Source organism: Chelonobacter oris, from assembly GCF_000772535.1.
Taxonomy (GTDB): Bacteria; Pseudomonadota; Gammaproteobacteria; order Enterobacterales; family Pasteurellaceae; genus Chelonobacter; species Chelonobacter oris.
This window is the reverse complement of sequence record NZ_JSUM01000003.1, coordinates 57,672-447,435: the sequence shown is the minus strand read 5'-3', so window position 1 is coordinate 447,435 and position 389,764 is coordinate 57,672. Positions and strand designations below refer to the sequence as shown.

359 protein-coding genes, 10 tRNA genes, 2 other RNA genes, 2 pseudogenes and 1 riboswitch (1 of these 374 running past the window's edge) are annotated in these 389,764 nt (G+C 47.0%); of the genes and pseudogenes, 168 read left to right on the top strand and 205 right to left on the bottom strand.

Annotation, left to right across the window (positions count from 1 at the left end):
• The 13 genes from OA57_RS12680 to cysB form a co-directional block, all read left to right on the top strand.
• On the top strand, positions 1 to 395 hold a 395-nt coding region (locus OA57_RS12680), incomplete at its 5' end, for a hypothetical protein (RefSeq protein ID WP_034613495.1).
• Complete coding sequence (locus OA57_RS03515; RefSeq protein WP_034613492.1) at positions 395 to 784, top strand: hypothetical protein; 390 nt, start codon at positions 395 to 397, stop codon at positions 782 to 784. The genes OA57_RS12680 and OA57_RS03515, both read left to right, overlap by 1 nt.
• Positions 785 to 804: 20 nt before the next feature.
• The gene (locus tag OA57_RS03510; protein ID WP_034613490.1) at positions 805 to 1,176 is read left to right on the top strand and encodes a hypothetical protein; all 372 of its coding nucleotides are present in this window, start codon (positions 805 to 807) and stop codon (positions 1,174 to 1,176) included.
• Positions 1,177 to 1,466: 290 nt separating this feature from the next.
• The gene (locus OA57_RS03505; protein ID WP_034613489.1) at positions 1,467 to 1,901 is read left to right on the top strand and encodes a hypothetical protein; all 435 of its coding nucleotides are present in this window, start codon (positions 1,467 to 1,469) and stop codon (positions 1,899 to 1,901) included.
• The gene (locus OA57_RS03500; RefSeq protein ID WP_034613488.1) at positions 1,901 to 2,290 is read left to right on the top strand and encodes a hypothetical protein; all 390 of its coding nucleotides are present in this window, start codon (positions 1,901 to 1,903) and stop codon (positions 2,288 to 2,290) included. Before OA57_RS03505 ends, OA57_RS03500 begins: the two co-directional genes overlap by 1 nt.
• Positions 2,291 to 2,309: 19 nt before the next feature.
• The gene (locus tag OA57_RS03495; RefSeq protein WP_034613486.1) at positions 2,310 to 2,696 is read left to right on the top strand and encodes a hypothetical protein; all 387 of its coding nucleotides are present in this window, start codon (positions 2,310 to 2,312) and stop codon (positions 2,694 to 2,696) included.
• Between the two features lie 12 nt (positions 2,697 to 2,708).
• Positions 2,709 to 3,377, top strand: a complete 669-nt coding sequence (locus OA57_RS03490; RefSeq protein ID WP_034613485.1) for a hypothetical protein — start codon at positions 2,709 to 2,711, stop codon at positions 3,375 to 3,377.
• A gap of 381 nt (positions 3,378 to 3,758) precedes the next feature.
• Entirely contained in the window at positions 3,759 to 4,109 is a 351-nt protein-coding gene (locus OA57_RS12575) for a hypothetical protein (RefSeq protein WP_152596706.1), read from the top strand.
• 258 nt (positions 4,110 to 4,367) lie between these two features.
• Positions 4,368 to 4,928, top strand: a complete 561-nt coding sequence (locus tag OA57_RS03485; protein ID WP_034613484.1) for a hypothetical protein — start codon at positions 4,368 to 4,370, stop codon at positions 4,926 to 4,928.
• A gap of 51 nt (positions 4,929 to 4,979) precedes the next feature.
• Complete coding sequence (locus OA57_RS03480) at positions 4,980 to 5,177, top strand: VENN motif pre-toxin domain-containing protein (RefSeq protein WP_034613479.1); 198 nt, start codon at positions 4,980 to 4,982, stop codon at positions 5,175 to 5,177.
• A gap of 100 nt (positions 5,178 to 5,277) precedes the next feature.
• Positions 5,278 to 5,898: an L-threonylcarbamoyladenylate synthase gene (locus OA57_RS03475; protein ID WP_034613477.1), complete on the top strand. Its 621-nt coding sequence runs from the start codon at positions 5,278 to 5,280 to the stop codon at positions 5,896 to 5,898.
• A 40-nt stretch (positions 5,899 to 5,938) separates the two neighbouring features.
• Positions 5,939 to 7,006, top strand: a complete 1,068-nt coding sequence (rluB, locus tag OA57_RS03470) for a 23S rRNA pseudouridine(2605) synthase RluB (RefSeq protein WP_084589859.1) — start codon at positions 5,939 to 5,941, stop codon at positions 7,004 to 7,006.
• 11 nt (positions 7,007 to 7,017) lie between these two features.
• On the top strand, positions 7,018 to 7,989 hold the full coding sequence (gene cysB, locus OA57_RS03465; RefSeq protein WP_034613474.1) for an HTH-type transcriptional regulator CysB: 972 nt from the start codon (positions 7,018 to 7,020) through the stop codon (positions 7,987 to 7,989).
• A gap of 37 nt (positions 7,990 to 8,026) precedes the next feature.
• Here cysB and minC read toward each other — a convergent pair whose 3' ends face one another.
• Positions 8,027 to 8,695, bottom strand: a complete 669-nt coding sequence (minC, locus tag OA57_RS03460) for a septum site-determining protein MinC (protein ID WP_034613626.1) — start codon at positions 8,693 to 8,695, stop codon at positions 8,027 to 8,029.
• 114 nt (positions 8,696 to 8,809) lie between these two features.
• Between minC and OA57_RS03455 the strand changes: the two genes are divergently transcribed.
• The 3 genes from OA57_RS03455 (at position 8,810) to OA57_RS03445 (ending at position 10,882) form a co-directional block, all read left to right on the top strand.
• Entirely contained in the window at positions 8,810 to 9,091 is a 282-nt protein-coding gene (locus tag OA57_RS03455) for a YcgL domain-containing protein (RefSeq protein ID WP_034613471.1), read from the top strand.
• The gene (locus OA57_RS03450; protein ID WP_034613468.1) at positions 9,084 to 10,160 is read left to right on the top strand and encodes a lytic murein transglycosylase; all 1,077 of its coding nucleotides are present in this window, start codon (positions 9,084 to 9,086) and stop codon (positions 10,158 to 10,160) included. Before OA57_RS03455 ends, OA57_RS03450 begins: the two co-directional genes overlap by 8 nt.
• Positions 10,161 to 10,225: 65 nt before the next feature.
• Positions 10,226 to 10,882 (top strand): fumarylacetoacetate hydrolase family protein, encoded by a 657-nt coding sequence (locus tag OA57_RS03445; protein ID WP_034613465.1) that lies wholly within the window; start codon positions 10,226 to 10,228, stop codon positions 10,880 to 10,882.
• On the opposite strand, the gene yfaE is transcribed toward OA57_RS03445, so the two are convergent.
• The 12 genes from yfaE to matP all read right to left on the bottom strand — a co-directional run bounded on the left by yfaE (position 10,879) and on the right by matP (position 24,310).
• The gene (gene yfaE / locus OA57_RS03440; protein WP_034613623.1) at positions 10,879 to 11,136 is read right to left on the bottom strand and encodes a class I ribonucleotide reductase maintenance protein YfaE; all 258 of its coding nucleotides are present in this window, start codon (positions 11,134 to 11,136) and stop codon (positions 10,879 to 10,881) included. The two genes, OA57_RS03445 and yfaE, sit on opposite strands and share 4 nt — an antisense overlap.
• A gap of 71 nt (positions 11,137 to 11,207) precedes the next feature.
• Positions 11,208 to 12,338 carry a class Ia ribonucleoside-diphosphate reductase subunit beta gene (gene nrdB / locus OA57_RS03435; RefSeq protein WP_034613464.1) on the bottom strand — a complete coding sequence of 377 codons (1,131 nt, stop codon included), beginning with the start codon at positions 12,336 to 12,338 and terminating at the stop codon, positions 11,208 to 11,210.
• 21 nt (positions 12,339 to 12,359) lie between these two features.
• The gene (gene nrdA / locus OA57_RS03430; protein WP_034613462.1) at positions 12,360 to 14,630 is read right to left on the bottom strand and encodes a class 1a ribonucleoside-diphosphate reductase subunit alpha; all 2,271 of its coding nucleotides are present in this window, start codon (positions 14,628 to 14,630) and stop codon (positions 12,360 to 12,362) included.
• 281 nt (positions 14,631 to 14,911) lie between these two features.
• A complete protein-coding gene (locus OA57_RS03425; RefSeq protein WP_034613459.1) occupies positions 14,912 to 15,709 on the bottom strand; it encodes an MOSC domain-containing protein in 798 nt (265 codons plus the stop codon).
• Between the two features lie 24 nt (positions 15,710 to 15,733).
• Positions 15,734 to 16,240 carry a DUF2301 domain-containing membrane protein gene (locus OA57_RS03420; RefSeq protein ID WP_034613457.1) on the bottom strand — a complete coding sequence of 169 codons (507 nt, stop codon included), beginning with the start codon at positions 16,238 to 16,240 and terminating at the stop codon, positions 15,734 to 15,736.
• Between the two features lie 142 nt (positions 16,241 to 16,382).
• Positions 16,383 to 17,363: a murein tripeptide/oligopeptide ABC transporter ATP binding protein OppF gene (gene oppF, locus OA57_RS03415; protein WP_034613455.1), complete on the bottom strand. Its 981-nt coding sequence runs from the start codon at positions 17,361 to 17,363 to the stop codon at positions 16,383 to 16,385.
• Complete coding sequence (oppD, locus tag OA57_RS03410) at positions 17,360 to 18,355, bottom strand: ABC transporter ATP-binding protein (RefSeq protein ID WP_034613452.1); 996 nt, start codon at positions 18,353 to 18,355, stop codon at positions 17,360 to 17,362. The genes oppF and oppD overlap by 4 nt, the downstream gene beginning before the upstream one ends.
• 24 nt (positions 18,356 to 18,379) lie before the next feature.
• Entirely contained in the window at positions 18,380 to 19,297 is a 918-nt protein-coding gene (oppC, locus tag OA57_RS03405) for an oligopeptide ABC transporter permease OppC (protein WP_034613449.1), read from the bottom strand.
• A gap of 11 nt (positions 19,298 to 19,308) precedes the next feature.
• Complete coding sequence (gene oppB / locus OA57_RS03400; protein ID WP_034613447.1) at positions 19,309 to 20,229, bottom strand: oligopeptide ABC transporter permease OppB; 921 nt, start codon at positions 20,227 to 20,229, stop codon at positions 19,309 to 19,311.
• An 85-nt stretch (positions 20,230 to 20,314) separates the two neighbouring features.
• Positions 20,315 to 21,964, bottom strand: a complete 1,650-nt coding sequence (locus OA57_RS03395; protein ID WP_407637071.1) for an ABC transporter substrate-binding protein — start codon at positions 21,962 to 21,964, stop codon at positions 20,315 to 20,317.
• 325 nt (positions 21,965 to 22,289) lie between these two features.
• Positions 22,290 to 23,690: a Do family serine endopeptidase gene (locus tag OA57_RS03390; protein ID WP_034613442.1), complete on the bottom strand. Its 1,401-nt coding sequence runs from the start codon at positions 23,688 to 23,690 to the stop codon at positions 22,290 to 22,292.
• 173 nt (positions 23,691 to 23,863) lie between these two features.
• On the bottom strand, positions 23,864 to 24,310 hold the full coding sequence (gene matP / locus OA57_RS03385) for a macrodomain Ter protein MatP (RefSeq protein WP_034613438.1): 447 nt from the start codon (positions 24,308 to 24,310) through the stop codon (positions 23,864 to 23,866).
• Positions 24,311 to 24,450: 140 nt separating this feature from the next.
• Between matP and OA57_RS03380 the strand changes: the two genes are divergently transcribed.
• The 7 genes from OA57_RS03380 (at position 24,451) to OA57_RS03350 (ending at position 31,842) form a co-directional block, all read left to right on the top strand.
• The gene (locus tag OA57_RS03380; protein WP_235424619.1) at positions 24,451 to 26,232 is read left to right on the top strand and encodes an AAA family ATPase; all 1,782 of its coding nucleotides are present in this window, start codon (positions 24,451 to 24,453) and stop codon (positions 26,230 to 26,232) included.
• A 100-nt stretch (positions 26,233 to 26,332) separates the two neighbouring features.
• Positions 26,333 to 26,857 (top strand): bifunctional 3-hydroxydecanoyl-ACP dehydratase/trans-2-decenoyl-ACP isomerase, encoded by a 525-nt coding sequence (gene fabA, locus OA57_RS03375; protein ID WP_034613430.1) that lies wholly within the window; start codon positions 26,333 to 26,335, stop codon positions 26,855 to 26,857.
• Positions 26,858 to 26,997: 140 nt separating this feature from the next.
• Positions 26,998 to 27,303, top strand: coding sequence for a hypothetical protein (locus tag OA57_RS03370; RefSeq protein ID WP_152596705.1), 306 nt, complete (start codon positions 26,998 to 27,000; stop codon positions 27,301 to 27,303).
• 266 nt (positions 27,304 to 27,569) lie between these two features.
• Entirely contained in the window at positions 27,570 to 28,559 is a 990-nt protein-coding gene (gene pheS / locus OA57_RS03365) for a phenylalanine--tRNA ligase subunit alpha (RefSeq protein ID WP_034613426.1), read from the top strand.
• Between the two features lie 20 nt (positions 28,560 to 28,579).
• On the top strand, positions 28,580 to 30,967 hold the full coding sequence (pheT, locus tag OA57_RS03360; protein ID WP_034613424.1) for a phenylalanine--tRNA ligase subunit beta: 2,388 nt from the start codon (positions 28,580 to 28,582) through the stop codon (positions 30,965 to 30,967).
• Positions 30,968 to 30,970: 3 nt separating this feature from the next.
• Entirely contained in the window at positions 30,971 to 31,264 is a 294-nt protein-coding gene (locus OA57_RS03355) for an integration host factor subunit alpha (protein WP_034613416.1), read from the top strand.
• An 80-nt stretch (positions 31,265 to 31,344) separates the two neighbouring features.
• A complete protein-coding gene (locus tag OA57_RS03350; protein WP_052122350.1) occupies positions 31,345 to 31,842 on the top strand; it encodes an NlpC/P60 family protein in 498 nt (165 codons plus the stop codon).
• A 198-nt stretch (positions 31,843 to 32,040) separates the two neighbouring features.
• On the opposite strand, the gene can is transcribed toward OA57_RS03350, so the two are convergent.
• Positions 32,041 to 32,739, bottom strand: coding sequence for a carbonate dehydratase (gene can, locus OA57_RS03345; RefSeq protein WP_034613403.1), 699 nt, complete (start codon positions 32,737 to 32,739; stop codon positions 32,041 to 32,043).
• Positions 32,740 to 32,846: 107 nt separating this feature from the next.
• Between can and OA57_RS03340 the strand changes: the two genes are divergently transcribed.
• Entirely contained in the window at positions 32,847 to 33,779 is a 933-nt protein-coding gene (locus OA57_RS03340; RefSeq protein ID WP_034613396.1) for an ABC transporter ATP-binding protein, read from the top strand.
• Position 33,780: 1 nt separating this feature from the next.
• Complete coding sequence (locus OA57_RS03335; RefSeq protein ID WP_034613394.1) at positions 33,781 to 34,548, top strand: ABC transporter permease; 768 nt, start codon at positions 33,781 to 33,783, stop codon at positions 34,546 to 34,548.
• Positions 34,549 to 34,597: 49 nt separating this feature from the next.
• Here OA57_RS03335 and ppnN read toward each other — a convergent pair whose 3' ends face one another.
• Genes ppnN through OA57_RS03320 form a run of 3 tightly spaced genes read right to left on the bottom strand, consistent with a single transcriptional unit; the run spans position 34,598 to position 37,637 of the window.
• Positions 34,598 to 35,959, bottom strand: coding sequence for a nucleotide 5'-monophosphate nucleosidase PpnN (gene ppnN / locus OA57_RS03330; RefSeq protein ID WP_034613391.1), 1,362 nt, complete (start codon positions 35,957 to 35,959; stop codon positions 34,598 to 34,600).
• A gap of 28 nt (positions 35,960 to 35,987) precedes the next feature.
• Complete coding sequence (gene queF / locus OA57_RS03325; RefSeq protein ID WP_034613612.1) at positions 35,988 to 36,827, bottom strand: NADPH-dependent 7-cyano-7-deazaguanine reductase QueF; 840 nt, start codon at positions 36,825 to 36,827, stop codon at positions 35,988 to 35,990.
• Between the two features lie 12 nt (positions 36,828 to 36,839).
• Positions 36,840 to 37,637, bottom strand: a complete 798-nt coding sequence (locus OA57_RS03320; protein WP_034613388.1) for a Zn-ribbon-containing protein — start codon at positions 37,635 to 37,637, stop codon at positions 36,840 to 36,842.
• Positions 37,638 to 37,747: 110 nt separating this feature from the next.
• Here OA57_RS03320 and OA57_RS03315 point away from each other — a divergent pair, with 110 nt between their 5' ends.
• The 5 genes from OA57_RS03315 to OA57_RS03295 all read left to right on the top strand — a co-directional run bounded on the left by OA57_RS03315 (position 37,748) and on the right by OA57_RS03295 (position 43,119).
• On the top strand, positions 37,748 to 38,074 hold the full coding sequence (locus OA57_RS03315; RefSeq protein ID WP_034613386.1) for a YqcC family protein: 327 nt from the start codon (positions 37,748 to 37,750) through the stop codon (positions 38,072 to 38,074).
• Entirely contained in the window at positions 38,061 to 38,816 is a 756-nt protein-coding gene (gene truC / locus OA57_RS03310) for a tRNA pseudouridine(65) synthase TruC (RefSeq protein WP_200883588.1), read from the top strand. Before OA57_RS03315 ends, truC begins: the two co-directional genes overlap by 14 nt.
• A gap of 177 nt (positions 38,817 to 38,993) precedes the next feature.
• Positions 38,994 to 39,953, top strand: coding sequence for a TAXI family TRAP transporter solute-binding subunit (locus OA57_RS03305; protein ID WP_034613384.1), 960 nt, complete (start codon positions 38,994 to 38,996; stop codon positions 39,951 to 39,953).
• An 81-nt stretch (positions 39,954 to 40,034) separates the two neighbouring features.
• Positions 40,035 to 42,701 (top strand): TRAP transporter permease, encoded by a 2,667-nt coding sequence (locus tag OA57_RS03300; RefSeq protein WP_034613382.1) that lies wholly within the window; start codon positions 40,035 to 40,037, stop codon positions 42,699 to 42,701.
• Entirely contained in the window at positions 42,694 to 43,119 is a 426-nt protein-coding gene (locus tag OA57_RS03295; RefSeq protein ID WP_034613379.1) for a universal stress protein, read from the top strand. The genes OA57_RS03300 and OA57_RS03295 overlap by 8 nt, the downstream gene beginning before the upstream one ends.
• Positions 43,120 to 43,191: 72 nt before the next feature.
• Here the strand turns inward: OA57_RS03295 and OA57_RS03290 are convergent, their stop codons facing one another.
• From OA57_RS03290 to OA57_RS03280, 3 genes are all read right to left on the bottom strand, one after another.
• Positions 43,192 to 43,662: a Dps family protein gene (locus tag OA57_RS03290; protein ID WP_034613378.1), complete on the bottom strand. Its 471-nt coding sequence runs from the start codon at positions 43,660 to 43,662 to the stop codon at positions 43,192 to 43,194.
• Between the two features lie 224 nt (positions 43,663 to 43,886).
• Complete coding sequence (uspE, locus tag OA57_RS03285; RefSeq protein ID WP_052122349.1) at positions 43,887 to 44,849, bottom strand: universal stress protein UspE; 963 nt, start codon at positions 44,847 to 44,849, stop codon at positions 43,887 to 43,889.
• Positions 44,850 to 44,947: 98 nt separating this feature from the next.
• Positions 44,948 to 45,706 carry an FNR family transcription factor gene (locus tag OA57_RS03280; RefSeq protein ID WP_034613375.1) on the bottom strand — a complete coding sequence of 253 codons (759 nt, stop codon included), beginning with the start codon at positions 45,704 to 45,706 and terminating at the stop codon, positions 44,948 to 44,950.
• 95 nt (positions 45,707 to 45,801) lie between these two features.
• Here OA57_RS03280 and OA57_RS12760 point away from each other — a divergent pair, with 95 nt between their 5' ends.
• Positions 45,802 to 45,999: a hypothetical protein gene (locus tag OA57_RS12760; protein ID WP_034613373.1), complete on the top strand. Its 198-nt coding sequence runs from the start codon at positions 45,802 to 45,804 to the stop codon at positions 45,997 to 45,999.
• A gap of 18 nt (positions 46,000 to 46,017) precedes the next feature.
• Here the strand turns inward: OA57_RS12760 and ftnA (OA57_RS03270) are convergent, their stop codons facing one another.
• The 3 genes from ftnA (OA57_RS03270) to folE form a co-directional block, all read right to left on the bottom strand.
• Positions 46,018 to 46,533, bottom strand: a complete 516-nt coding sequence (gene ftnA, locus OA57_RS03270; protein WP_034613371.1) for a non-heme ferritin — start codon at positions 46,531 to 46,533, stop codon at positions 46,018 to 46,020.
• Positions 46,534 to 46,544: 11 nt separating this feature from the next.
• Positions 46,545 to 47,033, bottom strand: coding sequence for a non-heme ferritin (gene ftnA / locus OA57_RS03265; protein ID WP_034613370.1), 489 nt, complete (start codon positions 47,031 to 47,033; stop codon positions 46,545 to 46,547).
• A gap of 734 nt (positions 47,034 to 47,767) precedes the next feature.
• Complete coding sequence (gene folE, locus OA57_RS03260) at positions 47,768 to 48,424, bottom strand: GTP cyclohydrolase I FolE (protein WP_034613364.1); 657 nt, start codon at positions 48,422 to 48,424, stop codon at positions 47,768 to 47,770.
• Between the two features lie 116 nt (positions 48,425 to 48,540).
• Here folE and moeA point away from each other — a divergent pair, with 116 nt between their 5' ends.
• Complete coding sequence (moeA, locus tag OA57_RS03255) at positions 48,541 to 49,773, top strand: molybdopterin molybdotransferase MoeA (RefSeq protein WP_034613354.1); 1,233 nt, start codon at positions 48,541 to 48,543, stop codon at positions 49,771 to 49,773.
• Between the two features lie 14 nt (positions 49,774 to 49,787).
• Positions 49,788 to 50,510 (top strand): molybdopterin-synthase adenylyltransferase MoeB, encoded by a 723-nt coding sequence (moeB, locus tag OA57_RS03250; protein WP_034613348.1) that lies wholly within the window; start codon positions 49,788 to 49,790, stop codon positions 50,508 to 50,510.
• Positions 50,511 to 50,518: 8 nt separating this feature from the next.
• Here moeB and OA57_RS03245 read toward each other — a convergent pair whose 3' ends face one another.
• The 4 genes from OA57_RS03245 to OA57_RS03230 all read right to left on the bottom strand — a co-directional run bounded on the left by OA57_RS03245 (position 50,519) and on the right by OA57_RS03230 (position 53,712).
• The gene (locus OA57_RS03245) at positions 50,519 to 51,031 is read right to left on the bottom strand and encodes a M23 family metallopeptidase (protein WP_084589857.1); all 513 of its coding nucleotides are present in this window, start codon (positions 51,029 to 51,031) and stop codon (positions 50,519 to 50,521) included.
• A gap of 69 nt (positions 51,032 to 51,100) precedes the next feature.
• On the bottom strand, positions 51,101 to 51,685 hold the full coding sequence (locus OA57_RS03240; RefSeq protein ID WP_034613344.1) for a UbiX family flavin prenyltransferase: 585 nt from the start codon (positions 51,683 to 51,685) through the stop codon (positions 51,101 to 51,103).
• A complete protein-coding gene (purF, locus tag OA57_RS03235; RefSeq protein ID WP_034613341.1) occupies positions 51,685 to 53,199 on the bottom strand; it encodes an amidophosphoribosyltransferase in 1,515 nt (504 codons plus the stop codon). The genes OA57_RS03240 and purF overlap by 1 nt, the downstream gene beginning before the upstream one ends.
• A 27-nt stretch (positions 53,200 to 53,226) precedes the next feature.
• Positions 53,227 to 53,712 carry a CvpA family protein gene (locus OA57_RS03230; RefSeq protein WP_034613339.1) on the bottom strand — a complete coding sequence of 162 codons (486 nt, stop codon included), beginning with the start codon at positions 53,710 to 53,712 and terminating at the stop codon, positions 53,227 to 53,229.
• Between the two features lie 229 nt (positions 53,713 to 53,941).
• Between OA57_RS03230 and OA57_RS03225 the strand changes: the two genes are divergently transcribed.
• Entirely contained in the window at positions 53,942 to 54,391 is a 450-nt protein-coding gene (locus OA57_RS03225) for a flavin reductase (RefSeq protein WP_052122348.1), read from the top strand.
• A 9-nt stretch (positions 54,392 to 54,400) separates the two neighbouring features.
• On the opposite strand, the gene yfbV is transcribed toward OA57_RS03225, so the two are convergent.
• Entirely contained in the window at positions 54,401 to 54,841 is a 441-nt protein-coding gene (yfbV, locus tag OA57_RS03220; RefSeq protein WP_034613334.1) for a terminus macrodomain insulation protein YfbV, read from the bottom strand.
• Between the two features lie 166 nt (positions 54,842 to 55,007).
• Here yfbV and OA57_RS03215 point away from each other — a divergent pair, with 166 nt between their 5' ends.
• Both OA57_RS03215 and pta read left to right on the top strand, forming a co-directional pair.
• On the top strand, positions 55,008 to 56,210 hold the full coding sequence (locus OA57_RS03215; RefSeq protein ID WP_034613333.1) for an acetate kinase: 1,203 nt from the start codon (positions 55,008 to 55,010) through the stop codon (positions 56,208 to 56,210).
• Positions 56,211 to 56,273: 63 nt separating this feature from the next.
• Positions 56,274 to 58,409, top strand: coding sequence for a phosphate acetyltransferase (gene pta / locus OA57_RS03210; protein ID WP_034613330.1), 2,136 nt, complete (start codon positions 56,274 to 56,276; stop codon positions 58,407 to 58,409).
• A 95-nt stretch (positions 58,410 to 58,504) separates the two neighbouring features.
• Here the strand turns inward: pta and OA57_RS03205 are convergent, their stop codons facing one another.
• The 8 genes from OA57_RS03205 to OA57_RS03170 form a co-directional block, all read right to left on the bottom strand.
• Complete coding sequence (locus OA57_RS03205) at positions 58,505 to 59,185, bottom strand: GntR family transcriptional regulator (RefSeq protein ID WP_034613327.1); 681 nt, start codon at positions 59,183 to 59,185, stop codon at positions 58,505 to 58,507.
• A gap of 7 nt (positions 59,186 to 59,192) precedes the next feature.
• Entirely contained in the window at positions 59,193 to 60,797 is a 1,605-nt protein-coding gene (locus tag OA57_RS03200) for a mannitol dehydrogenase family protein (protein WP_034613325.1), read from the bottom strand.
• On the bottom strand, positions 60,797 to 61,870 hold the full coding sequence (uxuA, locus tag OA57_RS03195; protein ID WP_034613322.1) for a mannonate dehydratase: 1,074 nt from the start codon (positions 61,868 to 61,870) through the stop codon (positions 60,797 to 60,799). Before uxuA ends, OA57_RS03200 begins: the two co-directional genes overlap by 1 nt.
• 10 nt (positions 61,871 to 61,880) lie before the next feature.
• On the bottom strand, positions 61,881 to 62,900 hold the full coding sequence (locus tag OA57_RS03190) for a zinc-binding alcohol dehydrogenase family protein (protein ID WP_034613319.1): 1,020 nt from the start codon (positions 62,898 to 62,900) through the stop codon (positions 61,881 to 61,883).
• 11 nt (positions 62,901 to 62,911) lie between these two features.
• On the bottom strand, positions 62,912 to 64,192 hold the full coding sequence (locus OA57_RS03185) for a TRAP transporter large permease (RefSeq protein WP_034613316.1): 1,281 nt from the start codon (positions 64,190 to 64,192) through the stop codon (positions 62,912 to 62,914).
• Positions 64,193 to 64,206: 14 nt separating this feature from the next.
• The gene (locus OA57_RS03180; protein ID WP_034613313.1) at positions 64,207 to 64,716 is read right to left on the bottom strand and encodes a TRAP transporter small permease; all 510 of its coding nucleotides are present in this window, start codon (positions 64,714 to 64,716) and stop codon (positions 64,207 to 64,209) included.
• A 17-nt stretch (positions 64,717 to 64,733) separates the two neighbouring features.
• Positions 64,734 to 65,753 carry a TRAP transporter substrate-binding protein gene (locus tag OA57_RS03175; protein WP_034613311.1) on the bottom strand — a complete coding sequence of 340 codons (1,020 nt, stop codon included), beginning with the start codon at positions 65,751 to 65,753 and terminating at the stop codon, positions 64,734 to 64,736.
• A gap of 258 nt (positions 65,754 to 66,011) precedes the next feature.
• Positions 66,012 to 67,226, bottom strand: a complete 1,215-nt coding sequence (locus OA57_RS03170) for an aromatic amino acid transport family protein (RefSeq protein ID WP_034613309.1) — start codon at positions 67,224 to 67,226, stop codon at positions 66,012 to 66,014.
• A gap of 433 nt (positions 67,227 to 67,659) precedes the next feature.
• Between OA57_RS03170 and OA57_RS03165 the strand changes: the two genes are divergently transcribed.
• The 11 genes from OA57_RS03165 (at position 67,660) to OA57_RS03115 (ending at position 78,122) form a co-directional block, all read left to right on the top strand.
• Positions 67,660 to 69,573 (top strand): FTR1 family iron permease, encoded by a 1,914-nt coding sequence (locus OA57_RS03165; protein ID WP_034613306.1) that lies wholly within the window; start codon positions 67,660 to 67,662, stop codon positions 69,571 to 69,573.
• A gap of 41 nt (positions 69,574 to 69,614) precedes the next feature.
• Complete coding sequence (locus OA57_RS03160; RefSeq protein WP_407637070.1) at positions 69,615 to 70,136, top strand: iron transporter; 522 nt, start codon at positions 69,615 to 69,617, stop codon at positions 70,134 to 70,136.
• A gap of 148 nt (positions 70,137 to 70,284) precedes the next feature.
• Positions 70,285 to 71,679, top strand: coding sequence for a Fe-S-containing protein (locus OA57_RS03155; protein ID WP_034613298.1), 1,395 nt, complete (start codon positions 70,285 to 70,287; stop codon positions 71,677 to 71,679).
• Complete coding sequence (locus OA57_RS03150) at positions 71,679 to 73,010, top strand: ABC transporter permease (protein ID WP_034613295.1); 1,332 nt, start codon at positions 71,679 to 71,681, stop codon at positions 73,008 to 73,010. The genes OA57_RS03155 and OA57_RS03150 overlap by 1 nt, the downstream gene beginning before the upstream one ends.
• The gene (locus OA57_RS03145) at positions 73,000 to 74,142 is read left to right on the top strand and encodes an ABC transporter permease (protein ID WP_034613292.1); all 1,143 of its coding nucleotides are present in this window, start codon (positions 73,000 to 73,002) and stop codon (positions 74,140 to 74,142) included. The genes OA57_RS03150 and OA57_RS03145 overlap by 11 nt, the downstream gene beginning before the upstream one ends.
• A 17-nt stretch (positions 74,143 to 74,159) precedes the next feature.
• Positions 74,160 to 74,831: an ABC transporter ATP-binding protein gene (locus OA57_RS03140; protein ID WP_034613291.1), complete on the top strand. Its 672-nt coding sequence runs from the start codon at positions 74,160 to 74,162 to the stop codon at positions 74,829 to 74,831.
• On the top strand, positions 74,831 to 75,310 hold the full coding sequence (locus tag OA57_RS03135) for a TlpA family protein disulfide reductase (RefSeq protein WP_034613288.1): 480 nt from the start codon (positions 74,831 to 74,833) through the stop codon (positions 75,308 to 75,310). Before OA57_RS03140 ends, OA57_RS03135 begins: the two co-directional genes overlap by 1 nt.
• A gap of 21 nt (positions 75,311 to 75,331) precedes the next feature.
• Complete coding sequence (locus OA57_RS12795; RefSeq protein ID WP_034613285.1) at positions 75,332 to 75,652, top strand: c-type cytochrome; 321 nt, start codon at positions 75,332 to 75,334, stop codon at positions 75,650 to 75,652.
• A gap of 13 nt (positions 75,653 to 75,665) precedes the next feature.
• Positions 75,666 to 75,917 (top strand): aspartate/glutamate racemase family protein, encoded by a 252-nt coding sequence (locus OA57_RS03125; RefSeq protein WP_052122347.1) that lies wholly within the window; start codon positions 75,666 to 75,668, stop codon positions 75,915 to 75,917.
• Positions 75,918 to 76,279: 362 nt separating this feature from the next.
• Positions 76,280 to 76,522 (top strand): hypothetical protein, encoded by a 243-nt coding sequence (locus OA57_RS03120; RefSeq protein ID WP_052122346.1) that lies wholly within the window; start codon positions 76,280 to 76,282, stop codon positions 76,520 to 76,522.
• A gap of 67 nt (positions 76,523 to 76,589) precedes the next feature.
• A complete protein-coding gene (locus OA57_RS03115) occupies positions 76,590 to 78,122 on the top strand; it encodes a carbon-nitrogen hydrolase family protein (RefSeq protein ID WP_034613282.1) in 1,533 nt (510 codons plus the stop codon).
• A gap of 58 nt (positions 78,123 to 78,180) precedes the next feature.
• Here OA57_RS03115 and dapB read toward each other — a convergent pair whose 3' ends face one another.
• From dapB to OA57_RS03095, 4 genes are read right to left on the bottom strand one after another with little or no spacing between them, the layout of a single operon-like run.
• Positions 78,181 to 78,996: a 4-hydroxy-tetrahydrodipicolinate reductase gene (dapB, locus tag OA57_RS03110; RefSeq protein WP_034613279.1), complete on the bottom strand. Its 816-nt coding sequence runs from the start codon at positions 78,994 to 78,996 to the stop codon at positions 78,181 to 78,183.
• Between the two features lies 1 nt (position 78,997).
• Complete coding sequence (gene rlmM, locus OA57_RS03105) at positions 78,998 to 80,113, bottom strand: 23S rRNA (cytidine(2498)-2'-O)-methyltransferase RlmM (RefSeq protein WP_034613277.1); 1,116 nt, start codon at positions 80,111 to 80,113, stop codon at positions 78,998 to 79,000.
• Between the two features lie 4 nt (positions 80,114 to 80,117).
• Positions 80,118 to 80,528 (bottom strand): DUF423 domain-containing protein, encoded by a 411-nt coding sequence (locus OA57_RS03100; RefSeq protein WP_034613274.1) that lies wholly within the window; start codon positions 80,526 to 80,528, stop codon positions 80,118 to 80,120.
• Positions 80,529 to 80,549: 21 nt separating this feature from the next.
• The gene (locus OA57_RS03095) at positions 80,550 to 81,437 is read right to left on the bottom strand and encodes a transcriptional regulator GcvA (RefSeq protein WP_034613273.1); all 888 of its coding nucleotides are present in this window, start codon (positions 81,435 to 81,437) and stop codon (positions 80,550 to 80,552) included.
• A gap of 334 nt (positions 81,438 to 81,771) precedes the next feature.
• Here OA57_RS03095 and OA57_RS03090 point away from each other — a divergent pair, with 334 nt between their 5' ends.
• The 6 genes from OA57_RS03090 to OA57_RS03065 all read left to right on the top strand — a co-directional run bounded on the left by OA57_RS03090 (position 81,772) and on the right by OA57_RS03065 (position 88,529).
• Entirely contained in the window at positions 81,772 to 82,200 is a 429-nt protein-coding gene (locus tag OA57_RS03090; protein ID WP_034613271.1) for a MarR family winged helix-turn-helix transcriptional regulator, read from the top strand.
• 71 nt (positions 82,201 to 82,271) lie between these two features.
• Positions 82,272 to 83,294, top strand: coding sequence for a branched-chain amino acid aminotransferase (locus OA57_RS03085; RefSeq protein WP_034613270.1), 1,023 nt, complete (start codon positions 82,272 to 82,274; stop codon positions 83,292 to 83,294).
• Positions 83,295 to 83,600: 306 nt separating this feature from the next.
• A complete protein-coding gene (gene ppc / locus OA57_RS03080; RefSeq protein WP_034613267.1) occupies positions 83,601 to 86,243 on the top strand; it encodes a phosphoenolpyruvate carboxylase in 2,643 nt (880 codons plus the stop codon).
• Between the two features lie 153 nt (positions 86,244 to 86,396).
• Complete coding sequence (locus OA57_RS03075) at positions 86,397 to 86,711, top strand: HI1450 family dsDNA-mimic protein (RefSeq protein ID WP_200883587.1); 315 nt, start codon at positions 86,397 to 86,399, stop codon at positions 86,709 to 86,711.
• A 163-nt stretch (positions 86,712 to 86,874) separates the two neighbouring features.
• Complete coding sequence (locus tag OA57_RS03070; RefSeq protein WP_052122345.1) at positions 86,875 to 87,687, top strand: formylglycine-generating enzyme family protein; 813 nt, start codon at positions 86,875 to 86,877, stop codon at positions 87,685 to 87,687.
• 32 nt (positions 87,688 to 87,719) lie between these two features.
• Positions 87,720 to 88,529: an SDR family oxidoreductase gene (locus OA57_RS03065; protein WP_034613262.1), complete on the top strand. Its 810-nt coding sequence runs from the start codon at positions 87,720 to 87,722 to the stop codon at positions 88,527 to 88,529.
• A 77-nt stretch (positions 88,530 to 88,606) separates the two neighbouring features.
• Here the strand turns inward: OA57_RS03065 and bioD are convergent, their stop codons facing one another.
• A complete protein-coding gene (bioD, locus tag OA57_RS03060; RefSeq protein WP_034613260.1) occupies positions 88,607 to 89,332 on the bottom strand; it encodes a dethiobiotin synthase in 726 nt (241 codons plus the stop codon).
• A 95-nt stretch (positions 89,333 to 89,427) separates the two neighbouring features.
• The gene (locus OA57_RS03055; RefSeq protein WP_052122344.1) at positions 89,428 to 90,645 is read right to left on the bottom strand and encodes an ROK family protein; all 1,218 of its coding nucleotides are present in this window, start codon (positions 90,643 to 90,645) and stop codon (positions 89,428 to 89,430) included.
• Positions 90,646 to 90,903: 258 nt separating this feature from the next.
• On the opposite strand from OA57_RS03055, the gene asnS reads away from it, so the two are divergent.
• Entirely contained in the window at positions 90,904 to 92,307 is a 1,404-nt protein-coding gene (gene asnS / locus OA57_RS03050) for an asparagine--tRNA ligase (protein WP_034613257.1), read from the top strand.
• A 52-nt stretch (positions 92,308 to 92,359) separates the two neighbouring features.
• Here the strand turns inward: asnS and sbcB are convergent, their stop codons facing one another.
• The 5 genes from sbcB to mukF all read right to left on the bottom strand — a co-directional run bounded on the left by sbcB (position 92,360) and on the right by mukF (position 101,342).
• Positions 92,360 to 93,775, bottom strand: coding sequence for an exodeoxyribonuclease I (sbcB, locus tag OA57_RS03045; RefSeq protein WP_034613255.1), 1,416 nt, complete (start codon positions 93,773 to 93,775; stop codon positions 92,360 to 92,362).
• Between the two features lie 3 nt (positions 93,776 to 93,778).
• Positions 93,779 to 94,651, bottom strand: a complete 873-nt coding sequence (locus tag OA57_RS03040; protein ID WP_034613251.1) for an EamA family transporter — start codon at positions 94,649 to 94,651, stop codon at positions 93,779 to 93,781.
• 98 nt (positions 94,652 to 94,749) lie between these two features.
• On the bottom strand, positions 94,750 to 99,231 hold the full coding sequence (mukB, locus tag OA57_RS03035) for a chromosome partition protein MukB (protein WP_034613249.1): 4,482 nt from the start codon (positions 99,229 to 99,231) through the stop codon (positions 94,750 to 94,752).
• The gene (gene mukE, locus OA57_RS03030) at positions 99,231 to 99,995 is read right to left on the bottom strand and encodes a chromosome partition protein MukE (protein ID WP_034613247.1); all 765 of its coding nucleotides are present in this window, start codon (positions 99,993 to 99,995) and stop codon (positions 99,231 to 99,233) included. Before mukE ends, mukB begins: the two co-directional genes overlap by 1 nt.
• A 21-nt stretch (positions 99,996 to 100,016) precedes the next feature.
• Positions 100,017 to 101,342, bottom strand: a complete 1,326-nt coding sequence (gene mukF / locus OA57_RS03025) for a chromosome partition protein MukF (RefSeq protein ID WP_034613244.1) — start codon at positions 101,340 to 101,342, stop codon at positions 100,017 to 100,019.
• A 197-nt stretch (positions 101,343 to 101,539) separates the two neighbouring features.
• On the opposite strand from mukF, the gene ttcA reads away from it, so the two are divergent.
• The 4 genes from ttcA to ykgO all read left to right on the top strand — a co-directional run bounded on the left by ttcA (position 101,540) and on the right by ykgO (position 104,952).
• Positions 101,540 to 102,496 (top strand): tRNA 2-thiocytidine(32) synthetase TtcA, encoded by a 957-nt coding sequence (ttcA, locus tag OA57_RS03020; protein WP_034613242.1) that lies wholly within the window; start codon positions 101,540 to 101,542, stop codon positions 102,494 to 102,496.
• Positions 102,497 to 102,512: 16 nt separating this feature from the next.
• The gene (locus OA57_RS03015; protein ID WP_034613240.1) at positions 102,513 to 104,357 is read left to right on the top strand and encodes an ABC transporter ATP-binding protein; all 1,845 of its coding nucleotides are present in this window, start codon (positions 102,513 to 102,515) and stop codon (positions 104,355 to 104,357) included.
• 178 nt (positions 104,358 to 104,535) lie between these two features.
• On the top strand, positions 104,536 to 104,799 hold the full coding sequence (locus tag OA57_RS03010) for a type B 50S ribosomal protein L31 (RefSeq protein WP_034613238.1): 264 nt from the start codon (positions 104,536 to 104,538) through the stop codon (positions 104,797 to 104,799).
• Positions 104,800 to 104,808: 9 nt separating this feature from the next.
• The gene (gene ykgO / locus OA57_RS03005; RefSeq protein ID WP_034613237.1) at positions 104,809 to 104,952 is read left to right on the top strand and encodes a type B 50S ribosomal protein L36; all 144 of its coding nucleotides are present in this window, start codon (positions 104,809 to 104,811) and stop codon (positions 104,950 to 104,952) included.
• A gap of 53 nt (positions 104,953 to 105,005) precedes the next feature.
• Here ykgO and rnm read toward each other — a convergent pair whose 3' ends face one another.
• From rnm to rplY, 6 genes are all read right to left on the bottom strand, one after another.
• A complete protein-coding gene (gene rnm / locus OA57_RS03000; protein WP_034613235.1) occupies positions 105,006 to 105,878 on the bottom strand; it encodes an RNase RNM in 873 nt (290 codons plus the stop codon).
• Positions 105,879 to 105,937: 59 nt separating this feature from the next.
• Positions 105,938 to 106,495, bottom strand: a complete 558-nt coding sequence (locus OA57_RS02995) for a cell division protein ZapC domain-containing protein (protein WP_034613232.1) — start codon at positions 106,493 to 106,495, stop codon at positions 105,938 to 105,940.
• A gap of 86 nt (positions 106,496 to 106,581) precedes the next feature.
• Entirely contained in the window at positions 106,582 to 107,916 is a 1,335-nt protein-coding gene (gene folC / locus OA57_RS02990; protein ID WP_034613231.1) for a bifunctional tetrahydrofolate synthase/dihydrofolate synthase, read from the bottom strand.
• Positions 107,917 to 107,922: 6 nt separating this feature from the next.
• Positions 107,923 to 108,837: an acetyl-CoA carboxylase, carboxyltransferase subunit beta gene (gene accD, locus OA57_RS02985; protein ID WP_034613228.1), complete on the bottom strand. Its 915-nt coding sequence runs from the start codon at positions 108,835 to 108,837 to the stop codon at positions 107,923 to 107,925.
• Between the two features lie 95 nt (positions 108,838 to 108,932).
• Positions 108,933 to 109,718: a tRNA pseudouridine(38-40) synthase TruA gene (gene truA / locus OA57_RS02980; protein ID WP_034613226.1), complete on the bottom strand. Its 786-nt coding sequence runs from the start codon at positions 109,716 to 109,718 to the stop codon at positions 108,933 to 108,935.
• A gap of 77 nt (positions 109,719 to 109,795) precedes the next feature.
• Positions 109,796 to 110,080 carry a 50S ribosomal protein L25 gene (gene rplY, locus OA57_RS02975; RefSeq protein ID WP_034613225.1) on the bottom strand — a complete coding sequence of 95 codons (285 nt, stop codon included), beginning with the start codon at positions 110,078 to 110,080 and terminating at the stop codon, positions 109,796 to 109,798.
• Positions 110,081 to 110,397: 317 nt separating this feature from the next.
• Between rplY and OA57_RS02970 the strand changes: the two genes are divergently transcribed.
• Complete coding sequence (locus OA57_RS02970) at positions 110,398 to 111,006, top strand: DedA family protein (protein ID WP_034613223.1); 609 nt, start codon at positions 110,398 to 110,400, stop codon at positions 111,004 to 111,006.
• Positions 111,007 to 111,095: 89 nt separating this feature from the next.
• Here OA57_RS02970 and OA57_RS02965 read toward each other — a convergent pair whose 3' ends face one another.
• Both OA57_RS02965 and OA57_RS02960 read right to left on the bottom strand, forming a co-directional pair.
• Positions 111,096 to 111,557 (bottom strand): outer membrane lipoprotein, encoded by a 462-nt coding sequence (locus OA57_RS02965; RefSeq protein WP_034613221.1) that lies wholly within the window; start codon positions 111,555 to 111,557, stop codon positions 111,096 to 111,098.
• A 23-nt stretch (positions 111,558 to 111,580) separates the two neighbouring features.
• Entirely contained in the window at positions 111,581 to 112,177 is a 597-nt protein-coding gene (locus OA57_RS02960; RefSeq protein WP_034613218.1) for a VOC family protein, read from the bottom strand.
• Between the two features lie 93 nt (positions 112,178 to 112,270).
• Here OA57_RS02960 and argS point away from each other — a divergent pair, with 93 nt between their 5' ends.
• Complete coding sequence (argS, locus tag OA57_RS02955) at positions 112,271 to 114,001, top strand: arginine--tRNA ligase (RefSeq protein ID WP_034613216.1); 1,731 nt, start codon at positions 112,271 to 112,273, stop codon at positions 113,999 to 114,001.
• 87 nt (positions 114,002 to 114,088) lie between these two features.
• Here the strand turns inward: argS and grpE are convergent, their stop codons facing one another.
• Entirely contained in the window at positions 114,089 to 114,679 is a 591-nt protein-coding gene (gene grpE / locus OA57_RS02950) for a nucleotide exchange factor GrpE (protein ID WP_084589854.1), read from the bottom strand.
• 184 nt (positions 114,680 to 114,863) lie between these two features.
• Here grpE and OA57_RS02945 point away from each other — a divergent pair, with 184 nt between their 5' ends.
• Both OA57_RS02945 and recN read left to right on the top strand, forming a co-directional pair.
• Positions 114,864 to 115,790: an NAD(+) kinase gene (locus tag OA57_RS02945; protein WP_084589853.1), complete on the top strand. Its 927-nt coding sequence runs from the start codon at positions 114,864 to 114,866 to the stop codon at positions 115,788 to 115,790.
• A gap of 86 nt (positions 115,791 to 115,876) precedes the next feature.
• Complete coding sequence (gene recN, locus OA57_RS02940; RefSeq protein WP_034613213.1) at positions 115,877 to 117,553, top strand: DNA repair protein RecN; 1,677 nt, start codon at positions 115,877 to 115,879, stop codon at positions 117,551 to 117,553.
• A gap of 28 nt (positions 117,554 to 117,581) precedes the next feature.
• Here recN and pdxR read toward each other — a convergent pair whose 3' ends face one another.
• A complete protein-coding gene (gene pdxR, locus OA57_RS02935; protein ID WP_034613210.1) occupies positions 117,582 to 119,030 on the bottom strand; it encodes a MocR-like pyridoxine biosynthesis transcription factor PdxR in 1,449 nt (482 codons plus the stop codon).
• Between the two features lie 117 nt (positions 119,031 to 119,147).
• On the opposite strand from pdxR, the gene pdxS reads away from it, so the two are divergent.
• The gene (pdxS, locus tag OA57_RS02930; protein WP_034613208.1) at positions 119,148 to 120,035 is read left to right on the top strand and encodes a pyridoxal 5'-phosphate synthase lyase subunit PdxS; all 888 of its coding nucleotides are present in this window, start codon (positions 119,148 to 119,150) and stop codon (positions 120,033 to 120,035) included.
• The gene (gene pdxT / locus OA57_RS02925; protein WP_034613205.1) at positions 120,036 to 120,620 is read left to right on the top strand and encodes a pyridoxal 5'-phosphate synthase glutaminase subunit PdxT; all 585 of its coding nucleotides are present in this window, start codon (positions 120,036 to 120,038) and stop codon (positions 120,618 to 120,620) included.
• A 62-nt stretch (positions 120,621 to 120,682) separates the two neighbouring features.
• Here pdxT and OA57_RS02920 read toward each other — a convergent pair whose 3' ends face one another.
• The 3 genes from OA57_RS02920 to OA57_RS02910 all read right to left on the bottom strand — a co-directional run bounded on the left by OA57_RS02920 (position 120,683) and on the right by OA57_RS02910 (position 122,646).
• On the bottom strand, positions 120,683 to 121,315 hold the full coding sequence (locus OA57_RS02920; RefSeq protein ID WP_034613203.1) for an OmpW family outer membrane protein: 633 nt from the start codon (positions 121,313 to 121,315) through the stop codon (positions 120,683 to 120,685).
• 286 nt (positions 121,316 to 121,601) lie between these two features.
• Positions 121,602 to 122,267 (bottom strand): methyltransferase domain-containing protein, encoded by a 666-nt coding sequence (locus OA57_RS02915; protein WP_034613200.1) that lies wholly within the window; start codon positions 122,265 to 122,267, stop codon positions 121,602 to 121,604.
• Positions 122,268 to 122,569: 302 nt separating this feature from the next.
• Positions 122,570 to 122,646: transfer RNA gene (locus OA57_RS02910), tRNA-Val, on the bottom strand.
• A gap of 225 nt (positions 122,647 to 122,871) precedes the next feature.
• On the opposite strand from OA57_RS02910, the gene OA57_RS02905 reads away from it, so the two are divergent.
• Complete coding sequence (locus tag OA57_RS02905; protein WP_052122343.1) at positions 122,872 to 124,239, top strand: L-cystine transporter; 1,368 nt, start codon at positions 122,872 to 122,874, stop codon at positions 124,237 to 124,239.
• Positions 124,240 to 124,311: 72 nt separating this feature from the next.
• On the opposite strand, the gene OA57_RS02900 is transcribed toward OA57_RS02905, so the two are convergent.
• The gene (locus OA57_RS02900) at positions 124,312 to 124,746 is read right to left on the bottom strand and encodes a YcgN family cysteine cluster protein (RefSeq protein WP_034613197.1); all 435 of its coding nucleotides are present in this window, start codon (positions 124,744 to 124,746) and stop codon (positions 124,312 to 124,314) included.
• A 65-nt stretch (positions 124,747 to 124,811) separates the two neighbouring features.
• On the bottom strand, positions 124,812 to 126,494 hold the full coding sequence (glnS, locus tag OA57_RS02895; RefSeq protein WP_034613196.1) for a glutamine--tRNA ligase: 1,683 nt from the start codon (positions 126,492 to 126,494) through the stop codon (positions 124,812 to 124,814).
• A gap of 183 nt (positions 126,495 to 126,677) precedes the next feature.
• On the opposite strand from glnS, the gene OA57_RS02890 reads away from it, so the two are divergent.
• From OA57_RS02890 to tdeA, 3 genes are read left to right on the top strand one after another with little or no spacing between them, the layout of a single operon-like run.
• A complete protein-coding gene (locus OA57_RS02890; protein ID WP_034613193.1) occupies positions 126,678 to 127,859 on the top strand; it encodes an efflux RND transporter periplasmic adaptor subunit in 1,182 nt (393 codons plus the stop codon).
• A 15-nt stretch (positions 127,860 to 127,874) separates the two neighbouring features.
• Positions 127,875 to 129,809, top strand: coding sequence for a MacB family efflux pump subunit (locus OA57_RS02885; protein WP_034613191.1), 1,935 nt, complete (start codon positions 127,875 to 127,877; stop codon positions 129,807 to 129,809).
• Between the two features lie 7 nt (positions 129,810 to 129,816).
• The gene (gene tdeA, locus OA57_RS02880; protein WP_034613189.1) at positions 129,817 to 131,196 is read left to right on the top strand and encodes a toxin/drug exporter TdeA; all 1,380 of its coding nucleotides are present in this window, start codon (positions 129,817 to 129,819) and stop codon (positions 131,194 to 131,196) included.
• Between the two features lie 68 nt (positions 131,197 to 131,264).
• Here tdeA and cspD read toward each other — a convergent pair whose 3' ends face one another.
• Positions 131,265 to 131,477 carry a cold shock domain-containing protein CspD gene (cspD, locus tag OA57_RS02875; RefSeq protein ID WP_034613187.1) on the bottom strand — a complete coding sequence of 71 codons (213 nt, stop codon included), beginning with the start codon at positions 131,475 to 131,477 and terminating at the stop codon, positions 131,265 to 131,267.
• Positions 131,478 to 131,723: 246 nt separating this feature from the next.
• Positions 131,724 to 134,330, bottom strand: coding sequence for a type I DNA topoisomerase (topA, locus tag OA57_RS02870; protein ID WP_034613184.1), 2,607 nt, complete (start codon positions 134,328 to 134,330; stop codon positions 131,724 to 131,726).
• Between the two features lie 219 nt (positions 134,331 to 134,549).
• On the opposite strand from topA, the gene msrA reads away from it, so the two are divergent.
• A complete protein-coding gene (gene msrA / locus OA57_RS02865) occupies positions 134,550 to 135,086 on the top strand; it encodes a peptide-methionine (S)-S-oxide reductase MsrA (RefSeq protein ID WP_034613181.1) in 537 nt (178 codons plus the stop codon).
• A gap of 41 nt (positions 135,087 to 135,127) precedes the next feature.
• Here the strand turns inward: msrA and OA57_RS02860 are convergent, their stop codons facing one another.
• The 3 genes from OA57_RS02860 to OA57_RS02850 are packed head-to-tail and all read right to left on the bottom strand — an operon-like array spanning position 135,128 to position 138,137.
• Complete coding sequence (locus OA57_RS02860) at positions 135,128 to 135,778, bottom strand: 3-keto-L-gulonate-6-phosphate decarboxylase UlaD (protein ID WP_034613178.1); 651 nt, start codon at positions 135,776 to 135,778, stop codon at positions 135,128 to 135,130.
• 36 nt (positions 135,779 to 135,814) lie between these two features.
• Positions 135,815 to 136,288, bottom strand: a complete 474-nt coding sequence (locus OA57_RS02855; protein ID WP_034613175.1) for a PTS sugar transporter subunit IIA — start codon at positions 136,286 to 136,288, stop codon at positions 135,815 to 135,817.
• Between the two features lie 55 nt (positions 136,289 to 136,343).
• The gene (locus OA57_RS02850; protein ID WP_034613172.1) at positions 136,344 to 138,137 is read right to left on the bottom strand and encodes a PTS ascorbate-specific subunit IIBC; all 1,794 of its coding nucleotides are present in this window, start codon (positions 138,135 to 138,137) and stop codon (positions 136,344 to 136,346) included.
• A gap of 361 nt (positions 138,138 to 138,498) precedes the next feature.
• On the opposite strand from OA57_RS02850, the gene ulaR reads away from it, so the two are divergent.
• Positions 138,499 to 139,257 (top strand): HTH-type transcriptional regulator UlaR, encoded by a 759-nt coding sequence (gene ulaR, locus OA57_RS02845; protein ID WP_034613586.1) that lies wholly within the window; start codon positions 138,499 to 138,501, stop codon positions 139,255 to 139,257.
• A 65-nt stretch (positions 139,258 to 139,322) separates the two neighbouring features.
• Positions 139,323 to 140,390 carry an L-ascorbate 6-phosphate lactonase gene (ulaG, locus tag OA57_RS02840; protein WP_034613169.1) on the top strand — a complete coding sequence of 356 codons (1,068 nt, stop codon included), beginning with the start codon at positions 139,323 to 139,325 and terminating at the stop codon, positions 140,388 to 140,390.
• Between the two features lie 105 nt (positions 140,391 to 140,495).
• Here ulaG and araD read toward each other — a convergent pair whose 3' ends face one another.
• The 8 genes from araD to yiaK all read right to left on the bottom strand — a co-directional run bounded on the left by araD (position 140,496) and on the right by yiaK (position 147,968).
• Positions 140,496 to 141,191, bottom strand: a complete 696-nt coding sequence (araD, locus tag OA57_RS02835) for an L-ribulose-5-phosphate 4-epimerase (protein WP_034613166.1) — start codon at positions 141,189 to 141,191, stop codon at positions 140,496 to 140,498.
• Positions 141,185 to 142,045 (bottom strand): L-ribulose-5-phosphate 3-epimerase, encoded by an 861-nt coding sequence (locus tag OA57_RS02830; RefSeq protein ID WP_034613162.1) that lies wholly within the window; start codon positions 142,043 to 142,045, stop codon positions 141,185 to 141,187. Before OA57_RS02830 ends, araD begins: the two co-directional genes overlap by 7 nt.
• 42 nt (positions 142,046 to 142,087) lie before the next feature.
• The gene (locus tag OA57_RS02825) at positions 142,088 to 143,572 is read right to left on the bottom strand and encodes an FGGY-family carbohydrate kinase (RefSeq protein WP_034613148.1); all 1,485 of its coding nucleotides are present in this window, start codon (positions 143,570 to 143,572) and stop codon (positions 142,088 to 142,090) included.
• Between the two features lie 127 nt (positions 143,573 to 143,699).
• Positions 143,700 to 144,677, bottom strand: coding sequence for a TRAP transporter substrate-binding protein (locus tag OA57_RS02820; RefSeq protein WP_034613145.1), 978 nt, complete (start codon positions 144,675 to 144,677; stop codon positions 143,700 to 143,702).
• 27 nt (positions 144,678 to 144,704) lie between these two features.
• Positions 144,705 to 145,985: a TRAP transporter large permease subunit gene (locus OA57_RS02815; RefSeq protein WP_034613143.1), complete on the bottom strand. Its 1,281-nt coding sequence runs from the start codon at positions 145,983 to 145,985 to the stop codon at positions 144,705 to 144,707.
• Positions 145,982 to 146,464, bottom strand: a complete 483-nt coding sequence (locus tag OA57_RS02810; RefSeq protein WP_034613142.1) for a TRAP transporter small permease — start codon at positions 146,462 to 146,464, stop codon at positions 145,982 to 145,984. Before OA57_RS02810 ends, OA57_RS02815 begins: the two co-directional genes overlap by 4 nt.
• 24 nt (positions 146,465 to 146,488) lie before the next feature.
• Positions 146,489 to 146,953 carry a YhcH/YjgK/YiaL family protein gene (locus tag OA57_RS02805; RefSeq protein WP_034613140.1) on the bottom strand — a complete coding sequence of 155 codons (465 nt, stop codon included), beginning with the start codon at positions 146,951 to 146,953 and terminating at the stop codon, positions 146,489 to 146,491.
• Positions 146,954 to 146,969: 16 nt separating this feature from the next.
• Entirely contained in the window at positions 146,970 to 147,968 is a 999-nt protein-coding gene (gene yiaK / locus OA57_RS02800; protein WP_034613138.1) for a 3-dehydro-L-gulonate 2-dehydrogenase, read from the bottom strand.
• A gap of 233 nt (positions 147,969 to 148,201) precedes the next feature.
• On the opposite strand from yiaK, the gene OA57_RS02795 reads away from it, so the two are divergent.
• Positions 148,202 to 149,008, top strand: a complete 807-nt coding sequence (locus tag OA57_RS02795) for an IclR family transcriptional regulator (RefSeq protein ID WP_034613135.1) — start codon at positions 148,202 to 148,204, stop codon at positions 149,006 to 149,008.
• Positions 149,009 to 149,069: 61 nt separating this feature from the next.
• Here the strand turns inward: OA57_RS02795 and thiI are convergent, their stop codons facing one another.
• Positions 149,070 to 150,518 (bottom strand): tRNA uracil 4-sulfurtransferase ThiI, encoded by a 1,449-nt coding sequence (gene thiI / locus OA57_RS02790; protein WP_034613133.1) that lies wholly within the window; start codon positions 150,516 to 150,518, stop codon positions 149,070 to 149,072.
• Between the two features lie 147 nt (positions 150,519 to 150,665).
• Between thiI and xseB the strand changes: the two genes are divergently transcribed.
• The 3 genes from xseB to dxs are packed head-to-tail and all read left to right on the top strand — an operon-like array spanning position 150,666 to position 153,696.
• Positions 150,666 to 150,902: an exodeoxyribonuclease VII small subunit gene (gene xseB / locus OA57_RS02785; RefSeq protein ID WP_034613130.1), complete on the top strand. Its 237-nt coding sequence runs from the start codon at positions 150,666 to 150,668 to the stop codon at positions 150,900 to 150,902.
• A gap of 6 nt (positions 150,903 to 150,908) precedes the next feature.
• Positions 150,909 to 151,802 (top strand): (2E,6E)-farnesyl diphosphate synthase, encoded by an 894-nt coding sequence (gene ispA / locus OA57_RS02780; RefSeq protein ID WP_034613584.1) that lies wholly within the window; start codon positions 150,909 to 150,911, stop codon positions 151,800 to 151,802.
• 28 nt (positions 151,803 to 151,830) lie between these two features.
• The gene (dxs, locus tag OA57_RS02775; RefSeq protein WP_034613128.1) at positions 151,831 to 153,696 is read left to right on the top strand and encodes a 1-deoxy-D-xylulose-5-phosphate synthase; all 1,866 of its coding nucleotides are present in this window, start codon (positions 151,831 to 151,833) and stop codon (positions 153,694 to 153,696) included.
• A 225-nt stretch (positions 153,697 to 153,921) separates the two neighbouring features.
• Here the strand turns inward: dxs and OA57_RS02770 are convergent, their stop codons facing one another.
• The 5 genes from OA57_RS02770 to ribH all read right to left on the bottom strand — a co-directional run bounded on the left by OA57_RS02770 (position 153,922) and on the right by ribH (position 157,065).
• Positions 153,922 to 154,566, bottom strand: a complete 645-nt coding sequence (locus OA57_RS02770; RefSeq protein WP_084589852.1) for a LysE family transporter — start codon at positions 154,564 to 154,566, stop codon at positions 153,922 to 153,924.
• Positions 154,566 to 155,069: a phosphatidylglycerophosphatase A family protein gene (locus OA57_RS02765; RefSeq protein WP_034613127.1), complete on the bottom strand. Its 504-nt coding sequence runs from the start codon at positions 155,067 to 155,069 to the stop codon at positions 154,566 to 154,568. The genes OA57_RS02770 and OA57_RS02765 overlap by 1 nt, the downstream gene beginning before the upstream one ends.
• Positions 155,066 to 156,079: a thiamine-phosphate kinase gene (gene thiL, locus OA57_RS02760; RefSeq protein ID WP_034613123.1), complete on the bottom strand. Its 1,014-nt coding sequence runs from the start codon at positions 156,077 to 156,079 to the stop codon at positions 155,066 to 155,068. The genes OA57_RS02765 and thiL overlap by 4 nt, the downstream gene beginning before the upstream one ends.
• 68 nt (positions 156,080 to 156,147) lie before the next feature.
• On the bottom strand, positions 156,148 to 156,576 hold the full coding sequence (gene nusB, locus OA57_RS02755; protein WP_034613120.1) for a transcription antitermination factor NusB: 429 nt from the start codon (positions 156,574 to 156,576) through the stop codon (positions 156,148 to 156,150).
• A 15-nt stretch (positions 156,577 to 156,591) separates the two neighbouring features.
• On the bottom strand, positions 156,592 to 157,065 hold the full coding sequence (gene ribH, locus OA57_RS02750; RefSeq protein WP_034613117.1) for a 6,7-dimethyl-8-ribityllumazine synthase: 474 nt from the start codon (positions 157,063 to 157,065) through the stop codon (positions 156,592 to 156,594).
• 265 nt (positions 157,066 to 157,330) lie between these two features.
• On the opposite strand from ribH, the gene potA reads away from it, so the two are divergent.
• From potA to cdd, 4 genes are all read left to right on the top strand, one after another.
• Complete coding sequence (gene potA, locus OA57_RS02745; RefSeq protein WP_034613114.1) at positions 157,331 to 158,455, top strand: spermidine/putrescine ABC transporter ATP-binding protein PotA; 1,125 nt, start codon at positions 157,331 to 157,333, stop codon at positions 158,453 to 158,455.
• Positions 158,436 to 159,296: a spermidine/putrescine ABC transporter permease PotB gene (gene potB, locus OA57_RS02740; RefSeq protein ID WP_034613111.1), complete on the top strand. Its 861-nt coding sequence runs from the start codon at positions 158,436 to 158,438 to the stop codon at positions 159,294 to 159,296. Before potA ends, potB begins: the two co-directional genes overlap by 20 nt.
• Positions 159,296 to 160,060 carry a spermidine/putrescine ABC transporter permease PotC gene (potC, locus tag OA57_RS02735; RefSeq protein WP_034613109.1) on the top strand — a complete coding sequence of 255 codons (765 nt, stop codon included), beginning with the start codon at positions 159,296 to 159,298 and terminating at the stop codon, positions 160,058 to 160,060. Before potB ends, potC begins: the two co-directional genes overlap by 1 nt.
• A 145-nt stretch (positions 160,061 to 160,205) precedes the next feature.
• Positions 160,206 to 161,126: a cytidine deaminase gene (gene cdd / locus OA57_RS02730; protein WP_034613107.1), complete on the top strand. Its 921-nt coding sequence runs from the start codon at positions 160,206 to 160,208 to the stop codon at positions 161,124 to 161,126.
• Between the two features lie 68 nt (positions 161,127 to 161,194).
• Here the strand turns inward: cdd and OA57_RS02725 are convergent, their stop codons facing one another.
• From OA57_RS02725 to OA57_RS02665, 13 genes are all read right to left on the bottom strand, one after another.
• Positions 161,195 to 161,413: a YgjV family protein gene (locus tag OA57_RS02725; RefSeq protein ID WP_034613105.1), complete on the bottom strand. Its 219-nt coding sequence runs from the start codon at positions 161,411 to 161,413 to the stop codon at positions 161,195 to 161,197.
• Positions 161,414 to 161,664: 251 nt separating this feature from the next.
• Positions 161,665 to 163,176 (bottom strand): glycerol kinase GlpK, encoded by a 1,512-nt coding sequence (glpK, locus tag OA57_RS02720; protein ID WP_034613103.1) that lies wholly within the window; start codon positions 163,174 to 163,176, stop codon positions 161,665 to 161,667.
• A 27-nt stretch (positions 163,177 to 163,203) separates the two neighbouring features.
• Positions 163,204 to 164,001, bottom strand: coding sequence for an MIP/aquaporin family protein (locus OA57_RS02715; RefSeq protein WP_034613100.1), 798 nt, complete (start codon positions 163,999 to 164,001; stop codon positions 163,204 to 163,206).
• A 294-nt stretch (positions 164,002 to 164,295) separates the two neighbouring features.
• Positions 164,296 to 164,616: a stress response translation initiation inhibitor YciH gene (gene yciH / locus OA57_RS02710; RefSeq protein WP_034613099.1), complete on the bottom strand. Its 321-nt coding sequence runs from the start codon at positions 164,614 to 164,616 to the stop codon at positions 164,296 to 164,298.
• An 8-nt stretch (positions 164,617 to 164,624) separates the two neighbouring features.
• Positions 164,625 to 165,317 (bottom strand): orotidine-5'-phosphate decarboxylase, encoded by a 693-nt coding sequence (gene pyrF, locus OA57_RS02705; RefSeq protein ID WP_034613096.1) that lies wholly within the window; start codon positions 165,315 to 165,317, stop codon positions 164,625 to 164,627.
• An 86-nt stretch (positions 165,318 to 165,403) separates the two neighbouring features.
• On the bottom strand, positions 165,404 to 166,588 hold the full coding sequence (gene lapB, locus OA57_RS02700) for a lipopolysaccharide assembly protein LapB (RefSeq protein ID WP_034613093.1): 1,185 nt from the start codon (positions 166,586 to 166,588) through the stop codon (positions 165,404 to 165,406).
• A gap of 5 nt (positions 166,589 to 166,593) precedes the next feature.
• The gene (locus OA57_RS02695) at positions 166,594 to 166,887 is read right to left on the bottom strand and encodes a LapA family protein (RefSeq protein WP_034613090.1); all 294 of its coding nucleotides are present in this window, start codon (positions 166,885 to 166,887) and stop codon (positions 166,594 to 166,596) included.
• A gap of 170 nt (positions 166,888 to 167,057) precedes the next feature.
• A complete protein-coding gene (locus tag OA57_RS02690; protein WP_034613088.1) occupies positions 167,058 to 167,342 on the bottom strand; it encodes an integration host factor subunit beta in 285 nt (94 codons plus the stop codon).
• A gap of 61 nt (positions 167,343 to 167,403) precedes the next feature.
• The gene (gene rpsA, locus OA57_RS02685) at positions 167,404 to 169,071 is read right to left on the bottom strand and encodes a 30S ribosomal protein S1 (protein ID WP_034613086.1); all 1,668 of its coding nucleotides are present in this window, start codon (positions 169,069 to 169,071) and stop codon (positions 167,404 to 167,406) included.
• A 100-nt stretch (positions 169,072 to 169,171) separates the two neighbouring features.
• Positions 169,172 to 169,855 carry a (d)CMP kinase gene (gene cmk / locus OA57_RS02680; protein WP_034613083.1) on the bottom strand — a complete coding sequence of 228 codons (684 nt, stop codon included), beginning with the start codon at positions 169,853 to 169,855 and terminating at the stop codon, positions 169,172 to 169,174.
• A 32-nt stretch (positions 169,856 to 169,887) separates the two neighbouring features.
• Positions 169,888 to 170,631: a glycerophosphodiester phosphodiesterase family protein gene (locus tag OA57_RS02675; RefSeq protein WP_034613081.1), complete on the bottom strand. Its 744-nt coding sequence runs from the start codon at positions 170,629 to 170,631 to the stop codon at positions 169,888 to 169,890.
• 68 nt (positions 170,632 to 170,699) lie between these two features.
• Complete coding sequence (rlmKL, locus tag OA57_RS02670; protein WP_034613079.1) at positions 170,700 to 172,868, bottom strand: bifunctional 23S rRNA (guanine(2069)-N(7))-methyltransferase RlmK/23S rRNA (guanine(2445)-N(2))-methyltransferase RlmL; 2,169 nt, start codon at positions 172,866 to 172,868, stop codon at positions 170,700 to 170,702.
• 204 nt (positions 172,869 to 173,072) lie between these two features.
• The gene (locus tag OA57_RS02665; protein WP_052122342.1) at positions 173,073 to 174,482 is read right to left on the bottom strand and encodes a cytochrome-c peroxidase; all 1,410 of its coding nucleotides are present in this window, start codon (positions 174,480 to 174,482) and stop codon (positions 173,073 to 173,075) included.
• A gap of 304 nt (positions 174,483 to 174,786) precedes the next feature.
• Here OA57_RS02665 and pcnB point away from each other — a divergent pair, with 304 nt between their 5' ends.
• Together pcnB and folK are read left to right on the top strand one after the other, a co-directional pair.
• Entirely contained in the window at positions 174,787 to 176,295 is a 1,509-nt protein-coding gene (gene pcnB / locus OA57_RS02660; protein ID WP_034613075.1) for a polynucleotide adenylyltransferase PcnB, read from the top strand.
• Positions 176,285 to 176,782 carry a 2-amino-4-hydroxy-6-hydroxymethyldihydropteridine diphosphokinase gene (gene folK / locus OA57_RS02655; RefSeq protein WP_034613072.1) on the top strand — a complete coding sequence of 166 codons (498 nt, stop codon included), beginning with the start codon at positions 176,285 to 176,287 and terminating at the stop codon, positions 176,780 to 176,782. The genes pcnB and folK overlap by 11 nt, the downstream gene beginning before the upstream one ends.
• A gap of 65 nt (positions 176,783 to 176,847) precedes the next feature.
• Here the strand turns inward: folK and OA57_RS02650 are convergent, their stop codons facing one another.
• From OA57_RS02650 to metX, 5 genes are all read right to left on the bottom strand, one after another.
• Positions 176,848 to 177,507 carry a hypothetical protein gene (locus tag OA57_RS02650; protein ID WP_034613070.1) on the bottom strand — a complete coding sequence of 220 codons (660 nt, stop codon included), beginning with the start codon at positions 177,505 to 177,507 and terminating at the stop codon, positions 176,848 to 176,850.
• Between the two features lie 339 nt (positions 177,508 to 177,846).
• On the bottom strand, positions 177,847 to 179,181 hold the full coding sequence (locus OA57_RS02645) for an HlyD family type I secretion periplasmic adaptor subunit (protein WP_034613067.1): 1,335 nt from the start codon (positions 179,179 to 179,181) through the stop codon (positions 177,847 to 177,849).
• A gap of 11 nt (positions 179,182 to 179,192) precedes the next feature.
• Positions 179,193 to 181,400, bottom strand: coding sequence for a type I secretion system permease/ATPase (locus tag OA57_RS02640; protein WP_034613064.1), 2,208 nt, complete (start codon positions 181,398 to 181,400; stop codon positions 179,193 to 179,195).
• Positions 181,401 to 181,477: 77 nt separating this feature from the next.
• Entirely contained in the window at positions 181,478 to 182,740 is a 1,263-nt protein-coding gene (locus OA57_RS02635; RefSeq protein WP_034613063.1) for a TolC family protein, read from the bottom strand.
• 110 nt (positions 182,741 to 182,850) lie between these two features.
• On the bottom strand, positions 182,851 to 183,930 hold the full coding sequence (gene metX / locus OA57_RS02630; RefSeq protein WP_034613060.1) for a homoserine O-acetyltransferase MetX: 1,080 nt from the start codon (positions 183,928 to 183,930) through the stop codon (positions 182,851 to 182,853).
• 201 nt (positions 183,931 to 184,131) lie between these two features.
• Here metX and OA57_RS02625 point away from each other — a divergent pair, with 201 nt between their 5' ends.
• The 9 genes from OA57_RS02625 to nth all read left to right on the top strand — a co-directional run bounded on the left by OA57_RS02625 (position 184,132) and on the right by nth (position 192,275).
• Positions 184,132 to 185,022, top strand: a complete 891-nt coding sequence (locus OA57_RS02625) for a DMT family transporter (RefSeq protein WP_034613057.1) — start codon at positions 184,132 to 184,134, stop codon at positions 185,020 to 185,022.
• 129 nt (positions 185,023 to 185,151) lie between these two features.
• Positions 185,152 to 185,883 carry a SanA/YdcF family protein gene (locus tag OA57_RS02620; RefSeq protein ID WP_084589851.1) on the top strand — a complete coding sequence of 244 codons (732 nt, stop codon included), beginning with the start codon at positions 185,152 to 185,154 and terminating at the stop codon, positions 185,881 to 185,883.
• Between the two features lie 83 nt (positions 185,884 to 185,966).
• Positions 185,967 to 186,548 carry an electron transport complex subunit RsxA gene (gene rsxA / locus OA57_RS02615; RefSeq protein ID WP_034613055.1) on the top strand — a complete coding sequence of 194 codons (582 nt, stop codon included), beginning with the start codon at positions 185,967 to 185,969 and terminating at the stop codon, positions 186,546 to 186,548.
• Entirely contained in the window at positions 186,548 to 187,162 is a 615-nt protein-coding gene (rsxB, locus tag OA57_RS02610; protein WP_034613053.1) for an electron transport complex subunit RsxB, read from the top strand. Before rsxA ends, rsxB begins: the two co-directional genes overlap by 1 nt.
• The gene (rsxC, locus tag OA57_RS02605; protein ID WP_034613050.1) at positions 187,159 to 189,198 is read left to right on the top strand and encodes an electron transport complex subunit RsxC; all 2,040 of its coding nucleotides are present in this window, start codon (positions 187,159 to 187,161) and stop codon (positions 189,196 to 189,198) included. The genes rsxB and rsxC overlap by 4 nt, the downstream gene beginning before the upstream one ends.
• Positions 189,199 to 189,215: 17 nt before the next feature.
• A complete protein-coding gene (gene rsxD, locus OA57_RS02600; RefSeq protein ID WP_034613048.1) occupies positions 189,216 to 190,283 on the top strand; it encodes an electron transport complex subunit RsxD in 1,068 nt (355 codons plus the stop codon).
• Between the two features lie 9 nt (positions 190,284 to 190,292).
• Complete coding sequence (gene rsxG, locus OA57_RS02595; protein WP_034613045.1) at positions 190,293 to 190,916, top strand: electron transport complex subunit RsxG; 624 nt, start codon at positions 190,293 to 190,295, stop codon at positions 190,914 to 190,916.
• A 58-nt stretch (positions 190,917 to 190,974) separates the two neighbouring features.
• Positions 190,975 to 191,631 (top strand): electron transport complex subunit E, encoded by a 657-nt coding sequence (locus OA57_RS02590; protein WP_235424623.1) that lies wholly within the window; start codon positions 190,975 to 190,977, stop codon positions 191,629 to 191,631.
• A 5-nt stretch (positions 191,632 to 191,636) separates the two neighbouring features.
• Complete coding sequence (gene nth, locus OA57_RS02585) at positions 191,637 to 192,275, top strand: endonuclease III (RefSeq protein WP_034613041.1); 639 nt, start codon at positions 191,637 to 191,639, stop codon at positions 192,273 to 192,275.
• A 75-nt stretch (positions 192,276 to 192,350) separates the two neighbouring features.
• Here nth and OA57_RS02580 read toward each other — a convergent pair whose 3' ends face one another.
• On the bottom strand, positions 192,351 to 192,977 hold the full coding sequence (locus OA57_RS02580) for a riboflavin synthase (RefSeq protein ID WP_034613039.1): 627 nt from the start codon (positions 192,975 to 192,977) through the stop codon (positions 192,351 to 192,353).
• Between the two features lie 77 nt (positions 192,978 to 193,054).
• Here OA57_RS02580 and OA57_RS02575 point away from each other — a divergent pair, with 77 nt between their 5' ends.
• Both OA57_RS02575 and OA57_RS02570 read left to right on the top strand, forming a co-directional pair.
• Positions 193,055 to 194,452 carry an MATE family efflux transporter gene (locus OA57_RS02575; RefSeq protein WP_034613036.1) on the top strand — a complete coding sequence of 466 codons (1,398 nt, stop codon included), beginning with the start codon at positions 193,055 to 193,057 and terminating at the stop codon, positions 194,450 to 194,452.
• A 12-nt stretch (positions 194,453 to 194,464) separates the two neighbouring features.
• The gene (locus OA57_RS02570) at positions 194,465 to 195,505 is read left to right on the top strand and encodes a Gfo/Idh/MocA family oxidoreductase (protein WP_034613033.1); all 1,041 of its coding nucleotides are present in this window, start codon (positions 194,465 to 194,467) and stop codon (positions 195,503 to 195,505) included.
• A 56-nt stretch (positions 195,506 to 195,561) separates the two neighbouring features.
• On the opposite strand, the gene sohB is transcribed toward OA57_RS02570, so the two are convergent.
• Positions 195,562 to 196,620 carry a protease SohB gene (sohB, locus tag OA57_RS02565; protein WP_034613030.1) on the bottom strand — a complete coding sequence of 353 codons (1,059 nt, stop codon included), beginning with the start codon at positions 196,618 to 196,620 and terminating at the stop codon, positions 195,562 to 195,564.
• A gap of 171 nt (positions 196,621 to 196,791) precedes the next feature.
• On the opposite strand from sohB, the gene trpE reads away from it, so the two are divergent.
• The 8 genes from trpE to trpA are packed head-to-tail and all read left to right on the top strand — an operon-like array spanning position 196,792 to position 204,447.
• Entirely contained in the window at positions 196,792 to 198,348 is a 1,557-nt protein-coding gene (gene trpE / locus OA57_RS02560) for an anthranilate synthase component I (protein WP_052122341.1), read from the top strand.
• A 5-nt stretch (positions 198,349 to 198,353) separates the two neighbouring features.
• Positions 198,354 to 198,941, top strand: coding sequence for an aminodeoxychorismate/anthranilate synthase component II (locus tag OA57_RS02555; protein WP_034613025.1), 588 nt, complete (start codon positions 198,354 to 198,356; stop codon positions 198,939 to 198,941).
• On the top strand, positions 198,938 to 199,321 hold the full coding sequence (locus OA57_RS02550; RefSeq protein WP_034613022.1) for a tautomerase family protein: 384 nt from the start codon (positions 198,938 to 198,940) through the stop codon (positions 199,319 to 199,321). Before OA57_RS02555 ends, OA57_RS02550 begins: the two co-directional genes overlap by 4 nt.
• A gap of 7 nt (positions 199,322 to 199,328) precedes the next feature.
• Positions 199,329 to 200,336 carry an anthranilate phosphoribosyltransferase gene (trpD, locus tag OA57_RS02545; protein ID WP_034613018.1) on the top strand — a complete coding sequence of 336 codons (1,008 nt, stop codon included), beginning with the start codon at positions 199,329 to 199,331 and terminating at the stop codon, positions 200,334 to 200,336.
• Positions 200,337 to 200,338: 2 nt separating this feature from the next.
• Entirely contained in the window at positions 200,339 to 200,986 is a 648-nt protein-coding gene (locus OA57_RS02540; protein WP_034613015.1) for a glutathione S-transferase, read from the top strand.
• A gap of 30 nt (positions 200,987 to 201,016) precedes the next feature.
• Positions 201,017 to 202,423: a bifunctional indole-3-glycerol-phosphate synthase TrpC/phosphoribosylanthranilate isomerase TrpF gene (gene trpCF, locus OA57_RS02535; protein ID WP_034613012.1), complete on the top strand. Its 1,407-nt coding sequence runs from the start codon at positions 201,017 to 201,019 to the stop codon at positions 202,421 to 202,423.
• 12 nt (positions 202,424 to 202,435) lie between these two features.
• Positions 202,436 to 203,638 carry a tryptophan synthase subunit beta gene (gene trpB / locus OA57_RS02530; RefSeq protein WP_034613009.1) on the top strand — a complete coding sequence of 401 codons (1,203 nt, stop codon included), beginning with the start codon at positions 202,436 to 202,438 and terminating at the stop codon, positions 203,636 to 203,638.
• The gene (gene trpA, locus OA57_RS02525) at positions 203,635 to 204,447 is read left to right on the top strand and encodes a tryptophan synthase subunit alpha (protein WP_034613005.1); all 813 of its coding nucleotides are present in this window, start codon (positions 203,635 to 203,637) and stop codon (positions 204,445 to 204,447) included. Before trpB ends, trpA begins: the two co-directional genes overlap by 4 nt.
• Positions 204,448 to 204,505: 58 nt before the next feature.
• Here trpA and OA57_RS02520 read toward each other — a convergent pair whose 3' ends face one another.
• Complete coding sequence (locus OA57_RS02520) at positions 204,506 to 206,116, bottom strand: DUF2813 domain-containing protein (RefSeq protein ID WP_034613003.1); 1,611 nt, start codon at positions 206,114 to 206,116, stop codon at positions 204,506 to 204,508.
• Between the two features lie 120 nt (positions 206,117 to 206,236).
• Between OA57_RS02520 and OA57_RS02515 the strand changes: the two genes are divergently transcribed.
• Entirely contained in the window at positions 206,237 to 207,145 is a 909-nt protein-coding gene (locus OA57_RS02515) for a lysine exporter LysO family protein (protein WP_034613000.1), read from the top strand.
• A 1-nt stretch (position 207,146) separates the two neighbouring features.
• On the opposite strand, the gene OA57_RS02510 is transcribed toward OA57_RS02515, so the two are convergent.
• Positions 207,147 to 208,049 carry a LysR family transcriptional regulator gene (locus OA57_RS02510; protein WP_034612997.1) on the bottom strand — a complete coding sequence of 301 codons (903 nt, stop codon included), beginning with the start codon at positions 208,047 to 208,049 and terminating at the stop codon, positions 207,147 to 207,149.
• A 140-nt stretch (positions 208,050 to 208,189) separates the two neighbouring features.
• Between OA57_RS02510 and OA57_RS02505 the strand changes: the two genes are divergently transcribed.
• A complete protein-coding gene (locus OA57_RS02505) occupies positions 208,190 to 208,765 on the top strand; it encodes an NAD(P)H-binding protein (RefSeq protein ID WP_034612993.1) in 576 nt (191 codons plus the stop codon).
• Between the two features lie 81 nt (positions 208,766 to 208,846).
• On the opposite strand, the gene OA57_RS02500 is transcribed toward OA57_RS02505, so the two are convergent.
• Both OA57_RS02500 and OA57_RS02495 read right to left on the bottom strand, forming a co-directional pair.
• Complete coding sequence (locus tag OA57_RS02500) at positions 208,847 to 209,107, bottom strand: chaperone modulator CbpM (RefSeq protein WP_034612990.1); 261 nt, start codon at positions 209,105 to 209,107, stop codon at positions 208,847 to 208,849.
• A 4-nt stretch (positions 209,108 to 209,111) separates the two neighbouring features.
• Positions 209,112 to 210,083, bottom strand: coding sequence for a DnaJ C-terminal domain-containing protein (locus OA57_RS02495; protein ID WP_034612988.1), 972 nt, complete (start codon positions 210,081 to 210,083; stop codon positions 209,112 to 209,114).
• A 226-nt stretch (positions 210,084 to 210,309) separates the two neighbouring features.
• Between OA57_RS02495 and OA57_RS02490 the strand changes: the two genes are divergently transcribed.
• The 5 genes from OA57_RS02490 (at position 210,310) to OA57_RS02470 (ending at position 214,852) form a co-directional block, all read left to right on the top strand.
• Complete coding sequence (locus tag OA57_RS02490) at positions 210,310 to 210,975, top strand: flavodoxin (RefSeq protein ID WP_034612987.1); 666 nt, start codon at positions 210,310 to 210,312, stop codon at positions 210,973 to 210,975.
• Positions 210,976 to 210,979: 4 nt separating this feature from the next.
• Complete coding sequence (locus OA57_RS02485) at positions 210,980 to 211,663, top strand: DUF4405 domain-containing protein (protein WP_034613573.1); 684 nt, start codon at positions 210,980 to 210,982, stop codon at positions 211,661 to 211,663.
• Positions 211,664 to 211,766: 103 nt separating this feature from the next.
• Complete coding sequence (locus OA57_RS02480) at positions 211,767 to 212,411, top strand: flavodoxin (protein WP_052122340.1); 645 nt, start codon at positions 211,767 to 211,769, stop codon at positions 212,409 to 212,411.
• Between the two features lie 6 nt (positions 212,412 to 212,417).
• Complete coding sequence (locus tag OA57_RS02475; RefSeq protein ID WP_034612985.1) at positions 212,418 to 213,584, top strand: multidrug effflux MFS transporter; 1,167 nt, start codon at positions 212,418 to 212,420, stop codon at positions 213,582 to 213,584.
• Between the two features lie 188 nt (positions 213,585 to 213,772).
• Entirely contained in the window at positions 213,773 to 214,852 is a 1,080-nt protein-coding gene (locus OA57_RS02470; RefSeq protein WP_052122351.1) for an MBL fold metallo-hydrolase, read from the top strand.
• A gap of 58 nt (positions 214,853 to 214,910) precedes the next feature.
• Here OA57_RS02470 and mdh read toward each other — a convergent pair whose 3' ends face one another.
• Positions 214,911 to 215,846, bottom strand: a complete 936-nt coding sequence (gene mdh, locus OA57_RS02465; RefSeq protein WP_034612979.1) for a malate dehydrogenase — start codon at positions 215,844 to 215,846, stop codon at positions 214,911 to 214,913.
• A gap of 217 nt (positions 215,847 to 216,063) precedes the next feature.
• On the opposite strand from mdh, the gene argR reads away from it, so the two are divergent.
• The 3 genes from argR (at position 216,064) to mrcB (ending at position 219,954) form a co-directional block, all read left to right on the top strand.
• The gene (argR, locus tag OA57_RS02460) at positions 216,064 to 216,534 is read left to right on the top strand and encodes a transcriptional regulator ArgR (protein WP_034612976.1); all 471 of its coding nucleotides are present in this window, start codon (positions 216,064 to 216,066) and stop codon (positions 216,532 to 216,534) included.
• Between the two features lie 28 nt (positions 216,535 to 216,562).
• On the top strand, positions 216,563 to 217,462 hold the full coding sequence (locus OA57_RS02455; RefSeq protein ID WP_034612973.1) for a TIGR01777 family oxidoreductase: 900 nt from the start codon (positions 216,563 to 216,565) through the stop codon (positions 217,460 to 217,462).
• Positions 217,463 to 217,539: 77 nt separating this feature from the next.
• Positions 217,540 to 219,954, top strand: a complete 2,415-nt coding sequence (gene mrcB / locus OA57_RS02450; protein WP_034612971.1) for a penicillin-binding protein 1B — start codon at positions 217,540 to 217,542, stop codon at positions 219,952 to 219,954.
• An 18-nt stretch (positions 219,955 to 219,972) separates the two neighbouring features.
• On the opposite strand, the gene hutZ is transcribed toward mrcB, so the two are convergent.
• The 3 genes from hutZ to hutW are packed head-to-tail and all read right to left on the bottom strand — an operon-like array spanning position 219,973 to position 222,369.
• The gene (hutZ, locus tag OA57_RS02445) at positions 219,973 to 220,512 is read right to left on the bottom strand and encodes a heme utilization protein HutZ (protein ID WP_034612968.1); all 540 of its coding nucleotides are present in this window, start codon (positions 220,510 to 220,512) and stop codon (positions 219,973 to 219,975) included.
• A 58-nt stretch (positions 220,513 to 220,570) separates the two neighbouring features.
• Complete coding sequence (hutX, locus tag OA57_RS02440) at positions 220,571 to 221,047, bottom strand: heme utilization cystosolic carrier protein HutX (RefSeq protein ID WP_034612966.1); 477 nt, start codon at positions 221,045 to 221,047, stop codon at positions 220,571 to 220,573.
• A 5-nt stretch (positions 221,048 to 221,052) separates the two neighbouring features.
• Positions 221,053 to 222,369: a heme anaerobic degradation radical SAM methyltransferase ChuW/HutW gene (gene hutW / locus OA57_RS02435; protein ID WP_034612963.1), complete on the bottom strand. Its 1,317-nt coding sequence runs from the start codon at positions 222,367 to 222,369 to the stop codon at positions 221,053 to 221,055.
• A 107-nt stretch (positions 222,370 to 222,476) separates the two neighbouring features.
• Between hutW and OA57_RS12235 the strand changes: the two genes are divergently transcribed.
• From OA57_RS12235 to OA57_RS02380, 11 genes are all read left to right on the top strand, one after another.
• The gene (locus tag OA57_RS12235; RefSeq protein WP_052122339.1) at positions 222,477 to 223,313 is read left to right on the top strand and encodes a ChaN family lipoprotein; all 837 of its coding nucleotides are present in this window, start codon (positions 222,477 to 222,479) and stop codon (positions 223,311 to 223,313) included.
• A 2-nt stretch (positions 223,314 to 223,315) separates the two neighbouring features.
• Positions 223,316 to 225,367, top strand: a complete 2,052-nt coding sequence (locus tag OA57_RS02425; protein WP_034612960.1) for a prolyl oligopeptidase family serine peptidase — start codon at positions 223,316 to 223,318, stop codon at positions 225,365 to 225,367.
• Positions 225,364 to 227,661 (top strand): TonB-dependent receptor domain-containing protein, encoded by a 2,298-nt coding sequence (locus tag OA57_RS02420; protein ID WP_034612956.1) that lies wholly within the window; start codon positions 225,364 to 225,366, stop codon positions 227,659 to 227,661. The genes OA57_RS02425 and OA57_RS02420 overlap by 4 nt, the downstream gene beginning before the upstream one ends.
• A 37-nt stretch (positions 227,662 to 227,698) precedes the next feature.
• Positions 227,699 to 228,784 (top strand): transferrin-binding protein-like solute binding protein, encoded by a 1,086-nt coding sequence (locus OA57_RS02415; RefSeq protein WP_034612952.1) that lies wholly within the window; start codon positions 227,699 to 227,701, stop codon positions 228,782 to 228,784.
• Between the two features lie 72 nt (positions 228,785 to 228,856).
• A complete protein-coding gene (exbB, locus tag OA57_RS02410; RefSeq protein ID WP_034612949.1) occupies positions 228,857 to 229,687 on the top strand; it encodes a tonB-system energizer ExbB in 831 nt (276 codons plus the stop codon).
• Positions 229,688 to 229,695: 8 nt separating this feature from the next.
• Positions 229,696 to 230,115, top strand: coding sequence for a TonB system transport protein ExbD (gene exbD, locus OA57_RS02405; RefSeq protein WP_034612947.1), 420 nt, complete (start codon positions 229,696 to 229,698; stop codon positions 230,113 to 230,115).
• 10 nt (positions 230,116 to 230,125) lie between these two features.
• Complete coding sequence (locus OA57_RS12230; protein ID WP_052122338.1) at positions 230,126 to 230,944, top strand: energy transducer TonB family protein; 819 nt, start codon at positions 230,126 to 230,128, stop codon at positions 230,942 to 230,944.
• A gap of 3 nt (positions 230,945 to 230,947) precedes the next feature.
• Positions 230,948 to 231,787: a heme/hemin ABC transporter substrate-binding protein gene (locus OA57_RS02395; RefSeq protein ID WP_034612944.1), complete on the top strand. Its 840-nt coding sequence runs from the start codon at positions 230,948 to 230,950 to the stop codon at positions 231,785 to 231,787.
• A gap of 2 nt (positions 231,788 to 231,789) precedes the next feature.
• Positions 231,790 to 232,797, top strand: coding sequence for a FecCD family ABC transporter permease (locus OA57_RS02390; RefSeq protein WP_034612940.1), 1,008 nt, complete (start codon positions 231,790 to 231,792; stop codon positions 232,795 to 232,797).
• Positions 232,797 to 233,549 (top strand): ATP-binding cassette domain-containing protein, encoded by a 753-nt coding sequence (locus OA57_RS02385; protein WP_034612938.1) that lies wholly within the window; start codon positions 232,797 to 232,799, stop codon positions 233,547 to 233,549. Before OA57_RS02390 ends, OA57_RS02385 begins: the two co-directional genes overlap by 1 nt.
• A gap of 56 nt (positions 233,550 to 233,605) precedes the next feature.
• Positions 233,606 to 235,903: a TonB-dependent hemoglobin/transferrin/lactoferrin family receptor gene (locus OA57_RS02380; protein WP_052122337.1), complete on the top strand. Its 2,298-nt coding sequence runs from the start codon at positions 233,606 to 233,608 to the stop codon at positions 235,901 to 235,903.
• A gap of 83 nt (positions 235,904 to 235,986) precedes the next feature.
• Here the strand turns inward: OA57_RS02380 and OA57_RS02375 are convergent, their stop codons facing one another.
• Complete coding sequence (locus OA57_RS02375; protein ID WP_034612934.1) at positions 235,987 to 236,739, bottom strand: SDR family oxidoreductase; 753 nt, start codon at positions 236,737 to 236,739, stop codon at positions 235,987 to 235,989.
• Positions 236,740 to 236,967: 228 nt separating this feature from the next.
• Between OA57_RS02375 and OA57_RS02370 the strand changes: the two genes are divergently transcribed.
• Positions 236,968 to 237,873: an EamA family transporter gene (locus tag OA57_RS02370; RefSeq protein WP_034612932.1), complete on the top strand. Its 906-nt coding sequence runs from the start codon at positions 236,968 to 236,970 to the stop codon at positions 237,871 to 237,873.
• A 61-nt stretch (positions 237,874 to 237,934) separates the two neighbouring features.
• On the opposite strand, the gene OA57_RS02365 is transcribed toward OA57_RS02370, so the two are convergent.
• The 6 genes from OA57_RS02365 to OA57_RS02335 form a co-directional block, all read right to left on the bottom strand.
• On the bottom strand, positions 237,935 to 239,395 hold the full coding sequence (locus tag OA57_RS02365) for an NAD-dependent succinate-semialdehyde dehydrogenase (protein WP_034612929.1): 1,461 nt from the start codon (positions 239,393 to 239,395) through the stop codon (positions 237,935 to 237,937).
• Between the two features lie 331 nt (positions 239,396 to 239,726).
• Positions 239,727 to 241,094: an aspartate aminotransferase family protein gene (locus tag OA57_RS02355; protein ID WP_034612924.1), complete on the bottom strand. Its 1,368-nt coding sequence runs from the start codon at positions 241,092 to 241,094 to the stop codon at positions 239,727 to 239,729.
• Positions 241,095 to 241,141: 47 nt separating this feature from the next.
• Positions 241,142 to 241,909 (bottom strand): amino acid ABC transporter ATP-binding protein, encoded by a 768-nt coding sequence (locus OA57_RS02350; protein WP_034612922.1) that lies wholly within the window; start codon positions 241,907 to 241,909, stop codon positions 241,142 to 241,144.
• Entirely contained in the window at positions 241,902 to 242,570 is a 669-nt protein-coding gene (locus OA57_RS02345) for an amino acid ABC transporter permease (RefSeq protein ID WP_034612919.1), read from the bottom strand. Before OA57_RS02345 ends, OA57_RS02350 begins: the two co-directional genes overlap by 8 nt.
• Positions 242,571 to 242,583: 13 nt before the next feature.
• On the bottom strand, positions 242,584 to 243,228 hold the full coding sequence (locus tag OA57_RS02340) for an amino acid ABC transporter permease (protein WP_235424617.1): 645 nt from the start codon (positions 243,226 to 243,228) through the stop codon (positions 242,584 to 242,586).
• 38 nt (positions 243,229 to 243,266) lie between these two features.
• Positions 243,267 to 244,151: a transporter substrate-binding domain-containing protein gene (locus tag OA57_RS02335; protein WP_200883586.1), complete on the bottom strand. Its 885-nt coding sequence runs from the start codon at positions 244,149 to 244,151 to the stop codon at positions 243,267 to 243,269.
• 433 nt (positions 244,152 to 244,584) lie between these two features.
• Here OA57_RS02335 and OA57_RS12940 point away from each other — a divergent pair, with 433 nt between their 5' ends.
• Entirely contained in the window at positions 244,585 to 244,710 is a 126-nt protein-coding gene (locus OA57_RS12940) for a hypothetical protein (RefSeq protein WP_407637068.1), read from the top strand.
• 98 nt (positions 244,711 to 244,808) lie between these two features.
• Here the strand turns inward: OA57_RS12940 and OA57_RS02330 are convergent, their stop codons facing one another.
• From OA57_RS02330 to fabB, 6 genes are all read right to left on the bottom strand, one after another.
• Positions 244,809 to 246,149, bottom strand: a complete 1,341-nt coding sequence (locus OA57_RS02330) for a replication-associated recombination protein A (RefSeq protein ID WP_034613561.1) — start codon at positions 246,147 to 246,149, stop codon at positions 244,809 to 244,811.
• A 27-nt stretch (positions 246,150 to 246,176) separates the two neighbouring features.
• Complete coding sequence (lolA, locus tag OA57_RS02325; RefSeq protein WP_034612914.1) at positions 246,177 to 246,788, bottom strand: outer membrane lipoprotein chaperone LolA; 612 nt, start codon at positions 246,786 to 246,788, stop codon at positions 246,177 to 246,179.
• A gap of 99 nt (positions 246,789 to 246,887) precedes the next feature.
• A complete protein-coding gene (locus OA57_RS02320) occupies positions 246,888 to 249,692 on the bottom strand; it encodes an FtsK/SpoIIIE family DNA translocase (RefSeq protein WP_034612911.1) in 2,805 nt (934 codons plus the stop codon).
• A gap of 26 nt (positions 249,693 to 249,718) precedes the next feature.
• Positions 249,719 to 250,210 (bottom strand): leucine-responsive transcriptional regulator Lrp, encoded by a 492-nt coding sequence (gene lrp / locus OA57_RS02315; protein ID WP_034612909.1) that lies wholly within the window; start codon positions 250,208 to 250,210, stop codon positions 249,719 to 249,721.
• 100 nt (positions 250,211 to 250,310) lie between these two features.
• Positions 250,311 to 251,273: a dicarboxylate transporter/tellurite-resistance protein TehA gene (gene tehA, locus OA57_RS02310; protein ID WP_034612906.1), complete on the bottom strand. Its 963-nt coding sequence runs from the start codon at positions 251,271 to 251,273 to the stop codon at positions 250,311 to 250,313.
• A 161-nt stretch (positions 251,274 to 251,434) separates the two neighbouring features.
• A complete protein-coding gene (gene fabB / locus OA57_RS02305) occupies positions 251,435 to 252,652 on the bottom strand; it encodes a beta-ketoacyl-ACP synthase I (protein ID WP_034612904.1) in 1,218 nt (405 codons plus the stop codon).
• A gap of 205 nt (positions 252,653 to 252,857) precedes the next feature.
• Here fabB and mnmC point away from each other — a divergent pair, with 205 nt between their 5' ends.
• Together mnmC and lysC are read left to right on the top strand one after the other, a co-directional pair.
• Positions 252,858 to 254,888: a bifunctional tRNA (5-methylaminomethyl-2-thiouridine)(34)-methyltransferase MnmD/FAD-dependent 5-carboxymethylaminomethyl-2-thiouridine(34) oxidoreductase MnmC gene (gene mnmC / locus OA57_RS02300; RefSeq protein WP_034612901.1), complete on the top strand. Its 2,031-nt coding sequence runs from the start codon at positions 252,858 to 252,860 to the stop codon at positions 254,886 to 254,888.
• A gap of 104 nt (positions 254,889 to 254,992) precedes the next feature.
• Positions 254,993 to 255,169: riboswitch (Lysine riboswitch) on the top strand.
• 95 nt (positions 255,170 to 255,264) lie between these two features.
• Positions 255,265 to 256,620 carry a lysine-sensitive aspartokinase 3 gene (gene lysC, locus OA57_RS02295; RefSeq protein WP_034612899.1) on the top strand — a complete coding sequence of 452 codons (1,356 nt, stop codon included), beginning with the start codon at positions 255,265 to 255,267 and terminating at the stop codon, positions 256,618 to 256,620.
• Between the two features lie 21 nt (positions 256,621 to 256,641).
• On the opposite strand, the gene OA57_RS02290 is transcribed toward lysC, so the two are convergent.
• Entirely contained in the window at positions 256,642 to 257,649 is a 1,008-nt protein-coding gene (locus tag OA57_RS02290; RefSeq protein ID WP_034612896.1) for an LLM class flavin-dependent oxidoreductase, read from the bottom strand.
• Positions 257,650 to 257,809: 160 nt separating this feature from the next.
• On the opposite strand from OA57_RS02290, the gene OA57_RS02285 reads away from it, so the two are divergent.
• Positions 257,810 to 259,111 (top strand): L-cysteine desulfidase family protein, encoded by a 1,302-nt coding sequence (locus OA57_RS02285; protein WP_034612894.1) that lies wholly within the window; start codon positions 257,810 to 257,812, stop codon positions 259,109 to 259,111.
• An 88-nt stretch (positions 259,112 to 259,199) separates the two neighbouring features.
• Here the strand turns inward: OA57_RS02285 and OA57_RS02280 are convergent, their stop codons facing one another.
• The 6 genes from OA57_RS02280 to lptF all read right to left on the bottom strand — a co-directional run bounded on the left by OA57_RS02280 (position 259,200) and on the right by lptF (position 265,910).
• Positions 259,200 to 259,832, bottom strand: coding sequence for a hypothetical protein (locus OA57_RS02280; RefSeq protein ID WP_152596704.1), 633 nt, complete (start codon positions 259,830 to 259,832; stop codon positions 259,200 to 259,202).
• Positions 259,833 to 259,881: 49 nt separating this feature from the next.
• A complete protein-coding gene (locus OA57_RS02275; protein ID WP_034612889.1) occupies positions 259,882 to 262,737 on the bottom strand; it encodes a valine--tRNA ligase in 2,856 nt (951 codons plus the stop codon).
• Between the two features lie 97 nt (positions 262,738 to 262,834).
• Complete coding sequence (locus OA57_RS02270) at positions 262,835 to 263,293, bottom strand: DNA polymerase III subunit chi (RefSeq protein ID WP_034612886.1); 459 nt, start codon at positions 263,291 to 263,293, stop codon at positions 262,835 to 262,837.
• Positions 263,294 to 263,454: 161 nt separating this feature from the next.
• Positions 263,455 to 263,539 (bottom strand) — tRNA-Leu (locus OA57_RS02265).
• Positions 263,540 to 263,724: 185 nt separating this feature from the next.
• The gene (gene lptG / locus OA57_RS02260; RefSeq protein WP_034612882.1) at positions 263,725 to 264,801 is read right to left on the bottom strand and encodes an LPS export ABC transporter permease LptG; all 1,077 of its coding nucleotides are present in this window, start codon (positions 264,799 to 264,801) and stop codon (positions 263,725 to 263,727) included.
• Positions 264,802 to 264,803: 2 nt separating this feature from the next.
• Positions 264,804 to 265,910, bottom strand: a complete 1,107-nt coding sequence (gene lptF / locus OA57_RS02255) for an LPS export ABC transporter permease LptF (RefSeq protein ID WP_034612879.1) — start codon at positions 265,908 to 265,910, stop codon at positions 264,804 to 264,806.
• 174 nt (positions 265,911 to 266,084) lie between these two features.
• Between lptF and OA57_RS02250 the strand changes: the two genes are divergently transcribed.
• A complete protein-coding gene (locus tag OA57_RS02250; protein ID WP_034612877.1) occupies positions 266,085 to 267,578 on the top strand; it encodes a leucyl aminopeptidase in 1,494 nt (497 codons plus the stop codon).
• 61 nt (positions 267,579 to 267,639) lie between these two features.
• Here the strand turns inward: OA57_RS02250 and OA57_RS02245 are convergent, their stop codons facing one another.
• From OA57_RS02245 to OA57_RS02235, 3 genes are all read right to left on the bottom strand, one after another.
• Complete coding sequence (locus tag OA57_RS02245; RefSeq protein ID WP_034612874.1) at positions 267,640 to 270,732, bottom strand: beta-galactosidase; 3,093 nt, start codon at positions 270,730 to 270,732, stop codon at positions 267,640 to 267,642.
• A gap of 76 nt (positions 270,733 to 270,808) precedes the next feature.
• Positions 270,809 to 271,252, bottom strand: coding sequence for a YhcB family protein (locus OA57_RS02240; protein WP_034612871.1), 444 nt, complete (start codon positions 271,250 to 271,252; stop codon positions 270,809 to 270,811).
• Between the two features lie 124 nt (positions 271,253 to 271,376).
• Positions 271,377 to 272,276 carry an AraC family transcriptional regulator gene (locus OA57_RS02235; protein ID WP_034612868.1) on the bottom strand — a complete coding sequence of 300 codons (900 nt, stop codon included), beginning with the start codon at positions 272,274 to 272,276 and terminating at the stop codon, positions 271,377 to 271,379.
• Between the two features lie 118 nt (positions 272,277 to 272,394).
• Between OA57_RS02235 and OA57_RS02230 the strand changes: the two genes are divergently transcribed.
• The 4 genes from OA57_RS02230 to rpsI all read left to right on the top strand — a co-directional run bounded on the left by OA57_RS02230 (position 272,395) and on the right by rpsI (position 275,997).
• A complete protein-coding gene (locus OA57_RS02230; protein ID WP_052122336.1) occupies positions 272,395 to 273,528 on the top strand; it encodes a carboxylesterase family protein in 1,134 nt (377 codons plus the stop codon).
• Complete coding sequence (locus tag OA57_RS02225; protein ID WP_034612865.1) at positions 273,525 to 274,943, top strand: sugar porter family MFS transporter; 1,419 nt, start codon at positions 273,525 to 273,527, stop codon at positions 274,941 to 274,943. Before OA57_RS02230 ends, OA57_RS02225 begins: the two co-directional genes overlap by 4 nt.
• Positions 274,944 to 275,159: 216 nt before the next feature.
• Complete coding sequence (gene rplM, locus OA57_RS02220; protein WP_034612862.1) at positions 275,160 to 275,588, top strand: 50S ribosomal protein L13; 429 nt, start codon at positions 275,160 to 275,162, stop codon at positions 275,586 to 275,588.
• Between the two features lie 16 nt (positions 275,589 to 275,604).
• Entirely contained in the window at positions 275,605 to 275,997 is a 393-nt protein-coding gene (gene rpsI / locus OA57_RS02215) for a 30S ribosomal protein S9 (RefSeq protein WP_034612860.1), read from the top strand.
• 152 nt (positions 275,998 to 276,149) lie between these two features.
• On the opposite strand, the gene OA57_RS02210 is transcribed toward rpsI, so the two are convergent.
• The 3 genes from OA57_RS02210 to gloB all read right to left on the bottom strand — a co-directional run bounded on the left by OA57_RS02210 (position 276,150) and on the right by gloB (position 279,023).
• Positions 276,150 to 277,061 (bottom strand): Dyp-type peroxidase, encoded by a 912-nt coding sequence (locus OA57_RS02210; protein ID WP_034612858.1) that lies wholly within the window; start codon positions 277,059 to 277,061, stop codon positions 276,150 to 276,152.
• Positions 277,062 to 277,108: 47 nt separating this feature from the next.
• Entirely contained in the window at positions 277,109 to 278,197 is a 1,089-nt protein-coding gene (gene selD / locus OA57_RS02205) for a selenide, water dikinase SelD (protein WP_052122335.1), read from the bottom strand.
• Between the two features lie 127 nt (positions 278,198 to 278,324).
• Positions 278,325 to 279,023 (bottom strand): hydroxyacylglutathione hydrolase, encoded by a 699-nt coding sequence (gene gloB, locus OA57_RS02200; RefSeq protein ID WP_034612855.1) that lies wholly within the window; start codon positions 279,021 to 279,023, stop codon positions 278,325 to 278,327.
• Between the two features lie 35 nt (positions 279,024 to 279,058).
• On the opposite strand from gloB, the gene OA57_RS02195 reads away from it, so the two are divergent.
• Entirely contained in the window at positions 279,059 to 279,799 is a 741-nt protein-coding gene (locus OA57_RS02195; RefSeq protein WP_034612852.1) for a class I SAM-dependent methyltransferase, read from the top strand.
• On the opposite strand, the gene rnhA is transcribed toward OA57_RS02195, so the two are convergent.
• Positions 279,796 to 280,260, bottom strand: coding sequence for a ribonuclease HI (gene rnhA / locus OA57_RS02190; RefSeq protein WP_034612849.1), 465 nt, complete (start codon positions 280,258 to 280,260; stop codon positions 279,796 to 279,798). The genes OA57_RS02195 and rnhA overlap by 4 nt on opposite strands.
• Positions 280,261 to 280,342: 82 nt before the next feature.
• Here rnhA and dnaQ point away from each other — a divergent pair.
• The 6 genes and pseudogenes from dnaQ to OA57_RS02165 form a co-directional block, all read left to right on the top strand.
• A pseudogene (gene dnaQ / locus OA57_RS02185) lies at positions 280,343 to 281,038 on the top strand (DNA polymerase III subunit epsilon); the annotation flags it as partial.
• Positions 281,015 to 281,122: pseudogene (locus OA57_RS12935) on the top strand (DNA polymerase III subunit epsilon); the annotation flags it as partial. The pseudogenes dnaQ and OA57_RS12935, both read left to right, overlap by 24 nt.
• Before the next feature lie 114 nt (positions 281,123 to 281,236).
• Positions 281,237 to 281,313: transfer RNA gene (locus OA57_RS02180), tRNA-Asp, on the top strand.
• A gap of 67 nt (positions 281,314 to 281,380) precedes the next feature.
• Positions 281,381 to 281,457 (top strand) — tRNA-Asp (locus OA57_RS02175).
• Positions 281,458 to 281,708: 251 nt separating this feature from the next.
• On the top strand, positions 281,709 to 283,220 hold the full coding sequence (der, locus tag OA57_RS02170) for a ribosome biogenesis GTPase Der (protein WP_034612844.1): 1,512 nt from the start codon (positions 281,709 to 281,711) through the stop codon (positions 283,218 to 283,220).
• A gap of 119 nt (positions 283,221 to 283,339) precedes the next feature.
• A complete protein-coding gene (locus tag OA57_RS02165; RefSeq protein WP_034612842.1) occupies positions 283,340 to 284,299 on the top strand; it encodes an AEC family transporter in 960 nt (319 codons plus the stop codon).
• Positions 284,300 to 284,335: 36 nt separating this feature from the next.
• Here the strand turns inward: OA57_RS02165 and degS are convergent, their stop codons facing one another.
• Genes degS through uvrB form a run of 5 tightly spaced genes read right to left on the bottom strand, consistent with a single transcriptional unit; the run spans position 284,336 to position 293,065 of the window.
• On the bottom strand, positions 284,336 to 285,394 hold the full coding sequence (gene degS / locus OA57_RS02160) for an outer membrane-stress sensor serine endopeptidase DegS (RefSeq protein WP_034612839.1): 1,059 nt from the start codon (positions 285,392 to 285,394) through the stop codon (positions 284,336 to 284,338).
• A complete protein-coding gene (ribD, locus tag OA57_RS02155; RefSeq protein WP_034612836.1) occupies positions 285,388 to 286,536 on the bottom strand; it encodes a bifunctional diaminohydroxyphosphoribosylaminopyrimidine deaminase/5-amino-6-(5-phosphoribosylamino)uracil reductase RibD in 1,149 nt (382 codons plus the stop codon). Before ribD ends, degS begins: the two co-directional genes overlap by 7 nt.
• A gap of 2 nt (positions 286,537 to 286,538) precedes the next feature.
• On the bottom strand, positions 286,539 to 287,006 hold the full coding sequence (nrdR, locus tag OA57_RS02150; RefSeq protein ID WP_034612834.1) for a transcriptional regulator NrdR: 468 nt from the start codon (positions 287,004 to 287,006) through the stop codon (positions 286,539 to 286,541).
• Positions 287,007 to 287,029: 23 nt separating this feature from the next.
• Positions 287,030 to 290,968: an ATP-dependent RNA helicase HrpA gene (gene hrpA, locus OA57_RS02145; RefSeq protein ID WP_052122334.1), complete on the bottom strand. Its 3,939-nt coding sequence runs from the start codon at positions 290,966 to 290,968 to the stop codon at positions 287,030 to 287,032.
• A gap of 57 nt (positions 290,969 to 291,025) precedes the next feature.
• Positions 291,026 to 293,065 (bottom strand): excinuclease ABC subunit UvrB, encoded by a 2,040-nt coding sequence (gene uvrB / locus OA57_RS02140; RefSeq protein WP_152596703.1) that lies wholly within the window; start codon positions 293,063 to 293,065, stop codon positions 291,026 to 291,028.
• Between the two features lie 499 nt (positions 293,066 to 293,564).
• Here uvrB and OA57_RS02135 point away from each other — a divergent pair.
• From OA57_RS02135 to ettA, 3 genes are all read left to right on the top strand, one after another.
• A tRNA-Asn gene (locus OA57_RS02135) sits at positions 293,565 to 293,640 on the top strand.
• A gap of 124 nt (positions 293,641 to 293,764) precedes the next feature.
• A complete protein-coding gene (locus tag OA57_RS02130) occupies positions 293,765 to 294,727 on the top strand; it encodes a calcium/sodium antiporter (RefSeq protein ID WP_034612829.1) in 963 nt (320 codons plus the stop codon).
• Positions 294,728 to 294,835: 108 nt separating this feature from the next.
• Entirely contained in the window at positions 294,836 to 296,506 is a 1,671-nt protein-coding gene (gene ettA / locus OA57_RS02125) for an energy-dependent translational throttle protein EttA (RefSeq protein ID WP_034612826.1), read from the top strand.
• Positions 296,507 to 296,580: 74 nt separating this feature from the next.
• Here ettA and OA57_RS02120 read toward each other — a convergent pair whose 3' ends face one another.
• The 4 genes from OA57_RS02120 to metG all read right to left on the bottom strand — a co-directional run bounded on the left by OA57_RS02120 (position 296,581) and on the right by metG (position 301,376).
• Positions 296,581 to 297,570, bottom strand: a complete 990-nt coding sequence (locus OA57_RS02120) for a nickel/cobalt transporter (protein ID WP_034612824.1) — start codon at positions 297,568 to 297,570, stop codon at positions 296,581 to 296,583.
• A complete protein-coding gene (locus tag OA57_RS02115; protein ID WP_052122333.1) occupies positions 297,561 to 298,193 on the bottom strand; it encodes a DUF1007 family protein in 633 nt (210 codons plus the stop codon). Before OA57_RS02115 ends, OA57_RS02120 begins: the two co-directional genes overlap by 10 nt.
• A 26-nt stretch (positions 298,194 to 298,219) precedes the next feature.
• The gene (gene cra / locus OA57_RS02110) at positions 298,220 to 299,236 is read right to left on the bottom strand and encodes a catabolite repressor/activator (protein ID WP_034612819.1); all 1,017 of its coding nucleotides are present in this window, start codon (positions 299,234 to 299,236) and stop codon (positions 298,220 to 298,222) included.
• A 97-nt stretch (positions 299,237 to 299,333) separates the two neighbouring features.
• Positions 299,334 to 301,376 carry a methionine--tRNA ligase gene (metG, locus tag OA57_RS02105; protein WP_034612817.1) on the bottom strand — a complete coding sequence of 681 codons (2,043 nt, stop codon included), beginning with the start codon at positions 301,374 to 301,376 and terminating at the stop codon, positions 299,334 to 299,336.
• Between the two features lie 212 nt (positions 301,377 to 301,588).
• On the opposite strand from metG, the gene apbC reads away from it, so the two are divergent.
• Positions 301,589 to 302,701, top strand: coding sequence for an iron-sulfur cluster carrier protein ApbC (apbC, locus tag OA57_RS02100; RefSeq protein WP_034612814.1), 1,113 nt, complete (start codon positions 301,589 to 301,591; stop codon positions 302,699 to 302,701).
• A gap of 63 nt (positions 302,702 to 302,764) precedes the next feature.
• Here the strand turns inward: apbC and OA57_RS02095 are convergent, their stop codons facing one another.
• The 18 genes from OA57_RS02095 to ffs form a co-directional block, all read right to left on the bottom strand.
• Positions 302,765 to 303,997 (bottom strand): DUF711 family protein, encoded by a 1,233-nt coding sequence (locus OA57_RS02095; protein ID WP_034612810.1) that lies wholly within the window; start codon positions 303,995 to 303,997, stop codon positions 302,765 to 302,767.
• Between the two features lie 123 nt (positions 303,998 to 304,120).
• Positions 304,121 to 304,339: a DUF1107 domain-containing protein gene (locus OA57_RS02090; protein WP_034612807.1), complete on the bottom strand. Its 219-nt coding sequence runs from the start codon at positions 304,337 to 304,339 to the stop codon at positions 304,121 to 304,123.
• Between the two features lie 173 nt (positions 304,340 to 304,512).
• On the bottom strand, positions 304,513 to 305,568 hold the full coding sequence (gene aroG, locus OA57_RS02085; protein ID WP_034612806.1) for a 3-deoxy-7-phosphoheptulonate synthase AroG: 1,056 nt from the start codon (positions 305,566 to 305,568) through the stop codon (positions 304,513 to 304,515).
• Positions 305,569 to 305,658: 90 nt separating this feature from the next.
• Complete coding sequence (gene lolE / locus OA57_RS02080) at positions 305,659 to 306,912, bottom strand: lipoprotein-releasing ABC transporter permease subunit LolE (RefSeq protein ID WP_034612803.1); 1,254 nt, start codon at positions 306,910 to 306,912, stop codon at positions 305,659 to 305,661.
• A 9-nt stretch (positions 306,913 to 306,921) separates the two neighbouring features.
• Positions 306,922 to 307,614 (bottom strand): lipoprotein-releasing ABC transporter ATP-binding protein LolD, encoded by a 693-nt coding sequence (gene lolD, locus OA57_RS02075; protein WP_034613551.1) that lies wholly within the window; start codon positions 307,612 to 307,614, stop codon positions 306,922 to 306,924.
• 13 nt (positions 307,615 to 307,627) lie between these two features.
• Positions 307,628 to 308,818, bottom strand: a complete 1,191-nt coding sequence (locus OA57_RS02070) for a lipoprotein-releasing ABC transporter permease subunit (protein ID WP_200883584.1) — start codon at positions 308,816 to 308,818, stop codon at positions 307,628 to 307,630.
• A gap of 171 nt (positions 308,819 to 308,989) precedes the next feature.
• Complete coding sequence (locus OA57_RS12880) at positions 308,990 to 309,115, bottom strand: hypothetical protein (RefSeq protein ID WP_268746696.1); 126 nt, start codon at positions 309,113 to 309,115, stop codon at positions 308,990 to 308,992.
• A 183-nt stretch (positions 309,116 to 309,298) separates the two neighbouring features.
• A complete protein-coding gene (locus OA57_RS02065) occupies positions 309,299 to 310,243 on the bottom strand; it encodes a 2-hydroxyacid dehydrogenase (RefSeq protein WP_034612801.1) in 945 nt (314 codons plus the stop codon).
• Positions 310,244 to 310,319: 76 nt separating this feature from the next.
• Positions 310,320 to 311,084 (bottom strand): SirB1 family protein, encoded by a 765-nt coding sequence (locus OA57_RS02060; RefSeq protein ID WP_034612798.1) that lies wholly within the window; start codon positions 311,082 to 311,084, stop codon positions 310,320 to 310,322.
• Complete coding sequence (gene prmC / locus OA57_RS02055) at positions 311,068 to 312,030, bottom strand: peptide chain release factor N(5)-glutamine methyltransferase (protein WP_084589849.1); 963 nt, start codon at positions 312,028 to 312,030, stop codon at positions 311,068 to 311,070. Before prmC ends, OA57_RS02060 begins: the two co-directional genes overlap by 17 nt.
• 76 nt (positions 312,031 to 312,106) lie before the next feature.
• A complete protein-coding gene (locus OA57_RS12565) occupies positions 312,107 to 312,349 on the bottom strand; it encodes a hypothetical protein (RefSeq protein WP_152596702.1) in 243 nt (80 codons plus the stop codon).
• Positions 312,350 to 312,367: 18 nt separating this feature from the next.
• Positions 312,368 to 313,450, bottom strand: a complete 1,083-nt coding sequence (gene prfA, locus OA57_RS02050; RefSeq protein WP_034612795.1) for a peptide chain release factor 1 — start codon at positions 313,448 to 313,450, stop codon at positions 312,368 to 312,370.
• A gap of 76 nt (positions 313,451 to 313,526) precedes the next feature.
• Positions 313,527 to 314,861 (bottom strand): glutamyl-tRNA reductase, encoded by a 1,335-nt coding sequence (gene hemA / locus OA57_RS02045; RefSeq protein WP_034612792.1) that lies wholly within the window; start codon positions 314,859 to 314,861, stop codon positions 313,527 to 313,529.
• Positions 314,862 to 315,052: 191 nt separating this feature from the next.
• Complete coding sequence (locus OA57_RS02040) at positions 315,053 to 316,492, bottom strand: efflux transporter outer membrane subunit (protein ID WP_034612789.1); 1,440 nt, start codon at positions 316,490 to 316,492, stop codon at positions 315,053 to 315,055.
• A 12-nt stretch (positions 316,493 to 316,504) separates the two neighbouring features.
• Complete coding sequence (locus OA57_RS02035; RefSeq protein WP_034612786.1) at positions 316,505 to 317,629, bottom strand: ABC-2 transporter permease; 1,125 nt, start codon at positions 317,627 to 317,629, stop codon at positions 316,505 to 316,507.
• A 1-nt stretch (position 317,630) separates the two neighbouring features.
• Positions 317,631 to 320,411, bottom strand: coding sequence for a ribosome-associated ATPase/putative transporter RbbA (rbbA, locus tag OA57_RS02030; RefSeq protein ID WP_034612784.1), 2,781 nt, complete (start codon positions 320,409 to 320,411; stop codon positions 317,631 to 317,633).
• A gap of 11 nt (positions 320,412 to 320,422) precedes the next feature.
• A complete protein-coding gene (locus OA57_RS02025; protein ID WP_034612783.1) occupies positions 320,423 to 321,406 on the bottom strand; it encodes an HlyD family secretion protein in 984 nt (327 codons plus the stop codon).
• A 207-nt stretch (positions 321,407 to 321,613) separates the two neighbouring features.
• Positions 321,614 to 321,706, bottom strand: an RNA gene (gene ffs, locus OA57_RS12330) — signal recognition particle sRNA small type.
• A 171-nt stretch (positions 321,707 to 321,877) separates the two neighbouring features.
• Here ffs and tesB point away from each other — a divergent pair.
• A complete protein-coding gene (gene tesB, locus OA57_RS02020) occupies positions 321,878 to 322,741 on the top strand; it encodes an acyl-CoA thioesterase II (RefSeq protein WP_034612781.1) in 864 nt (287 codons plus the stop codon).
• A 24-nt stretch (positions 322,742 to 322,765) separates the two neighbouring features.
• Here tesB and rnpB read toward each other — a convergent pair.
• An RNA gene (rnpB, locus tag OA57_RS12240) (RNase P RNA component class A) lies at positions 322,766 to 323,152 on the bottom strand.
• A gap of 134 nt (positions 323,153 to 323,286) precedes the next feature.
• Between rnpB and OA57_RS02015 the strand changes: the two genes are divergently transcribed.
• Complete coding sequence (locus OA57_RS02015; RefSeq protein WP_034612780.1) at positions 323,287 to 324,219, top strand: KpsF/GutQ family sugar-phosphate isomerase; 933 nt, start codon at positions 323,287 to 323,289, stop codon at positions 324,217 to 324,219.
• Positions 324,220 to 324,230: 11 nt separating this feature from the next.
• Positions 324,231 to 324,773 carry a KdsC family phosphatase gene (locus tag OA57_RS02010; RefSeq protein ID WP_034612777.1) on the top strand — a complete coding sequence of 181 codons (543 nt, stop codon included), beginning with the start codon at positions 324,231 to 324,233 and terminating at the stop codon, positions 324,771 to 324,773.
• A 46-nt stretch (positions 324,774 to 324,819) separates the two neighbouring features.
• Here OA57_RS02010 and rsmI read toward each other — a convergent pair whose 3' ends face one another.
• The gene (gene rsmI, locus OA57_RS02005; RefSeq protein ID WP_034612773.1) at positions 324,820 to 325,665 is read right to left on the bottom strand and encodes a 16S rRNA (cytidine(1402)-2'-O)-methyltransferase; all 846 of its coding nucleotides are present in this window, start codon (positions 325,663 to 325,665) and stop codon (positions 324,820 to 324,822) included.
• Between the two features lie 112 nt (positions 325,666 to 325,777).
• Here rsmI and OA57_RS02000 point away from each other — a divergent pair, with 112 nt between their 5' ends.
• From OA57_RS02000 to OA57_RS01970, 7 genes are all read left to right on the top strand, one after another.
• A complete protein-coding gene (locus tag OA57_RS02000) occupies positions 325,778 to 327,580 on the top strand; it encodes a penicillin-binding protein activator (protein ID WP_034613542.1) in 1,803 nt (600 codons plus the stop codon).
• Between the two features lie 4 nt (positions 327,581 to 327,584).
• Complete coding sequence (locus OA57_RS01995) at positions 327,585 to 327,965, top strand: YraN family protein (RefSeq protein ID WP_034612771.1); 381 nt, start codon at positions 327,585 to 327,587, stop codon at positions 327,963 to 327,965.
• 10 nt (positions 327,966 to 327,975) lie between these two features.
• Positions 327,976 to 328,557, top strand: a complete 582-nt coding sequence (locus OA57_RS01990; RefSeq protein ID WP_034613539.1) for a D-sedoheptulose-7-phosphate isomerase — start codon at positions 327,976 to 327,978, stop codon at positions 328,555 to 328,557.
• Between the two features lie 37 nt (positions 328,558 to 328,594).
• Positions 328,595 to 329,197, top strand: a complete 603-nt coding sequence (gene dolP / locus OA57_RS01985; protein ID WP_034612770.1) for a division/outer membrane stress-associated lipid-binding lipoprotein — start codon at positions 328,595 to 328,597, stop codon at positions 329,195 to 329,197.
• Positions 329,198 to 329,268: 71 nt separating this feature from the next.
• A complete protein-coding gene (lolB, locus tag OA57_RS01980) occupies positions 329,269 to 329,910 on the top strand; it encodes a lipoprotein insertase outer membrane protein LolB (protein WP_052122331.1) in 642 nt (213 codons plus the stop codon).
• An 8-nt stretch (positions 329,911 to 329,918) separates the two neighbouring features.
• Complete coding sequence (gene ispE, locus OA57_RS01975) at positions 329,919 to 330,806, top strand: 4-(cytidine 5'-diphospho)-2-C-methyl-D-erythritol kinase (protein ID WP_034612768.1); 888 nt, start codon at positions 329,919 to 329,921, stop codon at positions 330,804 to 330,806.
• Between the two features lie 101 nt (positions 330,807 to 330,907).
• On the top strand, positions 330,908 to 331,855 hold the full coding sequence (locus OA57_RS01970; protein WP_034612765.1) for a ribose-phosphate pyrophosphokinase: 948 nt from the start codon (positions 330,908 to 330,910) through the stop codon (positions 331,853 to 331,855).
• 58 nt (positions 331,856 to 331,913) lie between these two features.
• Here OA57_RS01970 and OA57_RS01965 read toward each other — a convergent pair whose 3' ends face one another.
• The 10 genes from OA57_RS01965 to OA57_RS01920 form a co-directional block, all read right to left on the bottom strand.
• A complete protein-coding gene (locus OA57_RS01965) occupies positions 331,914 to 333,320 on the bottom strand; it encodes a surface lipoprotein assembly modifier (RefSeq protein ID WP_034612763.1) in 1,407 nt (468 codons plus the stop codon).
• A 76-nt stretch (positions 333,321 to 333,396) separates the two neighbouring features.
• A complete protein-coding gene (locus OA57_RS12225; RefSeq protein ID WP_052122330.1) occupies positions 333,397 to 334,614 on the bottom strand; it encodes a transferrin-binding protein-like solute binding protein in 1,218 nt (405 codons plus the stop codon).
• A gap of 28 nt (positions 334,615 to 334,642) precedes the next feature.
• A complete protein-coding gene (locus tag OA57_RS01955) occupies positions 334,643 to 337,366 on the bottom strand; it encodes a TonB-dependent hemoglobin/transferrin/lactoferrin family receptor (protein ID WP_034612760.1) in 2,724 nt (907 codons plus the stop codon).
• A 268-nt stretch (positions 337,367 to 337,634) separates the two neighbouring features.
• Complete coding sequence (gene cysI, locus OA57_RS01950) at positions 337,635 to 339,395, bottom strand: assimilatory sulfite reductase (NADPH) hemoprotein subunit (protein WP_034612758.1); 1,761 nt, start codon at positions 339,393 to 339,395, stop codon at positions 337,635 to 337,637.
• A gap of 21 nt (positions 339,396 to 339,416) precedes the next feature.
• Positions 339,417 to 341,237 carry an NADPH-dependent assimilatory sulfite reductase flavoprotein subunit gene (gene cysJ, locus OA57_RS01945; RefSeq protein WP_034612756.1) on the bottom strand — a complete coding sequence of 607 codons (1,821 nt, stop codon included), beginning with the start codon at positions 341,235 to 341,237 and terminating at the stop codon, positions 339,417 to 339,419.
• Between the two features lie 41 nt (positions 341,238 to 341,278).
• Positions 341,279 to 342,586 carry a sulfate adenylyltransferase subunit 1 gene (locus OA57_RS01940; RefSeq protein ID WP_407637066.1) on the bottom strand — a complete coding sequence of 436 codons (1,308 nt, stop codon included), beginning with the start codon at positions 342,584 to 342,586 and terminating at the stop codon, positions 341,279 to 341,281.
• Positions 342,587 to 342,689: 103 nt separating this feature from the next.
• Entirely contained in the window at positions 342,690 to 343,622 is a 933-nt protein-coding gene (cysD, locus tag OA57_RS01935; RefSeq protein WP_034612753.1) for a sulfate adenylyltransferase subunit CysD, read from the bottom strand.
• Positions 343,623 to 343,650: 28 nt separating this feature from the next.
• Positions 343,651 to 344,379, bottom strand: coding sequence for a phosphoadenylyl-sulfate reductase (locus OA57_RS01930; protein WP_034612750.1), 729 nt, complete (start codon positions 344,377 to 344,379; stop codon positions 343,651 to 343,653).
• 14 nt (positions 344,380 to 344,393) lie between these two features.
• A complete protein-coding gene (gene cysG / locus OA57_RS01925; RefSeq protein WP_034612749.1) occupies positions 344,394 to 345,845 on the bottom strand; it encodes a siroheme synthase CysG in 1,452 nt (483 codons plus the stop codon).
• Between the two features lie 14 nt (positions 345,846 to 345,859).
• Positions 345,860 to 346,861: a sulfate ABC transporter substrate-binding protein gene (locus tag OA57_RS01920; protein ID WP_052122329.1), complete on the bottom strand. Its 1,002-nt coding sequence runs from the start codon at positions 346,859 to 346,861 to the stop codon at positions 345,860 to 345,862.
• A 270-nt stretch (positions 346,862 to 347,131) separates the two neighbouring features.
• Between OA57_RS01920 and cysT the strand changes: the two genes are divergently transcribed.
• From cysT to OA57_RS01905, 3 genes are read left to right on the top strand one after another with little or no spacing between them, the layout of a single operon-like run.
• Complete coding sequence (cysT, locus tag OA57_RS01915) at positions 347,132 to 347,965, top strand: sulfate ABC transporter permease subunit CysT (RefSeq protein WP_034612748.1); 834 nt, start codon at positions 347,132 to 347,134, stop codon at positions 347,963 to 347,965.
• A gap of 21 nt (positions 347,966 to 347,986) precedes the next feature.
• Positions 347,987 to 348,859, top strand: coding sequence for a sulfate ABC transporter permease subunit CysW (gene cysW / locus OA57_RS01910; RefSeq protein ID WP_034612745.1), 873 nt, complete (start codon positions 347,987 to 347,989; stop codon positions 348,857 to 348,859).
• 21 nt (positions 348,860 to 348,880) lie between these two features.
• Complete coding sequence (locus OA57_RS01905; RefSeq protein ID WP_034612742.1) at positions 348,881 to 349,951, top strand: sulfate/molybdate ABC transporter ATP-binding protein; 1,071 nt, start codon at positions 348,881 to 348,883, stop codon at positions 349,949 to 349,951.
• A 45-nt stretch (positions 349,952 to 349,996) separates the two neighbouring features.
• Here the strand turns inward: OA57_RS01905 and OA57_RS01900 are convergent, their stop codons facing one another.
• The 15 genes from OA57_RS01900 to OA57_RS01835 all read right to left on the bottom strand — a co-directional run bounded on the left by OA57_RS01900 (position 349,997) and on the right by OA57_RS01835 (position 360,359).
• On the bottom strand, positions 349,997 to 351,655 hold the full coding sequence (locus OA57_RS01900; RefSeq protein ID WP_034612741.1) for a SulP family inorganic anion transporter: 1,659 nt from the start codon (positions 351,653 to 351,655) through the stop codon (positions 349,997 to 349,999).
• Positions 351,656 to 351,831: 176 nt separating this feature from the next.
• A tRNA-Lys gene (locus tag OA57_RS01895) sits at positions 351,832 to 351,907 on the bottom strand.
• 36 nt (positions 351,908 to 351,943) lie between these two features.
• A tRNA-Lys gene (locus tag OA57_RS01890) sits at positions 351,944 to 352,019 on the bottom strand.
• Positions 352,020 to 352,051: 32 nt separating this feature from the next.
• Positions 352,052 to 352,127 (bottom strand) — tRNA-Lys (locus tag OA57_RS01885).
• Positions 352,128 to 352,154: 27 nt separating this feature from the next.
• Positions 352,155 to 352,230, bottom strand: a tRNA-Lys gene (locus OA57_RS01880).
• A 208-nt stretch (positions 352,231 to 352,438) separates the two neighbouring features.
• Complete coding sequence (pal, locus tag OA57_RS01875) at positions 352,439 to 352,894, bottom strand: peptidoglycan-associated lipoprotein Pal (RefSeq protein WP_034612739.1); 456 nt, start codon at positions 352,892 to 352,894, stop codon at positions 352,439 to 352,441.
• Between the two features lie 13 nt (positions 352,895 to 352,907).
• Positions 352,908 to 354,215: a Tol-Pal system beta propeller repeat protein TolB gene (gene tolB, locus OA57_RS01870; protein WP_034612738.1), complete on the bottom strand. Its 1,308-nt coding sequence runs from the start codon at positions 354,213 to 354,215 to the stop codon at positions 352,908 to 352,910.
• A gap of 42 nt (positions 354,216 to 354,257) precedes the next feature.
• The gene (gene tolA, locus OA57_RS01865; protein WP_034613526.1) at positions 354,258 to 355,409 is read right to left on the bottom strand and encodes a cell envelope integrity protein TolA; all 1,152 of its coding nucleotides are present in this window, start codon (positions 355,407 to 355,409) and stop codon (positions 354,258 to 354,260) included.
• A 20-nt stretch (positions 355,410 to 355,429) separates the two neighbouring features.
• Positions 355,430 to 355,852, bottom strand: a complete 423-nt coding sequence (gene tolR, locus OA57_RS01860; RefSeq protein ID WP_034612736.1) for a colicin uptake protein TolR — start codon at positions 355,850 to 355,852, stop codon at positions 355,430 to 355,432.
• Positions 355,853 to 355,889: 37 nt separating this feature from the next.
• Positions 355,890 to 356,579, bottom strand: coding sequence for a protein TolQ (tolQ, locus tag OA57_RS01855; protein ID WP_034612734.1), 690 nt, complete (start codon positions 356,577 to 356,579; stop codon positions 355,890 to 355,892).
• A 31-nt stretch (positions 356,580 to 356,610) separates the two neighbouring features.
• Complete coding sequence (ybgC, locus tag OA57_RS01850; RefSeq protein ID WP_034612731.1) at positions 356,611 to 357,006, bottom strand: tol-pal system-associated acyl-CoA thioesterase; 396 nt, start codon at positions 357,004 to 357,006, stop codon at positions 356,611 to 356,613.
• Between the two features lie 239 nt (positions 357,007 to 357,245).
• The gene (gene ybgE, locus OA57_RS01845; protein WP_034612728.1) at positions 357,246 to 357,533 is read right to left on the bottom strand and encodes a cyd operon protein YbgE; all 288 of its coding nucleotides are present in this window, start codon (positions 357,531 to 357,533) and stop codon (positions 357,246 to 357,248) included.
• Positions 357,534 to 357,535: 2 nt separating this feature from the next.
• Positions 357,536 to 357,634 carry a CydX/CbdX family cytochrome bd oxidase small subunit gene (locus OA57_RS12325; RefSeq protein ID WP_084589846.1) on the bottom strand — a complete coding sequence of 33 codons (99 nt, stop codon included), beginning with the start codon at positions 357,632 to 357,634 and terminating at the stop codon, positions 357,536 to 357,538.
• Positions 357,635 to 357,658: 24 nt separating this feature from the next.
• A complete protein-coding gene (cydB, locus tag OA57_RS01840; protein WP_034612725.1) occupies positions 357,659 to 358,795 on the bottom strand; it encodes a cytochrome d ubiquinol oxidase subunit II in 1,137 nt (378 codons plus the stop codon).
• Between the two features lie 13 nt (positions 358,796 to 358,808).
• Positions 358,809 to 360,359 carry a cytochrome ubiquinol oxidase subunit I gene (locus OA57_RS01835; protein ID WP_034612722.1) on the bottom strand — a complete coding sequence of 517 codons (1,551 nt, stop codon included), beginning with the start codon at positions 360,357 to 360,359 and terminating at the stop codon, positions 358,809 to 358,811.
• A gap of 517 nt (positions 360,360 to 360,876) precedes the next feature.
• Here OA57_RS01835 and OA57_RS01830 point away from each other — a divergent pair.
• A complete protein-coding gene (locus OA57_RS01830; protein WP_034612719.1) occupies positions 360,877 to 361,191 on the top strand; it encodes a DUF5339 domain-containing protein in 315 nt (104 codons plus the stop codon).
• Between the two features lie 19 nt (positions 361,192 to 361,210).
• Here the strand turns inward: OA57_RS01830 and ruvB are convergent, their stop codons facing one another.
• From ruvB to OA57_RS01790, 8 genes are all read right to left on the bottom strand, one after another.
• Positions 361,211 to 362,218, bottom strand: coding sequence for a Holliday junction branch migration DNA helicase RuvB (gene ruvB, locus OA57_RS01825; protein ID WP_034612716.1), 1,008 nt, complete (start codon positions 362,216 to 362,218; stop codon positions 361,211 to 361,213).
• A gap of 44 nt (positions 362,219 to 362,262) precedes the next feature.
• The gene (ruvA, locus tag OA57_RS01820) at positions 362,263 to 362,868 is read right to left on the bottom strand and encodes a Holliday junction branch migration protein RuvA (protein ID WP_034612713.1); all 606 of its coding nucleotides are present in this window, start codon (positions 362,866 to 362,868) and stop codon (positions 362,263 to 362,265) included.
• 72 nt (positions 362,869 to 362,940) lie between these two features.
• Complete coding sequence (gene ruvC / locus OA57_RS01815) at positions 362,941 to 363,519, bottom strand: crossover junction endodeoxyribonuclease RuvC (RefSeq protein WP_034612709.1); 579 nt, start codon at positions 363,517 to 363,519, stop codon at positions 362,941 to 362,943.
• An 84-nt stretch (positions 363,520 to 363,603) separates the two neighbouring features.
• Positions 363,604 to 364,344, bottom strand: a complete 741-nt coding sequence (locus OA57_RS01810; protein WP_034612706.1) for a YebC/PmpR family DNA-binding transcriptional regulator — start codon at positions 364,342 to 364,344, stop codon at positions 363,604 to 363,606.
• Complete coding sequence (nudB, locus tag OA57_RS01805; RefSeq protein ID WP_034612703.1) at positions 364,331 to 364,810, bottom strand: dihydroneopterin triphosphate diphosphatase; 480 nt, start codon at positions 364,808 to 364,810, stop codon at positions 364,331 to 364,333. Before nudB ends, OA57_RS01810 begins: the two co-directional genes overlap by 14 nt.
• A gap of 3 nt (positions 364,811 to 364,813) precedes the next feature.
• Complete coding sequence (aspS, locus tag OA57_RS01800) at positions 364,814 to 366,583, bottom strand: aspartate--tRNA ligase (protein WP_034612700.1); 1,770 nt, start codon at positions 366,581 to 366,583, stop codon at positions 364,814 to 364,816.
• A 207-nt stretch (positions 366,584 to 366,790) separates the two neighbouring features.
• Positions 366,791 to 367,924: a porin gene (locus tag OA57_RS01795; protein ID WP_034612697.1), complete on the bottom strand. Its 1,134-nt coding sequence runs from the start codon at positions 367,922 to 367,924 to the stop codon at positions 366,791 to 366,793.
• A gap of 177 nt (positions 367,925 to 368,101) precedes the next feature.
• Positions 368,102 to 369,697, bottom strand: coding sequence for a YdgA family protein (locus OA57_RS01790; RefSeq protein WP_034612695.1), 1,596 nt, complete (start codon positions 369,695 to 369,697; stop codon positions 368,102 to 368,104).
• A 172-nt stretch (positions 369,698 to 369,869) separates the two neighbouring features.
• Between OA57_RS01790 and cmoA the strand changes: the two genes are divergently transcribed.
• The 6 genes from cmoA (at position 369,870) to OA57_RS01760 (ending at position 373,992) form a co-directional block, all read left to right on the top strand.
• Positions 369,870 to 370,595: a carboxy-S-adenosyl-L-methionine synthase CmoA gene (cmoA, locus tag OA57_RS01785; protein WP_034613523.1), complete on the top strand. Its 726-nt coding sequence runs from the start codon at positions 369,870 to 369,872 to the stop codon at positions 370,593 to 370,595.
• 12 nt (positions 370,596 to 370,607) lie between these two features.
• Positions 370,608 to 371,573, top strand: a complete 966-nt coding sequence (gene cmoB, locus OA57_RS01780; RefSeq protein ID WP_034612693.1) for a tRNA 5-methoxyuridine(34)/uridine 5-oxyacetic acid(34) synthase CmoB — start codon at positions 370,608 to 370,610, stop codon at positions 371,571 to 371,573.
• Between the two features lie 94 nt (positions 371,574 to 371,667).
• Entirely contained in the window at positions 371,668 to 372,003 is a 336-nt protein-coding gene (locus OA57_RS01775; RefSeq protein WP_084589860.1) for a hypothetical protein, read from the top strand.
• 61 nt (positions 372,004 to 372,064) lie between these two features.
• A complete protein-coding gene (locus tag OA57_RS12560; RefSeq protein WP_034612687.1) occupies positions 372,065 to 372,499 on the top strand; it encodes a group III truncated hemoglobin in 435 nt (144 codons plus the stop codon).
• 9 nt (positions 372,500 to 372,508) lie between these two features.
• The gene (locus tag OA57_RS12555) at positions 372,509 to 373,066 is read left to right on the top strand and encodes a DNA-3-methyladenine glycosylase I (protein ID WP_034612684.1); all 558 of its coding nucleotides are present in this window, start codon (positions 372,509 to 372,511) and stop codon (positions 373,064 to 373,066) included.
• A 104-nt stretch (positions 373,067 to 373,170) separates the two neighbouring features.
• Positions 373,171 to 373,992, top strand: a complete 822-nt coding sequence (locus OA57_RS01760; RefSeq protein ID WP_034612681.1) for a D-hexose-6-phosphate mutarotase — start codon at positions 373,171 to 373,173, stop codon at positions 373,990 to 373,992.
• Positions 373,993 to 374,101: 109 nt separating this feature from the next.
• On the opposite strand, the gene OA57_RS01755 is transcribed toward OA57_RS01760, so the two are convergent.
• On the bottom strand, positions 374,102 to 375,103 hold the full coding sequence (locus OA57_RS01755) for a porin (RefSeq protein WP_034612679.1): 1,002 nt from the start codon (positions 375,101 to 375,103) through the stop codon (positions 374,102 to 374,104).
• A 682-nt stretch (positions 375,104 to 375,785) separates the two neighbouring features.
• On the opposite strand from OA57_RS01755, the gene priC reads away from it, so the two are divergent.
• Positions 375,786 to 376,322, top strand: coding sequence for a primosomal replication protein PriC (priC, locus tag OA57_RS12220; protein ID WP_161788330.1), 537 nt, complete (start codon positions 375,786 to 375,788; stop codon positions 376,320 to 376,322).
• A gap of 206 nt (positions 376,323 to 376,528) precedes the next feature.
• Here priC and tyrA read toward each other — a convergent pair whose 3' ends face one another.
• The 4 genes from tyrA to gltB form a co-directional block, all read right to left on the bottom strand.
• Complete coding sequence (gene tyrA, locus OA57_RS01745; protein WP_034612677.1) at positions 376,529 to 377,653, bottom strand: bifunctional chorismate mutase/prephenate dehydrogenase; 1,125 nt, start codon at positions 377,651 to 377,653, stop codon at positions 376,529 to 376,531.
• 19 nt (positions 377,654 to 377,672) lie between these two features.
• A complete protein-coding gene (locus OA57_RS01740) occupies positions 377,673 to 378,740 on the bottom strand; it encodes a 3-deoxy-7-phosphoheptulonate synthase (protein WP_034612674.1) in 1,068 nt (355 codons plus the stop codon).
• A 166-nt stretch (positions 378,741 to 378,906) separates the two neighbouring features.
• Positions 378,907 to 380,316: an FAD-dependent oxidoreductase gene (locus OA57_RS01735; RefSeq protein WP_034612671.1), complete on the bottom strand. Its 1,410-nt coding sequence runs from the start codon at positions 380,314 to 380,316 to the stop codon at positions 378,907 to 378,909.
• 73 nt (positions 380,317 to 380,389) lie between these two features.
• Positions 380,390 to 384,850 (bottom strand): glutamate synthase large subunit, encoded by a 4,461-nt coding sequence (gene gltB, locus OA57_RS01730; protein WP_034612668.1) that lies wholly within the window; start codon positions 384,848 to 384,850, stop codon positions 380,390 to 380,392.
• Positions 384,851 to 385,169: 319 nt separating this feature from the next.
• On the opposite strand from gltB, the gene rpsO reads away from it, so the two are divergent.
• The 5 genes from rpsO to OA57_RS01705 all read left to right on the top strand — a co-directional run bounded on the left by rpsO (position 385,170) and on the right by OA57_RS01705 (position 388,168).
• Positions 385,170 to 385,439, top strand: a complete 270-nt coding sequence (gene rpsO, locus OA57_RS01725; protein WP_034612666.1) for a 30S ribosomal protein S15 — start codon at positions 385,170 to 385,172, stop codon at positions 385,437 to 385,439.
• 229 nt (positions 385,440 to 385,668) lie between these two features.
• A tRNA-Ser gene (locus OA57_RS01720) sits at positions 385,669 to 385,758 on the top strand.
• Positions 385,759 to 386,728: 970 nt separating this feature from the next.
• The gene (locus OA57_RS12755) at positions 386,729 to 386,896 is read left to right on the top strand and encodes a DUF4035 domain-containing protein (protein WP_152596697.1); all 168 of its coding nucleotides are present in this window, start codon (positions 386,729 to 386,731) and stop codon (positions 386,894 to 386,896) included.
• A gap of 262 nt (positions 386,897 to 387,158) precedes the next feature.
• On the top strand, positions 387,159 to 387,467 hold the full coding sequence (locus tag OA57_RS01710) for a hypothetical protein (protein ID WP_152596696.1): 309 nt from the start codon (positions 387,159 to 387,161) through the stop codon (positions 387,465 to 387,467).
• Between the two features lie 53 nt (positions 387,468 to 387,520).
• Positions 387,521 to 388,168 carry a tape measure protein gene (locus OA57_RS01705; protein ID WP_052122327.1) on the top strand — a complete coding sequence of 216 codons (648 nt, stop codon included), beginning with the start codon at positions 387,521 to 387,523 and terminating at the stop codon, positions 388,166 to 388,168.
• Between the two features lie 317 nt (positions 388,169 to 388,485).
• Here OA57_RS01705 and OA57_RS01700 read toward each other — a convergent pair whose 3' ends face one another.
• Both OA57_RS01700 and OA57_RS01695 read right to left on the bottom strand, forming a co-directional pair.
• Positions 388,486 to 388,827: a hypothetical protein gene (locus tag OA57_RS01700; RefSeq protein ID WP_034612658.1), complete on the bottom strand. Its 342-nt coding sequence runs from the start codon at positions 388,825 to 388,827 to the stop codon at positions 388,486 to 388,488.
• A gap of 552 nt (positions 388,828 to 389,379) precedes the next feature.
• A protein-coding gene (locus OA57_RS01695; RefSeq protein WP_034612655.1) for an NAD(P)H nitroreductase crosses the window boundary here: on the bottom strand, positions 389,380 to 389,764 show its 3' portion. It continues 167 nt past the right edge of the window; only the last 385 of its 552 coding nucleotides appear in the window; the start codon falls outside the window, past its right edge; it ends in the stop codon at positions 389,380 to 389,382.

Genomic DNA, 389,764 nt, shown 5'->3' with positions numbered 1-389,764 from the left:
TGTATGATCAAGGTTATACTGAAAAAGCAAGTGGGTTATTTAGAGATGGGAAAGTGGAATATGCTGTAGCACCTAGAGATATTGTTGGCACAGGAGTGCAGCTACCGTGGGTTCCGGGAGCATTTAGTTTAGGGATTGGTAATACTAACACAACTGGCAGTAATACAACGGGCATTCCATTATGGGGGATTTTTACCGGAGATCATACTAAAGCTTATTATAAGGATGAGAGAGTAATTAACTTCTTAAATACAGATAAGGAAGGGATTAATAGAGAAAATATTGATAAAATCAAAGATTATCAAAAAAATACTTGGGGGCAAATTGGTCCAAAAACAAAGGTAATTAAATTCAATAATAAAACATTACTGAACAATGAAGAAGGCGGTAAATAATGAAAAAACTATTCATCATATTCCCTTTGATAATATCAGGATGTTACTTAGCTAACGGTTCACCTTCACAATATAAATTTTGGATAAAACCTCAAGCAAGTATGGAAGAACAGAAAAATGATTGGGCTTTCTGTAGAAAACAATCAAATGATAATTTATCAGAAGCTGATAAAACTTTATTAAAGGAAGGAGATACAAATTGGGAAAATCTTTATCATAGAAAACAAGATTATGAACGTTATTCTTATCTGATAAGAAAAGAAGGTGCTTATTTTAGAAATTGTATATATCAGCTTGGCTATCGTTTTAAATCCCCCTTATATTGGTGTTTGGCTCAAGATGGAGATAATACAAGAATATGTACGGAGAATATGAAGTATCGGAATTGAAAAAAAGAAGAAGGAACTTTATGAAAGTATTATTTTTTCTTATATTTTTGCTTAATGGGTGCTATTTAGCAAATGGTTCACCATCTTCAGTTAATTTTTGGATAAAGAACAATAAAAAAATTTCAGTTGAAGAAATTCGGAATTGTGAAAGAAAAGCGTATAGCTCTATAGGAGAAAGAAGTTTACTTTTATATAATAAATTTAGGGGTGATGAAAGATTAACCAATAATGAACATAAGCAACGTTCTGGTTATATTAAACAAGCTACCCCTCTAGTGAGACAGTGCTATTATGAATTAGGCTATCGTTTTAAAGCCCCTTTATATTGGTGTTTGGCTCAAGATGGAGATAATACAAGAACATGTACAGAGAATATGAAGTATCGGAATTGAAAAAAGAAGATGTTTCACAAAGTGTACTGTTCATAATTTAATCTTGTTAGAAGTCTTAAAAAGACAGGTTTCTTTATCATAACAGAAGAATACAAGCGGTCATTTATGGTTAATTTTTTGCAAAAATTATCGTTAAACAGACCGTTTGTATCAAATTGTGGACGAATTAAACAATAGCGGTGTGATAGCGGGACGGAATTTAACCCGCATTCATTCCAACCAATTAGAGAACCAAGGCACGATTTTAGGCGAAACAGTTGATTTATCCGCCCAACAGAACGTCTTACCCGATGACAAATAATACCATTGGTGGCAGATTATCTTTTGGTTTGTATGATCAAGGTTATACTGAAAAAGCGAGTGGATTATTTAGAGATGGGAAAGTGGAATATGCAGTAGCACCTAGAGATATTGTCGGCACAGGCGTACAGTTACCGTGGGTTCCGGGGGCATTTAGTTTAGGGATTGGCAATACTAACACGACAGGCAGTAATACAACGGGTATTCCATTATGGGGGATTTTTGCAGGAGATCATACTAAGGCTTATTATAAGGATGAGACGGTTATTAATTTTTTAAATACCAAAAATGGAGAGGTTGATGAGAAAAATATCAATAAAATCAAAGAGTATCAAAAAAACACTTGGGAACAAATCGGTCCAAAAACAAAAGTAATTTCATTCAATAATGAAACATTGCTGAAGACTGAAAAGGAAGATGAGTAATGAAAAAGCTATCCATCATTTTCCCATTTATAATATCAGGGTGTTACTTAGCTAATGGTTCACCTTCACAATATAAATTTTGGGTAAAACATCATACAAGTGTGGAAGAAAGAAAAAACGATTGGGCTTCTTGTAGAAAAATATCAAATAATAATTTCTCAGAGAGTGATAAAAGTTTATTGGAGAAAGGAAAAACAAATTGGGAAAATCTTTATAGTAAAAAACAAGATTATGAACATTATTCTTATCTAATAAAGAAGAAAGATGCTTATTTTAGAAATTGTATATATCAGCTTGGCTATCGTTTTAAAGCCCCTTTATATTGGTGTTTGGCTCAAGATGGAGATAATACAGGAATATGTATGGAGAATCTGAAGTATCGGAATTGAAAAAAGAAGAAGGAACTTTATGAAAGTATTACTTGTTCTTTTGATATTTTCGCTTAATGGATGTTATTTAGCTAATGGATCTCCACCAGATACAGATTATTGGTTGAAGAATGGTAAGAAACTATCTTTTAAAGACAATCAAAATTGTGGCAATCAGATTTTTCCTAACTTAGGAGATAGATACATATATCTTTATAAGAAAAGACATCAAGTAGGATTTATTGAGTTTTATAAAAATAAAGCAGAATCTGATGAATACAATTTTTATATAGAGAAAGCATTTCGCTTATTAAGGCAATGTTATTATGACTTAGGCTATCGTTTTAGACCTCCTTTATATTGGTGCTTAGCTCAAGATGGCGATAATACTAAGATTTGTATGGAGAATATGAAGTATAGAAATTGATATTATTTTTTCTTGAATAATTTCAGTATTTTAAATAGAGGTAGTACTGGTGTTATAAATGAATTTTTATTTACTGGTTTTGAACGGTTTAGAGCTTGGGCAGATGTGCCTTCTATCTTTGGTGCATCCAATGCCACACGAGATCACGCTCAGATTGCAAAAAAATTAGATGAATATAATGCTTACGCAGAATCTCATGGAGCAAAAACATATACATTTGAAAATGTAGCCCATAGTTTAGGCGTATCAGGTAATAAGAATATGCTGAATTGGTCATCCTATCTTGGTCAAAAATACAAGCATACTGACGTAGAGTATTTCCAGTTAGGTGGTTTATACCCTTCAAGAGAAATCCATGAAGATTCAAATGAGTTATTTAATAGTGTTAGAACAAAATATCTTGGAGTCGAGGGTGATACGGTTTATATGGGCATGCCGTTCTTAAGACTTTTAGGGATTGGAATGATAGGGAATAATCCTAATGCAACGCCCAACAAAGAAAATATTTCTTTTTTAGAAGCGCACTCTGAGGCTAATCAGAATATTAATAATCTACCATACGTCTATACACGAGATGAAGATGGAGAGAGAAGTAAAAAATGGAATGAAACGGAGGGTATATTGAAAAAAACATATTCTAATGGAATTAGAAAATTTAATGTAGTTGAAAAGGATAAGTAGCATGAAAAAATTTTTTATTCTAATTACTTTTTTACTCTCAGGATGTTCTTTTATTATTTCTCTTCACCCAAGCTATGGTGATGAATTTAGATATAGTGAAGATTTTGGATAAATAAGAACACAGGAGAGCAGGCAAGTTTTAATTTATATACAAAATGCTACTATCAAGGTATTAAGATAGACTTAATTCAAAGAAACATTCCATTAGATTCACTTGATTATGACAAGTATAATGCTACATTACACCATGATAAATGCTTGCATGATCTAGGGTATGTTTTTAAAGCGAATATATTTTCAAAATATTGCTATCATTATTCTAATGAAGTTGAGTGTAAGGCATTTAGAAAATATAGGAATTAATATTATTGGAGAAATTGAATGATAAAATTGGTAGTTATTTCATATTTTATTGTTTTCTTAGGTGGTTGCGTATGGGCTTTTTATCCACCGTACTCTTCATTTTGGGATGAAGATATATGGGTTCATAAAGATAACAACACGCCTCCTACTGGAGATGTTGTTAGAGAGTGTTATGCTCAATCATTAGCACCATTTAAAACAAAAGTTGTGGGCGGATTAGAAATACCCGTTAATCCTGATGATCGAGTTAAAGCTGATGATCTCGATGGAGCTTGTTTGTATCAAAAAGGATTTAGGTTTAATGCTAGTTATAAATATTGTTATGGATTTAGTGATACTTGTAAACAATGGAATAAATATAGAAATTAATCAATTAATAAAAAATTATAACTAATGCCAGATCTAGAAAACAGAAAGTTTCCAGCGCCATTTTATATGGTAAGGACTTATCCTCAATTAATGATACTGGATTGATTCTCAATAGACGAAGAGCGGGTATTCAAATGCAAGTCGAGATCAATCTAAAATTTGGGGATTATTAGACGAATACAATCGCCAAAGCCCAACAGACCAGGTCAATTTATCCCAGTTAACCATGGCTTAGGGGCTTCAAGCACGAAAAATGCTATGAATTGGGCGAAATATGAAGGAATGACTTTCAAAAATACCACTTTAAATGCGTATGTTGCTGGAACCTCTTATCCAATAACGAATAATACTTTAGGTGCTAAATTATCTAGTGGTTTATATGATAAAGGCTATACCGAAACGGCGGTAGGCTTATTTAGAGATGGAAGTGTGGAATATGCTTCTGCTCCGAGAGATTTTGTGGCGACAGAATCCAATTTACCGTTTGTACCAGGGAATTTAAGTATCGGAATAGGAAATACCAGTACTACAGGAAACAATAAAATAGGGATTCCATTATGGGATATGCTAACAGGGCATCATACCAAAGCATATTCTCGAGATGAGGAGTCTATACGTTTTTTAAATACGGATAAAAAAGGAAACATAAACATTGAAAAAATAAGTGAAATTGAAAAATACCAAAAGAGAGTATGGGAGCAAACTGGAGCGAAAACAGAGAAAATAGAGTTTAATAATGGAGTTACTCTAAATAATCAAGAGGAGAAAAAAATGATGAAAAATGTATTTACATTATTCAAATATTATTGTATTCATTAGCGGCTAGACTGATATTCTTTACTGTTGGGGCTTATCGGTGTAATTGCCGAAATGCTTGCTGATAAACCGATTCAATTGTTAAGCGACAAAGAGCGGGAAAAAGTGGTCGGCTACAGTAAGTTGGTTGCTGCCGGTGTTACCACATATCTCGGCGGCAACCCCAATACCGCCGTCAACACTGCTGACGTAGCGGTGCGTCTTTATCTAAAGCCAATTATAATCTGTCAGATAAGTCTAAATCTTACCTGAAAAACGACAAAACCTGAAAAGAGCTTATTGTTTTTAGTTATATAGCGTATAATTCCATCGAGAAATTTAGTCATATCATACGTTGTATAGAGAGAAAGTCATGAGTCAGTTTTTTTATATCCATCCGGATAATCCTCAGCCTCGATTGATTAAACAAGCCGTTGAAATTTTGCGCAATGGCGGGGTGATAGTCTATCCTACCGATTCAGGGTATGCCTTAGGCTGCATGATCGGGGAGAAACATGCGATGGATCGCATCGTTGAGATTCGGCAATTGCCTGAAAATCATAATTTTACGTTGGTTTGCAGCGATTTATCCGAGCTTTCGAACTATTCCAACGTCAGTAATGTGGCATACCGTTTGATTAAAAACAATACGCCGGGGCATTATACGTTTATTCTGACGGCGACTAAAGAAGTGCCGCGGCGTTTGATGACCTCGAAACGCAAAACTATCGGCATTCGAGTACCGGATAATAAAATCGCGTTGAGCTTGTTGTCCGAATTGGGCGAGCCGATTTTATCCTGTTCGCTGATTTTACCCGGGGAAGAGGAAACGCAGTATGATCCGGAAGAGATTCGCGATCAGCTGGAAAAACAGGTGGATCTTATTATTAACGGCGGCTATTTGGGGCAAAAACCGACAACGGTGATTGATTTGACGGAAGATACGCCGAATATCATTCGTGTCGGCAATGGTGCCGTAACGCCGTTTGAATAACATAATTATTGACACCCGTGAGGGTGGCACAGAGGAACTGATGAAACAACAAAACAAACCCAATCATTCAGGTAACCGTAGCGCCGGCGGTACGGTTCGTCCGACTCGCGGCAGAGGTGAGAAAACCGCCCGTGTCGGCAAGCCGAATAAGCGTACATTGAATAAAAATAGCGCCGGCAAGGTGAAGACTGAAAGTAACGAAACGAAAACTGTCGTGAAAAGTGCGGTTAAATCCAGCGTTAAAGGGGAAAAACTGCAAAAGATTTTGGCGCAAGCGGGACAAGGTTCCCGCCGTGAAATTGAAGCGATCATTGCCGGCAACCGTGTCAGTGTGAACGGGCAGATGGCGAAACTGGGCGACAGAATTGAGCTGAGCTCCGATACTAAAATCCGCATTGACGGTAACTTGGTGAATTTGACTTCGGTGCAAAAGCAGGTTTGTCGTGTTTTGATGTATTATAAGCCGGAAGGGGAGCTGTGTACCCGGCACGATCCGGAAGGGCGGGCGACCGTATTTGATCGTCTGCCGCGACTGAGCGGTTCGCGTTGGATTGCGGTTGGTCGTTTGGATATCAATACTTCCGGTTTAATATTATTTACTACCGATGGTGAGCTGGCAAACCGTTTGATGCATCCGAGCCGTGAAATTGAGAGGGAATATTCGGTGCGGGTATTCGGTGAAGTGAATGAGGCGATGGTATTCCGTTTGCGTAAAGGGGTTCAGTTGGAAGACGGCCCGGCGAAATTCAAAACGATTAAGAGCGGTGGCGGTCAAGGCATCAACCAATGGTTTGATGTGACGTTAACCGAAGGGCGTAATCGAGAAGTGCGCCGTTTATGGGAATCGCAGGGCATTCAGGTCAGCCGCTTGATTCGTATCCGTTACGGTAATATCACGCTGTCTAAACAGCTGCCGCGCGGCGGTTGGCAGGAAATGGCGCTAACCGATGTCAATTATTTACGCGATCTGGTCGGATTGGCGCCTGAAACCGAAAGCAAAATTGAACAGCACACACAACGTCGCCGCATGAAAACGGCTAAAATCCGTAAAGCGGTCAAACGTTTTTCTGTGCCGAGCAGCAGCCGTCGCCAGCGTAACGATAAATAGGAACAGGCAAGATGAAAATTCAACAATTACGCTATATTGTCGAAATTGCAAACCAGAATTTGAATATAACCGATGCCGCAGAAGCGTTGTATACCTCGCAGCCCGGCATCAGCAAGCAAGTGCGGTTATTGGAGCAGGAGCTGGGGCTGGAGATTTTTGAGCGTAACGGTAAGCACATTAAAAGTATTACCGGCGAAGGGCGTAAAATTATTGCGATTGCCCGCGAATTGTTGGCGAAAACGCAGAGTATTAAAGCCATTGCCGATGAATATACCCGTCCGGATCACGGTGTGTTGCGGATTGCCACTACCAATACTCAGGCACGTTATGTGTTGCCGAAAGTGGTGGAACGCTTTTTAACGCGTTATCCCGATGTCAGCTTGCAAATCCATCAGGGATCGCCGACCCAAATTTATGATGCGTTATTGTCGGGCGAAGTAGATTTGGCCATTACCACCGAAGCCCAATACCTGTTTGAGGGCGTTGTGCTGCTGCCGTGCTACAATTGGAATCGTTCGGTGATTGTGAAACGCAATCATCCGCTGGTGAATTGTAAAAACCTGACAATTGAAGAATTAGGAAAATATCCGTTGGTGACTTATACCTTCGGTTTTACCGGCGCATCGGATTTATCGCAGGCATTTAGCAGCAGCGGTATTTTGCCGAATATTGTGTTTACCGCAACCGATGCGGACGTAATCAAGACTTATGTGCGTCTTGGATTGGGTGTCGGAATTATGGCGTCGATGGCGCATACCCATGAAGACAGTGATTTGGTCGCAATTGACGCATCACACCTGTTTAAATCGAGCAGTACACAAATCGCCTTTAAGCGCGGCTCTTTTTTACGACATTATATGTATGATTTTATTAATTATTTCTCGGATCACCTGACTAGACCGATGGTGGAACAAGCCGAGAAGTTGCCGAACAACAGCGCCATTCAAAAATTATTCAGCGATATTGAACTGGAAATGCGTTAGCGGCTTACCCAAGTGCGGTCTTGACCGCACTTGGGCATTAGAGATCAAAATAAGCCAGTGTATTGCCTTGAGCTTCAATTCGGACGGCTTGCAGCAGATAATCAATCGGTAATTGTTCTTTATACACAAAACGTTTGCAAACGGAAATAAACTGCGCATTCAAGTGCTGGGTGTAAATCATACAGTCGTTATTGTCGGAATTCACGCCCGCCATGGCACGCCCCAACAGCTTGCCGTAGACATGAATATTGCCGTCGGCCGCCACTTCCGCCCCCGGCGCCACATCACCGTGAATAATCAAATCACTGTTTTTCGCATAAACGGCTTGCCCCGATTCAACTGTGAGCGGTATGACTTTCGGCTTGATATAGCGGAATTGCGGCATAATTTCATCAAGGCTAGTGCTTTTTCCCAGTGCCGGCAGGTGATAACTGAGTACCAGTTCTTTTTCCAAACTGTTTTGCCAATTACTCACCCCGATCAGATTAATGCCGAATTCAGCCAGTAGCTGTTGCAGTTTCAGCAGATCCAGTTTTGGTAAAAATTCGTTAAATTGCAAAATAACCGGCACGTTTTGGAAAAATAGTGGTGATTTTTTCACCTTGCTAATCAGGGCTTTTTTGATTGTAATCAAGCTGGAGCTGTTAATCGTCAGCAAAACGGAAGAAAACTGCCCGGTGTGTAATTCGATAATATCTTTTGCCATCTGCGGTTTTGTCATTTTGTGTTAATTTAATATTCTGATAATAGTCTAATTTTCGTATAATGTCGCATTAAAAATGACGTGCCGACGTGAAATGTTGAGGAGAAACGTAAATCGATGTTATGTGCTATTTATAAAAGTCGTCGTCATGCGGGAATGTATTTATATGTTGCCAAACGCGATGATTTTTCTGCGGTGCCTGAGGTGCTGTTACAACGCTTCGGCAAGCCGGAGTTGTTGATGCTGTTCAATTTGAACGGTGAAAAAGCGTTGGTATTGGCGGATAATCAAGCAGTATCGGCGCAAATTCAGGCGCAAGGGTTCTATTTGCAAATGCCGCAGAAAGAAGAAAATTTATTGGATCAATTTAAATTACAAAACGGGAAAGCAGATGATTAAAAAAACATTGGTAATCAGCGGGTTAGCGCTGTTATTGAGTGCCTGCGGGGCAAGTGGCGGCAGCTATGACGGGCAACCTTACCGCAAGGCGCGAACCTTAGATAATTTTCAGGATTATGTCGATTATCTGGATCAAAGAGCGGTTTTTGAAGGCGTCGGGAAACGTACGATTGAGCGGAAAGGGCGGAATGTGCGTTATATTCCAAAAGCGGTAGAATTGGACAACAGTCAGGCGGAACGCGCGCAGCGCAATCGTAACCGACCGGCGACGCCGAATCCGAACGGGGTAAGCAATTATCTTAACCGCGTGCTGACACAGCAAAAAGTGGATATTGCGGCAAAACGTTATTGGGAACAATTGCCGGCGCTTAATCAGGCTAGCCGTCAATACGGCGTGCCGAATCATTACATTATGGCGTTATGGGGCATGGAAAGCAGCTTCGGCTATTATCAGGGCAATTATGATGTCTTGTCGGTGTTGGCGACCTTAGCCTTTGACGGACGGCGTGAAGCACTGTTCAGTCAGGAATATGTCAATGCGCTGAAAATTCTGCAACAAGACGTGATTCCGCGCGCGAGTATGAAAGGATCATGGGCCGGAGCAATGGGGCAATCGCAATTTATGCCGACTTCATTCTTACAATATGCGGTCGATGCGGATGGTGACGGACGTAAAGATATTTGGAAAAACCAATATGATGTGTTTGCTTCGATCGCCAATTATCTGTCAACGGTCGGTTGGGATAAAAATCTGCCGTGGGGTGTTGAAGTGGCGTTAGACGAGCCGATGTCGTTGGATCTGGCCGGTACCGAGCATAATAAAAAGCGTTCTCTCTCGAGCTGGCAGGCAATGGGGGTGAGCCTGAAAAGTTATAACACTACAGATATGCAGCGCTTACAGCAATTGGCAAGTGCGGATCTATGGCTGGTGCGCCCGAATAAAGAGGCCGGCAGGGCATTTTTGGTGACCAATAATTACCGCACTTTGCTGAACTGGAATAATTCCAACTATTTTGCCGTCAGTATCGGCATGTTTGCCGACCGCATTGCGCAGCGTATAAATCAGTAAAAAAACTTCATTCTTTTGGAGTGATGTGTTAAAACTAAATTGATCGGAGAGAGAGGGAGGTCGGAATGTATCAACATCGGGATATCAAAGGCAGTACGTTGGATTTACCCGTGAATAAAGTGGTCTGTGTCGGGAGAAATTATATCGGGCATATTAAGGAGATGAATAACCCGGTTATTCAGGAACCGTTGCTTTTTCTCAAACCGAATACCGCACTTTGCCCATTGAACAAACCGCTTCTGATTCCGAAAAAATGGGGGCGGGTCGATCATGAGTTGGAAATCGCTGTGTTAATCGGTACAACATTGTCGAACGCCTCACCCGGACAGGTCAAAAATGCGGTGGTCGGCTTTGCCGTTGCGCTGGATTTAACGTTGCGTGATATGCAGCAGGAAAGCAAAGAAAAAGGCTGGCCGTGGGCGAAAGCCAAAGGTTTTGATAATTCCTGCCCGATTTCGCATTTTGTGCCGGTCGCCCAATTTCCCGATTGGGATAAAATCCGTTTCAGTTTAAGCGTGAACGGCGAAATACGGCAAAAAGGCAAGTCCTCACAAATGATGCATTCCATTCCACAGTTGATCAGCTATGCCAGCCGCTTTTTCACTTTACAAAAAGGGGATATCGTTCTGACCGGCACGCCGCAGGGCGTAGGCGAGCTGAAAGAGGGCGATCGACTGGAATTTACGCTGGAGGATTATCAAATTAATACGGTGGTGATTTAAAACTCAATTTCCAAATCACTTTCCACGCGGCAGCAACATAACAAAATCTCGTCTTGCTGCAAAAAAGCCAACGGCAGTTCAGTATAGCTGACCTTGCCTTGGCGTAATTTTACCCGACACGACCCGCAATAACCTGAACGGCACTGATATTCATGAAAAATCCCGTTGTTTTCCAACGTTTCCAACAGCGAAGTGCGGTTATCATGCTCGATAACACATTGTTGTTGCGGCAAGGTGATTTTATGGATTTTCATCATCGTGATTGATGTAGAGAAACAACCGCACTTTTTGATATCGAGGAATAAAAGTGCGGTTGAAATAAGGATTACAGATTGAAATCGCCAAAATCGTCGGCATCGATTTTAGAATCGATTTGACCGACCAGATAGGAACTGACTTCCACTTCTTGCGGCGCAACCTGCACATTATCAGACACCAGCCAAGCATTGATCCACGGAATCGGATTCGAGCGCGCTTGGAACGGCAGCGGTAAGCCGACCGCCTGCATACGGATATTGGTGATATATTCTACATATTGGCACAAAATGTCTTTATTCAAGCCGATCATCGAACCGTCTTTGAACAGGTAATCCGCCCACTCTTTTTCTTGTTCCGCCGCCGCCACGAACAAATCATAGGCTTCCTGTTTGCATTCTTCGATAATTTCGCCCATTTCCGGATCGTCCTGACCGGACGCCATGATATTCAAAATGTGTTGCGTGCCGGTTAAATGTAAGGCTTCATCACGGGCGATAAATTTAATAATTTTGGCATTGCCTTCCATCAGATTGCGTTCGGCAAAGGCAAACGAGCAGGCAAACGAGACATAAAAACGAATCGCTTCCAGTGCATTGACGCTCATCAGGCATAGATAGAGCTGTTTTTTCAGGCTGCGCAGGCTGACGTTACATTCTTTGCCGTCCACAGTGTAACTGCCTTCGCCGTATAGGGTATACAGCTGGGTATCACGAATAAAATCATCGTAATAAATCGAAATATCTTTCGCACGCTTGATGATCTCTTCATTGGTGACGATGTCGTCAAACACCACGGACGGATCATTGACGATATTACGGATAATATGCGTGTAAGAACGGGAGTGAATCGTTTCCGAGAACGTCCAGGTTTCAATCCAGGTTTCCAGCTCCGGCAGGGAAACCACCGGCAATAACGCCACGTTCGGGCTGCGTCCCTGAATCGAATCCAGTAAGGTTTGATATTTCAGGTTACTGATAAAAATATGTTTTTCATGTTCCGGCAGTGCCTGATAATCGATGCGGTCTTGCGACACATCGATCTCTTCCGGCCGCCAGAAAAACGACAGTTGTTTTTCGATCAGCTTTTCAAAGGTTTCGTATTTTTGCTGATCATAGCGTGCCACGTTCACGTTTTGCCCGAAGAACATCGGCTCTTTCAGTTGGTCATTTTTGTTTTGGGAAAAGGTGGTATAAGCCATTTTTAACCTCAAGTATTTTAATTAGATTTTACACGCACCGCCGGCACAGCCGTCGTCGATGTCGTCTTGATTATCGTCCGCACCGTCACGGGTGTTTTGATAATACAGGGTTTTCAAACCGTATTTGTATGCCGTCAGCAAATCGCCCAACAAGCGTTTCATCGGCACTTTTCCGTCTTCAAAGCGTTTCGGGTCGTAGTTGGTATTGGCGGAAATCGCTTGATCAACGAATTTCTGCATGATACCGACTAATTGTAAATAGCCGTCATTGCTTGGAATATCCCACAATAGCTCATAATTTTCGCTTAAATTTTCATAATCCGGCACGACTTGGCGCAAAATTCCGTCTTTCGAGGCTTTAATGCTGACATGACCGCGCGGCGGCTCGATGCCGTTGGTGGCATTGGAAATTTGCGACGACGTTTCCGATGGCATAAGAGCGGTCAGCGTTGAGTTGCGTAAGCCGGATTCTTTGATTTCCTGACGCAGAGTTTCCCAATCGTAATGCAACGGTTCTTTGGTTAAACCGTCAATATCTTTTTTATAGGTATCAATCGGCAAAATGCCTTGTGCGTAAGTGGTTTCATGAAAGAAATGACAAGGCCCCAGCTCTTTTGCCAACTTGTTTGACGCTTTCAACAGGTAATATTGAATCGCTTCAAAAGTGCGGTGCGTCAGGTCATTGGCGCTGCCGTCGGAATAACGCACACCGTTTTTTGCCAGATAGTAGGCGTAGTTAATCACCCCGATGCCTAATGAACGGCGTCCCATTGAGCCGATTTCGGCCGCTTTGATCGGATAATCCTGATAATCCAATAGCGCATCCAGCGCACGCACCGCCAATTCGGCCAATTCTTCCAGCTCGTCCAGACTCTCAATTTTGCCTAAGTTAAACGCCGACAGCGTGCACAGGGCAATTTCGCCGTTTTCATCGTGAAAATGGTGCAGCGGCTTAGTCGGCAGTGCAATTTCCAGACACAGATTGGACTGGCGTACCGGCGCAACCGCCGGATCAAACGGGGAATGGGTATTGCAGTGATCCACGTTTTGAATATAAATCCGTCCGGTTGAGGCGCGTTCCTGCATTAACAGCGAGAACAGTTCGCTGGCTTTGACCGTCCGCTTACGGATCGATTCATCGGCTTCATACTTTTCATACAACGCATCAAAACGATCCTGATCGGCAAAAAAGGCTTCGTACAATCCCGGTACATCGGACGGACTGAACAGGGTAATATTACCGTTTTTAATCAGGCGCTGATACATTAACTTATTCAATTGCACGCCGTAATCCATATGGCGGACACGGTTATCTTCAACCCCACGATTATTTTTCAACACCAGCAGGCTTTCCACTTCCAAATGCCAGAACGGGTAATAAACCGTTGCCGCACCGCCGCGTACGCCGCCTTGCGAGCAAGATTTTACCGCAGTCTGAAAATGTTTATAGAACGGAATACAGCCGGTGTGGAACGCTTCACCGCCGCGAATCGGGCTGCCCAAGGCACGGATTGCGCCGGTATTGATGCCGATGCCGGCACGTTGCGACACATATTTGACAATGGAGGCGGCGGTGGCATTAATGGAATCCAGACTGTCGCCGCATTCAATCAGTACGCAGGAACTGAATTGGCGTGTCGGGGTGCGCACACCGGACATAATCGGGGTCGGCAACGAGATTTTAAAGGTGGAAACCGCATCGTAGAAACGGCGGATAAAATCCAGTCGAGTCTCTTGCGGATATTGGCTGAACAGGCAAGCGGCAACCAATAAATACAAAAATTGCGCCGATTCGTAAATTTCACCGGTCACGCGGTTTTGTACCAGATATTTACCTTCCAGCTGTTTCACGGCGGCATAAGAAAAATTCATATCACGCCAGTGATCAAGAAAACCGTCCATTTCGTCCCATTCTTCACGGGTGTAGTCACTCAGCAAGGCCGCATCGTATTTTCCCATGCGAACCAGTTTTTTGACGTGATCATACAAACGCGGCGGATCAAAATGGCCGTAGGCTTTTTTACGCAAATGGAAAACCGCCAGCCGGGCGGCCAGATATTGGTAGTCAGGCGAATCTTTGGTGATCAGATCCGCCGCCGCCTTGATAATGGTTTCATGGATATCGGACGTACGGATCCCTTCATAAAATTGAATATGCGAGCGCAATTCGACTTGTGATACGGAAACATTCTCCAGCCCTTCTGCGGCCCATGTAATAACGCGGTGAATTTTATCTAAATCAATCGGCTCTAACCGCCCGTCACGTTTAGTCACCATCAATGCTTTATTCATTTGATTACCTGTTTTCCATCAATGTTGTTGTAAAATCGAAGATGTTTATTTGAACACTATATGTGGTATTCAATTAAAAACGAACTACAAGATAATGTGTCCGAAGGGAAATATCAAGCATAAAATTTTTCGCTCGGATTATAAAAAAGATTGACAAATTAAAGAGGCTAAGCAGGCTCAAGGCTGACGTGATCGCTTGTTGCGATAAGAAAAAAAACCAATGTGAAATTTGTGAAACAGTCCACAAAATCAATGTACGGTATTGCAAACCGCACATTGATTTATGATGACAAAATAACCAACGGATCACCGACACGGATTATGCCGCTGTTCAGCGGCACTAAATTGGTGCCGAAAACCGGCTGTCCGTCGGCATCGGCAAAGTGTTTTTTCAGCGTTCGGAAAGGCTCCATTTTAGCTTGTAATTCGGCGGTTTGCGGATCACGACTGGTTAAAATACAGCGCGTGCAAGGTTTGGCATTGATGAACCGCACTTGGCCGATTTGGATTTGTTGCCAGTGATTTTCACTGAAAGCGGCGGCGTTGTCGATGACCAGATTCGGGCGAAACTGCGCCATGCGGATTGGCACGGGGCAGCGCTGCTGCACTTGTGCTAATGATGATTGATTGGTCAGCAACAACGGATAACCGTCGGCAAACGAGAGCGCTTGCTGCGGATAGCGTTTGATCCGCCGTTGCGATTCAAACCCCGTCCAGCGTAATTGTACCGCTCTTTGCAGTTTTTCGCTGAACCAACGGTTTATCTTGTCGGGTGCAATCCGCGAATCAAAACGGCTGCCCCAGACTTCACAGGCATTTTGCTGTTGAAAATCCTGATAGCATACTTCAACCGCACTTCCGTCCTGATGCTGTACCCACAAGCCTTGCTGCATCGGCAGGGCGGTGAACGCAAAGAGTTCGCCGTCTTTGCGTGCGGTAATAAACCTGCCGTCCGTTTCGGTCAGCATAAAAGTGCGGTCAAATTCCAGCCCGTAAGGCTGCACCAATGCGCTTGATACGCTGACGGCCTGAGTGGATTTAATCGGATAAAGTCGGATTTCACTAACAGTCGTGTGCATTTTGCTTTCCTGATATAACGTTGTTCAAACTTGATATTTGCTTTTATCGCCGATATCAAAATGTAACGGCATCAGCCATTTTTTTATACTCAATACCAGCATCAACAGGGCAATAATTGCCGATAAAACTTGTGCCGGCACGGTGGCTTGAAACGCCAGTGTAAACCAAAATACGGCAAAAAAGAGCGGTTGCAGGTTGAGAGCAAACACCCGAAAGCAAAAATATTCTTTATAACACAGGCCGCCTAAGGTAAAAAATGCCGCGCCCAGTCCTAACAAGGGTTGGCCAAATACGAAGCAAACGGCGGCAACCCAAGTGGCCAATTGCAGTAACAGGCGGAAGTGTTTAAGGTAAATGTGCAAAGACGAGGCGCATAACACCGCAGCCAGCAACACGCCTTTTGTCGCCCAATCGGGATAATAAGGCAATAGCCCGACCGCCGGCACGGCTACGACAAAACCGCTGCGATACAGTATCACGGTCAAATAATCCCAAAAGTCCATCGGGGAACGAATATGCGGATCGGCCATAAAAACCTCATTGCGTTATCAAGTGAGTTTTTATTCTAGGAAATTACCGTCATAAGGCAAGCGATTTCGCCGGGTATGCCGTGATTAATCTGTTTAGCGGATTTATCACGGCACAGATTGCCGGTTTATGCGGTATGTATGGTTATACCTTAAAACACGCCACCAAATGCCGTTCATTACCCGACAAGTGCGGTTTTTCGGCGGCACATCGGCTGTCGGCGAGCGGACAGCGGGTGCGGAAGACACAGCCCGACGGCGGATTGATTGGCGAGGGCAGATCGCCTTCCAATAGCTGAATCCGTTTATTGCGCTCCCGTTTCGGATCGGGAATCGGCACGGCGGACATCAGCGCTTTGGTGTACGGGTGTCCGGTATCGTGGAACACGGAACGATAATCGCCCAGTTCAACCGCATTGCCGAGATACATCACCAAAACACGATCAGAAATATGTTTCACCACCGATAAATCGTGGGCAATAAAAATCAGCGATAATCCCATCTCTTTTTGCAAAGATTTTAACAAATTCACGACTTGCGCCTGAATAGAGACATCAAGTGCGGAGACCGGCTCATCGCAAATAATCAGTTTAGGCTCAATAATTAAAGCGCGGGCAATACCGATGCGTTGGCATTGTCCGCCGGAAAATTCATGCGGATAGCGGTTGATTAAATTCGGCAGTAAACCGACTTTTTTCATCATATTCTGCACCCGCACTTTGATTTGATCGCGGCTCAAGTGCGGTTGATAAATTTTCAGTGGTTCGGCAATAATATCGCCGATAGTCATACGGGGATCGAGTGATGCCAGCGGATCTTGGAAAATCATTTGAATATCGTTACGCAGTGCCTTCCACTCTTTTGCGGTTTGCCGGTTTAAGTTTTTGCCCAGCCAGACCATGTCGCCGCCCGCAGAAGGGACTAATCCGATAATGGCGCGAGCCAACGTGGATTTGCCGCAGCCTGATTCGCCGACAACGCCGAGCGTTTCGCCTTGATAGAGTTTGAAAGAGACTTGATTGACCGCTTTCAAGGTGGCCGGTTTGGCAAAAAAGCCTTTTTTATCTTTTTTAATTTTGAAATGAACGCTGAGATCGTTCACGTCCAGTAATAGTTTATCGGTCATGATGCCATTCCCCTTTGCAGCATTTGATTGGCGGGAATAAAACAAGCCCGCAAACGATTTTGTTCAAACGCCGTTAATACGGGGGCGTGCAGGCATTGTTGCGTGGCGTGCAGACAGCGGGGCTGGAACGGACAACCGCTCGGTAAATTCAGCAAATTCGGCGGATTACCGGGAATCGTGATCAGCTCGTGCGTTTCTTCCGTCAGGTTCGGCACGGCATTAATCAGGCCGATGGAATAAGGGTGGGTCGGTTGATAGAAAATCTGTTCCGCACTGCCGTATTCCATGGTGCGTCCGGCATACATCACCAACACATTATCACAAATTCCGGCGACCACACCGAGATCGTGGGTAATCATGATAATGGCGGTGTTAAACTCGTTTTTCAGCTCATTAAGCAGCGTCATGATTTGGGCTTGTACGGTTACATCAAGTGCGGTCGTCGGTTCATCGGCAATCAACAGTTTGGGACGACAGAGCAGTGCCATTGCAATCATCACACGTTGGCGCATACCGCCGGAAAATTCGTGCGGATACATCGCCATCCGTTTTTTGGCTTCCGGCATTTTCACCGCATCCAACATCCGTAACGATTCGTTATAAGCCGTTTTGCGATCAACGCCTTTATGCAGCATCAGCACTTCCATTAGTTGATCCTTGACTTTCATATAGGGATTGAGCGAGGTCATCGGATCCTGAAAAATCATGGCGATTTGTTCCGCTCGCAGGCGGTTCAAGGCTTTTTTCGGCAGATTCAGAATTTCTTTACCGTTAAATTTTGCCGATCCTTCGATGCGGCCGTTATCTGCCAATAAGCCCATTAGGGCAAATGCCGTTTGTGATTTACCCGAACCGGATTCGCCGACAATGCCCAGCGTTTGCCCGGCTTGTAGGGAAAAGGTTAAGTTGTTGACAGCGGTCACATCGCCGTCATGGGTTTTAAAAATAACCCGTAAATCATGTACATCGAGTAATAAGTTTGTATTCGTCATGTTATATTTCCTTTGCACCGCACTTTATCGATCTTTCGGATCGAGGGCATCACGCAGGCCGTCGCCGATAAAATTAAAGCAAAACAGGGTGATAACCAAAAACATCGCCGGAAAAACCAGTAGCCACGGCAGGTATTCCATTGAACGTGCGCCATCGTTCAGAAGCCCGCCCCAACTGCTCAACGGCTCTTGGGTTCCCAGACCTAAAAAACTCAGGAAAGATTCAAATAAAATCATACCCGGGACGAGCAGTGAGGCATACACAATCACTACGCCCAATACATTCGGCACAATGTGCCGCCAAATGATTTGGCGTGTCGGCACACCGCAGACAATAGCCGCTTCGACAAATTCTTTGTGTTTCAGGCTCAGGGTTTGACCGCGGACAATCCGTGCCATGTCCAGCCACGAGACCATACCGATGGCGACAAAAATCAGCAGAATATTCTGTCCGAAAAAGGTGACCAGCAAAATAACGAAAAACATAAACGGAAAAGAATTTAAGATTTCCAGAATCCGCATCATAACCGCATCGGTTTTGCCGCCGACATAACCGGAGGTTGCGCCATAAAGCGTGCCGACCAGCACTGCAATCAATGCGCCGGCAATGCCGACCAACAGGGAAATGCGGCCGCCGATTGCCACCCGCACCAGCATATCTCGTCCGGAAGAATCCGTGCCGAAGTAATGTCCGCTGGCAAAATCCGGTGCTGCCGACATCATATTCCAGTCGGTTTCATCAAAGGCAAACGGCATCAGCAGCGGGGCGAATAATACAAATAAGGTAATGCCGAACAGCACCAACAGGCTGACCAATGCCGCACGGTTATGAAAAAAACGGCGTTTGGCATCTTGCCATAAGCTGCGGCCTTCCACTTCGTCCCGTACCAATTGTTGCGCCAAATTTTCAGCGAATTCGGCCTGTTCTTTTTTAATCAACATCATGTTATCCCTTAATAACGAATTTTCGGATCGATCACGGCATACAGAATGTCCACAATCGCATTAAAGGTAATGGTGAGGGCGCCGACCAAAATCGTCAGGCTCAACACCAATGAATAGTCACGGTTTAATGCCCCGTTGACGAAAAGCTGCCCCAAGCCCGGTAAACCGAAAATACTTTCGATGACCATTGAACCCGTAATAATGCCGACAAATGCCGGCCCCATATAGGAAATGACCGGTAACAGTGCCGGACGCAGGGCATGGCGAAAAATAATCCGCCGTGTCGGCAAGCCTTTGGCTTTAGCGGTGCGGATAAAATTAGAGTGCAGCACTTCAATCATAGAACCGCGGGTTATCCTTGCGATACTGGCGATATAAGACAGTGAAAGTGCGGTCATCGGCAATAGCATGTTGATCAGTGCGCCGTCATTCCAACCTCCGCCCGGCAGCCATTTCAGCGTAATGGCAAAAATCAAAACCAGTAACGGCGCAACGACAAAGCTTGGGATCACCACGCCGGTCATGGCGAATGTCATGATGACATAGTCAAGCCATTTGTTTTGCTTAATGGCGGCAACGGTTCCGGCGGTGACACCAAAAAACAGGGCAATGAAAAACGCAGAAAATCCCAGTTTCAGCGAAACCGGAAAAGCTTGAGCAACCAGCTGATTGACGGTGAAATCTTTATATTTGAACGATGGCCCGAAATCGCCTTGCGCCAGATTTTTCAGATACAATAAATATTGCGTATGAATCGGCTTATCCAGATTGTATTTGGCTTCGATGTTCGCCATGACTTCCGGCGGGTAATTTTTTTCACTGGAAAACGGACTGCCGGGGGCAAGCCGCATCATAAAAAATGAAATGGTAATTAATACGAAAAGCGTTGGAATCGCTTGTAAAATGCGACGAAGAATCAGCGTTGGCATAAGTCATCAATCTAAAAAGTAATACGAAACACCGAAGTGCGGTGGCGACCGCACTTCGAAACGACAACAATCCGGCAGTATGCAATTACTGCTTGATCAGATACACATCTTTTAAATAGTAGTTTTGTGCGGGGTGGGTTGCCGCATATCCTTTAACGTACGGTTTGATCAACCGCGGTTGAACGTAGTGATAAATCGGAACGGACGGCACATCGTTGCTGAAGAGGGCTTCGGCTTTTGCATAATCTTCGGCGCGCTGTTCGTCACTTTCCGCCATTAACGCATTTTTTACGGCGGCATCGTATTCAGGGTTGTTATATTTTGCGGTATTGTTGCTGCTGTCCGACAAGAAATAGTTGACGAATGACGTCGCTTCATTATAGTCGGCGCACCAACCGGCTCGCGCCACGTCATAATTGCCTTGGTGTCGGGAATCCAAATAGGTTTTCCACTCTTGGTTTTCCATTTTCACATTCACTGCGCCGGCAAGATTCTGTTTCCAGATGGATGCAACGGCAATAGCGATTTTTTTATGGTTTTCAGACGTGTTATACAAAATCGTGAAATCCAACGGCTTTTGCTTGCTGAAACCGGCTTCGGCCAGCAATTTGACCGCATTTTCATTGCGTTTTTTCTGATCTTGACTTGCCCATTCGGGATTAGTCAATTTGTCGCCGCCGTTAATATAAGGTGGTGTAAAGTGATAAGCCGGCGTCTGGCCTTGATTGATCACTTTATCGGTGATGATATTGCGATTCAGTGCAAGACTCAACGCTTGGCGAACACGCACATCGGTAAACGGGGCTTTGGCGGTATTGATTTCATAGACATAAGTACACAAAATCGGGGCGACATTCAATTCATTCGGCAAATCCGTTTTTAATTTTTGGAACATTTCCGGCGGAATTTCTTTGCCGCTAATATCAATTTCACCGGCACGGTAGCGATTGACATCGGTGGTCGCCGACTCAATCGGCAGCAAGGTGATTTTGGTTAATACGGTATTGGCGTTGTCCCAATAATTCGGATTCGGCGATAATTCCGCTTTTTCATTGACAATTAAACGCGTTAATTTGAATGCCCCGTTGCCGATGATATTTTCCGGTTTTGTCCATTGATCACCGAATTTTTCCACAGTAGCTTTATGTACCGGATATAACACATAGTGTTCCACTAATTTATCTACATAAGGAATGGACGCATCAAGGTTAATTTGCAGTGTGCGGGCGTCTAAGGCTTTCACTCCCAACTCACTCGGCGCTTTTTTGCCTTCCACAACATCGGCGGCATTTTGTAGGGTCAAATATTTGAGATAAGTGCTGTAAGGTGCAGCTGTTTTTGGATCCGCCAGACGTTGCCAAGCGTAAACAAAATCTTCTGCCGTTACCGGCTCGCCGTTTGACCATTTGGCATTATCACGTAATTTGAACGTCCACACTTTAAAATCTTCGGAATGTTGCCACGATTCGGCAACGCCCGGTAAAATATGCCCTTGCTCATCGGAGGTGACCAAGCCCTCAAATAATTGGCGCGCATATTCCCCTTCGACACTGCCTTCCATTTTTTGTGGGTCAAGTGTGGCAGGATTGGCGGAAACGTTATAGATGACTTCCTGTTTGGCGGCCAGTTCCGTGCCGGACGGCACATTCGCGGCAAAGGCGGAAGCTGCGATGCCGAAAGTCAAAGCAAAAGAAAGTGCGGTATTTAAGCGAGAGAGTTTGAATGTCATTATTATAGGCTCCTTAATTCTTAAGTGATGTTATGCGTCGAGATATTTTTCAAAAAGTACAATCTTGCATTTTTCCACAAAAAATTACTTTGTAAATGGTTAAAGATCAAAAGTTAGCGCATTATCGCATTAAAGAAATGCTAACGCCAAATTGCTGTCTATAAATTCAACAGTATGATTTTTTATGAAAAAATAATGAGACGATAGCGCCGAAATACAATCGGCAATCGGAACGGAAAGGAAAACTCATCGCCGGCGGCACGTTGTTTTTTAACTGTAAGACATAAAAAAATCCCGAAGAAATCGGGATTTTTAGCAGATTAAACCGCACTTACGGAATTAACAAATAGAAGTTGTTATTGCCGCGAACGATATTCAGTGCCACCGCAGACGGTTTGTTATCCAAAATTTTGCGCAACTCGCCGATATTGCCCACCGGTTGACGGTTGACCCCGACGATGATATCACCGCTTTGTAAGCCTAACTGCTCGGCCGGGGATTTGTCTGCGACTTTGGCAATTTCCACCCCTTTGCGCCCGTCTTTATCATAATTAGCCAGTTCGGCACCGTTTAAGCCGGGAATCAAACTGTTTGCGCTGGTTTGCGCTTGTTCGTCCGATTGCAAAACGACATCGGCACCGGCGGTTTTCCCTTCACGCAGATAGGTCAGATTCACGCTTTTACCGGCGCCGGTGGTGGCGATTTTGGCGCGTAATTCGGCAAAGCTGTTAATCCGTTGACCGTTAATTTCGGTGATCACGTCCCCGGCTTTCAAACCGGCTTTGTCAGCGGCGGAATTCGGCAATACTTCGCTGACGAATGCGCCGCGTTGTGAATCGATGCCGAATGCTTTTGCCAGATCCGCGCTCAACTCGCCGCCTTTAATCCCCAAGATACCGCGGCGGACTTCACCGAATTCGACAATTTGATGTACCAAACTGTTCGCCATATTGCTCGGAATGGCAAACGCAATGCCGACATTGCCGCCGCTCGGGGCGATAATCGCCGTATTGATTCCGATCAGTTCGCCGCGCAGATTGACCAATGCTCCGCCGGAATTGCCGCGATTGACCGCCGCATCGGTTTGAATATAGTTTTCATAGCTGCCGCCGTCCATACCGGTTGAGCGCCCCAACGCGGAGACAATGCCGGACGTGACCGTTTGTCCTAAACCGAACGGATTGCCGATGGCAACCGTATAATCGCCGACCCGAATTTTGTCGGAATCCGCCAGTTTAATCGCCGTCAGGTTTTTCGGCGTTTCAATTTGTAACAGGGCGACATCGGATTGACTGTCTGCGCCGAGTAATTTGGCTTTCAGCTCCCGTCCGTCTTGTAGCGTCAGGGTGATGTTGTCGGCTTTGTCGATCACATGGTTATTGGTCAGGACATAACCTTTTTCAGCATCAATGATGACACCGGAACCCAATCCTTTAAATTCACGCGGTGCGGCATTGTCAAATTCACGACCGAAGAAAAAACGGAACTCTTCGGGAATCAGTGAGTCTTGTTGCTGCTGTGTGCCGGAAACATTGACCGTAACCACACTCGGCAAGACTTTTTCCAGCATCGGCGCCAGACTCGGTATTTGTTGATTCATGTAAGAAGGCGCCTGTAGCAGGGTTTCTGCTAAATTAGAAGCCGGGGTGCTTTCCGTTTGCGCTGTAGCGGGCAGATTGAATAAACTCAATCCGAGCACGACAGCGGATAAAATCAATTTACTTTTTTTCATCGTAATAAATCTCTTAAAAGAAAAATGTTTTGTTTGACATTTTATTCCGGATTGATGAGATCTGCATCAACCGCACTTAGGGTAAATAATATTAGGCCTAACGTTTACATCAGACAGGTATTTTGTACAAATGTTCCGTAAACTGTCATAAATAAGATGGTGATATTTGCACGTTATTCAAGCAATTCTTTCAAATTTTTCTTCATCAGGTGCATTTGGGAGGCGTAAAGCGCTTTGTTTTCGGCTTCATCGATCATGTGCATAATGGTTTCCGACAGCGTCATGTGCATTTTGCGCGAATGCTTGGAAAGACGCGACCAAACGGCATAATCCAAATCAATGGATTTCTTTTTAGTGGCACGCTTTTCCGCATTGAAAAAACGTTTGCGTCGGGCACGAATCGCCTGATCCAGTTTTACCACCAATGCTTGCGATAAGTGCTGCGTAATCCAGTTTTCAATCAGTGCGGGATAATTCTGTAATTGCAGCAGTTCGGTTTCTTTTTCATCTTGCAGACTTTTTTCTTGGTAACGGGTGATGTTTTCATTATTCCGAATTTTTTTGACCAAATAAACCCATTTCCAGTTGGCTTCTTGATTTTCCAGTTTTTGATATTTCATGTTTTCTCCGATAACAGTCCAACGCCGCCGATGTTACATTGTCACGTTTGCAGTGTACGCTTTTTTTCAAGCAATGTGAACCACTAACGTATATAATGAGCGGCGATAACGGCAGAAACAAAATAATAAGAGAGAACAACGTGAAACCGGACAGCTTGACTTGGCGGCAATTACTGCCGCAACTGGATTTGAACGATTTTGAAAAATGTAGGCTAACGCCGATGGCGCTGCAAGAAAAAGCCCGCACGGCATTAGATCTGTTTTTGACCGCGCCGAGCGGGGCGGTCTTAGTATTGAAAGCCGACGAACAGCCGGCTTATGCCGAGATGGTGGAGAGCCACCTGCGCGCGCATTTGCCGCAAACATTGGCGCCGAGCGGAGCGGATTATCAAATCGAACAGGCGGATTCGTTTTCGTTTCCGCTGGTTCAGGTGCGGTCGGCAACCTCGAATGAGGATAATTTTGCGGCGAAAAGTGCGGTGGAATATGCACTGTATTACGATGCGGTGCGTTTATTCGGCCATGTTTTACAACATCCGGCTTCACACGATTTAGCATTACAGCCCGGCTTGGTGCATCAGGTGTGTAACGGGGTGCTGATATTGGCTGTCAGCCCGTTATTGCACAATCCGAGCCTGTGGCAACGTTTGAAACATATCGTGCTGAGCGGTTGTTTTGACTGGCAGTCGCCGAATCCGCACAAACCGATGAATTACCACATTCCCGGCTATCCGCTGCCGCTGAAGCTTATTTTATTGGGCGATCGCGAAACATTAGCCGAATTTTCCTTGCTGGAACCAAGTTTATATGACTTTGCCCAATATGCCGAAATAGAGAATTATTTTTTGACCGACAGCACCGCACGGCAGCAGCAGTGGGTAAACAATCTGCTGTATTATGCCGATCAAGCGGGGTTAGCGACATTGAGCGAAGCGGCAATAACCGCACTTTATCGTCAGGCGGTGCGCGAGAGTGAGGACAGCTTGCGGCAAACGGTTAATCCGCGGCAACTTAACAAATGGCTAAGTGCGGTTGCCGACATCAGCCGTCGTGCCGGACATAAACAAATTGAAGCCGATGACGTGCAGAATTATTTTGATAATCTTGCCTATCAACAGAGCAGTTTGCAGGAATTCAGCTATAACGATATTTTGCGCGAACAGATTTATATTTGCAGTGACGGAAGTGCGGTCGGCGAAATTAACGGATTGTCGGTCATTGAATATGCCGGCACACCGGTGGTATACGGCGAGCCGAGCCGTATCACCTGTACCGTACAATTCGGCGACGGCGAAATTACCGATGTTGAACGCAAAAGCGAATTGGCGGGTAATATTCACGGTAAAGGCACGCTGTTGGCGCAATATTGCCTGAGCAATTTGCTCGATTTGCCGGCACAGCTGCCGTTTGCCGCGTCGATTGCCTTTGAGCAATCTTATGCCGATATTGACGGTGACAGCGCTTCGCTGGCGCAATTTTGCGTGTTGGTCAGCGCATTGGCGAATGTTGAAATCGATTTAGGTATTGCCGTAACCGGTTCGATCGATCAGGGCGGTCTGGTACATGCCGTTGGCGGGGTTAATGTCAAAATCGAAGGATTTTATGCGCTTTGCCAAGCGAGAGGGCTTACCGGCAGACAAGGGGTGATTATCCCGACAGTGTGTGCTGAAAATCTGAGTTTACGCCCGGAGGTGGTCGAATCGGTCAAAAACGGCCGGTTTCATATTTGGACGGTGGACAATGTCGAACAGGCGCTGTACCTGTTGACAGGCAAACAATTGTTACCGCAAAACGATAACAGCCGTTCGCAACAGAGCTTGGCGGAGATGATTTCACAACGGATTGAAAATAAGGTTGAAGCACTGGTGGCTCACCCGCTCAGTAAATGGTTGAGTTGGCTGAAAACGATAAAAAAGCAATAAAAAATTCAGCTTACACTTGTTAGCTATTTTATTCTGAAATGAATTTTGCTAGAATTCCCAAGAATTTTTAATGCAGTCATAAATTGGAGACAAATTACGCATGACCGTTCCTAATAAAAAACCGTCTTATACCTATGAAGATTTATTGGCTTCCGGGCGCGGCGAGCTGTTTGGCCCGACCGGTCCGCAGCTGCCGGCACCGACCATGTTGATGATGGATCGGGTGAATCTGATGACCGAAGACGGTGGCAATTTTGGCAAAGGGTATATTGAAGCCGAGCTGGATATTCATCCCGATTTGCCGTTTTTTGCCTGCCATTTTATCGGTGATCCGGTCATGCCGGGCTGCTTGGGGCTTGATGCGATGTGGCAGCTGGTCGGCTTTTTTCTCGGCTGGATTGGCGGTGAAGGCAAAGGGCGTGCATTGGGCGTAGGCGAAGTGAAATTCACCGGTCAAATTCTGCCGAGTGCGAAAAAAGTCATCTACCGTCTGCATATGAAACGGGTCATCAACCGTAAACTGGTGATGGGCGTTGCCGATGGTGAAGTGGAAGTGGACGGACGTGTGATTTATGTCGCAACGGATTTGAAAGTCGGCTTATTTCAGGACACCGCCGCATTCTAATTCCACTCATCTAAACCGCACTTTGTTCTCGTGATATACCGCACTTTTACCATTACCGATGGAAAGTGCGGTTTTGCTTTCTTTCCCGATATAATCTTTTTATAATTTCCGCTAATGGACTGAATAACACAAAGGACATCATGATGAAAATGACACAATCGCTGTTGGCGGCATTACTGCTGTCCGGGCTGATGGCGTGCAGCAGCAGACCGCCGATGCAAAGCCCGTATCCCGATCCGCACTTGACGCCGCCGACGCATCCGGTTCCGTCACCGCCGGATCAGGAAATCCGTAATGCCAGCGATAAAAACGGCAAGGCGGATTACAATCGACAAAATATGAATATCCGCCCCGCCGTTTCGGTCGGTTACGGATATCATCGCGGCTGGCGGCCGTATCACCGGCATTTCGGCGGTGGGTTTTACTCGCCTTACTATGACTGGTAGTCGGCAAGAAAATCGCATTAAGCAGGTGCTTTTTGCGACCTGATGTATTATGATTAGCACACTGAAAAATAACCGTTATTTATAATGTCTATTCACTTGTTTTTTGTTCGATTTTTTATCTTTCTGTTTCCCCATACCCATGGGGCTTCGGAGTTTGCTAAAAAATCAGCATAAAACCGACAAGCCTCCAGTATGGAGGTTTTTTTATGATCCGTTTTTCATAAATAGCCGATCCGTCAATGGACATTCTCTAACAGGAGAGAGGAATGCAACAGCTACAACAAATCACCACTCAAGCCCTACAGGCGATTGAGCAGGCGCAAGATATTGCAGCGCTGGAAGCCGTGCGGGTGGAATACTTTGGCAAGAAAGGGCATTTTACCGCACTGATGCAGGGGCTGCGTGATGTGCCGCCAGAGCAGCGCCCGGCTGTCGGACAGCAGATTAATGACGCCAAACAGCAAACACAAACCGCACTTAATGCCAGAAAAACCGAGCTGGAAAGTGCCAAACTGAATGAACAACTTGCCAAAGAGACGATTGATGTCAGTTTGCCGGGGCGGAAAGTGGAAAACGGCGGTTTGCATCCGGTGACGATTACCATTAATCGTGTGACCAAATTCTTTTCGGAGCTGGGGTTCAGTGTTGAAAACGGGCCGGAAATCGAAACCGATTACTATAATTTCGATGCACTGAATATTCCCGCTCATCACCCTGCACGTGCCGATCACGACACCTTCTGGTTTGACGTCAACCGATTATTACGAACCCAAACGTCGGGGGTACAAATCCGGACGATGGAAAGACAACAACCGCCGATTCGTATCATGGCGCCGGGCAGAGTATATCGTAACGACTACGATCAAACCCATACACCGATGTTTCACCAAATCGAATTATTATTCGTGGACAGAAAAGCCAACTTTACCGAATTGAAAGGTTTGTTACATGATTTTCTGCGCAATTTCTTCGAAGAGGATTTACAGATCCGTTTCCGTCCGTCCTATTTCCCGTTTACCGAACCGTCTGCAGAAGTAGACGTAATGGGAAAAAACGGCAAATGGTTGGAAGTGTTGGGCTGCGGTATGGTACATCCGAATGTCCTGCGTAATGTCGGTATCGATCCGAACGAGTATTCCGGTTTTGCGGTCGGCATGGGGGTTGAACGCCTGACAATGTTGCGTTACAACGTCACGGATTTGCGTTCGTTCTTTGAGAATGATTTGCGCTTTTTGAAACAATTTAAAACATTATAAAAACGGTGGAGAGATAAACGATGAAATTTAATGAATCCTGGCTGCGTGAATGGGTTAATCCTGCCGTTACCACCGAGCAGTTGGCAGAACAAATAACGATGCTCGGACTGGAAGTGGACGGTGTCAACGCGGTTGCCGGCAAGTTTGACGGCGTGGTGGTCGGCAAAGTGGTCGAGTGCGGACAACACCCGAATGCGGACAAACTGCGTGTGACTAAAGTTGATATCGGCGCTGCTCAGTTGTTAGATATCGTCTGTGGCGCACCAAACTGCCGTCAAGGCTTGAAAGTGGCGTGTGCAACGGTCGGGGCAACGCTGCCGGGCGATTTCAAAATCAAAAAAGCGAAACTGCGCGGCGAGCCGTCGGAAGGCATGTTGTGTTCATTCAGCGAATTAGGTATTTCGGCTGAAGCCGACGGCATTATTGAATTGCCGGCTGATGCGCCGATCGGTATGGACGTGCGCGATTATTTGACATTGAACGACAATATCATTGAAATCAGTCTGACACCGAACCGTGCCGACTGTTTGAGCATTCGTGGCGTGGCGCGTGAAGTCGGGGTGATCAATCAAACCGATGTGGTTGAGCCGCCGGTTGCGGCTGTGCCGATTTCGATCGGCGATAAGGTCGAAATAAACCTGCACGCCCCTGAAGCTTGCCCGCGCTATTTGTTGCGAATGGTAAAAGGTATCAACGTCCAAGCACCGTCACCGTTGTGGTTACAGGAAAAATTGCGCCGCTGCGGTATCCGTTCTATCGATCCGGTGGTTGACGTGACAAATTATATTCTATTGGAGCTCGGACAACCGATGCACGCCTTTGACGCCGCAAAAGTAGCGCAGCCGATTGACGTCCGCATGGCAAAACAGGGAGAAACGCTGGTTCTGCTGGACGGTACAACGGCAACATTGAAAGAAAATACCTTGCTTATCGCCGATCAAAACGGACCGTTGGCGATGGCCGGTATTTTTGGGGGAGAAAAGAGCGGTGTCAACCGTGAAACGCAGGATATTTTATTGGAGTCCGCATTTTTTGCGCCGTTAGCCATCGCAGGACGCGCCCGCCAGTACGGTTTGCATACCGATGCTTCCCATCGATTTGAACGGGGTGTCGATTTTGAATTGCAGCGCCATGCCATGGAACGTGCTACTGCGCTGCTGATTGATATTTGCGGCGGGCAGGCCGGTGATATTTGCGAGGTATACAGTGAACCGCACTTGCCGAAGATGCAAACGGTCAATCTGCGACGCAGCAAACTGGATGCGTTATTGGGACATCATATTGAAGACGGGATCGTAAGCGAGATTTTAACACGCTTGGGCTTCACCGTGCGTTTTCATTCCGATGAATGGACGGTTACGCCGACCAGCTGGCGTTTTGATATTGAAATCGAAGAAGATTTGATTGAAGAAATTGCCCGTATTTACGGCTATAACCGCATTCCGAATTGTGCTCCGCTGGCGCATTTGACCATGCGCAGCCATCACGAAGCCGATGTCGAACAGGCACGTATCAAAACCGCACTTGTCGATCGTGATTATCAAGAAGCGATTACCTACAGTTTTGTTGACCCGAAAATTCAAAGTCTGCTCTATCCGCAACAACCGGCATTGATTTTACCGAATCCGATTTCTGCAGAAATGTCGGCAATGCGTTTATCTTTGATTCCGGGCTTGCTGAGCGCCTTGATTTATAATCAAAATCGCCAACAAAATCGGATCAGGCTTTTTGAAACCGGCTTGCGTTTTATTCCGGACACGAATGCCGAAGCCGGCGTAAGACAGGAATTTGTACTCGGTGCGGTGATCAGCGGAACGAGAAAAAGCGAAAGTTGGGCAGAAAAAAGCGAAGTTGTTGACTTTTTTGATCTAAAAGGTGATCTGGAAGGCATTTTAGCGCTAACTAGTGCTGGAAATAAAGTTGATTTTGTAGCAAAATCATATACAGCATTACATCCGGGACAATCTGCTGCGATTATGCTGAACGGGGAAGAGGTCGGTTTCATCGGTACTATTCATCCGCACATTGCGCAAAAATTGGGATTAAACGGTAAAACGGTTGTGTTTGAGATACGTTGGGATGCAATTGCAACACGTCCTGCGGTACAAGCCAAAGCCATTTCCCGTTTTCCGGCAAATCGTCGTGATATTGCTGTTGTTGTTGCGAATGAAGTTGCCGCTGCGGATATAATCAAGGCCTGTCGTGAAGTGGCCGGCGAGACATTGACTCAGGTAAACTTGTTCGACGTCTATCAAGGCAACGGGATCGCGGACGGTTGTAAAAGTCTGGCAATCAGCATGACACTTCAGGACAATCAAAAAACGCTTGAGGAAGAAGATATTACGAACGTAGTATCAAATGTTGTATCTGAATTAAAGCGGCGTTTCAATGCTTACTTGAGAGATTAGACTATGACATTAACGAAAGTAGAAATTGCAGACAGTCTCATTCAGAAATTCGATCTGACTAAGCGTGAAGCAAAAGATTTGGTTGAAAGCTTTTTTGAGGAAATCCGTGTCGCTTTGGAAAGCGGTGAAGATGTTAAACTGTCCGGTTTCGGCAATTTCCAACTGCGTGATAAAAAATCTCGTCCCGGCAGAAATCCAAAAACCGGTGAAAGCGTGGCGGTATCGGCTCGTCGGGTTGTTGTGTTTAAACCGGGACAGAAATTACGCACCCGGGTCGGGCAAAAGATAAAAAAATAACCGCATGATTTTCCGAACTGATTCGGGTGGCTGCAGGATTGGTAAAAACCAGATTATGGTTTACAGGTTGGATTTTGAAGATGTGGGATAAAAATGGATTTGGGTTGCGGCCGATAGTCGGCGTGTTTTTTTGTTTGCTCGTATTAGGGTTGTCGGGTTGTTCTTCATCTCCATCGTCCCGTTATAATAGTCGTTTGCCTGATCCTATTTATACCATGGCGCAATTGAGCGAACAGCAGTACCAATGGGGCGGAACGCCTTATGTGTTAGGCGGTAATACTCGGCGTGGTGTCGATTGTTCGGGATTTGTGAAGCGGACTTTTGCCGATCGGTTTGGCATTCCGCTGCCGAGAACCACGGTAGCTCAGGCGAAGCAAGGCGTTTATATCGAACGGGACGAATTGCAAACCGGAGATTTGGTTTTTTTTAAAACCGGCCGCGGGCCGAACGGCTACCATGTCGGTATCTATGTTAAAAACGATCAGTTTTTACATGCTTCGACCAAAGGCGGAGTAATTTACTCCTCATTGAATTCTGCATATTGGAAAAAAGCCTACTGGCAGGCGAGACGGATATAATCATCTTGTCGGCGCTGAAAATATTTTGATAATCAACTGATGGGAGGTTGTGAATGAGCGATTTTAGTTATGCGATGATTATGGTGGTATTGTCATTGGCGATGATTGTTTATTTAGCCACATTAATTTTTTAATTTGAAAACTGTAAAACGCCATATTTTAGATTGAAATATGGCGTTTTATTTTGTCTGTTTGCCGTTATTTGCTGCGCAGATCAATCGGTTTTTCGGTTTCGATAAACCGGGCTTCGTCACTGGAAACCAAACGGGCAATGGCATTAAGATACGTGATTTCCAATGTTTCTCGACTGGTGGCGATTACGCCCAAATCATTTAGAAATCCGTCGTTCACATCATAAACCCAGCCGTGAATAGAAAGCTTTTTACCGCGTTCCCAAGCTGCTCTGACGATAGACGATGATCCCAAGTTGTAAACTTGTTCTACGACATTGATTTTGGTCAGCATATCCGCTCTTTTTTCCATCGGAAGCCTGCCGAACAGGTTGCCGTGTTTTAACCAGATATCGCGAATATGCAATAACCAGTTATCAATCAATCCCAACGGCTTGTTTTCCATTGCCGCTTTAATCCCGCCGCAATTGGTATGGCCGCAAATAATAATATGTTCGATATCCAGCGCATCAATGGCATATTGCACGACAGACAGACAGTTTAAATCGGTGTGTATGACTTGATTGGCGACATTGCGGTGTACAAACAATTCGCCGGGGCCCAGATTGGTCAGCTTTTCCGCCGGTACACGGCTGTCCGAACAACCGATCCAAAGGTAGCCCGGTTTCTGGTGTTCCGCCAGTTCTTTAAAATAGTTGGAGTTTTCCTCTTGCATTCGAACCGCCCAACTGTGGTTGTTGGCAATCAGCTGTTCTATTTTTTTCATATTACGTCCTTATATATGTTTTGATGCACTCTGTTATAATACGTTAAAATTTTTCTATACTCACATTTTTTTATTGTTACTTTTATGACGAACAGAGTGGTTATCATATGTATGCACTTGAAATAAAGAGGCTGACAAAATCGTATCCAAACGGTTTTAAAGCGTTGCACGGTATTGATATGAGCGTGCAGGAGGGGGATTTTTATGCCTTATTGGGGCATAACGGCGCTGGAAAATCAACAACGATCGGCATTGTCAGCTCGTTGGTCAATAAAACCGAGGGCAGTGTTAAGGTATTCGGCTACGATCTGGATACACAACTGTTTGAGGTCAAAAAACAGATCGGCATCGTGCCGCAAGAATTCAATTTTAACCAGTTTGAAAAAGTCAGGGATATTCTGGTCAATCAAGCGGGCTATTATGGTGTCGAGCGCAAAGAAGCCTTGATTCGTGCGGAAAAATGGCTGAAAAAACTGGATTTATGGGATAAGCGCGATCAAAAATCAATGCGTTTATCCGGCGGCATGAAACGCCGATTAATGATTGCCCGCGCTTTGATGCACAATCCGCGTTTACTGATTCTGGATGAACCTACCGCCGGTGTTGATATCGAACTGCGCCGTTCCATGTGGCAATTTCTGCGTGAGCTGAATTTACATGGCACAACGATTATTCTGACAACCCATTATTTGGAAGAAGCCGAATTGTTATGCCGTCATATCGGGATTATTCAGCAAGGTCGGCTAGTGATTGATACCGCAATGAAAACGTTGTTAAGTAAGCTGGAATCCGAGACCTTCGTGTTGGATTTGGCAAAATACAGCGCCATGCCGCAAATTCAGCATTACAACACACAGCTTATCGATACCAATACGCTAGAGGTTGAAGTGCAGCGTGAACAGGGCTTGAACAACCTGTTTCACCAGCTTAGCGAACAGGGCATTCAGGTATTGAGTATGCGGAATAAAACCAACCGTTTGGAAGAGCTGTTTGTGCGAATGGCGCTGAATAAACCTCATGACGATCGGCAAGGAGAATAAGATGTCATTATCCCGAATTGCGTTTAACACGATTTTATATAAAGAAATTCATCGCTTTATGCGGATTTGGGTGCAAACCCTCGTGCCGCCGGTGATCACCATGACGCTCTATTTTGTCATTTTCGGACAATTGATCGGCAATCGAATCGGTGAAATGGGCGGCTACAGTTATATGCAGTTTATTGTCCCCGGTTTGATCATGATGTCGGTGATCACCAATTCGTTTACTAACGTGGCGTCTTCGTTTTACAGTACTAAATTTGCCCGTAATGTCGAAGAGTTGTTGGTTTCTCCGACATCAACCCACATCATTATCTGGGGTTACGTTGCCGGCGGAATGACTCGGGGGATTTTGGTCGGCGCTCTGGTCACCATGGTTTCCCTGATCTTTATTCCATTGGAAATACACTCATGGATTGTCGTTGTGCTGACCTTGCTAATGACCAGCGCCACCTTCGCATTGGGCGGTTTGATTAATGCCGTATTTGCCCGCTCATTTGACGACATCAGCATTATTCCCACTTTTGTGCTAACGCCGTTGACTTACCTTGGCGGGGTGTTTTATTCCATTTCGCTGCTGCCGGCATTCTGGCAAGGGGTTTCCAAACTGAATCCGATTGTGTATATGATTAACGGCTTCCGCTACGGCTTTTTAGGCAGCAGCGATATTGCCTTGTACCATACGTTTTCAGTACTGGTTTTATTTATCGCACTGTTATACGGATTTGCTTATTATCTGATTAATAGAGGAATCGGTTTAAGAAATTAGCAAAGTGCGGTCGTGCGGAGCATTCTGCACCGACCGCTTGTGATATAAGTTATAATAAAACCCGATAACAAGGTTGGTAAGCTTCGCCTCCCGGCAGCTTCATACGGTGCTGATCAACGAAATCTTGTAAGACACGATCGATTTTTTGCATGAGAACCGGATCACCGTGTAATTCAAATACCCCGTATTTTTCAACCCGTTCAATGGTATCCGGCTTGATATTGCCGGCTACGATGCCGGAAAAAACACGTCGTAAATTCGCCGCCAGACTTTCTTTGCTTTGCTGCAAATGCAGATCCAAATTGCTCATGTTTTGATGGGTCGGTTCGAACGGCTGCTGAAAATCGGCTTCTATTTTCAAGCTCCAGTTAAACCCGTAAGAGTCATTATTTTGTAATCGGGCTTGTTTAATTGCCTTCATATGGGCGCTGACATTGCGCGCAACCGTTTCAGGATCATCGATAATGATTTCATACAGTGCCTGCGCATCTTCGCCGAATACTTCGCCGATAAAACGATTGATCGTGTTAAAATAAGCTTCGCTTTCTTTCGGGCCGGTTAAAATCAACGGCAGGCAAACATCCCGATTGGCAGGGTTGAGTTTAATGCCGATCAGATAGAGCAGCTCTTCAAACGTGCCGGGGCCGCCGGGGAAGACAATAATACAGTGTCCCATACGAACAAAGGCTTCCAGACGTTTTTCGATATCCGGCATGATAATCAGCTCATTGACGATCGGATTCGGCGGTTCGGAGGCGATAATCGACGGTTCGGTAATGCCGATAAAACGGCTGTTTTTAAAGCGTTGGTTGGCATGGCCGATAGCCGCCCCTTTCATCGGTGCTTCCATCACGCCGGGGCCGCAGCCGGTGATAATATTCAGTTCGCGCAATCCCAGCTGCAAGCCGACGGCACGACAATAGCGGTACTCAATTTCATTAATCGAGTGGCCGCCCCAACACACGGTTAAGCACGGACATTCGCCGACAACCAGCGCCTTGGCATTGCGTAACACGGTAAAAATATAATTGGTAATTCTGTTGGAATTTAATTCTTGCTGTGGTGAAAGTTGTTTGGTAATCACATTCACAAATAAAATATCACGCAGCACCGCAAACAGATGATATTGAATGTTACGAATAATTTTATCATCGACAAATGCCGATTCCGGCGGGTTATGCAGCAATAAAGAAACGCCGCGTTCTTTCGCAATCAATTCGATTTCAAAATCTTGATACATACCCAATAAAATCCGACTGTCGTCGGTCACCGCACCGGAATTCAGTACTGCCAGTGAACAGTTGCGATAGAGCTGGTAGAGGTTGCCTGACACCCCTTTTTCCAACAATTCCACTTCCAGATGCGACAGCTGATCCATGCTGCCCTTGGGATTAACGATATGTGAACTCATATATTCTCCTTTTTCTTGTTTATTTTTATTATTGCCGCGCCAGACGTTGGTTTTCCGGTTCAAACGGGTAGTTCGACCGCCACGGATTGATGTCCAGCCCGCCGCGTCGGGTATATCGAGCGTAAACCCTCAATTTCTCGGGTTTGGCATAATGCATTAGATCACAAAAAATCCGCTCGACACACTGCTCGTGAAATTCATTGTGCCGGCGGAATGATACCAGATAACGCAGTAAGGCTTCCCGATTAATTTGTCTGCCGCTATAGGCGATTTGTATACTGCCCCAATCGGGCTGAGAGGTAATTAAGCAGTTTGATTTCAGTAAATGGCTAACCAAACTCTCCGTGACAACGTCACTATTAGTGCAATCTTGCAGTAAGTGCGGTTGAAAATCATAACAATCAATCACAATGTCTTGCGTATCAATACAGTCACCGTGAAAGTGGGCGATAGGCTGATTTTGGTATTCGTCCAACGAATGTAACCGCACTTTGACCTCGCCGTCGGCACAATTTGCCAAATCTTGCCGGATCAGATTTTCCACTTGCCGTTGACTGGTGAAGCGGCTTTGATTAAAGCTGTTCAAATAGAGCTTGAAGCTTTTCGATTCGATGAGATTCGTACTGCGAAAATCCAGATAGATATCCCCAATCGCTACCTGCGGCAATCCGTTGTCGTTCAGCCAGGAAATTTCATAAGCCGTCCAAATATCGGTGCCGTGGCTGAACGGCTGTTGTTCGCTGATGCCCAAACCGTCTCGGTTTAACCGGCGCGGGACGGCTTGTAAGAGCGTTGGATCGTATTCGTTTTTATAGCCTGTTTGTTTGCCCAGCGTCAGCTTTTCCAGGCTGGTATCTTGATATGAAATCATAATTTTCCCTTAGTCGTACCATGAAAGATTGGAAACCAATCGGCATTGATCGCATTTGAAATGAAACAGATCAAACAGCGGCGTTTCCAATAGCCAATCTTGTTGGCATAACGGACATTTGCGCTGTTTTTCCTGCTCGTGATCGTGGCTGCCGAGGTGGTAAAGATAATAATAAGTCGGGATCGCTGTTGCTTCACTGATCTCTTTACAAAGATGATAACCGTGTTTAAACAGCGGACTGTCGGCAGTGGAAATTTGTGCCAGTGCAGATTGCTCCAATACGGCACCGTTCATTTGCAATTGATCGCAGGCCTGCCAATTTTCCTGCCATTTGATAATGTCCATACTCAATGCAGAATAGCGGCTCAGTTCCCGATATAACGGAACCGGCAAAAAATGGTCGCCGCTGAACAGGGGAGAACAGGTGTGCAGATAGGTCGTATATAAAATTTGCCAAGACGGCAATTCCGTTTGATGTGTAACATTCGAATTCAGATCTTCTGCCACAATGCCGATTTTGCGCAAAAAAACACCGGATTCGGCGGCGGTAATCATGGCGCTGTCGACATGCGGATTATTGTTATGATGGTTTAAAGACTGGTAATCCGGGCTGATCACTCTCACTGTGAAGCCGCGCTTGTTCTCGATTTCATCATAATAAAGCGGAAATTCGCGCCCGATAATTTGTCCGTTATAGCGCCATTGCTCAATCACCCGGTTAATCAGGGTGATGCCGTCCTGCTGCGCTGCCGCTTGTTTGACGGCGAGGTTGGGTTCGTAACTAAAAAAGACTTCGATTAAATACATTCTTATTCGGTTTTCCCGTAAAAATAAAACTGAATTGTAGCATAACTCACTCTCTCTTTTGCCAAAGTTGGATTACAATAGCGCAAATTTCCCCAAGATTAAGGATAAATATGAACGTCGATCAGGCATTATTACGTCGGCACTTGAAACAATTACAGCTGAATTTGGCTCATCTCGCCCTGTGGCAGGCTATGCCGCCGCAACAAGAACGGTTAGTGAGCGAACAGCCGTTTCATGTCGATACACTGGAGCCGCATGAATGGCTGCAATGGATTTTTCTGCCCCGAATGTCGGCTCTGTTGGATTCTGGTGCCGAATTGCCGACTAAAATTGCAATTACGCCTTACATTGAAGAAGCCATGTCCGGCATGGAACGGATCGAACTATTGCTGAAACCGCTGTCCGAAATAGAAGAATTGCTGAATGATCACCGATAATCAAGCGATAACCCTGCCAATTCTGTATCGGGATCAGGATATTATCGCCGTCAACAAACCGGCAGGTATGCTGGTACACCGCAGTTGGCTGGACAAACATGAAACTCGCTTTGTGATGCAGACGTTACGTGATCAAATCGGACAGCATGTTTATACGGTTCACCGTTTGGATCGGCCGACGTCCGGCGTATTGGTTCTGGCATTAAATCAGGAGACGGCACGCCGTCTGAGTCAGCAATTTGAGCAGAAACAGATGGAAAAAGTCTATCTGGCTGTTGTGCGTGGTTTTTTAAACGGCGGCGGTACGATTGATTATCCGTTAAAAGTGCAGGCAGACAAAATTGCAGATAAATTCAGCCGATCGGATAAACCGGCGCAAAGTGCGGTGACCGATTATCAGACTTTGCAGCAGATTGAAATGCCGTATCCTGCCGGGCGTTATTCGAGCGCACGTTACAGTTTAGTGCGGCTATTGCCCAAAACCGGACGCAAACATCAGTTAAGGCGGCATTTGAAGCACTTGTCACACCCGATTTTAGGTGATTCCGCCTACGGTGATCTGCGTCAAAACCGCACTTTTGCCGCCCATTTGCACTGTTCCCGACTGATGCTGCACGCACAGTCGATAAGCTTTAATCACCCGAGCAGCGGTAAAAATCTGACGATCTGTGCGGAAGTCGACAACGATTGGCAAAACATGCTGAACATCTTTAGATGGAAAATAAACGAATTCGGATTTTAGTTAATCTTTGGTCAAAAAAACCTTAAATTAATTAGAAAAACAATTCCTGTTCTGCAATTGTAGTTGCAATTTATATAACCTTTGTATATGTTATCGGTTAAGCTGTATTGTTGACGGCTTGATTCTACTCTAATCAACCCTAGTGTGATGGATAACAATTTAGAAGGAGTGCTGTATATGAAAAGACTTTTTAAATTATCGTTAGTATCGGGATTAATGGCTGCATCTGCAAGCGTCTTGGCGGCAGAGCAGTTTGTAACAATCGGTACCGGCGGTCAAACCGGTGTTTATTACGTTGTCGGGCAATCTATTTGCCAATTGGTGAACCGTGATTCGGCGAAAAGCGGAATTAAATGTAACGCTCCTTCTACCGGCGCCTCTGTTGCCAACCTTAACGCTATTGCCGGCAAACAGATGGATATGGGAATCGCCCAATCCGATTGGCAGTATCACGCCTATAACGGCACCAGCTCGTTTGAAGGCAAGAAAAATGACAAGTTGAGAGCGGTTTTCTCAATTCACCCGGAACCGTTTACCGTGATGGCGCGCAATGACTCCGGCATCAATTCATTTGATGATTTGAAGGGGAAACGAGTGAATGTCGGTGATCCGGGCTCCGGCACCCGCGCAACCATGAATGTGATTTTGGCAGCGAAAGGTTGGGACGATTCCGCTTTCCGTGTGGCTTCCGAATTAAAACCGGCGGAAATGGCGTCCGTAATGTGTGATAACAATCTGGATGCGATCACCTATAATGTCGGCCACCCGAACGGTGCCTTGAAAGAAGCGGCCGCTTCTTGTGCCACCCACTTGGTACCGGTTGAAGGCGAAGCGATTGATAAATTAGTCGCCGATCACAGTTATTATGCCAAAGCGGTTATCCCGGGCGGTTTATATGCCGGTTCTGACGAGCCGACCAACACTTTCGGGGTTTACGCCACGCTAGTCAGCTCAAGCGATGTCAGCGACGACCAAGTTTATGCCGTTGTCAAAGCGGTATTCGACAACTTCGATCGTTTCAAACGTTTACACCCGGCATTTGCCAATCTGAAAGAAGAAGAAATGATCAAAAACGCATTATCTGCGCCATTACATGACGGTGCGGTACGTTATTACAAAGAAAGAGGATGGATGTAATTTATCCGTTTAATATCATGAAATAAAGGCAGGGATTAATCCCTGCCTTTGCAGTTTGGAATTTTAATAGGGAAAAGGACGATGTTAGAGACAAAAAATAAAACCTTTGACCAGGATGATTTGCAGGACATGGTGGCGGCGAACGACTCCGGTGGTCGCAATCCCTATGGTTTTACTAAAAAATTAATTTTCGGGGTCGCAATTCTTTGGTCATTATTTCAAATTTATTATGCTTCCCCCTTGCCTTTTGTTTTTCAGGAAGCATTGCGGACAATCGGTTTAGGATCGATTAATGTTGTGTTTGACGATACCAAAGCCCGTTCAATTCATCTGGCATTTGCCTTGTTTTTGGCATACCTTTCATATCCGGCATTTAAATCCTCGCCGATTCACCGTGTGCCGGTGCAAGACTGGATTTTTGCTGTGGTTGCAGTCTTTTGCGCTTCATATTATCTGTTTTTCTACGATAGCCTAATTACCCGTTTCGGTGCGCCGAACACGCAAGACATTGTTGTCGGTATTATCGGGATTCTATTGCTGCTGGAAGCGACTCGACGCAGTTTAGGCTTGCCGCTGGTGATTATTGCAACGGTATTTTTGCTGTATAACTATTTCGGACAATATTTTCCGTCCGACTGGATTATCAGCCACCGTACCGGCAGCCTGTCACATATTATCAACCAACAATGGATTACGACCGAAGGTGTTTTCGGGGTGGCGTTAGGGGTTTCCACCAAATATGTCTTCCTGTTTGTTTTGTTCGGCGCATTGCTGGATAAAGCCGGTGCAGGGAACTATTTCATTAAAACCGCATTTGCCTATTTGGGGCATTTCCGCGGCGGGCCGGCGAAAGCGGCGGTGGTGGCTTCCGGCTTGACCGGCTTGATTTCCGGCTCATCGATTGCCAATGTCGTCACAACCGGCACCTTTACCATACCGATGATGAAACGGGTTGGTTTTTCAGCGGAAAAAGCCGGTGCGGTAGAGGTAGCATCTTCGGTTAACGGGCAAATTATGCCGCCGGTAATGGGGGCTGCCGCATTTTTGATGATCGAATATGTCAATATGCCGTATAACCAATTGATCACTCATGCCTTTTTGCCTGCGGTTATTTCCTATATTGCGCTGGTTTATATCGTGCATTTGGAGGCCTGCAAAATGAATCTGCAAGGCCTTGAACGGGCGGATGCGGCAAAACCTTGGGTTATCAGCCTGTTGCGGGCATTGGGTAGTTTTATTACGATCTGTGTGCTGTATTTTGCCATTGAATACGGATTGTCATGGATAAAACAAGTTTCGCCTGAGCATTCGTTGGCAATTGTCGCCGTCATTGTTTCCGCCGTTTATCTGTTTTTATTGAAACGGGTTTCCCGATTTAAAGATTTGGAGATTGATGATCCGAATTCACCGGTCGTCAAACTGCCGTCGGTTAAACCGACTGTCAATGCCGGGCTGCATTTCCTGTTGCCGGTGGTGATTTTAATCTGGTGTTTGATGATTGAACGAATGTCGCCGGGGCTTTCCGCCTTCTGGGGCAGCATCGCATTGTGTTTTATTTTATTGACACAACGCCCAATCCTGCATTTTTATCGTAAACAGGGCGAAATCTGGCGAGCAACCAAACAAGGCTTCAATGACTTGGTTACCGGTCTGGAGAGTGGCGCCCGTAATATGATCGGTATCGGTATCGCAACATCAACCGCCGGGATTATTGTCGGTGTCGTTGCGCTGACCGGTTTCGGCGTACAGCTGTCGAGTATTATCGAATTCTTATCGATGGGTAATATTTTGCTGATGTTGATTCTGGTTGCCATGTTTAGCTTAATTCTAGGTATGGGGCTGCCGACAACCGCAAACTATATTGTGGTTTCCTCGTTAATGGCTGCGGTTATCGTTGAAGTCGGCCGCCAAAACGGACTGATTGTACCTTTAGTTGCAGTGCATTTATTCGTGTTTTATTTCGGCATTATGGCGGACGTTACGCCGCCGGTCGGATTGGCATCGTTTGCAGCGGCGGCGGTTTCCGGCGGTAAACCGATTCAAACCGGGCTAATTGCTTTTGCCTACAGCCTGCGTACCGCACTTTTACCGTTCCTGTTTATTTTCAATACCGATTTGTTGTTAATTGATATCGGATTGCTGAAAGGGATTATTGTCTTTATTATCTCCACTATTGCGATATTGGCCTTTACTGCCGCCAGTATGCGCTATTTCTTCCATCACAATAGATGGTGGGAAACGGTTTTGCTGTTGCTGATTTCCTTTATGCTGTTCCGTCCGGGCTTTTTCATGGAGTATATCTCGCCGACGGAACGCTATATCAAACCGGTACATATGGTTGAAGAAATCGCTAACGCACCGGTAGGGGAGCGGCTGACAATGAAAGTTGCCGGAATCAACCAATACGGGACACCGATTGAGTTCTTTGCACAGTTGAAGGTACCGCAAGGAAACAGTGGGCAAGAGCGGGTTCAGAATTTGGGCTTAACCTTACTGAACGCCGGGGAAAAAATCGAAGTGGACGGAGAGATGATCGATAAAATCATTATTGATGATGCCCAAATGGATTCTGAAGCGTCAAAAGCGGGGTTAAACTGGGATCAGACCATTTTATACGTTGCGTTACCGCGTCACAATACATTGCCGAAAGAGCTGATGTTTATCCCGGCTTTGGCGCTATTGGCCGGGTTGGCGTTTATTCAAAGACGACGTAAATTGTTATCGGAACGGAGTAATTCCTATGTTTAAAAATATCCTGATTGTTATTGATCTCGGTTATATTCCGCAAGCTAAAAAATTAGCGGAAACCGCACTTGAGATGACTAAAAACAACCCGGACACGATTTATCGTGTTGCGGGCATCGTTTCGGCACCGAGCAACAGTATTGTTTCTTCGTTTCTGCCGACTAATTTTGACAAAGAAGTTTTAGCGGAAGCCAATAAAAAGCTGCATGAATTTACCCGTGATGTATTTCCGGCAGAAAGCAAAGTACAGCATATCGTTGCTTACGGCACTATCTACGAAGAAGTCAATCGGGTCGCCGATGAAAAAAATGTCGATTTGATCATTATGATGGCGTCTAAAGATGATAATAAAGAAGGGTTGAGTTCCAATACGGTGAAAGTGGCGCGTTATAGTCGCAAGCCGATTCTGATTCTGCGCTAACTCGGTGTCAATAACGAATAAAACGGTATGTTTAACAACATACCGTTTTTTCCAGCTCGATAAGCAAAAAAATTATCTGGCCGAAGTGGCGTTCAACATCCAAATCAGCTTTTCTTGCTCTTTGATATAATCACTCATCTGTGATGCGGTTCCTTCATCATCGGCATCTGCTGCCAGCGATAAGATTTCACGCTGTAAAATCAACAATGATTTGAAGCCGTCCATTGTACCTTGTAATGTTTCTTGGTCGGTCACTGCATTGATATGGGATTGAATGCCTGAAATCGCCAAATAATCGGTGAAAGAGTGTAGCGGTCTTTGCCCCAAGGTGAGAATGCGTTCCGCAATTTCGTCTACCTTAATTACCAGATCATTATAAATTTCTTCAAATTTTGCGTGCAATTCAAAGAAGTTAGGACCGGTAATATTCCAATGATAACCGCGCACATTCATGTAAAAAACCTGATAGTTTGCCAGCAGAACGTTTAATTTTTCCGCCAACTTTACTGACTTTCCCTGATCTAATCCAATATTGGTTGTCATTTTATTGCTCCTTAATATCCATGTTTAACTTACGTGAATCAGTATATAAAAAAAGCAGATTCGGTTCAAATGACTAAATTATATGGTTTTAATAGGTAAAACCTAACAAATTCAATTAAATTGATAATAATTATCAATCAATAATATGCAAGAAAGGCAAAGTGCGGTTTTATAGGACAAATAAAAAGCTTCCGTAAAGGAAGCTTTTTACACGACGGATTCAATCAATCCTGACTCTCATTCATCTGTTCTAATTCATAAGGATCCGGTTTAATTGCCAAAACATCGCAATTCAAACGGCCGATAACATGTTCCGCGGTATTGCCTAAAAATGCCGCCGACAATCCGGTTCGTCCGATTGTTCCTAAAATCACCAGTTCGGCTTTAATTTTTTCCGCAACTTGCGGAATCACTTCTTCCGGTAAACCTTCTTCAACATGCGTATGCTCTTCATTAATCGAAAAATGCTGACGAAGTGCCTTCATATTGATTAAATGCTGCCCGCGAATACTGTCGGTATAAGCATTCGGGTTAAATTCCGGCAAATCAATTGCCATATTGACCGGCGTGGTCGGGTAGGCGCTAACCAAATGAATGCGGCCTGCGGCAAGCACATTTGCCAAATCCAGACTGGCATTCACCAGTTTTTTATTCAGAATATCGTGATAATCTTCATCGTCAGCAACATTTACCGCCACCAGAATTCGACCTTCAGGCTGCCATTCATGCTCTTTTACCATTAAGACCGGACAAGGGCACTTACGCAACAGCTGCCAATCGGTCGGCGTAAAAATCAAGGCATCCAGCCCTTCCGCCGGTTTGGCTTCCTTCACGACCAAATCGTGTTTTCCGGCGTCGACCTGCTCAATAATCGCTTCATAATCCCGACTTTTCCAGACGACTGAAGTGCCGATATCAATTCCGGAATCTGCCGGAACCGTTTGTCGAATCAGCTCTTCCAGCCATTCTTTTTTCTGTTCGATAATGCCGCTATGCATACTTTCCCGCTCTTCCGAGGACAGCATGGCGCTCATTTCAAATGAAAAATCGTATAACGAGAGGAAAAGAGTCAGCTTAGCGGGCGTATCCGCTTTTTTGAGTTGTTTGGCTAAGTGTAATGCCCGTAAAAGGCTAGGCTGGGTATCCAGCATAGGGTCGATAACAACCAGGATATTATTGAAACGCATGATATAACCTCCAAATTCATAATGGGAGAACACTATAAATATAGAGGATATTTTGTGAAACAACAACCGTCTTCGGTAATTTTTTGATTATAAAGGTATTATAAATTAGTTTTACATTTTGTCGCGTCAGCCAATGTACGCAATTTTTCCGGATCCGTGATGGTAATGAATTTGCCTTGCACCGACAGAATACCGTTCTTTTTGAAACGACCCAACAAACGGCTGATGGTTTCGACCGTCAGCCCCAGATAGTTGGCAATGTCGCCGCGTGTCATGGTTAAACCGAACTCTTTGGACGAGAAACCGCGTGCAGAGTAGCGTTGCGACAAATTATTGATAAATGCCGCCAACCGCTCTTCGGCATTCATTTTAGACAGCAGCAGAATCATTGCTTGATCGCTTTTGATTTCGCTACTCATTAAGCGCATGATTTGTTGTCTTAATTTCGGCATTTTCCCGGCCAGATCATCTAAAATGTCAAACGGAATTTCACAGACCATCGCGGTTTCTAAGGCTTGTGCAAAACTCGGGTGGCGCATATCGGTGATGGCATCAAATCCGACTAAATCGCCCGGAAGATGGAAAGAGGTGATTTGTTCTTCGCCGGTTTCGCTAATCGTGTAGGTTTTAATTGTGCCGGAACGAATCGCATACAATGAGCGCAACGGATCACCGGCTTTAAACATAATTTGGGATTTTTGAATTGGTTTTTTTCGCTCAATAATATTATCCAGTTGATCCAATTCCTGATTATTCAATGTGAACGGAATACATAACGTACTGATACTGCATTCTTGGCAATGAATCGCACAGCCGCCGGATTGGATTCGTACAGCAGAAATACTGGTTGAGGTCATTTTTATACACCCTTTAAGAAAAAAATTGATCTACCTCAATAATTCTAGCATTATTTACATTATATAAGAAGTATTAAAATTTATCGGGTACGCAAATGGCCGCAGAAAAACTGACCAAAAAACGCTTAATTCAACTCTTGATCGCAATGCTAATTCTTATCAGTGCATTTCTATACCGCACTTGCCATTATCAAACACCACAAGCGGTGCGTGATAGTCATACGGCGCAAAATGAGAAGCAGAGCAGTCGGAGTTTTATTAAGGAAAAGCCCGTTATTGAATGCGGGCTTTAGATCTTTTATTGTGCTGTGTTAATTGCCTGAGTCAACGGTGGTTTCAGCGGCAGATGTCGCCAAATCGGCATCAATGTGATACAGACCACGGCCATCGGTGCCGACCAGATTAAATTTGTCCAAAATACCACTGAACAATTTTTCTTCTTCATGCTGTTCGGCGACATACCATTGCAAAAAGTTGAAAGAAGAGAAGTCTTTTTCTTGGAATGTGATCTCGACCAATTCATTGATTTTTGATGTGACCAGTTTTTCGTGCTGATAGGTTAATTCAAAAATTGCTTTCAGCGATTCAAAATCCGATTGCGGTGCGTCGATTTTTCCGATAACTGCCAATGCGCCGGTTTCCGTCAGATAGGTGAACAAACGGCGCATATGTTGCATTTCTTCATCGGCATGGGCCAATAAAAATTGTGCAGCGCCCGGAAAGCCCTTTTTCTCACACCAGGCACTCATTTGCAAATAGAGATTGGAAGAAAAAAATTCTAAATTGAGTTGTTCATTCAGTGCGGCAATAATTTTTTTCGATAACATGGTGAGTCTCCTTATTGTAAGGTTGCCAATTCTTTGTCAATAAAATAGAGCGATAAACCGGAGTCGCCCAGTAAATTAAATTTATCTAAAATGCCGTTAAACAACTTTTCTTCTTCGTGCTGCTCGGCAACATACCATTGTAAAAAATTAAAACTGGATTGATCACCGCACTCGAAAGTGACTTCAACCAGTTTATTGATTTTTTTGGTAATCAGCTTTTCATGTTCCAGCGTCAGCTCAAATACTTCTTTCAATGAAGCAAATTCGGCTTTCGGCGCATCCAGCTCGCCCAGTACCGGCATAATCCCGGTATCATTCAAATATTGAAACAGTTTTTGCATATGCTGCATCTCTTCGTCTGCGTGTCTCAGCAGGAACTGTGCAGCGCCTTCAAATCCTTTTTGCGAACACCATGCACTCATTTGCAGATATAAATTAGAAGAGTAGAACTCAAGGTTAATTTGTTCATTTAGCTTATTGATGACTTTTTTGTCTAACATAGCTACATCCTTTTCAAAAAGTGAGTGATTGTTGGATAAAACGATTAAAACAGCACTATTTAATAGTAATTATCTTGCATATAATACCCCCAATTTTCGCCAAATAAAAGCGAAAAACACAAAAAACAAAATGTAACTCATTAATAAATAAAACAATCATAACCGTTATCATTTGTAGAAAATAAATAAAAATAACCGCTGTGTTACAGCCGCCAGAATAAATCACACATATTCATCAACTATCTTTATCTTCAAAAACGTCCTAAATTGCAAAATGATAACGGCACATTCCTAATAAAAATAACATCAACAAGAAACAACGTCACAAAACAGAGCAGTCATTGATGTGACATAAAAGTGACTTACTTATCTTCATAATTTAACATAATATACATTATGCGAAATTGGTTATCCGGTTAGTGACTGCTACGATATAAGTAAATCACAGACTTATGCACAGTCTAAAAGGCAGCACCATTCTATGGAAAATGCTGTTTTCCATGCATTGTCACACGGTAATTGAGATGGTTATCCTCATCTAAAAAATAATTGTTATGCTTGAGTAAAGCAAAAAATAAAAATGGGCGGTTTGTTTAGGCAAATCAAATTAAGCAAATAAGTAAATAGTATTTTTATTAAAGAGATGGAAAAACGGAAGGATAAATCGGATGGTTTTCAGACATAAAAAAATCCACAATCTATTATTGTGGATTTTTTTATGGGTAACCTTATTTTTATTTGCTGATCAGGCTTAAAAATTCTTTTCGGGTTTCTCGGTCTTCAAGGAAGACCCCACCGAATGCCGATGTGACCGTATAACTGTTAGTATCTTTAATGCCGCGACATTTCACGCAAAAATGGGTCGCTTTGACATAAACCGCAACATCGCTGGTTTGCAAAATGGTTTGAAGTGCGGTCAGCACCTGTTCGGTCAAACGTTCCTGCACTTGCGGACGCTGCGCCAAAAATGCAACTACCCTATTAATTTTTGACAGCCCGATCACCCATTCTTTCGGATAATAGGCAACGGACACCTTGCCGTCAATCGTGACAAAATGGTGCTCGCAGGTGCTGGTCAGCGTTATATCATTGACCAACACCATTTCACTCACTTTCATTCGATTTCGGATATTGGTGATTTTCGGGAAGTTGGCATAATCCATGCCGGTAAAAATTTCATCGAGGTACATTTTCGCCATTCGTATCGGCGTTTCTTCAATGCTGTCGTCCGTTAAATCCAGACCAATAAGCTGTAAAACTTCCCGCATATGTTTTTCAATTTGTTTGCGGCGATGTTCCAAGCTTAAACCGACACTTTTCATCGGGGTTTCAATGCCTTTAGCAATCAAGGCATCACGTACTTTGGCGGCTTCAACAGAAATGTTACTCATTTATTACTCCGGTAAAAATTAAGTTAGCCATTCTAGCAAAAAAACTGATAAAAATTAATTAAATTATTGCGCTGAATTACGTTAAAATGGCGTACTATTTTTATAAGGACGGCATCATGAATAAATTATTGACCCTTTCGCAAGCACTGACTGAGATCGTTACCGCACTTCCCTCTCCTGATGAAACGAAAACCGAAATTATCCCTTTAGATCAAGCACAAAATCGAATTTGTGCCGATGATATTTTGTCGCCGATCAATGTTCCGGGATTCGATAATTCGGCAATGGACGGCTATGCGGTTCGTCTTGCGGATCTGCAAGGCAATAATGCATTGGCGATTGCCGGAAAAAGTTTTGCCGGCTCTCCGTTTCTTGGCGAATGGAAGGCGCAAAGTGCGGTCAGAATCATGACCGGCGCCATGATTCCGGACGGTTGTGAAGCGGTGGTTATGCAGGAACAGGCTGAAATTGATGCTGACGGCAACGTACGGTTCAACCTGCCGATCAAGGCGGGACAGCATATCCGCCGTATCGGGGAAGATGTCGGTATAGGCGAAACCGTCTTAAAACGAGGTGCTAAACTGACCGCACTTTCGCTGCCTTTGCTGGCGTCTTTAGGGATTGAAAAAGTGCGGGTATTCAAGCGGTTAAAAGTTGCGTTGATTTCGACCGGTGATGAACTGGTTGCGGTCGGTCAAGCATTAAAAGCCGGGCAAATTTATGATACCAACCGCTTTGCCGTTAAGCTGATGTTACAAAAATGGCATTGTGACATTTTAGATTACGGTATTCTGCCCGATGATCAAACTATATTCGAGCAAAAATTCATGCAGGCGCAACAAGAAGCCGATCTGGTCATCACCAGCGGCGGCGTTTCTGTCGGAGAAGCTGATTTTACCAAAAACGTATTGGAAAAACTGGGACGAATTAATTTCTGGAAATTGGCAATCAAACCGGGCAAGCCCTTTGCATTCGGCAAACTCGAGCACGCTTGGTTTTGCGGTTTGCCGGGCAACCCGGTTTCCGCCTTGGTGACGTTTTATCAATTGGTTCAGCCGGTGATTGCCAAATTAAGCGGCTATTGCGAATGGAAAAAACCGATTCAATTACAAGCGATTGCGACAACTGCACTAAAAAAATCCCCTGGTCGTTTGGATTTCCAACGTGGATTTTATTCGGTAACCCCAGGCGGCAAAATCGAAGTGCGGTCGGTCGGCTTCCAAGGTTCGCATATGTTCAGTTCGTTTGTCGCCAGCAATTGCTTCATTGTGCTGGAACAAGCGCGTGACAATGTCACAATTGGGGAAACGGTGACGATTGAGCCGTTTGATACTTCCGTTTTACATTAAACGGGAAACGTATTATGACCGAATTAAGTTATCAGGAAGAATTGCGCTATAACCGCCAGATTATCTTAAAAGCGGTTGATTTTGATGGTCAGGAGAAGCTGAAAGCCAGCAAAATGCTGATTGTCGGTTTAGGCGGTTTGGGCTGTGCGGCGGCACAATATTTGGCAACGGCCGGTGTCGGACATTTAACGTTACTCGATTTTGATACGGTATCGCTTTCCAATTTGCAACGGCAGGTGCTGCACGACGACAGCCGTCTGGATATGCCTAAAGTGCGGTCTGCACAGCGGTCATTGCAGAAATTGAATCCGCATATTTCGCTTGAAACGATTGATAGAAAATTGACTGAAACGGAATTAAGTGACCTTGTCACAAAGTTTGATGTCGTATTGGATTGTACCGATAATGTCGAGATTCGAAATCAGCTTGACGATAGCTGCGCACAAGGCGGAATTCCGCTGGTTTCAGGTGCGGCGATTCGTATGGAGGGTCAGGTTTCCGTATTTACTTATCAACCGCACACCCCCACTTACCGCACGTTAAGCCGACTTTTTGGCGAAAATACCCTTAGTTGCGTCGAGGCGGGCGTGCTTGCACCGATAGTCGGCATCGTCGGTTCGATTCAGGCGTTGGAAGCCATCAAAGTGCGGTTAGATATCGGGAAAACCTTATGCGGACGTCTGCTGCTGATTGACGGGCTGAATATGAGCATACGGGAAATCAAGTTGCCAAGTTAACGTAACCGTCAATCTTGTTTGATTAAAGGATATGGATTGACGGCGCCGCCGACAGTGTAAATGCCGTAATGTAAATGGGGCGGTGTTCCCTTGGCATTACCGCTATCCCCGACATAACCGATCACCGTACCGGCTTCAACCCAGTCGAATATGCGGATATCCGCATAGCCGTCCAAATGCGCATAGTAGTGCCGAACCCTGCCCGGCCCGATAATGCTGACAACATTCCCGCCGAGCCGATTTTGCCCGATTCGGACCACGAGTCCTTTGGTTGTACTCCGTATCGGTGTGCCGCGTTTGGCGAAAATATCAACGCCTTCATGTTTTCTGCCTTGGCTGCGTGCTGCGCCCCACGTGTCGCTGAAACGTTGCCCGGGTAAGGGATTAGGCAGACTTTGTACGGTCGGTGCCGGTTCCCAAGTCAGTTTTAACGCCCACCAATAAGGTTGCCAATACGCTTTTAATGAGACGGCGACAGCGGAAAGCAACAGTAGGAAAAAACATTTTTTGATACAGCCCATGCGTTCACCTCTTCGTTAAAAGCGAATGCTAAAAATTGGCAAGCAATCAATACATCATGATTGCTGCGGCTAGACCGCACTTTGTTCACTCCCCCAACGTTGAAACAAGTCTTGTTGCAGCTCAATACCGAACTGATCCAACAAGCGGTTGACGCTTTGATTAATTAAGTCGTCCAGATTTTTCGGGTTGTGATAAAACGCCGGCATTAACGGCGTGATTTGGGCGCCGATTTCGGCGGCTTGCGTCATCAAGCGCAAATGCCCCAAATGCAATGGCGTTTCTCTCACACATAAATGCAGCGGTTTGCGCTCTTTCAGGCAAACGTCGGCGGCACGGCCGATTAAATCCTCGCTATAACAATTGGCGATAGCCGACAACGTCTTAATCGAACAAGGAACGACCGCCATGCCCAACGTGCGGTATGAGCCGGAAGAGATCGCCGCACCGATATCCCGAATATCGTGATTGACCGTCGCTAACGACCGCACTTGCGGCAAGGTGAAATTCGTTTCCTGCGCAATGGTTTGACGGGCGGCATTACTGATAATCAGATGACTTTCAATATCCGTCTGCTGCAAAACCTGTAATAAACGAATGCCGTAAACAGCGCCGGAGGCGCCGCTGATTGCCACAATTAAACGAGATTTCCGCATTATCTTTCGTTGTGCATTTCCAGATTGGTCGCATCTTTTGCCTGTGCTTGCTTGGCTTGATCATTGCGGGCAAAGGCGACATGGTTCAAATAATCTTCCGAGACATCGCCGGTGATATATTCTCCGGTGAAGACCGATGCATCAAAGTGTTTGATAGCCGGATTCTCTTGCTGTACCGATTCGGTCAAGTCCTTTAAGTCCTGAAAAATCAAGCGATCCACCCCGATTAAGCGGGCAATTTGCTCAACCGTGCGGTCATAGGCGATTAATTCGTTTGCAGTCGGCATATCAATGCCGTATACGTTCGGATAGCGGATTTCCGGCGCCGCAGAGGCAAAATAGACTTTTCTGGCGCCGGCATGACGTGCCATTTCGACAATTTGCTCCGACGTCGTGCCGCGGACGATCGAATCGTCCACCAGCAACACATTTTTGTCTTTAAATTCGGAAGAGATGGTATTCAATTTGCGGCGCACCGAATTTTTGCGCTGCTCCTGCCCCGGCATGATAAATGTCCGTCCGACATAACGGTTTTTCACATACCCCTGACGATAGGGCACGCCTAATTCATGGGCAATCCGCAGCGCAATATCATTTGAGGTTTCGGGAATGGGAATTACGACATCAATGTCTAAATCCCGCCATTCACGGGCGATTTTTTTGCCTAAACGCTCCCCCATGTGGACTCGCGCGGCGTAAACCGATACGCCGTCAAGATAAGAATCCGGGCGGGCAAAATAGACATATTCGAAGATGCAAGGACACAAATCCGGGCTTTCGGCACACTGCTCGGAATAGAAATTGCCGTTGAAATCGACGTAAATCGCTTCCCCCGGTTTGACATCACGCACAAATTCAAAACCGATGGCGTCTAACGCCACACTCTCAGAGGCAAATGCATATTCGATAAAACCATTTTCCAATCGGCGTTTGCCCAACACTAACGGGCGAATACCGTACGGATCACGAAAAGCAATCATGCCGAAGCCGATAATCATCGCCACACAAGCGTAGGCGCCGCGAATATCTTCATGGGTTTTTTTGATTGCAGTAAAAATATCGTTTGCGGTCAGGTGAATCTCTTGTGCCTGATCGAGATGGTAGGCCAGAATATTCAGCAGGGCTTCGGAATCGGAATTGGTATTGACATGGCGGCGGGCGAGGGTGAAAAGTTTTTGTTTAAGTTCGTCTGAGTTGGTCAGGTTGCCGTTATGTACCAATGTCAGCCCGTAGGGGGAATTGACATAAAACGGCTGAGCCTCGGAAACGCTCGAGCTGCCTGCCGTCGGGTAACGTACATGGCCTATGCCCGAATTTCCCTGCAAACGCATCATGTGGATTTGCTGGAAAATATCACTGACCAAACCGTTTGCCTTGCGCAGACGAAAACGGTTTTCATCGTCAATCGTGACAATGCCTGCGGCATCCTGCCCTCGATGTTGCAGTACGCTCAAGCCGTCATAAATTGCCTGATTGACCGGCGTTTGCCCAATCATTCCAATGATTCCACACATCTTGTTTCGTCCTTAATTTGATTACGGTTAAAATGTTGATGTCAAAAAAGAAGAATTTTGCTGTAACTGTTGGAAAAACCATTCTACCACAAAACCAAAGTGCGGTATCAGCTTTGAACTTTTCCACATCTCCGATTGATCAAGATTGGTAAAGGTATCGACACAAAACAGCAACGCCGCAACAATCAATACACCGCGCAATACCCCGAAACAAGCGCCCAATACCCTGTCGGTTCCGGTTAAGCCGGTTTTGTCGACCAATTGTCCGATAATATAATTGATAATTGCGCCGACAATCAGGCTACAGATAAACAAAATCGCAACGGCAACGCCGATCCGGATATTTTGCGAATCGATTTGCGTCAACATGCCGGCAAGATAAGGATAAAAACGGCTGGCGACAATAAAGGCAAGCACCCAACTGGCAAGCGACATCACCTCTCTGACAAAACCGCGCAGTAAGCTGACAATCAGGGAGAAAACGATAATACCGATAATGATGTAATCTATCATGTAAAAACTCTAGGAAAACGGGATATTCGCCATAAGACGGTTAAGAGCCGACATTGTACAAAAAAAGCCTGCCTTTGCGTAGTAAAATTTTTGAACAGGGCTACAACCGCACTTTTTCGGTGCGCCTATACTCGAAGCCGACAGGATTCTCTGTTATAATTCCGAAACATTTATTTAACGTTTAATACGGACTATTTTCTTGATCGAACAACACCATTTTCGGGAGGCCATGTCACATTTGGCCTCTGCCGTCAGTATTCTGACCAGTGGCGGGCCTGCCGGTACCATCGGACTGACCGTCTCTTCGGTGACATCGGTCACCGATTCTCCCGCTACCCTGCTGGTTTGCATCAATCAAAGCAGCGAAGTGCATGATATTATTCGACAAAACGGAAAAGTTACCGTGAATATTCTGAAGCCGGAACACCAGAATCTGGCACTGCATTTCGCCGCCATGGGCGACAGCAGTATGCGTGAGCGCTTGTCTTGGGATGTATGGCAGGAGGGTGAAAACGGCATACCGCACTTGTGCAACGCATTGGTTAATTTACAGGGAAGAATTATCGCTGAAAATCAAATCGGTACACACAGCGTATTCTTTATTGAAATCGATCGTGTTCAAATCCGCCCCGGAGAGGCACTGCTCTATTTCAACCGCACTTTTAAACCGTTGGCATGATTGGTCAGGCTACAGTTCATCCCAAAAATCCGCCGATAAATGCGTATCGGCTTTTTTCAGAAGCTTGGCCAAATCCATAAAATTCGGGGTCTCTGCCGGCTGAAACGGCAGATCCTGTTTTTGCAGCTGTACCCCGATTTTTTGATAGGCCCGCTGTGAAACGGGCGGTAAAATGCGCTGTGAACGTTTACCCAGCCACCACAAGCCCTGCAACGGAAAACTCAAGGCAAAAAGTGCGGTCAGCACCGCAGCCGCCAACGCCATTTGATTGCCCGGCAATGCCATTTGTTGCCACACAATCGCCAATACCGCTACTGCCGGCATGACGCGTTGTGCGAAGCGCACACTGCGCATCACCCGATTTTCAGGGAATATCATGCCCAGTTTAGGCTTTTTCGGCCAAGTTTCCAGATAGATTTGCCCCTGCTTGAACGTTGTCAAAAAATGCATTTTTCCCCTGCTGAAGGTCGTTAATCGGTATAAAAATCAAGTTTTGCCCGGATTTCTCTCGAATTGCAATTTATTTTATTCTATCAAAAGTGTATCCTATATCGGATAATTTTCTGCGCATCTCATGCGTCCTTTCTTAAATCAACATGAAATAGGTTAAAATATTATGTCACAAAAATTAATCCTGGTTCTGAATTGCGGTAGTTCTTCCCTCAAATTCGCTATTTTGGATCCGCAATCCGGTGATGAAAAATTATCCGGCTTGGCTGAAGCCTTTCATTTGGAAGATGCCCGCATCAAGTGGAAAATCAACGGCGAAAAAGGCAATGCGGATTTAGGTGCCGGCGCAGCGCACAGTGAAGCACTGGATTTTATCGTTAACAAAATTTTACCGCAAGGCGAGGGATTAAAAGAAAGTATTGTTGCGATCGGTCACCGTATCGTACACGGCGGCGAAAGATTCACGCAGTCGGTATTGATTAACGACGATGTCATCGACGGTATCCGTGACGCCGTACAATTTGCACCGTTGCACAACCCTGCGCACTTGATCGGCATTGAAGAAGCTTTCAAGGCATTTCCTGAATTAAAAGCGAAAAACGTTGCCGTATTTGATACCGCCTTCCACCAAACCATGCCGGAAGAAGCTTATTTATATGCCCTGCCGTATGCACTGTACAGAGAACACGGTGTGCGCCGCTATGGTGCGCACGGCACCAGCCATTTCTATGTTAGCCGTGAGGTCGCCAAAGAATTGAACATTGCCGAAGATAAAGTCAATGTGATTACCTGTCATTTGGGCAACGGCGGTTCTGTGGCGGCGATTCGTCACGGCGAATGTATCGATACCTCGATGGGCTTGACACCGCTTGAAGGGTTGGTGATGGGAACCCGTTCCGGCGATATCGATCCGGCAATCATTTTCTATATGTATAATAATTTGGGTATGAAAATGGAAGAGATCGAAAATACGCTGACCAAAAAATCCGGTTTGTTAGGCCTGACCGAAGTCACCAGTGATTGCCGTTATGCCGAAGACAACTACGATGTCAAAGCGGATGCGAAAAGAGCGATTGATGTGTACAGCTATCGTTTGGCCAAATATATCGGTTCTTACATGGCGGTTATCGGCGAACGTCTGGACGCTATCGTGTTTACCGGCGGTATCGGCGAAAACTCCGCCCATATCCGTGAACTGACTTTAGCACACCTGAAACTGTTCGGTTATGAACTGGATCAGGAACGCAATCTGGCGGCCCGCTTCGGCAAATCAGGTAAAATCACCGGCGATAATTCGCCGTTGGCGTTGGTTATCCCGACCAATGAAGAATTGGTGATTGCACAAGATACGGCACGTCTGGCTGTATAATCAGAATTCCTACTGCCGACTTTGTCGGCAGTTTTTTTGTTATCAAATCCAAAAGGCTTAATTATGTCTCGTACCATTATTTTAATTCCTGTCAGCGCCGGGGTCGGACTGACCAGTGTCAGCCTCGGGCTGGTACATGCGCTGGAACAAAAAGGCGCGAAAATTGCATTTATGAAACCGATTTCGCAACCGAGTACCGGCGAAGATAAAATCGATCGCACAACGTCAATTCTACGCAGCAGCACGGCATTGGACACCGGCGAACCGATTATGCTGAGTGAAGCGGAATCGTTGATCGGTCAAAACCAATCGGATATTCTTTTGGAAAAAATCGTTGCCCAGCACCAACAATTGAGCGCTAAAAATGAGTTGGTCATTGTTGAGGGGCTGATTCCGACCAGTAAAAGCACCTATGCCTCCGGGGTAAACTATGAAATTGCACAGGCATTAGATGCGGAAATCGTTCTGGTCGCTGCACCGGGCACGGATTCGCCAAGCCAACTGATTGAACGTTTGGAAGCGGTCGCCAGTGATTTCGGCGGACGCCATAATCCGAATCTGGTCGGTGTCGTGGTCAATAAATTTAATGCTCCGGTTGATCAAAGTGGCCGTACCCGCCCCGACTTGAGCGAAATTTTTGATTCGTTCCAAGAAAATGAAAGTTCAATCAACGAAGTACGCCATTTGTTCTCAAAAAGTCCGCTGACCTTGATTGCCAGCATTCCATGGAATGCCGAGTTGATCGCCACTCGAGCGATTGATATTGCCAAACATCTAAGTGCACAGATTATTTACGAAGGCGAAATCAAAACCCGTCGTATTCACGGCATTACATTCTGTGCCCGCAACCTGCCGAACATGGTGGAACATTTTCGTGCAGGCAGTTTACTGGTGACTTCCGCAGACCGTCCCGATGTTTTGGTTGCCGCTTGTCTGGCGGCGATGAACGGGGTGAAAATCGGCGCGCTGGTTTTGACCGGCGGTTATAAAATTGATACTCAAATCAGCAAACTCTGCCAACGTGCCTTTGAAACAGGCTTACCGGTAGTGCGTGTGGAAGGCAATACTTGGCAAACGTCTCTGAATCTGCAAAGTTTTAATTTGGAAGTGCCGCCGGATGATGCGGAACGTATCGAAACCATCAAGCAGTTCACCAGCGAACAATATAATGCGCAATTTATCGACAGTCTGGTCGGCTCTTCTTCCCGTTTACGCCGCCTATCGCCGCCGGCATTCCGTTATCAACTGACCGAACTGGCACGTAGTGCGAAAAAACGTATCGTATTGCCTGAAGGCGACGAACCGCGTACCGTAAAAGCCGCAACAATCTGTGCCGAACGCGGCATCGCCGAATGTATTTTGCTCGCCAATCCGGAAGAAGTCTCACGTGTTGCCGAATCTCAAGGGGTTCAACTGGGCAAAGGCATTACTATTATCGATCCGAAAATGGTACGCCAAAATTATGTCGCTCGTTTGGTTGAATTACGTAAAAATAAAGGCATGACTGAGGTGGTTGCCGAAGAACAATTGCAAGACAATGTCGTGTTGGGAACCATGATGTTGGAAAGCGGTGAAGTCGACGGGCTGGTTTCCGGTGCGGTTCATACCACGGCCAATACTATTCGCCCGCCGATGCAGATTATTAAAACGGCACCGGGCAACTCGATTGTTTCATCTATCTTCTTTATGTTATTGCCGGATCAGGTTTTGGTGTACGGTGACTGTGCCGTCAATCCGGATCCGACGGCGGAACAATTGGCCGAAATTGCCATTCAATCCGCCGATTCCGCCAAAGCATTCGGTATCGCCCCGAAAGTAGCGATGATCTCCTACTCTACCGGCTCTTCCGGTCAGGGTTCCGATGTGGATAAAGTGCGTGAAGCTACTCGCTTGGCGAAAGAAAAACGCCCGGATTTGATCATCGACGGCCCGTTACAATATGATGCCGCCGTGATGGAAGATGTCGCCCGTTCCAAAGCGCCGGACTCCCCGGTTGCCGGAAAAGCCACCGTATTTATCTTCCCGGATTTGAACACGGGTAACACCACTTATAAAGCGGTACAACGTTCTGCGGATTTAGTCTCCATCGGGCCGATGTTGCAAGGTATGCGCAAACCGGTCAATGACTTGTCGCGCGGCGCCTTGGTTGACGATATTGTCTATACCATTGCGTTAACTGCCATTCAGGCTACACAATAATGCAAGCCGACCGCACTTTTGTCATGAAAGTGCGGTTTTTAACATGCTGCTATTCAGCGATAAGTTAGCATTTTCATTTCATCATTGCGGTTAATTTAGTGACTGCTTTGATTAAAATAGTGGCTATATTCCTTTTCAAATCGATCTTTATCCAAAACATATTGATACAGATGCTGATCAATCAATTCTTTGACTAACGTTTTATCTTGATTTTTAATCGCATTGAGAATATTTTGGTGATCTTCAAGGGTTTTTAATGTCGGTTTATTTTTAAAGACAAAAATTCGAGCTCGGTCAAAATGAATATTCAGCCCTCGCATTAAGACGTAAATGTTATTTTTATCCGTAATCGTAAAGAATAAATGATGAAATTCATTATCTAATTCAATGAATTTCTCATAATTCTCATTATTAAGATAGAACGCTTGTAATTTTAAATTGTCTTCCAATAAATAAAGATATTTTTGATAACGTTCTTCGCATAACAGAACAGCCACTTCTTTTTCTAAAGTCAAACGTAAAAAACGGGCTTCTTCAATTAATAAGGGATCAATAAAAGAAATAAACGTCCCTTTTTGTGAAATGACCTTTACCGCTCCGCTTTTTTCCAAATCAATTAACGCTTCTCTGATAGGGGTTCTGCTTAACCCCAACAGGGCGGCAAGCTCGGTTTCACTCACCTTATGCCCCGGGGGCAACTCCATATTCACGATCATTTCCCGAATAATACGGTATGCAAACTCTCGTGAACTTTCGCGTGATTTCTGTTCTGCCATATAATTCTCAATAGATATATTTTTGCAAAGTTGCTCTTACGGCACCTTTACCCAGCAACATTTCGTTTAAATATTGCGTGACTTTTTCCGCTAAGCCGATTTCATACAAATCAATCCCAAAAATATTTTTATCAGATAAAATCGGTCTCAGTGTTTCGGCGGAGACGGACTGACCTAATTTAGCACAAGATATATGATTTTTTAACTGATTTAACAAGGGATCAGGACTGTTTTCAAACGTATTGCCCTGATCATCAATCGCAATTAAATAGCGTAGCCAACCGGCAAATACCAATGGAATCGCCGTTAACGATTGAATATCTTTATTATCACGCAGATAAGCCTTTAGTGTTTCGCCAAAACGAATAGACAATTTTTGTGATGTATCACTGGCAATACGCTGTGGCGTATCCGGAATAAAATCATTCGATAACCGGATATTGATCACTTCATCGATAAATTGTTTCGGATTAATTATTTTCGGATCAATCACGACCGGCAAGCCTTCCTGATAACCAATTCGTTTGGCTAATGCCGATAAATCCGGATCTCGCATTTCGGCAAAGATAGTGCTGAATCCCAGTAAGCAGCCGAAAACGGCAAGTCCCGTATGAATCGGGTTGAGACAAGTGGTGACTTTCATCGTTTCTATTTTGTCGACGGTATCCCGATCAGTAAAAATCACACCAACTTTTTCTAATGCCGGTCTGCCATTTGGAAAATTATCTTCAATGGCTAAATATTCCAGCTCTTCGGCATTAACAAATGGTGCAACATAAGTATTTTTCGATGTAATCATCGGCGCTAAATTTGGAATACCGTCCGATTGCAGCAATTGTTGTATTTCCGTATCCGGTCGTGGTGTGATTTTGTCAATCATAGACCACGGAAAGCTGATTTTATCCGAACTTAAATAATCAATAAATGCCGCTGGAACAACGCCGGCCTGCCGCCATTGATCGGCAAATTCTAAAATGACTTTTTCCAATTTCGAGCCGTTTTTAGACATATTATCCATACTGACCACCGCCAACGGCTGTGCCCCATTGCGGAAACGGGCAAAAAGTAACGCGACAATTTTACCAATATAACTTTGCGGATGATCAGAGCCGTTTTGCAAATCGAATTTAACAGCTTGAAAATACTCACCATCTTGATTTTTAATTACATAGCCCTTTTCCGTAATGGTCAGCGAAACCATTTGTAATGACGGTGCGGTAAAAACGGTATTTAAACGGGCAAAATCATCCGTGAAAGAGGGATCCATTCTTAGGGATTCGCTAATACTCCCAATCACTATCTTATTTACCGAATGATCATTTTTCAGTCGCACAAAAATCGATAAATTGTCAAAAGGGCGGTAAGCTTTTTCAATGATTTCATAATCAAACCCGTCCGCCACAATAATCCCCCTGTCAGCAGCGCCTTGATTCAGCAATCGTTGTTGTAAATTGGCTAAAAATGCACGAAAAATATTCCCTGCACCAAGATGCAGCCAAATCGGATTTTGCTGCGTGTTTTTGGCGATATCGCTGACATTATATTCGGGTAAAATATAACCTTTATGTCTCCAATCCGCTTGATTGGCTAATCCGTTATAGGATAATTGCATTACTTTTCTCCTTTGATTTTGTCGCACATATCCCACAAGCCCTGAATGTACATAATGCCTAATGCGCGATCGTACAAACCGTAGCCCGGACGGCATTTTTCTTGCCAAATATGGCGGCCGTGATCAGGACGGTAATAACCGTTAAATCCGACTTCATGATAAGCCTTAACGATTTCAGCAAGATCGAGCGAACCATCCGAACTTCGATGTGATGTTTCCAAAAAATCGCCGTTTTCGAATACTTTAATATTACGAATATGGGCAAACGGGATACGTTTATGGAAAGTGCGAATCATATTCGGAATATCATTATTTAAATTAGGCCCTAATGCTCCGCTGCACAGCGTAATGCCGTTGGCCTCACTGTCCACCAAGTTTATAATTTTTTGCAAATCATCATGGCATTTCACAATACGCGGTAAACCAAATACCGAGAACGGCGGGTCGTCTGGGTGAATAGCCATTTTTATGCCGACGTCTTCGGCGACAGGGATAATTTGCTGTAAGAAATACTTCAAATTTTCTCTGAGCTTGTCTTCGGTTATGCCTTGATATAAATCAAATAATTTATCCAAATGCCGCAATCGTTCAGGCTCCCACCCCGGCAATGTCAACTCTTGCGCGTTTTTTTCAAATTCTTTTACCAATACTTTAGGATCCATGCCTTCAATACGTGCATTTTCATAGAAAAGTGCGGTTGAACCGTCGTCGGCTTCTTTAAATAAATCGGTTCGAATCCAGTCAAACACCGGCATAAAATTATAACAGACGACTTTTACACCATATTTTCCTAAATTCTTCAGTGTTGTTTTATAGTTTTCAATATATTGCTCACGTTCGTCCGTTCCAAGTTTAATGGATTCATGGACATTAACACTTTCGACCACATCGATAGTCAAGCCATAAGGTTCGGTTTGAGACTTAACCTCGGCAATACGTTCCTCCGGCCATACTTCGCCTGCGGCGATATCATGCAGCGCCCATACGACACCGCTCATACTCGGAATTTGTTTAATATAACTTAAGGGAATAGTGTCATTACCCAATCCATACCATCTGAATGTTGTTTTCATTGTTGACTCCTTACCACTCTAATAGCACTTTACACACGGTATTTTTTTGATTTTTAATGACATCAAACGCTTTTTCAATATCATCAAACGGATAAGTGTGCGTGATCATTTTTTCCGGTGTTACCTTTCCCTCTTCAAATAACTTGATCACTTCAGGAAAGCGTTTATTATTTAAGCGTGTACCAAACACATTGATTCCTTTTTTGGTAAATGCAACTTGCGGGATTTCCGATGGTGCGGCGCCCGTTCCAAGCACCACAAAACGCCCCGACGGCGCAACAACGTCCAACGCCTCTAAAATGCTCTGCTGCGAACATACCGCATCAATCACGACATGAGCGCCTTCATTTTCGGTGAATTGGTTGATCGCCGTGCGTAAATCAACATGTTTAACATTAATCGCCTTAGTCGCCCCCATCTCGCGGGCAAGCGTGAGGCGTTCTTCAAAAATATCCGTGATCAAAACCTCGGCGCCTCTGGCTATCGCAACCTGCATCGCCGCTAAGCCTGCCGGTCCGGAACCAAACACGACGACTTTATCGCCAGCGACAACATTTGCACGGGTATTAATTTCAACCCCGACGGCATAAGGTTCAATCAAACAGGCTGTTTTTTCAGGAATTTTATGAATGTCTATCGGATACACATTTTCTGCTTTGGTTTTGGCATATTCGGCAAAACCGCCATTAATGTGGACACCGGTGACTTTTAAATGTTTGCATACGTTATGATGACCGCTGCGGCAGGCATAACAGCGACCGCAGCTATTGACTATATCGCTTACGACAAAATCCCCTTTCTTCACATGTTTGACTGCCGATCCGACTTTTTCTACCCGTCCGACAAATTCATGCCCAATGACAATAGGGTACTTAGCCAAGGAATTGCCGCCGGTATAAATGCCGATATCCGATCCGCAAATACCGCCGAATCGCACTTTGATAATCACATCATCGTCACGGTCGATTTCCGGTGCGGAAATCGTTGCAATATCCAACTCAAACGGTTTGGTTACTGTTATCGCTTTCATGTCATTAATCCTTATTGAGTAAAAAATTCTAATGGTTGTATCAATAAACTTGGGAAAATAATCAGTAATAGCAAGGTGATTACAATAGCAAGCAGGAAAGGCCAAATTGCTTTGACAATTCTTTCCATATTGATCCGCCCGGTGCTCGCTGCGACATTTAACACGGTTCCCACCGGTGGTGTTAATAACCCCATGACACAGGTAATAATAAACACTACGCCGAAGTACACCGGATTAATGCCCGCCTGTTTTACTGCCGGCATTAATACCGGTGTTAAAATCAAGATCGTCGGGACCACATCCATTGACGTTCCGACTAATAGAACCAAACCGGCGATAACCAACATCAGCACCATAGGATGTTCGATAAACGGCTGCAAAAGGTCAGTAACGATGCGTGGGATATTACCGATAGTCATTAGCCAGGACGACACCATTGCCGCCGCCGCTAAAAACATAATCGCACTGCTGGCTTTGGCGGACGAAATCATACTTTCCTTGATGTCTTGTAAGGTGAGTTCGCGATAAACGAATACCCCGATGAGCAAAGCGTAAACGACCGCCATGACACCGGCTTCTGTCGGTGTAAACATACCACTGCGCAGCCCAAGCAAGATACCGACAGGCATAAAAATCGCCCAAATCGCTTTACGGACGGCACTGATGACCTCACGGAAGGATTTACGCGGCAAAGGCGCTGCCGAATCTTTACGCGAAACCAATGCCCAGACAACACAAAGAATGGCGGTAATATAAATAGCCGGAGCAATTCCGCCCATAAACAGATCGGTGACCGATACCCCGGCCGTCACACCAAAAATAATCATCGGTACGGAAGGCGGCATGATCGGCGATAAAATATTTCCGCCGGCAATCAGTGCGGTTGATCTGTCTCGGTTATAACCGGAACGTACCATCATCGGGATCAAAATCGCCCCCAATGCGGCGGTTGAAGCCACAGCGGATCCGACAAGGCTTGCAAACAGTAAAATCGCCAAAATGGCGACATAGCCTAATCCGCCGCGAATATGCCCGACTATTGACGTTGCCGCGTCGACAATTTTATTGGTTAACCCGCCGCGATTCATTAAATCGCCGGCAACCACAAAAAACGGGATTGCCATCATCGAAAAACTGTCGGCGCCGTTAAACAAATTTTGTGACAAAATTTGAGCGTTAAAGACATCTAAATACAACATCAGCATAATGCCTGAAAATAACAGCGAAAATGCAATAGGAACACCAATCACAATACCGCCGATCAAGCTTGCCAAGAAAAGAATAATAGTCATAATTCACCTGCCGATTAATCTGAATCCGATTCACTCATCAACACAATATGATGAACGGCTTTTGGATTTTTAATCACCTCTACGATATGTAACAAACCGATTAAAATAATCGCCGTTCCGGTGAGCAAACCGATGCCATAAACGAATGACAATGGTAATCCGGTCGCTGCCGCTTTTGCGGTCATTGACTGAATCACCATGGCATACGTGCCTTTAACCAAAATGCCCATCACCGCAATAATGATTAAGCGACCTAACACAAACAAAAACAGCTTGAGTTTTTCCGGTACGTTTTTAATCAGCGTATCCACCCCCAGATGTGCGTTTTCTTTCATTGCCACTATCGCACCGAGGTAAATGACATAAACAAAAACATATCGTGCGACCTCTTCAGACCAAACCAACCCTGAATTAAAGAAAAAGCGAAGAATGACGTTTAAAAATACCAAGGCAATCATGACCGCCAGCATCAACCCGAGTAGTAATGAGACGCCGTGAAATAACTTTTCGATAATCGCTTTCATGCGCTATCCCCTATTGATTAGTCAGTATTTCGAATACGTTCGACAAGTGCTTGCGCCCAATCATATTTCTGGTACAGATCATCATAAAGCGGCTGCATTTTCTCAATCAATTGTGTTTTATCCGCATCGCTTGGCGTCACTACCGTAACCCCTTTTTCAGCCAGGAATTTTTTATCGCTATCAATACTTTGCTGATATAACTCCCAGCTTTTATCTGATGCCGCTTTTGCCGCGTCCAGAAAAATCGCTTGATCTTCGCCACTCAATCCGTCCCAAAATTTTGCATTGGCCAACAATTCAAGCGATGAAATCATATGGTTTGTTTCATAAATATTTTTGTTCACCGAATAGAATCCTTGTTGTACAAAGGTGGAAAGCGGATTATCCTGCCCGTCAACAACACCTTGTTCAAGTGCGGTAAACACTTCGCCCAATCCCATAATGGCGACATTTGCCCCTAACAACTCAGCCGCTTTCACATGGATAGGATTGTTGGGCATACGCATTTTTTGCCCTTTGAATTGCGCCGGATGCGTTAAGGATTTGCTCGATGAAAATACGCGGGCACCGTTTGGCATCCAGGCGAGAAATTTGATTGGTTGGGAAGATTCAAAACTATCGGCAATCTCTTCACCGACTTCGCCTTGATAAATTTTTCTGGCGTGAGCGACATCTGTAAATAAAAACGGAAAATCGGGAACAGACATCTTTGGTACTTCGGACCACATCACCGTACCCAACACCGACATATCGATAATGCCCTGACGAGTGTAGTCAAAAGATTGCTTTTCATCACCCAATTGACCGGAATCATAGACATCAATTTGATAACGACCATTGGTTTTACTTTCCACAGCCGGTTTAAACACCTCTTTTAATGCCAGTGTGGAAGGATGGGTTGCCGCAACAACGGAAGAAATTTTAACGACTTTGGGCGTTTGTCCTGATTGGGAATGTTGTGCGGCATCATCACAAGCCATCAGGGAAAATAGTACCGCACCGGCTAATAACGTTTTGAAACATATTCTTTTTTTCATAGTAACCCTCAATTTAGATTTTAAATAAATACTAGTATACAAGTTAAAACGAAAGAAAAACCTTAGCTTTCTTGCCAAGTAAACTAACAAAAAATCCAAATGAAAACCGTGAATACTGTCACAAATTTGGTGTTTAGTTATGTTGAACTATGTTGATAACAACAAATTGAATCTGACAAAGGCGCCAATCCGCCTTTGTCAGATAGAGACTATATAATGTTAAACCATACTCTGCTAACGTTATTCAGAAATCGGGCGTCAGCCGATCACTTTCGGCAAATACCCGGCTTCAATCAAAAACGGAATGACAATAATCAGTATGCCGAGCAGTAATGCCAGTACGAGGGCAATATTGCCGCCCCAAACGCGATAGGTGAGGTTCGGGTGTAATCGGCGGGCTTTCCATGCCAGACCGACCGGCAACACTAAACCGTAAAATGCAAACATAATCCCGGCATAACCCAATGCCATGATAAACCCTTCTGGATAAAACAGGGCGAAAACCAGCGGCGGCAGGAAGGTCAACACGCCAAGCAATAAGCGGTTCGACCGCACTTTTACTCGGTGTAACAAATCATTCAGACAATCAAACAGGCTGAGGGAAACTCCCAAAAACGAGGTGATCAAGGCAAGAGAAGAAAATAAACGCACCGCTTCGCTCAACACCGCACTACCGGTGATTTCACGTGTGGCGTTGACCAAGCCGTTTAAAGTCGGGTCTTGCTGCAAAATCTGTAAAAACTGGCTTTGGCTCAACACGCCGTGTGTCGAAAGCTGCCATAGCAGATAAGCCAACAGCGGAATGCCGGTGCCGCCGATAATCGCTATTTTCAAGCGTTTAATATCCCCTGCCAAATATTTCACAATACTCGGAATCACTACATGGAAACCGAACGAGGTGAAAAAAACCGGCGCTGCGGATAGCATTAAGGCATGATTAAGCGGCATCGCCATTAAATTCTCCAACCGCACTTTAGGCAGCATCATAAACAGCACAAACATAAAAACGGCCAATTTGCTGAAGAAAAACAGCCGGTTGACCGCATCAACGCCCGATGTGCCGATAATGATAAAAATGCCGAGTACCACGGTAAACAGAATAATCCCGATTTGTGATGCGGTTTGCTCGCTTTCGAATACCGGCAATAATCCGCCGATGAGTGAACCGCCGCCGGTAACATAAGCCGATAAAATGGCATACATGAAAACCAACAGTGAAAATGTCGACAGAATACGCCCGAAACGGCCGAAGTACTGCTCTGCCAAGGTTGCCAAACCGGAATCAATCTGTGCCGTCTGGTAAACTTCAATAAACAATAAGGCGCTATAAGAGAGCAACAACCAGAGGATCAGCAACAGCATGACGGTAAATCCGAAGCCCATGCTGGCGGAAGTAATCGGCATCGCCAGCATACCGGCGCCGATGGTCGTGCCGGCGACCAATAACGTACTGCCCAACGTTTTATTTTTCACAACAGTGTCTCAATTTTAAAGGATATAAATAAAAAAAGTGCCCATAAAATGGGCACTACTCGGAAAGCAAATATATGGCTATTGAAATAGCACTTGTTATTGTCGGCGTAAGATACTCGAAAGTTGAATAAAGTGCAAGTATCAATAGGATTAAATAGTCATTTTGTGATTCTGCGCAAAATTTTTAGATAAATTTGAATATTTTTTAATAAACTTTAGAGACTAAAGCGCATAATTTAAGTAAATTTATGCCTCTTCAGCCCGACACGGGAAGCGGTATTTTGGCATTTCGTCATGCTTACCGTCGGTTAAAAACATCAATTTTTTGAGATAGAACAACTATTCGCCAAAATCTGCTTGAAATAAATTCTTATCGGCTCATAATTCATCACAAGTCTTGATAAAGGTTCTCATTATTGTTCGTGTTATTAATATGTTAAAATTATTAAAATATCTATTCCCCCTTATCCTTTTTTTACTCCATACGCCCCTACAGGCGGCTGAAACGGAACACGGCTATCAAGCCTATATCAACGATATCGAACAGCGTTTGGATCAGACCTTGTCGCTATATCAAAACGGTGAAATCAATCAGGCTAAAAGTGCGGTTCAAATGGCTTATTTTGAGGTGTTTGAAAATTTAGAAGGGCCGATTCGGATCAATATCTCCGCTCAAAAAAGTTATCAGCTCGAAGCCACGTTCGGCGAAATTCGCCGCATGATTACACAAAATGCGTCCGAACAGGCAGTTGCGGATAAAATTAACTGGCTCAAGGGCGAATTAAGCCAATTGGAAGGCACGCTGAATGACGGACACCGGCTAACGGCGGAAGGACAGCACGGGGCTTATCAAAACAGCGATATTGCGCCTTACTGGCGACAAAGTTTTCAAGTAATCGATGATTTGTTGGCACAAGCCATCAGCGATTATCAGGCGGACAATTTTGATGCCGCCAAAAAAAGTATGCAACAAGCACAATACGACGGCTTCAAAAATTCCGAAATGGAAATGGCAATTCGTCAATACCGCTCTTCCACCCAATCTTCCGCACTTAATCAGCAATTTTACGATTTGATCAAACTGGCGCAAACAAGCGGTAATCTGACCGAAATCGGTTACCGAACCACGCAACTGCTGCAAGATATTGAAGATCAACTGCCGCAATTGCCGACAACCAAGCAGGCGCAGTCGATTGAAACGACACAATCCGAAAACAGCGGCACGGAAACGACAACACAAAACTGGCAGCAGGTTGCAGACGACGTCAATCAAGGTATTCAACAGGCGATTGCGTTATATCAACAAGGCAACACCGCCGAGGCGATGACGGCGGTACAAGACACCTATTTCGATGTATTTGAAAGTTCCGGCATGGAAGCTTCGGTCGGTTCGCGCGACAACGGTTTAAAACTGACGCTGGAGGGCTTTTTCACCCGTCTGGTCGGCCAGATGAAAGCCCAGAAACCGCTGGATCAATTGCAACAGCAAGCCGACGGTTTGCACCAACAATTGCAAAGTGCGGTTTCGCTGCTGGGTAAAAACAATGAAAACGGTTGGGGAACCTTCCTCTATAGTCTGATGATTATCTTGCGCGAAGGTTTGGAAGCGCTGCTGATTGTTGCCGCCATTGTCGTCTATCTGATAAAAAACCGACATCAGGACAAACTGCCGGTCATTCGGCAATCTGTCGTGGTAGCGTTGATCGCCAGTGTCATCACCGCTTTTATATTCCAATTGTTATTTGAAAATTCAGGCAAGAACCGTGAGCTGTTGGAAGGTATCACCATGATGTTTGCCGTGGTTATGCTGTTTATGATGAGTTATTGGCTGTTGTCAAAAGTCGAAGCCGAACATTGGAAACGTTACCTGGAAGGAAAATTATCCACTGCCCTGACGACAGGCTCGCTAGTCGGTTTATGGCTGACCAGTTTTTTGGCGGTTTATCGCGAAGGGGCGGAAACCGTGCTGTTTTACTACGCCTTGGTGGGCGATATTCAGTCTGCCGACGGATATCTTTATCTGTTCGGCGGTTTTATCGTCGGGGTGGTGTTATTGCTGATTGTCTATTTCATTATGCGCTACACCGTGGTCAAACTGCCGTTAAAACCGTTTTTCATTCTGACCGGCGGTTTTATGTATCTGATGGCGTTTGTCTTTGCCGGCAAAAGCGTGTTGGAGCTTATTGAGGGGCAACTAATCCAGCCGACGCTGCTTGGCGGTTTTCCTCAAATTTCTTGGCTCGGAATCTATCCTTATCGAGAAACACTGATTCCGCAAGCCGTGTTGATCGTTGCTGCCGTTTTCGCCCTTTGTTACATGAAAATACGCAGCAAACCACAATCTTAAACCTAAATCATACTAACGTTATTAATGAGGTATTTATGCGTATCAAAAAAACACTGATTGCCGCAACATTATTCGCCAGCATTCTGACCGCTCCGTCGGCGTTTGCCTTTAAAGAATACCCTGCCGGTGAACCGGTCACCATGAATGAAATGGAAATTGCGGCGGTCTATCTGCAACCGATTGATATGGAGCCGCGCGGCATGGGCTTACCTGCCGCTAAAGCGGATATTCATCTGGAAGCCGATATTCATGCGGTTGAAGGCAATAAAAACGGCTTTGGCGCCGGTGAATGGATGCCGTATTTAACCATCAATTATACGCTGGAAAATCTGGATACCGGTGAAAAACAACAAGGTACGTTTATGCCGATGGTCGCCGGCGACGGGCCGCATTATGGGGCGAATGTGAAAATGATGGGCGTTGGCAACTATAAAGTCACTTATCATATTGATCCGCCGTCAAAAGCCGGCCTACACCGCCACACCGACGATGAGACCGGTGTCGGTCGCTGGTGGAAACCGTTCGATGCGGCATTTGAATTTAAATATACCGGATTGAATTGATTGTCGTTTTGAAAACAAACCGCACTTTAGCCGTTAATTTGCTCTGCCGCCGTTTTTGCGTGTTTCTTTTTGCCGCAATTTCAATTGTGGTGTTCAAAAAGCAAATAATCCGGTGAAAGTGCGGTCATTTCATTATTGGGTTTTTTAAATGAATTACTTTTTCACCTCGATTCTGCAACTGTTGCTGCCGATCGGTTTATTAAGCGGTTTGCTGTGGGGCAAACAGCATTCGGTTGCGGTAAAAGCGCTGCTTTGGCTATCGTTGACCGCACTTTGCGCCGGTTTTCTTTTTTGGCAGTTGCTGACCGTCAACCAAACCACCCGCTTGGCATTCTCCCTCAGTTATGTTGCCGTGCTGGTGTTCAGTCTGATTGCCGCGCAATTCAATCAACGAAACTTGCTGTATCTCAGCCAACTCATGTTACTGTTTTTCAGCGGTATCTTCTGGGCGCAAAACCCGAATTTAAGCGCCATCACCTCGACTGAGGTGATCAATACCGATTTTATTTTAAACCTGTTCGCCATTGCCGCCGCACTTCTGCTGTGCTTATTTGTCGCCAACTGGACGGTCGTGTTATTACGTCAGCAAACGATTCCCTACCTCAGAAACGGGTTGTTATCACTACTGGTTATCTGGCTGCTGCTGCCGCTGAACGGGCAAATTCTGTTGTCATTGATTAAATTACAATGGCTCGATCTTGATAAAACCCTCCTCAGCTTCGTCGCCAAAAGCCTGAATCTGGCGATATGGAATAACTATGTTTCGACCCTGTTTTTGCTGCTGATCACCTTTGTCTTTTACTTTATCGTCTTGCGCCCTCGCAAAAGTGCGGTAACTATTCAACCCGATTTAATCGCCCGACGGCAAAAAACCGCACTTTACCGCACATCACGCTGTTTGGTTGCCGTCGGTATCCTATTCGCTGTCGTGGTGGCAGGGGCGCAGCTCTATTGGGATAAAATTGCTTCCCAACCGCCAAGATTGTCGGAAGCGACACCTGTGACATTGTCACAAGATAACCTGATTCATATTGACATTAAGACGGTCAGCGACGGCAAATTACACCGTTTTGTCTGGATTTCCGATGAAGGGAAAGCGGTTAGATTCTTTATCATTAACCGTCTTGCCGACCGAATAAGTCTCGGCGTGGTATTCGATGCCTGCTTGCTGTGCGGCGATCAAGGCTATGTGATGCAAGGCAATCAAGTCGTTTGTGTGGCTTGCGGCGTGCATATGTTCATTCCGTCGATCGGCAAAGCGGGCGGCTGCAATCCGGTGCCGATTAACGACTGGCAGCAAACCGATTCTCAGATCATCATCAGCAAAGCCGGCTTAGAAGAAGGCCTGAATTACTTCTCGACTATCGTTAAGCTGGATGTTGTTGATCCGGTGGACGGAACAAAACTGGTGAATACCGATGCCAAATTCAAATACAGTTTTGCCGGTAAAACCTACTTCTTTGCTTCTGAAGCGAATTTGGCTCGCTTCCGTGACAATCCTGAATCATTTGTGCAGGCAAGTGCGGTAAAAGGAGAAAAATGATGCTGTTTCGAATGTTGTTTCAATCTTGGAAAAACGGTTTACGGCGCAAATTTTTGGCGATATTCACTATTTTTCTGGCGGCAGGGTTAATCTCTGCCCTGCTTGCGGTATCGATTGATATCGGCGATAAAATGGCAAAAGAGCTGAAATCTTATGGTGCCAATATTTTGATTGAACCGGCGGCGCAGGCGGCGCTGCCGATGCTGAATCAAAATGCCGCAGCCGCCTTGCAAGGACAGGACTTTCTCGATGAAAAAGAATTACCGAATATCAAAGATATTTTCTGGGGCAACAATATTGTCGGCTTCGCACCGCAGCTGAACGCCGAGCTGCAACTTGTGCAGCAAAACGGGCAAGCGCGCGCGCAGACAGTGAGTGTGTTGGGCACCTTTTTCGATTACCCGATCGGGATTCCCGATGATCCCGATTATCACACCGGGCAGAAAATCATCAGCCCTTATTGGCAGGTAGAGGGAAAATGGGCGGACGACAGCGGACTGAAAAACGCAAGTGCGGTTGACTATCAGGCGTTAATCGGGCGCCAACTGGCCGCAAGTCTTCATATTAATATTGGTGATCGATTGCAATTATTGCCGTTTGAGGCGCAGCCGACCGCACTTTTAAATCTGACCGTCAGCGGCATTCTTTCCAGCGGCGGTAATGAAGAAAACCAATTGATTGTGCCGTTATCAGCATTGCAAAAAAGCCTGAATCTCGGTGGGAAAGTGCAATCGGTGCGGGTTTCGGCGCTGACCGTGCCGGAAAACGACTTGTCACGCAAAGCGCGTGAAAATTTGGAAGCACTGGACGCCGAAGAGTATGATCGCTGGTATTGTACCGCCTATGTTTCTTCGATTTCCCACCAACTGGAAGAGGCGGTTTCCGGTGCGGTCGTGCGGCCGATTTGGCAAGTCGCCGCTTCGGAAGGGGTGGTTATTGAAAAAATTCAACTGCTGCTTGCGGTGGTTACGCTTGCCGCTCTGCTTGCTTCCTCAATGGGTATCGCTTCGCTGATGACCAGTAATATCATTGAACGCAGCAAAGAGATCGGGCTGATGAAAGCCTTAGGCGCATATCAATGGCAAATTAATCTGCTGTTTTATTGTGAAGCCGCCTTAAGCGGCATTCTCGGCGGGATATTCGGTTGCCTTGCCGGCTGGGGATTGGCACGCTTTATCGGCGAGGCGCTGTTCGGACAACCGCTTTCGTTTGCCTGGATTGTCGTGCCGTGCGTGCTGTTGCTGTCGGTGCTGATTGCTCTTGTCGGCACGTGGTTTCCGGCACACCGTATTGCCAAACTGTATCCGATAGAGGTGTTGTATGGGCGCTAATTCGGCAAAAAACAAGATGTTTTGGCGATTGGTATTCCGAGCGCTGCGCCTGCGTGTACAGCGTGTAGCGATTATTTTTGCGGCGCTGACGGTCGGCGCGGCGATTGTCACCGCCATGTCGGCGGTCTATTTTGATATTAATACCAAAATGAGTCAGGAGTTACGCACCTTCGGCGCAAATTTTTATATCGGCTCTCAACATCGCAATACCCTGTCGCAAACGGAATTCGAACAGATTATCGAGCATGCGCCGCCCGGCTTACTGAATGCCGCAGGGCCGTATTTATACGGCGTAGCCCGCAGTGAACTGGAAAAAATCGCGATCATGGGAGTTTGGTATGATACCATGCCGACGCTTGCCCCCTATTGGCAAATCAGCGGCCAACAAATCGGCGTCAATTTTGATCAGCGCAATGCGATGATCGGCAAAACACTGGCGGAGCGGTTACATCTCACCACTGGTGACGCTGTCACTTTAATCGGCAAACAACAGCAAAAACATCACTTCAATATTAAAGCGATTGTTGAGGCGGGTGATGCGACCGACAATATGTTAATCGTTAATCTGGAATTTGCCCAACAGTGGCTTGATAAACCGAATGAAATCAGCTATGCCCTGCTTAGCGTTAAAAATGAACAGGGGCAGGTGGAATCCTTTGCCGAGCAATTACGCCGTGATTATCCTGATCTGGAAATTCGCCCGATTCGTAAAGTATCAGCCTCCGAAGGGCAAATTTTGGATAAAATTAAAGGGTTTATGGGCTTGATTTCGTTAGTGATTCTGATTTTGGCCACCTTGTGCGTCAACACAACTCTGATTGCGATTATTGCCGAACGCGCCAAAGAATTCGCCCTGCAAAAAGCCCTCGGCGCAAAACGCAGCGATATTATCAAACAAATCACCACTGAAACGCTGCTGATTGCCGCCGGCGCAATGATTGCCGGCCTGATTTTAGGCTATATTCTGGCACAAATACTCGGGATTACCGTATTTAAATCCAGCATTGATTTGCGCTTGCCGGTGATTCCGATCACCGTGCTGCTTTCATTGATGGTGGCGGTCATTGCCGTGATTGTGCCGGCCCGACGGGCGCTACAAATTGAAACCGCCAATGTACTGAAAGGCGAATAAAATAACAGGACAAGATCATGACGGAAAGAAAACGGGTCATTGAAACCCAACATTTGTTCAAACGCTTCGGTCAAGTGACCGCACTTGACGATATCAGTATTCAGATTGCCGAAGGCGAATTTGTCGCGATTATGGGCGCGTCCGGCTCAGGCAAAACCACGTTGATGAACATTCTGACCTGTCTGGATACCGCCAGTGAGGGCAAAGTGATTCTCGACGGTGTCGATGCCGCCAAGCTCGACGAAGAGGAGCGACAACGTTTTCGTGCGGAAAAAATTGGATTAGTGTTCCAACAATTCCATCTAATCCCCTATTTGACCGCACTTGAAAACGTGATGCTGGCACAGCACTATCACAGCGTAACCGATGAAAATTCCGCCAAAGCAGTGTTGGCTCAAGTCGGGCTGGAGCACCGAATTGACCATCTGCCGAGCCAACTTTCCGGCGGGGAACAACAACGGGTTTGTATTGCTCGGGCGTTGGTAAATCGTCCTCCGGTGATTTTTGCCGATGAACCGACAGGTAACCTGGATGAAAAAAATGAAAACTTGATTTTGGCACTATTGACCGAACTCAATCAACAAGGCAGAACCATTGTCATGGTGACGCACAATCCCGAACTGGGAAAACTGGCAAACCGCACAATATTTTTACAACACGGCAAATTTTTACGTGAAGAGAAACACTAATGCGCACATACTCCCGCCTTCTTTTTTCCGCCTTGTTCGCCTTACTGATAACGGCGTGTGACGAACAACACGCCACTGTCGGACAAAACGCACCTGAACTGGCAACATTCAGCCTTCACGGCGAAACGGTGAAACTTGCCGATGCCGTCAAGCAAAAACCTCTGTTTATGACATTTTGGTCTGAAACCTGCGGCGGCTGTATTGCCGAAATGTTGGAATTACAACGTCTTCAACAGTTATACCCCGATAAATTGGATTTTTTGGCTATCAATATTGACGGCAAAGAGGCGGATACCGCCGCCGTTGCAAAACAGCGCGGCATAACGCTGCCGATCGTCAAAGATCAATTAGGCATCACCGCTGAACGTTACCAAGTGATCGGCACCCCGACATCGTTTTTAATCTCGCAAGACGGCGTTCTGCAACAAAAAATGGAGGGATTTGATCACGAAAATTTGCTAGCATTATTCCAAGAATAAACCATCTAGAAGGATTTAAACGTGCGTTTTCATATTTTCACCTTGTCGGGTTTGCTGGCTGCCGCATTGCTCACTGCCCAAAGTGCGGTTGCCGATGCCGATATTGCCAAAGGCAAACGCACCTATCAACAAACTTGTGCCATGTGCCACGGTCGTCATGCCGAAAAACAAGCGCTTGACACCTCAGCCGTCATTGCCGGTATGCCGCACACCGAGATTGTCATCGCATTGGAAAAACGAAAAAACGGCGAAATAGAAGGTGGAGGCAACACGGTTAAAGCCCGTCTCACTGAACAGGATATGCAAAATATTGCGGCTTATATCGAAACGTTAGGCAAATAAGCGAGAGAAACGGATGAAAACCATCGGCGTTATCGGCGGCATGAGCCCGGAAAGCACCGCACTTTACTATTCAAAAATTAATCGTGGCGTCAATTTGTATTTGGGCAAAAACCATAGTGCCGATTTGCTGTTGCACAGTGTCGATTTTGAAACCATTGTTGAGTTACAAAAAAACGGCGAATGGGTGCAAGCAGGCCAATTATTGGCACAAAGTGCGGTTATGCTGGAAAAAATGGGTGCCGACGGTTTATTACTCGCCGCATAAATAATAGTCGTCATCAACGTGAAAGCATAGGCAGCCGTTTCATTCACGCTCTGTACCAATACCGAATTTAACTCACCGGAACGAAATCCATTCAAAATAACCAACGACACTCTGCGCAGCTTGTTATCCAAAATAGTTCGAAGTTGATACACCGCTAAATTTGAATAACCTTTGGTATCATATTGATCTGAAAATAATCTTAATCCAGCACTGAAAGCCAACAGTAACAAAACAACTATAGTATGAATATAAATTGATTCGGTATTATTGCTTTCCATCGACAAAAATAATGGATATTCACAGCCGATGTTATCCGACTTTAATCGCTATCCTGATTCCGAATTACATAATTTTTCGAGAAAATGAAACAGGAAAAATATCAATTTACGTATCACTTTTTTGGCCAATTACAACAAAAGAAAATTATTCAAAATGATTTTCCGATAGCATTAATTGATATGTTTATTCGCAGAATTGACGACTTGATTAAAAATCCGATATTGATACAGGCTTATCATGGACAAGAATCCCAACTATACGAAAATGCCATTCAATTATTAATGTATGGTATTGCGCATAAAAAACCATTTCCTGACAAAATTTGATTTTTACATTCAATCGTTTTATCCTAAAATCAAGCAGTTAATTTAATCAATAACAGGAAGGTGTTAAATGGAAACCAAAGATATTGAGAACATCGAACTGACTTACCTCACCCTGAACGACTATCAAGAGCTGAAAGAAGCGATGATCAGCGCCTACTCGTTGTTGCCAAATGCTTATTGGAGTGAAGATGAAATCACGCGCTTAATTGAAAAATTTCCTGAGGGACAGGTTGTTATAAAAATTAATGATTGTCTGGCCGGGTGTGCTCTGTCGATTATTGTTGATTATAATAAATACGGTGATAACCATACTTATCAAAAAATCACCGCCAATGATACCTTTGATTCCCACACCGACAAAGGCGATATTCTGTACGGGATTGACGTGTTTATCAAACCGGAATTTCGCGGTTTACGTTTAGGACGGCGTTTATATGACTATCGCAAAGATTTATGCGAAAAGCTGAATCTAAAAGGTATTTCCTTTGGCGGACGGATTCCGAACTACCACAAATACGCCGATCAACTGACACCGAAAGCCTATATTGAAAAAGTACGCCGTAAAGAAATTGATGATCCGGTGTTGAATTTCCAAATGTCGAATGATTTCCACCCACGCAAAGTACTGAAAGGTTATCTTGAAGGCGATGTAGCTTCCAATGAATATGCGGTTTTAATGCGTTGGGACAATATCTACTATGAACCACCGAGCGATTTGGCGACCCAAAACAAAAAAGATATTCGACTTGGCTTAATTCAGTGGCAAATGCGCCCCTATCGCAACGTGGAAGAACTCATGCAACAGGCGGAATATTTTATTGATGCCGTTTCCGGTTATCACTGTGATTTCGTGCTGTTTCCCGAATTTTTCAATGCCCCGTTAATGGCAAAATACAACCGCTATTCCGAACCGGAAGCGATTCGCAAACTGGCGCAATATACCCAAGATATTGTCGGCAAATTCGAAGAATTGGCAATCAGCTATAATGTGAATATTATCACCGGCAGTATGCCGGAAATCAAAGCGGAACATCTGTACAATGTGGGCTACCTCTGCCGCCGTGACGGCAGCACCGAGCGCTTTGAAAAACTGCATGTTACCCCCGACGAGGCAAAAATCTGGGGCATGGTCGGCGGAACACAGTTGAAAACCTTTGACACCGACTGCGGAAAAATCGGGGTTCTGATTTGCTATGATGTGGAATTCCCGGAACTCAGCCGTTTGCTGGCGGATCAAGGCATGGAAATTCTATTTGTCCCGTTCCTGACCGACACCCAAAACGGCTTCTCCCGTGTGCGCCACTGCGCCCAAGCACGGGCAATTGAAAACGAATGTTTTGTCGCCATCGCCGGCTCGGTCGGTAATTTGCCGAACGTCCACAACATGGATATTCAATATTCACAATCCATGATATTCACCCCATGTGACTTCGCCTTCCCAACCAACGGTGTTAAAAGTGAAGCTACGCCAAATACCGAAATGGTACTAATCGCAGATGTCAGTATTGATGAATTGCGTGAACTGCACGAGTTCGGCAGCGTGCGTAACCTCAAAGATCGGCGTAATGATTTGTATCAGTTGCGCTGGAAGAAAAAATAACGGCAAAAACAAAAAGTGCGGTTAATTTTAAACCGCACTTTTATCCTTTTGTCAAACACTATAAATTATTTAAATCCAACACATCGGTCATATCGAATAAGCCGTGATTTTTGTTTTGTAACCATTTCGCGGCTCGCACGGCGCCATTGGCAAAAGTCATGCGGCTGGAGGCTTTGTGGGCGATTTCTACCCGTTCACCTTCGTCGGCAAACCAAACGCTGTGTTCACCGACCACATCGCCGGCACGAATGGTGGCAAAGCCGATTTCGTCACGTTTGCGTTCGCCGGTGATGCCTTCACGGGCAAAAACGCCGTGTGTTTTCAGATCGCGCCCCAACGTTTTTGCGATATGCTCCCCCATTGAAAGTGCGGTGCCGGACGGGGCATCGACTTTGTGTCGGTGGTGTGCTTCGATCACTTCAATGTCGCAATAATCCCCCATCACTTTGGCGGCTTTTTCCAATAGCTTGAATACTAAATTCACGCCTACGCTGTAGTTGGAAGCAAACACAATACCGATTTTTTCCGCCGCTTGTGCAATCGCTTGTTTGCCGGCATCGTCAAAACCGGTGGTGCCGATAACCATTTTTTTATGATTGGCAACACAAAAATCAATGTAACACAACGTCGCTTCAGGACGCGTGAAATCAACTAATAAATCAAATTGATCTTCCACTGCTTCTAGGTTATCGCTGATTTGTATGCCGAGCTTACCAACACCGGCCAATTCTCCGGCATCTGTCCCCACAAGACTGGAGCCGGCACGCTCTAACGCTGCGCCCAATACAACGCCGTCAGCATTATTCACGGCTTGAATCAATTGGCGTCCCATTCTGCCGCCTGCGCCGGCGACAGCAATACGTAAATCTGTCATCTTATCCCTCACTTTTTTGTCTATAAACAGAAGTAATCAATACATGAACGGTAATTTCTTCCCGATCATGAAATAAATGTTTAGCTTGAATGCGGTGAGTTAATCCCTGTTTGTTTAAATCGTCACTGAGTTTTTGCAGACATGACCGCACTTCTTGATAACGTTTTTTCATCGGCAGTTTTAGATTAAAAATCGTTTCTTTGCACCAAGCGTGAATCAGCCATTTAGTCATCAATGCGGTAATACGAGCCGGTTGTTCCACCATATCGCAGACTAGCCAGTCGATTTTAGTGCGTTTCGGCGGCTGAAATTTAAATCCATCTTCAGGACAATGATCAACTCGCCCTGTTTCCATTAATGACGGTGCAATTTTGCCGTGATCGACCGCATAAACAAACATACCGCGCTTGACCAATTGATATGTCCAACCACCCGGGCAAGCGCCCAAATCAACCGCTTTAACTTGATCGTTCATGCGTTGTTTTTCTTCTTTTTCACCGAGGAAAGTCAAAATCGCTTCTTCCAGCTTCAAGGTTGAGCGGCTCGGTGCATCACTCGGAAATTTCAACCGTGGAATGCCCATAAAGTGCGGTGCGTGATTGTTGTTATACGAATAACCGACATAGCAACTGTCGTTGGCAAGAAACAGAATATGCAGCGTGACGCCGTTGCCGTTTACTTCACGGAAATTGAGAAAACCGCACTTTTTCAACTGTTGGCGCAACGGTACGGTAAATTTACGACAAAAAGTAGACAGCGCTTTGGCTTCATTGGTGTCGGCGGTTTCCACCCACAGCTCGGTACTGAGTTTAAGATTCAGGTTATCGTTATGTTGTTGATATTGCGCTATAATCGGACGGATTCGATCGTCCGGCGGCAGCGCTGTCAGCAAATCGGAAACCACTATCATTTGACGGGCAAAAATCAATTGTTGAAACGGAATCTCCTGCGCCAGTCGATCCGCTTCGTTTTCTTGATAACATTCAAAAATAACATAACCACTGTTTTCCGCCACTCTGGCAAAGCCATATATGCCCAAATCGCCCGCTTTTTCGCTGATTTCGGCCGCCAGTTCTTTTTCAAAGCCGATTCGGCAATATAATGCTAATTTATTCAAAATATTAATCTCTCGTTTTCAGGCTGCCGGCAATGCTGATGAACGTCAATGCTCCCCAACCGATTAAAAAGGCTACGCCGCCGATCGGCGTAAACCACGCCAGGGTTTTGATGCCGGTTAATGCCAATCCGTATAAACTGAAAGAGAAACACAGAATGCCGACGGCCCAGCCGTAGCCGATCCAGTTTAGCCCTTTGCGGCGGCACGCCGGCGCCGGTTGATGTTGGGTTGCCGTGACAAACAGCCCTAAGCCCAGTAAAGCGAGGGTATGGAAAAACTGGTATTTCAAGCCTTTTTCAATCCAGTCCAGTTGTAAAAAGGTCAAGTGCGGTTCCAGTCCGTGCGCAGTAAAGGCGCCGAATGCCACACAGAAAAAGCCGCTGATGGCGGCAAAAGTTAGAAAACGGTTTCCCATAAATTATCCTCAAAGTGCGGATCAGTGATGTTGTTGAATATGTTCGATGATCCAATTGATAAAGGCGACAGTCTGCATTTTATCCGAATAATTCGGATGATACACCACATAAAACGATTTCGGATCGGTGACATCGGTTGAAAACACCTCTTTCAGCGAGCCGTCGATAATATATTGCTGTGCCAGAATTTTATTCGCCAATACAACGCCCTGCCCGTGTAATGCCGCTTGTAGCGCCATAAACGTGTGGCTGAACACCGCACCGTGCTGAATATTAATATGCTTTAATTGCAGATGCGCCGCCATACTCTGCCAGTTTTCACGGGTGTGAATATGCAGTAAATTGTGATTTGCCAACTCGTTCAATTGCGTGAGCGGCTTGTGCTGCAACAGTTTCGGTGCAGCAAAAATGGATAGCCGCCCTTCAAGCAAACGCTGGCTTTTCAGCCCTTTCCAATCGCCTTTACCGTAGAAAATCGCCACATCGGCATCCGCCAGAATATCACTTTCATCATAATCAAACCCCTGAATATTCACTTCAATATCCGGATACAAGCGGTTAAATTCGCTTAATTGCGGCACTAACCATGCCAAGCCGAAAGTCTGCGGCACTTTAATGGTCAGTTCCTGCTCATGCCGGCTGCTTTTCAATTGGTCGGTCACATCGGCCAAGCGGCGTAAAATCACCTTAATTTCATGAAAATAGGCGCTGCCTTGCTCGGTCAGTGCCAAGGCGCGGTTTTTGCGGATAAAAAGCCCGATGCCCAAAAAATCTTCCAGCAGTTTAATTTGGTGGCTGACGGCGGCTTGGGTGACAAACAATTCGTCTGCGGCTTTGGTGAAGCTTAAATGGCGAGCGGCCGATTCAAACGCTTTTAGTGCATTTAACGGGGGTAAACGTTTATGCATAAACTATCCTGTCGTTAAAATCGCATAAGTAAAACTTATGCGAACGATAAAAAAATATAAATTGTTACTCTGTACGGCAAAACCTAAAATGGCGGCATTGCTTAAGCAACATAACGTTGTTTTTAAGTATGATGTTGTGTTTTATCTAGTTCACTAGATTTGAGTTTACTGTTAACTTCCTGTATATATTCAAACCGATTTGGTTTATCGGCCGCTCTGAATAAGAGCGGCTTTTTTATGCCTGCCATTCTAGCATAAAGAAATGTGTTTCCCCTATCCTCCCGCCGCTTGTTATGCTAAATTTTTAATCCCGTTGTCTTCCGAGAACCCTTTGATGAATAACCAAAACCCGCCTCAATATTTGATTTGGCAGTTGAAAAATCTGACGTTGAACCTCAATAAAGCGTTGGATCAGCGCTTACAGCAAGAGGGGCTGACATTATCGCAAGCGCGTGTGATGTTGCTACTGTTTGCGGAAAACGGGCAAAGCCAAAGCCGTTTGCTGAAACAGCTGCAAATCGAGTCGTCATCGATGACCAAAATTATCGATTTGCTGGAACGTAAGCACCTCGTAATCAGAAAAGACAATCCCCGTGATGCACGGCGTAAAAATATCTTTTTGACCAAGCAGGGACAGCACAAAGAAGCCTTTATTCGTCAACTGCTGCAACAGTTTGAAGCGGACTGGCTCAGCCCGCTCTCGTCCGCCGAAATCCGGCAATTGCAAGACTTGTTACAAAAAATTCAGCCGGAACCAAATTAATGATTGATTTGGCAGAAAAATAAGATAAAAATGTTTTATCCGGTTTACATAAAAAGAGTTAAGGAAAAACAATGAGTGACGTTTCATTAGATTGGGCCAACTTAGGCTTTGGCTATATCAAAACCGATTTTCGCTATATCGCCCACTGGAAGGACGGCAAATGGGGCGGCGGCAAGCTGACCGACGACAATGTGCTGCATATCAGCGAAGGCTCGACCGCACTTCACTACGGACAACAATGCTTCGAAGGGTTGAAAGCTTACCGTTGCAAAGACGGCAGCATTAACCTGTTCCGCCCCGATGAAAATGCCAAACGGATGCAACGCAGCTGCCGTCGCCTGTTAATGCCTGAAGTTCCGATCGAGATGTTTGTCGAGGCGTGCAAACAAGTGGTCAAAGCCAATGAAAAATTTGTCGGACCTTACGGCAGTGGTGCGACCCTCTATCTGCGCCCGTTTCTGATCGGTGTCGGCGACAATATCGGTGTTCATGCGGCGCCGGAATACATTTTCTCGATCTTCTGCTGCCCTGTCGGCGCCTATTTTAAAGGCGGCATGAAACCGACCAACTTTATTGTGTCCGATTATGATCGTGCCGCACCGCAAGGCACAGGCGCCGCCAAGGTAGGCGGAAATTATGCTGCCAGTCTGTTGCCGGGTAAAGATGCCAAAGCGCGTAATTTCGGCGATTGTATCTATTTGGATCCGACAACGCACACCAAAATTGAAGAAGTCGGTTCCGCCAATTTCTTCGGTATTACCAAAAACAGCGAATTTGTGACCCCGTTATCGCCGTCTATTTTGCCGAGTATCACTAAATATTCGCTGCTCTATCTGGCTGAAAACCGGCTGGGATTAAAGGCGATTGAAGGCGATGTCTATATTGATAAGTTGAGCGATTTTGTTGAGGCCGGCGCTTGCGGCACTGCGGCGGTAATCACTCCGATCGGCGGCATTCAAAACGGCGATGATTTCCATGTGTTCTATTCCGAAACCGATGTCGGCCCGGTGACTCAACAACTCTATCATGAATTAACCGGCATTCAGTTCGGCGATGTCGACGCCCCTGAAGGCTGGATTGTAAAAGTCGCCTAATCTGCGCATTGCCCGCCAAACCGCACTTTATCGACTAAACATCAAAGTGCGGTCAACGAATTTTTATCAAAAAATAATCTTGTATTGCAGTGAAAATATTGCGCTCATTTGTTTCAAAAATGTTTAATAAGAGAGCAACTTTATCATCTCATTCACAGTAAATTTTCCCTATTGTTAAAAATCTTACAGTATTTAGTAATATCTACCCCATAATCGTTAATTTCTGTTGACCCGCTTTCCGTTTTTTTGTTATATCTATCACAGATTCTAAATTTTAAAATTGACTTTCTGAATAAGGAACAAACTATGATTCAGCAGTATAGCGAAATGCGTAATAACGTCAGCATGTTGGGGCGATTTTTAGGTGAAACCATCAGCGATGCGCAAGGCAGTGATATTCTTGATTTAATCGAAAATATTCGGGTGCTTTCCCGAAACTCTCGAGCCGGCAACGACAAAGCACGGCAAGAACTGCTGGAAACGCTTGCCACTATTTCTAACGATAATATTATTCCGGTTGCGCGCGCTTTCAGCCATTTTCTGAATCTGACCAATATTGCCGAACAATATCAGACCATTTCCCGTCATCATGACGATTTGGAATCCAGCCGACGTTCAATCGGCAGTCTGTTCAGCAAGTTGAAGGCACAAGGCATCAAGCAGGAAGAGGTGCTAAGTGCGGTTGACAATTTGTTGATTGAATTGGTGCTGACCGCACACCCGACGGAAGTGACCCGCCGCTCGTTAACGCACAAACACGTTGAAATCAATAAATGCCTAAGCAAATTGGAACATTCCGATTTAACCGTGAAAGAACGCACCGCTATTGAACGGCGCTTGCTGCAATTGATTGCCGAAGCTTGGCACACCAACGAAATCCGCACTCAGCGCCCGACACCGTTCGAGGAAGCGAAATGGGGTTATTCCGTGATTGAAAACAGCCTGTGGACTGCCGTGCCGATGTTTTTGCGCCAATTGAACGACAGCAGCAAAGAGCATTTAAACGTGACATTGCCGGTTGATTTTACACCGGTCAAATTCTCTTCTTGGATGGGCGGAGACCGAGACGGCAACCCGTTTGTTACCAGCACCGTGACCCGCAGCGTATTAAATCTGGCGAGAGCTAAAGCGGCAGAATTATTTTTAGAAGATATTAAATTATTATCCGACGAATTATCGATGGTTGAAGCCACCGAGGAATTTAAAGCCAAATACGGCGAACATCAGGAACCGTACCGTTATATCGTTAAAGATCTGCGTGCCAAACTGAAATTAACCCAAAATCACTATAACGACTTGTTGGCGGATCGCCAGCCGCGTACCACCGCCGAACAGATCATTACCAAAAACGAACAACTGTGGGAACCGCTGTTTGACTGCTACACTTCCCTTTCCAAGTGCGGTATGCGGATTATCGCCAACGGCTTGCTGTTGGATACGTTGCGCCGTATCCGCTGCTTTGGTGTGACGTTGTCACAGCTGGATATCCGTCAGGAAAGCACTCGCCACAGTATGGCGATTGCAGAAGTCACCCGTTATATCGGATTGGGGGATTATGCGCAATGGAGCGAAGCGGACAAACAAGCCTTTCTGATCAGAGAACTGAATTCTCGCCGACCGTTGATTCCGATTGAGTGGTCGCCGAGCGAAGAAACCAAAGAGATTTTAGACACCTGTAAAGTGGTGGCGGAACAACACGAGGGTGTGATTTCAGCCTATGTGATTTCCATGGCAAAATTCGCTTCCGATGTCCTTGCGGTACACCTGTTATTGAAAGAAGCAGGCTGCACTAAAACGATTCCGGTCGTGCCGCTGTTTGAAACGCTGGAAGATTTGGACAATTCGCAATCGGTAATGGAAGAATTGTTTAATGTCGGCTGGTATCGCGGTTTTATCAATAATAAACAGATGGTGATGATCGGTTATTCCGACTCCGCCAAAGATGCCGGTATGATGGCGGCGTCATGGGCGCAGTATCGCGCGCAGGAAGCATTGGTCAATTTGTGCGAAAGACTGCATATTGAACTGACCTTGTTCCACGGTCGCGGCGGTACAATCGGCCGCGGCGGTGCGCCGGCACACGCCGCCCTGCTTTCACAACCGCCAAAATCCCTGAAAAACGGTTTGCGCGTCACTGAACAGGGCGAAATGATTCGTTTTAAACTGGGCTTGCCGCAAGTCGCCATCAATAGTCTGGAACTCTATGCCAGTGCCATTCTGGAAGCCAACCTGTTACCGCCGCCGGAGCCGAAAACAGAATGGCGCGGTATTATGGACGAACTCTCGGTTATCTCTTGTGATATTTACCGCAACATTGTGCGTGAACAACCCGATTTCGTACCGTATTTCCGCTCCGCCACGCCGGAACAGGAATTATCGCGCTTGCCGTTGGGCTCACGCCCTGCCAAACGTAACCCGAAAGGCGGAGTCGAAAGTCTGCGTGCCATTCCGTGGATTTTTGCTTGGATGCAAAACCGCTTAATGCTGCCTGCTTGGTTGGGCGCCGGCGCGGCGATTCAACAGTTGCTGGATAACGGCAAAAGTGCGGTGGTGGAAGAGATGTGCCGGAGCTGGCCGTTCTTCTCTACCCGTATCGGCATGTTGGAAATGGTATTCAGTAAAACCGATTTGTGGCTGACGGAATATTATGATCAGCGTTTGGTCGAACCGACTTTATGGCGCTTGGGCAGCGCATTGCGCCAACAATTGCAAGCCGACGTGAAAACGTTATTGGAGCTGTCACATAAAGATCAGTTGATGGACGATTTACCTTGGGTCGCCCAATCAATTGCATTGCGCAATGTGTATACCGATCCGCTTAATCTGTTGCAGGTAGAACTGTTGCAGCGTCTGCGTCAACAGCCTGAAGAACAGCAGGATTCGCAACTGAATCAGGCGCTGATGATCACTATCACCGGCATTGCCGCCGGTATGCGCAACACCGGTTAATCAGAGGTTAACGTTTTCATCTTGATTGCCCCGTGATCTCTGATAACGGGGCTGTTTTTTATCTGATTGAGGAAAAGTGCGGTTAAAAATATTGGTTTTCAAACGCAGAAAAGGTATCCTAACCGCACTTTGATGACTGATAAGGAAACGATAATGCCAAACAAACTTGATCCTGACAGTGCGATTGATACCGCCTACGATATCTTTCTTGAAATGGCGGAAGAAAATCTCGATCCGGCGGATATTTTGCTGTTTAATCTGCAATTTGAAGAACGCGGTGCGGTGGAGATGGTCGAAACCGCTGAAAATTGGGACGAGGAAATCGGGGTATTAATCGATCCCGATGCTTATGCCGAAGTCTGGGTCGGCTTGGTCAACGACCACGATGAAATGGACGATATCTTTGCTAAGGTATTGATTTCACATGATCAGAATAATCCTGAATATCACGTTATCTGGAAAGAATAACACCACGCTATTCTTATTATACGGTGTCGGCACAATCCCATGCTCACACCGCTTCTCAAACCATTAATGAATGAAATTCATAAGGTCAATCAACTTACCCCACTTAATTGCACAAATCATTTACTGTTAGAATCCCCCTGTTTTAACAATACAGGGACTGTCAATGAAAAAATACACCACGCTGCTTGGCTTGACATTCAGCATAACAACCGCTGCTTTCGCCCATGCCGTTCAACACTATACCAATACGATCGGTATGGAATTTGTCGAAATTCCGGCCGGCACATTCCTGATGGGATCCGCCGCTGATGATCCGCAGGCATATGATGTAGAAAAAGCACAACACCAAGTGACGATCAGCAAGGCGTTTTATATCGGTAAATACGAAGTAACTCAGGCCGAATGGGAAAAAATTATGGGTGAGCCCCCTTATCAGCGCACTCGTTCCAACCCTTATTATCAACTGCCGGGCATGAAAGAGCGGATCACACGTCCGAATCATCCTGCAACGGTATCTTGGAACGATGCCCAAGCGTTTTTAAATCGGCTCAATCAGCTTGACGCTGACCATCACTACCGTTTACCGACTGAAGCGGAATGGGAATATGCGGCGCGAGCCGGCAGCCAAACCGCCTATTCTTTCGGCGATAACGAGCAAGAACTCGGAAATTATGCTTGGTTCGGTGAGGATTTCAGCCGTGGCGGCACACACCCTGTCGGGCAAAAACGCCCTAATCCGTGGGGTCTGTATGATGTACACGGAAATGCTTGGGAATGGGTTAATGACTGGTTTACGTCACGCCACTCCCCTACCGCCCAAACGGATCCGCAGGGCGCACCGTCCGGCAGGGATAAAACCGTGCGCGGCGGCAGTTGGCACAACACTGCCACCAGCTGGCGCAGTGCGTTTCGCAAGCCTTACAGCCCCGATTATCGCGGCATCAGTATCGGTTTTCGTATTGTGATGGAAAAATAATCCAACTTATTTACAACATATTAGGATCAAAAATGAAAGAGATTATCGTCATTGTCGGCTCAGGCGCTATCGCTCAAGCCATTGCCCGCCGTATCGGCGCCGGCAAACATATTTTATGTGCTGATTTACACGCCGAACAGGCTGAGAAAGCGGCTGAAACATTACGAACCGCCGGCTTTGAATGCAGTAGCGCACAAGTCAATATCACGGATCGTCCGTCACTTACCCGACTTGCCGAACAAGCGGCAACGCTGGGAAAGGTTAAATATGTTGTCAATTCAGCGGGCGTGTCGCCTTCGCAAGCACCGGTTGACATGATTCTGAACGTAGATCTATACGGAACGGCACTGTTTTTGGAGATTTTCGGTAACGTTATTGCGCAAGGCGGCTGTGGGATTGTGATTGGTTCACAATCCGGTCACCGTTTGGCGGCGCTCACCCCGGAGCAAGATCGCTTGCTTGCCGTAACGCCGAGTGATGCGCTTTTGGCATTACCGATGCTGGCGGAGATCAACGATACCCTGCTCGCTTACCAAACCGCCAAACGCGGCAACAGCCTGCGGGTTCAAGCCGAAGCCGTGCGCTGGGCGGAACGGGGGGCAAGAGTGAATTGTATCAGCCCCGGCATTATCCATACTCCGCTTGCCAATGACGAGCTGAACGGCGAACGTAAAGCGTTCTACCGAAATATGCTTGCCAACCAGCCTGCAAAACGTGGCGGCACGCCGGACGAAGTCGCGGCATTGGCGGCATTAATCATGGGACAAGAAGGCGGCTATATCACCGGTGCGGATTTCTTGATTGACGGCGGCGCAACGGCAACATTTTTCTATGGCGCATAACGCTATCGCCGAATAGGCAAGTGCGGTATTACATCAAATGTAATACCGCACTTTTATCGTTTGACGGGATTATCTGTTTAGCGCACTGTCTGCAAATAGCCCAAACGTTCGATATTGGTCATAAAATCGGATAAATCCAGTTTTTCAGGCTGATACAAATACGGTATTTGCCCCAGCAGCGGCGCATCAATTTTAAGGCGGAGCAGCTCGATAATGGCGCTGTAATTGCTTAAACCCGGATTAATCCGATTCGCCACCCAGCCGATCAGCGGCACACCGCTCTTTTCAATCGCCTGCACCGTCAATAACGCGTGATTGATGCAGCCTTCCTTGATCCCCACCACCAGCACCACCGGCATCTGCTGCTGTACCACCCAGTCGGAAAAATCCAAAGTGCGGTTTATCGGGGTCAGCCAGCCGAATGTCCCTTCAACCAACACCGATTGATAACGCGAAGTCAAGCGTTGCAAATCACTGTTGAGCTTTTCAATCCGAATAACCTGCGGTTGCTCCAAAAATTCGTTTAAGCCGGGTTCTTGCTCCAACGGCATGGTATAACTGTTAATATCATGGTACTGCAACGGTTGCGCACTGCTTTCCAACAATGTTAAAACATCACCGTTTTGCTTCCCGTTTTGTGCCGCCGGCGTATCTAAATAGGGATGATAGCCGCCGTCACCGCAGGCAATCGGTTTATAGCCGACAATTTGGCATCCCTGTTTTTGCAGCGCCTGAATAATCGCTCGGCTCGCAACCGTCTTGCCAACACCGGTATCCGTGCCGGTGATAAAAAAACAACTCATAATTTTCCCTCTCTATTCGCTATACGGGAAAATTCTAAGCAAAAACGAAAAGTAATTTATTGAGCTAACACAAGTTTTCGGTAGATAGATCCAAATCAGCGCACCAGATTGGCAAATAATTCGCCGTTATACAGTTTTTGCTTAATGGCCGACGATGCAATCGCCGGATCATTCCAACTGAATTTTGAGGTGATGATCTCTACCTGCTGCTCGTCGGACAGCAACGCATCTTGTAATTTCAGTGCCAGCCGTTGCAAAAACAGATCTTTAACCGATAATAAACGGGTGTTAATCATGATTTTTTCAGAAGCAAAAATATTAGTCAGATACATCAGCAAATAAGAGACATTGTCCGCCAGATGATGAATGATTCTGACCGCTTCGCCGTTTCCTTGCTGTGCCTGTTCACACAGGAAACGAATTTTACTTTCATCGTTCGGCAAATCGTTCGGCAAATCGTTCGGCAACAATAAATCGACCAACTGATAGATCGCTTTATTACTGACTTGGTTATACAGATAATGCCTTTCCATTTCCGGCACATCAAACGCAATGCTGTCGCTCAGCTCACTGATTTTCGGCAACGACACTTTGTCGATATTCATGCGTTTCTGTTTCTCGTTTTTTATCATTTTGCCTTCGCTCAGCACACTGATATTGATAGCATCGTCAAACTGCAAAAAAATCACGTTATCGCAATTAATCGCATTGCCCAAATGGCTTTCGGCGAAGGTCCACATCGAAAAATGTTCCGCCACGATAATCGGGAATTTAAACCCTGCCTGTAGTGCTTCCTGCAAATCCGGATTGAGTTCTTCCGAGCCGAGGTAAACCCGCTTCTCAAACTTGTCGATCCGGCCGAGAATACAGAGTGAACAAGCCAGAATATGGTTGGTCTCTTCATGATATTTTTTCAGAAATGCCTGAATAGCGTTGCCGATAAATGCTTCCAACGTTACGTTTTTATCCAACGCCACCTGAAGGTGCCGAACCAATTTTCCGTTAAGCTCGCATAAACTGATATCCAAGCTTTTTTCACTCAACGTTACCGCCAGATAGTGCCAATAAAACGGAGACAGACAAATCCCGACCGCAGGGCGACCGCGGACAATGGTATTTTGTACCGCTCTTTCAATCACAAACTGCGAATTGATCAACTCTCTGGTCAGATTGGTGATACTGGCCGGAGCAAATCCTGAAATTTTGGATAAATCAATCCTTGAAATCAGTTCAAACTGTTCGATTAAACGATATATTGACCCTAAATGCTGTAAATTTATACGGTTAACACCTTCTTGTTTTAGTTTTGGCATATGTTCTCTTCTTCCAATAACATTCACGGCAGTGACGCCGTTTTTAACAGCCTCTTTTATACGCATTTATTTATTTAATTACAATAAGATATTGTCAAATATGCTAATCAGCTCACGATTTCGAAAGAATCTTCGACCCAATAAATATTCTCTAACCCGTTATCGTAAAGCGGTTTATTTCCTTTGTTACACATTGTATTTTCGTCCGGAATCAGTAAACTAGAGCGAACGTTTATCTTTATCTGATTTGAGGAAAAAATGGCTAAAATTTCATCTGTAAATGCTGTTTTGCAAGGGAAAATCTCCGTAGGCGAAACAATTACCGTGCGCGGCTGGATTCGAACCCGCCGCGACTCCAAGGCGGGATTCTCTTTTTTGGCGGTCTATGACGGCTCTTGTTTTGATCCGATTCAAGCGATTGCCGGCAACCATCTTGCCAATTATCAGGACGAAGTGTTAAACCTGACCGCCGGTTGTTCCGTTATTGTTACCGGAACCGTGGTAGAATCACAAGGGCAAGGGCAATCCGTTGAATTACAAGCACAAGATGTCACGGTCACCGGCTGGGTAGACGATCCGGAAACCTATCCGATGGCAGCCAAGCGCCACAGTGTCGAATATTTGCGCGAAGTGGCGCATCTGCGCCCGCGTACTAATCTCATCGGCGCCGTTGCCCGTGTGCGCCACTGTTTGGCACAAGCAATCCACCGTTTTTTCCATGAACAAGGCTTTTATTGGGTGGCGACGCCGGTGATCACCGCCTCGGATACCGAAGGTGCCGGCGAAATGTTCCGTGTTTCAACCTTGGATTTGGAAAATCTGCCGCGTGGTGATGACGGACTGGTGGATTTTAAACAGGATTTCTTCGGTAAAGAATCCTTTTTAACCGTTTCCGGCCAGCTAAACGGCGAAACATATGCTTGTGCGCTCAGTAAAATCTATACCTTCGGCCCGACTTTCCGTGCGGAAAATTCCAATACTACCCGCCATTTGGCGGAATTTTGGATGGTGGAACCGGAAGTGGCGTTTGCCGATCTGGCGGACAATGCCGCTTTAGCGGAAGCGATGCTGAAATATGTGTTCAAAGCGGTGTTGGAAGAACGTGCCGATGATCTGAAGTTCTTTGCCGAACGTGTCGATAAAGACGTCATCACCCGGCTGGAAAAATTTATTGCCTCCGATTTCGCCCAAATCGACTATACCGATGCGATCGATGTGTTGCTGAAATCCGGCAAACATTTTGAATTCCCGGTGGAATGGGGTATCGACTTGTCGTCCGAACACGAGCGCTATCTGGCGGAAGAATATTTCAACTCCCCAGTCGTGGTGAAAAACTATCCGAAAGACATCAAGGCATTCTATATGCGTCTGAATGACGACGGCAAAACTGTTGCCGCCATGGACGTGTTGGCGCCGGGAATCGGTGAAATAATCGGCGGTTCACAACGTGAAGAGCGCTTGGAAGTGCTGGATCAACGCTTAGCCGACATGGGACTCAACAAAGAAGATTACGGGTGGTATCGCGATTTGCGCCGTTACGGCAGCGTACCGCACGCCGGTTTCGGTCTGGGTTTCGAGCGTCTGATTGTTTACGTCACCGGCGTACAAAATATCCGCGATGTTATCCCGTTCCCGCGTTATCCGCGTAACGCATCATTCTAATTCGAAGCAAGCATTGCTCGATATAATCATCCCCACTACGGTGGGGATTTTACTATCTCAATAATCTTTCGCCGTATTCATAAACCTGCTGCAATAATGCCATTTTTTCAGGATTATCATGGTGTAATGCGGCAAGCTCCTGCAATGCTTGCGCAAACGCCGCTGCATTCTGTTCCAATTTCAACATGCGGTATTTTTGCCATTTAATCTGTTCGGCACGATTGAGGGAAGGATAAAAATGGCGGGCCCGATAGTGAAACAATAATTCAGGAATACGTTTATCCTCGAATGTTAAATCAGGATTTTTTAATTGCTCGGTATCCAGTCTGCGCAAAATTTGCAAATTGCGCTTATCGGCATCACTGAAAAAACCGTCATAAAGTGCGGTTTCGACATTAATGTCTGCCGGATAATCACGTTGCTCGCTAAAAATCGAGATGACTTTGTCCCGAATTTCAAACGATTGCTGTAACAGCTGTAAATTTTGCCGGCATTTTTCCCGATCGATGCCCAATCGTTGCGCATTTTGCGGTAATAAGGTTTTTTCCGGGGCGACAATCGGACATTTGTTGATATGTACCAATTTTAACGGCACAGGCAAAATATTCTGCCGTTCCAAATCTGTTTTTTTGCTGTATAACCGCACGCTGAGGGTTTCAGCATTCAGCGCCAATAAATCACTTAAATCGGCACTTAAATCACACACAATCACCGCATTATTATTGCTCGGATGCCACGCCAGCGGCGCAACAAGTGCGGTATTGCCGCGATAGTTGCCCAACATGCCGGAAACATGCACCAACGGCATCATTTCGGCGGTATCAATCAGTTTTTCGACCGCTCTTTTGTTGCGTAAATTGAAGAAATAATCAAACAACCGCGGTTGTTTTTGCTTAACCAGCTTCGCCATCGCAATCGTGGCATACACATCCGCCATCGCATCATGTGCATTTTCGTGTTCGATGCCGTTGGCTTTGGTCAGGCGATCCAACTTGAATGACGGCAGCCCTTCATCATAAACCCAGTTAATTCCCTCCGGCCGTAACGCATAACAGGCGCGCAGCACATCAAGCAAATCCCAACGTGAATTACCGTTTTTCCAACTATATTCATAGGGATCGATAAAATTACGGAAAAAGGTGTAACGGGTCATTTCGTCATCATAACGAATATTGTTATACCCCATAACGCAGGTGTTCGGCCGACTGAATTCCGCCAGAATCCGTGCGGCAAATTCCGGTTCGTCCATGCCCTGTTGATTGCACAATTGCGGCGTAATGCCGGTCACCATCACTGCCGCCGGGTGCGGCAGGTAATCCGTAGTCTGTTTACAATAAAACATCACCGGTTCACCGATGATGTTGAAGTCCTTATCGGTACGAATACCGGCAAATTGTGCCGGACGATCGCGCGACGGATCGATCCCGAAACTCTCAAAATCGTAAATAAAGAAACTGAAATCCGCCATCGCTTACGCCACCAGTTTATCCAAATAAAACAGACAAAAAATCGACACGATTCCCAAGACGATACCAATCGCATTGGCTTTATTGATTTTTTCTTTAAACAGCCAAGCGCCGGTCAATGTGCCTAAGCAGATCACACCGATATTCATGCCGGCAAACACCAAGGTCGGATTATCACTGTAGTTTTGATGTGCTTTGATATAAAACAAGATATTCATGAAATTCAGTGTGCCGAGCAGTAAGCCGCCTAACATACTTTTACCGTGCCAACGGGTTTGTTTAACCAATAAATAAATAAAAATCACACAAGCGGCAAGGCAAAATGAAACAAATAGCGTCAGCGGAAACGCCCCACCGGTTTTCGCCATTTGCTTAAACAGAATATCAATCACACCATAGCCGAGCCACACCAATAGCAAATTCAGCCAACCACGCCCTGCTTCAGGTTGCTTATCACTTTTTTTCCACAATAGGCATAAAAGTGCGGTAAACGCCAACACTAAACTGATCGCCCTACTTTGGATTAGAACCTCATTAAAAATGGTAAACGACGCTAAAATAGGCAAAAATAATGACAAGCGTTGCGCCGCATCAGATCGCACGATCCCCGCACTTTCCACCGCTCTTGACATCACAATAAACACCGTCGGCAACAAAATCCCCAGTGCCAGGAAAAGGTAGGCATATTCATTCTGCGCCACCACTTCACCCAACGACTGTCCGGCAAAATTCGGCTTTAAAAAATAATAACTCAGCCCGATTGCCATAATATAATTAAACGCAATCGCTTGAGTAATATTGATATTCTGCTTACGCGCCACTTTTAAAAAAACAGAAACAATAACGCTACAAAGAACGGCAATAGCGAGGTTGTGCATGGATTTTCCTTTTCTACCGATAAAGTCGGCTATGAATAAATTTTAAATTTGATGATTAAAGTGCGGTTAAAATATCCACTCTAACCGCACTTTTAACCCTACTCCGTTGCTCCGAACCCTCGCAAGCCGACCACATGAACGTATTCGTGATTATGGGCGATTTTACGGACTAATTTGTAGGTTGTGCCTTTTTCCGGACTGATGTTTTCCGGCGCGGCAATCAGAAGCTGCATATCCAAACGTTCGCACAGTTCAAACAACGTTGAAATGGATTTTGCGTCTAACCGGGCGGCTTCGTCGAGGAACAGCAAGCGGCACGGCAGAATATCTTTGCTGCGCATACGGCGTGATTCCTCTTCCCAGCTTTGCACCACCATTAACAAGATTGACATTCCTGTTCCGATCGCTTCCCCGGTGGATAATGCTCCACTTTCGGCGCGCAGCCAACCGTCTGCACCACGGTAGACTTCCACTTCCAGATCAAGATAATTACGGTAATCCAGTAATTCTTCACCGATGGTTTGCGCCGTGCGCTGCCCCATATCAAGGTGCGGGTTAACGCGTTGATACAATTTCGCCAACGCTTCAGAAAATGTCATTTGGTTGTTGTTGAATAAATCTTGATACTCGTCCCGCTCGCCCGACAAGGCATTCAGCAAAATGGCGTGGGTATCACGGATATTCACCACCAAGCGCACACTTTTTACCTGTCCGAACGCAATATTTTGCAAGCCCTGATTCAGCATACGGATGCGGTTTTGTTCACGCTGAATGGTTTTGCGCATGATATTGGCAACGCTTTCGCTACTGATCGCCAGTTTACGTTCACGATTGGTCAGCTCTTCGGTTAAACGGGAAAGCTCGATTTCCATTTGCTCGATGGCATCGATCGGATCATCTGTTTTGATAATATCCTGCCGAATCCGCTCACGCAGGTGCTGGTATACCGCAATGAAAAACCGCACTTTGTTTTCCGGTTTACGTGAATCCTCCGATAAACGCAGGCTGTCACGCAAATATTCGTTATCCGCCACCGCCGTGCGCAATGCCCCCAATGCCTTATCCGACATGGAACGCAATTCATCGGCGGAAAGATACGCCAGTTCACGTTTATTCAAGCGCCGTTCGACATCGCTGTTGCGCGATAAGCGCAGCACCACACACCAGCTGACTTTGGCGGCGACCACCAGTTCACGTTGGCTGCGATAATCCCGCTCTGCTTTACGAATGATCCGCACCAGATTTTCACTTTCCGATTCCAGCAAGGTCAGTTGTTTTTCCACATAACTGCGCCGTTGGCGACTTTGGGAAAGCGCTTGATGTAATTCCTCACGGCGTTGCAATGCACGTTGTTCTGCGCCTTCATCGGCACGACCGCCGATTTTATCCACCTCTTCCAACAGTTCCTGCAACATATGATTTTTAGCATCAAGTGAACTGCGCAATGAAATCTGCACTTGATTAAATTCAGCAAACTGTTTCTGTTTTTGTTGCATTTGATCGCGTTGCTGTTCCCGTTGCCGCTGTAATTGCGCCAAGCGTTGCCGCAATTGTTCATTCAGTTCGGAACCCTCGCTTTGCAGCTGTTGCTCGTAATCAAAATGCGCCCGACGCTGTAATACGTCGGAAAGCGCATAAAAACACTGCTGCGCCCGTTTTTGCTGATCAACCGTGGTTTGATAATCGTGCCTTAATGCATCATATTGCTGCGGATCACTTTGTAAAGCGGCGGCAATCGGCTCGAGCTGCTGCAATTGTTGTCCGAATTGGCGGATAAACTGCACGTCTTGTTCGGCAAGCAGCAGCTGTTCACGGTATTCCTCAATCCGATCTTGTAGCGTATCGTCCGCCAACAAGCCGAGTTGCGGCGATAATTTATTCAGCAGGCGTACCAATTCTTTACTGTCCGCCAGCTGCAACCGCACTTGCTGTTCACCGGCAACAAATTGATTTAATTCACGATCCAGTTCATTACGCTGCGCATTAATTCGCTTCATTTCCTGTTCCGGATTCGGCAAAAACGCCAATGCCAAATGCAACCCGACAAATTGGCTGAACTGCTGGTGCAAACGCTGGCATTTTTGTACGTCGAACGCCCGTTGGGCGTGCTGCTCGTTGACCGCTTCCAGTTCCGCCGTTAACGATTCCAAGCGTTTTTCACGCGCCGCACGTCCAAAGAGCGGTATTTCAGGAAATTTGGAATAGCGCACTTCCCGCTCGGAAACCTGCACCACCACGCCGCTTTCCAGTTCTTGCGCTGAAAAAACGTTATCGTCAAACGCCGCCGGATCGCCTTCAATCAGGTACAAATCGTCCGGACAATCGTCCAATTGTTGCAGCTGTTTTTTCACCGACCCCAAATCCCGCACTACAATCGCATGGCGTGCAGGGCCGTATAATGCCGAAAAGTACGGTGCATCTTCTAAGGGGACATCGTCATAAAGCTCCGACAACAATACGCCGCCGAAGCGTTCGGCCAAGGCGTTCAGGCGGGCATCTTCCGAACCGTCCGGCTGGCTCAAACGACTGATTTGTTGTTCCAGCTGCTGCTTTTTCAATTGCAGCTGATCGCGCTGCATGGTGTTTTCACGCTCTTTTTCCAGCTGTAACTGCATGAAATCCATCACGTCTTGGCTATCACCGAATGGCTGTCCGCTCTGCTCGCTCAGCCGCTCCAGCGCCGATTGCGCCGTCAGCCAGGCGGGCGCTTTACGCTCGTTTTCCTGATAAAGTGCGGTCAATTGTTCACGCTTTTGACGTAAAGCAGAACGGCTTTCGCCTTGTTCCGCTAAGTTATGGGTCAGCTCGTCAACCAAATCTTGTTGTTGCAGGTGAAACTCATCCAGTTCTTGCGAATCGCTCAGTTGCAAGCCGCTGCGTTGATTAAATTCCTGTAACAGCTGTTGTGCCGATTGCTGCGCCATTAAACGCTGTTCCAATTCGTTTAACCGGCTGCGCAACCCGACCGCACTTTGTGCCTGCGCTTTTTGTTGCGGATATTCCGCCAACAAGGTTTTTGCCTGTTCCCAAGCGGCGTTGCGCGGAATTTCACCCACAATAGCCGTCAGCAAGCGGTAGGCTTTGTCAAATTGCGATTTTGCGGCGTCCGACACTGAAAGCCGCTGCTCCAATTGCAGCACGTTTGATGTCAGTTCTTCCACCTGTACTTCGAATTCTTCATGGTACTGTTCGATATTTTTCAGCGATAATTCATTTAAGCCGCACACCTCTTTAGCTTTTTCCAGCGCTTTTACCGCTTGCTGATATTGCAAGGCGCGGGTCTGCTGTGCATCCAGCGCCTGCTGATAATCCGCCAGTTGCCCACGCACCTGATCGATTTCCATTTCGCCTTGTTCAAAACGCTGTTGTGCTTCTTCAAGCTGTTCGGCGGCGGTTTCCACTACGATTTGTTGTTCTTCCAGCTTCTCGCGCAATTCGTTGACATCATCTTGATAGCGATTGATTTTTTCCTGATGGCGCAAAACATTTTGTACCAAATTCAGGTGATCGACCGCACTTTGATGATCCACTTCCAAACGTTTTTCGTTTTCGGTCAAATCCGCTGCTTCACGACTTAATTCAATTAATTTTTGTGCGGAAAAAATTTGTTCCTGTTTCGCACCGAACAAGCTGCGACGGAAATTTAAGGCGCTGTCGATATGGTGACGGCGATCGTTGGCGTTGCGCATATAGTCGGCGGCAACGTAAGCGGTGGATTCATTGATCAAATGTTTGAACAAATCACGATCCGACTGGGTCACTTTAATAGCTTCCAACGTCATGCGGTTTTCACGCAATGCCGCTTCCATATCCTGAAACGCCTTGCGCACGCCCGGATTTTCCGGCAACAAGTAATCACGTAACGAACGGGTGATCGCACTGGAAATCCCGCCGTAAAGCGAGGCTTCGATCAATTTGTAGAATTTGCTGCGGTCGGACGAGGAGCGCAGGCGTTTCGGGATAATTCCCAATTCAAACATCATGCTGTGATAATCGGTGACCGAGTTATATTGTTTGAATTGCGCCCCGCCCTGTTCCGCGTTGTCTTTTAATTCGTTCAGCGCCAACACCCGCGCCTGCCGATCATTGACGGCTTCAGTGAAAAGTGCGGTCGGATCGACTGACAACGGCAGCCCTTGAATCGAAAACGATTTGATGTCGACTTTTTTGTCCCGTCCGGCAACTTGTTGCAGGCGCACCCCGACCAACACCCGTTGATTGCGGGAATTTAAGGTATCCAGCGCCGCATAACACACGCCGGGGCGTAATTTTCCGTGTAAGCCTTTATCACGGGATCCGCCGGTTGAACCGGCTTCGGTGGTATTGCGGAAATGCAGTAAGGTTAAATCCGGAATCAATGCGGTCACAAAACCCGCCATGGTAGTGGATTTTCCGGCACCGTTACCGCCTGAAAGTGTGGTGACCAATTCGTCCAAATCGAAGGTTCGGGCAAAAAAACCGTTCCAGTTGATCAAGGTTAACGAGCGGAATTTACCGCGTTCAACGTCTTGTGCGTGATGGGTTACGGTTTGCGTAACGTTACTTGCCAATTCGTCGTGTGGTTGTTCAAATTCGCTCATTATTCACGCTCTCCCTGATCATCATTTTCAATGTCGTCCTCATCGCCTACACCTGATTGCTGCGGTTCAAGCGATGCCGCAAGTGCGGTTTTTGCCGCTTGCTTCTCTTCTTTTAAAGATTGTGCATTTGCCGCTTCGCCGTCACGAATCAGACGTAATTGCGCCTCCAACGGATCATCGCCCGACCGCACTTCGGCGCCAAAACGGAATACCGATTCGGAAATGACGAATTTTCCGCTGAATTGATCGCCGACGGTGGTAATCATGCCCAAACGGCGCAGGCGGTTTAACGCCGCCCGCATTTTTTCCGCCAGTTTTTGTTTATCCAAGTCGGAACCGGAAGAGCGCTGATTGACCGCTTTCAGCAATTTCCCTTCATCTGCCAGATTCAGCAGCTCGTCATAGACTTCTTCACTGCTGAAAATGCCTTGCTGCGCCAAGCGTTCCGGGCTTAAATAGAGATAGCACAGCACTTTGCCGACCAGCATTTCCAGCTCGGACAATACGCTGCGCCCGATTAAAGTGCTGGATTTCGGACGCAGATAGAAAAAGCCTTCCGGCGCACGAATCAGTTCGACATTATAGCGGCGGTAAAAGGCTTCCAATTCATATTGGAAATCCATCAAAAAGGCATGATTATCCAACTCATCGATGCTGATATGTTTACCGGCACGCAGTTGACTGTCCACATTCGGAAATAACGGATTGGCAATTGCCGTCGCCAATTTGGCGGGCATGACATCAGGGGAAAAAGTTTCGGTCATCATTTTTTCGTTTCGGTTAAGTTATTTATATTGGTCTATCACGTGTGCCTGCACTTCGGCACCGTGTCGGTTGATTTCCTGCCACTGCGGATAACGCGCGCTGAAATCGCTGTTTGCCATGCCCAAACGTACCGCTTGATCGACAATAATCCTTGCCACATCAAAATGGCGGGAAAGCGGATACTGTTCAAGCTGTTGGCGCAGAATTTGACTTAAGTCAATCGGTTGATTCTGCTCACGGTAGGCAATCAGTAGGGTTTGCATCTGTTCGACAATCTGTTCGTGCAAATCGGATAAGGATTCGTATTGCAGCTCGTCCGGCAGTTCGCCCAATGCATCTTCATCGCTCAATGCCAGCTCTTCATCACGCAGATCGACCAACCGCTCGGCCTGTGTCGTCCACAAATACCAAGGGGCATCAAAATAGTGGTGAATCGATTGGCGTAAACGGCGGGAAAAGACTCGGTTTTTGTCCATATCGATTGCGGTACGAATAAACTTGTGTACATGGCGGTCATAGCCGATCCACAGGTCAATCGCCTGCTGCCCCCAGCTGATGATTCTGTCCAGTTTGGCTTGCAGATTAACGAGCAGTTGATCGACAAAATCCAGTTCGGCACGGCCGATAATACAATCCTGAATCCGTAACAACTGTGCTTGCAGTTTATCACCGGCGGCGTTAAGGGTATCTTGCAACTCGCGCAGATTGCCCGACGTTTCGTCCAGCAACTGCTCACAACTGATAAGCGCCGCCTGCCAGTCTTTGGTCAACAAATCGGCAATCTGCTCTTTGATGCCTTGTTGATTTTCGTCCATGATCCGCTGCGATAAATCGATGCTGTCAAAAATTTCGGCGACCGAATATTTTAACGGTGCATACACATTGCGCCGCCAATGGTGATCGTCCCCGTCCTCTTCCGCCGCAGAAGATGCGCGCTGAATTTCATCAGCCACGATTGAAAGCTGCACCGACAGGCGCAATGCAGAAAATTCACGCTGGCGGATATAGTAATCGGAAACGCCGACACCCAGCGGCGTCAGACGGTAAATCGAAATCCCTTCGGTGAATTCACTGCTGAAGCGATTTAAAAAACGCTGTTTCACCAGTTCGTTAATCGCATTGTTGGCGCGTTGTTGCAGGGTTTCTTCCGCCAGTCCGAATTCATTGGACACCAAACGAAACATATCGACCAGATCATGCTCGATCATCTCGCCGTCAATTCGTTCATTATTGTAGATCGCAATCGTCAGCAAAAAAGCTAACCGCTCGGTAGGCAAATTAAGCGAGAATTCACGCTGTTTCGTCCAATTCACCAATTCCGGAATTGTTTGTACCGTTTCAGTCATGGGTGTACTCAAAATGTCAGAAAGCCGTATAAATTAAAGTAGGTTATTGTACACGAAAATTCTCGGGCTGACAGCTTAAAAGGTATTTCGCCAAGTGCGGTCTTCAGCGGATTACCGATAAAAAAGTAGCATTTCCGCCCGTTAGCCAGTATCCTATGCGCTGATTTTTACTTGCAAAACCGCACTTTTAACGAATCATGAAAACAACTGACAAAACGGCTGAACAAGCCCAATTAACGAAAAAACAAACCTATAATTTAAACAAACTGCATAAGCGTCTGCGTCGCAATGTCGGCAATGCGATTGCCGATTTCAAGATGATTGAAGAAGGCGATAAGGTGATGGTTTGCCTCTCCGGCGGCAAAGACAGTTACACCCTGCTGGATATTCTGCTGAATTTAAAACTAAGCGCTCCGATTCATTTTGATATTGTGGCGGTCAATCTGGATCAAAAACAGCCGGGTTTTCCCGAAGATGTACTACCGAACTATTTAAACGGCTTAGGGATCGAATACAAAATCGTGGAAGAAAACACCTACGGCATTGTGAAAGAGAAAATTCCGGAAGGCAAAACCACTTGCTCGCTTTGCTCCCGCCTGCGGCGCGGGATTTTATACCGCACGGCAACCGAACTGGGCGCAACCAAAATTGCGTTGGGGCATCACCGTGACGATATGTTGGAAACGCTGTTTTTAAACATGTTCTACGGCGGGAAACTGAAAAGTATGCCGCCGAAACTGATTAGCGACGACGGCAAACAAATCGTGATTCGCCCGTTGGCATATTGCAAAGAAAAAGATATTGAAAAATATGCCGTTGCCAAGCAATTCCCGATTATTCCGTGTAATCTGTGCGGTTCACAGCCGAATTTGCAGCGGCAGGTAGTGAAAGAGATGCTGCAAACGTGGGATCGTCAATATCCGGGACGGATTGAAACCATGTTCAGTGCGCTACAAAATGTGACACCGTCACACTTGTGCGATCCGACATTATTCGATTTTAAACGTATTCGCCGCGGGCAAATCATTCCGGGCATTGAAGGTGATATTGCGTTTGATAAAGAAGATCTGACGCCGCTTCACCGGCAAGATGATGAAGACGAATCGCCCGAATTTACACAAGCGCAATTGATTCGCTTTAAAGAAGTCAATTGATTAAGGATGTTATGCGATGAAAAAACTGTTTGAATGGTTCGAAGCCCGGATTAATCCTTATCCGGACGATGCGCCGACAACCCCGAAAAACACCCTGTTCAGCTTTATCTGGTCCGGTTTGGGCGGTCTGCGCGGTTGGCTGTTTGCGCTGATGATTTTTAACGTCGGCATGGGGATTTTTGAGGCGCTGCTGTTTAAAATCATGGGGTCGATTGTCGATTGGCTGACGGAATTTTCCCCTTCGGAACTGCTGACCGCCAAAAGCGACAGCTTAATGTGGATTGCGCTACTGCTGGTCGTTAGCCCGATTTGGTTATGGTTGTTGTGCAGTATCCGTTTTCAAACCTTACAGGGCGTATTTCCAATGCGGCTGCGTTGGAATTTCCACCGTTTGATGCTCGGTCAAAGTCTGTCGTTCTATCAAGATGAATTTGCCGGACGGGTTTCCGCCAAGGTGATGCAAACCGCACTTGCCGTGCGTGATACGGTGATGACCTGTGCCGATATGGTGGTTTATGTCGCCGTCTATTTTATCTCTTCGGGCATCATTTTGGTTCAGTTTGACGGCTGGCTGTTAGTCCCGTTTTTAGGCTGGTTGTTCTTTTTCTTCGGCATGATGTTCTATTTCGTGCCGAAACTGGCGGATACCGCCAGCAAACAGGCGGATGCCCGCTCGCTAATGACCGGACGGATCACCGATGCTTACGCCAATATCACTACAGTGAAACTGTTTTCGCACGGCACACGAGAATCCAACTATGCCAAATCATCAATGCAGGAATTCATGTATACCGTGCATGCGCAAATGCGCTTGGTCACGCAATTGGAAATCTGCAACCATATTTTGAATACCCTGCTTGCGGCTTCAACTGCCGGATTAGGCATTTGGTTATGGATGCAGGGACAGATCAATGTCGGTGTCATTGCTGCGGCGACGGCGATGGCATTGCGGGTCAACGGCTTGTCGCACTGGATGATGTGGGAATCGGCACGCCTGTTTGAAAATATCGGTACAGTGCAAGACGGCATGAGTACCCTTTCCAAACCGCATACCGTCGTCGACAGCCAAGATGCTAAACCGTTAATCGTTAGCGGCGGGGATATACAATTTAAGCATGTCGATTTCAATTATGACGAAAACCGCACTTTGTTGAAAGACTTCAATCTGCATATCAAACCGGGGGAAAAGGTCGGACTGGTCGGACGTTCCGGTGCGGGAAAATCAACCTTAACCAATCTGCTGTTACGCTTCTACGACATCAATAACGGACAGATTCTGATTGACGGGCAAAATATCCAAGATGTCACCCAAGAGAGCCTGCGTGCGCAAATCGGCTTGGTGACTCAGGACACTTCGCTGCTGCACCGATCAGTGCGTGAAAACATTGTCTACGGCCGCCCGAATGTCGACGAAAGTGCGGTCTTAAAAGCCGCCGAACAAGCGGCGGCCGATCAGTTCATACCGCACTTGCACGATTCGCATGGTCGCACCGGTTACGATGCCCATGTCGGCGAACGCGGCGTGAAACTTTCCGGCGGTCAACGCCAACGAATCGCCATTGCCCGGGTGATGCTAAAAGATGCGCCGATCCTGCTGTTGGATGAAGCCACCAGTGCGCTGGATTCCGAAGTGGAAATTGCCATTCAGGAAAATTTGGAAAAACTGATGGCAAATAAAACCGTGATTGCCATTGCCCATCGGCTTTCCACCATCGCCGCCATGGATCGCCTGATCGTGATGGATAAAGGACAAATCGTCGAGCAAGGCACACATCAGCAATTACTGGCGCTAAACGGTGTCTATGCCAAACTCTGGTCGCATCAAAGCGGCGGTTTTCTGGCGGAAGACAACCATGATTAACAAATTTTAATACCCGATTTAAAGGCGGAATTTCCGCCTTTTTTGTTGCCGAGTCTCAACCCTTTCTCATTTAGAATAAAAAAGTGTGGTTTTTTCTGTTTTGCTATTGATAATTATTATCAATCATATATTATGCTATACCTTATTTTTGATTCCCCCTAACAGGTAAGGTTAAACTATGAAAAAAAATATTCACCCGGAAAATTATCGTACCGTTTTATTCTATGATTCCAACGCCAAAACCGGCTTTTTGATCCGATCTTGCGCCCGCACCAACGGCACAATGAAGTGGCAGGACGGCAATGAATATCCGGTCTTCATGTGTGATACCTCCTCGGCATCGCACCCGTATTACACCGGCAAAACGCGTCAGTTGGCAACAGAAGGGCGTGTCAGTGATTTCACCAACCGTTTTGCAAAATTCGGGCTGAAAAGCCGATAAGGAGACAATATGCAAGTATTATCGTCATTAAAAAGTGCCAAAACCCGCCACCAAGGCTGCAAAATCGTACGCCGCCACGGGGTGGTTTATGTCATTTGCAAAGAAAATCCGCGCTTTAAAGCCAAACAGGGCTGCGCAAAGAAAAGACGCTGACAGGCAAGGTGAAACGTAAGCCGCAAATTGACGGCTTATGTTTCACCCTACCGTCAATCTGATGTGATGATATCGGAAAGCGGCTCGGCTTGCCAAATCGGTTTGGAAACCGTCGGCAGCCAAAGATTTTTGCCCAGTTCTATCCAGCCGCAAGGATAATGGAAATCAGATCCGGCGGACGCATACAAGCCCATTTCATCAACCAATTTTGCTAAAGTATAGCGTTGATCCGGTGATTGTCCGCTGTGCGCCACTTCCACCGCATCGCCCCCCCAGCAGCAAAAATCACTCAACAGACGATTCAGCCATTTTCGAGTTAACGGATAGCGCAACGGGTGGGCACAAACCGATAACCCGCCGGCCTCACGGATGACCCGATTGGCCGTTTCAATATCACACCATTGCGCGGCAACGTAGGCCGGTTTCCCTTGTCCCAAATAGCGCTTGAATGCCTGAGTATCGTTTTTTACTTTGCCGATTTGCACCAGATAACGGGCGTAATGCGCGCGAGTGACTTCACCTGCCGCCAACGATTTCGCCCCCAAATAAGCATTTTCCACACCGCACTTTTCCAGCTTAGCACCGATTTCCAACGCCCTGTACTGCCGCAATTCGGCTTGCTGTGCTAAAAGTGCGGTCATGGACGGATGTTGGTGATCAAAGCCTAAGCCGACGATATGAATTCCCCGATTTTGCCATAACGTTGAAATTTCGACACCATTGACCAGCGTAATGCCGCATTGCGCTGCGGCTTGCCGGGCTTGATCCAAGCCGCCGACCGTATCATGATCCGTCAATGCCAAGACATTAACGCCTTTTTCCGCCGCTCTAGCAACCACTTCTGCGGGCGTTAATATCCCGTCGGAGGCATTACTGTGGCTATGCAGATCAAATTGTAAGGTCGGCGGGGTTGGTTGTGGTTGCATCAAATTTTCTCAATTCGTGGTCAAGTGGGGAAATAAGGTATGATTTTTTAAGAAGATTATCAAGCACTTTGTTGTTGCCAATACGGTTCTGAGGCATAGTCGGCGGCCGCCAAATACTGCAATCGGTTCACGAAAATGCGCAACGGTTGGCCGAATTTCAACTGCAAACCGGGCAAATTCAATTCTTCTTCCAATAACAGGCAGTCCGCAACCGTATCATCACCGGCAAACGACAATAATGAAATGACCTGCTGCGTTTGTTTGAGCCGAGTCTGCACCAGATAGGGATACGGTTGTGCCGCATGGGGACCGTCTGATTCGGTGGTTTCAAAAAACCAACTTTTCGGCTGTGTCGGCAATAAAAAGGTACGAGCCGCCACAGCGGTATAGGCAAGCAATTCTCGCTGTTGCGGCATAATTAAATCACAGTGTTCGATCAATTCTTCAATCTGCGTATAAAATATGAACTCATCGGCTTCACATTCAGTAGCCGCATAAGCGCTTGGATTCAGCATACTGCCTTGCAATGCCGTACGGATTTTCCGATTGGTCGTTTCAGAACACAGCATCAGACAATCCGCCGTATTATCGTACGTCCAATAAAAAAATCCGTTCATTTTCATTCCACACTTTCTGTCACAAATCTGACTTTATCCTACCTGTTTTCGTTTTATACAGCCAGTTTTTTATCCTGTTTTACGACTTAGACCGCACTTTTTGGCTGTAGTAATGCCAAAAATTCGGCCACGGTAAAAAACGAGCCGAAAATCAACAACAATTCGTCGGCAGACATGGTTTGAAGTGCGGTTCTTACCCCGTCAGTCACACTGTCGGCGGTTTGCGTTTTCAATTGACATTCGGGCGCTAAATACGGCTGCACTGCCGCCTGCAATTCGACCGCACTTTGTCCGCGATAACCGGTCAATGAAGCAAAAATCCATTGCTCAATCAAGTCGGATAGCGGCTCAACCACATGGACGGCATCTTTATCCTTCAACATCGCAAATACAGCGGTGATTTTCACGTTACGTTGTAACTTAAATTGGTTTAATTTCTGCGCTAAATAACGGGCTGCATGTGGATTATGGCCGACATCGACGATAATCTGCGGCAGATTCGATTCGTTTAATCGCCAATCGTGTGCCAGTTTTTGCCGCTGTTCGGTATTTATCGTCTGAAAACGCCCGCTGAGTTCTACTTGCGACAAGGTTTCGACAATATTGTCCGGCGTAATCTGAAACGGTAAACAACAACAAACCGCAAGTGCGGTTGCCGCATTGGCTAACGGAATTTGCGGCAACGGCAACTGCTGCCGGAGAACCGTTTCGCTCTGCCACTGCCAAGTCTGCCCTGTTTGACGGTATGACCATTCTTTTCCGAGGCAAAACAACGGGCTACCGATTTGCCGTGCATATTGCCCTACAGATTGCGGCAAATCGGGTTCACCAATCACCGCCGTTTTCTGCGAACGGAAAATACCGGCTTTTTCATACCCGATTTGTTCTAGGTTATCGCCCAGATAATCGACATGATCGATATCGATTGAGGTAATCACGCTGATATCGGCATCAACGATATTGGTTGCGTCCAAACGTCCGCCCAGACCGACTTCCAGAATCACAATGTCCAATTCGGCCTGTTTAAACAGATAAAGCGCCGATAAGGTGCTGAATTCAAAATAACTCAAGGATTCGGTTTTGTGTTGTTCCAGAAAATAAAACGCCGCGGTATGCTGCTGATCAGGTAATTCCCGCCCCTGAATCCGCACACGTTCGTTATAACGCAGTAAGTGCGGTGAAGAATAAACCCCAACCCGATAACCGGCATTCAACAATAACATTTCCAGTAAACGGCAGGTCGTACCCTTGCCGTTGGTGCCGCCGACGGTGATCACGAAAGGTGCAGGTCTCAGCAAATCCAGATGTTGCGCAACTCGCTTAACCCGATCCAGCCCCATATCAATTATTTTGCTGTGGCTTTGCTCTATATAGCAAAGCCACTTCTCCAACGGAGAGGTGGCTTGTAGTGTTGTCATAATAATCGATTAGTCTTGTGTTTGCCGCGCATCTTCCGTTTCCGCTACGAATTCGGCTTCCTTAAACGGAGACGGCTTACCGCATAATTTGGAGAGAATGCTTGCCAGGGTTTTACGCATTTCTAAACGGTTGACAATCATATCGATGGCGCCTTTTTCCAACAAAAACTCACTGCGTTGGAACCCTTCCGGCAATTTTTCACGCACGGTCTGCTCGATAACTCGCGGACCGGCAAAGCCGATTAACGCTTTCGGTTCGGCAATATTGATGTCCCCCAACATGGCAAAACTGGCGGAAACACCGCCCATGGTCGGATCGGTCAACACTGAAATATACGGCACACCCGCCTCTTTCAATTTTGCCAGAATGGCGCTGGTTTTAGCCATCTGCATCAACGAAAACAGCGCTTCCTGCATTCGTGCGCCGCCGCTGGCCGAAAAACAGATCAACGGACAATTGGCGGCAAGTGCGGCTTCTGCCGCCTTAACAAATTTTCCGCCGACGACCGATCCCATGGAACCGCCCATAAAATTGAAATTGAATGCGGCCACTACTACCGGCAAATCATAAATTTTACCCTGCATTACGATCAGCGCATCTTTCTCACCGGTCTGCTTTTGTGCGGCGGTGAGACGATCTTTATAACGTTTCAAATCTTTAAATTTCAGCACATCTTCCGGTTCAATATCCGCCGCCAGTTCTTGTGCGCTGTTTTCATCCAGTAACTGCACTAAACGCGTTCTCGGATCGATACGCATATGATGACCGCACTTCGGACATACTTCCAAATTGCGTACGACTTCATCACGATATAAAACCTGCTCGCAAGCGGTACATTTGGTCCAGATCCCTTCCGGAACATTGGCCTTTTGGCTACTGCTGCTCACTGAGGTTTTACTAAAAATTCTTTCAATCCAGCTCATTGGTTAACCTTGTTGATGATGAATGGGTTGTGATAATCGCAAATATTACACCATATTTATCACTTTTTTTATACATTTTTCTAAAACTCACCGGCTCAATCAGCTAAAAAAAGCGGACCTAATGCGGTTTTCGGCAAGCCGAACGCCTGCGGATAAATCACATCGACCAAATACAGTCCTGCCGCTTTTGCGGTTGCCGCCGCCAACGTGCGGTCTTTTTGCCGTTGCAGCCAGCCGATCCATTCAGGCGGGTGATTGCCGTTTCCGACCTCAAGCAAACTGCCGACAATATTTCTGACCATATGGTGTACAAACGCATTAGCCTGAATATCGATCATGACATACCGCCCGAAACGGCTGACATGCAAGTGGTGTACATTGCGCCACGGCGAATTCGATTGACACTGGGCGGCGCGAAACGAACTGAAGTCCAACTCCCCCAATAATGCCTGTCCCGCAAGGTGCATTTTTTCATGATCCAGCTCTTGATGGTAATGTGTCAATCCGTTAACCAAAATCGCCGGCCGCAAAGGGCTGTTATAAATCAGGTAACGATAACGACGGGCAGTGGCGCTGAAACGGGCATGAAATGTCTGCGCTACCGGCATAGCCCACTTGACTTTAATATCCGCCGGCAAATTGGCATTGACGCCTAATGTCCAAGCTTGCGGTTGGCGCACGGCATCCGTTTCAAAATGAACGACTTGCCCTGTCGCATGAACGCCGGAATCGGTACGACCGGCACAAAAAACCGTCACATCATGTGCGGCAACCTTGCTTAGCGCCAACTCCAAGTCTTGTTGTATACTTTTTACCGATTGTTGTCGCTGCCAGCCGAAATAACGGCTGCCGTCATATTCGATTCCCAGTGCAATTTTCATCTTTACCCCGATTCAGATACGAAAAAACACCAAACAACGAAGAATTGTTGGTGTTTTTTCAGACTACGTTTTAACGATTAAACGCGTTTGAAATCCAAGTGCGCTAATTTCGGTTTGAACGGGTGGCGTTGTACCGCCTGAATTTTAACCGCAACCTCTTTACCGTCAATAACCAGTGTAATCACATCTGTATAGAAGTTATCATTGGTTTGGGCGTTATTCACTTCATCATGGTTTAACACGATAGAAACCGGCGCTTCGCTGCCACCGTAAACGATTGCAGGAACGCTGCCCGCATGGCGCAGACGGCGGCTCGCACCCGTACCCAACACCTGACGAACTTCAGCATTAAATTTGTACATGTTGTATTTCTCACATTATGAAACCCGGCTCAAATAAGCCCAAGGTTTCCATCAATATTAAGGATTGCAGGCGACCCAGCAACCCCGACAAGTATGGCTCAAGCTACACTGTGTGAACTCAAGGGCGGCTATTCTAGTCAATTTTTGATTCCGGCGCAAACAAAAACCGCACTTTACGCCAAGTTTTCACAAATTTGCCGCCTGCCCTCGGATTTTCTGTTTTTATGATGGCAATTATCGGTAAAAACAGGCAAAATAGTCACTTGCTCCAATCAAAGAATTGAATCCTTTAAACAAACAAAAATAATGGGTTAACCGTGCAATTTTTTATTGATTTTTTTACAAACTACGGCTATTTCGCCGTCTTTTTTGTCTTATTGTTATGTGGGCTCGGCGTGCCGATTCCGGAAGACATCACCTTGGTTTCCGGCGGAATTATTTCCGGTCTGGGCTATGCCAATCCGCACTGGATGGTGGTGGTCGGCATGATCGGCGTATTGTTCGGCGATTGCCTGATGTATCTGCTCGGTCGTTTTTACGGGGTTAAAATCCTGCGTTTTCGCCTGATTAAACGTTTTATCACCTTCAAGCGCCTGAAAATGGTCAAAGACAAATTTGATCGTTACGGCAACCGCTTACTGTTTTTCGCCCGTTTTTTACCGGGATTGAGAACGCCGGTGTACATTATTTCCGGTATTACCCGCCGAGTCAGCTTTGCCCGCTTCCTGTTGATCGATTTTATGGCGGCGATCATTTCTGTGCCGATCTGGATTTATTTAGGGCATCACGGCGCTGAAAATATCGACTGGATTAAAGCACAAATGCGCCACGGACAAATGGGAATTTACCTGATTCTGGCGGCTATTGCGATTTTCATCGGTATAACCTACTGGAAACGCAAGCGCAGACAGGTCGAAGAAGAGTAACGCTAAACAGACCTTTAATAAACAAAAAGAGCGGTTATCAATCAATATTGATAACCGCTCTTTGCATTAAGTGATATGACAAAAATGAATTACAGTGCTGATACGTTCAATGTTGAACCGCCGACAATGCGTACTCGGGCACCGGGTACCAGTTTAGCATCGTATTTTTGTACGACGACAATTTCTTTGCCGTCGTCTTTACGGATAACCAGTTCCAACGAATCGACCTGGCTGGCTTTTTGTTCAATCACACTACCGGCTACCGCGCCGGCTACCGCACCGACGGCGGTGGCAATCGCCTGTCCGGTTCCGCCGCCGACACCCGATCCTAATATTCCACCGATTGCGCCGCCGCCGACTGTGCCGATAACGCCTTGATTCGGTGCCTGAATCGCCACTTCACGACTGGAAACAATCGTACCGTAACTGATTGAACGCGCTTCTTTGGCTTGCTCGCCGGTATAAACATTGCCACTGTATACATCTTTATTGGCACAGCCGACAACGGCTAAGCCCATCATGACGGTGACAGCTAACATCGATTTTTTCATTTAATCTTTTCCTCAAAAAGTGATTATTGCCGTTCTGATTGCACAACATCTATAATATGATGCGGATGCAATTTGATACAAGCGTTATTTTGTGTATTGTTTATCAGGCGAATTGCAACCGAAATATTGCACAGCCTTTCACCTTTTACTTTAGGTTCGTCCACTTTGACCTCCAACAACCGATTTTTGTTCAAAGAAAATTGACGGATAACCCTTTCCAGCCACTCATTTGGTGATTCTTTCGCCAAAAAAGGGAACACGATTTCAATATGCTCCCAACCTTCTTGCGGATAATGCTTCTTTTTCGGCATTGGTAATTCCACGATTGATACCGCTTGTCCGGCGAGCAATAGCGGCTGATCCAGCAGCAACAGATAAATTGGCCTACCATTAACGATATTGTCACTCAATATCCGACCGCACTTTAACAATGCCTCCAGCCAAATCCGTCCTTGTGCCGCTGAATTGACCCGAATCGCCGCATGATCGATCATCAAATCGGCTAGAGTAAAACCGATGACTTGCGCCAATTGCAAAATCTGCCGTTCAAAACCACTAAATTGCAACTGAAGTGCGGTTTGGTCGGCAAATAAAGGATGCGCTTGCGTTAAATTTGTCATTTTTCCGAACTCTGTCTTTTCTCAATCCATAGAAAACGGTATTATAACGCCCAATTTATTAAATGAAATTTAATCTAAAAGGCTACAATTTCCGTGAATATTCAACGTATTTTATCGCAAAAAGTCAAACAAGCAATGATTGCCGCCGGTGCCGACCAAAACTGTGATGCCGTCGTCCGCCAATCGGGCAAACCGCAATTCGGCGATTATCAAGCCAACGGCATTATGGCAGCCGCCAAAAAATCAGGCATGGCGCCGCGTGACATGGCCCAGAAGGTGATCGATAACCTAGACGTCGGTGAATTGCTTGCCCACGTTGAAATTGCCGGGCCGGGCTTTATTAATCTGTTCATCAATAATCAATGGTTGGCGCAGCAAAGCCAATCGTTGTTACAGCAAGAGCGGTTAATAGCAACCTGCGAGAAGCCGCAAACGATCGTTGCCGACTACTCTGCGCCGAATGTCGCAAAACAGATGCATGTCGGCCATCTGCGTTCCACAATTATCGGCGATGCGGTGGTACGGGTGTTGCAATACCTAGGACACCATGTCATTCGCGCCAATCACGTTGGGGATTGGGGAACCCAGTTCGGTATGTTGATCGCTTATCTGGAAAAAGTGGAAAACGAACATGCCGACGATCTGGCGCTCAGCGATTTGGAAGCATTTTATCGCGCCGCCAAACAATGTTACGACACCGATGCCGACTTTGCGGAAAAAGCTCGGAATTATGTGGTCAAACTACAAGGCGGCGATCCATACTGTCTGACCATGTGGCGTAAGTTAGTCGATATCACCATGCAGCAAAACCAACAGACTTACGACCGTCTGAACGTCACCTTGAGCAATGACGATATCATGGGCGAAAGTCTGTATAACCCGATGTTGCCGCAAATTGTTGCCGATTTGAAAGCTAAAGGCATTGCTGTGGAAGATCAGGGTGCGTTGGTCGTCTTTTTAGATGAATTTAAAAATAAAGACGGTGAAGCAATGGGTGTAATTGTGCAAAAAAGCGACGGCGGTTTTCTCTATACCACCACCGACATCGCCGCAGCCAAATACCGTCACGAGGTATTACATGCCGATCGGGTGCTGTATTTCACCGACAGTCGCCAAAGTCAGCATTTGCAGCAGGCATGGGCGATTGTGCGTAAAGCCGGCTATATTCCCGACGAAATGCGCTTAGAACATTTTAATTTCGGCATGATGTTGGGAAAAGACAACAAACCGTTCAAAACCCGTTCCGGCGATACGGTCAAACTGACTGACTTACTGGATGAGGCCATTGAACGTGCCGGCAAATTGATTGCAGAAAAAAATCAGGATTTAACCGCCGATGAATTGCATCAAGTGACTGAAGCCGTTGCGATAGGGGCTGTAAAATATGCGGATTTATCAAAAAACCGTACGACCGATTATGTGTTCGATTGGGACAATATGTTGAGTTTTGAAGGCAACACCGCCCCTTATATGCAATACGCCTACACTCGTATCAGTTCGATTTTTAGCCGCAGCGGAACGGACATATCTTCGTTACAGGGTAACATTCGGTTGCTTGACGAAAAAGAGCGTACACTGGCAATCAAACTCCTGCAATTTGAAGAAGCGGTGCACGCGGTTGCCAAAGACGGCACGCCGCATATGCTCTGTGCCTATCTTTATGAACTGGCCGGTGCATTCTCCGCTTTCTACGAACACTGCCCGATTTTAAACGGTGCCGATGAAACGACAAAGAACAGCCGTTTACAATTGGCCGCACTGACCCAAAAAACCTTGCGACAAGGACTGGCATTGCTAGGCATTAAAACAGTCGCCCGTATGTAATCGCCTGTATCCGCCCGTTAAAAAATCGCCATGCTTTCCAGCACGGCGATTTTTTTATGTTAACCCATTAATCGGAAAAACCGCACTTTAGGCAGCGACCATGACCATCGCAGGCCGAATCACGCGCCCGTTCAATAAATAGCCTTTTTGTAATACCTGCGTGATCTGATTGGCACTAAAGCCTTCTGTCGGCTGCATTGAAATCGCTTGATGCAATTCCGGATTAAAGGTTTCGCCAATTGCACCTACCGCCTCAATACCGAATTTGTTCACCGTGGCAATCAAGGATTTATACGTTAACTCAACACCGGCAAAAACCGCTTTAATGCTTTCATCTTCTTCGGTTTGCGATTTGGCTTCCAATGCCCGTTCCAGATTGTCGATCACCTCCAACAGCTCTTTGGAAAACTTCTCCAAGGCAAAATTATGTGCTTTTTCCACATCCGATTCGGCACGACGGCGAATATTTTCCACTTCGGCACGACTTCTAAGCTGAACGTCCTGTACTCGTTTGTTGCTTTCTTCCAGTTGCTCTTCCAACTCCTGCACACGGGCAATCGCCTCTTCCAACGGATCCTGATTCATACTTTCAAGATCATGCGCTTGCGCCTCTGCGGCTGTTGTCGGGTTTTCTTCGCTCACCGCATCTACTTTTTTTTCTTCAGATACATCAGACATTTTCTTCTCCATGTTTTATGCCGAAATAAATTCTTCCGCTCAATTATTTTAACCAAAAGCCCGCTTCAGGGTAACCCCCGACAAATGATATAGTGCTTTCAATTGCGACTGTTTTTGTTAATATAGGGATTAAATTGACTATTTCAAGCGATATCTGCTTTTTACCGTTTCATGAGTAATATAAATGAACAATCTGTCTCCCCCTACCACAATGCCGCCGCAACAGGGCAAACCGCGTTTTCATACGATTGGACTGGTCGGGCGTCCACGCAACGATAACGCATTGCAAATGCATAAAAATATTTATCAATGGTTGAGCGAACGCCATTATGAAGTGTTGGTGGAAGAAGATATCGGCAAAGATTTGTCCATTGCTGAAAATCATATTGCGCCGATCGAACAAATCGGGGAAAAAGCGGATCTCGCCATTGTTATCGGCGGAGACGGCAATATGCTCGGCACCGCCCGCATACTTGCCCGCCATGACATCGCCGTGATCGGCATCAATCGAGGGCATCTTGGATTTCTTACCGATATTGATCCGAAACATGCCTATTCCCAGCTGCATTCGGTTCTGGAAGAAGGCGATTACTTTATTGAAGAGCGGTTCCTGCTGGAGGCGGTTGTCGAACGGGATAATCAATTAATCAATCTAAACAATGCCGTCAATGAAGTTGTGATTCATCCGGCCAAAATTGCACACATGATCGATTTTCAGGTCTATATTGACGATAAATTTGCCTTTTCCCAACGCTCCGACGGCTTGATTATTTCAACGCCGACCGGTTCCACCGCTTATTCGTTATCGGCAGGCGGCCCCATTTTGACCCCACAACTGAATGCCATTGCGTTGGTGCCGATGTTTCCGCATACCTTGTCGTCAAGACCGCTGGTTATCGACGGCAACAGCGTTATTTCCCTACGCTTTGCACAATATACCGTCCGCCAACTGGAGATCAGTTGCGATAGTCAGGTGGCGCACGCCTTTTCGCCCGATGATAAGATCATTGTACGCAAAAGTCCCGATACTCTGCGTCTGCTGCATTTGAACGACTATAATTATTTTAATGTATTAAGCGCTAAACTCGGCTGGCTGCAAAAACTGTTCTAAGCATTTTTGAAAAAATACAAAAACCGCTTTACTGGATAAAAAAACAGTATAAAATAACTGTATAAATAACCAGTAAAGAGGTTGCTATGTTAACTCAGCTGACTATCCAAAATTTTGCTATCGTCAATCAATTACATCTTGCCTTGCAACAGGGCATGAGCGTGATTACCGGCGAAACCGGCGCCGGTAAATCCATTGCCATTGATGCACTCGGACTTTGTCTGGGCGAACGTGCCGACAGCAGTATGATTCGTCACGGGCAGACCCGCGGCGAAGTACAGGCAAGCTTTGATATTCGAAATAATGCACCTGCCTTGCACTGGCTGCAACAATACGAACTGGAAGATCTCGATACACCAGCCCAATGTAGTTTACGTCGCGTTATCCGAAACGACGGTCGCTCCAAAGCCTTTATCAACGGTTATCCTGTGCCGATCGCACAATTGCGTGAGCTAGGTGCGCACTTGATTCAAATTAATGGTCAACACAGTGCGCAATGTTTATTAAAAACCGAAGAACAGCTTGTGCTGCTTGATCAGTTTTGTGATAACGCTCCCCTGTTGCAACGCATGGCGGAAAGTCATCAACAGTGGAAACAGGCAAAACAGCAATTGAATCTATTTCGACAGCATGCGGCTGAAAACGAAGCAAAACGCCAGTTATTACAGTATCAAGTAGAAGAACTGAACGAATTCAATCTTCAACCCGATGAATTTTTACAGCTGGAGGAACAACAACGCTGTTTAGCCAACGCAGAACGCATCACCCAGCTGTCGCAGTCGATCAGCCTGCTGTTAAATGAAAACGAAGCGGTGAATATCGAATCAATGCTACATAAATCCGAACGCTATTGTGAAGAATTGCTGCAAATGAGCACTCAATATGCAAATTTACAAAATCTGCTGCAAAACGCACTGATTCAAGTACAGGAAGCAACTTCCGAGCTACAGACGCTCTCCGGCGGTTTGGAACAAGAGCCGTATCTGCTGGCGGAAATCGAACAACGCCTTGCTACAGCCTTGCAATTGGCGAAAAAACATCATGTTGCGCCGGAGCGGTTACATCACCATCATACAGCGCTCAAATCACAACTGGCCGAACTGACAAGTGCCGAGGAAGGGGAAGAACAGCTGCAACAGCAGCTTGAAAGTGCGGTTGTCGTCATGCAACAGGCTGCCGAAACACTGTATCAGGCACGCATGTCCGGCGCTAAAAAACTATCCGCCGAAATGACAGGGCTGATTAAACAATTAGCGATGGAAAATGCCGAATTTGAGATCCAATTGACACATAACAACACCATAATCGGTGCACAAGGCGCCGATGATATTGTTTTTATGCTGCGCAGCAATTTAGGCCAACTATCACAGCCGCTTGCTAAAATCGCCTCCGGTGGGGAACTCTCGCGCATAGCGCTGGCATTACAAGTGTTGAGTGCCGATAAATTAGCAACACCGACTCTCATTTTCGATGAGGTAGATGTCGGGATCAGTGGGGCAACGGCAACAGTGGTCGGACATTTAATGCGGCAACTGGGTAAAAAATGCCAAATTTTATGTGTAACCCATCTGCCGCAGGTCGCAGCGCACGGTCATCATCATTTCAGCGTACAAAAGTTCACCCACAATGGCGAAACCATGACGGAGATGAACGCACTCGACAACAAAGCGCGGATTCACGCACTTTCTCGTCTGTTAAGCGGAAGCGAAGTGACCAATACTACCCTCGCCAATGCCAAAGAACTACTGAAACTGGCAAGCTAGGTTTTGCATGCGGTTGCCTTGCCAGTGTTCAGGCAGCCGCTTCGCCTTCATAACCCCAAGCATTCATCAATAGCGCTACCGCCTCATGTAATTCATCGTGTTCGAGATTGCCGAATCCGAACGAAAAATATTTTTTATCCGTATTGTGCTGTTTCACCGGATAAAGTTTGATACCGCACTTTTCCGCCAACATTTGTAATTGCGCTACCGAACGGGATTCTTGATAAAGATCGAGCAGCAAATAAAATCCCGAATGTTCGCCGTGATAACGGATAACATGGCGATAAGGCTGTAATAATCGGCAAAGCAGTTCCATTTTTTTACGGTAATTGGTACGCATTTTATGAATGTGTTTTTCAAACTCTCCCGATTGCATAAACTGTGCCAAAATATGTTGGGTCAGGCGTGGAACGGTGTTGTTCAATAAGCCGAAAGTGCTTTGATAGAGCGGCAACAAAGATAACGGTAACACCATAAATGTGACTCGCAATGAAGGCATCAATAATTTTGAAAACGAACCGAGATAAATCACTTTACTTTGTGTACTCAAGCTGCTGTCCAAGTGCTGTAACGACGGAATCGGTTTGCCTATATAACGGAATTCACTGTCATAATCGTCTTCAATGATATAACGATCATCTTGTCGGTGCGCCCACTCCAACAGCTGATGGCGTTCATTCACCGACAAAATATTGCCGTAAGGGTATTGGTGAGACGGGGTGAGGTACAGAATATTCACCGCACTTTGAACCAATAACTGCAAATCGATCTTCGGTTCCGACCTGAACGCTTGATTAAACAGCGGTAATTTCAGTAGCGGTTTACCAAACAGCATCAAAAGCTGTTCCACCACCGGATAGCCGTATTGTTCCATGGCATACTGTAAACATTGCCCCGGATAACGCTGATCGAACAGCAAAATCAATTGGTTGATACAAGTTTCCACACCTGCTCCCAGCACAATTTGCTCGATTGAGCAACTCACCCCTCGCGAAGCATACAAATACTGCCGGATTTGTTCACGCAGCACCGATTCGCCCTGCTTCTCTCCCAAGCAAAGCAAGTGGCGGTTGGCGGCACTCAAGCTGTTTTTAACCGTTTTTTTATAGCGTGAAAACGGAAAAAGTGCGGTATCGACCCGATGAGGGTTTAGATCATAACGGAAATATCGTTCTATTTTTGTCACCGGCGATAGCGGGGTTTTCTGATTTTGAATAAAAAACTGCTCGGTATGGAAATGGACAAAAAACCCCTTACGTGCCCGCGACTCAATATAACCCTCCGCCAATAATTGCCCGTAGGCGGTTTCTACCGTATTTAAACTTAGTGTTAAATAATCCGCAATTTTTCGCTTGGAAGGCAACTGTTCGCCATAAACCAAGCGGCCGTTGGTGATCTCTTGTTTAATTTGCCGATAGAGTTGAACATATAACGGCTCTCGCCTTTGCTTATCCAATTGAAACGTCATGTTTTTCATTACAAACCCGGCTTACTGATCTCATTAAAATAGATAAAACTGGCTCTTTTAATCATATCTGAATCAATGAAAATAGCACAAGCATAACATCAAAATCAAACTCAAGGAGAACGACACATGGATAAAATTCGAGGTAACGACACGGTCAAACGCGGCATGGCGAAAATGCAAAAAGGCGGTGTGATTATGGACGTCGTCAACGCAGAACAAGCCCGCATTGCCGAAGCGGCCGGTGCTGTCGCCGTCATGGCGTTGGAACGAGTCCCGTCCGATATTCGGGCGGCCGGCGGCGTTGCCCGTATGGCAAATCCGAAAATTGTGAAAGCCGTGATGAATGCCGTATCGATTCCTGTGATGGCGAAAGCCCGAATCGGACATATCGCCGAGGCTCGTATCTTAGAAGCGATGGGTGTGGATTATATTGATGAAAGCGAAGTATTGACACCGGCAGATGAAGAATTTCACCTGTTGAAGCGTGATTATACCGTGCCGTTCGTTTGTGGTTGCCGTGATTTGGGTGAAGCGCTGCGCCGTATCGGCGAAGGTGCGGCAATGCTGCGCACCAAAGGCGAACCCGGCACCGGCAATATCGTCGAAGCCGTTCGTCATATGCGCAAAGTCAATGCGCAGGTCAGAAAAGTCGTTGCCATGAACGACGATGAACTGATGACCGAATCCAAATTGCTCGGCGCCCCTTTTGAGTTGCTGTTACAACTAAAACAAGCCGGTAAACTGCCGGTAGTCAATTTCGCTGCCGGTGGTGTTGCCACCCCGGCTGATGCCGCATTGATGATGACGTTGGGGGCTGACGGTGTCTTTGTCGGTTCCGGTATTTTCAAATCGGATAATCCGGAAAAATTTGCCCGTGCGATTGTGCAGGCAACCACCCATTATCAAGATTATGATTTGATCGCCCGCTTATCCGAAGAATTAGGTGACGCCATGAAAGGGCTGGATATTGCCAAATTGAGTGCCGAAGATCGAATGCAGGAGCGAGGTTGGTAAATGCAAGACTACTCCGCCGCCACTGTCGGCGTATTGGCATTACAAGGTGCGGTCGGCGAACATCTTGATCAACTGAGCCGCTTGGGTGTAACCGCACTTGCCGTGAAAAAGACTGAACAATTGGCGCTGCTCGATGCCCTGATTTTGCCCGGCGGTGAAAGCACCGCCATCGGCAAACTGATGCGCGAATATGGATTTATTGATGCCATACAACAGTTTGCCGCCTCAGGCAAACCGCTCTTCGGCACTTGCGCCGGCATGATCTTATTGGCAAAAAACATTTATGGCGGCGAAAAACCGCACTTGGGATTAATGGATATTCAGGTAGAACGCAATGCGTTCGGACGGCAGGTGGACAGTTTTCAAACCGCGCTGAACATACACGGTTTATCAACTCCGTTTCCGGCTATTTTTATTCGTGCGCCTTATATCCGCCGCCTGCTGTCCGATAAAGTAGCGTGTCTGGCGGAAATTGACGGCAATATTGTGCTTGCCCGTCAGCATAATCTACTGGCTTGTTCATTTCACCCCGAATTGAGCCAAGATGATCGCATCATGAGGTTATTTCTCGAAATGTTACCATAAAAAATACAGGTTTTGCCCAATGTGAGCAAAACCTGTACTTTAAAAGTGCGGTATCCGCAAATTTAGAATCGATAGCCTAAACCAATGAAGTAAACCATCGGATCCAAGGTAACATCGGCTCTTTGCTCTTGTCCGCCCAATTTAAATGTGGCTTTAGTTTTGATTTTTGCATACCAAACCGAGGTATTTAAAAATAAGTTATCGGTTAAACCAATATCAACCCCGGCATTCACCGCAACGCCCCATGAATCTTTCAATTTCAAATCGGTTACGGCTGCAAAAGTGGATTTTTCACTGAAGAAAGTGGTGTAATTGACACCGGCGCCTAAATAAGGGCGTGCTTTAGCGTCCTTATCCAAAAAATAATATTGCAAATATAAACTCGGCGGCAACTGTTTGGTTTTACCGACTTTACCGACGCCCGGCAATGACAATTCATGACTGAACGGTGTTGCAGCCAACAGCTCGACCCCTAAATTATCAGTGATCATATACGTGCCGGTTAAACCCAATTGGGCATTACTGTTCACATCAAAATCATATTGCATCGCATTGCCCGCATGATTTTTAGTCGATGCGTCCGGCACGACCAAAATCGGACCGCCGCGAACAATAACACTGCCTGCCTCATGTGCCAAAGCCGAACCACAGCCAAGTGCGGCCGCCAGTGCAAATGCTAACGTTGCTTTTTTCATATTGGTTTCCTCTTAAATCATGAATCAATCACAGATATTCAACTGCTACCCTGCGCTAGCAGCCGCTTCAATATACCTCTAATTAAGTAGATCAAAAATGACATAAATCAAATTTGAATTTTTTAATAAAAATAAAATATTGATCCGTTTATTTTTTACCAAATTTCCTTATTTTTGTTTTTTGATCCTGATACCAAATTGCAAATCAATGATTATTTTTTAAACAAACCTTGCTTGACCGAAAAAAACCACGCTACTGCGTGGCTTATCATACCGATGAGTACTGTTACCCGATTTTTTTACCTCGCGCACGAAATATCGCCACAGCCCCCTCAAGCCGAATCTCTACCTGTTCAAAAAAAGAGGCCAACACGCTTTCCAAGCCGTCCATCGTGTCATGATAATTATTAAAAATCCCTTTTTTATTATAGATTTTCATCAACTTACTGCCAAAAGCATTATGTGTAACCCCATTGCCAAGAATAGTCGCACCGTATAGTACTCCGTCATTTTTCAATATCGGCACAATATTGCCAATCGCCGCTTTTTTGTCCGTCATCGTGCCGGGTAAACAATGCAAGACATAAAAAAGGGAAATCGAATCAAAATGGTTTTCCATACGTTGCGGAAACGGCTTGAAAATATCTTGTTGAATACAATCTCTCATCTTATGCGGCTCTAAACATTTTTTGGCATAACTCAAACTATGGCGATTCAAATCGGCAAAAGAAATCTGCCGAATCCGATCAGCCGCTTTCTTCGGATAAAAACCGGTTCCCACGCCGATATCCAAATGATTTTCGCCGATATTGTTGCTGAAGTGCGGCAAAAGATATTTTTGAGTATGACAGCGCCAAGCATATCGATTGGATAAATTAAGCACCCACCAATCATATAATTTAAGTGAAAGCGGGGTATAAACTTTAATGCCGTTTTTTGTGTCTAAAGACATATGATTTACCTTATTATTTTATCACTATAATGACAGAATATTAAAATTTCTATTTTAATCAAAAGCTTATTATTTAGGGTCATTCTAGCGCGTTTCTCAAATTGAGAAAACAACACAAGTGCATATAAATCAATGGAATAATAGAGCAAGTGTATTTTTCAGTAAATAATCAACCCGAATACCCAGGCAATATTAAAAATATTCAGTTTTAAGCAAGTACACCAAATATTAACCGTGATCGTAAGTATTCGGCATTAATATAAACTGCGAGATTTAGAATGAGTTTTTGAAATGAAATAAGATGGTGCGACCGGGTGGACTCGAACCACTGACCCCCACCATGTCAAGGTGGTGCTCTAACCAACTGAGCTACGGTCGCATTTTGAAGTGGCGCTATAATAGCGATTTTCCGGTTAAGGAACAAGTACTTTTTTACTCTCGGAATCCGATTGTTATTTTTTTAGACAAACTGCCAATAAAATAACCTTTTTACTCGGCATTTATTATACTCTTACGGAATAATTTATCGCTTATTTTGATTTGTCTTTTCGACATAACACGTTATGCTAACGGCCTTGATTACCTACTCTGAACGGAGTTCATTATGTCATTCGCCCTGCTGCTGAATCTGGCAGTTTTTTTCGTTTTATTATTTGTGCTATACCGCTTTAAAAAACAAGGTAATTCGTTGGCCGTCACCGTGCTGCTGGCGTTGGTGCTCGGCGTTGGATTCGGTATTGCGCTGCAAAATCTGTATAGCGAGCAAAGTGCGGTCGCTAGTCTTGACTGGATTAATCTGATTGGCGGCGGTTATGTGCGTCTGTTGCATATGATTGTCATGCCGTTGGTTTTTGTTTCCATTTTGTCGGCAATCAGTAAGTTGCATGACGCCGGCGGTTTAGGCAAGATCAGCGTCAGTATCCTGTCGGTATTACTGTTCACCACCGCCATCGCGGCCTTAGTCGGTATCGGTTTCAGTGCGCTGTTCAATCTGAATGCCGACGGCTTAATCGCCGGCGCGCGTGAAATCGCTGCGCAGGAACGTGTCTTGGGGCGGGTCGATCAAGTTGCCGATTTAACCATTCCGGCTATGCTGTTATCGTTTATTCCGCGTAATCCGTTTGCAGAATTAAGCGGTGCCAATCCAACGTCCATTATCAGCACCGTAATTTTTGCCGCTTTCTTGGGTATTGCAACCTTGCGTTTGCGTAAAGAAAACAGCGATACGGCGGAACGTATCACGCAAGGAATCGACAGCCTGAACAAATTGGTGATGAGCTTGGTGCGGATTATCATCAGTTTAACACCTTACGGTATTTTGGCGTTGATGACCCGTATGGCCGCCACCTCCAGTTGGGCGGATATTCTCAATCTGCTGAATTTTATCATCGCCTCTTATCTGGCTATCGGTGTAATGTTTATCGTACACGGGGTTTTGTTGGCATTCAGCGGCATCAATCCGATCGCTTACTATAAAAAAGTGTTGCCGACCTTACTGTTTGCCTTTACTTCCCGCTCCAGTGCGGCAACCATTCCGTTAAATATCGAGACCCAAACCAATAAACTGGGAAATGCCGGCACTATCGCCAATTTCTCGGCGACATTCGGGGCGACTATCGGGCAAAACGGCTGCGCCGGTATTTATCCTGCGATGTTAGCATTTATGGTTGCACCGTCGGTGGGTATCGATCCGTTGGCACCGCACTTTATCCTTTCGTTAGTCGCCATCGTTACCATTTCCTCATTCGGGATTGCCGGTGTCGGCGGCGGCGCAACCTTTGCCGCGATTGTCGTGCTTTCCACGATGGGATTACCGCTGACATTGGTCGGTTTGCTGATTTCTATCGAACCGTTGATTGATATGGGCAGAACCGCACTTAACGTCAATGGTGCAATGACGGCAGGCACATTAAGCAGTAAATGGTTGAAACAGAGCGATTTAGCATTATTGGCAAATAACAAAGCAGAATAAAAAACCGCACTTTCAACAGAAAAACCCGATTATTCAATAGTATAATCGGGTTTTTTAATTGCAAAACACAACCTACAACTCTTCGATCACATGATCAAACCAGTCAATCACATCTTTTTCATGAATGCCGTTTTGGATTGGTACACCGGCGAGTTTCACCGATTCGGGATTACCCGAAATCAGCGGGTGCCAGTCGAATAACGGTTTATTTTCGTAAAGCAGACGGTAGGCGCAAGTTTTCGGCAGCCAGCCGAAATCAGGCAGGTTTTGCTTGGTCAGTTTAGTGCAATCTTCTTCCAGCTCAAACCGTTGCGGATAGTTTCGGCATTTACCGTTTTTCAAATCCAATTGATTGCAGGCAATGTCGGTGAAATAAATCCGCTCGTGCTTGCCGTAACCATCGAGAATTTTGCGATAGCAGCATAATCCGCAGCCGTCACACAGCGCTTCCCACTCCTGTTCGTTCATCTCCAGTAGAGATTTTGTCTGCCAAAACCGCTCTTTCATCTGCTCTCTCAAATAAAAACAGGCATAATAAACTATGCCTGATTTTATGTTACGCCGTCGGTTAATTAAAAACCACTGCTCTCTTTCAAACTGACGGTCAAATTGAATACTAACTTTTCCGCCGTCGAATCACTGCTGTCGGCACAGAAATAACCTTCACGTTCAAACTGATAAGCGTGTTCCGCTTCGGCATTCGCCAAATTGGTTTCAACGACGCCGTACACCACTTTCAGCGAGTTCGGATTCAGCACCGACAGGATATCTTCCTCCGCCCCCGGATTCGCCACGGTAAACAAACGATCATACAAACGGAACTCCGCCGTTTTATTGTTTGTTGCCGAAACCCAATGGATCACGCCTTTGACTTTGCGCCCGTCACTCGGGTTTTTGCCCAGTGTTTGCGGATCATAGCTGCAATACAGGGTGGTGATATTGCCGTCGGCATCTTTTTCCACCCGCTCCGCCTTGATCACATAAGCATTGCGCAACCGCACTTCTTTGCCCAAGACCAGACGTTTATATTTTTTATTCGCTTCTTCACGGAAATCCGCCCGATCGATGTAAATTTCACGTCCGAACGGCAATTGACGCTCGCCCAATTCAGGACGGTTCGGGTGATTAGCGGCGGTCAGCCATTCTTCGTCTGCGGTATAATTTTCAATCACGACTTTTAGCGGATCGAGGACCGCCATCGCCCGCGGCGCATTGGTATTCAAATCGTCACGGATACAAGCTTCCAATGCGCTGAATTCGACCATATTCTCCTGTTTGGTCACACCGATACGATCGCAAAATTCACGCAATGCCGCCGGGGTATAACCGCGACGACGCAAGCCGGAAACCGTCGGCATACGCGGGTCATTCCAACCGTCGACGATTTTGGACGTAACCAGTTGTAATAATTTGCGTTTCGATGTCAACGTCCCTTCCAGATTCAAACGGGAAAACTCATACTGATGCGGTAACGGACGTTCAATCGAAATATTTTCCAACACCCAGTCATACAAGCGACGGTTGTCTTGAAACTCCAACGTGCATAACGAATGCGTAATACGCTCAATCGCATCGGAAATACAGTGGGTAAAATCGTACATCGGATAGATACACCATTTATCGGCCGTTTGGTGGTGATGGGCAAATTTGATCCGATACAGCACCGGATCACGCATCACCATAAACGGCGACGCCATATCGATTTTGGCCCGCAGGCAGGCTTTGCCCTCGGCAAATTCCCCTTGGCGCATTTTTTCAAACAGCGCCAAATTCTCTTCCACACTGCGTTCACGGTACGGGCTGTTTTTGCCGGCTTCGGTTAACGTGCCGCGATATTCACGGATCTCCTCCGGCGATAATTCGTCCACATACGCCAAGCCCTTGTTGATCAGTTCGACGGCATAGCCGTAAAGCTGATCAAAATAATCGGAGGCGTAACGTACTTCCCCTTGCCATTTAAACCCTAGCCATTCTACATCTTGCTTGATCGAATCCACATATTCCACATCTTCTTTTACCGGATTCGTATCGTCAAAACGCAGATTGCATAATCCCTGATAATCTCTGGCAATCCCGAAATTCAGGCAGATTGATTTCGCATGGCCGATATGCAGATAGCCGTTCGGCTCCGGCGGAAAACGGGTATAAACGCCGGTGATCTTTCCCTGCGCCAAATCTTCATCGATAATATGGCGGATAAAATTGGACGGACGGTGTTCTGCTTCATTCAGCGCAGAAACTTCAGGCTCGCTCATAGCACTCCTCAAATAATGTGTTCTATTTGTTATAAGAAATTTGTCTATTCTACACTGTTTGCCGACAGAACAAAACCGCTTGTCTGCCTGCGTCGCGGATTAAACCGGATTAAGCAATTCTTAAGAATTTAATGGTATAGTGTGCAAACTTGGCAAATATTCCATTTAACCTGACGAAAAACTATGAACCCGAACAAACGAAAAACCGTTGTTATTGCCGTTCTTGTGCTGGCAACTCTTTTTGGCGGTTACCATTACCTGCAAAGCCAAAGCAATAATAACGACAACACCACCTACATGACTGAGCGTGTTAAGCGCACCGCACTTTCCGCCAGCGTTATCGCCACCGGTACGGTGCGCAGCAATAACCGCGTGGAAGTCGGCGCCCAAGTCTCCGGTCAATTGACAAAGATTCATGTACAGCTGGGGCAAAAAGTCAAAAAAGGGGATCTGATTGCCGAAATTGATTCCAAAAATCAGGACAATGCGTTGAGTACCGCACTTTCACAGCAAGCGTCCTATCAGGCGCAATTGGCAGCGGCGAAAGCCAATCTTGTCGCTATGCAGTCTTCTTATGATCGGATTAACCGCCTGTACAAGCAGAAATCCGCCACTCAGGACAGCCTTGAAACGGCACGCGTTAATCTTGCCAATGCGCAATCCGGCATCGCACAATTGGAGTCATCGATTAAACAAGCCGAGATTTCGGTTGCGACGGCACAAACCAATTTGGACTATACCCAAATCGTCGCCCCGATTGACGGCACGATTATTTCCATTCCGGTATCCGAAGGACAAACCGTGAACGCCAACCAAACCACACCGACTATCGTACAGATTGCCGATTTGAGTAAAATGCTGATCAAAGCCGAAATCTCGGAAGGCGATATCACCAAAGTCAACGCCGGCATGAAAGTGCGGTTTACCACCTTGGCCGAGCCGAATCAGGCGTACCATTCCGAAATCGTTTCCATCGATCCGGCGCTGACCACCTTGACCGATAACGAATATAACGAATCCGCCAGCGACAGCAGCGCCGTCTATTTCTATGCCAATATCCTGATCGATAATCCTGATGAAAAATTGCGAATCGGCATGACCACACAAAATACGATAACAATTGTCGATGTGGAAAACACGTTGGCGATTCCGACCATGGCGATTCAAAAAGTCGGCAACCGATATCAAGTGCGGGTATTGACGGCAAACAACACGGCGGAAACCCGTGACATTGAAATCGGGATCAGTGACGACATCAACACCCAAGTGTTGTCAGGCTTGCAAGAGGGCGACAACGTCATTTCCGCTGAAATGCAAGCGGGCGAATCCGTCGGCAATAGCGGCCAGATGCGCATGCGCTTTTAATCGGACGGTGTCAACATGAATATTATTGACGTCGGCAGGCTGAACAAATATTTTGGTGAAGGCGATAATCGGGTACATATCCTGAAAGATATTGATCTGCAAATAAAAAAAGGCGATTTTATTGCCATCATGGGTACGTCCGGTTCCGGCAAATCGACCTTAATGAATATCCTCGGTTGTCTGGATACCGCCAGTGACGGTTCATATAAAATTGACGGTGTGGAAACCTCACCGCTGTCGCGTGATCAGCTCTCTGATCTGCGTCAGAAAAAATTCGGCTTTATTTTCCAGCGTTATAACCTGCTCTCCGCCTTAAATGCGGTCGAAAATGTTGCATTGCCGGCGGTTTATGCCGGTTTGCCGCATGACCAACGGTTGCAAAAAGCCAAAAACCTGTTGGAAAAACTCAATCTCAGCGATAAATTCGACAATAAACCCAATCAGCTTTCCGGCGGTCAGCAGCAACGGGTCAGTATCGCGCGCGCACTGATGAACGGCGGCGAAGTGATTCTTGCCGATGAGCCGACAGGCGCGCTCGATTCCAAGAGCGGTTTAATGGTGATGCAAATTTTGCAGGATCTGCACCGTGAAGGACACACGATTATTTTGGTGACGCACGATAAAGATGTCGCCGATTATGCCAACCGCATCATCGAAATCAAGGACGGACGAATCATCAATGATTCCCGTCGTTCCGATGAAATTATCGAGAAAGATATCGCCGTCAGCATTCAGAAAAATCGCATTTCCCGCCTCAAGGATCAGCTGGTGGAATCGTTCAACATGTCGGTCAGTGCGATTTTGGCGCATAAAATGCGCTCCCTGCTGACCATGCTCGGCATCATTATCGGCATCACTTCCGTGATCTGCGTGGTGGCTATCGGCAACGGTTCACAGCAAAAAATCCTTTCTAATATCAATTCGTTGGGAACCAATACCATGGATATTTATAACGGTACCGGTTTCGGCGATCGGCGGGCAAACCGCAGTAAAAACCTCACGGTTCAAGATTCGGACGTACTGGCAAAACAACATTATATTGAAAGTGCCACACCGAACAGTGCCGTCAGCGGCACGCTGACCTACGGCAGTAAAGCGGTCAGTGCGCAGGTTAGAGGCGTTGGCGATCAATTTTTCAACGTCAAAGGGTTAACCTTGAAACAAGGACAAGTATTTAATCAGGACGATGTCAAAAACAGCAGTCAAGTCGCGGTGATCGATGAAAATACACAGCGTGAGCTGTTTCCCGACAAATCCCCGCTGGGGCAAATTATCATGATCGATAAAAAGCCGTTAAAAATTATCGGTGTTGCCGCCACCAACAATAATATGGGCATGATGAGCAGCAATTTGACGATTTGGATTCCCTACACGACCGCAATGAATAAAATTTCCGGTGAAAAAACCATTGACTCCATTACCGTCAAAGTGAAAAACAACATCAACACGCAAATTGCCGAAAAAAATCTGACCCAATTGCTGACCATGCGGCACGGCACAAAAGATTTCTTTGTGATGAATACCGATACCATCAAACAAACGATTGAAAGCACCACCAACACCATGAAACTGTTAATTTCGTCTATTGCCTTGATTTCACTGATTGTCGGCGGTATCGGCGTGATGAATATCATGCTGGTTTCCGTCACCGAACGCACCAAAGAGATCGGCGTCCGCATGGCAGTCGGCGCCAGACAATCGAATATTCTGCAACAATTTTTAATTGAAGCTACGCTGATTTGTGTTATCGGCGGCGTGGTCGGGATTGTCCTGTCCTATTTTGTCGGCTTGCTGTTTAACACATTCATGAGCGATTTTACGATGCTGTTCTCGCCGGCTTCCATCATTGCCGCCGTGATCTGCGCCAGCTTGATCGGCTTGATTTTTGGTTTTCTTCCGGCCAAAAATGCCTCACAATTAAACCCGATTACCGCACTTTCAAGGGAATAACAACAATATGATTTCGATACCATACCTCAACCGCACCGCTGCCGTCCTATTGTTTAGCGGCTTTTTGGCGGCTTGTGCCAACAATGAAAACCAACAAAGCTATCGTCAGGAAATGCAGCAGTTCGAACAATATCGACAGCTGACCGAACAATATCAAATCAATCAAAACTGGTGGACACAATATCATGACGCCCAGCTTAACCGCCTGATTGACACCGCACTTGCCAATAATCTGGATTTGGCGAAAGCGGCGGTTAACGTCAATCGCGCCTTATATAATGCCAACCTGCTGGGCGCGGATTTAGTACCGACCTTCAGCGGCTCGCTTTCCGGCAGGATACAAAAGAATACCGAAAGCGGCGTATCCACCCGCACTTACGGCAGCTCACTGGGCATCAATTATACGCTTGATTTATGGCGCAAACTGGCGGACAGCGCCAATGCCGCCGAATGGGAACACAAAGCGACCGAATCCGATCTGGACGCCGTTAAACTCACCCTGATTAATCAAGTGATCGACACCTATTATCAAATAGCCTACTTAAAACAAGCCGCTGACATTGTCAGAAGCAATATCAATACTTACAACCAAATCACCGCCATCACTCAAAATCAAGTCAATCAAGGCATGACGCTGCAACTGGATGCGGATCAGTCTCGTCAAGCGGTATTATCCGCCGAGAATCAATTGATTTCATACCAATCCCAATTGCAAACCGCCGAAACCATGCTGCGTAATCTTTTAAATCTGCAACCGCAACAAAATCCGGGATTAAGTGCGGTTAATCTAAAAACCTTAAAACTGCAATCGGTTAATCTGAATATTCCGCTGTCGACGATTGCCAACCGTCCGGATTTAAAAGCGTATCAATATCGGCTGAGCTCCGCTTTTAAAGATCTCAACGCCATGGAAAAAAGCTGGTATCCGAGTATTACGCTCGGTGCAAGCCTGACGACCGGCGGAACAACCGGCGGCAATATGTTCGATGTACCGCTAAGTGCCGGCACGGTAGGCATCAATTTACCGTTTTTAGATTGGAACCGGGTGAAATGGAACGTCAAACTGTCCGAAGCCGCCTATGAAACAGCCAAACTGAATTTCCAGCAGGGCATTACCACTGCCTTGAATGAAATTGACAACAACTATAAAGCCTATCAATTGGCACAGCAAAGTCATCGCAACCTGAATCAAAAATACCAGTATGACCGCAATATCAGCAACACCTACCGTTTGCAATATAATGCCGGTGTTGCCGCCATGAAAGACTGGCTGACCGCACTTGCCACCGAACAAAATTCCGAGCTCAATATTTTACAGGCAAAATACGATTTACTTCGCTATGAAAATGCGATTTATCAAAGTATGGCCGGCAAATATCAACGCTAGCTTTTAAAGCGAAATAATAAAAAACGGACATAAGCATTGTCCGTTTTTTATCACTTAGCCGACGGATTTTATTCTAACGGCACCGGCACGATTTTGGTGGCGTGAGACCCCTTATCGCCGTGAATAGCTTCAAACTGCACCTTTTGACCGGCTTTCAAAGAGCGATAACCGTCCATCTCAATCACTGAGTAATGTACGAAAATATCTTCCGCACCACTGTCTTCCGCAATGAATCCGAACCCTTTTGCGTTGTTAAACCATTTAACTGTTCCAATTTGCATACTGCAACCTCATTTTTTCTTTATCCGGCGATTAAGCTGACCGGTTCTTGATTAAATTGGTCAACTTATTGATTATACTGAAATAAACTTAAGCAATGTGCAATCACCAATCCGGAAAAATATGTGTGAGATCACAAAATTAATGCAACATTATCATTAACTTGGCTGTAGATGAGAAAAAAAGAGAGGAAAACCTCTCTTTTTAGTTGATTTTGTCGGTTTTTACGAGCGATTATCAAGATAGCCCTATTTTTTTCTTTCAAGCCATTTGCCGTCAATATAATCCGCAATCCATTTGGTTGCTTTGCCGTCTTTTTCCGACGTCACATACTGCCGCTTTTCCTTGCGGCTGAAACGGACGATGGTTTTATTACCGTCGCTGTCTACTGTCGGCGCTTCCGTCAAGTAATGGAATTTTTCCGGTAAACGATCTTTAAAACGAACCAGCTCTTCAATATACGGTGCGCGAGTTTCACGTGATTTCGGGAAGTTGTGTGCCGACATGAAAATACCGCTCGCCCCGTCACGCAATACAAAATAGGCATCCGATTTCTCGCACGGTAACTCCGGAAATGCAACCGGATCTTCTTTCGGCGGTGCGACTTCCCCGTTTTTCAAAATCTTACGGGTATTGGAACAGTTGGTGCACCCCATATATTTGCCGAAACGTCCCAACTTCAGATGCATATCGGCACCGCACTTGTCGCATTCGACCACCGGACCGTCATAGCCCTTGATTTTAAATGTCCCTTCTTCGATCAAGTAGCCGTCACAATTCGGATTATTACCGCAAATATGCAGTTTGCGCTGACCGTCAATCAGGTAACTGTCCATTGCGGTATGACATTTCGGACAGCGTTTGCGTTTACGCAACGCATCGGTTTCCGAATCATCGTCCAACACATTTAACAATTCCGCCTCAGGAATCAGGTTAATCGTCGTCTTACAGCGCTCTTTCGGCGGCAATGCATAACCGGTACACCCTAAAAATACCCCTGTGCTGGCGGTGCGGATCGCCATATTGCGCCCGCAAGTCGGACATTTAATCTCGGTTTCCACCAAACTGTTCGGCTTCATACCGCCGTCCAGCTCATTCAGTTCGGCGGTGGTCAGTTTTTGCGAAAAATCGGCAAAAAACTGGTTTAATTCCGTTTTCCAGTCGGCATTGCCGTTGGCAATTTGATCCAGCTGATCTTCCATATTGGCGGTAAAGTCGTAATTCATTAATTCACTGAATGACTGATTCAAACGATCGGTGACAATTTCCCCCATTTTTTCGGCATAAAAACGGCGATTTTCCACCCGTACATAACCGCGTTCCTGAATGGTTGAAATAATCGCCGCATAAGTGGACGGCCTGCCGATACCGCGCTTTTCCAATTCACGCACCAGTGCCGCTTCGGTATAACGTGCCGGCGGTTTAGTGAAATGCTGCTGCGGCAGAATTTTTTCCAAATTCAGCTTTTCGTTCACCGCCACCTGCGGCAGCACTTGATCTTCTGCGCTCTTGCCCATGACCGGCAACACTTTGGTCCAACCGTCAAAACGCAAGATACGGCCTTTGGTCTTCAACTCGTACTCGCCTGCCCGCACGGTCAGTGTGGTCGAATCATATTGCGCCGGCGGCATTTGACACGCCAAAAACTGGCGTCGGATCAAATCGTACAACCGCACCGCATCTTTATCCATGCCGTTGAGGTCATTATCCTTGACTGCCACGTCTGACGGGCGAATCGCTTCGTGCGCCTCTTGCGCATTCTGTTTACTGGAATAGAAATTCGGTTTTTCCGGCAAATAGGCTTTGCCAAACTGTTTTTCAATATAGCTGCGAGCCATATTCAGTGCGTCTTGGCTCAAATTGGTCGAGTCGGTACGCATATAAGTGATATAACCGGCTTCATACAGGCGTTGCGCCAACATCATGGTTTTCTTTACCCCAAAGCCGAGCCGGGTGCTTGCCGCCTGTTGCAGGGTTGAGGTAATAAACGGCGCTTTGGCGCGCGAACTGGTCGGTTTGGTTTCCAGCGCACTGACGATATAATCCGCTTTCTGCAACGCGGCAACGGCGATATCCGCCTGCTGTTGGTTGACCGGTTCAAATTTTTTGCCGTTGAATTGGGCGACATCCAGACGAATTCCCTGCTTCTGAGTCGTTTGGGTTTCCACCGCGACTTCCCAGAACTCTTTCGGGTCAAACGACTTGATTTCACGTTCACGTTCAACCAGCAATTTCACCGCCACCGACTGCACCCGCCCCGCCGACAAACCGCGCGCCACTTTTTTCCATAATAACGGCGACACCATAAAACCCACTACCCGATCTAAAAAACGGCGGGTTTGCTGCGCATTCACCCTGTCCAGATTCAGCTGCTCGGGTTTATTAAAGGCGTTGTTAATCGCATTTTTGGTGATCTCGTTAAAAACGACGCGACTATAACGTTCATCATCGCCGCCGATAACTTCACGCAAATGCCAGGCTATCGCTTCCCCTTCTCTATCCAAGTCGGTTGCGAGATAAATATGATCGGCTTTTTTCGCCAACGATTTCAGTTCGGCAACCACTTTTTCTTTGCCCGGTAAAATCTGGTAATTGGCTTTCCAGCCGTGATAAGGGTCAATCCCCATGCGTTTTACCAATGCTTCGCGATCGCGGCTCTCTTTCAAGGTCGCTTTTTCTTCCGCACTCATGCCTTTGGTCGATACCGCTTTACGCTTCTCACCGTTGGATGATCCTGCCGTCGGCAAATCACGGATATGGCCGACACTGGATTTCACTACATAATCTTTCCCCAAATATTTATTTATCGTTTTTGCTTTTGCCGGGGATTCCACAATAACTAATGATTTACTCATCTTTTTCCTATCATTATTCAATGCCTTGCCTTGTTACCGTTTTCGGTTCACAAGACGCGGACATAATAAAATGCGCTGACAATAACAAGGTTTGCCGAGGAATACAATAGCCGATTGCACAAACCGCCTAATTCGGCAGTCGTTTTATACCTTGCGTCTTGTACTCTACCGCACTTTGACGCAAAATGATCCGAGCTGACACAACTAACGGGAAATCTTATGCAAACAGCAATTTTGGCAGGCGGCTGCTTTTGGTGTATTGAAGCGGTATACAATCAAATCAACGGGGTGCAAAGTGCGGTATCGGGTTACATCGGCGGACATGCAGCAAACCCGACTTACCGCCAAGTGTGCGACACGGACAGCGGACACGCCGAAGCGGTGAAAATCGAATTTGATCCGTCCGTTATCGATTATCAGGCGCTATTGGAAATTTTTTTCGCCATTCACAATCCGACCGAATTAAATCGCCAAGGCAATGACATCGGCACACAATACCGCAGTGAGATTTTTTATCTGAATGAGCAACAAAAGCAGCTGGCCGAACGTATGATCGCCGAGCTGCAACCGCACTTTTCACGGCCGATTGTGACGAAATTAAGCCCTGTCACAACATTTTATCCGGCTGAAGCGTACCATCAAGGCTACTTCCGGCAAAATCCGAACAGCGGCTATTGCAGCATAGTCGTTGCGCCCAAATATTTAAAAGCGAAAATGACCTTTTCCCAATATTGGAAAAACGGGGATAACGCATAAAAAAACCTGCCCTTATTACGGGCAGGTTGAGGGTAATAAGATTATGCCCAATATTTATCGATTTCGCTGCGAATGGCTTCAGCTGTCGCTTTACCTTTATCACCGACCAATGCACGGCCGGCGATAAACGCTTTGGCATTGGTGATCGGGGCGAACAGGTGGATATCTTCCGGCACAATGCCGCCGGTGATCGACAACTGCAATCCCAAATCCGACAGCTGTTTCATTTTGACCAAATCTTGTTCAGTCCAGCCGACACCCGCCAGTTCCGCATCGCGTGAACGATGGTAAATCGCTTGGGTAATGCCTAAATCAACCCAGTTTTGCGCATCGTCCAACGTCCAATTGCCGTAAAGTTCGATCTGAATTTCACGTTGGAATTCATCCGCCACTTTTTTACAGGCGCCGATGGTGGCAATATGTGCGGCGGCAGAGACGGTAATCCAGTCCGCTCCGGCTTCAAACGCCATTTTCGCCAGAATCGCCCCGCCGTCAGTGGTTTTCATATCACAAACCAAAATGTGTTTAGGGTGTGCCTTTCTGAGCGCACTAACGGCTTGCATACCTTCGGCAAAAGCCAAAATCGTACCGATTTCGATAATATCCACATAGCCCGCCACGTTTTCCGCCGTAGAAAGTGCGGTTTCCAAATTTAAAGAATCCAGTGCAATTTGCAGTAATGGTTTTGTCATACATCCTCTCTTCATGTAATTAATCAAAATAAACGGTTATGCCTTGTTGAGTGCGTCGTCAATGACTTGATAAATCTCTTCTTTGCTATTACAAGCCTTTATTTTCGCCAAGTCAACGCCTGTTTCACTGTGTTCATCATCAAGCACCTGCGTGATTTCCATTAAACCTTGCATATGTTGATCCGACGTGCTGCCGGCCAAGGTCAGAAAGACATCGACCGGGGTATCTTCCCCTTCAAATACGACCGGCTCGGTTAATGTCACCAGCGCAAAGGCGGTTTTATTGACCCCGTCTTCCGGACGGGCATGCGGCATCGCCAAACCGGGCGCAAGAATGATATAAGGCCCCAATTCATTGATACTGCTGATAATCGCCTCATAATAACGCGGCTCTACCGCACCGGAAGCGACCAATAGATCGGTTCCGATTTTAATTGCCTGCTGCCATGTGTCGGCATATTGATTCAATTTGATCGAATCATTTTCAATCAGTGATTGTTTTAAATTCATCTTGATTCCCTCTCTTTTATTGTCGGCAACGCCCGATGCCGACATTCGGTATGTATTATTTGATATTAAAACGCTGTTGGATAATCGCAATCAGTTCTTCGCCGAAAGAATTCGGGTTCAACATATTTTGCACCCCAAGAATCACTTTATTTTCCGGCACCTGCATCTCTCCCGCCAAATGTTTAGACGAAACAATAATATCAGTGCTGTCGAGTTTGGATTTGTAATCGGAAATCGCACAGGAATCCATAATATTCGGAATACCTTTTTTATCCAAGTAAGCACCGATTTTCATCTTCATCATCATAGAAGAACCCTGACCGTTACCGCACACCGCCAATACCCGCACCGGTTTAATATCATTCAGATTCTCGTCGTTTTCGATTATGCCGTCCGCCGCATTTTCATTGACATCATAATCCAAGCCGTAACCGTCCATTTGATCCAGTGTTTTTCCGGCAGCCGCTGCCGCCGCTTCGTCCGCCCGTAGTTTTTTAGCGGCAAATGTCATATAAACCATTGCCAGTGCGATAATCACAAAGATGAAAAACGGAATACTGTTCAAGCCTTGCAAAATCGGCGGGAACACTAACGCCCAGTCCGCCATCCCCATCCAACCGTTAAACGGCGTACCATTCTCGGCAAAAATTCGGATAGCCCAAGCGGAACCCAGCACTTCTATAATCCCCATCACAAAACAGATTTTCATCACCGATTTCCAACCGCCGAAATGGTTGGCAAATACGCCGATAGTCGCATTGGAGAAAAACATCGGAATAAAGCCGGGAATAATCATAATCGGCGAATCAAACAATAATAGTCCGATTACCGCCACAAACTGCCCGATTGCCCCCCACATGAAACCGAATACCATCGCATTCGGCGAGTAAGCATAGATTGCGGCACAGTCAATCGCCAACACCGCATTCGGAATAATGCGCTCGGAAATCCCTTTAAATGCTTCGGAAAGCTCGGCAACAAACATACGCACACCGGCAACAATCACTTGAATCGCCACCGCAAATTTTAGCCCCGTTTCTAAAATATAAATCGTCCAATGGGTTTTGCCCGCCATTGCCTGTAAATTTTCCAGCCCGAACGAAAGCAGGATAATGCCAAAAAAGACGGTCATAACGATTGCCGTGGCGGAAATGCTGTCATGAAAAATATGCAGCCACTTCGGTAATTTCAAATTATCGACGGAATCGTTTTTATCCCCTAGTTTCGGTGCAATTTTGGTGGCAATCCAAGAGGCAAACTGTTGTTGATGCCCGATAGAAAAACCGGCGCCGCCGGTCACGGCTTGTGTCGCTTTATACATGATATTCGATGAAATACTCCAGTATAACGCCATCAAAATCGCCGTATAAATGATGGTTTCCCACATTGAAGCACCGATAACCAGATAAAAAACCGCCACCAGTCCGGCTTGTTGGAACATGATATGTCCGGTCAGCATAATCGTACGAATGCCGGTAAAACGGCGGAAAACCACTAATAAGATATTCAACGCCAGTGCCAACAGCACTGCATAGCCGACCCAAGAGTAATCATCACCCATCGTTTCCATAGTTGCCATCATGCTGGTATAGGGATCAATCACCGAACCGGTCAAATGGTGATATTCGGATAATTTTTCAATCACCGGCTTAAACCCGCCGACCAGCGTCGAAGCACCGACTTGAACCAACATAAAACCGACAATGGTTTTGATCGAGCCTTTCAACACGGTTGTCGTGTCTTTTCTTAACAGAATATAACCTATGCAAGTCACCAGCCCCAACAATAAAGGGGCTTTTGTCATAACTTGGCTGTAGAATATATAAAATATGTTATATAGTGTTTCCATGATTCACTCCATAGAGATGATGGGATTAATGATCAGAAATGATGACCTTTTTGTGCGCCAGCGAATCGAAGCAAATGAAATTTTCAATATGGCCTTGATTCTTGGCACACAGAATAGGTCATTATTAGTGATTAAATAAAGATTATTTTTGATTTTATGTGATCCAGATCTAAAATTTTCTTGTTTTAACTTATCATTAAGGTGTTATAAAAAATCTGAAATAAAATTTAATTTATTTATAATCAATAGATTACAAAGAAAACCGCTCTTTATGAGCATTTTTGAGTAAAAAATCATTGATAATCATATGTGTGATTGCTATATTAATGAAAAATCACACAACAATCATTGTGAGGTTTTTATGACTGAATTACAAAGACAGCATGCCCTGCTGGAACTGCTTGAACAGCAAGGTTCGGTGACGGTTGCGGAAATCGTTCAAAACTTTGGTATTTCGCCGGCGACGGCACGACGAGACATAACCAAACTGGATACCTTGGGAAAATTGAAAAAGGTGCGCAACGGCGCTTTTCCGAGTGAAGAAAATAAAAATGCCGATTGGTCGCCATTGACTATCCGTGAAGCGAGCAATTACGACGAAAAAGCCGGTATAGCCAAACAGGCGGCAAAAATTTGTAAAAGCGGCGACAGTATTGTGATCAATTGCGGCTCTACTGCATTTATGTTGGGGCAGGAAATTTGCGGAAAGTCCGTGCAGGTAATTACCAATTACTTCCCGCTGTTAAATTATTTGATTGAGCAAAATCATGAAAACTTGGTAGTTTTGGGTGGTCAATACTATAAAGAAAGAAGCCTGTTCTTAACCACAGAGCAAAAAACCGATGCTTTTTATGCCGGACACTATATGTTCACCAGCGGCAGCGGTTTAAGTGAAGAAGGGTTGTTTAAAGTCGATCTGCTTTCTGCCATGGTGGAGCAAAAAATGCTCGATCATGTCAACAAGGTGGTCGCACTGGTCGACAGCTCAAAAGTCGGACAACGAATAGGCACACTATTCTCGCCGGCAGAAAAATTGGATATCGTTATTACCGGCAAAGATGCCGACCCGGAAATCGTTTCGGCACTACGGGAAAAAGGGGTTGAAGTCCTTTTAGTGTAGTCAGTCAATTTGCAGTGATAGCGAGTCGTAACACATTGTTCGTTAATCTAAAAAAGGTAACTATTATGAGTAAAGTTAATGAAATCACTCGCGAATCATGGATATTAAGCACATTCCCTGAATGGGGAACATGGCTTAATGAGCAAATCGAAAAAGAACACGTGCAAAAAGGCACGTTCGCTATGTGGTGGCTGGGGTGTACCGGAATCTGGCTGAAAACCGCCGGCAATACCAATATTTCAGTGGATTTCTGGTGCGGCACCGGTAAACGAAGCGGCAAAAACCCCCTGATGAACAAGCAGCACCAAATGATGAGAATGGGCGGCGTTCGCAATTTACAGCCTAACCTGAGAACATCGGTATTCGTGTTGGATCCGTTTGCGATTAAAGAAATCGATGCCGTTATGGCCACGCACGATCATGCCGATCACATCGATCCGAATGTGGCAGCGGCGGTTCTGCAAAATTGCAGCGATAGCGTCAAATTTATCGGCCCTAAAGCCTGTGTCGATTTATGGACGAAATGGGGCGTGCCAGCCGAACGTTGCATTACGGCAAAAGTCGGCGATGTGATTGAAATCGGTGATGTGAAAGTGCGGGTACTGGACGCATTCGACCGCACCGCACTTGTCACCCTGCCGCAAGGCGTTTCCTCCAAAGATAAAAGTATTCTCGACAGCATGGACGAACGTGCGGTGAATTACCTGTTTGAAACCGACGGCGGCAATCTCTACCATTCCGGCGATTCCCATTATTCCAATTACTACGCTAAACACGGCAACGACTACAAAATTGATGTCGCCTTGATGTCCTATGGCGAAAATCCGCGCGGCGTTACCGATAAAATGACCTCGTCCGATATACTGCGTGCCGCAGAATGCTTAAATACGCAAGTGGTAATCCCGATTCACCATGATATTTGGTCAAATTTCCAAAGCGATCCGCGTGAAATTGAAGTGTTATGGAAAATGAAAAAGAATCGTTTAGGCTACCAATTTGCACCCTTTTTCTGGCAAGTCGGCGGCAAATACACCTTCCCGACCGACAAAGCCAAAATGTATTTCCAACATTGGCGCGGTTTTGACGATATTTTCATTGATGAACCGGAATTGCCGTACCGCTCTTTCCTCTAATCATCAACAATATGCCGGGCATTCCCGGCATTATTTTTTTCCAATCTTCCGACAGAAAAAATCCGGCATCACGCCGGATTTCAAACATACCGCACTTTGCACGAATTATTGCCCGTAATAGGCGTTTTTACCATGTTTACGCAGGTAATGTTTATCTAACAACGTTTGCTGCATGGCTTGAATGTTCGGATTCAGTTGATGGCTGAACAGATTCATATATGCAATTTCTTCCAACACCACCGCATTATGCACCGCATTATGCGGATCGGTTCCCCAAGCAAACGGTCCATGCGAATTGACCAGTACCGCCGGAACATCTTTTGCCTGAATCCCGCGTTTTACAAAGGTTTCGACAATCACTTTGCCGGTTTCCAATTCATATTCGCCCTGAATTTCAGCATCCGTCATTAAACGAGTACAAGGAATCGCACCGTAAAAATAATCGGCATGTGTAGTGCCAAGTGCGGTCAAATCTCTGCCTGCCTGCGCCCAAGTCGTGGCATGACGGGAATGGGTGTGCACGATCCCGCCGATTTCAGGAAATTGACGATATAGCTCCAAGTGCGTCGGTGTGTCCGAAGACGGTTTTTTACTGCCTTCCACCACTTTTCCGCTGTGAAGATCCACCACCACCATATCCTCTTCCGTCATCACCTCATAATCAACACCGGAAGGTTTGATCACCACCAAGCCCTTTTCACGGTCAATACCGCTGACATTGCCCCAAGTGAACGTCACCAAGCCGTATTTAGGCAAATCGAGATTGGCTTCAAAAACCTGTTTTTTCAATTTTTTCAACATACAAAATTTCCTTCTTTCATTTTGTTTTCAATCCAACGGCGGGCATTGATAATCTCCATAATCGGCTCGTCTGACTTCTCCGTCCACATTTCAATTAAAAATGCGCCGCGATAATTCAACTTTTGCAAGGTGTCAAATACCTGCACAAAATCGACACAACCTTCACCGAACGGCACGTCACGGAACTGCCCTTTGCAACTTTCCGTCACCGCATAGGTATCTTTTAGATGAATTGCGGCAATGCGATCTATCCCCAGTTCCAATTCCTTGACTACATCATTTCCCCAAGCGGATAAATTGCCGACATCGGGATAAACCGTGAACCAAGGTGACGACAGTAAGTTATCCCACTGTTTCCATTTGGTAATCGAATTCATAAACGGTGTATCCATGATTTCAACCGCCAACATCACTTGTGCGCTCGCCGCTTTTTCAACCGCCCACTGCATTCCTTCCGTGAAACGTTTGAGCGTGCCCTCATCTTGTTGTTCATAATAAACGTCATAACCGGCCAATTGAATGGTGCGAATGCCGATATCCGCGGCAAGCCGAATGGCTTTTTCCATTATGGTATAAGCCTCCGACCGCACTTTCTCATCATGGCTGCCAAACGGAAAGCGGCGATGGCCGGAGAGGCACATCGACGGAATCGTAATTCCCGTATCCAGCACCGCATTGACGATCGCTAACCGCTCTTCTTTCGTCCAGTCCAGCCGAGCCAAACGCTCATCGGTTTCATCAATGGAAATTTCCACGAAATCAAAGCCGCAGGCTTTTGCAATCGACAAACGCTCATGCCAACTTAACTGCTTAGGTAACGCTTTTTCATAGATACCCAGTTTATGTTTTCTCATTCATCACCTCAAAAACTCAGAATAAATCAATTTGAATCACAATTAATCATTACAATGATTGTTGAAATGGCTTAAACTTTCAAGCAATAATTTATATTTTTTATATTTGGCTTGATATTTGTCATAAGCCGCCGAATCCGGCTCAATGCGAATAACGCCTGCGGCAACGATCTGCTGCGCCTGTTTGCTGTCGTCAAACACCTTCAACCCCGTCATTGCCATCAACGCCGCCCCTAAACAACCGGTTTCCTCGATTTGAGGAACTTCAACCGCCAATCCGCTCAAATCCGCCAATATCTGTAGCCAAACCGCCGATTTCGCCGGGCCGCCGGTAACGCGTAATAACGTTGTATTCGGAAAACGCTGCAACATACGATCCACATGGGACATCAAGCTGAAGATCACGCCTTCATAGATCGCTTGTAATAAATGTGCTTTGCCGTGCAATGATTGCAAACCGTAAAATCCGGCCTGCATACCAAGTCCGGCATTCGAGCCGTATAAAAACGGAATAAACAGCACACTGCTTTCCGCTTTCGGTAACGAAGCGACCAAGTCGTTGATCGCATTGTAATCGTTTATCCCCCACTGCTGCACAAACCATTCCAGATTAGCGGCAGAGGTCGGACTGGCTTCATGGACGATAAACTCGCCCTGCTGTGCATGGCGTCCATAAACAAACGGCAAGTTCTGGCTGTCATCAATATGAGCGGTTATGCCGCTGACAACCGACCAAGTTCCCATCACCGCATTAAGTTTTGTTTCATCATCCAATCCGGCACAAAGTGCGGTGGAAACGACATCGAACAATCCCCCGACAACCGCAGTTCCTTCTTTTAAGCCGGTCAGTTCGGCGGCCTCCGGCGTAATATAACCGGCAATCTGCGACGATCCGATCACCGGCGGAAGTGCGGTAAATATTTCCTCAATATCCAACAGTTTTGCCAATTCACGATCGTATTGCCCCGTTTGCATATTATACAAATTGGATTCGGAAATATTGGTCTCTTCGCAGGCAATCCGGCCGGTCAAACAATAGCGTAAATAATCGTGCGACATTAACACGGAACCGATTTGGGCATAACGTTGCGGCTCGTGCGCTTTTAGCCAACGCAGGATCGAAACCGGATGACCGGTCCACAATGTTTGTCGGGTCAACGGGTAAAGTTGTTGCGGAATCTGCTGCTGTTGCCACTGCTTTACAATCTCCAACGCCCGTTGATCCGATGACAAAATACCGTTACCCAACGGCTTTTTGTTTTTGTCCAATAAAAACAACCCTTTTCCTTGGGCAGAAATACCGACGCCTTTAATATCGCCGGCGGATACCGTAGAGGATTTTATTGCGCCGGCAATAACCTCCGCACAGGCGTGCCATAAAACCGTTAAATCCCTTTCCGCCCGCCCCGGCTGTGTGCTGATAACCGGCAAGTTACGGCGGCAATTGCCATATTCCTTGCCCTGACTGTCGTAAATACCGGCTTTGATAAACGTACCGCCGCAGTCAACCCCCAACCACAAATCCATATCTTCCCCTTACACAATGATCAATACATGATTGTATCGACACTCTATCGATAATTGATACAATCATCCATTATCTTAAGCCGAAATGGCAGCTTATACCGATGGTATAAGCTGCCGAATAGATTAATTATTCTGCTAACGCATCAACTTGTTTGATTAATGTATCGCCGTTGCGTTCAATGAAATATTGACGGACAGGCTGCTCGACAATATCACGGAACGGCTTGGTGTCCACTTGTTCAACGATTTCGATGCCGGCTTTTTTGAATTTTTCCAAGATCTCTTTTTCATTGGCTTCATTCAATTCACGCTGATAAGCGCCGGCCTCTTTTGCCGCCGCTAAAATGGCTTGCTGTACTTCCGGTGAAAAAGCGTCAAATTTTTGTTTGTTCATCACCACCAATAACGGCGTATAACCGTGATTGGTCAAACTCAAATGTTTTTGCACTTCATATAATTTTGTTGACCAGACGATCCCAATCGGGTGTTCCTGAGCATCAACGGCACGGGTTTCAAGTGCGGTATAAAGTTCAGACAGCGGCATCGGAACCGGATTAGCCCCCAACAATTTAAAGGCTTCGACATACATCGGGTTCTGATTGGTGCGGATTTTCAAACCTTTCACGTCGTCAGGCCCGTTCACGGCATGTTTGGAGTTGGTGATGGAACGGAATCCCACTTCCCAGAAAGCCAAACCTTTCAGATTTTTGTCTTCCAACTCTTTCATCAAGCCTTGTCCGATTTCGCCGTCCAGAACACGATAGGCGTGTGCTTTATCACGAAAAATAAACGGAATGTCGATGACATTCAAATTCGAGACCAACCCGCTGAAATTCGGCGAACCCGACATTTCGATATCAATGGTTCCGCCACGCACCGCACTTATCATCGTTTGTGCGTTGCCTAATGTACTGTCAGGGAAAAGCGACAATTTTAATTCGCCCTTCGTTTTCTCTTTGAGTAACTCATCAAATTTTTTGGCGGCAATGTGCTGTGTGTCGCTGCGAGGCGCTTCATAGCCAAATCGCAGGCTTGTAGCGGCTTGTGCGGTGACTGTTGCGGCAACCAGAGTCAAACCGGTTAATAATGCGGCTAATTTTTTCATATCGTTCTCCTAAAAGTAGAGTGAGCGTTAAGGTTGTAACCAACTTAACGGGGTTAAAATCAATGCAGGAAAGAAAATAAATATAAATAACAATGCTAACAGCATGAGCAAGTAAGGCAGGATGCCTTTTGCCGCCTGATCAAACGGCAATTTGGACACACCGGTTATCACATTCAGCACGTTGCCGATAGGCGGAGTAATCAAGCCGATCGAGGTATTCAGAATAAACAAGACCCCGAAATAAACCGGATCAATGCCCGCTTCATCAACCAACGGCATCAATACCGGCGTTAAAATCAAGACTGTCGGCGTCAAATCCATCACCATACCGATAATAAAAACGGCGATCATAATCACGATCAGCAATAAGGTCGGGGAATCAATCAACGGCTCCAATAATTCGGTAATCATTTGCGGCAGTTCCGCTACCGTAATCAACCAACCCGACACCTGTGCCGCCGCCACCAGCAACATCACAACCGCCGTGGTTTTTCCGGCTGCCAGCAGCACGCCGTATAATTGGCTGATTTTCAACTCCCGATAAATAAACATCGAAACCAACAGCGCATAAAACGCCGCCACCGCACCGGCTTCGGTCGGGGTAAAAATCCCTAAGCGAAAACCGCCGATAATAATAACCGGTAACAGCAGCGCCCAAGCACTATTTTTGAAAGAGATACACAACTCTTCTTTACTGGCTTTAGAGAATGTCATCAAGTTCAACCGTTTGGACTGCCATGCCCACAGCGCCGCCAAACAGCAGCCCATCAAGATACCGGGGAAAATACCGGCCATAAACAGCTTAGTGATGGAAACCCCGCTGGCAACACCAAAGATAATAAACGGAATCGACGGCGGAATAATCGGTGCGATAATGCCTGCCGCGCCGATTAAACCGGCGGAACGTTCAACCGGATAACCCGTTGTTTTCATCATCGGAATCAGCATCGCCGCCACCGCCGCCGTATCCGCCACCGCAGAACCCGACAGACTCGCCATAATCATGGCGGCAATAATCGCAACAAAACCCAAGCCGCCGCGCTTATGCCCGACCAGCTTCATCGGTAAATCAATGATTCGTTTCGACAATCCGCCGACATTCATAATTTCGCCGGCCAAAATAAAGAAAGGTATTGCCAACAGTGAAAAGCTGTCCGCACCGCTAACCAAATTTTGTGCCAAAATTTGTGCGTCAAACAAGTCCAAATGGAACATTAAAGCGACCGCACAGACAATCAGAGAAAATGCGACCGGAATCCCTAACGCAATAGAGCCCAGTAAGACGCCGAGAAAAATAACAATTGTCATGACAGCTCTCCTTGTTTGAGGTCAATCAGCGATCCGCCGAGACGAATAACCAATAAAACCCCGATCAGCGCACTCATAATGACACCGGCTAGAAAGTTTATACCGGTCGGAATACCGGATATCGGCGCATAATTGCTCATGTTTAATTCCATTTGTGCATAGCTGCCGATAAAGATCAGATAACAGCAATACAACATCACGCCATCGGTAAAAATCGATAGTATTTTGCGTTTACGCGGCGAAAGCTTGTCCGCTAACACCGTTACGCTGACATGACCGTTTTCTTTAAACATTAAAATTGCGCCTAAAAATGTCACCCAAACAAAAAGATAGCGTGATAATTCTTCTGCGATGGTGATGCTGGAATTGCCGGCGTATCGCAAGACCACATTGGCAAAAACCATGCAAGCCATGACCGCCAACATCGAAACAACCAGTATTTCCAATATTTTGCCGGCATAAAAGATAATTCGATTCATATGACTCTCCTGAACCCGATGAGGTTATAATTCACTGACTGCAATTTTGACCACGATTTTTCGAATCTTGCATGCTTTGCCGTCAATGCAGGCGGGACGATGAACATCACTCGGAAAGAAAACCGCAAAGTTTCCCGGGCGCATAACCAATTCCGATTCGTTGGCGACGTCTCGGTAAAACAGAATATCCCTTGCCGCATCATACGCATTGGCGATCGGATTATCGCCCGAATCAACGGCAACGCCGATCCGCTCTTCCCCTGCATGGAGATACTGCACATCCAGATAGTGACGGTGCACTTCCGGTAAAACGGCGGATTTTTGCTGTGTTTCCAAATCCAGCACCTGTGCATAAATCAGCTCGCCTTTAATCGGATAACGGCCGACTTCCAATTGATTAAAATCGGTATTTTTGAGGTACTCAAGTGCGGTACAAACCGCACTTGGATAATGTTTCTCCTCAAAATTTGAAATATGTCCGAAAAACATAACCTGATCCTCGATCCTACAGTGATTTCAATTTCGCCCAAACGCTGTCGTCAACCGGAATACCGTTCTCTCGGTTATCCGCCAAAATCGTTGTGAATTCATGCCCCGGCAACCGCACTTCGACATTCGGATCGGCTCTTTCCGCCGTTTTGACATAATCCATAATTTTTTCCAGCTTTTCATCTTTGGTTTTTCCGTCGATTAAGCGGTCGATCTCAATCGCAATAAACACTTGAGAAACGCAATATTCATCGTCTTTTTCTTCCGTCACTTCTGCGACCGACAAGCCGTTCGACAGCAAGGTGGCTATCATGTCCAACACGATAGACAAACCGGATCCTTTCCAATATCCCATCGGCAATAAGCGTTTATTTCTCTCAATCGTTGCCGGATCTTTGGTCAAATTGCCGTCGTCGTCAAATCCGGCATCGACAAAGGTTTGTCTGCCCGCAAGACGGTTCACTTCCAACATGCCGTAGGAATACATTGAGCAGGACATATCCACCATCGTGATCGGATTGCTCGGAATGGCGATAATCAACGGATTGGTTCCGATACGGCACTCTTTTGCGCCCCAAGGCGGCATCACCGCAATCGAATTTGTCCAACAAACACCGATATAGCCTTTCTCAGCCGCCTGCCAGCCGTAACCGCCGCCGCGCATCCAGTGATTGGCATTTTTCAGGGCGACAACGCCGATACCATGCTGATCCGCCAATGCCATCGCACGATCCATCATCTCCTTGGCGGTCAGATTGCCGATCGCCTGATGTGCATCCCACTGCTCTATTGCGCCCAATGAAAGCACTTTCGTTGCTTTGGCCGTCGGATCAATATCCCCTTTTTCCAATTGTTGGATAAAGCGCGGAAAACGGTTGACGCCGTGGGAATAAGCGCCGGCTTGGGTAGTATCGGCAAACATCTCTGCACAGGCTTCCGCCGTCTCTTCAACCACGCCTCGTGCCAATAAAACACGTTTGAATTCTTGTTTTAATTCGCTATAACTGACTCGCATCTTGACTCACCTCTTGTTTACTTTGGTTTCATATTGTGAAATGATATTTCATATATTGAATTATTTCATCGGATAAATCAAATTTAATTAAAAATTAATTTTCTTTATAATCAATAAGTTAAAAACATTTTCCAATATTGTGATCATTCTCTCATTTTCAAAAGATAAGCCATTGCTTTGTTGCCTGATAAAGGAGAATAATAAGCGCCGTATAGTATAAAAAGGTCAGAAATATGCTTGAAAATACAGAAAAAGAAGAAAAAAAAGGCGGCAGCAATCAAAGCCTGAGCCGTGGTCTGTCGCTGATTGAAATTTTGAGTAATTTTCCCAATGGCTGCCCTTTGGCAAAATTGGCGGAGATTTCAGGGCTGAATAAAAGCACCACTCACCGAATGCTGCAAAGTTTACAAGCTTGCGGCTATGTCAAACCGACCAACACCATGGGAACCTATCGCTTAACCACCAAATGTCTGGCTATCGGGCAGAAAACACTGGCATCGATGAATATTATCAATATTGCCTCTCCGTTTTTGGAAACCCTCAATTTGGATACCGGCGAAACAATCAACTTTTCCATTCGCGAAAACGGACATGCAATAATGATTTACAAACTGGAGCCGACCACCGGCATGATGCGCACCCGCTCTTATATCGGGCAGCATTTGCAACTTTATTGTTCGGCAATGGGCAAAATCTTTATGGCTTACGATCAACCTGACTACCTGCTGCATTATTGGCGTGATAACCAAAAAAAAATTGAAAAACTGACTTGCAACACCATCACGACCCTGAGCGCCATGGAACAAGAATTGGCAACCATTAAGCAACAGGGGTTTGCGATGGATGCCGAAGAAAATGAATTGGGGGTGAGTTGTATTGCCTGCCCGGTTTTCGACATTAACGGCAAAGTGATTTATTCCGTCTCTATCTCACTTTCCACCCCAAGATTGAATCAATCGGGGAAAAACGAATTGCTTCTCCACCTGAAAAAAGCCGCTAACGCTATTTCGCACGAATTAGGTTCCGACAGGTCCATTTAGCCCTCAAAGGCTTAATCGAAAATCGCAGTGCGGCAAAACACACCGCACTGCGCCATCAGCATTACCGTTTCAACACTTTCACATTGCCATATCCCTGCTGCTGTAAATACAAGGCTTGCAGTTTGCTCATCACCCCGCGTTCACAATAAAGCAGATAGGTTTTGCTGCTGTCCAGTTCGGCAAATGCCGTCGCCAATTTATAAAACGGAATTTGCAATACGCCTTGCCCTTCAATGCGCAACGGAGCGGCTTCCGTTTCCTCAGGGCTGCGCACGTCAATCACCAGTTCGTTTTCGCCGATAACCGAAGCGGTTTCAACCTCGCTGACTTGCTGTTCTGTTTGTTGCCCGATTTGACGGATATCCAAATATTGCGCATTGCCGACCGCACTTTCCAGCACGGCAAAATCAAAATTCGCCTCCTCCTGCTCGATCTTCTCTTTAATCGCTTTCACCGTCGGATTTTTAGAGATCACACCACAAAATTCCGGCATTGATTTAGCAATATCATCGGTGCCGATTTGTTTAGCCGATTCAATAATCTGTTCTTTGTCATGGGTAATCAGCGGGCGTAAAACCAGCACGTCCGCCGCTTGATCAATCAAGCGCAAATTGGTGAGCGTCTGGCTGGACACCTGCCCCAACGCTTCGCCGGTAACGATCGCCTGAATACCGAAACGTTCGGCGACTTTGGAAGCGGCGCGCACCATCATCCGCTTCAACACCACGCCCATTTGTCCGTTATCGACTTTTTCCAGAATTTCAGCCACCACCTGTTCAAAATTAATTGCGACAAACCGCACTTTATGTGATGAGCTGTAACGCTGCCAGATATGGTAAGCCATCTGCTTCACCCCGATTTCGTGCGCTGCGCCGCCCAAATTGAAGAAACAGTAATGTACTCTGGAGCCGCGGCGAATCAACATATAACTGGACACACCGGAATCAAAACCGCCGGAAATCAGCGACAGCACATCTTCCTGCGTACCGATCGGATAGCCGCCTAAACCGGCATGACGCTGCTTAATCAACATCATGTGATCGTCTTCGATATCGATCCGCACCGTCACATCGGGCTTATTGAGTTTCACCTTTGCCGTTTCAATTTGCTGGTTCAGCCCGCCGCCGACATAACGCTCGACATCGAGCGAACTGAATTCATGTTTGCCTTTACGCCGCACCCGAACACAAAAAGTGCGGTTTTCCAGCTCAGTCCGTTTCGCTTGTAACGTTTGCTCGAAAATATCGTGCAGCGAAGTAAACGGCGTATCCTCCACGTCTAAAATATGGTGAATGCCCGGCGTCTGTTGCAAATAGCCGAGAATTAATTCACGTTTTGTCTGATCCTTGCTGCGAACTTCAATGTAATCCCAATGGCGCACCACAGCGATGCTGTCGTCATGTTTCGCCAAAACGTTACGGATATTGCCGGTCAGGATTTTAATAAAGCGTTTACGAACCGAATCGCTTTTAATCATGATTTCAGGAAAGAGTTTAATAATAAATTTCATAGAATGCGGTTTATAAAAGGGTAAGAACGAAAAATTTAACGACATTGTACACGAAATTTATAAAAAAACACCGACAACAAATTGAATCTGAAGTACAATATGCCGTTTATAGATTGCAACTGACCTCAGCGTCAACCAGAGGATCGCATGGAAAAAACCAGTCAACCCAAAAAAACGGATTTTGAATCAACGCTTTCGCAACTGGAAAGTATCGTATCACGTTTGGAATCCGGCGATTTACCGTTGGAAGACGCGTTGAGCGAATTTGAGAAAGGCATCAAATTGGCACAACAAGGCCAACAACGGCTGCAAAAAGCAGAGCAACGGGTACAAATCCTGTTGGAAAAAAGTGCGGTAGCGCCGTTGAGCGATTATGACGAATAAGTAATGATGAAATACGTTTTTGCCGATGATCTAAACCAATTGCGCACACGGGTCAATGCTTTTTTACAGCAGCAATTACAGCCTTTCGACAGTACACCGGCACAATTGGCCGATGCGATGCGTTACGGCATTTTATTGGGCGGAAAACGGTTACGCCCGTTTTTGGTTTACGCCGGCGGACGAATGCTGCAAGCGGATCTGAAAACGCTCGATTATGCCGCCGCCGCAATCGAAGCCATTCACAGCTATTCGTTGATTCACGACGATTTGCCGGCAATGGATAACGACACCTTACGTCGCGGGCAAAAAACCTGTCATATCGAATATGACGAAGCGACGGCAATCTTAGCCGGAGATGCGCTGCAAGCCTTTGCTTTCGAATGTTTGAGCCGTGCACCCGATATTCATGCGGAACAAAAAGTAGCGTTAGTCCGCATTTTGGCGCAGGCGTCCGGCGGACAAGGCATGTGCTTAGGGCAAAGCTTGGATCTTACGGCAGAACAACGTGCGGTCAGCTTGGCATTCTTGCAAAATATCCATCGCAATAAAACCGGCGCTCTGATTAGCGCCGCTGTCGAAATGGGATTTCTCTGTTCGCCCCATTACCGCGATCAGACTTTACGAAACCGCTTAATCCGCTATGCACAGGCGATCGGCTTGGCGTTTCAGGTGCAAGATGATATTTTGGATATCACCGCCGACAGCACCACTTTAGGCAAAAATGCCGGCTCCGATTTGGCGCTGGACAAAAGCACCTACCCGAAATTACTGGGGCTGGACGGGGCAAAACAAAAGGCAGAACAATTGATTGCGCAAGCAAAAGCGGAGCTGCAACATTTGAATTTCGACACGGAACCCTTGGTTCGGTTAGCTGATTATATCGTGCAAAGAAACCATTAAAACCGCACTTTTGAGATTTATTTTAACTATGCAAAATTACCCGATTTTATCTTCAATCAATACGCCTGATGATTTACGTCTGCTGAATCGTGAGCAACTGCCGCAACTCTGCGACGAATTGCGTAATTTTCTGTTGGAATCCGTCAGCCGCACCAGCGGACATCTGGCTTCCGGTTTGGGCACGGTCGAACTGACCGTTGCCTTGCATTATGTTTATCAAACCCCGTTCGACCAATTGATTTGGGATGTGGGTCATCAGGCTTATCCGCATAAAATCCTGACCGGCCGCCGTCGACAAATGCATACCATTCGGCAAAAAAACGGTTTGCACCCGTTTCCGTGGCGGGAAGAGAGTGAGTACGACGTACTTTCGGTCGGCCACTCCTCCACCTCCATCAGTGCAGGCTTGGGGATTGCCGTTGCGGCGGAAAAAGAGAATGCCGACCGTAAAACAATCTGTATTATCGGCGACGGCGCCATCACTGCCGGCATGGCGTTTGAAGCAATGAACCACGCCGGAGCAATGCATACCGACATGTTGGTTATCCTGAACGACAACGAGATGTCGATTTCAGAAAATGTCGGCGCATTGAACAACCATTTGGCGCGGCTGCTGTCCGGATCATTCTATTCGTCGATTCGTGAAGGCGGTAAGAAAATCCTATCCGGCCTGCCGCCCATTAAAGAGTTCATGAAAAAAACCGAAGAACACGTCAAGGGTTTTGTTTCGGGCGGCACCCTGTTTGAAGAATTGGGTTTTAATTATATCGGCCCGATTGACGGACACAATGTTGAAGAACTGGTTTCAACCTTAAAAAATATGCGTAACCTGAAAGGTCCGCAATTTTTGCATGTCATGACCAAAAAAGGCAAAGGCTATGCCCCTGCCGAACAAGATCCCATCGGTTTCCACGGTGTGCCGAAATTTGATCCGAGTGTGGGCAAATTACCGCAATCGAAAGCCGGTATTCCAAGCTATTCGCAGATTTTCGGCGATTGGCTGTGCGAAACCGCAGCCGAGGATCCGAAACTGGTCGGGATTACGCCGGCCATGCGTGAAGGCTCCGGCATGGTGGCATTTTCCAACGGTTTCCCCGATCAATATTTTGATGTGGCGATTGCCGAACAGCACGCCGTCACCTTTGCCGCCGGTTTGGCGATCGGCGGTTATAAACCTGTAGTTGCCATCTATTCGACTTTTTTACAACGGGCATACGACCAAGTCATTCACGATGTGGCGATTCCGAATCTGCCGGTGCTGTTTGCCATTGACCGTGCCGGCGTGGTCGGCGCCGACGGGCAAACTCATCAAGGGGCATTCGATATCAGCTTTATGCGTTGCATTCCGAATCTGGTGATCATGACACCGAGTGATGAAAACGAATGCCGCCAAATGTTATATACCGGTTATCATCTCGATGCTCCTGCCGCAGTACGCTACCCGCGCGGTTCGGGTATCGGTTGTGAATTGCAGCCGCTGGCGGCGATTCCGTTAGGGCAATCCAAACTCGTGCGACAAGGCTCGACCATTGCCATTCTGAATTTCGGCACACTGTTGCCAAGTGCGGTTGCCGCTGCAAAAGCCCTGAATGCGACCGTTGCCGATATGCGCTTTGTCAAGCCGTTGGATTATGCACAAATTGAAGACTTGGCGATGAGCCATTCTCTATTGGTCAGTCTGGAAGACAATGCTGTTCAGGGCGGCGCCGGCAGTGCGGTTGCCGAATATTTGAATATATTGGCTTTGAGCAAGACAGTCGCCGTGCCGCCGTTATTGCAGTTAGGTTTTCCGGATCACTTCCTGCCGCAAGGCGAACAGGCGGAAATTCTTGCGGATTTACGTTTGGATAGCGACGGCATTCGCAGCCGAATCGAAGAAGTCTTGAAAAAATAAAATAAAAAGAAAAAGTTTTAGATTTTTTTGAACTTTTTACCTGCATATCAGTCTTAATTAATGCTAGTGCACTGCAAATGCAGTTGTCTTTTTACATTTACTTATTGTAAGACCTCCCCCGATACTTCGCCTTTGAATATCGGGTTTTCTTTTTTTATCGGTATTCTGTCGGTTCTGCTGCAAATTTCTCTTGATGCCGTGCGAGAACCGCACTTTGTACCCAAGTTAAAAAACAAGCTGTAATCCACTATAGATTAAAAACAACCCGAAGCTGATAAAGACAACACCCGACATATTATCAATATAACGACTATAGTTAAAATAGAAGGCTTTGACCCGTTGACGTGAGAAAATGCGCGAAATAAGGTAAAAATAGAGGAAACTTTCGACCAGAATCATCACGGCAATCAACCCGATTTGCCAATAGTCATTCAAGCTGCTGACCAGCAATGAAAAAATGCCGCTGAAATAGATAATCGCTTTCGGATTGGCAAGATTGACCAGAAATCCCTGCCGCAGGCTTGCCCAATCGGAATGCGCTGTTTGCTGTCCTTCTGTCGCCGCATTAATTTGCGCCATATTGATATTACGGCGGACATTTAGCATCAAGCAGCCGAGATAAACCAAATAAGCGCCGCCCAATAACAGAATCAGCATTTCGATCGGCGGATAGAGTTTAAACAGAATAGCCAACCCCAGCACGCTACTGCCGAGCCAAATCACCAAGCCCAGAATAATGCCGACAATGCCGAAAACCGCACTTCGCGGCGTTTCCGCAATAGCTTTGCGCACGACGAAGAAAAAGTCCGGTCCCGGGCTGGCAAGGGCAAACAGATGGACAAAGAATAATTTGATCAGTAACGCAACCATTAAATCCACATCCGTGCCGCAAAAAACAGTAATAATACCGAGAAAATGGTATAAATTGCCGCTAAAAAATCATCCAGCATGATGCCGAAACCGTTATCGATATTGGTGTCAAAATAGCGAATCGGGTAAGGTTTAACGATATCAAACACCCGAAATAAACCAAATGCAATCAAATACCAAACCCAGTTTGCTTCCGGAATAAAAACCAGCACCAGCCAAATCGCAACGATCTCGTCCCACACGATTGAACCGTGATCATGCACGCCCATATCAAGTGCGGTTTTTCCGCATAAATAAATGCCGACCACAAAACCGACAATCGCAAGCAATAATAACGTAAACGGTGAAAAAATCTGTAGCCACAGGATTCCCGTCAATAAACCGGCAAGCGTTCCCCACGTGCCGGGGGCGGGAAAAATCAAGCCCGATCCAAATCCCAACGCCAGAAAATGGACGGGATTACGCAGGCTGACGTTTGTCAGTGCAGATTGCTTCTCGTTCATCTGTTTTCTTCCTGAAAATGATCAAACCCTTGAATAGCCGGTAATGCCATTTTTTCACCATCACGCTTCAAGCGGATTCGAGGTTTATTTTGATCGCTGTGATTTCGCACCTGCCCGATACAGGTATAAGGAACGCCGATATGGGTCAGTGCCCGCTCCAGTTTAACGCACTGGTTATCAGAAACCGTAAAGCATAATTCATAGTCCTCCCCGCCGTTCAAGGCATAAGACTCGGCACGCTCACGTCCGATTGCTTTCACCAAATCGTCATTTAAGGGAAGCTGTTCCAGATTAAGTGTCGCCCCGACCTGACTGCGTTGTAAAATATGGGATAAATCCGCCAATAGCCCGTCGGAAATATCAATGGCGGCACTGGCATAAGGCGCGATTGTTTGACCGAAAAGTACGCGCGGTGTCGGGCGCAAATGGCGTGCGACGGCATGTTGCTCCCACGTCGAAAACGGGGCTTGCCTGTCTTGCGCCTTCAGCAGTGACAGCCCGACCGCACTTTCACCCAAACACCCTGTCACATAAATCCAATCGCCTTTCTGCGCGCCATGCCGACATAATGCTTTGTCACGCGGCAATAAGCCGTGCGCCGTGATGGTCACCGAAAGCGGCCCTCGGGTGGTATCCCCCCCGATAAGATCGACATTATAGTGATCCAGCACCTCAAAAAAGCCGGCACTGAATTGTGCCAGCCAGTCATGATCCAGTTTAGGTAACGTCAAGGCAAGGCTGACCCACGCCGGTTCGGCGCCCATTGCGGCAAGATCGCTTAAATTAACGGCGAGGGATTTATACGCCAAATCGGCTGGGGAAATGTCCGGGAAAAAATGAATCCCCTCAACGAGGGTATCGGTAGTAATCGCAAGACGTTGGTTGGCTTTGATTTCGGTGATGGCGCAATCATCACCGATAGCCAGCGAAACATCTTTGCGCGGTGCTCTGGCAGAAGCATTAAAATATTGACGAATAAGGTTAAACTCACTATTTTGTTGCTGTTCCACGCTACCTCCTACCGCACTTTGCTTCGTGAAAGACTGTCTTAACAGATGTGACACACAACTATTACTGGCTATTTACGACCCAGCGCCGGCGCCAATTTGTCCAGTACACCATTGATATACTTATGGCTTTCTTCCGCACCGAACACTTTCGCCACTTCGATCGCTTCGTTAATCACCACTTTATACGGCACATCCGCCTGATATTTCAGTTCATAAGCCGCCATCAGCAAAATAGCTTTCTCAATCGGATCCAATTCTCCCGCAGCACGATCCAAGTGCGGTATCAGGAGTTGCTCCAACTCTTCACAATACGCCGTGCTGCCCTGAAACAGCTTACGGAAATACGGCATATCGACACCCTGCATTTTTTGATCCGTATCTTGATCCGTACTGAAAGCCGTTTCAATCTCCGCCACTTCGTTTTTGGAAACCGCCCACGAATACAGCGCCTGAACCGCACATTCTCTGGCACGACGGCGTGGTGATACTTTACTCATTTTCCACTCCGGTCGTTAAACGTTGTCAATCGCATTCAGCAAATTAATCATTTCCAAGGCAACCAGTGCGGCTTCCGCCCCTTTGTTGCCTGCTTTCGTTCCCGCTCTTTCGATGGCTTGTTCGATATTTTCCGTTGTCAGAACCCCGAATGCGACCGGAATTTCAGCCTGCACGGCAACTTGCCCCAAACCGCTGCTGGCTTCACCGGCAACGTATTCAAAATGCGCAGTCCCGCCACGAATAACCGTGCCCAACGCCACAATCGCATCAAATTTCTTACTGTCGGCCAAACGACGGGCAACCAACGGCAATTCATAAGCGCCGGGCACACGCACCAGCGTAATGTTATCATCTTTTACCTGCCCGATACGCTTCAATGCATCAACCGCACCTTCCAGCAGACTCTCATTGATAAAACTGTTGAAACGGGCGATAACGACCGCGATTTTGGCATTTGGTGCAGCCACGGCACCTTCTAAAATGTTCATATGCTACCTTGTATTAATGTTTGCGAATTTCGAGGGCGGATTCTATCACATTATTTACTTTTATTCAGTAGTAAATCTGCCGTCGCTGCGCTTTATTTCACACACGATTTTATTTCGCAACAAAAGCGGTTTTTTTGGCAAACCGTTCAATTTCTCTTTTTAATCTATAAATCAATTGTGGTATTCTTAGCGCCTATTTTTGACTGATTAACATACCATTTCTGTCATGACCCAAACATCATGATTCGGGAGGAAAACAAAGCTAGTGGAAAACATCGCTAAACCGGTGATTGAGCTGAAATCAATCCGCAAAGACTATGACGGCAAAACCATCATTAACGAGTTTAATTTATCCATTAATCATGGCGAATTCATCACGATATTAGGCCCGTCAGGTTGTGGCAAAACCACTATTCTGCGCCTGATCGCCGGTTTTGAGGAGCTAAACGGCGGGCAAATTATTCTGGACGGGCAAGACATCAGCCGAGTGCCTGCGGAACAGCGCCCGGTCAATACCGTCTTTCAAAGTTACGCCTTGTTTCCACATTTGACGATCTTTGAGAATGTCGCTTTCGGGTTGAAAATGCAAAAAGTGCCGGGCAGCGAGATTAAACCCCGTGTTCTGGAAGCATTACGCATGGTACAGCTGGAGGAGTTTGCCGAACGCAAACCGGCACAGTTGTCGGGCGGGCAACAACAACGGGTTGCGATTGCAAGAGCGGTGGTTAACAAACCGAAAGTATTACTACTGGACGAATCACTGTCCGCACTTGACTACAACCTGCGTAAACAAATGCAGAATGAATTGAAAGCCCTGCAACGAAAATTGGGGATTACCTTTATTTTCGTGACCCACGATCAGGAAGAGGCGCTGAGTATGTCGGATCGGATTATCGTCCTGCGTGCCGGCAAATTGCAACAAGACGGCACACCGCGTGAAATATACGAAGAGCCGAACAACCTGTTTGTGGCACAATTTATCGGGGAAATCAATATTTTTGATGCAACGGTGATCGAGCGTCTCGACGAAAAGCGGGTCAAAGCCGATGTCGAGGGACGAATCTGTGATATTTATGTATCCCAAACCGTTCACCCGGGCAGTAAGCTGAAAGTGTTATTACGCCCTGAAGATTTACGTTTGGAAGAAGTAAACGAAACTCAAACCGTCAACGGCATTGTCGGTTATGTCCGTGAACGCAATTATAAAGGCATGACGCTGGAATCGACCATTGAGCTGGAAAGCAAAAAAATGGTCTTGATCAGCGAATTCTTTAATGAGGACGATCCCGATGTGGATCACTCATTAAATCAGAAAGTTGCGATCACATGGGTGGAAAGCTGGGAAGTTGTATTGGAAGATGAAAATAACCATGAAAATAACAACGCGTAATTTTCAAAATATCACGGTTGCGGTAATTTTCGGCTGGCTGATCTTTTTTGTGCTGGTGCCGAATGTGTTGGTGTTGGGAACCAGTTTTTTAACCCGCGACACCAGTAATTTAATTGATTTCACATTTTCGTTCGACAGTTATAAGCGTCTGTTTGATCCGCTGTATGCGCAAGTGATGTGGAACTCGCTGTATATGTCCGGGTTGGCAACCGTTATTTGTCTGCTGATCGGTTATCCGTTCGCATTCATGATTGCCAAACTGCCGAACAAATACCGCCCGATTTTGCTGTTTATGGTGATTTTGCCGTTCTGGACAAACTCCCTGATTCGTATCTACGGCATGAAAATTTTTCTCGGCGTACGGGGCGTGCTGAATAACACATTGATGTCACTTGGCATTATCGATTCACCGATTCGGATCATCAATACCGAAGCCGCCGTGATTATCGGTCTGGTCTATATTTTACTGCCGTTTATGATTTTACCGCTTTATTCGGCAATCGAAAAATTGGACGGACGTTTGCTCGAAGCCGCTAAAGATCTGGGGGCCGGTACGGTACAGCGCTTTATTCGGATTATCCTCCCATTGACGATGCCGGGCATTATCGCAGGCTGCTTATTGGTTTTACTGCCGGCGATGGGAATGTTCTATGTCGCCGATTTACTCGGCGGCGCCAAAGTGCTGTTGGTCGGTAATGTGATTAAAAGCGAATTTTTAGTATCACGCAACTGGCCGTTCGGCTCGGCGATCAGCATCGGGCTGACAATCCTGATGGCACTGTTGTTATATGTTTATTACCGTGCAGGTAAATTGTTGAATAAAAAACCGGAGTTGGAATAATGGGTCGTTTGCTACGCAGTGGATTTATGTTTGCGGTATATGCCTATTTGTATATACCGATTATTATTCTGGTGGTCAATTCATTCAATGCCGATCGCTATGGTTTAAGCTGGAAAGGCTTCAGTTGGAACTGGTATGAACGCCTGTTTAACAATGACACTCTAATTCAGGCGGCGATACATTCCGTCACAATCGCCTTTTTTGCGGCAACCTTTGCCACGGTTATCGGCGGGCTGACCGCCATTGCGTTGTACCGTTACGCCTTCAAGGGCAAGAAATTTGTCGGCGGAATGTTGTTTATCGTGATGATGTCGCCGGATATTGTCATGGCGGTTTCGCTGTTGGCATTATTCATGATGTTCAGCATCAAACTGGGGTTCAGCTCGCTGTTATTGGCGCATATCACCTTCTGTTTGCCGTATGTGGTGGTCACGATTCTTTCCCGCCTGAAAGGATTTGACGTCAAAATGCTGGAAGCGGCAAAAGATTTGGGCGCAAGTGAACTGACGATTCTCGGCAAAATCATTCTGCCGTTGGCATTGCCCGCCATTGTTTCCGGCTGGCTGCTCAGCTTCACTATTTCGCTTGATGATGTGGTGGTTTCCTCTTTTGTCACCGGCGTCAGCTACGAAGTCTTGCCGCTGAAAATTTTCTCGATGGTCAAAACCGGCGTGACGCCGGAAGTCAATGCTCTGGCGACTATCATGATTTTATTATCGCTGCTGTTGGTCACCTTGAGCCTGTTTATCGGACGTAAAAAATAATCGCGGACAACATCAGGCGGTAAAATCGCCATTTATTGATTAGTTAGTTGATTAATCTCACAAAAAAGGTCTTCTGCGGAAGATCTTTTTTTATTTTCGCCTATAATGGGCAAAATTGACGGCGTGTTATTATGGAGGATTTCTCATGCCTAACCACTATCGTTCCAACTCACACATTTCTGAAAAAGTGCGCTCAGCCTGTGCTAAATTGCCCAATCAAGACTTGGCAAAAACCATTTTGACCATTTTGACCGAACAACGGTTTGTCGGGCGCTTACCACACTTTACCGTTGAACATCTCTGCCGTAAATTCGAATTAACACCGCGTGAACTGTCGATTACCCTGCTGCCGATTGCCGCCGCTTATTCACTGCCGCCGATTTCCCGTTTTTATGTCGGCGCTATTGCGATCGGCACCAGCGGAAATTTTTACTTTGGTGCCAATATGGAGTTTGTCGACACCGGTATGCAACAAACCGTACACGCCGAACAAAGCGCAATTGCCCATGCCTGGATGCAGGGCGAAACCGGGATTCAGGAAATTTCGGTCAACTATGCGCCGTGCGGACACTGCCGCCAATTTATGAATGAATTGAATGACGCGGAAAAACTGGTGATCAATTTGCCTGAAAGCCGCAATAATTCACTGCACAGCTATCTGCCGAATAATTTCGGGCCAAAAGATTTGAATGTGACCGAGCTGTTGTTAATGCCGCGCAACCACGGCTTAGGCTTGCTGAACACGGACGATTTATTGATCGATACCGCACTTGAAGCCATCAATATCAGCCACGCGCCTTATAGCGGTGCTTATGCCGGTGCGGCACTGGAAACCGAAGACCACTTCTATTTTATCGGCAGCTATGCCGAAAATGCCGCGTTCAATCCAAGCCTGCCTGCGCTGCAAGTGGCGATTAATAACCTGATCCTTAACGGTTTTGAATTACAAAATATCAAAAGAGCGGTTCTCATTGAGAAAAAAGCCGATATTAGCCAAAAAGTGATGGCTAAACAATTGCTGGCAACCTTATGTAAGCTGCCGTTACAATATATTGCAATCGAATAATCCGTCACTCCCAATAAAAAGCCTCTTTGCCGAATCAACGACGAAGAGGCTGTTTTATGCCTTTTGGTTTACTTGCCCTGCCGTTTTAATTTTATTATTTGATATATGTGCACCAATGTAATAAACACATTCAGTAATACCACCGGCAAAGAATCAATTAATGCACCGTAAACAATATACATCGTTGCGCCAATGGCATTCACAATGCGCAACGGCAGGATCGAATTCAATAAAAACGACACCACGACAAAGGCTGTCGCAACATAACCCAAAATTTCAATTGACATGATTATTCTCTCAAAAAAGATATTATTATTAGTCGGAAAAATATTTCCCGTTATTGTTATGCCTGTAAAACAGGCTGTTTCAAACAAGAGGCGAAGAATAGCAAATCTTGCCGGTTTGAGAAAGCCGTTCCGCCTTTATTTCATCAAAAAATAAGATTTTTTTAAATGCTGATGACGGACCTATTTTACCGATAATAAAAATAAGGGGGAAAATCCCCCCTTAGCATGACCGAAATACCGCACTTTCAGAATTATTCGTCGTCCTCCTTCTCCCATGCCAACGCACGTTTAACCGCTTTTTTCCAGCCTTTGTAACGACGCGCACGTTTCTCCTCACAACCGTCCGGCACAAAAGTACGTTCGATACTGGCTTTGTCTTTCAACTCGTCCAAATCTTTCCAGAAGCCGGTTGCCAAGCCTGCCAGATAAGCGGCGCCTAATGCGGTGACTTCTTTTACTTTCGGTCGTTCAACCTCGGCATTTAAAATATCTGCTTGGAATTGCATCAAGAAATTATTCGCCGTAGCGCCGCCGTCCACACGCAATTTTTTCAGTGTGTCGCCGGAATCGGACTGCATCGCTTCCAATACATCACGGGTTTGGTACGCAATCGATTCCAATGTCGCCCGCACAATATGATTTCGGTTAGCGCCGCGAGAAAGTCCCATAATCGCACCGCGCGCATACGGATCCCAATAAGGAGCGCCCAAACCGGTGAAGGCCGGTACGACATATACTCCGTTACAATCCGGTACTTTTTGCGCAAAATACTCGGAATCGTAGCTGTCGTGTACGATTTTCAGTTCGTCACGCAGCCACTGAATTGATGCGCCGCCCATAAAAATAGAGCCTTCCAAGGCATAACACGGCGAACCGTCTGCTTTACAGGCAATGGTCGTCAACAATCCGTTTTGCGAACGTACCGCCTTGTCGCCGGTATTCATCAACAGGAAACAGCCGGTACCATAGGTATTTTTGGCTAAACCTGCCGTTACGCAGAGATGTCCGTAAAGTGCGGCTTGCTGATCACCGGCAATGCCCGCCACCGGAATCCGCACCCCGCCTTTACCACCGATATTGGTCTGACCATAAATCTCAGATGATTTTTTCACTTCCGGCAACATCGAACGAGGAACACCTAAAATTTCCAGCATTTTATCGTCCCATTGCATAGTATGAATGTTGAACAGCATAGTGCGGGAGGCATTGGTGTAATCGGTCACATGCGCCCGTCCTTGCGTCAACTTCCAAACCAGCCAGGTATCCACCGTACCGAACAATAATTCTCCGTTTTCCGCTTTTTCCCTTGCGCCCTCTACATTATCTAAAATCCATTTGACTTTAGTGCCTGAAAAATATGGGTCAACCACCAATCCTGTAGTGGCTTTGATATACTCTTCATGCCCGTTCGCTTTTAATTGCTCACAAATATCGGCAGTACGGCGACACTGCCAGACAATCGCATTATAAACCGGCTTACCGCTTTCTTTTTCCCATACAATGGTGGTTTCACGTTGATTGGTGATCCCAATGCCGGCGATCATATCCGATGTAATACCCGCCATCGCTACCGCTTCATTCAGCGTCGAGCTTTGTGTCGCCCAAATTTCCATCGGATTGTGTTCAACCCAACCGGCTTGCGGATAAATCTGGGTAAATTCACGCTGCGCTACACTCACCACATTGGCATCATGATCCAAAATCAAAGCACGAGAGCTGGTTGTACCTTGATCCAATGCGATAATATATTTTTTGTCAGTCATAAATCACTTCCTTTTGTTTTCTTTCGGTTAATCAACTTTACAGGTATTACAAGGTAAATTTTTATTAATCAATCGGTTGTAGGCATAAGCACCGATTAGCGCACCGACAATAGGGGCGAGAATCGGTACAATGACATAAGGGATCGACTGTCCGCCGGTCATGGCAATATCGCCCCAGCCGGCTAAATATGCAAAGAATTTCGGTCCGAAATCCCGTGCCGGATTCATCGCAAAACCGGTAAGCGGGCCCATCGCACCACCGATAACCGCAATCAGCACCCCGATCAACAACGGCGCTAAAGGCCCGCGAGGCAAGCCGTTACCGTCATCGGTCAAGGCAAGAATCAATGCCATTAATACTGCCGTGATCACCAACTCTACTGCAAACGCCTGCGCAAATCCCAATGCCGGATGCGGATAAGTGGAAAATGTCCCTGCCAGACTTAAGCTTTCCTGACTGCCGCGCACAATATTATTGACCGTTTCAAATTCGATAAACAAGTTTCGATACAGAAAATAAACTAACGCGGCGGCACAAAACGCACCGCACAGTTGCGACAAAATATAAGGCAAGACTTTTTTACCGTCAAAGCAAGCGAATTTCCACAGCGCAATAGTGACGGCAGGATTAAGATGCGCCCCGGAAACCCCTGCGGTGGCATATACCGCAAGTGCAACCCCCATTCCCCACATAATACTGATTTCCCACTGACCGAAACCGGCGCCCGCCACTTTCAGCGCGGCCACACAGCCCACGCCGAAGAAAATGAGCAGTGCCGTGCCTAAAAACTCACCGATACAAGCGGCTTTAAGTGATCTTTCCATTCGTATTTCTCCCTGTCATATTTAAAATAACCATCAAACGAATTTTAAATTTTCTTTTTAGAAAATTTAGAGGTAATTTATAGAATATTATTATTTTTAGAAAGGTTATTATTCTCAGATTGTGACATGAATCAAACTATTTATTTGGCAATATTTTTAATAAGTTAACTGAAAAGTTCAGGGGAAGGATTAATAACAGCAGGAAATTAATTTCATTAACGAAAATGAATTAAGTTTTATATCGAACTAAAAATAAACAAAAATGCACCTTTCATAAGGTGCATTTGACTGTGATCAACCGCCGGCGAGTTTTACCGTGTAGCCTTTTTGTTCCAGCAACTGTTTTAACAAATCCCGATTCTCACCTTGGATTTCAATGTTGCCGTTTTTCACTGAACCGCCGCAGCCACAACGTTTTTTCAACTCCGAAGCGATTTTTTCCAATTCAGCGGTCGGTAAAGCCAAGCCGTTGATCACCGAAACGCCTTTTCCCTTACGCCCACTGCTCTGACGTTGAATGCGCACAATCCCGTCCCCTTTTAGCACGGTTTCTTGCGGCTTCTCCGCCTTCACTCGCCCGATGTCGGTAGAATAAACCAAAGGATTTTTTGACATATTGAACCTTAAACAATAGATGCATTGATACTTTTTAAGACGCCGACCGGATCTTCGGACAAAGTAATCGGACGACCGACAACCAAGTAATCCGCACCGGCTTCAATCGCTTCTTTAGGGCTCATAACCCGACGCTGATCACCGAATTCAGCGCCTTCAGGGCGAATTCCCGGCGTAACCAATTTAAAATCCTTGCCACAATTGGCACGTAAAATTTCAACCTCTTGCGGCGAACAAACTACCCCGTCCAGACCGGCTCGCTGGCTTAAGCGCGCCAGACGAATCACCTGTTCCATCGGCGAAGCGTTCAGACCAATCTGTAATAAATCGACATCTTCCATGCTGGTGAGCACGGTAACCGAAATTAATATCGGTGCATCTTTACCATAAGATTCCAAAATTTTCTTTGCCGTTTCCATCATACGCAAACCGCCGCTGGCGTGTACGTCAACCATCCAAACGCCCAAATCCGCCGCCGAACGTACCGCTCTTGCCACCGTATTGGGAATGTCATGAAATTTTAAGTCAAGGAAAACATCAAAACCACGCCGGTGCAGCTGTTTGACAAAATCGGTTCCCAAGGTGGTAAACATCTCTTTGCCGACTTTTACCCGGCATAAACTCGGATCGATTTGATCAACCAGATTCAATGCCTGGCGTTCGGTTTCATAATCAAGTGCAACGATAATTTTACTGTTCATGATTTTCCCTTGATGGTTATTCGGATTGATAAATAAACGGCTTCATTCTAGCCTTTTGTCGCTGATTTTACCACTCGAGCGGTAAGTTACTGATAATTACCGTCAACAGGCTTGATGGTTTCCCATTTATTGCACGACGGGCAATTCCAAACCAAGCGATGGCTACGATAACCGCAATGTGAACAACGGTAGGAAAAACTCTGTCCGATTTTATTTTCTACCAATTGCTGCAAACGCACCAGACTTTCCTTGGCACGTCCGTTTTCCGCTTCATCAATATCATATTGGATCAAACGGTTAAAAATATCCATACTGGGAATATGGTTCAGTTGTTGGTATAAATTGGCTTGCGCAACTGCCGAACCGCTCTTTTTATCGATCAATTCCGCCAATGCCAGTTCAATCGCACCGCTCTTGTATTGTTGTTTGGCTTTAATCAAAAACAGTTCATAATCATTTTGTTCTTGCAACTGTTGATAACACCATTTCAAGTGCGGTAACACTTCCGAAAGAAATGCCGGATTTTGTTGTAAAATCATCTGAAAATATTCGATTGCGGTATGAAATTCTTGTTCCCGCATATAGATATACGCCAATTCGATAGAGGCTCTGACACAAGTAGGTGAAACCTCCAACGCACGTCTTAAAAAAGTTTTCTGCTCTTTCGCCGTCAGATCTTCGTCGGCAACATATTCACAATAGTAATGCGCCAACTCAATATTATTGCTTCTCGGAAAGGCTTTTTGCCGTTTCTCGGTAACATCAATCGCCTTTTTCCACTCTTTTGTTTTTTGATAAATTTTGGCTAATTCTTTCAGGGCGTTATTTGCAAACTCAGGTTCATCGACCAGGCTGATATAAATATTTTCCGCCCGATCCAGAAAACCGACTTTCATATAATCAAACGAGAGCTGCTGTTTTGCCAATAATTTTTGATCAAAGCTGAAATTGGGATCGTCCACCAGATTTTGGTGTATACGGATTGCCCGATCCACTTCCCCGCGGGATCGAAACAGATTCCCCAGCGTCAAAGACGCTTCAAATTGTGAATCGCTGTGGATATCATTTTCGCTCTCCTGTTTCTGTAGCATATCCAGAAACAAATCGACGGCTTTATCCTGTTGATTGGACAATAATAAGTTTACCCCGGTAACATACTCCCGAGATAATTTGTTGCTGACTTCATCCTGCCCCTTTTTGGCATTGCGGTATCCCATATACCAGCCATAGAGTGCCGCAACCGGCAGTAGCAGAAACAGTAATTCAAGCATCTAGATTATACGATTTTATCGCGGCTGACCGTCAACTCGGTAATTTGCTGAGTTTGACGCTTGATTTGGCGGTTAAGGCGAAGATTTTTGACTTTCAGGCGCAAAACAAAAAATGCACAAATAACCCAGCCCAACAGCAAGCCTAAACCAAATAAAATAGCGGCAAGAGAGGATAACTGCAATTCACTTTTGGCGATAATATAATTAAACGAAATCACTTGATCATTATCGGCTCCGATCGTTATCGCCACAATGACGATGGTCAGTACGATCACAAAGCCTAAAATGTATTTAATCATTCTCTTCTCCTGAATTGATAGCGAACGATCGCTATTATGCCAAAAATCATATCATGCATATAGATAAAATCGGTATTAATCAGCGATTTATTTTGCTTTCATCGAAAACAGTACGTGTTACCGAATGACAGGCAATAAAAAACGGCACAATTCAGTGCCGTTTTACAAAATCAATTGGCTTCGTTCACACGCTCTCTCAGCTCTTTCCCCGCTTTAAAATGAGGAACATATTTCGCGTCCAAATCGACTTTTTCCCCGGTCTTCGGGTTGCGCCCGATACGCGGTTGGCGATAGTGAAGCGAAAAACTGCCAAAGCCCCGAATTTCAATACGCTCACCGTTTTCCAACGTTTGCGACATTGACTCAAGGATACTTTTCACTGCATTTTCGACACTTTTCACCGGAATAGTATGATTCTGTTGAATCAAACTTTCGATAAGCTCTGATTTAGTCATGTTGCCCCCTCATTTTTTAAGCGGATACCGCACTTGATATCCGCATGTGAAGTTCAATCAATTACTCGCTTTTTGCTGCCGCTTTGAAGGCTTCAGCCATCGCGTTCGGAATCGCTTCTTCCTGTTTGTTCACATTTGCAACGGCTGCGCTGTCTTCCGCTTCGTCTTTTGCACGAACGGACAAGTGAACAGTACGGGATTTACGATCAACACCGGTATATTTGGCTTCGATTTCATCACCGACGCTTACCACAGTGCTTGCATCTTCGATGCGTTCACGAGCCAAATCAGCCGCACGAACATAACCTTCGGCACCGCCATCCAGTTCTACTTTAACACCTTTCGCATCAACTTCAACCGCTTTGCCTTTAACTACCGCACCTTTTTTGGTTGCAGCGACAAAGTTATTGAACGGATCTTCTTCCAATTGTTTGATACCTAAAGAGATACGCTCTTTAACGGCATCAACCTGAAGAACAACCGCAGCCACTTCGTCACCTTTTTTATAGCTGCGCACCGCTTCTTCACCGGCTACATTCCAAGAAATGTCAGACAAATGAACCAGACCGTCGATACCGCCTTCTAAACCGATGAAGATACCGAAATCAGTGATGGATTTAATTTTGCCTTCAACGCGATCACCTTTTTTGTGTGTCTCGTCAAATTGCTGCCACGGATTAGCTTTACATTGTTTCAAACCTAAAGAAATACGACGACGTTCTTCATCGATTTCCAACACCATCACTTCTACTTCGTCACCGACGCTGACCACTTTGGAAGGGTGAATGTTTTTGTTGGTCCAATCCATTTCAGAGACGTGAACCAAACCTTCGACACCGTCCAGAATCTCAACGAAGCAACCGTAATCGGTCAAGTTGGTCACTTTACCGGTCAGTCTGCTGTTGACCGGGTGGTTTTCCGCAATAGCAACCCACGGATCTTGACCCAATTGTTTCAAGCCTAAAGATACGCGTGTACGATCACGATCGAATTTCAATACTTTAACGGTGATTTCATCACCAACGTTCACGATTTCGCTTGGGTGTTTAACACGTTTCCAAGCCATATCGGTGATATGTAACAAACCGTCCACACCGCCCAAATCAACGAATGCACCGTAGTCGGTCAGGTTTTTGACGATACCTTTAACCACAGCGTCTTCTTGCAGATTTTCCAACAATTGTTCACGTTCTTGGCTGTTTTCGGTTTCGATAACGGCACGACGGGAAACAACCACGTTGTTGCGTTTTTGATCCAGTTTGATTACTTTAAATTCTAACTCTTTACCTTCCAAATGTAAGGTATCACGGATTGGGCGGGTATCTACCAGTGAACCCGGTAAGAATGCACGCACACCGTTTAACTCAACTGTGAAGCCGCCTTTCACTTTACCGTTGATTAAACCGATAACGGTCGCTTGCTCTTCGTAAGCTTTTTCCAGTTCGATCCAAGATTCGTGGCGAACCGCTTTTTCACGAGATAATTTAGTTTCACCGAAGCCGTCTTCAACAGCGTCCAGTGCAACTTTCACTTCGTCGCCGACATTGATTTCCAGTTCGCCTTGAGCGTTCAGGAATTCTTCAACAGGAATTGCGGATTCAGATTTTAAACCTGCGTCAACCAATACAAAACCTTTTTGGATAGCAACGACAGTACCGTTAACGATAGAACCTTGACGAGGAAGTTCATTCAGGGATTCTTCAAATAATTGAGCAAAAGATTCAGTCATATTTAATCTTCAAATAAATTAATAACGTCCATTTGAATTCCTTCCAAATGGGGCTGTTTAAATCAGTTCATTCGTCCTTGAATAAACCGTAGTTTAAAAATCAGGCACACGCATTTATGCGCTGATCGATATATTGTAACGCTTTTTCGACGACTTCGCTAATACTTAATGCGGTAGAATCCAATAAAAAAGCATCTTCTGCCGCTTTTAACGGGGCGATTTCCCGATTACGATCACGAAAATCCCGTTGTTTGATTTCGGCTAAGATTTGATCATAATCTGCCGTTATGCCTTTTTGTTGCAATTGTTTAAAGCGGCGATTGGCTCGCTCCTCTGCGGCGGCATCTAAAAAAATCTTGGCTTGCGCCTGCGGAAACACCACCGTGCCCATATCACGCCCATCGGCAATCAGCCCTTTTCCACAGCTGAAATCCCGTTGGCGCTGTAATAACGCTGACCGCACTTTTGGAAGCGACGCCACTTTCGAGGCATTATTACCCGCTGCTTCGGTTCGAATTTCTGCACTAACATCTTCACCGTTCAAGAATACGCTGACTTTTCCGTCTTGCGGAATAAACCGAATATCCAACTTCGCCGCCAAATCGGCAAGTGCGGTTTCATTGTCCAGCGCCACCGCACTTTTAACCGCCGCCACGCCCAACACACGGTAAATCGCCCCCGAATCCAGCAACTCAAAACCTAACTTCTCGGCTAACGCCTGACATAGCGTGCCTTTGCCGACACCGCTCGGCCCATCAATGGTGATGATAATGTTTTTTTGCATTTCTGTTTCCTTTTAAACCGCACTTTCACTTTTTAACTTTTTCGATACCGCTCGGCATACAAATGCGGCACATCACTGAACACGGCAAATACGCCCCAATTAAACAGCTCGTTAGCTCGCATGGTATTATTCACCGTATAAACCGCCACTTTGTAACCTGCCTGATTAAAACGCGCCACCGTTTCACGGCTTAAGCCCTGTTGCGACAAATGGATATATTCCGCCCCGACCCATTCCAACACAGTGATTGCATCATCTAACGGTTGATAAGATTCATATAAACAGGCGACCGCAATCCGAGGACAGCGTTTTTTCAGTTCCGCCAAAAACAAGTGGTTGAAACTGGAAATAATCACTTCCCGTTCAGGCTCAAGTGCGGTCAATGCCTGTTGCAAACCGTCTAACAAGCTCAATGCCATCGCTTTGCCTGCTTCGCAGCTTTTGATTTCGATATTGGCGTTTAATTTCTGTTCATTCATCAATTGCACCAGCTGCGCTAAGGTCGGCAACGGTTCGCCTTGAAATGATTCACCAAACCACGATCCGGCATCAATTCCGTTCAAATCCGCTTGCGTGAAATGATAATAACCGCCACTGCGGTTAGTACAGCGATCCAGTGTTGAATCATGAGTGAGTATCACCGTGCCGTCGCCGATCACGTCAATATCGCATTCAAACCATTTAATATGGTGTGCTTTACACAATTTTATTGCCGCCAGCGTATTTTCCGGCGCCAGTGCCGATACGCCGCGATGAGCGTAAACTCGATGTTGCATTTTTTCTCCTTTTACAGTCGGGTGTTATTTGTGTTGTTACCGCGCCGTATGCAATACGCCTCTATTTTTTATTTTAACGGCGTTATCACCCAACAATTATGAATCTGTTTATTGCGCTCAAAATCCAACGGTAAGGTTTTGGCGGTAATATCTTGTGCTTGTAAGCCAAGTGCGGTCAAGCCGTCAAAATCCATTTTAAAGCCACGCTTATTGTTGGAAAAAATAAGCGTGCCGTTCGGGCGGATAATGTTTTTCAACATCGTCATCAGCTTCAAGTGATCACGCTGCACGTCCCAACTGTCTTCCATGCGTTTCGAATTGGAAAAGGTCGGCGGATCGACAAAAATCAAATCATATTGCTGTTTGCACTCCGTCAGCCATTGCAGGCAATCCGCCTGAATAATCCTGTGTTGGCGGCTCTCTTCAAAACCGTTCAAAATCAAATTCTGCTCCGCCCAATTCAGATAGGTATTCGACATATCGACCGTGGTCGTGGTTTTCGCACCGCCCAATGCGGCGTGTACGGTTGCCGAACCGGTATAGGCAAACAGATTCAGGAAATCTTTGCCTTTTGCCATTTCGCCCACCATTTTTCGGGTCAGACGATGATCGAGAAACAAGCCGGTATCCAGATAATCGGTTAAATTGACCCATAATTTTGCGCCGTATTCCTGCACGTCAAAATAGTCTCCCCGATCACCCAATTTTTCATATTGGCTGCTGCCTTTCTGTTTTTGCCGCACTTTCAGCACCAATTTATTCGTGTCCACCGCAGTCACCTGCAAGGTAGCGCCGACAGCATCCAACAAACGCTGACGGGCTTTGGCCGGATCAATATTTTTCGGTGCGGCATATTCCTGCACCACAATATAATCGGCATAACGATCCACCGCCAGATTGTATTCGGGCAAATCGGCATCATACAAACGATAGGCATTCAGCCCCTGCTGTTGCGCCCATTTTTCGATCTTTTTGATATTTTTCTGCAAGCGGTTGGCAAAATCCGGAGCTAATGTGGCTGCGCTCGAATTAGCCTGCACCGCACTTTGCGTATTTTCCGTTTTCAATTGTTCAAGTGCGGTTTCGCTTGTCGGCGTGATGTGATAATTCTTTTGCACGCATTCCAACGGCCCGTTTTTCGCCTTAAACTGGCGGTGAGAACGCAGACGGATACAATTTAATAACTCAGGTTCGCCGCTGAAAATCGACACATTCCAACCGCCGAACCGCTCTTTCAAGCGCTGTCCGAATACCGAATACAGTGCAATCAAGGCTGGCGTGGTGCCGAGCCGTTCGCCATACGGCGGGTTACACACCACCGTGCCGCATTCACCGTTTTCACACGGGTTTTTCAAGGCGGCAATATCCCCCTGCTTGAAACGGATTAAATGTGCCACGCCCGCCTGTTTGGCATTGTGTTGTGCTTTTTGCAACACACGGTGATCGAGGTCAAAACCGTAAAAGTGCGGTTGCGGATTTTTCCGTGCCTGCTGCTGCGCTTTTTGTTCCGCTTCCGACCGCACTTGCTGCCAACAAGCGTAATGGTGTTCTTTCCAGTGATCAAAGCCCCAATGCAAACGGCTCAATTGTGGCGCAATTTCCGCTTCCATTTGTGCCGCTTCAATCAGCAACGTGCCGGAACCGCACATCGGATCGACTAACGGTGTGCCCTGCCGCCAGCCGGCGCGCAGAATAATTGCCGCCGCCAATGTTTCACGCAACGGCGCTTTGCCGCTCTCCTCACGATAACCGCGCAAATGCAGCGCTTCCCCGCTGAGGTCGAGCGAAATAATCAGCTCCTCACGGTTTAAATAGGCATGAATTCGAATATCAGGATAGGCTTTTTCGACATTCGGACGCGCTTCGCCTTGTCGCTCAAAGTAATCGACAATGCCGTCTTTGACCCGCATTGCGCCGAACTGGGTATGGCGAATCGCCTGATTGGTGCCGTTAAAATCGACTAAAAAACTGCTTTTGCTGTCAAAATGTTGCAGCCAATTGAAATTGGTGACGGTAGAATACAGATCCACATCGTCATACACTTTGCCGTGTGTCAGCGGTAATAAAATACGTGAACTTAAACGGCTCCAGAGTAACGTGCGGTATAAAGTGCTATCGTCCGCCTGATAGGCGACACCGCCTTGTTTGATTTGGCAATCCTGCGCGCCAAGTGCGGTTAATTCGGTTTTCAGTAACTCTTCAAATCCACGGGCTGTCGTGGCAAATAGGGTTTTCATCGCTAAGTTGTCTCAATGCGTCTTTTCATTGTGGCGCAGTATACCAAAACTCAGCACAATTAACACCACGCACAAACGGAAGCGAGCGTTTATCGCTTTCGGCTCAACTTGGGAGCGATCAAAATCGATCTTTAGATAAAAACGATACCGACAAAAAATCCCAACCGCACTTTTGCGATTGGGATTGAACTTCGCAGTACAACGCTAATTGTTTTCGTTCACCAAGATTTTGCCTTGATATTCACCGGTCAAACCGTTCAAAAATTCCACCATATCTTTCACGTCTTGCTCCGGTAAAACGACGCCGCTTTGGTATTTCAGCATCATTTCGACCGCTTGTTGCAGGGTTTCCGCTTGTGCATCATGAAAATACGGCGCCGTTAAAGCGATATTGCGCAAGCCCGGCACTTTGAAACGGTGTCTGTCGCGCGGATCCGACGTTTGATTGAAGCGCCCCAAATCATCGCCGCTAATCGCTTTGCCGCGATCGGCAAAATAGTCCGCTTTCGTTCCCATCAATTCGTAAGATGTGCCGCCCATATTCACGCCGCTGTGGCAGGTATCGCATTTATATTGTTGAAATAATTGATAACCGTGTAACTGATTTGCCGTCAGTGCCGAGTGGTCCCCTTTCAAATAGCGATCAAACGCACTATTCGGTGTAATCAGCGTTTTCTCAAATTCTGCAATCGCCTCGGTAATGGTTTCACCGCTGAAACCGCTCGGATAAACCGCTGAAAATGCCGCTTTCAATTCCGCATCTTGCTCCAGTTTAGCAATAATTTCCGCCCAATCTTTTGACCCCATTTCTACCGGATTGAACGGCGGGCCGCCGGCCTGATCCGCCAACGTTGCCGCCCGTCCGTCCCAGAACTGCACAAAATTAAACGCAGCATTGTAAACTGTCGGCGCATTAATGCCGCCTTTTTGTTGATGAATGCCGCTCGATGTCGGTAAATTATCCACCCCGCCGCTGTTCAAACCGTGACAACTGGCACAGGACACACTGCCGTCAGCGGAAAGTGCGGTATTGTGGAACAGCTGATTGCCCAAAGCGACTTTTTCCGAATTCACCGGCAAGCTGTCCGGAATCGGCTGAATAAAGCGTGCGGCATCTACAGCGGCAGTCGCTTGCGGTAACAGATGATCTTGCCGTTGTTGACGAATCCAATCGAGTAACACTTTTTGCTCCTCGGCATTCAATGACGCTCCCCAGTGCAGATGAATAAACGATTTGGTCGGCATTTCATCATTGATCACCACCCGTTCCAATTTTGCCAGACTTGCCGCCGACAGTTTTTCAGGCTGATCCAACTGATCGACAATCTCACTTAGCAAAAAGTGATCAAGTGCAGTATTGATGTCGTCCTGCATAATGCCGTTGATGATCGGCAAATGGATATAGAACGGCATTTCCGCATGTTGTGTATGGCAATATTGGCACTGGTTGTCATAAAAAATATGCTCCACCGCCTTTGCTGCCGGATTTTTCACCGCACTTTGCGCCAATAACCGCGCTTTTTGTTGATTGTCAAAATAATTGACGTAAGCAGTCGCTGCCAAAAATCCGACAGCCCCCACCCCGAACAACACTAAAATAAGCTTCTTCGCCATGTTTACATCCTCCTGATTACGCCCAAATACCCCTACAACTTCTGCGGTAGTTTCCACTATTTATCGGTTTGTTTTTTTGATTAAAATCAAGAGATTTAATTTGTAAAACCTATTGCTATAATAGTCATGCTGTTTTTATGGATATCACGCCAAGAAAAATACCGTTGATAAATAACCCGCTATAAAAACGGCTTGAAAACGGTTTTCAGCGATTTTTATTTGCAACGCTGACAATTTCGGCTAAAATTCACCATAAAATTATCCGATAAATTAGTTAAGTTGCTGTTTCTCAGCGAGGTGTCCCATTTTAAAGTTAATCAAACAGTTTTTTGGCAAAAAAGAAAAATCACAACGCGATCCCCAAAAAACCAAATCCATTCAGGCAACATCCCATTCCGTACAACCGCATAAGGCAAAAGTCCGCACATCACCCAACCCGGAAACCAAAACCGCCAAGCCCCGAAAATCTCACCATAACAAAGAGAAAATCGGCGGTAAACACTGGCTAAAAGCGTCGGAATACGGCATTTATCCCCGCATGATTCAGCGCAATGCGCTTACGGTCGTAGAAAAGTTACAGCGTAATGGCTATGAAGCTTATGTTGTCGGCGGCTGTTTGCGTGATTTATTGTTGGAAAAAAAACCGAAAGATTTCGATGTTGCAACCAACGCCAACCCTGAACAAATCAAAAAAATCTTTCAGCGCCAATGTCGTTTGATCGGCCGCCGCTTTCGCTTGGCTCATATTATGTTCGGACGTGAAGTGATTGAAGTCGCCACATTCCGTGCCGAACACCAAGAAGAGCACCACGGCGAATTGTCACGTCAAAACGACGACGGTATGCTGCTGCGCGACAATGTCTACGGTTCGTTGGAAAACGATGCACACCGCCGTGATTTCACCGTCAATGCGTTATATTATGATCCCCAAAACAATATTCTGATTGATTATTTCAACGGTGTGGAAGATTTACGAAACGGCAAGTTGCGTCTGATTGGCGATGCGGAAACCCGCTATCAGGAAGATCCGGTCAGAATGCTGCGCGCCATGCGTTTTATGGCAAAACTGGATATGTTTTTAGAGCGAGACACTGAAGCGCCGTTAAAACGCTGCGCCCCGCTATTGAAAAATATTCCGGCGGCACGCCTTTTTGACGAATCGCTGAAACTGTTGCAGAACGGTTGTGGTTTAAAAACATACGAACTGCTCAAACACTATGATTTGATCCAATATTTGTTCCCGACGTTAACACCGTTCTTCACTGAACATCAGGATTCGTTGGCTGAACGCATGATTTGCACCGCACTTCATTCCACTGATGAACGAATTAAAGACAATTTACGGGTCAATCCGGCATTTTTATTGGCGGCATTTTATTGGTATCCGCTGCGGGAAAAAATCGATCAGCTCAAAAATGAAGCCGATTTGAATAATTTTGATGCGTTTTCCGTTGCCGCCAGTGAAATTCTGGACGGCTTATGCCGTGCATTAACCGTGCCGAGACGCTATACCATGGTTATACGTGATATTTGGCAATTACAATTGCAGTTGCCGAAACGTAGCGGAAATCGTGCCGAGAAAACCATGGAACAGCCTAAATTCCGTGCCGGTTACGATTTATTAACCATGCGTGCCGAACTGGAAGGCAGCGAACTGATCGAATTGGTCAAATGGTGGCATGAATACCAGCTCAGCAATTCACAGCAGCGTGAAAATCTGATGGTGGAACAGAACGAGCGCCATCCGCAGCCGAAGAAAAAACGCCGCTATCGTCGCCGTAAACCGAATACAAAGGCGAAAAATGCAGAATAATCCTGTTTATAAACGTTGCTACATTGCTTTGGGCAGCAACCTTGAAAACCCTCTCGAACAACTCGAAAGTGCGGTTCGGGCATTGAAAAATCTGCCCGATACCGATGTCAGTGCGGTCAGCCCGTTTTACCGCAGCCAACCGCTCGGCCCGCAAGATCAACCGGATTTTGTCAACGCCGTTGTCGCTGTCGACACCGCACTTTCCGCCTTCGAGCTGCTTGATCATTTGCAACAAATCGAGCAGCAACAAGGGCGAATCCGGCTACGCCGTTGGGGCGAACGCACGTTGGATTTGGATATTCTACTGTATGGCGATCAGACAATCCGTCACGAACGGCTGACCGTACCGCACTACGATATGCATAATCGGGAATTTGTAATCGTTCCGCTATATGACATCGCTCCGGATTTGATACTGCCGAACGGAAAGGCGCTTTCTGCATTACTACCGCACTTTGCACGGCACAGCATGCAAAAAATGGACTGATTAGCAATCTTGATCGAAACGAACAGGTTGTAAAATCGGGACGCATACGGCGTTCCGATTTCCCATTACAAAATCTCAAGCTGCAAACTGATATTCTTCTCCAACTCATCAACTAATACGGTTGAAACCGACATATAACAATATTCTTCCGTATCAATTTCAAACACACTCGGCGACTCGGCATCCTCATTCAATAAATCAGCCGTTGACAGTATCTCGGCTCCGTCCGCAAAAACCAACGGCTCATCTGCCGCATGACTTGCCAGCAATAGCAAGTCGACCGCACTTTGTTCCGCGTCATCGAAAACCGTGCCGCCGACCCAGCCGTATTGCACTGTTTCTTCTGTCTGTAAATGTATCGGCGCACTTTCTTCATCCCCTTCCCAGACAACGACACTATTGTTCAAAATAGGTTCCGGCTCATCAAATCCCGCGCTCGGCTCAAGACGGCTGATCATTTCACTTTCCAACAGCCAGTTGGCATCCGCAAATGCATTGATAACATTAAATGAAAGGTTTGCCTCCATTTCAGCCCCACTATCCGGCGCCACATCGCTGAGATGGGCATAATCGAGCAGCATTGGTGTAACCAGCCTGCTTAAATCCACTGAATCGGCATTTTTTGAACCGATATCCGAGAGTGCAATCAGTTGATCCCCATCATTAGAATTCCTATCCGATAAAACCGACCAAACCATTTTATGTAACATTGAATGATTACTCATATGTGTTTCTCTAAATACAGCAAATTTATCTCAATACGTAAAATGCAAATTTTTGCCCATTTCCGAGCCGCTATAAGGACGGAATTGATAACAACTAAAAATAGTACCAATAAGTTATTATATTAAAATATTATCAAATGAGGATTCATTTTTCGATCGCATTTACACAAACGTAAAAACCCGCCGCCAACCTGAAAGATAATTTTCATTAATTCCCTACAAAATCATGAAATTAATTTAATGAAAAAATATACATCTTCCAATAATGCGGATTATACCGAATACAAAAAAGCCAACCGAGTAATCTGCGATTGGCTTTCTTATTTATAAAACAGGCGATTATCTCTCTTGCAGCGCCTGCTTCATTCTGGTAATCGGTTTGATTAAGTATTGAAATACTGTCTTTTCGCCGGTTTTAATGTCGATAGTTGCAATCATGCCCGGAATAATCGGCAATTCCTCACCGTTTTTATCCGTCAACACACTGGAATCCGTAGTGACCAAAACACGATAATAGGCTTCATTTGCGTCAAGTTTTAAATCGCTCGGCCGCTTTTGATCATGCAACGTATCGGGGCTTAACAAGGTAACGACCCCGTCCAGCCCGCCGTAAATGGCATAATCATAGGCTGATAATTTGACTAATGCCTTCATGCCCGGACTGACATACGCCACATCGCGCGGGCTGATATAGGCCTCGACCACCAATTTTTCTTCAACCGGCACGATTTCCATAATATCCTGTCCTGCGCTGATAACACCGCCGATAGTATTAATTCGGATATTCTTCACAATGCCTTTCAATGGCGAACGGATTAATGAACGTTCGACCGGATCCGCTCTCATCGCCATATTTTCTCTGGCTTGCTGCAACTCGCTTTGCACTCTCACCAATTCACTGTTGGCATCAGTCACATATTTGTTTTGCCGTTCGACAATCTGCAATTGCAGCTCGCTCGACTGGCGCCGCATGCGCAGCACTTCAACTTCGGAGACCGCTCCTTTTGCCACCATGGGTGTCGTCATCGCAATTTCTCTGTCCAATAACGCTTTACTTTCGCTCAGGCTGTTGATCGATTCTTTCAATGCCAGTTTATGTGACTGATAAACCGCCGTTTCACGTTCAATCAGATCCGACGGTGTACCTTCGGCAAATTCCAACTCACGATTATAGGCTTCGGCTTCCAAACGGCTAACAACAGCCGCCAGATTTTGTACTTTGGCTTGGCTTTCTCTCAATCCTGCCGAACTGCGGGTATCATCAAGTTTTAGCAAAATTTGCCCTTTCTCGACCAAATCCCCCTCTTTCACCTGCATTTCACTTATAATGCCCGGATCAAGACTCTGAATAACTTGTTCTCGGCTGCTTGGAATAATGCTGCCTTGACCGCGAGTGACTTCTTCCAACGGGCTGTTATACGCCCAAATGACAAAAACCACCAAAAAAGCAAATAACAATAAAATACTCCAGAATAAGCCGGTATGTTTTTCTTGTTGGATAGCGGCATTCAAATCGGTTAATAATTTGAGATCCTGTTTGCTGTACCGCTCTTTATTCACGCCGGTTTCCGCAATTGATTGGGTTTGAACCGCACTTGGCGTTGTTTTTCCCACACTGGTTTGTTGGGCGTTTTGACTATTGTTGTTATCGCGCTGAATTTTATTATCTGACATGGTTATCTACCTTAAAGCGTCGCATCAAGTTGTGGCGCAGCGGCTTTTTCCGTCTGAGCTGCCGTTTGTTGTGGCGCCGATTTCGCCTGCTGTTGGTTGTTTTTTTCGTTTTCGGCCAGTTTCTTCAGCACCGCATCACGAGGCCCGTCCATAACCACTTTACCCTGCTCGATAATGACAATTCTATCCACAATCTGTAGCACCTGCGGACGGTGGGTCACAATCACCATAGTTCGGTTGCGCGACCAATTGGCAATAACCCGTAATGCTTGAATTTCACTCGCTTGGTCAAGTGAAGTCGTCGGCTCGTCCAGCAAGACGACTTTCGGGTTGCGCAGTAGCATTCTCGCCAATGCAATCACTTGCTTTTGACCGCCTGACAAACCCAATCCGTTCTCACCGAGCGGCATATCCAGCCCTCTCGGATGATTGCGGATCAATTTGTCCAATCCGAATACCGTCAATGCACGGATTAAATCTTGATCGGTTGAAAACCCGTCCATACGCGCCAAATCCATATTTTCGCGTAAACTGCCCAAAAACAGCCGCGGGTTTTGTTCCAACAATAAAATTTGATTACGCAAAAAATTCGGATCAAGTTGGCGTAAATCCACGCCGTCAAGAGTAATCGTACCGTTACTTAAATCATACAGTCCTGAACCGGCTTTAAGTGCGGTCGATTTTCCGCTGCCGATACGCCCCAAAATCCCTACTTTTTCTTTCGGGCGGATAGTCAGATTCAATTGGCTTAATGCCGGGGCGGCATCTTTATCATACGAAAAACCGACATGATTAAACTGCAACTCCCCCTGCACCTGATCGAGGGTGACATAGTTACGTTCGCTGTCGCGATCCACCTTACGTTCAATAATGCCGTTTACGCCTTTTAACGCAACCCATGCCTGTTGAAAACGTACCGCCAGTCCGGCAATTTGTCCGACCGGCGCCAATGCGCGCCCCGATAAGATCACTGCCGCAATCAATGCCCCCATGGTGATTTTCGATGTCGTATCTTCACTGTGAATCAAATAAGTTCCGTATACTACAAGAAATACGGTATTCAACTGCTGCATTGCCGTCGCAAAATTAATCACAAAATTGCTGGTATCCTTGAGCTTAATCGAAGAAGCGGCAGACGTTGCCGTATAATGATCCCAGCGTTTTTGCGCCCATTTGGCGGCATTATTGGTTTTAATGGTTTCCAAGCCTTCGATCGCCTCCACCGCCAAACCTTGACGTTGTGACGATTCTCTCATCGATTCGTTAATGTATTTTGATAACGGGCCTTGCGCCAAAAAACCGACCAAGATCACTAACGGAATGATCAGTGACGGCACAATGGCAAGATTTCCGGCAACCAGCCAGATTACACCGATAAACAGTAACAAAAACGGTAAATCGACCAAAGTCAGCAAGCTGGCGCTGGTCATGAAATCCCGTACCGACTCGAAGTCGCGCAAGTTACTCGCATATGAACCGGAAGATGCCGGTCTTTCTTGCAACCGCAAGCCGGTTACCCGCCTGAAAAGTGCGGCACTGATAATCAGATCGGCTTTTTTGCCGGCAATATCGGTTAAATGTCCGCGAATCATCTTACCGATAAATTCGAATGTGATGGCAATCACCACGCCGATACTCAACACCCAAAGCGTATTGTACGCTTGGTTCGGAATAACCCGATCATACACGTTCATCACATACAATGAGCTGACCAGTGCCAAAAAATTAATGATAAATGTCGCCAAAATCACTTGGTAATAATAACGTTTGAAGCGCCAAATGACTTTGAAAAACCACGCTTTCGGCATTTTGTATTCAGGCAATTCCGAACGGGCGTCCACGCCGATTTTCGGCTTAATAAACCAACAGTACCCCAAATAATTTTTATTCAGATCCGCATGGCTGATAAGCTGTGTCAAGCCGTCGAGCTGCTGGATTTTATAAGTGCGGTCTTGCCCGTATCCTTCAATACCGACTATCACGGCGGCTTCTTCATTTTTCAGCAAAACCACCGCCGGCATCGCCAAAGACGGAATATCTTCCAGCGCCCGTTGTGAAATCGTATTTTCAAAACCTTCGCTTTTTAAAAATTCCTGCAAGGATGAAAAATTGATACCCATATTATTATCACGGATAACATTGGCGGTGAGGGTGGCAACCGACAGCTGCGATCCGACCAATTGGGTTGCTAGGGAAATATTTTCAATGATGAGTTTCATGTTAATTATTCTTTTTGTGATCAAAAAACAATAAAAACAGAAATTCTGCTTTTATTGTCATCCGGTTTTAATATAGATTATTTGCGTGTATTTCTTGGAAAACCCGCCCATTGTGCCAGTGATCCCTGCGAACGCAAATAATCCAGTTTTGCCTTGCGTAAGGCATTTTGTGTATTCACTTTTGCCATTTCGACTCCCGCCCATTCACTGTGCGCATTTAACAACTCAATCAGTGTTTTTCTTGCTAAATCAAACTGTAAACGGTAGAACTCGGTGACTTTTTGCGAAGCCTTAATCTGCTTCTCAAGCGTTCTCAATTGAATCGTGTTACGTTTAATATCCAGTTGTGCCAAATTTGAGGTTTCATGAATATTCCGTTCGACCCGCTCCAAACGTTCCTTGGCGGACGCAATCATGTTGGCTTTCTCTCTGACTTCATAGCTGGAAGTGTGGTTAAACACATCCCAATTGACATTCAGTGACGCTTCACGATCTTCGGTTGTCGCACTGGCGCTTAAATCCAGCTTCGGCAGTTTTTTCAGTTTGGATAACTCATGATCTTTCATATTGGTTTCCAACTCTGCCATTTGCGCCTGATAGGTCGCGGTCGTTTTGACATCTTTAGACGAATAATTTTTATAGAGTGCGTCTATCGGTAATTCGGCAAACGGATCCCGTAACTCCTTTTCGGTAATTTGACTCCCGGTATACGTTGCCAATTGCGTGAGATTTTGATACAGCTCGCGTTGGTATTCGTTAATTTCTTGTTCCACCAAAAGTGCACGGGCTTCCGCCTGTACATATTCCGATTCACGCCCTTCGTCATTCATAACAATCGTCCCCAAGTTCGCCAGAATCTCGTTATGTCGCCGCAAATTACGTTCTCCGGCTTCAACCCGCTCTTTCGCCTGTAACGCTTTCAAATATAAATCGGAAATGGTATACGCAAGTTCTTCACGGCTTTCATAATATTTGAAGTGGTAGTATTTTTCGTTTTCTTTGTTTTTTTCAACTTCTTTTTCAATCGCACCGAAGGCATACAGATTAATCGAACCTCTCACACCGGGAATCACTTTTGTTTCGGTGCGATCACTCGGATCTTTATGGTATTGCGACAGCACTTTATTGCCGGTCAACGACACGACCGGATAGTGACCGCCCTTTGCCTGTTCGACCCGATCTTTTGCCGCCCCCAACTCGGCATCCGCTTCTCTCAAGAGCGGGTCATTGACCAAGGATTGCATTAAGGCGTTTTTAAGGGGATTGGCATAACTGAAAGTACTGAATAACGCAACACCGGCAGTGACTAAAACCGTATTGAAAACCAGACGGTTAAACATGGTAATAACTCCTGAAAATTTGAGAATTTATGCTTGTTTTTTAATCTATTTATGATTTACAGTTTACATTATTTTGAATAATTCACCATGGAATTTACAAAAACTCGTGATTATTCCAACCCCTTGCGAATCATCGGCTCAAAAAAATCATACTCCACCAAAAAAGCATCATGCCCGAAATCGGAATTAAACTCATGATAATCCAATTGTACCCCGTTTTCTTCCAATAACGCTTTACTTTTTCGCATATCGACCACTTTAAACAATTGATCATTGGCAACGGCAACTAAGGTGTAACGCGCCTTAATCCGGCTTAGCGCCCGTTTGATATCCTGATCATAATTCATTGCCGGATCGTACAGATCCAGTGCACGGGTCAAATGCAGATAGCTATTGGCATCAAAGCGGTCGACAAATTTATTGCCTTGATAGCTGAGATAAGACTCCACTTGAAAGGTATCGCCAAAATGATCCGGTGTCTGTTTCTGCACCCGACCGAACGCTTTATTGAGCTGTACATCTGTTCGATAAGTCAACATGCCCAACATTCTGGCAATCGACAATCCCTGTTCCGGTGCTTGCCCGTCATAATAATCGCCGTGATTAAAGTGCGGATCGGCAATAATCGCTTGTCGCATCACATGATTAAATCCGATTGCTTCGGCGCTGAAATACAACGACGAACAAAGATTAACCACACTGTCAACCATCTGCGGATAATCTATCGCCCATTGAGTTGCCTGCATACCACCGAACGACCCGCCGATAACCGCACGCAAGTGCGGTATTTGCAATTCATCAAGTAATGCTTTTTCAAGCCGGACAATATCTTGCACCGTAATCGCCGGAAATCGGCTGCCGTAGGCTTTGCCGCTGGCGGGATTGAGCGAGGAGGGGCCGGTTGTGCCTTTACAACCGCCTAAGACATTGGAACAGATAAAAAAGAAACGATCGGTATCCAGTGCCAAGCCGGCGCCCATAAAACTTTGCCACCAGCCTTTTGTTTCGTTATTTTTGTCAAAAAACGGTTCGGCATCACCGGTCAAGGCATGGCAGATCAAGACCACATTGTCTTTAGCGGAATTAAGTTGTCCGTAAGTTTGGTATGCCACCTCAATATCACTGAGCTGTCCCCCTAAAAGCAACTGCATCGGATGATCAGTAAACAGTCGAATGGATTTAACCGCCATAAATACCTTGAATTTATCTTGTTCTTCTTGCTTGAAACCCTATTGAAAGTGTTACATAAATTACCGATCCGCAAAATCGTTGTCAAGCAATTTTAGCCGTCCAAACATCTAGAATGATATACCTCTATATTCGGACTTGCTTTTTCACCTTTTAACGCTATGCTAATCTCCACTTTTCTCTTTTCGGAACGATTCCAATAAATGCTACACCACCCCGTCAAAGGCGCTTTGGCAATGATACTGGCCGGTATCGTATTTGCCGTCATCAATACCCTGACCCAGCTTCTAGGCACTCAAACCCCGATTGATTCGGCTTCGGTTGCACTTTATCAGTATCTGTTTGCCCTGCTGTTCCTTGCGCCGAGTCTGTTTAGAGCAGGAAAAAACGTGTTAAAAACCCGTCGCTTGATCTGGCATATTGTTCGTGTCGGCATTTCGGTAGTCGGCATTCAATGCTGGATCAGCGCCTTGATGTATCCGATTCCAATCTGGCAGGGAATTGCATTGATCATGACCTCGCCATTGTTTGCGACCTTAGGCGCAGCCCTGTTCTTAAAAGAGAACGTTAGTTCCAGCCGAATCGCCGCCACCTTGTTGGGTTTTGTCGGCGCAATGATTATCCTCAAGCCTTGGGCGGAAGATTTTAACCCCGTCGCCTTATTACCGCTGGCGGCGGCACTTTGTTGGGCGATTTATTCTTTAATGGTGAAAAAATTATCCGCTGAGGATTCCCCGACCACAATTGTGGTATATCTGTTTATCCTGATCACACCGTTTAATCTGCTCGGGGTATTACAATCGGGACAATTGGCTCTGCCGGACATCACTCAATTGGGCTATTTGATTTTGCTCGGCTTCCTGACGGCCGCCGCACAACTGGCAATTGCCAAAGCATATCGTCTCGCCGATGCCGCCTATTTGCAACCGTTCGATTTTCTCAAACTGCCGTTGAACGTCTTGGCGGGTTGGGTGATTTTCCAAGCGCAGCCGCCGGGGAGACTATGGTTGGGTGCCCTGCTGATTATTCTCGCCATCGTGTATATTACCTATCACGAAAGTGATCACGGCAGTAAAAAAGCCGCTCGAATTTAATCGGCGACTGTGTAAAAAATTAGGGATATCGTTAATTTTTATTATATCGGGTTGCGATTGACGCATAATTTCACTATGGTAACGATCAATACAGCAGAATCATAACTAACGGGAATTGAGCAAATCAGTATGGTATCGCAAAAAATATCGGCGAATCGTTCCGGAAAATTACCGCTGTTCTACGGTAAATTCTGTTTATACGTTCATCAATTTTTGCCGTCATTCTTGAAATATCTGGCTTTTTTTCTCTCGTTTTCGGCCATTCTAATCATCGTTATCGATCAGGCGATCGGTTTTTACGTACGCAAAAACATCTATGACAATATTCACGCCGTACCGCACCGCCCTTATGCGCTGGTCTTGGGGACATCCCGCTATTTCAGCGATAACTCGATCAATCTGTTTTATTACAACCGCCTGCTGGCGGCGCAGGAATTAATAAAAAACAATAAAGTGGATTACCTGTTATTGAGCGGCGACAACCGCACCAGGCAATATAACGAACCGCGCAATATGTTTTACGATCTGCGCAAACTGGGAATTAACAGTGAATTTATGTACCTTGATTTTGCCGGTTTCCGCACGCTGGATTCGGTGATTCGCGCCAAAAGCGTCTTCCATGCCAACGCTATCACCATCGTATCCCAGCGCTTCCATTGCGAACGGGCATTATTTATTGCACAATACTATAATATTGATGCCGTCTGTTATGCGGCGGAATACCCCGAAGGACATTACGGCGTCCGGTTTCGGGAATTTTTTGCCAGACTGTATATGCTGTGGGATCTGCTGACCGAAAAAGGACCTTATTTTTTGGGGGAACCGGAGCCGCTGCCGCCGCCCATTATGCCGGAAGAATAAGCACCGAATTTAATCTGTTTTAAGTATTGTTCTTAGCTTGAGAAAAAAGGATAATAGCCCCCTGTTTTTTCGGCTGGATAGTTATGATTGATTATCTTTTATTAGTGATTGGAACCGCACTTGTCAACAACTTTGTCCTGATCAAATTTTTAGGACTTTGTCCGTTTATGGGGGTTTCCAAAAAAATCGAGACTGCGATCGGCATGGGGTTGGCAACCACCTTTGTGTTGACGGTGGCTTCGCTTTGCTCGTATTTAATCGACCGTTATATTTTAATGCCGTTAAATGCCGAATTTCTACGTACCTTAGTTTTTATTCTGGTGATCGCTGTGGTGGTGCAGTTTACCGAAATGGTGATTCATAAAACCAGCCCGGCGCTATACCGTCTGTTAGGGATTTTCCTGCCGTTGATCACCACCAACTGCGCCGTATTGGGCGTGGCACTGCTCAATATCAATTTATCGCATAATCTGGTTCAGTCCGTTATCTACGGATTTAGTGCCGCACTGGGCTTTTCACTGGTACTGGTGTTGTTTGCCGCCCTGCGTGAACGTCTTGCGGCAGCCGACGTTCCGAAACCTTTCCGCGGCGCTTCCATTGCCTTAATTACCGCCGGCTTGATGTCATTGGCATTTTTAGGTTTCACCGGTCTGGTGCATAGCTGATGGATATCCTCAACCACTTTACCGCACTTCACTGGGTGCTGTCGATTATCGTTGTATTGGCACTGATTTTCGGTGCCGTTCTGGGATTTTCTTCAGTCAAACTGAAAGTGGAAAGTGATCCGATAGTCGATAAAATCGATGCTATCCTGCCGCAAAGCCAATGCGGCCAATGCGGCTATCCCGGCTGTCGCCCCTATGCCGAAGCCATCGCCAACGGCGATGTGATTACCAAATGCGTTCCGGGCGGCCAACCGCTAGTCGTACAACTGGCCGATATGCTCGGTATGGATGTGCCGCAAACCAATTTCGCCGACGGTCCGCCTGAAGTGAAAGTCGCCTTTATTCATGAAGAGATGTGCATCGGCTGCACTAAATGCATTCAAGCCTGCCCTGTCGATGCGATTATCGGCTCAAACAAAGCGTTGCATACCGTAATTGCCGATTTATGCACCGGTTGCGAATTGTGCGTTGCACCTTGCCCGACGGACTGTATCAGCATGGAGACGGTCAAAACCGACATCAAACAATGGAATTGGAAATTTGATCCGGACTTAATCATTCCGATTTCAACCATTACCGAAAAAATAGCGCCCGAACGTGAGGTGCGTCCATGAGCGATATTATTCAGCGCATCAATTCCGGCAACCTGTGGCAATTTCCCGGCGGCATTCACCCGGCGGAAATGAAATCACAATCCAACCGAAAAAAAATCGGCCGCCTTGCGTTGCCCGAACGTTTTTATATTCCGCTGAAACAGCATGTCGGAGATGCGGCCGAATTGACCGTTAAAACCGGCGATTACGTCCTGAAAGGACAACAACTGACACAAAGCCGAACACTGAGCAAATTGCCCGTTCACGCCCCGACCTCAGGTTATATTATCGATATAGCCCCCTACCCCGCCAACCATCCTTCCGGCTTGAGCGAAGAGATGATCGTCTTACAGGCGGACGGGCTGGATCAATGGCGCGAACGCACCGTGGTCGGGGATTTTATGACCTTCAGCGCCGAACAGCTGATTGAACGCATTTATCATGCCGGCATCGCCGGATTGGGCGGCGCCGTATTTCCTACCGCCAACAAAATCAGCTATGTCACCGCCGGTATCAAATTATTGATTATCAACGGTGCCGAATGTGAACCTTATATCACCTGTGATGATCGCCTTATGCAGGATTACACGGCGGAAATGCTGGAAGGAATCCGTATACTGCGTTATCTGACCCGCCCTGAAAAAGTGGTGCTGGCAATTGAAGACAATAAACTTGACGCCATTAATGCCGTCAAACAGGCGCTAAAAGGAGCAAATGATATCGATGTGCGCATCATTCCCACCCGCTATCCGTCGGGCGCGTCAAAACAATTAATTCAAATTTTGACCGGCATGGAAGTGCCGAAAGGCAGCCGTTCTTCTTCGCTCGGTATCTTGATGCACAATGTCGGCACCGCATTAGCCGTCAAAAGAGCGGTTATCGATGATGAGCCGCAAATTCAACGTGTCGTTACCCTGACCGGCGACAAAATTCCACAACCGCGTAACTATTGGGTGCGACTCGGCACGCCGATTCAAACCCTGTTGCAACAAATCGGCTATCAAGCCGACTCTCGTTTGCCAATTTTCGTCGGCGGCCCGATGATGGGTTACATTTTGCCGAATCCTCAAGCGCCGGTAACCAAAATGACCAACTGCCTGATTGCACCGGATCATTTCGAATATGCGCCACCGCCGCCGGAACAAGGCTGTATCCGCTGTTCCAATTGTTCCGATGCCTGTCCGGTGCAGCTATTGCCGCAGCAGCTGTATTGGTTTGCCCGCAGCGAAGATCATGAAAAATCACAGCAGTACGATCTTGCCGCCTGCATAGAATGCGGTGTCTGTGCTTATGTCTGCCCGAGCAATATTCCGCTGATTCAATATTTTCGTCAGGAAAAGGCTAAAATTGCCGAAATTAAGCATAAAGAGCGCTTGGCGGAAGAAGCCAAAGTGCGGTTTGAACAACGTGAAGCCCGTCTGCTGAAAGAAAAACAACAACGGGAACAGCGGGCGCAGCAAGCGGCGGAAAAACGCCGCCAAGAAATTGCTCAACAGCAAGGGGAAGATCCGGTGAAAGCCGCACTTGAACGCTTGAAAGCCAAAAAAGCGGCACAAGCGCAACAACAGGCAACCGAATCCGCACCACAAATCATTCAAACGGAAGATGGCGAAATCCTGCCGGATAACCGCAATTTGATGGCACAACGCAAAGCGAGACGTATGCAACAACACCAACAAAACGCCGCCGCCGAAAACAGCGCCGCAGCAAGCGATAAGCCTGAAAGTGCGGTTGAGACTGATCCGCGCAAGGCTGCCGTTGCCGCCGCTATTGCACGGGCAAAAGCGAAAAAAGCCGCTGCCGAAAACAGCGCCGCAGAAAGCGATAAGCCCGAAAGTGCGGTAGAGACTGATCCGCGCAAGGCTGCCGTTGCCGCCGCTATCGCACGGGCGAAGGCGAAAAAAGCCGCCGCCGAAAACAGCGCCGCAGCAAGCGATAAGCCTGAAAGTGCGGTGGAGACTGATCCGCGCAAGGCTGCCGTTGCCGCCGCTATCGCACGGGCGAAGGCGAAAAAAGCCGCACAACAAATACCGTCAGCAACAGATACGGAAAAATAGATAACAGGTAAGATGATATGTTTAAAATTGCCAGCTCTCCACACACTCATTCCAGCAATCTGACGGCACGTTTTATGTTGTGGGTGATTGCCGCCATGATTCCGGCGATTGCGGTGCTGCTTTTTTATTTCGGCATCGGCGTCTTGATTCAAATTGCGTTGGCGCTCGGTTTCGCTTATGCTTTGGAATTAGCGGTCACCTATTTACGCCGCAAACCGATACTGTTTTACGTTGCCGATTTCAGCGTGATTTTAACCGCACTGATCTTGGCGGTGGCCATTCCGCCGTATGCACCCTACTGGATTATATTAATCGGCACATTTTGTGCGGTGATTCTCGGCAAACACGTTTACGGCGGGTTGGGGCAAAACCCGTTTAATCCGGCAATGGTCGGCTATGTGGTGCTACTGATCTCCTTTCCATTGCAAATGACCAGTTGGGTTCCGCCGATTTCGCTGTTAAACGAACCGCCCACCTTGAATGACGCCGTATCACTGATTTTTAAAGGCGTAAGCAGCGACGGCTACTCACTGTTGCAATTGGTCGGTACGATTGACGGCATCAGTCAGGCAACGCCGCTGGATTCGTTAAAGAGCGGTTTGCACAATCAGCAATCTTGGTCTGCAATCAGCTTATCACCGATTTTTTCGTCCACGCCGTTCGGTATGCTCGGCAACGGGTGGTGGCAGCTGAACTTGGCTTTTTTGGCCGGCGGGCTGTTCTTACTGTGGAAAAAAATTATTCATTGGCAAACTCCCGTCGCCTTGCTGCTCACGCTTGCACTGTTAGTCGCCGTCCATTGGTTGCTGTCGCCGCAAGCGTTGCCGAATCCGCTGTGGCAATTGTTCAGCGGTGCAACCATGTTCTGCGCTTTTTTTATTGCGACCGATCCCGTCACCGCCTCGATTACCCCGAAAGGGAAAATTGTATTCGGCGCTCTGATCGGTTTTCTGATGTATATTATTCGCTATTACGGCAACTACCCCGATGCGGTGGCGTTTTCGATTTTATTGGCGAATATCTGTGTTCCGCTGATCGATCATTACACTCGTCCGCGGGTGTACGGCTATCATGTCAAAAAATAGGGAACAAACATGCTGATAAAAACCACTTTTCGCTCTGCCGCCATTTTGGCATTGGTCGCTCTGCTCTGTACCGCTTTGTCAATCGGGGTATTCCTGTTGACCAAAACCCGCATCGAAAACGAGAAGATCACGCAACAGCGGCAACAGCTGGATCAGGTTATTCCAAGCGATTATGCCGACAATGCACTGCTCAGCAGCTGTGTTATTCCCGATCAGCAGCGCTATCCTTCACTGCAAGAAATTTATATCGCACAAAAACAAGGTAAAACCACGGCCTATGCTATCAAAGCGGTAACCAATCAAGGCTATTCCGGTAGAATAGAAGTGCTGATCGGGATTAGTGTCGACGGTGAAATTCTCGGCGTCCGCGTTCTACAGCACAATGAAACACCCGGATTGGGCGATAAGATCGAAACCACCAAATCCGACTGGATTTATGCCTTTAACCGGCAACAATTCCGTCTTGAAAACGAAAGCCAGTGGGCCGTCAAAAAAGACGGCGGCAAATTCGATCAATTCGCCGGCGCCACTATTACGCCAAGAGCGGTCGTAAATGCCGTCAAGCAAACCGCACTTGCAGTGGTCAACGATTTCCGACACACGCCGGTCACGCAATTTTCGCATTGTCCGTAACGAGGGAAGCAGAATGTCTGAAAACAGTATCGGTGACATCGAGATCACCGAAATCGAGATGCCGACAAGCGGTCGCCGACAAACCGACTGGAAAGGCATCTTTCGGCAAGGATTATGGGATAATAATTCGACACTGGTGCAACTGCTCGGACTCTGCCCGTTGCTGGCGGTTTCAAGTAATGTGACCTATGCGCTGGGGTTAGGGCTGGCAACCATGCTGGTGTTGATCTGCACCAATTCGATCGTTTCGCTTTGCCGCAGCGCCATTCCGCATGAAATCCGCATTCCGATTTATGTCATGATTATCGCCGCCACCGTCACTGCCGTGCAGTTATTGATGAATGCATTCGTACACGAACTTTATCTGGCGCTCGGCATTTTTATTCCATTGATCGTCACCAACTGCATCGTCATTGGACGGGCGGAGGCGTTTGCCTCGAAAAACGGCGTGTTGCCGTCACTGTTCGACGGTTTTTCGATGGGTTTGGGCATGACGTGCAGCCTGTTTGTACTGGGCGCGATACGTGAAGTATTGGGCAACGGCACACTGTTTGACGGTTTGGATCAATTATTCGGCGGCTGGGCGAAAGTATTGCGGATTGAGATTCTGCACATTGATACCAACTTTCTGCTGGCTATCCTGCCGCCCGGCGCTTTTATCGGACTGGGGCTGATTCTGGCGGTCAAAAACATGATCGATAATAAAAAGGCATAACCGGCATGAATAAACAAAAACGTATTGAAATTCTGACCCGCTTACGTGATGCCAATCCTAAGCCGACCACAGAACTGAATTTCAGTTCACCGTTTGAGCTGCTGATTGCCGTCATTCTGTCGGCACAAGCCACCGACAAAGGTGTCAATAAAGCGACCGATAAGCTGTTTCCCGTCGCCAACACGCCGCAGGCGATTTGGGATTTAGGGCTGGACGGTTTGAAAAGCTATATCAAAACCATCGGGTTATATAATAGTAAAGCGGAAAACGTGATCAAAACCTGTCGTCTGCTGCTCGACCAACACAACGGCGAAGTGCCCGAATCCAGAGAAGCACTGGAGGCATTGCCCGGTGTCGGCAGAAAAACCGCCAATGTGGTGCTGAATACCGCTTTCGGCTGGCCGACCATTGCAGTTGACACCCATATTTTCCGAGTTGCCAATCGCACAAATTTTGCACCGGGCAAAGATGTGGTCAAAGTAGAAGAAAAACTGCTCAAGGTCGTGCCGGCGGAATTCAAGTTTGATGTTCATCACTGGCTGATTTTGCACGGCCGCTATACTTGCATTGCCCGTAAGCCGCGTTGCGGCGCCTGCATTATTGAAGATTTGTGCGAATATAAAGAAAAAACGGAATACGAGTAGCGCTATCCCGCTACACGGAAAATAGAAAATAACCCAAACGCCCAACTCAGCCGTTTGGGTCAACGTTGTCTTTGTTTACTTAGTTTCAAGGTGTACTTTTTCGCCCAAATAACGCTCCACCGTATCCACGACCGCTTGAGTCTGTGAATCGATTTCGAGATTGACCTTATCCCCGACTGTTTTATCGCTGATAATCGTACGCTGCAACGTTTCCGGAATCAAATTGACACAAAAACGGCCGTTTTCCACCGAGCCCACCGTTAGACTGATCCCGTCAATCCCGATATACCCTTTGGTCAAAATATATTTGATCAAGTGCGGTTGCAGCAGGCTGAACCAAATTTGATAATTGTTTTCCGTTTGGCGGATTTCATCAATCCGCGCCATACTATAAACATGCCCCGACAACAAATGACCGCCGATTTCATCACTCATCTTCATCGCCCGTTCAATGTTGATTTCGTCACCAACCGCAACTTCACCCAAGTTGGTAATGCGCAGCGTCTCCTGCATTAAATCAAAACTGAGCAAATCGCCGTTAATTCGAGTAACCGTCAGGCACACTCCGTTATGCGCAATCGAAGCGCCCAATTTCAGCTCATCGAGCAAATCCGACGGCATTCTGATCACATGGGTTTTAAAATCTTTTTTTGTTTCGATAGATTCAATTTTGGCTTTACCCTGTATAATACCTGTAAACATAATCTCTCTCTTGTCGTATTCGTTTATCTCAAAACCGGATTATAGATCTTTTCTTTCAATTAAGCAGAAATATATTTATGTTAAAATTTATGACTAACAGGCAACACCGTTTGGAAATGCGCCAGTTAATCCGAATTGCAGCGCCGATTCTGGTGGCGCAAATCGCACAAAGTTCGATGGGTATGATCGATGCGATTATGGCGGGGCGGGTCAGTGCCGCCGACATGGCTGCAATTTCAATCGGCGCTTCGATCTGGTTTCCGTTAGTACTGTTCGGGCAAGGGCTGTTACTGGCATTGCCGCCGACTATCGCCTATTTGAACGGCTCCGGTCAGCGCAAGCGGATTGCCCATCAAGTTCGACAGGGCATTTGGATTGTCGTGATGATCACCATACCGCTCTTCATTCTAATCTACAACAGCCGCTTTATCGTTGATTTTATGCAAATGGAGCCGCAGCTGGCCGCTATTTCCAGCCGATACCTACAATCCATGGCATTCGGGATTTTTGCCTATCTGATGATGATCAACTTCCGCGGGCTGAACGACGGGCTGGCAAAAACCAAGCCGGCAATGGTGATCGGCTTTATCGGTCTGCTACTGAATATTCCGCTCAATTATATTTTTATCTACGGCAAATTCGGCATTCCGGCTTACGGTGCGGTCGGTTGCGGCATTGCCACCGCAATCGTTAACTGGCTGATGATGTTGATGATCTTAATCTATTGCTACCGTGCAAAAAATCAGCGTGATTTGCGTCTCTTTCCCAATTTGTTCGAAAAACCGAACTGGAATACACAGCGCAAATTACTGAATTTAGGTATACCGATTGCGCTGACCTTATGTGCCGAAGTAACACTGTTCACCATTGTTTCGCTGCTGATTTCACCGCTGGGCGCCAATATTGTGGCAAGCCATCAAATCGCTCTGCAAACCAGTTCGTTTATTTTTATGCTGCCGTTGTCCATCTCGATGGCAACCACTATCTTGGTCGGGCAGCGTTTAGGCGAACAAAATGTCGAGGGTGCGAAACAGGTCTGTTTTACCGCACTTGGTCTCGGTTTGGTGGTGGCGACCGTCACTGCAATCTTGACGCTGTTATTCCGCACTCAAATCGCACAAATCTTTGTCAGCGATCAGGACGTCATTGCCATGGCGTCGTTTTTACTGCTGTTTGCCGCAGCCTATCAAATTCCGGACAGTATTCAGGTCGTGGCCGGCGGTGCATTGCGCGCCTATAAGGACACCAAAGCCATTTTGATTATTTCGCTGTTCTGTTACTGGGTTATCGGTATGCCGGTCGGTTATATCACCGGACTGACCGATTGGCTGATGCCGCCGCTGGCAGCCGAAGGATTCTGGATCGGTTTTGTGCTGTGCTTACTGTTCGCTTCCGTTTTTCTGCTGGTACGCTTACGAAAAATTCAGCGTATTCCGGCGGAACAGCTGTTACAACATTTGGATAAAATTAAATAACGGGGAACCATCATGAATAAAGTCCTTAACGTCGCTATCGCCGGTTTCGGCATGTCAGCCCAAGTTTTTCACCACCCTTTTCTGAGCGTCGATCCACGCTTTCGAATCAAAAAAGTATTCGAACGCCATTCGGAAAAATCCAAACAGAAAATCCCTGATGTCGAAGTCGTACGCGATTTTACAGCGTTATTGGACGATGACATCGATTTAGTGATCATTACCACGCCGAACCTGACCCATTATGCGCTGGCAAAACAGGCGATTGAGGCGGGAAAACACGTTATTGTTGAAAAGCCGCTGTCGGTCAGTGCCGATGAAGCACAGCAATTGGACAGTCTGGCAAAGCATCATCAAGTCGTTCTCTCGCCCTATCAAAACCGTCGCTGGGACAGCGGCTTTTTGGCGGTAAAAAAGATTATCGACAACCGCTTAATCGGTGACATTGTCGATTACCAAGTGCGGTTTGATCGCTATAGCGTCGATAAAAACCCGAAAGCTTGGAAAGAAACCGGCGAGAAAGGGGTTGGTCTGGTATATGATCTGGGCGTGCATTTGCTTGATCATACAGTGGATTTGCTCGGTATGCCGCAAGCGCTGTTTGCCGATATTCGCTACCAACACGAAAATGCCCTGAGTGACGATAATTTCCAGATTTATCTTTACTACCCGAACCTAAAAGTGGAATTGAGCGCAACAAAATATGCGCGCGAAAGCGGTCCGCATATTGTTTTACACGGCCGAAACGGCTCTTATCTGAAACATACTGTAGATATTCAGGAAGCCCGGCTGGCGCAAGGGGTTGTGCCGTGCGGCAACTGGAATGCAGAGAGTGAAGATCAGTGGGGAACCCTCAATACCGAACTGAATGGTGTCCATTTTTGCGGAAAAATCGAATCCCCGACCGCCGGTTACGCGACATATTATGACAACATTTATGCCGCCATCACCGCCAATGCGCCGTTGATCGTGACGGTGGAACAGGCACGACAGGTGCTAATGTTGCTGGAAAAATGTTTTGAAAGTGCGACGTTGCGCAACGTTATCACGCTCTGATCGATTCTTTCAAGTGCGGTAGCGCAAGCACATACCGCACTTGATCTCACCGCGTCTTAATATAATGTCCGACTGTTGCGCTGCAACCAACGCAGCAGCAGATTATCACTGCTCTCTTCCGCCTGCTTACCGATTTTCTGCATCAACGATTTTTTCCGGGTAAATTTGACTTCCAACACATCTTTTTCCGATAACGCCTTTAAAATCACATCGTCACTTGTGGCGATGTCGTCAACCAGCCCCAATGCCAGCGCCTGTTGACCGAACCAGTGTTCACCGGTGGCGATTTTTGCCAAATCCAGTTGTGGTCGGTGAGCCGATACAAAAGCTTTAAACAGATCGTGCGTTTCTTCCAACTCCTGCTGGAATTTCGCCCGCCCTTTTTCGGTATTTTCCCCCAATACCGTCATGGTGCGTTTATATTCGCCCGCCGTCATAACCTCCACATCGACATCGTGTTTTTTCAACAGACGGTGAATATTCGGCACTTGCGCCACCACACCGACCGAGCCCAGCACCGCAAACGGCGCAGCAATGATTTTATCCGCCACACACGCCATCATATAACCGCCGCTGGCCGCGACTTTGTCAACCGCAACGGTCAATTTCACGCCGCTCTGTTTCAAACGGCTCAATTGTGAGGCCGCCAAACCGTAACCGTGAACCACCCCGCCGGGGCTTTCCAGCCGCAGCAATACTTCGTCCTCCGCTTTTGCCACAGCCAATACGGCGCTGATTTCATTGGCCAATGCCGATGTGCCGCTGGCTTGGATATCCCCTTTGAAATTCAGCACATACAAACAGGGTTTTAAGCTTTCGTCTTCCGACCGACCGCACTTTGCCGCTTTTTTCTTGGCTTTGGCATCCAATTTTTGCTGTTTTTTGCGTGCTTTTTCCGCCTGCTTTACTTGTTCGTCACTCAAACGAAAATCACGCAGCTTTTGTTGATTCTCTTGATACTGTTTGGCCAAATCGGTGATTTTCAACTCTCCTTGCGACTGTTCGTTTTTCTGTTTCAGGGCGACAATCAAGGCAAAAATCGCCACAATCACCAACAATAGGGTGATGATTTCTAAAATAAAGACACCATAATTGATTAAAATTTCAGACCACATTTTTTTTCCTTGTTAATTCATCGGACAAGCGCTTATCATACCTGATAATGTAATCAAGGGGCGCTGATTTTTCAAGCGATTCGGATTTGTGATGTCGAATCTCAAATAAATCCAAAAAACACTTGACCAAATCCTTTTGTACTAGTTTAATAGTACAAAAGTAAAAACTAAATGGAATTCCCGATGCCGTATATTGATATCACCCAACAGCCCGTTAATTATCACCCTGATCCAACGGCTATTTTTGCAACATTATGCCAAAACAAAACCAACACCCTGTTACTGGAATCTGCCGAAATCCAGAGTAAAAACAGCCTGACCAGCCTACTGTTTATCCAAAGTGCGGTGAAGATTACCTGCCAAGGCAAAAATGTCACATTTTCCGCGATTACAGTCAATGGAAGCACTTTATTGCCGCTCATTGAGAAAACGTTACAGGGTGTCGCTCAAACGATCGGCTATGATCAGAATCAAGCACTGAACGCCTGTTTTGCCGATTTGAATCCGGATCTGGACGAAGACAGCAAATTACAGGCTGCAACCGTATTCGACGGCTTGCGAATCATCAATAAACTGTTTGCCGACTCGCAAAGTGCGGTCTATCTCGGCGGATTATTCGCCTATGATTTGGTAGCGGGTTTTATCCCGATGGATAATATCACGCTGCAAGACGATGATATCCGCTGTCCCGATTACTGTTTTTATCTGGCGGAGCAGCTGTTGCGACTGGATCACCAACAACAATCGGCAGCCTTACAAACCTTCTGTTTCGATCCGAGTTTGCGCTCCGGTCTGCACGCCGATGCTGACCAAATTACACGGCAATTGACCGAAATTCACGATCAGCTGCCGTTACACGCGGCTTCCGATCACGTCGCTATTAATATCGCCGATCCCGAATTCAAGCAAATCATCGAACAGTTGAAACGGCACATTTATCTCGGCGATGTTTTCCAAATCGTACCGTCGCGTCGTTTTTCACTGGCATGCCCCAATCCGTTGGCAACCTACCGCCAATTGAAAATCACCAATCCGAGTCCGTATATGTTTTATATGCATGACGATGATTTCGTTCTGTTCGGTGCCTCACCGGAAAGCGCCTTAAAATACAGCCGAGACAACCGCCAACTGGAAATTTATCCGATTGCAGGCTCTCGCCCGCGCGGTTTCGATGCGCACGGCAATATCGATCCGGAACTGGACGCCCGTTTGGAGTTAGAACTGCGTTTGGATAAAAAAGAGCTGGCGGAACATTTGATGCTGGTGGATCTGGCCCGCAACGACATTGCCCGAGTTTGTCAAAGCGGCACACGCCACGTCAAAGAATTAATGCAGGTCGACCGCTATTCGCATATCATGCATCTGGTGTCGCGAGTGGTCGGCACATTGCGTCCCGAACTGGATGCTCTGCACGCCTATCAAGCCTGTATGAACATGGGCACGCTGACCGGCGCACCGAAAATCAAGGCAATGCAGTTAATCTATCAATTCGAAAAACAGAAGCGCCACAGCTATGGCGGCGCAGTGGGCTATCTCAGCTCGGACGGCAATTTCGATACCTGCATTGTGATTCGTTCCGCTTTCGTTCAGCACGGTATCGCCCACGTCCAAGCCGGCTGCGGCGAAGTGTTGGACTCCGATCCGCAAATGGAAGCCGATGAAACCCGGCATAAGGCAAGAGCGGTCATCAACGCCATTCTGCAAACGAACAAAAAAGCACAAGGATAATTTACATGGCGAAGATTCTGTTTATCGATAATTTTGATTCATTCACCTATAACTTGGTGGATCAATTTCGGGTGCTCGGTCATGAGGTGGTGATTTACCGAAATGACAGCAAACTGGAACAGTTGGTCAATACCGCACTTGCCGAACCGAATACGATTGTGGCGCTGTCGCCGGGCCCCGGCAATCCGTCACAAGCAGGCAATCTGCTGCCGCTGATTAAAGCGCTACAAGGAAAAGTGCCGATAATCGGCATTTGTCTGGGACACCAAGCGATTATCGAAGCCTTTGGCGGCAATATTGTCCATGCCGGTGAAATTCTGCACGGTAAAGTGTCGCAGATCGAACATGATCAGCAAGCGATGTTTAGCGACTTGCCGAATCCGATGCCGGTAGCGCGCTATCACTCGCTGATGGCAACCGAGATTCCGCCGGCGTTTGAGGTCAACGCACGCTATAATGACATAGTGATGGCCGTGCGCCACCGCACTTTGCCGATTTGCAGCTTCCAGTTCCACCCCGAATCCATTCTCACGGTGCAAGGTTCGCAACTGTTGAAGCAAAGTGTCGAATGGTTGTCGGAGGCGTACGCATGATCGTCGTCTATGGTTTAAAAACGCGGTTGGATCCGATCAAAAAACCGCTTTCCGACATTATCCACCGCTGCATGATGTTTGCACTGGATTTTCCCGAATACAAACGGGTACAACGCTTTATCGGGCTGGAAACGGAAGATTATTATTACCCGTCCGATCGCAGTGATGCCTATACGATTATCGAAATCAACATGATGAGCGGGCGCAGTACCGAAGCAAAAAAATTATTGATCCGTATGTTATTTGATGAAATTTATAAACAATTGAAAATCAAACCGACGGATATTGAAATCACCATTAAAGAACAGGAACCTCACTGTTGGGGCTTTCGCGGCATGACCGGCGACGAAGCCAGTTTTAACTACAATATCAAAAGGTAGCGTAACAATGGAAATACAAACATTACTAGACACGCTGTTCGACAATCACGCATTAAGCCAACAGCAAAGCTACACGCTGTTCACCGCCGTCGTGCAAGGCAAGTTAAGCGGCGAACAACTCGCAGCCGCCTTGATTGCCATCAAACTGCGCGGTGAAACCACCGCCGAACTTGCCGGCGCAGTCGATGCCCTGCAACAGGACGCCCGCCCCTTCCCCCGCCCGGATTATGATTTCGCCGATATTGTCGGCACCGGCGGCGACGGCGCCAATACGATTAACATTTCGACCGCCAGTGCGATTGTAGCGGCAACATTAGGTGCAAAAATCGCTAAGCACGGCAACCGCAGCGTCTCCAGCAAAACCGGCTCAAGCGATGTGCTGACCGCACTTGGAGTGAATATCCAAGTCAGCGCCGAAACCGCACGCCGTGCGCTGAACGAAATCGGCGTTTGCTTCCTGTTTGCGCAGCAATACCATCTCGGCTTCAAACATGCAATGCCGGTACGCAACGCCCTTAAAACCCGTACGATTTTCAACATTCTCGGCCCATTGATTAATCCGGCAAAACCGAATCGGCAACTGCTCGGCGTCTATACGCCGGAACTGATCAAGCCTTATGCCGAAACGGCATTAATGCTCGGACACCGACATTCATTTGTCGTACACGGTGCCGGTTTAGACGAAGTGGCGCTGCACGGCAAAACCGACATTGCCGAAATTCGTGACGGAAAGATTGAATATTACAGCGTCAGCCCGTATGATTTTGGTTTTGAACCGCAATCGCTGGACGTATTGCGCGGCGGCGAACCGGCGGACAATGCCCGCATGATCAGCGCTCTATTGCAAGGCAAAGGCGATCAATACCATGCGCAAGCGGTGGCGATGAATACCGCACTTTTATTGAAACTGTTCGGACGTGACGATTTGAAACATAACGCCGAACAAGTGTTGGACACCCTTGCCAACGGCAGTGCCTTCGAAACTTTGCAGCGTTTAACCCAATATCAGGATTGATCATGTATACACTGTTTACCGCCAATAAAACCAACTCCAGCTGGTCGCTGCGCCCGTGGATGTTGCTTGAGCAGTTGTGCATTCCCTTTGAGGAAAAGGTACTCTATTTCCAGCCGGATAAAAACCTGCAAAAAACGGATTTCCTGCAAGCCGCGCCGACCGCCAAAATGCCGGCATTACACCATAACGGCCATATCATCTGGGACAGTCTGGCGATTGTGGAATATATCGCTGAAGATTACCCGCACGTTTGGGCAGACGACAAATCGGCTCGGGCATGGTCACGTTCGGCTTGTGCCGAAATGCATTCCGCTTTCACCGCACTTCGCAGCCAATGCAGCATGAATACGCATAAATTCGAAACCTTAACTGCGCTTGATACCGCACTTAAAGCCGACCTGATACGGATTAACCAACTGTGGACGGAAGGTTTGCAACGTTTCGGCGGTGACTATTTGGCAGGCAACACTTTTACTGCGGCCGATGCGTTTTATGCGCCGGTGGTGATTCGGCTGAAACATTACGGCTTGCTCGATTATCTCTCCTCCGCTGCCAAAGCCTACGCCGAACGGATTTATCAACTGCCGGGTATGCAAAAATGGCTCAGCTTGGCAGAAACGGAAACCGAGCGCCCGATTCGGAATGCTTAACTTTCGCATCAAAAATTAAGGTATAAAAAAGTGGACATCAATAACAAACCCACCATTTTGCAAAAAATCATTCGCGACAAACTGCAATGGGTGAAAAACAAACAGGCAACGTTTCCGTTATCGCAATTTAAGGAGCAACTTAAACCCGCCGATCGGAATTTTTATCAGGCATTAAGCGAAGGCAACCATCAATTGCCGGCATATATTCTGGAATGCAAAAAAGCCTCGCCTTCGAAAGGCTTGATTCGAGATGACTTTGACCCCGTGCAAATTGCCGATGTCTATAAGCATTATGCCTCAGCCATTTCGGTCTTGACCGATGAAAACTATTTTCAGGGCGATTTTAAGTTTATCGCCCAAGTGCGGTCTGTGGCGCCGCAACCGATTCTGTGCAAAGATTTTATGATCGATGAATATCAGGTCTATCTGGCGCGTTACCACCAAGCCGATGCGATTTTATTAATGTTGTCGGTGGTAGACGATGCAACCTATCGCAAATTATCAGCGTTGGCACATGATTTGGGCATGGGCGTACTGACCGAAACCTCGAATCAACAAGAACTGGCACGGGCAATTGCATTAAATGCCCGCGTCATCGGCATCAATAACCGCGATCTGCACGATTTAAGCGTGGATCTCGAACGTACACCGCCGTTGGCAAAACAGATTCCCGCGGATCGAATTATCGTCAGCGAATCGGGCATCTACGACCATCAACAAATCCGCCGCCTGAAGCCCTATGTCAATGCATTTCTGATCGGCAGCAGTCTGATGGGCAGCCGTGACCTGCAAAGTGCGGTTCGGCAAGTCATATTCGGCGAAAACAAAGTCTGCGGTTTAACCCGAGAGCAAGACGTTCAAGCGGTTTATCAACACGGCGCATTATACGGCGGTTTGATTTTCGCCGAAAAATCTCAGCGCAAAGTAACGTTACAACAGGCGCAAACCCTGATCGGCGCTGCGCCGCTACGTTTTGTCGGCGTATTCCAGAATCAGGAACAGGATTACATCGCCGATATTGCACAAGCGCTTAATCTGTTTGCGGTGCAACTACACGGCAATGAAAGCCATGAATTTATGCAACAGTTACGCCAAAAACTGCCGACGACTTGTCAAATCTGGAATGTGATTTCGGTGGATATCGACAACCATGAACAGATCAAACTGGCGGACGATCCGCTGATTGACCGCTTCCTGTTCGACAGCAAAGTTCAGGGGCAACAAGGCGGTACCGGGCTGATTTTCGATTGGACGCTGATTCCGCCGAAGATTAAACAACGGACGATCCTCGCCGGCGGCATTAAACAGGAAAATCTTGAACAAGCCTTGGTGCAGGGCTGTTTGGGTGTCGATATCAACTCCGGCGCAGAACGTGAACCGGGGGTGAAAGACGAAGGCAAAATCGCCGCCTTGTTTGAACAAATTATTCGATTTTAAAAGGAAAATATCATGAGCAACAAAACCCTGCTTGATCCCTATTTCGGTGAATTCGGCGGCATGTTCGTACCGGAGATTCTGGTGCCGGTATTACAACAGCTGGAAAAAGCCTTTGTGGAAGCACAAAACGACCCCGAATTTCAGCGACAATTCCATGATTTATTGGTCAATTATGCCGGCCGCCCGACCGCACTTACCCTGTGCCGCAACCTGACCACCGGTTCGAATACCAAATTGTATCTGAAACGGGAAGATTTATTGCACGGCGGCGCGCACAAAACCAACCAAGTGCTGGGGCAAGCCCTGCTCGCCATGCGCATGGGCAAAACGGAAATTATTGCGGAAACCGGCGCCGGTCAACACGGTGTGGCAACGGCTATCGCCTGCTCCATGCTTGGGCTGAAATGCCGAATTTATATGGGTGCGAAAGATGTGGAGCGCCAATCGCCGAACGTCTTTCGTATGCGTTTAATGGGTGCGGAAGTGATTTCAGTCAACAAAGGTTCTTGCTCGTTGAAAGATGCCTGCTGTGAAGCAATGCGCGACTGGTCCGCCAACTATGACAAAGCCCACTATCTGCTCGGCACGGCGGCAGGCCCGCACCCGTTTCCGACCATTGTGCGCGAATTCCAAAAAATGATCGGCGAAGAAACCAAACGGCAAGTGCTTGAGCGTGAAGGTCGCCTGCCGGACGCAGTAATCGCCTGTGTCGGCGGCGGTTCGAATGCGATCGGTATGTTTGCCGATTTTATCGATGAAAGTGCGGTACGCCTAATCGGCATCGAGCCGGCCGGTCACGGCATCGAAAGCGGCGAACACGGCGCACCGTTGAAACACGCCAATATCGGGATCTATCTCGGCATGAAATCGCCGATTATGCAGACCGAAGACGGACAAATCGAGGAATCCTATTCGATTTCCGCCGGGTTGGACTTTCCGTCCGTCGGACCTCAGCACGCTTATTTGAATGCCATCGGACGTGCCGAATATGAATCGATTACCGATGACGAAGCGCTTGACGCTTTTCAGCAGCTGGCACAGCACGAAGGCATTATTCCGGCATTGGAATCTTCCCACGCCCTCGCCTACGCCCTGAAACTGATTGCGCAAGATCCGCAAAAAGAGCAGATTCTGGTGGTGAATTTGTCCGGTCGCGGCGATAAAGATATTTTTACCGTCGATAAAATTTTAAGCGAAAAAGGGGGTAAATCATGAGCCGCTTCGATCAACTGTTTCAACAATTACAAACTCAACATGAAGGGGCGTTTGTGCCGTTCGTTACCCTGTGCGATCCGGATCTGAACCGCTCTTTCGAGATCATCTGCACCTTAGTCGATAACGGCGCCGATGCGCTGGAGCTCGGGTTTCCGTTTTCCGATCCGCTGTTGGACGGTCCCGTGATTCAAGCCGCCAATAACCGTGCGCTGAAGGCCGGTTGCAGTACCAAAGAATGTTTTCTTTTACTCGACAAAGTGCGGTCTAAATACCCTGATGTTCCGATCAGTCTGTTACTTTGCGCCAATTTGATCTATGCGCAAGGGCTGGATAATTTTTACCAAAAATGCCAACAACTCGGTGTTGATGCGGTGCTGGTTGCCGATGTGCCGCTACTGGCGGCAGAACCCTATATTGCTTCGGCGAAAAAATTCGGGGTGCAGCCGGTATTTATCTGTCCGCCGAATGCCGATTCGGAAACGATTCAAGGCGTGGCACAACAGAGCGAGGGCTACACTTATCTGGTTTCACGTGCCGGCGTAACCAGTGCCGAAAACCAGAGCCATGCCGCCAATCTGGACAGTCTGATTACACAACTCAAAGCCCATAATGCACCGCCGATTTTACAGGGGTTCGGTATCGCCCAACCGCAACAGGTGATTGATGCCCTCAAGAGCGGTACTGCCGGTGCGATTTCCGGTTCGGCGATTGTGAAAATCATAGAAAACCAACTGCATGATCAAACGGAAATCTTGCGCCGACTGGCCGAATTTGTGCAGAAAATGAAAACGGCGACAATCGCCGTATAATACGCAAAAAACAGACCGATCGCCATTTGACGATCGGTCTGCGAGATGAAAGTGCGGTCTAGCCACTTTCCTGCGCCTTCGACAGCTGCATAATTTTATAAAACATTTGTTTGAACAACAGTGGGATAGAGTTCACTCCGCGCTTTGTCATTTCATCGGAAAGCGCAATCGCCAAATCCGGTTTGGAAGTGCGTTGAATCGCACGCTGAATGATTTTGCCGACCACCTGATTGCGGTGCGGCACATAATTCGCCAAGCGGTGAAACACATTTTCGAATCCTTCACTGTAAAAGAAATGTTCAATATCTCTTTTCGGCAGGGTTAAAAGGCGGCTGTAAACCGATTCGTTGTCTTCAATCAAACTTTTTACCGTATCGGAATATTTCCAGCCCGCACTGTCGCCGTCAGTCAGGACGAACCATTCAATACCCATTTTTTTGCAATATTTGATTAACGGTCGCAATCCGCTTTGTGCAAATTCGATAATCCGAATCCCTTCCATTTCCAGATTGATATTCAGCAAATGCGCCAATTCGGTCAAAATCCAGACTTCCGTCTCCCCTTCAACCATGACCCAAATGCGGGAAAACAGTGCCAGACTGCGGTTGTAGTGCACATGGAAACTCAAACGGCGCATATCTTCTTTACCCAAATCCCGTCGTGCCAATTGGTAGGCTTTAGTTTGATGTTGATAGCGTACCAAACGGCAAATATGCTCCAAGCGGACATACGCCAGCAGCTCGACCGAATTGCTGGTGGTAACCCGCTGAATCGGCAAATGGCTGGCCAGCTCCCAGCCGATTGCCACCATACGCGGATGCAAACGCGTTTCCAAATCTTCAAACAAAATAATCGGTCTGGTCTGTTTACTGAATCTAATGCCTTTGCCGCGTTCGAACATGGAAGAGAGATAATACAGCACCCGCTTTTTCAAACTTCCGCTGTCGTCTTCCATCAAACGTTGGCACAATGATTTCACCTGCCCCCACATTTTGCCGGGATCGTGCATCTGCCGCTGCCACATAAACCGATCCTGATTATTTAAAAAATAATATTGCAGCAAGACGGCGACCGAATGAATTTCGTCACGCAAAATATCACCTTCGCACTCGCCCTTAATACAAAACGGGCGCAGGGTATGGTAATGGCGCTGCAAGCGGGCATCACGGAAACGAAACACCGGATGGCGGGATATGATAAGCGACACCAATTTGCGTGCATCACGCAGATGAATTTGATCGCCCTGTCCGTCAAGAAAAGAGTAGGTGGTGCCGGCGCTGGCGCTGTTCAATTCTCCGCTCAGCCGCATATAAATTCGGGCATAGCCGTCCTCATGATCGGAAAACAAAGGGCGGTAACTGCGGCATTCTTCACGATTCTTTTCGCCGTGAAAACTTTCGCTAAAGGTGAACAGCACCATGCAATGGTGATTCCGTTCGGGAATTGGATTTTCCGCTGAAAGTGCCTGATATTCTTCCGGCGCAAGGTGAAAGTCACTCGCTTTAAACTGATAAAGGCGCTTTTCAGGATTTAAAATCAAGCTCAATGCGTCCAGCAGGCTTGATTTCCCCCAAGAGTTTTCCCCGATCAGCACCATATTGGAGCGCAACTGCAAAGATAAACGATTCAAACCTCTAAAACCAACAATATCGACTTGTTTTAAATACATATTGACCTCGGTTTGGATTTCGGGCTGTCTGCCAAAACAGCTTACTAAAAAAAACACATCATTAATATGTGTAAGCGCATCTTTTTCGTTATAATTCCCATTTACTAGAAAGAGGTCATGATGATTGGTGGATTATTAATCGTTTTGGGGCCGATGTTTTTCGGCTATTTAATCAAAACACACAACAAAGTTTGGCTCGGCAGAATTAACACGGCCGTGATGCTGCTGCTCTATTTGATTTTGCTGATTATGGGGCTGTCCCTTGGGCAAATGGACGATCTGGCGGTTCAACTGCCGGTTATTGCCGTTTCAGCGCTGACCTTTATCGCCGTCATTATGGGATTAAATATCATCTCGTTACTCATCTACGATAAAATTTCCCCGCGCCCGTTACAACACCACGGCGAAGATATGCCTTCCCGTTTACGGCTGATGCTTGATTCGTTGATGATGTCGTCAATGGTGCTGATCGGCTTTATTCTCGGTTTTTTCAGCAAAGAACATCTGGCGGTTCCGCTCAACAGCAGCACCTATGTTTTAGTTATGCTGATTTTCCTGATCGGAATTCAGCTGCGCAATAACGGTATCGGACTGCGCGAAGTGTTGTTCAACAAACGCGGTATTTATACTTCGATTATCGTCACCGTCAGCGCCTTATTCGGTGGCATGTTGGCGGCAAGTCTATTGGGTATGCCGTTGTCGCAAGGGCTGGCGATAGCCTCCGGTATCGGCTGGTATTCCCTCTCCAGCGTGATGATCAACGATGCATGGGGGCCGGTATTCGGCAGTATCGCATTTTTCAATGATCTGTCACGCGAAATATTAAGTTTGTTTCTGGTGCCGTTTTTCATGCGGCACCACCGTTCTACCGCCGTCGGCATCACCGGTGCAACCGCACTTGACTGCACGCTGCCGGTGATCCAGCGTTCCGGCGGTATGCAGGTTGTTCCACTGGCGATCAGCTACGGATTTATCATCAATATTCTGGTGCCGATTCTGTTGGTATTCTTTATTCATTTGCCGCTTTAGTTTACGCCGAGCCACGCCAACGCAAAGCGTCGACCAAGGCACGAAAGAGCGGTGAGTCGGCACGGCGATGGGGATAATACAGATGCATTCCCTGATAACTGATAGCCCAATCGTCCAACACCGAGATCAGTGCGCCCGACCGCACTTCGTTTTCAACCGAATACCGCGGCGCCCACATCAGCCCGAACTGATCACCGGCGGCTTTTTTCAGCAACTCGTTGGTATTACTGATCATATTGCCCTGCGGATGGATCACCAGCGGCTTGCCGCCGTTTTTCTGATCAACGAATTCCCATGCCAACAACCCGCCGTGGGTCGGCAGGCGTAGCGCCAGACAATTATGCTCGCTCAAATCATACGGCGTTGTCGGCGTACCGCATTTTGCCAGATAATCGGCACCGGCGACAACACACATTTGCAAATCCGGCGCCACACGCACCGCAATCATGTCTTTTGCCACATCATCGCCCAAACGAATCCCCACATCGAAGCGCTTCGCCACAATATCGCTAAAACCGATATGGCTGCCGAATTCAAGCGAGACCTCGGCATTATTGCGCATAAAATCCGCAAATTTTTCCCATAGCAAACTAAACGACAGATCCGTTCCTTCAATTCGTAAGTTGCCGCGTACTCCGCCGCGAAAATCCCCCAACGCCTGAATCTCTTCATCGATATTGTCAAACAAGGGCGCCAACCGCTGACGCAACTGCTCGCCGGCATCGGTGGTGGAAACACTTCGGGTGGTGCGAACTAATAATTTAACGCCCAACCGCACTTCCATCGCCCGCATTGCATGGCTCAATGCCGATTGCGACACCCCCAGCTGTGCCGCCGCTTTGGTGAAACTTCCCTCTCTCGCCACCAGTAAAAAGGTGCGCAAATCGTTCAGATTCTCTTTCATCGCTTTCCACCTTGATTTATGAATAACGTTCATAAGCACATTTCAATTTAGCCGACTAATCCGACGAAATCAATCCTGTTACACTGGATTTTGACCACATAATCCGAAAAATCGGCAAATCAACACAATAAGGAAACAACATGAAAAAAATCATTATCTTCGGTGCAAGCGGCAGTCTGGCACACTATGTGATTGCAGAAGCACAAAAATTAGAGGATATTGCCCTGACGTTGTTTGTGCGCAATAAAAAACGCTTACCTGACAATCTGCCGAAAACGGCAAAGGTGATTGAAGGCAATGCCCTGAATGCCGCCGATGTACAGCAAGCGGTTGTCGGGCAGGATATTGTCTATCTCAATCTGGCCGGCGATCTGGCCAGCATGGGCGCCAATATTGTGCATGCAATGCGGCGGCACGGTGTAAAACGGATTATCGCCATCAGTTCAATCGGCATTTACAACTCGCCGTTGCAATCGATTTTGCAACCGTACCGTACTTTGGCGGATTTGATCGAAAATTCGGGGCTGGACTACACCATTCTGCGCCCGGATTGGTTCACCCATAACAATGAGGTGGACTATATGTTGACTCGCAAAGGCGAGCCGGAAAGCGGAAGTGCGGTTTCACGCCGCAGCATTGCCAGTTTTGTCAACCGTCTGTTTACACAGCCGACGCTGTATATAAATGAAAATCTGGGGATCAGTAAACCGGCTTAATCTTACTGTAGACAAAATACGGCGTTATTGGCGGCAAGCTCGGCGGCTGTAACACGCTGCTTATTTCAGCCGCCAACCGCATCAGCCCTTACGTAAAACTTCCAGTTCGTCCAGCAACTGTAAAATCAGCGCCGTTGCCGCTGCGCCGGCATCAAAATCACGACTGATTCGGTGTGCGCGGCGCAAGCGGGCAAGCTGGAAGCCACTAAAACTTGCCTGTTGCGGATTGCCGTGAATCGAAATGATCTCCTCTTCAATCACGCTGACCACCCAATCAACATTGTTATCGCAGGCACGTACAATTTCATCGAAAGTCAGTTGAATATCTTGCTCTTGGTTCATATGTTTATCCTTTCGTATTCTGGTAATAATCCGCCAAATGCTGCCACGCCGCTTTATCGCTCTCACTTTCAACCTGCGGCAGAACGATATTCAAAATCAGATACAAATCACCACGCTCTTTTGCCGGAATCCCTTTACTTTTCAACCGCAAGCGCTGTCCGTTACGACTGTTAAGCGGAATATTGACACTGAATTTTCCCGCAACCGTTTCCACCGCCATTTTTCCGCCGAGCGCCGCTGTCCACGGCATCACATCAATTCGTTGGCAAACGTCCTTGCGCTGTTCCACATACAGGTTCTCCGCCTGCCGGAAACGGATGTTCAAATATAAATCACCGTTGCCGCCTCCGTTAAAGCCCGGTAAACCTTGTCCGCGCAAACGGATTTGCTGTCCCTCGAGAATGCCTTTCGGAATTTTCACATGCAGGGTTTTACGTGCATAAGCCATTTTTCCGTCCGCCGTTAATGTCGGCATATCCAGACTCAAGGTGCGTTCACTGCCCTGATAGGCGGCGGCAATATCAATGCTCAATTCTGCATGTTGATCTTCCCCTTGGATCGGCTCATTCGACTGTGAAGCCCTGAAACCGTGCCGTCCGGCATGCCCGAACGCCGAGAAAATATCATCAAACCGAAAATCGCCGCTGCCGAACGGTTGTCCTTCGCCAAAATGGCTGCCGCTGAAATCATGGCTCTCATAGCCGTAGCGTCGCGGATCAAAATCCGCACCGAATCCGCCCGCCTGCTGCCCTGCAAAGGGATTCGCCAACATCGCATCATATTCCGCCCGCTTACGTTCATCTTTTAAGGTTTCATAAGCAACGTTGATTTCACTGGTTTTTTCATCCGCATCGGCTTCGGTGCTGACATCAGGATGATACTGACGCATCAGCTTACGATATGCTTTTTTGATCTCGCCGAGACCTGCATCGTTGGCAACGCCCAAAATCTCATAATAAGTCTTTTTATCCGCCATATATTCCTCACTCAAGGATCTGCCGTTAACCGCTTAAATAGCATACTGCCGTTTTTTAAGCGCTGCAACGGCAAATAACGTGATATTGTTCACGCTTTGATCCGGTCATTAATGAACAAAATTCATAGGCGTATGTTGTCTGTAACAGCTAATCAAGCGAAATAATCTTTGCTAAAGTGTCATCAAATCCCTGACCGCACTTTGACATTGATATTTGGAGTTCACGATGAAAACGCTGACATTCACCTCTTTTTTGCGAAATCTTATTCTGCCGTTGGCACTGACGATAACGACACATTCGGCGCTCGCCGATCTCCAACGGAGCGGCAGCAACCCGCAACGGATTTTAATCAGCTACTTTTCCCATATGGAAAATGTTGATCTGAACGGTGCCGATGCAGCATCCGGCGCCAGTGTGCTGTTAAAAAACGGCGAGCGGGTCGGCAGCACCGAATATATGGCGCAAGTTATCCAAAAAACCAGCAGCGGCGATTTATTCCGAATCGAGACCGCACAGCCGTATCCGAAAGAACACGATCCGCTGTTGGATCAAGCCAGAGATGAATTACGTCGTAATTTCCGTCCTCAATTACAACCCAAACTGCCCGATCTGTCGAATTACGATGTTGTATTTATCGGCTACCCTATCTGGTGGTATGATTTTCCGGTTGCCTTATACAGTTTTCTGGAACAAAACGATTTCAGCGGCAAAACCGTCATTCCGTTTTCCACTCACGGCGGTAGCCGTTTTTTAAACACGATCCGTGATATGGGGCGCTTGCAACCGAATGCAAAACTGAATACACAGGGGCTGACGATTTCCCGTGAGCGTATCGGTAATGCCGAAAGCGATATTGTGGAATGGGTCAAACAACTCGGCTATGCACAATAATTCGATGAAAACGAAATATATCCTCCAAGTCGTACATGATACCGCCCTGACCGCACTTTTACTGTCGCTGATGGGCTATCACCTCTGGGGCGAAGCAATCCACGAATGGCTCGGAGTAGCATTTCTGCTCGGTGTTCTGTTGCATAACGGTTTGGATTTCTACTGGTTTAAAAAGCTGTTCAAAGGCGAATATTCGGCATATCGCACTTTACAGACGAGTGTCAATGTCTTGGTTTTTGTCGCCTTTGCCGCCGCCATGACCAGCGGTTTGATGTTGTCGCAATATGTGCTGCCCGATCTGCCGATTCACAGTAATGCCGATTGGGTGCGGGAAACCCATATGGCCGGCGTGCACTGGCTACAACTGTTACTCGGTATTCATTTGGGTATGCACTGGAAAATGCTGGCCGGTTTTTTTCATCAAATCTGCAAATTGCCGGCCGTCTCTTTTGTTGCCACACGCATTTTGCCGTTGCTTTGGGCGGTGATCGCCACTTACGGTTTATATGCCTTTTTTCAGCGTGAATTACTGCCGTATCTGTTTTTGCAGGTTACCTTTGCCTTCTTTGATTCGGAAGAATCCAAGTGGCTGTTTTATTGGGATTTCTTTGCTATTTTAATCTTTTTTGCATATAGCACGCGTTTTTTAGTCTGGTTGATACTGTTTCGGCAAAAAGACGGACGGTGAATATTGTGCAGAATACTGCCGTAGCCCAACGCAATAAAGCGTTGGTATGCTGTTTGCCAAATCAGGAGCCCTTAAGCCGCCCGTAGTCTATCAGGAGTCAAAAATGAACAATTTACTTATCGCAAACCGCACTTCAAGCCGCCGTCGATTACTGCTGGGCGGAGCGGCAATCTTAACAGGCGCTGCGTTTGCCTGCCTGCCGATCGCACATGCCGCCAATCGCTCTTCCTCGACGGGCAACATACTGGTTGCCTATTTTTCACGTACCGGTTTCACTCGTACGCTGGCAAAAATTATCCATCGACAAGCCGGCGGCGATTTATTTGAAATTATCCCGACCACGCCTTATCCTGCCGACTATTATGACGTTGTCGAGGTTAACCGTCGACAACGGGATCGCGCGATTTTCCCTGCGATGACTCAGCGCATTACGACTCTTTCTTCCTATCAAACCGTTTTTCTCGGCTATCCGGTCTGGGCGATGGATCTGCCCCGTTTCCTCTATCCGTTTATGCAACAACAGGATTTTGACGGCAAAACGATCGCCCCGTTTTATACCCATGCCATGAGCGGTATTGCCGGCATTGAGCAGGCACTGCGGCGGATTTGTCCCAATACGGAAATTCTGCCCGCGCTGGCGGTTCAAGGCGGCGGACGCGGACAAAACGACGTTGTCGACCAGCTGCCGGCTTCGGCAACCACCCAAACCGAACAGTGGCTGCAAGCCATCGGCTTTATGCGGAGTTAATGAATCGTGAATACGCTTAACAATCGGATCGGTATCCGCTTTGTACTGATTTTAAGTGCCTTAATGGCATTTACTTCACTGTCAACCGATGTATACCTGCCCGCCATGCCGCAAATGCAGCAGGATTTGCAGGGCAACATCGAATTGACCGTTACCGGCTTTTTGATCGGTTTTGCCGTTGCCCAACTAATCTGGGGGCCGATTAGTGACAAAATCGGACGGCGAAAACCGCTCTTTATCGGCATGATTTTATTCATAATCGGCTCTGTCGGCTGCGCCCTGTCACAAACGATCGATGAAATTGTTTTCTGGCGAATTTTTCAGGCGGTCGGTGCCTGTACTGCGCCGATGCTGGCACGCGCCATGATTCGCGATTTGTATGCGCGCACCCGTGCGGCACAAATGCTCTCGACCCTGACCATTATTATGGCTATCGCCCCGATTATCGGCCCTCTGCTGGGCGGGCAACTGTTGAAAATCAGCAGTTGGCATACTATTTTCTGGTTGTTGGCGGCAATTGGCGGGCTGATGCTGGCTTCACTGTTTTTCTTGCCGGAAACCTTAGCGCAAGCAAAACGGGGCGTCGGATCGCTGTCGGGCAGCTTTGCGAACTACCGCCTGTTGCTGTGCAATCGCCACTTTATGCGCTACACCTGGTGTATCACCTTTTTTTATGTGGCGGCCTATGCTTTTATTGTCGGCTCGCCGTTTGTCTATATTCGCTATTATGGTGTTGCGGCACAACATTACGGTTGGCTGTTTGCGTTGAATATTATCGGTGTGATGTCAGTGAGTTTTCTCAACCGTACGCTGGTCAAAAAATTCAGCCTCGATACCCTGCTCCGTGCCGCCACATTTATCGCCGTGTCGGCCGCCTTATTACTGGCCGTTTTTGCCAAATGGCAAATCGGAGGGATTGTCGGCATCATTGTGCCGATTTTTATTTTTTTCGCAACCAACGGCATTATTGCCGCCACAGCAACCGCAGCGGCACTGGACGGCGTGCCGGAAACGGCAGGTGCAGCCTCGGCGCTGATCGGATCACTACAATACGGCAGCGGTATTGTCTCTTCGCTGCTGCTTGCTTGGTTATCCGACGGCACACCGTGGACAATGGCGTGGATCATTGCTCTGTTTGCCTGCTTAAGTGCGGTCATGGCATTTCGGCGCTGAAACAAATCGTGATGGATTATTTCCGGTTCGGTAATAATAAAATCCGTAATTGTGAATTTACAGTGCCGACTTTTCTTTTATAATGAACCGCACTTTGTATTTTTCACCATAATATATTGATACTCGGACAAATGATGATGCTCTTAAAAATCTTATTTATAATCTTAAAATGGACGGCGTTGATCGCGGTGATCTTAGCGGCGATTCTCGCAGCATATGTTTACTTTGCTCCGGTTTTCGGCGGTAAACCGGATGCCGCCAGTCAGGCTAAAATCGCCGCTTCACCGAATTTTAACGGCGAAATTTTCCTTAATCAGGAATCAACCACGATCCAAAGCACCGATGGAAAACAACCTTCGATGATTGATTGGCTGAGTTCCGTTCTCAATCCGCCTGAAGGCAAGCAGCCGTCGCAACCTTTACCCAGTGTTACGCTGGACAAAAGTGCGGTAATCAATAACAGCTTCACTTGGTTCGGACATTCGAGCGTGCTGTTTAAAACGGCGGATCTGACCATTATCACCGATCCGGTCTTTTATCGCGCTTCTCCACTCTTTTTCGGCGGCAAACCGTTTGCAGTGAGTAATCCGACCACAACCGCCGCTCTACCGCCACTCGATATTGTCCTGATTTCACACGATCATTATGATCACCTCGATCAACGTGCTATTCGGGAAATCGATCACAAGGTCGGCCATTATTACGTGCCGCTCGGCGTTAAAGGACATTTACAGCGCTGGGGCATTGCCGATGAAAAAGTGACGGAGCTGGATTGGTACGACAGTGTTTCCGTGCCTGCCGTCAACGGCGAATTAAAACTCACTTTGGCACCGGCTCGCCACTTCAGCGGACGCAATTTCAACACCCGCAGCAGTACGCTTTGGGGCTCTTGGGTGATTAAATCGCCGAATTTATCACTTTATTTCAATGCCGACAGCGGTTACGGCAAACATTTCCGTGAAATCGCCGAACAATACGGGCCGTTTGATTTGGCATTTGTGGAAAACGGCGCTTACGATCCGAACTGGGCATTGATTCATATGTCACCGGAACAGGCGGTACAAGCCGCACTCGATCTGCAAACCAACGTCGCCGTTCCTATCCACTGGGCTAAATTCGACTTGGCTTACCACACTTGGCAAGATCCGATTATCCGCTTTCTCGCTGCGGCAAAAGACAAACCGATCACCACGGCAACACCCAAAATCGGACAGACTTTTACACTGGAAAATTTACCGCAGGACAGATGGTGGGAAAAAAACCAATAATACGCAAAAAACCCGGCTTGCCGGGTTTTGTTTAAACTGAATACCAACAAAAATCAAATCAACTGTTCACAAACTGCTCGCCCAGTTCGATATCCGCTTTCAAGGTCGGCAGCATATCGGCAATGGCTTTTTCCTCAAATGTACTCAAAGGCCCGATCGGCAGGATTTCTTCCACGCCGTTTTTGCCTAAACGCACCGGTTCGGCAAAAAAACGTGCATATTTGCCGTCACCTTCAACATAAGCATACTCAACCGCACTTTCACCGCTTAAGCCTTTCAGAACTGAAACCCCGAAACGGGCTGCCGCTTGTGCCATCGATAACGTTGCCGATCCGCCGCCGGCTTTGGCTTCCACAACTTCGGTGCCGGCATTTTGAATACGTTTGGTCAAAGAGGCAATTTCCTCATCGCTAAAACTTGCGCCTTCTACTTGCGACAATAACGGCAAAATGGTAACACCGGAGTGTCCGCCGATAACCGGTACGTTGATTTTATCCAGTGAAATACCTTTCAATTCGGAGACGAAAGTTTCAGAACGGATAACGTCCAAGGTGGTTACACCAAATAATTTATTTTTGTCATAAACACCCGCTTTTTTCAAGACTTCCGCCGCAATCGCTACAGTGGTATTGACCGGGTTGGTGATAATCCCGACACAGGCCTTCGGACAGGTTGCCGCCACTTTTTCAATCAGATTGCGGATAATGCCCGCATTGATATTGAACAGATCGGAACGATCCATACCCGGTTTTCTTGCCACACCGGCCGAAATCAACACTAAATCCGCACCGACCAACGCCGGCGTCGGATCTTCACCGGCAAACCCTTCCGCTTTCACGGCTGTCGGGATATGGCTGATGTCTTTGGCAACGCCCGGCGTCACCGGGGCAATATCATAAAGCGAAAGTTCCGTTCCGGCCGGACATTGTAATTTAAGCAATAATGCCAATGCTTGACCGATACCGCCGGCCGCCCCTAAAACTGCTACTTTCATTCATAAACTCCTTATATATAATAAATTAAATGACTTAACTCCCGCTAAGTGTATTGTGTTTAGTTTTGTAATTCAAACGGATAAATTCAATATTGAGAGCTTGAGCATATTTTTCGCAAATAGTGGTTGCATATCGCAAAATTACTAAAATTCCATTGCTTTTCCACTGAAGAATATGCACTATCTATGCAAATTTTCTGCATAGAGACGCTATTTAATGAATATTGAAAACAAAAACGACTCACTGACCTATGCCTTTCGCAATTTGCTGGCAGAAGAAAAATACGCTTCACAAAGCGAAATCGTTGCAGCACTGCAACACATGGGTTTCAATCAGGTGAATCAATCGAAAATATCCCGTATGCTGGCAAAATTCGGGGCGGTACGAATCCGCAATTCCAAAATGCAGACGGTCTACTGTCTGCCGCCGGAATTAAGCCTGCCCAACACCAGCAGCCCGTTAAAAAATCTGGTACTGGATATTGATTACAATGCGGCGGTGATCGTGATCCGCACCAGTCCGGGCGGTGCGCAATTGATCGCCCGGCTGTTGGATTCCATCGGCAAAAACGACGGCATTCTGGGGACGATTGCCGGCGACGATACCGTATTTGTCACCCCGACACGCGGAACCGAGATGGCGCAATTGATGTCTAACATTCAACACTTGTTCGAAACATCTCTATAATTTTCTCTTCGGCACACAGGAGGCTACGATGAAATTATTTATTACCGGTGGTACAGGCTTAGTCGGGCAACCGTTGACCCGCGCTTTACTCGCACAAGGTCATGAATTGACATTGTTAACACGCAATCCCGAACGTGCCCGCTCCCGCTTCAAAGGGCTGGATATCGATTTTGTCCCGACGTTGAACAGCTATTCCAATTTCGATCACTATGATGCCGTGATCAACCTTGCCGGCGAACCGATTTTTGACAACGCTTGGACAGACGAGCAAAAAAAACGCTTGATCGACAGTCGGGTTAAAATCACCGAACGCCTGACCGAATTAATCAATGCCGGTAAAAACCCGCCGCATAGTTTTATTTCCGGTTCGGCGGTCGGCTATTACGGCGACAACGGCGAAAGTGCGGTCAGTGAAGAGAACCCGAAAGGATCGCAATTCCCCGCCCGCCTTTGTGCGGCGTGGGAACATGCCGCCCGTCAAGCCGACAGTCGAACCTGCCTGATTCGCACCGCCAACGTTCTCTCCACCCGCGGCGGTGCCTTGACAAAAATGTTGCCGTTATACAAGTGCGGTTTGGGCGGAAAGCTGGGATCGGGCAAACAATACTGGGCGTGGATTCATCTGCACGACATGGTTGCCGCCATCGAATTTTTGCTCAATCACCCGACCTGTGAAGGTGCCTTCAATTTTTGCAGCCCGAATCCGGTGCGCAACCGTGAATTTAACCGCACATTGGGGAAAATCCTCACGCGACCGCACTTTGCTTTAGTGCCTGAATTTATGCTGAAACTGGTTTTCGGCGAGCGCGCACAATTATTGCTCGACAGCCAAAATATTCTGCCGTGCCGTTTACTGAAAGCCGGATTTGAGTTCCGCTTTGACAAAATCGACGACGCTCTAGCCGACTGTATTAAAAATGGCAACTGACTACGGATTATTATTACGGTTTCTTAAGGCGGCTATGGTACAATTTTTCTCTATTTACGCATAAGAAACCGAAACGCATGACGACAGCCAAAAAAGCAAAATCCCCTGCGGGCAAATGCCCCCAAATACGCTTTACCCGCCACAATTGCCTGATGTTCGGGCTGAAAGTCGGCTTTACCGCACTTTGTTGCACCGTGTTTTATCTTATTTATCTGGACGGGCAAATCCGTTCTAAAATGGACGGCAAACTGTGGCAATTACCGGCCGAAGTGTACGGCCGTATCGAAAACATACGCCAATCGGACGCCCCGACACTGGACAGCATTAAAAACCGGCTGCTGGACAACGGTTACCGTCAAACCAATCTGCTCGGTACGCCGGGAGATTTTAAAATTGAAGATGAGACTATTGTAATGATTCGGCGAGCATTCCCTTTTCCGGATCATGCCGAGCCGCAACGGGTTCTGCGTTTGCGTTTCAAGCAGGACAAGCTGAGCGTCATTGAAGATCTGGTCAATCGCCGTGCCGTCGATGAATTTCGTTTCGACCCCAAATTAATCGCCATGCTGCAATCCAATAATGAAGATCGACTGGCAACCCCACTGCACCAGTATCCGCGTTTGTTGATCGACACCTTACTGTTAATCGAAGATCGCCGTTTTTACGAACATGACGGCGTCAGCTTGCTCGGGATTACACGGGCGCTGATCACCAATATCCAAGCCGGCCAAACCGTACAAGGCGGCAGTACCTTAACTCAACAACTGGTCAAAAATCTGTTTTTAAGCAACGAGCGCAGCCTGAGCCGCAAGGTTAACGAAGCCCTAATGGCCGTGCTGATGGACGCGCGCTATGATAAAAACCGCATTCTGGAAACCTATTTGAACGAGGTTTATCTGGCACAAGACGGCGACACCCAAATTCACGGCTTTGCGTTGGCAAGCCAGTTTTTCTTCGGCCGTCCGGTGCAGGAAATCAGCCTTGATCAAATCGCGTTGTTAGTCGGCATGGTGAAAGGGCCTTCATTATACAACCCGTGGCGTAATCCGAATAATGCGTTACAACGGCGCAATGTGGTGTTGAAAGCAATGCTTGAACACGCGATTATCGATCAAAAACTGTATCAATTATTAAGCGAACGCCCGCTCGGCGTGCAAACCCGCGGTTCAATCAATAAAGCCCAACCGGCCTTTATGCAGCTGTTACAACAAGATCTGCAACAACAATTAGGTGAAACCAAAGCCAACAATCTCTCCGGCGCCCGCATTTTCACCACGTTGGACAGCCATAAACAGCGTGCCGCCGAACAAGCGTTGATCAACGCCGTACAGCAGTTGAAACTTAAGCAGAAAATCGGGGATTTGGAATCGGCAATAGTGATTGCCGATTACCGCAACGGTGCCGTGTTGGCGATGGTCGGCGGCGTACAAACAAAATATGCCGGCTTTAATCGGGCATTGCGTTCACAACGGCAGATCGGTTCTTTAGTGAAGCCGTCCGTTTATTTAGCCGCCCTGAGCGATCCCGAAACGTTCCGCCTGAACACTGCGGTGGAAAACCGCCCGTTAACAATCAAAATCAAAGGCAGCGCCGATTGGCAGCCGCGTAATTATGACAATAAATTCAGCGGCTCGGTGATGCTGGTTGATGCGCTGGCACGCTCATTGAATGTGCCGACCGTCAATATCGGCATGAAAGTCGGCTTGGATAAGATAATTGATGTCCAACAAGCTATGGGCTGGGATCAAATCAAAATTCCAAAAGTGCCGGCTATGTTACTCGGCTCTTACTCAATCTCCCCTTATGATGTCACCAAGTTATATCAAGTGATCGCCAATGACGGCAAAAAAATCGCGCTTTCTTCGATTGAAGGGGTATTCCTACGTAACGGAGAAGCCGTTTATCAACGGGCGTTCACTCCGGAACAGGTCGTGCCGGAAGAAGCGGCGATTCAAACACTGTATGCCATGCAGCAAGCTGTCGAACGCGGCACTGGACGCCGCTTACAGCAAGACTTCGCCCGCTACCGACTGGCGGGCAAAACCGGCACCACCAACGATGCGCGCGACACTTGGTTTGTCGGCATTGACGGCGAAAATGTCACAACGGTTTGGCTCGGTCGGGATAACAACGGCAAAACCGGTCTGACCGGCGCAAGCGGCGCATTAACGGTTTATCAAGATTATCTGAGGCTGATTCCGCCGACACGGTTGAACCTGTCAAAATCGGAAACGATTCAATGGATCGGCATCAACAGCTACGGCGGTTGGCATTGCGCCGGCACACGAACCATTCCGGTTTGGATCAATAAAAACCAGAATTTTTGCGCCTCCTCGGCGCAAGTTGCGAGCGGAGCCAACCCGACAACCAATGCCCCGACACCAAGTGCGGTCAGAGCACAGATTGAAAAACAGCAAAGCGTCTGGGACGCACTGGATCTGAATCAGTCAGATACACCCGCACCGGTGGAAGATGCGCAACCGAGCCGATAAGCTGTCGACTTGTCCGGCTCAAAGGGGGTCGGATTCTACGCTGTCTCGTTGCAGATGCCCTTGCTGCAAATGAATCGCACCGACCAGATCATCGGGGCTGACTTTAAACGCCTGCCCGAAACCTTTGACGAAAAGCCCTTGTTCAGGAATTAAATTGAACAAGGTGAAATCCTGCATTGCCGTCAAATGCGTTACCACTTCACCGTGCCGTTCGGCCAACGCATTTGTCCCCCGTATCCACTCCTCACTGTCGCAAGCCACGATTTCGGCGGTTGCATCAAATGACAAACGGCGACGGGCAAAAATCTGACGGCAGTCGGATTCGTCTTCAATCAGCATTAATGATACTTTGTTGCACGCTTTTAAATTGCGTGCATGGCGTGCAATATCGGAAATAAAGACATAATAACCGCGCGTGTTCAACACAAAAGGAGCGTAGCTGACGTTCGGATTCCCCTCTTCATCAACCGTTGCCAATAGCAGTGTTCGACACTGCCGTTTCATTTGTTGTACTTCCGGCCCCAATCGGTTTTGCAACCGCTCTTGACGATCTGCCATGTTGTTTCCTCTAAATCCTCTCAATAAAACCGCACTTTCACTGTCGGAAAATGCCTGACTAATACTGCTGCATGTGTTCAAAGTGCGCCAGTTGATCCGCCAATAATCGGCGATGTGAATCCCTGCCGACAAAGATTTTGCAGATGGCATTTCCCCGTTGATTCAAAAAAATCACGCAAGCGGTGTCACTGCCCATAAACTCCCGCTTTAAAAATGCGATGCGGGCGCAATTGGCAAATTTAATATGCCCTGATAAACCGCTCTTGGCACGTAAATTGAAATAGCCGTGCCGATAAGTGCCGCTCGGCAGTTTACCGCTCCACTCCCAGATGCCGTCCGTCGTATGGACAATCAATGTCATAGTATCCCATTCGGTGATCTCATGCCAAATTCGGTCAATATGTTCACCGGCAATCATCTTACAGCCCAAAGCTGATAAAATATCGTGCAATGTTACTTGATATTGTTCGGCAAATGCTTCCAGCACCATCGGCTGCTCTTGTTGCAATTTCTGTTGTAATTGCGTCAAATCCATATTCGTTATGCCCTCGATTGAATAAAAGTTTGTAATGCGGTCAATAGACGACTTGCCCAAAACCGTCCGGCGGTGGTCAGCTCGAGCGTAGTGAAGTCCGAATTCACCTTGAGATAGCGGCACAAACCGCACTTTTGCCATTGCTCAAACAGCGGTTCAAGCGTTGCCAGTTCTTGTTTACTGAAAAGTCGGGAACAGTGCAGTGTACCTTTTTCGATTCCGCCCTGCACCAATGCACTCCGCTGTGCATAAGCGGGGCGCTGCAACAGCATCGCAATCGGTTTTTGCCGCATGGCGACTTGCGTATAATAATCATCAAGCTTGCGCTGCTGCATAAAGCTCCAACACCCGATATTGCCGCCGGCACCACAGCCGAAAGCCAGACAATCGGCATTGTCTTTCACCCACAGATTATAGAGATTGCGCTCTCTGCCGCCTCTTGCCCAGTGGCTGTTACTGATTTGATGCCAGTGGTATTGTGCCAACTGCTCACCGCCAGCCCGATAAAATGCCGCCCGTTCGGAAAAGTCGGCAACCGTCACGCGGTTATTGGCAACCGCTTTGCCTAAAATCGTGTTCGGCAATACATTGAGCGCATACAAATCCACTCCGTCCATCTGCAAGGATTCAATCAATTCAATGTCATGCCGCAAGGTTTCCATCGTTTGCTTCGGCAAACCGAACAATAGATCACAAACGATCGCCCCCTGATCCAACGCCAGCAGATACTCGATAAAATCGATTGCCTGCCGTTCGGACGACTTTCGCCCTAATGAACGGCGAATGTGGGTATCAAAGGTTTGCAGTCCGATTGAAATGCGGTTTGCACCACCGTCAAAACATGCCGCCAATTTTTCTTTATTTTCAGCTGAAATTCGGGTTTCAATCGTGATTTCACAATCTTTTGCCAACGGAAAAGCCTGTTTCAGTATGGTCAAAATAACAAAAAGCTGCTGTGCAGACAGTGCTGTCGGTGTGCCGCCGCCAAAATAAACCGCCTGAATCGGTCTCTTTTGATAGACGTTCTTTATGCTTTCCTGTTCAATTTCCCGACAGAGAAAATCGGTGTATTTCTGTGCGGCTTCTGCGTCATAACGGTTTTGATAAAAACCACAAAATTTGCAGTGCGTTTCGCAAAACGGAATATGCAAATATAAAACCCGTTTGCGTTTTTCCGCTTCACTCTCGCTAATCGCCGCCCATTGTTGCCGGATTTTATCTGCCGCAAATACACGGCTGTCGCCCCAAGGCATCGTTGCCTTTCTGGACGGAAAAGGCTGTTCGCCCGTATCGGCAAAAAACGGTTCAATATCAAACGCCATATTTATTTTTTCCAATTAAATTAAAAAATGACAACAACCAGCTTGACTTAAGGTTGCAAATATTAATAATAATCGCTCTCATTATCAATAAAAATATTTTAAAACAGATGAAGTTATGTAAAAGTGCGGTTTATATTGCCGTAGCCGTGTTGTTTGCCCTCTTGAGCGGATGTGCCGATTTGCCGCTGCGTGAAGCGGCTCTCACCGGCGATAAAATTTTCGATATTCAGCAACAGCGCTATATCAGTCTGCCTGAACTGGCGGAAAAACTGAGCCGCTCGCCGATCATTTTATTGGGGGAAAACCATGATCGGATAGAACACCATGACGCCGAACTGCGTTTGATTCGACAATTGGAAAAGACGGCACGGCTTAAAAGCGTTGCGCTGGAAATGTTTGACTCCGCCTCACAACCGCAACTTACTGCCGCACAACAGAAAATTCGTACCCTCAATGAAAATGACGAAAATCGAATCGCAACATGGCTGCATTGGGATAAAAAATGGGATTGGAAGCAATATCGCCGATTAATCCGCTATTTGGCAAAATCGACAATGACAATCTACGGCGCTAATTTACACCGTGATGAAATCAATACCATTATGCAGGGCGCATATCCGTTACAAGGGGAAAAATCAACCTCACAAACGGTCAAAAACCGACTTGGCAAGCTGATCAAACAGTCTCACCGCTTAGCTGCCGATTTGGAATTTGTCGATGTGTTGGTCAGCATACAACAATTCAAAGATCGGCGTATGGCGGAAGTATTGATCAATTATCCGCAACCTATCCTGTTTATCGGCGGTCGCCACCATGTCAGTAAATCTATCGGCATTCCGCTTCATTTGGACGATTACCGACAACCGCATTACCGTGTGATTATCATGACGGACGATAAATCGTCCGTTTCCGCCGCCGATGCGGATTATCGTTGGGAACTGTAAGCATGAAGTCCTATTTATTTCTTATTACGCTGTTGTTCAGCGGCTCTCTTCATGCCGATCCTGAGGCATGGATTCAACAACAAGCGGATCAACAGGCCGTCCGGGAATTGGTCGAACAAGAAAATCAACACAGCCGAGAATTTATGGCCTCGGAGCAAGCTTTGAGCAAACAACTTATTGCCGAAATGAAACAGCGACTGCAATCCCAATCCAACCAAACCGAATGGCAGGAGAAGGGCTACCGCTACCGCCGCACATATCACGGCCGTTATCCGCACGTTGAGCGGCGTTCGGCGGCAAACCACCAGTGGGAAATGGTGATTGACGGCAGTCAACAGGCAAAAAACCATGCTTATTATCAACTCAATACGCCGATGATTTCACCCGATAACCGCTATGCCCTGATCGCCGAAGATATCGTCGGCAATGAAGTCTACCGTCTTTCAGTACGTGATTTACAAACACAGACCACAACCGCACTTGACGGGGTTTACAGCAACGGCGAAGCGGTTTGGGCGCAGGACAGCCGCACTTTTTATTATCTGAAAAAAGATCCCGCCGATTTAAACGTGGTTGGTCTAGTACGGCATACGCTTGTCGAAGCCCCCACTCAAACTCAAGAAACCTTGATTTATCGGGAAGCGGATCCGCAGGTCTATTTAAGTTTGTCGCTATCCTCGTCTAAACAATATTTGATTCTGACCGTTAACGGTATAAATCAGTCTGAAGCCAGACTATTGGATCTGAACGAACCCGGCGCCCGCCTACTGACGTTTCTTGAGCGAAAAGCACAACATGAATACTACCTTGATCATAGCGAAAACGGTTTTTATATCCGCAGTAACCGGCAGCGTCCGAATTTTGAGCTGTTCTATGCCGAATCCGCTCAGGCAGTGTGGAAACCGCACTATCAGCCCGAAATGGAAAAAACATTTGACAGCTTTGTCATTTTAAAAGATTACGAAATTTTTAACGTGCGTCATGCCGGCATTGCCCATCTGTATTACCGTGTGAAAAATACACCGCAATCGCTTGCGCAAATCCCGTTTCCCGATGCTAATTACACCGTTTCCATTCAACACGGCGAAGGTATGGACGGCGAAATATTGTCGATGAATTACAGTGCGTTCACCACCCCGAAAAGCCAAGTGCAATTCAATTTGCGTACCCAAAAATGGCTTACACCGTTTGCCGCCGAAGCGGACGACTATCAAAGTGAATACCACACGGTGACCGCACAGGACGGCACACAAATCCCGCTTACCGTCATCTATAAGAAATCGTTATTTAAACACGGCAAAAATCCGTTGCTGCTCACCGCATACGGTGCATACGGTTTCAGTATGCAATCGGTTTACGGCACGGCGTACCGCAGCCTGTTGGATCGCGGATTCGTCTATGCCGTTGCCCATGTCCGCGGCGGCGGTGAGTTGGGAGAACACTGGCACGAACAAGGACGGGCGCTGAATAAAAAGAACAGTATTCAGGATTTTATCGATACCGCAGCTTGGTTACAACAAGCCGGTTATGCCGACACAAACCGCACTTATGCGTTAGCAGAAAGTGCGGGCGGCTTGCTGGTGGCAGCCGCAATCAATCAAGCGCCGCACCTGTTTCGTGCGGCGGTGCTGCAAGTGCCGTTTTTGGATATGCTGACCGTATTGGCGGATCCGCATTCCGCCGTCGCCTCGGAAATCGAAGAATGGGGAGATATTCGCCGCTTGTCGGACTATCACTATATCCAAAGCTATTCTCCCCACGACAATATCCGCCCGCAAGCCTATCCCTCAATTCTGGTGATGGCGGCGGCACAAGACAGTCGCACGCCGTTTTGGGAAAGTCTGAAATACATCACCAAACTTCGTCGCTACAACACCGGCCAAAATCCGATTTTACTGACCGTTGAAAATCACGGCGGCCATGCCGGCGGTTACGGCAGGTTCAACCGCATTATGCGCAGTGCCTCTGCCTACGCTTTCATCCTGAAAGTCGACCGCACTTTCGGACAAACATCCTCAAATAACCAAACCGACACAGGAATCGCATTACCGTGAAATATGATCGACTCGCCTATCTCGTTAAACTCGCCTGCCTGAGCTGCTCCCTGTCCGGACTGCTCTCTTTCAATGTCGCAGCAAACGAAAGTGAACAGGACGATTTTGTCCTCGATGATCTCAAAGTCGTGGGGACGGCACGTACAGCCGAACAAAAAACGTTCAGTGTTGCCGGTGCAGTCAGCGCCATCGGTGAAAATAAACAAATGCAATCGTTAGACAGCACCGTACGCGCCCTGCCCGGCACTTTCACCAATATCAACCCGACACAAGGAACCGTCAGCGTGAATATTCGCGGTATGACCGGATTCGGGCGAGTGAATACCATGATCGACGATGTGCCGCAAACCTTTTACGGCACATCGTCCAATTCCTCAAGCAAATACCATTCGGAAGACGGCGGCTATGGGCCGAGCAGCCAATTCGGCGTGATGATCGATCCCAACTTTCTGGTCGGAGCCGAAATCAGCCGCGGATTTTCGCAAGGGGCAAAAGGCGTCAATGCCCTTAACGGCCATGCCAATTTACGCACAATCGGGGTTGATGATGTCGTATTTGCCGATAACACTATCGGGCTGTTGGCAAAATATCAACAAGGCAGCAACGGATTGGGCAAAAACGGAATGCTGGCGCTTGGCGCCAAAACCGCACTTTTTGATAGCGGCTCGCTCGGCGCCATGTTTGCCTATAGCGGCGGCCGCTCGGAAGCAAACTACAAACGCGGCGACGGCAGTTTTTCCGCTGAAAACGACTATGTACGCCGTTTGGATCAGTCGCCCCGATCTTGGTTGGGCAAAATTGATTTTGCACCGAATGCCGATCATAAATTGGAATTCGGTACCCGCGGCTATCAAAATGATGTCGGCGGACGCAAAACCCAAAACAAAAGCTACAATCTGCACTACCGCTTCAATCCGGCTTCGCCGTTATACGATGTTAAATTCTTGGCGGCTTACACCGACAACCGCCAGTTTTATCATGACGACAGCAATATTTGGAGTTTGGGTGAAGCAAAAACACGCAATGAATCATATTACCTTAACCTAAGCAATACGGCACAATTCCATTGGCGCAGTTTCACCTCCGACTTGACACTGGGAACCAGTCTAATGCGCAATGTTTACACTAAAAGAGCGGTCGGTGTGAATCAAAGCAACTATGATTACACGCCGTTTTCACCGACAGGCAAACAAAAAATTCACAGCGTCTATCTGACTCATGATCTCAATTATCATGATTTCACCCTGAGCGGCGGTCTGACTTACACCCACGGCACGCTCAGCGGACATAAAGAAGCCTGCGGCAGTTTGGGCGGCAGTGAAAAGCCGCTTGAGGATTTCGGCTGTTTCCCCAAAAATGCCGCCGATATGAAATTGGTCAGTAAATCGCTACACCCGAGCGTAATGCTGGCATGGGATCTCAACGACTGGTTCAAACCGTTTGTCAGCTATTCACAATCCACTCGGATGCCGAACACACAAGAAGTCTTTTTCAACAATGAAGGCGCAGGCTCAATGAATCCGTATCTGAAGCCGGAACGGTCGACAATTTATCAAATCGGTTTCAACACCGAAAAAGAAAACGTCTTCACTGAAAATGACTTTTTGGGCGTTAAACTGACGGCCTACATGGCTCGAATCAAAGATTTTATCTACAGCCAAAGTTTTTATATGACCAACAGCGGCAAACGTACTACCGATTTGAATAATCCCGATCTGTTCGGTTCCTACCATGCCCAGATTTATATCAATGCCCATAACCGGATAAAACAACACGGCGTAGAGCTGTCGATCGACTACGATGCCGAAGTCGTCTTTGCCAAACTCGCTTACAGTCACCAAAAAACGGGAACGCCGCTGGATGTAACCTCTTCCACCGGCACCGGATTCGGCACGACAACCATTACACACCTGCCGGAAGATTATGCCACGCTGACACTGGGGGCAAGATTGTTTGATCAAAAACTGACTATCGGTTCGATTTTTAAATATACCGGCAAATCCCAACGGGAAGTTCCTCAAGGCTTAGTGGTGGAGGAATATGGTAATCGTGCGCAAGATTTACCGAAAATGCCGATTGTGATTGATCTGTATTCGACTTATCAACTCAACAAACATGTTCTGTTAAAAACCTCGATACAGAATGTTACCGATAAGAATTATATTGATGCGCTGAATTCATTAAATTCAACCAGTTCGCAACATGCAGTCGATCGCGGGGATAACTACGTTTATTCATTCACCAATGCCGCCCGCGGCAGAACATTCCTGCTGGGTGCGGAAATTCGTTTCTAGTCAACCTTAACCCTATGAATAAAATTAAGGACAACTTATGCAACAGACTTACACATTAACCCTTGCCGCCTGTTTATTCGGGTTGTTAACCGCCTGCTCTTCCAGCAGCTCCTCTTTTTCAGAGCAGAAACAAAGCAGCGAGCCGACCGAACAACCCAAAACAGCGGAAAAAGCACCTGAGAAAGAACCTGAAAAAGCACCTGAAAAGGAGCCTGATAAAGAACCTGAAAAAGAACCGCTGCCGACGACACCAAACAACCGCACTTTGATGATCGTACCGTCAAGCGAAGGCGGCGATGCGCACCAACCGTTAATCAACGACAAAGGCGTCGCCTATTATATGTCGGGGCCGATGGATTTCGGCGACAGCAGTGATCCGACCAAAGTGTGGGATCACCGCACCGTCGGCACGGATAAAGAAATGATGAATAAAGCCGGTATTAATCCCGACAAAGTTCACACCTTGGTTATCACCTCCGACAACGGGACAAAACTGGGCGAATTCCGCTTTGTCAACCAAACTTATTCCGGTTACGCCACTTTCTCCCCGGAAAAAACCGCACCGACGGGGAATCCTCGCCATCCGAATAAAAATCATGAAAATCTGGCCACCTATGTAGCGGAAGCCACCAAATTCGAAGCCGTTGAAAAATTAAACGGCACCGTAACTTACACCGGCCATACTTTGGGTTACCAAGACGGTCCGAAAGGAGAGACGCCGACAGCCGGTTATCTGGGGAATGTGACATTGAAAGCCGATTTCGACAATAAAAAAATCTCAGGCGAAATGACCACCCGTCACGACGGATTGGTGAAATATCACTGGCAGTTTATGGACACCAAAGAAGATGCGCAAGGTAACGAATATGACGTGGTCAGTGCAAAAGGCATCGCATTAAGCCGCTCTGACGTACCTTTGATTTTGGCGGAAACCGACATTAAAAGCTATGACAACGGCAAAACCGCCGGTTTTCGAGGCGAAGTACAGGTCAACGATGGCGGAACGATCAAGCGCGTAACCGATTATAACGGTGCATTCGCCGGTCCGAATGCGGAAGAAGTTGTCGGACAAATCGGCGGCGGCGAAGAACGTATCATGTTCGGCGCCCGCCAACAACACTAAAACATCATCACAGCACAACGTGCGGTCAGCCGACAACACACCTGACCGCACTTGATAAACAGGATATTTTTTATGCTATTTTTTCGCTATGCGGGGATTGCCGTCACGACATTGGCAACCGCTTTTACCGCCGTTGCCGACACCACGCCGCCAACAGTGACCGAAGCCCTGTCGACCGGCGTGATGGAAAACCCGACCGTTTCCGCCGTTGCCGAAATCAGTCGTGATATGTCGCCGTTGGGCATGTATCTCAGCGCACACCCGATTGTACAAGGCGTGATTTGGATTTTACTGCTCTGCTCGGTGCTGACATGGATTATTTTTTTCACCAAATCCGTGCAACTGACCACCGCTTCACGGCGCTTAAAACAGGAACAGCATTATTTAATTCAGCAACCTGACTTTAAACGGACGCGTGCAATGCTGCCGAACACACGCCAACATCATGCACTGAAACAATTTATCGCCGAAATTGAGGATGAATTGATTCGCTCCGATTATCACTGTGACGACGATTTCAAACAACGGATCGACTATCGCCTCGACCGCCAAATCCAAAGTCTGACACAGAATATGCGCTACGGCATCAGTCCATTGGCAACCATTGGTGCCGTTGCGCCGTTTATCGGTTTATTCGGCACGGTTTGGGGCATCATGAACAGTTTTATCGGCATCGTCCATGCGCAAACCGCAAGCCTGTCCGTTGTCGCACCGGGCATTGCCGAAGCCCTGTTTGCAACCGCACTTGGCTTGGTTGCCGCCATTCCCGCCGTAGTGATCTACAACGTATTCAATCGCCGCTTGAACATATACGGCCTGCGCATCGGCAATCTGGTCGCCGTCCTGCGCCTGATGATAAAACGTGATATTTCCCTGCAACGGCTTAGCCGCGAAAGCGAATAGGAGTAACCATGGCATTTCATTTTTCAGATCAATCCGAGCAAGAACAGGAGCTTTGCGAAATCAATGTGACCCCGTTTATCGATGTCATGTTGGTATTGCTGATTATTTTTATGGTCACCATTCCGCTGGCAACCGTGGCGGTGCCGATTGATTTGCCTGTTGCCCAAGCCGAAAGTAAACCGCACTTGCATAAACCGATCGTTTTATCGTTAAACCAACAGCATGAACTGTTTATCGGTGATGAGCCGTTGCAGGCTCAAGCGCTGGCAACCGCACTGGATCAACAAACCGACGGGCAAAAAGAAACGGTGATTTTCTTTCAAGTCGACAAAAGCGTGCCTTATGATGTGCTGATGAATGTCATGAATCAACTGCGCAACGCAGGTTATTTAAAAATCGGTCTGGTCGGTTTGGATCATTCACAATGAGCGACAGTGCATGATTATTGATATTCCGTCTTTTTGGGCACAAAAAAAATACCGCCTCTGGCTGTTTAACGGCTTGCTTGTCTGCTTTTTGCATATGGCGGCAATGCTGTTTTTACTCAAAAAAGAGATCACCGTGATCCCACCGGCTAATGCGGCGGTCATGCTTCAATTTTCCGATCCGCCGCAATCGATTGTCAGCATCAGCGATCTGCCGCTCGGACCGCCGCAGGTTATCACCCAAAACAGCCAAATTACCGATTCGGATACGCCGCCGCAGGAAGCCGAGACACCGAAAATCGAAGAAAACCCGTTTGTTGAACAGGCTGAAATCACGGTTAAAAAACAGGATACACCGAAAACGGCTGAAAAAAATAAACCGAACCGCAAACCGAAAAAGAAAAGCAAAAAAAGTGACAAGCCGAGCGATGTCAATTCGGTTGCTTCCGGTGAAAGTGTGAGCGCACCGCCCGACGGCACCGATCAACGGATCGCCTCCGAATACAACAGCGACGGCAGCAACAAACAGTTAGTCAGCAATTGGCAGGCACATTTGCGCGGACATTTGGCGCGCTATAAACGCTATCCCGAAACGGCATTAAAGCAGAAAATTGAAGGACGGCCGATTGTCCGCATTAAAATTGATATGTACGGCAATCTGCTGTCGGTTTCGCTCAAAAAAAGCGGTGGCAACAGCGCCTTGGATCACGAAGCCGTCAATACCATCAAACGGGCGTCACCATTGCCGAAACCGCCGCCGCAGATGATGAAACAAAAAAACAGTTTAACATTCAGTCTACCGATTGATTTTGCATTGAAAAATAAAGGATAACCGATGAAAAAATACCTATTCTGCAACTTAATCATGCTGCTTGCCTGCGGCACGGCAATCGCCAACGAACGGATTATATCCATCGGTGCCGGCATAACTGAATTATTAACCGAGCTGGGGGCGCAGCATGACATTATTGCCGTCGATTCAACCAGCCGACGCTTTGCCGAACAGCAGAATGTGCCGATTTTAGGTTATCAGCGTAATTTGAGCACGGAAGGCATTTTGTCGCGCCGACCGACACTGGTAATCGGCAGCGAAGAGATGGGGCCGAAAACGGTATTAGCCCAATTAAAACAGGCAAACATCAAAATTCAGGTATTGAAAAATACCGCCAACGATATTGAAGACTTACACAGCCATATCCGAACACTGGCAGCCCTGCTCGACAAAACGGCGCAAGGAAAACGACTTTTAACCCGAATTGAACAACAGCAGCAACGCATTCAAGCCCTGCAACGCGCTCCGGTCGACGCCTTGTTTTTAATGCTCGCCGATAAGCAACAGATTTTTGCCGGCGGCAGCGATACGACCGTCAACGGCATGTTGAATGTAATGCGGTTAAACAATCTTGCCGGCGACAAAACCACTTACTTTCCCTATTCGGTTGAAGCGGTATTACAACAGCAACCGAAGGTTTTACTGATTTCCGAACGCAGTCTGGCGCAAAATCTCAATCAAATTTTACAAAAACACCCTTTTTTAAGCCGATTAAGTGCGGTACAAAATCAGTGTGTTTTTACCCTTGACGGGCAAGCATTGCTCGGTGGGTTCAACCTGTCCAGCCTGAACGAAGCCGAACGGATTACGCAACAAATTGCCGACAATCCACGCTGTCATTAACGATGAAAATGCCTTTTCACGCTTTTCTTACCGTGAGTTGCGTACTGCTCGCTCTGCTTACCGCTTTGTCACTGGCAATCGGCGCGGTTGATCTTGCATTGACTCAGGTGCTGACCGCTCTTGTCGGGCAAGGCGACGACAGCACCGTTTTTATTTTGCAAGAATTGCGTGTGCCGCGCACGCTGCTCAGTATGTTCATCGGCGGCATTCTGGGGCTTTGCGGCGCAGTCTTACAAGGGCTGTTCCGCAATCCGCTGGCTGATCCCGCCATTATCGGCGTTAGCGCCGGAGCGGCGTTGGGCGCCGCCATTGCCATTGTACTGCTGCCGCAAGGGATTTTGCTGTGGAACGGCATTAGCCCGATTTCACTGTTTGCCTTTTTCGGCGGTTTGGGCGCAACCCTGTTTGTTTATCATATCGGACGCAGTAGTTCCGGCACACGCATGACGCTGGTGTTATTGAGCGGGATCGCTATCGGATCTCTCGCCTTTGCCTTCTTGGGGATCTTACAGTTTGTTGCCGATGATCGCGCCCTGCGTGAACTGAGCATGTGGCAGCTCGGTTCATTGGCACAAGGCAATCAAAGTGCGGTTTTACTATGCGGATCGGCGTTCGGTTTACTGTTTTGGCGCTTTAAACGGCAGACCAATGCGCTGAATGCACTACTGTTGGGCGATTTGGAAGCCAAGCATTTAGGTATTCAAGTCGACAAGATCAAATACCGTTGTATTTACCTGACCGCACTTGGCATCGGCATTGCGGTTTCCGTTTCCGGCATGATCGGGTTTATCGGCTTAATTGTCCCCCATATTTGCCGCACGCTCTTGGGGCCGAATCATAAAACCCTTTTGCCTGCCAGTGCATTGGTCGGTGCAATGCTGTTACTTTCCGCCGATATTCTGGCACGTAAACTGGCGGCGCCGGCAGAAATTCCGATCGGCATTTTGACCGCACTGCTCGGCTCGCCGTTTTTTATCGTATTGCTGATTCGCAACAAAGGAAAATTGTAATGCTGAAAATTGAGGGACTGCATGTTCAGTGTAAACAAAAAACATTACTAACCGTCATGGATCTGGAAATAGAAGCCGGAAACTGTGTCGGCGTTCTTGGCGCAAACGGCGCCGGCAAATCCACGTTATTGAAAAGTATCGGACAAGATATGCGTTATCAGGGGAAGATCACTTGGCAACAACACAATTTAGCCGGTTGTCAGACGGAAAAATTGGCACAAAAGCTGGTTTTCATGCCGCAGCACAGTCTGCTGAATTTTGCCTTCCGTGTACAGGAAATCATCGAAATGGGCTTTTTCATGCACGCACTGACAAAAACCGAACAACAGGCTGTTTTAACCGAGGTCGCCGCCAAATTCGGATTAACTGCTCTGTTACAACAAAATTATCTTCACCTTTCCGGCGGTGAAAAACAACGGGTGCAAGCCGCCCGTATTTGGGCGCAAATTTCAGGCTCGGCGCAATCCAAACTTATTTTACTGGACGAGCCGACCAGTGCGCTCGACTTAAAATACCAACACATTTTTCTACAACAGGCTCGCCAACTGAGCTTACAGCGGCATTTGGTCTTGATCGTATTGCACGACCTCCACCTCGCCGCCCGTTATTGCAATCGGGTTTTATTACTGCACGACGGCAAACCCTTCCGTTATGGCGATACGACCGACATGATGACCGCCGACAATATCTACGCCCTGTACGGCCATCACGTTGAAGTCTACCGCCATGAAAACGGCATTCGGATACGATAGTTTTTGCGCTATTTTCGCTTTTATATTAACCCATATCAATGCAAGAGATTACCGACATGAAAAATACACTCTTTCCTGTTTTTTTACTGGCGTCATTATTGAGCGATAGCGCCAAAGCCGAAGAAACCGCACTGGAAGAAGTACAAGTCAATACCGACTACAGCGGCAAATTAACTGAAACCGCTAAAAATCGGCAGCAGATCCGGCAAGAATTAATCGGCAGCTCGCAGGATTTGGTGCGCTACACCGCTGATGTCGGCATCGCCGATAACGGGCGGCACAATAAAGGCTTTACATTACGCGGTGTGGAAGGAAACCGTGTCGGCTTGAGTATCGACGGTGTGGCACTCCCCGATTCGGAAGAAAACTCGCTCTACAGCCGCTACGGAAACTTTAACAGCGCACGGTTAAATATCGATCCCGAACTGATCCGCCGCATTGAAATCGGACAAGGCGCCGATTCTTTCAATTACGGCAGTGGTGCATTGGGCGGTGCGGTCAATTACCGCACTTTGTCCTCGCACGATCTTATTCAAGCCGACAATCGGGCAGGTGCATTATTTAGAAGCGGTTACCGCAGTAAAAACCGTGAATTTACCCATACCTTCGGGCTGGCGCTGAATAAAAATAAGGTTGATATGATCCTGCTCTACAGCCAACGCCACGGTCATGAGCTGAAAAGCGCCGTCAACGGCGAGGATATTAACGGTTCGGCTCGCGGTGTGCCCGATCCGTCCAGCCATCGTTACCATGCCTGGCTGGCAAAATTGGGCTACCGTTTCAACAATCGGCACCGTATCGCTTTCGAAACACACGGCCAGAAAGGCTCGAATTATATCGATGAAAAATCCTATGTGCTGTTCGGCAGCCAATGGCGTGAAGCAGATGATCGACATCAACGCCAAAGCTATCGTCTGTCTTATGAATTCACGCCCGAATCCACCTATCTGAATGCCCTTAAATTGCATTATGACTTGCAAAAAACCGAGATCGCATCAGTCAGCTATAAAGGCGGCAGAGATTGGAAAAGTGAGCGAAAAGTATTGGCTGAAATCTACGATCGCAGCATGAACACCAAATTTAACCAATTTTCATTCGAACTGCAAAGCCGACCGCTAACGCTCTTCGATACACAGCATGAATTTAGATTCAGCGGTGCATTGGGCAAACGCGATTTTGAAAACAGTAATCTGGATACCTTAATATTGTCCCGCGGTCCATCTCGGGTTTCCGGCACTATTCAACATCCGGTGAAAACAAGCTTATTTCATCTGAGCGTACTTAACCATATCAATTGGCACGAGAATTTCGCCAGCCGTCTGGGAATTCGTTACGATTCAAATCGGTTAACACCGCAGTCCTTAAATGCAGCATGTCATAATTGCCAAGATAAGATACCGCCGGCAAAGAGCTTTGACGGTTTCAGCATTTTGCTGGGAGCGGATCTGTTTTTAACGCCGTCATGGCTGCTCAGCTATGATCTGACGTCCGGTTTCAGAACGCCGTCCGCCTCCGAAATGTACTTCACATTCGATAAAAATGACGCCGGTCGCTGGCTGGCAAATCCGGCATTAAAGAAGGAAAAAAGTCTGAACCATTCATTGACGCTCAATGGTGAAGGTGCTTTAGGCAGCTTAAAAATCACCGTTTATCATAACCGTTATAAACATTTCCTGCACGAGCAAGAAACCGTGACAAAAGAAGCCAATCCGTTCTACGACCCTGCGGGCTGTTTTTTCTACGGCGGGCGTGATGTCTGCCAAAAAGAGAAAGCGATTTTAAGCCGGCAAATGGTTAATCTCGACAAAGCAAGCATTAACGGTATCAGTATTCAGGGCGAATTAAAATTGAATGAAGTCAGCGCGTTGCCCGAGGGATTGGTGTTAAACGGAACGCTAGGCTACAGTAAAGGAAAACTATCGAATAATGCCTCACTGTTATCTATCCAGCCGCTTAAAGTGGTGCTGGGGCTGGGGTATGATCAACCGAACGGTAGTTGGGGGCTGCACGGCAAATGGACATATTCCGCAGCCAAAAAAGAGAAAGAGGCAATGATTTATAAAAATAATTTCAGCTATCGGACAGGCGGTTATGACGAAAGCCGTCGGCCTTATCCCTACCTCAACCAATCCGCAACATTATTTGACGTTTACGGCTATGTGGCGTTGTCCAAAAATATCACGCTGCAAGGCGGTATATATAACGTATTTAACCGTAAATACCAAAGCTGGGATCGTTTAAGGGGCATCAATATTCACAGCACTACCAATACGGTTGATCGTGACGGAAAAGGCCTAGCCCGTTTCTACGAGCCGGGGCGCAACTACGTTGTCAATTTGGAAATTAAGCTATAGTCAAGCGCCGTTTGGTTGCGGCGCTTGAATTATCAAGGGTTATTTTTTCTGTTTATCGTGCCGTGTGACACACAAAGTGCGGTTCAGCTCCCTTTTTTCTTGACCGCCAATCCGGCAGACGCTTGTGCGACCGGCATAATTTCAATGCGGTTGACATTCATATGCGCCGGACACTCGGCTATCCAGACTACTGTCCGAGCAATATCCTGCGGCGTAATATAGTCAACATCGGCATATAAATCCGCCGCTTTTGCATCATCACCGTGAAAACGGACATTGGAGAACTCCGTACCGCCGCACAATCCGGGCTCAATATTGGAAACCCGCACCGCCGTACCGAGTAAATCGGCTCTTAAATTCAGACTAAACTGTTTAACAAACGCTTTAGTACCGCCGTAAACATTGCCGCCCGGATAAGCATAACTGCCGGCAATCGATCCCAGATTGATGATGTGCCCGCGGTTTCGGCTCACCATGCCAGGCAAAATGGCATGAGTCACGGTTAACAATCCGTTGATATTGGTCGCAACCATTTTTTTCCAGTCATCGAGTGAGCTTTTTTGCGCCGGTTCGATCCCTAATGCCAAGCCGGCATTATTCACCAACAGATCGATCGCCTGCCATTCCGGCGGCAAGCCGGCAACGGCATCTAATGTTGCCTTTTCGTCGGTAATATCAAAAGCCAATACCCGACAGGCATCTCCCAACTCCGCTTGCAATACCGCCAACCGCTCTTGCCTGCGGGCGGTAATAATCACTTTATGGCCGTGTTCAACCAACAAACGGGCAATAGCCGTGCCGAATCCGGCACTGGCACCGGTAACAAGTGCAATCATAATGTTCTCCTCTAGCAGTAAAAAAAATCTGTTTAAACAATAACAGCAATTAATAATAAAACAAACAATATAGCCATTTAATGAACAAAACAATAAAAAAAGATTCATTATCAAAATAAAAATTAAAAATACCACAAATTAATTAAATGAAAACAAAAAATAAATAGACGAAAAAACAACATTGTATTATCCTGATTTTACAAAACGAATTGATATGGAGCGATAGCCATGCTGATACAGGACAAGATTGCAGCCTTTATCGTCATTTTCATTTGGGGCATTAACTTCTATTTTATGAAGCTGGCCGTAGCGGAAGTGGATCCCATGTTGCTCGGTTTTTTACGTTTTTCAATGGTGTTGCTGCCTGCAATCTTTTTTATCAAAAAACCGAATATCAAATGGAAATGGCTTTTGCTCTACGGATTTATCGGTAATTTTGCCCAATTTGCCTTCATGTTCAGTGCGATAGCACTCGATCTCCCGACCTCACTGGCCTCATTGGTGGTGCAATCTCAGGCCTTTTTCAGCGTGCTGATTGCGGCTTTCGTGTTGGGTGAACGAGCGCGGAAGAACGAATGGATTGCGATGATCATTGCTGCCGTCGGGCTTTTATTAATTGCCTTGGGGCAGACCTATTCCCACGTCCCGCTGATCGGGTTACTAATGGTGCTCGGTTCCGCACTCTCTTGGGCGATTGGCAACATTATTGTCAAAAAAATAGGCAAAACCCATCCCCTCGGGTTGGTTCTGTGGGGAAACCTGCTGACGCCATTTTGGTTTTTACTCTTTTCGCTGTATCAGCATGGCGCCCCGCACGTTGCTTCCAGCCTGCAATTGCTCAGTTGGAAAGGCTGGCTGTCATCGGCATTTTTGGCCTATTTCGCCACCCTGATAGGATACGGATTATGGGTTTATTTACTCGCCAAGTATAGCGCCGGAAAAATTACCCCGTTATCACTCTGGGTACCGGTGGTCAGCATGATTTTCGCCTTTCTGCTTTTACATGAAACGTTAAATTCTTGGCAATTATCAGGTTCTGCCGTGATTATGTTAGGGCTTTTTATTCATTTGTTCGGGCAAAAAATCGCATTTTTCAAAACCAATCGCCCTCTTGATACGCATAAAAAGGGATAGGAAGCCGCTGATTGCGGCAACGTTACCGCTTAATTTTCAAAACCCAAACCGCACTTTGTCTTTATTTGTCCAAACCGCCCAGTAAGGTATATTTGATTTCCAAATAATCTTCAATCCCGTATTTCGAACCTTCGCGCCCCAGACCGGATTGTTTCACACCGCCGAACGGTGCGGCTTCATTAGACAAAATTCCGCTGTTTACCCCGACCATACCGTACTCCAATCCTTCCGACACCCGTATAATCCGTCCGATATCACGGCTGTAAAAATAGGATGCCAAACCGAACTCAGTATCATTGGCGGCATCAATGACTTCTTCTTCGGTTTCAAATTTGAAGATCGGCGCCAGCGGGCCGAATGTTTCTTCTTTGGCAACTTTCATCTCGGCAGTGACATCACGAAGGATCGTCGGTTGATAAAACAACCCTCCCTGCTCGGCCGCCGCCCCGCCACAAACCAGTTCGGCTCCTTTTGCCAGCGCATCGGCAATATGCTCGCCCACTTTATCAACCGCACTTTTATCAATCAACGGGCCAAACGTAACCCCAGTGTGCAAACCGTTCCCGATTTTCAACTGCGCAACCGCTTGCCGGAAGAGGGTGACAAATTCATCATATACCTCGGACTGAACATAGATTCGATTAGCACAAACACAGGTTTGCCCGGCATTGCGAAATTTACACGCCATTGCGCCCTCAACCGCCGCTGTTAAATCGGCATCATTGAAAACAATAAACGGCGCATTGCCCCCTAACTCCAGAGAGACTTTTTTGATTGTTGAAGCACATTGCTGCATCAATATGCGTCCGACTTGAGTAGAGCCGGTAAAACTGAATTTTTTGACTCGCTCATCTTCCGTCAATACTTTCCCGATTTGTGTCGCACTGCCGGTAATCACATTAAACACACCGGCCGGTATTCCCGCACGCTCCGCCAACTCGGCTAACGCCAAAGCTGACAACGGCGTTTGCGATGCCGGGCGGATAATAAAAGTACAACCTGCCGCCAGTGCAGGCGCAGCTTTGCGGGTTATCATCGCATTCGGAAAATTCCACGGTGTAATGGCTGCACAAACACCGATCGGTTGTTTAGTAACAAAAATGCGCTTGTCTATACTCGGTGCCGGAATCGTATCACCGTAAATCCGTTTCGCCTCTTCCGCATACCATTCGATATACGCTGCACCATACAGCACCTCGCCCTCCGCTTCTGCCAGCGGTTTGCCCTGTTCAACGGTCAAAATCACAGCCAAATCTTTTTTATGCCGTACGATGAGATCAAACCAGTTGCGCAATAGCCGGCTCCGCTCCTTGGCGGTTTTCTGCCGCCAATCTTTTAATGCTTTTTTAGCCGCCGCAACCGCTTCCGTTGCTTCTTGCCCCGTCATTTTCGGCACCTCTGCGATTTTATCGCCGCTTGCCGGGTTAAATACCGATATGGTTTCACCGCTCAATGCCTGACGCCATTGTCCGTCAATATAACATTGGTTTTTCAACAAAGTGTGATCATCGAGCTGCAACATAATCTCTCCTTTTATGTTTTATCTGTTCCTTCCGCCAATCAAACCGGTTGTTGTAACACCGTTCATATTACAGCGTTGTGTAATACCGCACAGTAACGCATTTTCCGATAAGGTTTTATCGATTGTACTGCATCAAAAAGCAAAACAATACTATAGTGATCACAAAGTCGGAACAACACGGGCAAAATATACCGATATAGTGCTTTTGCAAAATCTTGATAACCTGCCGTCGTGTTATGTCGGCAAATATTTCGGTGAAGTTATGCTATTCAAAAAAATGTTCGCAAAGGGATACTTTGCGAACATAATGATCTAATCACCACGCACGGATTTAATCGGCATAGCGATCGGCAATCTCCAATGCTTTATCAATTACTTCAAGCCCTTGAATCAATTGCGCCTCGCTAATATTCAACGGCGGCGCAATATGAATACGGTTGAAATGATGGAACGGCCACACACCTTGTTTCTTGCATTCGGCAACCACTTCCAAGATCGGGACATACTGTTCCGGTGTCGGGTTAAACGGCACCAGCCCTTCACGACTTTGCCGGTTTTTAACCAGTTCAATCGCCCAAAACATACCGATGCCGCGACATTCGCCCACGGATTTGTGTTTGGAGGCTATCTCGGCCAATTTCGGTTTAATCACTTTTTCTTCCAATGTTTTCACATTTTCCAAGATATTTTCCTGAGCGAAAACCTCAAAGGTGGCCACACCCGGCGCGCAAGCCAGCGGATGTCCGGAATATGTCAGTCCGCCCGGATAAGCCCGCTCTTTGAACGTATCATAAATTTTCTCCGAAATAATCACCCCGCCCAACGGCACATAGCCTGAGTTAACCCCTTTGGCAAACGTCAGCAAATCCGGCACGACATCAAAATTTTCTACCGCAAACAATGTTCCGGTACGGCCGAATCCCACCATGACTTCATCAGCAATATAGCAAATGCCGTAACGCTCACAAATAGCTTTCAGTCCTTTTAAATACCCCTTCGGCGGCACCAAAACGCCGTTTGTTCCGACCACGGTTTCCAGAATAACGGCGGCAATCGTCTGCGGACCTTCCAATTGAACCACCGCTTCAAAATGCGCCAAAGCCCGTTCGCATTCTTGCTCTTCCGTTTCTGAATTAAATGGACTGCGGTACAGATAAGGCCCGAAACAGTGTACCACCGAACCGTCTGTCGGCTCACTCTGCCAACGTCTCGGATCGCCAGTCAGGGCAATTGCCGTTGACGTCGAACCGTGGTAAGAACGATACAACGAAATGACTTTTCTGCGCCCGGTATGTACCCGAGCCATCCGCACCGCATTTTCGTTCGCATCGGCCCCACCATTGGTAAAGAACACATGGTTCAAATCGCCGGGTGCCGCTTCGGAAATCAATTTAGCCAGTTTACTACGCGTTTTATTCGCCATTGCCGGTTGAATCGTCGCCAGTGAAGTTGCCTGATCAACAATCGCTTGTACCAGTTTAGGGTGTTGATGCCCCAGATTAACATTCACCAACTGTGATGAAAAATCCAGATATTGTTTGCCGTCATAATCCCAGAAAACGGATCCTTTAGCACCGGCAACCGGTAACGGATTCAACTTCCCTTGTGCGGACCAAGAGTGGAAAACATAAGCCCTGTCATCTGCAACGACTGCTTTCCCCAATGCAGGATCTTTTGTCGCTTGTACCAATTCATTCATAGAATACTCCTTAAGTTGTCGTTTGTTTTCAAAATCCAATTACCATCTTATGCGGCGCTGTAGCGCCCCAAGAATTGCTTTAACCTTTCCGATTTGGCTTGTGTGAAGAATATTTCCGGTTCCGCCTGCTCTACAACCAAGCCTTTATCCATAAACACCACCTTATCGGATACCTGACGGGCAAATTCCATTTCGTGCGTCACCACGATCATGGTGTAGCCCTCTTCCGCCAGCGACTTCATCACCGCCAACACTTCATTGACCAATTCCGGATCCAGTGCTGATGTCGGTTCATCAAATAAAATCACTTCCGGTTTCATGGCCAACGCCCGCGCTATCGCCACCCGCTGTTTCTGCCCGCCGGAAAGCGACCAAGGATAGGCATCTTTTTTATGCGCCATACCGACTTTTTCCAGCAATTCTTCTGCATAGGCAATCGCTTCCGCTTTCGGCACTTTCTGTACATGAACCGGCGCTTCAATCACATTGCCTAAAATCGTCAAGTGCGGCCACAAATTGAAACTCTGAAAAACCATTGCGGTTTTGGCTCGAATTTTTGCCAACTGGCTTTGCGGTTGCGGCAGATTTTTCTCCGTCACCCCAATACGTTTACCCGCAATCTCGATTTTTCCCCTGTCCGGCGTTTCCAGCCAGTTAATACAGCGTAATAGTGTGGATTTCCCGGAACCGGAAGGCCCCAATACGCTGACGGTCTGCCCTTTTTCGACCGTAATCGAGATGTCGCGTAAAACTTCTATATCATCAAAACTCTTGGATAAATGGCTGATTTTTACCGCCGGGATTGTTTTATTCATAACTAATTCCTTTTTTAATCGCAATTCTGTCCACTAATTTCATTGCCGTATCAATCAGAATACACACTACCCAGTACAACCCGATTGCCACAATAAACGCTTCCAGAGGAATAAAATAAATTGATTGAATCGAAGAGGCGGCGCTGGTCAGCTCTTTTACGGTAATAATCGTCAAGAACGCCGTATCCTTCAGCAAATAAATCAATTGATTTCCTAACAGCGGTCCGCTACGTAAAAAGATCTGCGGTAAAATCAAATACCGCATCATGCTGTATTTACCGTAACCGTGAGCCAATGCCGCATCGACTTGTCCGCGTGGAACCGTCGCTCTCAATCCGCGTAAAATTTCAGCAAAATAAGCGCCGTGGTACGTCGTCAGTGCCACAATCCCCGCCGTCCAAGCGTCTAGCCTCACGCCGAGCGCCGGCAAGCCGTAATAAAGCAGATAGGCGTAAATCAAGAACGGCAGCATCCGCATGATATCGATTAAAAAAATCAGGCATCTGCGCAACGGATGGCGGGCATTGCCCTCCAATAAGAAGATCATCACAATACCGATGATTGCCGCCAACCCCAGCGATATACCGAATAGCGCCAACGTATTGTAGAATCCGGCCAATAGTGTTTCGCGCTGTTCCCATAAAATGCTCCAACTGTCCATAAATACCTCCCTGTCACATGGACAAACGATAGACAAACCGTTCGCTCCAACGCTGTAATTTCAACATTACCCCCATCAACAGCATATACATGGCACAAGCAACCAAAATAGGCGGAAGCGGTTCGTAAGTTACAGCGGAAATTTGGTTGGTGACACGGGTCAAATCAACCACACCGATCACCGCAATCGCCGGACTGGCTTTAATCAGAAACGTCATTTCATTAACCAACGCCGGCAAGCTGGTTAGAAACATTTGCGGTAACGTAATTCTGCGGAAAGTAAGCCAGCGGGTCATGCCTGCCGCTTTTGCCGCTTCCAACTGTTCTCTGGGAAAAGAGAGAAACGCACTGCGCCAGATCTCTGCATTAAATGCCGAGGTATTGATTGTCAAAGCGATAATCGCGGTGGTGATCCGATCCAGTTCCAAGCCCAACTCGGGCATTCCCAGAAAAACGAACAGAACAATCGTCACTAACGGCGTAGCCCGTGCCAAGCTGACGTAAAAAGCCAGACATTGAGTGATAACGGGAATCTTCAAATTACGGATCAGGGCGATAAAAAGCCCAATCACAATACCAATCAAAATAGCAGACAGCGATATCCACAACGTTGTCAAACCGCCGTCCAGCAACATTATCCATTCACTTTTTCCCATCATCACACTCCCTTGTTGAGCCCGAATAATCGGGCTGCTTTTTATTCTGCTTCTTTTACTACGGTCAGCTCGTTATATTGTTCGACACTGGTAATCGGTTGCGTCGGCAGATCCGGGAAGGCTTGCCCGAACCATTTTTCCTGTAATTCAGCCAATTTTCCGCTTTCACGCATCTTGTTCAAAAATTCGGTGAAAAAGCCTAACAACGACTCATTACCTTTTGGAACCGCCCAAGCATGAAATCCCGCGCCGGAGACCGCCGGCCCCACTTTGAATACATTACTTCGTTTGATAGATAAGGTTTTTGCCGGCACAAAACTGTTAATCACATAGTCCAAGCGACCATTGGCTAAATCGGCATAGGCTTCCGGATAAGAGGTGTATTCGATAACCTCACCCAGTTTGCCGCCGCTGTCTTTCAACAGTTGTTCCAATTCCGGTAAACGGGTCAACAACACGCTGCCCGCCTGTACGCCGAGGGTTTTACCGCTTAAATCGGCTGCGGTTTTCACACTGTCATCATTGGCGCGCAATATCGCCATATGTTGTGCCGAAGCGATCGGCGGTGCAAAATCAAAACGTGCCAAGCGTTCGGTCGATACGATGGAGCCGGTGATCGCAGCATCATATTTTCCGGTGGTAACGGCAGGCAATAATCCTGTCCACGGCATGATTTCCTGTCTGACTTCAAAAGGCGCATAAGCCTTCAATTCGGCAACCATATCGTTAGTAAATCCGCCCGGCTTTCCGCCTTCTATGATTTCAAAAGGGGCATAATTATCTTCGGTTGCTATACTCATATAACCCCGACTTTTTATCTCATCCAGAGTCGCGGCATGAGCAGCGGCGGAAAACAATAAAGCCGTAGTAATCCCTTTCAATAAGGTCTTAAACATACCGGTTCCGGAAACGATCATTGTGTTCATAAAATACTCCTTGTTTATGGATAACGACATAGGCATGAAAATAAAGTTTATTTATTAATACCACTCAAAATATAAATTATCAACATCGAAATGCCAAATAAATAAAACAATAATCAACAAAATAAACTCAATGATAGAGTTTATTCAATTTTATTGTGAAATTATTAATTTGTATTTAAAAATATTCAGAAGATGGTTTTGAACCGGAGTACGACAGTAAAAGAGGCAGGAAAGTGCGGTTACGCTTGATATGAAAATACAACAGCGGATAGAAGCGTATATGTAGAATCTACAAAAAACCGACATAAACACCATGCCCCATCCGCGCCATATCTGCAAAAACAGACAGATTTCCGCACCGGATTGGCTGCCTATGAAGAGCATCTGCACCCATTGTTTATTTGGGTGAAAACGGTTTTAAAAGCAATTTTGGCTGCCGCCTTACAGCGCTGACTTGAACCGGATTGAAAAAATGTGGGCGTGGATTAAAAAGCTTAGGCGGAAGTGGCGGCTTGCTTGTGTGAAAACTTTGCTGTTTTGGTTTTTAACGCTTGTGTAAGTTTTTATTGATTTGACGATAAACTTTGTTGATGACGTCGGAATAAGGCAGGCGTAATACGGTTCGACCCTGATAGCAAACTGATGGAAAAGTGCGGTTTATTTATACCGCACTTTGTCGCTTTGTTGATCCTGCTGTGCCAGCCAATCGAGTTTTTGCTTGATTTTGGCTTCCATCCCGCGTTCACTCGGATAATAGTAACGGCTGTCTTTCAACTCGGGCGGAAAATAATTTTCGCCGGCGGCATAAGCATTTGCTTCATCATGGGCATAACGGTATTCATCGCCGTAACCCAATGACTTCATCAGTTTAGTCGGCGCATTGCGCAAGTGCATCGGCACATCATAATCCGGCGATTGCAATGCCAGCTGTTTGGCTGCATTAAAGGCAAGATAAACCGCATTGCTTTTCGGTGCGACCGCCAGATAAACGATCGCCTGTGCAATCGCACGCTCACCTTCCGCCGCCCCGACACGGGTATAGCAATCCCATGCGCTGATCGCCACCTGCATTGCACGCGGATCGGCATTGCCGATGTCTTCGGAAGCAATTGCCAATAATCGCCTTGCGACGTATAACGGATCACCACCTGCCGTAATAATTCGGGCATACCAATACAGTGCGGCATCAGGAGCTGACCCCCGAATGGATTTGTGTACTGCTGAAATAAGATCGTAATAGCGATCGCCTTGCTTATCAAAACGCGCTTGCCGTTCGCCCAAAACGTCGGCCAACAACTGTCGGCTCAACAGCTTGCCGCTCGGCGTATCGTCCGCCATATCGACCATTAATTCTAAACAATTCAACGCCAAACGAGCATCACCGTGTACATAATCAGCCAACATCGCCAGCAGATTATCTTCAAGTTCAATACATTGCTCTCCCAGTCCGTTTTCATGATCGCTTAAGGCATGTTGTAGAATCTGTTCAATTTCCGTTTCATTCAGTGCTTTTAGCAGATAAACTCGTGCACGCGACAGCAATGCGCTGTTTAGTTCAAATGAGGGATTTTCAGTAGTGGCGCCAATAAAAATAATGGTGCCGTCTTCAATATTCGGCAAAAAGGCATCTTGCTGGCTTTTATTGAAACGATGTACTTCATCGACAAACAAAATTGTTCGACGCTCTGTCAGTTTATTTTGTCTGGCACGTTCAATGGCTTCACGAATCTCTTTCACGCCGCCGGTAACTGCGGAAATTCGCTCTACTTCGGCATTGATCCGGTGTGCCAAGATTTCCGCCAGTGTGGTTTTGCCGGTGCCGGGCGGTCCCCACAAAATCATCGAATGAATATGCCCAGCCTCGATCGCTTTGCGCAACGGCTTGCCTGCCGCCAATAAATGCGACTGACCGAAATAATTTTCCAGTGTTGTCGGCCGCATTCTGGCAGCAAGCGGGCGGAAATCGCTTTCTGCAAAATCAAACGACAGATTGTCCACACCTTTTGCCATCAATGACCCCGATAATTAACGTTGATCGTCCAGTTCGACGCCTTTCGGCACGCTAAACCGAAATAATTTATTGTCGAGAGTGACGTTATTCATATTACGCAACATATATAGATTCGCCTGCCCGTCCTGTTCGATCGTGCTGAAATTACGCAACAAGCCGTTACTGTCGATCCGCACTTCAAACTGTTTGACAGCACTGTCTTTCGATTTCGGCTTCAGGGTAAAAGTATCGTCTTTACGCGTCACGCTATATTGCGCCCAATGTTTCGGATCATTACTGGTCAATAAAATAAACGGCGTATTGTCAATCGCATCTTCGGTTTTACGTGCCGTCACCTGTTGTACGAACGGATCGTAATACCAAAGGGTTTTACCGTCGGCGATAATTTGGGTTTCTTGCGGCTTTTGCGTATCTAAGCGGAACAGATTCGGACGTTTCACCTGAAACTTGCCGCTTCCTTCCTGCACCAATTGCCCGTTCGCCGTGGTAACACGCTGATTAAAATCGGCACTGTATGAACCGACTTCAGCCAAACGCTGCTGCAAATCGTCAACAGCCGCCGCATGGCTCAGCGTAGCGGCAGAAAACAAGAGCAGGCCAAGTGCGGTTTTATTCAATAACTTCATTTTTTATTTCCTTTTCATTCATCCTTACTGACTAAGACCCGTGATTTACGGATTGGTTCTTTAGCAGCTTAACGGGAAAACCTTAATTGCAGCTTAAGATTATTCATAATTCTGACGCGACGCCAGAATCTCGCGTTTGCCGTTGCTGGCGGCGGAAACAATGCCCTGCGCTTCCATCTGATCGACAATTCGCGCCGCCCGGTTGAATCCCAGTTTAAAATTGCGCTGAATTGAGGAAATCGAAGTATTGCCGGTCGTCAACACATATTCCGTTACCGAATCAAACAAATCGTCCAGCTCATCAGTGCCGCCGCCGACCGCACTTTCGCCGTTTTCTTCCTCTTGCGACACCACAATCTCGTCCAAATATTGCGGTTTGCCGCGTGCCCGCCAGTCGTCCGCCACTTTTGATACTTCTTCATCGCTCATAAATGCGCCGTGTACCCGAATCAGCTCCGAAGAGCCTTGCCCCGAATACAGCATATCGCCCCGTCCCAATAACGCTTCCGCACCGCCCTGATCCAAAATAGTGCGCGAATCGATTTTACTGGTGACCGTAAAAGCGATACGGCTCGGAATATTCGCCTTAATCAAGCCGGTGATCACATCAACCGACGGTCGCTGGGTGGCGAGAATCAAATGAATACCGACCGCACGCGCTTTTTGCGCCAAACGGGCGATTAGCTCCTCGACCTGCTTACCCGCCACCATCAACAAATCGGCGAATTCATCGACAATTACGACAATATAACTCAATTTTTCCAATGCCGGCGGCATGCTGTCCATCGTATCACCCGGGCGCCAAGTCGGATTCGGAATCGGCAGGTTCATGGCTTCCGCTTCATCTATTTTGCCGTTGAAGCCTTCAATATTACGCACATACAGCGATGACAGCAGTTGATAACGGCGCTCCATTTCATCGACACACCAGCGCAACGCATTAGCGGCTTTTTTCATATCGGTGACCACTTCGGTCAGTAAGTGCGGTATGTCGTTATAAATCGACAGCTCGACAACTTTCGGATCGATCATGATAAACCGCACGTCTTCCGGCTTACGCTTGAACAACAGACTCAAAATCATGCTGTTGACACCGACCGATTTTCCCGATCCGGTCGAACCCGCCACCAACAAGTGCGGCATTTTTGCCAAATCGACCACGATCGGTTCGCCGCTGATGTCTTTACCCAATGCCAACGGCAAAATAGCCGTGCTTTGCTGAAACGGCACACTGGACAACACATCACGCAGGCTCACGGTTTGACGGCGTAAATTCGGCGTTTCGATGCCGATATACGGCTTGCCGGGAATCACTTCCGCCACCCGAATCGAGCGGAACATCAGCGCACGCGCCAGATCGGTATCCAATCCGCTGACTTTGGACGCTTTGGTTCCCGGCTCCAGCTCCAGTTCATAACGGGTAACGACCGGCCCGACCAGCACGCTCTGCACTTTGGCTTTGATATTGAAATTGCGCAGTTGATGTTCGATTTGCGATGAGGTTTCATCAATTTCCTCACGGCTGATATCCTGCTCTTCCGCTTTACGCTGTTCGAGCAAATCCAAACTCGGCAACGGCGTACTCGGTTTGCCTTTATGGCTCACTTTCGGCTGCAATAGCGGGTGAATCAGACTGTTTTCATACGGCTTGTAATTCGGCACACCGTTCGACTGTGCTTCAACGTCAGCCGGCTCAATCTCGTTATTTAAAATGACCTGCAACTCTTTTTCCGCATTTAACGCTTTTGCCTGCGCCTGCATCGCTTGCAGGCGCTGCTGCTCACGTTCGGCAAACTGACGCGCCAGCTCGTCATTCAAGCTTTGATCGAGATCATCGTCCCGCCCGTCGTCGTCAACATCAAACCGCACTTGCTCGGCATCATTGGCGAGATTGGCATTCGACAGGCTGACTTTCGGTACGCCGTCAATATTCGGCACAGACAGCGATGAATCGGTGGCATTCGGCGTTGTTTGGGGCGGCAAGTTTATCGATACCTTCGGCAGCTCCGGCGTTTGTTCGATTTGGTAACGCCCGAAATCCGGCAAATCCTGCGTCTCGCGCAAGCTCAATTGCGCCGGATTGTCTTGATTAGTCAGTGCTGTCTGCGCTTGTGCCGACGATGGCGACAACCCGACAATCACCCGTTCCGAAACCGCACTTTCACCGTCAACCTCAGTTGTCGCCTTAGCCTCTTCCAAGCGCTTAGCGGCGGCTTCTCTGGCTCGCAACACACTTTCCGGCAAAATCACTTCTTCCAATTGCTCGACTGGCGGCGGAACAGACGGAGTCGGCTCCAGTTCGCCGTTGTCAACCGATGCCGCTTCTTCATCTTCATATTTTGCCGTCAGCCATTGATAAGCGCTGACCAACAACATCACCAACGACATACCCGAACTTAAAATAAAGCCGATGATCGCCATACAAAATGCCGCCATAAAGCTGCCGAACATTCCGAATGTCGGGTATATGGTTTTAATCAACCAGCTGCCCAGCACACCGCCGGCAAGGTAAGTATCGGTGTTGGAAAGCAGCAGTGCGGCAAGTGCGGTCAGACCGCATAACAACAGTAAAAATCCCAGCAAACGAACGAACAGCCGGCCTTTGCTGAATTGATCACGCCATTTACTGCGCAGCAGCAAAACCGATGAAATCACCAATACAAACGGGAGGAAATTGGCAACCGAGCCGAACAAGGCAAACAGCATATCGATACACCACGCCCCGAACGCGCCGGCTTTGTTGAGGGCTTCCTGCTGCGGGCTCGCCACCGTCCAAGCATTGTCATACGGGCTGTAGCTCGACCAGGCAATAATCAGATAAACGCCGAACAGCGCAACCGATCCCAGAATCATCTCGGTGATATAGTGCTTGGCAGTGTATTTAGGTCTTAAATTTCGAATCATATCGTTATCTTATTCTGTATTGGCTTTTATTCTGTTTTAGCGCTAAGTTGCAGATAATTGGTTTGTTTCACTTCTTCCATGACGACATAAGTGCGGGTGTCATTCACGCCCGGCAAGCGCAGCAACGTCGTACCGAGCAATTTGCGGTAAGCCGCCATGTCGGCAACACGGGTTTTCAGTAAATAGTCAAAATCGCCGGAAACCAGATGGCACTCTTGAATTTCATCGAGTTTTTGCACGGCACGGTTAAATTCTTCAAATACGTCCGGTTTACCGCGTACCAAGGTAATTTCAACAATCACCAGCAACGGCGAATCCAATAATTCAGGATTCAATAAGGCGCGATAACCGGTAATAACCCCTTGTTTTTCCAGACGACGCACCCGCTCCAGACACGGCGTCGGCGATAACCCGACTTTTTTCGACAGATCAATATTGGAAATTTTGCCGTTACGCTGTAATTCGTCCAAGATTTTTACATCAATGGCATCAAGGGCTTTGGTTAATTTTTTTGACATCGTCACTGTTCCGCTGAGAGTAAAAGTAAAAAATCAAGTAATACGATAGATTACCTGATTTTTCATCTTTTTTATAGGGTCGAATACGGCTTGCGCAGGGTTATTTTACAAAAAACCGCCCTTGCAGCAAACGTAACAGCGTGCCTGAAAACAAAAGAGCGATACCGATATTTCCGACAATAAACAATATCATGCCCAACTCGGCAATGCCCTGCCCGTCAGGCATTTGCGTCAAATATAAGCCGACATTCGCCATTGCGCCCAAACCGAATGAAAATCCCCATAAGCCAATACCGAACCCCTTCACATAAATCCAAGGGAATAAGCGGATCAAAAACAGGAGCTGCAATAAGCCATAACCCAACAATGCCAAGCTGACCGAATCCACCCTTCCGCCGTTTAAATGAAAATAGGTATTTCCGGCAACAAAAGCCGGCGCCAACTGAATGCCCATAATCGGGCGTACTGTTTCGTCAAGCGGATTTAAATTGCGCAAACGTTGTAACACCGCCGGTTCCAGTGTAAACCAAGATAACAGCCCCATACCGAAAAACAGCATGGCCCATGAAATATAACCTAACTCGGCAAGTGCGGTCGCACTGACAAAATTGGCGGCAACGGTCGGCAGATAAATCACCGGTGTCGTGGCTTCCGCTTGATGAATACCGCGCCATAACCCTGCGGAACGGTATGCCGCAAACAGCAGTTGCCCGATGGTGCCGAGTATAATTAAAAACACAGCGATCGGTTTTAGCGAATGCAATAATGCGATCCCGAATAACATCGCCGTGATCGGAATCAAGCTGATAAAACAGCAAATCACTAAATGTTGCAATTCTTCCTTGGCACTATGCGGCGAAATAATCCATTTGGCGATATAAACCGTGAGCAGCAAAAGCCAAACAATGCCGCTGAATGATAAAATCAATTCGCCGATTATTGCCGGAAAATCAGAAAACAGGATCGCCGCATGTTGCCATGCCAATCCGATGGCAAATAAGCCGAGCGTAATGCCGAAATAATTGACCGGAACAGGAAATGGCTTTGAAACAGGTTGATTCATGATAATTCCCAACAAAGTAAGCATAATAATAACGGTGTTATTCTACGCCCAGTTTATGCAGAGAATCACGGTTTGATTTCAAAGATTATGTAAATAGTCTTATTATAAAAAGGGGTTTATTGCGGGACGGCTAACAAGCCGTCCCGATAAGACGATTGTTATTATTGATAACGCTTGAACACTAAACTGGCATTAGTGCCGCCGAAACCAAAACTATTGGACATCACGATATTCAGTTTTTTGTCCTGCTGGACTTCGGTTACGATATTCATACCCTGCGCTTGTTCGTCCAACGTCTCGATATTAATACTCGGTGCGATAAAATCATGGTTCAGCATTAACAGCGAATAAATTGCTTCATGTACGCCCGCCGCACCCAAAGAGTGACCGGTCATCGCCTTGGTGGACGAAATCGCCGGTGTGTTGTCACCAAAGACATCACGTATCGCTTCCAATTCTTTTACATCACCGACCGGTGTCGATGTGCCGTGTACATTCAAATACTCAATCGGACCGTCAACCGTCGCCATCGCCTGTTTCATACAACGTGAAGCGCCTTCTCCGCTCGGGGCGACCATGTCATAACCGTCAGACGTTGCGCCGTAACCGACGATTTCCGCATAAATGGTGGCGCCGCGCGCCAAAGCGTGTTCCAGCTCTTCCACCACGACCATACCGCCGCCGCCGGCAATCACAAAACCGTCACGCGCCGCATCATACGTACGCGATGCCTTTTCCGGCATATCATTATATTTGGTCGACAGTGCGCCCATCGCATCGAATTCACAGGCACATTCCCATGCCAGTTCCTCTGCACCGCCGGCAAAGACCACATCTTGCTTGCCCAATTGAATCAATTCGACCGCATGACCGATACAATGCGCCGAGGTTGCACACGCCGAACTGATACTGTAATTCACGCCGCGAATTTTGAACGGGGTTGCCAAACAGGCGGAAACGCTGGACGCCATGGTTTTGGTCACCGCATAAGGCCCTATCGCCTTCACGCCGCGCGGCCCGCGCATCGCATCGGCAGCCACAATTTGCCCGTGTGCCGAGCCAGTGCCGGCGCCGACCACCAGACCGGTACGATCATTCGATACCATCTCTTCGGTTAAACCCGAATGTGCAATCGCTTCCTGCATCGAAAGATAGGCGTAAGCCGCAGCGTCGCCCATAAAACGCATCACTTTGCGATCAATCAATTCTTTCGGATCCAGTTTCACCGTTCCCGCCACATGGCTGCGCATACCGATTTCCACAAATTCCGGCATGGTCGTGATGCCTGATTTCCCTTGTTTTAACGAAGCCAATACTTCCGCTTTGTTGTTGCCGATACTTGAAATGATTCCATAACCGGTGATGACTGCTCTTTTCATTTACTCCAATCCTTAATTTCAAAAGCGATAATTTAAAAAAATTTCAACGTACAACTGTTAGCTGAATAACTTACTATGAAAATAGAATAATGCAAGTTTTTATTGCATTCGCAGGGACAGCCCCTTCTTTTCCGCTCAAAAAACAGACAGCCTTTCTGCCGCTCGCTTTTCGCGTTACAATAGCCGAAAACAGCAGAACAGACTTATGACAAACAATAAACTCACGACCGATTATGCCGAGCTGAATTTCAACGCCGATAATACCCCCGTTTCATTACAGTTTGATGACATCTACTTTTCCGTGCAGGACGGTTTGGCGGAAAGCCGCTATGTTTTTCTGGAAGGAAATCAACTGTCGGCACGCTGGCGGCAGCACACTCAACCGCACTTTGTCATTGCCGAAAGCGGCTTCGGCAGCGGATTGAACTTCTTTGCCTGCGCCTTACTTTTCCACCAATTCCGCCGACAAAATCCCGCTCACCCGCTACAACGGTTATATTTTCTCTCCTTTGAAAAATACCCGCTGACCGTCAGCCAACTGCAACAGGCGCACCGCACTTACCCTGAATTTGAAGCCCTGAGCAAGCGCCTTTGCCGCCATTACCCGTTCAGATTGAACGGTTGTCACCGCTTGCATTTTGACGAAATTCATCTGGATCTCTGGTTCGGCGATATTCAGCACAATTTGCCGCAACTCGGTGATTATATGCGACAAAAAATCGATGCTTGGTTTTTAGACGGCTTTGCGCCAAACAAAAATCCGCAGATGTGGAACGATGCGCTGTATCAAGCCATGTTTCGCTACAGTAAATCTGGCGCCACTTTTGCGACCTTTACCGCAGCAAGTGCGGTACGCCGAGGATTGCAAGCCGCCGGCTTTACCGTGAACAAACAAAAAGGCTTCGCCAATAAACGCGAAATGTTATGCGGATATAAAGCGGAAAGCGGCGGCGAAAATATCGGCACGCCTTGGTATCAGGCGCAAAGTGCGGTCGGCACGGTTCAGGATATCGCCATTATCGGCGGCGGCGTCGCCTCATTGTTTACCGCACTTTCCTGCCTGCGGCGCGGCTTGAAGGTGACACTGTACTGTGAAGATCCGCAACCGGCATTGAATGCGTCAGGCAACAAACAAGGCGCGCTCTATCCGCAATTAAGTGATGACGATTTGCGCAACAGCCGTTTTTATGGCTATGCATTCGGTTATGCCCGACGACAATTACAGGATTTTATCGATCAGGAAATTCCATTCGAATCCGACTGGCAAGGCGTGGCAATTTGCGCGTACAGTTGTAAGGTCAAACAAAAATTGGCACACATTGCCGCACAGCAATGGGATCCCGATCTGTTCCATCTTTGCAGTCGGAAAACATTAAGCCGCCTCAGCGGTATTGCGCTGAATTGTGACGGTGCGTTTATCCCGCAAGGCGGCTGGCTGGCGCCGCAACAATTGGTACAAAACGGCTTTGCCCACCTGCAAAAGTGCGGTTTGAATATTCATTTCCGCCAATCAATCACTGCGTTACAGCCGACAGAAACCGGCTGGCAGTTAACCACAGCGCAACAAACACGGTTTGAACATCATGTTGTGATATTGGCGAACGGTCATCAGATCACCGACTTCAAACAGACCGAAAAGCTGCCGCTCTATCCGGTGCGAGGTCAGGTCAGCCAAATTCCGAGCGGCAAACAGCTAAAACAGCTGAAAAGCGTGTTGTGTTATGACGGCTACCTCACACCGGCAGATCGGCAACAGCAAAGCCACTGTATCGGCGCCAGCCATGTGCGCAACAGCGCAGACCGCACTTTCAGCCTGCAAGAACAGCAGCAAAACGGCGATAAAATCCGACAAAATTTGGACGGGTGCGATTGGCTGCAAGAGATCGATCTCAGCGACAATTTGGCACGTATCGGTGTCCGTTGCAGCACCAGAGAACGCCTGCCGATCATGGGCTGCGTGCCGCACTTTGCACAAACTGCCGAACAATATCGTAATCTGTTCAATCTGCGCCGTCGCCGCCAATCGATTCCGCCCGCCCCCGGTTATCCGAATCTGTATCTGATCGGCGCACTGGGTTCGCGCGGACTGACGTCGGCGGCACTGCTTGCCGAAACAATGGTCTGCCAAATATTGGGGGAACCGTTGCCGCTCGGCGAAGATATTGTCCATGCCCTGAATCCGAACCGCAGCTGGATCCGAAAACTGTTAAAAGGCACGCCGTTGACAACCCCTTAAATGACGATCCCCTCTTTTTGCCTGATAACCGCTACGTGTAGTCATAATTTTTTATTGACTATTTTATCATGACAAGGTATCACTATAGCGTTCATGATTCGATTATGAGCAGAAGAGGCGCAGTCTTCAGGCAGTTATTTCATCAGGCCGGAACCATTGAAATAATCAGGGGAAGACTGCCGAGACGGCTCAATTTTCCGGAAATGGCGCTGTCGGCTGCCAGGGCTGAATCCCTGGGGCTGTCATCAACGGTAACGGTTTGATGGAGTGCTTCTGGGTAAATCCCGATTCTTTCCCCAACCGCACTTTGTTGTTTCTGCCGATGCGATCTGAGCCGATACCATAACTCATGACTTTAACTACAGGAACCTAAACTATGTCACATCTCTCCGTTGCCAAATTCGGCGGCACCAGTGTTGCCAACTATCCGGCCATGAATGCGTGCGCCAAAATCGTGATTGCCGATCCTAATACCCGTGTTGTGGTGCTGTCCGCTTCTGCCGGCGTCACCAACATTCTGGTGGCGCTCGCCAATGGTTGCGAAATGGAACAACGCAATCAATACCTCGACGAATTGCGCACCATTCAATACAACATTCTGGACGAGCTGAAAAACAATAAGGTCATCAGCGAAGAGATTGATCGCCTGCTGGCAAACGTCGCCTCGCTTTCCGAAGCCGCCGGTCTGGCGACCTCGCCGGCGCTGACCGATGAACTCATCAGCCACGGCGAAATGATGTCGACCCTGATTTTTGTCGAAGTCCTGCGTGAACTGCAAACCCATGCGACTTGGGTCGATGTGCGTCAGTTGGTTGCCACCAACAGTAATTACGGCAAAGCGGCGCCGAACGATGCCAAAACCCAGAAAAATTGCGACAATATTTTAAAACCATTGATCGATCGCGGCGAGTTGGTCATCACGCAAGGTTTTATCGGTCGTGACGAAAAAGGCAAAACCACCACCTTGGGACGTGGCGGCAGCGATTACTCTGCGGCATTGTTGGCCGAAGTGCTGAATGCGAAAGATGTGTTGATCTGGACCGATGTACCGGGCATTTATACCACCGATCCGCGCGTTGTGCCTGCCGCGCAAAAAATAGATACCATGAGCTTTGCCGAAGCGGCAGAAATGGCGACCTTCGGTGCTAAAGTGTTGCACCCTGCAACATTGTTGCCGGCGGTTCGCAGCAACATTCCGGTGTATGTCGGCTCCAGCAAAGATCCTGCCGCCGGCGGTACTTGGGTCACCCGTGATCCGCAGCCGCGCCCGACCTTCCGTGCAATTGCTTTACGCCGTGATCAAACCCTGCTGACACTTTCCAGCTTGAGCATGCTGCACGCACAAGGTTTTCTAGCCAATGTATTCAACATTCTGGCAAAACACAAAATTTCAGTTGATACCATCACCACCTCTGAAGTGAGCATTGCCTTGACACTGGATAAAACCGGTTCGGCTTCTTCCGGTGCCAATATGCTGTCTAATGAGCTATTGACCGAATTGAGTGAAGTATGCAATGTGAAAGTGGATACCGGTTTATCGCTGGTCGCCTTAATCGGTAACGATCTGCACATCACCGCGGGTGTTGCCAAACGCCTGTTCGGTACGATTGAGCAATACAATGTGCGCATGGTCAGCTACGGCGCCAGCACCAACAATATCTGTCTATTGGTACAAAGTCAGCATGCAGATGACGTGGTTCGCCTGCTACATGCGGAACTCTTTGAAAACTAATCCGTTTCAAGTAAAGTGCGGTCAAACCGCACTTTGCTCGGCAATCTGTTTAAATAAACGGTAAGAGTGCAATTGCTTTTCCAGATCATAAATATAAGTAACTGCCATAATCTCATCGGCTTTGATAATGCGCTGTAGTTGGGTCAATTGCTCCGTAATGCTTGCCTGACTCCCTAACAAAGTACAGGCGGTCATACTATCCACAACCCGTTGCTCATGCGGTTCGATTTCTCCCGTTTCTATCGGCTTAGGCGGTTGTAATGGTAAGCGGGTGTTTCGTACTACATTCAGAAAAAAGCGTTGCTGTGATGTCGCCAGCAATTCGGCTTCTGCGTCCGTTTCGGCCGCAATCACATTCAAACATAAAATAAAATACGGCTTTTCCAGTACTGCCGACGGTTTAAAATTCTGGCGATAAATCCCGACCGCACTTTCCAACATTCGTGGCGCAAAATGGGCGGCAAATACATACGGCAAGCCCAATTCCGCCGCCAAATACGCACTTTCGGTGCTTGATCCCAAAATATACAACGGCACATGCGTATCAACGCCGGGATAGGCTTTAACAAATCCCTGCCGGCGGCTATCGCCTAAATAACGTTGCAATGCACGCACATCATCAGGAAAAGTTAACGCGGTTTCCATACCACTGCGGCGTAACGCTTGCGCCGTTGCCTGATCGGTTCCCGGTGCTCGCCCCAATCCTAAATCAACCCGATTCGGATATAACGTTTCCAGCGTACCGTACTGCTCCGCCACCATTAACGGACTGTGATTCGGCAACATCACACCGCCGGATCCGATCCGAATATGATCGGAATGCTGCAACAGATGACTAATTAAAATTGAGGTTGCCGAACTGACCAGACCGGGCGTATTGTGGTGTTCCGCCACCCAATAGCGGCAATAACCTAATTTTTCGGTTTGCTGCGCCAATGTCGTCATCGCTTCAATCGCCTGACTATTGTCAAACCCCTGACGTACCGGTGCTAAATTTAACACTGAAACGGCTAATTTTTTACTGTTCATTGTGTATCCTTATCAATCTATCGAAGTCATAAAGATTATACACCTTTATCAACTAATATAAAAAATTGCTCAAAATCACATTTTCCCAAATCCGTTTCTTTATCTTATCCGGTAACCTGTTATGATATGCGCCGTTTATGTTTTCAGATGGAACTGCATTATGTCGAATCTTACTCCGCAAACAAAATCACAACTGATTGAAATCGTGCGTGCCGATGTTGTGCCGGCGCTCGGCTGTACCGAGCCTATTTCATTAGCGTTAGCATCTGCGGTAGCAGCCAAATATCTTGCCGCTACACCGGAGCGGATAGAAGCAAAAGTTTCCCCGAATTTGATGAAAAACGGTTTAGGCGTTGCCGTACCGGGTACCGGTATGGTTGGCTTGCCGATCGCTGCCGCCGTCGGTGCTTTGGGCGGCGATCCCGACGGCAAACTGGAAGTGCTGAAACACATTACGGCAGAACAGATTCAAGCGGCTAAGGAGATGTTGCAAACGAAAAAAGTCAATGTCGGGATTAAAGATACCGAACAAATTCTTTACTCTGAAGCGACCCTATTTCATGCGAATAATTGGGTGAGAGTCTGTATTCAAGATAATCATACCAATGTCATTTCGATTGAAAAAAATGGAGAGTTTCTTTACCAAAATGCACGCCAAGCCTGCACTATCGCCAATGAATATGATGTTTTCTCACATTTAAGTGCCAAAGATCTATTTGATTTCTCAGTGACTGTTGATCTTGAAAAAATCCGCTTTATTCTGGAGGCTGCACAGCTTAATACCGCACTTTCACAGGAAGGCTTAAGCAAAAATTATGGTTTGCATATCGGGCGTACCCTGCAAAAACACGTCGGCAGCGGTTTGATCTCGGACGATCTGCTCAGTCGGGTGCTTATTCAAACGACAGCGGCTTCCGATGCCCGTATGGGGGGCGCTACTCTGCCGGCGATGAGTAATTCCGGCTCCGGTAATCAAGGCATCGCCGCCACCATGCCGGTGGTCGTGGTTGCCGATTATCTGAATGCCGATGAAGAAAAACTGGCCCGTGCACTATTTTTATCCCATTTAATGGCGATTTTTATTCACAGCAAACTGCCGAAGCTGTCCGCACTTTGCGCGGTAACAACCGCCTCCATGGGCAGCTGTGCCGGCATTGCGTGGTTACTGACCGGCAAATTCGAAACCGTCAGCATGGGCATTTGCAGTATGATCGGCGATATCAGCGGTATTATCTGTGACGGCGCCGCCAACAGCTGCGCAATGAAAGTCTCCACCAGCGTGTCAAGTGGCTATAAATCAGTATTGATGGCGCTGGATAACACCCATGTAACCGGCGATGAAGGCATTGTTGAATACGATATTGACGCCACAATCAACAACCTATGCGCAATTGCTTCGCGCAGTATGCAATACACAGACAAACAAGTGATTGAGATTATGGTAAGTAAGCCGAAGCGATAAAGTGCGGTTTAAACAGTATTAAAAAAGAGAGCTTTCGCTCTCTTTTTATTGTTGAATTACAACGCTTCAATACTCGAAGATTGGGCTTTCAGTTTCTCTCTGACGTTGTATTTTCTAAAAGCTGAGCAATCTTTTCTGCTGTTTTTATCTTATTTGCCTGAGCCAGCGACCATACAGATAAAAATATAAAAATTAATCCCAAGGAACCAAAAATAAAAAATTTTATCATAATATTTTTCCCTTCAATAACTACAGATGCCACAAGTATCCCCATAGCAAACAAGAAGAAAAAAATAAAAAGTAACCAATGGAGATAATATTCTATCTTATCGCATTTTGTTATCTTTACATGGAGCTTGGAATTGGAAAAATTAATATATCTAAACGCTCGTTGAATTGTTCTAAATGTTATTTCTCCAGAATATTCCTTATAAAAGGATAACAATGCTTCTCTAAACTTCCTCTCAATATATATTCCTGCAATCAAATTAAAATACTCATTTTCTAATTCTTCTTTAATAAATCTCCTTGTATTTTCAGTTAAGCAATCTGAATCAATAGCCTCTTTAATTTTCCCAATTCTAGATCTTTTTAAATCCTGGAGAAATAATAATATTGATTTCATATTTATCAGTATAAATAGTAAAATAACTATAGGAACTATAATTAAAGGATTATTTCCAGAAACTTCCTTTATTAGATCAATCAATGAAACTAGCATAAGCACGCCCATAAAAAAGGCCGATATATACCGACCTTTTAGTTATAAATTACAACGCTTCAATACTTGAATATTGGGCTTTCAATTTTTCGACCCCGTCTTGGTATTCCGCCATTTTGGCACGTTCTTTTTCAATTACCGCCGCCGGTGCTTTGGCGACAAAACCTTGGTTGGATAATTTATTTTCAATCCGCGCCACTTCACCTTGAAAGCGTTCGATCTCTTTATTCAAGCGTGCCAGTTCAGCGGTTTTATCAATAAAGCCTGCCATCGGCACCAACAGCTCACCGCTGCCGATTAACTTAGCAACCGATAACGGTGCTGCTTCGCCTTGCGCCAACAATTGTACTGAATCCAGTTTTGCCATAGTTTGCAATAAAGTGCGGTTTTTCGCCAAACATGCCGATTCCGATTCGCTTAAATTACGCAGCAATAGCTCCAAGCCTTTACTTGGCGGAATATTTTTCTCGGCACGAATATTGCGCACATTCACAATAATCTCTTTCAGCCATTCAATTTCAGAAAGTGCGGTTTTATCCTCCAATGCGCCGTCATATTGTGGGAACGGCTGCAACATAATCGTATCACCATTCACGCCGACCAAACCTTTAGCACGCTGCCAAATTTCTTCGGTAATAAACGGAATAATCGGATGTGCCAAACGCAGCAGACTTTCCAACACGGTTAATAGCGTATGACGAGTACCGCGCTGTTGCGCTTCACTGCCGCTGTTAAATACCGGTTTGGTCAGCTCCAAATACCAATCGCAGAACTGGTTCCAAGTAAATTCATACAAAATATTTGCCGCCAAATCAAAACGATAGCTGTCCAATGCCTGACGGAAAGTCTGCACGGTATTATTGTATTCTGCTAAAATCCAGCGATCTGCCAATGACAGTTCTTTTTCGCCGTTCTCAAAACCGCAATCTTTGCCTTCGGCATTCATCAACACAAAACGGCTGGCGTTCCATAATTTATTACAGAAATTACGATAACCGTCCAAACGGTTCATATCCCAATTGATATCACGTCCGGTCGATGCCAGTGCCGCCAAGGTAAAGCGTAAGGCATCGGTACCGTGTGCATTAATGCCGTTTGGAAACGCTTTGCGAGTGGCTTTTTCGATTTTCTCCGCCAGTTGCGGCTGCATCATATTGCCGGTACGTTTTTCGACCAATGCTTCCAAATCAATGCCGTCAATCATATCCAGCGGATCGATTACGTTGCCTTTGGATTTCGACATTTTTTGTCCGTTATCATCACGGATCAAGCCGGTGACATACACGGTTTTGAACGGCACTTGCGGTTTACCGTCTTTATCTTTGATAAAGTGCATGGTGAACATAATCATGCGCGCCACCCAGAAGAAGATAATATCGAATCCGGTGATCAGCACGTTGGTCGGGTGAAACATCTCCAAATCCGCTGTCTGTCTTGGCCAACCTAAGGTCGAAAACGTCCATAAACCGGATGAAAACCAAGTATCCAGCACATCTTCATCCTGACGTAACGCCATATTCGCCGCCAGATTGTGTTTCGACCGCACTTCGGCTTCGTCACGCGCCACATACACATTGCCGTTTTCATCGTACCATGCCGGAATACGGTGTCCCCACCATAACTGACGGGAAATACACCAATCCTGAATATCGCGCATCCATGAAAAATACAGGTTTTCATATTGTTTCGGCACAAACTGGATTTCGCCGTCTTCCACCGCCTTAATGGCGGTTTTTGCCAGCGGCGCAACACTGACATACCATTGATCGGTCAACATCGGTTCAATCGGTACGCCGCCGCGATCGCCATACGGCACTTTCAGATCATGCGGTTTAATTTGATCCAGCAAGCCCAATTCTTCAAATTCGGCAACCAATTGTTTACGCGCTGCAAAGCGCTCCAAGCCACGATAGTTTTGCGGAATAACTGCTTGATAATCCGTATTTACCTTGCCGTCACTGTTCAGCACTTCCGCCTGTTCACGAATATCGGCATTCAACGTCAACACATTGACCATCGGCAAATGGTGGCGTTTGCCGACTTCATAGTCGTTAAAATCATGAGCCGGCGTAATTTTTACCACGCCGGTGCCAAATTCACGATCGACATAATCGTCCGCCACAATCGGAATTTCACGGTTTGCCAACGGCAATAACACCGTTTTGCCGATTAACGATTGATAGCGTTCGTCTTCAGGGTGAACCGCCACCGCCGTATCGCCCAACACGGTTTCCGGACGGGTTGTCGCCACCACCAAATAATCCAGCCCGTCTGCGGTTTTCGCCCCGTTTGCCAACGGATAACGGAAATGCCACAAGCTGCCTTTAGATTCACGGTTTTCCACTTCTAAATCAGAAATAGCCGTGTGTAGCTTCGGATCCCAGTTCACCAAGCGTTTACCACGGTAGATCAGTCCCTGTTCATGTAAACGGACAAATACTTCTTTGACCGCATCGGACAAGCCTTCATCCATAGTGAAACGTTCCCGTTCCCAATCCACCGAATTCCCGATACGGCGCATTTGCTGGCTGATCGTGCCGCCGGATTCCGCTTTCCACTGCCAAATACGGTCAATAAAGGTTTCACGGCTAAAATCATGCCGATTTTTTCCTTCTTCGGCTGCAATCTTCCGTTCCACTACCATTTGCGTGGCAATACCTGCATGGTCGGTTCCTGCTTGCCATAAAGTATTATCGCCCTGCATACGGTGATAACGAATCAAAGTATCCATTAAGGTTTGTTGAAATGCGTGTCCCATATGCAAACTGCCGGTCACATTCGGCGGTGGAATAGCAATGCTGTAACTCGGGCTTGAGCGATCTTCCGACGGTTTAAAATAACCGTTTTGTTCCCAGTTTTGATACAAACGCTGTTCGATATTCTGTGGCTGATAAGTCGTTTCCATAGTGTTTTTGCTAGTCTCTTTGTCTTGTATAAAGTCGAATAGTAACGTGCGGTTATGCTGCCGACCGCACTTTAGTGAAAAATATTGCGTATTCGGGTTAAACCTGTAGGGTGCTTAATTCAAAGCCCAATTGGCGGTATTGTTTATAGCGTTCTCTCGCCTGCGCCTTCTGCCGTTCTTCCGCCGGTACAAAGTCAATCACCTGATTGAAGCTGTTGGCAAAATCCGGCACCGCACTTTGTAACGAAATCAGCAAATCCCGGCGCTGACTGTTGCGCTTGCCAAGCCAACAAATTTCAATCGGGGTGGCATATGTCGTGATCTCGCCCGATAAATTATGCGGCACAAACTGCTCGGCATCACGCTGCCACAGCGCTTCGTCCAGCAATAGTGCCTGCTGCTCCGTTTCACAGGCAATCAGCACCCGTTTACCCGCCCGCCAAGCGTCTGCCGCCAGTTCGCACGCCTGCCATTCCGACATCGAAAGCGCAACCGTCCCTGCCTGCTGCGAAGCCTGAGTGTGCTGTAAAATGTAAAACTGCGCCAGTTTTGCCATAAAATTCCGCCCGCATTCCCTTAGATAAAATAAGTCCGATCCAAATCGATTGATTTTAACGAAAAAGCGGCTTGAGATAAAGCAAAAGTGCGGTTTGCCTTGATCCGAACAAACAAAAAAGCCCCGATTAAAAATCGGGGCTTGAGGATTATATTTATCAGTGGTGCCTAGGGCCGGACTCGAACCGGCACACCCGAAGGCGGTTGATTTTGAATCAACTGCGTCTACCAATTTCGCCACCCAGGCAACGCTGATAAACATAATCGCTGTCAGTGGTGCGCATTATACGGTTATCAGCATAAGTTGCAAGTGCAAAATTTAAAATATTCATTCGTTCGCTTCAATTTTAGACAACTTGTTTGTTTCTTACCACATACCGCACTTTTTATAACCAAATCATGATTAAAGTGCGGTTTGAGATACGTTGAAAATCAGCCCTGTTTACGTTTCAGCAACCACCAGGTCAATGCCAAAAACAGCAAGCTTGGTAATATTGCCCCGATAATCGGCTGAATATTAAACACCACGGTTACTCGTCCGAATGTTTCGTTGATCACATAGAATGCAAAGCCGAAAACAATACCGGTTACGATCCGTGCGCCGGTGGTTACGCTGCGTAATGGGCCGAAAATAAACGATAATGCCAACAACATCATCACGGCAACGGAAAGCGGCTGCATCAGTTTACGCCAATACAGCAATTCAAATTGCTTTGAGTCTTGCCCGCTCTCTTTCAAAAACGTCGCATAGTTGTTCAATCCGCTAATGGATAATGACGTGGCTTTCAGGCTGACACTTAACAATTTGTCCGGGGTGAGGCTGGATTGCCACGCCTGATTAAGGTAGTTTCGATTTTGGATATTGTCTCCTTCAATCACCGTTTCGCTCAATTGGTTAAACACCCAGCTGCCGTCTTGTTGACGATAAGTTGCCTGATTGCCGTGCTGCATGGTTTTGAGCTTACGTTCACTGTCAAATTGGTAGATGTAGATATTATTCAGTGTATTTTCATCATTCATATTCTGAATATAAACAAAATTATTACCGTCGCGCGCCCAAATGCCGTTTTGCACCGAAAGCAGCGAGCCGCCGGAAATCGCCTGTGAACGCATATTTCTGGCAAACTGTTCGGTTTGCGGAATACCCCATTCGCCCAACAGCATAATCACCAAAATCAACGGAATGGCGGTTTTAATCACCGACAGACCGATTTTCAAGCGCGAAAAACCGGATGACTGCATGACCACCAGTTCGCTGCTGGCCGCCAACGCCCCCAGTCCGATTAAAGCGCCCAATAATGCCGCCATCGGGAAAAACGTTTCAATATCACGCGGCATGGTCAGCAAGGTATAATATACCGCCTGTAAGCTGTCGTAACCGCCCTTGCCGACATCTCGGAACTGTTCGACAAATTTGATAATTGCGGACAACCCGACCAACATTAATAATGTCATCAGAATCGTACCGAAGATCGTCCGCCCGATATAGCGGTCCAATACACCAAACATACTTAATCCTCCAACGCTGAATTCGGGGCAAAGAAGTGACGGACTTTATATATAAATGCACTGTTCCAACTGTTTAACATTATCGCAATCAGTAAAAAGGCGAGATGTACCAACGGAATAAACAACGCAGCGTCCAGTTTGCCGCCGGTGCCGGCGGATTTGAGTGAACTCAACAACAGGAAATAGATCAGATACAGCAGCAATGCCGGCAGCATTTTGGCAAAGCGTCCCTGACGCGGATTGACTTTGCTCAGCGGTACCGCCAGCAGCGCCATCAACGGCACCGCCAATACCAACGATATGCGCCACCACAATTCCGCTCTCGCCTCAGCCGAATCGTCCGCCAATAATTGACCGACGTTGAGCCGCTCGATTTTATCACTTGCAGAATCTACCGAGGTAAAGGCCAAATAAGCTTGATAATCGTTAAAATGGGTAATTTTGAAATCCGGCAAAATTGCACTGCCTTCATACCGTTCGCTGTTATCCAGCTTTAAAATCTGATCACCGTTTGGCAACGCATCCAGATGACCTTTTTCAGCCACCAGAACCGACGGTTTGATATTGCCGCGTTCACGCATTTGGAACAGATAGATATTTTCAAGCGTATTTTCGTCCACCCGATCGATAAACAGGACAAAATTGCCGTCGCTATTGCTGATAAACTGCCCCGCACTCAATGCCGACAAGGTCGGATTGGCTTTTGCCTGCTCCAATAACTTGACTTGTTTTTCAACCGCCCACGGCGACAGCCAAAAGGCATTATATGCCGCCAATGCGGCGGTTAACAGCGACAGCAGCAACGCCACCCGCATTAAAATCCGTTGTCCGACACCACAGGCGCGCATCACCGTAATTTCGCTGTCGGCATACAGCCTGCCGAGCGTCATTAAAATCGCAATAAACAGACACAACGGCAACATCAATTGCGCCATCGTCGGCATCCCCAATCCGAGTAACGAAAAAACCAAATCAGACGGCACATTGCCGTTCACGGCGGAACCGAGTACACGCACCAATTGTTGGGCAAAGAAAATCAACAGCAGGATAAACAGAATGGCGATCTGGCTTTTGAAAATTTCTTTGGTTAAATATTTAAGTAAGATCACTGTCGGCCCTTTTGGATTGTTTGATAAAACGGATTACGGTTAAGACAACGAAAAACGGCAACTATGCGCCAAACCGAGACTTTTTTATCAATTCAATTTCATTCGTTGCGATAAATCGTATAATGATACCCTTATTTTTATCATCACAACAATAAAAATTATCAGGAGAACCGTATGCAATTCACCTTTACTCACAACGCACCGGAAAAACAAGTCGGCGATTGTCTGATCGTCGCCGTCTATGAAAACAGACAACTCGGTACCATTGCCCGACAATTGAACGATGCCGCCAACGATTATATCCGCCAGCTGCTCGGCAATGGTGATTTGGAAGGCAAAACCGGACAAACGTTAATGCTGCACAATGTGCCGAATATCACTGCAAAACGGATTTTACTGGTCGGCTGCGGTAAGCCGGAAGCGTTAAACGAACGTCGATATCAAACCCTGATCAGCAAAGCCTTTGCCGCTGTCGGCGGCAGCAACAGTCAAAGTGCGGTCTGCTTTTTAACCGAACTCGACGTTGCCCAACGCGGAACTTATTGGAAAGTGCGGTTTGCACTGGAAACGTTACAACGGGATCGCTATCAATTCGAGCAATTCAAAACTAAAAAATCCGACACCCGTCATACGTTGGAACAGCTTGCTTTTTATGCCGAACAATCCGATGAAAGTAAAGTCTGCCAAGCTATTCAGCACGCAAGCGCGGTTGCCGCCGGTGTCAAAGCCGCAAAAGATGTAGCGAATTGCCCGCCGAATGTGTGTAATCCGGCATATTTGGCGGAATTGGCAACAGCACTGGCAACGGAATCCGATCTTATCCATACCACCATTATTGACGAAGCGGATATGGCGCAATTAAACATGAATGCCTATTTAGCGGTTTCGCGCGGTTCGCAAAATCCGGCATTTATGTCGCTGATCAACTATAAAAACCACCCCGATCCGACTGCCAAACCGATTGTACTGGTCGGCAAAGGCTTAACCTTTGATGCCGGCGGTATTTCACTGAAACCGGCAGCGGAAATGGATGAAATGAAATACGATATGGGCGGTGCCGCCGCAGTTTACGGCGTGATGAAAGCGGTTGCCGAATTAAAATTACCGTTGAATATCGTTGCGGTGTTGGCCGGCTGCGAAAATCTGCCGGACGGCAACGCCTACCGACCGGGCGATATTTTAACCACCATGAACGGGTTAACGGTTGAAGTATTGAATACCGATGCCGAAGGGCGGCTGGTGTTGTGCGATGCATTAACGTATGTTGAACGTTTTGAACCGGAGGTAGTGATTGATGTGGCGACACTGACCGGGGCTTGTGTGGTTGCGTTGGGGCAACACAATAGTGGTTTGGTTTCTCCTGATGACGAACTTGCGCAACAGCTGGAAAAAGCCGCTGAACAAGCGCAAGATAAGGCATGGCGCTTACCGCTAAGTGAAGAATATCAGGAACAACTGAAATCAAACTTCGCTGATCTTGCCAATATCGGAGGGCGTTGGGGCGGTGCAATTACCGCAGCCGCATTTTTATCCAATTTCACTCAAAAATATGCTTGGGCGCATTTGGATATTGCCGGCACAGCTTGGAAAAGCGGTGCTGAAAAAGGCGCTACCGGCCGGCCGGTTTCATTGTTAGTGCAATATTTGTTGAATAAGGCAACCGTTTAATTTGCTTTAAAACGGCTTATATAAACCAAAGTGCGGTATTGATATAACCGCACTTTTTGTTTTATAGCCCGAATTGTAGCCGATAGCGGTATTGTCGCTGCGTCAATTGATACGCCGTATGTACGCTCGGCGTCCAAGAATCGTCTCCGCCCACGCCCATATGGAAACCGTCAAGACGCAGGTAAACACAGGGGTCGGCAACCAAATCGCAAGTATGGCGCGCCGCCGCCAGATTTTGCTGACTAAAACGGCTGACGGCAAAATGGAAATGCCCCGTCACCTTCAAACCGGCAAAATTCAACTCCCGAACATCACAACGCAGCCCGTTTTCACTCGGAAAAATATAGTTGGTATGCATGTCAAACTGGCTTAAATCATACTGCCCGATATGTGCCGATTCTTTGCGATCAGGGTAATTTTCATGCGGCCCGCGCCCGAACCATTTCACTCGGCTGTCACTATTGACTAATGCCAATTCAACGCCTACTCGCGGCAAAGACGGCAAACCGTCTGCAACATCAATTTGAATATCCAAATTCAGTTTGTCTTGTGTAATGCGGAAGATCCACTGGCTTTTTAATAATAAATTTTCTTGATAGTAATAACCGTGGATCGCACGAATTTGCAGGCAATCACTTAGCGTTTCCAAGCGAAAATCTAAGCATTTCTCCTCTAACGTCCACAATCCCGATGTTTTCCAACGGCTGATCCACGCATTCGGCTCGACATAGTGCGCTTCGCTAGTACCGATATCATTATCCAATGGCGCACGATAAAAATTATTGCGTAACGGTTGCGCCAATTGTTCCTGATCTTGTTTTTTCCAACTCTGCAGCAGTCCGCTTTGTTTATCAAATGTTAAGGTAAAACCCTCACCTTGCAACCAATACTGATCCGCACTTTCAGTGATCAACGGCAATGCCAGTTGTTGTTCTTGTACCAAGTGCGGTTCACTTAATGCAATAACATCAGGCAATACAAATTGCTCTTTGGCTAAACTGAAACCGTTGTCCGCCCATGACTGCGTTTGATTTAAAATTACTTCTACATCAATCAGATACAAGGTTTCCGGCAATAAATGAATATCCAGCGGAATCAAGATTGTCTGACTGCCCTGCGGCGGCAAATTTAATCCGCTATAATTAAAACGAATAGGAAAGCCGTTAGCACTAAGTTTCCAGTGCAAAAAACAGTCTTTGATTGTTTTAAACAGGTATTCGCTGGTTACGGTTAGCGCATAACCTTGCGTCACTTTTTCTAAGCTAAATTGGAAAAATTGCTGTGCTTTTTTCACTTCATGCATTGCCGGATGCAAAGTGCGGTCAGGAAATAACAAACCGTTAATACAGAACTGGCGATCATTAATTTTATCGTCAAAATCGCCGCCATATGCCCAGTAAGGATTGCCGTCTTCATCATATTTCGTCAGCCCCTGATCGACCCAATCCCAGATAAAACCGCCCTGCAAACGGGGGTATTGCCGAAATGCCTGCCAATATTGGCTAAAATTGCCCAAACTGTTGCCCATGGCATGAGCATATTCACACAAAATTAACGGCCGCTGTTCACCGGGCATCGAAATCGCTTTTTTGATCGCCCATTTGTTGACAGCCGCCGCAGGGAAATATTGATCCTGCTCGACCCGTGAATACATCGGGCAGAGAATGTCGGTTGCCGCCGTATCGGCGCCACCACCTTCATATTGCACCGGACGGCTCGGATCACGCTGTTTCAACCACTGATACATCGCATGATGATTATTGCCGATGCCCGATTCATTGCCGAGCGACCAGATAATGATACTGGCGTGATTTTTGTCCCGCTCTACCATGCGGACAACCCGTTCCAGATACGCATTCAACCAATCGGGATCATCTGAAAGCGTGCGCATCGGCGATTGACCGTGCGTTTCCAGATTGGTTTCGTCCACCACATACAAACCGTACTGATCGCACAGTTCGTACCACAGCGGGTGATTCGGGTAATGCGCACAACGCACGGCGTTAAAATTATGCTGTTTGAGCAGGATAATATCTTGCAACATGTCTTCGCGCGTCAGCGCCTGACCGCGTTCAGGGTGGTGTTCATGTCGGTTTACGCCGCGAATCAGTAAGGGCTTACCGTTCAGCAACAATTGCCCCTGCTTGATTTCCACCTTGCGGAAACCGACATCATAAGCCTCGCAATCCAGCAAATTGTTTTGTTGATCAAGCAAGCTGACCACACAGCGGTACAAGTGCGGTATTTCCGCCGACCACGGTTGAATTTGTGCAACATAAAGCTGTTGGCGGACACGATCGCGATAGCGCCCTTTTTCATCGATTGCCGCTTGCCGGCTGACGGTGTCGGTTGTCTCCAGCAAACAGGTTTCACCGTCAAACAGCTGTAACCGCACTTTTGCCGTATCATCATCTCGGTTTAATCGGGTTTGTACCGTTAAACAGCCATTTTGGTAGATCGGATCCAAATCGGCACACAGATCGACATCGGCAATATGCAAGTGCGGTTTGCCGAGCAAGGTAACATCACGGAAAATACCGCTCAGCCACCACATATCCTGATCTTCCAAATAAGATCCGTCGCTCCAGCGCAATACCATCACAGCCAGCTGGTTTTCCCCCGACCGCACCCATTGACTGAGATCAAATTCCGCCGCCACCCGACTATCTTGCGCATAGCCGACCCAACGCCCGTTACACCACAGATGAAAGGCACTGCCGACACCGTCAAAATTGATCCGCACTTGCCGCTCTTGCCACCCTTCAGGCAGCACAAAAGCAGTGCGGTAACAAGCGGTCGGGTTTAGTTCAGGAACATAAGGCGGATTATTCGGAAACGGATATTGAATATTGGTGTAAATCGGCTTATCAAAACCTTGCAATTGCCAATTTGACGGCACGCCGACCGTTGCCCAATCTTCCCCCTTAAAGTGCGGTTGTATAAAGGCTTCCGGCACCGCCTCGGGCTTCTCAAACAGCTGAAATTGCCAGTCGCCGTTTAACGGGCGACGAAAAGGTGATTCGGATTTGGCGACCGCACTTTGCACATCGGCGTAAGCATTTAACGGCGAATGGGCAGACATTCTGGATAACGAGGAGGTTACCCGCTGATTTTCCCACTCCCTTGCATTTATAATCTCATTAAATTGACGCATACCACGTTCTCTTATTCAAAAATCAAAATTCAAAGGCAACGAATGATTCGTTGCCTTTTAAATAAACCGAGTTAAATCAAGCGTCTTTGGCTTTCAACAAACCGGAAGCACCTTTGGAATAGTCTTTCGGCGGTGCTTTTTCTTCTATGCCTTCATCGTCGACCAACACCTCAAGTGCGGTTTCCGTTTGCGACCGCTCCAACAATGCGCCGGCGTCAAACATGCCTTTGGCGGTATCCTCCGGCAGTAAGTCCGCCGAACTTTTTGCCAAATGTTTATACAAGCGCTGATAATCTTGTGCCAACGATTTCAGCAAATCCGCACTTTCTGCGAAATGCTCCTCGATTTTGACCTTTTGCTGTTCGACTTCGGTTTTCACCTGTTTTAATTCCGACTCGGTTTTTAACTGCTTGCGCACATTACCGTTGGTCATTTTGATTACGATATAAGCCAAGATAAAACCGATAACAGCCCCGATAATCCCTACAGCCCACACATTCTGTAACAGCTCGGTATTCATTCATTTCTCCTTAACGTAAAATACAATCCCAGATAACCATTTAAAATTATAAACATTTTTTTCAAAAAACTAACTGCTAAATGTCATTTTTTGCAACTTTGCTCACAAATTTATTGCCGATCGGTTACGCATTTCTCACTCTTTTTCTAAATTGGTTGGGCGTGCATTGATTCAGCATAAAAAACTGTTTAGAAAAATAACTCAAATGGTTGAAACCGCAGCGTAAGGCGATCTCGGTGATGCTCAACGACGTATTCGACAACAGGGCTTGACTGACTTCAATCCGATAGGCGTTTAAAAATAACATCGGACTCTGCCCGGCATATTTTTTAAACAATTTACAGCAGCGACTACGGCAGATATACGCTGATTCGGCAATGTTTTCCAGCCTTATCGGGTGCATGTAGTTCTGATGAATGAACATTGTCATTTTTTTCTGTAATATTACCTCTTCCGGCTCGGTCAGATTGTCTTCCAAATCCTCCTTCACCAAATCAAACCACTGATTCCATAAATAATATGCCGCCGCCACACATAACATATCGGTTTCAATATTTAAATTTTTTGCCGTTAAATAAAGCTCGCCTAATTTTTCAATTTGCTGCAAAATTTCGGCCTGACAAGATTGCTGCGATGATAAATAATTGGCCTCCAGTGCTTTATTATGAATAATCGGCGCTACAAACTTTTGATATAACCTTGTTTCAATCCCAAAAATAACAGGATTAATTAAGACGCAAATAAAATCGCAATCTTGTCCTGACGACGAAAAACCATAATGCATGGCTTTTGCATTGACGATTATTCCATCTCCTTTTTTTAAAATAAATGTTTTGCCGTTAACATAATAGCACATTTCACCCTTAAGTATTTTCACTAGCTCTATATCATCATGCCAATGGCACAACGCGCGCATCTCATTAAAATCCGATAATTTATTGCATTGAATTCCAATCCGTACATAGGGAAGATAAGATTGAATAATTTCAGCAGAGTCACTCATCAATTTCAACGTAATTTTCATGATTAGCCCCTAAAAATACGATTATGATAAAAAATAGCGAAGATTGTGTTAGAAATGACCAAATCACACCTGATACTATCATATTGATTTATTTTTTAACAATAATGGAATAGTCAACATGAACGTTAAATATCAAGATGAAACCGATTGCGAATGCCTGCCGATTGCTGAAATCGGAATATTTGGCGCAAGGATAACAAAATTCAGACTGACGTTTAAATCCCCGCTATCCGACAGTTTTACATTCGGAAAAGAAAGTATAACCCTCTATTTAACCAGTGAAAATACTGATCATAACCGGATTCGGATTCCAATTGCATTTTGTGAAAGACGCTCTTCATCGCAATTTATCCTGTTTATTGCGCAAAACATTGATAATGTGAGCACAAAACTTTTGAAGTTTGATAAAGAAAACCTCTGCCAAATACAATGTAAACCGCACTTTTCATTGAAATTCAATACACCTATTAGAAACATTGAACATAAGGTGATGAGAAATTGTCACTTCCTAGCGGTCAAATGCCTTGAAACAGACAAATTCGCCGATAATATATTTAAAGATATCCGTTATTGTTTATATTCACCTGAAAAACAAGGTAAAAACCCATTAATCCTCTTTCTACACGGTGCGGGAGAAGGCGGTTTAAGCCAAAACCATCTTTTAGCTGATCGAAGTGTGGCAACATTTGTTGATCCCGATATTCAACATTATTTTGATTACCCATATATTTTAGCACCTCAATGCCCGGATTTTTGGTTAGACACGTTTACGTTAGCCGGAAAAACATATTACGGTAGTCGGGATTACACCGAAACAATTTTCCAGTTAGTGCGAAAAATTATTCGGGAAAATAAATGGATAGACGTAAATCGAGTGTATGTTATCGGTGCATCAATGGGGGGATATCAAGCCTTACGATTATTATCATACGCACCGGATATCTTTGCGGCCGGCATTATTGCCTGTCCCGCAAAAATCCCTTCCGATAATCAATTGGAACCACTCAAAAAAATCCCACTATGGTTATTACACAGTCGACATGATCAAATTGTGCCGGTTCAGCACACCGATTATATCGTGAAATATTTAAAAGATAGCCGCCGTATACAAGTCACTTATTATGCCGACATCCATATTCAAGCTATAACGCTTGATCCGCATTGTGTCTTTTTAGCACTTTATGAAAATAGCCCCGACTTCGAAGGAATATCCCTTTTTCATTGGCTAACCCAACAAAGGAGAACGTTATGAACGAAAGAACAAACAGTTTAAGTGCGGTTATTTATATTTCAATTATCGCAGCATTAGGCGGCTTTCTGTTTGGTTTTGACACCGCTGTCATCAGTGGTACGGTCGACTCTATCCGCAGCGAAGAATTTGGTTTCGGATTGACATCAAACGAACTCGGCTTTGCCGTTGCTTCCGTTCTCATCGGATCCGCCATAGGCGCATGGTATGCCGGACTTGCGGCAATGCGCTTCGGTCGGGTTAAAGTCATGTTGGTGGCCGCTATGATGTTTTCTGTTTCGTCAATCGGCTCGGCACTCGCCATTGGATTGTGGGATTTCTCTTTCTGGCGTTTAATCGGCGGAGTCGGTGTGGGTATCGCCGCCGTCATTGCACCGGCCTATATTGCTGAAATTTCCCCGACGCATTTACGCGGGCGTTTAGGCAGTTTGCAACAACTGGCAATTGCGATCGGTTTGCTGGTTTCTTTCATTTCCAACTACCTTATGGCCAACCTGGCAGGGTCACCAAACTCCCCGTTATGGGGCGGATTATCGGCATGGCGGTGGATGTTGCTGGTGGAGATTTTCCCCGCCGCACTTTATGGCCTGACGGCATTAAAACTTCCCGAATCGCCACGTTATCTCGTCAGTAAAAATAAACTTGAAGAAGCAAAGCAGGTTTTAATCAAATACAGCGGAGAACAGGCACCCGATGCGAAAATTCTCAGTATCCGACACAGCTTGGGCAATTTAGATGAAATGATTTCGATTAAAAATGTATTATCATCCAAAACGCTCTTTATTCCGGTTGTTTGGATTGGAGTTTGCTTCGCTTTCGTCGCCCAATTTACCGGCATTAATATTATTCTGTATTATGCTTCGTCACTTTGGAGCGCCGTCGGTTTTTCACAATCATTATCCTTTGCCGTTCCCATCGGCACAACACTTATCGGCGTATTGATGACCATCATCGGCATGTTGTATATCGACAAAATCGGACGGCGTAAACTCCTGCTCATCGGTTCAATCGGCATGGGCGTTTCTCTTTGGATCACCGGTTTTATCTTTATGAGCGCAAATCAAGGCGAAAACGGCTTAGAACTCGCCCCGCTGTTATCTTGGGGCGCACTTATCAGCGCACATATTTTTTATATCTTCTTCTGCTGCACTTGGGGGCCGGCAATATGGGTTGTGCTGGGTGAAATCTTTCCGAATCGAATTCGCACCACCGGATTGGGAATCGCAATTTGCGCAAACTGGATCGGCAACGTGATCGTAACATGGACTTTTCCGCCGATGTTACAATTCTTCGGGCTTGCCCCGACCTATCTTTTCTACGGTGTTTGCTGCATAGGTTCGTATTTTATGGTCAAGCGCTTAATTCCGGAAACCGGCAATCGGGAACTGGAGGAGGTCAATATTCACACAAAATCATAATTCAAAAATAATCCGCCTTTTAGCTTAAATTACCGGCTAAAAGGTTTTCTTTTAAAATCATTTCACGTATAATCTTGCGACCCTGTATTTTACTTTGGTTTTCCCGCCAAGTAAGTTTATTGAGTTCTCACTCGAAGGGGTGCAGCAAGTCAATTATAGGTGTGCTTGAATTTGTCAGGCACAGGGTTTAAAAATTTTTATATTGGTAATCATTTAATGAAAACTTTTGTAGCAAAACCGGAAACTGTAAAACGTGACTGGTATGTAGTTGATGCGACCGGCAAAACATTAGGTCGTCTGGCTACTGAAATCGCAAGTCGCTTACGTGGCAAACACAAAGCCGAGTATACTCCGCACGTAGATACCGGTGATTACATCATCGTGATTAACGCAGAAAAAGTTGCCGTAACCGGTAACAAACAAAGCGATAAAATCTACTACTGGCACACAGGCCACATCGGTGGAATCAAGCAAGCGACTTTTAAAGAGATGATCGAACGTCGTCCTGAAAGCGTGATTGAGATTGCGGTTAAAGGCATGTTACCTAAAGGTCCTTTGGGTCGTGCAATGTATCGCAAATTGAAAGTGTATGCCGGTGCTGAACACAGCCACACTGCGCAACAACCACAAGTATTAGACATTTAATCACGGGATCAAGATTATGGCAGAGAATCAAAACTACGGCACAGGCCGCCGCAAAAGCTCTTCAGCCCGTGTATTTATCAAACCGGGTACTGGTAAAATCACTATCAATCAACGTGAAATCGACGTTTATTTCGGTCGCGAAACATCTCGCATGATCGTACGTCAACCGTTGGAATTGGTTGAATTAACCGAAAAACTGGATCTGTACATCACTGTTAAAGGTGGCGGTATCTCCGGTCAAGCAGGTGCGATCCGTCACGGTATCACACGCGCATTGATGGAATACGATGAAACTTTACGCCCTGCATTGCGTGCAGCCGGCTTCGTCACTCGTGACGCCCGTCGTGTTGAACGTAAAAAAGTGGGTCTACGCAAAGCACGCCGTCGTCCGCAATTCAGCAAGCGTTAATTTTCAAATTTTACCAAACAGTATTTATATTGCTGGATATACAAGCCGATTGGAAAACAATCGGCTTTTTTGTATCTGTTTCCAATTCTTACGCAAGAAAAAAGTGCGGTTAACACGCTTAACCGCACTTCAATGTTCACGTTAACATATTATTACGCCAACGCTTTCAACTGAGCAATTGACGGTGCGTAATAATAACTTCCACTGACCGCTTTCGTGAAACCGAGTAAACGGTCGGTTTTGCCGTCAACCTCACCGAACATACTGCGCAATTGTTGCTCAATATTGTGTAAACGAGCACAGTAACAGATAAAATACAGTCCGTGCGCTCCGCTGACTTTGCCGTACGGCAAACTTTGACGCACCATTTTCAGACCAACACCGTCTTCTTTCAAATCCACCCGCCCGACATGAGACGTATCCGGCACATCGTCCAATTCAACGCTGTCGACTTTGGTTCTGCCGATAACACTTTCCTGTTTCGCTACGCTGAGTTTTTGCCATTTATCCAATTGATGCTCATAACATTGCGTGAAAACATAACTTCCGCCTTGGTCTTCCCCGTCGGCAATCAACGCAATCTGCGAACGATCTTCCACGCCTTGCGGATTTTCCGTACCATCGATAAAACCGGTCAAATCACGCTCTTCCACCCAACGGAAACCTTGCGTTTCATCTTCAACACGGATTGCCGCACCAAATAGCTGCATTGCCGCCTGCCCCGCTGAAAAACAAACGTCCTGCCGTAACGACTGGATATGAATCAGCATATCTCTTTGCGTTGCCGGCGCAGTTAAATTGCCTTTCCCTAGTGTGGTGAACGGTTTGAGTTCAACCGCACTTTGAGAAGACCCAAACTGCCGCCAAATGCGGTCGCCAAATGCAATCGTGGCGCCCAATGCCGCATCGGGATAGGTTTGCCGTAATGTTTTTAATGCTTCAAGAAATGGAACGCAAGCCTGCTTAACGGCAGCCGGATCCACAATTGCAGCCTCCAGAAAAATAGCGGCGCGGCAATGCTCCAATAAAATTCCACTCTGCGCAGAGGCAGAAAGTGCTGACATAAATTACTCCTGTTTTCATTATTATTAATACTACGTTGCAACGCTGCTCACAGCACTGTAATCAGCGCATTCGATTCCGTTTGTTTTTCCGATAATCGTCCGATGTTAAACCATTCCACCCCGTTTTTTTCCGCCAAGGCTTTCACGTCGGCTACGGCTTCCGGCTTGACGGCAATCAACAAGCCGCCGGAGGTTTGCGGATCACACAGTACGGCTTTCTGCATTTCATTCATCGGGCTGATCAAATGCCCGTAACTGTCAAAATTCCGCTTATTTCCGCCCGGAATGCAGCCCTTTTCAATGTAATACTCAACACCGTCAAGCAACCGCACTTGGTTAAATTCGATCTCGGCCTGCACGCCTGAGCCTTGGCAGATTTCCGCTAAATGCCCCAATAAGCCGAATCCGGTAACATCGGTCATCGCCGTAATGCCGTCAATGTCGGCGAACTGTGTACCGATGTTGTTTAATTGGCACATCACTTCCGCCGCCAGATTTTTATGTTCCGTCTTCAGCTTGTTTTTCTTCTCGGCGGTGGTCAAGATGCCGATACCGAGCGGTTTGGTCAGATAGAGTTCACAACCGGCTTCGGCCGCATTGTTTTTCTTCAGTTTTTTGGTATTAATGACACCGGTTACCGCTAAACCGAAGATCGGTTCGGGAGCATCAATCGAATGCCCGCCCGCCAGTGAAATCCCTGCCGCCTGACAAGCGGCACGCCCCCCCTCCACAATCCGTTGCGCCACTTCCGGCGGCAATTTGCTGATCGGGAAACCTAAAATCGCAATCGCCATAATCGGTTTGCCGCCCATGGCATAAATATCGCTGATGGCATTGGTGGCGGCAATTTTTCCGAATGTAAACGCATCATCGACAATCGGCATAAAAAAATCGGTCGTGCTGATAATGCCGACACCGTGACCAATGTCATATACCGCAGCATCGTCCCGGCTTTCATTGCCGACCAACAGATGCGGATCAAGAAACTTTTCCATTTCGGTATGCAGAATTTTATCCAATACCTTCGGCGAAATTTTGCAGCCGCAGCCGGCACCGTGGCTGTATTGGGTCAAACGAATCACATCGCTGACCACATGATGAAAACGCTCAACGGTAGAATCGGTTTTATCGCTCATGCTGTCCTCCTTTTTTATCCGACATTCATTGTACTCTATTTTGTCCCGACGGAGAAAAAGCGCTTATATAAAAAAGCGGTTTTCCCGCTTATTTTAACCCGGCCGGAATGCCGAAGTGCGGTTGCGTTTAAAATTGATCTTTTGCCTGACGCAACGTGATAAATTCCTGTAATGTCGCGGCCTGTAGAAACGGATTGATTTGTCGCTCCAATCCTAAGGTTGTCGGCAGACTCGGTTTGCCTGCTTGACGGCCTGCCGTCACTTTTTCGAGTTGGTGCGAGACCGCATTTTTTTCTTTGGTTACCGTTAAGGCAAAACGCAGATTACTTAGCGTATATTCATGGCCGGCACAGACTAACGTCTCGTCAGGCAATGACTTCAGGCGTTGCAAACCGTCAAACATGGCTTGGTAATCCGCAGTAAAAACCCGTCCGCAACCGGCGGAAAAAAGCGAATCCCCGCAAAAAAGACAGTTATCGACCACAAAACTGATGTGGTGTGCCGTATGCCCGGCGGTCGTTATCACCTGAATTCGATAGCTGCCGCTTTGAAAAATCGCTTTATTTTCCACATTCAGCGCCAAATTCGCCGTCTCCTGCGAACCGTAAACCGGTAAATCGGGATACCGCACTTTCAGTGCCGCCACACCGCCGATGTGATCCTGATGTCCGTGCGTCAATAAAATCGCCTGCGGCTCCAGCCGATTGTCGGTTAAATAATCAATCACGCCGTCCGCCTCAGCCGGATCGACAATCAAAACCTTATTGCTCGAATCGGCATACAGCCAAATATAGTTGTCATTTAACGCCGGTAATGGTATTAACATAATATTCTCCGTTTAACAGACGAGGTAAGCGATTAATGAAATGGCGCGCAAAATACCCCTATGCGTTGCAATTGCCGACATCTTGGCACCAACTAAAGCAGGGTGAATACTATTGTAAAACACTCGACCGCTATTTTGAACCTTGGTTTGCCAAAGTCTATGGACAGCATATTCTGAAAATCGGCGGACTCAGTGCTGAACTGGCACGGCACAGCCCCAATCAGCATATGATCCTGCTGTATCCCGATTTTCCAAGTGCGGTCGAACAGTCTGACAGCAATAGCGAAAACCGCACTTTACTGCAAGCCTCGATCACGCATTTGCCGTTTTGTGAAAAAACCCTTGATGCCTGCCTGCTTGCCAATACGCTGAATTTTGCGCAAGATCCGCACCAGTTACTGCGTGAAGTCACACGCGTGTTAAATGACGACGGCTACCTGTTTATTTCACTGTTTAATCCGTGCAGCTCACTGCTGTGGAAGCGTAATTTAAGCAAAAATCCTCACGGCAAATCCTATGCACAAATGCGTAAGTATCTGACTTGGCGAGTCATCGATTGGCTCGAGCTGCTGAATTTCGAGGTGATGGAACAGCAGAATCTGCTCAAATCAAGTAAAATACCGCACTTTTGCGGCTTCGGCGGGCAATTGGCTGTGATTGTCGCACGCAAACGCACAATTCCGTTATCGCTCAAGCCGCAAAAAGTACGCTTCAAAAGCCCGCTATTCACCCCGGCAAACGTCTTAAACCGTACCGAAGCACCGCTTGACGATTAATCGGGTCGATAGCCGTTATCATCTTGGCTCGGTGCTTCGGCGCCTTGTCTTGCCAGTTGATCCACCCGCTCGTTTTCCACATGGCCGGCATGACCTTTCACCCAACGCCACTCGATTTGATGGCGCTGAATCGCTTGATCAAGCCGCTGCCATAAATCCTGATTTTTGACCGCTTTTTTATTGCTGGTCAGCCAATTATTGCGCTTCCAGTTATGAATCCATTGATTAATCCCGTTTTTCATATACTGGCTGTCGCTATACAACGTAACCGCACAATTTTCCGTCAGGCTCTCCAGCGCCGTAATCACCGCCAACAGCTCCATACGGTTATTCGTGGTCAAACGATAGCCTTGCGATATTTCCTTTTCATGCCGTTTATAACGCAGCAGTGCGCCGACTCCCCCCGGCCCCGGATTGCCCAAACACGAGCCGTCGGTATATATTTCAAGCTGTTTCAACATCTGTGCTACACTCTTTATTCAAATTGGTGCGATAATAACGCAATTTTTATCAATTCCCAACTCTCAATATTTCAGGAAAATCATGTCAACAATCATTAATCCGCAACGCCAGATTGTATTGGATACCGAAACGACCGGTATGAACCAATTCGGCGCCCACTACGAAGGCCACTGCATTATTGAAATCGGTGCAGTGGAAATGATTAACCGCCGCCTCACCGGCAGAACATTCCATGTGTACATTAAACCGGATCGGCCGGTCGATCCCGATGCGATTAAAGTACACGGGATCACCGATGAAATGCTGGCGGACAAACCGCCTTTCGAAGCCATTACCGCCGAGTTTCTCGATTTTATCCGCGATGCCGAACTGATTATCCACAACGCCCCCTTCGACGTGGGATTTATGGATTACGAATTCGGCAAGCTGGCGAGCACGAAAGCCATCAAAACCGCGAACATCTGTTTGATTACCGACAGTTTGGTCATGGCGCGTAAAATGTACCCGGGCAAGCGCAACAACTTGGACGCTTTATGTGATCGTTTAAATATCGATAACAGCAAGCGAACGTTGCACGGCGCGTTGCTGGATGCCGAGATTCTGGCGGATGTTTACTTGCAAATGACCGGCGGGCAAGTCAGCCTGTTTGATGAAGATCAGCACAATGATGATGCCCAAACCGAGGCAAATCAGCGAGACGCCGCGAAAAGCGCCGCCCTGCAACCGCAGTTGACATCATTGCGCACCATTGCACCGACCGATCAAGAGTTGGAGGCACATTTAGAATATCTCAAACTTATCAACAAAAAAAGTAAAGACAACTGTATTTGGCAAAAGCGTACCGAAAACGGACAGCACTAGCTGTACAAGTGCGGTTTTCAGCCGATTCGCTTATGGATTAAGCAATCAAAAAGCATTTTATAAAAAAGGGTTGACTGCAATGCAATAGCCCTTTATTATGCGCTCACCTAACGCGGAGTGGTAGTTCAGCTGGTTAGAATACCTGCCTGTCACGCAGGGGGTCGCGGGTTCGAGTCCCGTCCATTCCGCCACTAGATTCAGACGCATAGTCAAAACTGTGCGTTTTTTGTTGCCTCAATATTTCACTTATTCAAGTGCGGAGTGGTAGTTCAGCTGGTTAGAATACCTGCCTGTCACGCAGGGGGTCGCGGGTTCGAGTCCCGTCCATTCCGCCAATTTATCCCCTAAATCGATGACAATTCCCCCATTCATCCGGTATATCAGGCGCTTGTCGCCGTAAATGACGACTCAGCCGATTTTAGCTTATGTTATTGCCGTCTGCGGATCGCCAGCCGATATGGAAATGCCCTTCCATACAAATGTTTCGGCAAAGCGTATACGGATCCGCTATAATGGGGGCGTTTTGCAAAATTTATACCGACATACCGGTATACAAACAGATTAATACTATATTATCGAGGTTTTCATGACTCCAGTTGTTGCCCTTGTCGGTCGTCCGAATGTCGGCAAATCCACCCTTTTCAACCGTTTGACCCGCACCCGTGATGCCTTGGTTGCCGATTTTCCGGGATTGACCCGCGATCGGAAATACGGCCATGCCCACATTGCCGGCCATGATTTTATTGTGATTGATACCGGCGGTATCGACGGAACCGAAGAAGGCGTAGAAGAAAAAATGGCGGCGCAATCACTGCTGGCAATCGAAGAAGCCGATGTGGTGCTGTTTATGGTCGATGCCCGTGCCGGACTGGTACCCGCCGATATCGGCATAGCCCAATATTTGCGCCAGCGTGACAAACCGACGGTAATTGTCGCCAACAAAACCGACGGCATTGATGCCGATTCGCATTGTGCCGAATTTTATCAGCTGGGACTGGGTGAAATTTCACAAATTGCCGCCTCACAAGGCCGTGGCGTCAATAATCTGATCGAAGAAGTGCTGGCACCTTTTGCGGAACAGTTGCAGCAGGAAGAAAGTGCGGTTGAGGAAACCGACAGCGATGATGACGAATGGGAACATGATTTCGATTTCAATAACGAAGAAGATACCGCTCTTTTGGATAAGGCATTATCCGATGAACAGCAGACTGACGAAGCACAAAAAAATATCAAAATCGCCATTGTCGGGCGGCCGAACGTCGGCAAATCAACACTGACCAACCGTATTTTGGGAGAAGATCGCGTGGTGGTCTATGATTTGCCCGGCACTACCCGCGACAGCATTTATATTCCGATGGAACGGGACGGGCAGCAATATACCCTTATCGATACCGCCGGGGTGCGTAAACGCGGAAAAGTCACACTGGCGATTGAAAAATTCTCGGTGATTAAAACCCTGCAAGCGATCCAAGACGCCAACGTGGTGCTGCTAACCATTGACGCACGCGAAGGCATTTCCGATCAAGATCTTTCCCTACTCGGCTTTATTCTGAATGCCGGTCGTTCTCTGGTCATTGTGATCAATAAATGGGACGGATTGAACCAAGATACCAAAGATCAAATCAAATCCGAACTGGATCGCCGTCTGGATTTCATTGATTTTGCCCGTATTCATTTTATTTCCGCCCTGCATGGCAGCGGCGTGGGTAAACTGTTTGATTCCATCAGCGAAGCCTACGAATGTGCGACCAAACGATTCTCAACCTCGCTGCTGACCCGTATTCTGCAAATGGCGACCGACGAACATCAGCCGCCGTTGGCTTCCGGCAGACGAATTAAGTTGAAATATGCGCACCCGGGCGGACACAACCCACCGATTATCGTCATTCACGGCAACCAATTGGATAAACTGGCCGATTCTTATAAACGTTACTTATCCAATTATTACCGCCGCAGCTTAAAAATCATCGGCACGCCGATACGGATTCAATTTCAGGAAGGCAATAACCCGTTCGCCGGCCGTCGCAATACGCTGACTCCAAACCAACTGCGTAAACGCAAACGTTTGATGAAGTTTATCAAAAAAGCCAAAAAATAAATCTTGACCTGTCGCCGAACCGTTGTTCGGCGATTTTTTTACCTTAATATACGTTATCGCTAGAATTTGGCTGAAAGAATCTCTATGATAAAAGCAAGTTTGAAAATTAAGGAAAAATCATGCAACACGGATTTTTAGATTCGATTCTTTTTTCAGTCGGCGTCACCCTGCCCAATATTCTGATGTTGTTACTCGGTATTTATCTGAAAAAAATCCGTATGATTAACGATCATTTCAGTAATCAAGGCTCAAAACTGGTTTTTAATGTTACCCTGCCCGCCCTACTTTTTTTAAGCATTATTAAAAACCCGACCGATTACGGTTCACAATTGACGATTATCGGTATCGGGGTACTCGGAACACTGATCCTCTACTTGTTAGCCGAATGGTTTGCCGCCCGTTATGTTGTTGAAAAAAAGGAGCGAGGCACGTTTGTTCAGGGGGTTTTTCGAGCCAATACCGGCATTATCGGGCTTTCCTTGTGCGCCAATGCATACGGCTCCGCCGGGCTAGCTATCGCTTCCGTTTATACCGCACTGATTACCCTGCTGTTCAATATCCTTGGCGTCATCACATTGAGCCGCTCACTTGCCGACGGCGGCAAAGCGAATTTGAGCCATATCTTCAAACATGTGATTAAAAATCCGCTGATTATCGCCATTATTGCCGCATTATTATTCAGCAATCTCGGCTTCACCCTACACGACGCCTTGTTCAGCACCGTCGACTATCTGGCGGGCATGACACTGCCGCTGGCATTATTGTGTGCCGGTGCCAGTCTGGATTTAAGAAATATGGACGGATCGTCAAAAGTGGCAATCTGGTCGAGTATCGGGCGGGTTTTGATTGCCCCGCTGACCATGGTGTTAATCGCGCGTGCATTCGGTCTGCAAGGCATTGATTTAGGCGTAATCTTCCTGATGTCGGCGACACCGGCCGCCGCCGCCAGTTATGCCATGGTAAAAAGTATGGGCGGCAACGGCAAAACCGCCGCCAATATTATCGGCATCACCACGTTTTCAGCAATGTTCGGCTCCGCCATCGGTATCGTTATTTTACGACAACTGAACTGGATGTAATCAGGAAGCGCCGACCGCACTTCCTGCTGATAACGGCTAATTTTGTTGCGGGTATTCCGCAATAGTGACCGGAACGTTCAGTAACTGCCCCAAGCGTTCCACTTGCACCTCAACCAGTGTGCCGGGACGGGTATCGGAAATAATTTGCAGCAGCTCTGTCGGCGAATTTACCGCCTGTCCGTTGAAACGCACAATCAGATCGCCCTCTTTGATGCCAGCGCGCGCCGCCGGACCATTGGAAGCGACTGCGGTCACTAAAACCCCGCGTTGCTCTATTCCCAACTGTTCCTCGTTGTTATAAAAAATCTGGCTTTCCACCCCGAAAAATCCGCGAATCACTCGCCCATCCTGAATGATTTTTTTCAAGATATCGTTGGCAATGTCGATCGGAATGGCAAAACTCAAGCCCTCTGCAATTTCGGCGCTGTCTTTGCCGAGACTCAGGGTGTTGATTCCGACCAGCTCGCCGGCAGTATTGATCAGCGCACCGCCCGAATTTCCACGGTTAATCGAGGCATCGGTCTGAATGAAATTTTGTCGCCCGATTTCCCCTAAAGCGCTGCGACCGGTGGCACTGATAATGCCTTGGCTGACACTTTGTCCCAAATTGTAAGGATTGCCGATTGCCAATGCGACATCTCCGACATAAACCCGACGATTTTTATTTTGCGGAATCGTCGGCAAATTTTCAGCCTGAATCTTCAATACCGCCAAATCGGTCAAACTGTCTGAGCCGATCAATGCGGCTTGGTAAATCTGCCCGCTTTGCAACGCTACCACGATTTGATCCGCATTGTTAATCACATGACGATTGGTCAGAATATAACCGTCAGCCCGCATAATGACCCCGGAACCGAGATTATTAACCCGCAATTGATCGCTGTCGGCAGGATTACCGTCCGTCTGCAATGACTGATTGTATACGTTCACCACCGCCGGCGCAGCAATGCGCACCGCACTTGCATAAGAAACAATCTGCAATGTATCCGTTTTGGCAAACCAACTGCTTTTTCCCTGCCAAAGCGGCATCATTGCCAATACAACCGCCGCCGCACACAAACCGATTACAACCGATTGCACCAATCTTTTTAACATGCCGCCTCCGAATTATGCCGTGCTTTAGGGTGGTAAATCATTTTAAAATCTTCACCGATTTTTTCAGCGCTGATTAACGTCCACTGCGGCGCATCCGCCAAAGCATGTAAATCCGGCATATGACATAATCCTCTCGCCTGATCACCGAGCAGTTTCGGGGCAATATAGACGATCAACTCATCGACCAAACCCGCACTAATCAAGGAACCGGCAAGATTCGCACCGGCCTCAATCCATAACGTATTGATTTGCCGCTTACCCAGTTCGTCCATTAATGCCGCCAACTGGCTCTGCTGCGAAGTCAGATAAATCGCTTCAACAAAATCCGGGAACGGCGACATATCGCGCGGCTTTTTCTCACCGCCGACCAGCCAGACCGCACTTTGCACTCCGAATAATTTGTGATAAGGGCGAATGCGGTGGTTAGAATCCATAAGCACTCGCACCGGCTGGCGCAGAGTCTGTTCGGCATAATGTTGCCGTACTTCCGGCGGCAGCTGCTGCCAACGGACATTCAATAACGGATCATCCACCAATACCGTGCCGCTGGCGGACAAAATCGCACTCGCTTGCGCCCGCAAGCTCTGCACATCGGCACGTGCCGCTTCGCCGGTGATCCATTTGCTTTCGCCGGAGGCGGTAGCCGTTTTACCGTCAATCGTCATCGCCATTTTCAGCCGGACAAACGGACGGCCTGTCCGCATTCGCTTCAAGAAACCTTGATTCAGCGCTTCTGCCTCCTGTTCCATCAAGCCGACAACAACCTCAATACCGGCCTGCTGCAAGATGTCGATTCCCTTTCCTGACACCAGCGGATTCGGATCGCACATGGCAATCACGACTTTTTTTATCCCGTTTTCAATAATTTTCAGGGCGCAGGGCGGCGTTCTTCCGTAATGTGAGCAAGGCTCAAGCGTAACATACAAAGTCGCCCCGACCGCACTTTGTGTGCAAGCGGCAAATGCTCTGACTTCGGCGTGACCTTCACCGGCTTGTTGATGGTAGCCTTCGCCGATAACCTCGCCGTTTTTAACAATCACACAGCCCACCATCGGATTCGGCGTAGTTGTCCAGCGCCCCAATGCCGCCAAATTGAGAGCACGCTGCATAAACTGTTGATCTTGAATTGAAAAATTGCCCATATTTAATCCTTAATAACGGTTTCGTTGGTTAATTTCGCAATTTCATCATCGAATTGCTTAATATCGTCAAAACTCAGGTAAACCGATGCAAAACGGATATAAGCCACTTTATCCAGCTTTTTCAATTCATCCATCACCAGCGTTCCGACCAGTTTGCTCGGCACTTCACGCTCGCCGGTCGCTTGCAGTTGATGAATGATATGGTTGACGGATTTTTCAACATCATCCGCACTGACCGGACGTTTTTCCAAAGCCCGCATCATGCCGGCACGTAATTTTTTCTCGTCAAACGGCACACGGTTATCATTACTTTTGATAATTTTCGGCGTCACCAGCTCGGCGGTTTCAAAGGTCGTAAAACGTTCACGGCATTGCGAACATTCACGGCGGCGGCGCACTTGATAGCCGTCCGCCACCAAGCGCGAATCAATCACTTTAGTGTCTTCCGCAGAACAAAAAGGGCAATGCATAAGCTTCTCCTGCTACAATATTGTTATTCGTTATTTGCACGTTGAATCGCCGACAAAATCCGTTTATCCGAAATCGGGTATGCCGTGCCGAGCTGCTGCGCAAACAGGCTGACACGAAGTTCTTCAATCATATAACGGATTTCCAAAATTTCATCACTTATCGGCTGGGATTTCGGTAATTTTGCCAATAATTGCCGATAGGCTTCATTGACATGCTCCACCCGCAGCATATTGGCACGATCACGATTAACGTCTTGTGCCAGTTTATCCAGCCGCTTATCAATCGCCTGCAAATAACGCTGCAAATCGGGCAAACGGCGGTAGCCGCTGTGCTGTACAAAACCCGGATACACCAAATTTGCCGTTTGCGCTTTGATATCCGACAGGGCAAACGCCATGGTAAAATCCATTTTTCCCTTCAAGCGCTTATTCAGGGCAAAAATCAGGGTTAAAATCTGTTCGGTCTGCTTGGCAATCTCCACCGTCATGTCATTCAGGTGTTCCCGAACATAATCTCGCAAGCGCTGAAATGCCGCTTCTTCCCAAACCACGCCGCCGAAATCGTCGATCAGTTTATCCACCGCACAGGCGATACAATCGTCAATTAAATCCAACACCCGCCCGAACGGGGTGAAATACAAACCCAGTTTCGATTTATTCGGCAATTTTTCATGCAGATATTTAATCGGCGACGGCACATTCAGCAATAATAACCGCCGTAAGCCTTGCCGCATAGCCCGCCGTTGCTCAAATTCGGTTTCAAACAGCTTGATTCCGACCGAATCACGTTCATCAACCAAAGCAGGATAAGCTTTAACACTGTAACCCCGTTTTTTCTGCTGGTAAAAGTGCGGTAGCGTATCAAAATTCCAGATATGAATTCCGCTCTGTTCGATGCCGTCGTCCGCAACCGCCGACAAACTCTGCTGCACCTGATCTTTCAGCTCGAATTTTAACCGATCCAAATCAGTACTCTCTTTCAGCTTACGCCCGTTGTCGTCAATCACCCGAAATGTCATCTTCAAGTGCGGTTCAAGCTGTGCAAGGTTCCACAAGTCGGGATCGACCGCCACCCCCGTCATCCGCCGCAATTCATATTGCAGACTCTCCAAGAGCGGTTTTGCCAACGGTTCAGCCTTGCCGAGGAAGGCATCGGCATAATTCGGTGCCGGCACAAAATTACGCCGCACGGCTTTCGGTAACGATTTAATCAATGAAATAATCAGCTCGCGCCGCAACCCCGGAATTTGCCAATCGAAACCTTGCGGTTCGATTTGGTTCAGTAATGCCAGCGGAATATGTGCCGTCACGCCGTCCGCCTCGCTGCCCGGCTCAAACTGATAGCTGAGTTTCAACTTGAGGTTACCTTGCTGCCAAAAGTTCGGGAAATCCAGCCGACTGACTTTTTGCGCCTCGTCATTGGTCAAAAACGACTTTTCAAAATTCAGCAGATCGGGATTTTGCTGTTGCGCCGTTTTCCACCAAGTGTCGAAATGGCGCTGTGATACCACCTCTTGCCCGACACGTTGATCGTAAAATTCGTACAGTTGGCGTTCGTCCACCAAAATATCACGGCGGCGGCTTTTATGTTCCAGCTCTTCAATTTCCCGAATCAGTTTCAGATTTTGATGGAAAAACTTGTGCTTCGTATTCCAGTTTCCCTCCACCAATGCGGCTTGAATAAAGATTTCCCGACTCTCTTGCGGTGCGATATTACCGTAATTAATCGGACGTGCCGCAACAATCGGAATGCCGTACAGCACCACTTTTTCACTGGCGATTACCGCACCTTTGGATTTTTCCCAGTGTGGTTCGGCATAGCTGGATTTGGTTAAATGGGTTGCCAACGGTTCGATCCATTCCGGCTCGATCTTCGCCAGCATTCGCCCCCATAGCTTCGACGTTTCCACTAATTCGGCGGCGATCACCCACTTCGGATTTTTCTTGAACAGCACAGAATTCGGGAACACCGAAAAATGTGTATTGCGTGCGCCCAAATATTGCTGTTTTTCCGCCTCTTTCAAGCCGATATGCGACAACAAGCCGGTCAGCAGCGCACGATGAATCGAGACATAATCGGCAGGCTGCGAATTGATATGCAACCCCATTTCACGCACGCTCAAACGTAATTGATGGTAAATATCCTGCCACTCACGAATCCGCAAATAGTTCAAACAGTCGGTTTTGCATAAACGGCGGAATTGATTATTGCTCAACGCTTTTTGCTGTTGCTGTACATAGTTCCACAAATTGATAAACGCCAGAAAATCCGACTGTTCATCGGCAAAGCGGCGATGTTTTTCATCCGCCGCCTGCTGTTTTTCCTGCGGACGTTCGCGCGGATCCTGAATCGACAACGCCGCCACAATAATCATCACTTCACGCAAACAACCGAATTTTGCCGCACTCAGCACCATTTTCGCCAAGCGGGGATCAACCGGTAAAGCCGCCAGCTGACGCCCTTCGGCGGTAAGTTTGCGCTGTTCGCCTTTTTTATTTTTGATCAGGGTAAACGCCTGTAACTCTTGCAGTAATTTAAGTCCGTCCTGAATATAGCGGCGATCCGGCGCATCGACAAACGGAAACGATTCAATCTCGTCCAGCCCAAGTGCGGTCATTTGCAAAATAACCGATGCCAAATTGGTACGTAGAATTTCCGGATCGGTGAATTCGGGACGTGCATTGAAATCCTCCTCCGAGTACAATCGAATGCAAATCCCTTCGGAAACCCGTCCGCACCGTCCTTTACGCTGATTGGCGGACGCCTGCGAAATCGCTTCGATCGGTAAACGCTGCACTTTGGTTCGATAGCTGTAACGGGAAATCCGTGCCGTGCCCGGGTCGATCACATATTTAATCCCCGGCACGGTAAGCGAGGTTTCCGCCACATTGGTCGCCAACACGATTCGATTCAAGCCGCTCGGCTGAAAAATTCGGTTCTGCTCTTGTGCCGAGAGGCGCGCGTATAACGGTAGAATTTCGGTATGACGCAACGGCTGTTTTTGCAGTGCATCGGCCGTATCACGGATTTCCCGTTCACCACTGAGAAAAATCAGAATATCGCCGCGCCCTTCCGCTTGCAGCTCGTCCACCGCCTTGAGAATGCCCTGAATCTGATCTTGATCCGCCTCTTCCGCCGGCGGCCGATACCGCACTTCCACCGGATAAGTTCGCCCCGAGACTTCGATAATCGGTGCATTGTCGAAGTGTTTGGAAAAACGTTCTACGTCAATGGTTGCCGAGGTGATAATCAGCTTCAGATCCGGCCGTTTCGGCAATAGCTGTTTTAGATAGCCGAGAATAAAATCATTATTCAGACTGCGTTCGTGAGCTTCGTCAATGATCAATGTATCATATTGATTCAAATAGCGATCGGTCTGAATTTCCGCCAGTAAAATCCCATCGGTCATCAATTTGATTCGGCTGTTGTCGCCGACGTGATCGCTAAACCGCACTTTATAACCGACCAGATCGCCCAATTCGGTTTTCAGCTCTTCGGCAATCCGTGCCGCCACCGAGCGCGCGGCAATCCGCCGCGGCTGAGTATGGCCGATCATGCCTTTTGTGCCGAGCCCCAGTTCCAGACACATTTTCGGCAGCTGAGTGGTTTTGCCCGAGCCGGTTTCACCGGCAATCACCACCACCTGATGTGCAGCAATGGTTTTCAGAATTTCAGCTTTGCGCCGGCTGACCGGCAGATTTTCAGCAAAATCGATCGAAAGTGCGGTCCGACGCGTTACCAGCCGTTGTTTAGCGGCGGCAATCGCCTGTTCAATCTCCGTGGCTACCGCACTTTGCGCCTGTTCATTGTTGAGATTGGCAATGCCGTAAATTCGCGCTGCCAAACGCCGTTTATCAATGAACATGACATCGTCCAACTGTGCCAATAACGCTTTTTGAGCATCGTTTAGAGGTTGCTGTCGCCGCTTAATGCGCGATTTACTATTTTTGTTTTTTTGCATTTTTATATCTGAATTGATTAACAGGTCAACCGGATTCGCTCTTCCGATCCGTTTGGTTTATTCTAAAATAAACCGCTCTCGCAACTTGTGTAATTCGTCACGCACGGCGGCCGCCTGTTCGAACTCCAGATTCTGTGCATGTTGATACATTTGCTGTTCCAACTTTTTAACCTGTTGTTCGAATTCTTTGGCGTTTTTCGGTTGGTAAACCGCACTTGGCTCGGCGACTTTTTGCATTTTCTGCTTGCCGCGGCCTTTATTGCCCGAACCTTGACCGATATCAAGCAATTCGCCGACTTTTTTGTTGAGCGCTTGCGGCACAATGCCATATTGCTCATTATACGCTATCTGTTTCTCACGGCGACGATTGGTTTCGCCGATGGCTTTTTCCATAGAATTGGTTATCCGATCGGCATACAAAATCGCTTTGCCGTTGAGATTTCGCGCCGCCCGTCCGATAGTCTGAATCAGCGAGCGCTCGGAACGCAAGAAGCCTTCTTTATCGGCGTCTAAAATCGCCACCAGCGAAACCTCAGGAATGTCCAACCCTTCACGCAACAGGTTAATCCCGACCAATACGTCAAATTCGCCCAACCGCAGATCGCGGATAATTTCCACTCGTTCAACGGTATCGATATCCGAATGCAAATAGCGCACTCGAACACCGTGCTCTTCCAGATAATCGGTCAAATCCTCCGCCATGCGTTTGGTCAACGTGGTCACTAACACCCGTTCGTGTTTATCGCTGCGAAATCGGATTTCCGACAATAAATCATCGACTTGGGTTGCAACCGGCCGCACTTCCAGAATCGGATCGAGCAAACCGGTCGGGCGCACGACTTGATCAATCAACTCTCCGCCGGATTTCTCCAGTTCATACGGCCCCGGTGTGGCGGAAACGTAAATCGTCTGCGGCGCCAAGCACTCAAACTCTTCAAAACGCAACGGGCGGTTATCCAGCGCCGACGGCAGACGGAAACCGTATTCCACCAGTGTTTCCTTACGTGAACGGTCACCACGGTACATACCGCCGATTTGCGGCACGGTAACATGAGATTCATCGATAATCAGCAAACCGTCACTCGGAATATAATCGAACAGGGTCGGCGGCGGTTCGCCCTCTCCTCTTCCCGACAGATAACGCGAGTAGTTTTCAATGCCCGAACAATAGCCCAATTCATTCATCATCTCAATATCAAACTGAGTACGTTGCGTAATTCGTTGTTCTTCCAATAATTTATTGTTATCCAATAAATATTGGCGCCGTTCCGCCAATTCCAGTTTAATCTGTTCAATCGCTTCCAGCACTCGTTCACGCGGTGTTACATAGTGGGTTTTCGGATAAACGGTATAACGGGGAACCGCACCGAAATTATGTCCGGTCAGCGGATCAAACAGGCTCAAACGTTCGACCTCTTCGTCAAACAGCTCGACACGCAACGCCACATCATCAGATTCCGCCGGGAAAATATCGATGATCTCGCCACGCACCCGAAACGTGCCGCGCTGAAACGCCTGATCATTACGGGTATATTGCAGCTCCGCCAATTTGGATAAAATTTGGCGTTGGTCGATAATTGTCCAGGTTTGCAGGTGCAGCATCATTTTGAGATAGGAATCCGGATCGCCCAAACCGTAGATCGCCGACACCGACGCCACGACAATGGTATCCCGCCGTTCCAGAAACGATTTGGTCGCCGACAAACGCATTTGTTCGATTTGATCGTTAATCGAAGCATCTTTTTCAATAAAAGTATCACTTGCCGGCACATAAGCTTCCGGTTGGTAATAGTCATAGTAGGAGACGAAATATTCTACCGCATTTTCCGGGAAGAAAGCCTTCATTTCCGCATACAGCTGCGCCGCCAGCGTCTTGTTCGGCGCCAACAACATTGCCGGTCGATTCAGGGTTGCGATAACATTGGCAATGGTAAAGGTTTTGCCTGAACCGGTAACGCCGAGCAGGGTTTGGTGCGCCAAACCGTCCTCTAAACCGTCAATCAGTTTGGCAATCGCCTGCGGCTGATCACCGGAGGGCTTAAAATCGGAATGCAGTTTGAACGGCTTGACATTCAATTTCGCGTTGGCTTTTGGCATAGTCATTCACTGTGGGTTGAAAAAATTGAGTGCCATTTTAGCATATTTCCATCCGAAATTTTCATATGACCTGTGAAGACTTACCGGCAATTGAACGGTGTTGCCTATTTCAGTGATATATTAGCGCACTTGAGTATTTTTTTAGCGAAAAACAATTATCAAAAATCGACTTTTTGCACAGTCTTTCCGCTGTCAAGGGGCAAGCTTCAAATTTTCAAAAAAAATAATAAAAAAAAGACTAGATTTTTCTTATCTAATTGATAAAAAAAGAAATGTTATTTTATAGCCAAATTTCAAGCTGATCTCGCCAAGTCGCATATTTACTGTATTTCGCCCCACTACTCAAAAACTAATCCACAAAGTTATCCACAGCCCGTGTGGATAGAAAACCCCCCGCTTTTTTCTGCAAATTATTTGACTTTCAGCCCTTGACAAGCCATTTTGATCTCTCTATCATACGCCCCTCAATTCGACATTGTGATGTCGGGAAACGAACAATTCCTCCTTAGTTCAGTCGGTAGAACGGCGGACTGTTAATCCGTATGTCGCTGGTTCAAGTCCAGCAGGAGGAGCCAGTTTTCTCTGTCGGTTAGCTTTTATTTGTCTCCTTTTGTAAACGCTTTTTGTAATCCGATAGAGTTTAGCCCATAATTGTTTATCAATTACGGGCTTTATTTTTATCTACCCTCAGGAAATACTATGTTACTCGCCTCCCTCGCGGTGATTGCCGGTCTGATTGTTTTAGTCTGGAGCGCCGATAAATTTGTCGACGGCGCCAGCCAGACTGCGCAATATTTCGGAATGCCGAAACTGTTGATCGGCATGTTGATTATCGGCTTCGGCACTTCCGCCCCTGAAATTGTGGTTTCCGTAACCTCCGCCGTGCAAGGCAATCCCGGAATTGCACTGGGCAACGCTTACGGTTCCAATATTGCCAATATCGCCCTGATTCTCGGCGTCACCGCCATCATCAGCCCGGTTTTGGTCACCCCGTCAATTCTCAAAAAAGAGTTGCCGTTATTATTCGGCGTTAGCGTGATTTCAGCGATTTTATTGTTTGATCGCGATGTCAGTCGTGTTGACGGAATCCTATTACTGGTCATTTTTACCCTGTTTATGTCAATCAGCATTTGGCACGGTTTAAAAGTGAAAAATGCCCTTCATTTAGAAGAAGACGGCAACAGCCAACCGGTCATTCTCGGCAGAGCAATCGCCTTGGTAGTGCTCGGCTTGGTTTTATTGGTCGCCAGTTCGCAATTGTTGGTCTGGGGTGCGGTGACGATAGCCAATCATTTCGGTGTCAGCGAGCTGATTATCGGTTTGACCGTAGTCGCCGTCGGCACGTCGTTACCCGAACTGGCTTCAACAATTGCCGCCGCCCGTAAAAACCAGCATGATTTGGCGATGGGCAATATCATCGGCTCGAACCTGTTCAACACCTTAGCAGTGGTCGGCTTGGCCGGCACGATTCATCCGCTGCAAGCCGATAATGAAATTATGACCCGTGATGTTCCCGTCATGCTGTTTCTGACTGCTATTCTGTTTATATTCGGCTACCGTTATCGCGGCGAAAACGGTTATATCAAACGTTGGGCCGGCGTGATTTTACTGCTAAGTTACATCGCTTACAGCGGTTATATCTTCCTGCAAATCACACAATAGTGAAAGTGCGGTCGATCTGACCGCACTTCGCATTTCTACCATAGCGTCCCTTTCGGATTTACGCTAAAATGACCCGATTTTCGTCCTAAAAATAAAGGAAAACAACCCATGTCAACGCAATTTGTTTATACGATGCACCGAGTCGGCAAAGTCGTGCCGCCGAAGCGTCATATCCTAAAAAACATTTCCCTCAGCTTTTTTCCGGGCGCCAAAATCGGGGTACTCGGCTTAAATGGTGCCGGAAAATCCACCCTGCTGCGTATTATGGCGGGGATCGATAAAGATATCGAAGGTGAAGCCCGCCCGCAACCGGGAATCAAAATCGGCTATCTGCCGCAGGAACCGAAACTTGATCCGCAGCAAAGCGTGCGTGAAGCGATTGAAGAGGCAGTCGGCGAAGTCAAAAATGCATTGACGCGATTAGATGAAGTATATGCGCTGTATGCCGATCCTGATGCCGATTTCGATCAATTGGCCGCCGAACAAGCCGAGCTAGAAGCCGTTATTCAGGCACATGACGGACACAATCTGCAAAATCAGCTGGAACGTGCCGCCGATGCATTGCGCTTGCCGGAATGGGATGCCAAAATCGAACATCTTTCAGGGGGCGAACGCCGCCGTGTGGCGCTTTGTCGGTTACTGCTCGAAAAACCGGACATGCTGCTGCTCGACGAACCGACCAACCATTTGGACGCCGAATCCGTGGCGTGGCTTGAACGCTTCCTGCATGATTATGAAGGCACTGTGGTTGCGATTACCCATGACCGCTACTTCCTCGACAATGTTGCCGGCTGGATTCTGGAGCTTGACCGTGGTGAAGGCATTCCATGGGAAGGCAACTACTCTTCTTGGCTAGAACAAAAAGAAAAACGTTTGGCACAAGAAGCCGCCGGTGAATCGGCACGTCAAAAATCGATTGAAAAAGAGTTGGAGTGGGTGCGCCAAAATCCGAAAGGTCGCCAAGCAAAAAGCAAAGCGCGTATGGCGCGTTTTGAAGAGCTCAACAGCGGTGATTATCAAAAACGCAACGAAACCAACGAGCTGTTTATTCCACCCGGCCCACGTTTAGGCGATAAAGTGATCGAAGTCAGCGGATTAAGCAAATCTTACGGCGACCGCACGTTAATTGATGATTTGTCGTTCAGCATTCCAAAAGGGGCGATTGTCGGGATTATCGGTCCGAACGGAGCAGGGAAATCGACTCTGTTCAAAATGTTGAGCGGACAAGAACGCGCGGACAGCGGTTCGGTCACGCTGGGCGAAACCGTAGTGCTGGCATCGGTCGATCAATTTCGTGACAGCATGGACGACAAAAAAACCGTGTGGGAGGAAGTCTCCGGCGGATTGGATATCATGAAAATCGGTAACTTTGAGATCCCGAGCCGCGCCTATGTCGGGCGTTTCAACTTCAAAGGCGTGGATCAGCAAAAGCGTGTCGGCGAATTGTCGGGTGGGGAGCGTGGTCGTCTGCATTTGGCGAAACTGCTGCAAACCGGCGGTAATGTATTATTACTTGATGAACCGACCAACGACTTAGACGTGGAAACCTTGCGCGCACTGGAAAACGCCATTTTAGAATTCCCGGGCTGTGCATTGGTGATTTCCCATGACCGTTGGTTCTTGGATCGGGTCGCTACCCATATTCTGGATTACGGCGACGAAGGCAACGTCACCTTCTACGAAGGCAACTTCAGCGATTATGAAGAGTGGAAAAAGAAAACGTTTGGTGCCGAAGCCGTACAGCCGCACCGAATGAAATACAAACGAATGGCAAAATAACGTCCATACCGCACTTTCGCACTTTTCATGACTACAGCACCTCATTAACGAGGTGCTTTTTTATTGATAACGGTTTAACGTCCAAACAGTGCCGAGCCGCTGTTGACCGGCAAGGCATCGACAGACAGGAGTGCGATCCCCATGCCGATCAACAATAAACCGAATAACACTTTCAGCAATATAACGGCGGTTTGTGAAAACTGCGGTGAGAAGTACCCGCGCCCCAAAAGCTGTGCTCGCCGCCGTGCATACAGCACCAGCAAGGCAAACAGTGAAAGTGCGGTTCCGGTTCCGACCGCCATTGCCATAGCGGCTGCCATTCCCCATAGATAGAGATCCAACAGATAGGCTAAAAACAGTACGGCAATCGCACCGCTGCACGGGCGTGCGCCGATACTGAAAACGATCATTAACCGGTTTTTCCAATCGTTTCCCTTTTCCAATTGTCTAGGCGAGGGAATATGTTGATGACCGCAGCCGCACTGATCATGCGAAAGTGTTGTCTGCTGCCAAAGTGCGGTCTGCGACAGCGGACGGATTCGATAGATATTGCCCAATTTGCGTGGTTTGCGCCGATAAGCATAAAGATGCCACGATTTAATGACCCAATAGCCGCCTAATGCGATCATCAGCAAAAAGCCGAATCGTTCCACCCAAAATTGGCTCAACCTGAAATAGCGCGAGGACAACTGCAAGCCGACCACGATAACCGTGACCATTGCAATTGCCGCCGCACCCTGCACCAATGAGGCGAAAAAGGTCAAATACAAACTGGTTTTCAGCTTGATCGGGCTGGTAGCGAGGTAACCGGCAATAATAAATTTGCCGTGCCCGGGGCCGACCGCATGAAACAAACCGTATAAAAAACTGAGCAAAATCAGCATGAAGCCGGCACTCTGCCGATGTTGCTGAATCTGGCGCAGCGATTCCGATAACGATCGATTAAATATCACCTGCCATTCAACCGCTTTCGCCAACAACCACGGATAGAACACGATCAACAATACCGTCAACAGCGTTAATCCGCCAATTTGCCGCCACACTGCGCTTTTCTTTATCGGCATGTTAATTTAACCTGCTGTGCGAATTGGCTTCCCAATGTCAAATCTTCGTCACGCTGACTTTTATCCAGCGATTCGGCATAGTTTTTCAGGAAATCATCGATTTTCGGCGTGTAAACGCTGATCTTGCATTGCGGATATTCCGGCAAGGTGCCGTTCATTGGGCTGGGGTAATACATTGCCACATAATAACCGGGATCATAGGTGGACAAACTGCCCTCAAAGCCCGCCAGCGGTTGCGGCTCGGCAAGGTAGAACCGAAAAGAAAACCATAGCCGATCGCCCTGTATCCGTAATTCATCGCTGTCGGGTTTGGTACTGTAACGCAAAGGCTGCCTGTTTTTATCGTAAAAATAACTGAAATAGTGCTGATTCACGATATTCTGCATAATCTCGCCTGTCATTCGGCGACGGGTTTGCGCGCTGTCTTTCGCCCGGTTCAAATCATATATAATTTCCGCTGAAGCCGCGGGATCGAACAGCCAGCTCATGCGAAAGCCGATTAACCGATTCTGCTCAATCAAAAACTCGGTTTGCATCTCGATAAAAGCGTGCGGATGCGCATTTGCCTGCCAAGTCAATAACCACGCCATGCACCCCAAACACCATAACCGCACTTTTCGCATTCGGAACAATCCTTTTACCGATAGACTCAACTTAAGGCGCAGCCGTTTTTATAAAAGATTTCGCGCTGAACCCAGATCGGATATCCTGCGCTGTTCCGCTGTTTTTTGGCGGCGCTTTTGACCGTCGTTTGTTGTACGGCGGTCAACAGATTTTCCGCAATCTGATCATAAGGCTGTACCGCACTGATAATCTGATTCGGCAATAACTCCAGCATTTGCTGATCGCCGAAGGTGGCGATGGTCAAGTGCGGTGGAATGCGTCCTTGTTTTTGTAATAACGCTTGGAACACGCCCTGCAGCAATGTCAGCGAGGTAATAAACAGCGCATCGGGTAACGGATTTTCCGCCAACCAGAGATTGAACGACTCTAATGCCGAATCACGGCTAAAGTGCGGTGCATACAGGTAATCGACACGGCAGCCGCAATCCGTTACCGTTTGTCGGAAACCCGCTTCCCGTTGCCGGCTGATCGGGAACTCCTGCTGTGCGCCGAAATACAGCACCGACTGCGGTTTGCCCTGTTGCAATAGTTTTTCCGCCAGCTGACTGCTGTCTTGTTCATCGTGATACAGAATATTAATATCATTGACATTATTGGCTTTACGGTCAAAACCGATAATCGGCACATCGCCAATTTGCCGATAAAAAACGTCATCTGTCTCAAGTGCGGTTGATACCACCAACGCATCGATTTTTCTCGCCAACAACTGCGTGGCACAGGCTTTTTCATTTTCCCGATCATCATTCGAGCAGGAAATAAACAACTGATAGCCGGCTTTACGACACAACGTTTCAAAGCGCATGGCAATTTTGGCGTAACTGATATTCTCCAAATCGGGCACAATCAAACCGATGGTATTGGTATGCCCCGCTCTCAGCCCCGCCGCCACCGGATTCGGTTTGAAGTTATGCTCGTTCACCACCGCCATGACGTTGGCAATCGTGCGATCGCTGACCCGATACTGTTTTGCTTTGCCGTTAATCACATAACTGACCGTGGTCCGCGACACCCCGGCTAATTTTGCTACTTCATCTAATTTCATGGATATTCCTTTAATACAGCCAAATAGAAACAGAATACAACTTATCCAAATAAACAAAACCGCACTTTCGTCATCACGGTAAAGTGCGGTTTGTCGGCTATTTCACTCTCATGCCCGGAACAGCGCCGTTATCCGGACTCAAAATAAACAATTCACTGCCGCCCGGTCCGGCAGCGAGTACCATCCCTTCCGAAACGCCGAATTTCATTTTGCGCGGTGCCAAATTGGCAACCATCACCGTTAAGCGCCCTTCCAAATCCGCCGGCTTATAGGCGGATTTGATTCCGGCGAACACCTGACGGGTTTCACTGCCGATATCCAGCGTCAGTTTCACCAGCTTATTCGCTTCCGGCACGGCTTCCGCCTTGACGATTTTCGCCACACGCAAATCGATTTTGGCAAAATCGTCAATGCCGATGGTCTCGGCAATCGGTTCAATATCGGATTTGGCTTCTGCGGCTTTTGTTTGTTCCGTCGGCGCCGCCAACTGTGCATTTTCCGTTTTGGATAATTCTAGCAACTCATCAATTTGTTTATTGTCCAAACGGCTGAATAACGCTTTGAACGGCGCAATTTGATGGCTTAACAACGGTTCGGACAAACTATCCCATGTCAATTCGGTTTGTAAAAACGCTTCCGAACGCTGCGCCAAATTTGGCAATACCGGCTTCAGATAGCCCATTAAGATACGGAACATTTCAATACCCATTGAGCAGATATGTTGCAGCTCTTGCTCTCTGCCTTCTTCTTTGGCGACAACCCAAGGCGCTTTATCATCAATATATTTATTGGCTTTATCGGCTAACGCCATAATCTCACGGATTGCTTTACCATATTCGCGGTTTTCAAAATAGGTCGCAATAGTATCGGAAGCCTGATGAAACTCGGCTAATAGTTCCGGATTGTCTAAGCTGCCCGCCAATTTGCCGTTAAAACGTTTTTGAATAAAGCCGGCATTACGTGATGCCAGATTCACCACTTTGTTAACAATATCTGCATTCACCCGCTGTACGAAATCCTGCAAATTCAAATCCAAATCGTCAATACGGTGACTCAATTTTGCCGCATAGTAATAACGTAAATATTCCGGATCCAGCAGTTTCAGGTAGGTTGACGCCTGAATGAATGTGCCGCGCGACTTAGACATTTTTTCGCCGTTAACCGTTACATAGCCGTGAACGAAAATATTGCTCGGTTTGCGATAACCGCTGCCTTCCAGCATCGCCGGCCAGAACAGGCTGTGGAAATACATAATGTCCTTGCCGATAAAATGATACAGCTCAGTGCCGCTCTCTTTTTGCCAAAATTGGTCAAAATCCAGCCCTTCACGAACACATAGATTTTTAAACGACGCCATATAGCCGATCGGCGCATCCAGCCAGACATAGAAATATTTGCCCGGCGCATCGGGAATTTCAAAACCGAAATACGGCGCATCACGGGTAATATCCCATTGTTGCAGCCCCGCCTCAAACCACTCTTGCATTTTGTTCGCCACTTGCTGCTGTAGCGAGCCGGAACGGATCCAACTTTTCAGCATCGTTTCAAAGCTCGGCAAATCAAAGAAAAAATGTTCCGATTCTTTCATTACCGGCGTCGCACCGGACACCACCGAACGCGGGTTAATCAGCTCCGTCGGGCTGTAAGTCGCCGAACAGACTTCGCAATTGTCGCCGTATTGATCTTCCGATTTACATTTCGGACAAGTTCCTTTCACAAAACGATCCGGCAGAAACATTCCTTTTTGCGGATCGTATAACTGCGAAATAGTACGGCTTTTAATAAACCCGTTATTTTTTAATCTGGTATAAATCGTTTCTGACAACGTGCGGTTTTCTTCGCTGTGGGTAGAATGGTAATTGTCAAAACTGATGTTGAAACCGTCAAAATCCGCTTTATGTTCGCTTTTGACCTGTTCAATCAACTGCTCCGGCGTAATCCCCAATTGATCGGCTTTCAGCATGATCGGCGTACCGTGCGCATCGTCAGCACAGACAAAATAGATTTCGTGACCACGCATACGTTGAAAACGCACCCAAATATCCGCCTGAATATGTTCCAGTAAATGACCTAAATGAATCGGGCCGTTGGCATAAGGCAAGGCACAAGTCACCAAAATTTTGCGTGCTGAAGTTGACATAATAATGTAGAAACCCTTGTATAAGATTTTATCGAATAAACAGGGGCTAATATTACCTTAACGCCGCTGTTTTTGCCAGTTGAACCGCACTTTGCCGCCGATTGTGCGATATTGCCGATTTTAACTTAACAGTTCTCGCCAAACATGATTAAATAGCGCTGACGAATATGACTTAATATGCTTTATAACCCTATAATAAAAAAGGATTTATCATGGGATTATTTTCCTCTACTTCACTGAGCGACGCTCAAAAAACACAGATTGAACAACGAATCGCCGATTTTCGCGATCCGACTTTACAAAAGAACTTAATTGAACTGAAAGCCTTAAAAAAAGTGGAATTGGGCGGCAACACGCTACGCTTGGAATTAACGCTGCCGTTTGCTTGGAACGGCGCTTTTGAACGCTTGAAAACCGCACTTGAAACCGATTTATTGGCGATCAGCGGCGCAACGGAAATCCGCTGGCAGCTGAATTATGCCATTGCTACTCTGAAACGCGCCAATAATCACCCCGCCGTCAACGGCGTGAAAAATATCATTGCCGTTACCTCGGGCAAAGGCGGTGTCGGCAAATCCAGCACGGCGGTGAATCTGGCTCTTGCCCTGAAAGCCCAAGGCGCACGTGTCGGCATTCTGGACGCCGATATTTACGGCCCGTCGATTCCGCATATGCTGGGGGCCGCCGACCAACGTCCGACCTCGCCGGACAACAAACACATGGTCGCCATCGAAGCGCACGGCATTTATACCAACTCCATCGGCTTCCTGATGCCGGCCGACAATGCCACGATCTGGCGCGGTCCGATGGCAAGCAGTGCCTTGAGCCAGTTATTGCAAGAGACTTGGTGGCCGGATCTGGATTATCTGGTGATTGATATGCCGCCGGGCACCGGCGATATCCAACTGACCCTCTCGCAGCAAATTCCGGTTACCGGTGCAATCGTGGTCACCACGCCGCAAGACATTGCGCTGTTAGATGCCGTCAAAGGGATTGCGATGTTCGAAAAAGTATCGGTGCCGGTATTGGGGATTATCGAGAATATGAGTATGCATATTTGTGCCAACTGCGGACACCATGAAGCGGTATTCGGTACCGGCGGCGCGCAAAAAGTGGCGGAAAAATACCATATTTCCGTGTTGGGGCAAATTCCGTTACATATCCGCTTACGGGAAGATTTGGATCAAGGCTTACCGACCGTTATTGCGGATCCGAACTGCGAAATCAGCCAATCGTTCCTACACTTGGCGGAATCCGTCGCCAGCGGGCTATACTGGCAAGGCAGCGTCATTCCGGCGGAAATCATGTTTCGGGAAGTCAAATAACCCTTTTGCCGAACCGCACTTTATAGACAAAGTGCGGTGTATAAAGTGCGGTTTTGATATCGGCTACGGCACGGCCAGCACGGCACAGTTACATAAATCGTCACTTTCAAAACATGTTTGTTCGCCTGCGGCAAGATTCGGCACGGGAAACAGGCGCACCGTCAGCGGTTTATTCAAGCGAAACGCCATCGTGCCCGTATCCCGCATCAGCGCATTGATTTTCTCCGCCGACGTATCGCCTTCAATCGGCACCGTATCCAGACCGATACCGCAAACACTGCTATAGGTCAACAACGCGCGAATATCAAACTGATTGCGCCGTGTCGCTTCAGCCAATCCTTCATCTTCCGTGACCGCCAGCATTAACCCTGAAAAGCCGACGGCATCGACATTTTTCACGGATTTAAATACACGCGTCAGCAACGCTGATGCTTCCACCGTTCCCGCCGCACCAAAATACGGCACACCCAGCAAGCGATAGACATCAACCATCGAATGACAGTTTTTCGACGGCGCCGCCGATGTATCCATGCCGGCAAACTGCCAGTGCGGATCCGTTTCGGCCGAACGGACGCCGGCCATAACCCGATCAATATGGTATTGCAATGCGGCACTCATAGCCTGATATGCCGCCGTTAAAAATTCAGCCTGTGGCTGCGCCTCCTGTTTCTGAATTTTTTCTAGCGCCGCCACCAGTAAATCAGGCGTTTCCAGCCCGATCACAACGCAATTGCCCGCTTCGCTGCGATGGTAACCTGCCGGAAAATACGGAATCAGCGGGCGACAATTGAAATTCACCGTGAAATTAAAATTCCCTTCTCCGTTCGGGGTAATTTCTGCAATTTTTTGCACCGCTGCGGTACAACGTGCAATCTGTTCATTGTCCAAAAACCCGAATTCATTGCATTCGATATTGACGCAGGCATTGCAAAGATCGCCATAATCTTTAATCAGCTCCGGCAGCAATGCAATTTCATGCGCCGTTCTGGCTTCCCCGATGGCAAAGCGAATCCGCAAGTCCGATCCTTGATTCAAGCGCAGCAAAATGGCTTTAATCGCCGCCAGCCCTTGCTTTGCCGTTTCGATACTGCTGCTATCCAAATATTCGCCGAACGGATTGGTTACGATTCGTACTGACTGCACCTGATAACCGTACTTTTGCAAACAAGCCGCCAAAACATCACACTGTTTTTTGGCATCCGCCAACTGTGCTTCCCAATGTTGGCTGTCGACAGACAATGTGGTAAATGCCGTAATTGCCCGAATACGGCACAAGTCCGTTGAAGTGAGATCCATTTTGCTTCCCTTTTACTGCTGTTATGTCAATCAATTGTTATAGTTATAGCGGTAACCTTCTGTCCATGCAACAAAAAACTCGCCGCAACAGGCGAGTTTCATAAAATCGGAAACGGCTGACTATCAGGTCGCCAAGGTTTCTTGTTTCAGATGTTTGATATGCCGGTTTATCTCCGACATCACACTGAATTTTTTTAGATTTTTTACTTTAGGCAATACGATTTTGCCCTGCTCGAATTCAAACAATCCGACCCCACTGATGAAGAATGAACCGGAAAACAGAATTTTGACATAACGGGCGATTTGGAAAGGATTATAGCGTTGAAATACTCTGACTTGCATAATATCTCCTACTGAGTTTGCTAGTTTATCTTTTAATTATTTTGCTTTCTGCATTGTCTTTGACTATCAAAATGAACGATGGTTCATTTTTTATTTTATACGAAAAGTGCGGTTAAATCTCATTGATTAACCGCTCTTTTGAAGTGGATCACACTTAATCGGGAATCGGGGGCTTACTGTTTGCGCCGACTTTTCACCGCTGCTGCCAAATTGCGTAATACCTGTTCGCTGTCTGCCCAGCCCAGACAACTGTCGGTAATACTTTGCCCGTAAACCTGCGCTTTTCCGTTCACTAAATCCTGACGGCCTTCCACCAAATGACTTTCAATCATCACACCGAAAATCCGCGTTGATCCGTCGCTGATTTGACGGCAAACATCAGCCGATACATCAAGCTGTTCCTTGAATTTTTTATGGCTGTTGGCATGACTGAAATCAACCATCACATGGGCTTTCTTGCCGGCTTTTTCCAAAGCTTCGCACACGGTCGCCACCGATTGCGCATCATAATTGGTATGATTGTCGCCGCCGCGCAAAATGATATGGCAATCATTGTTGCCTTTGGTGGTCACAATCGCCGAATGCCCGAATTTGGTCACCGATAAAAAGTTATGCGGCGCTTCCGCCGCACCGATAGCGTCCAACGCAACCCGCACGCTGCCGTTGGTGGCATTTTTGAAACCAACGCCGCAGGACAAGCCCGACGCCAGTTCTCGATGCACCTGTGATTCGGTGGTTCTGGCGCCGATAGCGCCCCAGCTCATGAAATCCGCCACATATTGCGGCGTGATCATATCCAGAAATTCACCGGCAGCCGGCACTTCCAAATCATTAATGTCGGACAGCACCTTACGCGCAATCCGTAAACCGTCGTTCAACTGATAGCTGTCATTCAGATACGGATCGTTAATCAAACCTTTCCAGCCGACGGTCGTGCGCGGTTTTTCAAAATAGACCCGCATGATAATTTCCAGCTCGTTACCTAATTCAGCACGCATTTGTTTGATTTTTTGCGCATACTCCAGCGCCGCTTTCGGATCATGAATCGAACACGGCCCGATAATCACCAGTAAGCGATCATCATTACCGTGAATAATATCATGTGCTTTTTGGCGCGTCGTTGCCACGGTTCGGGCGGCGGTATCACCGGCGGGATATTTTTCCAGTAATGCCACCGGCGGTAACAATTGCTGCGTATTGGCAATACGCAAATCATCATTTTTATACATGGTTGTGTCCTGAATACAGTAAAAATAAAAATCGATTATGAGTCTAACACGCATATTTGTACTAGTAAACTAGTTCATCAATACATTTGTTTAATAGCTGCTTAATACCGCTGCCGGCTGTAATTTTGCCGCCCGTGCCGCAGGATAAAGGCTGGCAAGCAAACTCAACAGCAATGCCGAAAATAACACTAAACCAACATCACCCCAATGCAATTCGCTCGGCAAGAAATCAACAAAATAAATGCCGTCGGATAACAGTTGCGTTTGTAACAGGGATTCGATTCCTTTAATGATGCCGGTCAGGTTCAACGCCAATAAAACACCGACAACAATGCCGATCAAGCAGCCTTTCATGCCGGATAGCAAACCGTAGCCGATAAAGATCCGACGGATAAAACGGTTATCGGCGCCCAAAGTGCGCATCACGGCAATATCGCCCTGTTTGTCTTTCACCGCCATAATCAAGGTGGAAACAATATTGAAACAAGCCACCCCGATCACCAAGACCATTGCAATATACATCACACTGCGAATCATCTGGATATCGCGATACATATAGCCGAATTTGCCCAGCCAGCTGGTTGCGGTGAGTTGTTGCGGATAATCCGCCAGACTGCCGTAATCCATTCGGTCGACCTGAAACGGATCGCGTAGTGCAATTTCAATGCCGCTCGCCTGATCCGCACTTAGCCCCAAATACTCGCGCGCCGTGCCGATCGGCAATAATGCGAAACTATGATCCAATTGCCCGTCTAAACGCAAAATTCCGCTCACATCAAGTCGAAAGCGTTTCGGCTGAGCGCTTGCCACATTATCACCGGCTTGCGACAACAGCAGCGAGACCGAATCCCCGACCTTGACATCAAGATCTCGGGCAATGCCGGCGCCTAAAATCAAACCGGATTGCGGGTTAAAATCCGCCCAACGGTTATCCTGTACAAATTGCCCGATGGCACTGACCTTGTCCTGTAACGCTCTGTCCACGCCACGCAGCTGCACCACCTTCAAGCGACTGCCGTTTTCCACCAGTGCGGTAAAGCCGACATAAGGCGCAATGCCTTTGATAATCGGCTGCGAATTCAGACGTTGTGCCAAATCCTGCCAATCCTGAATGTCATTCTGACGATTTTCATTCGGATAAGCGCTGATTTCGATATTCGGCACCACTGCCAACACCCGTTGCCGCAGTTCGCGCTCGAAACCGTTCATCGCACTTAAACCGATAATCAGCACCGCCACGCCCAGTGCAATACCGATCGTGGAGAAAGCCGAAATCAGACTCACCAGACGGTTTTTCTGTTTGCCGCGTTGATAACGCCAAGCGATTAAAAACGGAGTGCTCATGTTCTTCCCCTATGCGGCACGCAAAACACCGTCTTGCATCACCATACGGCGCGACAGCCTGCCCGCCAGATTCATATCGTGCGTTACCAGCAGAAAACCGGTTTTCTGTTGTTGATTCAACTGTTGAATCAGCTCAAAAATACTTTCGGTAGTTTTTCGATCCAGATTGCCGGTCGGCTCGTCCGCCAACACCAGCGCCGGACGGTTCACCAATGCGCGCGCAATCGCCACTCGTTGCCGCTCGCCGCCCGACAATGCAGACGGACGGTGCGAAGTGCGGTGTGCCAGCCCGACCGCACTTAGCATCTGTTCGGCACGATCTTTGGCTTCGGTTTTATTCTGTTTACCGATTAACAGCGGCATCATCACATTTTCAAGTGCGGTGAAATCCGCCATCAAATGATGGAATTGATAAACAAAGCCTAAATAACGATTTCGCCGTTCTGCCAGTCTGTTCGGTGAAAGCGTAAACAGGCTCTCCCCTAATAACCGCACTTCGCCGCTGTCCGCTTTATCCAAGCCGCCAAGCAGATGCAATAAGGTGCTTTTGCCCGAGCCGGAGCTGCCGACAATCGCCACCAATTCGCCGGGTTGCATAGCAAAACTAACCTGTTTCAACACTTGGGTTTGGCTTTCCCCTTCTTGATACGACTTGCTTAACTGCTCGCATGATAAAAGTGCGGTTTGCTGAGTATTATTCATAGTATTCTCTAAATTATTCATAACGCAGCGCATCTGCCGGCTCGATCTCAGCGGCGCGGTATGCCGGATAAAGGGTGGATAACAATGTCAGCAGCAGCGTGATAACCATAATCACCATCAACTGCCCGACATCGAATAATACCGGTAAATGCACCGCGGCATTCGGCATCGCTGCGCCTAAAATAAGATTGATATTCGACGCGGTCAATATCCCGAATCCGGCACCGAGCAACATGCCGACGGCACCGACTAACAACCCCTGAAAAATAAAAATTTGCATCACTTGCCGTTTTTTCATGCCCTGCGTTTGTAAAATTGCAATTTCGCCCTGTTTATCCAGCACCATTAAACTGAGAGAAGTGACAATATTGGCAACGGCGACCACGATAATCAATCCGATCAACAAACTCATCATGTTTTTTTCCATCGCTACCGCTTGGAAAAATTCGCCTTTCTGTTCACGCCAATCGGCAATTTTCCAGTTGTCCGACGAGAAATAACGGCTCAATTCGGTGATTTTAAACGGATCGTCCAGAAACAGGCGAACGCCCTGTACTTCTTGCGGCGGAATCCGTAACAAACGCCCGACATCTTCGATGTTGGCAAACACTTGCCGCTGATCGCCTTTTACGCCGCCGTCAAGAATCGCCGACACCGTAAACAGCCGCTGCACCGGCACACGCCCGAACGGGGTATACTGGCTATTCGCCGCCAACATCACCCGCACTTTATCGCCTGTCGCCAGTTTGAGTTCCTGCGCCAAATCAGAGGCAATCAAAATATGATATTCACTCGGCGCCAGCACCCGCGTCAAATCGAGCTCCTCCGCTGCCAACAGCGGATCGTCCTGTTTATCGGAAACCCCGATAATCCTCGCCGCACCGATACCGTTTGCGGTTTGCAAAATCACATCGCTGCTGTTAATAGCAACCGCACTTTGCACGAAAGGCGGCAGCGTTTCCAAGCTGAAATTCGCCGACAGATTGCCTTGCGGCAATTGAATTACGGCATGTGGCAAAGTGCTTAACACATTGTCTTTTTGCTGTTGCTGCAAACCGTTCATCACCGACAGCACGATCACCAACGCCATCACACCTAAGACGATACCGATACTGCCGAGCCAAGTCACAATCCGCCCGAAACGATCCGCACTTTTGGATCGCCAATAGCGTAACGCAATAAATAAAGGAACGTTGATCGCCATTATTTTATTTCCTGTAATCCGGCTTTAAGCAGATCGATAACTTCTTGTTCATCAGTATCCCATTTATCTTGTAAAGCTTAATAAATCGCCAATGTTTTTTCCAAATAAGGTTTGCTGACGTTACAGTTCGACCAACCCCTAGTCGGCATAATACGAGTCTTTTTTCGCTGCTTATGTTGCCAAAGTTAATGCCTTGGCATGATCTAAGTGCGGCTCAAACAAGCAATATTGCGCCAATCTTTCCAAGCCGCCGACATTACCTTGTTCTGCCGATAAATTCAAAGAAGTCAACGCCATGCTATCACTCTGTGCTCAATTGCATCTTATCTTGATTATCGACATTATCGGCAAAAAGAAAAGGAGTGTATGAACAGCCATTCCGCCGCAAACAATCAACAGTTTTTTCAACGTCATTATTCAAACCCGTATCGTTTGGGCGGAAAAAATCCGCCCGTCCCGCTTACTATATTGACTGTAATTTTATTTTAAGGTTGCCGCAAACTGTTCAATATTATCCCGCACTTTACCGACCAATATTTCTACGGCGGAATCCGCCGCCCACGCAATATGCGGCGTGATCAACAAATTCGGCATGGTTTTTGCCGCATCCATCAACACATTGCCCTTTTCCGGCGGTTCTTTGATCATTACATCAATTGCCGCACCGCCGAGATGACCGCACTTTAATGCCTCGACCAATGCCGATTCATCTACTAGCGGTCCGCGTCCGGTATTAATTAAAAACGCTCCTTTTTTGACTAACGCCAAGCTTTCTTGATTGATCAGATTTTGCGTGGTCGGCGTCAACGGACAATGCAGGCTGATAAAATCAGCTTGTGCCAATACATCGTTAAACGGAGTATAACCTTCACGGCAGCTTGTTGCATCTTTATGCTCGGCGTAAAGTACTTTCATGCCGACCGCACTTGCCAGCCGTCCGACTTCGGTGCCTAAATTTCCTTTACCAAAGACACCTAAAACCGAATTGCGCACATCGGTCAGTGGATAATCGAAATAACAAAACTGTTTATTTTCCACCCAGCGATCAGTCAGTTGATCACGGTACCAGCCCATCAAGCTGTGTTTCAGGGCAAAAATCATGCCGATAACGTGTTCCGGCACGCAAACCGAAGAGTAACCTGCCACGTTCTTTACCATAATCCCTAACTCTTTTGCCGCATCTAAATCCACATTGTTAGTGCCGGTAGCGGTCACAGCAATCAGTTTCAATTGCGGCAACTGCTGCATCAATTCTTTAGTGATAACCACTTTATTGGTAACGGCAATATCGGCACCCTGTAAACGTTCCAAGGTTTGTTCAGGATCGGTTGCCTCATGAGCAATCCATTGATGTTCAATATTAGGGCGTGGGATCGGAATGTGTTTCGGTAAAGAACTGCTGTCCAGATGTACAATTTTTAACATAGGCCACTCGCTTTTTTAGTTGAAATACTAATAACATGTTGTCATAACAAAGATTACCACAACCGCAGTTTGGGAATTAATGAATCGAATATTCCTGTACCATCGCGCCGGTCAACTGGTCGCGCAACAAATCGGCACTCGGATCGTCCGGACATTGTTCTACAAAATAGTCAAAATCCGCCAATGCCGCATGGATACATTGCATACTTGCCAACACCAATCCGCGATCACGAATTTCATAAGGGTTGTCAGGCTGTTTACGCAAGCACCAATCGATCAAACGTAACGCTTCGCCGCTACGCCCTTCACGAATTAGCGCATTTTTCATATATTGTACCACGTGATCCTGCAACAACTCCGCATCCGCCACAGCCAAATCGCTTTCGTCGGGCGACAATCCAAAACCGATATAGCCTTCAATCCATTTGTCCAGCGTCTCATGCAAAATATATTCACCGTCCCACGGATTGATAAACGCCGTTTCGCTGTCGACATCGGCACGCAGAATCAGCTGAGTCGGGAAATTCACCGGAAAAATCGGCAAATTCAGACTTTCGGCCAGATAAAGCACCAATGCCCCCAAACTGAGCGGCATACCGTTTTTTGTATCCAACAGCCGATTCACCATCAGATTGTCCGCCTGATAATATTGGTTCGGATCACAACAAAATCCCCACTCGCCGTAAACCAGCTGCAGCAGCTGGTGAATCTGGTGTTTTTGGTGTTGTTGGCTGTCTACGTGTATGTGCGCCTTGCGCACCATATGCCCCAACCGCCCCCAAATACTGCTGATTTTCGGCTCGGGCGCAATCACTTTATACAGTTCAACCAGCTGAACCATCAGTGCTTTTTGAACGTGTCGTTGTGATGTCGTTAATCTTGTTATATTCGATATTTCCATGATCTTTCTCGCATTTTCCCGTATATCGGGCTAAGGTAACTCGTTCATTATCACCGTAATCCCGAATTGTCTCAATATCTTGCCAAATATATTTTTGGAACAGTGACCGCACTTTACACCCCTGCTGCCAACCGTGTTCCAGTAATAAGCTGCCGTGCGGCTTTAAATAAACAGGCGCCTGTTCAATGATATGCCGTAAATCCGCATAGCCGCTGTCATTGGCAACCAACGCCGAATGCGGCTCAAAGCGCACATCGCCTTCAGACAAATGAACATCGTGCGAATCAATATACGGCGGATTGCCGACAATCATATCAAAATGTTGCCCTTCCAACGCCTTGAACCAATCGCTAACTAAAAATGTGACATTTTTGACGCCGTTTTGTCTTTGGTTTTCCTTTGCCAACTCGACCGATTGCGGAATTTTATCAACCCCTGTCACATTAATTACGCTGTCTTTTATGGCTGCCGAAAGCTCTTTTGCCAACGCCAATGCAATCGCCCCAGTCCCCGTCCCCAAATCTAAAATACGATATTCTTTAACCGCACATTGTCGAATATAGTCGATTGCGATCAATAGGGCTTTTTCGACCAGAATTTCCGTATCAGGACGCGGAATCAAGGTGTATGGCGACACCTTTAACGTCAGCGACCAAAATTCTTTTTCACCGAGAATATACGCCATCGGCTCGCCGTTAACCCGCCGCTGCAAAAGTGCGGTCAATTGTTGCAATTGATCATTATGTAATTCTCTTTCGGAAAACGCCATAATCGAAGCCCGACTGCTACCGGTGATATGCTGCAATAATAACTGCGCCTCCCGTTTCGCACTTTCATGCCGATTTAAACGGTCTGCCGCCTGATTGAGCCACTGTTGATACGTCATTCAAAAATCTCATTTTATCCGCTTCAGCATTAATCGCTGATTAGTAACGAATCGGTAATACGGCTGCCTCTGGTCGTCACATATCTGTGCATTGCCAGTAAATCCAGTAAAACAACTTTGATTCCGACCGCCGGTAAGCGGCAAAAAACACCGGCCAAGCGCAACGCTTTGTCTTTTCATCAGCCTCTTCTTCAGGACGGATCTTTTCGGTCTGTTCCTGAAAAGATGAAACTCGGAGTTGTGGCGTATTTTCGCCAACCTCCGGCACTACAGAGGATTTTTTGCGCCGTTTCTTTTCTCTTGGATTTTCTCGCCGCATACCGCGCCGTTCCTGCCATTAACTCTCTTCCGACAACGCCGCCAACTGATCCGCTTGATATTCGGTAATTATCGGTTGGATCAGTTCGTCCATTTTGCCGTTCATCACTTCGTCCAAACGGTATAAGGTCAGATTGATACGATGATCGGTCACCCGCCCCTGCGGATAGTTATACGTGCGGATCTTATCCGAGCGATCGCCGCTGCCCAATAAATTACGGCGGGTGCTGGACACCTCCGCCGCACGGCGTTCTTCTTCCGCCTGAACAATACGCGCCGCCAATACCGACATCGCTTTGGCTTTGTTTTTATGCTGTGAACGTTCGTCCTGACACTCCACCACAATTCCGGTCGGCAAGTGGGTGATCCGCACCGCAGAGTCAGTGGTATTAACATGCTGCCCGCCCGCCCCGGAAGAGCGGTAAGTATCGATTTTTAAATCGGACGGATTGATTTCCGGCAGTTCCGATTCGGGCAATTCAGGCATCACCGCCACCGTACAGGCGGAAGTATGAATCCGTCCCTGCGATTCGGTTTTCGGCACACGCTGTACCCGATGGCCGCCGGATTCAAATTTCAATTGCCCGTAAACACCTTCACCGTTAATTTTAACAATAATCTCTTTATAACCGCCCTGCTCGCTTTCGTTGGCACTCATCACCTCGACGCGCCAGCGTTTGATCTCCGCATAACGGCTGTACATCCGAAATAAATCGCCGCTGAAAATGCCGGCTTCATCACCGCCCGTACCGGCACGGATCTCCAAAAAGCAGTTGTATTCGTCATTCGGATCTTTCGGCAGCAACAGCAGTTGCAATTGTTGTTCCAAGCGTTCAATTTCACGTCTGGATTCTTCGATCTCTTCCAGCGCCATTTCACGCATACTCGGATCATCGAGTAACATTTCCGCTTCTACCAGATTACTGTGCAATTTCGTCCACTTGCCGAAGCATTGCACCACATCTTCCAGCTGCGAATACTCTTTTGAATAGGCGCGGAATCTGTCTTGATCGCTAATCACGCTCGGATCGCCCAGCAGTGCCTGCAATTCTTCATAACGTTCTTGTAAATGTTCCAATTTGCTGATGATTGACGGTTTCATGGATTCCCTTTTTGAAACGGTGTTGAAATGATAATGACGTATTTTATCTGAAATCGGGATAATAGGCTAATAACAATCAGTTGCGTGTGTCATCGTCTTGATCGGCAAGGTCGTCTTCGACGGCAATCCCCAAAGCGCCGGAAAAATGTTGTAACCCTTCGCTGTCGCCGGCCTTCACTAACCCTTGAATTGCCTGTGTCGGCACGTGCAACAAACGGTTAGTTAACTTATAGCTGAGCTCTTGTAACACTTTTTCCTGATCATGCCCTTGCTGAAGTGCGGTCAGCGCTTTGGCAAGCAACTCCTGCCGCGCCTGCTCCGCCTGATCACGGTATTTACGAATCAGATTGGAAGATTGATGGAGTTTCAACCAGCGGAAAAAATCCTGACTTTCCTGTTGAATAATCTGCTCCGCTTGCGCCGACGCTTTTTGCCGCTGTGCCAGATTATGCTGAATAATGTGCTGTAAATCGTCCACGCTGTAGTGGTAAACCGCATCCACTTCGGCGACTTGCTCTTCCACATCGCGCGGCACCGCAATGTCGATGATCAGCATTGAACGATTTTTACGCTTTTTCTGGGCGTATTTCACCATTTCAACCGTAATCAGCGGTTGATCGCTGGCGGTAGAGGTGATAACAATATCCGCTTGGTTCAATCCCTGCTGTAATTTCTCCAACGGCAACAACCGCATAGCACCCACGCGCTCACTCAGCGCTTCGGCACGGCTCAACGTACGGTTGGCGATAATAATATTTTCGGCGCCTTGCTGAAACAAATAGCGGCTGACCAGTTCGATCGTCTCTCCTGCACCGACCAATAAAATGGTTAACGGCTGCAACGAATCAAAAATCTGTTTCGCCAAGCTGGTTGCCGCATAAGCGACCGAAACCGCACTTCCGCCGATATCGGTTTCACTGCGTACCCGTTTGGCGGTGGAAAACGTCTTTTGAAACAGGCGGGAAAATTCGCCGCTCAGCGTTTGTTGATAAACCGTTTCACTCACCTGATAAGCTTGTTTCACCTGCCCAAGTATTTGCGGCTCGCCCAAAATCAGCGAATCGAGGCCGCATGCCACCCGCATTAAATGCCGAGTCGCTGCGGAATTTTGCGCCAGATAGAGATTATCCCTCACCTGTTCGGCACTCAAGCCGTGAAAACGGACAAACCATTGAATAATGTGTTCCAACCATTGTTGATTTTGTGCGCTGTCTTCTTGCGGCGAAATATGGCGGTTATGCAAATAGAGTTCGGTTCGATTACAGGTCGACAAGACAACCGCACTTTCCGCCAATTCCGCCTGTCGAATCTGCTGTAACGCCAAAAGCCGCTTTTCATCACTGAAAGCGACCTTTTCGCGCAACTCTACCGGTGCGGTTTTATGGTTAATGCCGAGTGCCAATATTGCCATAACGGAACAATCTACCTCTTTCGGGGAGGTTTTTGATAACTCCTTGAGATAAAATAAAATCGCCGTCACTATACCCACCAGTAAGGACGACGATAAACAAGTCTGCATTCTAATAAATTGTCACGGCTTGAGCAAACCGAATCCCGTTTTATTTTGATTCAGCCCCGATTTTTTGCCTATTGTTGTAATAGTTACTGCGCCGCCTGCCAGCCGCCGCCGATCGCCTTATACAGGTTCACTAAATTTTGTCCGCCGGCCAACCGCACTTGTAACAGTTGCTGTTGATAATCCAAGGCGTCCAGACGGGCTCGTAATGCGATATCCAGCGTTTTGTCGCCGTAGCGGAACAGTTTTTCCGAATCCTGTGCCTGCCGAGCCGCTTTTTGTGCGGCATAATGCAACAATCGGGCTTGATTGTTCAATGCAAATTGCGCCTGATAACTGCTGTCCACTTCGGACAATGCCTGCAAAATGCGTTGATCATATTCCAAAAGTGCGGTTTGTAAACGGGCGTCCGCCGCCTGAATATTGGCCTTGATTCGTCCGGCGGTAAAAATCGGCAGCTGGACACCGACACTGCCTAATCCGCCCCAGCCCTTCAGCGCCGGCATATCCCCGTCCAATTCAATCCGTCCGGTTTGCCATAAAAACTGAATATCAAACCGCGGCAGCAGATCGGCTTTGGCACTCGCCAATTTTGCGGCATAAGCCTGCACCGCCGCCGCATTGGCGCGAATATCCGGCCGTTGCGTTAACAGGCTGCCCGGCTGTTGCCCCCGTGGCGGTTGCGGCAAATTGTTCAGCAGATTGCTTTGCTGCATTTGTTTACTATCCAGCCTGAACCCTTGCGGCACTTGCCCGATCAGAACCGCAATGCTGCGCTGATAGCTGTCAAACCGCACTGGCAGCCCTGCCTGCTGTGCTTTTAACGCATCAATTTTAGCAGCAATTTCATTCACTTCATAAGCATTGACCTGCCCCGCCTGAAAACGTCCGTTGATATAGCGTTGCAGCTGCTGTAACGCCGTCAATGTCCTATTCAGAAGTTGCTGCTGCTGGCGTACTCCCTGCGCACGCAGGTAATTATCGGCAATATCGGCGGCAACCAACATTTGCGTGCCGTAAACCCGCTCTTGTGCGCCCAGTGCCGCATAAGCGGCGGCATCGGCATCACTGCGTTTTTGTCCGAAAATATCGGGTTCCCAAGATGCCGCCACGCCGCCAATTATAGCATTGCCTTTAATTGAAACATCATCGTTCCCCAACAGTTGGCGTGCATTCGACGATAAATTATTTTCGATTTTCATTCGCTGACCGCCCAAGGTTCCGCTGACACCGGCTTGCGGCAGCAGTTCCGCACCGGCCAGCGCGGAAATTGCCCTCGCCTCCTGCAAACGGCTTTGCGCAATGGCTAAATCAACATTCTGCCGCAACCCTTGCTCGATCAACCTTGTCAGCTGCGGATCTCGCCACTGCCGCCACCAACGACTGACTTGCCCCTCGCCTTGCGCCTGTGCGGTTTGTTCATAGTGTTGCGGCAAATTAATGTTGGAATCCAGTGCCACTTCGGTATTGCTGCAAGCCGCTAAGAATAGTGAAAGTGCGGTAAGTCGCGGATAACACTTCTGCATATGATGATCCTTCTAATTTTGTCGTGCCAACATGGAACGAAAACGTACAATCGCCAACGTTACAAAACCGGCGCCCATCATCGCCATAATGACGATACGATGCCAAACGGTCTCCCAGCCCGCCCCTCGAAACAGGACATCTTGGCTGATGGCCACAAACTGCGTCAGCGGCGAAAACAGCATAATGTTTTGTACTAACGGCGGCATACTTTCAAACGGCGATGTACCGCCGGAAAGCAAATACAGGACGATATAAACCGGTAAACACAATAAACTGAATTGCGGCATGGTCGGCGCTTGCGTCGCCAAAAACAGCCCCAATCCCGCCACCGAAAACAGATAAATCGCCTCGCTGAAGGCAAACAGCCAAAGCGAACCGTTAATTGGTGCGCCGATCAATTTGTGTACCACAAAATAGAGTGACAACATTGCCGCCACCAAAATAACCAGACTGTTGGCCAAAATTTTGGAAAAGGCAATTTCGCTGGCGGTGACCGGCATGACCAACAAATGTTCTATCGTACCGTGTTCCCGTTCACGAATCACCGCCGCCCCGACCAGAATCAATGCCAACAAGCTGGAGTTGCCGGTGATCTGCGTAGTCGGCATAAACCATTCGGTCAGTAAATTACTGTTAAACAGCACATTGACCACCGGCTCAAACGGTAAAATCCGTTCGCTGTCGGGCAAGCCCAAAAACTGATTAATCTGGCGTGTGATAATTTGGCTGAGATAATTAGCACCGACACCGGCCTGTGTCATCGCCGTGGCATCAACCAGCAATTGCAGCTGCGGTTGTTTGTCGGCCAATAAATCAGCCGCAAAATTCGGCGGAATGGTCAGCACAAAAATATATTCGCCGCTGTCCATCATCGAATCGATTTGCCCTGATTCGATTTCAACCACTTGTTTGAAGTAAGGCGGCAGAATGACGTCGCGCAACTGGTAGGAGAACGTCGACTGATCCTGATCCAACACCGCAACCGAGGCATTTTTCACTTCGGTGGTAACACTTTTACCAATCGAATAGATGGTAAACGTGAACATGACGACCACCAAGCCTATCAGGGTAACGTCGCTGAACAGGCTGCGCAGCTCTTTTATGGACAAATAATAAACATTTTTTAACCACTGCATACTATTTCTCCTGCTTTTTAAGCAATAATGCGGCGACTGACAGGTATATCACGAAGAACAGCAGCAATATCCCGTATAAATGGATAAAGCCGGCAAACCCCAGCCCTTTAGTAAACGCACCGAGACTGATCAGGTTATACCAACTGGTCGGAAAGCTCCAGCCAATCCAGTAGCCTGCCCCGACCAATGTCGACATCGGATAGAGAAAGCCGGAAAAACTGACTGCCGGCACCATGCTGATAATAGCAGAACCGAAAATGGCCGCCACTTGCGACTGTACAAAAGCGGAAATCAGCAATCCGAATGCCGTTGATGCCAATACCAAGCCGAAAGCGCCCAAGGTCATTGCCCAGAACGATCCTTTCAACGGCACGCCGACCACCACCACGGTCAGGAAAATCAGAACCAGATAACTCAGCATCGAGAGCGCCACATAAGGCAGTTGTTTGCCGAGCAGATATTGGCTGACCGAGGCGGGCGAGGCATAAAGGTTAGTAATCGAGCCGATTTCTTTTTCACGTACAACCCCAAGTGCGGTCATCATGCCCGGAATCATCATTAACGTCAGCATAATCAACCCCGGCGAAATCGCATTAACGCTTTTAAACGCCTGATTATACATAAACCGCACTTCGAGATTCGCCGCAGTCTGCAAGCCGACGCCTTGCTGTCGATAAAAATCCTGCATATATTGCATGGTGATCCCTTGGCTATAACCGACGATATTTTCTCCGGTAAACGGCATCGAACCATCGACATACAGCGCCACCTGCGGTTTTCGCTGTTGCAGCAGATCCCGACCGAAATTCGGCGGAATTTCTATCGCCAAGCGTGCCTGACCGCTCTTTAGCAATGCCGACACACGCTCTCTGTCCGGCGCCTGCTCCAATAGTTCAAAATAATCGGATGCAGAAAATTGCTCAATCAGCTGCCGGCTTTGATAACTTTTATCCTGATCCCAAACCACGAATTTGAGATTACTGACATCAAACGAAATCCCCCAGCTTCCCGCCAACAATAAGATCACCGGACCGAAAACCGCAAACAGCAACCGAATGCGGTCACGTAACAGCTCTTTGCCCTCACGCAGCGCAAAAGTAAAAATAATATTGAACCAATAGCGAATCCCGAAAGAGAGGTGCAGATCATCGACTGAATCGGGCGGCGTTTCACTTTTTGATGAATTATCCCTGCGCTGCTGTGCGGAGGAATCATCGGTCGTGTGCGATTGTTCGCGTTCGCTCTGCTGTTCCTCCAGAAAAAGGATAAAAGCTTCTTCCAACGTATCGGCGTTTTTTTGCTGCCGTAATGCTTCCGGCGTGCCAACGCCCAACACTTTGCCGCGATCCATAAACGAAATGCGATCACAACGCTGCGCTTCATTCATAAAATGGGTGGAAACGAAGATCGTGATCCGATCTTCTCGTGACAGTTTAAGCAGATATTGCCAAAACATATCACGGGCGGCGGGGTCGACACCGGAGGTCGGTTCATCCAAAATCAATACTTCGGGGTGGTGCAAACAGGCTGCCGCAAGTTGTAAACGTTGGCGTACGCCCAATGAAAGTGCGGTCGGTTTGCTTTCGGCAACGGCAGCCAGCTTGAATTGCTCCAACGCATTATTGACCGCCTCTTCACCTTGCTTACCGTCTAATTGATACAGTTTGGCGTGCAGCACTAAGTTTTGACGCACGCTCAACTCTTCATACAGTGAGAATGACTGCGACATATAGCCGACCCGCTTGCGGGTTTGCATATCGCCGGCATTGACGCTTTTTCCGAGCAATTTTGCACTGCCCGAGGAGGCGTCCAGCAAGCCGGTCAGCATCTTCATGGTGGTGCTTTTGCCACAGCCGTTGGATCCTAAAAAACCGAAAATTTCACCTTTCGGGATACTAAAACTGACATTATCCACAGCGGTAAAATCACCGAATTTTTTGCTCAGGTTTTCCGCTTCAATCGCCGGCGGCGAGTCGGGTTCCGCCTCGAATGGCGGGATTCGGGAATCGTCCCAGTCCGTCTGTTTGTCTTGCGGCAGCAGTTTGATATACGCTTGTTCCAGCGTTTGGCTGTCGGTTTGCTGCAAAACGTCTGCTGTCGGCTTATTAACCAATAACTTACCGTCATCCATTGCCAGCAAATAATCGAATTGCTCCGCCTCATCAATATAGGCGGTCGCCACCACCACGGTCATCTCGCTGTTTTCTTGGCGCAGCTCGTTCACCAACTGCCAGAATTGCCGCCGTGACAATGGATCGACACCGGTGGTCGGTTCGTCCAAGATCAATAATTGCGGATTATGCACCAACGCACAACATAAACTGAGTTTTTGCTTCATACCGCCGGACAATTTGCCGGCGGCTCTTTCTTGAAACGGTTCCAACCCGGTGGCTTGCAGCAAACGTTGAATCCGTTGCCGCCGCTGTTTTTTATTCAAACCGAAAAGACGAGCGTGAAAATCAATATTTTCATTAATCGATAGGGTCGGATAAAGATTTTTACCTAAGCCTTGCGGCATAAAGGCGATTTTGGTCGAAAGCTCATGCCGCTGTTTCGGATCGCCCTGATCCCGCCCCAAAACCTCAACACGTCCTTGCTGAATCAGTTTAACACCGGCGATCAGCGACAATAAGGTGGATTTCCCCACGCCGTCGGGGCCGATCAACCCGACCGTCACCCCTTGCGGTAAAATCAGCGAAACATCATCAAGCGCCTGTATCTGTTTATAATGGTGAGATACATTTTTCAGTTTTAACGCCGGTGCCGCAGAATCTGTCCGCATAAGCCTTCCTGTCACTCGTCAACCGCACTTTCGGGCAGCCTGATCCGTAACACTTCGGGCCATTGAGCGCCGTTTTCCGTCAACACATAGCCGTTACCGGTCATTCCGCCCTTAAGATAGGATGCATATTGTTGTGCGACCTGTTGCGGAATTTGCAGCTTGATTTTAAATACCAGCTTTTCCCGCTCCTCTGCCGTTTCCACATATTTTGGCGTGAATTGCGCATCTGCCGCAATATACGTCACGGTAGCCGGCCAAACCCAATCCAATCCGTCCAACACAATTCTGGCTTCGCTGTTCAACGGGATTTTATTGACGGTCGGTCCGGGAAAAAACAGATTCATGCTGATGTCATTCAGATTCAGCAGGCTGATGACTTTCCCCCCGGACGGAATGACATTGCCCACTTCGGCGATTTTGTATTCGACCCGTCCGGCCTGTGGCGCTCGCACCGACATATCCCGCTCCATCGAGCCGGCTTGCTCCACCTGTGCAGCGGCCTGTTGCACCGCGGCTTCCGCTTCCAGTTTGGCGGCTTGTGCAGCCTGTAGTGCCGCATTGGCGGCATCACGCTCCGCCTGCCGTTTTTCCATTTCCGATTTGGAGATCAGGTTGTCACGCCGCATTTTTTGGGCGTTATCCAGATCCATTTGCGCGACTTTTAACTGTTGCCGTTGTGTTTCGATTTGCGCTTGCGCTCGCTTAACAGCTTGTTCCGCTTGGGTTTGCTGTGCCTGAGCCGCCGCCAGCTGCGCCTGTGTCGTTGTTGATGACAATACCGCCAACAACGCGTCTTTTTCTACCGTTTGTCCTTCCGTCACGGCAATCGCTTCAACCCGTCCCGCATATAAACTGGCAACATCCATTCTCGCCAGCTCTAAGCGCCCGTTTACAGCGGCAACATTCGGATAATCTTGTTCTGAATCCTGTTGGCTGAACCAAATCGCTCCGCCTATCAAGGCGACAATAGGCAACACGATGAGTAATTTTTTCATACCGTACTCCATCGGCTATCGGCATATAACTGCCCGCACACCAAATAAAATAGTAAGATTAAAAATAATAACGAAGGGTATTTTGATTATAAACACATCAAATCAAAGGTCAAGCTGCCGTGAAATCGGCATGTTTATGACTGATTCGGGTTAGATATTGTTATGCGGAAAGAAATAAAGACATCGAATAAAGTGGGTGGATTCCCTCCCAGCTTGATCTCGGCACACGGAAATTTGACTTGGGCTGCTTTCTTCCGAACCTGACCCGATGAACCAAATACCATTGCGAGGAACCAAAAGGGAATCCATAGAATTGACGGCGAAACCGTCAAGTGCGGTGCATTGTCCTACAATTGGCACGCCTTTGCAAGTTCAACCTGCACAGCTGGCTATTTCTCGCACACAGCATTGTTTTTCGGCAATGATTTTGTTATAACCGACAATAATGTTACAGCACGAAAAGGTTATGCCATGTCTACCGTATTAAAACAATTAATCGATTTATTGACGCTTGAAACCATTGATGATCACTATTTCCGCGGACAAAGCGTCGATCTCGGCTTGCGCCAGGTATTCGGCGGGCAAGTGATCGCACAGGCATTGGCGGCCGGCATCAAGGTTGCTCCGCAAGATCGTATTTTACACTCTTGCCATGCCTATTTTTTACGCAGCGGTGATGCGCAGCACCCGATTTTATACGATGTTGAGGTTTTACGTGAAGGCCGCAGTTTCACCGCACTTCGGATCAAAGCCATTCAGCATAATGAACCGATTTGTCATGTCACCGCCTCATTTCAAACCTTGGAAAACGGTTTCGATCATCAAAGCCGAATGCCGCAAGTCGATGCACCGCAGCTGCTGATCAACGAACTGGACGCCGTGCGGGCGGCAGCCGCTTATTTACCGGCGACAGTGAAAGACAAACTGACGGCGGAACGCCCGTTTGATGTGCGCAGTAAATACTTGAACAATCCGTTTCGGGGGCGTGAATTTCCGGCAGAACAATACGCTTGGTTCAAAGCCAACGGCACTGTCCCCGTCGATTTGAAAATCAATCAGTGCCTGCTTGCCTATTTTTCCGATTTTCATTGCCTGCTGACCGCACTTCACCCGCATAAAAAAGGCTTTTTGGAAAAAGGCATGAAAGTGGCGACTATTGACCATGCGATTTGGTTTCATCGTCCGTTTGATTTAAACCATTGGCTGCTCCATGCGGTTGAAAGTAATAATGCGTTTGCAGCACGCGGTTTGGCACGGGGGCAAATTTTTGCTCAGGACGGGCGCTTAATTGCCACGACTCAACAAGAGGGCTTAATTCGTTTTACGGCGGAATAAAGATAGGTAAAGTGCGGTATTGAAAAAGTGAGTTGGTCGATAAGCCGGGTTCTGTCGCGGACAATCATTCCTCTAGGCGTTTATTTGCACAAACGCTCAAGCAACCTACCCGAATCCCATGCGGGCCGCACGTTGGATTCCTATTTGGTCTTGCTACGAGTGGAGTTTACCGTGCCGTGAAATGTTGCCACTCACGCGGTGCGCTCTTACCGCACCCTTTCACCCTTACCTGATCTCTTACGAGCCATCGGCGGTTTGCTCTCTGTTGCACTGGTCGTAGGCTCGCGCCCCCCGGACGTTATCCGGCACTCTGCCCTGTGTAGCCCGGACTTTCCTCTCGTCTACTTGTCCTCTAGGTTGTTTTACAACGGTTGAGAGCTTCAATAAACCAGCGATTGCCTGACCAACTCGCTGCGCAGTATAACGGAATTTTTCCGCTTAAGATAGCATTGTCTTGCTAAATTAGGATATTAAGCTAGAATAAATCCGATTACATTTTGCCTCATCTATTATCCCTACAACAAAAGCGTATAAGAGGTCATATAATGAACTATATACAAATTGCCCAAGAAACATTGGCGATCGAAGAAAACGGTATTGCCAGACTACGTACCAATCTTGACGAACAGTTTAGCCAAGTCATCCAGTCAATCCTCGAATGTGAAGGCCGTCTGGTTGTAGCCGGTATCGGTAAATCCGGTTTAATCGGCAAAAAAATGGTAGCGACTTTTGCCTCCACCGGCACACCGAGTTTTTTTCTGCATCCGACCGAAGCTTTTCATGGCGATCTGGGGATGTTGAAACCGATTGATATTGTCATTTTAATCTCCTACAGCGGCGAAACCGATGACGTCAATAAACTGATTCCGAGCCTGAAAACCTTCGGTAATAAAATTATCGCCATGACCGGAAATCCCGAATCTACACTGGCTAAACATGCCGACTATATTCTGGATATTTCGGTTGAACGGGAAGCTTGCCCGAATAATCTCGCCCCGACTACATCGGCATTGGTTACACTGGCACTGGCAGATGCCATGGCGGTTGCCTTAATCAAAGCCCGCGATTTTCAACCGACCGATTTTGCACGTTTCCACCCGGGCGGAAGTTTAGGCAGGCGCTTATTAAGCAGAGTGCGCGATATCATGCAGACTCGTTTACCGATAGTGACACCGGATACCTCTTTTGCCGACTGCATAGACAAAATGACGGAAGGAAGAATGGGGATCGCGATTGTCATGGATAATAAAGAACTCAAAGGCGTTATTACAGACGGCGACATTCGGCGTTCATTTACCTCTATGGGGATTAAATGCCTTCGTTTATATGCCAAAGATATCATGTCTACCAATCCGAAAACCATTCAAGCCGACACCTATATGAGCCAGGCGGAAGATTATATGCGCCTGCATAAAATCCATTCCCTCATTGTCTTGGAGCAAGATGAGGTCGTCGGGCTGTTTGAATTCTCTTATTAAGCGGTGGCAATATGAACAATAAACTCCGTAACATCAAACTGGTCATCACCGATATTGACGGCGTATTGACCGACGGCAGCCTGTACTATGACGCCGACGGCGAAGCGTTAAAATGCTTTCACGTGCGTGACGGATTAGGTATTCGAATGTTAATCGAATCCGGCGTTCAGGTTGCGGTACTTTCCGGACGGGATTCCGCAATTTTACGCAAACGAATTGCCGATTTAGGCATTGAACTGTTCTTGCTCGGTAAACTGGATAAAGAAACCGCCTGTTATCAATTAATGGCGCAAGCCGAAGTCAGCGCCGAACAAACCGCCTATCTCGGCGATGACAGCGTCGACCTGCCCGCTTTTGCAGTCTGCGGCTTTTCCGCTGCGGTTGCCGATGCGCCGGATTATGTCAAACAAGCCGCCGACCGCACGTTAACCCTTGCCGGCGGCAAAGGTGCCTTTCGTGAATTGTCCGATTTGATTTTAGCGGTGCAGGGCAAAGACGGGATTTACCGCTCGGCACAAGGCTTTTTAGCCGCCGCCAAGAAAATGGCGCAATGAAGCCCCATACCGCACTTTTAACACTGAAAGTGCGGTATCAATAGAGTTACTTGATATTCTCCAACCCGAATTGATACAACGCATTCTTTTTACAGCCGTACAGTTCCGCCACAATCGCAGCGGCTTTTTTCAACGGTAATTCAGCGGCAATTAAGCGCAGGGCTTTTACCGTTTCGTCGGAAAAAACTTGATCGGCAACCGCACTTTGCCCTTCTACAATCAATACCATTTCGCCTTTGGTGCGGTTCACGTCTTGCCGTAACCACAGCAACAGATTTTCCAACGTATCGCCGTGAATGGTTTCCCACGTTTTGGTCAGCTCGCGTGCCAATACCACATAACGATGCTTGCCCCAAACCGTTTGCATATCCTGCAAACTGTCCAAAATTCGATGTGTCGACTCATAAAAAATCAGCGTTCTCTCTTCCGATTTCAATGCGTCAAATTTATCGCGTCTGGCTTTGCTTTTTGCCGGTAAAAAGCCTTCAAAACAAAAGCGATCCGATGCAATGCCGGCGGCACAAAGTGCGGTGATGGCGGCACAAGCCCCCGGCAGCGGCACAATGTTAATCCCGGCCTGACGACAATACCGCACCAGATGAAAACCGGGATCGCTGATCAGCGGTGTGCCCGCATCGGAAACCAACGCAATATTCTCTCCTTGCTGCAAGCGCTGAAGCAACACAGCGGCTTTTTGCTGTTCATTATGGTCATGTAATGCAAAAAACGGTTTTTTGATACCGTAATGGCTCAGCAGCAGCCCGCTATGCCGTGTGTCCTCTGCGGCAATCAGATCAACCGATGCAAAAATATCCAGCGCCCGTTGGCTGATATCCTGTAAATTTCCAATCGGCGTGGCGACGATATACAATATTCCTGCTTGATTCTTCATAATTTATGACGTCTTTGATTGATTTTAGTGTGTGAGATAAGTAAGATCCGAAAAGCTATTCTAACGATTTGGAGCCGCTATGCCTAATATTAATATCTCGAATCCCCGTGTACTGCGCATTTTATTGCCACGTTTCAATATTAAACACCTGATAATGCCGTTTTTTATGGTGTTATTTCTGTCCGCCTGTAACGTGGATCTGTTTTCCGGTTCCGGTAATATCTTACAACGTGATGCCAATGCGAATTCCGAATTTTATTTAAATCGGGCGGAACAGGCGCAAAATAAAACGGAAAAAGATAATTATCAACTCTTGGCGGCTCGTGTGTTGCTGACTGAAAACAAAATGCGTCAAGCCGAAGCCTTATTGGCTTCACTGCAAGGCTTGGACAAAGAGCAGACGATAGATAAAAATCTGATTCAAGCGCAAATTTATGCCAACAAACGCGCCAACAGTAACGCCACGGCGACCTTACGAAGCATTGATTTGAAACAACTCAGCAATTCGCAAAAAGCCCGCTACTATATCGCTCAGGCGAAAATCGCCGGCAACCAAAACAATCTGACCGATGCGGTAAAATCGTTGGTATTGGCGGATCAAGTTATCACCGATACCGAAAGAAAGCAGCAAAACATCAATAATATCTGGTCGTTATTACGCGCCGCTAACCCGACGACATTAAGACGCATTGCCCCCGAAAGCGGCGATACCGCACTTAGTGGTTGGTTGTCCTTAATCAACGCCTATAACGGCAATATCTCCCAACCTGAAAATCTGCGGAATGCCGTTCAAAGCTGGAAAAGTGCCTACCCGAATCACAGTGCCGCCTACCTGTTACCGACAGAAATTCAGGACGCCCTGAATTATCAGCAAGTAGCATTGAACAATATCGCCCTTTTACTGCCGACCAGCGGCAATGCGCAATTAATCGGCACAACCATTAAGCGCGGTTTTGATGATGCCCGCGGCACAAGTGCGGTTCAGGTCACCGCTTATGACACCATGACCACCCCAATCGGCGATATCATCGCTCAGGCTAAAGCAAACGGTTCGCAAGCGCTGGTCGGGCCGTTGATCAAAGGTAATGTCGATGCCATGCTCGCCAGCGATACGGCCGGTTTGTCGGTATTGGCTCTGAATTCCACCCCAAATGCCCAACCGATCGCCAATATCTGCTACTATGGCTTATCACCGGAATCGGAAGCCCGTTCTGCCGCCGACCGTATCTGGAACGACGGTGTGCGCAATCCGTTGGTGATTGTGCCGCAAAATGATTTGGGACAACGTACCGCCGCCGCTTTCAACCTGCGTTGGCAGCAACTGGCGGCGACTGACGCCACTACCCAGTTCTATAATTCGCCGAACGATATTTTGGCGGCATTACAAAACGGATTAGGCAATTCGCAAAGCGAACAGCGCAGTGAAACCATTGCCGCCATTACCGGCACCACCGTACAAACCAGCGGTTACACCCGTGAAGACATTCAAGCGCTGTATATCGTTGCCGACAGCAGCGATTTGCTGGATATCAAAAACACTATCAATAATTCCGCATATGGGCGCAGCCTGAAATTATATGCCTCTTCCCGCAGTAACTCCCCGAATAACGGTCCGGATTACCGCTTAACCATGGAAGGGCTAAAATTCAGTGACATTCCGTTCCTAGCCGACACGCAAAGCAGCCAATACAGCCAGATAGCCGGTTCGACCGGTGGCGACTATTCCTTAATCAGATTGTATGCCATGGGTTCCGATGCCTGGCTGTTAATCAACAAGTTTAACGAATTGCGCCAGATTCCGGGTTATACCGTCAACGGTCTGACCGGTAAATTAAGTGCCGGCAACGGCTGCAATATCGACCGTGAAATGAGCTGGTTCGAATATCAGGGCGGTCAGATCCGTGTTCTGAACTAAACCGATGCCCAATAAAAGAGAACAAGGCGCGCAATATGAACATCAGGCGCGCCTCTTTTTGGAGCGTCAAGGCTTGAAATTAATTGCCGCCAATCAGGCTTTTCGCTGCGGTGAGTTGGATCTCGTCATGTCGGACGGCGACACCACGGTTTTTATCGAAGTCAGGCAACGCAGCGATGATCGCTTTGGCGGCGCATGGGAAAGCGTTTCCCGCCAAAAGCAGCGACGTTGGATTCAGGCTGCCGAAGCCTGGCTGAACCGACAGCGAAAAAGTTTGGAGAATTGCGATTGCCGCTTTGATCTCATCACGTTTGAGCCGAAAACATCAACGCCAAACTGGTTTAAACACTTTATTGAATTTAACGATAGCCACAACTATGAATGAACAAGATCAGCTGTTGGATAAAGTCAAAAATGCCTTTACCGAAAGCATTCAAACCCAGATTTCCGCCACTGAAAGCCTGCCCGAACTGATTGTACAGGCGACGGATATGCTGGTTGCCTGCCTACTTGCCGGGCATAAAATCATTGTCTGCGGGCAAGGGCGTTCTAATGCCAACGCACAATTTTTAGTCACAAATTTACTGCACCGTTATCATCTGGAACGTCCCAGTTTACCGGCGTTGTTAATCGGCTTGGACGGTACGCTGGGTTCAGCGATAATCGCCGATAACAATCCTTCACAAATTTTTATCCGTCAGTTCGAATGTGTTGCCCGACAAGGCGATATTTTAATCATTCTTTCGCCGCTGGGACGGGAAGAGGCCATTCTCAACCTGATCCATTCTGCGAACAGCAAGGAGCTGCCGATTATCACTCTGACCGGTCAGCAAAACGATCATATCCGCGGCGCCTTGGGCGAAGATGACTTGGATATTTCCATTCCGGCACAAAAAGAAACCCGTATCATCGAAAATCATCTGTTAGTGATCAATATTTTATGTGACTTGATTGAACATCGCTTGTTTTCCCATTAAGATGGAAGCAATTTAGCGTTATTTATTTTTACGGAGAATGAAAATGCAACCAACCCGACACCTTTCACGCTGGATCAAACTGGCCGTTTTACTGAGCGCAACCCTCGGATTACAGGCGTGTATCACCACCGCCGTCGTCGGCACTGCCGCCGTTGCAACCAAAGTCGCCACCGATCCGCGCACTGCCGGCACTCAAATCGATGATGAAACCTTGGAAGTCCGTGTTTCTTCCGCCTTAAACAAAGATGAAGAAATTAAACAAGATGCCAGAATCAACGTTGTCTCTTACAATTCGCGCGTGCTGTTAATCGGACAAGTACCAAGCGAATCGCTCAAAGAAACGGCTAAAAACTTGGCGAGCGGTGTAGAAGGCGTAACCGATATTTATAACGAAATTCGAGTCGGTGAAAAAATCAGTTTCGGGCAAATCAGTAAAGACGCCTGGATTACCGCCCGTATCAAATCCAAGCTGTTGGTGAATGCCGAAGTCAAATCAACCGATGTCAAAGTCATCACTGAAAACGGTGAAGTCTTCCTGATGGGTAACGTGACCGAAGCGCAAGCCAATGCCGCCGCCGAAGACGCACGCTATGTCGGCGGTGTGTCGAAAGTCGTTAAAGTCTTTTCCTATATTAATTAAAAAGAACGAGATTGTCGCATGCGCCATGTTCAGCGGCGACAATCTCGATACTTTCAACAAAGGATACCGGTTTGCAACATTATACCCCTGCCCGTCATACCCTGAAAAAGCTGACCCTGACCGCACTTTTATCTTGTATTCTGGCGGCCTGTACCGTCAGCGAGCCGCAGCAAGCGGTTGTTTACGGCGATAAACAGTCGCCGCAATGGCAGCAGCAACTGCAACAACTCAATCGGATTCAGGCCTACCGCAGTAACGGACAATTGGGCTATATCAGCCCGGAAGAGCGGTTTTCTACCCGTTTCGATTGGCAATTCGTCAACGATCAGAGTTATCAGCTCCACCTTTCTTCATCACTCAGCGCCAGCACCCTGACCTTCCGCATGACCCCGCAAGGCTTGATAGTGACGGATAATAAAGGCAATCTCCGTGCCGCAAGCAATGCCGGCGAATTACTGAAAGAAATTGTCGGCATGGAGTTTCCAATCCAATTGTTCAGCTACTGGCTGAAAGGGCAGCCGCAAGGCACCAATGATTATCAAATCACGCCGCAGAATGTACTGGCAAAATTAAGCTATCGTTTGAACGGACAGCAATGGTCGGCAACCTATTCGGATTATTACTCGGAACAACTTCCGCCGTTACCGAAAGACATTCTGATTGACGGACAGCGGCAACAATTGAAAATCCGTATTGATGACTGGACATTTTAACGCCTATTATGCTTGAACAGCACACTTTCAGCACCGCACTTGCCCGGCCACACACGACTAACCGTTATCCCTGCCCGGCAAAGCTCAACCTGTTTTTATATATTAACGGACAACGGGCAGACGGTTACCATGAATTGCAAACCCTGTTTCAATTTTTGGATTATGGCGACTGGTTAACGGTTGAGGCACGTACCGATGGCGATATCCGTCTGACACCGCACTTGAACGACGTCACCCCCGAACACAATCTGGTTTACCGTGCCGCCAAATTACTGCAACGGCATAGTCGCTACCCTTTCGGCGCCAATCTGCATCTGGAGAAAATCTTGCCGATAGGCGGCGGACTCGGCGGCGGATCGTCCGATGCCGCAACCGCACTTGTCGCATTAAACCGAATTTGGCAATTAAACCTGACCACCAACCAACTGGCTGAACTGGGTTTGACCTTGGGCGCCGATGTACCGATATTTGTTCACGGACATGCAGCTTTTGCCGAAGGTGTGGGCGAAAAATTAACGCCTTGCCAACCTAATGAAAAGTGGTATTTGGTCATCAAACCGACCGGCGCTATTTCAACTGCGACAATTTTCCAAGCCCCCGGATTGACACGGAATACGCCTAAAAAATCATTAACCGCCTTATTACGGCAAGATTTTTCTAATGATTGTGAAAAAGTTGTCAAGGATCACTATCCAGAGGTTGAACAGTGGCTCAACTGGTTGCTACAATATGCACCTGCACGCTTAACCGGAACCGGCGCCTGTATTTTTGCCGAATTTGACAATCGAATACAGGCCGAAAAAATATATAAACAATTACCGAATACGGTAACCGGTTTTGTCGCCAAAGGCATGAATCGTTCTCCACTGCACCGTTTTTTAGAGAACACAGTGTAAAACACGGCTTGATAAAACTGACCGAAATACTGACGAGATAAAATTTCATCGATTGCAGTGCAATCATACGTTATCAATATCATCCAACCTGGGGTTAAAAAATGCCTGACATGAAGCTCTTTGCCGGAAACGCCACGCCGGCTCTGGCCCAAAAAATTTCCGAACGTCTCTACACATCTCTCGGTAAAGCGACCGTCGGTCGTTTCAGCGACGGAGAGATCAACGTGCAAATCAATGAAAATGTTCGTGGCAGCGACGTTTTTATTATTCAGTCCACCTGTGCGCCGACCAACGATAACCTGATGGAATTGATTGTCATGGTTGATGCCCTGCGCCGTGCTTCCGCCGGACGTATTACCGCCGTCATCCCTTATTTCGGTTATGCCCGTCAGGATCGCCGCGTCCGCTCCGCCCGCGTTCCGATTACCGCCAAAGTAGTTGCCGATTTCCTCTCCAGCGTCGGTATCGACCGAGTTTTGACCTGCGATCTTCACGCTGAGCAAATTCAGGGCTTTTTCGATGTGCCGGTCGATAATGTATTCGGCTCACCGGTATTAATCAATGATATCGTCAAAAAAACCGATCTGACCAACCCGATCGTGGTCTCGCCGGATATCGGCGGTGTTGTACGGGCAAGGGCGGTCGCAAAATTATTGAACGACACCGATATGGCGATTATCGACAAACGCCGTCCGCGCGCAAACGTATCGCAAGTGATGCATATTATCGGCGAAGTGGCTGATCGCGACTGCATTCTGGTCGACGACATGATCGATACCGGCGGTACGCTTTGCAAAGCGGCAGATGCCTTAAAAGAACGGGGCGCACGCCGAGTCTATGCCTACGCAACCCACCCGATTTTCTCCGGTAATGCGGCAAAAAATATTGCCGGCGGCGCTATTGATGAAATCGTGGTCACCGACACCATTCCTCTGGCTCCGGAAATCGCAGCCCTGAACAACGTGCGGGTATTGACACTGTCCGGCATGCTGGCCGAAGCTATCCGCCGTATCAATAATGAAGAATCGATTTCGGCCATGTTTGACTGATTTTCGTATGACTATAAAAGACCGCATGTGCGGTCTTTTTACAATAAAATGCACTATATCAAAACTCTTTAGAAAACATTAACCGCATTTGTTTGTTTTGATAGGTATTGAGCGGAATTGTAGAGCGGTTGTCGGTATAGTGAAACGATAAACGCGGTGCGAATCCTTTCCATGACCAATCCCGTTTTAAGAAGTCAACACTGCCGCTCCAGCGTTTGTCGTGACGTATTATCCCAAAAAACGGGGAGACATCACGATAATCGGTTTTGCCGTAGGCAAGTTGTCCGCCGATGGTCAATTGTAACCAATCGAACTGGTGGCGTATGCCTGTTTGGAAAACTAAGCTGCGATTGGAATAACGTTTTTCTGCCGCTTGGTTAAAACCTTGCTGTATTCCCCAATAATAGATCGTTTTACCTTGTGAAATATGCGTTAAACGCGTATTTAGCCAATGCTGCCAGCCACGCTGATAAGCATATTCAGGACGATAATGCAGCTGTTGTGTTTCCCACGACAGCGATAATTTCCAGTTCGGTCGCAAACGTCGGTTGTAATCCGCCCGTCCGACCACGCCCTGATACAACCCTTTGTGCCGATACAGCAAATGATGCCCGCCGACAGCAATATCAAGCGAATGGCGGCGCTGATTGCCGAAGCTGCGTCCGATCATCAGGCGTGTTGCGGTTTGATCGTTACGGCGATTAGCATAATCCAAATTAAACAGGCTGCCGTTGACAAACCATTTATATTCTTTCCCGAAACGCTTTTCACCGTCAACGGAGAATTGCAAACCGATACCGCGCTTGGCACGGCTATTCTCGCTCAGCACCACTTCTTTTCCCTGAAAAATGACCGATCGCTGCGTTGTTGCCTGATTAACATTACTGTTCGGTAATAATGCAAATTGCAAGTTGAGATAAGCCGTTTGCGCATTTAAATGCTGTAGAATGGCATAAACGTTACTTTCCACATTTTGCGGCAACTGCTGGCTTAAGGCTAAATTAAACTGGTATTCCGAGGCTTTTATCTCGCCTGATTTTGCTAAAACTTTTGCCAACTCAAGGCGCGGACGATGCAGATTGCTGTCAATCGCCAACATTTTACGGTAATAGCCGACCGCACTTTGCCACTCCTGCTGCTGTTCGGCAATCTGCCCTGCCAGAAACAAGCCGTGCAGCGATGGCGGTGTGTGTACCAACAATGGCGTCAATGCTTGTTTTGCCCGTTGCCACTGCCCGTTTTTCATTAAATCCAGCACTGGCGGCAGCACCTGCTTTTCTAATGCAAGCGTGTGTCGATTCGGCCGCGCGGCTTGTTGCGGCAACAAGGCTTCAAGTGCGGTATGGGGTTGATATTGTTGCGGTTGCGGTAAGTTTTCTGCCGGAAACGCAACCGCACTTTGTGCCTGTAACAACAGCGGAAGTACGGTCAAAACAATGATGTTGAAGAGAAAAGAACAGCGCATAATCATAAATCCAATAAAAAAGAAAAAACACAAGGGACAGACTATCCCTTGTGTCAGATAAAAGTGCGGTTAAACGTTATTCACGACGTGCGCCAAAGCCGCCCAGATAATTTTCACTCTTATCGCTGTTGCTCACGCCGAAAACACCGCCGATTTCGTCGGCATTCGGGCCGTAAAAGCGCCCGTCAACCTGTCCGGTCATTTTCTGATCGGCGGTTTTAATTTCGCCTTTGAAATTATTACTTGCGCTATGCCATTTTGCCGTGCCGGATAAATCCAAATCGGCTTTCTCGGTTCCTTCATTTTTGTCGAATTGATAAACCTTGGTATTATCCGTTTTAAATTCCAGCTCTCGTTTGCCGAAATCCGCTTTTACCGTGACATCAGCCGTAATCAGATCCGTTCCGTTCGAACGATGTTTAGTGCCGCTGGAAATCCCCTTATATTCGCCTTGCCCCTGTGTCGGCAGGCTGGCAACCGGCGTTTGATCACCGATACTTTGGTAAACGGCGTCGGCTTCGATATTCCCGGTTGCCTTAAAGCTGCCGTATGTTTGGTAATTCCAATCAGCCACTGCCGGATCGCGAAAGAAATAGGCCGGACTGGCATTACTGGTATAAACGCCGGCGTATTGTCCGCCGGCTTTCAACCCGCCATCGAGTCCGTCTTGCCCGTCAATTCCGGGGCGGTAAGTTGTAACATGTTCAAGTTTTTCACCGAGCTTATGGCTAAACAGCGCAAACGGTTTTGACGCACCGGTTAAGATAGCCGATAATTTTCCGTCCTCACTGTAAGTCACGTGACGCAATCCGGCAAAATAGATATCGCCCGTACCGCCTTTTTTCACTTTAAATTCAACCCGATTTTCGGTTTCACCGTCAACGGTCGAATGATGCAAACGTACGATCGACGAGGTGAATTCGTTATAGGTAAAATTCGGAGTTAAGAAATGCCCAGCCTGTGCTTTTGCCTTATTGGCTGCCGGCAAAGGCGCCGTCTGCTCTTCGTTGATCGGTGTCACCGGCGGCGTGCTTTCCGCTTCCGGCTCAGGCTCGTCTTGCGGTTTCGGCACGTCTACCGGCGCCAACTCCTCAATCGAAACCGGTGCCGGTTTAGGCGTATTTACCGGTGTTGACGGCTCATTACCGCCTGTGGATACCGGCGCAGGCTTGGTAACAGGACGTATTTCCACCGGTGGGTCATAGTGTTCGACTCCGCCGCCTCCGCCGCAGGCGGTCAGCAAAAATACCAGTGACAACGGCATCGCATACAACGCTATATTCTTCTGCTTCATGTTCTTGATTTCCTGTTTTTATTATTAATTAAAATTTTATTTCCAAACTGAGGGCAAAATTCCGCCCCGGTGCCGTCAAGCGATTGTAGCCGTGTCCGTAGGCTTCGACTTGATCGGCTGTCGAAATCCCCGCTTTTCCCACTTGGCGCAAAGATTCCCAAGTGATGTATTTGGCATTCATCAAATTATAGACACCGCCGCGCAAGGTGACATTTTTGCCGATTTCGGTATAACCGGTGAGATCCCAGATGTACCAAGATTTACTGGTTTTGCGTACAATGCCGTTCTGGCGCACGCCACGAATATCAATATTCGGCAGCACCGTAACCAGCTCAGACGCTTTTTTGGCATCAGAACGTGTGAAACGCACACCCACGCCCCATTTGCCCGACGGCGCATCATAATCAACCCCCAGCACCGTCTTGGCGGGTTGCAGCGTATCCATGGCAAAACTACTTTCAAGCCAGTTTGATTTGTCTCCCGACAGCTTGCCTATTTTACGCGGCCGCACTTTGCTGTAGGCTGCCATACCGCTGAAACCGGCCGGAATCTTATCCCACAACGTATGAAAATCAATCATACCCTTGATATTGAATCCTTCTGAAAAAGCTTCGGTTTGATTTCCGATATAATTGACTCGTCTATCGTCAACCAGCTTCGATTTTGTGGTAATAAAATTCTTATAATCGGTACGGAAAATATTCAGGGTTAAATAGCCGACATTGCCGTGTAAATCAAAACCGATTTCATGGTTCAACGCCTCTTCCTGTTTGATTTTTTCACGTTCCGCCCCAAGCGTGTTATCGAGGCGCTCAAGTCGCCGCATCACATCCGTGCCGTACATTTCCTGTGAATTCGGCACGCGAAAACCGGTACTGGATTTATAATGCAGCGAGAAATTCTCGCTTAAATTCAGGCTTGCACCCGCCGTCCATGAAAGATTGCTGTAGTGATCATTTTTAAAGTGCGGTAATTGCGAATTAAAGGCATGGCTGTCGTAACGGATGCCGCCGATTAAATCAAGGTAACGCCCTACCTGCCAGCTATTGCTGACGCCCAAATAATAAGATTTTCCATGAATCGGATAATTATTCGGCGATGGTGTTTGCGTGTCTACTCTCGGCATGGTAATAATGTCCGGCAGTAATCCGGTGGCATAAATATCGACCGAGCCGTCAAAATTTTTGAGATACCCTTTGTGCAGATACGTTTCGCTGAGATCAAATTTTGAGCGTCCGATACCGGCTACCAGATCGATATCATGTTTGATTCCCCAGTAATCCCACTGTTTTTGGGCATTAAAACGCAGCCGTTTATATTTCTCGTCCAGTTTGGTATCCGTCCGTCTCCAGAGTTGAAACTCGGAATGGTTGTTTACCCCGATGCCCAGCGGCGCCCCATATAATGGATTGTCGGGATCACGATTTACATCGGTCAGCATGTTCCCCTGATAGGCAAAAATACGACAATCACGCTCCGGTTGATTACCTCTCAACGTACAAGAAGAGTGAGTGTAGCGGGATTCAATCACCGTTTGATCACGATCCAACTCCACTTTCAAGCGATCAAACAGCGCATTTCTGTTCTCTGCCTGATATTCATAAAATATGCCTACCCGTTTTTTGCTGTGATCATGATCAACAAACTGGTAGGTCGGAAATAAAGTGCGGTATGGATAAGAGTGGTTCCAATTCGGATTAGCCTCTTTCCAGCTGTGGTAAAACGCATTTTCAGAACGTTTTTCGATTTCACGCAACTGCTGCGTATTTTCAAACAACACGCCGATTTTATGGGAAGGGTTAAATTCATACTGGAATTTGCCGTACCACGAATCAGAACGATAGTCCATTGGGTCTGCCGCACCGCGTGTCGGGCCGTAAACCTCATTCGGAGACAGATCAAGCGTCGCAAAGCAATCGCTGGGTAATTCTTTGCCAAGACAATTTTCACCTTGTGGAAAATATGCCGGCCGCGTTACGTTCCAACCGCCGGCTCTCAAATCCTGATATTGGTATTCCGTCGGAAACATTCTCGTCATAGTTTGATTGGGCGTATCTTTATGGGCTTTTATCTCTTTGCCGTCACGACGGGTATATTGTATCAAGCCGGCAAATCCGCCGACTCTTGCCGCTGCGGCAATCGATTTACTCCAACGTTCATCCTTACTGCCGTAACGATTGATAATATCCAAGCCATAATTTTGCCCCGGCTTAATCACGTCATCAGGATCTTTCGATGTGAACATCACCGCACCGCCCAGCGCACCGTTGCCCGACAATACCGAGTTTGCCCCTTGGCTGATCTCAACGCTTTTAATATTTTCAAATTCAATCTCGTTTTTGGCGCCGCTAAAACGCCCCGAAGCATTAGATTCCGGTGTATAGTTTTGTGCTTGCGGAATCCCGTCGACCGTAATCGCCACCCGATCACGATCAACCCCGCGAATGGAATAACCGGCCGATGCCCCGGATCCTTGCTCATTAACGGCAATGCCCGGATCATAACGGGTTAAATCGCGAATATCGGTCACTTGCTCTTTTTTGATTTGATCCGCACTTTTAAGCACGCTGGTCAGACTACGCTGCGCTTTGCTGCTTTCACCGCCGGCTTTTGCACTGACCTGAATTTCTTCCAGTTCTTCATCGGCATAAGCGCTCAGCGGTACGGCAAGACTGCCAAATAACGCATATGCGACAAGATGGGTTAACAGATTGATTCTGAACCTTTTATTCACTTCTTGCTTGCTTCTCATTGTAGTACCTGAAATAAGTTGAAAATAAATTTAGAATTATAATTAATGATAATTGTTATCATTTCTTTGTACAAAGGACGCAGATTAAATCAAGTTATTTATGACAGGTCAATGCAGAAAATTCTAATTTTGTGACAGACATCAAAGAAAAGCACTAAGATGACAATACTTCAAGAAAGCAAATGATTTTACGAAAGCAACACTGAAGGATAAACGGGTAGAAAAAAATCGGGCGTTTCAGCCCGATTAACAGGATAATTTGTATTTGTTATGCCACTTTACTGACATCCCAAAAATCAATTGCGGCATTGACCACCGGTTTGATGATGCCGCTACGTACGGCAAAATCACCGAAACTTTCATTCGACCGGCGATTTTTTGCCCAGTCACCGATCCAGCTGTCGAGAATTGCCAAAATTTCGTTTTCGGTAATATTTTCCTTGAACAAGCGTGGAATGCGGGTTCCTTCCGGATTGCCGCCGACATGCAGGTTATAGCGCCCGATCGCTTTGCCGACCAAGCCGATTTCCGCCAACATCGCCCGACCGCAGCCGTTCGGGCAGCCGGTGACACGCAGCACGATATGATCTTGCGCCACGCCGTGTTTTTGCATCAATGCATCAATTTGATCACTAAAGTGCGGTAAAAAACGTTCGGCTTCCGCCATGGCCAGCGGACAGGTCGGCAACGAAACGCAGGCCATGCTGTTTTCCCGCTGCGGTGTGACGGCATCATCAATCAATTTATGATCACGTGCAATCCGTTCTATCTTGGCTTTATCACGGGTAGAAACACCGGCAACAATCAAATTCTGATTGGCGGTAAGACGGAAATCGCCTTTATGGACTTTGGCAATTTCACGCATACCGCTCTTGAGCGGTCGGTTCGGGAAATCCAGCAAACGGCCGTTTTCGATAAACAGCGTTAAGTGCCATTTTTTGTCTTCACCCTGCACCCAACCGATGCGATCGCCGCGTTCAGTAAAGTGATACGGTCGGATCGGTTCCAGGTTTGCCCCCATCCGCTTTTCAATTTCCTCCGTAAATACGTCCATGCCGACACGTTCGATGGTATAACGCAATTTGGCATTTTTGCGATCACTGCGATTGCCCCAGTCCCGCTGCGTGGTGACAACGGCTTCGGCACATGCCAACACATTTTCCAGCCCGATAAAACCCAGTTCTCTGGCGGTGTTCGGATAGGTTTTGTGGTTGCCGTGTTCCATTGACAGCCCTCCGCCGACCAACACGTTAAACCCGATCAACTTGCCGTTCTCACCGATTGCGACAAAATTCAGGTCATTGGCATGTAAATCGACATCGTTATGCGGCGGAATCACCACGGTGGTTTTGAATTTGCGCGGCAAATAATTTTTACCCAATACCGGTTCGGTTTTATCATGTGATTCTTTTAACAGCGGTTTAGACAGTTCGGTGGTGAACACTTTTTCCCCGTCCAACCAAATATCGGCGTATGCAGTCGTTTTCGGCAATAAATGTTCGGAAATTTTCTTCGCCCATTCGTAGGCTTCACGGTGCAGATTACTTTCTACCGGATTGGAGGTACACAACACGTTCCGATTCACATCGCCGGCGGTGGCAATCGAGTCCAGCCCTAAATGATGCAGCCATTGGTGCATCGGTTTGATGTTGTGTTTCAATACGCCGTGAAACTGGAATGTCTGACGATTGGTCAAACGGATACTGCCGTAATTGGTGTGCTGTGTCGCAAACTCATCAATCCCCAGCCATTGTTTCGGCGCAATAATGCCGCCCGGCAAGCGACAACGCAGCATCACATTTTTATTCGGTTCCAGTTTTTGCTCCAGCCGTTCGGCACGAATATCGCGATCGTCTTGTTCATACATGCCGTGAAAACGGATCAGCTGAAAATTGTCTTTGACAAAACCGCCGGTCAGCTGTTCGTTCAAATCATCGGCAATCGTGCCGTGCAAATAGTCACTCTCGCCTTTCAGCCGTTCGTTATCCGCTAACGGTTTGTCTTTCCAATCGGTTTTTTTATCGCTCATTATTCACTCCAAGTTCAAATTTTAGTACACATCACGTTGGTAACGTTTTTTCTGACGCAATTCGTCCAGATATTCATCGGCATCTTCCACACTCATCTTGCCTTGTTGGGCGATAACGTCCAATAACGCCTGTTCAACATCTTTCGCCATTTTTGTGGCATCGCCGCAAACATAAATATGCGCCCCTTGTTGCAGCCACTGCCACAGTGCCTCAGCCTGTTCACGGATTTTATGCTGCACATAAATTTTTTCGGCTTGATCGCGCGACCAGGCAAAATGGTATTTATGCAAGTAGCCCTCTTTGGCAAAAGCCTGCCATTCGGTTTGATACAAAAAATCATCGGTAAAGTGTTGATTGCCGAAAATCAGCCAGTTTTTGCCCGATGCTTCCTCGACCGCTCTTTGCTGCACAAACGCTCTAAATGGCGCAATGCCGGTACCGGAACCGATCATAATAATCGGTGTCTTGTTGTCTTGCGGCAAGCGGAAATTATCGTTATGCTCGATAAACACCTCGACCTCCGCATCTTCTTGCAAACGATCCGCCAGATAACTCGATGCGCCGCCGCTGCGGGTTTTGCCGTCATATTGATAACGCACTACGCCGACAGTAGCATGGACTTCTTCACCGACTTCATCGGCACAAGAGGCTATCGAATATAAACGCGGCGTGAGCGGACGCAGCAAACCGACAAGCTGTTCCGCCGTCAGCGCAAACGGATAGGTTTGCAATACGCCGATAATCGGTGTTGACTGAATATAATCCTGAATCGCTGCGGCACTGGCCGTGCTGGCAGACAAGGCTTCATTGCCGACCAAATCGGCATAACCTTTAACAAAGTGCGGTGTATTTTGCGTGATTTCGAGCGAATGGATCAGCGCCGCTTTCAGGCTGACCGCACTTCCGTTTATCTCAACCCGTTCACTGCCGCTTAGCGATACCGCTTGCAAAATTTCGTCCGCGAGTGTCGGATCATTTTTAAACCAAACGCCCAAGGCATCGCCCGGTTGATAGTGCAACCCTGAACCGGATAAATCAAACTCCAAGTGGCGCACATCTTTTTCGGCATTGCGTGCGGTAATTTTCTGACGTACGGACAGCGTTGCCGGAAACGGTTTTTCTTTATTGTATGGCGAGACGGCAGTACCGACCGCAGGTTGTTGCTCGCCGGTTTGTCGGACGGCAACCGCACTTGCAGTGGCTTGCCGCTGTTGCAATATATCACCGATCCGTTCGATCCAGTCTTCTGCCGCCGTCTGATAATCCAGATCGCAATCCTGCCTGTCTAATAGACGTCTGCCGCCCAATTCCGCCAACTTGCTGTCGAAATCTTTGCCTGCCTGACAAAAATCGGGATAAGAGCTGTCGCCCAATCCCAATACTGCAAATTCGGTTTGGTTTAGTTGCGGCGCTTTTTTCCCGAACAAAAATTTATGCAGGCTGACCGCTTCCTCCGGCGGCTCGCCGTCGCCTTGCGTAGATGTGACCAATAATACGATTTTTTCGTTTGCCAGATTTTTCGGTTTATAATCGGCGGCGGCGATCAAGCGGACATCAAGTGCGGTTGCGGCTAATTTGGCTTTCAGCCGCTCCGCCACGTTGCGCGCATTGCCGGTTTGTGAAGCCGAAATAACGGTAATCCGCAACGCTTCCGTTTGTTCAAGGACGGAAGTGCCTTGCGCAGCAACACCACTGCCGTCCGCGAGTTGTCCGGTTTGCCGATTTTGCGCTTCACTCCAACAGTAACCCGACAGCCAAGCCAACTGTAACGGTTCGAACGCCGCCAACGTTTTTACCAGTTCGGGCGGCAGCGGAAAATTCGTTATTGTTTCGTTTGTCATCGTTTAAATATCCCCACATAATCAAATCTATTGAAATCCATTTATTCAAAATTCAGAATCATACCGGCCGCCACGGTATGGTAAGTGGCTTCATCAATCAGAATAAACGAGCCGGTGGCGATATTTTCCTGATAGGTGGTGCAGCAAATCGGCTTTTGCAGCGTTATCCCGACCTCGCCCAAATCATTCATATTCAGGGTGTCGGATTGCGTAACATTGGTCAGCGTATGCACGTCCAAAACATGATTCACACGGCTGACTTTAGCGAATACGGTTTGCGTTGTATGCTTCAACAGGTATTTTCGTGCCGGATTCAGCGGACGCTGATCAAACCAGCACAGTGTCGCCGTCAGCTTTTTACTGGCCGAGGTAACGGAATCCGCCGCTAACAACGTGTCGCCGCGTGAAATATCAATATCGTCCGCCAGACAAATCGTCACTTGATCGCCTGCGATCGCATGCTGCACCCTGCCGCTCGGACTAAAAATTTCACGGATCGTACTGTGGCGCCCTGTCGGTTCGATCCGCACTTCGTCGCCCACTTGCACACTGCCGGCTTCAATCCGCCCTTGATAACCGCGGAAATCGTCTTGTTTATCACTGTCCAAACGGCTCACCAATTGCACCGGAAAATGAAAGGTCGCCCGTTCCAGCGAGACGTTTTCATAACCCGGTAACACTTCCAAAATCCCTAACAGCGCCTCGCCTTGATACCATGGCGTGTTATCACTTTTATGAACGATGTTGTCGCCCTGTAAGGCGGAAACCGGTACAAAGCGGAGATCCTGCCGTAAACCTAACTGCTGCGCCAACGTGCGGTAGGCCGTGCAAATTGCATCAAATTTTTGTTGATCGAAATCCAGCAAATCCATCTTATTTACCGCAACTAAAATATGCGGACAATTCAGCTGTTTTAAAATCGCAGAATGGCGTTTAGTTTGCGGCAGTAACTGTAACGGTTGCCGGGCAAAATCCAGCTGTGAAGCGTCAATCAGGACAACCGCCGCATTGGCGGTGGACGCACCGGTGACCATATTGCGGGTATATTGTTCATGCCCCGGCGTGTCGGCGATGATAAACTTGCGTTTGGCGGTGGAAAAATAGCGATATGCCACATCAATGGTAATGCCCTGTTCACGCTCGGCTTCCAGCCCGTCGGTCAGAATGGAAAAATCAATCACTTCCGCACTGTTTTTTGATTTATCCAAGCTCAGCAGTTGATCGCTTAACAGCGCTTTGCTGTCATACAGCAAGCGCCCGATCAGGGTGCTTTTGCCGTCATCAACACTGCCGGCGGTGATAAAACGCAGCGGGGCTTGAGTTTTGATAGAAGAAATTTGGTCAATCATAGTCGACTCCTGCAAAATTTATTTTGATCATTATTTTTATTCGCCTAATCCACTGTTGCGGCGCCGACGGATTAAAAACCGAAGCGCGGCACAGTGAATTGTGTTAGAAATAGCCCTGTTTTTTACGCTGTTCCATAGCCGCTTCACTCACCTGATCGTCTAAACGTGTTGCGCTGCGTTCGGAAATTTCGACTACGGCGGTTTCTTTAATAATGTCAAGTGCGGTTGCGGCGGTGCTGGCGACCGGACATGTGCAACTGATGTCGCCGACGGTGCGAAAACGCACGGAAAGCACTTCACTGGTCTCATTGGCGGCTTTCGGCGTAATCGAGGTGACCGGCACTAATAACCCTTTTTTACGCACGACTTCCCGTTGATGGGCGTAATAAATTGACGGTAATTCCAGCTTTTCACGGGCGATATATTGCCAAATATCCAGTTCCGTCCAGTTGGAAATCGGGAACACCCGCATATTTTCGCCTTTGTGCAGTTTGGCGTTATACAACGACCACAATTCCGGTCGCTGTGCTTTCGGATCCCATTGTCCGAATTCATCACGGAACGAGAAGATCCGCTCTTTGGCGCGTGCTTTCTCTTCATCGCGCCGCGCGCCGCCCATCAAAGCGCTGAAACCATGTTCTTCAATGGTTTCCAGTAATGTGACCGCTTGTGCGGCATTGCGAGAATCGGTCTCTTTACGCAGCACCACCGTACCTTTTTTAATCGAATCCTCCACATGCCCGACCACTAGACGGGCATTCAATTTCGCCACCTGCTGATCCCGAAAGGCGATCACCTCGGGATAGTTGTGTCCGGTATCGATATGCACCAACGGAAACGGCAGCATCAGTCCGCGTCCTTCCAGCTGAAAAGCCTTGCGCGCCAATGCCAGCAACACCACCGAATCTTTCCCGCCGGAAAAGAGTAACGCCGGTTTTTCACATTCGGCGACAACCTCACGGATAATGTGAATCGACTCCGCCTCCAGCCAATCCAGATGGCTGTCTTGTAACTGTTGCGCTACGATTTGTGTCATCTCTTGATTCCTTATTTTACGTTCACGTTTATTTATGCAAGCCGCACTCTTTGCTGTCTTTGTTCTCCCACCACCAACGTCCGGCACGAATGTCTTCCGTTTGCTTAACCGGGCGGGTGCAAGGTTCACAGCCGATACTCGGATAGCCTTGATGATACAATTCATTGAAGGGCACGTTATGCGTCAAAATATATGCCCAAACGTCTTGCTCCGACCAGTCGAAAATCGGGTTGTATTTGGCGATGTTGCGCGCCTGATCACGCTCAGAAAACGGCAATTCTGTACGGGTAACCGACTGCTCGCGCCGCTGTCCGCTCAGCCAGCCATCCGCTCCCCGTAATGCGCGGTTGAGCGGTTCGACTTTGCGGATAAAACAGCACTGCTTGCGTAATTCGACACTATCGTAAAACGCATCTTTGCCGGATTGCCCGACATATTGCGCCACCGCCTGCGCTTGAGGAAAATAGCGCTGTAAATTCAGTGTCGGATATGCCGCTTCAATTTGATCCATCAGCGCCAACGTTTCGGCATTCAAACGCCCTGTTTCGAGTGTAAACACTGCGATCTTGACCGCACTTTTGACAATCATGTCGGTGATCACCATATCTTCCACCGCCAGACTGCTGGCAAATTTCACAGCCTGATGCCGCCCGGCAATCTGTTCAAGGCGTTGTTGCAGAATGGCGGTTCGCTTTGCCAAATCCGCCTGTACCGCACGTTCAATTGTCGGGATTTGCCATAAATTCGGTTTAAACATTTGCTTATTGCTCCTTACGCCACCTGCTGTAACGGCGTTGAATACGATTGCATTTGCCATAACGTATCTTGTGTGGAAACAAATTGAATCGCCTGTGCGCCGAACCAATTCAAGTGCGGTTGCAGCGCCACTACCTCGCCGATCACAATCAACGCCGGTTTTTCAGCGCTTTCCGCCAATATTGCCAATTCGCTCAATTTGCCTGACCGCACTTGCTGTTGCGGCAGCGTACCGTGGCTGATCACCGCCACCGGCGTATCCGCACGGCGCCCGTGCAATTGCAGCTGTCGGCTTAATTCCGCCGCATTGATCGTGCCCATATATACCACCAGTGTTTGGTTGCCCTGCGCCAATGTTTGCCATTGCAGAGGTTTGCCGTCTGCTTGACAGTGACCGGTGATAAACATTGCCGTTTGCGCATGATCACGGTGTGTTAACGGAATGCCGGCATAAGCGGTTGCACCTAGTGCGGCGGTAATGCCCGGCACCACCGTAAACGGAATACCGGCGGCTTTCAGCACTTCTAACTCCTCGCCGCCACGCCCGAATACAAACGGATCGCCGCCTTTCAACCGCACCACCCGTTTGCCCTGATTGGCATAATGCACCAGCAATTGATTGGTTTCAGTTTGCGCTACGCTGTGTTTACCGGCTCGCTTGCCGACAAACACTTTATCCGCATCACGCCGTACCAACTCCAGCACCTGTTCGGAAACCAGTGCGTCATACAGCACCACATCTGCCTGTTGAATGGTTTGCAGCCCTTTTAACGTCAATAAGCCGGCATCCCCCGGACCTGCGCCGACCAGTGCGACTTCGCCCTGAATCGGGCTCTCTTCATTGAGCTGTTGTGCTAAAACCAACGCCGCCTGTTCAGGCTGTTGATTTTCTGTTGTGCGCTGAAATTCTTGATTGGTAAACAATTTTTCCCAAAAGCGGCGACGTTGGGTCAAGTGCGTAAACCGCACTTTGACTCTTTCGCGCCAATGTCCTGAAATTTTTGCCATCATGCCTAAATTCTGCGGCAGCAGCGCTTCCAGTTTTTCACGCAACAAGCGAACCAACACCGGCGCCGTACCGCCGCTGGAAATGGCGATTTGCACCGGACTACGATCAATAATCGACGGAAAAATATAGCTGCAATGCGCTTGATCATCGACAACATTCACCAGTCTCTGCTTAGCCTCGGCGGCTAAAAATATTTGACGGTTCAAAACGCTGTCATTCGTTGCGGCAATCACCAGATAAACCGATTGCAATTGTTCGGTCGTAAAGCGTTGTCCGATCCAGTCGATTTGTTTTTGTTGCTGTAATTGTTGCAGTACATCATGTAACTTTTCAGCCACCACACGCACTTGTGCGCCAACTTTCAGCAAAGCCTCAATCTTGCGCAATGCAACATGGCCGCCGCCGACCACCAGCACCGGACGCTGTTTCAAATCGACAAAAATCGGTAAATAGTCCATTTTTTGTTACCTTGTTATTCGCTTAAATAGAGTTGATCGAACAAGCCGCCGTCAACAAAATGCTGTTGGTTAATCGTTTGCCAATCACCGAAAAGCCGATTGACATGAAAGGTTTCGACGTCAGGAAAGCGCACACTATACTCCGCCAAAATTTGCGGATCGCTCGGTCGAAAATAATTCTCCGCCGCAATCCGCTGCGCCGGCGCTTGCCACAACGAGGCGATAAAATCCTGTGCGGTTCGGCTGTTTTGATGTTTTGCCGTGTTGCGGCCGACCTCCGCCACAAAGACATCGGCACGGGCGCTGTAACTCGGATACACCACTTCAAACTGATCGCTGCCCAGCGCATGTGCGGCCAAACCCGCTTCGTTTTCCGGCGTAACCAGCACATCGCCCACCATTCTTTGCGTGAACGTAATACTGGCCGCTCTGGCGCCGGCATCAAATACCGGAATATTCTTCAACAGCCGCCGCATAAATCCGTCAATTTGCGCTTGATCGACATAGTGTCGCCGGGCATAACCCAAAGCGGAGAGGTAGGCATAACGCCCATTACCGGATGTTTTGGGATTGGCAAAAATCACACCGACGTCCTCACGCGCCAAATCGTCCCAATCTCGAATCCGTTTCGGGTTGCCTTTACGTACCAGAAACACGGTCACGGTGCTGAACGGGCTCGCTTGGTTCGGATATTGCTGCTGCCAGTTTTTTGCGACCAATCCGCTTTCCGCCAATAAATCCACGTCATTTTGCTGATTTAAGGTCACCACATCGGCAGGCAGCCCGTTGCGCACCGCAATCGCCTGTTTACTGGCGCCGCCGAAAGACTGTGCGATAGTCAGCGTTTGTCGGTGTTGCTGTTGATAAGCATCGATATACCACGAATTGTAATGCTTATAGTAATCACGAATGACATCATAAGAGACGACCAACAGCGAACTGTCCGCTTGTGCGTTGCCGCTTACAACGGCTGAGAATATCGGCAGCAACAGCCGCCATCTCGTTTGAATCTTCATTCCGCCCCCACCGCACTTTCCAGTCCAAATTCGCCGACAATAAGCCCGCATTCGCTATGGTTGATAGTTATAAAATAATTTTTTTATGCCTGAAAATAATAAAAAGTTATAAATTAGTTGCTTTAAGACTATAAAAACCGCTAAACCGCACTTTCGATTCGGTTTATTCCGTTTGGCAATAAATGAGAACTTTATGTTCTTTGCTTCTCATCTTGTCCTCCGCCATAGTGACAGCCTGAATCAAATTCTTTGTGTTATAGGTGTAATAAAATGAAGATCTTAAATTCAAGCGCGGTTTTGCCGGGTTTCAAAACCAGTTTTGGATTAAGCCTGTTTTGGATTGGCGGTATGGTGCTGCTGCCGTTTGCCATGTTATTGATTACCACCCTTCAATTGGAATGGGGTGACTTTTGGCAGATCATCACCAATCAACGGGTTGTCGCCGCCATTCTTCTCTCTTTTAAAATGGCATTTATCGCCACCTTAGTGAATCTTGTTTTCGGCACGCTTACCGCCTGGGTTCTCGTGCGCTACGACTTCAGCGGAAAATCACTCCTCAATGCCTTGATTGATCTGCCTTTCGCCTTGCCGACCGCCGTCGCCGGCATTGTGCTTGCCAGCTTGTATGCGCCCAACGGCCTGTTCGGACAATGGTTTGCCCGTTTTGATATTCAGGTTGCATTTACCCCGTTCGGTATTGCGATTGCATTGGTTTTCGTCAGTTTTCCGTTTATCGTGCGCGCCGTTCAGCCGGTGTTGAACGATTTGGACAGTTCGCTGGAAGAGGCGGCCACCACACTGGGCGCAAGCCGTTTCACCATCCTGCGGCGCATCATTCTGCCGGCACTCTACCCTGCCATGATCAGCGGCGCCGGCATGGGGCTGGCACGTTCGCTGGGCGAGTACGGGTCGGTCATTTTTATCGCCGGCAATATCCCGATGGTATCGGAAATCGCCCCGCTGATTATTATGGCAAAACTGGATATTTATGATATGCAGGGGGCATCTGCGGTCGCCTTTCTGATGCTGCTGATTTCATTTCTGGTATTGCTGCTGATTAATCTGTGGCAGTGGTATTTAAACCGTCATGACAGTAACAAATAAAACTCAAGCGGAGTACTCAGTATGATAAATGAACAATATCAAGAAGCCCGTTGGTTACGCTTGCTTTTAATCGGCATTAGTCTGGCATTTCTGGTTTTACTGTTGATTGTGCCGCTATCGGCCATTTTTTACCAAGCGCTGGCGGCGGGCTGGGCGGTATTTGTTGAATCGCTCTCGCAAACCGAAGCACTGCACGCAATCCGATTAACCTTAATCGTGGCAGTGATTACCCTGCCGATCAATATTGTCTTCGGTGTGATAATGGCATGGCTGTTGGCACATTTTGATTTTAAAGGAAAACAGTTGCTGGCAACGCTGATTGATCTGCCTTTATCCGTGTCACCGGTCGTTGCCGGCTTAATGTTTGTTTTGTTATTTGGCATCAACGGGCTATTCGGCTCATGGCTGGATACGAATAATATTCAGGTTATCTTCGCCCTGCCCGGCATTGTTTTAGCTACCCTGTTCGTCACCTTTCCATTGGTGGTAAAATCGCTGCTGCCCAATATGACAGCCCTCGGCAACAGCGAAGAACAGGCGGCATTAACCTTGGGCGCTTCCGTTTGGCATATTTTTTTCAGAATCACCTTACCGAAAATAAAATGGCCGCTGCTCTACGGTGCAATCCTTGCCAATGCGCGTGCGATGGGGGAATTCGGCGCAGTCAGTGTGGTGTCGGGACATATCCGCAATCTGACCAATACGATTCCGCTGCACGTTGAAATTCTTTATAACGAATATCAGTTCACCGCGGCGTTTGCTTGCGCCAGCCTGTTGGCACTGATCGCCATTTTAACGCTGTTATTACAGAATCTGGTCGGCTATCTGCAAAAAATCAAGCACCATAAAACCAAACCGTTGAGCGATTATATTGTGCTCGACGAAACCGCCTGATTATGATTTAACGAGGTTGTTATGTCTGTCGTCATTAAAAATTTAAATAAACATTTCGGTAGTTTTACTGCCCTGAAAAATATTAATCTGGAATTGAAACAAGGTGAACTGACCGCACTTTTGGGGCCAAGCGGCTGCGGCAAAACCACATTATTGCGAATTATCGCGGGACTGGATTTTGCCGACTCCGGTCATATTCTGTTTGCCGGACGTGATGTCACACAACTGACCGCCGCTCGGCGCAAAGTCGGCTTTGTCTTCCAGCATTATGCGCTGTTTCGCCATATGACGATTTTTGATAATGTGGCTTTCGGACTGCAAGTGCGCTCAAAGCGCGAGCGGCCCACAAAAGAAGCCATTCGGGAACGGGTATTCAGCTTGTTGGAGTTGGTTAAACTGGCGCATCTTGCCGCCTCGTATCCCGATCAGCTTTCCGGCGGACAACGCCAACGGATTGCACTGGCGCGCGCTTTAGCGGTTAAACCGGAAGTCTTACTGTTGGATGAACCTTTCGGGGCATTAGACGCCCAAGTGCGGAAAAGTCTGCGCCGTTGGTTACGCACTTTACAGCATGAGCTGAATATCACGACGGTATTCGTCACCCACGATCAGGAAGAAGCGCTGGAAGTGTCGGATCGCGTGGTAGTCATGAATCAGGGGCAGGTGGAACAAGTGGATTTCCCGTCCAATATTTATTATGCGCCGCAAACCGAATTTGTGACCGAATTTGTCGGCGATAACAACATTTTTCACGGTCATCTGGATCAGGATCAATTAATTGTCGGCGAATTTGTCCACCAAATCAAAGCCAACGGCAAGCCGAATCATGCTAACGGTTCAGCCACCGCCTATGTGCGCCCTTATGAATTGACGCTGTCCCGCCAAAGCCGGAACGCACTGGCAAAAGGCGAGATTACGCATATCTACAATATCGGTTTTCTGACGCGGGTAGAATTACAGAGCGGTCAAAGCCGGCAACCGATCGAAGTGATTCTGACCAAAGATCAGTTCCGGCGGGAAAATTACCATATCGGCGAAGCGGTTTATCTGATTCCTGATAATTTAAATTTGTTTCAGAATATGAATTTGTAAATATCCTCGCAAAAATGCAAGTGCGGTCAAACCGCACTTGCGTTGTTAAGCCTGATTATCTTCGATCTGTTTCAATTCGCTTTGTGCCGTGCGCAACGCATCATCAAACAACTTAAAGGTATTATGCTCGCCGACCAGCTGAATAATGCCGCCACGGCGCAGCTTCTGCGTGACATTATGGTTCGCACCGGACAACATCACCGTCACCCCCTGATTTTGCAAATTGTCGATCACATTTTCCAGACTTTGAATGCCGGTCATATCGATAAATGGAACCCATTTCAAGCGAATAATCAGATATTTCGGATAGGTCTGGCTGTCTCCCAATGCGCGATTAAAATTTTCTACCGCCCCAAAGAAAAACGGGCCGTCCACCGTAAACACCAACAACTCTTCCGGCAGCGTCTCTATGCCGATTCTCGCCAATAAATCCGCCTGCGAAAGCCGTTTGACTTCCACACTGCCTGCCATTCGCCGTAAAAACAGCAAGGTCGCCAAAATCACCCCGATATTCACCGCCACCACTAGATCGGCGAATACAGTCAATCCGAACGTGATCAACAAAATCGCCACATCGCTTTTCGGCGCCCGTTTGATCATTTTCAGAAAGCGTTTCGCTTCACTCATGTTCCATGCCACGACAAATAAAATTGCGGATAACACCGCCAACGGAATGTGTACCGCCAGCGGCGCAAGCACCAATAAAATCACAACCAGCGTTACGGAATGGATAATTCCTGACAACGGACTTGTGGCGCCATTACGGATATTGGTTGCTGTGCGGGCGATCGCCCCGGTCGCCGCAAAGCCGCCAAAGAGCGGTGCGGCAATATTGGCTATCCCCTGTCCGACCAATTCTTGGTTGGAATTGTGCCGTGTTCCGGCCATTCCGTCCGCCACCACCGCCGACAACAAGGATTCAATCGCGCCGAGCATGGCGATCGTAAACGCCGGTCCGATCAGTTCAATCATATTTGTCCAACTCAAACTCGGTATTTTAAATTCGGGCAATCCCTGCGGAATACCGCCAAATGCGCTGCCGATGGTTTTCACACCGTCAAACTGAAAAACAAACTGAATAAGGCTGATAACCAATAAGGCAATCAAAGGGCCGGGAATGCGTTTAAAACCAGGTATTTTAGAACTGTACAAAACCAGAAGCAGGGCAAAAACCGCTAAAAGTGCGGTCGTAAAATGAAACTGCGGAAATGCTTGCAGCAGATGAAACAGTTTTAAATGGAAATGATCACCGTTGACATTCGGCAAACCGAAAAAATCCTGCCACTGCCCCACCCAGATAATCACGGCGATTCCTGCCGTGAAACCGACAATCACCGGCGACGGAATATACTTGATGATCGCCCCCATTCGGGTTAAACCGAATGCCAGTAAAATCACACCGGCCATCAAGGTGGCGACTTGAAGCCCTTCAATGCCGTATTGCGCCGTAATACCGGACAACACCACAATAAACGCCCCGGTCGGACCACTAATTTGCAAACGGCTGCCGCCGAATACCGCAGTACAAAACCCGGCAATAATCGAGGTATAAATCCCCTGTTCCGGTTTAGCGCCGGAAGCAATCGCAAACGCCATTCCCAGGGGCAAAGCAACAATACCGACAATAATGCCGGCAATAATATTATTTAACCAATGACTGCGCGTAAATAAACCGCTCTTGAATGCTTCTGTAACCGCGAACATCTGAAGTGACCTTTAATAACGACATAGGCGTGTATTATATGACGATTAAAAACAGTGGGCATTAATCCGATAAAAAATTTGCCAGTAAAATCACAGTTCTATAAAAATCTGTTAATACAAAGAATATCAATAGTTTAAAAAAGGTTAAAAATATAATCAGGGAATTTGCTATGAAGTGGTGGGTCGTGAAGGATTCGAACCTTCGACCAACGGATTAAAAGTCCGCTGCTCTACCGACTGAGCTAACGACCCTCGCCTATAAAAAATAGGGGGATTTTTTGACTTAAGTGGTGGGTCGTGAAGGATTCGAACCTTCGACCAACGGATTAAAAGTCCGCTGCTCTACCGACTGAGCTAACGACCCTCGCCTATGCAAAATAGGGATTTTAACTTAAGTGGTGGGTCGTGAAGGATTCGAACCTTCGACCAACGGATTAAAAGTCCGCTGCTCTACCGACTGAGCTAACGACCCACAATAAGCGGCTGTTACAAATTTAAGTGGTGGGTCGTGAAGGATTCGAACCTTCGACCAACGGATTAAAAGTCCGCTGCTCTACCGACTGAGCTAACGACCCTCGTTTGTAACGAGGCACTATAATACTCATTTTGCGGAAGTTATCAATCAAAAATTTTAAATTTTTTTCCGCTTGCCTGAATTATCTACAATATAACCCGGCGACTCGCCATTATGGTGATAATCTGAACGCTCTGACAAATAGCCAAAACAAAACAACCCCGATCTAGATCGGGGTTGTTTCTACTGCTTTTAAGCTACGCTACGAATTAGTACGCCAATACAGCACGACGGTTTTTCGCGTAATCCGCTTCGGTGTGTCCCAAAACAGCCGGTTTTTCTTCACCGTAAGAAACGGTTGACAATTGAGAACCGGAAACCCCTTTACCTGTCAGGTAGTTAACCACGGCGTCTGCACGACGTTGACCCAATGCGATGTTGTACTCAGGAGTACCACGCTCATCGGTATTACCTTCAACCAACACTTTGCTTGCCGGAGTGGCTGTCAAGTATAGTGAATGGGCATCCAGCAATTGTTGGTATTGACCTTCGATATTGTATTGATCAAAACCGAAGTACACAGTGTTATAACGCTGTTGTAAATCTTCAGCCGTATAGTTACCGTATAATTGACCTTGAGCAGCAGAATCGTCAGAAGAACTGCTACATGCAGCCAATACGAATGCAGGTGCAGCAACCATCAGAACTTTTGCAAGTTTTTTCATTTTTAATTACTCCTTAGTTTTTAGTAAGAAACGGAGACCAAGCTGGGAACTTAATTTGCCCGTCCGCACCTGGTAACCTAGCTTTGAAGCGTCCGTCAGCGGACACCAATTGTAACACTTTCCCCAGCCCTTGGGTAGAGCTATAAATAATCATAATTCCGTTGGGTGATACACTCGGACTTTCATCAAGAAAAGTTGAGCCCAACACCTCCACACTGCCGCTCGCCAAATCTTTTTTGACGATATGGTCAGCAGAAATCATGATTAGACTTTTGCCGTCAGAAGTAATCTGACCGCTATAACTTCTGCCGCCGGCACCGACATAGCTTGCGCCGCCGCCATAAGCACTCATCATATAGACCTGCGGACTGCCGCCACGATCAGAAGTAAATACGATAGACTGACCGTCAGGCGACCAGCTCGGCTCCGTATTATTGCCCGCACCGCTGGTCAATTGGGTCACTTGCCCGCTTGCCAGATTATGTACATAAATATTCAACTGTCCGTCACGCGAAGAAGCAAACGCCAAGCGCGTCCCGTCCGGTGAAAATGCCGGTGCCCCATTATGTCTCGGTGCAGAGGCTACCACTTTACGTGAACCCGAACCTAGATCCTGTACGACCAATTGTGATTTGCGGTTTTCAAAACTAACATAAGCCAGCTTTTTCCCGTCGGCAGACCAACTTGGCGACATGATCGGCTGTGAACTGCGGTTGACGACAAATTGATTATGTCCGTCATAATCGGAAACGCGTAACTCGTAAGGATTACTGCCGCCATTGCGCTGTACAACATAAGCGATACGGGTTCTGAAAGCGCCGCGAATAGCGGTCAGTTTTTCAAATACTTCATCGCTTACGGTATGTGCGCCATAACGCAGTTGGCTATTATTCGGAATCGTATAGCTGTTTTGCAGTAAGACCGAGCCGGCCGCCCCGGAACCTCCGATGGTATCCACCAGTTGATAGGCGATATTATAACCCGAACCGGTCGGCGTAATTTGTCCGACGATAATTTCGGTCAATCCCAATGCAGCCCACGCTTCCGGATTCACTTCCGCTACGGAAGACGGGGTTTGCGGCATTCTGCTGACCGGAATAGGGTTGAATTTACCACTATGTCTCAAATCGGCAGAAATAATATCTGCAATATCCGCCGGCGCAGCACCCGGTCCATTCCATTTGAACGGCACCACTGCGATCGGTTGCGCACTATCTATCCCTTCATCAATGATGATACGTACTTCCTCAGCCCGTATCGTATTACTGACAAACAGTAACATAAATACTAATATTGCCGTTATCCGAGTAATATATTTCATTTAAATCCCCTATGTTAAGAATACTACCACCAGTATTGATTTTTATTTTAAATCAAAATCAATAATTGGATTTTTATATCTGCCGTAAACCGCATCGGACGCTGCCGCCGGTACTTTTTTAGTATTGGCTACCGCTCTTAATGCAGAGTTACAAATATCATCAGGTCCGGAAATTTTTTGATAATTCAAAATAGTGCCGTCTCTTGCCAATGAAATTCTGACGCTGCAGGTTTTGCCTGCAAAACTCGCATCACGAATAAAACGCCGTTGAATCGTACGCTTAATCACGCCGGCATATTCATCACCGGCCCTGGCACCATCCGCACCACTGACGGTTCCCGCACCGCTGCCGGTAGTACCGCCACGATTTTGATTGCCGCCGCGTGCAGCGGAACCACCGCCAATCGTTCCGCTATTCATAAAATCATCCAATGCCGCTTGTTGCGCCGCCTTTTCTGCCGCTTTAGCTTTTGCCTCTGCCGCAGCTTTTGCTTTTGCTGCCGCATCGGCCTTTGCTTTGGCATCCGCTTTCGCTTGTGCAGCAGCTTTAGCCTGTGCAGCCTTTTCTTTGGCTTCTGCATCAGCTTTGGCTTTTGTTTCGGCGTCTGCTTTTGCCTTAGCTTGCGCAGCGGCTTTTGCTTCAGCTGCCGCTTTCGCAGCAGCTGCTTGAGCTTCCTGTTCGGCTTTTATTTTTGCCGCAGCTTCCAAGCGCTTGGCCTCGGCATCCGCTTTTAACTTTGCCTGCTCGGCAATACGTTTTGCTTCGGCTTCTTTGGCGATTCGCTGCTGTCTTGCAATCTCCTCTTGCTTTGCCTGCGCTTCCCGTCGCTGCTGTTCAGCTTTTTGTCGCTCTTGCTTCTGTGCTTCTTGCTGTTCGATCTGTTGTTTCTCTTGTTGCTGACGCTGTCGTTCAAGTTCTTGTTGGCGTTGTTGGGCAAGTTGTTCCAATTCTTGCTGCTTCGCTTTTTCAATATCGCCTTTCTGCTGTTGTTGAATTCGCCCCCACTCTTGAGCAGCCGCTCCGGTATCAACCATCACGGCACCCATCACATCGCCTTCCCCCTCACCGCCCCCGGCAGCCGGCATATACTTATACCATAAGGAACCGATTATCAAGACTCCAAACAGTAATCCGTGCAGGACGGTGGAAATCAAAACCGCACGATTTAATTTCTGATTTTTCTCTGTCTTCACTGCTTGTCCCGTAATGGTCATTATAAAGGATTGGTCATTAAACCGACAGACTTGATGCCGGCAAGATGAAGCAGATTCAATGCCTTAATCACCTCTTCATAAGGCGCTTCTTTTGCTCCTCCGACCAAAAACAGCGTATTGTTATCTTTATCAAACTCCTGTTTCGCCATCTCCGTCACCATGTCGGTGGTCAGCTCTTCATGGCGCTCACCGCCGATCACCAAAGTATATAACCCGATACTCGATACTTCGAGAATAACCGGGGTTTTATCCTCATTGGAAACCGATTGACTGTCGACGGAATCAGGCAGTTCAACCTGTACACTCTGGCTGATGATTGGCGCCGTTGCCATAAAAATCAGTAATAATACCAATAATACGTCCAAAAACGGCACAATATTGATCTCTGATTTCATATCACGGCGTTTGCGTCTATACGACATAATATCCTCTTATACTTTATGCTATGCTGTCCGGAAATCAGTCAGTATTTTTCTTGGCAAAAGCCTGACGGTGTAAAATAGTGGTAAATTCGTCAATAAAATTAGTATAGTTCTGTTCCAGCTTACCGACACGCAAACTCAAGCGATTATATGCCATAACGGCCGGAATCGCTGCAAACAAACCGATTGCCGTGGCAATCAACGCTTCAGCAATCCCGGGCGCAACCATCTGCAATGTGGCCTGTTTAACATTACTCAACGCCATAAAGGCATGCATGATTCCCCATACCGTACCGAAAAGTCCGATATACGGGCTGATTGAGGCGACCGTCGCCAAAAACGGAATTCGGTTTTCAACTTCTTCGATTTCACGATTTAAAGTCAGGTTCATTGCCCGGCTGGTACCTTGAATAATTGACTCCGGAGTGCTGGAAGCGGTTTGCTGTAAGCGTAAAAACTCTTTAAATCCGACATAGAAAATTTGTTCGCTGCCGTTTAAGGCGTCGCGGCGGTTATCCATGCCTTCATACAGTTTATTCAAATCTTCGCCCGACCAAAAACGATCTTCAAAACTCGCCGACGATTTTAACGCCTGACGTAAAATTGCACTACGCTGAATAATAATCGCCCATGAAATGATTGAAAAAAGGATTAAGATAGCGATAACAATCTGTACGATAATACTCGCATCTAAAAAAAGCGCCAAAAAATTTAACTCAGTCGACATCGATAACCCCGATTAGTCCATTTTAAAATAATTACTTTCCTACCAGTGCCGTTCTGATTATGTCAGGGATCGGCGCCGGCTTCATCTTGGATAAATTAACCGATGCAACTAAGACAGTTGCATTTGACAATAATTCATCCTGCTTAAATAATTTCTGTTCAAAGACGATACTTGCTTTTTTGATTTGCCTGATTTCCGTCTTAACCGTCAAATAATCATCCAGTTTAGCGGCGATACGATAGTCAATCTGCATACTGCGAACGACAAAAGCCAATTGGAATTGCTGTAACAACTGCTGTTGTTCAAACCCCGAATGTCGCAAATATTCCGTTCTCGCCCGTTCAAAAAAATGCAGATAACGCGCATGATAAACCACTCCACCGGCATCAGTATCTTCATAATAAATTCTGACGGGTATCTGCTGCATCGCTTCATCCTCATGATTTTCAAAGTTGCTATTATCAAGAATTGTTCGATACTTGTCTAGTGATAGCAATCGGAATCGGCAGGAATATTTTTACGCTAAAACAGTTACCAAGGTAAAAAATATCATTTCGTTCTCTATTCTCAAGCAAGAAAATGATATTTAGATAACAAACGGCTGACAGGCAAAGTGCGGTCTGCTCCAATCAAACAGACCGCACTTTGATAAAAAATCCAAAAATTTCAACTGAAATAAATGTAACCGAATCCGGCTAACGCCGCCAGATAACCGATTAACGGGTTAAAAAAACCTTTCCAACGATTTTTCTGAATAGTGAAGCCAATACCGTGAATCCACAAAACCGACGTTCCCCAGATCAAAAATAAGGTAAATAACGGTGAAGGACCGCCAAGTTCCAATGCAAATTTCTTTGCATTAAAGAAAATGGAAAACATCAATGCCACGGCAAGCACAAATGAAAGGGCTCGATAAGAGCCCTTGTTGAATAATTGATAGAGTCGTTCAATCATATTTACTCATCAAATTTGCCGGTTTTCTCAATACTGATCGTAATAATAGCTGCAAAGAAAACCGCTAATAACACACCTAAAATCCAAGCTACATAAAACATAATAATTCCTCTTTTCCGGTGTTGTTAGTACAGTGAGTTTTTATTTTCTTCGATAAAGCCGCTGTCAAGACGTCCGAACATTTTCGCATATGCCCAGATGGTGTAAGCCAGCAAAATTACCACGAAAATCAATGACAACACGAACATGATCATCAATGTCAAATGGCTTGACGTCGAATCCCACATCAGCAAACTGGTGTTAGGATTAGTGATTGACGGCATGATGAACGGGAACATGGAAACCCCGAAAGTAAAAATCACACCGGCCATGGTCAATGACGAAAATAGAAATGCAAAGCCTGAACGGTTGGCTTTAGAGAACACAATGTTCAATAAGCCGCCGCCGACTGCCAGAAGCGGCAGTACCCATAAAATCGGCATTTCTCTGAAGTTATTAAACCAAGCGCCTGTTTCCAGTATCACTTCTTTACCCAATGGCGTTGAAGGACCGTTTTTATCAATCACACTGGTCACGACATAACCGTCTTTGAACAATAGCCAAACACCCGCTAATACAAAGGTGATCACGGTTGCAAATGCGCCGACCTGAGTGATCACTCGGGCACGGTCACGCAATTCCGCCGTTGTTTTCATTTGTAACCAAGCTGCACCTTGGGTTACCAACATCGACAAGCTGACTAAGCCGCACAGCAATGCAAACGGATTCAGCAATTCAAAGAACGAACCGGTGTATTTCACCTGCAAAATATCATTGAATTCAAACGGAACGCCTTGCAGCAGATTACCGAACGCAACGCCGAATACCAACGAAGGCGCGAAACCACTGATGAACAAGCCCCAATCCCAAGCGGTACGCCATTTAGGATTATCGATTTTAGCGCGATATTCCAATCCGACCGGGCGGAAAAACAACGCCGCTAAAACCAGAATCATGGCAATATAAAAGCCGGAAAAAGACGTTGCGTAAACAATCGGCCATGCAGCGAACATTGCACCGCCGGCAGTCAACAACCAAACCTGATTGCCGTCCCAGTGCGGTGCAATCGAGTTGATCATAATGCGTTTTTCAACCTCTTTTTTACCCGCAAAAGGCAACAAGGTCAAAACCCCCATATCAAAGCCATCTGTCACTGCGAAGCCGAGAAGTAAAACCCCAACAAGCAGCCACCAAATAAAGCGTAGAATTTCGTAGTCAATCATATTAGGCTCCTACTTATTTCGCTGTTTGTTCAAAATAATAACGGCCGGTTTTCAATGAGCTTGGGCCCAAACGTCCGTATTTGAACATCAGATACATTTCTGCAATCAGGAAAACTGTGTATAACGCACAAATTAAACCGATTGAGAACCACAGATCACCGGTTGTCAGTGCTGAATTTGCCACACCGACCGGCAACATTTCATAAATAGCCCATGGTTGACGACCGTATTCAGCCAAGAACCAACCGCTCTCAATTGCAATCCACGGCAACGGCAAGCCGCATAACAATGCTTTAAGCAACAGTGGACGCGTACCGATGGTTTTGCGTGCGGTTTGAGCGAAGGCACCGATCAATAATAACAGCATCAAACCGCCCGCCAGCATCATCACCCGGAACGACCAGAACGTCGGACCGACTTTCGGGATAGTATCGCTTGCCGCTTGCTGAATTTGTTCTTCGGTCGCATCAATCACATTATCGGTATACGGTTTCAACAGCAAGCCGAATCCCAAGTCTTTCTGATAAACTTTGAACAGATCCTTTTCAGCATCGGTTGCATTCCCACTGCGCAGTTTTTGCAGCAAATCATAGGCAACCACACCGTTACGGACGCGCTGTACATTAATTTCGCGCAATTCTTTCAACCCGGTAATTTCTTTGCTCAAAGAGCGGGTAGCGATAATCCCTGCCGCATAAGGAATCTGAATTGCAAAATCATTTTTCATTTCGGCTTCGTTCGGAATAATAACCATATTCCAATCTGCCGGAGCCGGAGATGTGTGCCACTCCCCTTCCATTGCCGCCAATTTGACCGGCTGCGCCTGCCCGATTTCATAACCGGATTCGTCACCCATCAACAATACGGCAATAATGGCAATAATTCCGAAAGACGATGCCACCGAGAAAGAACGTTTGGCAAAGCCGATATCACGCCCTTTCAGCAAATAGTACGAACTGATGGAAAGCACAAAAATCGCACCGCAGACATAACCCGCAGACAATGTATGCAAGAATTTGCTCTGTGCTACCGGATTCAACCACAAATCCATGAAGCTGGTCATTTCCATCCGCATGGTTTCAAAGTTAAATTCCGAACCGATAGGATTTTGCATCCACCCGTTCGCCACCAAAATCCACATTGCAGACAAATTGGAGCCGAACGCCACCAAATAAGTCGCCATCAAATGTTTTCCTTTGGACAGCCTGTCCCAACCAAAGAAGAACAAGCCCACGAAAGTCGACTCCATAAAGAAAGCCAACAATGCTTCAATTGCCAAAGGCGCACCGAAGATATCGCCGACATAATGTGAATAGTAAGACCAGTTGGTACCGAACTGGAATTCCATGGTAATCCCGGTAGTCACCCCTAAAGCAAAGTTAATACCAAATAATTTACCCCAGAATTTGGTCATATCTTTATACACTTCTTTGCCTGTCACCACATACAGCGTTTCCATTATTACCAGAATAAAGGAAAGCCCCAATGTAAGCGGTACAAACAAAAAGTGATACAGAGCAGTTAATGCAAACTGCAATCTCGAGAGTTCAACAATATCTAACATCTCAACTCCTTGTATATGCTACAAGTTCCTCTGACATTGATTACGTCCGTAATCACCCCATGACACCGAACAAATCGTCGGTGCCGCCCAAATCGACCGTCCCGACCATTTATCTAAACGACCAAAGCGGCACATTTAGATAAATCTTCAGCAACAGCCGATTTATTCCTGCTTATAATACTCTGTAATTCAAGCATTAAAAACAGAAAATTTAATATTTCATTCACATTTTGGGAGGTAGCTCAAAAAACACGATATTCTACTGAAATTCATTTTTTGATACAAATCAATTTATTGAAAATATTGCTATTTTTTGTACGCATATCCTATTAATAAAGTAGGGTATTAAATAAATTTAAATAAATTTTCATGTCGAATTTATAGACATTTTTATATTCTTTTGCTATGTTGTGGAAGGTTTTTTATATTTAAGAAATATTCTCGTTCAAGGCGATAAAAATCATAGGCAAAATATCGTATTTTCATCATTTTTTAACAACAAGGAAAAGGAAAGGAAATGTTAAAAAACATCGTTGTCGCTACCGGTTTGGCATTACTGTTCAGCACCGGAGCAGCCGCCGCGCAAACAAAACTAACACCGGAAACGGGCACTATGCCGCACCAATGCAATCAACTCTTTAGCGAAACGGAACAATTAATTAAAGAAGCAGAAAAGCAACCCGGCACCCATACGCAATTTGTCAATATTAAAAGTAAACTTTCCCAAAGCAAGAAGCAAATTTTAGCACTGGAACGCGAGGTACAAATCAAAAGCTGTGATAAAGGTTTAATCGCATTGAATAACATCAAGAAGCAACAACTCCAGCCTTAATAGCCCTTCCTTTTCCTGATTAAAACTTATCTGTATCCATACCGAGATGCAGATAAGTTTTTGATGTAGCAATACGTCCGCGCGGTGTCCGCTGTAAATACCCCTGCTGAATCAAATACGGTTCCAACACATCCTCGATTGTTTCACGCTCCTCACCGATCGCTGCCGCCAAACTGTCCAAACCAACCGGCCCGCCGTCAAAACGTTCGATGACCGCACTTAACAGCTTACGATCCATATAATCAAATCCCTTACCGTCAATATCCAACATTTTTAACGCGGCTTGCGCACTCTCAATACTGATAAAACCGTGGTTTTTGACATCGGCATAATCGCGCACCCGACGTAACAGGCGATTGGCAATCCGTGGCGTACCGCGCGAACGGCGGGCAATTTCCAATGCCGCCCCGTCCTCAATTCGCAAATTCAGGCAATTGGCACTGCGCGTAACAATCAAGGTTAAATCCGCTACCGAATAAAATTCCAGCCGCTGTACGATCCCGAAACGGTCACGCAAGGGTGATGTTAACGAGCCTGCTCTGGTTGTTGCGCCGACCAGCGTAAAAGGCGGAAGATCAAGCTTAATCGAACGTGCCGCCGGCCCTTCACCGATCATAATATCCAATTGATAATCTTCCATTGCCGGATACAGCACTTCCTCAATCGCTGGAGAAAGACGATGGATTTCATCGATAAACAATACATCATACGCCTCCAGATTGGTCAACATTGCCGCCAGATCACCGGCTTTTTCCAATACCGGCCCTGAGGTGGTACGGATGTTCACCCCCATTTCATTGGCGATGATATTAGCCAGCGTCGTTTTCCCCAATCCCGGCGGGCCGAAGATCAGCAAGTGATCCAAGGCATCTTTGCGCAGCTTCGCCGCCTGAATAAAAATATCCATCTGCTCACGTACCGCTTCCTGCCCGACATAATCTTTCAACAGTTTAGGGCGAATCGCACGATCAAGGATATCCTCTTCCCCGATTTCTACAGCGCTGATAATACGATCGGCTTCGATCATGGCTACATTATCCTGTTATTGAAGTGATACGATCTATTGATAAATTATAGGGCATTTTTTAAGGCTTCACGAATCAACTGTTCACTGTTCAAATCCGTTGCAGCAACCCGTTTAATCATTTTTTCCGCATCCGCCGGTTTATAGCCCAAGGCGATCAATGCCGCAATCGCATCTTCTTGCGGACTGTCTTGGTAAGATGGGTTCAAGATGCCGTGTTGTTCCGTAATAAAGAAATCAGCTTTTTTCACATGACCGAATTTGCCTTTCAGTTCAACCAATAAGCGCTCCGCCGTTTTTTTACCGACACCCGGAATTTTTACCAGTTTCGACAATTCTTCCCGTTCAATGGCAAAAACAAACTCCTCGACCGACATCGCCGACAAAATCGCCAAGGCTAACTTAGGGCCGACACCGTTGGTTTTAATCAAGTCGCGGAATAAAGTGCGGTCTTGCTTACTGGCAAAACCGAACAGCAAATGCGCATCTTCACGCACCACAAGATGGGTAAACAACGTTGCCGTTTCATTTAATTCCGGCAGGTGATAAAAACTGGTCATCGGCAGCAATAATTCATAGCCGACCCCTTGAACATCAATCAAAATTTCCGGCGGCTGTTTTTCAATAATCGTGCCGTGCAAACGTCCAATCATTCGGATTCTCTTTCTATCGGAGTGAAAATTAAGAATGCGGATAGCATAAAATAAAACTGTATAAATAACCAGTTATTTTTCCGTTTTTAAGCGAAAACGTCCGCGACTGTAACGGGTTTTCAATACCACGCTGCTTTCCTTGCCGTGTTGAAGTGCGGCAGCCGTTTGCCCGATCTGCAATGAATGTTGAACCGTATGGGCGTGAGTAATGGCAATCGCCAGCGCATCGGCGGCATCCGCCTGCGGTTCGGCGGATAAATTCAGAATTCGGGTGACCATATGCTGCACTTGGGTCTTATCCGCCGAGCCGCTGCCGACCACCGTCTGTTTCACCAAGCGTGCGGCATATTCGAATACCGGCAAATCAAAATTGGTGGCACAGACAATCGCCACGCCTCTGGCTTGCCCCAACTTCAAAGCGGAATCCGGATTTTTCGCCATAAACACCTGCTCAATCGCAAACATTTGCGGCTGAAACTGGGTGATAATTTCACTGACGCCGGCATAAATCCGTTTTAACCGTGTCGGCAAATCCAACACCACCGTACGAATCGCACCACTGCCAAGATATTCCAATTTACGCCCGTTTTGTCGAATCACGCCGTAACCGGTAACACGTGAACCGGGATCGATGCCTAAAATAATTGCCATAGTCGCCTTAACATAGTCGCCTTAAATCGCCGTGAACAAAATGAAGGGCGCCAAATTGCGCCCTCAATATTCACGTTTCAAGCATTACAGCAGCGCCGCCACTTCGTCGCTGATTTCGCCGTTGTGATAGACGTTTTGCACGTCGTCACAATCTTCCAGCATATCGATCAAGCGCAGCAGCTTCGGCGCCGCTTCCGCATCTAAATCTACTGTAGTGGACGGAATCATACTGACTTCCGCCGTTTCAATTTTAAAGCCGGCGGCTTCAATGCCGTCGCGCACGGTTCCCAGCTCTTCCCAAGCGGTATAAATTTCAAAACTGCCGTCATCTTGCGGTTGAACATCGTCCGCTCCGGCTTCAATCGCCGCTTCCATCAGCGCATCTTCATCACCGTGCGCAATCAGAATCAAGCCTTTTTTGCTGAACAGATAACCGACCGAACCTTCCGTGCCCAAATTGCCGCCGCATTTGGTAAAGCTGGGACGAACTTGCGAAATCGTGCGGTTGGCGTTATCGCTCAAACACTCGACCATCACTGCCGTGCCGCCCGGGCCGTAGCCTTCATAAACACGGGTTTCCATATTGGTGTCATCGCCGCCGCCGACACCACGCTCAATCGCACGATTAATAGTATCGCGAGTCATGTTGCTTGCCAACGCCTTATCCACCGCCGCACGCAAACGCGGATTTGCCGCCGCATCACCGCCGCCGATTTTGGCGGCGGTAACCAATTCACGAATCAGTTTGGTGAAAATTTTTCCGCGCTGCGCATCTTGCGCCGCTTTGCGGTGTTTAATATTTGCCCACTTACTATGGCCTGCCATTTAAATTACCTCTTTTCTGAGTTATCTTTTTTAATAAAAATTCTTCAATTGCTAACGCATTATTCCATGATTTTGTCAGCTTAACCGCACTTTCGGGGCTGAACCAACGGTAATCCGAATGTTCCGTCAACCGCACTTTGCATTCATTAGGAAGCGGTAATAAGAACCAATGCTCATGACAATGGGTGATATTAGCCGCATATTTATGTCTAAATTGCGGAAAAATTTCAAAATCAATCGACTTTTTACAATCGACCAACGTCAGATTTTGTCTGACAATGGAGATACCCAATTCTTCCGCCACTTCCCGTTCTGCGGCTTGAAGTGCGGTTTCGTCCGGCTCCAGACTGCCGGAAACCGACTGCCAAAACGCCGAATCGTCATTGCGCCGCAACATCAGCACACGCCGGCTATCAACGGCATAAACCACAATCAGAACCGATTCGGGGCGTTTAAAATTCGGCATGTGTTATTCTTTTGCGTTTACGACCGTCAATCCCAGCTCGTTTAACGCCTGTTGATTGGCAAAGCTCGGCGCTTCGGTCATCAAACAAGCCGCCGCCGTAGTTTTCGGGAAGGCAATCACATCACGAATATTATCCGTACCGGTCAACAGCATAGTCAGCCGATCCAGACCGAACGCTAAACCGGCATGCGGCGGCGTGCCGAATTTCAATGCGTCCAACAAGAAACCGAATTTCTCTTGTTGCTCCTGTTCGTTAATGCCCAAAATACCAAATACGGTCTGCTGCATTTTTGGATCAAAAATCCGTACCGAACCTCCACCGACTTCATAACCGTTAATCACCATGTCGTAAGCATTGGCTACCGCACTCGTCGGATCATTCTTCAGTTGTTCCGGTGTAAAATCTTTTGGTGAGGTGAATGGATGGTGCATTGCCGCCAATTCGCCTTCTTCACTCATTTCAAACATTGGGAAGTCGATCACCCACAATGGTTTCCATTGATCCAACCGGGTCAATTGCAAATCTTTGCCGACTTTCAACCGCAATGCCCCCATCGAATCGGTGACAATACTGTATTTATCGGAACCAAAGAAAATAATATCACCATTCTGCGCTTCGGTGCGTGCCAATACCGCACTTAGCACCTCTGCCGATAAGAATTTGGCAATCGGACTTTGCACGCCGTCAATACCTGCCGACAAGTCATTAACTTTTAGCCATGCCAAGCCTTTCGCCCCGTAAATGCCGACAAACTGAGTGTATTCATCAATTTGTTTACGAGTCAAGGTTGCACCATTCGGCACACGAAGTGCGCTCACGCGTCCTTTCGGATCGTTTGCCGGGCCGCTGAATACCTTAAATTCAACCTCTTTCAGTAAATCGGCCACATCAACCAATTCCAACGGGTTACGCAAATCCGGCTTATCTGAACCGAAACGGCGCATGGCTTCAGCATAGGTCATAATCGGGAACTGCCCCAAATCGACACCGATTGTTGCTTGCCACAAACCGTGAACCAATCGTTCCATCACCGCACGCACTTCTTCCGCCGTCATAAACGAGGTTTCCACATCGATTTGGGTAAATTCAGGCTGACGATCGGCACGCAAATCTTCATCACGGAAACATTTCACAATTTGATAATAACGGTCGAAACCGGACATCATCAACAATTGTTTAAACAGCTGCGGCGATTGCGGCAGCGCATAAAACTTGCCTTTATGCACTCGGCTCGGCACCAGATAATCGCGCGCACCTTCCGGCGTTGCTTTGGTCAACATCGGCGTTTCAATGTCCAAAAAGCCGTGTTCGTCCATAAAACGGCGCACGAAACTGGTGATTTTAGCTCGGGTTTTGATCCGCTCTGCCATTTCAGGACGGCGCAAATCCAAATAACGATATTTCAAACGCTGTTCTTCGGTATTGTTTTGATTGAAATCCAGCGGTAACACAGCGGCGGTGTTATAAATTTTCAGGGATTTCGCCAAGACTTCCACTTCACCGGTCGCCATTTCAGGATTGATGTTTTTTTCGCTGCGGGCAATCACATCCCCTTGAATCTGTACGCAAAATTCATTACGCAACGCCGCTGCCGCCTCAAACGCCGCCTGCTGTGCCGGATCAAAAAAGACCTGCACGATGCCTTCACGATCACGCAAATCCACAAAAATCATCGCCCCGAAATCGCGACGGCGGTGAATCCAGCCGCTGAGTGTTACTTCCTGTCCGACATGGCTTCGATTCAGTGAGCCGCAGTAATGTGTACGCATCATGTTATGTTCCTTGCTGATTTTATTTTGACATTATTAGAATAGAGAATTGGCGAATTATAGCGGAATTTTGCTGAGGAATGAACAGGTTTCTGGAAGTGCGGTTGCGTGTGTTGACTATGCCCTCAAAAACAACCTATCGCTAACGATAACCGCACTTTACCGGTCAAATAAGCAAAGTGCGGTGGGTTTTAGCGGTTTATCAAAATATTACCAATAAACCCGCAAACCGATTACCGCCACTTTATCTTTGCTGTCAATCGTTTTGGTATCATTGGCATTATAGGTTTTGGCATGGATATATTGCCCTTCAAGGAACGTTTTGACACGAAACGGTTGATCGGCGCTCGATTGAAGCAATACATACTCCGTTCCGACCATATATTTATCCCGTTTGATTTTCGCATTTGCCAAGGTATCGCTTTCGCGCTTAGTCGTATGATAACCGTATTGCGTATAAATATTCCAATCTTTGGTTAAACGGTGGAAAACCAAAGCGCGCACTTCACGGTCGGTGGTACGGCGAAGATCGCCGGCATTATTCACTTGTTGATTGGCAATAATGCGTTGATCCAAATCCAATGCAAAGGTGGTGTCGGCAACCGTATAAGCCGAGCCGAAAGAATACACGCCACGGCTATAACCGGAACCGTTAGCATTTTCATAACGTTCACGATCGGCACCGACTGCCAACGTCACTTTTTGATCGGCTGCCAGCTCAAATTTATAAATTGCCGCACCGCCATAACTGTCGATACGACGATTTGAACGCAGGGTCATGTTGGAATTACGATCCGATTCAAATCCATAAAATGCCGCCAAGGTCAATCCCGCAACGCCTTTGTAGGCGTATTGCAGGGAGTTGCGTTGCGCGGTGTTGTAATACCCGTCTGAAATACTTAATGTATTCGGCAAATCGGTTTGTTTAACATAATCGGTGTAAGCAAGCTGATGACCGTAAGTCAGTTCACCGTATTGCTTATGCCCGATACCGGCAAACGCATAGTGGGTGTAAAGATGATCGAAATCGTGCTGCGAATCGGAACGGCCGTAACTGTCGGCACCACGGGCACGGAATTGCATTCGACCAAGGGCATAAAAATCATTGCCTAATTGTTGAGTGAGTTTAAAGCCGGCGCGCGACCCGTTATTTTGTACCGGTCTGTTGATATGCTCTTTACTTTCACCGTCTGCGGTTTCCGTTTTATTTGAGGTACTCGTCCATTTCAAACGAAGCGAACCGTCCAGTTCAAGTTTGGTATCATTATTGTCAAAAGCGGTATACGCCTGCGCGGAACCGGTTGTTAATGCCAGCAAAGCGGCTGTCAGCGTCAATTTTTTCATAAATTTTAATCTCTTGATAAGCTTAGGTTAATTTGGCGTGTTTTAGTATAATTATTTACAAAATAATTTTCAAATGACATTAAATTATTAAATATGCTTTTCCAGACTTTGATAGCCGCTCTTCACGCAAAAGTGCGGTCGCCTGACCGCACTTGGAAGGGGAATGGAAGAGAAAGGTTATTGCTGAGGTGCTGCCGGCGGCAAGCCCTCTAAATCGGACGGTGATAAATCAGGAATAGCCAGATCAAAGGATTCATTCGGCGAAAATTCACCGTTGGCTTCATCAAAGTCGACATCATCATCGGCATAATCGAGATCGTAATCACCGTCATCCAGCTGATAAAATGCCGCCGCCATCATCATCGTCACAATAAACTCGTCCACTTTTTCCGGCGGCACGACTTCGCCGTTATGTTTCAGCTGCCCGTTTTCCAAAATCAATTTTGCCGTAAATGCGTCCGGCGTTTCCACAAACGAATCACTTTCGATGAGTTGCTGCACGATTTCTTGATAAACCTGCTGTGGATCTTTCGGCTCCTCAACAACACCATTCACCTGTTCAATCAGCTGTTGTAGCATTTTTTTGTTGATCTCGCCGTTCAATTCGAATTTAGACAGATAATCCAGTAAATTTTCACTACTTTCATCGGCAAAATTCAGCCCTAAATCCAAATTCAACCGACTGGCGCCGGCGCTATTGGTAAATGAAAGCGGCAACACTTGTAATTCAGGTTGTTTTTTCAACAGCGCCATCACCGCCTCCTCAGCTTTATCGTTTTGTTCGGGAGTAAACTCGCCATTGGCAGGCATGGCTTTAAACTGTGTAACCAGCTCGTTCAGTGCATTTCCGTCCAATTTATTCAGGTTGAAATTAAACTGAAACTTACCGAAATCCGACCCGCCGATATTCAATTTCTGCCACTGAATTTTAGATAAAATATCAAATAGATCGCCGTTCAATTTGACATCGCCGGCAATAACAAAATCATTGATGTTTACTTTAAGCGGTTTTTCCTCACCGGGCTCTCCCGGCTGAAGATCGAAGTCGATATTTTTTACCGTCCACGTTTGCATGCCGGTACTTAAATCCTGCCATTGGCTTGTCTGCTGAGCACTATGCAGGCTAATCCCGTCAAACTGAATTTTCGTCGTATTCGGAACATTCTCTCCGTTGGCGCTTTCTTGGAACAAAACGTGATCCAAATTCAGCGTCAAATCACCGATTCCGCGCAAATTGGTATTCGAATCGATCACGACTTCACTGCTTTTAAACTCTCGGTTATCTTCGCTATATTCTGTGGCGGCAATCCGGGTTTTCGCCACCACAGTATCGTTATAGCCGATGCTGAAATCAGAGATAAACGGGTTTTGTCCTTTGCTCACCGCAAACCATTGTTCCACCAGCGCATTTTTAGCCAGTCGGCTTTGCCCTGTCGCCATTACCGGCTTCAGATTCAGTTTTACCAGATTGGAAAGCGGCAACGGGCCGTGTTGAACCGTGCTGTCAAACCGCACGTCATGCTCACCGTTTTTATCACGTAATACCACTTTATCTTGGATTTCAGTGCTGAAAAAACCGCGCTGATAGCCGACATTGGCAAATTCCAGCGTAATCTCGCTTGTCGGCGGCAAATATAGCCTGATCTCATTATTCAGCGCTTCAATTTGCGCCGCATATTTTTCTTCCAGCGCTTTGCCGGTATACCACGTTCCGCCCGCCCAAGCGACAACCAACACACCGACAATACCGACCGCCAATCCCGATTTTTTCATGCTATTCTCCTTAATACCGTTCACTCAATAAAACGCATTTTCAATTGAAAACAAAATACCATAGTTTTTTACTATGTATATAGAAATATGCCGCACACATGCAAACAAATCATTTGTCGCATCGTCGGCTTTTCACTACAATAACCGCACTTTGACCAGCTTTGAAAACACCATGAACAAAGACACCCTTTTTTCCGCACCGATTGAAAAAATCGGTGATTTTACTTTTGACGAAGCCGTTGCCGAAGTCTTTCCCGATATGATCCAACGCTCGGTGCCGGGCTATTCGAATATCATCACCGCAATCGGTATGCTGGCACAGCGCTTTGTACGGCCGGATACACAGGTTTATGATCTGGGCTGTTCACGCGGTGCGGCAACATTGTCTGTTCGTCGAAATATTAAACAAAAGAATGTGGCTATTATCGCCGTAGACAATTCGCCGGCGATGGTAGAACGCTGCCGCCGCCATATCGATGCCTACCACGGTGAAAGTGCGGTCGACATTTTATGTGCCGATATTCGTGATATCAAGATTGACAACGCCTCAATGGTGATCCTCAATTTCACCCTGCAATTTTTACCGCCGCAAGACCGCACTTTACTGCTGGAAACGATTTATCAAGGCTTGAATCCGGGCGGTGTCTTGGTACTGTCGGAAAAATTCCGTTTTGACGATCCGGTGATTAATGAACTGCAAATTGATCTGCACCACGAATTCAAACGAGCCAACGGCTATAGCGAACTGGAAGTCAGCCAAAAGCGCACCGCCCTGGAAAATGTGATGCGCACCGATTCGATTTCGCAGCATAAAGTACGGTTGCAGCAGATTGGATTCGAACATACCGAAGTCTGGTTTCAATGCTTTAATTTCGGTTCAATGATTGCGATTAAATAAGCAAGGTTTTTTATGATTGATTTTCGTCCGTTTTACCAACAAATTGCCGCCTCCCCCCTTTCCGACTGGTTGGAAACCCTGCCGCTACAATTGCGGCAATGGCAAAAAAACGCCCACGGCGACTATGCTAAATGGGCGAAAGTGGTGGATTTTCTGCCTGATTTACAGGCAAAGCAGATTAATCTGCAAAGTGCGGTCGAAGCCGTACCTAATCAACCACTTTCCGACGGCGAACAACAGCGGATTATCTACCATCTCAAGCAACTGATGCCGTGGCGCAAAGGCCCGTATCACCTGCACGGCATTTACGTAGATTGCGAATGGCGCTCCGATTTCAAATGGGAGCGCGTGCTACCGCACTTGGCACCGCTGCAAGGCAGGACGATTCTGGATGTCGGCTGCGGCAGCGGCTATCATATGTGGCGCATGGTGGGTGAAGGCGCAAACATGGTGGTCGGCATTGATCCGACCGAGCTGTTTTTATGCCAGTTTGAAGCGGTGCGCAAACTACTGAATAACGATCGCCGCGCCCATTTGATTCCGTTAGGCATTGAGCAAATGCAACCGTTGGCGGCATTCGACACCGTGTTCTCAATGGGCGTATTGTATCACCGCAAATCACCACTCGATCATCTGTCGCAGCTGCGGGATCAATTGGTCAACGGCGGTGAACTGGTGTTGGAAACGCTGGTGATTGACGGCGACGTCAATGATGTTCTCGTGCCTGCCGATCGCTATGCCAAAATGAAAAACGTCTATTTTATTCCGTCGGTTGCCGCATTGATCAATTGGCTGGAAAAGTGCGGTTTTAAACAGGTGCGCTGTGTTGACGTAGAAATCACATCGCTCGAAGAACAACGTAAAACGGAATGGTTGGAAAACGAATCATTAATCGATTTTCTGGATCCATACGATCACAATAAAACTATCGAAGGCTATCCGGCACCGAAAAGAGCGGTTATTTTGGCGAATAAATAATCGATCGTAAAATACCGATTATGAGGCATTAATATTCCCTTGATTCGGTGTAACATAATGCTCAAATTTTGTTATACAAGAGGTTCAGCCGATGATGTCGAATCCATTTAATGCTCGTTGGACAGCACAGGGAAACACACTCTGTCTGGGACATTGGGAAATTACATTTCAAGGATTACCGTTAATCCTACCGGAGACGAAGCGTGAACATGATATGGGTACCAATGGAATTTATAGCTTTATGGATCCGGAAGAAGAACTGTTTCGTGAAGGACTGTATGAAGATGAATGGATTATTGAAAATGCCGACTGGTTGGCTGATGTTTTTATCAATGCCGGTGTTCCGCTTGATGAAAAATACTTTCATTATTTCTATCATGCCGTTAACAAAGAAGATTGGCGTTGCGGCAGTTGCGGCGGCTGTATGTAGTACGGTCTTGAGCCGACACCTCAAGACCATTATAACGATTCCCTTCTGACAGGAAAAAAATATGCAAGCAACTATTTTTCCTAAACCGCTAGAAAATCGTGATGATATCGAATTATTAGTTAATTGTTTTTACGACAAAGTACTGGCTGACGAACATATTGGCTATATGTTCAACCATATTCAAGGCAGTCACTGGCAAAAACATTTGGAAAAAATGTATCGCTTTTGGGAAAGTAACCTTTTTGAGCTCAATAGCTATCAAGGCAACCCGATGTTGCAACACATTAAACTGCACAAACGCCGACCGATGAACCGTGATATGTTCGAGGTTTGGCTGCAACATTGGCGTCAAACGGTGAATGAGCTGTTTGTCGGCGAAAAAGCGGAAAAAGCGTTATTCCGTGCGGAACGCATTCAAGATCTGATGGTACAACGCGTGTTGACCGACGATCTGCCGATGTTTATGCAACGCATTCGCAGCAATATCAACCAATAGGATCTTACTATGAGCTACTGTGATTACGTCAATACCCTACCGCTACAGCAAGATGAAGTGAACAAAATCTATCATGATCATCATTACGGCTATCCAATTTCCGACGATAATCAATTATTTGAGCGGCTCGTGTTAGAAATCAATCAGGCTGGTTTAAGCTGGACATTGATGCTGAAAAAACAACAAAATTTCCGTAATGCTTATTCGCAATTTGAGATTGCAACCGTAGCCGCCTACACTGATGTCGATAGAGAACGTCTGTTAAATGACGCCGGCATTGTGCGTAATAAATTGAAGGTCAATGCCGCAATCTATAACGCCAGTCAAATTTTACAGTTGCAGCAACAATACGGTTCATTTAAAAACTGGCTCGATTACCATCACCCCCGCCCGTTGACCGATTGGGTCAAACTGTTCAAAAAACAATTCAAATTTGTCGGTGAGGAAATCGTGAATGAATTTTTGATGAGCTGCGGTTACCTGCAAGGCGCCCATCAACCCGACTGCCCGATTTATGCCAAAATTCTGGCATCCGAACCGGCTTGGCACCACAACAAGAAAGCGTGATGATTGTTCTCAGTTAAACACCGCCTCACCAACAAGGAATATCCGATTGCCAAGTCGGGCAATCAGCGTAAAATGTTGACGATCATCTGAATAAGGAATTCTTTATGTTTCATCACACACCAACTTTTATCAAACAGCTGCACCCTGCGCTTTCTCTGCAACAGCTTAATGAAATTCCGGTTATCGTACTTGAGCACGCTGTCGGAAAAGCGGTTATCGCTTTGCAAGGCGCGCATTTGCTTAGCTGGCAACCGCACTTTGCCAAACAGGATTTGCTGTGGTTAAGCGAAATCGAACCGTTTAAACTCGGTTCCGCCATTCGCGGCGGCATTCCGGTCTGCTATCCGTGGTTTAAAGATAACGGCACACCGGCGCACGGCTATGCCCGAATCACAAATTGGCAACTCAGCCAATGGCAAATGGATGCCGAAAATGCGGCGCTGACATTCAGCTTGCTTGATGAACATCAGCTGGTCGAAGCGTCATTAAAAATGGAATTCGGCGAAGCATGCCGTCTGACCTTTACCCATTATCGCACCGAACCCGCCCAACTTGCCCTGCACAGCTATTTCAACATCGGCGATATTGCGCAAACTACGCTATACGGCTTGCCGAAAACCGCACTTGATACCTTAAGCGGACAGCAAGTCTGTGTGCCCTCCCCCCGCACGTTTGAACAAGAAGTCGACGCCGTCTACAGCGCAGAAAATCCGATCAGCCATATTGATGACAAAGCGCAGCAACGAATTATCGACGTGGAACATCTCAATGCTTCCGATATTGTAGTCTGGAATCCGTGGCAAAAGCCAACCGGCAATATGTCGCAAAACGGCTATCAAACCATGTTGTGTGTTGAAACATCACGCATCAGCCGCCCATTACAGCAAGGCGAAAGCGTACAGGCGATCATTCGTTTGCAGCGCTGATAATTTGAGTGTATCGGAAGAGTAAAGATAATCCCGAACACGCAGAAATAAATAAAGCCGGGTGTTGTAATAACACTCGGCTTTTTAATCAACGATAGGTATCGTTAAATTAGAAGAATACGCGTAAACCTACGCCAACATCATTGTTGTTTTCGCCTTCATTCGGTCTGTCATGGTGATATTCGATGAAAGTATACACATTTTTGTGTAGTTTATAATCTACGCCGACAATGTAAGTATTCACTTTATCATCACCTTGGGTAAAGCGTTTCCATTGCAGGTTCAGCGCTGCCGGCTCAGAGAAGCGGTATTGCGCACCCGCCATATGGTAAGTTTCTTTCGCTTGTTTCACACCGTCTTCTTTATTACGTGATTGACCGTAGTTATAACCGAAAGTCACTTGATCGATAACGAATTCGCCCGCTACACGCCAGCTGTCACGTCTGGTTGTTTCAACTGTATCGAAACGGTCTTGAGTATAACCGGCTCTGAAGTTAAATTTCACATCTTGTGACAAATCACCGGTATAGTACAAGGCTGCACCGTAACCGTTTTTATAGTTACGTGATGTATCATCTTTATTTTCATTACCAAAAATATAGTCTAAACCGAAGCTGAAACCACCAAAACTGTCAGAAACGAATTTCACAGATTTGTTGGCATAGTCAGTCAGGTTAACGTTACCGTCTTTATAGTTGATGAAGTTAGCCAACTGGATTGCATCACCATTGGTCAGTTGACGACCGAAAGTCAAGGTACCCACGCCGTCTTGTTTAAAACCGGCCCATAAACGTTCGGTGTTAACTTCACCAAAATCGCTGCTGCTGTTTTTTTGACCCGGACCGTTTTTATAAGTATTGTCATTGCCTCTGAAACGGAATTCAATTCCAGCAATGGCACTTAAACCGCTGCCCAGATCTTGGCTGCCTTTGAATTGCAAACGGGAACCGTCATTTTTTAGATCCGCACGTTCACCGGTTACTTTATTTAAGAGTAAACGTAAAGAACCGCCCACTTCAACTTTAGAACCGTCTTGGTCATAAACGACTGCTGCGTTTGCAGAAGTTGCCGCTACTGCCGCTACTGCTAAAGCTACTAATGTCTTTTTCATAATAGTCTGCCTTTTTACTTAAGTTTAACGTTAATTTATTTATGTTCGCTAGTGCATAAATAAACGGAACTTAGATTGAACTTTCACGCAACAGCGTTGTCCAACCCTGTTTTTAATTTCCGAGGACATACTGACAGAATCCATTTTGGCTGTCAAGCCTGCATAGCCACTGTCAAAAAAACAAAATTTTTAATTATTTCAATATATTAAAATAAACGAACACTTATTCATGACGGTTCTGCATACTTTTATTCTACTGATTTGGAGTATTTTATTCATAAAGATCAAGATAAAAAACGCCCCGCAATCACGCTATCCATTTGTTTTTAATCGTTTTTTTATAAAAATAAAAAATCCATAAAAAATAAATCTATTACGATTGACAAAGTTCAGATTTTTTGTGTGATTCAGATCAAAGTTCTGAGATAAAATTCGGCTTTAATTGATAATTTAATGATTTATTAGCAAAATTCTATTGCCCGCAAAAAGCAAAAGTGCGGTATAGCGCACGCTGTTTATCCGCTTGCGTTAGTGCCGATTGTTTAGCAAGATTAAACGGGGAATCATGTTATTCAATTGTATTTAAAGAAAGGCTACTCTAAAATAGATGTCATTTTCACCCGTTGCCGATCAACTTTTCCCGATTCGGATCGCAAAACTGAAGCAAGCAGGAAACCGCCGTATGCAACCACACTTCGATAAAATAGCATGTTATTTTCAAGCATTGGCAAAATACGAAAACAAGCCGATTACCCAGCCGTTGGATTCTCGTCTGTTTTCAATCGAACACGAAACTGTCGGGCAATGTTTGGCACAAGCGCGGCAAACATTAGCGATTTTACAACATACGGGGCAAGAAACGGCGCAAGCCGCATTTTATGCGGAAAAACTGGTGGCACAATATCATGCCTTGCTTGATCTCACCCAATCACACTCGCAGAAACCGCACTTTGCCGCAAAGCCCGCCCCAATCAAAAACAAACATCACGTGCATGATCTGCCGCCTAAAGCCCGATTGGAAAAGTATTATCAATTCTTACGTCAATTAAACGATCTGGTCGCACAACAAAATGACGCCTTATTACAAGCCGCTCCACAGCACCATTCCGCGTTGATACAGAAAATTCAGCAGACCGAACAACGTAAACAACGTTGTCAAGATGCGATTGATAATCTGGAAGAGTATTTATTCTTTGTTGCAGAAAGGGAAAAAGGTTAAGTGCGGTTCTAGGCGGCAAAGAATTACGAAAACATCAAGATCGGCTTGCAAAAGAGGAGTTATAATGGAAACAGCTATTATCTTATTGATTATGCTTGCCTTTTTCATCGGCATCCTGCTTGCTATTAAAAGTGCGGTCAAAAACGCCATTAAAAAAGATGAAAAACGATGATACGAAAGGCTGCCTAAAAGTAGCCTTTCCGTTATTAAAACTGCTTATAATCATTCGCCTGTTGCAATAACTGACGGCTTTCTTTCATAAATATCTCGGAATAATCTCCAAACCAGTCGCTGACCTGCTTGAAGGCACGGCTGAATCCCTCCCGATCATGCCGTTCAAAAAACTGCAACGCTTCCTGATAGCTGTCTTTTAGTGATTCAATCACCGCCAGATTTTCCGGTTTATCCAAAATAATATCGGCATACAATTCCCCGTCTTGTGCAAACAGCCGCCCGATCATCGCTAATTCCAAGCGGTAAATCGGAGATGAAAGTGCCAACAGCTGTGCCAGTTCCACCGGTTGGCGTGATAAATGCAACCCGTTGGCAAAGGTGGCGAAATGGCGCAACGCCTGAATATAGGTCATATTTTTATCATGTTCGGCAGGATCAATGGTATAAAGGGTTGCACCCCAGATCTGCATTTGCTGCAAAATCCATTGGTAACGTTCCGGATAGCGCCCGTCACACCGTACAATCACCTGCTTGGCAAAGCTGGCAATATCCGGGCCGAACATCGGGTGCAGTCCCAAAACCGCTCCTTTATGCACCTGCAGCATTTTCTCCACCGGTTGACGTTTTACCGAGGTGAAATCCAGCAACAGCATATTTTCACGCAAGTGCGGTTGCAAGCGTTCGATTGTTTCCAGTGTGCTGCGAATCGGCACGGTTACGATCACGACATCGGCATCTTGTAAAATGTGATCCGCCCGTTCCCATTCCGTACGCCCCAGATTTTCGACTTGGTATCCCGACAGCTGAAAATAGCGCCCGAATAAACCGCCCAGTTTGCCCTTTCCCCCGACAATCACAATTTTTTTTATGTCCGGATTGACGGTTTTAAACCCTTTTTTATGCTCGTTTTGGTAGGATTCACGCATAATTCGGCGCAATAGATCTTCAATCAGATCCGGCGGCACGCCGATTTTTTCCGCTTCCCGACGGCGGGCAGCCAGCATTTCCGCTTCTCGTTCCGGCACGTACACCGGCAAGCCGTGCCGGTGTTTGACATGCCCGACTTCCGACACTAGCTGCAAGCGTTTTTCCAATAATTTCAATAAGTCGCGATCAACCTGATCAATTTCATCACGCAATACCTGCAATGGCTGCATAATGTCATCTCCTGCTTAATTATGCCCGATTCAACAATTGTTGATGAATTTTACGCAATAATTGCTCGGTTGTCTGCCAATCAATGCACGCATCGGTGATCGAGACGCCGTATTGCATCTGGTCAAACGGCTGTTCGGAACTTTGATTGCCTGCACACAAGTTACTCTCCAGCATCAATCCGGTGATGGATTGGTTGCCGCTAAGAATCTGTTGCACCGCATCTTCCGCCACCAACGGTTGGCGGCGGTAATCCTTGTTGGAATTGCCGTGGCTGCAATCGATCATAATCGACTGTTCCAAACCGGCGGCAGCCAGTTCCTGCTCACATTGTTGTACGAACGGGGTTTCATAATTCGGTTTTTTACCGCCGCGCAAAATCACATGCCCGTCTTTGTTACCGGCGGTTTGCAGCAGGCTGACCTGCCCTTGCTGATTAATGCCGATAAAACGGTGTCCCATTGAAGCGGCCTTCAAGGCATTAATCGCCGTGGCAAGACTGCCGTCGGTGCCGTTTTTAAAGCCGACCGACATTGACAAGCCTGAAGCCATTTCGCGGTGTGTTTGAGATTCGGTGGTGCGCGCGCCGATCGCCGACCAACTGAACAGCTCCGCCATGTATTGCGGTGAAATCGGATCCAGCGCCTCGGTTGCCAACGGCAATCCCATGCCGACCAAATCAATCAACAATTTCCGTGCCAACTGTAAACCATACTCTACATCAAAGCTGCCGTCCAAGTGCGGATCGTTGATCAGTCCTTTCCAGCCGACCGTGGTTCTCGGCTTTTCAAAATAGACCCGCATAACAATATAAACCGTCTCTTTAATTTCCTCAGCCAGTGCTTTTAATTTGTGTGCATATTCAATTGCCGCAGCCGGATCGTGAATCGAGCACGGCCCGATAACAACCAGTAACCGATTGTCTTTTTTATGAATAATTTGCGCAATATCATAACGCGATTGTTCAATCTGTTTCTTCAACGCTAATGACAAGGGGAGTTTTTGTTTCAATTCTTGCGGGGTAAGCAACACTTTTTCATCTTGAATATTGACGTTATGAATCGTGTCTTTATGGGCAACTGCGTTCATTGCGATTCCTTAAGTTAACTTTTGTGTAAATATTTTTATACATCGATTGTATTAATATAGTTACAATAATCCATCTTAAGAAAAAACTCAAGCATTGAGGCGGTCAGCTCCATAAAAAACCTGCCGTTCGAATATAACGGCAGGTTTTAGCAGTAAAATTCAAACGCTAAATATCCAAATACGCCATAATGCTGTGTGCCGCATCACGTCCTTCGGCAATTGCGGTAACGACCAAATCGGAACCGCGAGTAATATCGCCACCGGCGAAAATTTTCGGATTTGCTGTCTGCTGTTTAAATTCGCCTTTGGCTTCAATCCGTCCTCGATTGTCGGTAGTCACGCCGACCGCACTTAGCCACGGCATGGCGTGCGGCGCAAAACCGAATGCTACGATCACCGCATCACACGCCATCAGCTCTTCACTTCCTTGCACGATTTGCGGACGACGGCGACCGTTTGCATCGGGTTCACCCAATTCGGTACGCACAATATTAATGCCGATCACCTTGCCGTTTGCATCGGTTTCAATCGAAACCGGCTGCGCATTAAAGTAGAAATTCGCCCCTTCCTCTTTGGCATTTTGCACTTCACGGCGACTGCCCGGCATATTGGCCTGATCACGTCGATAAACGCAGGTTACCTCCGCCGCCTGCTGACGAATCGAGGTACGCACACAGTCCATGGCAGTATCACCGCCGCCCAGCACCACCACTTTTTTCCCCGCCATCGACACAAATTCATCACACGGCAGCCCCATTACATTTTTGGTATTGGCAATCAGGAAAGGCAATGCCGAATAAACCCCTTGCGCATTTTCATTCGGAATCTTCGCCTGCATACTTTGATACGTGCCGACACCTAAAAATACCGCATCATAATCGGCAGCCAGTTGCTCAAGTGAAATCTCTTTGCCGATTTCGACACCCAGTTTAAAGTCAATGCCCATATCGCTGAATATTTCACGCCGACGGATCATCACTTCTTTTTCCAACTTGAACGACGGAATCCCAAAAGTCAACAAACCGCCGATTTCCGGCTCGCGTTCATACACGGTAACGGATACGCCGTTTTTAATCAGCAGTTCGGCACAGCCCAAACCGGCCGGGCCGGAGCCGATTACCGCCACTTTTTTGCCGCTATGCGGTATATTTTTGATTTGTGGTCGCCACCCCATTTCAAAGGCTTTTTCGGTCAAGTATTTTTCCACACTGCCGATGGTAACGGCACCAAATTCGGCATTCAGGGTGCAGGAGCCTTCACACAACCGATCCTGCGGACAAACCCGACCGCAAATTTCCGGCAGCGTGTTGGTTTCATGCGCCAACTCGGCGGCTTCGATAATCCGATTTTCATAAACCAGCTTTAGCCAGTTCGGAATATTATTGTGTAACGGGCATTTGTGCTGGCAGTACGGATTCCCGCATTCCAAACAGCGATCCGACTGTGAAGCCGCCTGTGGTTGATCATAAATCTGATAAATTTCAATAAATTGCGTTTTACGATCAGCCAATCCTTTTTTCGGCGGATCAATTCGCGGCAAATCAATAAACTGATAAATATTTCCCTGCTGACTCATACTGTTATTTCCTGTCTCTTAATCTGTCTGAAGTGCGGTCAGACCGCACTTTGCTGTCTTGCTTATCGAATGGCTATTGCGTAACCACACGTAATTCATCTACTGTACGACGCTGATGTCCCAGTAACGAATTCACATCTTTCGCTTTCGGTTTCACCAGCAGGAAACGCCCGATATAGTCCGCCCAATTCGCCAAAATACGCTCGCCCAACGGGCTGCCGGTATTTTCAACGTGCTCGGCAATCAAACCGCGCAGATACTCTTGATGAGTCACTAAATCCGATATCGACAATGTTTCGATCAATTCAGGATTCAAACGGGATTCAAATTTGCCGTCGCTGTTAAGGATATAGGCAAAGCCGCCGGTCATACCCGCACCGAAGTTGATACCGGTTTTGCCCAATACGCACACCACACCGCCGGTCATATATTCACAACCGTTGTCACCAATCCCTTCGATCACTGCCGTTGCACCGGAATTGCGCACCGCAAACCGCTCTCCGGCACGACCGGAAGCAAACAGTTTTCCGCCCGTTGCGCCGTATAAGCAGGTGTTGCCGGCAATGGTGGATTCTTCCGCTTTAAAGATCGTACCGTTATGCGGACGAACGGCAATCTTGCCGCCGGCCATGCCTTTACCGACATAATCGTTGGCATCGCCGGTCAAATAAAGGTTGATGCCGCCTGCCAGCCACACCCCGAGACTTTGTCCTACCGTGCCGTTCAAGCGAATATCAAACCGCTGTTTATCGTTGCCTTTATTGCCGTATTGCTTAGCGATCAGCCCCGATAACGTCGCCCCTACCGAACGATCGGTATTACGTACATCATAAGTCAGATCCAAATGCGCCTCATCGGATAAGGCTTTTTGCACGTCTGCGACAATCGCACGGTTCAAATCGCCTTTATCCATGGTCTGATTGGCTTCGATACAATAACGCGCACTGCCTGCCGGTACTTTCGGCGCATACAGTAATCCGCGGAGATCCAAGGCGTTCTGTTTGGCGGTTTTGCCTTCGATGATTGACAGCAAATCCGTTCTGCCGATGAGGTCGGTCAGTTTGGTAACGCCCAGCTCCGCCATCAGTTCACGCACATCTTGTGCGATAAATTTGAAGTAATTCATCGCTTTTTCCGGCAAGCCGTGATAGTGGTTTTGGCGTAATTTTTCATCTTGTGTGGCAATCCCCGTTGCACAATTGTTCAGATGACAAATCCGTAAATAACGGCAACCGAGGGCAACCATCGGTCCGGTACCGAAACCGAAACTTTCCGCCCCCAGAATCGCCGCTTTGATCACATCCAGTCCGGTTTTTAAACCGCCGTCAACCTGTAACCGCACTTTATGGCGCAGATTATTTTCCACCAAGGCTTGTTGTGCTTCCGCCAAGCCCAGCTCCCACGGCGAACCGGCATATTTAACACTGGATAACGGGCTTGCCCCCGTACCGCCGTCATAACCGGCAATGGTGATCAAATCCGCATAGGCTTTCGCCACGCCGGTGGCAATCGTACCGACACCCGGCAGGGAAACCAGTTTAACCGAAATCATCGCTTTCGGATTGACTTGTTTCAAGTCGAAAATCAACTGTGCCAAATCTTCAATCGAATAAATATCGTGATGCGGCGGCGGCGAAATCAGGGTTGAACCCGGCACGGAGTAACGCAATTGCGCAATATAAGGCGTCACTTTGTCACCCGGCAATTGTCCGCCCTCGCCCGGTTTCGCACCTTGTGCCACTTTAATCTGAATCACTTCCGCACTCATCAGATACGCCGGCGTCACGCCGAAACGACCGGAAGCAACTTGTTTGATTTTAGACACTTTTTCTGTGCCGTAACGTTTCGGATCTTCCCCCCCCTCACCGGAGTTGGAATAGCCGCCCAAACGGTTCATCGCCACAGCCAACGCCTCATGCGCTTCAGGCCCTAAAGCACCGATACTCATCGCCGCCGAGTCAAAACGCTTGTATAATCCCTCGGCCGGTTCCACTTCATCAAGCGGAATTTTCTTCTCGGGATCAATATTCAGTTTCAGCAAATCACGCAGCGTGGTTGCGGGGCGATTGTTGACCGTTTCCGCATATTGACGATAAATCGAATAATCACCGCTGTTGACCGACTGCTGCAAATAGTTGACCACATCGGGATTGTAGGCATGATATTCACCTTGCGGTTTATATTTCAGATAGCCGCCGTTATCCAGATCCTGACCGGCACGCCAAGCGGCTTTGTTCAACGCTTTCAAATCCGTTTCCAACTCGGCAAAGCCGGCGCCTTTGATACGGGAACGGATTTTTCGGAAACAAAGTTCCACCACATCATCACCCAAACCGACCGCTTCAAACAAATGCGCGCAGCGATAAGAGGAAATCGTGGAGATGCCCATTTTAGAAATAATTTTATACAGCCCTTTATTAATCCCGTCGCGGAAATTCGCCATCACTGTGCGCAGCGGTTTTTTAATCGCCCCTTCGGCAATCATTTGCGCCAGACTTTCATACGCCAAATAAGGGTAAATCGCCGTCGCCCCCAAGCCGATCAACACTGCAAAATGGTGCGGATTGCGCGCCGATCCGGTTTCCACCACAATATTGGCGTCACAGCGTAAATTGGTATCCACCAAACGTTGCTGCACCGCCCCGACTGCCAATACCGCAGGAATCGGCAAGCGGTTTTTCGCTAAAGTGCGGTCGGACAAAATCAGCAACACCGAGCCTTGACGTACCGCACTTTCCGCTTGATCACACAATGCCAGCAATGCTGCTTTGAGTGATGTTGCAGCAACGTCGTAGGTCGCATCCAAAACCTTGTGCTGATAATACGTCGGCTCCAATCCTTTCAGCTGTTCTATATCGGAATACAGCAAAATCGGCGATTTAAAGCTGACACGATGCGACATTCCTTCGGTTTCAAAAAACACGCTCATCTCACGCCCGATGCTGGTATTCAGACTCATCACATGTTTTTCACGCAACGGGTCAATCGGCGGGTTGGTGACTTGGGCAAAATATTGACGGAAATAATCATAAATCACGCGCGGTTTTTCCGACAGCACGGCAAACGGGGCATCATCCCCCATTGAGCCGACAGCTTCCTGCCCGTCTTCGCCCAAAACACGAATCAGACTTTCCAGCTCTTCCTTGTCATAACCGAACTGTTTTTGCCGAATCAAAAGTGCGGTTTGATCCAGTTCCGCCTTGCCGATTTTATCGTCCGGCAGACTTTCATAAGGCGCCAGACGCAAAACGTTTTTCTTCAACCATGAACGATACGGGTGGCGCAGTTTTAAATCGGCATCAATCTCATCAGAGTGGATTAATTTTCCGTTTTCGGTATCAATTACCAATAGCTCGCCCGGCCCGACACGCCCTTTCTCCACCACTTCGTCAGGGGCGTAATCCCAAATGCCGACTTCACTGGCAATCGTAATCAACTTGTCCTGAGTGATGACATAACGCGCCGGACGTAAACCGTTACGATCCAACGTACAGGCAGCGTGAGTACCGTCGCTCAACACGATCCCGGCCGGGCCGTCCCACGGTTCCATATGCATTGAGTTAAAATCATAAAATGCTTGCAGTTCATCATCCATATCCGGATTGTATTGCCATGCCGGCGGCACCAATAAACGCATGGCGCGGAACAAATCCATGCCGCCGTGGACAAACAGCTCCAACATGTTATCCAGCGAACTGGAATCGGATCCGCTTTCGTTCACAAACGGTGCAACCGATTGTAAATCGGGAATCAACGGCGTGTGATATTTGTAGGCACGCGCCCTCGCCCAAGCACGGTTGCCGGAAATCGTGTTGATCTCACCGTTGTGCGCTAAAAAACGAAACGGTTGAGCCAATTTCCAACGCGGCAGCGTGTTGGTAGAAAAGCGCTGATGGAACAAGCAAATTCCGCTTTCCATGCGTAAATCCGCCAAATCCAGATAAAATTTTGGCAAATCACGCGGAATACACAAACCTTTATAGATAATCACTTGGCTGGACAAGCTGCAAATATAGAAATCGTCATGCGCAATTCGCATTTCAATACGACGACGCGCCATAAACAGGCGGCGTTCAATGTCGGTGCGCCCCCAACCGGCCGGCGCATTGACAAATACCTGCTTAATCGCCGGCAAACTGGAGGCGGCAATTTCCCCCAACACCGATTTGTTGATCGCAACATCACGCCAAGCCGCAATGGTCAGGGTTTCACGGGTCAGTTCTTCTTTAATAATCGCCGTATATTCTTCAATCAGCTGAGGATCCGTCGGCAAAAAAATCTGCCCTACGGCAAATTCCCTGCCTAAACGCCAGCCTTGTTCCTCCGCCAAGAAACGGAAAAAGCGCTTCGGCATCTGCATATGCAAACCGCAACCGTCCCCGGTTTTTCCGTCGGACAACACCGCTCCACGATGCTGCATACGGGACAAGCCCAAAATTGCGGTTCTCACCACTTTATGGCTGGGTTTTCCTTCTAAATGGGCTATCAGGCCAAAACCGCAGTTTTCCCTGATTTCATCACGGTTATAAAGCATAATAAATTTCCTGTATTAATATCACGTTTCTTTTTTAGAATATCGTTAGAAAATACGAAAAAATGCGATTTCAGTCAAAATATTTTTATATCAATCCATCATATTTTAAATAAAATATAAAAATAAGCACAATTCATTAGTAAAAAATCAATTTATTTTTGATAATGATTATCAGTTATGGCAAAATCGATTTATCTCTCACTTTTTGCCAACCACAGTTGCAATCATCGGTAAGTCACAGTAGAATGCGCTTTCCCTGTCATAGCTGAATTAGAGATCGGCTATTGATGTATTTTTCACTCATTTTTCAGGAGTTATTATGTCTCTAAGTGCAGAAGCAAAAGCAAAAATCGTTGCCGAATTTGGGCGTGACGGTAAAGATACCGGTTCTTCAGAAGTTCAAATCGCACTATTAACCGCACAAATCAACCACTTACAAGGACACTTCAGTGTTCATAAAAAAGACCATCACGGTCGTCGTGGTTTATTACGCATGGTTTCCCGTCGTCGTAAATTGTTGGATTACTTAAAACGTACCGATCTTGAGCTTTACACCTCAACTATCGCACGTTTAGGTTTACGTCGCTAATATCAGCTTTTCTAATTCCAAAACCCTGCACAGCAGGGTTTTTTTATCGTAGTCATCTAGAAACAAAACCGCACTTTGCATAAAAGACAGCTTAATCTGTTCACAAGTTATTCAATAAATTCCTTATTCGCTTAATATTTCTTCAATTAAAAAAATATCGCAAATTCCTTATTGACTTGATTCCGTGAACTTTGTATTATCTGCGCCACTCGTTAAGAGTCAACCGTGCGGAGGAATGGTCGAGCGGTTGAAGGCACCGGTCTTGAAAACCGGCGAGGGTTTACGCCCTCCGTGAGTTCGAATCTCACTTCCTCCGCCACTTTAATTTCCTACAAACTTCTTTGACGTTACCCTTTTCATAAGAATCACTCAATTCCACATAGTTTTAACATTTATTAATCCCTTTTACTATCTACAAATAACCAAATTGTTTAAACCGTCCCACACGAATCATTATGAAAATGATATAAATCCAAACGCACTGATATTTAGCATTGATCGGATATCAGGTGGAAATAGTATGACTGATGTTTTCCGTGTTTTTTACAATTTGCAGCTGGTCAAACTAGTAAATCATATAAAAAAGTAATTTTAGCATATCGAAACCAACCTAAATTTTATATTGACGGAAGTTATTACCGTTTATTGGGAAATGAATACGGCACTCAAAATCCAGTCTATACTATCCGCACATTTCCTGAGAATGTCTATAATCCAGACGGTTCTAAAGCATTTAGCGAATGGACCGGTGGTTGGCTTGGGGTTACAAAAGCACAAATGGAAGATTTCAATGAATTCCATAAAAAATGGTATTTAAATAATATGCTTAAAAATTTCATAAATTAGTATATGTTAGCCCATTTACCTCAACCATACCCGAACACACTGTATAAATGTTTTTTCGAATATTGTGGCGTGAATCAGGCTAAAGATGTCAATGTGGAATCTTACGACAATATCATCGCCCACTTGGAAATTGAAAAATATGCCAGTGGTTATCTGCCGCCGTTTTTAAAGCTAGAGCCAAAAATCATTTATTTACCACAAAAGCATCCGTTAGATGATTTTAATTTTACCCACTTCACTCACTCGATGTTACGATCCAACATATTGAACGTTTAAAAACGAATTGGGATGACTGATTTCAAACCTTAAAGTTGTTAAACTAGCGGGACGGCATACACCGTAAATGAGTGATTACACGTTGTCAATCTGAACTTGCAAAAATACAACTCATTGATTAAGAAATGCAAAGTATCAGCGGAAGCCAAGCAAAAGAGAATAAATATATGAAACGCAACTGGGATTTAATCCGCCGTATTTTGCTCAAGTTGGAAGAAAAAGCCGATCCGAAAAAATCGCCACCGAAGCTCACGGATTTTATGCCGTTCTTTGCGGATAAAAGTGCGGGTGACGATGAAGACGACGGTAGTGAGGCGTTTTTGGCGAATAGATAAAGGAAATAAAAACGGTACATTTCTCCAACACGAATGAAAAACATACCGGCTTTTATTTATAAGGTAGATACTTTCTGTTATCATTAGGGCATGGTAAATGATGGACAGGAGAATGGTATGGATATGATAGATCGTTTGATTTTTGGATTTTGGGTCATTATTGCCCCTATACTTGTACTGTGTCTAATTGGACATTTCTTCGGTTAATTAAATATTTGCTTGAAAAGCTCGCTTCGGCGGGCTTTTGTGGTAGGTTGACAGCATGAAAATAACAGAAATAGGAGATGCAATGCGAGACACTTATAAATTTTTAGGCGAAGTGTTTGTCACCAGCATTAAAATCGAGGTTGCCTTGATTTCAATTTTAGTGGGAATTGCAGCGGCTGGCGTATTGTTATATCTCTTACTCTTTGTTTTTAGTTGGCAATACGTCTTGTGGGGAATAGTCTGTTTACTGAGTTTCGCAGCGATTGTAATTTATAGGATTGTGAAAAGTGTAAAAATAGAAGGTGACAAGCGAAAAAAAGCAGAGGAAGAAAAAAACAAAGTCCACTATTTCATTATTAAATAAAGTTAAAATTTACTAAAGCTCGCTTCGGCGGGCTTTTTTTATGGGGGAAGAAAATGGCGGGTTCGTTAGGTGTATTAAATATTCAATTAGCTCTGGATCAAGTTCAGTTCCAACAAAACCTTACTAAAGCACAGCAAAAAGCAAAACAGTTTTCAGATAAAACAACCCAATATTTAGGTAACATTGAAAAAGCAGCGCAGTCTATAAATAGATCAACTAACTGGTCCTTTATTAGCGCTATTGGAAATTTAGGGTTTAATTCTTTATCAAGCGGTGCGCAAAAATTTATTCATTATGCAGATTCTTACACCGAAATCGGTAACCGAATGAAACTGATTAGCTCAAATTCAGTGGAAAGTGCGCGGGCAATGCAAGCCGTATTTGATATATCAATGCGTACCAACCAAAGTGTTGACGCAACTGGTCAGGTATATCAACGTTTTGCGCAAAATGCGCAACAGCTCGGAATTAGTCAATCAAAAGTTGCAAGCCTGACCGAAACCGTATCAAAAGCCGTGGCTATTTCCGGTGCAAGTGCGGCATCGGCGCAAGCAGCGCTAATGCAATTCGGACAATCATTGGCGTCTGGGGTATTCCGTGGTCAGGAGTTTAATTCTGTTATGGACTTGGCTCAGACTATTGCGAGAGGATTAGGGGTAACTACAAGTGAAGTGTGCATGATACACAATCAGTGCTACTAACAACTGATTTCTTTATTCCAACATTAGAAAAGCAAAAACGGTTTAGCCGAAAATATTAATATTGCGGCCAATAACCTTAGATGAAGCAATAAACATAGCAATTTTATTCACTAACGGATTAACGATCGGGCATTTAGGCAACTACTCTGCTCAGTTATTAACTGATATTAACAGTACAAAAATACGTTTGCATACTATGCAAACCACTTCTTTATTTTTCTATCATTACAAATACCGATATTAAACGGAGAATAGAAAAAAGCCTGTTAATCAACAGGCTTTGGAAAGGTTTTTCTTTTAGAATATTAAGCTATCGATTAATGTCCGCCTTTTGTTGTCGGGTCAAATCCATCTAGGCGTCCATCAATAGGCCGCTGCTCCAAATCGGGAATACCGCCTTTTGTCGTCGGGTCAAACCCGTCCAGACGTCCGTCAATAGGCCGCTGCTCCAAATCGGGGATACCGCCTTTTGTCGTCGGGTCAAACCCGTCCAGACGTCCGTCAATAGGGCGCTGTTCCAAATCAGGCATACCGCCTTTTGTTGTCAAGTCAAACCCGTCCATGCGTCCGTCAATAGGGCGCTGTTCCAGATCGTTTGCTTGTGCACTCACTGCGGCCATGCCGACTAATGTTGCTGCTAATAAAGATTTATAGTTCATTTGGAACTCCTTTTTATAAAAAATTATTTTATAAAAAATAAACTCGTCAAGGTATTGTTTTTATAATCTTATTTTATTGCGCAGTAAAGGACAATTATTATACTTTGCATTAAGGATAATTTTTATAATTCAATTAAATATACTGCATAAAAAAATCATTAACGCCCTATTGTTTTACACGCATCTGTATTTAACGTCCATATTGTAACGAATCGGCAATCGAATTTTTGAATATGGCAGACACAAATCAAGATGCCATATGCCTTCCCGCTTCTTTTGAAGAATTTACTGCACATTAATTATTTACGATTCTATATTAACCGAGCATTTTTATGCGCTATTCTAAAGCGGTGAACTATTCGGTAGTCGATTTTTGTGATTTTATCAGAGACTGTAGACAGGAATTATCAAAAGTGCGGTATCAATAAAAGACTGATTATGCAAACGACAGGCAATTTTGACTTTGCCGTCTGCATTGATAACCAATGAACATACCCCGCCTTTCGATTGCTACAACAAGCCGAAAGACGAGGCTATAAAAATAATGGAAATTTATAAATAACTGACGTATTCCGCCAAGTCATAGGTTTTGGCTTTTTCCAGTTTCTGCTCCGCTGTGCCCAACATCAATAATGCAATGACTTTATCGTGCTCGCCACAGCCGAACATTTTACGCAATTCAGTGCCGTCAATCCAAGGCCCCGTCACCCAGACATTATCAAATCCCTGAGCATTGGCAGCCAGCTGCATGGCGTAAGTTGCACAGCCTGCGGTAAGCATCTGCTCCCAACCCGGAATTTTGGGAATATCGGTATTGATTTTGGCGATTACGGCAATAATCATCGGCACACGATGGCTCACACCTTCCGCTTTTTTCTTACGTTCTTCGCCCAAATTCAGTTCGTCAACCGCACTTTTCAACAGTTTTTCCAACACG

Bases quoted from the DNA above. Each gene is read 5' to 3' on its own strand.
- trpB (WP_034613009.1), top strand. From the start codon at position 202,436: ATGAGCAACAAAACCCTGCTTGATCCCTATTTCGGTGAATTCGGCGGC.
- OA57_RS12755 (WP_152596697.1), top strand. From the start codon at position 386,729: ATGAAACGCAACTGGGATTTAATCCGCCGTATTTTGCTCAAGTTGGAA.
- OA57_RS03425 (WP_034613459.1), bottom strand. From the start codon at position 15,709: ATGCACACGACTGTTAGTGAAATCCGACTTTATCCGATTAAATCCACT.
- OA57_RS12555 (WP_034612684.1), top strand. From the start codon at position 372,509: ATGAGCTACTGTGATTACGTCAATACCCTACCGCTACAGCAAGATGAA.
- OA57_RS02090 (WP_034612807.1), bottom strand. From the start codon at position 304,339: ATGCAAGTCAGAGTATTTCAACGCTATAATCCTTTCCAAATCGCCCGT.
- OA57_RS03090 (WP_034613271.1), top strand. From the start codon at position 81,772: ATGAATAACCAAAACCCGCCTCAATATTTGATTTGGCAGTTGAAAAAT.
- OA57_RS12760 (WP_034613373.1), top strand. From the start codon at position 45,802: ATGGCCGCAGAAAAACTGACCAAAAAACGCTTAATTCAACTCTTGATC.
- OA57_RS03135 (WP_034613288.1), top strand. From the start codon at position 74,831: ATGCGCACATACTCCCGCCTTCTTTTTTCCGCCTTGTTCGCCTTACTG.
- cra (WP_034612819.1), bottom strand. From the start codon at position 299,236: ATGAAATTAGATGAAGTAGCAAAATTAGCCGGGGTGTCGCGGACCACG.
- der (WP_034612844.1), top strand. From the start codon at position 281,709: ATGACTCCAGTTGTTGCCCTTGTCGGTCGTCCGAATGTCGGCAAATCC.
- OA57_RS02285 (WP_034612894.1), top strand. From the start codon at position 257,810: ATGTCGAATCTTACTCCGCAAACAAAATCACAACTGATTGAAATCGTG.
- OA57_RS03145 (WP_034613292.1), top strand. From the start codon at position 73,000: ATGGGCGCTAATTCGGCAAAAAACAAGATGTTTTGGCGATTGGTATTC.
- OA57_RS02675 (WP_034613081.1), bottom strand. From the start codon at position 170,631: ATGCAACATCGAGTTTACGCTCATCGCGGCGTATCGGCACTGGCGCCG.
- folE (WP_034613364.1), bottom strand. From the start codon at position 48,424: ATGAGTAACATTTCTGTTGAAGCCGCCAAAGTACGTGATGCCTTGATT.
- OA57_RS01705 (WP_052122327.1), top strand. From the start codon at position 387,521: ATGGCGGGTTCGTTAGGTGTATTAAATATTCAATTAGCTCTGGATCAA.
- OA57_RS02860 (WP_034613178.1), bottom strand. From the start codon at position 135,778: ATGACAAAACCATTACTGCAAATTGCACTGGATTCTTTAAATTTGGAA.
- OA57_RS03450 (WP_034613468.1), top strand. From the start codon at position 9,084: ATGATTAAAAAAACATTGGTAATCAGCGGGTTAGCGCTGTTATTGAGT.
- rsxA (WP_034613055.1), top strand. From the start codon at position 185,967: ATGATTGATTATCTTTTATTAGTGATTGGAACCGCACTTGTCAACAAC.
- OA57_RS01965 (WP_034612763.1), bottom strand. From the start codon at position 333,320: ATGCGCTGTTCTTTTCTCTTCAACATCATTGTTTTGACCGTACTTCCG.
- lolA (WP_034612914.1), bottom strand. From the start codon at position 246,788: ATGAAGTTATTGAATAAAACCGCACTTGGCCTGCTCTTGTTTTCTGCC.
- OA57_RS12225 (WP_052122330.1), bottom strand. From the start codon at position 334,614: ATGAAGCAGAAGAATATAGCGTTGTATGCGATGCCGTTGTCACTGGTA.
- pdxT (WP_034613205.1), top strand. From the start codon at position 120,036: ATGCAAGACTACTCCGCCGCCACTGTCGGCGTATTGGCATTACAAGGT.
- OA57_RS03420 (WP_034613457.1), bottom strand. From the start codon at position 16,240: ATGGCCGATCCGCATATTCGTTCCCCGATGGACTTTTGGGATTATTTG.
- nrdB (WP_034613464.1), bottom strand. From the start codon at position 12,338: ATGGCTTATACCACCTTTTCCCAAAACAAAAATGACCAACTGAAAGAG.
- sohB (WP_034613030.1), bottom strand. From the start codon at position 196,620: ATGTGGTCTGAAATTTTAATCAATTATGGTGTCTTTATTTTAGAAATC.
- OA57_RS02250 (WP_034612877.1), top strand. From the start codon at position 266,085: ATGCAATTCACCTTTACTCACAACGCACCGGAAAAACAAGTCGGCGAT.
- mnmC (WP_034612901.1), top strand. From the start codon at position 252,858: ATGACAAACAATAAACTCACGACCGATTATGCCGAGCTGAATTTCAAC.
- OA57_RS03295 (WP_034613379.1), top strand. From the start codon at position 42,694: ATGTTTAAAAATATCCTGATTGTTATTGATCTCGGTTATATTCCGCAA.
- rsxG (WP_034613045.1), top strand. From the start codon at position 190,293: ATGCTGATAAAAACCACTTTTCGCTCTGCCGCCATTTTGGCATTGGTC.
- araD (WP_034613166.1), bottom strand. From the start codon at position 141,191: ATGTTGAAAAAATTGAAAAAACAGGTTTTTGAAGCCAATCTCGATTTG.
- tesB (WP_034612781.1), top strand. From the start codon at position 321,878: ATGTCTACCGTATTAAAACAATTAATCGATTTATTGACGCTTGAAACC.
- OA57_RS03320 (WP_034613388.1), bottom strand. From the start codon at position 37,637: ATGTATTTAATCGAAGTCTTTTTTAGTTACGAACCCAACCTCGCCGTC.
- ttcA (WP_034613242.1), top strand. From the start codon at position 101,540: ATGAAAACAACTGACAAAACGGCTGAACAAGCCCAATTAACGAAAAAA.
- ispE (WP_034612768.1), top strand. From the start codon at position 329,919: ATGCTTGAACAGCACACTTTCAGCACCGCACTTGCCCGGCCACACACG.
- trpD (WP_034613018.1), top strand. From the start codon at position 199,329: ATGGAAATACAAACATTACTAGACACGCTGTTCGACAATCACGCATTA.
- nusB (WP_034613120.1), bottom strand. From the start codon at position 156,576: ATGAGTAAAGTATCACCACGCCGTCGTGCCAGAGAATGTGCGGTTCAG.
- OA57_RS02490 (WP_034612987.1), top strand. From the start codon at position 210,310: ATGAAAACGCTGACATTCACCTCTTTTTTGCGAAATCTTATTCTGCCG.
- OA57_RS12230 (WP_052122338.1), top strand. From the start codon at position 230,126: ATGATTATTGATATTCCGTCTTTTTGGGCACAAAAAAAATACCGCCTC.
- OA57_RS01955 (WP_034612760.1), bottom strand. From the start codon at position 337,366: ATGAGAAGCAAGCAAGAAGTGAATAAAAGGTTCAGAATCAATCTGTTA.
- sbcB (WP_034613255.1), bottom strand. From the start codon at position 93,775: ATGGCGGATTTCAGTTTCTTTATTTACGATTTTGAGAGTTTCGGGATC.
- OA57_RS02370 (WP_034612932.1), top strand. From the start codon at position 236,968: ATGCTGATACAGGACAAGATTGCAGCCTTTATCGTCATTTTCATTTGG.
- OA57_RS01755 (WP_034612679.1), bottom strand. From the start codon at position 375,103: ATGAAAAAGACATTAGTAGCTTTAGCAGTAGCGGCAGTAGCGGCAACT.
- OA57_RS02425 (WP_034612960.1), top strand. From the start codon at position 223,316: ATGAAGTCCTATTTATTTCTTATTACGCTGTTGTTCAGCGGCTCTCTT.
- OA57_RS01970 (WP_034612765.1), top strand. From the start codon at position 330,908: ATGCCTGACATGAAGCTCTTTGCCGGAAACGCCACGCCGGCTCTGGCC.
- OA57_RS02850 (WP_034613172.1), bottom strand. From the start codon at position 138,137: ATGGAAACACTATATAACATATTTTATATATTCTACAGCCAAGTTATG.
- OA57_RS02770 (WP_084589852.1), bottom strand. From the start codon at position 154,566: ATGGTTGCGTTACTGATCAAATTATTCTTTGTCCATCTGTTTGCCCTT.
- glnS (WP_034613196.1), bottom strand. From the start codon at position 126,494: ATGAGCGAGCCTGAAGTTTCTGCGCTGAATGAAGCAGAACACCGTCCG.
- uxuA (WP_034613322.1), bottom strand. From the start codon at position 61,870: ATGAAAACAACATTCAGATGGTATGGATTGGGTAATGACACTATTCCC.
- OA57_RS02070 (WP_200883584.1), bottom strand. From the start codon at position 308,818: ATGGCGATCAACGTTCCTTTATTTATTGCGTTACGCTATTGGCGATCC.
- OA57_RS03230 (WP_034613339.1), bottom strand. From the start codon at position 53,712: ATGATAGATTACATCATTATCGGTATTATCGTTTTCTCCCTGATTGTC.
- OA57_RS03155 (WP_034613298.1), top strand. From the start codon at position 70,285: ATGAATTACTTTTTCACCTCGATTCTGCAACTGTTGCTGCCGATCGGT.
- OA57_RS01940 (WP_407637066.1), bottom strand. From the start codon at position 342,586: ATGATTGACCAAATTTCTTCTATCAAAACTCAAGCCCCGCTGCGTTTT.
- OA57_RS02230 (WP_052122336.1), top strand. From the start codon at position 272,395: ATGAACGTTAAATATCAAGATGAAACCGATTGCGAATGCCTGCCGATT.
- OA57_RS01835 (WP_034612722.1), bottom strand. From the start codon at position 360,359: ATGTTAGATATTGTTGAACTCTCGAGATTGCAGTTTGCATTAACTGCT.
- OA57_RS03180 (WP_034613313.1), bottom strand. From the start codon at position 64,716: ATGAAAGCGATTATCGAAAAGTTATTTCACGGCGTCTCATTACTACTC.
- OA57_RS12235 (WP_052122339.1), top strand. From the start codon at position 222,477: ATGAAGTTATGTAAAAGTGCGGTTTATATTGCCGTAGCCGTGTTGTTT.
- rpsI (WP_034612860.1), top strand. From the start codon at position 275,605: ATGGCAGAGAATCAAAACTACGGCACAGGCCGCCGCAAAAGCTCTTCA.
- OA57_RS03120 (WP_052122346.1), top strand. From the start codon at position 76,280: ATGAAACAGGAAAAATATCAATTTACGTATCACTTTTTTGGCCAATTA.
- tolQ (WP_034612734.1), bottom strand. From the start codon at position 356,579: ATGTCGACTGAGTTAAATTTTTTGGCGCTTTTTTTAGATGCGAGTATT.
- OA57_RS02035 (WP_034612786.1), bottom strand. From the start codon at position 317,629: ATGCAGTGGTTAAAAAATGTTTATTATTTGTCCATAAAAGAGCTGCGC.
- pheT (WP_034613424.1), top strand. From the start codon at position 28,580: ATGAAATTTAATGAATCCTGGCTGCGTGAATGGGTTAATCCTGCCGTT.
- OA57_RS01710 (WP_152596696.1), top strand. From the start codon at position 387,159: ATGAAAATAACAGAAATAGGAGATGCAATGCGAGACACTTATAAATTT.
- grpE (WP_084589854.1), bottom strand. From the start codon at position 114,679: ATGTCTGATGTATCTGAAGAAAAAAAAGTAGATGCGGTGAGCGAAGAA.
- OA57_RS02905 (WP_052122343.1), top strand. From the start codon at position 122,872: ATGTCATTCGCCCTGCTGCTGAATCTGGCAGTTTTTTTCGTTTTATTA.
- ybgC (WP_034612731.1), bottom strand. From the start codon at position 357,006: ATGCAGCAGATACCCGTCAGAATTTATTATGAAGATACTGATGCCGGT.
- OA57_RS02480 (WP_052122340.1), top strand. From the start codon at position 211,767: ATGAACAATTTACTTATCGCAAACCGCACTTCAAGCCGCCGTCGATTA.
- OA57_RS01995 (WP_034612771.1), top strand. From the start codon at position 327,585: ATGCCCAATAAAAGAGAACAAGGCGCGCAATATGAACATCAGGCGCGC.
- OA57_RS02240 (WP_034612871.1), bottom strand. From the start codon at position 271,252: ATGAATACCGAGCTGTTACAGAATGTGTGGGCTGTAGGGATTATCGGG.
- OA57_RS02575 (WP_034613036.1), top strand. From the start codon at position 193,055: ATGTTAAAATTTATGACTAACAGGCAACACCGTTTGGAAATGCGCCAG.
- OA57_RS01830 (WP_034612719.1), top strand. From the start codon at position 360,877: ATGTTAAAAAACATCGTTGTCGCTACCGGTTTGGCATTACTGTTCAGC.
- asnS (WP_034613257.1), top strand. From the start codon at position 90,904: ATGGCTAAAATTTCATCTGTAAATGCTGTTTTGCAAGGGAAAATCTCC.
- OA57_RS02340 (WP_235424617.1), bottom strand. From the start codon at position 243,228: ATGATGGGAAAAAGTGAATGGATAATGTTGCTGGACGGCGGTTTGACA.
- OA57_RS02380 (WP_052122337.1), top strand. From the start codon at position 233,606: ATGAAAAATACACTCTTTCCTGTTTTTTTACTGGCGTCATTATTGAGC.
- OA57_RS03290 (WP_034613378.1), bottom strand. From the start codon at position 43,662: ATGACAACCAATATTGGATTAGATCAGGGAAAGTCAGTAAAGTTGGCG.
- OA57_RS12560 (WP_034612687.1), top strand. From the start codon at position 372,065: ATGCAAGCAACTATTTTTCCTAAACCGCTAGAAAATCGTGATGATATC.
- tyrA (WP_034612677.1), bottom strand. From the start codon at position 377,653: ATGCAGCCATTGCAGGTATTGCGTGATGAAATTGATCAGGTTGATCGC.
- cmoB (WP_034612693.1), top strand. From the start codon at position 370,608: ATGATTGATTTTCGTCCGTTTTACCAACAAATTGCCGCCTCCCCCCTT.
- metG (WP_034612817.1), bottom strand. From the start codon at position 301,376: ATGTCAACTTCAGCACGCAAAATTTTGGTGACTTGTGCCTTGCCTTAT.
- OA57_RS12880 (WP_268746696.1), bottom strand. From the start codon at position 309,115: ATGGCGTTGACTTCTTTGAATTTATCGGCAGAACAAGGTAATGTCGGC.
- OA57_RS03495 (WP_034613486.1), top strand. From the start codon at position 2,310: ATGAAAGTATTACTTGTTCTTTTGATATTTTCGCTTAATGGATGTTAT.
- OA57_RS02825 (WP_034613148.1), bottom strand. From the start codon at position 143,572: ATGGATTTGTGGTTGGGGGTTGACTGCGGCGGTACGTTTATCAAAGCC.
- OA57_RS02855 (WP_034613175.1), bottom strand. From the start codon at position 136,288: ATGAATTTAAAACAATCACTGATTGAAAATGATTCGATCAAATTGAAT.
- accD (WP_034613228.1), bottom strand. From the start codon at position 108,837: ATGAGCTGGATTGAAAGAATTTTTAGTAAAACCTCAGTGAGCAGCAGT.
- OA57_RS01775 (WP_084589860.1), top strand. From the start codon at position 371,668: ATGTCGAATCCATTTAATGCTCGTTGGACAGCACAGGGAAACACACTC.
- OA57_RS02515 (WP_034613000.1), top strand. From the start codon at position 206,237: ATGATTGGTGGATTATTAATCGTTTTGGGGCCGATGTTTTTCGGCTAT.
- metX (WP_034613060.1), bottom strand. From the start codon at position 183,930: ATGGCGGTTAAATCCATTCGACTGTTTACTGATCATCCGATGCAGTTG.
- OA57_RS01795 (WP_034612697.1), bottom strand. From the start codon at position 367,924: ATGAAAAAATTGACGCTGACAGCCGCTTTGCTGGCATTAACAACCGGT.
- tehA (WP_034612906.1), bottom strand. From the start codon at position 251,273: ATGAATCAACCTGTTTCAAAGCCATTTCCTGTTCCGGTCAATTATTTC.
- nudB (WP_034612703.1), bottom strand. From the start codon at position 364,810: ATGCCGAATTTTAAACGCCCCGAATCGGTTCTGATTGTGGTTTATGCC.
- OA57_RS02500 (WP_034612990.1), bottom strand. From the start codon at position 209,107: ATGAACCAAGAGCAAGATATTCAACTGACTTTCGATGAAATTGTACGT.
- mukF (WP_034613244.1), bottom strand. From the start codon at position 101,342: ATGACTGAAACGGTACAAACAATTCCGGAATTGGTGAATTGGACGAAA.
- rbbA (WP_034612784.1), bottom strand. From the start codon at position 320,411: ATGCGGACAGATTCTGCGGCACCGGCGTTAAAACTGAAAAATGTATCT.
- OA57_RS03075 (WP_200883587.1), top strand. From the start codon at position 86,397: ATGCCAAACAAACTTGATCCTGACAGTGCGATTGATACCGCCTACGAT.
- OA57_RS02915 (WP_034613200.1), bottom strand. From the start codon at position 122,267: ATGTCTTTAGACACAAAAAACGGCATTAAAGTTTATACCCCGCTTTCA.
- OA57_RS03370 (WP_152596705.1), top strand. From the start codon at position 26,998: ATGATGAAAATGACACAATCGCTGTTGGCGGCATTACTGCTGTCCGGG.
- rlmKL (WP_034613079.1), bottom strand. From the start codon at position 172,868: ATGAAAACCCTATTTGCCACGACAGCCCGTGGATTTGAAGAGTTACTG.
- purF (WP_034613341.1), bottom strand. From the start codon at position 53,199: ATGTGTGGAATCATTGGAATGATTGGGCAAACGCCGGTCAATCAGGCA.
- OA57_RS02665 (WP_052122342.1), bottom strand. From the start codon at position 174,482: ATGGCGAAGAAGCTTATTTTAGTGTTGTTCGGGGTGGGGGCTGTCGGA.
- OA57_RS02195 (WP_034612852.1), top strand. From the start codon at position 279,059: ATGAAATGGCGCGCAAAATACCCCTATGCGTTGCAATTGCCGACATCT.
- ribH (WP_034613117.1), bottom strand. From the start codon at position 157,065: ATGAACATTTTAGAAGGTGCCGTGGCTGCACCAAATGCCAAAATCGCG.
- cysJ (WP_034612756.1), bottom strand. From the start codon at position 341,237: ATGACAAACGAAACAATAACGAATTTTCCGCTGCCGCCCGAACTGGTA.
- oppD (WP_034613452.1), bottom strand. From the start codon at position 18,355: ATGACGAATACAAACTTATTACTCGATGTACATGATTTACGGGTTATT.
- OA57_RS02505 (WP_034612993.1), top strand. From the start codon at position 208,190: ATGAAAAAAATCATTATCTTCGGTGCAAGCGGCAGTCTGGCACACTAT.
- rsxD (WP_034613048.1), top strand. From the start codon at position 189,216: ATGTTTAAAATTGCCAGCTCTCCACACACTCATTCCAGCAATCTGACG.
- OA57_RS01900 (WP_034612741.1), bottom strand. From the start codon at position 351,655: ATGTTCGCGGTTACAGAAGCATTCAAGAGCGGTTTATTTACGCGCAGT.
- hemA (WP_034612792.1), bottom strand. From the start codon at position 314,861: ATGGCAATATTGGCACTCGGCATTAACCATAAAACCGCACCGGTAGAG.
- OA57_RS02345 (WP_034612919.1), bottom strand. From the start codon at position 242,570: ATGGACAGTTGGAGCATTTTATGGGAACAGCGCGAAACACTATTGGCC.
- rpsO (WP_034612666.1), top strand. From the start codon at position 385,170: ATGTCTCTAAGTGCAGAAGCAAAAGCAAAAATCGTTGCCGAATTTGGG.
- OA57_RS03485 (WP_034613484.1), top strand. From the start codon at position 4,368: ATGAATTGGGCGAAATATGAAGGAATGACTTTCAAAAATACCACTTTA.
- topA (WP_034613184.1), bottom strand. From the start codon at position 134,330: ATGAGTAAATCATTAGTTATTGTGGAATCCCCGGCAAAAGCAAAAACG.
- yciH (WP_034613099.1), bottom strand. From the start codon at position 164,616: ATGTCAAAAAATCCTTTGGTTTATTCTACCGACATCGGGCGAGTGAAG.
- OA57_RS02580 (WP_034613039.1), bottom strand. From the start codon at position 192,977: ATGTTTACAGGTATTATACAGGGTAAAGCCAAAATTGAATCTATCGAA.
- cmoA (WP_034613523.1), top strand. From the start codon at position 369,870: ATGAACAAAGACACCCTTTTTTCCGCACCGATTGAAAAAATCGGTGAT.
- OA57_RS03355 (WP_034613416.1), top strand. From the start codon at position 30,971: ATGACATTAACGAAAGTAGAAATTGCAGACAGTCTCATTCAGAAATTC.
- exbB (WP_034612949.1), top strand. From the start codon at position 228,857: ATGCTATTTTTTCGCTATGCGGGGATTGCCGTCACGACATTGGCAACC.
- selD (WP_052122335.1), bottom strand. From the start codon at position 278,197: ATGAGCGATAAAACCGATTCTACCGTTGAGCGTTTTCATCATGTGGTC.
- OA57_RS01740 (WP_034612674.1), bottom strand. From the start codon at position 378,740: ATGAACGCAGTTGCCCATAAAGACACGATTCATAACGTCAATATTCAA.
- OA57_RS02335 (WP_200883586.1), bottom strand. From the start codon at position 244,151: ATGAACACAATGATCGTTTCCGGAACCGGTATGTTTAAGACCTTATTG.
- OA57_RS03500 (WP_034613488.1), top strand. From the start codon at position 1,901: ATGAAAAAGCTATCCATCATTTTCCCATTTATAATATCAGGGTGTTAC.
- OA57_RS02805 (WP_034613140.1), bottom strand. From the start codon at position 146,953: ATGTTTTTCGGACATATTTCAAATTTTGAGGAGAAACATTATCCAAGT.
- hutW (WP_034612963.1), bottom strand. From the start codon at position 222,369: ATGGCGTTTGATATTGAACCGTTTTTTGCCGATACGGGCGAACAGCCT.
- ribD (WP_034612836.1), bottom strand. From the start codon at position 286,536: ATGGGCAATTTTTCAATTCAAGATCAACAGTTTATGCAGCGTGCTCTC.
- OA57_RS02025 (WP_034612783.1), bottom strand. From the start codon at position 321,406: ATGAAAAAATTACTCATCGTGTTGCCTATTGTCGCCTTGATAGGCGGA.
- yfbV (WP_034613334.1), bottom strand. From the start codon at position 54,841: ATGCATTTTTTGACAACGTTCAAGCAGGGGCAAATCTATCTGGAAACT.
- moeA (WP_034613354.1), top strand. From the start codon at position 48,541: ATGAATAAATTATTGACCCTTTCGCAAGCACTGACTGAGATCGTTACC.
- OA57_RS02165 (WP_034612842.1), top strand. From the start codon at position 283,340: ATGCAACACGGATTTTTAGATTCGATTCTTTTTTCAGTCGGCGTCACC.
- ykgO (WP_034613237.1), top strand. From the start codon at position 104,809: ATGCAAGTATTATCGTCATTAAAAAGTGCCAAAACCCGCCACCAAGGC.
- cysT (WP_034612748.1), top strand. From the start codon at position 347,132: ATGAAGATCTTAAATTCAAGCGCGGTTTTGCCGGGTTTCAAAACCAGT.
- OA57_RS03095 (WP_034613273.1), bottom strand. From the start codon at position 81,437: ATGCATAAACGTTTACCCCCGTTAAATGCACTAAAAGCGTTTGAATCG.
- cysI (WP_034612758.1), bottom strand. From the start codon at position 339,395: ATGAGCGATAAAAAAACCGATTGGAAAGACAAACCGTTAGCGGATAAC.
- tdeA (WP_034613189.1), top strand. From the start codon at position 129,817: ATGATTTCGATACCATACCTCAACCGCACCGCTGCCGTCCTATTGTTT.
- OA57_RS02885 (WP_034613191.1), top strand. From the start codon at position 127,875: ATGAATATTATTGACGTCGGCAGGCTGAACAAATATTTTGGTGAAGGC.
- OA57_RS02040 (WP_034612789.1), bottom strand. From the start codon at position 316,492: ATGCAGAAGTGTTATCCGCGACTTACCGCACTTTCACTATTCTTAGCG.
- can (WP_034613403.1), bottom strand. From the start codon at position 32,739: ATGAAAAAAATAGAACAGCTGATTGCCAACAACCACAGTTGGGCGGTT.
- cspD (WP_034613187.1), bottom strand. From the start codon at position 131,477: ATGCAAATTGGAACAGTTAAATGGTTTAACAACGCAAAAGGGTTCGGA.
- OA57_RS03305 (WP_034613384.1), top strand. From the start codon at position 38,994: ATGAAAAGACTTTTTAAATTATCGTTAGTATCGGGATTAATGGCTGCA.
- OA57_RS03510 (WP_034613490.1), top strand. From the start codon at position 805: ATGAAAGTATTATTTTTTCTTATATTTTTGCTTAATGGGTGCTATTTA.
- potB (WP_034613111.1), top strand. From the start codon at position 158,436: ATGAAAATAACAACGCGTAATTTTCAAAATATCACGGTTGCGGTAATT.
- dxs (WP_034613128.1), top strand. From the start codon at position 151,831: ATGCAAAATTACCCGATTTTATCTTCAATCAATACGCCTGATGATTTA.
- OA57_RS02210 (WP_034612858.1), bottom strand. From the start codon at position 277,061: ATGTCAGCACTTTCTGCCTCTGCGCAGAGTGGAATTTTATTGGAGCAT.
- yiaK (WP_034613138.1), bottom strand. From the start codon at position 147,968: ATGCGAGTCAGTTATAGCGAATTAAAACAAGAATTCAAACGTGTTTTA.
- OA57_RS02270 (WP_034612886.1), bottom strand. From the start codon at position 263,293: ATGGCAAAACTGGCGCAGTTTTACATTTTACAGCACACTCAGGCTTCG.
- xseB (WP_034613130.1), top strand. From the start codon at position 150,666: ATGGAAAAAACCAGTCAACCCAAAAAAACGGATTTTGAATCAACGCTT.
- ulaR (WP_034613586.1), top strand. From the start codon at position 138,499: ATGACTGAATTACAAAGACAGCATGCCCTGCTGGAACTGCTTGAACAG.
- OA57_RS03085 (WP_034613270.1), top strand. From the start codon at position 82,272: ATGAGTGACGTTTCATTAGATTGGGCCAACTTAGGCTTTGGCTATATC.
- rsxB (WP_034613053.1), top strand. From the start codon at position 186,548: ATGGATATCCTCAACCACTTTACCGCACTTCACTGGGTGCTGTCGATT.
- ppc (WP_034613267.1), top strand. From the start codon at position 83,601: ATGATTCAGCAGTATAGCGAAATGCGTAATAACGTCAGCATGTTGGGG.
- lysC (WP_034612899.1), top strand. From the start codon at position 255,265: ATGTCACATCTCTCCGTTGCCAAATTCGGCGGCACCAGTGTTGCCAAC.
- tolR (WP_034612736.1), bottom strand. From the start codon at position 355,852: ATGTCGTATAGACGCAAACGCCGTGATATGAAATCAGAGATCAATATT.
- ftnA (WP_034613371.1), bottom strand. From the start codon at position 46,533: ATGTTATCGAAAAAAATTATTGCCGCACTGAATGAACAACTCAATTTA.
- OA57_RS01735 (WP_034612671.1), bottom strand. From the start codon at position 380,316: ATGAGTCAGCAGGGAAATATTTATCAGTTTATTGATTTGCCGCGAATT.
- recN (WP_034613213.1), top strand. From the start codon at position 115,877: ATGTTAACTCAGCTGACTATCCAAAATTTTGCTATCGTCAATCAATTA.
- rplM (WP_034612862.1), top strand. From the start codon at position 275,160: ATGAAAACTTTTGTAGCAAAACCGGAAACTGTAAAACGTGACTGGTAT.
- OA57_RS02015 (WP_034612780.1), top strand. From the start codon at position 323,287: ATGAACTATATACAAATTGCCCAAGAAACATTGGCGATCGAAGAAAAC.
- OA57_RS02635 (WP_034613063.1), bottom strand. From the start codon at position 182,740: ATGTTTAACCGTCTGGTTTTCAATACGGTTTTAGTCACTGCCGGTGTT.
- OA57_RS02375 (WP_034612934.1), bottom strand. From the start codon at position 236,739: ATGATTGCACTTGTTACCGGTGCCAGTGCCGGATTCGGCACGGCTATT.
- OA57_RS01760 (WP_034612681.1), top strand. From the start codon at position 373,171: ATGTTTCATCACACACCAACTTTTATCAAACAGCTGCACCCTGCGCTT.
- OA57_RS03245 (WP_084589857.1), bottom strand. From the start codon at position 51,031: ATGGGCTGTATCAAAAAATGTTTTTTCCTACTGTTGCTTTCCGCTGTC.
- OA57_RS02640 (WP_034613064.1), bottom strand. From the start codon at position 181,400: ATGAAACTCATCATTGAAAATATTTCCCTAGCAACCCAATTGGTCGGA.
- OA57_RS02625 (WP_034613057.1), top strand. From the start codon at position 184,132: ATGCTACACCACCCCGTCAAAGGCGCTTTGGCAATGATACTGGCCGGT.
- pdxS (WP_034613208.1), top strand. From the start codon at position 119,148: ATGGATAAAATTCGAGGTAACGACACGGTCAAACGCGGCATGGCGAAA.
- bioD (WP_034613260.1), bottom strand. From the start codon at position 89,332: ATGAGTTGTTTTTTTATCACCGGCACGGATACCGGTGTTGGCAAGACG.
- OA57_RS03055 (WP_052122344.1), bottom strand. From the start codon at position 90,645: ATGCCAAAACTAAAACAAGAAGGTGTTAACCGTATAAATTTACAGCAT.
- OA57_RS02095 (WP_034612810.1), bottom strand. From the start codon at position 303,997: ATGGATCTCACTTCAACGGACTTGTGCCGTATTCGGGCAATTACGGCA.
- OA57_RS02765 (WP_034613127.1), bottom strand. From the start codon at position 155,069: ATGAACGAGAAGCAATCTGCACTGACAAACGTCAGCCTGCGTAATCCC.
- OA57_RS02010 (WP_034612777.1), top strand. From the start codon at position 324,231: ATGAACAATAAACTCCGTAACATCAAACTGGTCATCACCGATATTGAC.
- OA57_RS02695 (WP_034613090.1), bottom strand. From the start codon at position 166,887: ATGATTAAATACATTTTAGGCTTTGTGATCGTACTGACCATCGTCATT.
- uvrB (WP_152596703.1), bottom strand. From the start codon at position 293,065: ATGCCAAAAGCCAACGCGAAATTGAATGTCAAGCCGTTCAAACTGCAT.
- OA57_RS02550 (WP_034613022.1), top strand. From the start codon at position 198,938: ATGATCGTCGTCTATGGTTTAAAAACGCGGTTGGATCCGATCAAAAAA.
- ftnA (WP_034613370.1), bottom strand. From the start codon at position 47,033: ATGTTAGACAAAAAAGTCATCAATAAGCTAAATGAACAAATTAACCTT.
- truA (WP_034613226.1), bottom strand. From the start codon at position 109,718: ATGAAAATTGCACTGGGAATCGAATATGACGGCAGCCGTTATTTCGGC.
- OA57_RS01700 (WP_034612658.1), bottom strand. From the start codon at position 388,827: ATGAACTATAAATCTTTATTAGCAGCAACATTAGTCGGCATGGCCGCA.
- OA57_RS02120 (WP_034612824.1), bottom strand. From the start codon at position 297,570: ATGCCGATAAAGAAAAGCGCAGTGTGGCGGCAAATTGGCGGATTAACG.
- lptG (WP_034612882.1), bottom strand. From the start codon at position 264,801: ATGTTTGGTGTATTGGACCGCTATATCGGGCGGACGATCTTCGGTACG.
- OA57_RS01810 (WP_034612706.1), bottom strand. From the start codon at position 364,344: ATGGCAGGCCATAGTAAGTGGGCAAATATTAAACACCGCAAAGCGGCG.
- OA57_RS02890 (WP_034613193.1), top strand. From the start codon at position 126,678: ATGAACCCGAACAAACGAAAAACCGTTGTTATTGCCGTTCTTGTGCTG.
- OA57_RS03125 (WP_052122347.1), top strand. From the start codon at position 75,666: ATGAAAACCATCGGCGTTATCGGCGGCATGAGCCCGGAAAGCACCGCA.
- OA57_RS03190 (WP_034613319.1), bottom strand. From the start codon at position 62,900: ATGAAAGCGATAACAGTAACCAAACCGTTTGAGTTGGATATTGCAACG.
- OA57_RS03390 (WP_034613442.1), bottom strand. From the start codon at position 23,690: ATGAAAAAAAGTAAATTGATTTTATCCGCTGTCGTGCTCGGATTGAGT.
- OA57_RS02115 (WP_052122333.1), bottom strand. From the start codon at position 298,193: ATGCGAAAAGTGCGGTTATGGTGTTTGGGGTGCATGGCGTGGTTATTG.
- OA57_RS02290 (WP_034612896.1), bottom strand. From the start codon at position 257,649: ATGAACAGTAAAAAATTAGCCGTTTCAGTGTTAAATTTAGCACCGGTA.
- hutX (WP_034612966.1), bottom strand. From the start codon at position 221,047: ATGGATTTGACGCAATTACAACAGAAATTGCAACAAGAGCAGCCGATG.
- pheS (WP_034613426.1), top strand. From the start codon at position 27,570: ATGCAACAGCTACAACAAATCACCACTCAAGCCCTACAGGCGATTGAG.
- dapB (WP_034613279.1), bottom strand. From the start codon at position 78,996: ATGACAGATTTACGTATTGCTGTCGCCGGCGCAGGCGGCAGAATGGGA.
- rnm (WP_034613235.1), bottom strand. From the start codon at position 105,878: ATGCAACCACAACCAACCCCGCCGACCTTACAATTTGATCTGCATAGC.
- OA57_RS02590 (WP_235424623.1), top strand. From the start codon at position 190,975: ATGCCGACAAGCGGTCGCCGACAAACCGACTGGAAAGGCATCTTTCGG.
- OA57_RS12575 (WP_152596706.1), top strand. From the start codon at position 3,759: ATGATAAAATTGGTAGTTATTTCATATTTTATTGTTTTCTTAGGTGGT.
- nrdR (WP_034612834.1), bottom strand. From the start codon at position 287,006: ATGCATTGCCCTTTTTGTTCTGCGGAAGACACTAAAGTGATTGATTCG.
- cysW (WP_034612745.1), top strand. From the start codon at position 347,987: ATGATAAATGAACAATATCAAGAAGCCCGTTGGTTACGCTTGCTTTTA.
- OA57_RS02130 (WP_034612829.1), top strand. From the start codon at position 293,765: ATGTTACTCGCCTCCCTCGCGGTGATTGCCGGTCTGATTGTTTTAGTC.
- OA57_RS03200 (WP_034613325.1), bottom strand. From the start codon at position 60,797: ATGCAATTATCCTATAACGGATTAGCCAATCAAGCGGATTGGAGACAT.
- fabA (WP_034613430.1), top strand. From the start codon at position 26,333: ATGACCGTTCCTAATAAAAAACCGTCTTATACCTATGAAGATTTATTG.
- ispA (WP_034613584.1), top strand. From the start codon at position 150,909: ATGAAATACGTTTTTGCCGATGATCTAAACCAATTGCGCACACGGGTC.
- OA57_RS02645 (WP_034613067.1), bottom strand. From the start codon at position 179,181: ATGTCAGATAATAAAATTCAGCGCGATAACAACAATAGTCAAAACGCC.
- OA57_RS03040 (WP_034613251.1), bottom strand. From the start codon at position 94,651: ATGCACAACCTCGCTATTGCCGTTCTTTGTAGCGTTATTGTTTCTGTT.
- thiI (WP_034613133.1), bottom strand. From the start codon at position 150,518: ATGAAATTTATTATTAAACTCTTTCCTGAAATCATGATTAAAAGCGAT.
- OA57_RS03240 (WP_034613344.1), bottom strand. From the start codon at position 51,685: ATGCGGAAATCTCGTTTAATTGTGGCAATCAGCGGCGCCTCCGGCGCT.
- fabB (WP_034612904.1), bottom strand. From the start codon at position 252,652: ATGAAAAGAGCAGTCATCACCGGTTATGGAATCATTTCAAGTATCGGC.
- OA57_RS02795 (WP_034613135.1), top strand. From the start codon at position 148,202: ATGCTTGAAAATACAGAAAAAGAAGAAAAAAAAGGCGGCAGCAATCAA.
- OA57_RS02570 (WP_034613033.1), top strand. From the start codon at position 194,465: ATGAATAAAGTCCTTAACGTCGCTATCGCCGGTTTCGGCATGTCAGCC.
- OA57_RS12325 (WP_084589846.1), bottom strand. From the start codon at position 357,634: ATGTTTTATGTAGCTTGGATTTTAGGTGTGTTATTAGCGGTTTTCTTT.
- OA57_RS02390 (WP_034612940.1), top strand. From the start codon at position 231,790: ATGAAAATGCCTTTTCACGCTTTTCTTACCGTGAGTTGCGTACTGCTC.
- OA57_RS01905 (WP_034612742.1), top strand. From the start codon at position 348,881: ATGTCTGTCGTCATTAAAAATTTAAATAAACATTTCGGTAGTTTTACT.
- nrdA (WP_034613462.1), bottom strand. From the start codon at position 14,630: ATGAATAAAGCATTGATGGTGACTAAACGTGACGGGCGGTTAGAGCCG.
- OA57_RS02960 (WP_034613218.1), bottom strand. From the start codon at position 112,177: ATGACAAATTTAACGCAAGCGCATCCTTTATTTGCCGACCAAACCGCA.
- cdd (WP_034613107.1), top strand. From the start codon at position 160,206: ATGCCTAACCACTATCGTTCCAACTCACACATTTCTGAAAAAGTGCGC.
- cysB (WP_034613474.1), top strand. From the start codon at position 7,018: ATGAAAATTCAACAATTACGCTATATTGTCGAAATTGCAAACCAGAAT.
- rsmI (WP_034612773.1), bottom strand. From the start codon at position 325,665: ATGAAGAATCAAGCAGGAATATTGTATATCGTCGCCACGCCGATTGGA.
- rsxC (WP_034613050.1), top strand. From the start codon at position 187,159: ATGAGCGATATTATTCAGCGCATCAATTCCGGCAACCTGTGGCAATTT.
- prmC (WP_084589849.1), bottom strand. From the start codon at position 312,030: ATGACGTATCAACAGTGGCTCAATCAGGCGGCAGACCGTTTAAATCGG.
- oppC (WP_034613449.1), bottom strand. From the start codon at position 19,297: ATGTTGATTAAAAAAGAACAGGCCGAATTCGCTGAAAATTTGGCGCAA.
- pta (WP_034613330.1), top strand. From the start codon at position 56,274: ATGTCTCGTACCATTATTTTAATTCCTGTCAGCGCCGGGGTCGGACTG.
- OA57_RS03505 (WP_034613489.1), top strand. From the start codon at position 1,467: ATGACAAATAATACCATTGGTGGCAGATTATCTTTTGGTTTGTATGAT.
- rluB (WP_084589859.1), top strand. From the start codon at position 5,939: ATGAAACAACAAAACAAACCCAATCATTCAGGTAACCGTAGCGCCGGC.
- ruvA (WP_034612713.1), bottom strand. From the start codon at position 362,868: ATGATTGGACGTTTGCACGGCACGATTATTGAAAAACAGCCGCCGGAA.
- OA57_RS02540 (WP_034613015.1), top strand. From the start codon at position 200,339: ATGTATACACTGTTTACCGCCAATAAAACCAACTCCAGCTGGTCGCTG.
- tolB (WP_034612738.1), bottom strand. From the start codon at position 354,215: ATGAAATATATTACTCGGATAACGGCAATATTAGTATTTATGTTACTG.
- OA57_RS02555 (WP_034613025.1), top strand. From the start codon at position 198,354: ATGGCGAAGATTCTGTTTATCGATAATTTTGATTCATTCACCTATAAC.
- ulaG (WP_034613169.1), top strand. From the start codon at position 139,323: ATGAGTAAAGTTAATGAAATCACTCGCGAATCATGGATATTAAGCACA.
- ybgE (WP_034612728.1), bottom strand. From the start codon at position 357,533: ATGATTGAACGACTCTATCAATTATTCAACAAGGGCTCTTATCGAGCC.
- OA57_RS02620 (WP_084589851.1), top strand. From the start codon at position 185,152: ATGGTATCGCAAAAAATATCGGCGAATCGTTCCGGAAAATTACCGCTG.
- pdxR (WP_034613210.1), bottom strand. From the start codon at position 119,030: ATGAAAAACATGACGTTTCAATTGGATAAGCAAAGGCGAGAGCCGTTA.
- trpE (WP_052122341.1), top strand. From the start codon at position 196,792: ATGGAATTCCCGATGCCGTATATTGATATCACCCAACAGCCCGTTAAT.
- OA57_RS02060 (WP_034612798.1), bottom strand. From the start codon at position 311,084: ATGGTTCAGCTGGTTGAACTGTATAAAGTGATTGCGCCCGAGCCGAAA.
- OA57_RS03215 (WP_034613333.1), top strand. From the start codon at position 55,008: ATGTCACAAAAATTAATCCTGGTTCTGAATTGCGGTAGTTCTTCCCTC.
- OA57_RS03065 (WP_034613262.1), top strand. From the start codon at position 87,720: ATGAAAGAGATTATCGTCATTGTCGGCTCAGGCGCTATCGCTCAAGCC.
- OA57_RS02415 (WP_034612952.1), top strand. From the start codon at position 227,699: ATGCAACAGACTTACACATTAACCCTTGCCGCCTGTTTATTCGGGTTG.
- OA57_RS02650 (WP_034613070.1), bottom strand. From the start codon at position 177,507: ATGAGTAATCATTCAATGTTACATAAAATGGTTTGGTCGGTTTTATCG.
- lapB (WP_034613093.1), bottom strand. From the start codon at position 166,588: ATGCTTGAATTACTGTTTCTGCTACTGCCGGTTGCGGCACTCTATGGC.
- nth (WP_034613041.1), top strand. From the start codon at position 191,637: ATGAATAAACAAAAACGTATTGAAATTCTGACCCGCTTACGTGATGCC.
- folK (WP_034613072.1), top strand. From the start codon at position 176,285: ATGCAGAATAATCCTGTTTATAAACGTTGCTACATTGCTTTGGGCAGC.
- msrA (WP_034613181.1), top strand. From the start codon at position 134,550: ATGCAAACAGCAATTTTGGCAGGCGGCTGCTTTTGGTGTATTGAAGCG.
- apbC (WP_034612814.1), top strand. From the start codon at position 301,589: ATGGGATTATTTTCCTCTACTTCACTGAGCGACGCTCAAAAAACACAG.
- ettA (WP_034612826.1), top strand. From the start codon at position 294,836: ATGTCAACGCAATTTGTTTATACGATGCACCGAGTCGGCAAAGTCGTG.
- matP (WP_034613438.1), bottom strand. From the start codon at position 24,310: ATGAAATATCAAAAACTGGAAAATCAAGAAGCCAACTGGAAATGGGTT.
- OA57_RS02520 (WP_034613003.1), bottom strand. From the start codon at position 206,116: ATGTATTTAAAACAAGTCGATATTGTTGGTTTTAGAGGTTTGAATCGT.
- OA57_RS03070 (WP_052122345.1), top strand. From the start codon at position 86,875: ATGAAAAAATACACCACGCTGCTTGGCTTGACATTCAGCATAACAACC.
- OA57_RS02900 (WP_034613197.1), bottom strand. From the start codon at position 124,746: ATGAAAGAGCGGTTTTGGCAGACAAAATCTCTACTGGAGATGAACGAA.
- OA57_RS03480 (WP_034613479.1), top strand. From the start codon at position 4,980: ATGCTTGCTGATAAACCGATTCAATTGTTAAGCGACAAAGAGCGGGAA.
- OA57_RS02065 (WP_034612801.1), bottom strand. From the start codon at position 310,243: ATGTTAAAAATTGTACATCTGGACAGCAGTTCTTTACCGAAACACATT.
- OA57_RS03515 (WP_034613492.1), top strand. From the start codon at position 395: ATGAAAAAACTATTCATCATATTCCCTTTGATAATATCAGGATGTTAC.
- OA57_RS02385 (WP_034612938.1), top strand. From the start codon at position 232,797: ATGCTGAAAATTGAGGGACTGCATGTTCAGTGTAAACAAAAAACATTA.
- OA57_RS02485 (WP_034613573.1), top strand. From the start codon at position 210,980: ATGAAAACGAAATATATCCTCCAAGTCGTACATGATACCGCCCTGACC.
- trpA (WP_034613005.1), top strand. From the start codon at position 203,635: ATGAGCCGCTTCGATCAACTGTTTCAACAATTACAAACTCAACATGAA.
- OA57_RS02280 (WP_152596704.1), bottom strand. From the start codon at position 259,832: ATGCTAGTTTCATTGATTGATCTAATAAAGGAAGTTTCTGGAAATAAT.
- OA57_RS12565 (WP_152596702.1), bottom strand. From the start codon at position 312,349: ATGCGGCGAGAAAATCCAAGAGAAAAGAAACGGCGCAAAAAATCCTCT.
- OA57_RS02245 (WP_034612874.1), bottom strand. From the start codon at position 270,732: ATGCGTCAATTTAATGAGATTATAAATGCAAGGGAGTGGGAAAATCAG.
- ruvC (WP_034612709.1), bottom strand. From the start codon at position 363,519: ATGGCAATTATTTTAGGCATCGATCCCGGTTCACGTGTTACCGGTTAC.
- OA57_RS02810 (WP_034613142.1), bottom strand. From the start codon at position 146,464: ATGAATCGAATTATCTTTTATGCCGGCAAAATATTGGAAATACTGGTT.
- priC (WP_161788330.1), top strand. From the start codon at position 375,786: ATGCAACCACACTTCGATAAAATAGCATGTTATTTTCAAGCATTGGCA.
- truC (WP_200883588.1), top strand. From the start codon at position 38,061: ATGATCACCGATAATCAAGCGATAACCCTGCCAATTCTGTATCGGGAT.
- OA57_RS02725 (WP_034613105.1), bottom strand. From the start codon at position 161,413: ATGTCAATTGAAATTTTGGGTTATGTTGCGACAGCCTTTGTCGTGGTG.
- exbD (WP_034612947.1), top strand. From the start codon at position 229,696: ATGGCATTTCATTTTTCAGATCAATCCGAGCAAGAACAGGAGCTTTGC.
- OA57_RS02945 (WP_084589853.1), top strand. From the start codon at position 114,864: ATGAACAATCTGTCTCCCCCTACCACAATGCCGCCGCAACAGGGCAAA.
- OA57_RS02715 (WP_034613100.1), bottom strand. From the start codon at position 164,001: ATGGAAAGATCACTTAAAGCCGCTTGTATCGGTGAGTTTTTAGGCACG.
- degS (WP_034612839.1), bottom strand. From the start codon at position 285,394: ATGTTAAAAAGATTGGTGCAATCGGTTGTAATCGGTTTGTGTGCGGCG.
- OA57_RS02815 (WP_034613143.1), bottom strand. From the start codon at position 145,985: ATGACAATTGTTATTTTTCTCGGCGTCTTACTGGGCTCTATTGCGTTA.
- OA57_RS02275 (WP_034612889.1), bottom strand. From the start codon at position 262,737: ATGGAAACGACTTATCAGCCACAGAATATCGAACAGCGTTTGTATCAA.
- OA57_RS03455 (WP_034613471.1), top strand. From the start codon at position 8,810: ATGTTATGTGCTATTTATAAAAGTCGTCGTCATGCGGGAATGTATTTA.
- rnhA (WP_034612849.1), bottom strand. From the start codon at position 280,260: ATGTTGAAACAGCTTGAAATATATACCGACGGCTCGTGTTTGGGCAAT.
- OA57_RS03015 (WP_034613240.1), top strand. From the start codon at position 102,513: ATGAAAAAACTGTTTGAATGGTTCGAAGCCCGGATTAATCCTTATCCG.
- aroG (WP_034612806.1), bottom strand. From the start codon at position 305,568: ATGTATAAAAATGATGATTTGCGTATTGCCAATACGCAGCAATTGTTA.
- OA57_RS02455 (WP_034612973.1), top strand. From the start codon at position 216,563: ATGAAATTATTTATTACCGGTGGTACAGGCTTAGTCGGGCAACCGTTG.
- OA57_RS02225 (WP_034612865.1), top strand. From the start codon at position 273,525: ATGAACGAAAGAACAAACAGTTTAAGTGCGGTTATTTATATTTCAATT.
- OA57_RS02510 (WP_034612997.1), bottom strand. From the start codon at position 208,049: ATGAAAGAGAATCTGAACGATTTGCGCACCTTTTTACTGGTGGCGAGA.
- yfaE (WP_034613623.1), bottom strand. From the start codon at position 11,136: ATGAAAATCCATAAAATCACCTTGCCGCAACAACAATGTGTTATCGAG.
- ruvB (WP_034612716.1), bottom strand. From the start codon at position 362,218: ATGATCGAAGCCGATCGTATTATCAGCGCTGTAGAAATCGGGGAAGAG.
- OA57_RS03300 (WP_034613382.1), top strand. From the start codon at position 40,035: ATGTTAGAGACAAAAAATAAAACCTTTGACCAGGATGATTTGCAGGAC.
- lolE (WP_034612803.1), bottom strand. From the start codon at position 306,912: ATGAGCACTCCGTTTTTAATCGCTTGGCGTTATCAACGCGGCAAACAG.
- dolP (WP_034612770.1), top strand. From the start codon at position 328,595: ATGAAAATGCAACCAACCCGACACCTTTCACGCTGGATCAAACTGGCC.
- OA57_RS03225 (WP_052122348.1), top strand. From the start codon at position 53,942: ATGTCACATTTGGCCTCTGCCGTCAGTATTCTGACCAGTGGCGGGCCT.
- hrpA (WP_052122334.1), bottom strand. From the start codon at position 290,968: ATGCAAAAAAACAAAAATAGTAAATCGCGCATTAAGCGGCGACAGCAA.
- OA57_RS03115 (WP_034613282.1), top strand. From the start codon at position 76,590: ATGGAAACCAAAGATATTGAGAACATCGAACTGACTTACCTCACCCTG.
- potC (WP_034613109.1), top strand. From the start codon at position 159,296: ATGGGTCGTTTGCTACGCAGTGGATTTATGTTTGCGGTATATGCCTAT.
- OA57_RS02495 (WP_034612988.1), bottom strand. From the start codon at position 210,083: ATGGCGGATAAAAAGACTTATTATGAGATTTTGGGCGTTGCCAACGAT.
- oppF (WP_034613455.1), bottom strand. From the start codon at position 17,363: ATGACCGATAAACTATTACTGGACGTGAACGATCTCAGCGTTCATTTC.
- cydB (WP_034612725.1), bottom strand. From the start codon at position 358,795: ATGATTGACTACGAAATTCTACGCTTTATTTGGTGGCTGCTTGTTGGG.
- OA57_RS01790 (WP_034612695.1), bottom strand. From the start codon at position 369,697: ATGAAAAAATCGGGATTGGCGGTCGGTATTGTCGGTGTGTTGGTTGTC.
- cmk (WP_034613083.1), bottom strand. From the start codon at position 169,855: ATGCAAAAAAACATTATCATCACCATTGATGGGCCGAGCGGTGTCGGC.
- mrcB (WP_034612971.1), top strand. From the start codon at position 217,540: ATGACGACAGCCAAAAAAGCAAAATCCCCTGCGGGCAAATGCCCCCAA.
- OA57_RS02355 (WP_034612924.1), bottom strand. From the start codon at position 241,094: ATGAATGAATTGGTACAAGCGACAAAAGATCCTGCATTGGGGAAAGCA.
- lolD (WP_034613551.1), bottom strand. From the start codon at position 307,614: ATGAATAATACTCAGCAAACCGCACTTTTATCATGCGAGCAGTTAAGC.
- rplY (WP_034613225.1), bottom strand. From the start codon at position 110,080: ATGTACAAATTTAATGCTGAAGTTCGTCAGGTGTTGGGTACGGGTGCG.
- OA57_RS02965 (WP_034613221.1), bottom strand. From the start codon at position 111,557: ATGAAAAAATCGATGTTAGCTGTCACCGTCATGATGGGCTTAGCCGTT.
- OA57_RS03350 (WP_052122350.1), top strand. From the start codon at position 31,345: ATGTGGGATAAAAATGGATTTGGGTTGCGGCCGATAGTCGGCGTGTTT.
- OA57_RS02830 (WP_034613162.1), bottom strand. From the start codon at position 142,045: ATGAGAAAACATAAACTGGGTATCTATGAAAAAGCGTTACCTAAGCAG.
- gloB (WP_034612855.1), bottom strand. From the start codon at position 279,023: ATGTTAATACCATTACCGGCGTTAAATGACAACTATATTTGGCTGTAT.
- OA57_RS03150 (WP_034613295.1), top strand. From the start codon at position 71,679: ATGCTGTTTCGAATGTTGTTTCAATCTTGGAAAAACGGTTTACGGCGC.
- OA57_RS03335 (WP_034613394.1), top strand. From the start codon at position 33,781: ATGTCATTATCCCGAATTGCGTTTAACACGATTTTATATAAAGAAATT.
- pyrF (WP_034613096.1), bottom strand. From the start codon at position 165,317: ATGAACAGTAAAATTATCGTTGCACTTGATTATGAAACCGAACGCCAG.
- OA57_RS03340 (WP_034613396.1), top strand. From the start codon at position 32,847: ATGTATGCACTTGAAATAAAGAGGCTGACAAAATCGTATCCAAACGGT.
- cysG (WP_034612749.1), bottom strand. From the start codon at position 345,845: ATGGACTATTTACCGATTTTTGTCGATTTGAAACAGCGTCCGGTGCTG.
- OA57_RS02395 (WP_034612944.1), top strand. From the start codon at position 230,948: ATGAAAAAATACCTATTCTGCAACTTAATCATGCTGCTTGCCTGCGGC.
- argR (WP_034612976.1), top strand. From the start codon at position 216,064: ATGAATATTGAAAACAAAAACGACTCACTGACCTATGCCTTTCGCAAT.
- OA57_RS02350 (WP_034612922.1), bottom strand. From the start codon at position 241,909: ATGAATAAAACAATCCCGGCGGTAAAAATCAGCCATTTATCCAAGAGT.
- OA57_RS03140 (WP_034613291.1), top strand. From the start codon at position 74,160: ATGACGGAAAGAAAACGGGTCATTGAAACCCAACATTTGTTCAAACGC.
- glpK (WP_034613103.1), bottom strand. From the start codon at position 163,176: ATGACTGACAAAAAATATATTATCGCATTGGATCAAGGTACAACCAGC.
- minC (WP_034613626.1), bottom strand. From the start codon at position 8,695: ATGGCAAAAGATATTATCGAATTACACACCGGGCAGTTTTCTTCCGTT.
- lrp (WP_034612909.1), bottom strand. From the start codon at position 250,210: ATGTCAAAAAAATTAACCAAAGCCCTTGATGCCATTGATGTAAAAATC.
- oppB (WP_034613447.1), bottom strand. From the start codon at position 20,229: ATGCCAACGCTGATTCTTCGTCGCATTTTACAAGCGATTCCAACGCTT.
- OA57_RS02995 (WP_034613232.1), bottom strand. From the start codon at position 106,495: ATGAACGGATTTTTTTATTGGACGTACGATAATACGGCGGATTGTCTG.
- OA57_RS02320 (WP_034612911.1), bottom strand. From the start codon at position 249,692: ATGATTCGAAATTTAAGACCTAAATACACTGCCAAGCACTATATCACC.
- OA57_RS03205 (WP_034613327.1), bottom strand. From the start codon at position 59,185: ATGGCAGAACAGAAATCACGCGAAAGTTCACGAGAGTTTGCATACCGT.
- OA57_RS03475 (WP_034613477.1), top strand. From the start codon at position 5,278: ATGAGTCAGTTTTTTTATATCCATCCGGATAATCCTCAGCCTCGATTG.
- hutZ (WP_034612968.1), bottom strand. From the start codon at position 220,512: ATGGCAGATCGTCAAGAGCGGTTGCAAAACCGATTGGGGCCGGAAGTA.
- aspS (WP_034612700.1), bottom strand. From the start codon at position 366,583: ATGATGCGTACACATTACTGCGGCTCACTGAATCGAAGCCATGTCGGA.
- OA57_RS03100 (WP_034613274.1), bottom strand. From the start codon at position 80,528: ATGGGAAACCGTTTTCTAACTTTTGCCGCCATCAGCGGCTTTTTCTGT.
- mdh (WP_034612979.1), bottom strand. From the start codon at position 215,846: ATGAAAGTAGCAGTTTTAGGGGCGGCCGGCGGTATCGGTCAAGCATTG.
- prfA (WP_034612795.1), bottom strand. From the start codon at position 313,450: ATGAAACCGTCAATCATCAGCAAATTGGAACATTTACAAGAACGTTAT.
- OA57_RS03165 (WP_034613306.1), top strand. From the start codon at position 67,660: ATGTTAAAATTATTAAAATATCTATTCCCCCTTATCCTTTTTTTACTC.
- OA57_RS03185 (WP_034613316.1), bottom strand. From the start codon at position 64,192: ATGACTATTATTCTTTTCTTGGCAAGCTTGATCGGCGGTATTGTGATT.
- OA57_RS03445 (WP_034613465.1), top strand. From the start codon at position 10,226: ATGTATCAACATCGGGATATCAAAGGCAGTACGTTGGATTTACCCGTG.
- ppnN (WP_034613391.1), bottom strand. From the start codon at position 35,959: ATGAGTTCACATATCGTTAATCCCAAGGGCAGCATGGATCAGCTGTCG.
- OA57_RS03280 (WP_034613375.1), bottom strand. From the start codon at position 45,706: ATGACCTCAACCAGTATTTCTGCTGTACGAATCCAATCCGGCGGCTGT.
- OA57_RS02365 (WP_034612929.1), bottom strand. From the start codon at position 239,395: ATGTTGCAGCTCGATGATCACACTTTGTTGAAAAACCAATGTTATATT.
- uspE (WP_052122349.1), bottom strand. From the start codon at position 44,849: ATGCGTTTCAATAATATCCTGGTTGTTATCGACCCTATGCTGGATACC.
- OA57_RS01930 (WP_034612750.1), bottom strand. From the start codon at position 344,379: ATGTTTAAACCGAATTTATGGCAAATCCCGACAATTGAACGTGCGGTA.
- cysD (WP_034612753.1), bottom strand. From the start codon at position 343,622: ATGACACAAATCGTAGCGCAACAGTTACAAGACAGCCATCTGGATTGG.
- moeB (WP_034613348.1), top strand. From the start codon at position 49,788: ATGACCGAATTAAGTTATCAGGAAGAATTGCGCTATAACCGCCAGATT.
- mukE (WP_034613247.1), bottom strand. From the start codon at position 99,995: ATGACCGAAACTTTTTCCCCTGATGTCATGCCCGCCAAATTGGCGACG.
- OA57_RS02690 (WP_034613088.1), bottom strand. From the start codon at position 167,342: ATGACTAAATCAGAGCTTATCGAAAGTTTGATTCAACAGAATCATACT.
- OA57_RS02920 (WP_034613203.1), bottom strand. From the start codon at position 121,315: ATGAAAAAAGCAACGTTAGCATTTGCACTGGCGGCCGCACTTGGCTGT.
- OA57_RS01920 (WP_052122329.1), bottom strand. From the start codon at position 346,861: ATGAAGATTCAAACGAGATGGCGGCTGTTGCTGCCGATATTCTCAGCC.
- OA57_RS03010 (WP_034613238.1), top strand. From the start codon at position 104,536: ATGAAAAAAAATATTCACCCGGAAAATTATCGTACCGTTTTATTCTAT.
- pal (WP_034612739.1), bottom strand. From the start codon at position 352,894: ATGAAAAAACTTGCAAAAGTTCTGATGGTTGCTGCACCTGCATTCGTA.
- OA57_RS03175 (WP_034613311.1), bottom strand. From the start codon at position 65,753: ATGAAAAAAAGAATATGTTTCAAAACGTTATTAGCCGGTGCGGTACTA.
- OA57_RS03315 (WP_034613386.1), top strand. From the start codon at position 37,748: ATGAACGTCGATCAGGCATTATTACGTCGGCACTTGAAACAATTACAG.
- gltB (WP_034612668.1), bottom strand. From the start codon at position 384,850: ATGCTTTATAACCGTGATGAAATCAGGGAAAACTGCGGTTTTGGCCTG.
- rpsA (WP_034613086.1), bottom strand. From the start codon at position 169,071: ATGACTGAATCTTTTGCTCAATTATTTGAAGAATCCCTGAATGAACTT.
- mukB (WP_034613249.1), bottom strand. From the start codon at position 99,231: ATGAGCGAATTTGAACAACCACACGACGAATTGGCAAGTAACGTTACG.
- OA57_RS02820 (WP_034613145.1), bottom strand. From the start codon at position 144,677: ATGAAAAAATTAGCCGCATTATTAACCGGTTTGACTCTGGTTGCCGCA.
- OA57_RS02235 (WP_034612868.1), bottom strand. From the start codon at position 272,276: ATGAAAATTACGTTGAAATTGATGAGTGACTCTGCTGAAATTATTCAA.